A 456,916-nucleotide genomic window follows, 5' to 3' on the forward strand; every position below is an offset into this window, starting at 1 on the left:
CACCTGACACTGGTTGTCGTTGCGCACCACGCCGAGCACGCCGCTGATGCTTTTCAGACGCGCGGCGTCGGTAAGGCTTTCGTCTTTCAGAACGAAGCGCAGGCGCGTCATGCAGTGGGTGACGGCGACGATGTTCTCTTTACCGCCCAGCGCGCTGACAACGTCGTTTGCCAGCGCAGCGTAATTTTTTGCCATCGGATGTGATCCTGTTATCGTTGTGTGAAATGTAGGAAACCGGTTTCACATAATCATCATGAGTTTCTTTTAATGAAACAAGACCACTTTTTATGCATTTTTTAGTTTCGTGATGACGATCACTCGTGGCCGTAAAAAGCGTGATAACGCCGCTGCGACAATTTTTCTGCGGTGCAGTACACTGCGCCCATCAGGTTCAGACGGAATAATAATATGACCACGATGCTGGAAGTGGCGAAGCGGGCAGGCGTGTCGAAAGCGACGGTCTCCCGGGTGCTGTCGGGGAACGGTTACGTCAGCCAGGAGACGAAAGACCGCGTGTTTCAGGCCATCGAAGAGAGCGGGTATCGCCCTAATTTGCTGGCGCGAAACCTGGCGACCAAACGCACCCAGACCCTGGGGCTGGTGGTGACGAACACTCTGTACCATGGGGTCTACTTTAGCGAGCTGCTGTTTAACGCCGCGCGGATGACGGAAGAGAAGGGGCGTCAGCTGATCCTGGCGGACGGCAAGCACAGCGCCGAAGAGGAGCGCGAGGCGATCCAGTACCTGCTCGACATGCGCTGCGACGCGGTGATCATCTACCCGCGTTTTCTGAGCGTGGAAGCGCTGGACGAAATTATTGAGAAATGCGAGCAGCCGATCATGGTGCTCAACCGCCGTTTGCGGAAAAACAGCAGTCACAGCGTCTGGTCCGATCATAAAGCGTCGTGTCAGGACGCGGTATCGCAGCTGATTGAAAAAGGCCACCGGGAGATTGCGTTTATCACCGGTTCACTGGATTCCCCCACCGGGGTGGAGCGTCTTTCCGGTTACAGGGACGCGCTGGCGCAGCACGGGATTGCAGTTCGCGACACGCTGATCGCCGAAGGGAAGTGGAACCCGGCCAGCGGCGCGGCGGCGGTCTCTCAGTTGCTCACCCGCGGCGAAGCGTTTACCGCGCTGGTGGCGAGTAACGACGATATGGCGATTGGCGCCATCAGGCAGCTGCATGAGAGCGGCGTCGCCACGCCGGGCGCGGTGTCCGTCATCGGCTTTGACGACGTGGCAATCGCGCCCTATATCGTGCCGTCCCTCTCCAGCGTGCGTATTCCGGTAACGGAGATGATCCAGGAGACCATCAGCCGCCTGATTTTCATGCTCGACGGTGGCGAGTTTAAGCCTCAGCAAACCTTCTCCGGCGAGCTAATCCTGCGCGACTCCGTCATTGACGGCCCGCATCGCTGACGTCGACATCTGTCATCGTCACTAATGACGATGACAGATCCACTTCTTTTTATTTCTCTTTAAAATCAATGTATTAAATATTGGCACGGTTTATGAATAGCTTCGCGCATAACAGTTATGCCGGAGAAGCAGATGAACCGTTTTATTATGGCCGATGCCAGCAAATGCATTGGTTGCCGTACCTGTGAAGTGGCGTGCGTGGTGTCCCATCAGGCAGAGCAGGATTGCGCCTCTCTCACCCCTGATACCTTCCTGCCGCGCATCCACGTCATTAAAGGCGTGAATATTTCTACCGCCGCTATCTGTCGCCAGTGCGAAGACGCGCCGTGCGCCAACGTCTGTCCGAACGGGGCGATTAAGCGCGAGAAAGGCTTCGTGCACGTGATGCAGGAGCGCTGCATCGGGTGCAAAACCTGTGTGGTGGCGTGCCCGTATGGCGCGATGGAGGTGGTGGTTCGCCCGGTGGTGCGCAACAGCGGTATCGGGCTGAGCGTGCGCGCGGAGAAAGCCGAAGCCAATAAATGTGACCTCTGCTACCACCGCGATGCCGGTCCGGCGTGTATGGAAGCCTGTCCGACGCATGCGCTGGTCTGCGTCGATCGCGACAAGCTCGAACAGATGAGCGCCGAAAAACGCCGCCGCGCGGCGTTCGACACCTCGTCATCGCTGCTGTTTTAAGCTGCAATGCGCGTTAACGGCGTACAGCTTCGGGTACGCGGCAAGGTGCAGGGGGTAGGATTTCGTCCTTTCGTCTGGCAGCTTGCGCAGCAGCTGGGGCTGGCAGGCGACGTCTGCAACGACGGAGAGGGTGTCCTGGTGCGTCTCGCGGGCAGTGGGGGTGACTTTACCGCGAGACTGCGCCAGGACTGCCCACCGCTGGCGCGCATCGATCGCGTTGAAACACAGCCGTTCAGCTGGACGACGCTGCCGGACGAGTTTGTCATCCGCCACAGCGAGAGCGGGGCGATGGACACGCAAATCGTCCCGGATGCCGCCACCTGTCCCGCATGCCTGGCGGAGATGCGCGATCCCCGCGAACGTCGCTACCGCTACCCCTTTATCAACTGCACCCACTGCGGGCCGCGGTTTACCATTATCCGCGCCATGCCCTATGACCGCCCGGCCACGTCAATGGCGCCATTCCCGCTCTGTGTGCCCTGTGAAACGGAGTACCGCAACCCGGCTGACCGGCGTTTTCACGCCCAGCCGGTGGCCTGCCCGGATTGCGGACCGCAGCTGGAGTGGCGAGCTGGGGAGGGTGCTGCCACCCGCGAATCGGCGTTAAGCGCGGCGGTGGCGATGCTGAAAGGCGGCGGGATTGTGGCGGTGAAAGGGCTGGGCGGTTTTCACCTGGTCTGCGACGCGCTTAACCCGCAGGCGATTCGGAAATTACGGGCACGCAAGCAGCGCCCGACCAGGCCGCTGGCGGTGATGATCCCGCATGCGGACGATCTGCCGGAGGCCATCCAGACGCTGTTACGTTCACCCGCTGCGCCGATTGTGCTGACGCCAAAAGCCTGCCTTCCTGCGTTTCCTGAGGAGATTGCGCCGGGGCTGGATACGGTCGGCGTGATGCTGCCCGCGAACCCGCTCCAGCATTTGCTGATGCTGGACTGCCAGCGCCCGCTGGTGATGACCTCCGGCAACCTCAGCGGCCATCCACCCGCCATAAGCAACCAGCAGGCGCTGGAAGAACTCAGTGACATCGCTGACGGCTTCCTGCTGCACAACCGCGACATCCTGCAACGGATGGATGATTCAGTGATGGACCAGGAGGGCACGCTGCTGCGTCGCGCGCGGGGTTTTGTACCGGATGCCATCACATTGCCCGCCGGATTCCGCGACATCCCGCCCATGTTATGCACCGGCGCGGAGATGAAAAATACCTTCTGCCTGGTGCGTGGCAACCAGGCGGTGCTGAGCCAGCATTTTGGCGATCTGAGCGACGAGGGGGTAGAGGCGCAGTGGCGCAGCGCGCTCTCGACGATGCAGGACATCTACGTCTTTCAGCCTGAGCGCGTGGTGTGCGATGCCCATCCGGGTTATCACGTCCGACAGTGGGCCCGGGCGCAGGCGCTGCCCGTTGAGACCGTGCTGCATCATCATGCGCATGCGGCAGCGTGTCTGGCGGAGAACGGCTGGCCGCTCGACGGCGGGGATGTTATTGCCCTGACGCTGGACGGGATCGGCATGGGCGAGAACGGCGCGCTGTGGGGCGGCGAGTGCCTGCGGGTGAACTATCGCGACTGCGAACGGCTGGGCGGTCTGCCAGCCGTTGCGCTGCCGGGGGGCGATCTGGCGGCAAAACAGCCGTGGCGCAATTTGCTCGCCCACTGTCTGGCGTTTGTACCTGACTGGCAGCAGTACCCGGAAACAGAGGCGGTACAGCGTCAAAACTGGCCGCTGCTGGCAACGGCTGTGTCGCGCGGTATCAATGCGCCGCGGGCCTCCTCCTGTGGTCGTCTGTTCGACGCCGTGGCCTGTGCGTTGGGTATTGAAACGCAACGCTATGAGGGCGAAGCCGCGTGCCGGCTGGAGGCGCTGGCCGAACGCTGTGCAGGGGTTGATCATCCGGTGACGCTCCAGACGGATAACCTTGCGCTGTTCTGGCAGCAGTGGCTGGCCTGGCGGGCGGAGCCCGGCGAGCGCGCCTGGGCTTTTCACGATGCGCTGGCAAAAGGGCTGAGCGAACTGGCGGCAACGCATGCCCGCCGACGGTCGCTCGCTACGGTGTGCTTCAGCGGCGGCGTCCTTCACAACCGCCTGCTGCGCGCGCGCCTTCGTCACTACCTTTCTGATTTCACGCTTCTTTTTCCTTCGCGCCTGCCCGCAGGCGACGGAGCGATCTCCTTCGGGCAGGCGGTGGTTGCTGCCGCCCGATCATGTTCACAAAGGATTTAAAATGTTACGACTTTTACGCAATGAACCTCGTGCAGCGTGCCTGCTGCTGGCTCTCGGGATGGCTAACCTGCTGGCCTGGGGGCTGGCGTGGCACACCTTTAGCGGCAGTACGGCGCTGATGGCGGCCAGCCTGCTGGCCTGGTGTTACGGACTGCGTCATGCGGTGGATGCCGACCATATCGCCGCGATTGATACCGTGACGCGTAAGATGATGCAGCAGGGCAAGCGCCCGTCCGGCGTGGGCGCATGGTTCTCCCTCGGACACTCCACCATCGTGGTGCTGGCCTCCATTGCTATTGCCGCTACCGCCACGGCGTTTCAGAAAAACATGGCATGGTTCCACGAAACCGGCAGCCTGATTGGCACCGCCGTCTCCGCCACCTTCCTGCTGGCGATGGCGCTGGTGAATATGGTGATCCTGCGCGGCGTCTGGCGCAGTTTTCAGGCGCTGAAACACGGCAGGCCCGTGCAGGGCGACATCACGCTGCCTGCACAGGGCGGCGTCATGAACTGGCTGTTCGGCAAAACCTTCCGCCTCGTCAATAAAAGCTGGCAGATGTACCTGGTCGGTTTCCTGTTCGGCCTGGGGTTCGACACCGCCACCGAAATCGGCGTGCTGGGGATCTCCGCCGCCAGCGCCTCCAGCGGGATGTCGGTGTGGTCGATCATGATCTTCCCGGCGCTCTTCGCCAGCGGCATGGCGCTGGTGGATACGCTCGATAACCTGCTGATGGTGGGTGCCTACGGCTGGGCGTTCAACAAGCCGCAGCGCAAGCTCTACTACAACATGACCATCACCGGCACTTCGGTGGTGGTGGCGCTGTTTATCGGCGGCCTGGAAGCGCTGGGTCTGCTGATGGACAAGTTCTCCCTCAGCGGCGGCGTGTGGGATCTGATTGGCGCGGTGAACGACAACCTGGGCGATGCCGGATTTGTGGTGGTCGGGCTGTTTGTCGCCTGCTGGCTGATCTCGATGGCGAATTACCGCTGGCGCGGATATGACGCGCTGGTGGTGCGCTCCTGACGCTGAGAGTGTAGCGATAAAAAAAAGCCCCGGGACATCGGGGCGGTGGACAATAAAATCCAAAGGTTAAGTAAGCGTGGCAGTACTGTAGGCCGGGTAAGCGGAGCGCCACCCGGCATGACGAGGGTTAAGCTGGTAGCGATTTCAGCAGCGCGAAGGCCTCCTTCATTCTGTCTTCGCTGACGACAAAGGCGCGCATCTGACCGTCGGTATCGGTGCCGCGCGCCACCATGCCCTGAGGCGAAAGGACAATCTCCCAGTCCAGATCCTGACGCTGCGTTTCACCTGCGAGATGCAGCGGTAGTTCCGGCGTTTTTACCTTCACCAGCATGGCGGGTAATTTCACCGGGGCGTTGCCGCCGAGCAGGTTTTTCGCCAGGAACATGGCGCTTAACTGAATCGGTTGCAGGAACGGCAGCACCTGGCCGTTAATTTCCGCGCAGTCGCCCAGGGCATAAATGTCCGGCTGGGTGGTTTGCAGGTAGCTGTCCACCTTCACGCCGCGATTGATCTCTGCGCCCGCGCGGTGCGCCAGCGCGGTTTCCGGGCGCAACCCCGTCGCCGCAATAACCACATCCACTTCCACGCTGCGGTTGCGGTCGAGCGTCGCACAAATGCCGGTTTCGGTTTTGCTCAGGCTCTGTAACTGCGATTTCAGCAGCAGATGCACGCCCATGTCGGTCAGACGATGCTGTAAGCGACTGCTTACTTCTGCCGGCATCAGCGCTGACAGAATGCTGGCCGCGTGGTCAACCAGGGTGACGGATTTTCCCGCCCGGCAGAAGTCCATCGCCATCTCGGTGCCAATCAGCCCGCCGCCGACAATCATCACCCGCGTGGCGTCGCGTAACAGGGTCTCGCTGGCCTGATACTCCTGCTGGCTGTTGAGCGTGACCATCAGCTCGCGGCCCTCAACCGGCGGCACAAACGCCGATGCCCCCGTCGCCAGCACCAGCTTGTCGTACTGCCAGGTTTTATCTTTCGCGTTCACCACGTGGGCGTCGGCGTCGATGTCGGTGACCCAGGTGTACGGAAACAGACGCAGGTTAAACTGTTCGGCAAACTCCCCCGCCGTCTGGCGGGTGAGATCGTCGGCGCGCTGATTCTGGCTAATGACGTGGCTTAAATCAGGCTTGTTGTACTCATCCATGCTGTCGGCGGCGATCACCGTCAACGGCACGTTAGCATCCTGTTTGCGGATATTTTTCACCAGCTGGCGGGCGGCAAAGCCCGAGCCGATAATGACGATGCCGTGGCTCATTTTGCCTCCGTTGCCAGTTCATCAAAGACGTCTTTCCCGAGGGAACATTCCGGGCAGAGGAAGTTGTCCGGCACCTCGCTCCACGGCGTACCCGGCGCGACATCCTGCAACGGCTCGCCCAGCTCAGGATCGTAAATCCACTGGCAGACGCTGCACTGCATGCAAGGGCCGAGGTCGGCAGCGGCAGGAGCGGCTTCTGCTACGGCTTCCGGCGTAACCGCTGCGGCGGGTGCGGTTTCCGGCAGCGGCGCAAGCGCCCACTGGCGGGCAATGTCGCGACCGTGCTGGCGACAGATTTCCAGCGCGTCGAGATCCGGGCGCCATTTCGCCTTCAGGCTCAGGGACATCTCAAAACCGGCATCCTGTAAACGGGTGGAGAGACGGTCTACCGCGCCGCCGCTCCAGCCGTGTGAACCAAAGGCGCTGGCGCGTTTGTTACGGAAGCGCAGGCCGGTCATCTCTTCCACCAGTCCGGCAATTTTCGGCATCATTACGTTATTCATGGTAGAGGTACCCACCAGCACGCCTTTGGAGCGGAAGACGTTGGTCAGTACCTCATTCTTATCGCTGCGCGCCACGTTGAAGATTTTCACCGCCACGTTCGGGTCCACTTCGTTGATGCCCTGGGCAATGGCGTCCGCCATCATGCGGGTGTTGTTGGACATGGTGTCGTAGAAGATGGTGATGCGATCTTCCTGATAGTCCGCCGCCCACTTCAGGTACAGTTCGACAATCTGGGTTGGATTTTCACGCCATACCACGCCGTGGGAGGTGGCAATCATATCCACCGGCAGGTTGAAGCCGAGGATCTCGGTGATTTTTGGCGTGACCAGACGGCTGAACGGGGTCAGGATGTTGGCGTAGTAGCGCTGGCACTGTTCGAACAGCTCGGTCTGATCCACTTCGTCGTTGAACAGACGTTCGTCGCAGTAGTGCTGGCCGAAGGCGTCGTTACTGAACAGCACCGCGTCACCGGTCATGTAGGTCATCATGCTGTCCGGCCAGTGCAGCATTGGGGTTTCCACGAAGATCAGCTGTTTGCCGTTGCCGATATCCAGCGTGTCGCCGGTTTTCACGGTGTGGAAGTTCCACTCCGGATGGTGGTGGTGGCCGTTGATGGAGTCAATGGCGTTGGTGGTGCAGTAGATTGGGGTATCCGGAATGTGGGACATCAGCTCGGTCAGCGCCCCGGCGTGATCCTCTTCCGCGTGGTTGATGATAATGTAGTCGATCTCATTCAGATCGATTTCGCTGCGCAGGTTCTGCACGAACTTGCGGCTGAATTTGTGATCGACGGTATCGATCAGGACGTTTTTACCTTCACGAATGAGATAGCTGTTGTAGCTGCTGCCGCGCAGCGTTTTGTATTCCGTCCCGTGAAAATCACGTACTTCCCAGTCACGTTGACCCACCCAATGAATGTTATTTTTAACCAGAATAGACATAGCAACCTCAACTTAATACGGCGTTTTCAAATAAGATGACTGTCATATATCAAGTTGCGTGCCAACTTTTTAAATTATTGAAAATAATGTATTTATATTTTGATGCTCCCTAATGGGTAGTCATTTTGACTATCTTAAAAATTGTCAATATGACACTATGCATTGTCAAAATGACAGTGAGGCAGAGATGAGCTTTTCCGTAGATGTGCTGGCGAAGATCGCCATAGAACTGCAAACCGGTATTGGTCATCAGGACCGCTTTCAGCGGCTGATCTCCACGTTGCGCCACGTGCTGGATTGCGATGCCTCGGCACTGCTGCGTTACGAAGGGCGGCAGTTTATTCCGCTGGCTATCGACGGTCTGGCGAAGGACGTACTCGGGCGGCGCTTTACCCTGGAGGGCCACCCGCGTCTGGAAACTATCGCCCGTGCGGGTGACGTGGTGCGTTTTCCGGCAGACAGCGATCTGCCCGACCCGTACGACGGCCTGATCCCCGGACAGGAGAGCCTGAAGGTGCACGCCTGTATCGGCCTGCCGCTGTTTGCCGGGCAGAACCTGATTGGCGCGTTAACCCTCGACGGCATGTCGCCTGATCAGTTCGATACCTTCAGCGACGAAGAGCTACGGCTGATTGCTGCGCTGGCGGCCGGGGCGCTGAACAACGCCCTGCTGATAGAACAGCTGGAGAGCCAGAATATTCTTCCGGGTAGCCCGACGGCGTTTGAGCAGGTGGCGCACACCGAAATGATCGGCCTTTCGCCAGGCATGGCGCAGCTCAAAAAAGAGATTGAGATTGTCGCCGCGTCTGATTTGAACGTGCTGATCTTCGGGGAGACCGGCACCGGTAAAGAGCTGGTGGCAAAAGCGATCCACGAAGCCTCGCCCCGTGCGGTGAATCCGCTGGTCTATCTCAACTGCGCGGCGCTGCCGGAAAGCGTGGCGGAAAGCGAGCTGTTCGGACACGTCAAAGGGGCCTTTACAGGGGCGATCAGCAACCGCAGCGGCAAGTTCGAAATGGCTGATAACGGCACGCTGTTCCTCGATGAAATTGGCGAACTCTCCCTTTCGCTCCAGGCCAAACTGCTGCGGGTGTTGCAGTATGGCGATATTCAACGCGTGGGTGACGATCGCAGCTTACGCGTGGATGTGCGCGTGCTGGCGGCGACGAACCGTGATCTGCGCGAAGAGGTGCTGGCGGGGAATTTCCGCGCCGATCTGTTCCACCGTCTGAGCGTGTTCCCGCTCACGGTGCCGCCGCTGCGCGAGCGCGGCGAGGATGTGGTGCTGCTGGCGGGCTTTTTCTGCGAACAGTGTCGGCTCAAAATGGGGCTTTCCCGCGTGGTGCTAAGCCCCGGCGCGAGGACGCACCTGCTGAGCTACGGCTGGCCGGGTAATGTGCGTGAACTGGAACATGCGATCCACCGCGCGGTAGTGCTGGCGCGGGCAACGCGTTCGGGGGATGAAGTGGTTATTCATGCGCGCCATTTCGCGCTGCATGAGGAAACGACGCCGTCCGTGAAGCCGGTGATACCTGAGAGCGTGAACGAAAACCTGCGCGAGGCGACGGATGCGTTCCAGCGTCAGATGATCGCCCGCGCGCTGGAGCAGAATAACCGCAGCTGGGCGGCGTGCGCGCGGGCGCTGGAGATGGACGTCGCCAACCTTCACAGGCTGGCGAAACGTCTGGGGCTGAAGGGTTAAATAATCCCCGCCTGGTAGAAGTCTTGCAGGTTGATCGCGCCGCACAGCCTGCCGTGCTCGTCCACCACCGGCGCGGCGGTGATTTTGCGCTTCATCAGCACCTCTTTGGCTTCAATGGCGCGGCTGTCGGCATTCAGCGTCAGCCCGCCCCGGGTCATTGCTTCGGATACCCGCGCCTCCAGCTTGCCGCCGCCCACCAGCCAGCGGCGCAGGTCGCCGTCGGTGAAGACGCCCTTCACCTGGCGGTCATTGTCGCATACCGCAACCAGCCCCAGCCCGGTGCGGCTCAGCTCCAGCATGGCGTCCATCACGCTGGTGTCGAGTTTAACTTGCGGAATGGCATCGTCGGTGCGCATCAGGTGGTGAACCTTGTTGAGCAGGCGTGCGCCGAGCGCACCTGCCGGATGCGAACGGGCGAAATCTTCCTCATTAAAACCGCGCGCCTGCATCACCGCCATTGCCAGCGCGTCGCCCATCATCAGGGTGTTGACGGTGCTGGAGGTCGGTGCCAGGTGCATCGGGCAGGCTTCGCGTTCAACGGAAATATCCAGCGTTGCTTTCGCGGCCAGCGCCAGCGGCGAACGGGATTTGCCGGTCATCGCTAACAGGGCCACCGATTTTTCTTGCAGGCGAGGGATGATGAGATCCAGCTCTTTGGCTGAACCGGAGTAGGAGATAAACAGCATCACGTCGCGGCTTTCGATCATCCCCAGATCGCCGTGCAGCGCTTCGGCAGGATGCACGAAGAACGCCGGGGTGCCGGTGCTGGCAAGCGTCGCGGCAATCTTCTTGCCGATATGACCGGATTTACCGATACCCGCCACGATCACTTTGCCCTCGCAGTGGATAATGGTGTTGGCTGCACGAACAAAATCTTCACCCAGACGCTCCGGCAGGCGGCTGGCTTCCTGTAGCTCCAGCAGCAGGGTCTGACGGCCTGCGTTTAACAGAAAATCACTCATTTTTCTCTCCGGTTACGATCACGTCGATGCCTTTCGCTTCCAGCGCTTTTTTAAATGCCGGATCGATACCTGCGTCGGTAATCAGCTTATCGACGCTTTCAAGGCTACAGACAATGTTGGGGCTTTTACGGCCAAACTTCGACGAGTCCGCCATCAAAATCACTTCCCGCGCGGCGTTGCACATCGCTTTGCTGACGCTGAATACCTCGTTGAAGGTGGTCACGCCCGCGTTGAGGTCGATGCCGTCCGTGCCCATAAACAGCTTATCGAAGCTGAAGTGGTCGAAGGCATTCTCCGCCAGCTGCCCGTGAAACGACGCCGATTTTTTACGGAAGGTGCCACCGGGCATCAGGATGGTCTGCTCGCTGTCGAACTCTGACAGGGCATTGACGATATGCAGGCTATTGGTCATCACGGTGATGTTATTAAAGCGGCTGAGCAGCGGGATCATCTGTAGGACGGTACTGCCTGCGTCGAGGATAATGGAATCGCCGTCCTGGATAAATTTGACGGCGGCTTCGGCAATCAGCGCTTTCTGGTGGGTATTGATCAGCGTTTTGTGGTCGATAGGCGGGTCGGCTTCGTCTTTATTGAGCACCACGCCGCCGTAGGTACGAATGACGGCGCCGGAGTTTTCGAGCAATACCAGGTCCTTGCGTATTGTCGTGCCGGTGGTGTCAAAGTAGTGGGCCAGATCCTCTACCGAGCACTTTCCCTGCTTTTGCAGATGCTCAAGTATGGCCGCCTGCCGCTGACGTGGTTTCATAGGCGCTTCGTTCCTTACGTTGCGAAATGATAATTCCGCAAGTTTATAACTTTCACAACGAAATTATCCATGTTTCAGATTAAGCGCTAATGATAGTGCATTCTGACAGAGTGAATCATGGGGGAAGATCACATCAGGTTGTAATTCATGCAGCGAAATGCCGTTGATCGCCTGGATTTTGGTCGGACGGGCAAACACCGTTACGCCGCGCATGATGAGGGAATCGCAGACCTTATTGTTTTCATCCAGCGCAACAGCGACGACAACTCGCGGTTTGAAGCGTCCCCCGGAACGCCCGACGCCCACGCGTCCCTTCTGACACAGGGCATCAAAGGCGCGGTTAAACTGACGGATTTGCCAGCCGCCAAACGCCATCTGGCAAAGCCAGGCGAGGGCGGCGACGGTGATGAGTGCGGTGACCATATCGGCTCCTTGTTTCGTTCCCTCTCCCCGTGGGAGAGGGTTAGGGTGAGGGCATCAGGCCGCTCGATCAGAACATCACCTGCCCACCGGTAACGTTAATCGACTGCCCGGTGCAGTACGAGGCTTTCGGGCTGGCGTAAAACAGCAGCATGTTCAGCACGTCCTGATAATCGCACCCGCGCTTCAGCGGCACTTTGTCGATGTAGTACTGTTCGACGTCCTCCGCTTTGATGCCAAGTTTGGCGGCATACTGCGGCAGCAGGGACTGGAACATCGGGGATTTCAGCAGGTTACCCAGCATCAGCGCGTGCACGGTAATGCCGTATTCGGCCAGATCCAACGCCAGAGACTGCGTCAGCCCGACGCCGCCAAACTTCGCCGCGCTGTAGCCGGAGTTGTGCTTGCTGCCCACTTTCCCCGATTTTGAGTTGATCTGAATGATGCGCCCCTGAATCCCGTCGCGGATCATCAGACGGGAAAATTCGCGGGCGCAGAGGAAATAGCCCACCAGATTCACCTGCAACGAGCGGTCAAAATCCCCCAGTTCGAAATCGCTGATAAAGGCCGCCTTCGCGATCCCCGCGCTGTAGACCAGCAGATCGGTGCGACCAAAAATCTCATCCACGCCGCGGGCCAGCGCCATCACGCTCTGCTCGCTGGTGGCGTCGGCGCCAAATCCATACGCCATCCCTTCGCCAAACTCAGTGTTGATGGCGTCCGCTACGCGAGCGGCTTTCTCGCTCTGAATATCCACGACCGCCACGCGGTAGCCCTCTGCGGCAAGCCCATGGCAGAGGAACTCGCCTAAGGTTTGTCCCCCACCAATGACAACGGCAACCTGACTCATGTGTCTCTCCTTTATTACGAAATAAATTTTAACGTGCAGCCTGGGGTGACGGCCTGCGGAACCGGCCCCTCAACGTGAACCGTGCCGGGATACTCCGCCCGCGGCTGGCCGTCGAAACGCAGGGTGATGTGCCCCAGTTCGCGCAGGTTTTGCTCGGCGACCTCACCGACGGCGGTTACGGCATAGCGCGCCTTGCCCAGCTCCAGCTGGCTTCCGGCCTTCAGCTCACCGTTCAGCTCGCCGTGGCAGTGGATAAAGCAAAACTCTTCGATATCCGCAGGCGCCCCTTCGCGGAAAGTGATCAGCATCTGGTCGCTGAGCGCATCGGCCGCGCTCTGGCCGATGCGGGTAATGGTGGTCTGGTAAATCACGGTCATGGCAGGAACCTCTTATTGATAAATAAAGCCGGAGACAAACCAGGCAATCAGCACCGTTGGCGCGCCCGTCAGGAAGCGGCTCACCAGCACGGAGGGGACGCCCACGCGCACGGTCTCCTGGCGCGCTTCCGCCAGCGACAGCCCGACGGGGATGAAGTCGCACGCCGCCTGGGCGTTAATGGCAAACAGGGCGGGCAGGGCGAGGTGCGGGGGAATATTCCCCAGACCAATCTGCACGCCAATCAGCACGCCGATGACCTGGGCAATCACCGCGCCCGGGCCGAGAAACGGCGACAGCAGCGGGAAGGAGCAGATCAGCGCCAGTGTGACCAGCCCGAGCGGGTGGCTGGCGAGCGGGGCGAGGCCGTGGGCAATCCAGTCGCCGAGGCCGGAGGCCATGATGATGCCGATCAGCGCCGAGACGAACGCCATAAACGGCAGAATGGTTTTCAGCACCGTGTCGATGGTGTCGCGCCCGGACTGGAACAGCACCGCCACGGCGGACCCCATCCCCATCCCGACCTTCGCCAGCAGGCCGTCGCTCTGCTCGGTGATCTTCTTGCTGGTGTCGTAGTCGCGCGGGGCCGCTTTTTGCGGCGCGGATGTGCCATTCACCAGCGTGATGTTGTCCTCCTTCACGCCCGAGACATAAATGTCCTCAAGGATGTACTGCGCCAGCGGGCCGGATTTGCCCGTGGAGTGAATATTCACCGTCGGAATGCGGCGCTTCGGGTAGATGCCGCAGCGCAGGGTGCCGCCGCAGTCGATAACCGCCACGCCGATTTCCGCTTCCGGCGGCTCGCCCTCTTTGAAGCCGTCGACCGCTTCCCAGCCGGTCAGCTCGCGCAGCGTGTCGACGATCGCCGGGCGCGTCCCTGCGGTGATGTAGACGATCTTTTTGCCTTCGGTGGCGTCGAATTCCAGCGGGCCGCCCCAGCCGCCCGTGCCTTTCTCTATGCGGATCCGGTTCATACTGTGGCTCCCGAAAGCTGGACTTTTTCATCAAGCTGAATGCCCATTTTTTTCTCAAAAATGGCGGTAGTGAGGTCCGTTACCCAGCCGCGGAAGAAGTTGGTCACCAGGCCGACCAGCAGATAGCTCACTGCCAGCGGGCCGAGCGGCAGTCCCAGCGTAGTGAGACCGCTGGCAATCCCGAGGTAAACAAACAGCTCGCCGGGGTTAATGTGCGGGAACAGGCCGTTCATTGAATGGCAGCTGTAGGAGGCGGCGGCGTAATAACTCGGCTTGTACTTCTCTGGCATAAAGCGGCCGAGGCTTAAGGTCATCGGGTTGCAGAACACAAAGGTGCCGATGAAGGGCAGGATCAGGTAGCGGGACAGCGGATTGCCGGCACAGCGCTGGGCGAAGCGTTCAATGCGCTGCTGGCCGATAAAGTTAATCAGCGCGTTCATGATCACCAGCAGGCTGATCAGCAGGGGCAGGATCCCGGTCACCATGCCGGTGAAGACCTCGCCGCCTTTCTGAAACAGCCCGATGAACCACTCGGCGCCGTGGGTGATGGTTTCTATCATTCTTCTCTCCTGTAGGGCGTTTGTTTTTGTCTATCTGCGGCTAATAATAATCACTTTGAAAGGTTTTAAAGTGTTAATCAGATCTCACAATGAAAGAAAAAAGTATTATTTTGAAAGTTTATTGATGAGGTGAATAATTTTGGGTGGAAAAAAGCACGGATTTGCGTCGGGGAGGTGCGTACCGCTTCCTTGAGGAGTTGGGGATGCTTTACCATACTGGGTTCTTACCGAACTCGTTAAATGGATGCCACATGTTCAAGCGTCGTTATGCAGCGCTGTTGCCTGCGCTTATTCTCCTGTCCGCCTGTAGTAGCAAACCCAAGACCGAAGCCGCTCAACCAACGGCGGGCGCGCCTTCCGGAGGATTCCTGCTGGAGCCGCAGCACAATATGATGCAGATGGGGGGCGACTTCGCGAATAACCCTGCGGCCGAACAGTTCATCGATAAAATGGTGAGCAAGCACGGTTTTGACCGCCAGCAGCTGCATGCCATTTTGTCTCAGGCGAAGCGTCTGGACTACGTGCTGCGCCTGATGGACAGGCAGGCGCCGACGGCCCAGGTGCCGACCGGGCCAAACGGCGCGTGGCTGCGCTATCGCAAACAGTTTATTACCCCGGACAACGTGCAGAATGGTGTGGTGTTCTGGAATCAGTATGAAGACGCCCTGAACCGTGCGTGGCAGGTCTATGGCGTGCCGCCGGAGATCATCGTCGGTATTATTGGGGTCGAGACCCGCTGGGGACGCATTATGGGTAAAACCCGCATCCTCGATGCGCTGGCGACGCTCTCCTTCAACTACCCGCGCCGCGCCGAGTATTTCTCTTCCGAGCTGGAAACCTTCCTGCTGATGGCGCGAGACGAACAGGACGATCCGTTAGATCTGAAAGGGTCGTTCGCCGGGGCGATGGGCTACGGCCAGTTTATGCCGTCCTCCTATAAGCAGTACGCGGTAGATTTTAACGGGGATGGTCACATCAACCTGTGGGATCCCGAAGACGCCATTGGCAGCGTGGCTAACTACTTCAAAGCGCACGGCTGGACGCCGGGCGGCCAGGTGGCGGTGCAGGCGAACGGCGAGGCGTTTGGTCTGGAAAACGGATTTAAAACCAAATACAGCGTGGCGCAGCTGGCAGCGGCAGGCTTAACGCCGTCGCAGCCGCTGGGCAATGTTGACCAGGTGAGCCTGCTGCGCCTGGATGTCGGAACCGGTTATCAGTACTGGTTCGGGCTGCCGAACTTCTACACCATTACCCGCTACAACCACAGCACGCACTATGCGATGGCGGTATGGCAGCTGGGGCTGGCGGTGTCTCAGGCGCGTGTGCCCGCAGCGTCACCGTTTAGCCAGTAAGCTACCCCGACGGGTAGGCCGGGTAAGGCAACGCCGCCACCCGGCATGGCTGCCCGTATCCTGACCCTCTCCCACGGGAGAGGGAAGTTTGCAGAAACATTTCGCCACACTCCCATTTCACTCCCGCCGTTTACATCTTAATCGTCTTTCATTATTGTTATGTTATAACATTCTTTTGAGTTGAGATATCCATGTCCCTGTTTTCGCTCTCATCCCCGGTTCGGCTGCTGCTGGCGCTGGTGCTCATTCTGTTTCTCGGCCTGGCCGTGCGCTGGGCGGTGGCGTTGCCATGATCGTGATGAACGACCTGGTGGCGGGTTACGATCGTCAGCCCGTTACGCGCGCGCTGTCCGGCGTGATTGAACGCGGGAGCATGACCGCCATCGTCGGGGCCAACGGCTGCGGCAAATCCACGCTGCTGAAAACGCTCGCTGGCTTTATTCCGCCCGTCAGCGGTACGTTTCGCTGGCAGGGGAGACGTCCGGTGGTGGGCTGGCTGGCGCAGCGTCACGCGCTGGAGGCGCAATTTCCTCTGACCGTGCAGGACGTGGTGAGTATGGGCTGCTGGCCAGCAATCTCTCTGTTTGCCGGTTTTCGTCGGGATACCCGCATGCGCATTGCCGGCGCGCTGGAGCGCGTGGGGCTGGAGTCCATGGCGTTCTCCACCATTGATGAACTTTCCGGCGGCCAGTTTCAGCGCATGCTGTTTGCCCGCGTTTTGGTGCAGCAGGCGCCGCTGGTGATGCTGGATGAGCCTTTCACCGGCGTCGATGAAGCGACCTGCAACGTGCTGATGGATCTGATGCTGGAGATGTATATGCAGGGGCAGACCCTGCTGGCGGTACTGCACGACAGCGAACGCGTCTCGCGCCACTTCCCGCAGACGCTGCGGCTGGATGCTGATACGCCGCACTGGAAAACCGAGCGGGTGAGGGTGGCATGATCTGGCATCTCTTCTTCCAGCCGTTTATTGAGTACGGCTTTATGCGGCGCGCGCTGGTGGTTTGCCTGGCGCTCTCCGTCAGCACCACTGCGCTGGGCGTATTTCTTCAGCTGCGTCGGATGAGCCTGATGGGGGACGCCCTTTCTCACGCCATTTTGCCGGGTGTCGCGGTGGGCTATCTGCTCAGCGGGATGTCGCTGCTGGCAATGACTGTCGGCGGGTTTATTGCCGGGATCGCCGTTGCGCTGGTGGCCGGGCTGGTCAGCCGCCGCACGCCGCTTAAAGAGGATGCCAGCTTCGCAGGGTTTTACCTGGGCTCGCTGGCGCTGGGCGTCACGCTGGTGTCGCTGCGCGGTTCAAATGTCGATCTGCTTCATCTTCTGTTTGGCTCCATTCTCGCCGTGGATAGCGCGTCAGCCCTTTTCGTGACGGGCGTTTGCATGTTCACGCTCCTCACGCTGGCGATTTTTTATCGGGGGCTGGTCAGCGAAGCGTTTGATACCGCGTGGTTGCAGGTGAACGCGCGCTGGCTGCCCGGGATGTTACACGGTCTGTTTCTGGCGCTGCTGGTGCTCAACCTGGTGGCCGGTTTTCAGGTGCTCGGCACGCTGATGGCCGTCGGGCTGATGATGTTACCCGCCGTGGCGGCACGCTGCTGGGTGCGCACACTGCCAGGGTTACTTTTGATAGCGGGTATCAGCGGTATTTTTTGCGCGTGGCTGGGCTTAAGCCTTTCCTGGGCAGTGAGTCTGCCCGCCGGGCCCTCCATTGTGCTGACCGCCAGCGCATTGTTCTTTATTTCAGTTTTATTTGGCACGCGCAGCAGGCTGGCGGATAGCCTGCGGGCGCTTTTTTAACGCAAGGGGAAACGATGAAACGTACAGGGTTAGCCGTGGCGCTCGCGCTCGGCATGATGACGCACGGCGTAATGGCGAAAACGCTTAATGTGGTGACCAGCTTTTCCATCCTGGGAGACATCACGCAGCAGGTTGGCGGCGATCGTGTGAAGGTGACGACGCTGGTGGGGCCGGACGGTGATCCCCATACTTTCGAACCCTCGCCCAAAGACAGCGCGGCGCTGAGTAAAGCTGACGTGGTGGTGGTCAATGGGCTGGGGCTGGAGGGTTGGCTCGACCGTCTGGTGAAAGCCTCCGGATTCAAAGGCCAGCTGGTGGTTGCTTCGGACGGCGTGAAAACGCACACGCTGGAAGAGGACGGTAAAACCGTGACCGATCCGCACGCGTGGAACAGCGCGGCGAACGGCGCGCTGTATGCGCAAAATATTCTCTCAGGGCTGGTGAAGGCCGATCCTGAAGATACGGCGGCGCTTGAAGCTACCGGCAAACCCTATATTGCGCAGCTCTCTCAGCTGGACGGCTGGGCTAAAAAGCGTTTCAGCGACATCCCACAGGCGAAGCGCAAAGTGCTGACCAGCCACGACGCCTTCGGCTATTTCAGCCGCGCCTACGGCGTGACGTTTATGGCGCCGCAGGGGCTGTCGTCTGAGAGTGAAGCCAGCGCGGCGCAGGTAGCGGAGATCATCAATCAGATTAAAGCTGACGGCGTGAAAACCTGGTTTATGGAAAACCAGCTTGACCCACGCCTGGTGAAGCAGATTGCGACCGCCACGGGCGCCCAGCCGGGTGGTGAACTTTACCCGGAAGCGCTGTCCGCGAAGGGCGGCGTGGCGGACACCTACGTCAAGGCGTTTCGCCACAATGTGGACACCCTCGCTAACAGCATGAAATAAGCGTCTCTCTGGCCGGTGCGCCCGCATCGGCTTTTTTCTGAAGCCCCCTCGTAAAACCCGACGCCCATCCCCATATTTGATGAGAAAGTGCTATCTTGTGCTGCATGTTTTTCTAAGGCCTGGAGCGAGAATGACTGACCATGAATTGATGCAGCTAAGCGAAGTGGTGGGGCTGGCGCTGAAACAACGCGGCGCGACTCTCACGACCGCAGAATCCTGCACCGGCGGCTGGGTGGCGAAAGCGATTACCGATATTGCTGGCAGTTCCGCCTGGTTTGAACGCGGCTTTGTGACCTACAGTAACGAGGCGAAAGCACAGATGATTGGCGTGCGTGAAGCCACGCTTGAGCAGCATGGCGCGGTCAGCGAGCCGGTGGTAATCGAGATGGCGATTGGCGCGCTAAAAGAGGCGCGCGCAGATTACGCTATCTCCATCAGCGGTATCGCGGGGCCGGACGGCGGCAGCGACGTGAAGCCTGTCGGCACCGTCTGGTTTGGCTTTGCCACCTCAAAAGGTGAAGGGATCACCCGCCGGGAATGCTTCAGCGGCGATCGCGAAAGCGTGCGTCGTCAGGCAACGGAATACGCGTTAAAAACGCTCTGGCAACAATTTCTACAAAATACTTGATACTGTATGACTATACAGTATAATTGCCTCAACAGAACAGAAGTCCATGGTGAAGCGCAGTTGCTTCTCCCGGCATGACAGGAGTAATAATGGCTATCGACGAAAACAAACAGAAAGCGTTGGCGGCAGCACTGGGCCAGATCGAAAAGCAATTCGGTAAAGGCTCCATCATGCGCCTGGGTGAAGACCGTTCCATGGATGTGGAAACTATCTCCACTGGTTCGCTTTCTCTTGATATCGCACTGGGCGCTGGCGGTTTGCCGATGGGCCGTATCGTAGAAATCTACGGTCCGGAATCCTCGGGTAAAACTACCCTGACGTTGCAGGTTGTTGCGGCGGCACAGCGCGAAGGTAAAACCTGTGCGTTTATCGATGCCGAGCACGCGCTGGACCCGGTCTATGCCCGTAAACTGGGCGTTGATATCGACAACCTGCTGTGCTCCCAGCCGGACACCGGCGAGCAGGCACTGGAAATCTGTGACGCGCTGGCGCGCTCAGGTGCGGTTGACGTGATCATCGTCGACTCCGTTGCGGCGCTGACGCCAAAAGCGGAAATTGAAGGTGAAATCGGTGACTCTCACATGGGCCTCGCGGCACGTATGATGAGCCAGGCGATGCGTAAGCTGGCGGGTAACCTGAAGCAGTCCAATACGCTGCTGATCTTCATCAACCAGATCCGTATGAAAATTGGTGTAATGTTCGGTAACCCGGAAACCACCACCGGCGGTAACGCTCTGAAATTCTACGCTTCTGTCCGTCTGGATATCCGCCGTATCGGCGCGGTGAAAGAGGGGGATAACGTAGTCGGTAGCGAAACCCGCGTGAAGGTTGTGAAGAACAAAATCGCAGCACCGTTCAAACAGGCTGAGTTCCAGATCCTCTACGGCGAAGGTATCAACTTCCTCGGCGAGCTGGTTGACCTGGGCGTGAAAGAGAAGCTGATTGAAAAAGCGGGCGCATGGTACAGCTACAACGGTGACAAGATTGGTCAGGGTAAAGCGAATGCTATCTCCTGGCTGAAAGAGAACCCGGCGGCGGCGAAAGAGATTGAGAAGAAGGTGCGTGAACTCCTGCTGAACAACCAGGACTCTAAACCTGATTTCGTGGTCGACGGCGCGGATGCTGAAGAAACCAACGAAGACTTTTAATCCTCTCGGATAAAAATGAAGGGCTGCTGATGCGGCCCTTTTTGCATTTCTGAATCGACAGGTTTTTTATGAGTGAACCGACATCACGCCGACCAGCCTACTCACGCTTGCTGGATCGGGCCGTGCGTATTCTTGCCGTGCGTGACCATAGTGAACAGGAGCTGCGGCGGAAACTGTCAGCGCCCGTCATGAGCAAAAACGGTCCGGAAGACATTGATGCCACCGCGGAAGATTATGACCGCGTGGTTGCCTGGTGCTACGAGCATCACTATCTGGATGACGGCCGTTTTGCCGCTCGCTTTCTTGCCAGCCGTGGTCGTAAAGGCTATGGGCCAGCGCGTATCCGTCAGGAGCTGAACCAGAAAGGCGTAGCCCGTGAATCGATTGAAAAAGCCCTGCGCGAAAGTGAAATTGACTGGTGCGAACTGGCGCGTGAGCAGGCGGTACGAAAGTACGGTGAGCCGCTGCCGCGTGAATTTTCAGAAAAAGTTAAAATCCAGCGCTTTTTGCTCTACCGCGGCTTCCTGATGGAAGATATTCAGGATATCTGGCGTAATTTTACCGATTGAACGCATGCGGGATTTTACTTCCCACTAAAGAAAACTTATCTTATTCCCACTTTTTCCAGTAGCTGGTCCGTCCAACTGTTTACAGATACAGATCTGCTGCGACATTTCGTTAGCTTGATTTCAGGATAATTATGAGCAAGAGCACCGCTGAGATCCGTCAGGCGTTTCTCGATTTTTTCCATAGTAAGGGACACCAGGTTGTTGCCAGCAGCTCCCTGGTACCGAACAATGACCCGACTCTGCTGTTTACCAACGCCGGGATGAACCAGTTCAAGGATGTGTTCCTTGGTCTCGACAAGCGTAATTATTCCCGCGCCACAACCTCACAGCGTTGCGTGCGTGCGGGCGGTAAACACAACGATCTGGAAAACGTCGGTTACACCGCGCGCCACCACACCTTCTTCGAAATGCTGGGTAACTTCAGCTTCGGCGACTACTTCAAACACGACGCCATTCAATACGCGTGGGAACTGCTGACCGGTGAAAACTGGTTCAATCTGCCGAAAGAGCGTCTGTGGGTGACCGTGTATGAGACCGATGACGAAGCGTTCGACATCTGGGAAAAAGAAGTGGGTATCCCTCGCGAACGTATCATCCGTATCGGTGACAACAAAGGCGCGCCTTACGCGTCTGATAACTTCTGGCAGATGGGCGACACCGGCCCTTGCGGTCCGTGCACCGAGATCTTCTACGATCATGGCGACCACATCTGGGGCGGCCCTCCGGGAAGCGCGGAAGAAGATGGCGATCGCTACATTGAGATCTGGAACATCGTCTTCATGCAGTTCAACCGTCAGGCCGACGGCACCATGGAGCCGCTGCCAAAACCGTCCGTAGATACCGGTATGGGCCTTGAGCGTATCGCGGCCGTTCTGCAACACGTTAACTCCAACTATGAGATTGACCTGTTCAGCACCCTGATCAAAGCCGTTGCTGAGGTAACGGGCGCAACCGATCTGAGCAACAAATCACTGCGCGTTATCGCAGACCATATTCGTTCCTGTGCGTTCCTGATTGCTGACGGCGTTATCCCGTCGAATGAAAACCGTGGCTATGTGCTGCGTCGTATCATTCGTCGTGCGATCCGCCATGGCAACATGCTGGGCGCGAAGGACACCTTCTTCTATAAACTCGTTGGGCCACTGATTGGCGTGATGGGCTCTGCCGGTGACGAGCTGAAACGCCAGCAGGCGCAGGTTGAACAGGTTCTGAAAACCGAAGAAGAGCAGTTTGCCCGTACGCTGGAGCGCGGTCTGGCGCTGCTGGACGACGAGCTGGCGAAACTCAAGGGTGACACGCTGGATGGCGAAACCGCTTTCCGCCTGTACGACACCTACGGCTTCCCGGTTGATCTGACCGCGGACGTTTGCCGCGAGCGCAACATCAAAGTTGACGAAGCAGGCTTTGAAGCCGCAATGGAAGAGCAGCGTCGTCGCGCGCGTGAATCCAGCGGTTTTGGCGCGGACTACAACGCGATGATCCGCGTTGATAGCGCGTCTGAATTTAAAGGCTACGAAGAGCTGGCCCTGACCAGCAACGTGACCGCGCTGTTTGTTGACGGTAAAGCCGTAGACAGCATTAGCGCGGGTCAGGACGCGGTTGTTATCCTGGATAAAACGCCGTTCTATGCGGAATCGGGCGGCCAGGTTGGCGATAAAGGCGAGCTGAAAGGCAATGGCTTCAGCTTCAGCGTAAGCGATACCCAGAAATACGGTCAGGCAATTGGTCACCAGGGCAAACTGGTTTCCGGCTCTCTGAAAGTGGGCGAGGGCGTTCAGGCCAACGTTGACGAAGCTCGCCGCGCGCGCATTCGTCTGAACCACTCGGCAACCCACCTGATGCACGCAGCCCTGCGCGAAGTGCTGGGTACGCACGTTGCCCAGAAAGGTTCTCTGGTTAATGACAAAGTGCTGCGTTTCGACTTCTCGCATTTTGAAGCGATGAAGCCGTCTGAAATTCGTGCGGTGGAAGACCTGGTGAATACCCAGATCCGCCGTAACCTGCCAATCGAAACCCACATCATGGATCTCGAGGCAGCGAAGAAGAAAGGTGCGATGGCGCTGTTTGGCGAGAAATATGACGACCGCGTTCGCGTGCTGAGCATGGGCGACTTCTCTACCGAACTGTGTGGCGGTACTCACGCATCCCGCACCGGTGACATCGGCTTGTTCCGCATCGTTTCCGAGTCGGGGACGGCGGCAGGCGTGCGTCGTATTGAGGCGGTGACCGGGGAAGGCGCAATTGCCAGCCTGCATGCGCAGAGCGACCAGCTGCACGAGATCGCGCAGCTGCTGAAAGGCGATAGCCAGAACCTGGGCGAAAAAGTGCGTGTCGCGCTGGATCGTACCCGTCAGCTGGAAAAAGAACTCCAGCAGCTGAAAGAACAGGCTGCGGCGCAGGAGAGCGCAAACCTCTCCAGCAAAGCGGTAGACATTAAGGGCGTCAAACTGCTGGTCAGCGATCTGGCGGGCGTTGAGCCTAAGATGCTGCGTACCATGGTCGACGATCTGAAGAACCAGCTTGGTTCGACGGTTATCGTGCTGGCAACGGTCGCAGAGGGTAAGGTTTCTCTGATTGCGGGCGTCTCTAAGGATGTGACGGATCGTGTCAAAGCAGGGGAACTGATTGGCATGGTCGCCCAGCAGGTGGGTGGCAAAGGTGGCGGTCGTCCGGACATGGCGCAAGCCGGTGGTACGGATGCGGCGGCACTTCCCGCGGCATTAGCCAGCGTTGAAAGCTGGGTAAGCGCGAAACTGTAATAACTACAAAACACAAGCAGACGCCATAGCGGTAACGTTATGGCGTCTTGCTCACTGCGCTATCGATAACGATAAAGTCAGGTTGAGTTTGTGTATATCGGCTAAACTTACGTTTAACAGAATGTGATGCCGTGACTGCTTACACTTTACGTGTTTGTCATCGCTTACTTTTTGGCGTTATATGATGGATAATGCCGGGATACAAGAGACCCGACTCTTTTAATCTTTCAAGGAGCAAAGAATGCTGATTCTGACTCGTCGAGTTGGTGAGACCCTCATGATTGGGGATGAGGTCACCGTGACAGTTTTAGGGGTAAAGGGTAACCAGGTACGTATTGGTGTTAACGCTCCTAAAGAAGTATCTGTCCACCGTGAAGAGATCTACCAGCGTATCCAGGCTGAAAAATCCCAGCAGTCCAGTTACTGATATTGTCGCGTCTCGCTGTCGGGCGAGACGCAACCCTCCTGCTATTTTTCCTGCATAAAGTTACCGTTCTATTTCAAACGCTTCGTTTTTGACCACTCTCATAATCTTATCTCATCCAAAAGACGCGCTTCTCTCAACACAATTCTGTGAAGATGCCTGCAAAATCCGCTTATAAAACACTCTCTTTGCGGCTTTTACATGCGAATTGCGTGCGAATTGTGCAAACGAAAAAAGCATGTGGAAAATTGTTTGACTTATAAGTCCCAGAAAGTAATATATGCGCCACGCAGCGACGAGAAGCTCTTAACGAGTTGCTCGAAGCACTCGAAAGAGGCGTTGTGTGGTGAGGTGGCCGAGAGGCTGAAGGCGCTCCCCTGCTAAGGGAGTATGCGGTCAAAAGCTGCATCCGGGGTTCGAATCCCCGCCTCACCGCCATTTTGCATCCGTAGCTCAGCTGGATAGAGTACTCGGCTACGAACCGAGCGGTCGGAGGTTCGAATCCTCCCGGATGCACCATCTATTACTTCATATTGCTTTCGAAGTGATATGAATATCGAGCAGTACAGTAGTAAATCCCGATGCATCCGTAGCTCAGCTGGATAGAGTACTCGGCTACGAACCGAGCGGTCGGAGGTTCGAATCCTCCCGGATGCACCATTTACTATTTCTGAAAGCAGTTCCCTGATGCATCCGTAGCTCAGCTGGATAGAGTACTCGGCTACGAACCGAGCGGTCGGAGGTTCGAATCCTCCCGGATGCACCATTTACTGTTTCTAAAAGCATTTCCCCGATGCATCCGTAGCTCAGCTGGATAGAGTACTCGGCTACGAACCGAGCGGTCGGAGGTTCGAATCCTCCCGGATGCACCATATTCTCCCCCTTTGTTTATTCCTTCGACGTTTCGTCAGCAATCACTCTCTCTGTCAGCGACAAAAATCCCCTTTTACGATAAAGTAATGCTTTGTTAATCGTTTAGCGAGAGCACGATGTACGCACAGTATGACGGTTTGATCTTCGACATGGACGGCACCCTCCTGGATACCGAACCCACACATCGTCAGGCCTGGACCGAAGTCCTGGGCCGTTACGGTATGCGTTTCGATTTACAGGCGATGATTGCCCTCAACGGATCGCCCACCTGGCGTATCGCACAGGCCGTGATTGAGCTGAATCAGGCCGATCTCGACCCGCATCAGCTCGCGCGTGAAAAAACCGACGCGGTAAAAGCCATACTGTTAGACACCGTGCAGCCTTTACCACTTATTGACGTCGTCAAGGAGTGGCACGGGCGTCGTCCTATGTCTGTCGGTACGGGCAGCGAGAGCGCGATTGCTGAAGCGCTACTCAACCACCTTGGCCTGCGCCACTATTTTTCTGCCGTCGTTGCTGCCGATCATGTTAAACATCACAAACCCGCACCGGATACCTTCCTGCTCTGTGCAGAATTAATGGGGGTTCCACCTGCAAAATGCGTGGTGTTTGAAGATGCTGATTTTGGCATTCAGGCCGCGCGTGATGCAGGAATGGCGGCGGTGGACGTTCGCTTACTGTGAGTGACGCGCTGTCACTCGCTTCATTATTCGCCAGCAGTTTTTTAAGCTCCACCCTCTTACCGGGGAATTCGGAAGTGGTGCTGGTGGCGATGCTGTTGTCCGGCGTAAGTCAGCCCTGGTTGCTGGTCTTAATAGCAACAATGGGTAATAGCCTTGGAGGGCTGACTAACGTTATTCTTGGACGTTTCTTTCCGCTACGCGAAAAATCTCGCTGGCAGGAAAAGGCAGTGGGCTGGCTAAAACGCTATGGCGCTGCCACGCTGTTATTAAGCTGGATGCCTGTAATAGGCGATTTACTGTGTCTGCTGGCGGGATGGATGCGCATCTCCTGGGGACCGGTGCTCTTTTTTTTGTGCCTTGGCAAGGCGTTACGCTATGTTTTACTGGCATGGGTAACACTACAGGGTATGACGTGGTGGCACTAATTGGTGGAATGAATTCGCGACCTTCAATCGTCAACCATTACAATTATGCTGAGTGACAATTTTTTGACAGGCGGGAGGTCAAATTGATCCCGGACGTATCACAGGCGCTGGCCTGGCTGGAAAATCACCCTCAGGCACTGAAGGGGATTCAGCGTGGGCTTGAGCGCGAAACGCTGCGCGTAAATGCGGATGGTAGCTTAGCGACTACGGGACACCCGAAGGCGTTAGGCTCGGCGCTGACACATAAATGGATCACAACCGATTTCGCCGAAGCGCTGCTGGAGTTCATCACGCCAGTAGACGGTGATATTGATCATATGCTGACGATCATGCGCGACGTGCATCGCTTCACCGCCCGCAACCTCGGCGACGAGCGTATGTGGCCGCTCAGCATGCCGTGCTATATCGAGCAGGGGCAGGATATCGAGCTGGCGCAGTACGGCACCTCGAATATTGGTCGGCTGAAAACGCTGTATCGCGAAGGACTGAAAAATCGCTACGGCGCACTGATGCAGACGATCTCTGGCGTGCACTACAATTTCTCTCTGCCGATGGCGTTCTGGCAGGCGAAATGCGGTGAAACGGATAAAGAAGCGATCTCCGCGGGCTACTTCCGCCTGATCCGCAACTACTACCGTTTTGGCTGGGTTATTCCGTATCTGTTCGGCGCGTCCCCGGCCATCTGTTCATCATTCCTGCAAGGGAAACCGACCACGCTGCCGTTCGAGAAGACCGAATGTGGTATGTATTACCTGCCGTACGCGACCTCCCTGCGCCTGAGCGACCTTGGCTATACCAATAAATCGCAAAGCAATCTCGGAATTACGTTTAACGATCTGCACGAATATGTGGCAGGCTTGAAGCGGGCGATTAAAACCCCGTCTGAAGAGTACGAAAAAATCGGCCTCGAAAAAGACGGTAAACGCCTGCAAATTAACACCAACGTGTTGCAGATTGAAAATGAACTGTATGCGCCGATTCGTCCGAAGCGCGTGACGCGCAGCGGTGAAACGCCGTCGGATGCGCTACAGCGCGGCGGGATCGAATACATTGAAGTGCGCTCGCTGGATATCAACCCGTTCTCACCGATTGGCGTTGACGAGCAGCAGGTTCGCTTCCTTGACCTGTTTATGGTCTGGTGCGTACTGGCGGATGCGCCGGAAATGAGTTCCGACGAACTTTTGTGTACTCGTGCCAACTGGAATCGCGTGATTCTGGAAGGGCGCAAGCCGGGCCTGACGTTAGGTATTGGCTGTGAAACGGCTCAGTTCCCACTGTCTAAGGTAGGGAAGGATCTGTTCCATGACCTTAAGCGCGTAGCCCAGACGCTGGATAGCGTGTACGGCGGCGAAGCTTACCAGAAGGTCTGCGACGAACTGGTTGAAAGCTTTGATAACCCGGAACTGACATTCTCAGCACGTATTCTGCTTTCTATGATTGAACAGGGCATTGGCGGCACAGGGCGTTCACTCTCAGCGGAGTACCGTGAGATGCTGATGCAGGAGCCGTTAGAGATCCTGAGCGAAGCGGATTTTGTGGCAGAGCGTGATGCGTCCGTTGTACGTCAGAAAGAGGTCGAAGCGGCGGATACGGAGTCGTTTGAGGCGTTTCTGGCGAAGCAGGCCTGAACCAAAAGAAAAAGGCCACATCGCTGTGGCCAAAATATACATCTCTGAATTCAGGGATGATGATAACAAATGCGCGTCTTTCATATACTCAGACGCGCATTCTGTAGAAGAGTTCAGTTTATTTTAAAAAAAATCACTATCGGAGGTGACGTATGCCGTTATTAGATAGCTTTACTGTCGACCATACCCGTATGGAAGCACCCGCAGTCCGCGTGGCGAAGACCATGAACACCCCGCACGGCGACACGATCACCGTTTTCGACCTGCGCTTCTGCGTGCCGAATAAAGAAGTGATGCCAGAGAAAGGCATTCACACGCTGGAACACCTGTTCGCCGGATTCATGCGCGACCACCTGAACGGCAACGGCGTGGAGATCATCGATATCTCTCCGATGGGCTGCCGCACCGGTTTCTACATGAGCCTGATTGGTCAGCCTGATGAGAAACGCGTCGCGGATGCGTGGAAAGCAGCGATGGAAGACGTGCTGAAGGTGAAAGAGCAGAACCAGATCCCTGAACTGAACATTTATCAGTGCGGCACTTACCAGATGCACTCTCTGGAAGAAGCCCAGGAGATTGCCCGTCATATCATCGAACGTGATGTGCGTGTAAACAGCAACGACGAGCTGGCCCTGCCAAAAGAAAAACTTCAGGAACTGCACATTTAGTATCGTGCCTGTGGATGCCCGGTGGCGCTTCGCTGACCGGGCCTACAATCCTGATGACGACAACCACCACCTTCTCCTTTACCCATCGCCCGCTTGTGCCGTTTTCGCATGATTATGCTCATGGCGACAGCGAGCCGTGGCATCAGCACGACTGCGCGCAGCTCCTGCACAGCCTCACCGGCGTCGTGCGGGTGGATACCGCATCCGGCTGCTGGGTGGTGCCGCCCGGTCGCGGCGTCTGGCTACCTGCGGGTACGCAGCACGCCCTGCGCATCACCGGCAACGTTGCCGCCCGCACGCTGTTTATCGACCCGCTGGCGCGCGCCGATCTTCCGGCGACCTGCCAGATCGTGCAGATCTCGCCCCTGCTGCGCGAGCTGATCCTGACCTCCCTTACGCTTCCTGAATCTTACGCACCCGGAAGCCGCGATGAACGTGTTTATGAGCTGATCCTCGATGAAATTCGCCTCATGTCGGTACTGCCGTTTCACCTGCCCGAGCCGGAAAGCGAAGCGCTGCGACACCTCTGCCAGCAGATTCGAATGGCCCCGGGAGAAAGCTGGAGCAGCGCCCAGGCCGCAGGTATTGTGGGGATGAGCGAACGCACGCTGAATCGCCATTTTCAGCAGCAGACAGGCCTGAGCTACGGCGAGTGGGTGAGAAGGGCGCGACTGCTGGAAGCCTTGGTGCGGCTGGCGCAGGGCCAGCCGGTATTACGCGTGGCGCTGGATCTGGGGTATGGTAGCCACAGCGCCTTTACGGCAATGTTTCGTCGGGTGATGGGTCTCTCACCCAGCGATTACTTCAGGAATGACTGACCGCGTTAAAAAGCGCCTGAATCGACGCGCGCGCCACGTCGCTGTCGATGCCCACGCCCCAGCGGCTGGTCCCGTCCTGGAACAGGCAGCGGATATAGGCCACCGAGCGGCTGTCGCTACGTTCGCCTAACGTATGTTCGTGATAATCCTTAATCACAAACGGCGCGTTGATCCAGCGGCTTAAGCCGTGAGCGGCGGCGGAGAGCAAACCGTTCCCCTGACCTTCCAGCTGGCGGGTGCCCCCTTGCGTGGCGACGCTTGCCGTCAGCCGCAGCTGGCCGTCCTGCTGGCTGTCGCTGCGGTACGATTGCAGCGCTAATGGCGGGCTCGCCACCAGGCCGTAGCGGGCGCGGAACAGCTGCCAGAGCGCATTCTGCGTCATCTCTTTTCCATGGTTATCCGTTTCCTGCTGCACGTGCTGGCTAAAATCCTGTTGCAGAGCGCGAGGCAATTTCAGACCATGGTTTTGCTCAATAAGCCAGGCGCTTCCGCTTTTTCCTGACTGGCTGTTCACGCGGATCACCGCTTCATAGGTACAGCCAGTATCCTGCGGGTCGACGGGCAGATAGGGCATCTCCCAGCGTTCGCCAGGCTTACGGGCATCGAAACCTTTCTTGATGGCATCCTGGTGCGAGCCGGAGAAGGCGGTGTAAGCCAGACGACCCGCCCACGGATGACGCGGATGGACGGGCAGCTGGTTGCAGGTCTCAACCGTTTCAACCACCCGATTCATATCGCTGAAATCCAGATTCGGGCTAATGCCCTGGCTGTAGAGGTTCATCGCCAGCGTCACCAGGCAGACGTTGCCCGTGCGCTCACCGTTACCAAACAGGCAGCCCTCCACGCGGTCAGCCCCGGCCATGACGGCCAGCTCTGCGCTGGCGACGCCGGTACCGCGATCGTTATGCGGGTGCACGCTGATACAGACGTCACTGCGGCGGCTGAAGTGGCGGCAGAAATACTCGATCTGGTCGGCATAGACGTTCGGCGTGCTCACTTCGACGGTCGCGGGCAGGTTGACGATCATCGGACGCGCCGCGCACGGCTGCCAGATCTCCGCCACGGCTTCACAAATCTCCAGCGCAAACTCCGGTTCGGTAAAGCAGAAGGTTTCCGGGGAGTACTCGTACTGCCAGCTGGTGTCAGGGTTCTCTTCACACAGCTGACGAATCAGGCGCGTCGCGCGCGTCGCCAGCTCGACGATTTGCGCTTTTTCCATGCCGAATACCAGACGGCGGAACAGCGGGGCGGTGGCGTTATACAGGTGAACGGTGGCCTGCTTCGCGCCGCGCAGGGAGTCGAAAGTGCGATGGATAAGATCGTCCCGCGCCTGCGTTAACACCTGAATGGTGACGTCATCCGGGATGCGGTTCTCCTCAATCAGCTGACGCACAAAATTGAAGTCCGTCTGCGAGGCGGACGGGAAGGCGACTTCTATTTCTTTAAACCCGCAGTTCAGCAGCAGATCCCAGAATTGCAGCTTGCGCGCGCTGTCCATCGGCTCGGCCAGCGCCTGGTTACCGTCGCGTAAGTCGGTCGAGAGCCAGCGCGGGGCGCGGGTGATAATCTGCTCCGGCCAGCGGCGGTCGGGCAACGAAAGGGTGGGGTAAGGCTGGTATTTGTCGGCGGGTGTGTTCAGCATGGTGCGCTCCTGTTGTCTTTTCACTATCGTGAATCGATTTCAGGCGCGCTGCTTTATCGGAACTGACAATCGCTGTCGCGTTTTGGACAAGGGGGGCGATTGTTGCCCGGTGGCGCTGCGCTTACCGGGCCTACGATCGTAGGCCGGGTAAGGCGTAGCCGCCACCCGGCAACCCGTGCACAGAGCTAGTGCGCCCCACCGCCCCCGCTACCGGCCCCAAACGGTGGTTTGGCAAACCACACCAGCCCCAGCAGGACGATGAAGATCCCCGCCGATATCCAGAAAATCTCGTTTGCCGAGATAATCAGCCCCTGGTTGGTGATCTGCTGGGCAAGCCAGCCGGACGCCTGCTGCTCCGTCATCCCCATCCCCTCAAGCTGGCTATACATCTGCTGAGCGTTAGGGTTAAACGGGTTCACCGCTTCGGTGAGTTGAGCATGGTGCATCGATTCACGGTTCGTCCACAGGGTGGTGGTGATCGATGTCCCGATGGAGCCCGCCAGCGTACGGGTGAAGTTCGACAGGCTCGATGCCGCCGCCATCCGCTCAGGGGGCAAGCCGGAGAGCGTAATGGTGGTCAGCGGCATAAAGAAGCACGCTACGGCGAAGCCCTGAATAAACTGCGGCCACGCGGAGGCGCCAAAGTCCATTCCCGGTTCAAACGTATACGCGCGCCAGTAGAAGCACACGGCGTACATGATGAAGCTGAACGTCACCAGCCTGCGCATGTCGAGCTTATGGGCGAAACGGCCAATAATCGGCGACAGCAGAACCGGAATTAACCCCACCGGCGCGGAGGCCAGCCCCGCCCAGGTTGCGGTATAGCCGTACACCTCCTGCAATAGCTGCGGCAGCAGAACAATCGCGCCGAAGTAGAGCATATAGGCGAGGCTGATACAGAGGCAGCCGATGGTGAAGTTTCGCGATTTAAACAGCGAGAGGTCGACTATCGGATTATCGTCCGTCAGCTCCCAGACAATCAGGAAGCTGATGGCCACCACGGCGACCACCGTCAGCACAATGATTTCCGTAGAGGCGAACCAGTCCAGCTCTTTGCCACGGTCGAGCATGATTTGCAGGCTGCCGATGCCGACAACCAGCAGTGCCAGCCCGATGCCGTCGATCCGCCGCTGTTCGGTCCGCGTTTCGCGACCACGCAGAGACTGTAGCGTCATCAGCACCACCAGCGCACCGATGGGCACGTTGATGAAGAAGATCCAGCCCCAGTGATAGTTATCGCTGATATAGCCGCCGAGGATTGGGCCGCAAATTGGGGCGACGATCACCGTCATCGACCACAGCGCGAGCGCGATGGAGCGCTTGGCGGGCGGATAGTTGTTCAGCAGCAAACTCTGCGACAGCGGAATCAACGGCCCGGCGACAATCCCCTGGATGACGCGGAAGAAAATCAGCATCGTCAGGCTGCTGGACATGCCGCAGGCCCAGGAGGCCAGCACGAACAGGATCGTCGACCAGAGGAACAGCTTCACTTCACCGACGCGCTTCGCCAGCCAGCCGGTGATGGGAATGGAGATGGCGTTCGCCACCCCGAACGAGGTAATGACCCAGGTCCCCTGGCTCAGCGACGAGCCAAGGTTCCCGGCGATCGTCGGGATCGCCACGTTTGCGATGGTGGAGTCCAGCACCTGCATGAATGTCGCCAGCGACAGCGCAATGGTCATAATGACCAGCTGCGCCCCCTCCAGCGGTTTTTGCGGCTTTTGCTGTTGCATAACGCTCACCTTCGGCTTAACCGGCGTTTGCCTTCACGATGTCATCGATCAGCTTATTGACCGGATCGAGGCTAATTTCACGGGCGTTACTTTCATAAGCTGGCGTGCTGCGCACCTGGCTTGCGAGGATCTGACCGTCGCGGTTGGCGGTATCGACCGTCACCAGCGTGGAAAGGCCAATTCGCAGCGGATGGTCTGCCAGCTGCTTAGGATCCAGCTCGATACGCACAGGCAAGCGCTGAACCACTTTGATCCAGTTGCCGGTGGCGTTCTGTGCAGGCAGCAGGCTGAACGCGCTGCCGGTCCCCATGTCCAGACCGACCACTTTTCCGGTGTACTTAACGTCATCGCCGTAAATATCGCTGACCACGGTCGCGGTCTGGCCGATACGCATATGCGCCAGCTGGGTCTCTTTGAAGTTCGCATCGACCCACAGATTGTTCGCCGGAACGACCGCCATTAGCGGCGTGGTGGTGCTAATCTGCGCCCCTGGCTGTACGGAACGACGGGAAACGTAGCCGGTCATCGGGCTGACGATTTTGGTACGTTGCAGGGCAAGCCATGCGTTACGCACTTCGGTCGCCGCCTGTTTCACCGCTGGCTGGTTTTCCAGAGAAGTACCCAGCACCATCGCCTGATTAGCGTTGTACTGTTGGATCGCCACGTCCAGCTGCGCCTGTGCGCTGGCCACCGCGTCGCGGGCGTGCTGCAACTCTTCACGGCCAATCAGGTTGGCGGTGCCGAGAGGAACACGACGATTGAGGTCGCTCTGCGCCTGAGCCAGGGCCGTTTTCTGCACGTCGATATTGGCCTGAAGCTGCTTGCTGTTGATCATCAGCTGGCGGGTCTGGCGAACGCTGGAGGCCAGCGCCGTCTGTGCTTTTTCAAACGCCTGTTGGGCGTCGGTCGGGTCGAGCGTGACCAGCACATCGCCTTTTTTCACAAAGTCGGTGTTATCAGCCCAGACTTTCGTCACGCTGCCTGACACCTGCGCCATGATTTGAACCTGATTCCCTGCCACGTATGCATCGTCTGTCTCTTCAACATGACGCAAGACTAAAAACCAATAGATCCCATATGCCACGGCAATAATAATAAAGAGCAAGGTCAGCAGAATAAGGGCGCTCTTACGTTTGCCCTTTTTGTTGGCCGGTTGCTGCGGGAGGGTGTTCTCCGCATTTGCGCTCATTGTTGTTCTCCACGATCTTTTTATTTTCACATCGGCTGAGCCGACCTGTTGTCAGAAAGGCCAGCAGTTTCACGTGCTGGCCTGTCAGTTTTTCTTTTTAGCAATCTGGAATGGTGAGCGGATCGTCGCGTTAGCGCAGCGCCTCAAGGATGACGCCGTCTTCATCCATCTGGTCCAGACGGGTGAGCAGCTTGCGAGTGATGTGCTCAAGCTGGTCGCGCTCGGCGGTGCTGAGGGCAGACCAGAGCTGGTGCAGGCAGTTGTGCTGCGGTGGCAGCACTTCGCGCAAGAATTCGTGACCTTTCTCGGTCAGTTGCAGATGCAGGCAGCGGCGATCGTTATCGCTTTCACGGCGTTCAATCCAGCCGCGCTTTTCCAGTTCATCCGCGATACGGGTCGCATTGGTACGGGATGACCCCAGCGCACAGCTCAGTTCCGACGGCTGAATGCTGTGATTTTCCTGAGACTCCAGCGTAATCAACGCCATAAACAACGTCTCGTTAATCCCCTGCGCTTTCAGCATCTTGTTACGATTTTCCAGCAGCTTACCCTGCATGTGCATGCACAGGCGGGTCAGCAGGATTTCCTGATACGGGAAGTCCTCATGACGACTGGCGCGGAACTTAAGCATTTGTTCAATGGGCGTAAACGAACTATCCATTTTGGGCATAACCTCATTAATTACAGCCGATATAGTAACGACAGTGACAAATAATGTAAATGAATTATTTGTGCGGTTATATCCGCCAAACGTATGTCACCATCAGAAAGCGCCGGGTAAATCCGTGACCCGGTGAGCACAGAGAGCGTGGGGTGTGTACCCGCGAAAGAGGGGATGTGAGGACAGGGGTCTGAACTATTCATGCCGGTAGTAAATATGTCACCCACAGTAAAATTTCTGGGATAAATGATTACCGTTACCTTAACAGATGCAGGCCCCCTTTACACCCCAGGGGGCCCAAAGCAATGTAAAACTTAGTGAATTGCTTCCTGACGGTGATAGCCGCGCCACCATACCAGCAGATTTATCGCCGCGACAATGGCGCCGATGGCGCACACGCCCGTCCAGCCCGCATGCTGCCAGGCGGAGGCTGAGATGAGCGAGCCCGCCGCGCCGCCGATAAAGTAGCTGGTCATGTACCCGGCCGTCAGACGGTTACGGGCATCCGGCTTCACGCGGTAAATCACGGTCTGGTTGGTGATATGTACACCCTGCACGGTGAGGTCGAGCACCAGAATACCGACAATCAGCGCCAGCACAGATACGTGTCCGTACCAGATGGCCGCCCAGGAGAGCAGGAGTAAAACCAGCCCTGCGGAGGTGGTCATATGAGATTTGCCTTTGTCGGCCAGCCCACCCGCCGGGCGCGCGCCCAGTGCGCCAGCCGCGCCTGCCAGCCCGAACAGGCCAATCACGCCTTCTGAGTAGTTAAACGGCGGCGCGGCGAGCAGAAACGCCATCGACGTCCATAAGATGCTGAAGTTAGCGAAGGTGAGACACCCCAGAATGGCGCGCGTGCGCAGGAGTTTATCCCGGGTAAAGAGGCTGAAAACGGAGGCGAGGAGCTGCGGATAGTTCAGGTGATTTTCCTGCTTCACCCTTGGCAGGCCGCGCCACAGGGCCAGCGCCATGATAACCATCAGCACGCTCGCCACCCAGTAAACGGTGCGCCAGCCGCCGAGGCTCGCCAGCAGCCCGGCAACGGTTCGCGCCAGCAGGATGCCCAGCAGCAGGCCGCTCATGATAGTGCCGACCACTTTGCCGCGTTTTTCCGGGGAAGCCAGCGTCGCGGCGAGGGGAACCAGAATTTGCGCCACCACCGAGAACAGCCCCGTCAGCGCGGTGCCGATAATCATCATCGTTAACGACTGGCTGCTGGCGGTGATCAACATCCCGCCCGCCGCCAGCAGCGTCATGGAGACGATAAGCATCCGGCGCTCAAACATATCGCCTAATGGCACCAGGAACAGCAGCCCGGCGGCATAGCCGAGCTGTGCGGCGGTGACAATAAACCCGGCGGAGCTGGCTGAAAGATCGAAGGCGCGTGCGATGGTGTCGAGCAATGGTTGTGCGTAATAGTTGCTGGCGACGGCCAGACCCGTTGCCACGGACATTAAAAGGATGAGTGCGGGGCTAAGCCCTTGAGTTGTTTTTGTCATTAGTTTCAGGAATCGTGAGTTAAGTGATTATTTTTCCGGAAACATAATAACCAATGATGGTGAATGTTGGGGAATTGTTACGTGGTGGATTGTGCGGTTAAGCCCCTCACCCCGGCTCTCTCCCCAAAGGGAGAGGGTGGTCATCGTTCCCTCTCCCTTTGGGAGAGGGTTAGGGTGAGGGAAAATGTTTTACTTCTGCGCCTCAAGCGCCTCTTTCACCCAGCCATCGAACTGCTGCTGGTGGGCTTTGATCCAGCCATCCACGTGGCCTTTGATATCTGCTTCGGATGATTTACCCGCGTGCATCATCGCGTTCTGGGCGTTAATGTCTGCCAGCGGCAGTTTCATCACCGAGAACAGCTTCGCCGCCGCCGGGTTTTTCTCGGCCCAGGCTTTGTTCGCCACGATATGCATGGTGTTCACCGGGAAGCCATAGTTCATGCCGTTCGGCAGTTTGGTGTCGATATCTTTCTGCTCGCCCGGCAGGGAGGAGAAGGGCACCTGCAACCACACCACGTCTTTGCCCGGCTTCAGCACGTCGCTCACCCAGTACGGCGTCCAGGTGTAGTAGATCACCGGCTTGCCTTCTTTAAAGCGGGCGATGGTGTCGGCCATCATCGCAGAGTAATTGCCGTGGCTCACGTCGACGGTCTTCGCCAGATCGAAGGCTTTGTTCTGGTGGTTAATCACCGCTTCACAGCCCCAGCCCGGTGAGCAGCCCATCATGTCGGCTTTGCCGTCACCGTTGGTATCAAACAGTTTTGCGATCTTCGGATCTTTCAGCTGTTCAATATTGGTGATGTGATACTTATCGGCGGTTTTCTTGTCGATCAAATATCCCTGGGCAGCGCCGGTCACAAAGGTGCCTTCGCGGTAGAATTTCTTGTCACCGCCTGCGGCGGCATACATGTCGTCGTGCAGCGGCTGCCAGTTCACGGCGGTAAAGGTGGCGTCACCGGAGGCAATGGAGGTATAGCCCACGTTGTAATCCACTTCGCTGGCGGTATTCACCGTATAGCCCAGCTTCTCCAGCGCGCGGCTGACAATCTGGGTCTGGAAGGACTCTTCCGAAATGGTGCTCTGCACCGGCTGCACGGTAATGCCTTTGCCCGGCAGGTCAGCGGCAACGGCGCTGGTGGAGACAAGGGTCGCAAACGCTGTGGCAAAAAGTACGTTATGTCGCATCGTTGTTCCTTATTTTGTAAATGGGCGGGTGAGTAACCCGACAGGGCCGGTGGTGTACCAGCGACGGTTGCCGCGACTGCGTGAATCACGACCGACAGCCTGGGTCAGGCGGTCAAGAATGATGGCGAGGATCACAATCCCGACGCCGCCGACGGTCGCCAGCCCCATATCGAGACGGCCAATGCCGCGCAGTACCATCTGACCTAACCCGCCAACGGCAATCATCGAGGCGATCACCACCATCGACAGCGCCAGCATCAGCGTCTGGTTAACGCCTGCCATAATGGTCGGCATCGCCAGCGGAAGCTGGACCTTAAACAACATCTGACGCGGGCTGGCGCCGAACGAGCGCGATGCCTCTATCAGATCCGCAGGCACCTGGTTAATGCCCAGAATGGTCAGGCGAATAATTGGCGGCAGGGCGAAGATAATGGTCACAACCACCCCCGGTACGTTACCGATGCCGAACAGCATCACGATAGGCACCAGGTAAACGAACGCTGGCGTGGTCTGCATCGCATCCAGCAGCGGGCGGATAATCTTCGCGGCCCGGGGGCTGCGCGCCAGCCAGATCCCCATCGGCAGGCCGATCACCACGCAGAACAGCAGGGCGGTCAGCACCAGCGCCAGGGTGATCATCGCCTGAGACCAGGCGCCAATCGCGCCGATGGCAATCAGGGAGATGAGCGTGGCGATCCCCATACCCGCGCTGCCGAACTGCCATGCGATCAGCGAGAACAGGATAATCGCCACCGGCGCGGGCATGCCCAGCATCAGCTGCTGGAAGCCGTTCAGGATGTAATCCACCGGGATGCGGATCCCCTGGAACACCGGACGGAAGTGGGTAACGACCCAGTCGATCCCCTCCGTTACCCAGCTATCCAGCGGGATCAGCGTCTTGTGGAACGGATCCATAATATTGAAATGCTCTTGGGCAGGCGCAGGTGCGCTGTTGAGCCAGTCTGCCGCGCCGCTGCCATCGGCAGGCGCAGGCGTCGACCCCCACGCATCGGCAGATTGCGCCGCGCTGTCCGCTGCTTCAGTGGTACCCCATGGGTTTGATTGATCAGCCATTGTTTGTCCCCTCGCGATCTAAAGCCTGTAGCAGCATCCGTTTAGAGATGATGCCAACGTACTGTTGTTCTTCACCGACGACCGGCACGGCGCACGGCGCCTGACCCACGTGAGAGAGCAACTCGCTGAGCGGCGTTTCGGCGTCCACGGCAAGCGGAGCGTCAATCAACGCCGCATCGATTCCCTGGTTTTCGCTCAGGGCGGTTTTCAGAGAGTCGATGGAGACCACGCCGACAAATTTATTGCCGCGTTCAACCAGATAACCGTATTCACGGTCTTCGTCCTGCAACAGCTTCAGCGCGGAGCGCGGGCCAAAACCTGGCGTTTTACGAATAATGCCGTTTGGTGTTCGACGGGCAATATCTTTCGCACTGAATACGTGGCTAATATCCACGCCGCGGAAGAAGGTGCGCACATAATCATTCGCCGGATTATTGAGAATTTCATCCGGCGTACCAACCTGCACCACTTCACCATTTTGCATAATGGCGATACGGTCGCCAATACGCATGGCTTCATCCAGATCGTGAGAAATAAAAACAATGGTGCGCTGATGTTTGGCCTGTAATTTTACCAGTTCATCCTGCATCTCGGTGCGAATTAAGGGATCGAGCGCTGAGAAGGCTTCGTCCATTAATAAAATGTCCGGATTAATCGCTAATGCGCGCGCTAATCCCACACGCTGACGCATACCGCCGGAGAGTTCATCCGGATACGCATGAGCATAATTTTCCAGCCCGACCTGACGCAGTGCATCAAGGGCTTTTTCCTGACGTTCCTGAGCGGGCGTACCGGCTAACTCCATGCCAAAGGCGGTATTATCGAGTACCGTCATGTGCGGCATCAGTGCAAATGACTGAAACACCATCGCAATTTTCTTTCTGCGCACCTCGCGGAGTTCGGCGTCTGATATTCTGGCGATATCCACGCCGTCTATCAGCACCTGTCCGCGGGTGGGTTCAATCAGGCGATTGAGAAGGCGAACCATAGTGGATTTACCCGAACCGGATAATCCCATGATGACAAAAATCTCGCCTTCTTCAATGGCCAGACTGGCGTTTTTAACGCCAAGCGATAGCCCGGTTTTTTCCAGAATTTGCTCTTTCGTAAGGCCTTTCTCAATATATTTGAAAGCACGCTGCGGGTGCTCGCCAAATACTTTATAAAGATTTTTCACTTCTAATTTAATTGCCATGCAATAGAGAGTGTCCTGTTATTTGTTTATGTCGATATGATTACCATGGTAAATAGTTAACTGGCATTACCCTAACATACTCAGAATCTGAGACAACCCTGGGCTGGCCTGAGGGCGGAATTTTGCCGCAAGCGAAACGGCTGAATTTCCCATGAATAAAGGGCTGAGGGCGGTTTGAATTTTTCTCAATTTTTTGCTGCTACATGGGGAAATTTCGCCTGAATCGGTGTGATTCAGGCGAATATGACGGGGAAATTACAGTGTAGTACGTCGTGGAATATTCGGCTGGAAATAATGAACTGTAGAGTTAATTAATGAACGTTAATTCATTCATTAAAAATCCCAGTCCTCGTCTTGCGTCTCCACCGCTTTACCCATCACGTACGACGAGCCGGACCCGGAAAAGAAGTCGTGGTTTTCATCAGCGTTGGGCGACAGCGCCGCGAGGATCGCCGGGTTCACCTCCGCCATGTCTGGTGGGAATAACGCTTCGTAGCCCAGGTTCATCAGCGCTTTGTTGGCGTTGTAGCAGAGGAAGGCTTTTACGTCTTCTTCCCAGCCCGTTCCGGCGTACAGCTCTTCGGTATAGCTCAGCTCGTTGTCATACAGATCCATCAGTAAATCGAGGGCAAAACCTTTGAGTTCCTCGCGTTTTTCCGCGCTGACTTTCTCCAGCCCTTTCTGGTACTTATAGCCGATGTAATACCCGTGTACCGCTTCATCGCGGATGATGAGGCGAATCAAATCGGCGGTGTTGGTGAGCTTGCCCCGGCTCGACCAGTACATGGGCAGCCAGAAGCCGGAATAGAAGAGAAAAGATTCCAGGAACACGCTGGCGATCTTCTTCTTCAGCGGCTCGTCGGCCCGGTAATATTTCAGCACCAGATCTGCCTTGCGCTGCAATGACGCGCTCTCTTCACTCCAGGCGTAGGCCGCGTCCACGTCTCTGGTCTGGCACAGGGTGGAGAAAATCGAGCTGTAAGAGCGGGCATGCACCGCCTCCATAAAGCTGATATTCGACATTACCGCCTCTTCGTGCGGGGTCAGCGCATCACTCATCAGCGCGGGCGCACCCACGGTATTCTGAATGGTGTCCAGCAGCGTCAGGCCGGTAAAGACGCGGATTGTCAGCTGCTGCTCGGCATGGCTCAGGGTTTGCCAGGCCGGAATATCGTTGGAGAGCGGGACCTTTTCCGGCAGCCAGAAGTTGCTGGTCAGGCGGTTCCAGACCTCCAGGTCTTTATCATCCAGAATTTTGTTCCAGTTAACGGCGCTTACGCGTGACAGTTTCATCCTTTCTCCTTACAGCGCGCAGGACACGCAGCCTTCAATTTCGGTGCCTTCCAGCGCGAGCTGACGCAGGCGAATGTAGTACAGCGTTTTGATGCCTTTCTTCCAGGCGTAGATTTGCGCTTTGTTGATATCCCGCGTGGTGGCGGTGTCCGGGAAGAAGAGCGTCAGCGACAGCCCCTGGTCCACATGTTTAGTCGCCTCGGCGTAGGTATCAATGATCTTTTCCGGGCCGATCTCATAGGCGTCCTGGTACAGCGCCAGATTCTCGTTGGTCATAAACGGGGCGGGGTAGTAGACACGCCCGGTTTTGCCTTCCTTACGGATTTCAATCTTCGACACGATGGGGTGGATGCTCGACGTGGCGTGATTGATATAGGAAATGGAGCCGGTTGGCGGCACCGCCTGAAGGTTCTGGTTATAAATGCCGTAGCGCATCACCTCTTCACGCAGCTGTTGCCACATCTCACGCGTCGGCAGGGTGATGCCAGCGCGGTCGAACAGCGCGCGTACTTTTTCAGTTTTCGGCTGCCAGTCGCCTTCCAGATACTGGCTGAAATACTCTCCGCTGGCGTAGCGGGACTGCTCAAAGCCTGCGAACCGCTGGTGGCGTTCGCGCGCCAGCATCATCGAGGTATGTAGCGCATGCCAGGTGATGGTGTAGAAATAAAGGTTGGTGAAATCCAGCCCTTCCGGGCTGCCGTAGGCGATGCCCTCCCGCGCCAGATAGCCGTGCAGGTTCATCTGCCCAAGGCCGATGGCGTGCGACGCGGCGTTGCCCGCCTCAATGGACGGTACGCTGCGGATGTGACTCATGTCCGATACCGCCGTCAGCCCGCGAATGGCTGTCTCTACCGTGCGGCCAAAATCGGGTGAATCCATGGTGTGGGCAATATTCAGCGACCCGAGGTTACAGGAGATATCCTTGCCCACGTCCGCGTAGTCGAGGTTTTCGTCGTAGCTGGACGCGCTGTTGACCTGCAAAATCTCCGAGCACAGATTGCTCATGTTGATGCGCCCGGCAATCGGGTTAGCGCGGTTCACCGTGTCCTCGTACATGATGTACGGATAGCCGGACTCAAACTGAATTTCAGCCAGCGTCTGGAAGAAATCGCGGGCGTTGATGGTTTTTTTGCGAATGCGATCGTCGGCCACCAGCTCGTCGTACAGCTCGCTTATCGCCACGTCGCCAAAGGCTTTGCCGTAAATCCGCTCAACGTCATACGGTGAGAAGAGCGCCATGTCGGCATTCTCTTTAGCCAGCTTAAACGTGATATCCGGGATCACCACGCCGAGCGACAGGGTTTTGATGCGGATCTTTTCATCGGCGTTTTCACGTTTGGTATCCAGAAAACGCAGAATGTCCGGGTGGTGCGCGTGCAGATAAACCGCGCCCGCGCCCTGACGTGCGCCAAGCTGGTTGGCGTATGAGAAGGCATCTTCCAGCATCTTCATCACCGGGATGACGCCGGAGGACTGGTTTTCGATGCGCTTAATCGGCGCGCCCGCTTCCCGCAGGTTTGAAAGCAGAAACGCCACGCCGCCGCCGCGTTTCGACAGCTGTAGCGCCGAATTCACCGCACGGCCAATCGACTCCATATTGTCTTCAATACGCAGCAGGAAGCAGGAGACCAGCTCGCCGCGCTGGGCTTTTCCGCAGTTAAGGAACGTTGGCGTGGCAGGCTGGAAGCGGCCGGAGAGGATCTCCTCCGTGAGTCTTTCGGCCAGCACTTCATCGCCCTGCGCCAGCGTCAGCGCCACCATCACCACCCGATCTTCAAAGCTTTCTAAATAGCGTTTGCCGTCAAAGGTTTTCAGGGTGTAGCTGGTGTAAAACTTCCACGCGCCGAGAAACGTCTGGAAGCGAAAACCGCTGGCATGCGCCCGCTCAAACAATGCCACCACGAAGGCGCGGTCGTAGCGGGTGAGGACACGCTCTTCGTAATAACCCTCTTTTACCAGCCAGTCGAGACGTTCCTGCTGGCTGCCAAAGACGACGCTGTTCGGGCGTACATGAGCGGCAAAAAAGGCGTCCACCGCCTCATGATCTTTGCCAAACTGAATGCGCCCCTCCCGGTCATAGAGGTTTAGCATGGCGTTTAATGCGTGGTAATCCGGCGTCGCCTGGATCACGCGTTCTGCGGTTGTCGTTGCCAAAATTCGTTCACTCCTTTACGCACGTTCTCTACGTCCTGCTGTGTCCCCATCAGTTCAAAACGATAGAGATACGGCACGCCGCATTTTTGAGAGATGACATCCCCGGCGCGGGCAAAGGCCTCGCCGAAGTTGCGATTGCCTGCCGCGATCACGCCGCGAATCAGCTGCCGGTTATGGGGATCGTTCAGAAAGCGGATCACCTGACGAGGCACCGCCCCCGCGGTGCCGCCACCGCCATAGCTGGGCACCACCAGAATGTAGGGTTCGTCTACCTGAATACGCTCCCGCTCGTTCAGCGGAATGCGTATCGCGGGCAGCCCGAGACGCTCCATAAACCGAAGCGTGTTTTCCGAGCTGCTGGAAAAGTAGACCAGCGTGCTCATGCACTGACGCCCTGAGCGGCAAGGCGGTTAATCATGTCCGGACGGAAGCCAGACCAGCTGGTGTCGCCGGCAACGACAACCGGAAGCTGACGAAACCCCTGCGCCCGCAGGGTGTCTGCCGCGTCGGGCACCTGATCAATATTGACCATCTCAAATGCCACGCCGCGGCTCTCCATCGCCCGTTTCGTGGCGTGGCACTGAACACAATCGTTACGAGTGTAAATAATAATGCTCATGATTCGTATTTCCATTTAGAATGAGAGAACGGCGCGAGTAAACGCGTCATGTTGTGTGTGTCTTTCTAAAGGGAATACTAGATGTAGTTGCGATAAGTTTCAACCACACAAGATATGGGAAATTCAGATTGATAAGGCCCCGATGATGAGCCTGGCGGGGCAGGGCGTGCTGCGCGGGTTTTTCAGGCTGTCAGGCACAGAAAAGCCCCGGCGCCTGAGGCTACCGGGGCTAAGAACGCGCGCTTACTTACGCAGGCTAAGCAGGGCGCCGACAAAAATCCCGACCGCCGCGACCGTTCCCAGCGTACAAAGCGGTTTTTCACGTACGAAGGTGGTGGCGCAGCTGGCCATGTCGCAGGCCGCCTGAGTGGTACGTGAGCGGCCATTCATCCTTGCCCGCGTTTCACGCAGCAGAGACTGAGCCTTACGTTTCGCGGCATCTGCTTCGTCCTTCGCGTCAGAGCCCCAGGATTTCAATACGGCTTCCAGCGTGTCCGCTAATTGGCTGACATCGTTACGAATATCCTGTGTGTCGTCATTAATATCGTTTCGGTTCGGTCTGTTAAACATACGATCCTCCATAATTTGTGTTCCCGTTTAGTTTAGTCCAGAAATGTAATATCTGAAGCGAGTCACGGCTTATCGGGCAGTTTATGGAATATTCTGAAAGCCCTGCTAATGCTGAATACTGTAAGGTTGCCGGGCAGGAATGATAATGAGGAAAAGATATGTATTTACGACCCGATGAGGTGGCGCGCGTTCTTGAAAAAGAAGGGTTCACCATGGATGAGGTAACATCAAAAGCGTACGGATATCGCCGTGGTGAGAATTATGTTTACGTCAACCGTGAAGCAAGAATGGGGCGTACTGCTCTCATTATTCACCCGACACTCAAAGACAGAAGCCTGTCATTTGCTGAGCCCGCCTCGGATATTAAAACCTGCGATCATTATCAGCAATTTCCGCTCTATTTAGGCGGCGAGACGCATGAACATTATGGTATTCCGCACGGTTTCAGCTCGCGTATGGCGCTGGAGCGGTTCCTGAAAGGGCTGTTTGGCGACGTACAATAACTCAGCGACTGGCCTGAGCCAGTCGCCTTACCTTACGCTTTTGCCTGGCTATAAGGACTGACTTTAAACAGGCGGCGGCAGTAGTCAAGAAAGTAACCGTACACCGCACCCATCAGCATGGATACCACGATATTTGAACTTACCGCAGCGGCGATTTGATGCCAGTCTGCGCCCACCGTCAGCAAAATAACCACATATACCGGGGACTGGAACGTTACGTAAGCCAGCACGTCCGCCAGGTTTTTTACCCAACCCGCCGGGCTAATACGCCGGGCTAAACGCATCACTGCATCGCGATACAGGCCGTACGGCCAGGCAATCATGATATTCACCGGAATGGCCACCAGGCGCGACGAGAGGGATTGCTCAAAGGACATTCCCGACAGGAAAATTTCAATCAGCATATTCACGACGGAACAGTAAACGACCATCGCGAACGTATCCGCTACCGCATGGCGCAGGCGAGACTGCGGTGAGAACATGTCTGAACTCCTCGAACAGGACAAAAAAGTGGCGTTTTACCTGCGGCCTTTAGTGCTTTAGGTTGGTTTGTTTTGAGTGTATAGCGTATCTCTCTGGCTTTTAACTAACAAGTAGTGATTAATTTTTATTTACAGGCACTTTGGCCATAAAATTCTCTAAAATTGTTCGTTTTTTGCGCGCTTCGTTATTTTCTCTCCTCGCGCCTATTTTAGTGAAATATATCAATGGATTAGTTTGTCTGTGTGCGTGTGAAACCTCTGTTGTGTGGGCGAGTGGAGGCGGTTTTTTGAACTGTTTTAAACAGGGGCTTGTGGTCAGGGGAAGGGCGGTATATTACGCATTAAAACAGACATATATTTCGGGGTTATATTAACGGGATATTCTAAAACATTTACAATAATGTCAAAACGTCAGGGTGGGTAGATATCAGAACCAAAATCAATTATTCTGTTGCCTGATTTATGTTATACACACGAAGAAAGGTTTTTCATTATTATGGCTTTAACGTTACAGAATCTTAATAATATTCGTACCCTCCGGGCGCTGGCACGTGAATTATCCATGGATGTTCTGGAAGAAGTGCTGGAAAAATTCCGGATTGTCACTGAAGAAAAACGCAGCGAGCAGGCTGAATTAGAGCGTCAACGCGCTGAACAGCAGGATAAAATTAATGCTCTGCTGGAACTGATGAAAGCTGACGGTATTTCTCCGAGCGATCTGTTAGGCAGTGACCTGGCGCAGGCGGGTCAGCCGACGAAAAAACGTAAAGCGCGTGCGGCGAAATATCGTTTTATTGACGCGAACGGTGAAGAAAAAACCTGGACCGGCCAGGGGCGTACGCCAAAGCCTATTGCAACCGCACTGGCAAACGGTAAATCGCTGGACGATTTCCTGATCTGATGATTATTCGGGCGGTCTATTCCGCCCGATTATTGACTTAGCAGACGCCAAAGTCACCTTCTTCGGAGTACAGAACCACGTCCGCCGCTTTCAGGTGATATTTCTCGCCCTGCTCATTGCTGGCCTGCACAGCCACAATGTTTTCACCATTCACTTCGAGCACTTTCAGTTTCGGACCGCCCTGACGCGGTTGGACATAATCACCGACAGAAAACATAGCACCTCCTCATCATTGTCATGATCTTCACCATAGCCCACGTCCGGGGGCGGGGTACAGCCTAATCTTTCAGATACTCCTTATCAGGTACGTCGGTTCCACGGCATCACTTTCAGCAGTCGCGCCATACCGCAAAAACCTGTCACACCGGCGAACACCAGCCCGGCGCCCACAAAACCGCTCAGCAGGAAAAAGCCGCTGGAGACGCTGTAACCCAGCACCACGCCGCAGAGGATCAGCAGCCCGGCGGCGATCTGCACCTGACGCATCAGCGGAAGCGGCTGCGAGCGATCTTCAACGGTCAGCAGCCCGGCCTGCTTCCAGCCCTGAATGCCTCCCTCAACCACAAAGGCATTCGCAGGGGACGCTGCCTGCGCCAGATGAGCAGCATTGTTTGAGGTTCGTGCGCCGGACTGACAGTGGAAAATCACCGTTTCTCCCGGCGCTGCGTTAAGCCCGCCGGGTAACGAATCCAGCGGAATGGAGTGCGCCGCCGGAATATGCTCGCGGGCATACTCGTCGGGGTCGCGAATATCGATAAGTCTGGCGCCTTCAGCAATCAGCGCGTTTGCCTGCTGCGGCGTAATAAGAGGAAGAGACATTGTGTTTCCTTACGGACAATTTCGGAACAGTAGAGCATTTAAGGCGGGGTTTAAGCCAGTGTAAAGAGGGTAAAGGCAGGTAAAAGCGCGAGAGACGAATGGCAGTTAACCGTAAACTGGCTACGCTTAGAGAAGTGTCTTTTATAATTTTCAATTGGTTAGCTTGCACGGAGTGTTTTATGGGTTTTTGGCGCGTTGTTTTTACGATTATTCTCCCGCCGCTGGGCGTGCTGCTTGGCAAGGGGCTGGGCTGGGCGTTTATTCTGAATATCCTTCTGACTATCCTGGGCTACTTCCCCGGTCTTATCCACGCATTTTGGGTTCAGACGAAGAGCTAGGTACGCCACAGTAAGTCACTGTAGATTCGGGTCAGCACGCCTTCCGGGCCAAACTGCTGTTTGATCCAGCGCGTGACCTGACCGGTCGCCGCATGCTGCGTGGCGAGCAGCATGCGCGAATCCTGACGTGGATTATTGATCCGCCGCGTTACCAGCAGCCCGTCCTCCACCGCCTCACGCGTCATATATTCCGGTAAAAAGCCAATACCTTCCCCCAGGATCTGACACTGGCATTTCGTGTTGAAGTCCGGCACCAGAATCGCCTCCTGGCCGTGAAGCAGCCAGCCCACCTTCTTGTTGATGGTATGCGCGGTGTCCTCGACCATGATATTGGGATACAGACGCAGCTGACTTTCGGAAATGGGCTCCGGGGCGAACGCCAGCGGATGGGTGGGCGCGATGGCAAATACCCAGCGGATCGCTCCTATCTCGGTGTAATCAATGCCGCCGCCGTCCAGCAGCGTATCCGGCGCGCCAATGGCGATGTTGGCCTGATTATTAATGATGGAATCCCAGACGCCGTTATACACCTCGGTCGTCACCGTGATCTGGCAGGTGGGAAACTGTTTTTTCAGCACCTGGAGCAGACGCGCGGTATGGCGTGGCGTATACAAAAGCTGATTTATGCAGATGCGCACCCGCGTCTCAATGCCCTGAGAAATGGTATCAATCCCGCGCTTGATGGCATGAAAGTCATTCAGCAGGTCGGTCGCTTTACGATAAAAGTAAAAACCGGATTCTGTCAGCTCAATGCTGCGCGTGTTGCGTACAAACAGCACCACGTCCAGTCCGGTCTCCATGCGTTTGATGGTGTAACTGATGGCGGAGGTGGTCACGCCCAGCTCGGCAGCCGCTTTGCTGAAACTGCCAAAACGTGCCGCGGTGGTGAAGGCCAGCAAATTCTCTTCGGTAAAGATGGAATTCATATTATGGCTCCTGGTGACCATCAGTTTTGAACATATTTTAACAGCGGTGTTACATCATAGTTGATGCCGGTCACAGTTCTGGCTTTTTACGTAGGGCCGCGCTGTGTAAGGCTTTTTCAGCCATAAGGATAATGCAGCCTGAAGCGCGTAAACGCGGTAAAACATAAGAAAAAGGTTGCACAGACGCACATTTCTCCCGGACTGTTGAATTTAACTCAACAATGAATTGCGTGTCGATGAATCATTTTTAAGCGGATTCTTTTATGACCAGGGTGTTGCTATTCTCAGGTCATCAGAAGTGAAACATAGGGAGTCTGAATATGTCTGCAACTGCACGGGTTACAGAATTTCTGCTGGCGGCAGAAGAGGGCAATATCGACGCGCTAAAAGCCTGCCTGGAGAAAGGCGTGGATATTAACGCGACCAACCGCCAGAAAAGAACCGCCATTATTATTGCCAGCCTGAAAAAGCATTACGCCTGTGTGGAGTTTTTAATTGCCGCCGGGGCGGATATTGATAAACAGGACCAGACCTGTTTTAACCCCTTCCTGATCGGCTGCCTGACCAATGATTTAACCCTGCTGCGCATTGTCCTTCCGGCAAATCCAGATCTCGACCGTCTGACGCGCTTTGGCGGCGTGGGCATTACCCCTGCCAGTGAAAAAGGGCACGTTGAAATCGTGCGTGAGCTGCTGGAAAAAACCGACATCAACGTCAACCACACCAATTTTGTCGGCTGGACGCCGCTGCTGGAGGCCATCGTATTAAACGACGGCGGCGCAAAGCAGCAGGAAATTGTGAAGCTGCTGCTGGATCACGGCGCGAACCCGCACATGACCGATAAATACGGCAAAACCCCGCTCGAACTGGCGCGGGAAAAAGGCTTCAACGCGATCGCAGACCTGCTGCTGGCGGCAGGCGCATAGCGCATTCGGTCAGCCTTCCCCTGGCTGGCCGTTAATCAATAAACGCATTGTTACCGACGTGCATTTAGCACGACGGCGGCCCCCTTTTATCTTAAACAGGTGAAAATAATGCCAACCAAAATCGTCATAAAAAAGAATACGTATTTCGATTCGGTTTCCTTAATGTCGGTTTCCACCAAAGCCAATAAATTGCCGGGCGTCGAGCAGGCGTTTGTGGCGATGGCGACGGAAATGAACAAAGGCGTATTAAAAAACCTCGGGCTATTAACGCCGGAATTAGCGGACGCGAAAAACGGCGACCTGATGATCGTGATTAAAGGCGACGCGGCGAATGAGGAAACCCTCGGCGCCATTGAAGCGTTATTCACGCGTAAAGAGCGCACGGGCTCCCATGAAGCACGCTACGCGACGATTGCCAGCGCCAAAACCCATCGTCCGGACAGCAACCTTGCGGTGATTTCCGTCAACGGCACCTTCGCCGCCCGGGAAGCGCGCCAGGCGCTGGAAAACGATCTTAACGTGATGCTGTTCTCCGATAACGTCTCGCTCGACGACGAGCTGGCGCTGAAGCAGCTGGCGCATGAAAAGGGTCTGCTGATGATGGGGCCGGACTGCGGCACCGCCATTATCAACGGCGCGGGGCTGTGCTTCGCCAACGCGGTGCGTCGCGGGCCGATTGGCATCGTTGGCGCCTCCGGCACCGGCAGCCAGGAGCTGAGCGTGCGCATTCATGAGTTCGGCGGCGGCGTGTCGCAGCTGATTGGCACCGGCGGACGCGATCTCAGCGAGAAGATCGGCGGCCTGATGATGCTCGATGCCATCGACATGCTGGAGGCTGACGACGCGACCCGGGTGATAGCGCTCATCTCCAAACCGCCTGCACCCGCGGTGGCAGAGAACGTGCTGGCCCGGGCACGCGCCTGCCGCAAGCCGGTGGTTGTGTGCTTCCTGGGCCGCAACGAACCGCCAGCCGATGAAGACGGTTTGCAGTTTGCTCGTGGCACCAAAGAGGCGGCCCTGAAAGCGGTGCTGCTTACCGGCATTAAAAAAGACACCCTGGATTTACATCCGCTCAACTGGCCGCTGATCGAAGAGGTACGCGCCCGCCTGACGCCGCAGCAGAAGTACATTCGCGGCCTGTTCTGCGGCGGCACCCTGTGCGACGAAGCGATGTTTGCCGCGCTGGAGAAGTTTGACGATGTTTACAGCAACATCCAGCCGGACCCGGCCAGGCGTCTGAAAGATATCAGCGTCAGTCAGGCCCACACCTTCCTTGATTTCGGTGACGATGACTTCACCAACGGCAAACCACACCCGATGATCGACCCGACCAACCGCATCAGCCGCCTGCTACAGGAGGCGCGGGATCCGCAGGTGGGGGTGATCGTGATGGATTTCGTGCTCGGCTTTGGCGCGCATGACGATCCGGTGGGGGTGATGATCGAGGCGATCAAAGAGGCACAGGCGATCGCGAAAGCCGACAACCGTCCGCTGGAAATTCTCGGCTACGTGCTCGGCACCGATCAGGATCCGCAGTCGCTGGCGCAGCAGTGCCAGCTGCTGACTGACGCAGGCGTCATCTGGGCCAGCAGCAGCACCAATACCGGATTACTGGCACGCGAATTCGTCTGCAAAGGGGAGAGAGCATAATGACGACCTTATTCAACCAGCCGCTGAACGTGATTAACGTCGGGATTGCGATGTTCAGCGATGACCTCAAAAAACAGCACGTTCCCGTGATCCAGCTCGACTGGACGCCGCCGGGGCAGGGCAATATGCAGGTAGTGGACGCGCTCGATCAGCTGGCGGAAAAACCGCTGGCGGAGAAAATCGCCGCCGCGAACAAAATTGCCCTGGAGCGGATTATTCAGTCCCATCCGGTGCTGGTGGGCTATGACCAGGCGATCAACGTGGTGCCGGGCATGACCCGCACGACCATTCTGCACGCCGGTCCGCCTGTTACCTGGGAAAACATGTGCGGGGCGATGAAGGGCGCGGTTACCGGCGCGCTGGTGTTTGAAGGGCTGGCGACGGATCTGGAGGACGCCGCAAGGCTGGCGGCGTCAGGCGACATCACCTTCTCGCCGTGCCACGAGCACGACTGCGTGGGCTCCATGGCGGGCGTCACCTCCGCGTCGATGTTTATGCACATCGTTGAGAACAAAACCTACGGCAACCGCGCCTTCACCAACCTCAGCGAGCAAATGGCGAAGATCCTGCGCATGGGGGCTAACGACCAGAGCGTCATCGAGCGCCTGAACTGGATGCGCGACGTGCTCGGCCCGATGCTGCGCGAGGCGATGAAGATTATCGGCGAAATCGACCTGCGCCTGATGCTGGCCCAGGCGCTGCACATGGGCGACGAGTGCCACAACCGCAACAACGCGGGCACCACGCTGCTTATTCAGGCGCTGACGCCGGGGCTGATCCAGGCGGGCTATCCGGTGGCGCAGCAGCGTGAGGTGTTCGAGTTTGTCGCCAGCAGCGACTACTTCTCCGGTCCGACGTGGATGGCAATGTGTAAAGCCGCGCTGGACGCCGCTCATGGCATTGAGTACAGCACCGTCGTCACCACCATGGCGCGCAACGGCTACGAGTTCGGCCTGCGCGTTTCCGGCCTGCCGGGGCAGTGGTTCACCGGCCCGGCGCAGCAGGTGATCGGCCCGATGTTCGCGGGCTATAAGCCGGAAGATTCCGGGCTGGATATCGGCGACAGCGCGATTACCGAAACCTACGGCATCGGCGGCTTTGCAATGGCGACGGCCCCGGCAATCGTGGCGCTGGTGGGCGGCACGGTGGAGGAAGCCATCGATTTTTCCCGCCAGATGCGCGAAATCACCCTCGGCGAAAACCCGAACGTCACTATTCCGCTGCTCTCGTTTATGGGCATCCCGACCGCCATCGACATCACGAAGGTCGCGGGCAGCGGCATTCTGCCGGTCATTAATACCGCCATTGCCCACAAGGACGCCGGGATCGGCATGATTGGGGCGGGCATCGTTCACCCGCCGTTTAGCTGTTTTGAAAAGGCGCTGTTAACCTTCCGCGATCGCTACGTTCTATAAGGTATGCATCCATGAAAAACATGAAACTGGAGTGGAAAAGAGGTGACTGGGCAGCTTATTTCGGGTTGATGACCAACAACCTGACCAATTTGCTGACCATGATGGGGCTGCTCATTTTTGTCGTCGGCATCCCGAAGGAGATTGTTTATGGACGCATCGCGCCAGCCTTCGGGCTGGCGGTGCTGGTGGCGAGTCTTTGCTATACGTGGTTTGGCCTGCAAATGGCGCGCGCCACCGGACGAACGGACGTCACCGCGCTGCCGTCCGGCCCGAGCGCGCCGTCGATTTTTACCGTGACCTTCCTGGTTTTAATGCCGGTTTACCAGCAAACCGGCGATGCGGATTTCGCGATTCAGATTGGCCTGGTGTGGTGCTTTGTGGAAGCGATGATCCTCGCGGGCGGTTCCTTCCTGGGGGAAACCATCCGCAAGATGATCCCGCGTACCGTGCTGCTGTCGTGCCTGTCCGGTCTTGGCCTGCTGCTGCTGGCGATGAACCCGATGTTGCAGGCGTTCGAAGCGCCGACCGTGTCGTTTATCGTCCTGCTGCTGATCTTCATTAACTGGTTCGGTAAAAAGCCGATTTTCGCCCGTATCCCGACAGGCCTGCTGCTGTTAATTGCCGGTACTCTGCTTGCGTGGATCTCCGGCCTGCAAAGCCCGGATGCCATTAAAGCGTCCATGTCATCCTTCGGCTTTAACCCGCCGGAAGTGCACGTGGACAGCTTTATGCAGGGGCTGCCGCACGCGCTGCCGTATCTGGCGTCCGCCGTACCGCTGGGGCTGGCGAACTACATCTTTGACCTGGAGAACATCGAAAGCGCCCATGCGGCAGGGGATGAATACCCGACCCGCAAGGTAATGCTGGCGAACGGTCTGGCCTCGATGCTCGGCTGCCTGATGGGCAATCCGTTCCCGGTCACGGTCTACGTCGGCCATCCGGGCTGGAAAGCGATGGGCGCCAGCATCGGCTACACCCTGGCGTCCGGCGTGACCATGTTCATCGTGCCGCTGTTCGGGCTGGGAGCCTTTATGCTCGCCATCATACCAATGACCGCCATCGTGCCGATTCTGGTCTTTATCGGCGTCGTCACCGCCAACCAGGTGGTGAGGGAAACCCCGAAAGTGGAGGTGCCCGTCATCTTCATCTGCCTGTTCCCGTGGATCGCCAACTGGGCGCTGACCATGATGAACAGCGTGATGAGCGCGGCGGGGACCAGCGCGGCGAAAATCGGCACCGACGTGCTGCACAGCAAAGGGATTTACTACGAGGGGCTAATGCATCTCGGCAACGGCGCGCCGCTCGCCAGCATGCTGTGGGGCTGTATCGCCATCTTCGCCATCCTCAACAAACCGCTGCGCGGGGCCGTCGCGGCGGCCGGTGGAGCGCTGCTGGCGCTGTTTGGGGTGATCCACGCGCCGGTGGTGGGCTTTGCCGAGGGCAGTTCCCTGATGTTCGTTACGGCCTACCTGATGATGGGCGGGATGTTTGTGGTGAAGCATGTGCTGGATACCTCTGTTAATCCCCCTCTCCCTGTGGCAGAGGGCCGGGGTGAGGGCACCAGAACGCACCTTCTAAAGGAAACAAAATGAAAGAGCTTATGGTCGTCGCCATCGGCGGCAACAGCATTATCAAAGACAACGCCAGCCAGTCGATTGAGCATCAGGCGCAGGCGGTCAAAGCGGTGGCTGAGTCGGTGCTCGAAATGCTGGCTTCGGACTATGACATCGTGCTCACCCACGGCAATGGCCCGCAGGTGGGGCTGGATCTGCGCCGCGCCGAAATCGCCCACGAGCGGGAAGGGCTGCCGCTGACCCCGCTGGCAAACTGCGTGGCGGATACCCAGGGCGGGATCGGCTATCTGATCCAGCAGGCGCTCAACAACCGCCTGGCGGCGCGCGGTGAGCAGAAAGCGGTCACGGTCGTTACTCAGGTTGAAGTGGATAAAAACGATCCCGGCTTTACGCACCCGACGAAACCCATCGGCGCGTTTTTCAGCGAGGCGCAGCGCGACGAACTGCAACTTGCGCACCCGGACTGGCATTTTGTTGAGGATTCAGGCCGGGGGTATCGCCGCGTGGTGGCTTCACCGCAGCCGCGACGCATCGTTGAGGCAGACGCTATTAAGGCGCTGACGCAGAAAGGATTTGTGGTGATCGGCGCGGGTGGCGGAGGCATTCCTGTGGTGCGCAGCGAGCAGGGGGATTACCAGAGCGTGGACGCGGTGATAGATAAAGATCTCTCCACCGCGCTGCTGGCGCGCGAGATCGGCGCCGACGTGCTGGTGATCACCACCGGCGTGGAGAAAGTGTGCGTTAACTTCGGCAAGCCAAACCAGCAGGCGCTGGATACCGTCAGCGTGGCGCAGATGACGCGCTACATGGATGAAGGGCATTTTCCGGCGGGTAGCATGTTGCCCAAAATCGTCGCCTCGCTGGAATTTTTACGCCATGGCGGCAGGCGCGTGATCATTACCTCGCCGGACTGCCTGCCCGCGGCGCTGCGCGGCGAAACGGGTACCCACATTATTAATGAAGGAAGATAAGATGAGTGAGAATAAAAGCCGCCGCGAGTTTATCAGCCAGAGCGGCAAAATGGTTACCGCCTGTGCGCTGTTTGGCGCCACGGGTTCCGTCGCGTATGCTGCCGATTCTGCAAAGGCAACCTGCGAGACGGGTAAACCGATGAACATCACCGCAAAACATTACTATCTCGACAACGTGCTGCTGGAAGCCGGGTTTAACTTCGACGGCAGCGTGGCGACAAGCACCCGCACCGAGCTGAAAACGCTGGAAATCAAAGACGGGAAAATCGTCGCCCTGCGCGACAACAACAGCCACGCGGACGCGACCCTGCCGCACTTCGACGCGGGCAAAAAGCTGATGCTCCCGGCGATGCGCGACATGCACATCCATCTGGACAAAACCTTCTACGGCGGCCCGTGGCGCTCCCTGAACCGTCCGGCGGGCACTACCATACAGGACATGATCCGCCTGGAGCAGAAGCTGCTGCCGGAGTTACAGCCCTACACGCAAGAACGCGCCGAAAAGCTGATCGACCTGCTCCAGTCCAAAGGGTCCACCATCGCCCGCAGCCACTGCAACATAGAGCCGGTTTCCGGCCTGAAAAACCTGGAAAATTTGCAGGCGGTACTGGCGCGCCGAAGCCCAGGTTTTGACTGTGAAATCGTTGCCTTCCCGCAGCACGGCCTGCTGCTGTCTCATTCTGAAAAGCTGATGCGCGAGGCGATGCAGGCGGGGGCGCACTACGTGGGCGGGCTGGACCCGACCAACGTCGACGGCGCGATGGAGAAATCCCTCGACACCATGTTCCAGATTGCGCTGGATTACGACAAAGGGGTGGATATCCATCTGCATGAAACCAGCCCGGCGGGCGTGGCGGCGGTGAACTACATGGTGGAAACCGTGGAGAAAACCCCGGCGCTGAAGGGCAAGCTGACCATCAGCCACGCCTTCGCCCTGGCGACGCTTAACGAACAGCAGGTGGATGAGATCGCCACCCGCATGGCGGCGCAGCAGGTGACCATCGCTTCCACCGTGCCGATTGGTACCCTGCATATGCCGCTGAAGCAGCTCCGTGAAAAGGGCGTGTTTGTGATGACGGGCACCGACAGCGTGATCGACCACTGGTCGCCGTACGGTTTAGGGGACATGCTGGAGAAAGCCAATCTCTACGCCCAGCTCTATATTCGCCCGAACGAGCAGACGCTTTCGCGCGCGCTGGGCATCGCTACCGGCGACGTGCTGCCGCTGAACGACAAAGGCGAGCGCGTGTGGCCAAAAGCGCAGGACGACGCCAGCTTTGTGCTGGTAGACGCCTCCTGTTCGGCCGAGGCCGTGGCGCGTATTTCACCGCGCACCGCGACGTTCCATAAGGGGAATCTGGTCTGGGGAGTTGTTGGCTAAAAGCGAGCCAGGTGGCGGCTTCGCCTTACCCGGCCTACAAAAAACCTCAAATCGTAGGCCGGGTAAGCGCAGCGCCACCCGGCAATGCCATATACTCGCCGCCCGTAAGGTTCAATAACCGACCTTATACACCCGCCCGCTCTGCACCCCTTCCACGCTGCGGCGGTAGGCCTGCGCAACGGTCGCAGCGGGAACGCTTTCAAAGCCCGGGAAGAAGCCGTCGTACGCTTCGGCGGATTCGGTCAGCACCGTCGGGCTGATCAGATTAATGCGAATACCGCGCGGCAGTTCACAGGCTGCGGCGCGCACAAACCCTTCCAGCGCCGCATTGACCGTGGTGGCGTTGACGCCCTGCGCAATTGGCTCGTGCGCCACAATCCCGCTTATCAGCGTAATCGAGCCACCTTCGTTCAGGTAGTGCTGGCCGGTCAGCGCCAGGCGAACCTGCCCCAGCAGCTTATCCTGCAAACCCCGGTTGAACTCGCCGTCGGTCATGGTTGCGAGCGGGCCGAAGTGCAACCCTCCGCTGGCGGAGACAATCGCATCCACCGGACCGATCTTTTCGAACAGCGCCTGCACGCTCGCCTGCGAGGTGATATCCACCTGATGGTCGCCCTGCGTGCGACCCACGCGGATCACTTCATGGCGACGGCTTAGCTCTTCTGTCACAGCACGACCGACCGTACCGCTGGCACCAATAATGACGATTTTCATAGCAGACTCCTTATGTTGTGAGCCTTCATTCTTTAATAAATAAAAATTCAGATAAACTGGGCTGATGTTAGAAGATTGCTAACCAGAGGTTTGGAATATGGATAAGCTTCGCGGCATGGAGACGTTTATCGCGGTGGTGGAAAGCGGCAGCTTTACCGGCGCGGCGGCGCGGCTGGAGATGTCGGCGGTGATGGTCGGGAAGTATATTGCGCAGCTGGAATCGCAGCTCGGCACGCGGCTGCTGGAGCGCAACACCCGTCGCCAGAGCCTGACCGATGCCGGACGCGTTTATTTCGAAGAGGCCAGGCGCGTGCTGGAGCAGGTCTCGATTGCTGAAAACGCGGTTGAGCGCCTGCGAGCCACGCCCGCCGGCACCCTGCGCGTGACGGCGCCTACCTCGTTTGGCGGCTGCGTTATCGCCCCTCTGACGGCCACGTTTTTGCAGCGCTACCCGGAAGTGCGCATCGAACTGGATCTCACCAACCGAATGGTGGATCTGGTAGAGGAAGGGGTCGATCTGGCCATTCGCATCGGGGAGATCCGTAATGAGGACCTGGTGGCGAAATACCTGTGTCCCTACAACATGGTGATCTGCGCCGCGCCGGATTATCTGGCGCGTCACGGTACGCCGCAAACGCCAGCCGATCTGGTGGATCACCTGTGCCTGTCGCACACGGTATGGACGGCGCGTAACGAGTGGCGGCTGCCGGGAGTGGAAGGCGAAGTGCGCTGGAAGCGTGATGCCGTCTTACGATGCAATGACGGCTACGGCTTACGCATAGCGGCGCGAGCCGGGGCAGGGCTCCTGCTGCAACCGGAAGTGCTGGTGGCGGAAGAGCTGGCGAGCGGCAGGCTGGTTCGGGTTCTGGAAGCGTTTACGCCCGCGCCGAGGCCGGTGCATTTACTCTGGCGTCAGGATTTGCGGCCGCTGCCTAAGCTAACGGAATTTATTGCCCATATTCTGCTAAGATTGGGCACAATATAAAAAAAGAAGGTAAGTAAAGAATGTCTGCAAACAAACTCGCCAGCAGCGCGCAGGGCCTGCAATCCTCTGCCATCCGTGAATTATTAAAACATAGCAAAATGGCAGGCGTGATTTCGCTGGGTGGCGGTATTCCAAATCCGGACCTGTTCGATCATGAAGGTTTAAAAATCGCCGCTGATGCCGTGCTGTCTCAGCATTTTGGCGAAGCGTTCCAGTATGGCCTGACGGAAGGCGTCCCGGGGCTGCGCGAAGAGATCCAACGCATCTGTGAAGGTCGCGGCATCGCCTGTAAAGCCGATGACGTGGTCATTACTTCCGGCTCGCAACAGTCGCTTGACGTGCTGGCGCGGGCGTTAATTAACCCGGGCGATACGGTCGTCGTGGAGCGGCCTACCTACCTCGCCGCGTTGCAGGTCTTTGGCCTGGCGCAGGCGAAATTTGAATCCGTCGGCACCGACGGCGACGGCATGAAAGTGGATGAACTTGAAGCGCTGGTAGCCACCAAAACCATCAAAGCGGTTTATATCGTGCCAACCTTTGGTAACCCGGGCGGCGTAACGCTCTCCGAAGCGCGTCGTAAACAGCTGGTGGAATTATCGAAGCGCTATGACTTCGTGATTATCGAAGACGACCCGTACAGCGAGATCAACTACACCGACGAAGCGTTCCGCCCGCTGATTGCCCATGCCAAAGATATCGGCAATGAGGATAACGTGGTGTACACCTCCACCTTCTCTAAAATCCTCGCGCCGGGCACCCGCGTGGGCTGGGTGCTGGTGCCGGAGTGGCTGAAGCGCGCGGTGGTGAACCTCAAGCAAACCACCGATCTGCACACCAGCACGCTGTCGCAGCTGATGACGTACGAGTATCTGAAAACCGGTCGTCTGGCGAATCAGATTAAAATGATCCGCGAAGCCTATCGCCAGAAATACCAGACCTTTGCAACGGAACTGGAAGCGGAGCTGGGCGATGTGATGTCGTTCCACAAGCCAAAGGGCGGCATGTTCCTGTGGGCGAAAATGAACAACGGCATCAATACGACGAAATGGCTGGAAAAAACATTGAGCAACGGCGTCGTGTTTGTGCCGGGTGAGTTCTTCTACTGCAACGAGCCGGACCATACCACGCTACGCATGTCTTTCGTTACCCCAACGGATGAGCAGCTTAAAGAAGCGGTTCGACGTTTGAAGATATCGCTGTAACCTGATACAGCAGCGTCAGCTCTCAGAAGTAGGCCGGGTAAGGCGCAGCCGCCACCCGGCGTTTGACTACCGCTCCCTCAGCGCCTCTTTCGCCCGGTTAAACGGTTTGATCATATAATCCAGCACCGTTTTCTCCCCGGTCTTAATATCCACCGTCGCTATCATCCCCGGCACGATCGAGAAGTGCCTGCCCGCCTTATTCACCAGATAATCCTGGCTGGTACGGATAAACACCCGGTAATAGAACACCTCCGGCTTCGCTTCGTCCTGAATAGTGTCCGGCGAAATGGTCTCCACCACCCCGTGCAGCCCACCGTAAATCGCGTAATCGTAGGCGGTGATTTTCACCAGCGCCTCCTGATTAGGGTGGATAAAGGCGATATCCCGCGGCGAGAGGCGGGTTTCAATCAGCAGGTGGTCGTCCACCGGCACAATTTCCATCAGCTCACCGTTGGGCGGGATCACACCGCCAATCGTCGTCACTTTGATGTTTTTCACGATCCCGCGCACCGGAGACTTCACCGTCAGACGGGTAACGGAATCCTCGCGGCCTTTCAGGATCGCTGACACCATATCCACCTCGGCGTTGGCCTTCGACAGCGCTTCACGGGCCTGCACGTAATACTGGGAACGCACGTCGGTGAGCTTCAGCTCCAGGTCGCTTTTCTGCCGTTGCAGGCGCAGCACTTCCACGTGGCTGGCGGCCCCGGTTTTCACCAGCCGCTGGGTGATCGCCAGCTCTTTGTTCGCGAGATCTAACGCGGCGCGCAACTCCCGTTGCGTATCCTCCAGCTGGGCGCGGCGCGAGTTGTAGAGCCGCGTTTCAGCGGCGGTCAGGTCGGACCATTTCGCCAGGGACGGCGGGAATTTGAGCGGCAGATCGTTCACCTCGGCATACAGACGCGCGCTGGAGGCCAGCGATGCCCGGTAACGCGCCGCGCTTTCGCCGACGTTGGATTCCGAGCGGGTAGGATCCAGCCGCGCCAGCACCTGCCCGGCCTGCACCTGATCCCCTTCGTGCACGTTCAGCTCGGTAAGGATGCCCCCATCCAGCGACTGCAATACCTGCTCGCGTGAGCTGGGGATCACTTTCCCGGTGCCGGTTGAGACTTCGTCCAGCACCCCGAACCACGCCCAGACGCCGAGCACCACAAACATCAGCAGGGAGAAGAAAACAATGCGCCGGGCACCGGTATAACCGCTTTCGGAGTCGAGCGCGTTATCCAGATCTTCTACTGCGGCAACGTCACGCTGACTGATTTTCATTTTTCCACTCCCGTCCGGTTGCCTGCTGCTGTTGCTGCATACGGCTGTTGTTCAGTGCCTGGGCTTTTGGCGCATCCATCACCAGCATGCCATCTTTGAGTACTACCACTCGCTCCACCAGCTCCAGCACCGGCACGCGGTGGGTCGCGACAATCAGCGTGCGGTTGCCAAGCCACGCGCCGAGACGTTGAATAAATTCCCGCTCGGTGTGTTCATCAAGAGAGGCGGTCGGTTCGTCCATCAGCACGATATTCGGGTCGCGCAGCAGCATCCGCGCCAGCAGGATGGACTGCCGCTGCCCGCCGGACAGCCCGACGCCGTTCTCCATAATCGGGTAATCCAGCCCCTTCGGCAGCTTCTGCACAAAGCTGGCCGCGCCGCACATCTCCAGCACCTCGAAGATCTCTTTATCGGTGGCGCGCGGCATGCCGAGCGTGATGTTCTCGCGCAGAGTGCCGTAAAACAGCCGGGCGTTCTGGGTCATAAAGCCGACGTTTCGCCGCACGTCAGCCACGTCCAGATGCGGCAGGCTGAGGTTGTCGAGCCGCAGTTCACCGCCCGCCAGATCCATCCCGCCCGCCATCGCCTGCAACAGGGTTGATTTGCCCGCGCCGTTGCGCCCGAGGATCGCCACTTTCTCGCCCGCTTTGATCTCCAGTCGGTTAATGCGCAGCGCCATGCGCGGATCTTCCGGGTGATAGCGGAACTGCGCCTGCTCGAACAGGTAATGTCCGCGCAGCACGTCCTGACGGATCGGCGTCTCTTCGCGCTGATTCTCGGTCGGCAGCTGCATAATGCTGTCCAGCCCCTCTTTGGCCGCCTTCACCTGCTGCCAGCGGGCCAGCACGCCGCACAGCGTCGCCATCGGAGCGATCATCCGTGAGGCGAGCATTGAGGCGGCCACCACCGAACCGGTGGTTAAGGTGCCGTCGATCACCATCGGTGCGCCCACCACGATCACCCCGGCATACACCAGGCTCTGAATGGTCATCCCCCAACTGATCAGGTTCTGCGTCAGCTCGCGGGTGCGCAAGCCGGATTCGGCGGTGATCTGGATATAGCTGTTCCACTGCTGCAAAAAGCGGTTCTCCGCCTGCATCAGCTTGATGTCCTCCAGCCCCTGCACGCTCTCCACCAGCACCGCGTTGCGCAGGGTCGATTCATGCGCCGACTGCTTCGCCAGCTCCGCCAGCTTCTTTTGCAGCAGCAGGCCTGGCAGGACCATGATCACCGCCGCCACCGGGGCGATCCACGCCAGCTGCGGGGCGATGATCGCCAGCACAATCACAAACAGGATAAAAAACGGCAGATCGACGATGGTGGAGATGGTGGAAGAGGTGACCATCTCGCGGATCTGCTCCAGCTCGCGCAGCTGGGAGATAAAGCTGCCGGTGGATCGCGGAATGGCGCTGTGTCGCAGCCGCAGCGCGTGGCCGAACACCCGATCCGAGACGCGCAGATCCGAGCGTTTACCCAGCAGATCCATAATGTGTCCGCGCGCCACGCGCAGCACAAAACCAAACAGCGTGGCGATCAGCACCCCGATGGTCAGCACATAGAGCGTCGGATAGGACTGGGCGGGGATCACCCGGTCATACACCTGCATGGAAAAGACGATGCCCGAGAGGGAGAGCACGTTAATGAACAGTGCCGCCAGCATCACCCAGCTGTAAGGGCGAAGGTCGCGCATCACCAGCCGGTAGAGCCAGTCCGGGCGGTATTTTGAGATATAGGCATCCACGCGGCTGTCCTTCAGCGCCGCCAGCGGACGCAGGGCGATGACGTGGCGGATGGCAGGCAGCATCGCGCTCATCGACAGGCGGTTGGTGTGCGTGCTGTCGTCGAAAAAGCTGACCTCAAGCGTATCCTCGCCGTCGAAATTGTCGATCACGCCGATTTTACCGTCGTTCAGCTCCACTACTACCGGCAGACGCCAGCTGTTGATGGCGTGCTGATCGGCCGTCAGCAGCTGGAATGTCAGCCCGGCTTCACGGGCGAGTTGCGTCAGCGCGGGCACCATCGGTTTGCCTTTCAGCCACGGCGCGCCCGCGATCAGCGAGCCTGGCGAACAGGCAACGCGATAGCGCGTCGCCACATAGCCAAACGCCTGCGCCCACTGCTCCAGCGCCTCATCCGTCATGTTTTCACCCTGCGGGATATCGCGTTGCTTCATGGCTGGATCTCCACGGTCTGGATGGTGCGGTTTTCAAGATCGAACGCGTGACGCAGGCGCCCGGTGTTGTACAGACAGTTCAACTGAAGCTGATGCAGCTGTCCGGCGGTTTGCTGTTGGGTAAAGCGCGCCTGATACACCTCCTGCTCGGCGTTGAGCACGTCGAGCAGCGGGCGGGAACCGAGATCGAGATACTGCTGCTGATACAGCTCGCGGGTGCGGGCGCTGAGCGCTTCCTGACGGCCCTGGATCTGAAGCGTGCTCATCAGGCTCATCACCTGGCTGCGCGCCTCAAGCAGCTTTTGCCGCACCTCAAGACGGGTGCGCTGAATGGTGGACTGGGCGGATTCCACCGCGTGTCCGGCGGCGTTACGCCGTGCGGTGAGGCCGCCGCCCTGATAGAGCGGCATTTGCACTTTTACCCACGCGGAGTACTGGGTGCGGTCCCGCGTTTCGTTGCCCGCGTAGCGGTCGTTCAGGTAGTGACGAACTTCCGGCTCCAGCGAAACGGTAGGGGTCATCTGCGCGTTGGCATAGTCGAGATTAGCCTGCGCGACGTTGGCCTGCGCCCAGGCCGCTAATACCGAGGGCACCAGACGATCGTCCGGCTCGGCGATGTCGCAGCTGCGGGCCAGACTCTGCGGAAAGTCATTGCTGACCGCGTTCAGGCTGTCCCAGCCCAGCAGGCTCATCAGCGTGGCGCGCGAGCTGTCGAGGCTGGCCTGATACTGCATCAGCTGCGCACGCGCCCCTTCGATGCGGGCGTCGGTCTGCACCACGTCAGAGAGTGACGTTGCGCCTTCATCATTACGTTGTTTCGTCAGGGTGCCGATGGAGGTCAGGGCATCCAGCTGTTCTTTGGCGGTCTCGACCATCTGCTGCCAGGTCTGCACCTGCACCATGGCGATGGCGGTATCGTGGGCGATGGTGTCGATGCTCACCAGCACGTTGGCCTGCTGCTGGGCGACGCCCGCGTTTTCGGCGCGCACCTGGCTTGCGACTTTGCCGAAGTCGTACAGCATTTGCGAAAGAGAAAGCACCAGCGAGGGGGTAAAGCCATTATCGTCGCCGTCGTGGCTATAGCCGTTATCCATGCCAGCGTTAATTTGTGGATAATATTTTGATTTGGCGACGTCCACATTTTCGCTCTGCTGATAGAGTTTGCCGACGGCTTCACTGATGGCCGGATGCCAGGTCACGGCGCGGTTAACCGCTTCATTCAGCTGTAGCGTGCCGGGGGCGGCTTTGCTGGCTACGGGCGCCACGCGGCCATTTAAAGAGGGGAGTTCCTGCGTTTCGCTTAATTGTCCGGTATTAATCATCGCCGCAGGGTTTGCCGCGATAGCGGGCACAGATATCAGGCAGCACGAGAGCCACCAGTAAGGCATCTTCTTTCCCATGTCTTGTCCCTAATAAAAAAGTACTGCTTTATTGTTTATGCCCGGGCGCTGTGCGCGCCCGGGTCATTTCTTGCAGGTGCTATCAGGTAATGATGTGTTGCTGGTTTACAAGCTCGTCGTAGGTGGTCTGAACATTGTCCAGCGTAACGAGCGTAGATTTAGTGTAGGCGGCTCCCGTGCCGTCACGGTCGATGGAGATCACAGTATTGTTACCGCTTTGTGAAACAGAGACATAGTTCCCCAGCGTCGACGCGCTACCGTTCCACCCCACCAGCAGATCGCCAATGTCGATCTTGTCTCCCTGCGTGAGGGAGAAGTTCGTCCAGTGGTCGCCCGTGCTGTTACCTGCGGTGGCGTTACCCGCCGTATTGTTCAACACCTGATAAATCAGCGTGTCGCCGTAGGCCGTGCCGCTAATCACATCGTTATGCTCCGAACTGACAAATTTCGGCGCCATGTCAATGGTCAGCGACGCGGTATCTTTCACACCGTTGGCATCGGTCAGGGTGTAGTTAAAGACCTCCTTGCTGGTAATGGTAGAGAGCGAGATCCCCGGGTTGAGGGTATAGGTGTAACTGCCGTCAGCGGCAATCGCCAGCGTCCCGTAGTGACCCGTGATGTTGGACATCGTGCTGCCGGTGTACGGATCGAGCGTGGTGGTCACGCCGTCGAAGCCGGTGATGCTCACGCGGGTATCAACCGAGTGCAGCTGGTCCATCGCCCCTGCGGAGCCGGTGCCGTCGAAGATATTGCCGTCAACGGTGTGGGTGCCCGTCGCGTCGTACTGCGACAGGGAGTAGGTCGTGCCGTTTACGCTTGGGGTAATGGTGATGTTCCCCACGCTCAGCCCCGGTACGCTGCCGGTAAAGTTCAGCGTATAGGTCCCGGCGTTGAGATCCAGCCCGGTCAGCGGAACGTCGATGCTGCCGCCCAGCAGTGAGCCTCCGCTGAAGGAGCCGCTGCGAATCACATTCGTCCCGTCAGTGATTGACCAGTTCACCGTCAGCCCGCCCAGCGACAGCAGCGAGGCCACGTTAAAGTGCAGCGAGGCGTTATGCAGCGCGGTGTTTGCATCCACCACGAAGGTTCCGCTTCCGCTGCCCTGCGTTGACCCCAACAGGGCGGTAGTCCAGCTGGCGGTGCCGACGGAGTTATCCGTATAGGTTGACGTATGGTGAACCGACGTGACGTCCATCGCGGTGCTGACATCGTTTACCGCATCCATTGGGCGCGCGGTTGGGGTGATGTTCAGCGATGCCGTGTCTTTCGAGCCGTCAGGCGCGGTGATGGTGTAGACGAAGGTATCCGGCGTGCTGATATGGTCCGCGCCGACCCCGCTGTCCAGGGTGTAGGTGTACTCCCCGGCCGCGTTGATCCGCAGCGTACCGTACTCGCCAGTGATTTCCGTCAGACCGCTGCTGTTCACCGCCACGCCGTTAACGTCGGAGACCACGGTACCCGCTGGCGCAATATCATCCGCCAGCACATCCCCGGTGGTGCTCTCACTCACGCTTGCCACGCTGTAGACATGATCTTGCAAGACGTTCAGCGTGTAGGCCGTCAGCGCGGTGATCCCCGCCGCCGTATTGAGCAGGAACAGGTACTCACCGGCGGGCAGATTCAGTGTCAGCTGCGAAGAGGTGCCGCCCAGCAGCGGCGCGCGCAGCCAGCCGGGTTCAACGCGCATCTGCTCGAAGGTCTGCGTGGCATTGTTGAACTTATAGATGTAGAGGTCGAACACCGAGGCCAGCGCCACGCCGCCCACGGACGCCTGAACGGTCATGGTGCGGGTGGTGCCTTCTTCCACGTTATAGATGATCGGGTTGGCCAGATCGTCCAGCAGGTTCAGCCCCAGCGTATTGCCAAGGTTGATCCCCACCAGGGTAAAGCCGCCCTGCGACGAGGTGCCGTTGTTGATCGCCTCCACGGTGGTATCGAAGGTCAGCGAGGCGGTATCGTCCACGGCCACGATACCGCTGCTGCTGGTGCCTTCGCCCAGCGACAGCACAAGATTTGCCGAGGCGCTGGTGCCGTTGTGGGTGATGGTGTAGGTAAAGTTCTCCGTGCGCCCAATGACGGCGGCGCTGGTGTTGGTCAGGTTATAGGTATAGCTGCCGTCCAGGTTGATGGTCAGCGTGCCGTACTGCCCCTGAATCACCGTGCCGTCGGCCGTGACGCTGGTGGTGGTGCCCTGGGCGTTGGTGACCGCGGTGACGGTGGTGCCCGCCGGGGCGTTGTCGCTGCCTGCGGTTGGGTCCACGTCAGTGATGACGTTCCCGACAACGCTGGTCTCGCCGGACACGGTGCCTGCGCTGGTCTCTTTCACCGCCACATCGAGGCTGGTGTAAGAGCCGGTTGCCAGCAGGTTAGTGTTGTAGCTCAGGACGCGATACTGACCATCCGCCAGGCCGGTCAGGTTCAGCGACACCCCCGTCGCGCCGAGGGTCAGCAGGTCAGCGAACTGCGGCTGTCCGGTGTCGACCACGGTGGTCCAGGTGTTGTTGGCGGCGTCAAAGCGCTGTACCACCAGCTCAAGGGTATTGAGCAGGGAGAGTACGGCACCCGTGGCGTTGGCGTTCACGGCAATATCCGCACTGCCGCCGCTGCCGACGGTGAAACCTACCTGCGCGGTGTCGTTGCCGAGCAGGGTCAGCACGTTACCTACGGCGCCCACCAGCAGGAAACCATAGTCGCTGTACTGCGAGTTGGTCACCGTTGCGCTGGTCGTCAGCGCCAGCTCTTCAACGTTGGTGCTGGCTGAGAGCGGCACCACCGGCGCAAGGGCTGAGCCGGGCAGCGAGACGTTGCCTGCCGCGTCGGTGGCGGTGATTTGCAGCGTCTGGCCTTCCGTCTGTTTATTGAGGAAGGTGTAGCTCCAGGAGCCGTTGCTGTCTGCCGTGGCGGTGACCGTTGAGTTATCCGCCAGACGGATGGTGACGGTACTGCCCGCTTCGGCGCTACCGGTCAGTACGCTGCCGTCTGCGTTGAAGGTCCCGGTCGGGGCCGTTGGCGCAGTGAGATCGACAATGACGGTGGTCGAGGTGGAAATCGGGCTGGTGCCCGAGCCGTTGCTCGCCGTGGCGGTGAAGGCATGCGGCCCTTCGCTCAGCACCGGCGTGGTGAAGCTCCAGTTGCCGCTGGCATTTGCGGTGACCGTGCCCATCAGCACCCCGTTGTTGTAGAGGGTGATGGTCGCGTTCGGCTGCGCCGTGCCGCTCAGGGTTGGCGTGGTGTCATCGGTGGTTTTCCCGTTGGTCAGGTTGCCCGTCACGGTGCCGACGTTATCGTCGATGTTTGCGATAACCGGCGCGTTCGGGATCGTGGTGATCGGGGCAATCACGGAGGTGGTGATACCCGCGTTACCGGCCTTATCGGTAGCAAAGACAATCAGTGACTCCCCGCCGGTCTGTGGAGGGGTGAGGGTGGCGCTGAAGTTTCCGCTGCCGTCCGCGACGGCGGTACCAAGCACGGTTCCGGTGCTGCTGGTGATGGTGACGGTACTTCCCGCTTCCGCCGTACCGGTAACCTGCGTCCCGTTGGTGATCACCGCCAGCCCGGTTGGGGCTGCTGGCGGCGTCAGGTCCACGTTGATCGTGATAATCGGCGATGGCGCGCTGGTATTGCCCGCGGCATCGGTGGCGGTGGCGGTGAAGTTATGCGCGCCTTCGGTCAGCGTGGTGCTGGTTTGCGGCAGCGTCCAGTTGCCGTTGGCATCGGCAGTGACGGTTCCCACCAGGGTCGTGCCGTCGTAGATACGTACGGTGGCATTGGCTTCCGCCGTACCGTTTAAGGTCGGACGGGTGTCGTTGGTTGGGTTGGTGCCGGTGACAGAGCCGGTGACGGTTCCCACATCATCCACAATCGAGGTGATTGCCGGTGCGACAGGGGCGGTGGCATCCACATTGATGGTGTAACCCCCGGTCTGCGCGCTGGCGTTGCCCACGGCGTCGGTGGCGGAGAAGGTCAGATTATGCGGCCCGTCAGCCAGCGGGGTGGACGGCGTAAAGCTCCACGCGCCGCCGGTGGCGACCGCAGTGCCAATCTGTACCCCATTGTCATAGATGGTTACCGTCGCGCCAGCTTCTGCCGTACCGGTGAGCGTTGGTCGGGCATCGTTGGTTAACCCGCCGTTGGCGACAGGCGTCGCAGCGTTACCGACGTCGTCGGTGATGCTGGTCAGCACCGGTAGCGCTGGCGGCGTGGTGTCAATGGTCAGGCTGAAGTTGGCGGACGGCGTGCCGGTGTTCCCCGCCTGATCCGTTGCTTCTGCGGTAAAGGTGTGTGACCCGGTGCCCAGCGGCACGGTGATATCCACGGTCCAGTTGCCGTTAGCATCGGCAGTACCGGTGCCCACCAGCGTCGTGCCCTCGTAGATATTCACGGTGGCCAGCGGCTCGCTGGTCCCCACCAGACGCGGGAGAGGATCGTTCGTGGTCTGGCCGGAACCAATCGCCCCGGTGATGGTGCCAACATCGTCAATCGCCTGGGTGATAACCGGCGCGGCAGGCGCAGTCGTATCCACAACCAGCGTAAAGCCTGGTGAGGCAGGGCTGACGTTGCCCGCGGCATCGGTTGCCGTGGCGGTCCAGGTGTGGCTGCCGTTTGCCAGCGTGCCGGTGGTGAAGCTCCATACGCCGTTGGCATCAGCCACGGCGGTGCCCACCTGCTGACCATTCTCATAGATGGTGATGGTCGCGTTGGCTGCCGCGGTGCCGTTCAGCGTTGGCGTGGTGTCGTCTGTGCTTTGTCCCGAGGCGACCGGGCCCAGCACAGGACCGGCATTGTCGGTGGCAGGGGTAAAGACCGGTGCGTCGGGCACCGACGTATCCACCGTCAGGTTGAACGGTGGCGAGGTGACCCCGGTATTGCCTGCGGCATCGGTGGCGTTGAAGGTAATGGTATGCGGCCCTTCACCGAGCGCGGTGGTCGGCGTGAAGGTCCAGTTACCCTGGGCGTTGACGACCGCCGTGCCGATTTCCACATCATCGACAATAACGTGCACCGTTGCGCCCACTTCCCCCGTACCGTTGAAGGTTGGACGGGTGTCGTTGGTGGAACCGTTGCTGGCGATGATTCCCGTTCCCGGGCTGACATCGTCTATCACCGTGGTGACCACCGGGGCCGCAGGGCCAGTGGTATCCACCGTAAAGGCGAACACTGGCGAGTTGGCGGAGACGTTTCCGACATCATCGCTGGCGTTGACGCGCAGGTTATACGTCCCGTCTGTCAGAACCGGATCCGGCGTAAAGGACCAGTTACCGTTGCCGTCGACTGTAGTGGTACCGATCTCCACGCCGTTATTCAGAACGTGAATGGTGGTGCCCGCCTGGCCGGTGCCGCTCAGGGTTGGCGTGGTGTCATTGGTGACCTGCCCGGCGGTAAGCGGGCCGGTTACGCCACCCGGAGCGTTGTCGCTGACCGTATCGATCGTCGGCACCTGTGGCGCCGTCAGATCGATATTGATGCTCCAGACGCCGGACGGCTGGCTGACGTTGCCCTGCGGATCCGTCGCTCTGACGGTAAAGTCATGCGTTCCTTCTCCGAGGGCGGTTTCAGGAGTAAATGTCCAGGCGCCGGTACCGTCTGCCGCCACCGTACCAATCTGCGTGGCGCCATCAAAAATGGCGACGACGCTGTTCGGCTCGGCGGTACCGGTCAGGGTTGGCGTGGTGTCGTTGGTTGGATCGCCGCTTGGGACAGGCGTTGCCGCATTGCCTGCGTTATCCGTCACGCTGGTAATCACCGGCGTGTTGGAGACGGTGTCGACCACAATGGTGATCCCGGCCGACGGGGTGCTCTCATTGCCCGCCGGGTCGGTGGCGGTCACGGTCAGGGTGTGGCTGCCGTCGTCCAGCGCAGGCGGCGTGTAGCTCCAGGTGCCGGTCGGACCGACAACAACGGTGCCCAGCGGGTCGCCGTCATCGTACACGGTAATGGTGTCCCCCGCCGTGCCTGTCCCGGTCAGGGTAGGACGGTTGTCGTTGGTGCTCTGCCCGTCGGCGATTGGGCCGGTGATCGGACCTACGTCATCGGTCACCGCACCGATGGCTGGCGCTGTCGGGGCGGTAAGGTCGACGGTGACGGTCGCGACAGGCGACTGCCCGCTGGTCGCGCCGGTGGTGGTATTCGTGGCGGTCACGGCAAAGGTATGTGGCCCTTCCGTCAGCGGCAACGGCGGCGTGTAGCTCCAGTTGCCGTTGGTATCTGCAACAACGTTGGTCAGCGGAACCAGCACCCCATCCTGATAAATGGCGATCACGCTACCCGGATCGGCGGTGCCGGTAAGGGTAGGCGTGACGTCATTGGTGGTTTTATCTTTCACATCACCAGTGACGGGATCGACGTCATCGTTGATCGCCGTAATCACCGGTACCGCAGGCAGATCGAGCGGAGAGTCCGGCACGTCAAAGGTGGTTGATGGGCTGAGATTGCCTGCGGGGTCGGTGGCGGTGAGCGTCAGCGTAGTGGCATCTAACTGGGCCGGGGAGAGGGCAATGGAGAAGGAGCCTCCCGTCGCGACCCCGGTCCCGATGATATTGCCGTTGGCGTCTTTAACCGTCACCGTGGTTCCGTCATCCGCCGTCCCGGTCAGCGGAGTGCCCTCCGCGGCAATGGTCATATTAGTTGGCGTTGCAGGCGGCAGGGTATCCACCGTTACGCTGAGATCCCCGGAGCTGGCGGAGGTATTTCCCGCCGCGTCACTCGCGGCCACGGAGAAGGTATGCGGCCCCTCGGTCAGCGCAGGGTCGGCGGTCCAGGACCATGTCCCGTTCGGCTGAACCTCCACGACCACCGGCGAGGCGACACCATCAACAGAAACGGTGACGTTCGAACCCGGCTCGCCGATCCCGGTGAGGGTTGGCGTACCGTCGCGGGTGTAAAGCACGCTATTGGTCAGTTGACTGTCAGAGACGGCGTCAATTTGCGGCACGGTTGGCGCCTGGGTATCAACCTCCACCGTAAAGACCGGGCTTATCGGGCTCACGTTCCCGGCCTCGTCCACCGCGGCGACGGTGATATTCAGCGGGCCGTCGGTCTGCGTCGGCAGGGTATAGGACCATTCATTATTGACGACCTCAACGCGCGCGACTTCCACGCCGTTGTTGTAGATGATCACCGTCTCGCCGGTGGTGCCGGTTCCGCCGATGCCTGGCGTAGTGTCGTTGGTAGACTCGCCATTCTGCACGCCACCAATGGCACTGATAACCGGAGTATCCGGGGCGAGGGTATCGACCGTTATCGTGATACCGGCTGATGGCACAGATTCATTCCCGGCTTCATCGGTGGCGGTCGCCGTGTATTCGTGCGTCCCTTCGCCAATGTTGCTCTCAGGACGCCAGCTCCAGTTACCGTTACCGTCCACCGTAACGCTGCCCACGGCCTGCGGCTCGCCTGTACCCACCTGGTCATAGATGGTAATGAGGTCATTCGGCGTACCGGTGCCGCTCAGGACCGGACGCGGATCGTTGGTGGATTCGCCATCCAGCACGGGGCCGGTGATCTGGCTTACGCTGTCTGTCACCGTTGGGGTTCCCGGCTGGTCAGGCGCGTCGGTATCAATGGTAATGGTCACCGGCGTGGACGGCGCGCTTTCGTTCCCGGCGCTGTCCTGGTTAGTGACCGTCAGGGAGAGATCGTAGGTGCCGTCAGGCAGCGGAGTGGTGGGCGTCCAGCTCCAGTTGCCGTCGCCATCGATCTCGGCCTCACCAATTTTGGTGGCGCCATCGTAAATGTTCACGGTATCCCCCGGCGTGCCCGAGCCGCTCAGGGTTGGCGTGGTATCCCGGGTGGTCTCCCCAGGATTCAGGGCCGTCCCCGGCGTGCCGCCGTCCGGGTTGACGGTGATCTCAGGAATATCCGGCGTTGCAGGCGCGGTCGTGTCGATCGCCAGTTCAAACGGCGGCGAAATGGTGGTGTTACCCGCCTCATCCGTTGCGTGGACCGTCAGCGAGTGCGGGCCGTCCGTCAGCGGCGTGGTTGGCGTAAAGCTCCAGCCGCCGCTGCCGTCGAGCACCGCCGTACCGAGCAGGGTGGTCCCGTCATAGATCGTGATGGTGGTGCCTGCCGGTGCGGTTCCCTGCAACTGCGGCAGCGTGTCGTCGGTGGTGTCCCCGCTGTTAAGCGGAAGCTGCACCGGCCCCACGTTATCGGAGACGGTGTCAATGGTGGCTGCCGGTGGCGGGGTGGTATCGACGGTAAGGGTAAAGCCGGCTGATGGTGCGCTGGCGTTACCGGCCGCATCGCTCGCGACGACGGTGAAGGTATGCTGCCCGTTCACTAACGGGGTGGTGGGCGTGAAGGTCCATGCGCCACCGCTGTTAACAACGGCAGTACCAATATCCTGTCCGTCCAGACGGATCGTCACGGTGGAGCCCGGCTCGCCGGTACCGTTCAGCGTCGGGAGCGTGTCGTTGGTGGTTTCATTGCTGTCGAGCGCACCCGTGCGGCCCGGTACGTCATCAATGACCTGCGTAATGGCTGGCGCGCCCGGCGCGGCGGTATCCACCGTAATGCTCCAGGTGTTCGATGTCCCGCTGAGGTTGTTGTTGGCGTCAACCGCCGTCGCCGTCAGTACGTGCCCGCCGTCCGGTAGCGCGGTTTCCAGCGTGATGGACCACTGACCGTTCGCCGACACGACTGCGGTGCCAATTTCGGTAGTACCGCTGTAGAGGGTGATGGTGGTGCCAGGCTCGCCCGTTCCGTTGATGGTTGGCGTGCTGTCGTTGGTGAGACCGTTCTGGCTGACAGGACCGGTGATGCCGGGTGCATCATCCACCACGCCCGTGATGACCGGGGTTTGTGCTGCGGTGATGTCCGGCGCGTCAAACGGCGCGGTCGGACCGGTGTTTCCGGCGGTATCAGTGGCATCGGCAGTCAGGGCTTCGCCGTTGGCTTTCGGCGGGATCAGATCTACGCTGAAATTCCCCTGATCGTCGGCGACCGCTTCCCCGACCTTCACGCCATTTTCACGAATGGTGACGGTACTGCCCGGCTCGGCTGTACCGGTTACGGTGGTGCCGTCGGCAGAGATCACCACGTTTTCCGGCGCCAGCGGTGGGGTGCTGTCTGGCGCGTCGGCAAAGCCAGACGGGCTGGTGTTGCCGCTGCCGTCGGTGGCCGTCACTTCAAGGGCTTCGCCGTTGGTCTGGGCTGGCGAAATCGGGATGGTAAAGGTGCCGTCCGGACCGGCGGTGGCCTGGCCGATGATCGTACCGTCCGGCGCTTTAATGATGATTGTGCTGTTTGGCTCGGCGGTTCCGCTGACGCTGGCCCCGTCTTCCGCCACCACCAGGTTGCCCGGTGCGGCAGGCGGGGTGATATCCGCTGCGTTAACCAGCGCCGGTGAGCTCTGGTTGCCTGCGGCATCGGAGGCGACCACGGAGATAATCTCACCGTTGGTCTGCGCAGGGTTCAGGTTGGCGACATAGTTGCCGTTGCTGTCGGCAGTGGCGGTCCCGATTTGCAGCCCGGCATTGTTGGTGATGACGATTTTACTGCCCGGCTCGGCGGTACCGGTGATCTGGGTGCCTGCGGAGTTGAGCGTCGCAACCGGCATGTCTGGCGGCGTAAGATCGACGGTAAAGTTGATCGGCTGAGACAGACCGCTCTGGTTGCCTGCCGCATCGGTTTCCCGCAGGGTAATCGAGTGTGTGCCTTCTGCCAGTGGACTCGTCGGCGTGATGCTCCAGGTACCGTTCGGCAGAACGGTGGTGGTGCCGATAACAACGCCGTTATCGTAAACCGTGATCGTGCTGCCCGGTTCGCCTCTGCCCGTCAGGCGCGGCTCTGAGGCATCGGTAAATTGCCCGGCACCGATCGCCCCTTTCAGTACGCCCGTATCGTCGTTAATGATAAATCCGGAAGGCGTTTGCGGCGCGGTGACATCTACCGTGACGGTAAAGACCGGCGAGGCCGGGCCAGTGTTACCGGCGACGTCGGTAGCGCGCACAGTAAGCTGGTGGCTGCCTTCGCTCAGATTCACCGACGGCGTAAAGCTCCAGCTTCCGTTACTGCCCACAACCGCTGTGCCAATGGCAATGCCGTTATCATAGATGGTGACCGTCGAGCCCGCTTCCGCCGTGCCGGTGAGCTGTGGCCGTGGGTCGTTGGTGCTGCTTCCACTCCCGAGCGTGCCGGTGCCAGGCGCAACATCATCGGTGATGCTGACGATCGCTGGCGCGCCAGGCGCGACGGTATCGACCACGAAGGTTACCGCCGTGGACGCCGGGCTGGTATTGCCTGCGGCATCGGTCGCGGTGGTGGTAATGGCGTGGTTGCCTTCAGACAGGTTGGTCGACGGGGTAAAGCTCCATTTCCCGGTGGCATCGGCTGTGGCGGTGCCAATCGGTTTCCCGTTGTCATAGAAGGTAATGACGGTGCCTGCTTCACTGATGCCGCTGAACGTCGGACGCGCATCGTCCGTGCGTTGTCCGTTGCTCAGCGGGCCTGTTTCGGCGCCCACGTTATCATTGACGGTGACAATCTCGGGTGCATCCGGCGCGGTTAAATCCGGTGCCGTGACCTGAACGCCCGGGCTGGTATTGCCGGACGGATCGGTGGCGGTGGCGGTGATCTGTTCCCCGTTGATGAGCGGCGTACCGAGATCAATCGTAAATTTCCCGTCGCTGCCCGCCTTGCCCGTTCCGATGGTGTTGCCATCGGCATCTTTCAGGGTAACGGTGCTGCCCGGCTCAGCGGTACCGGTGACGGTTTTGCCGTCAGAGGAGACCTCCAGATTGGCCGGGGCGTCCGGCGCGGTGAGATCCGGTGCCGTAACCTGACCGCCCTGGCTGGTATTGCCGGACGGATCGGTGGCGGTGGCGGTGATCTGTTCCCCGTTGGTGAGCGGCGTACCGAGATCAATCGTAAATTTCCCGTCGCTGCCCGCCTTGCCCGTTCCGATGGTGTTGCCATCGGCATCTTTCAGGGTAATCGTGCTGCCCGGCTCAGCGGTACCGGTGACGGTTTTGCCGTCAGGTGAGACCTGTAGATTGGTGGGGGCATCCGGAGGCGTGGTATCTGGCTCGGAAGGATTTCCCGGATTGCCGGGGTTCGGGCTGTTGTTATCGTCATCTCCGCCGCCTCCACCGCCGGTTCCCGCCGCAATGGCAATCCCACCTGCGACGGCCAGGCCACCCAGCACCCAGGGCCACGCTGCGGCGCCGCCGGTATCATTCCCTGACGCCGCCAGTAGGGCGTCCGTGGAGGCGATGGATTCATAGGTGGCGGCACCGGTTGGATCTTCAATCCACCACAGCGCACCGTCACTCTCCTCAAGCACCAGCTGGCTCACGCCCTGCGCGTCGGTGACGTAGAAATTCTTAAGGGTAATCACTTCGCCCGAGTGGAGGGTAATCACCAGATCGTTTCCGCTGCGGGAGTAACCTGAGATGTCGGCGCGATCCACGTTAAGTTTAACGATTGAGGAGTGATCGAGTGTTATCTGTGTCCCTTCCGTGGTCGTTTCCACGCCAGTTAATTTAGATATAACAGATATTTGGCTCATACAGTTATTACTCCAGCAGAGTTATTGTTTACGGCGTGTCAGACGTGGCCATATTTTCTGAAGGGATGAGGGCGCTCCCGGCGAAAATACTGTGAATAAAACAGTATTTACCGTTGCTTTCTTTAGAGCGACCGAGACCCGCCAGCAATCAACGTGGCAACATCAGGGCGAAGCTAATTATTTACATGAGAAACTGTTATTTATTTATATTTTCGTGTTTTATAAGCCTTATTATTTGTGCAGGTATTAATTTATTTTGCTGTAAAAATGATATAGCTATAAATAACTGAATGTGCAAATTAAGTGTCTGTAAACCCTGCACTGTGATTGCAGAGAAAATTAATTGATAGCGTGAATATATTTTGTTGGCTATGCTGGCCGCGCCGCAGTAGCGCTGGCGTACAGGCGATGCGGCTTAGGTAGCGGCAGAAGTGAGAGTTAAATAATACTGAAAACATAGGTTTTAATAATGGTTTAAGCGAGTGTTAATGGCTGCTTAATTGCGATTTAAGTTAGGGTAAATTATCTGCTGTATGATATATCTCAAGGGATCGCATTAATAAAATATATTTTCAGATCGGGTTTATATTCTGCTACGCATAAAAATAAACTGCCGGCTTCACATATTTAATAAATAAAAAGGCCGAAAAAAAGGCCTTTCTGAGGGGGGAGGTTTAGCCGAAAGAGATAATCCCTATTTCAATCAATGCGGCGAGCGTCAGAAGAATAAAGAGGATAACGACTATTGGTCTGTACATTTTAAGGTTCCATCCTTGTGTGAAGTCCTGCCCATCGTGTCCGTTGTCATTTTCCATGGTAATGACGTGCTGTCGTTGATGCTCATCAAAGGGACGCAGCAGATTGAGGAAAATCTGCATTCAGGGTTGGAACCATTCAACGCTGTGTGGGTTGCGTGGCGGGGAGCTGTCGCCACTGGCGGATGTGCTCGATCAGGGCTCTGAGCTTGGGGGCCATATTGTGGCGCTGGGGAAAATAGAGATAAAAACCAGGAAAAGATGGAAGAAACGCATCCAGTAAGGAAACCAGCTGTCCTGATTCAATGTACGGTGTGAAGGTGTCCTCGGTGGCAAAGGTTATGCCACCGCCGGCCAGCGCGAGGCTGAGCATAAGACGCAGATCGTTAGTGGTTATTTGTGGTTCAATTGCCACATCGAAAGGGACGCCTGCTTCCTCAAACTCCCAGCGATAGGGGGCAACGTCCGGGGAAGGGCGCCAGCCGATACACCGATGAGCGACCAGCTCACGGGGATGCGCCGGTGCGCTGTGTGTCGCCAGATAGGAAGGTGAAGCCACCACCCGTTCACGCTGCTGGCCCGTAAGGGGAATCGCGATCATGTCTTTTTCGATAACTTCGCCCAGTCTCACCCCAGCGTCATAGCCCGCTGCCACGATATCGAATTCCTCATCTGACACGAAGACATCAAGCGATACCGCAGGATGCGCTGCCGCAAACGAGGCGAGCAGTGGGCCAGAAAGAAACGCTTCCGCTATTGAGGTGACAGCGATCCTGAGCTGTCCGCGCGGCATGCTGTCCGAGGTGACATCGTCAAAGGCCGCCTCAATGTTGGCGATGGGCCCCAGCAACGATTTATGCAACCGTTCACCCGCTTCGGTGAGCCTTACTGAGCGCGTGGTGCGCATCACCAGCAGGGTCTGAAACCCATCTTCGAGACGTCTTATCCCCTGGCTGACAGCGGAACGGGTGATGCCCAGCCGCCCGGCGGCAGCGCTGAAGCTGCGCTCCTCGGCGACCGCCAGAAAAAGCGGTAACAAATTAAGATCAATTTTCATTGTTTAACATCGCTAACCAGTGAGTCCAGTAAAGGCAGGATACAAGAAACAATGCTGAGACTCTATGATTGCTTTGAACTCAACTGAAGGAGCAAAACATGAACAAAGTGATCTTAATTACCGGTGCCTCCAGCGGTATTGGAGAAGGTATTGCCAGAGAGCTGGGAAAGGCAGGCGCAAAAGTTTTCCTGGGGGCTCGCAGGCTGGAGCGCATCCACGCCCTGGCTGATGAAATCCGCAGCGCAGGAGGAGAGGCAGAGGCTCAGGTATTAGACGTTACCAGCCGCCAGTCGATGGCCGCCTTCGTTGAGGCTGCACTGGAAAAGTGGGGCCGCATTGACGTTCTTATTAACAACGCGGGCATTATGCCTCTGTCTCCGCTTTCGGCTGGCAAGCAGGATGAGTGGGAACGCACCATTGACGTGAATATTAAGGGGGTACTGTGGGGAATTGGCGCGGTTCTGCCGATTATGGAAGCCCAGAACTCGGGGCAGATCATTAATATTGGCTCGATCGGTGCCTTGTCCGTCGTGCCCACGGCCGCCGTTTATTGTGCGACCAAATTTGCGGTCCGGGCCATTTCCGATGGTTTGCGTCAGGAAAGTTCAAACATCCGCGTGACCTGCGTCAACCCCGGAGTGGTGGAAAGCGAACTGGCCTCGACCATTACGCACGAAGAAACCATGGCGGTGATGGATGCGTACCGGGCTATTGCCCTCAAACCGGCCGATATCGCCCGCGCCGTGCGCCACATCATCGAGGCGCCTGAGAGTGTCGATACCACCGAAATCACCATCAGACCTACGGCCTCCGCAAACTAACGTAGCGGGTCAGGCATCAGCCTGACCCGCTTCACTCTCTTACCACGGCTGTTCGGGCGGCATAATAAACAGCTCTGCCACGTTCACATGTTCCGGTTCCTGCAACACGTAAGGAATCGAGTCGGCGACATCATCGGCTTTCAGGAACGTCATCTTCTCCTTCAGCTGTTCCATCTGTGCACGATAATTTTTGTCACTGATATGCTCGAATAATTCACTTTCAACGGCACCCGGCTGAAGCGAGGTGACGCGAATGTTGAACTGAGGCGCCAGCTCCACGGACGGAGGGGTATATGCCGCTGCCAATGGTCGAGGAAGATTTCGCAGCGGGAAAACGGGTTACGCTGAACGTGCAGATGCAGCCCGACGTCGGGACCGGTTTTTCCATGCGGGCAGTGCACCTGGAAGAACCTCCGCCCGGCCTGGCCAGGTGCTGGTTCGTTAACACGCTGAAAGGCTGACATGCCGGGTATCAATAGCATCGTTGGGTAGCCAGCATTCATTGCTCAGGAGGGCTTTCCACTCTCTCATTGCGCTGGTTGGAACCCACGGTGTTACCGGCGCGATCCGAAATCTCATACTCAATGGTAACGTTATGCCTGGTGGTCGGTGTGACGGTGATGTCCTTGATCCTGCTGCCCGAATCGGGGGGAAGCGTGAGGCTTGTATTGCCTTTAGCCAGCACCCGACCATTTTGCTTCACCTGCCACTTCAGACGACACGCCTCACAGGCGGACCAGGTGTCATTGATCGCCCACAGGCGAACCGTAGCTTCGCTTCCCTGACGCCACACCGCCGTCACGGGTTCAATCGACGGCAGAATGGGTTGATAGGCTTTTTGCAGGGCGTAGTAGCCCGCTTTCGGCTTACGCAGATAATCCACGACGCCCCAGTTGATGGAGGGCCAGGTTTCTACAAACATAAAGTGGAAGAGGGCAGTTACCGGCTGGTAGCGCTGCCGACGATAGCTCTCTGCCGCCATTGCCACCAGCTCTGCCTGGTAACGCTGGGTGTTGGCAATCATCTCCTGAATGGTATTGCCCCGCGGAATATTGGCAAATTTAAAGGTCTGGAAGGGCTGGAAGTTATGGTATTTCCAGTGCGTCCAGCCGGGATCGTCGTCGGCGGTGCTTTTCGGCCACATCAGGCGGGCGGGAATGATGGTTTTCAGGGTTGAGAGTCGCGGTAGCGCCTGAGCGCCAAACTCCGTGATGATCGCGGTTTTGGCGGGGCCAAGAAGATCGCGCATGGTGCCAAAGTACCATCCGGCCCAGTAGTGTTCTTCCACCGCAGAAAAACGATGCACTATGCGCGAGGTATCTTGCGAAAGCGCGTCTCCGACGCGTTTCGTCAGCGTCTGGTTCAGGTTTTTATTCCAGTCGGGAAAGCGTTTTTCCATCCACGGTGAATTCCATGGCGGCTCGTTATGACCGCCCCAGACGATAATGGCCGGGGAATTACCAAACTGCTCAACCATCTCGCGGGTCTGTCGCGCGGCATTGTCCGCGAAGGCGTCGCTGTTATTGTAACCCCATTGCAGGGGGACATCCTGCCAGATCATCAGCCCCATTTCGTCAGCCACATCGTAAAGTGCCCGGCCTGCCACATGCGAGTGAACGCGTATCGCGTTGGCGTTCATTGCCTGCACCAGCCTGAAATCGCGGCGATATTTTTTGCGTGTCATGGTGCTAAGCCACGGGGAGCCGATGTAATTACTCCCTTTGATAAACAGGCGTTTGTCATTAAAGAGCCAGCCCTTGTTGTCAGGCTGCTTCACTATCTTGCGTAACCCGGTACGGGCAACTGCGGTATCCATCACTCCTTGCTTATCCGTCAGGGTTGCGCGTACTCGGTACAGGTTTGGCCTGCCATAGCCCACTGGCCACCAGAGCCTGGCGCCTTGCATTGGCAGCGTGACGCGAAGCGATTGCGTCTTTCCGTCCGTTCTCGCAAGGTTTACAGGGAATTCCTGCTTTACAGGCGGGCCCTTAAAATTGTCCGGCGTGGCCGACAGGCGCAGAGTTACGTCACCGGCAGACAACGCCCGGTAGCGGATCTCGGCGTGCAGCGCTGGTTTGCTCAGCCCTTCATGCCAGTCCGGACGCAGTATTACCTCGTCGATGGTCACTCCGCGGCTCAAATGTAGCTTTACCGGCGACCAGATCCCCCCGGAGTTGGCATCCTGGCCGTCCTCTGACCAGGCCCCGCCAGGGCGGGTATCGTGCTGGTTAAGTACGCCTTTAACCATCGTTTTATGCAGCGGCCAGATTGTTTTCGGATCTTCCCAGGGACTGTCCACCCGCACGGCGAGCTTATTGTGTCGCTGCAAAGCATCGCTTATGTCTACCGAGAAGCGCTGAAAATACCCCTCGTGATGGGCAAGATGCCTGCCGTTGAGCGTGACGTCGGCAAAATAGTCCACGCCATCAAAGACCAGGGTGGCCATGGTATCGGGCGCGCGCCTGGGCAGGGTAAATTCGTGCCGATACCAGAGGGCACCCTGATGATCGTATCCGGCGCTGTACCAGTTGGCCGGAACCGCAATCGATCGCCAGTCGCGGTCAGGCGCGCTGGCGCCATCAAAGGTGCTGAGGTTGGCGTCATGCACGCGCCACATTCCGGCCAGTGACCAGGTGACGGGCTGGCTGGCCTGGGCCAGCAGAGGGCTAATTGCCAGCAGCAGAAGAAGCCTGATCATCTTTAACCTCCTGTGCTCTGCGGCGCAGCCAGGCCGCAGAGCGTCTGGCCTCCTCGATAAGCTCGCCATGTAAAACGCTCAGCCCCGTCTGGTTCAGCGAGACCGCCTGACTCTCCAATTGCTGGAGCACTTCTGAAAGACGAATGAAACCGAGGGTGACGGCTTCGCCGCGAAGCTTATGAGCTGCCCGCCGCAGGGCATCGCGGTCATTATGCGCAATGTTCAGCGCCATGGCTGCCACCGCCTCGTCAAGACCGTTGCCGAACAGCGCCAGCAATTCATTAACCAGTTCAGGATCGTCCGCGCACAGTTTTAACAGCTGTGCCTCATCCGGCAGACCCTTATCTTCTCCGGCGAGAACATGGGCTATCTCCTCCCTGAGCGCCTCCTGACTTACCGGCTTGGCAATATAGCCGTCGAAGCCCATTGCCAGACAGCGCGCCTTGTCACCCTGCATGGCATGGGCGGTCATCGCGATGGCGGGCTGGTGGCTACGCCCCCGCGTCAGTGTCTCCTCACGAAGCAGGCGAATGGCCGTTTCACCGTCCATTTCTGGCATTTGCAAGTCAACCAACATCAAATCCCAGGACTGTTCACGCCAGCGTTCGAGGGCCTCCCGGCCATTGGATACCACTTCGCAACGGTGGCCGAGCTGCTCCAGCAGGCGTCTGGCGACTTTCTGATTCACCAGGTTGTCCTCGGCCAGAAGAATGTGAAGTCCGCCCTGCGCCGGTACAGGCGAGGTGACGGGAGAGGGAGAAAGAGAAGGGGGCGATGCCAGATGTGGAGCGGGTGCCAGGACGCTGGCTATGGTTTGATAGAGTTCACGTTGGGCAACCGGCTTATGCAAATAGTGGGCAACCCCGATGCGCTTGAGCATATTGGCATCGAAATGGCGGCTCATGGAACTGAGCATAATGATGTGGCTTTGCTCGGCCTGCGGCATAACAGAGAGCTCAATGGCCAGCGATACACCGTCCATATCCGGCATCTGGGCATCCAGCAGGATCAGCGGCCAGTATCCCCTTTTTGCGGTCAGGCTTAACGCTTCCCCGGCGTTGTTAACACAGGTCGGTGTCAGACCCATCTGGCGAAGCATGGTGTCCAGCAGCCGCAGGTTGGTACTGTTGTCGTCTACCACCAGTACCGATTCGCCGTTAAAGCGTGCTACAGGAGCATCGGTTGCTGAGACAGCCAACTGACCTTCCAGTGGCAACGTAAAAGCAAATTCGCTGCCTTCACCCGGCTCGCTCTGAACCGTTAGCTCTCCGCCCATAAGACTTACCAGGCGGGCAGAAATGGTCAGCCCAAGGCCAGTACCGCCGTAGCGGCGGGTGGTAGAGCTATCGGCCTGGCTGAACGCCTCGAAAATGGCTTTTTGTTTCTCCATCGGGATGCCAATGCCGCTGTCGCGTATGCGAAAACGCCAGTGCCCTTCACTTTCTGTAGGCTCTATTGCCAGCATAACCTCACCGTGATGGGTGAACTTCAGCGCGTTGCCCAGGAGATTAGTCAGAATTTGACGTAGTCGGGGACCATCAACGATGAGCACTTCCGGCACCCCCGGAGCGATATCCACCAGCAGTTCAATGCCTTTTTCGCTGGCGGAGGGCATATGCGGGCGGATGAGCGACTGCACAAAGGGGCGGATTTCCAGCGGCTCTGTATCGACGGTCATCTTACCTGACTCAATGCGTGAGAAATCGAGAATGTCATTGATGATATGCAGCAGTGACTGCGCTGAACTCATCACCAGAGAAAGATATTCACGCTGTTCGGGGGTGAGCTGTGTATCGAGGCAGAGCTGAGTCATGCCCAGAATGCCGTTCATCGGGGTGCGAATTTCGTGGCTCATGTTGGCGAGAAATGCACTCTTCGCCTCGTTGGCCTCCCGGGCCACTTTCGCCGCTTCAATGGCTAACAACTCGGCCTCTTTGCGGCGGGTGATGTCCTGTAGGGTGCCGATCACCCGTTCGGCCTGCTGCTGCATACTGAGGGTGACCACCTGTCCCGAAACCAGCATCCAGCGCCAGCCCTGCGTCGCGTGTTGCACGCGAATCTCACTTTCAAACACCGGCATGTGCTCCTGCCTGGAGGCGATCATCGCGTTGCGCAGGACGGCACGATCCTCTTCATGGACCAGATTCAGTAAAAAGCGCAGCGGGTAGTGCAGTTGCGTACGCGACTGACCCACCATCGCCAGCAACGTATCGTTCACCTCCAGGCTGTCGTGAGAGACCTGCCAGTTCCAGATGCCGATCTGAATGGACTCTGCGGTCAGTAAAAAATCATCGTGCAGCTGCTGGCGCGAGCGCTGGGCGTCGTCAAGCTCGGTAATATCGGTATGCAGGCTGAGAATGCCGCCATCGGCGAGACGCTGATGCTGCACGTAGAGCCGTCGGTTTCCCGACTGCCGCACCTCTCGATGGCTTGACTGACGGCAGTTGCGAACGATCGCTTCACGCAGGGTCCGGCGGCGGGTGGAGTCGATGTTATAACCCGCATCAATAAATTTCTCCGCCAGGCTCTCGAGTGAAGCGCCGGCGATCAGCCAGGGGGCGATCACCGGGTAAAAGCGCGATATCTGGTCATTCCAGGCCAGCAGATGCTCGGCGGGATCGTAAATCATCACCCCCACAGGCAGCGCGTTGAGATCGAAACGGGATGTGGCTCGCATGGTTACTCACCTCTGGCCTTATAGTGCAGCTCCGCCTGGCGGCGCAGATACTCCAGCCCGGGGGCAATTGCCATCGCCCAGGCTGTGAGGATCTCTTCATCGCAAAGTGGATCGCAGGTGCGCACGGTCCTGAGCATTGCCTCCCGCCAGAGGCCGAAAAATCGCGGTGGCAGGCCTAGTCCTTCATCACTCTGCTCCCGCGCCAGGCGTTCCAGAAAATCGGGTACAAACAGCGCACCGTCAACGGCAAGCATGGCGAAAAAACTCTTGAAGATCGTCTGCTGGCCATCTCCGCCCTGGTCCCGGGCAAAGTGCTGTTCTGTCTCCGGTGACATATGGACAAACGTTTCCCAGAACGTTTCAAAAAAGTGCCGTTTATCATTCTCCGGCAGGACGCGGTTCAGGCTGGCGTCAAAGAGATCGCGATAAAATTTCATGGTGCGGCCCTCAAGGCACGTTCGCCGGGCAGGCAGAGGCCGGGCGGATTGAAAGGATCCGACGTGCGGCGGGCAAAATAGCCATCATTCTTAACAAGGCCGTTTTCAAACAGCGGTCCGGCGTTGTGTTTGTACAGCAGCGCTTCCAGCACCATGGCGTTCGTCGAGAGGGTTAGCGTCGGGTTGATATCGCCGGTGGCCTCAACGCGGCCCTCAAACCAGCCCTGTTGCGGGTTATTCAGGTGTCGGGTTATAGCCATCAGGGCATCGGTATATTCGTTTTCCCACAGCGTCCAGAGCATGAAGACCGCTTTGGTGGTCACCTGTGCCAGCCGGGGATAGCTTTTACCGTCATCGCCCAACGTATTCCAGGCGTAACCATTCCCCCAGACGGTGTCCTCGACGTGCCATGGCGCCTGAGAGAGGTAAAAATCGGCGCGTGCGGTGAGTATGCCGTCGTGCTCCCAGCGCGTTTTTTGGCTGAGCCATACTCCTTCGGCCCGGGCGCGCAGCCTTTTTTGAATATCGACGGCCACTCCGGGGGCCTGCCAGCCAAACTCCAGACCCGGGAGCATCGCGGGGAGGGTGGAGAGCAGCGATGGCTGCCAGGTTGTTCTTGGATCGCGCGCGTCAACGGCGAGGCTGCGCTGATACATGATGACGTTCTGGGAAGGCGGGTAAAATGCCTTGCCCGCCGGGAATCCCCACAGCCGAAACGCGCTGGCGGCATATTCGCTTTCACCCAGCCGCAGTTCGTCGCGTACCAACAGCTGTTCGTTCTGCTCGGACGCAGACCACAGCTCCCCGTCTTTATCCACCACCGGACAAAAATTCCAGCGCAGGATGATTTTTTCCAGATATTCGCGGTACTCAGGTGCTCGCTCGGCAGTGAGACGCAGGGCTAGCATCAGCCGCGCCATATCTTTCGCCGACCATCCGCGCTGCGCCGGTTTTCCTGTGAAATCGATGGGCGTGGCCGTACGGCTGGAATAGAGTCTGCCTGGCGTGCGGGTTTCGGTCAGCGTAAGGCGATTGAGTGTTCCGAGCAGGCGCGTCAGCCGTGCATCAAACTCGGCCGCCTGGATCAGACCCAGCTCGCGGGCTGCCAGCAGGGCGATAAGCGTATCGCCCATTTGCCACAGCGTAACGCGTGGCTGTTTATCGCTACCGTTGACCAGCCCTGTCTGAGGTTGGGTGTTATTCTCAAAATAGCGCCAGGCGATACCCGCCCACTCCCGCTCCTGTGGGGTCAGGCTACTGATGCGAGCGGTGGTGTGCCAGCCGCCTTTGGTCAGCCAGCGCCACCCTGCGCTTTCGCAGCTGAACAGGGCGAAGGCGATAATAAGAATGAGGACGGCGGCAGCCAGCCAGCGGGCTAAGGTCTTAAGCATTGTGCGGTCACCGGCGGCAGTTTCACAGGCTCGTCCGTATTACAGGTAGCACATTGACAGGCCTGGCAAGCGGGTTTGGTGCGCAGAGTGGTCCCGGTTTGTTCACACCATGTCTTCACTGCGGGCGTACTGTTCAGGAATGGACGGTTGCGCGAGGCATTATTAGGCTCAAAGAGATCCACCAGCTTTTTTTCCCACAGGGAAGGGGCAAAGTGGGGATCTTCGGGATTATCGCTGTTGAACTGCAACAGCTTGCCCTCTTTTTTGAACAGCAATGCTTCAAGCATGATGCCGTTGTTATTGGCCGTGAATTCTTTGATGGGGCCGTCGCCGTTTTCGTACAGCCCTTCATAGTAGCCTTTGCCCGCCTCGTTGGCGTTTTCAATGGCGTCCAGCAGGCGGTCGGTATAAGGCGAATTCCAGAGAACCCACATCCCGAGCGCCGCTTTCAGAGAGACGGCGGCCGTATTGGGAACGTACACGCCTTTATCGGTGATGGTGTTCCAGTTGAAGCCGTCGCTAAAGACGGTGTCGTAGACGAAGTAGGGTGACTGATCGAGTTGATGCTCAGAGCGAGCAGATAAAATACCGGTGATGGCGTAGCGATTCTCCTGAGCCTGGTAAACCCTGTCGGCGAAGTTTTTCATCCACGGATGGGTGTAGTCACGCGGGCTGTTTTCCCTGTCCGTCGGTTTGTCGAAACCAAATTCGAGGCCGTAAAGCACATAGGATTCGGTTACGACGTAATTATGCTGGCTGGTAAGGCGCGGATCGCGCGAGTCATAAGGCACCATTACGCAGTAGATCTCAGCCAGCTCGTAGGGCTGAGGCTGGCTGGCCTGACAGGTGCCAAAGCCCCACAGCGCAAAGCCCGCTGCACCATACTCTTCGTAGCCCAGCCGCCCCTCCTGCACGTACTTTGGCTGGCCATTTTCCAGGTAGGCTCCGTACATCATTCCACAGGGGTTGATGACGTTGGTGAAGTTCCATCCCAGCAGCACGTTATCAATGCTGTTGCTATATTCCGGATAGCGCTCCTTAATGACCTTCAGCCAGATCAACATCCTGCCGATGTCCAGCGCCGAGAAGCCAATCTCGCCAGGTTTGTTCTGGTAGTTAACCTTCTGACCTGTGATGGTGTTATAGGCTTTATTGGGCAGTTCGTTGCGGAATAAATCCAGTTTGTTCAGGGTAGCGAGTAATTTCAGCATTCTGCGATCGAACTCAGCTTTATCAATAATCCCCAGCTCCCTTGCGGCCGTCATCGCGGCCATATAAGAGGCGCTGTCCCACATGGTGGTTGAGGGGTATTTATTAACGGCATTTACCAGGCCGGTTGTGGGCTGATAGTTAGCAACGAAATATTGCCAGGCGTTTTTGGCAATAGCCATCTCGCGAGGCGTGAGTTCGCCGCTACGCGGTGGGTAATCAGAAGCGGGAAGTCCAGCCGCTGCCTGTGCCGCAGAGAGTGAGAGCCAGCACGCCACAAGCCCGGCCAGAAGAGGAAAAAAGAGTATTGATTGCAGCTTCATGGCTTCGCTCCTGCTGAAGAGGTTTGGGGAGTGGCGGGGCCAGAGCAGGCCAGACAAAGCATCTGACCGTGGGCAATGTACGCCAGGCTTTCGAGGACGACCGCATTGGTATCGGCATCAACGATCTCGTTCACGCTGCTGTTGAGGTTAAGCCCGCGCTGCCAGCCCTTGCCCGGTACCTGTAGCTTTTGCACCTGCTGGCGCAGCGCTTCGCTCCAGCCGTTGCGGAACAGGGCGTACCAGGCAAAGGCGGTGCGGGTCGAGGTCATCGCCGTTTGCTCCGGCGTGGCGTCAAGCAGAGCGCTATTTTGCAGCGGCTGGCGATTGGGCAGATCGTTGACGTAATCCGGCGCGGGCTCGGCGTAATCGGTGCTGATTGGTGGCTTGCGGACCCGCAGGCCGTGTCGGCGCTGCTGGATCTGCATGATGCGCCATGTGATTTCTGCGCTCTGCGCATCAAAACCCAGCTCAAGCCCCGTTAATAAATAGGGAAGGCTGATAAGCGAAGGTTGGCGACCCCACGGCGTGCGCAGCCCCTCGTCAGGCACCATTATTCCGTCGATGTCGATCATCTGCTGCCCTTCTGGTGGATTCGTCACTGCCAGTCCCGCCGCGCTGTCGATCAGCCGAAGCGTATGGCTTGCATAAAGACGATAGCCGAAGCTGTTTCTCGGCTCGTCCGTCGCCAGCGTCCAATGGTGGAGCGGGACCGCGGCCTGGCTGGTGGTGTTATTGGCAATCAGGGCGCCCATCTTCCAGCGATCGAGCAGATTGCGTACGGCGCCAGCGTGCTGAGGATAACGCCACAGCAGCGTTTGCAGGGCGTTAAGCAGGCGGCCCATGCCGATAGCCGAGGCGTCCGGTTTGCCCAGGGTCTCCAGCGTGTCGGCATGGTAATAGGCGGCGGGCAGCCCTTGAGGATTGAGTGGAAGGCTTGCGAGGGCCGCCAGTGCGGCCGCGATGCGTTCATCAAACTCCTCGGAAGTAAGAACGTTGAGCTGCCTGGCGGCTGCAACCGCGAAAAGGTAGCTGCCGGTGCTCCACAGGCTGAGCCAGGGTTCGCCATCGTGCGCGTTGGCCAGGCCATTCGGCTGCGTGTTGTTCACATAATATTGCCAGGCCACCCGCGCCCAGATGGCTTCTTCGAATGTCAGTTCACGCGGAGCGGGCAAGGGTGGGAAATCGTTACTCAGCGATATCCCTGCGCTGCTCTCAACGCGTGTCGGCATCTGTTTTTCAACCCAGACGACAATAGCGAATCCCAGCAGAAAGCCGAGCAGAATGGTGAGGTAGCTGCGGGCAGACAAAAGCGCGTCGCGTTTTCTCATTCGCTCACCTCTTCTTCAGCCGGAGTCCACATGGCGGCGAAGATCAGCGGCAGCATGGCGGCAATGTTGACTGCACCCCAGAAGATATTGATAACGTAGCCGGACGGATCGTCAACCTGCCCACGTACAACCTGAATACCGCCCCAAATCAGCCCCGCCAGCGTGAGCACGACGATGGCGATTTGCGGTTTCACCAGGTATAGAAACCGTCCCGTCTGCCTCTCTTTGGGAGTGACGTGGAATTTGATCTGCTCTCCGCGCAGGACTGTGTTGAGCGCGCGCAAATTCATGGAGAAGAATGAGAGATACGAGGCTCTGCCATCCCAGGCTGATATTCCCCAGGTGCCGAACATAAACGCCAGCTCCGAAACAATAAAAAAGGGCAAAAAATGAAGATAAAAGGGTTCAGACCAGGCTGATACAGGCGGAATGCCGGTAAACAGGTAAACAATGGGCGATATCAGGAAAACAGTGTTCCATACGCAGGCCAGATAGGACCAGAAGGTGGTGGCGTACATCAGCGTTTGCGGCAAAGAGAGCTTAAAACGGCGGCGGCTGAAAATATTGTCATGGAACAGAATATCCAGTGAACCCGCGGCATATTTGAAGCGCTGGATCATCCACGTCAGCATATCCTGCGGTGAGAGCATTTTCGATTCGATCCGCGGGTGCATTACCGAGCGCCAGCGGCGGGCGGCATCGCCGTGGAGCAGGATGGAGGTATAAATATCTTCTGAGACGTGAAATTTATAGGGCGTGAGTTCCGTGTCGAAGGCCACGTGGGGACGCATGGCGTCCTGAAGGGTTTCACGCATGACGGGATCGCGAATGTCCCGCGTGTGGCGATCGATCTCTTCTTCTATCGTCCAGACGTAGCTGCGCAGCGCTGCCTGCATTACCGCTTCGCGCCTGTGTATAGAGGCCGCACCGCAGCAGAAGGCGGCGTTGGCCCAGTTTCGCCGTCGCAGAATGACGTCATAAAACATGCGCGGATCGTTAAAAAAGGGATCGCGGCCGATGGTCATTGGCCCGATGAACTTCTGGGCGAGCCATCCGAGCCCGTATCCCGTTTTGCCTGCTTTTCGCCCAAGCCAGCGCGCGAGGTTTTCCCCCTCCGGCAGGTCGAAGAACCACTGCGGTGTCTGAACCCAGGCTACGTCAGGGTCACGAAAGTAGCCCAGCGTGTGGCTGAGCAGAGTGGGGAAGACCCGGGTATCGGCATCGCAAATGATCAGGAAATCACCGTCGGTTTGCTCAAGTCCGTTTCGCAAGTTACCGGCCTTAAAGCCAATATTGGTCTGGCGGGAGATGTAGTTTGCGCCTTCCTGATCGCAGACGGCTTTCATCTCCGGACGCCGGCCATCATCGAGCACGTGCACCTTGTAGTCCAGCGGGCCGGGGTAATCCATCTTCATGGCGTCCCGAATTGAAAGCCTGACCAGCTCAACATCTTCTGAATAGGTTGCGATAAAAAGATCGACCTTGATGGGTCTTGAGGCTTCCGCGTCTTCGGAGCGCAGGCAATCATTGATCTCAATTGGGGGCGGATTTTGCGGCGGATCGTCTTCTTTCCACAGGTTTATGGTGAATAGCACTGTGCCGATCCAGGCCAGGGTTTCAGCCAGCACCAATGGAATGGCATACCACAGCGCGTCGGTATTTAAGGAAGCTGTCCAGCGCCAGTAAATATAATTAGCGCCTAAAATCAGCGAGGCAACCGCCAATACCTGCCATGTTAACATGACCCATCGCGGTGTCTTAAGCGGTTCAGGCGGCTGGCGATGTTCAAAACGGGTAAAATAAAAATCCATAGAGAAGGATATCCTGTTTCCACGATAGTTATTAATAACAGACCCGTTACTGACAGGGAGCGCAAAACGGAATCTATGGTCACTCCCGTTTTTGCAACACCGATTTTGACGACAAGTTGGCTTGCTTGAATCTATCCGGCGTCTGAATGGGATTTTATTCCCGCGCCTTGATGAGTTCCGCGCCTGATGAACCTCCAGAAAATATACGGCTTCAATGAGCCTTTCCGTTTTACAGGTTCCTCAACAGGCCGGTGGGCCGTTAGTATCATCAATATCAGTATTCGCAAAACCAGATCAGTAATTCTTTAAACCGGTGTATTTCTGCCGTTATGCTACATAAGTTTGCTGTCGTGCCGTTAGGGCCCAGGCTATTCTGGCCAGCTTGTTTGCCAGAGCACAAGTGACGACAAAGTTGCTTTTCCGGCACAGTAAATCCCTGACCCAATCGGCCAATTTGCCAGACTGGTGTTCCAGTTTTTGTATGAATACCCTGGCACATTGAACCAACAAAGTTCGGATCTTTTTATTACCTCGCTTACTAATTCCCAGCAATGTCGTCCTACCTCCCGTGCTGTACTGCCGAGGTACAAGCCCTGTTGCCGCCGCAAAGTCACGGCTGCTGGCGTACTGCTTCCCGTCGCCAATCTCAGTTGAAATAGTACTCGCTGTCAGTGTTCCGACGCAGGGAATGCTCAGCAAGCGCTGTCCAACCTCATCTTCGTCCAACTTTCGTTTCAACTGGGATTCCAAATCTTTAATCTGCTCAACAAGATAGTGATAATGCTGTTGTAATTTCAGCAATAACTGGCTGAGGTAAAGAGGCAAACTATTATCCTCAAGAATGGTACTCAGTCGGCTAATAACGGCAGCTCCTCGGGGAACGCTAATGCCAAATTCCAGCAGAAAAGCATGCATTTGATTGGTTGTTTTTACCTTATCCTGAACCAGGGATTCACGGACACGATGCAGAGCCCGCATTGCCTGCTGAGATTCCGTTCTGGGCTGCACAAAACGCATAGACGGACGCGATGCAGCTTCACAAATAGCTTCGGCGTCGACAAAGTCGTTTTTATTGCTTTTAACGAACGGGCGGACAAATTGTGGTGATATCAGCTTTGGGGAATGCCCCAACTCTTCCAACTTGCGTGCCATAAAGTGAGAACCGCCACAGGCTTCCATTGCGATGGTTGTAGCGGGGCATGTCGCCAAAAATTCGATCAACTTTGGCCGGGTAAATTTTTTACGGTAAACAGCCTTCCCGCGACGATCCTGGCAATGAATATGGAAAGAGTTTTTACCCAGATCGATACCAATGAGCGCAATGTTTTCCATGATAGTTCTCCGAATGAAAGCCTGTCCTCAGCATAGTACCGGGAAGGAGGGAGTGACCATCTCATTAAATAACGTCCGTAAACAAAAAGTAATGTAAGTGTAGATGGCGGAGGAAATAATTCCAGAGAGGTTAAAACTCGATTGTTTACACGCGCTAAAATAACTGTTAACTACGCTTAATAATATTTGAAGCGTTATCAAAAATTGCCAGATGCTTTTGTTTACGCTATCTAAATAAAATACAAGAAACTTTTTAGCATGGAGAACGCGACGCCCCATGAGCCAGATTGCGCCTGTGCTTATAAATAAAGACGTTGAAAAACCAACGACATGGCGTTACATCGCGTCGGATAAACGTGATTTACGTATTGATTTTATGCACGGTATCGCCTTAGTGATGATGGTGGTGGCGCACACGGAGGTGATGTCGATATTTAATATATTTACCTGGGAAAGGTTTGGTCTGGTCACCGGCGCTGAGGGTTTTGTGATCCTTTCAGGATTTATGCTGGGAATGTTAAACCGTGTAAGATTGCAAAAAGCAGTATTGTTGACTATATCCTGGGGGCTTTATCTGCGTGCATGGAAAATATATCGGATAAATATCATCATTATTCTTTCATTTTTACTGTTAGGATATCTGCCGTTTATTAACGTCTTTGAGATGACCCATTTTACCGATCGTTACTCAGGTACAACCTGGTCACTGTATCCGGTGACGCCGCAAATTAAAGAAACCTGGTTTAACATTGTCCTCTACCTGCAAATTGGCCCTCATCAAACGCAAATCCTTGGGCTCTATATTTTTCTTCTGCTGTTAAGCCCCCTGTTTTTGGGGATGCTCCAGAAAGGATACGTCTACTGGCTGCTGGGTTTATCGTTGCTCGTCTACGGCGGCTGGCAGATGTGGCCGGTACGCGCTACGCCGTCTCAGTTTGAATTCGCGTTTCCGCTGCTGGCCTGGCAGTTTATTTTCGTGCTGGGTATGTGCAGCGGTTGGTACAAAGAGGATTTGATCTCTTTTGCCCGTACGCCCGCCGGTAAGGTGGTGCTCGTGGCGCTGGTGATAATTGCGCTGCTTCTTGGCTTTATCGCCCAGAACCATACCAACCCGTTTATGCCGCCCGCACTGCTAATGCACAGCCTCTCGCCGGAGGACTTCAACGCTTTTTATCATACCTGGGCGGCAAAAAATGGCCTTGGGCCCGTCAGGGTACTTAACGATATCTGTCTGATGGTGACCGTCTATTTGGTGCTGACCTGGTGCTGGCTGCCCCTGTATCGCCTCGCAGGCTGGTTTCTTATCCCGCTGGGTCAACATTCGCTTTATACCTTTATTTTGCATGTCTACGTCGTATTTCTGGTAAGCCAGTTCGTCACGTTCGATCTGTGGCGCCAGGACTGGATAGTGAATACCTTCATTCACGCTGCGGCGCTGGGCGTGCTGTGGCTGATGGCGAAATATAACGTCGCCGCGCGCTGGATACCTAACTAAGGAAGGGCTGATGCGGGATAAATTTTTGCTGACCTGCGCACTGCTGTGCGTTGCCACTGGCGCAGAGTCGGCGCCGAAGGACGATGCGGATTCACTACGTGACAAGAACGGCGAGCCGGTGCAGGCTGGCGTGTTCACCAGCCGCTGGGGTCGCCTGTTCTCCGGGAATGAAGACGTCTTCTCTGGCGCGCTGAGCTTTAGTTCGGGACTAAAAGAGCAGTGGATGACTATCCCTAACAGCTCGGACACCGCAGAGCAGAAACGTAAATACAACCAGACGCTTAATCTCAGCCTGCAATACTCACCTTACAGTTACTGGTTTGCGAACGTGACATCGCGTTTGCCGGTGACGGACACCAGCCGCTACACGGCCGATTTTCGTTACAGTTTTGGCTATGATGACTGGCATGCCAACACTTTCAGCCTTGTATACAGCAATTACGGGGATAACCGCTTCTGGACGTCAGGAAACCGTCGCCACACCTATTTTGAGCAGGGGGCCGTGACGCTGGCGTATAAATTTTCACTGCCGAAACCGATAGAGAATACGCTCCTGATTAACAAAGGCGACTCTATCATTTGCCAGATGGGCTACAGCTGGGTTCCGCGTTATTACGATCTGGACAGCAACGATATCCGCAAAAACAAGAACGTGGTATTGGGCGGGTGTGGTTATACCTTTAAGCAGCACTTCTTCGTGCGCGCCACGGCGTTCTGGTTTCCGGACAGCAGCCAGCAACAGCCCTGGAACGGCGACTACAGCTATAGTTTTGGCTATGCGGGTTATACGCCAGGTTCATTCTCTGTTCAGTATGCTAACTACTCCGGCACCCGTTACCCCGGTCACCAGAGCGGCAGCGGTAAATTCCGGGAAGGCACCGTCAGCGTCATCTGGTTCTTACCGCTTTAGGAGGGCGTATGTTGTCACAGCACGTCCTGATAGTTGAAGACTCACTGGTTTATCGTCGCCTGCTTAGCCGAATGCTGACGCAGTGGGGGTATACCGTCTATGAGGCGGAGAACGGCGTTGCCGCGCTTGAGATCCTCGAAAACCAGCCAGTCAGCCTGGTGATCAGCGACTGGGATATGCCGGAAATGGATGGCCTGACGTTGTGCCGGGAGGTTCGCAGCCGTCAGTTCGGACATTATGTTTATTTAATTTTGCTTACCGCACGCGAAGAGCCGGGCGATCTGACGGTGGGGTTTGACGCCGGTGCGGATGATTTTCTCAACAAGCCGGTCGAGCAGAGTGAGCTGCGGGCGCGATTGCACGCGGGGGCACGGGTTCTGTCCCTTGAGGCCACGCTTGCTACGCGTAATGTACGCCTCAGTGAGGCGTTAAGGCAGATAGAGCAAGACCTTGAAGTGGCGGCGCGGATCCAGCAGTCGGTTCTGCCTGCGCATCAGTTGCGTTACCGGGATTACTTTGCAGACTGGATTTTTTTGCCGTCAGCCTGGGTGTCCGGCGATATTTTCAATGTCTTCCCGCTGGACAATCACCTGGGATTCTACTGTGTAGATGTGTCGGGGCACGGCGTTGGTGCGGCGATGATGTCACTTGCCGTGGCCCGTCAGTTTCTGCATGGCAGGGCGGTAGAGCGTTTTCTGTTTGCGGACGATAGCGACGTTGCCTCCCCTGCGGAAGTCGTTCGGATCCTGAATGGTCGCTTTTGCAGCGAAGAGGTTGAGATAATGAGTTATTTCACCATGATTTACGGTGTTATCGACCTGACAACAGGTGAAGGCAAGCTTTGCCAGGCCGGGCATCCTACGCCGTTCATTGTGAACCCTGGCGGCGAGGTCAGGACGGTCGGTGAAGGCGGCGCGCCGGTAGGATTGATGCCGGATCTCAGCTGGTCAGACGTAAGCTTCTCGCTGGCGCCGGGTGAGCGCCTCTGCCTGTTTAGCGATGGCATCACCGAGTGTGAAAATCCTGACAACGAACAGTTTGGTCAGGCTCGTTTGCAGCGTCGGCTTCAGGATGACGCCACGCTCGCACTGGAACGGCTCTTACCGCAGTTTGCGCAGCATCTTATACGCTGGCGCAGCGGAAAATGCCGTGAACAGCAGACCATGGCAGACGATGTTTCCTTATTAGTGATTGAGCGTACAGGAGTAAACGATGAACATTGATACAGACCGACTGGACGACGTAAACATTATGACGCCTTCGGTGCGCCGACTGGACGCCTCGGTGGCGGCGGTATTTAAGGAAGCTATTGCCCGGGAGATTGGGGTGGATCGTAAAGCCCTGATAGTCGATTTCAGCAAAATCGATTTTATCGACAGCAGCGGCCTTGGCGCACTGGTTTCCCTGCTGAAGATGATGAATGGTAAAGGTGAAATGATGCTGTGTGCGCTGAACCCCGGTATACGCAACATGTTCACCCTGACCCGTATGGATCGGATATTTCGCATTTGCCCGGATCGCGCTACGGCACTTTCGCATCTAAATCAGTGAGTTGACTGTGGCTAACGACATTACTTTTCCCGCCACGTTAACCTCCGTCTCGCCGCTTGCGGCATGGCTTGAGCGTCAGATGGCTTCGCTGTCCGTTAGCGATGACTGGCGCTTTGCGCTCGATCTCGCCGCCTGTGAAACGGCTACCAACATTATTCGTCATGCGCTACATGAGGATCCGGAACGTTGCTTCACCGTGGAGTTCATCGTTACCGTCTCGGACGCGGCGCTGCGTTTTACGGACGATGGCGATAAATTTCCCGCTGAACGTCTCGCGGCGGTGCGTGACGACGCGACGTTCGATGCCTCTCTTTTGGCTGAAAGCGGCAGAGGACTGAAACTCATTTTGTTGTATGTGGATAATTTCACGGTAGAAAACATTGCAGGGAAAAATATCACCGTTCTGGAGAAGAGGATGGTCGGATAATTGTGACGTTTAAGAAGGTCCGATCCGGGCGGTATGTGGGTATTCACAATGGCGCAGTGATCAATCTGCGCCAGTATCGTGATGACGAGCACAAGCCCAGTCAGGCCTCCGACTGCCATTTTGCCAGTATCGCACCGGCCCGACGGGCCGTGGCTGGCAGGATGTCGGCATCCGCCACGTAGCCATCAGGATCGATAGAGCGATTGTGTTCTCTCGCCTCGTGCAGAATCGCCTCGTCCCAGTAGAGGCGCTTACGCTGATCGCCCCGGGTCGTCAGAATAAACTCCACCTTGCCATCAACCGCGCGGTAGCGGCGCCAGCTGTTTGCCGGAATGGAGATCACCGAACGTTCCGGGGCGATAATGCTGACTTCCTTACCCGCCTCGTTCCAGGTCACCTCCAGCTGGCCTTTAAAGACCATGATCACCTGAATATCCGGGCAGAGATGGCGACCGACAATGTGGTCGTCAGCAAGACGCAGCCATTCGACGGAAAAACCGTGCGGGCTCAGGATAGCGGGAGCGGAATCCCGATCCTGTGAAATGCCGAAACCGATAACCGGCGCAATTTCGCCGCCGTGTCCCGGCAGCACCGAGTCCAGCAGCCCCTGTGCTGACCAGCAGCGGTCATCACCGGTTACCGCACGCTGGCGCATCTCCTCAACGCTGTAGTCACGCAGACCGGCAATATATTGCTCTGACAGCGGCGTCAGCAGCGTGGCGGGATCGGGCGTTGGTTCACCTGCCTCCTGCGCAATCAGCATATTCTCCTTGCTGAGATACATACCGTACTCGCTGGCGGCCGCCAGCACTGACGGGTGCCAGATGATGCCGCCCGTGTTGTCCCCGCCGAGCACCGTAAACACCATGCCGCAGGTATCTTCTTTACTGACGTTGGTAAAACCGCGGAAGATCCAGGTCGGTATTGAGAGGATAGTGGGTGCGCTAAATTCAGCTTCATGTTCGCCGTTGGCGCCCCAGCGAAAACGCCATGTCCCTTCATGGATCAGGAACACTTCTGCGGTGAAATGCAGATGCAGGTTATTGGTCACCCCTTTCGGCATAGCCGCCGCGCCAATGTTAAAGCCGTGCGGCTCGGGGATATTAACAATCTGCTCGCTGGACTGGGTTACACCCGGGCCGATGAAGGAATAGTTTTGTTTGAGATGCGAACCGGGCAGCTTGCAATCAATAAAAGCAAGATTGCAGGAAACCATATCGTCGGGGGCGATTAACCGTGTTCGTGCCTGGCTCTGGGTAAGATGGATAGTTTTCATCATTTCTCCTTTTAATAACCGGATGCACCGGTGGTAGGGATGGCGTTGCCGCGGGCGAGAGCAATGGCTTCACGTGAGGCGCGACCCAGCTGCATAACGTCGTTTGCAGGGGTAACAAACTGGAAACCCTGCGCAATACGCGCTGCGGCGGCCGTGCCGGAAGTGCAGAAAATACCGGCAATCTTCTGCTGCTGGCGGCAGCAGTGAATCACCCGCTCAATAGCAGCAAGCATTTCGGGATGTTGGGATTCGGCGCTGGCGCTGCAGGTCAGCGTTAGCGAGAGATCGTTGGGGCCAATAAACACACCGTCCAGCCCTTCGGTATCAAGGATGGCGTCAAGATCCGCCAGCCCTTCGCGGGTTTCGATCATCGCCAGCGTCAGGATTTCGTCGTTGGCGTGCTGCGGATAATCACTGCCGCCATAGAGCAGACCTCTGGCCGGACCAAAGGAGCGAACCCCCAGCGGTGGATAGCGACAGGCCGCGACAAAACGGCGAGCCTGTTCCGCGCTGGAGATCATCGGACAGATTACGCCGTACGCGCCGGCGTCTAATACGCGCATGATTTGCGCCGGATCGTTATCAGCCACCCGCACCAGCGGCACGGCAGGCGTGGCCGATAGCGCCTGTAGCATCGACAACGCGCTGGCAAAATCAATCATGCCGTGCTGCAAATCGACGGTGACGGCGTCGTAACCCTGATGGCCCATAATTTCCGCGCTATACCCGGACGGGATCGCCAGCCAGCCGTTAACGATCGGGGTATTTTCCAGAAATGCGGTCTTTAAACTGTTTTTGCGCACTGTATGCACTCCGTTATCCACTGACGCAGCAGCGGCGCGATCTCATCCGGTGTTTCCAGCGGAATAAAATGCCCGCCAGCCTCCACCGTATGCCTGGTCACGTTCGCGTTGCCTGCTGCCAGTAGCTGATGATGATGAGGCGTGCTGATAACGTCCTGCGCGCCGTTTAGAAGTAATGTGGGGCAGGAGAGGGCGTTAAACGCAGCCCGGTTGTCCTGCCGGTGAATGGCCATTTCCGTTTGCTCCGCAAAGGTCTCAATGCCGCACTCTTGCGCCATTCGGCAAATAGTCTCTTGCAGGATCCGATCGGACAGACGTGACGGGGCGACATAGCTCTGCCATAGCGAGGAGACCAGCCAGTCGGCCAGGCCCCGCGCCTGTGCGGTGTGTACCGCTTCCCGGCGTGAAGCGAGGGTGTCTGGCGCAACGGGCAACGGATTAACGGAAATCAGCGTCAGCCCGTTCACTCTTTCTGGCGCGTCGGCGGCCATTTGCAGCGCGACAATCGCGCCGAGCGAAAAGCCCGCCAGCAGAAAGCGCGACGGCAGAACCTTTAATAACCGCCGTGACGCCTGCGGCGCGGACTCAGCACCCGTCAGCGTGATGCACAGCACCGCTGAGACGTTCAGCCGTTCAATGACGGGCTGCCAGAGCCGGGCGTTACAGAGCGTGCCGCCAAGCAGCACCAGCGGCAGATCGGTATTGTCCAGAAGCGGATATTCCATTGCATCCCTCACGTAGCCGTCCAGCCGCCGTCAACCATCAGGGCGCTGCCGGTGATCAGCCCGGCGGCATCCGAGGCGAGGAACACCACCGGCCCCATAATGTCCTCCAGCCTGCCTGGCCGGCGCAGTTTGATGTTGTCCAGCACGTAGTGGCGGAACGCCGGATCGGCAAGCGACGAACGCGTCAGGTCGGTTTCAATGAAGGTCGGGCACAGCGTATTGACGCGGATCCCCGCATCGCCCAGCTCCAGCGCCATCGTTCGGGTTAACCCTTCAAGCGCGAATTTGGAGGCGCAGTACACGCTACGCTCGGGGCCGCCAACGTGTCCCATTTGCGATGAGATGTGAATAATCGATCCCCCCTTACCGCCCGCCCGCATTCTGCGCGCCACGTGCTGGCTGACAAAAAAGGTGGCGCGCAGGTTAAGCGCCATCACCGCATCGAAATTTTCCTCGTTCACCTCAAGAAACGGCTGGTGGCGGGCCAGCCCGGCACTGTTCACCAGAATGTCGGGCGTGGGCAACGTCGCCAGCACACGCTCCACCTCCTGAGTGTCGGTAATATCCAGTTCCAGTGGGTGAAATGCGAGACTGTGTTCCGCTGCCAGACCTGTGGCATGCGCCAGCGCCTCGCGACCCCGGGCGGCGATCCATACCTCTGCTCCCGCCTGTGCGAGGGCGACGGCGGCGGCGAAGCCAATCCCTCTTGACCCGCCGGTCACCAGCGCGCGTTTGCCGTGCAGGGTGAAAGAGGGCGTTTGCAAAAGCGTCATGGCTTACACCTTTTCCCTGACCGGGGCCGGTGTGGCGTAGGGAACTTCCGTCTGGCCATAACGGCGCACGCGAATATTGGCCTGCTCGGCATGTCCGGCGAACCCTTCCAGCAGCGACAGACGGGAACAATAGCTGCCGATTTCGGCGGTGGCTTCGTCGCTGAGGACTTTCTGGAAGGTGCAGGTTTTCATGAACTTGCCCACCCACAGGCCGCCGGTATAACGTGCGGCTTTCTGCGTGGGCAGGGTGTGGTTGGTGCCGATCACCTTATCGCCGTAGGCCACGTTAGTACGTGGTCCAAGGAACAGCGCGCCGTAATTGGTCAGGTTAGCCAGGAACCAGTCGTCCCGGTCGGTCATCACCTGAACATGTTCGGAAGCGATACGATCTGCCTCCAGCAGCATCTCTTCGTGGCTGTCGCAGACGATGATTTCCCCGTAGTCCTGCCACGACTGGCGGGCAATGTCGGCGGTAGGGAGCTTTTCCAGCAGCCGTTCCACTTCGCTGAGCGTCTCTTTGGCAAGCTGGGGCGAGTTCGTCAGCAGGATGGCAGGGGTGGTGACGCCGTGTTCGGCCTGGCCCAGCAGATCCGTGGCGCACATTTCCGCGTCAACGGTGTCATCGGCAATTACCAGCGTTTCCGTCGGACCGGCAAACAGGTCGATACCTACCCGACCGAACAGCTGGCGTTTGGCCTCCGCGACGAAGGCGTTACCGGGGCCGACCAGCATGTCGACCGGTGCCAGCGAGTCCGTGCCCAGCGCCATGGCGCCTATCGCCTGAATGCCGCCAAGGGCATAGATTCCGTTGCGCCAGCCATTTTTTGCGCCGCGACAATCGCCGGGGCGGGCTGACCGTTAAACGGCGGGGCACAGCTGATGATTCTTGAACACCCCGCCACGCTGGCGGTGATGATCGACATGTGCGCGGAGGCGAGCAGGGGATATTTTCCGCCAGGCACGTAACATCCTACGGCGTTAATCGGAATATTTTTATGCCCGAGGATCACCCCGGGATACGTTTCAATTTCCAGGTCCCGCAGACATTCTTTCTGCGCGCGGGCAAAATTCGCCACCTGCTGTTGGGCGAATTCAATATCCTGAATATCCTGGCGGCTTAACTGTTTTATGCAGTGGTCAATCTCCGCGGACGTCAGACGATAATCCTGACGGTCATAACGATCGAATTTAATGGATAATTCGCGAATGGCTTTATTTCCGCGTTTTTCAATATCCGCAAGTATTTGTTCAATCGTTTCTCTTATTTGCTGGTTGGCTTGCTGGCGCTCTTCGGTAGATTTACCGGTTTTTAATTTCCAGGACACTCGCTTCTCCTTACCTTTTTCAGATGTCAGTTGTCCTCCCGGCGAGCCGGGAAAGGGTGTTTACTTCAGAAAGGGTTATTGATCCGGCGCGGCAGCGTACGCACCGTTTTTTAATAATTGGGCTGAGGTTTGCGTTTTACGGGCATATACCCATCGAGCGGACAGCGGCGTGGCAATAGCGGCCACAACGGAAAGGGCAGCAATCAATATATAACCGGACGACAGGTTAATATGTTGCATCATTACGCCCATCATTACCGGCCCGACAAACATGCCGCAGGAATAAATGGTCTGGAATAGTCCCATTCGCGTGGATTGTTCATCAGACGAGGTATTCACTACGCTGAGCGACATGAATGCGGCAAAGGCCATACCGAACGAGAACCCCGCCAGCGCCTGCCACAGGTAAATAACATAGATATTGCTGGTAAAGGGAATGCCGAAAGTGGAGATCACCTGTAAAACGATGCCGAGCACGGCGGTTTTTTACCAGCCCAAGGCGCTGATAAAACACCGAGCTGCACAGGGCGATGGCCAGCCCGTAAAAAAGAAGGTGAATGTTACCCAGCAGCGCGAGGATCCCCGCCCGGGCGCCAAGCTGCTCGGCATAGACCGGCGTCAGCGTGTCGCGGGTGGCGAAGGGCACCAGAATGACGACGGTCGCCAGGATGCCAATCAGCCAGACGGAACGGTCGGCCAGCTGCTGGCGCGCACCGGTAATGCAGGCTTTAAGCGTGGGAGCCTGAACCGGGTCGTGCACGTCCTGAATGCGGGTCGTCAGGATCAACGCCACCAGGGCGGAGATGCAGGAGACAAAAAAGGCGATGTTATTGGCGAAATAGTGAATCAGCACCGCGCCAATACAGTTGCCGAGAAACACGCCAATGGGCCCTGCCAGCGCCAGCAGCGCGACGGCGGCAGGGGCTTCGTTGCGACCGAAGTAACGCATGAACAGGATGTTGTACAGCACCCAGGTCGCCGCCGTGACGCCGTCTGCCGCTTTCGCCAGATACAGCGTAATGGCGTTGGGTTCAAGCCAGGCAATCGGCCAGGCGATAATTGGCAGCAGCAGGCCAATCTGGATGAAGATCCTGCGGCTTTTAACCACGTCGGAAATAATGCCTAACGGAAAGCGTATCAGAAGGGTTGCCAGCCCGGACGCGCCCATGATGATGCCCATGATCTGTGGCTCAATGCCCTGGTTGATCATCATGGGGGCCAGGAATGCATCAATGCTATGAATGCAGATAAAGAACAGGATGCTGATGATGAAAAAGAGCCGGGCTTCCCGACGGCGTAACAGTGCTTGAAACATGGTTTTGAACCTCTTAAGAATTAATGGGTTATAACCAGTCAGGGACGACGTTTACCGGTTCAATCCTTTGGGCGACTCCTGTTCTCTCCGGTACCATTGACGGTATGAAAACTCTTTGCATACGTATTCAAGATTTGAAGTTACGAAAAGGTTTCATGTTTGTAAAGTGATCTCGATCTTGTTGTGAGAATTTTAATTTTTTGTGTTGCATACGCATGCAAAGGTGGTGTAAGTATAAAAAACACCCACTTGCTGAGGCGTTTGAAGCACGCGCAAATGGGCAGGACGTTGATAAGGAATCAGGGGTAATGAAACGTAAGACTTTTGCAGCAGTCACATCCCAACAGGTCGCTCAGCTGGCGGGGGTATCGCAATCTGCGGTGTCGCGAACATTCACGCCGGGGGCCAGCATTTCACCGGCAACGCGTGAAAAAGTGCTGAAGGCAGCGCGCGAGCTGGGCTATCGCCCGAATGCGATCGCCCGTTCGCTCAACACGGCTCGTTCGCGCATTATCGGTGTCGTCATTTCTTACTTTGATAACCCCTTTTACTCGCAGGTGCTGGAGGCGCTGGCGCAAAAGCTGGATACGCTGAACTATCACCTGCTGCTGTTCGTTGGCGACCGGGAAGGTAACGTAGACCGTATTTTTGACCAGATTATGCAGTACCGGGTGGATGGCATTGTGCTGGCCTCGGTGACGCTGTCGCTGGAGTTATCCGAGGAGTGCCTTGCCGCCGGGATCCCGGTAGTGCTGTTTAACCGCAGCGAAGAGAGTGGCATGGCCTCCAGCGTCAACAGTAATAACGAAGCGGCCGCGCGGCAGATTGCCGAGTTTCTGCTGGCGGGGGAGCACAAGCGTTTTGCCTACGTGGGCGGCGTGGCCGATTCCCCGGTCAATATCGCCCGCCAGCGCGGGTTCATTTCCACGCTGGAAGAACATGGCATCACTGATGTGCGGGTGGTGCACGGGAATTACGACGCTCAGCAAACCACCCGGGCAGCCTATAGCCTGTTTTCGACGTCGCCAGCGCCGGATGCGGTCTTTGTCGCCAACGATCATATGGCCGTCACGGTAATGGATGTGGCGCGCTATGAGTTTGGTTTGCGCATTCCGGAGGAGGTCTCCGTTGTCGGCTATGACGACATCGGCCCTTCCGGCTGGCCCTCTTATGCGTTGACCTCGGCGTCGCAGCCGGTCGGCGCGATGGTGGATGCCACGGTGGAACTGTTAATGAAGCAAATTGACAGCGGAACCATAGAGCCTGAACAGATTACGGTGCCCGGTACGCTGGTGATACGCCACTCGGCGCGTCGCCCACGCAGCGGCGTTATCGAAACCAATGGTTTAACGCTATTCCAGTCTAAGGAGCGCACATGACCAGATTGCGGGGCTTCAGCCCTCAATTCGACTCTATCCAGCAGTTCATTTTGACGCTGACGCATGTGGTGTGGGAGCAGAAAGATATCGGCCAGCTGGCGGATTTTTACGCCACGCCGGTGGTTTTCACTACACCCGAAAAACAGCTCCATGAGCTTTCCCAGTTTATGCGCCTGACGCTTGAGGCGATGCACAGCTTCCCGCAGCGAGCGGTGCTGACGGAGGATATTCTGTGCAGCCAGAACCCGGGGGACGAGTACTATGCGGCGCAGCGTACCGTAGCCCGCATTCAGCACCAGGGGGAGGGATTTTTTGGCCCGCCGACCGGGAAAAATGTCTGGGTCCGCACCTGGGCCGATCGCATCTGTGTTGATGGTGCCGTACGCCAGGAGTGGCTGCTTCAGGATCGTGCTGCGATTGTGGCGCAACTGGGGCTGGATGTCCGCGACTTTGCTTTTAACCTGGCGACCATGCGCCAGCAGCTTGGGCTGGAATCTGTGTCTGCTGAGACGCTGGACGCCCGCTGGGCGGGTGGGCCTGAGGGCGACGACGTGGAAGGGGCGCTGGCCGGGGTCGTTGAGCGCTACTTAACGATGTGGGCGGGCGGTAACAGCGGCGTGGTGCCCGGTCTCTATCACCCGGCGGCGACGCTGTACGCGCCGGGGCACTGCCTCTGCACCGGCGAACAGGAAATTGGCGCACAGCTTTCCGGTTATCGCGCTTCATTTGCCGACAGCGAAACGCAGCTTCATCACCTGATTGTGCGTAAAGATCCTAACGAGCCGATTCGACTTTCATTGCGCTGGTCGTTGTTAACCTGGCATGACGGTTACGGCAAATTTGGTGCGCCGACCCGTAAACCCATATCAATTACCGGTATCAGCCAGCTTGAATTACGTGATGGTTTAATTTTCCGTGAATATCTGGGGATCGATGAATTAGCGATTTGGTCGCAAATATTTAATTAATGGGGCGGCAGCCCCCTTATTCCGGCTGCAAAAAATAACCGTGTTTAATTCACCCTCACTTACGGGTGCGGGTTCTTATTGTCTGAAAACAGAGCAGGAGTTTATATGTCTTCCACCGAAGCAACAAATAAAGCACCAGCCGTACCCGAAAAAAGCAGCGTGAAATCGCTGAAAGAGGAACCTGTATTACAGGTGGAGCGTCGTGATTTTGTCGATCTGGTACCGGAAAAAAGACCGCGTGTGCAATCATTACGCGGCTTTGATGACTGCTATACCGATATTGTCGATTATATCGTTCGCTGCACCCATAAAATATGGGACGAGCGCGATGTCGGTTTAATTTATTCTCACTATACCCATAACTGCGTGCTGTATAACGCGCTGGGGACACTCTATAACCGTGAACAGGTGGTGCAGGATACGCTGCAACGCTTAATTGCCTTCCCGGAAAGGCGCGGAATGGCAACCCAGGTTATCTGGAACGGAAATGATGTTGACGGTTTTTATACCTCTCACCTGGTGACGGGAAGCGGGCGGCATACACAGCACAGCCATTTAGGTAAGCCGACCAACCGCACCTTCGTTACCCGTACCGTGGCGGATTGCATGATCCACGAGAATAAAATTTATCGGGAATGGGTGGTCAGCGACAACATGTCGCTGATGAAACAGCTTGGTCTGAACACCGATCAAATCGCATTTAATATGGCAAAGGAGCAGTTCGATAAAGGCTTCCGCGTGATGGACATCGGCGAAAACGGCCGCATGCTGGGGCAATATCCGCCGGAGATGGAGTGCGATGTTTCCATTGCGCACACCGATACGGAGGAGCAGTGCCTGCGCTGGCTGCATGAGATCTACAACCGCCGGATGTTTGGCAAGATCAAAGAAGTGTATGCGCCTAACGTACAGTGGCACGGTCCGCTGATGAAAGAGCTGTACGGCACCGCGGCGGTAACCCATCAGACGCTGTCGCTGGTGGGGATGATCCCTGACGGCGCGTGGCTGCCGCAGCATATTTGTTCCAACCCGTGCGATGAAGGCGGCGTCAAAGTGGCCGTACGCTGGATTATCGAAGGGCATCACCTGGGTTACGGCGAACTCGGCAAGCCGACCGGAGAACGACTGTTTGTGATGGGTATGTCGCACTACCACATCGTCAACGGAAAAATTGTTGATGAGTGGGTGGTTTATGACCATCTGGCGCTGCTGGCGCAGATCAAACTCGGCCAGATGGAGGACGCGTAAATGTTAAATCAGGTGAGCTGGATTAAGCGCCCGCAGGGGCAGGATGCGCAGGCCGATCGTTCCCTGACGGAGAAGGTCAGCGCCATTATCGAGCGCGTGAAAACCGAAGGCGATACGGCGCTAAGAGCCTTTTCGCAGCAGTTTGATAAGGTCGTGCCCGCGCAGTTTGAGGTGAGCGAGCAGGAGATCGCCGAAGCACTGGAAGGGATGGATGCCCAGACGCGCCGCGACAGTGAGTTTGCCATTAATCAGGTGCGTCGTTTTGCGCAGGCGCAGCTGGCGACCATGCAGCCGCTGGAGGTAGAGACGCTGCCTGGCGTGCATCTCGGTCACCGGATCATCCCGGTGCAGACGGTGGGCTGCTACGTGCCGGGCGGTCGGTATCCGATTCTCTCCGCTCCCGTGATGTCGATTGTTCCTGCGACGGTGGCGGGTTGTGAACAGATTATCGCCTGTCTGCCCCCGGGCGCCCATCCTGCGATGATTGCAGTTTGCCATCTGGCGGGCGCGCACCGCATTTTCAAAGTTGGCGGCGCGCAGGCCATTGCGGCTATGGCCTGGGGAACGGAGAGCATCCCGTCGGTGGACAAAATCGTTGGGCCAGGCAATGCCTTCGTTAACGAAGCGAAACGCCAGGTGTTTGGTCGAGTCGGCATTGATGCCCTCGCCGGGCCGAGCGAGATTTTCACTATCGCCGACGACAGCGCCGACCCGCGCATTCTGGCCGCCGATATGCTGGCGCAGGCAGAGCACGATATTCATACCCGCGTTGGGCTGGCGACAACCAGCCGGGATATCGCTGAGCGAACCCTGGTGGAGGTTGAGCGTCAGCTTGCCAGCCTGCCAACGGCCGCCACGGCGGGCGAGGCGTGGCGCCGGCAGGGTGAGATTGTGCTCTGCGAAGATGAAGCGCAGCTGATTGCGTTTGCTGACCATATGGCGACGGAGCATTTGCAGGTGCATACCCGCGATCCGCACGCGACGGCAGCGAAGATCCGCAACTATGGCTCGCTGTTTATTGGTCAGAACGCCAGCGTGGTGTTCTCCGATAAATGCTGCGGCACCAACCATACGTCACCGACGATGGCGGCGGCACGCTATACCGGCGGTCTGTGGGTAGGGGCATACGTCAAAATCTGTACCCATCAGTGGATTGACGAGCAGGGTATCCCGGCAATCGCAGAACCGGCGATCCGCCAGAGCCGTACCGAGGGGATGCAGGGGCACCGACGGGCGGCGGAAATTCGTCTGCGTCCGCAGGACATTGATGCCATTACTACCGGCATGCGGGACTAAAACGTATCCCGGGCAGCCTTCTGCCCGGTTTTCAGCACGGGGAGCCTGAGACTATGAAGCGCCTGATACCGCCAGACGACTGTCCGGAGGAAATTGCCCGCCGTCTCGACGTCATACAGCAGCACCGGGCGCTCAACGCGATCCTCGGGGTTAACCCTGACGCCATGTCTCAGGCGGAACAGCATCAGCAGCAGCGACGGCGTGGAGAGCCGATCGGCCCCCTGCACGGCGTGCCGCTGATCGTCAAAGATAATATTGCCTGCGCGCCGATGCCGATCACCCTTGGCTGCCGTGCGCTGGCCTCACTTAACGCGACAGCGGATGCACGGGTCGTGCAGCGATTGCGCAGAGCGGGGGCGATTATTCTCGCCAGGGCCAATATGTCCGAGTTCGCGTTCGATGTGCGCTCGCGAAGCTCGCTGGGGGGCGATGTGGCGAATCCACTTTGCCCGACACTCACCGCCGGAGGTTCCAGCGGAGGATGCGCCGCGGCGGTGGCGGCTGGAATGGCGGATGGCGCATTGGGTACCGATACCGGCGGCTCTATCCGCATTCCCTGTAGCTATACCGGGCTGGTGGGGCTACGACCTGCCTTTCGCCGTTCACAGCTGGACGGCGTGGCGCCGCTCTCACCCAGCAAAGATACCGTTGGGCCAATGGTACATAGCGTTGAGGATGCCGCCTTGCTGCATGCGGTGATCCATGGCCTGCCGCCGGTTGCGCTTCCTGTGCGTTCGCTGAAAGGCGTTCGCTTTGGCGTGGTGACCGCGTTACAGGGAGAGGATGAGGTACAGCTGGAGGTCTGGCAGTCGGCGCTGCACATGTTGCGCCGTGCCGGAGCGACGCTGGTGGAGGTTTCACTCCCTTTCCTTGAAGAGGTGAGGCAGGCCACCTGCCTCAGTCTGTATGAATTTCGCGTGGCGATTGACGACTGGCTTAGCAAACAGCCAGGCGCTCCCTCCGGACTGACAAGCATTGTGGACTCCGGCGCTTTCCTGCCAGAGTTTGCGCCGTTTCTACGTCAGATGCTGGCGAGTAACACGCTGAAAACCCCGCTCTGGCTGGCGGGGCGTCGCTTTCAGCGCCTGTTGCGGCAGAACCTTTGCCAGGTGGCGGAGGTGCAGCGCATCGACGGATTTGTGTATCCCACCGTACAACGATTACCAGAAAGTATGGCGAAGATGCCGCCAGGCTGCGCGCCGGAACTGGCCGCCATCAGCGGCCTGCCTGCCATTACGTTGCCCTGTGGCGTAAGCCGTATCGGGCTGCCGGTGGGGATGGAGATGTTATCGGTGCAGGAGGATGAGACGATGCTGATGACGCTGGCGCTGGCGTGTGAGGGGGCATTGCACAGTAAATGAAGATATAAAAAACCCGCAGGGCTTGCACCATGCGGGCTTTAATGCGTTCACAGGATGGATTGAGCCAGCATGTTATGACCGCAAACGCTTGCCGGTCTGGGCATCAAACAAGAACATTTTTTCCGCGTCTACGGTGAGGAAGACCTTCTGACCCACGTTGATATCCAGCTTTTCATGGGACACCACGATCAGCTCCTGATCGTTGATACGCACCCGGATCTCCTGTCCTTCCCCGGTCATCTCTATCAGCACGATTTCCGCTGGCATCCCTGACTCGCCGAGCCGGATATAGTGCGGTCGGGTGGCGCAGATGATCTCCATCCCTTCAATATGTGAGCGGAGAGGGCAGGGGAAGCGGTAGCCGTTGTTGAGCACAATCTCGCCGTGCTGAATCACGCCTTTAAGGGTGTTAATTTCCGGCGTGCCGATAAAGCCCGCGACAAACAGGTTATCCGGGTTACGGTACAGCTCTTCCGGGGTGCCGACCTGCTCAATATGTCCGGCATTCAACACCACAATCCTGTCCGCCATGGTCATCGCTTCCGTCTGATCGTGCGTCACGTAGATGGTGGTGCGACCCATCCGCTGGTGGATCTTACGAATTTCGCCGCGCATTTTATGGCGCAGTTTGGCGTCCAGGTTGGAGAGCGGTTCATCAAACAAAAAGGCCTTCGGGTCACGCACCAGCGCGCGTCCCATCGCCACGCGCTGACGCTGGCCGCCGGAGAGATCCCGCGGGAGGCGATCGAGCAGATGCGTCAGGCCGAGGATTTCTGCTGCCTCTTCCACGCGCGCCATCCGTTCCGCTTTTGAGACGCTGGCAAGCTTCAGGGCAAAACTCATGTTGTCCCGCACCTTCATGTGCGGGTAGAGCGCATAGCTCTGGAACACCATGGCGATATCGCGTTTTTTGGCGGGCAGGGTGTTGACCACCTCGCCGTGCATCAGCAGTTCACCGGAGGTGATGTCTTCCAGACCCGCAATCATGCGCAGCAGGGTGGATTTCCCACACCCGGACGGGCCGACCAGCACAATAAATTCGCCTTCGTGAATGCTCAGCGAGATCCCTTTAATAATGCTGACGTTGCCGTAGGATTTGCCGAGATTATTTAAAACGATTTGGCTCATGTTACTCTCCTCGCCCGGCGGTGTGGCCTGGCTGCAATAATGGCATGACGTGCTGGCGGTAAAGCGCCACCGCAGCGAGATCCTGCTGGATAATGCTTTGTGCTGATTCGCTGAAGCGCCGCGCGGCCGAGCGCAGATCCAGGCGGTTGGCGCTATCAATACCCGCCAGCACCTCAGGTTCGACAATGGCTTCCCCGTGCAGCGCGCCTAAAATCGCGCCGCTCATCACCCCGATAGAATCGGTATCACGGCCTGAATTGATGGCGTCTTCCACCGCACCGCGAAACTCGCTTTCGCGCAGCAGGCAGAAGGCCAGCGCCATCGGCAGTTCCTCAATCGACATCAGGCGCGAGGGCTGGTAGGCCATGGTCGGGACGCCCGCTTTTTCCGGGCCGTGCATCAGGTCGTCACCCATCGGTGAGAAGGGCAAAAGCGCATCGTGCAGGGCGTCAACGACCTGTTGGTAATCCCATGCGGTTCCACGATAGCGACGTGCGACGTCAAGCGTTGCCGCGATAGCCTGACGGGTGCCGTCTTTAGCCAGCTTCAATGCGATATTGGTGATAGCCTCAACGGTGATGCCAGGAATAAATGCCGCCGCAACGCAGGCGGCGAAGACCCCCGCGGCCTCCAGCCCATAGCTCTGCTGATGCCCCTGGGTGAAGTTAATGGCTTCCTGGTAGGCCGCTTCAGGGTTGCAGGCATTGATGGCTCCGATGGGGGCGGCATACATGGCTGCGCCGCAGTTCACCATATTGCCCACGCCGCCCTGACGCGGATCGCAGGCGGCCAGTTGCAGACGATGGAAGATCCATTTTTCCGGATAAAACAGGCGCTCAATAACCAGCGCTTCACGATCCAGTTCCGGCACCCAGCGCGGTTCCCAGGCAATCTTACGTACAAAAGACTCCCCCATATCCCACGCATCAACGTGACGGCCCAGCTCGCTGTAAACCTCCATCAGGCAGAGCGTCATCAGCGTATCGTCGGTGATGATACCGTTGCCGCGTACGCGGTTGTTGCGCCGTGCGGACGGCTCGTCCATCCGGTGCCAGCGCTGGTGGATGGAGGTGACGCGGCCATATTTCTCCGCGATTTGCCGGGCGGAGAGTTTCTCAACCGGTCCGCCTAAGGCATCGCCGAACGCCACGCCATACAGCATGCCCAGAATGCGGGAATTGAACGATAAATCAGTGGTTTGCGTAACGGTCATTTTAATTTTTCCTCTGCATATTCGGTCATGGCGTTTCCACCTGCGGCTTTCCAGGCGCTGACATACTGATCCCACTTGTCAAATGACGCTTTGCCAGAGACAAACTGGTACGCCCACTGGTTGTAAATACTGCTGGTTGAGTCGATGGCGGCGGCAAATGACGCCGGGAAGATAAAGGCGTTATCCGCCGTAAAATAACGTTGTGAATTGTCGATATAGCGCAGCATCGCGGGCGTCCGCCACTCCACCGGCGGCTTCCAGTTGGCGGCCTGGATAAACCGCGGATACCAGGCATTAATTTGTGGCGTCACGTTTATCGTGTTGCCCTTCCGAACGTAGTGCGTGTTCTCGAAGCCCATCTGCTCCATCATTTGCCCTTCCGGGCTTGCCAGAAAATCGAGCAGGATCATCACTTCCTTTTTATGTTTCGAGAGCGAGGACATGGCAAAGCCGCGCGTTTCCATGGAAACATCTGTCGCCGCCAGCCCTTTACCTGCCGGGCCTTCGGGTGGGTCGAGCAGGGTGAGGGTGGCGTCAGGATGGATCTGGCGCATCTTTTCCTGGTACACGCCGACGTTGCCCGGCGATGAGACAGACACCACGCCAACCTTGCCGGTATAAAACTCATCCTCTTTTAGCTCCCAGTTGGTGGTGATGTACTGGGAGGAGAGCAGTCCTTTCTGATACAGCGAATGGTAGAACTCCAGCTTGCTCCGCTCCTGCGGGCTTATCTGGGCGTTGATCAGCTTGCCCTGATCGTCCTTGAGCCAGGTGGCGTGAATGCCAAACGCCGGGTTCATAAAACCGTCGAGATCGCGCAGGTCTTTCTCGGAGGTGATCCCCCAGCTATCCGTCTTACCGTCGCCGTTGTAGTCACCGGCGTGGATTGCATTGAACAGCGTGACGTACTCCGCCAGCGTTTTGGGTGATGCGCTGAACCCGCTCTTCTGTAACCAGTCCTCACGGATCACCGGCTGGCGCGCGCGCAGCGGAAAGACATACAGCAGGGTCGGATGGTTTTGCAGGCGAAGCCGGTTGTGCGGCCACAGCGCCTCTTTCAGATAGCGGGTTTGCGCAATCCACGGACGCCAGTCTTCAAGAATGCCCTGTTCGACCATCTTCTGGTCGCTGCCGTTGAAGTAGATCAGGTCAGGGATGGTGCCGGAGAGTAGCATCACGTTCAGCACGTCGGAGTAGCCGGAAGACGACAGGTTGACGATTTCAATGTGGATATCGTGTCCCTGACGTGCCAGCGCCTGCTCGATTCGCTGAATATGCGCGACATCTTCGCGGTTGGTGGTCAGCAGATCTTTTTCCACAATCCGGATAGTGACCGGCTCGGCCCAGGCGGCCTGGCATAACAGCAGGCCGCAGGCGATTGCTGTGAATAATTTCATCGTCATCGCTCCTGTTAACCCTTCACCGCGCCGGACATGGTCCCTTTGGTGAAGAAGCGCAAAATAATCGGGTAGATAGCAATCAGCGGGGCGATGGTTAAGGTGATCATCCCGGCTTTTAGCGCCTTGATGCTGATCTGGCTGGCATTGGTGTAGTTCGACATGCTTTCGACGCCTACCATCGCCAGCTTATCGCCCTCGACGACAAACTGGCGCAGCACCACCTGCAACGGCCATTTGTCCGGGTCGTTGAGGTACACCATGGCGCGGAAAAACTCGTTCCAGTGCAGCACCATGTAAAATAACGTGATCATGGCAATGGACGATTTGGCGACCGGCATAATGACGTACCACAGCGTCTGGAACGGGTTCGCGCCATCGAGTTCGGCGGCTTCCAGCAGCTCCTCCGGGATCTCTTCGAACAGGCGAACCAGAATAATCAGATACCAGGCAAAGACGGCGCGATACAGGATGACGGACCAGTAGCTGTTCAGCAGCCCCAGCTTTTTCATCACCAGAAAATCGGGGATGATGCCCGGCTCAAAGACGATGGTGAACAGGACAAACATAAACAGCCAGCGGCGTCCCGGCAGGCGTTTTTGCGCCAGCGCCCAGGCCAGCAGCACGGTGAAAACCACGTTGATGATGGTGCCCACCACGGTAATCAGCATCGCATTGCCAAACCCGCGCAGCACGGCTTCGTTGGTCAGCAGCAGCTTCCAGACGTCCAGCGAAAAGCCCTGCGGAATAATCTCCAGGCCGCTCATGCCGGGCACGTTTGCCGGGCTGGAGAAAGATATCGCCACCAGGTTGAGGATCGGTTGTAGCGTCACGACAACCAGCAGCATCAGTACCGAGAGAATGAGCACGTATTCGATGCGCTCAAAAGGGGTGCTTCGTGATGAGATGCGCATTACCAGACTCCTTTACCCGTCAGGCGTTTTGAAACGTTATGTGCCAGCACGATAAGGATCATGCCGATCACGCCTTTGAATAACCCTGCGGCGGTCGCCAGCGAGAACTCCCCGGTGCGCAGGCCCATGCGGTAGACGTAGGTGTCGATGATGTCTATCTGACCGTTCACCACGTCGTTGGTCATGTTGAAGACCTGATCAAAGCCCTGGCTCAGGAACAGCCCGACGTTGAGGATAAACAGCGTGGCGATGGTCGGGGTGATAGCGGGCAGGGTGATGTGCCAGATTTTGCGCCAGCGCCCGGCACCATCCATTTCCGCCGCTTCATACAGCTGTGGATCGATGGCGAGGATCGCCGCGATGTAAAGTAATGAATCCCAGCCCGCGCTGCGCCACATTTCAGTGAACACCAGTACCCAGCGGATAGAGCCGCTGTCGGTCATAAAGGGGATCGGGTCATAGCCCATCGATTTAATGATGTCGTTAACTGCGCCATCAACCGGCGAGAGCGTGGCAATCGCGATGCTGGCGATCACCACCCAGGAGAGATAGTGCGGCAGGTAAATCACCGACTGGACAAATTTACGGTAACCGGATGAGCGCACTTCATTGAGCAAGAGCGCCACGACAATGGGAACCGGAAAAATAAAAATCAGTTTCATTGCGCCGATAATTACGGTGTTCTGTATCACCTGCCAGAAAACAGGGGATGACATCAGCGTGGCAAAATACTCCATTCCGACCCAGATATTCGGCGGGATAATACGGTACTGCTCAAACGCAATTTTGGTTTCCCAAATGGGTAAATAGTGCCAGATAAAAAAATAGATAACCCCAGGCAGGGCCATTACGTAAAACGGCCACCACCGGCGTAACGTCTGGCGGCAACGTGCCATGCGGGATAGTGTTTGCTGATGAGGCATGTTATTTACCTGCGGTATTGCGCCGCCGGGTTTAGATTCTGTCAGGGCTTTCATCGGACATACTCCCATTACTGAAATGGTTGTCGTGAATATAATCTGTGTTTGCAGAAATATGTGTGCGTTAAATTTTCTCGGTGAGAATGTTTTTATCGTTATATTGCGCCAGCCGGGTCAGGACATCTTTATATTCGGGCATATTTGATGCGCCTTCTTTTTCAACGGCCAGAGAGGCGAAAGCACAGGCAAATTTTGCTGCCTGAATAATAGATTCCCCTTTCGCCATCGCGGCGGCGAATGCGCCGTTGAAGGCATCGCCTGCACCGGTGGTATCCACACATACGGCTTTCAGCGCCGGGATATGAATGAATTGCTCACCGTCATAAATAAGCGCACCTTTCGCTCCCATGGTGATGATGACGTGGCCTACCCCTTTCGCTTTAATGGCTCTGGCGGCTTCCTTTGCGCTGGCAAGATCCACAATATGAATGCCGGACAGCAATGAGGCCTCAGTCTCGTTTGGGGTCAGAAAGTCCACGTTCTTCAGGCAGCTAACCACATCAGATGACCAGGGCGCCGGGTTTAACACCACCTTGATCCCGTTACGGCGGGCAATTTCAATGGCCCGAAAGGTAGCGGGGAGATTATTTTCCAGCTGGGTTAAAAAAATATCTGCGTTTTTCACTTCAGGAGTAATCGCTTCAACTTCATCGGCAGTAATGGACCGATTGGCCCCAGGGCTGATGGCAATCATATTTTCACCATCGCTTTGACAAACATAAATAAGCGCGGTGCCGGTTTTATTATTTTTATCCTGATAAAGCGTGAAGCTGTCGATAGCAGAAGATGAAAGATGTTCAAAGGCCATCTGACTAAACTGATCGTTACCCACTTTACCGACAAAATGGGTTTTAACATTGCATTTGCTTACGGCCAGCGCCTGATTGGCGCCTTTGCCGCCGGGTCCAATAATGGTATTTTCGGAGAAAATAGATTCTCCGCTTTGCGGGAAACGATCGACATTAGCAATAATATCAACGTTGAATGAACCCAGAATACAGACTTTACCTTTCATCTTTCGCCCTTTATGTCGGGATTTGATCGTTTTTCTTGACTGCGCGGAGTCAAAAAAATGAATGATATTGCTATCTAAATTATTGACTGATTGGGTATGAAAAATACGGCGTTTGATAATTGCCCCACCGTGGCATCGCTCAATGCCGCCTTCCTGCGCTAATAAGTTCAGGTCGCTGCGAATCGTTTCCCTGGTGACGTTAAATACTTTCGCAAGCTGATTCACTGTCGCCCGTTCGTACCTGTTAAGCCAGGTCAAAATTGCATAATGCCGTTCTTTATTGAGCATAAGGTCACCTCTGTAGTTATATTATTGTTTCCTTGTTGTTAATGTTTTGGTGTTGTTCACAGATCGTTCGACAAAACAAAAGGAAACGGAAATATAAGAGGTGATAACTATTTAATATCAATTGGTTATGTTGATTGCGGGAAGGGTGTTTGGGATATGATTTGCAGTACGGGGATTTCAACCATGGCAGGGGCCATTACGCAATGTTAGATCTTTCTCGGACAACGACAGACACAAAAAAGCCCGCAGGGCTTGCGCCGTGCGGGCTTTCAGGACTTCATCGGATGACTCTGGTAATCACCGATGGAGAATTTTGGTGGGCTGGCGTCCCTGTAATTAGCCATTCATTCCATTGATTTTTAATGTTATTTATACTTTGAATTTTATGTGTGGTTCTAAAAAGGAACCATAAATCGTAATGGTATGGGTTATCACGATTAGCGGATTGGAGAATTGTATCAAAAGGAAACAAATTCTTCAGTTCAACTCCCTGCTAGTAGCTGAACTGCGCAAGCAGGATCTGCTTTTCACCGATTAGTGAATGCGGTAGTTTTTCAGCGAAACTGAATTCTATCCGTAGGGCAGTACCAGCATAGGTGGAGAATGGATTTTGAACAACTGGTCACCAGAGCACACAAAAGACATCAAGAGTTGGTTTAAGATTGATACATATCGCAAATTTGAAGACCTCTCATTGCTCCAGTTTTACCATGAGATATGGGCTCGTAACTTGTTCTTTAAGGAGTATCGGGAAGAGTTTGAGAGCAGAACTCTTATGGGTTACTTCTCAAAAATTTTCAGTGGCAATCCTTTTTTAATTGAAGAAGGGCAACTGGGATACATGACTCCTGCCAATAAACTTTTTCAGCCTCCCCATTTTTTTCTAACAACTCTTGATCGCCTTGCTGAAACGAGCATCATTGCTATGCAACGCGGAGGTTTTGTTTGGGATGGTGATGACAATTATTCAATAAACAGAGATCTTCGGGAAGAATCACTTTCAGATATTATGCCAGATCAGTTTTCACGAACAGTCATGTTCGAGATTGATTTGGCAAGTGGCACAGACGAAGAGATTGCAGAGTCGCTTAAAGCTGCATTACCGCAGTGGCGTAAAATCAAAGGTATCGAACCAGATCCTTTAGAATCAGTTCGCTTTGGGTATGGAACTATCAAGAAACTCATCAGTTATCGTGTGATACCTATGCTGGATATCCTGGTGTGGGCAGCCGTTAAAAAAATCCGTGTCTCTGACGACAGGTTATCCAGACTGCTATATACAGACGATGACGAAGAAAGCGAAATGAGGCAGTCTAGCCAAATCAAAGATACCGACAGGCCTTTGGCTCTTAAATCCTGCACAACTGACTTTATCCGACAATTCCATTACTTCATGAACAAAAATAGCCATTTGAAGCAAATGAAAGTCTCTGATGTAATGAAACTATCTGATTAGAATTACATTTATAACTATTTGTTTTAATTGTTAAAATTAACTAAAGGCATCATTGTGAATGGTGCTTTTTTTTGCGATTTTTACTTTAAACCGGGCATTTTGACACTTGCTATAAAACGGGGGAATTTCAGCTACTCTCAAGTTCCCCTTTTCTGTACGGCACCAACTTCGAGAAAACCATCCTGCATAGCTACGAAGAACCTCCGCTTCAGGAGCTTCGCTCTTTTCTTTTCCCAACTGTTCGTATAGTGACTTCACCGCAACGACAAGGGATAACGAAATGAAAAATCAAGCAACCCGCCTAATACGATTACCAGAAGTTCTCGAACGAACTGGCTACGGAAAAGCCTGGATATATCGTCTGATCAACGATGGTAAGTTTCCTGCTCCTGTCAAAATTGGAAGTCGTGCAGTAGCTTTCGTTGAAAGTGAGATTGATACCTGGATTCAGTCTGTTATCGAAACAAGTCGAAATAATGTTGCTTAATTGAACTTAGGAGTGATTTTATGAATATCGAAGAATTTGTAAGCGAAGAAAACCATATGTGCAATTTATGCGGAGATATTTTTTACAAGATCTTTGACCAAGAAGTGATTTATGACTTACCTAATAACGAGTTTAATAAAGAAATCATTTACTGGCTCAGTCAGTACCTTGTAGGAAATCTGAGAGAACCTTTAGACTCGATCTCTGAGCTTAATGCTTGCAAACAGATATATGTTTACGAGACCTGGTTATCTCTAATTAAATGTCCTGATGAATTGAAACTCCTAGCGAAGCGGATAATTTTATATCTAATGGATTAAGAGCTTTTTATGAAAATGTAAAGTTTGGCTGCATAATTTATCTTAAAACTTTACAGAATAACTTACATTATTTTGGTTGCCGTTTATTAGCAAGGCAGTGAGATAGTTTTCGAAGTATTAGGTGTACATAATGTTAACTAGATCTACCAGATGATAATTTGACAAGAATAATCGTCTATCTCACTGTGAATCGCCACGGGTTTAACAGACACCTCAGAGTCATTTAAGATGGCTTAAAGAGAGGTGCCCATGAGCGGTAAGCGTTATCCCGAAGAGTTTAAAACTGAAGCAGTCAAACAGGTTGTTGATCGCGGTTATTCTGTTGCCAGCGTTGCAACACGTCTCGATATCACCACCCACAGCCTTTACGCCTGGATAAAGAAGTACGGTCCGGATTCTTCCGCTAATAAAGAACAGTCAGATGCTCAGGCCGAGATCCGCCGTCTCCAGAAAGAGCTGAAGCGGGTTACCGACGAACGGGACATATTAAAAAAAGCCGCGGCGTACTTCGCAAAGCTGTCCGACTGAGGTACGCCTTTATCCGTGACAACACCTGTTGCTGGCCTGTTCGCCTGCTCTGTCGGGTGCTGGATGTTCATCCCAGTGGTTTTTACGCCTGGCTTCAGCAGCCGCATTCACAACGCCATCAGGCAGACCTGAGACTGACAGGACAGATTAAACAGTTCTGGCTGGAATCGGGATGCGTCTATGGTTATCGCAAAATCCATCTGGATCTGCGGGACAGCGGGCAACAGTGCGGAGTGAACAGAGTCTGGCGACTGATGAAACGTGTCGGGATAAAGGCTCAGGTCGGATACCGGAGCCCGCGGGCACGTAAAGGCGAGGCCAGTATCGTGTCGCCCAACAGGCTCCAGCGACAGTTCAATCCGGATGCTCCGGATAAGCGTTGGGTAACGGACATAACCTACATCAGGACCCACGAAGGCTGGCTGTATCTTGCCGTGGTTGTTGATCTGTTCTCACGCAAAATTATCGGCTGGTCCATGCAATCCCGGATGACAAAGGACATTGTCCTGAACGCACTGCTGATGGCTGTATGGCGCCGTAATCCCCAAAAACAGGTGCTGGTTCATTCGGATCAGGGCAGTCAGTACACAAGCCATGAGTGGCAGTCGTTCCTGAAATCACACGGCCTGGAGGGCAGCATGAGCCGTCGCGGTAACTGCCATGATAATGCGGTTGCAGAAAGCTTTTTCCAGTTGTTGAAACGCGAACGGATAAAGAAAAAGAGCTACGGAACGCGGGAAGAAGCCCGCAGCGATATTTTTGATTACATCGAAATGTTTTATAACAGTAAGCGTCGGCATGGTTCCAGCGATCAGATGTCACCGACAGAATATGAAAACCAGTATTATCAACGGCTAGGAAGTGTCTAGATTATCCGTGGCGATTCACTGTTTTAATTTAAATAAATATCTTAATCGATCCAAATAAATTTGTAAATCTACGAAATGCTTATTATTAATATATTGGAATTATACTTTTTGTAAAGTTTAGGAGGAAAATATGTGCAGTATTTGTGTGGATTCTTTTATGTTCGAAAATGGTGAGAGATATTGTCATGTTGTAAATAAAGATACTGGTGAGCCATTGTATTATCCAAACTTGTATATAACAACACAAGTCAGGAATCGGTCAGAGTCTATATCAACAATGAAGGTTATCGCTGGGAGCATTTCATTGTTATATCGATTCTTTATGAGAAAAAATATCAATATTGATGAAAGAATTCAGAAAAGGATATTTCTGGCTCCTCATGAAATTGAAGATTTGATCGAATTCACTTCATTCAATTTTCGAGATGGCGAGAATGATAATTTTAGAAGTTCAAATGTCAAAAAACCAACTAAGTACTTTCGGATAACAACCATAGCTAACTATCTGGAATGGCTGTGCAAAATACATCTTTCTCATACAGGACAGAAGGATACTCTCAAATATATTTTAGATTTCATAAACAACATAAAACGAAAGAAACCGAGAAATAATGATAAATATAATATGGATATAGAAAAAAGTTTAAATAATGAACAATTGGATTCTTTGTTTAGCATTCTTGCACCGGGTAGCAAATTAAATCCTTTTTCAGAAAAAGTGCAAAAAAGAAACAATCTAATATTCCTGCTATTACACTGCTTTGGCCTGAGAGCAGGTGAACTTTTGAATCTGCGAATTGGTGATATAGATTTTGCAGAATCGACAATTGCAATAAGAAGAAGAGCAAATGATAAAACAGATCCGCGAGTGTATCAGCCTTTAGTTAAAACTTGTGAGAGGAAATTAATTGCTGATAAAAAGCTCATGTTTGAAATTTCAGATTATATTCTGAATGATCGAAGAAACATAAAAAATTCTAACAAACATGATTTCCTGTTTATTACTTATAAGGAAGGAAAAACTCAAGGGCAACCTATTTCATTTTCTTCATATCACAAAGTGGTGAGTGTTGTTCGTCAATCCTCCTCACTTCTAGGGGGATTGACAGGTCACAAACTCAGACATACATGGAATTATGAGTTTTCGAAAGCAATAGACAAGAATCAGGACATATCCGATGAAAAAGAGCAACAAATCCGTTCTTATCTCATGGGATGGCGACCGGGTTCAGAAACTTCAATGATTTATAATCGCAGGCATATTTATGAGCTATCGAAAAAAACTGCACTTGAACAACAAGAGCAACTATTCAAAGGAGAATTTGATGAATAATTTAATTAAAAATAAATCTGATAAAATGTCTTTGCATGAACATAAAATCGTCAGTTCGATTGAAAATAACGGAATCAATCTTACAAACTTAATATATGCTATGAACGAAAATTTGGTTTGTGGGTTTGTATATACAGTACAATATTATTTTAATAGCAACAGCTATTTGTATGTGAAAAATATTGTTAGAAATATGGAGAGTCTTATCCGTAAACTATCTCCTACTCATATTGATGATAAGGTTCTAATTGAATATCAAAATAAGAAATTATCAAAAGCCTCAGCATCATTTCGCGTTTTACGACCATTTTTGATTAAATGGTTTGAGTTAGGATATCCGGGAATAGATGAAAGTGCGGTAGAACTGTTAAAGCATTTGGACCTAAAAATAAAAAAATCTGGTCAGTCTGTGCTTCAAGATGATCCAACAGAGGGACCATTAAATAAAGAAGAACATACTTCTTTGATTAAGGCTATGAATCATGCATATAGAAAAGGTGAACTGTCACTGCCACATTATGCAATATCACTATTGATCAGTCTTACAGGTAGAAGACCTCAGCAGTTAGTTATGTTGAAATATAAAGACCTTCTTCAAAAGAACTTAGATAATGGCAAAGTAGAATATGTAATTTCAGTGCCACGAGTAAAACAACGGGGTAAAGAACTACGATATCGAGAACTTGCAATAATATCAGAGGTTGCATCAATTGTTCAATTGCAAGCTAATCAATCAGTGAAACTTGTTGAGCAAGCTCTTGGAAAAACTCTTGATGATTATTCTAAACGAGAAGTTCCTATTTTCTTAAATGAGGAAAAACTCTCAGATTTATCCATAACAGGTTCAATTCTTCTGGAATATAATAAATTATATGCGAAGCCTACAATTGCTAATGTAGCATTGAAAAGTATTGTTAATAATGGGAATGTAATATCCAACCGTACCGGTTCGATACTAAATATTACTCCTCGTAGGCTTCGTTATACAATAGCAACTATGCTGGCTAAGAATGGGCATAATGTTAATACTATAGCTGAATTATTGGATCATTCATCTACTTCAAGTGCGGGGATTTATATTAAAAATCATGCTGACAGTGTTGAAAGGATTGATTCCGCTGTTTCAGAACAATTGTCATTTGTCGCTGATATTTTTATGAACGGAATCAAATCGAAAAAGAGTAGTCATTTCAAATTTTTTTCTTCAAGTAGATGCCAGAGTCAGAATTCAGGATTTCCTTGCAATCAATGTATGTTTTTTATTCCGATTGATCGCAGTGAGGTGAATCAACTATGAATAATATTATTTTGTTCAAATCAAAAAAACATATTCTTGTAGAAGAAAATTATAATGAGTTCATAAAATTTTGTCGCTATCAACTGCCCGGACTAACCCAAACTCAGGATTGGGAGCAGTATGCCTGGAAAGGATATGTCACATTTAGAAAAATAGGGATTGGAAATAAAATCTTTGATTCCATTGATGCAATGCACGAAGATTATATCAATTTTGCGAAAGCATATATCAGATATCAACACACATTGAAACCATTAAAAAATTATGGGGTTATTATGATGGCCTTGCGATGTCTCGAACAGGCCCTTTTGCAGGTTCAGAAAACTGGTCTCATTTATAATGTTACAGCCGTTGTTTTCGATGAGGCAATGCAGATCGGGAGTAAATATTTTGAAGGTAACGTTTTGGCTAAATGTGGAATACAGCTTGAAAAAATATCAAAGTTTCTGTGTGAACATAATCTTGTGAAGTCAGGATATATCTCATGGAAAAACCATGTAAAACAGAAAGTCAAAAACAATTATCTTCCTGAGATTGAGGATTATCACCGAAGCGATAAGTTACCAGATGAAGAAGCATTGCTCGCTATTGCTGATATTTTTTCTCAAAATGATGAGTTACTGAGTCCAAGGGATATGTTCACCAGTTCAGTATTTGCACTTCTACTTTGTTGTCCGAGCAGAATTTCTGAAATTTTAGCCTTACCTGCTGATTGTGAGATTACACAAATAGATGGCAAGGGTATCGAAAGATATGGTTTGAGATTTTATTCGGTAAAAGGGTATGGCCCTAATATCAAATGGATTCCACGGGTTATGATACCAGTTGCAAAGAAAGCGATTAGAAGATTACTTTCCTTATCACAAAATGCAAGAGCACTTGCTCACTGGTGCGAAAAGTACCCGGATAAATTTTACCGACATGAGCTTTGCCCAACAGTTGATGAAAAAGCTAAATTGACCGTTGTACAAGTTTGCCATGCACTGGGGTATAATTTATTTGATCATAAATCATGTGTTTTAAAAATTAAAAGAACGAGTTTGGATGGTGGGAAAAGTTTCTTAAACCACAATGATTACAACTATTCATTGAGTAATTTGTGGGAAATTATTAGTTCTAATTTTAGCAGAGATTTTCCATGGTATGATAAAGAAAAATCCATAAAATTTAGTAATGCTTTATGCTTGCTCAATACTGATCAATTTTCTTTATCAAGAATGACTTCAATTTTCACATTTTACAAACCTACTAAAAGTTTCTTTTTCAGTGACATACAAAGAAAAAAAAGCTATGAGATGAATTATAAAAATATATTTTCCCGATATGGGTATTATGATGATGAAGGTAAACCACTACTTATTCGCTCACACCAGCCACGGCACCTTTTAAACACAATAGCCCATTATGGTGAAATGTCTGAACTGGATATAGCTAAATGGTCTGGTCGTATCAATGCGAATCAGAACAGAGTTTATAACCATGTGTCAGAAGAAGATATGTTAGATAAAATCAAAGCTATTAAATTGAATAGGAGTAATTACTGTCAAAGGGAGTCAATACCCACAAATGAATTGACAATTGATTTTGATAACCTTAATCAAGGTGCAATACACTTAACTGAATTTGGTTACTGTGTACATAACTATTTAATCAAGCCTTGTACAAAAATTAATCATCTTATTGAATGTGATAATGAAACACCGGACTTTAACTCAGTAGATAGAATTAGGCTGCAATCTGTCCGAGAGAAAGTAATGCAATTAAAGAGAATAACTCAGATCGCTTATGAAAATGGTGATTATGGTGCAGACAAATGGTTGCAACACCATGAAAAAAATTTGGAAAGAATTAATAAGCTTTTGAATAATTAAAATGACCTGCTCCCCGTTGATTAGTACACCCCGATGTTAGTAATGTCTTCATAAGCCACATGAGGACATCCCCATGAAGAAGCGTTTTTCCGACGAACAGATCATCAGTATTCTCCGCGAAGCCGAAGCTGGGGTACCCGCCCGTGAACTCTGCCGCAAGCATGCCATTTCCGATGCCACGTTTTACACCTGGCGTAAGAAGTATGGCGGTATGGAGGTGCCTGAAGTTAAGCGCCTGAAGTCGCTTGAGGAAGAGAACACCAGACTCAAGAAGCTGCTTGCCGAAGCCATGCTGGATAAAGAGGCGCTTCAGGTGGCTCTTGGGCGAAAGTACTGACGACAGACCAGAAGCGGGAAGCCGTGATGTTGATGTGTGATGCGACCGGTCTGTCGCAACGTCGTGCCTGCAGGCTTACAGGTTTATCCCTGTCGACCTGCCGCTATGAGGCTCACCGTCCGGCTGCTGATGCGCATTTATCAGGGCGCATCACTGAGCTGGCACTGGAGCGCAGGCGTTTTGGCTACCGTCGTATTTGGCAGTTGCTGCGCCGTGAAGGGCTTCATGTTAATCATAAGCGCGTGTACCGGCTTTATCACCTCAGTGGCCTGGGCGTAAAACGCAGAAGACGTCGTAAAGGGCTGGCAACAGAACGTCTGCCGCTGCTCCGTCCGGCGGCGCCCAATCTGACCTGGTCGATGGATTTCGTCATGGACGCACTTTCCACCGGTCGCAGGATCAAGTGTCTTACCTGCGTCGATGATTTCACAAAGGAATGCCTGACGGTCACTGTTGCCTTTGGGATTTCAGGCGTTCAGGTCACGCGTATTCTGGACAGCATTGCACTGTTTCGAGGCTATCCGGCGACGATAAGAACTGACCAGGGGCCGGAGTTCACTTGCCGTGCACTGGATCAATGGGCCTTTGAGCATGGTGTTGAGTTGCGCTTAATCCAGCCGGGCAAGCCAACGCAGAACGGATTTATTGAGAGCTTTAACGGACGATTTCGCGATGAATGTTTGAATGAGCACTGGTTCAGCGATATCGTTCATGCCAGGAAAATTATTAATGACTGGCGGCAGGATTATAACGAATGCCGCCCGCACTCCACGCTGAATTATCAGACACCGTCTGAATTTGCAGCGGGCTGGAGAAAGGGTCATTCTGAGAATGAAGATTCCGACGTTACTAACTGAGTGTTGTATCTAATCGTGGGGGCAGGTCAAAAACAGGAGATACTTATGGCAAAACATTTGAACAGGAGTGAAATAAAAGCAATTAAACACATTATACTGACTTGGGACGGTAAAATCACATGGAGTGATTTATGTGAATCAGTGTATAAGAATCTAAACAGAACTATCACAAGGCAATCTTTAAGTGCTCATGATGAAGTTGTTGAAGCATATAGAATAAAGAAAAGTTTGTCCAATTTGAAAAAATCTGGTCTAAAGAAACCAGCTAACTTAACTATTGCGGCACAACAAATAATAAACCTTAAAGCCGAAAACGAAATGTTGAAAAAACAGAACAATAGATACAAAGAGCAATTTAGCTATTGGCAGTATAATGCTTACAGACATGGTCTCACTATGGAACAATTGAATAGACCATTTAATAAAAAATAATAGTTGATAGGTTACACCTATTGACAAGTTAAATAAATGAGATAAATATAAACATATGGTCAGGAAGACTATTTCATTATGCAAGGATGCATTTTATGGACAAAAACATCATCAATCTAGAGTTTACTCTAGAAGAGCAACTTATCATTATTGTCGATAAGTATATCTCAAAAAGATACCAGCCAGGCGATAAAAGTTTCTCATACCAGCTATACCTGCTTTTTGTTGGCTATCATTTAAAGTATTTCTACCCAAGACAGCTATACATTCGCTCTAATCGTAACATAGACAACATTATGACGATGTTCAGTTCTGTATACAAATGCCTTACAAGTACTTTGTTGCAGCGATTGAACAATAAGGAGGCTGTTATCAGAGAGCTAAACTCTCTCGTGAACTATATTGACAACAATCAAGAAAAAGCAGAAGAAATCTATACAATTTTTAAAGCTCAGTATGAAATGAGAGTTATAGAGAAAGAAATTACTCACGAAGTTGTAAAAGTTAGAAATTTGCGGCTTTAATTATTATAAATATAAATCTGTAATTTATTTGAATATTATCTTTTTTCGCGCTAAATAAAAGAAAACGATAATATTTTTGCAGGATTAATTATGATAAGAACAGAATGGTTAGAGTTAGAGCCAGAGGTTTTACCACTTTCTACACATAGGGGGATGCTTGACCAGACTCTTTTATTTGAAGCTACAAGCGTTGATGAAGTGAACTGGTTGATTAAAAATGGTGTTGATATCAACCACCGAAATTTCGTTGGTAAAACCGCACTGTGGAAATCGGGTTATTATGATTATGAAATTGAAATAATAGATCGATTGTTTGAAGCAGGTATTAATCCAGATCTTTTAAATTTTGAAGGTGAGCATGTTTTATCGGGAATGGGTTATTTTGGACATCCTGAAATATTTATGAAGCACAGGGGCAAAATAAAGTCTACTGACATTCATATCAGGGATATACATTTATCCCACATTGATAAAATGAAACGAGGTATTGAAATACTTCTGGGAAATGGCTTTCAGGTGCATTATCCCCGCTATATGAATATTGAGGACATTACTCTCTGGGATGAAGAGCAGGCATGGTATCGAACAGAGCAAGAGAATATTAACATGAAAATATACTATATGAAAAAACGAAATGATTACATCAAATTTTTAGAGTATCTGGACAAACAAAAAAGAGCTATAAGATTAGTTAGTGTCAGAGCGAATAGCAAGGACATTACTCTCTTTGATATTAAGGAAATGATTGAAAGACTTCGATTAATGAAACCAGAATTGTATATTGTTAAGTAATCTAATTTTTGTTTGATTTTCCCAACGGATAGCATCATACTTATAGCTCATTTGGTTTATAAGAGAACAACCTCATGGCTTATGGAAAAAATCCCTTCTCAAAATCACCACTCCCAACAGGTGATTTTAAAACCTCTCAAAAAAGACTTACCGCAGAGATAAAAGAAGTCGAAGGTAAAAAAGTCATTTTTATCTACTATGAAGGGACTAATGATGTTTATGATGGTCCAGAAGCGACTCAATACACTACACTTGAAGATGCACAAGGTTTCTGTAACAATTATAATAAACAGCTAAATATTTAATGAATATTCAAATAAAAGCCCCTACTATTAGGGGCTTTAAAGCAATATGGCTTTCTATTGTTGTATTTCTTTCCAGATACCATCAGCTTTCACAAGCTTAACAGGCTTTGTCTGTTTCATATTGCTAATCGAGGCATCGACAATGCAGTTATAAACATTGTTTGCTTCTTCTGTGCAACTTACTTTCTTCACATAATCGATTCTTAAAAGATCTTTTTCGGGAATACTTGAGTTCAGAGCTTTCATACTTGCATTTGACCTGTCTACAACACTTTTAAAAACATTAAATATATCTTTTTCAGAAGGTTCTGAATTACAGGCTGTTAATAGAAAAGTAGAAAGGATAACTGCGAGAATTGAGTATGTTTTCATTTTCTTGTCCAGGAAACGATTAATTAAGAATGCCAGATTTTGTATTGTTATTATCAGTAGAGAATGTCCATTTGCTTACGGTTTCTCCATTGAAGTCGATTTCGAGAGTTTTAGACTGAGTCTGGGAACCGCCAGTTAGCAAACCAACAACAGGGATAAAAGTCGAGGCATTGAACTGATTGTTATACATGAAATATCTCCATTGCTCGTTGCCATCGTCAAGAGTCGTTCTGGTATCAGGCTCACCAAGTTGAGCAACTAGCTCTGCCTTAGTTGTTTTGTTTTTAATTATTTTTGATTGTAGACTCTGTGCCGTTTCATTTTTGATTTTTTGGTTGCCGGATGTAGAACAGCCAGAAATTGAAAATATTGCAATAAAAAATGATGTAACAATAAATTTATTCATTTTATCTTCCTTATTATATTTGGACAGGGTTAGCTTTTATGTGTGAAAACGGCTCTGTGTGCAAATTTCTTACGTAAAAAAAATCTTAAAGAAATTGCTGACGCAAAATAGATAACGACAGTTAATATAAAATTTTGACTGATAGCGAATATAAGAAAAGCAATCGCTAACAGCACAATTCCTATTAGTAAAGCTAACCAGGCTGAAACGGCTCCATATCTAATAGTTGAATGACAGCCAGTGCAGACACGGACACCAAACGGACTCTCCTGAAAGCAGAACGGGCACTTAATTGTTTCGTTTTTCATAGCAACCCCAGGGTGGAAGATTTACTGCTGTTTGTAGGGATTCTCGATGACCGACTCGCTTTAGTAAAATTGCTTGTACCGATCGATGATTGTTACTTGATAGTTATTGTCTATCATAGCTAGATTATCGATCTGTAATAACGATCAATATTTTCTTGACTAAACACAAATTTATTACTAAGCAATTGAGTTAGGTTACGAAAGGTGTTTACAACTAGCTGTCTATAAACGAATTTTTCTTGTAGGTTTCAGATGATGTGTTGAATAGACTTCTGAGAAGTTTGTAGGAACCTTGTGGAGGATGCTCTTTCCATATTTTCTGAGAAGCTCTATGAGCCGTTGTAAAAAGGGAATCCAGCCGGTGAGCCTGAGATGCTTTTGCTGTTTGGCTGCATTCTTTTGAAGGATCTTTTCTACGATTTCGTTCCGTTTGTCTTCTCTGAGCCGTAGTTCCAGTTCTGCAATTTTTTTACCGATACTTTCCTTTCTCTCAGCGGTTTTCAAAACTATTGCAGGAGCAGGAGCAGGAGCAGGAGCAGGGATAACTCCCTTTGTTGTTCGCAGAGCTTCTAAGTGATCTGGGTTGTAGTTAAGCTGCTTTTGAAGATTTACCCAAGAGTATGCCTTTCCAAGTTTGGATGCCTTGAAAGCGATATCGCGGTATTCGAATGAGAAGCCGTTCATCTTACCGGTAGAAGCAATGTTAGCCGTCCAGCCGACTTCAGCTTCTTCCAGTCGTTTTATAAAAGTTAAAAGATCAGGTGTATCTGCCAAACTTTTATCAAGTATCTGTTGTAGAGCTTCTTTAGGGGAGGGAAGGCCAGTCCGTTCTGCAAGCATCTGTTCATTACGGGAAACTTTTCTTCGCTTCTGTTGCTTTGGTGTAATGGAAGGGGCTGGCTTGGTCACTGTCAGACCGTGAGCGATTTCGAGTTCACTAATGATCCGTGTGCTGATAAGGTTTTCATTCCTACCCAAGTAGAGCTTCCCTCCATTGAGGTCTATGCGACTTGCGATAATGTGTATGTGCTGACCAGCCGGATCGTCATGAAGCACATAGCAACGAACATGAGTATCACTGAATCCCATTCTCTTCATGTAGTCGTCAGCTATCCTTGCCCATTGGTCATTCGATAATGATTCACCATCAGGTAAGCGAAGCGAGTTGTGCCAAACTGGTTTTGCGACATCCTGGCGAAGATGCTTGGTGCTATCGAACTCTGCAATCATTTCATGGGCGGTGTCACCCAGCATATTGCCCCCGATTACGACTGGATCGCATTTATGATGTGCTCCCGGTTTCAATGCGTATTGGACCACACCAGCAAAGTTCTTACCCCTGCGAATCTTCCGCATACCCTTCATTCGGGAGGCTCCATATACTGTCACTTAAAAGATTCGTGCGAAGCTCTTCCAGTTGTCGCTTCACAGCGAACAATTCAGTATGGGTAAGCTGACTGTCCTTGCTTTTACAATCTATATGGGTCGCAATTCGATTTAGCTTTTGCGATATATCAGTTAAAGCTTTCCAGGCTTTGGTATTAATCGTTGGTATAACAGGAGGCAACTTTTGAAGGGAAGCCATGCGAAGCCACTCGCCTTTTTTATAAGAGCCTCGCTTTATATTAAGGAGTTGCAGTTCTTCAACATTCAATCGGACACTGACACAATAGCTTCTTACTGCTTCTGAAGGAATTTTACTTTTATTAAAACTACCACGGCGGGAAGTTTTGGATAGATCTATATCATCGCTATAATTTATCTTATGCATATAAACTCCATTTTGTATGATATTAATTAGTTAGCATAATCCATATGCTTTATATATCACTTATATAACGAATGAGTTTTTTGTCAATCTATAGGATGGATTGTTTTGATTTCTTTTATTGTCTGACTGAAAGGAAGCAAGAAAAGCAAGAGCTTTATAGAACGGTGCAACCGCTTCTATAAATTAGCTCTTGCTTATATTTAGAGGGATTGTTGACTTTGAGATTGAAATTGCTATAACTGTATTTATTAATAATGAGGAGGGTATATGAAGATAGCTTTTTTCCTTGCACTTGTTGCTTCAATCAATTTAAATGTATTGGTTTTTTTTCCGAAGTACTCTGGTTGGTTAGGCATGATGGATTTTTACATAGTGATTTTTTCATTAGGATGGGTTCTTTATCAAGTTAAATATAGTCGCGTAAATAAATAAAAACCCAAGGTGCACTTGTCATTCCAATCGCTACAAATAGAACTAATTTGTAATAAAAGTTATTGTGAGTTATTAAGTCTGGTATTGCAGTATTTGATGGTGTATTATTCATAACAGAAGCCGAAGGTCCATCATTTTTGGGTTCAGCATTCAATTTCTTTTGCTTTATTACCTGGTTTTCTTTATGTCTGTCATTTATAAATTCGACTATTGTTATTAAAGTTTTACCAACAGTTGAAATAAGTATTAAAACTTTTATACCAATTTGATAGAGGTGTTCTGCAATGTACTGCAAATCTGTAAAACTTTTATAAAATTCATAATCGAATAAAAATAAATATAAAGCATAGCTTGCTGATGCAAATAATATTGCATCATTTAATGATTTAACGGATTTACCTCGGTAAATATACCATAGTGCTATAAAAAGACCGCCTGCAATAATAGGGAGGATGCTAATGTAATCAGGGATTATATCGGTGCTTAGAGGTTTTAGATAATGTTTTACGTTCTTGATTAGATAAAATATGCTAATTGAAAGAGCAATTAAACATGCAATAAAGAAAAAAATATTTTTGATGATTATTTTCCATTTTTTTTCTTTATTGGGATAGTTGCTATTGCTATTGCTGTTGCTAATTTCTTCAGTCATATAGTTACCTTGCAAATAACATAAGTACTGACCTGCCCCCACGATTAGATACAACACTCAGTTAGTAACGTCGGAATCTTCATTCTCAGAATGACCCTTTCTCCAGCCCGCTGCAAATTCAGACGGTGTCTGATAATTCAGCGTGGAGTGCGGGCGGCATTCGTTATAATCCTGCCGCCAGTCATTAATAATTTTCCTGGCATGAACGATATCGCTGAACCAGTGCTCATTCAAACATTCATCGCGAAATCGTCCGTTAAAGCTCTCAATAAATCCGTTCTGCGTTGGCTTGCCCGGCTGGATTAAGCGCAACTCAACACCATGCTCAAAGGCCCATTGATCCAGTGCACGGCAAGTGAACTCCGGCCCCTGGTCAGTTCTTATCGTCGCCGGATAGCCTCGAAACAGTGCAATGCTGTCCAGAATACGCGTGACCTGAACGCCTGAAATCCCAAAGGCAACAGTGACCGTCAGGCATTCCTTTGTGAAATCATCGACGCAGGTAAGACACTTGATCCTGCGACCGGTGGAAAGTGCGTCCATGACGAAATCCATCGACCAGGTCAGATTGGGCGCCGCCGGACGGAGCAGCGGCAGACGTTCTGTTGCCAGCCCTTTACGACGTCTTCTGCGTTTTACGCCCAGGCCACTGAGGTGATAAAGCCGGTACACGCGCTTATGATTAACATGAAGCCCTTCACGGCGCAGCAACTGCCAAATACGACGGTAGCCAAAACGCCTGCGCTCCAGTGCCAGCTCAGTGATGCGCCCTGATAAATGCGCATCAGCAGCCGGACGGTGAGCCTCATAGCGGCAGGTCGACAGGGATAAACCTGTAAGCCTGCAGGCACGACGTTGCGACAGACCGGTCGCATCACACATCAACATCACGGCTTCCCGCTTCTGGTCTGTCGTCAGTACTTTCGCCCAAGAGCCACCTGAAGCGCCTCTTTATCCAGCATGGCTTCGGCAAGCAGCTTCTTGAGTCTGGTGTTCTCTTCCTCAAGCGACTTCAGGCGCTTAACTTCAGGCACCTCCATACCGCCATACTTCTTACGCCAGGTGTAAAACGTGGCATCGGAAATGGCATGCTTGCGGCAGAGTTCACGGGCGGGTACCCCAGCTTCGGCTTCGCGGAGAATACTGATGATCTGTTCGTCGGAAAAACGCTTCTTCATGGGGATGTCCTCATGTGGCTTATGAAGACATTACTAACATCGGGGTGTACTAATCAACGGGGAGCAGGTCAGTACAATAGGATATCTTTCTACAAGATATCCCATAGCTTGTTTCAGTAATTAGGCGAAATTAAAGAAAATATATCTTTTCTTTCTATAAAGATGCCAAGCTCATCATATGGGTTTCCGTAAGCTGAGGCTGAAAGCCAATTAAGACTCGTGATCAAAATGTTGTCATTATCCCATGATAATATTTTTGCATGAGAAATAGGATCTTCTTCTTCTCTAAAGTAATTCCATTTTTTCTTAAAGAGTTACTCATGTCATCAAGTTGCTGTGAATTGATACCTCCGCTAAGAGATGAGTAATACATGTTAATATTAAGACTGCTATTGGCTGTCATTGATGTTATCAAGGGAGTTAAAATAGGTCTTTCTGCATTATTACTAATTCTATGACTCGCAATAAATATTGATTTTGTTGCTTTGTCTCTTGCATCTAAAACAAAATCATGATGCTCATTTTTTGTGATGATTTTAATTCTTACATTTTTGTTCGCAGAATCTTCTGATGATAAATGCTCACAAGCTTTTTTCAATTCGTATGAAATGGCTGAAATAGATTTGCTTAAGTTGTTAGATACTCTAGATTTTCCTTTAGAAATTATGCTCAAAATATCTAATACTTCAGTCGTCAAGGTATCATTTGTTACGAAAACAGAGCATTCATACCTATTAAATCCACTTGCTAACCAGTTACATGAACCGATGGTTGAACAATATCCGAATTCCATTGTATCGCATACTATAACCTTTGCATGAGAACCTGTTGGATTTGAATGTATTGTAAAAAGGGAGGTTAATCCAAGCTTTATAATTTCTTCTCTATAAGACTTAAGGCCCTCAAGAAATTGGTTATAACTTCCGATACTTCTCTCATCATCGGGTTCTTCTTGGCCCCATAAGATATCAACTTGAACTCCGCGTTTAGCAGCATCAGTTAATTTCTGAAAGATTGATTCAAAGTTTTTTAAGTGTATAAAAGTTGAATGGATAATGATTCTACTAACAGATTTATCGATCATCGCGATAAGATGATCTCGATGGCTGTCTGAACCTGATATTATTCGGAATTCAGTTTCATTAATATAGTGTTCTTCAAATCTATTTTCAAAAGACTCGGTATTATAAGTGCTTATTTTTGAGTTCTTGCTAAGAGAGTCTATATTAGTATTTATTTCACTTCGCTTCATATTAGCTGCAGCGATAATATCTGCGGCTAATTCTTTTGAGATATCAGATGGAACACCCGTTATGTTATCTGCTTCATCAACTTGTGCTATAGCAAAAGTTCTATTTTGATAATAAGGTCTATCATTAGCTCTTTCCTCATACCCTATAACCTCTTCGTCAGTATCTTCAACACAATTTAGAATGTCTGATGTGAACGGTGAATGTTTGGGGTTTTTAATTTTGAGTTCTGTTGATATCGAGTGTTTATTCTTAAGTAATTCATTTGCTCTTGATGTAGGATATATCTGATAGTTTTGATTTCTTGCATTTACTCGATAACATTTTGCTGTGATTGGATCTATTAAAAACTTCCGAGTAGATTCCAGTGGCTCTCTTTCATAAGGGAGTTCCTCACGATTAGCAACACTCCTTCCTTTGCTGGTAATCCTGAAGTTGTATTTAGAATTCAATTCAACTAATTCAACCCAACCCAATTTCATAAATGGCAATATTATTTCAATTATGAGCCGTTGTGGAAGATTAGATTTTAATGATAGCTCTTCTATAGGATAGGGTTGGAGGCTAATCTCTTGAAGTAAAAAATGAATCTAAAGCTCCCCATCTATGGCCTTTAAATATTTTGAATTTATGAACTCCATAATGAAAAGGAATTTTAACATATATGTTTTTATTTTTCATTTTTATTTCCTTTGTTTGTTATAAAGTTTGATGTAATTAATGAAAGCTTTCTCTCATTTAAAGACAAATCCAGTTTATCAGTTAGTCTTGGAATAAAATCATATTCTTTTGAGTTCTCTCTGGATATACGATTAGACCAAGCCTTGAGGAGTTCATATGAACCGACTATGATCAATTTGTACTTTGCTCTACTAAGTAAAACATTTATACGGCGTTGATTTGATAAAAATCCTAATGCACTCTTAATTGTGCTTTTACCATTGTTTCGTACTAATGAAATTAAGACAATATCAGCTTCGCCACCTTGGAACGAATCAACAGTAAGGCAATAACCATCATTATCATCTGGTGGAATGTAATTATTTAAAAGTGTTTTGAATTGATTTTTTTTCTTTTCAATTTCAATATGCTTTGAAATTAATTTAACTTGATTTGAGTATGGAGAAAGAATTGCCAACTTTATTTTTTTTGTTGGGTTGGAGTTCTTGTCCAAATCTTTGAGAATATCTATGATTGCCTTACATTCACTTTCGTTTGACCAGATTGGTGTATGCTCTCCTGCTCTGTTACCTTTAGTTTTTTGTACATCTGGTTGACTAATCCATACCAGTGCTGGTGTATTTGTGAGGTGAGATTCCTCTTTTAAGTTAAGTACTGATTGAAAATCTTCTGTAAGATACTTCCTTTCTTTATCTTTATCGGTAACTAATTTGTTGTTATAAAAAACATTTGAAATCACTTCTGCAATATGAGGATGCATACGGTGCTGGACTGACAGCATTGAGGATAATTTATTGTTTCTTTTATAATCTTTTCCCTTTATTTTTTCATACATTACGTCTTGTCTTTCATCATCAATAATAAGAGATTCAAATAGATTTACATATTTGGCTGCCCGTAATCCTATTTCTCTTGCTTGATCATCGGTTATTGATGAAAAGTGACTATTACGCATTAGTTCATTTTTTAATTTAAAATTACTTATGCTGTCAACTTCTTCAAAGGTGTTTTTAAGTTTTGTATTATTGGTTAAAATGTTTCTTAACTCAATTGAACGATACGGTGGCAATTGATTGTGATCACCGATCATTAATCGTCGGTAGGATAATAAAAGTGGGCTTATTAATTCTATACCTGTAACCTTTCCACTTTCTTCCATGATCGACCAATCAAATTGTGCTCTTTCTTTTATCATTCTCTCTACATAATCTGAATTAGTTGTAGCAAATATTAAGCTTGCTGATTTAATTAGTTGATTAATTAGTGGGTATCTCTTTACTGGAGGAGCTTTAAGCAAACTGGAAATATTACTTTTTAAACTTTGATTGGAAGAGTTTTTGTATAAAGGGCTTTCTACGAACTTCCGCAAATATTCTAATCCAGTTTCATCGGCACTGTTTAATATTATATTATCTTCGCCAGATATTTTGTTGCATCTAATAATTATGGGATCATTTGTATGTTTGTTTTCAGTAAGTAAATCTTTGACAACTTCGTGATATAGATGTTGAACGGTTGCATGACTCTGTGCGGTAAAGAGTATCCTGCTATTAGGTTCTTCTTTAAAGATAAATTTAGAAATTGCTTTGACTAAGTGAGTTTTACCTACTCCCGGTGGACCTTGTACAAGGTTCATTGGCAATGTTGATAATACTTTTGTAAAAACTCTTTGTTTAGATTCATCCAATGAGTCCATTATATCTTTTGCAATTATATCTTCATTGCTTACTGTGAGATTTGAATTAGGGGAAGTAATTACATTCATCAATTCGATATGATTTTCAAGCATATCCAATGTATTTGCATGTCTTGTTATTTGGCGCAGAGTTCCTTCAATCGAGTCGGGAACAATATAAAAATTCCTCCATTCTGGAAGAGGTTTTTTAGAGATGAAGCTATATATTTCTTGATTGTCTTGATCTGTTTCATAGCCATAAAACTCTAAAAGAATCTCTTCGTCAACTCTACTGAAATCATTATTGTCTACTAAACTCCAGGATACCTTATCGTTGTTTTCACTACTATTTATAATCTTTTCAAGCCTGACAGATGGTGAGTCGATACTTAGCGACTTAGACAGTTCCTCCGTTGTTTCGTCAAATTTGGGAATGAATTTAAAGATCCATGAGCTAATATTATCTGGTTCGCTTTCTTCACTGATGTTTTCTACAGGGAAAATTTCTGCTTTTGCATATGCGATATTTGTAATATGAACGGCAGTTAGGCCCTCCAATAATCGAAGATGTTCTTCATTTCTTTTGTTTTTAGTTTTACCTATATCTTTGAAAATCATTTCCCAAGACAGTAGGCTTAATGAGTTATCATTACTATTCAAAAATTTCCTGGCTTCGTAATGAGTATAACATGATATATTATTACTATTTAGTTCAATGTAATTATCTTTACCAAAGAATCTATTTGGCAACTCTAAATATGCATATTGTGAATAACCTAAATCCCATGTTTTGTCACTCGTTCGATGGTCAGGTTGAAATGGTGTTAGTACATAAAAAAGTTCTTTCCCTTTCAATACTACATCATATCGATTGTGTTCTGAGGTATTAACAAATAATACTGGTGAATCTGATAAATCTTCGCTTACGAAACTCTTTATTATATCAGAGTCATCTCTGGATATTGTGAATTCACTTTTCTCAAAGATTATTTTTTGTATGCAGTGAAATAGCTCTTTTTTATCTTTGGTATTATCAGATTGTTCATACTTAGTGTTTATTGCTAACCCATGAATAGTTTTCGTTTTTTTATAGAATTCAGTAAGCTCATCAATTATACCATCTAAAAACTGTAGAATATCTTTTTCACCAAGAAGTTCTTTTATAGCATTTTGCTGAATAGGTTGGATTCCTAATAGACTACGAATTATAGCTACTTCACTAATTGTCAGATCGTACTTAGAAATGAAGTATTCTGCTGGGAACTGCAGAGATTTAATTTCATTTATATCTATTTTTAAAAAGTTTGCTATTAAAATTCCTAAATCGATCCAATCTGTAGCAAAAGTTGATATTTTACCGTGTTCACCAACAGGCTCAATTTTAGCTCTGGTAAGTGTAGGCATTCGGATTGACCACTCGAAGCCGGTCAATTGAAAATCGTTATAATCATCTGATTCATAATCATATGTTAGAATTGAATTTTCATCTAAATGTCGATGTAACAACCCTTGCGCATGAAGCAAACCAATAGCATTTGTAATTCTACAGATATTTTTCCAGAATCTGATTCTAACTGCCGGATCTTTTAAACGGGTGAGCCAGTGGCTTTTTCTTGGGAGAGATAATGTTCTTTTATTCAATAAGTAAGAAGTAGGTACTCTACCATCAGAATTTAAAACAAGATAGTACCCTTCATTTGTTTTTTTTGATTCAACAGGATTTACTATATAATCTCCTACTCCAGGATATCCCTTTAACCTTTGTAGTTGTCGTAATTCATGTTGCCAAATACTTTCAAGAACTTGTTCATCACTTGAGGTATTTCTTGGCCAATGTTTGATAATGTAACTCTCTCCATCTTTAAGGGTAAGAATTACTTCAGGAATATTTCTATTTGATTCTGTTTTTAGTAGATTTCTTTCTATAATCTCATAATTATCAAACAGTTTATTTTCACTCATAGACCAACCTTATTCATAAATGCTGTGTGAACTTTACGGATGAGAATTGTACATTTAAATGCTACCGCCCCAACATATGCATGTATGCTGTACATTGTATTTATTGCTAACATAAAAAAACAATATATACAATGAGTTAAGTAGTGTTGTTTGGTTTGGATCAAAAAAAAAGCTTCTGAAATTATTTGACCAGCTATTGCTTAATCTCAGAAGCTAAAACAGGGCTTTAATTGGTTAATGCTGGGTGTATGGTTCTAAGTTGTTCGTTGAAAATAGAGATGCAATCCTAGTAATTACCTTTGTTTATTATGTGTTTTTTAATTATTAAGCTGCAATGGCTTTTAGCCTTTGAGCTTGCACATAATCACTCCACCACTGCATGAGAACCACTCGTTCTGCAAGATAATCTGCGCGATTATATGCGGCAATTATTTCATCTTTCTTCGAGTGAGCAAGGGCCGCTTCTAAGACATCTGTCCTGAACTTACCCGACTCCTCTGAGGCCGTTCGTGCAATAGATCTCATTCCATGGGCTACAAGCTCTCCACCAAAGCCCATACGGATTATGGCCGCATTCGCTGTTTGTTCATGCATATGATTGAGTGGAGCTTTGATACTGGGGAAAACCCACTCTCTGTGCCCACTGATGGCTTTCATTGAATCCAAGACTCGCAAAGCTTCTTTGCTTAGTGGAACTTTGTGAGGCTTCTTCATTTTCATAAACTCAGCCGGGATGTTCCACATCGATTTTTCAGTATCTATATCGGCCCATCTCGCACGAACGGCTTCCCCTGGACGAACCCAGGTCAGCAATTGCCATTCAATCAGCAATCTTGTCTCCATACGAACTGAGGCATTGTTTAACACCATTAGGAAGCGGGGTAACTCGGAAGGGGGTAATGCTGGCATATTCTGTTTTTTAGGCTTACTGAACCGTTGCCCAAGGTTGTCAGCCGGATTGAACTCGATAAGTTCTTCAGTCGCGGCCCAGCGAAATATTTCATTTAATCGGGAAATGATTCGCCGTAAGGTTTCGAGGACTCCTCGTTGCTCAATAGGGTCGAGATGTTGCTTTAAGAGTTTGGGTCGGATCTCATTGATAGGAACCTTACCCAAGCCGGGAAATATATTTCTCTCCAAGCTTCGCCAGATGTCTTCTGCATGGTCTTGTGAGATACCAGAGGTCTTTACCTTCTCATCCAACCATTTCCTTGCCACGGCTTGGAGAGTGTGTTCAGTAGCATTCTTTAAGGCATTAGCTTTATCGTTGTTATGAACTTGGGGATCAATGCCATTAGCAAGCAAGGAAAGGTATTCATCTCGTAAGGCTCTGGCTCTTGCCAGTGTAAGGTGAGGATAGGTCCCAAGGCTCATTTTGGTTCTTTTTTTACTCACTGGCACTGCATACCTGAAATACCAATTCTTCTTTCCTCCTTTCGAGAGGGGAGCGATTCGTAGTATCAAACCATCTCCGTCAAACAAGTTGATTTCTTTGTCGGCTGGTTTGGTGCTTTTGATTTCAGTGTCAGTGAGCTTCTTAGCGATTTTTGCCATTTTGGGACCCTCGGTTTTTGGACCCTTCTTAGTGGGTCCCATTCAGGGTGCCATATGTGATAGTTCTCAGCAATTCTCACTGGACGACAATAGACGTAAAAAAGCCCGCAAGGCTGATTCCATGCGGGCTTAGTAGACTTCATTGTACTTCAAACAACTAAAAAGTGGTGGAGCTGGCGGGAGTTGAACCCGCGTCCGAAATTTCTACATCCTCGGTACTACATGCTTAGTTTGTCTTTACATTCGCACGCCAGCTGCGGACAAACACGCCACTAACGAACTAGCCTGATTAGTTTTAACGCTTCAACCCCAGGCAGGGTTTCCACGCGATCTCTTTTGGGTTTGACCTCTCTTTGATCCCCGTCTTAAGAGCGGAAGCTAGGGAGAGAGGGCTCTTAGCAGGTTATTAAGCTGCTAAAGCGTAGTTTTCGTCGTTTGCGACTATTTTTTTGCGGCTTTTAACGAGGCAAACCGCCCCTCGGCATGCACCTTGGGTTTCGCAAATCCCGTCGAATCCAGAATCAGCCCCAATAGTGTTGAACACAGTATACCAGATTTTTCGTCCTCGACACCAGCCTGAAACGCTAACTTATTGAATAGTACAATAAGTGCGCAGAATCAACGTCCTGCGTTTTTCATGATACGTGCTTTGTCGAGCTGCCACTCGCGTGCTTTCAGGTCAGTACGCTTGTCGTGCTGTTTCTTACCTTTCGCCACGCCGATTTTTACTTTGCACCAGGCGTTTTTCCAGTACAAAGAGAGCGCAACTACGGTGAAGCCTTCGCGGTTGATACGTCCGTAGAGGGATTCCAGTTCGCGCTTGTTCAGCAGCAGCTTACGGGTGCGGGTAGGATCGCAGACGTAATGTGAAGAGGCGACGGTCAGCGGCGTAAAGTTCGCGCCGAACAGGAAGGCCTCACCGTCTTTCAGGATCACGTAGCTGTCGCCGATATTGGCTTTCCCGGCACGCAGCGATTTTACTTCCCAGCCCTGCAACGCAAGGCCAGCCTCGAATTCTTCTTCGATGAAATACTCGTGGCGAGCACGCTTGTTAAGCGCAATGGTCGCCGAACCAGGTTTATGTGCTTTTTTCTTCGTCATAAGTGTCGTAAAGCCGTCGGTAATCTGATTTTAAAAAGTCACCTCATTGCGTCCTGTGAGGTCTAACGCGCTATCTTAGCACGAGATAAGGCTTAGCGTTTTTTTAACAGGTGATAAATGTTATTATTTGTCTGTTGTGTGACCATGGAAAATGCTATGCCTCAGATTAGCCGTACCGCGCTTGTTCCCTACAGCGCGGAACAAATGTATCAGTTAGTGAACGACGTTCAGTCCTATCCGGAATTTATTCCGGGATGCACCGGTAGCCGGGTGCTGGAATCCGGCCCGACGCAGATGACTGCGGCCGTGGATGTCTCCAAAGCGGGGATCAGCAAAACGTTCACCACGCGCAATACCCTGACGAGCAATCAGAGTATTTTGATGCATCTGGTGGATGGTCCGTTTAAAAAACTGATGGGAGGGTGGAAGTTTACGCCGCTGAGCGCTGACGCCTGCCGCATTGAGTTTCATCTGGATTTTGAATTTACCAATAAGCTGATCGAACTGGCGTTTGGCCGTATCTTTAAAGAGCTGGCCTCGAATATGGTTCAGGCGTTCACCACGCGCGCCAAAGAGGTTTACAGTGTCGCATAAGATTGCTGTTGAGGTGGTGTATGCGCTGCCGGAGAAGCAGTATTTGCAGCGCGTGACGCTTGAAGAGGGCGCCACCGTTGAGGCGGCTATCCGTGCCTCCGGCATCCTTGAACTTCGCCGTGATATTGACCTGGCGAAGAATAAAGTCGGCATTTATAGCCGTCCGGTTAAGCTCGGTGATGTGCTGAAAGAGGGCGACAGGGTTGAAATCTATCGTCCGCTGATTGCCGACCCGAAAGAGCTGCGCCGTCAGAGAGCAGAGAAATCCGGTAAGTAGCCAAATAAACGTACACAAAAAAGGTGCTCATTGAGCACCTTTTTGCGTTGCTGACGCCTGATTATTTGGTCAGGGCAGGCTTGTTGTCGATGTTGTTCAGCACGCCGGCACTGCTGAAGGTCAGCGTCAGGGTTTGCTGGGTCACATCTTCATGACCAGGCTGCTGGCGGAATACATAGAACCAGGTGTTTGTGCCGAACGGATCGGACATCATCGGAGTTCCCAGGGCATAAGCGACCTGCTGTTGTGTCATACCCACGCGGATTTTGGACACATCGTTAGGGGTAAGGTAGTTCCCCTGGTTGATGTCAGGACGGTAAACCACTTTCTCCAGAGTGGAACAGCCTGCGGTCAACATCAGAAGAACCGCTGCGGCAGCGGTCAGCGTTTTACAGCGCATAGTGATTTGATTCCTTTTCGGGCCCGAGCAGTACGCGGCTCATATGTAATATGCCGATGATAATAGACCTTGCCCCACTTTGAAACCGGTCTGGCGGCGTTTTTGTTGTTCTGTATGACCCTGAGATCCCGAAAAAGTTTATGCCGCCAGCAGTTCTTTCGCATTCGCAAGCGTATTGCGGGTGACTTCACTGCCGCCGAGCAAGCGTGCCAGTTCCTGCAAGCGTGAGCGTTTATCCAGCGGTTTCATGTGCGTTTCCGTCATTTCGCCATCGGTTTCCTTGCTGACGATAAAGTGGTGATGACCACATCCGGCGACCTGCGGCAGGTGAGTCACACACATGACCTGCGTCGATTCACCTAACTGACGCAGCAGTTTGCCGACAACGGCCGCGGTCGGGCCGCTAATACCCACATCCACCTCATCGAAAATCAACGCCGGGGTTTCCATTTTACGGGCGGTAATCACCTGAATGGCCAGGGCGATACGCGACAGTTCACCGCCGGAAGCCACTTTCGAAATTGCCTGCAAAGGCTGACCCGGGTTGGTGGTGACGCGGAATTCTACGCGGTCTGCGCCTTCCGCCGTCAGGTGATTCTCTTCAAAGCGAACATCTATGGTGAATACCCCATGCGGCATCGCCAGCGTATGCATGCTGTCGGTAATGTGCTGGCTAAGCTCCAGGGCATAGTGTTGCCGCACGTCGTGCAGCCGTTTCGCCGTTTCCAGCGCCTGCTGATGATGCAGATTGACCGCCAGAGACAAGGTTTCAAGGGAATCGGCCTGATCGTCCAGCTGCTGCTGTTCCTCCAGCAGAGACTGATAGTAATTCGGCAGCTCTTCCGGGGTAACGTGATGCTTACGCGCCAGTGAAATCTGACGGGAGATGCGTTGCTCAAGCTCGAACAGACGGTTCGGGTCGAGATCCAGACGTTCACAGTAGTGGCGCAGCTCATCCCCGGCTTCTGAAATCTGAATCGCGGCCTCTTCCAGCATTTCCAGTACGCCAGAAAGCTTATTGTCCATACCGGTCAGTTCGGTCACAAGCTGACGCACGTTATACAGCTGGCTCTGCAAATTCACGTCTTCGCCATCCGCCAGCATGTTCAGGGCAGTCTGGCTGGTGGAGAGCAGCTGACCGCTGTTGGCCAGACGCTTGTACTCTTCGTCGATTTGCTCAAATTCACCCGCCTGCGGGTTAAATTCGTTCAGCTCTTTCAGCTGATATTCCAGCAGCTCGGCGCGCGCGGTACGCTCCTGGCTTTGCTGCTGATGCTGTGCAAGTTCGCGGCAGCTTTGATGCCACTGACGATAGTGCTCCGCCATGAGTTGAGTAAGTGCGTACTCACCTGCGTAGCCATCAAGCAGGGCTTTCTGTTGTTCGGGTTTGATTAACTGCTGGTGCGCATGCTGACCATGGATCTGGATGAGCAACTGGCCCAGCTCGCGAAGCTGGGAGAGGGGAACCGCTGTACCATTGATAAAACCGCGGGAGCGGCCATCGCTGCTGATGACGCGGCGAAGTAAACACTCACGTCCGTCTTCTAGCTGGTTCGCTTCCAGCCAGCGCAGGGCGGCAGGTGTGTCTTTTAACGAGAAGCGGGCGCAGAGATCGGCACGGGCTGCGCCTGTGCGCACCATATCCCCCTCTGCACGACCGCCGAGGCACAAGCCGAGGGCATCAATGGCAATAGATTTACCTGCACCGGTTTCACCGGTAATCGCCGTCATTCCGCTATGGAAGTCGATCTCAAGCTCACGAACAATGGCAAAGTTGCTGATGGTCAGTTGTGCCAGCATAATTGTTTTCCTGTATGAAAAACCATAACTGTGTTTGTATACAGTATAAACTGGTTTTATATACAGTAAAGTGCTGGATGCAAAATCAGAACAATTTTTTTGACCAGCCGAGCTTGGAGCTTAATGTGTTGAAATAGCTGTAATCTTTCGGGTGAATCAGGTTCAGATGGTAATCGCAGCGGCGAATGAGGACATCTTCACCTTCCTGAATGGGGAGCGCAATCTGACTGTCGCAGCTGATCTCCAGGTCGTTACGGCGATGGGAAAAACGCAGGCGGATGGTGCTGTCGCCGTTGATCACCAGCGGACGCGCCGAGAGCGTATGCGGGAACATCGGCACCAGGGTAATGGCATCCAGCGATGGCGTCAGGATTGGGCCTCCGGCTGAAAGCGAGTAGGCAGTTGACCCCGTCGGGGTTGAAATAATCAGCCCGTCAGAACGCTGCGAGAAAGCGAAGATTTCGTCGATATAGACTTCGAACTCGATCATGTGCGCCACTTTACCGGGGTGGAGAACCACCTCGTTTATGGCGGTGCTGATGCGCTTCTGGCAGTCCTGCTGACACACCTGGGCTTCCAGTAAAAACCGTTTTTCACTGATATAGTGGCCTTCCAGCACGTCCGCCAGCTGCTGCTGCGCATTGTCCGGGTCGAGGTCGGTCAGGAAACCGAGATTGCCACGGTTAATACCAATAACCTTAATATCATAGCGAGCCAGCGTTCGCGCCGCGCCCAGCATATTGCCGTCGCCACCGACCACCACGGCGAGATCCGCCTGCTGGCCAATTTCCGCCAGCGTGCCGGTTCTGACGCTTTTAAGCTGCAACTCCTGGGCAATCTGCTGCTCGACCATCACTTCATAGCCTTTACCACACAGCCAGCGATACAACATTTCATGTGTCGTCAATGCGGTAGGGTGACGCGGATGGCCGACGATCCCAATACACCTGAAATGATTATTCATTTTCTGGAGGTCCTTGTGCCTGATGAATGATGACAATCTGCCTTGTTCCCTTGAATCCAGGAAACTGATCCCCATAATAAGCGAAGTTAGCGAGATGAATGCAGAAAAACGCGGAGAAATTCATGAGTAGTAAAGAACAGAAAACGCCTGAGGGGCAAGCCCCTGAAGAAATTATCATGGAACAGCACGATGAAGTTGAGGCAGTAGAGCCAGACACGTCTGCTGAGCAGGTGGACCCGCGCGATGAAAAAATTGCCAACCTGGAAGCTCAGTTGGTAGAAGCGCAGAATCGCGAACGCGATGGCGTACTGCGTATCAAAGCGGAAATGGAAAACCTGCGCCGTCGTACCGAGCTGGACGTTGAAAAGGCGCACAAATTTGCGCTGGAGAAATTCGTCAACGAACTGCTTCCGGTGATCGACAGCCTGGATCGCGCGCTGGAAGTGGCGGATAAAGCTAACCCGGATAACGCGGCGATGATTGAAGGCATTGAGCTGACGCTGAAATCCATGCTGGATGTGGTGCGTAAGTTCGGTGTTGAAGTGATTGCCGATACGGATGTACCGCTGGATCCAAACGTTCACCAGGCCATTGCGATGGTGGAATCCGAAGACGTTGCCGCGGGTAACGTGCTGGGCGTGATGCAGAAAGGGTATACCCTGAACGGTCGTACTATTCGCGCTGCGATGGTGACCGTGGCGAAAGCGAAAGCGTAATTTGCCGACCCGTAGTGCCGGGTGGCGGCTTCGCCTTACCCGGCCTACAACATTACTCGGCGATACTTTCGCGTAAAGGTTTAACGGGCAGGACCTTCACCTGCTTAATCATATTGTCCTGAACGTCCAGAATATCGATATCATACTGTTCAATACGCACGCGCGTGCCTGCCGCCGGGATCTCTTCCAGCGCTTCCAGGATCATTCCGTTCATCGTCCGCGCTTCGTCTTCCGGCAAATGCCAGTTGAACGCTTTATTGATTTCACGAATGTTGGCGCTGCCGTCGATAAGCACTGACCCGTCGTTTTGCGGGGTGACTTCTTCCGCAAGGGAAGGCGACATTGACGTGGTAAAGTCCCCGACAATCTCTTCCAGAATATCTTCGACCGTCACCAGCCCCTGTATGTCGCCGTATTCATCCACCACCAGGCCGACTTTCTTCTTGTTTCGCTGGAACTTCACCAGCTGTGTGCTGAGTGGGGTGCCTTCCGGCACGTAGTAAATTTCGTCGGCGGCGCGCAGCATCACCTCTTTGGTGAACTCGTTTTTCTCGGTCATCAGACGATAGGCCTCGCGCACGCGCAGCATGCTGATGGCATCGTCGAGGGAATCGCGATAGAGGACGATACGCCCGTGCGGGGAGTGCGTCAGCTGGCGGACAATGGCCTTCCAGTCGTCGTTGATATCAATCCCGACGATTTCATTGCGCGGCACCATGATGTCGTCAACGCTGACCTTTTCCAGATCCAGCACCGACAGGAGCATGTCCTGATTGCGGCGGGAGATCTGCGAGCGGGATTCGTTCACGATTGTACGCAGTTCGTCTTTGCTGAGCGCGCTACTGATGGTGACGTCTGCCTTTATACCGACCATGCGCATCAGCACCCGTGTCACCATATTCAGCAGCCAGACCAGCGGCATCATCAGAATAAGCAGCGGTGCTAACAGGAAGCTGCTCGGGTAGGCGACTTTTTCCGGGTAAAGCGCCGCGATGGTTTTGGGCAGCACTTCCGCAAACACCAGCACCACAAACGTGAGCACGCCTGTGGCAATCGCCACGCCTGCGTTGCCGTACAGACGCATCCCGACGATGGTGCCCAGTGCAGAGGCGAGAATATTGACCAGGTTGTTACCGATAAGCACCAGGCTAATCAGACGGTCCGGCTTACGCAGAAGCTTTTCGACACGACGCGCGGCACGGTTACCCTGCTTGGCGCGATGACGTAACCGGTAGCGGTTCAGCGTCATCATGCCGGTTTCAGAGCCAGAGAAATAAGCGGAGATGACCACCATGATGACCAGAATGACGATCAGCGTGGTGGTAGAGATGTGTTCCAGGGGGAACTCCTTTTGTTACTTAGCCAGCAAATTGCTGTATGAAGCGGCTGCCAAAATAGGCAAGCGTGAGAATGCCCGCACCCGCAACGTTGAACCAGACCACGCGGCGACCGCGCCAGCCTTCATGATAATGGCCCCATAACAGGACAATATAGACAAACCACGCGATGATGGAGAGGACCGCTTTATCGATATTCTCCACGCTGAACAGGTTTTTCATATAAAACAAGCCCGTGCACAGCGTCAGGGTCAGCAGAACCACACCGACCTGGGTGATGTGGAACATTTTACGCTCAATCACCATCAGCGGCGGCATTTCGTGGTTAAACGCCAGCTTTTTATTTTTCAGCTGGTAGTCAATCCAGGCGAGCTGCATGGCGTAAAGGGCGGCGATGATCAGCGTCGCGTAGGAGAACAGCGACAGGCCAATATGGACCAGCATCCCCGGCGTGGCTTCCAGGTGAGTAATAAACTCATTGGGCATGAACGTGGCTAACGCCAGGTTGATCAGTGCAAAAGCGTAGACTATCGGCAGCAGCAGCCAGCCACGGTTTTTAGACGCGACAATGGTCATGACCGTACAGATCATCAGGCTGACCAGCGAGCCGACGTTCAGTACGCTCAGATTTTGTACGCTGCCGTCGCCGGGAATGATGCGTGATTCCAGCGCAAACGCATGGCTAATCAGTGCGATCACTGCCGAAAGAATAGCCATGCGCCGCCAGCCGCTGTTTTTTTGCAGCAGGCCAGGAATGATCAGCGCGAGGCTGACAGAGTAGGCAACAAGGGCGATCAGTGCGAAAACAGGCATATAGGCGTCGACAGTTGTCTTAATAAGAAAGAGAAGCAGTATAACGTTACGTGACGCCTGCTCCAACCGTTGCATAACAACAAAGGCGCCTTCATGTTATACTCCGGCAAAATTCTGTGTATGTGTCGCCCAGGCGACCTAACGTTTCTACCCCAGGCGAGAGACAATGTTTGATAATTTAACCGATCGTTTGTCGCGCACGCTGCGCAACATCAGCGGCCGTGGACGCCTCACCGAAGAGAACATCAAGGAAACGCTGCGCGAAGTGCGCATGGCGCTGCTGGAAGCAGACGTTGCGTTGCCGGTCGTGCGTGATTTTATCAACCGCGTGAAAGAGAAAGCGGTTGGTCATGAAGTGAACAAGAGCCTGACCCCGGGTCAGGAGTTCGTCAAAATCGTCCGTAACGAACTGGTTTCGGCGATGGGCGAAGAGAACCAGGTGCTTAACCTGGCGGCTCAGCCGCCGGCCGTCGTGCTGATGGCGGGTCTGCAAGGTGCGGGTAAAACCACCAGCGTTGGTAAGCTGGGGAAATTCCTGCGCGAAAAGCACAAGAAAAAGGTGCTGGTGGTGTCGGCGGACGTGTATCGCCCGGCGGCGATCAAACAGCTTGAAACGCTGGCCGAGCAGGTTGGCGTAGACTTCTTCCCGTCCGACGTGGCGCAGAAGCCTGTCGATATCGTTAACGCGGCGCTGAAAGAGGCGAAGCTGAAATTCTACGACGTGCTGCTGGTGGATACCGCCGGTCGTCTGCACGTTGACGAAGCGATGATGGACGAAATCAAGCAGGTGCATGCTTCTATCAATCCGGTAGAGACCCTGTTTGTTGTTGACGCCATGACCGGTCAGGATGCGGCGAATACCGCAAAAGCGTTTAACGAAGCCCTGCCGTTAACCGGCGTGGTGCTGACCAAAGTCGACGGCGATGCCCGCGGCGGTGCGGCACTGTCTATTCGTCATATCACCGGTAAGCCAATTAAGTTCCTCGGCGTAGGCGAGAAAACCGAAGCGCTGGAGCCGTTCCATCCGGATCGTATTGCCTCTCGTATCCTCGGCATGGGCGACGTGCTGTCGCTGATCGAAGATATTGAAAGCAAGGTTGACCGCGCGCAGGCCGAGAAGCTGGCCAGCAAGCTGAAAAAGGGCGACGGTTTCGATCTGACCGACTTCCTTGAGCAGCTGCGTCAGATGAAAAACATGGGCGGCATGGCAAGCCTGATGGGCAAACTGCCAGGCATGGGCCAGATCCCGGACAACGTCAAATCCCAGATGGATGACAAAGTGCTGGTGCGTATGGAGGCCATCATCAACTCGATGACGCTGAAAGAGCGCGCGAAGCCAGAAATCATCAAAGGTTCCCGCAAGCGCCGTATCGCAGCCGGTTGCGGCATGCAGGTGCAGGACGTTAACCGCCTTCTGAAACAGTTCGACGACATGCAGCGCATGATGAAGAAAATGAAGAAAGGCGGCATGGCGAAGATGATGCGCGGCATGAAAGGCATGATGCCGCCCGGTTTTCATGGGCGATAATCGCTTTTGAGATTGCTTTTTGCCCGGAAATGAGTAAAATTTTCGGGCTTTTAATATGACACCCGGGCTCCGTTCCTCGATGGGGCCCGGTTGTTTTATTCACACAAGAGGATGTTATGGTAACTATTCGTTTAGCACGTCACGGCGCTAAAAAGCGTCCGTTCTACCAGGTTGTTGTGACTGACAGCCGTAATGCACGCAACGGTCGCTTCATCGAGCGCGTTGGTTTCTTCAACCCACTGGCCGCTGGCGCAGAAGAAGAAACCCGTCTGGATCTGGATCGTATCGCTCACTGGGTTGGCCAGGGCGCTACTGTTTCCGATCGCGTTGCTACGCTGATCAAAGCAGCAAACAAAGCAGCTTAATCTGTCACGGTGGTCATGATGAGCAATAAAGCACCTGTTGAACCGATCGTATTGGGAAAAATGGGTTCTTGCTACGGTATCCGTGGTTGGCTCAGAGTGTTTTCCTCCACTGAAGACGCTGATAGCATTTTTAATTACCAGCCCTGGTTTATCCAGAAAGCCGGTAAGTGGGAAGAGGTCGAGCTGGAAAGCTGGCGTCACCACAATCAGGACATCATCATCAAGCTGAAAGGCATTGACGATCGTGATGCCGCGAATGCGCTGACTAATTGTGAAATTGTCGTGGATTCGTCGCAGTTGCCACAGCTGGAAGAGGGTGACTACTACTGGAAAGACCTTATGGGTTGCCAGGTAGTGACCACTGAAGGCTACAGCCTCGGAAAAGTCATCGACATGATGGAAACCGGGTCAAATGACGTTCTCGTCATTAAGGCAAACCTGAAAGATGCATTTGGCATCAAGGAGCGGTTGGTTCCGTTCCTCGATGGACAGGTTATCAAGAAAGTCGATCTCACTACTCAAACCATTGAAGTAGATTGGGATCCTGGTTTTTAAATTCTCCGGATAAACGGTAAAAGACGGCGCTATGTGGATTGGCATAATTAGCCTGTTTCCTGAAATGTTCCGCGCGATTACCGATTACGGGGTAACTGGCCGGGCAGTAAAGAATGGCCTGCTGAGCATCCAGAGCTGGAGTCCTCGTGACTTCACGCACGACCGGCACCGTACCGTGGACGATCGTCCTTACGGCGGCGGACCGGGGATGTTGATGATGGTGCAACCCTTACGGGACGCTATTCACACAGCAAAAGCCGCGGCAGGTGAAGGCGCGAAGGTGATTTATCTGTCACCTCAGGGACGCAAGCTTGATCAAGCGGGCGTGAGCGAACTGGCGACGAATCAAAAGCTGATTCTGGTCTGTGGTCGCTACGAAGGGATAGATGAGCGCGTAATTCAAACCGAGATTGACGAAGAATGGTCTATCGGCGATTACGTTCTCAGCGGTGGTGAGTTACCGGCAATGACGCTGATTGACTCCGTCGCCCGGTTTATTCCGGGGGTTCTGGGCCATGAAGCTTCGGCAACGGAAGATTCCTTTGCCGATGGGTTGCTGGACTGTCCACACTATACTCGTCCTGAAGTGTTAGAAGGGATGGAAGTCCCGGCAGTGTTACTGTCTGGAAACCATGCCGAGATACGTCGCTGGCGTTTGAAGCAGTCGCTGGGCCGAACCTGGCTTAGAAGACCTGAACTTCTGGAAAACCTGGCTCTGACTGAAGAGCAAGCAAAGTTGCTGGCCGAGTTCAAAACTGAACACGCGCACCAGCAGCATGAACATGATGGGAAAGCGTAATACGCTCCCGAATATCAGTTTACCCAGGATAAGAGATTAAATTATGAGCAACATTATTAAGCAACTTGAACAAGAGCAGATGAAGCAGGACGTACCTTCCTTCCGTCCAGGTGACACCGTGGAAGTGAAAGTATGGGTTGTTGAAGGTTCCAAAAAACGTCTGCAGGCATTCGAGGGCGTGGTTATCGCTATTCGTAACCGCGGTCTGCACTCTGCATTCACTGTTCGTAAAATTTCCAACGGCGAAGGCGTTGAGCGTGTCTTCCAGACTCACTCTCCGGTAGTTGACAGCATTGCTGTTAAACGTCGTGGTGCTGTACGTAAAGCTAAACTGTACTACCTGCGTGAGCGTACTGGTAAGTCTGCTCGTATTAAAGAGCGTCTGAACTAAGATTCGCTTAAGCGACATCCTGTTAGAAAGGGCTGGCCGAAAGGCTGGCCCTTTTTTTATCCCATCGCACCTCTCGCGTTAACCCTTCCGTCATAAATCATTTACAATGTTCGCCTCTTGGGTGGAGGGTAAGTGGATAACGTACTGCATCAGCATAACTGGAAACGCGCAGCGGCATTGACCGCGCTGTTTGCGATCCTGCTGATCGTCGTGGCGCCGCTGATCTCCGTCTCACTGCAAAAAGATCCCATGAGCGCCATGCCGGGCATGCACCATGACATGAGCATGATGTCGATGGACGAGCATCATGGTGATATGCCGCATTCCATGCCAGTTGACCATGCGGAGGCGTGCGGCTACTGCGTGCTGTTAGCGCATGTGCCGGGCGTAATGCTGGCGCTTATCGTTCTGCTCAGCGTGGTGTTGCAACGGCTGCGCGTGAAACCGCCTCGTCAGGCGGTCAGCCACTGGCACTTTTTCCCCTGGCTTTACCCCGATACCCGCGCGCCGCCGCGTCGGTCTGCTTTCTCCCTTTAAAACAAAATCACTCACTTTTTGCCTTAAAAAGGAAAAGTATGACTACCTGCACTCCGCGCGCGGCATGGGGAAACCTGCTGCGTCGCCTCCATTTCTATATTGGGCTGTTTGTCGGTCCGTTTATCTTCTTCGCAGCGCTGACCGGAACGCTGTACGTCGCCACGCCGCAGCTTGAAAATGCGCTGTACCATCATGCACTCCACACGGATGCCGTGGGTGAGGCGCAGCCTCTTGCTGAACAAATTGCCGTGGCAGAAAAGGCCGTGGGTTCAGCGCTGCGTTTACATGCTGTTCGTCCGGGGCTGGAAGAGGGCGAAACGACCCGCGTGATGTTTGCCGACCCGGCGCTGGGTCCCTCCGAGCATCGGGCTATTTTTATTGATCCCGCCAGCCTTGAGGTTCGAGGGGATATGACCGTGTACGGCACCAGCGGGATTTTACCGCTGCGTCAGACTATCGATTATCTGCATACCTCGCTGATGCTGGGCAACCTCGGGCGCCTCTATAGCGAGTTAGCCGCCTCGTGGATGTGGGTTGCTGCCCTGGGCGGGATCGCGCTGTGGTTCTACACCCGACCGAAGCGCCGTATTAACAATCGTTTCCAGAATCGTCGTCGCCTGCATGTAATTCTGGGCTGGACATTACTGGCCGGAATGCTGCTGTTCTCAGCTACCGGATTAACCTGGTCACAATGGGCCGGTGGCAACGTCGATAAGCTGCGTGCAGAGATGAACTGGCTGACGCCGCAGGTAAACACCACTCTTTCCGGTGCGCCGGAAATGAGGGATGAACATGCCGAACATCGTGGTCATCACGGGGGAATGACGATGCCTGAAATGCCTGTCGAGCTGTCGCTTTTTGACAGCGTATTGCAGGCTGCCCGCCGGTCAGGGATTGATGCGAAAAAGGTTGAGATCCGCCCGGCAAGCAGGAACGACCAGGCCTGGACAGTGACGGAAATCGATCGCCGCTGGCCAACACAGGTTGATGCCGTTGCCGTGGATCCCCACTCACTGGAGGTGCTGGACAGTACTCGCTTCGGGAATTTCCCGCTGATGGCTAAACTCACCCGCTGGGGCGTGGATTTCCATATGGGGATCCTGTTTGGTCTGGCAAATCAGCTGCTGCTCATCGCGTTTGGCGTTGCGCTGTGTGTGTTGATTATCTGGGGATACCGGATGTGGTGGATGCGTCGCCCTGCAACGTCAGCCGCGAACCCGGTACAAACGCTCTGTCAAAGCTGGCTGGCATTGCCGCTGTGGGGAAGGGGAGTGACGTTCATGATAAGCATCCTGCTGGGGCTGGCGTTGCCGGTAATGGGCGTCAGTCTGGCGGTCTTTATTGTGATTGACTGGCTGCGCTGGCGAGCGGGTTCAGGTGTGTCGCTCGCCGGGACATCTGTTAAATAGCCTTAAGGCGTGCTGATGACTACCGCAACCCGGCGGTTTTCAGCGCGCCCCTGCGCAGTGCGGTTGCTGCTGACAGGGTATTTTTTGCCTAAGCCCCGCGTAGTGAGATTGCTGCGCGGGATGTTCGCGCCCTTCGCCCAGGCATCCGCCACAACATTGGCGCGTTTTAACGAAAGCGCTTCGTTGTAGCTCTCTTCGCCATAGTTATCCGTATGGCCATCCATCCGGGCATGGTTCAGACCGGTTGCCGCCAGGCGTGAGGCCATAGTCTGGATCTGCGTTTCACTTTCCGGGCGCAGCCTGGCATCATTTTTATCAAACAGGATCTTATCCGACAGCCCCAGAGACCAGTCGCCATTCAGTTCGTTAAAGCCGTAGGATTTCATGGCCGCAATTTGCTCTGGCGTGAATTTTCCTTCAGGCGATGACTGGCAACCGGACATTACCAGTGATGCCAGTAACAACGGCGCAAAATATCGCTTTAACATATCGTCTTCCTTTCAGGATATTGTTTTCGAACGCTGGTTTTTGACCAGATACATATTGCGATCGGCTTGCTCCAGTAATGCCTCAACGGAGGCATTTTCCCACGCCAGAGCATAGCCAATGCTGAGTGACATTGATGCTGTGTGCCCGTTATGCAGATCAAACGGACGGATAAATTGCTGCGACAGCGCAGCGCAAATATATTCGACCTCACGCGCGGTGTGGACGCCGTAAAGGATCATGGCAAATTCGTCGCCGCCAAGACGGTAAGACTGATGACGCTTTTCGCCAAACTCGACCATCCTTTTGGCGGCTTCGATCAGTACGCAGTCGCCCGCGGCATGACCCCAGGTGTCATTGATAAACTTGAAATTATCACCGTCCAGAAATAGCAGGGCGGAATTGGTTTTTGCCGAAGCGTCATTCATCAATGCCGCAATGTTGTTGCGAAACGCGGCGCGGTTTGCAAGCCCCGTGAGCGGATCGTGCATGGCGGTACGCAACAGTTGAGCGTTTTTCGCCTGTAGCTTGAGCTGCCACTCTTCCATTTCATCCAGCAGGCTGTTGAAGTCTTCTCCAAACTGATGGAACTCTTCAATGCGGCCTTCCGTTACCCGGCGAGAGAAGTTGCGGTTGGTGCGAACATCATGCACAACGTCAGTGATGTTTTGCATTTCAACAACCATGCCATGATGTAGCGAGCGGGTGATGGTCAATGCGACGGCAGAGGCAAAAAGAATGCAGCCGGTGAGGACCGCAAACGAGAGCCAGATAAAGTGGCTAATCAGGCTGTCTCGTGCGGTCAGACGAATTTCGCCAATCACATTGCCGTTATGTATGATGGGCTGTGCGACAGGAACAGGGAACAACCACCGGTTGACCAGCGCGCCCAGCGTGTCGGTATTATCCGCCGGGTTCCAGGACCACCATGCAAACCGTTTATGATGTGCGTTAAGCACTTCCGCCACGGCAAACTGCCCCTGCTTGCCGAGGGTCGCCAGCGTTTCATTTGCCGCCACGGCATCGTTGAACACCAGAGAGGCTTCAAGGCTGTGGCTCATGGTGGCGCCGGTAAGTTCGAGGTTTTTTTGCGCATATTGCTTTAATGTCACCACGGAAGCGAAACACAGCAGCAACCATATAAACGTCATCGTTATAATGACGCTTATCATGCTGATTCGCCGCAACGTTCTTTTAAACGTCGGACGCGGTGTTGGTGCGACTTCCTTATTCATGCTTCTTATTCCGTGCGAGCATTAATACATCCGGATTGACTCTTACGCCACTGCGCGCCAGCGCATCCAGATTTACGGAAAACCTGACCTGGTTGTGCTCTATTATCAGACAAAATGCGCTGCCAATAACGCATTCAGGATTTTGTTCTGACATTAATAGCAACGCCTGGCCATGATACTGATTTATTATTTCCTGTTGTTTTGCCGGCGACTCACTCCCGAAATAGAGGGCATCACACCTTGCGGTGAGTGCTTCCCGATCGCTATGCACAATGACAGGACTATAGGGCAACGGGTTGTGTTCATCTTCACTGCTGAGTGCCTGTCTGTAATGGGAAGAGGCATAAATACAGAGCTTAGGCTGGCCGGACAGTGCGGGCCATCGGGTGTAGCTCACAATACCAGAAACAATCGAACGTACTGATTTATCCGTTTCCGTGAACGAGCCTGCCGTTGCAGGGGCCACTAAAATGAACAGCATTAACGCCAGGGGGAGTCGGAGCAAAGCGATCAAGATTGCATTTCTCATCAGAATCCGCCAAACCGCCCCGGAAATAGATGTCCTTAAGAATTGTCGGCAGAATACCATTGTTTATCAAAGCCGTCATTATGTCAGAAATATCCCTGTTTTGACCTAAGCTAAATCTTACAGTGAACTATATTCATAGGAATTCAGGCAGGCTCAATTAAGCCTGCTGGAACGCATACTTTCATCCATTCCTTGTTGCCAGGATTCATGCAGTTTTACTGCATTTTCAGTTGTATCGCAGCTGGCAGGAAATGATTTACCCGCTAATCCCCAGGCGTGAATAAAGCCCTCTTCGCATATTTTTTTCTGTCCGTCAGCGTAGCCACGAAGATATTCCCCTCGATCAACCTGAGAGTCATTAAAACTATCGGCCAGCGCCTGGTTATCTTTAACCGGAACACCATTCATAGCGTCTTCTTTACCGGCCGTGAACCAGTCCGGGTTGGTCCAGTCAGGCTGAAAAGTGTAAGGATTGATCTGGCAACCCGACAAAACCAGCGACAACAACATAAAAGCAATTAAACGCATGGCTATTCTCCTTTTTGTGAGCATAGCCTGGCTTATAAGGGTGTGTGTGTAATTTTAACTTTACGGTTTTAGACCATGATTTTTGCCATTAAAGGGTTTCTGTAAAGTAATATGTACGTATTTTGGATTGAAATCTTTACTTAATGTGATATCGTTGTGTCACCTCTTCGAGGAAAACCACTATCGCAAACGAGTTTGACAGGATCGCAATCATGCAAAAAGACGCGCTGAACAACGTACATATCACTGACGAACAGGTGTTAATCACCCCGGATCAACTGAAGGCGGAATTCCCGCTGAGCGTCGCGCAGGAAGCTCAGATTGAGCACTCTCGCCAGACCATTTCTGACATTATCGCTGGCCGCGATCCGCGCCTGCTGGTGGTATGTGGTCCTTGCTCTATTCACGATCCTGAAACCGCCATTGAGTACGCTCGTCGATTTAAAGCATTAGCGGAGGAGGTCAGCGATAGCCTCTATCTGGTGATGCGCGTCTATTTTGAGAAGCCTCGTACGACGGTTGGCTGGAAAGGGTTGATCAACGATCCGCACATGGATGGCTCGTTTGATGTGGAAGCCGGCCTGAAGATTGCGCGTCGCCTGCTGGTGGAGCTGGTCAGCATGGGGCTGCCGCTGGCAACCGAAGCGCTGGATCCGAACAGCCCGCAATACCTCGGCGATCTGTTTAGCTGGTCTGCGATTGGGGCGCGTACCACCGAGTCACAAACCCACCGCGAGATGGCATCAGGCCTGTCTATGCCGGTTGGTTTTAAAAACGGTACCGACGGCAGCCTGGCGACGGCGATTAACGCCATGCGCGCCGCCGCCATGCCCCATCGTTTTGTCGGGATCAACCAGGCGGGCCAGGTATGCCTGCTGCAAACGCAGGGCAACCCGGACGGGCATGTGATCCTGCGCGGCGGTAAAGCGCCAAACTACAGCCCGGCGGATGTCGCGCAGTGTGAAAAAGAGATGGAACAGGCGGGACTGCGTCCGGCGCTGATGGTAGATTGCAGTCATGGTAATTCGAATAAAGATTACCGTCGCCAGCCTGCGGTTGCAGAATCTGTGATTGCTCAGATTAAAGATGGCAACCGTTCCATTATCGGCCTGATGATTGAAAGTAATATTCATGAAGGCAATCAGTCATCGGAACAGCCGCGTAGCGCGATGAAGCCCGGCGTCTCGGTCACCGATGCCTGCATTAGCTGGGAAACCACCGATGCGCTGCTGCGTGAGATCCACAAAGATTTGAACGGCCAGCTGGCGACGCGTCTGGCATAAGAGGGTAGTTATGGTTGCTGAATTGACCGCATTACGCGATCAAATTGATGAAGTGGATAAGGCGTTGCTGGATCTGCTGGCGCGCCGCATGGCACTGGTTGCCGAGGTCGGCGAGGTTAAAAGTAAATACGGCCTGCCGATTTACGTTCCGGAGCGCGAGGCCTCTATGCTCGCCTCCCGCCGTAAAGAGGCGCAGGCCCTGGGCGTTTCACCTGATTTGATTGAGGACGTCCTGCGTCGCGTGATGCGCGAGTCCTATTCCAGCGAAAACGACAAGGGCTTCAAAACCCTCTGTCCGTCGCTGCGCCCGGTGGTTATCGTCGGTGGTGGCGGGCAGATGGGGCGTCTGTTTGAGAAAATGCTGACGCTTTCTGGCTATCAGGTGCGTATTCTGGAGAAAGAGGACTGGTCGCACGCGCCGGAGCTGATGAAAGACGCCGGAATGGTTATCGTCAGCGTGCCGATCCATGTGACGGAGCAGATAATCGCGAAACTTCCTCCGCTGCCGGAAGATTGCATACTGGTGGATCTGGCCTCCGTTAAAAATGGTCCGCTACAGGCAATGCTGGCGGCGCACACTGGCCCCGTGCTTGGGTTACACCCGATGTTTGGCCCGGACAGCGGAAGCCTGGCGAAGCAGGTAGTGGTTTACTGTGACGGGCGGCAGCCGGAAGCCTACCAGTGGTTCCTGGAACAGATCCAGGTCTGGGGAGCAAGTTTACACCGCATTAGCGCGGTAGAGCATGACCAGAACATGGCGTTTATTCAGGCGCTGCGCCACTTTGCAACCTTCGCCTATGGGCTGCACCTGGCGGAAGAGAACGTTCAGCTTGAACAATTGCTGGCGCTTTCCTCGCCAATCTATCGTCTGGAGCTGGCGATGGTCGGGCGACTGTTTGCCCAGGATCCGCAGCTTTACGCCGACATCATCATGTCGTCTGAAAATAACCTGGCGCTGATCAAGCGCTATTATCAGCGTTTTGGCGAAGCGATCACCTTGCTGGAACAGGGCGATAAACAAGCCTTTATCGACAGTTTCCGTAAAGTGGAGCACTGGTTCGGTGATTACGCCACGCGATTCCAGAGTGAAAGCCGCACGCTGTTGCGCCAGGCAAATGACAGTCGCCAGTAATGCGATGATGTATATACTGAAAGCCAGCATTGCTGGCTTTTTTCATTTTGGGGAACTGTCATGGCTGAACCGCAGCTGCTGTTGAACTATACCGGGCATCTGCCCGAATGCCCGACGTGGAGTGCAGAAGAGAAGGCGCTCTACTGGGCGGATATCCTGGAAGGGGAGATCCATCGGTACCATCTGCCCACCGCGGAACACTCGGTGCTCTCATTCCATGAAGAAGTTGGGTGTTTTGCCCTGCGTGAACGCGGCGGATTTATCGTCGCGATGCGAAACGCCATCTGGCTGACCGATAAACACGGCCTGCTCCAGCGTAAGGTTTGCGATAACCCGTCCAACCCGCAGCTTGCACGCTTTAACGATGGCGGTACCGATCATCAGGGACGGTTTTATGCGGGCACGTTCTGGGGGCCGGGAGATTATAACGGCGCCATGCTGATGCGTATCGACAACGACCTGACGCCGAAAGTGATTCAGTGCGATATTCACGGGCATAACGGTTTAGCGTTTAGTCCTGACAAACGGTGGATGTTTACTTCTGATACGCCGAACGGCGTGATCTACCGTACGCCGCTTGATGAGCAGGGGGAACCCGGTAAGCGCGAAGAGTTTCGCCGGTTTAGCGAGGGAGAAGGTATACCCGACGGTGCGGCAATGGATGAGGAAGGCTGTTACTGGAGCGCACTGTTTGACGGCTGGCGTATCGCACGGTTTTCACCGCAAGGCGAACAGCTGGAAGAGTATCGGCTGCCGGTACGCTGCCCGACAATGGTCTGCTTTGGCGGCGACGATATGAAAACGCTGTTTATCACCACCACGCGGGAAAATATGGAGGCGGAGGAGCTGGCGAAATACCCGCTTTCCGGTGCCATCTTCACCCTGCCTGTAAATGTGGCAGGGATGAAGAAAAGCCGCTTTATCGAACGTTAAGCCGGATCGACCGGGACCACGGTTTCGCTCGGATAGCAGCCCAGCACTTTCATGGAGCGGGTGATCTCGCCCAGTTCGCGCAGGGCTTTCTGCATGGATGCAGACTCCAGGTTGGCCTGAACGTCGAGATAGAACATCTCTTCCCACGGGTTGCCATGGATTGGGCGGGATTCCAGCTTCGTCATGATCAGGTTGTGATTACGCAGCACCAGCAGCGCTTCAACCAGCGCACCCGCCTGCTGGCCGGTCGCCATCAGCAGGGTGGTTTTCGCCGGGACCTGATCCGATACGTTGATAGCCTTGCGGGCCAGAATCACGAAACGGGTGATGTTCTGCGTCTGGTTGGCCAGATTGCGTTCCAGCACCTGTAAGCCATACAGCGCGCCGCCCGCTTCGCTACCGAGAGCCGCGACGGCAGGAGAGTTTGCCTGCGCCACTTTTTCCATCGCCGCTGAGGTGCTTTTGGTGTACTCAATTTTCCAGTGCGGATAACGGTTCAGGAACTGGCTGCACTGCTGGAACGGCTGCGGGTGGCTGTACACCGTTTCGATCTGACTCAGATCGGTTGAGCCAGAGACCAGCACGCAGTGATCGATAGGGATAGTCAACTCGCCGACTAACGACAGGCTGGTGTGCTGGAGCAGATCGTAAACATCGTTGATGGCGCCGGAACTGGTGTTCTCAATTGGCACCACGGCGTAATCGGCCTGGCCGGTTTCGACCTGGTTGAAGATGTCTGCAAATTTAGCGCAACCGCTCTCAATAAACTCTTCGAAATGGCGGGCTGCGTACTGGCGGGCCGCCAGATGAGAATAGGAGCCTTTCGGGCCGAGGAAAGCGATACGAGCAGAGTGCGGGTTGGTTTTGTTCAGATGCTGCTGGAGCAGGGCTTGTTGCGTCAGAACGGAATCTTCGATGATAAGCTGGAACAGGCGGGTGATGTAGTGGGCATCCAGATGATGCGCTTTGCCGAGTTGAATCAACCGTTCCAGTAAATCACGTTCGCGATCGATATCGCGCACCGGCCGATGGGACTCGAGCTTGGCTTTGCCCACTTCAACGGCGAGCGAGCGGCGTTCTGCCAGCAGGGCCAGTAATTTTTCGTCGAGCGCACTGATTTTTACGCGTAAATCCAGGAGCGGGTTTTCCGGTGTCATAGTGTTGTCTGTCTCATTTTATCGTTATCAATAAAAAAGGCCTCCCGGTGTGGGAGGCCTTGTTGTTCGTCTTCGCATTCTTTATCACACGACGAAACGCCTCCCGGTCAGGGGAAGGTAAAAAAGAATGCGAAGAAAAACGGCGTCTGTTTCATAAGGTCATCCTGAAATTGATAGGGTTAAAGTACCTGTACTGTTTTGATCCTGTCAATAAAAAACGCGCCCGAAGGCGCGTTGTCGGTACACTCAATTTTAGAGGATTACTCTTCTTCAACTTCTTCCGCGAAGCTGGCGTCTTTCACCGAGGTTGCGGCGCGACGTGCTTCACCTTTGTGTTGCACTTTATTGAGCTGCCGTTCCAGCTTGTTGATCAAATCGTTAATTGCGGTGTACATATCCTCGTGTTTTGCGCTGGCGACCAGATGGCCGTTTGGAGTATTGATAGTTGCATCAGCGATGAAACCCTGCGGCTCCTTGGACAGGATGATATGTGGATTAATCAAATGTGTTTGCCATTTATCCAGTTTGGCGAGACGGTCTGCGACGTGCTGGCGGATTGCCGGAGTAATTTCCATTTGTTTACTGGTAATGTTCATTGTCATAAATTTTACCTCTTGTCTTTCCGTCTTGGTGATTCCAGCATACCCGACCTAATGTCAAAATGTGTGATTTAGATCACGTTATTTTGTCGGTTTTTGTCAGGGAATCTTTTTTGTGAGGCAGGGCAGGAAGAGGTGAGATTTACCTTGTCGAAGCCAACAATTGCGGTCATAGTTGAATGGATGTGTTGAAGCTAAACCGCTTCAGCGTAAGTCTGAAAGAATAAAAAAACGGCAGCCCGCGGGCTGCCGTTATGCGTTGTAGCGGTATCAGGTGTTGCTGCTGTTCGCGGCGATGATTTTCGCCACTTTGTCAGCCTGAGCCGTCATCTGCATCTGGCGATACGCATTTTCCATCAGCTTCAGGCCATCACGCGTAGCCTGGGTATCCGGGTAATCACGCAACATGCCTTCTACACGGTTAACCACGGCAACCCATGCGCCACGGCGGGTGTAGTATTCCGCAACGGAGTACTCGTATTTCGCCAGACGATCTTTCAGGAACACCAGACGCTTAGTGGCATCGGTAATGTACTGGCTGTTCGGGTAGCTACGCACCAGTTTGGAGAAGTCATTGAAAGCATCACGCGCATGTTGCGGGTCACGGTCGGAACGATCCACCCCGAAGAAGCCCTGCAATGCACTGTCATCCAGCGCCATGTTAGTCAGGCCGCGCATGTACATCACGTAATCGATGTTAGGATGGGTAGGGTTCAGACGCATGAAACGATCGATCGTTGCCTGAGCCAGCGGCAGATCGGCATTTTTGTAGTAGGCATAGATGAGATCTAACTGTACCTGCTGCGAATACGGACCAAACGGATAGCGATTATCCAACGCTTCCAGTTGCGTTATCGCCTGTTTCCAGTTACCGTCCTGCAACTTTTGTTGTGCAGTCGCATAGATTTCATTCGGCGGATTGTCAGGGACCTGTTCATTCGAACCGGAGCAGCCCACCAAAGCCAGGCTCAACGTGGCCGCTGCCACCAGATATTTCATGCGCGTCATGACGTTTTGACTTTCCTCAAATGTTTGTCCGGGAGAAACTCAGTTCCTGCTCCCGATTAAGACCAGCTACAATAGCACACTATATTAAACGGCAAAGCCGTAAAACCCAACGTTAAACGAAGAAGCAGTTTATGGCACAACGAGTAGAACTCACCGCAACAGTCTCCGAAAATCAGCTCGGTCAACGCTTAGATCAGGCTTTGGCCGAATTGTTCCCTGATTATTCGCGTTCACGCATAAAAGAATGGATCCTTGACCAGCGCGTGCTGGTAAACGGCAAGATCTGGGACAAACCAAAAGAGAAAGTGTTTGGTGGGGAAGCTGTCGCCATCAATGCTGAAATCGAAGAGGAAGTCCGCTTCGAGCCGCAGGATATCCCGCTGGATATCGTCTACGAAGATGACGATATTCTGGTCATCAACAAGCCGCGCGACTTTGTTGTTCATCCGGGCGCGGGCAATCCTGACGGTACGGTACTTAACGCTCTCCTTCATTATTATCCACCGATTGCCGACGTACCGCGTGCTGGTATCGTTCACCGTCTGGATAAAGACACCACGGGTCTGATGGTGGTGGCGAAGACGGTTCCAGCTCAGACTCGCCTGGTGGAATCTTTGCAATTGCGCGAAATTACCCGTGAGTATGAAGCGGTGGCGATTGGTCATATGACCTCTGGCGGCACGGTGGAAGAGCCTATCAGCCGTCACCCAACCAAGCGTACGCATATGTCCGTACACCCGATGGGTAAACCGGCGGTAACCCACTACCGCATCATGGAACATTTCCGTATTCATACGCGCCTGCGTCTGCGTCTGGAAACCGGGCGTACTCACCAGATCCGCGTGCACATGGCGCATATTACCCATCCGCTGGTGGGGGACCCTGTTTACGGCGGTCGTCCGCGTCCACCAAAGAGCGCATCGGATGAATTCATCTCCGTGCTGCGTAAATTCGATCGCCAGGCGCTGCATGCGACGATGCTACGTCTTTACCACCCAATCACCGGAATTCAGATGGAATGGCATGCACCGATCCCACAGGATATGGTGGAACTTATCGACGCGATGCGCGCAGATTTCGAAGAACATAAGGATCACGTAGACTGGTTATGACCAAACTGATTGTCCCGGAATGGCCACTGCCTGAAGGCGTGGCTGCCTGTAGTTCGACCCGTATCGGTGGTGTGAGCCAGGGCGCGTGGGAGTCTTTGAACCTCGGTGCGCATTGTGGCGATAACCTGGAGCACGTTGAAGAGAACCGTAAACGTCTCTTTGCTGCGGGAAACCTTCCTTCAAAACCGGTCTGGCTTGAGCAGGTGCACGGTAAAGTGGTGCTGAAGCTGACGGGAGAGCCCTATGCGTCTAAACGCGCCGATGCTTCGTACAGCAATACGCCGGGAACGGTTTGCGCGGTGATGACCGCTGATTGCCTGCCGGTGTTGTTCTGCAATCAGGCAGGAACTGAAGTGGCTGCTGCCCACGCCGGATGGCGAGGCCTGTGCGAAGGCGTGCTGGAAGAGACCGTTGCCTGCTTCCAGGACGATTCTGCAAATCTCATTGCCTGGCTTGGCCCGGCGATTGGTCCGCAGGCATTTGAGGTCGGGCCCGAAGTGCGCGATGCCTTTATGGAAAAAGATCCGCAAGCGGTCGAAGCGTTTGTGGCTTCCGGAGATAAATATCTGGCCGATATTTACCAGCTTGCCCGCCAGCGCCTGAATAACGTCGGCGTGACCCAAATCTTCGGCGGAGAACGCTGTACTTTCACCGAAAAGGGTGATTTTTTCTCCTATCGTCGCGACAAGACGACAGGCCGTATGGCAAGTTTCATTTGGCTGATATAACCTAAAGAATCAAGACGATCCGGTACGCGCCGTTTTCTTTTCACATAATTCAGGTTATTAACCTTGAATAATTGAGGGATGACCTCATTTAATCTCCAGTAGCAAATTTGACCTGTTATGGGAGGAGTTATGCGTCTGGATCGTCTTACTAATAAATTCCAGCTTGCTCTCGCCGATGCCCAGTCCCTCGCACTGGGGCACGACAACCAATTTATCGAACCTCTTCATTTAATGAGCGCCTTGCTGAATCAGGAAGGGGGATCGGTACGTCCTTTATTAACGTCCGCTGGCATTAATGCCGGCCAGTTACGCACCGCCATCGATCAGGCGCTGAGCCGTTTACCGCAGGTAGAAGGTACCGGGGGCGACGTGCAGCCGTCGCAGGATCTGGTGCGCGTGCTGAACCTTTGCGACAAGCTGGCGCAAAAACGTGGGGACAATTTTATTTCGTCAGAGCTGTTTGTTCTGGCGGCGCTTGAATCACGCGGTACCTTAACCGACCTGCTGAAATCCGCCGGTGCAACCACCGCTAATGTGACCCAGGCGATTGAGAAAATGCGCGGAGGTGAAAGCGTGAACGACCAGGGAGCCGAAGACCAACGTCAGGCTTTGAAGAAATTTACGGTCGACCTGACCGAACGTGCCGAGCAGGGCAAACTTGACCCGGTGATCGGCCGTGACGAAGAAATTCGCCGGACTATCCAGGTACTGCAACGCCGTACTAAAAACAACCCGGTGCTGATTGGTGAGCCAGGCGTCGGTAAAACCGCCATTGTTGAAGGGCTGGCGCAGCGTATCGTTAATGGCGAAGTGCCCGAAGGGCTGAAAGGCCGTCGCGTACTGGCTCTTGATATGGGCGCGCTGGTGGCTGGGGCGAAATACCGCGGTGAATTTGAAGAGCGTCTGAAAGGCGTGCTGAACGATCTGGCGAAACAGGAAGGTAATGTCATCCTGTTTATCGACGAACTGCACACCATGGTGGGGGCGGGTAAAGCTGATGGCGCAATGGATGCCGGGAACATGCTGAAACCTGCGCTGGCGCGTGGTGAACTTCACTGCGTCGGCGCCACTACGCTGGACGAGTATCGTCAGTACATTGAAAAAGATGCCGCGCTGGAGCGTCGTTTCCAGAAGGTGTTTGTCGCTGAACCAAGCGTTGAAGATACCATCGCCATTTTGCGTGGTCTGAAAGAGCGTTATGAGCTGCACCATCACGTGCAGATCACTGACCCGGCCATCGTTGCGGCGGCGACGCTTTCGCATCGTTACATTGCCGACCGTCAGTTGCCGGATAAAGCCATCGACCTTATCGATGAAGCGGCGTCCAGCATCCGTATGCAGATTGACTCGAAACCGGAAGAGCTGGACCGACTCGATCGCCGCATTATCCAGCTCAAGCTGGAACAGCAGGCGCTGAACAAAGAGTCTGATGAAGCGAGTAAGAAACGCCTCGATATGCTCAATGAAGAACTGGACGAGAAAGAGCGTCAGTATTCTGAGCTGGAAGAAGAGTGGAAAGCTGAGAAAGCCTCTCTCTCTGGCACCCAGACAATCAAGGCGGAGCTGGAGCAGGCGAAAATTGCCATTGAGCAGGCGCGTCGCGTAGGGGATCTGGCACGGATGTCCGAGCTACAGTACGGCAAGATCCCTGAGCTGGAAAAACAGCTTGAGATCGCCACGCAGTCGGAAGGCAAAACCATGCGTCTGTTGCGTAATAAAGTGACGGATGCCGAGATTGCCGAAGTGCTGGCGCGCTGGACGGGTATTCCTGTGGCTCGCATGATGGAAAGCGAACGCGAGAAACTGCTGCGTATGGAGCAGGATCTGCATCAGCGCGTCATTGGACAGAACGAAGCGGTCGAAGCGGTATCTAACGCCATTCGTCGTAGCCGTGCGGGGCTGTCCGATCCGAATCGTCCAATCGGCTCGTTCCTGTTCCTGGGGCCAACCGGTGTCGGTAAAACCGAGCTGTGTAAAGCGCTGGCTAACTTTATGTTCGACAGCGATGACGCGATGGTGCGTATCGATATGTCCGAGTTTATGGAGAAACACGCCGTCTCGCGTCTGGTCGGTGCGCCTCCGGGATATGTCGGTTATGAAGAGGGCGGTTACCTGACGGAAGCGGTTCGTCGTCGTCCTTATTCCGTCATCCTGCTGGATGAAGTGGAAAAGGCTCATCCTGACGTGTTTAACATTCTGTTGCAGGTGCTGGATGATGGGCGTCTGACGGACGGGCAGGGAAGAACGGTCGACTTCCGTAACACGGTGGTGATCATGACCTCGAACCTGGGTTCCGATTTGATTCAGGAACGCTTCGGTGAGCTGGATTACAGCCATATGAAAGATCTGGTGCTGGGTGTGGTCAGCCAAAACTTCCGTCCGGAGTTCATCAACCGTATTGATGAAGTGGTCGTGTTCCATCCGCTGGGTGAGAAACACATTGCGTCGATTGCGCAGATCCAGTTGCAGCGTCTGTACAAACGTCTGGAAGAGCGTGGGTATGAAATCCACATTTCCGACGATGCGCTGAAACTGCTGAGCGAGAATGGTTACGATCCTGTTTATGGTGCGCGTCCGTTAAAACGTGCTATCCAGCAGCAGATCGAAAACCCGCTGGCACAGCAAATCCTCTCTGGGGAGCTGGTTCCGGGCAAAGTTATCCGTCTGGAAGCCAACGACGATCGCATTGTGGCAGTGCAGTAAGTCACAAAACGCAAAAACGAGCCGCTTGCGGCTCGTTTTTGTTTAAAAACCAGGCGAGAATTGTGGTCTGGGATGTGATTTGCCTGGAAAGTGAGCAGTCGGTGAATAATTTGCACTTTATCCTTGCAGGTTCGGAATTACTCCCTATAATGCGCCTCCACTGACACGGAACAACGGCACGCAAGCCGCCGGGTCAGCAGAGAAAAGCAAAATAAACGCTTGACTCTGAAGCGGGAAAGCGTAATATGCACACCCCGCGCCGCAGCGAAAACGAAGCGGCACTGCTCTTTAACAATTTATCAGACAATCTGTGTGGGCACTCAAAGTGACATGGATTCTTAACGTCGCAAGACGAAAAATGAATACCAAGTCTCAACGAGTGAACACGTAATTCATTACGAAGTTCTTTTCTTTAGAAATAAAGAAACATTGAGCATCAAACTTTTAAATTGAAGAGTTTGATCATGGCTCAGATTGAACGCTGGCGGCAGGCCTAACACATGCAAGTCGAACGGTAACAGGAAGCAGCTTGCTGCTTCGCTGACGAGTGGCGGACGGGTGAGTAATGTCTGGGAAACTGCCTGATGGAGGGGGATAACTACTGGAAACGGTAGCTAATACCGCATAATGTCGCAAGACCAAAGAGGGGGACCTTCGGGCCTCTTGCCATCGGATGTGCCCAGATGGGATTAGCTAGTAGGTGGGGTAACGGCTCACCTAGGCGACGATCCCTAGCTGGTCTGAGAGGATGACCAGCCACACTGGAACTGAGACACGGTCCAGACTCCTACGGGAGGCAGCAGTGGGGAATATTGCACAATGGGCGCAAGCCTGATGCAGCCATGCCGCGTGTATGAAGAAGGCCTTCGGGTTGTAAAGTACTTTCAGCGGGGAGGAAGGCGGTGAGGTTAATAACCTCATCGATTGACGTTACCCGCAGAAGAAGCACCGGCTAACTCCGTGCCAGCAGCCGCGGTAATACGGAGGGTGCAAGCGTTAATCGGAATTACTGGGCGTAAAGCGCACGCAGGCGGTCTGTCAAGTCGGATGTGAAATCCCCGGGCTCAACCTGGGAACTGCATTCGAAACTGGCAGGCTAGAGTCTTGTAGAGGGGGGTAGAATTCCAGGTGTAGCGGTGAAATGCGTAGAGATCTGGAGGAATACCGGTGGCGAAGGCGGCCCCCTGGACAAAGACTGACGCTCAGGTGCGAAAGCGTGGGGAGCAAACAGGATTAGATACCCTGGTAGTCCACGCCGTAAACGATGTCGACTTGGAGGTTGTGCCCTTGAGGCGTGGCTTCCGGAGCTAACGCGTTAAGTCGACCGCCTGGGGAGTACGGCCGCAAGGTTAAAACTCAAATGAATTGACGGGGGCCCGCACAAGCGGTGGAGCATGTGGTTTAATTCGATGCAACGCGAAGAACCTTACCTACTCTTGACATCCAGAGAACTTTCCAGAGATGGATTGGTGCCTTCGGGAACTCTGAGACAGGTGCTGCATGGCTGTCGTCAGCTCGTGTTGTGAAATGTTGGGTTAAGTCCCGCAACGAGCGCAACCCTTATCCTTTGTTGCCAGCGGTCCGGCCGGGAACTCAAAGGAGACTGCCAGTGATAAACTGGAGGAAGGTGGGGATGACGTCAAGTCATCATGGCCCTTACGAGTAGGGCTACACACGTGCTACAATGGCGCATACAAAGAGAAGCGACCTCGCGAGAGCAAGCGGACCTCATAAAGTGCGTCGTAGTCCGGATTGGAGTCTGCAACTCGACTCCATGAAGTCGGAATCGCTAGTAATCGTGGATCAGAATGCCACGGTGAATACGTTCCCGGGCCTTGTACACACCGCCCGTCACACCATGGGAGTGGGTTGCAAAAGAAGTAGGTAGCTTAACCTTCGGGAGGGCGCTTACCACTTTGTGATTCATGACTGGGGTGAAGTCGTAACAAGGTAACCGTAGGGGAACCTGCGGTTGGATCACCTCCTTACCTTAAAGAACCTGCCTTTGTAGTGTCCACACAGATTGTCTGATGAAAAGTAAATAGCAAGGCGTCTTGCGATTGAGACTGTACGTCCCCTTCGTCTAGAGGCCCAGGACACCGCCCTTTCACGGCGGTAACAGGGGTTCGAATCCCCTAGGGGACGCCACTTGCTGGTTCGTGAGTGAAAGTCACCTGCCGTCATATCTCAAAACTGACTTGCGAGTCATGTTTGAGATATTTGCTCTTTAAAAATCTGGATCAAGCTGAAAATTGAAACGACACACAGCTCATGTGTGTTCGAGTCTCTCAAATTTTCGCAACCAGAAGTGAAACATCTTCGGGTTGTGAGGTTAAGCGACTAAGCGTACACGGTGGATGCCCTGGCAGTCAGAGGCGATGAAGGACGTGCTAATCTGCGAAAAGCGCCGGCGAGGTGATATGAACCCTTGACCCGGCGATGTCCGAATGGGGAAACCCAGTGTGATTCGTCACACTATCGTTAACTGAATACATAGGTTAACGAGGCGAACCGGGGGAACTGAAACATCTAAGTACCCCGAGGAAAAGAAATCAACCGAGATTCCCCCAGTAGCGGCGAGCGAACGGGGAGCAGCCCGGAGTCTGAATCAGCTTGTGTGTTAGTGGAACGGTCTGGAAAGTCCGACGGTACAGGGTGATAGTCCCGTACACGAAAGCACACTTGCTGTGAACTCGAAGAGTAGGGCGGGACACGTGGTATCCTGTCTGAATATGGGGGGGACCATCCTCCAAGGCTAAATACTCCTGACTGACCGATAGTGAACCAGTACCGTGAGGGAAAGGCGAAAAGAACCCCGGCGAGGGGAGTGAAAAAGAACCTGAAACCGTGTACGTACAAGCAGTGGGAGCACCTTCGTGGTGTGACTGCGTACCTTTTGTATAATGGGTCAGCGACTTATATTCTGTAGCAAGGTTAACCGTATAGGGGAGCCGAAGGGAAACCGAGTCTTAACTGGGCGTTAAGTTGCAGGGTATAGACCCGAAACCCGGTGATCTAGCCATGGGCAGGTTGAAGGTTGGGTAACACTAACTGGAGGACCGAACCGACTAATGTTGAAAAATTAGCGGATGACCTGTGGCTGGGGGTGAAAGGCCAATCAAACCGGGAGATAGCTGGTTCTCCCCGAAAGCTATTTAGGTAGCGCCTCGTGAACTCATCTTCGGGGGTAGAGCACTGTTTCGGCTAGGGGGCCATCCCGGCTTACCAACCCGATGCAAACTACGAATACCGAAGAATGTTATCACGGGAGACACACGGCGGGTGCTAACGTCCGTCGTGAAGAGGGAAACAACCCAGACCGCCAGCTAAGGTCCCAAAGTCATGGTTAAGTGGGAAACGATGTGGGAAGGCACAGACAGCCAGGATGTTGGCTTAGAAGCAGCCATCATTTAAAGAAAGCGTAATAGCTCACTGGTCGAGTCGGCCTGCGCGGAAGATGTAACGGGGCTAAACCATGCACCGAAGCTGCGGCAGCGACACTATGTGTTGTTGGGTAGGGGAGCGTTCTGTAAGCCGTTGAAGGTGTGCTGTGAGGCATGCTGGAGGTATCAGAAGTGCGAATGCTGACATAAGTAACGATAAAGCGGGTGAAAAGCCCGCTCGCCGGAAGACCAAGGGTTCCTGTCCAACGTTAATCGGGGCAGGGTGAGTCGACCCCTAAGGCGAGGCCGAAAGGCGTAGTCGATGGGAAACAGGTTAATATTCCTGTACTTGGTGTTACTGCGAAGGGGGGACGGAGAAGGCTATGTCAGCCGGGCGACGGTTGTCCCGGTTTAAGCATGTAGGCGGAGGTTCCAGGTAAATCCGGTACCTTATTAACGCTGAGGTGTGATGACGAGGCACTACGGTGCTGAAGTGATAAATGCCCTGCTTCCAGGAAAAGCCTCTAAGCATCAGGTAACACGAAATCGTACCCCAAACCGACACAGGTGGTCAGGTAGAGAATACCAAGGCGCTTGAGAGAACTCGGGTGAAGGAACTAGGCAAAATGGTGCCGTAACTTCGGGAGAAGGCACGCTGATGTGTAGGTGAAGTCCCTGCGGACGGAGCTGAAATCAGTCGAAGATACCAGCTGGCTGCAACTGTTTATTAAAAACACAGCACTGTGCAAACACGAAAGTGGACGTATACGGTGTGACGCCTGCCCGGTGCCGGAAGGTTAATTGATGGGGTTAGCTGTAAGGCGAAGCTCTTGATCGAAGCCCCGGTAAACGGCGGCCGTAACTATAACGGTCCTAAGGTAGCGAAATTCCTTGTCGGGTAAGTTCCGACCTGCACGAATGGCGTAATGATGGCCAGGCTGTCTCCACCCGAGACTCAGTGAAATTGAACTCGCTGTGAAGATGCAGTGTACCCGCGGCAAGACGGAAAGACCCCGTGAACCTTTACTATAGCTTGACACTGAACACTGGTCCTTGATGTGTAGGATAGGTGGGAGGCTTTGAAGCGTGGACGCCAGTCTGCGTGGAGCCGCCCTTGAAATACCACCCTTTAATGGCTGGTGTTCTAACGTAGACCCGTAATCCGGGTTGCGGACAGTGTCTGGTGGGTAGTTTGACTGGGGCGGTCTCCTCCCAAAGAGTAACGGAGGAGCACGAAGGTTGGCTAATCCTGGTCGGACATCAGGAGGTTAGTGCAATGGCATAAGCCAGCTTGACTGCGAGCGTGACGGCGCGAGCAGGTGCGAAAGCAGGTCATAGTGATCCGGTGGTTCTGAATGGAAGGGCCATCGCTCAACGGATAAAAGGTACTCCGGGGATAACAGGCTGATACCGCCCAAGAGTTCATATCGACGGCGGTGTTTGGCACCTCGATGTCGGCTCATCACATCCTGGGGCTGAAGTAGGTCCCAAGGGTATGGCTGTTCGCCATTTAAAGTGGTACGCGAGCTGGGTTTAGAACGTCGTGAGACAGTTCGGTCCCTATCTGCCGTGGGCGCTGGAGAATTGAGGGGGGCTGCTCCTAGTACGAGAGGACCGGAGTGGACGCATCACTGGTGTTCGGGTTGTCATGCCAATGGCACTGCCCGGTAGCTAAATGCGGAAGAGATAAGTGCTGAAAGCATCTAAGCACGAAACTTGCCCCGAGATGAGTTCTCCCTGAGACTTTAAGTCTCCTGAAGGAACGTTGAAGACGACGACGTTGATAGGTCGGGTGTGTAAGCGCAGCGATGCGTTGAGCTAACCGATACTAATGAACCGTGAGGCTTAACCTTACAACGCCGAAGATGTTTTGGCGAAGAGACGAAATTTTCAGCTTAGATTCAGAGTCCGAAGGATTTTGCGCTGAGACAAGGCGGCAAACGAAGGAAAGGAAGGAGCATACTGAGGTATGTGACTGACTTTACGAGAGCAGCCAACGCAGTATCAGTGCGAAAGACACAGGACAGAGCACAAGAATTTGCCTGGCGGCTGTAGCGCGGTGGTCCCACCTGACCCCATGCCGAACTCAGAAGTGAAACACCGTAGCGCCGATGGTAGTGTGGGGTCTCCCCATGTGAGAGTAGGGAACTGCCAGGCATCAAACAAGAAGAACCCCGTACCGTAAGGTGCGGGGTTTTTTGCTTTGGGCGCGGAAAACATGCCGGATGGCGGCTTCGCCTTATCCGGCCTACAATTGTTAAAACAATTTTAACAATGGTGCCGCTTTGACTCGTCCCTTTGATTATCAACAAGATTTTGCCAATATTAATTTTCGCGAACATCCAGAACGGTATCAGGTGGGCCGGGGTGAGCAGGGCGTATTGATAGTCGAGCCTTATAAAAGCGAAATCCTTCCACATTGGCGCTATAAAAATGCTGAAGTCGCAGCGCGTTCGGCACAAGAGATCTACGCCCTCTTTGAAGAGTACCGCAGGAATAACGATTTTGTAGGTATGGACATGGCGCGTAAATTCATACAGATGGGATACACCCGTGCCCGACGATACGCCAATCATAAAGGTGGAAAAAAGTATGATGAGAAGCGCCAGGTCAAACCCCTCGATCTCGATCCCGTAAAAGCAGAGGCCGCTGCGGTATTCAAAACGTGGTGGGATAAAATTCGTGCCGATGAAGATTATTTGCAGCGAAAAAAGGCTCACCAGCAAGCGTGGGGATAATTACTACGTCCGCTAATAATTCGATACCTGATCGAGTTCACAAAATCCAATGAAACATATTGGAAACATTTTATTTACCTAACGATTCGTTTTAAATCCGGTTTTACTGTTTGTGGGCAATGGCCCGCAATGTGAGACAGGGGATTTTAAAATGACAGAAACCGTAGCCAGTGCAGATACAGATAACACAAGTTTAGCAGGCAAGGATACTCGCCGTCGGGTTTGGGCAATCGTTGGAGCCTCATCGGGGAACCTTGTAGAGTGGTTTGATTTTTACGTCTATTCATTCTGTTCACTCTACTTTGCGCATATCTTTTTCCCGTCAGGGAACACCACAACGCAGCTTCTGCAAACCGCAGGCGTTTTTGCCGCCGGGTTCCTGATGCGTCCCATTGGCGGATGGCTGTTCGGCAGGATCGCGGACAGGAAAGGGCGCAAGACATCCATGCTCATCTCCGTATGCATGATGTGCGTCGGCTCGCTGGTGATTGCCTGCCTGCCCGGATATGACACAATCGGAACATGGGCACCGGCGTTGCTGCTGCTGGCACGTCTGTTCCAGGGGCTGTCAGTGGGTGGCGAATACGGCACCAGCGCGACATACATGAGCGAAGTGGCTGTTGAAGGGCGCAAAGGTTTCTATGCATCATTCCAGTATGTAACCCTCATTGGCGGTCAGCTGCTGGCATTACTGGTTGTGGTGATCCTTCAACAAATCCTTAGCGATGAAGATTTACGCGCCTGGGGCTGGCGCATCCCGTTTGCCCTGGGGGCCGCCCTGGCGGTTGTGGCGCTGTGGTTACGCCGTCAGCTTGATGAAACCTCCCAGCAGGAGGTCAGGGCGCTGAAAGAAGCCGGTTCGATGAAAGGGCTGTGGCGTAACCGCAAAGCATTTTTGATGGTATTAGGCTTTACCGCCGCAGGCTCGCTAAGCTTCTATACCTTCACCACCTATATGCAAAAATATCTGGTCAACACCACGGGCATGCATGCTAACGTTGCGAGCGTCGTCATGACGGTGGCGTTACTGGTCTTTATGCTCATACAGCCGATTGTTGGCGCGCTGTCGGACAAAATAGGTCGCCGCACCTCCATGCTGATCTTTGGTGGCATGCTCACCCTGGGGACTGTTCCGCTTTTGACGGCGCTACAGCATACAACCTCTCCGTATGCCGCTTTCGCTTTGATTATGGTGGCACTTATTATTATTAGTTTTTACACGGCAATCAGTGGCATTTTGAAAGCGGAAATGTTTCCCGCACAGGTGAGGGCGCTGGGCGTAGGCCTCTCTTATGCGGTCGCTAACGCCCTGTTTGGCGGATCAGCAGAATATGTCGCGCTATCCCTAAAGTCATGGGGCAGTGAAACGACCTTCTTCTGGTATGTCACCATCATGGGGGCGCTGGCGTTTATTGTCTCCCTGATGCTGCATCGTAAAGGAAAAGGTATCCGCCTTTAATAGTGCGCCATCTGCCAGACGGCGTAGCCGGTTGTTGCCCCGGCTACGTCCCAGGCAAAATCTTTCCAGCTCCAGCCGCTTCCCGAGGGGCGGCTATCCCAAAGTTCTTTTGATGCCCCCAGGCTAATGGAGAACATCAGCCCCATTGTGGCACTTCGATCCCGGCTATACCCCTGGTGCAGCGCATACTCATTACCCGCAGCGGACAACATTGCAGACGCCAGAAAGTGTTGAGCTTTATCCTGACCCGACCAGTTATCATTAGCCATATGGCTGCAACCGGTCAGGAAAAGCGGGATTATCAGGAAAGGCGTACGCATTAACAGACTCCATAAAAAAAGCCCCGTCGATGACAGGGCCCGTGTATTACAGAATGCGGCTGATGAGGCGGTCGATACGGATCCGACGTAGACGGCGAATCAGCTTGCGAACTTTCACCGGATAATCAGCGATGCTTTGCAGATCGCGATAATGACGAACCACTGTGGTATGCGTGCGTATAAGCTCCAGCTCACGATCGCGTTTCGCGGCTAACGCATGCTGAGGATCATGAATAAGGATGGCGTTTTCCAGATCCAGACGCCAGGCGCGTGGGTTCAGGTTATTACCGGTCAGCAGCATCCACTCATCATCCACCCACATCCCTTTGAGGTGATAGCTGTTGTCTTCATCTTTCCAGAGACGCACAACCAGCTGGTCCGTGTTCACATAGTACTGTAAACGGCTCAGGAAGCGGCGCAGGTTAATCTCATAGAGATAAGGCAGTGCGCCGATGATCTTGAAAGGTTGATCTTCCGGAATGAAAAAGTCATTTGCCGTTTTATCCCCGACAATAATTTCCACCTTTTTACCATCACGCAGCAGCTGAATGATATTACGCACCAGAACGGCGGGAAGGTTGAAGTACGGGGTACAGATGGTGAGCTTATGCTCCGCGCACGGCATCAAATGGAAGATGGTCTTGTTCAGCAGGCTGGATTTTCCCAGGCCTACCAGAGGCGTAACGGACAGTTCTTCATTACTGGCATCCCCCTGAAAACGATAAACCGCATCGCGCAGTTCCTGGCGGAAGGAGCGAACGTCGTTTTTGATTTCCGGGCTTTTCGGACGATGAGGATCGTCAAGACGGTGCACACCCCGGCCATGAACCAGGTTTTTATCAACCCAGTTGAACATGATGTCGGCCATCTGCGGATTGCGGATCAGATGGTAGCGATCGTAGCGGTATTTATCGAGCTGATGGAGATACACATCATTCAGGCTGGCACCGCTATAAAGGACGCTGTCATCAATGATAAATCCTTTAAAATGAAGAACGCCAAGCGCTTCACGGGTATTCACCGGTACGCCATACACAGGGATATCAATACCCGGATTTTCCTGGGCCGTGCGGCAATACCAGTCAGCATTGGTATTCGAGGCAGCCGCTCCAATACGGCCGCGCTGAGCACGGTGCCAGTCAACCAGCACGCGAACATCCAGTTCCGGACGCTGACGTTTCGCTTCATAGAGCGCGTTAAGGATCGCACGCCCACCTTCATCTTGTTCAAGATAGAGCGCCACAATACAAATACGTCGCGTAGCGCTGGCAATCTTTTCAAGAAGCGTCTCCCGGAAATGAGCGGGAGCATAAAAGAACTCTACATCATCAACTGACTGAGAAATCTTCGGTAGTTGAGCAAGGTGTTGTTGATGTTTATTACGCTTAAATTTTGACAACATCACAGTGCGTTTCTTCTCTGTTCATTGAAGGGTTGTCTGTACCAGGCAAACAACATAAGCGGACAATGATACCCCAGTGCCGGTAAAAGTGGGTAACATTTCCAGCAGCTTACTCTTGTTTATCCGTCGAAATCAGGCTGAGGGACAGAGAGACAATGCCTTCATCCAGCTGGATATCAACGTCAAAACCGAGCTTCCGCGCCAGGGTCACCATACCCCGATTGTTTGGCATAGTAATGCCATTCAGGCGTGACAATCCGTGATCGCGCGTATAACCAATGAGTTTTTCGAGCAGCCGTCTGCCCAACCCTAAACCCTTAAGATCGGAACGCACCAGTACGGCAAACTCCGCATCCACGTTATCCGGGTCGGAAATGGCACGCGTCACGCCGAGGATCTCCTCTTCCGCTCCGGAACGGCGGACCGCCACAATCGCCATTTCTCGATCGTAGTCGATCTGGGTCATATTGGCTAAATCGTCGTGGGTAAATTCATTGATTTCGCTGAAATAGCGATAGTACAAATCTTCCTTCGTCACCTGCGAGATGAACGCCCGCAGCAGCGGCTCGTCTTCCGGAAGGATAGGGCGAAACAGCGCCCGTTCCCCATTTTTCATCTCCACCCACTCTTCCAGATGAAGAGGATAAGGACGAATGGCGAGACGGCTTTCCGGGTCACCGATATAGGGCGCAATATCCAGCGTCACGTCCAGCGCGGTAAATTCATTTCCGGAGGCAAGAAGGGGGTGGATATCCAGGCGCTGGATCTCCGCACAGTCAACAATGAGGTTGGAGACCTTCACCAGAAACTGGCTTAATCCGGCGATATCAAGCGGCCGCAGAGCGCTTCTCCCGCGGATTTTTTTGCTTTTGATGGCCTGAATAATTAAATAACGCGCCAGGTTCATGTTTAGAGGAGGAAGCGCGACAACCGCCTGCTCTTCTGGCCGCCACTCAACGCCGCCTTCACCCAGCATAATGAGCGGACCAAAAACCGGATCGTGTTCGACAACCACGCGCAGCTCCTGCGCACCCGCACGGTTGGCCATGCTCTGCACCAGCAGGCCGTGGATCCTGGCCTGTGGCCACGTCATTTTTACGCGATCGATAATGGCATCCGCGGCCTGTTGCACTTCTGTCGCGGTGCGCAGATACAGCATGACGCCCTGTACATCCGATTTGTGCGGAATATCGGGAGAGCGCAGCTTCAGCGCGACCGGATAACCAATCTGCTCAGCGATATGTACCGCCTCAGCGCTGTCGCCGGCAATCCAGGTGGGCAGGGTTTGCATCCCATAGCTGCCAAGAATGGGTTGCACCTCATGTGTGTCAAGGGAAGTGGCGCCCTCTTCGATGGCCTGCTGCAAAAGCCTGTGTACATCCACCGAATTTGCGGTGAGATTGCCCGGCAGGGCAGGCGTTTCACGCAGCTGCTTCTGGTTGCGGCGGTATTCAACCATATGCATAAACGCGGTAATGGTGCCCTCCGGGGTACGGTAGGTTGGCAACCCGGCTTCACTAAACAGACGCCGTGCCTCCTGGGAGGAGAACTCGCCGCACCAGTTGGTCAGCAGGGTAACGTATTTGCCGCGGGGATGGTTTCGGACTGCCTCAATCAGCGCTCGCGCACTTTCGCTGCCTGGCGCAACCGCGCTGGGCGAATGGATAATCATCAGCGCATCAAAGTCCTGGCTATCCAGCAAAATCGTGATCGCCTTAATGTAACGATCGCTGCTGGCATCATCGCGCAAATCGAGGGGATTATCGGGAACAACGCTTCCCGGTAACGCGTCCCGCAGGCGCTGGAGCGTCTCTTCACCCAGCGTAGCCAGCTTGCCGTTGCGTAGCCAGAGCTCGTCCAGCGCCAGGGCGGCGGGAGCGGCACCGTTGCTGACAATCATCAGTTTTTCACCGCGCAGGGGGCGCATGTGGCTTAACGTTTCGACGGCGGAAAAAAGCTCGTGCGTATCCTGTACCCGCAGTAAACCGGCGCGCTGGATCGCTGCATCCCATGCGGGATCCATCCCGGAACGGGAATGTAGCAGGCGCTGAGCCGCAGGGCTGCGCCCGCTTTTGATGACCAGTATCGGTTTATTTCGCGATGCGCTACGCGACGCCGACACAAAACGACGGGCGTCACTCAGGTGTTCAAGGTAGAGCAGGATAGCGCTGGTTTTGCTGTCACGCGCCAGGAAATCCAGCAGCTCATCGACGTCAATGTCCAGGCTGTCGCCCAAAGCGATGAAGTAGGAAAAACCCATCTCACGCTGCTGCGCCCAGTCGAGGATGGTATTGGATACCGCAGCCGACTGCGAAATAAAGGCCAGTTTGCCTTTACGGATCGGAACCGGGGAAAAACTGGCATTCAGCCCTTGCCAGGGCGCAAGCAGACCGAGGCTGTTTGGACCAAGAATGCGCATCTGGTAGCGGCTGGCGCAGGCCAGCAGTTCGGGCTGCTGTTCAGGAGGCGAGGAAAGAATAATGCAGGTTTTACAGCCTTTCTGACCGAGCGACTCAAGCAGTTCGAGGTTTCGTTTCGCATGCGTACAGAGCACGGCGAGGTCGGGAACGAAAGGCAGGCTCTGCACATCCGGCCACGCCAGCACCCCCTGTACCGCCTTATAAGCGGGCGTAACGGGCATGACCGGGCCGTTAAACCCGCCAGCCAGCAGGTTACGCATCATCAGATATCCTGCGCGGTCCGGTTTCATCGAGGCGCCAATAACGGCAATGGATTTCGGACGGAGTAGCGCTTCTAACCCTCTCTGGCTCATGCAGGCCTCCTGTGAATGCAAGCGACCTGATGATTTTAAACGCTTTCTGCCTCAGTTGCTGTGACACTCCCCTTATGAACGGTTTTTCCCGCAAGATAACGTTCGCGGAAGCAGGAGAAGTGGGAGCCCAGCGCGCCGGCCGCCTGGGTATCGCCCGCCAGATCCAGTAGCGCAATGGCGACTTCAGCGGTGCAATATTGCCCGTCGGCATGCGCTTCACGTAAGCGATAGGCCGAAACGCGCGACAGATCGACGGAAATCACCGGCAACGCATCAAGATAAGGGCTTTTGCGAAACATCTTTCTCGCTTCGGTCCAGGTGCCGTCGAGCATAATAAACAGTGGCGGCTTACCGGATGGTGGCGTCGTAAGCACCTGACGTTGTTCGCCTGCATATGATGCCGGGAAAACGACCATAGGCTGATAGTCCGGGCTTGCCACCAGGTCGAGCAGAGCCTGAGGTGGCTCAGTGCGCGACCACTGAAACGCTGCGGTGTTGGGCAGAATATCGGCGATCAAACGCCCCGTGTTGCTGGGCTTCATCGGTTCGGTATCGAACATGACCAGACAAAAGCGGCTTTTCGCCTCGCTCGGTGCAAGCGTTTCGCACAGACATACTTTCAGCGGTAAAAGGCAGCGCTGGCAGCGGCGAATACGATTTCCTCGGGCCAGAAAAGGGCGGGTGGCACGCGCAAGGCGCTCGGCGCGTAATTGGAGTACAGCGTTATCAGTCATGGGCGAAAAGGCAGGAAAAACCCCATTTTCGCAGAGGAGAGAACGGGGCACAAGATATGCCCCGCGAATGTTACAGGGATTCGTTTAACCAGCTGTCGAAAGGCGCTTTCGGTACTGCGCCATTGAGCATGTCGATCACTTCACCATTTTTGAAAATCATAATGGTTGGAATGCTGCGAATGCGAAAACGGGCGCTGAGTTCACGTTCCGCTTCGGTATTCACTTTGACAAAACGCATTTTCCCGCTGCGCTCTTCAGCCACGTCTTCGAAGATGGGCGCAAAGTTACGGCAGGGGCCGCACCACGGCGCCCAGAAATCGACCACAACAGGCAGATCGTCCTTGAGGAGTTTGTCCAGCGTAGCACCCGTCGCGTTAATGACATCGCCATCAAATAATTCGTGGCCACAACGCCCGCATTTCGCACCGTCATCCATCCGATCGTCCGGAATGCGGTTTAAAGCCTGACAGTTGGCACATACGGTATTCATAACTAACCTCTGATAGAGCCGTGGAACAACGGCAGAACGCCGATAATGTTTCTGATATGTTACATATTATCAGTGAGCCTGTATGAAACGACAACGCGTTTTATTCAATGGGAACAATAGTCACAGGCTTTTGTACGAAATTATGGCTATGAGCTTGCACATCGGGTAATCTGCGCGCTTCGCGCAGCGCTGGTGGAGAAAAGCATGAACGACGAAATGAAAAACAAAAGCGGCAAGGTCAAAGTGATGTATGTCCGCAGTGATGATGACTCTGATAAACGCACCCAAAATCCGCGTACCGGAAAAGGTGGCGGGCGTCCGGCGTCTTCTCGTGCAGACGGTGGCCGTCGCCCCGCCCGCGATGACAGAAATAACCGCGGCGATGACCGCAAACGTGATGACCGTAAGCGTGACGATCGCAAACGCGATGATGTTGTCCGCGACGGTGGATCGCCATGGCGTACCGTTTCTCGCGCGCCGGGTGAAGAGGTAACTGAAAAGGCCGATCACGGCGGTATCAGCGGAAAAAGCTTTATCGATCCGGAAGTGCTGCGTCGTCAGCGTGCGGAAGAGACCCGTGTTTACGGTGAGAACGCCTGTCAGGCCCTGTTCCAGAGCCGCCCGGAGTGTATCGTTCGTGCATGGTTTATCCAGAGCGTGACCCCGCGCTTTAAAGAAGCGCTGCGCTGGATGGCGGCGAACCGCAAAGCCTACCACGTTGTTGACGATGCCGAGCTGACAAAAGCGTCTGGTACAGAACACCACGGCGGCGTCTGCTTCCTGATCAAAAAACGTAACGGCACTACCGTGCAGCAGTGGGTTAGCCAGGCGGATGCCGATGACTGCGTGCTGGCGCTGGAAGATGTGGGTAACCCGCATAACCTGGGCGCTATGATGCGTAGCTGCGCGCACTTTGGCGTGAAAGGCGTTCTGTTGCAGGATGCCGCGCTGCTGGAATCCGGTGCGGCGATTCGTACCGCGGAAGGCGGCGCAGAGCACGTTCAGCCGATCACCGGCGACAGCGTGCTGGAAGCCCTGGAGCAATTCCGTAAAGCGGGCTACACCATTGTCACCACCTCAAGCCGTGCCGCTACGCCGCTGTTTAAAGCGACGCTGCCGCGCAAAATGGTGCTGGTGTTAGGTCAGGAGCGTGACGGTCTGTCTGATGCGGCACTCTCCAGCGCTGACCTGAGCGTCTCTATCGACGGCACTGGCAACGTTGAAAGCCTGAACGTATCCGTTGCGACCGGCGTGCTGCTGGCGGAATGGTGGCGTCAGAACAAGGCATAAGCCTTTTATGTGCCGGGCCTGACCCGGCACATTCAAACCCTACTCACTCTCTGCCGGTAACACAGGCATCCAGTCAATCGGCTTTTCGCCGCGCTTTTCCAGCCACTCATTCGTCAGAACAAAATGATTACTGCCAAAGAAACCGCGATGCGCAGACAGCGGCGACGGGTGCGGTGCCTTCAGCACGTGATGACGCTGACGATCGATAATCGCCCCTTTCTTTTGTGCGTGCGATCCCCAGAGTAAAAACACGACGCCTTCACGATGCTCATTGATCAGGCTGATAACCTTATCGGTAAAGGTTTCCCATCCCAGACTGGCGTGGGAGTGTGCCTGACCCGCCCGGACGGTTAATACGGTATTCAGCAACAGCACGCCCTGGCGCGCCCAGCTTTCCAGATAACCGTGATTAGGGCGGGTAAAACCCGGAATCGTTCCTTCCAGCTCTTTATACATATTCAGCAGAGAAGGGGGGATGGCCACGCCCGGACGTACGGAAAATGCCAGTCCGTGAGCCTGCCCGGGACCGTGGTATGGATCCTGCCCCAGGATAACCACCTTTACATCGCTCAGTTCGGTGTAGCGGAAGGCGTTAAACACATCTTTCTGCGGCGGATAAATTGTCTGGCCGGCCTGCCGTTCAGCCGCAACGGTACTGAGGGTGTTAATAAAATAGGGCTGCTGCTTCTCTTCTGCCAGCACGTCATGCCAGGTTAAAGGTGTTGTCATCTCGCTCTCCTGCGAATCTCATTCTGTGTCTAGCTTACCTGTTAAACACCAATGAGCAAAATTACCCGCGGAAAACCAGGCTAAGTGACTCAATTTATGTTGAAAACCAGGCAGGATAAGTTGAATTGGTAAACCTTTAAAATTGATCTAAGACAAAAAATACAGACCACACTCTTTGTGTGGTTGGTGGTTTTGTTGATTTAAATCAATAAATCACCCGGGTCTGAATGTTATATATACACACAACAAACAATGGTTTTACCAATTGGCCGCAAAAGGCCAGCATCAGTTAATGTAGCCTAAGGGAGGCAACACATGATTACAGGTATCCAGATTACTAAAGCTGCAAATGACGATCTGCTGAACTCTTTCTGGCTGCTGGACAGCGAGAAAAACGAAGCGCGCTGTGTAGTAGCGAAAGCAGGTTTTGCGGAAGACGAAATCGTTCCGGTGAGCAAACTGGGCGAAATTGAATACCGTGAAATCCCAATGCAAGTGCAGCCAGAAGTTCGCGTGGAAGGTGGTCAGCACCTGAACGTTAACGTCCTGCGTCGCGAAACGCTGATGGATGCCGTTGAGCACCCGGAAAAATACCCGCAGCTGACCATCCGTGTGTCTGGCTATGCGGTGCGTTTCAACTCTCTGACCCCGGAACAGCAGCGCGATGTTATCGCGCGTACCTTTACTGAAAGCCTGTAAGGTTTCAGCTTCGGGGGTGGAATAAAAAAGCCGGGAATGTCCCGGCTTTTTTTACTCTTCCGTTTTTGTCTCTGACGCAGCAGAGCTTGGCTTACGGCGCTTACCAATATTTTTGGTATCGCGGTGGCGCTGTTTAACGCGCGGCTTCTCTTTTTCTTTCTCTTTTCTCTCAGCACGTTTCGCGAGCGCTTTCTTGGACGGTTTACCCGTCATTTTTTCACTCGGCGCACGTGTGGTCGGACGAAGTCCGTCAATCACGCGAGCTTTCAGCGGCTCCTCAACGTAGCGGCCAATTTTCTGTAGCAGCAGATGGTCGTGCGCTTCTACCAGAGAGATAGCAATACCTTTGCGGCCCGCACGGCCGGTACGACCAATACGGTGCAGGTAAGTATCACCGCTGCGCGGCATATCAAAGTTGATCACGTGGCTCACGTCCGGGATGTCGATCCCGCGCGCGGCAACGTCGGTGGCAACCAGCACATTCACGCGGCCATCGGTCAGGCGCTTAATCCCTTCGGTACGCTTAACCTGCGCCATTTCACCTTCGAGATAGCAGTTGTTGATACCGGCATTGCGCAGCATTTCTGCCAGCTCATGCACGCGCTCACGTTTGCGGACGAAGACGATGGTACGGGTTGCCTCTTCCTGCTTCAGCAGGTGTTTCAGCAACTCAACCTTATGCTCAAGGTTATCTGCGCGGTAGTACCACTGGTGGATCTTCTTACGCTCACGCGTCGATGGCGTAGCGGACACTTCCACCGGATCTTCCAGCAGACGTTCGGCGAAATCTTTAATAGCATCCCCTTCAAGGGTTGCCGAGAACAGCATTGTCTGGTTACGCCAGCGCGTTTCACCCGCGATGTGTTCGATATCCTGGGCAAAGCCCATGTCCAGCATACGGTCAGCTTCATCGAGAATCAGCGTTTCCACCGCGCGGCAGTCGAAGTTCTCTTCCTTTATGTATTGCAGCAGACGGCCTGTCGTCGCGACAACAATATCCTGGTTTTCGCTGAAGACTTCGGCGTGGTTCATATACGCTACGCCGCCGGTGATGGTCGCGATATCCAGATGGGTGTTCGCCGCCAGCTCACGCGCGTGTTCGGCAACCTGCATCGCCAGTTCACGGGTCGGGGTCAGGATCAAAATACGCGGCGGGCCTGATTTTTTACGCGGAAAGTCGAGCAAATGCTGCAACACAGGCAGCAAGTAGGCTGCTGTCTTCCCCGTGCCGGTTGGCGCAGAACCGAGCACATCGCGGCCCTCAAGCGCAGGCGGAATGGCCGCGGCCTGAATGGCGGTCGGGCGTGTAAAGCCTTTGCTCTCAAGGGCATTGAGCAGGCTTTCATCGAGTTCAAGTTCGGAAAAAGTCGTTACAGTCATGTTCTACCTCTGTGTGGGGCGCTGATTATAGACGTTACGGCTGTAATCTTCATCTGTTTGTATGGATATCGCTTTTCGACCACTTCGCTTTCCCCTATGCTACTCCAGTTTCACTCAGAAGGTTGCCCGGACATGTCTCAACTCAAAGCGCAGTTGCGCCGCGATGGTTTTACGTTTAAACAGTTTTTTGTGGCGCACGATCGTTGTGCGATGAAAGTCGGTACAGACGGTATTTTACTGGGTGCATGGGCGCCTGTCGCAGGTGTAAAACGCATTCTGGATATTGGTACGGGCAGCGGACTTCAGGCGCTGATGCTGGCGCAGCGAACGGAAGAACACGTCACGATCGACGCCGTTGAGCTTGATCCTCAGGCGGCCCGGCAGGCAAGTGAAAACGCTGCCGACTCCCCGTGGGCAGAACGCATCAGGGTAGAATGCGCCGATGTCCTGACCTGGGCGCCGGAGCAGACCGCGCGTTACGATTTGATTGTCAGCAATCCGCCGTATTTCACGCCAGGCGTGGAATGTGGAACGCCGGAACGCGAGCAGGCACGTTACACCGGCTCGCTCGATCACAAGGCGCTACTGACCAGTGCGGCGGAACTCATCTCGGAAGAGGGATTTTTCTGCGTGGTCTTGCCTGAAAGCACGGGTAACACCTTCATTGAGATCGCACGGGAGATCGGCTGGAATCTGCGCCTTCGTACCGATATTTCGGATACGGAGGGACGCTTACCGCACCGCGTGTTGCTGGCGCTCTCGCCGAAAGAGGGGGAGTGCTTTATCGACAGGATGGTCATTCGTGGGCCAGACCAGCGTTATTCCGAAGATTACACTGCCCTGACCCGGGCCTTTTATCTGTTTATGTGAACCTGCGGCGTTAACACCGACGGGCCGGACGTTTCAAGCGGTTCGGGATAGTCCAGCGTATAATGCAGGCCACGGCTCTCTTTGCGCATCATCGCACAGCGCACAATCAGCTCGGCAACCTGCACAAGGTTGCGCAGCTCCAGCAGATTATTAGAAACGCGGAAGTTGTCGTAATATTCATCAATTTCCTGCTGCAACATCATGATGCGGCGTAACGCGCGTTCCAGACGCTTCGTTGTGCGTACAATGCCGACATAATCCCACATGAAAAGCCGTAGCTCGTGCCAGTTATGCTGGATAACCACCAGTTCGTCCGGGTTTTCCACCCGACTTTCATCCCATGCCGGCAGGTGTGTTGTCGGACGTGCATAGGGCATGCGTTTGGTAATATCTTCCGCAGCCGACCACCCATACACCAGACACTCCAGCAGCGAGTTTGAGGCCATGCGATTCGCACCATGCAGGCCGGTGTAGCTGACCTCGCCGATCGCATACAAACCATCCACGTCGGTACGACCATGATCGTCAACCATCACCCCGCCACAGGTATAGTGTGCGGCAGGTACAATCGGCACCGGATCGCGGGTTAAATCAATACCCAGACTCAGCAGCTTTTCATAAATCATCGGGAAGTGCTGGCGAATAAAGTTTTCCGGTTTATGGCTAATGTCCAGATACATACAGTCCACGCCAAGCCGCTTCATCTCGTGGTCAATGGCGCGGGCCACGATATCCCGCGGGGCAAGTTCACCTCGGGGGTCGAAGTCCGGCATAAACCGGGAACCGTCCGGACGCTTCAGATACGCGCCTTCGCCGCGCAACGCTTCAGTTAACAGGAAGTTACGCGCCTGCGGGTGGAACAGGGCGGTAGGATGGAACTGGTTAAACTCCAGATTCGCCACGCGGCAGCCGGCGCGCCAGGCCATGGCGATACCGTCTCCGGAGGCGATATCCGGGTTAGTCGTGTACTGGTAAACCTTGGAGGCGCCGCCGGTCGCCAGCACAACGGCTTTTGCCTGGCAGGTTTCCACCTTCTCTTTATTCCGATTCCACACCCATGTGCCGACAACACGGCGCGTGCCGGGCAGGCCAATTTTATCGGAAATAATCAGGTCGACGGCGTTGCTGCGCTCCAGCACCCGAATATTGGGATGGCTGAGGGCTTTGCTGACCAGCGTGGTTTCAACCGCTTTTCCGGTTGCATCAGCAGCGTGCAGAATACGGCGGTGGCTGTGCCCGCCTTCACGGGTCAGGTGATAGCTCTCTTCACCATTAGGCTGAACCTGCGTATCAAACAGCACGCCCTGATCGATAAGCCATTGCACGCAGTGGCGGGCATTGCTGGCGACAAACTCTGCGGCATGCTCATCCACGATCCCGGCGCCGGCAATCAGGGTGTCTTCTACGTGCGAGGCAATGCTGTCCGTTTCATCAAACACCGCGGCAATACCGCCTTGTGCATAGAAGGTGGAACCTTCGCTTATCGGCCCTTTACTCAGCACGATTACGTTCTGATGTTCCGCCAGGCGCAGTGCGAGGGAGAGGCCGGCAGCACCGCTGCCGATGATCAGTACATCACAATGAAGTTCAGGCGTCGTGTTCATGATGTTTGTTTAATTTACTAAACATGGTGTGGGGAGAATAGCATTGCGATGCGAGATATCGCACGTTTTTTTTGATGTATGTTGCAATGACTAAACGAAAGGCCGGAAGTTAAATCTGTGCTAAATGGCCGGAAATATTTTGCGAAGCAGATCGTTAGCTTCAGATTTTGTGGTGAAATAAAGCCTGTGTTGCGTTACTCTTCTGACGATAAAGTTGATGATTCTTGTCAGAAAGCGGGTGCGTATCGTGAACAGACTTATAATGAGAGAAAATGAACGGTCTGCGGCGCGATGAACAAAAACAAAGGCGTTACGGAACTTATTGAAGAACAGACACTCTAATTCGGTGCTTGCTCAAAGTGCAATGTTGTTAGAGTGGCGTTTCGATAACGCGTGGAATTTGGTTTGGGGAGACATTACCTCGGATGAGCGAGCAGTTAACGGACCAGGTCCTGGTTGAACGGGTCCAGAAGGGAGATCAGAAAGCTTTTAACCTACTGGTGGTGCGCTACCAGCATAAGGTAGCGAGTCTGGTTTCCCGCTATGTACCGTCAGGCGATGTTCCTGATGTGGTGCAAGAGTCTTTTATTAAGGCCTATCGCGCGCTGGATTCATTCCGGGGGGATAGTGCTTTTTATACCTGGCTGTATCGTATTGCAGTCAATACGGCTAAGAATTATTTGGTTGCTCAGGGCCGTCGTCCGCCTTCAAGTGATGTTGACGCTATCGACGCAGAAAACTTCGAAAGTGGCGGCGCGCTGAAAGAAATTTCGAACCCTGAGAACTTAATGTTGTCAGAAGAACTGAGACAAATCGTTTTTCGCACGATCGAGTCGCTCCCGGAAGATTTACGCATGGCAATTACGTTACGGGAGCTGGATGGCCTAAGCTATGAAGAGATAGCCGCCATCATGGATTGTCCGGTCGGCACGGTTCGTTCACGAATTTTCCGTGCGCGAGAAGCCATTGATAATAAAGTTCAACCGCTTATCAGGCGTTGACGATAGCGGGATACTGGAAAAGGTATTAGGCATGCAGAAAGAAAAACTTTCCGCTTTAATGGATGGTGAAACGCTGGATAATGAGCTGCTCGATGAGTTGTCTCATTCTCCCGAAATGCAACAGACCTGGGAGAGCTATCATCTTATCCGCGACACGCTGCGCGGTGATACCAGTGAGGTTCTCCATTTCGATATCTCAGCACGCGTTATGGCGGCCATTGAGAACGAACCTGTTCATCAGACCACGCCGCTGATTCCTGAAGCGCAGCCTGCACCTCACCAGTGGCAGAAAATGCCGTTCTGGCACAAGGTGCGTCCATGGGCCAGCCAGCTCACCCAGATGGGGGTCGCTGCGTGCGTATCGCTTGCAGTTATCGTTGGGGTCCAGCACTATAACACTCAGTCTGAAGCCAATCAGCAGCCTGAAGCGCCAGTGTTCAATACGCTGCCGATGATGGGTAAAGCCAGCCCGGTTAGCCTGGGCGTACCGGCAGATGCCTCCGCAAGCGGCGGACAGCAACAGCAGGTACAGGAGCAGCGTCGTCGCATTAATGCGATGTTGCAGGATTACGAGTTGCAGCGTCGTCTGCACTCCGAGCAGCTTCAGTTTGAGCAGGCCCAAACCCAGCAGGCTGCTGTGCAGGTGCCAGGAAACCAAACTTTAGGAACGCAATCGCAGTAATGAAGCAACTTTGGTTCGCCATGTCCTTGATGGCGGGTAGCCTGTTCTTCTCTGCTAACGCCTCGGCTGATGTTTCATCCGGGGCGTTGTTGCAGCAAATGAATCTGGCCAGCCAGTCACTCAATTACGAGTTGGCATTTATCAGCATCAATAAGCAGGGTGTCGAATCGTTACGCTATCGCCACGCCCGCCTTGATAATCAGCCGCTCGCCCAGCTTTTACAGATGGATGGCCCGCGTCGGGAAGTGGTCCAGCGTGGGAACGAAATCAGCTATTTCGAGCCAGGCCTTGAGCCGTTTACGCTCAATGGTGACTACATCGTTGATTCCCTGCCGTCGCTCATTTACACCGATTTTAAACGTCTCGCTCCCTACTATGATTTTATCTCGGTGGGGCGAACGCGTATTGCCGACAGGCTGTGCGAAGTGATCCGCGTTGTCGCGCGGGATGGGACTCGTTACAGCTATATCGTCTGGATTGACGCAGAGACGAAGCTGCCGATGCGCGTTGATCTGCTCGATCGCGACGGTGAAACGCTGGAGCAGTTCCGCGTGATCTCCTTCGATGTGAACAGTCAGGTAGGCAACAGCATGCAGAATCTGGCCAAAGCCAGCCTGCCGCCTTTGCTTTCCGTGCCTGCCGGCGACTCTGTCAATTTTAACTGGGTACCATCCTGGATCCCGCAAGGGTTCAGCGAAGTTTCCAGCAGCCGTCGCCAGCTCCCAACCATCGAAACACCAGTTGAGTCGCGACTTTATTCCGATGGGCTGTTTAGCTTCTCGGTGAATATTAATCGCGCTACGGCGAACAGTTCCGAACAGATGCTCCGTACCGGTCGCCGGACGGTCAGCACGACGGTGCGCGATAATGCGGAAATTACCATTGTCGGTGAATTACCGCCGCCAACGGCAAAACGTATTTCAGACAGCATTAAATTCAGGGCTGCGCAATGATTAAAGAGTGGGCCACGGTCGTATCCTGGCAGGATGGCGTAGCGCTTGTCAGCTGTGACGTTAAAGCATCATGCAGCAGCTGCGCTTCGCGAGCCGGTTGCGGCAGCCGCGTGTTGAATAAGCTGGGGCCGCAAACGTCGCACACTATTGCTGTGCCGAGCGATCAGCCGCTGGTGGCAGGGCAAAAAGTGGAGCTGGGCATCGCTGAAGGTAGCCTGCTCACTTCCGCCATGCTGGTTTACCTTTCTCCGCTCGCAGGCCTGTTCGTGATGGGCGGGGTTTTCCAGATGCTGTTCGGCACAGATTTGGCCGCCATGTGCGGGGCCGCGTTGGGCGGCGTGGGCGGGTTCTGGCTTGCTAAAGGCGTTTCCCCAAGGCTTGCCGCCCGGGAAGCGTGGCAGCCCGTCATCCTCAGCGTTGCACTGGCACCCGACCAACTTCGTGTTGAGACGCTCTCTTCTGAGGCCCGGTGATCTGCCGGGCTTTATTATTATTTACATCGCAATAAAGAAAACGCCGTCTCTTCGCGCTATACCTGGCTCTAAGTGCATTTCCAGCTGACGAGGATGTAGTGTAGAATGCTGCGTTTTCGCACTGAAAAACGTCAGGCTAAGAACAGCGGCCTCCAGGAATTCGTAAGGCATAATTATTTAACTATATGAAGAACATACGTAACTTTTCGATCATTGCTCACATCGATAATTGATACCCCGCCAGCCTCCGCAAACCTCCGACAAAAACGCCTCAAGATCCCCATCAAATCAGCATTTCCAAAAATTATACTGTTTGCATGTACAGTCAACCTACGACATCATAAGTCATGGTTTTTGTGTCCACCAGTGCGTCCATATCCTATGATGGACACATAACCTCCCGTTCTGATGGACACACGCAGGGACAAATCATGGCTATTTCAGATAGTTATCTAAAGTCGTGCCTTGGGCGCGAACGAGACAAAGTTGAAGAAAAGGCAGACCGTGATGGTCTGTGGGTACGCATCTCCAAAAAGGGGGCCGTTACTTTTTTCTACCGATTCCGCTTCCTGGGCAAACAGGACAAGATGACGATCGGCAGCTATCCGGAGTTCGGATTAAAAGCCGCGCGCGATGAAGTCGCTAAGTGGGCCGCTATTCTTGCCCGTGGCGAAAACCCACGGATCAGGCAAAGCCTCGACAAAGCCAAGATTAACAGCCAGTACACCTTCGAAGAGCTGTTTCGCGAATGGCATTCAATGGTGTGCGTTCAGAAAGAAACGGCAGGACAGATTTTACGTACATTCGAATTGCACGTTTTCCCCAAGCTTGGTAAATACCCTGCGCATCAGCTCACGCTGCATAACTGGCTCACTGTGCTGGACCGATTGGCCCAGGGTTACAGCGAGATCACCCGGCGCGTAATCAGCAACGGCCGACAGTGTTATTCCTGGGCAGTGAAACGGCAGCTGCTGGAAGTTAACCCGCTGTCAGAAATGTCTGGGCGTGATTTCGGCATCCAGAAACAAATGGGTGAGCGAACCCTGGACCGTAAAGAACTGGCGATTGTCTGGCGAGCCATTGAGGATTCCCGCCTCATTGAGCGAAACAAGATCCTCTATAAATTGTCACTGATATGGGCGTGCAGGGTCGGCGAACTCCGGCAGGCTGAAGTCGCACACTTTGATTTTGAAGAAGGGATCTGGACTGTTCCATGGGAAAACCACAAGACAGGGCGGAAGACAAAGAAACCGATAATTCGACCTATCATCCCGGAAATGCTCCCGCTGATAAAACGGGCCATTGAGCTGGCGCCAGGACGCTTTGTTTTTTCAAAATATGAAGACAAGCCGATGAGTGAAGGCTTCCATATGAGCATCAGCAGCAACCTGGTTAAGTTCATGCTCAAGGCTTATAACGAGCAGGTCCCACACTTTACTATTCATGACCTACGCCGAACTGCGCGCACGAATTTCTCAGAGCTAACCGAGCCGCATATCGCCGAGATAATGCTCGGGCACAAACTGCCTGGTGTGTGGTCGGTGTACGACAAGCACACCTATGTTGAGGAAATGAGAGTGGCATATGGTAAGTGGTGGGCCCGACTTATGAGCATCGTCGAGCCCGACATTCTGGAGTTCACGCCGCGTCAGGTCGGGTGAGACGGCCTTTAACATCGCGTGGTAGGTTCAGGTGAGACATAGGGCGGCGAACCGGCCGCGACATTTCACGTAACTGCCACGCATGAACTTTTGTTTTAAGCCACTTATTGGAGCCGCCCATATACGAGCAGTCTGGATCCGGAAATGGATTGCTGTCGTCCGGGCGTTTGCGGTAACGCTCCAGTGTTCTGGGTGAAATGCTTAACTGCAAACAGATGTCGCGAGTGCTCATCAACTCGAAGTTATCTGGTTTATTGCTCATCTAATTTCTCCAGGCAAAAAGAACCCGGCGCTGGGCCGGGCAAAAGGGATAACGGAGCAGTGCTTTCGCACCCAATAGCCAGCTCATAACTGGCTATCAGTTGCGTCAGGATTTGATGTGAAGTCGCGGTTCGCCGTCTTTCGGCTCCGGCCACTGGCGAGCCATATTCACCTTCAGCTTTTCTTCCATCGCCGCGGTGATTTGCTCATCGGTGATACCGGCGCGCCGCTGCGCGTCCCAAAGCAGGAACTGCATATCAGCCCACTCGCTGAGGTCGCCAGGATCGGCGGCAGCTTCCAGCGCTTCTTTCGAAAGGTGTTTCAGCGGTCCGATAGGGCCGACATTACCGAAGGTCTTTTCTGACCATTCAGCGTGGCGCCGACGGATCAGGTTTCTGGTGAACTGTGATTTCTTCGATTCGTAAGGTTTCACGCTCTCTCCTCATGCCGCGCGCCGGGCAAGCAGCGATTTAATGTGCTCGCTCGTCTCCAGTTCGGCGCGTATCTGCGCCGCCTCACGGTGATCGAGGTGTTAGAAATCGTTATTAAAGCGGTCGATTGAAGCGGTGTTGATCCGGCCCTGTCGCCAGTAGCGGACTATCTGTGATGTGCAGCTGTGAATGATGACGGGCCAACCGTGCTGGTCAGAGTAAATCTGACCCCGTTGAATTAGTTGGAACATTTTGTTGTACCACCGGTATTGAAAGGTCGATACACCAGGAAATTAGTGAAACTTCATCTTCTGATTTCGGATCGCCGTAAACGTAGCTTTTAGCTCCTGGCCTTCCTTTTGCAGGGTCGAAAACTTCTATTCCACGCTCTGCAGTCAGCGAGATGAGAATCTGATGTAACCCACCAGTTATGTTTAGCGATGGAACCGTAAGGAAATAAATAAAACCATAAAGCAATTCAGCCTTTCGCTGGCTGCCATAGAAATACGGGATTTTGTAATAATCCAGCGCATCGTCGAGCCAGTCTGTTTTGTCGTGGAGTGCCTGATGCCAACGAGCCACAACTTCATCGACTGGCTGACCGGCGACCATAGCTACGCATGTAGCCATGCAGGTATTGAATGTTGGTTGTTGTTGATGCTGCAACATTACACCCCCCTCTGCTTATTCTTCAGCTCGATGACGGACTGGCACTCCGCGCACGTCTGGCAGCCTGGAACGGCAGCGCGCCGCGGCTCGGGGATTTTTTCGTCGCATTCCGCGCAATGCTCAGCTGAGACGGCGTTGCGGTTGATCCGGTGAGCGGAAAGGGCAGCGTTACGCTGAAGCTCTTCAATCTCTGCTGCTGTGTCGATGATATCGGCCATGGTCACTCCTTACCGAGGGCATTGTTGATAGCAGTTCTAGCCATTTCAAATGCTGGAGTGAGCTTCTCTACTGATTCTGCATCTGCCATGTCGTGAAAATTTAGGATGTCACCCATTTCATTCATGGCGGTAAGTGATAATTGCAGTGCTTCCAGCAATTCAGGAGCGGCAGCCATGAGCGTGCCGTTATGGTCTTCGGAACCATTAATCAGTAACTCAGCGAGAAGGCCACCATTACCGCGAATTGTTCCGGTCTCTTTGCTATATGACCAATTACCTTTAGTGCCTTTAAAATCTTCCATAGTCACTCCGCGAACTGTCTGTTAATTCGGTTGAAGGCAAACGCCAGCAATAAAAAGGGAGCCATAAGCTCCCGGGTGATTTGTGCTGTCATGCTGCCTCCTGTCTCTCCCGATATTCCTCAGCGAGCCGCTGCGCCTTTAATGGATTGCTGACCACTTCACCCCATGGCATTAGCCATCCGTTACCAATGAAGGGAAGGCACAGAGTGCCAACCCTGATGTCGTCGTGAGCTTGAGTCATAGGATGGACTCCATTTCGTCTATGTAGAGGCCCTGAGCAATCAGGCGGCGACGGCGGGCGGCACGTTCAATGCACTCCTGCCGTCGGCCTTCTTGTGATTGCTCAATGGCGCGCCGGGTGAACAGCCGCGATTTACCCTGTGGCGTTACAACCTTCGGCTTCGTTACCAGGTCGAAAGTCCGGTCGCAGATGCCGTCCTCGTTGAGCCATTTTCCCAACTCAACGATCTGCGCTATCTGTCCGGAGCCGCGGGTGATGCCGTTGGCGACCCGGTTAAACTCAATGAGCGTTACGCCAAATTTCTCGGCGATTTCGCTGCCCGTTACCGGGCGGCCGCGCGTCTGAATCATCCAGATAACGCGCTCACGTAGGCCGGAGAATTGCCCTGTTCGACCGGGCCTGCGGTAAAATGGTGTGCGTTTCATGCTGCACGCTCTGTGATTTTCTGAATTTCCGATTCCAGATCTGCAAGGAAGCTCTTAACCTCAGATTCGATTTCGCGCGCCAGCTCTTCATCGAAATGAATCCGCTTCTTGAAATAGGCGAGGTCAGGCGGCAGGCGATCATCGAAACTAACGAAATCACACCATTTCCGCCCGGTGCACATCATCTGTGCATGCATTTGCAGCATGTACTGGCGCTTTGGCTCACCAGTTTTCAGCGTTTCAAGATGGGTCCAGGTGTTGGGGCATTTGATTTCGATAAGCCCGTCGTCGTTGACAAGTCCGTCCGGGCTGGCTGCGAATCCGGGTATGGTTGGGTGATCGATGAGCCCAACTTCAGTGATTGCCGCATTGAACTCATTCAGCGCGTACATTTCGCGTGCCACTGGCTCAAGTTCAGTGCCGCGCATCATCGCGGCATTCGAAAACCCTTCCTCCAGCTTCCCGGTCAGCCGTTGGCAAATCAGCTCGGCCATGTAGTTCTGGCGGCTGGTGGAGTAGCCCGACTTAGTCCGGGCCATGACATCAGCCAGGCGACTGGCTGTGACCTTGCCGCAGCGCGCAGCAAACCATTCAGGGGTGCGTTGCTCTATCATTCAGCCTCCGTCTCTGCGACATTGACAGGTTCGGCGTTGTCGACAGCAAGACTCATGTCATACATGCGTCGTTTCTCAACTGCGCCGATCACCTGTTTCTCTTCGGCGCTCAGCGCCACCCAGAACTCCTGATACTTAACGGTTCCAAGGCGCGCGGCGGACTCACCTTTTGCGATCAGTTCCGGGCGGCGGCTATCTGATTCATGGCCCGCATGAACCTCTGCCGTTGTTCCTTCAATTACTCGCTCTGCCTCGTCCTGGTCGAAGATGCCAGCGAAACCAAAGGCCAGACGCGCGCACTGGATCAGCGTCTTGTGGCGAAGCATGCGGGTAGGGTGGGACTGCCATGGCTGAGTGTTGCGTTTGCACTCTCCCATGTACTCGGTGACGATGGTCGGGTGCTTACGGTCTTTGCGGTAAATCTTGCAGGTACACGCGCCTTCCTCCTTGTCGTAAGAGAATTCCATGCCGTCAAACTGAGGATGTTCGTTGATAATGCGAGCCCATCCATCAACGCCGACGACCGGGACAATCCCGCCTTTATCTGGAAAGGCATAAATCTCTTTGGTCCATGGGTTCAGGCCGTACTGGTTGGCGACGATTAGCAGGGCTGTAAATTGCTCGTCCGTGACGTTGCCACCTTTGAACGCTGTATTCTTCAGCGTATTCATCAGGTCTGTACCGGCATCCATGCCGAGGCGTGCGGCCAGTTTCCCGGCCATGGTGGAAAGTGCAGTACTCATTGTTAAATCCCTCAAAAATTAAAACGGGCAGGTTGGATGAAGGCGATCCCACTCTTCTTCTGCGCGGTCGTAGCAAAGTCGAGTGATATAGTCGTTATAGGCTTCCTCTGCCTTTTCACCGACTAGTGCCATTTGCGCTTCTTTTGGAAGAAACAGGCTACTCATTTGCAGAGCATATTTCGGGAACATGGCGATCAGTTCTTTCGCCCGGTTGTCGATCCACTTCTCCTTCTCGTCGGTGAGCTGCTGCTCAACCCAGCGCCGATCTTCGATTCGGTCGTAAGTGAGGTATGCGTTCATGGCTGAAATCCTGAAATTTGGATGTGCAGATCCCGCCCGCAGAAAGCCAGGCCGATCGGTTGAATAGGGTGGTTGGTATCAGTGAACCATCGGCTCGCCGCGCTCATTCAGCAGCACAACGATGGAATCACTTTTGATGATGGTTTTTTCGAAGATGTTGAAGGCGTACAGGCCTTTCTCAACGTTCGCAGAGGCGCGATAAGTTTTACCGTGGTGTTGCAGCATTGTGCCCGGTAAAACCTCGCTGCGTGGCACTGATGCGGTGCCGTAGTGCATTCCGATCATACCTTCACCTCAACCTGTTCCAGGATGCCAGCGATATGCATCTGCCGGCGATTAAGTGTGAGCTTTTCCCGCGGTGCCGATACCGACGTCAGTTGCCACTCGTTATCGTTGAGCTTTTTGGCGGTGTACTGCTTGCCGTTGTGGGTGACTGTCATCATTGCAGGACAACCTTATGCCCATGCTGGACAAGCTCACCCGCTTCCATGCCCACATTCAGCCAGAAGCTTAATGCCAGAAGAACGTCATCTTCGTTTTGGCAGTGGCAGGCATTAACAAATTCCTGAACCGTCTTAACTGCGAGTTTTGCCATTTCTGGCTCAGTCAGGCGTGATATTGGCTGTTCTTTGCTCATAAATCCTCTTGGCCTTGTCGCGGCGAACGGAACGGTTAATACAAGACTTCTGCGCTAATGGGCGGTGGATGGCCGCCGGTTGTCATAACTAACCGCACTCATCGAGAACGGTGAGGTATGAAAAAGGCCGCCTAAGCGACCTTGTTTAATTCACGACATTGCCGATTGAGATTGTTGAAAACATCCCGAAATATCGGATATTCATCCTTCTTAACTTTGCTCAAGTAGCGGTGACCGATGGTTCCTGTCTTTTCATCAAGAACAATGCGCCCGCCACTCACCCCTACCACAAAAAAGAATCGTGGATGTTTTCGCCACTGCGATATCAGTCCATCATCTATCGCTTTCTGCATGTATGGAGGCAAGCTCACCATGCTGGCCAGTGCAATCTTCGATTCCTCTCGCTCTATAGCGTCCTTCGTGCGTTGAATGCTTTCTTGCAACGCACGTAGCGCATCACTCTGCTTATCCCATTTATTTAGCGTTGCGCGACCGTTGCGCTTGTCATTGAGTGGCTGTCCATTTGCCTGCGCCACGGTGTCAAAGTGATGCTGTAGCCGCTCATTAAACCGCGCCTCTTTCTTTGCGAGAGACGCTTTCAAAATACCCAGGCGTTTACTCATACCCACCCCTCTGTCGTTACCCGCTGATGCGGTTATGTCTCATCGACGCATGGAAGTGATTTCCAGTCGATATCGTTTTTTGCCGAATCCCACAGGCCTTTCTTTTTGTACTTTTCTGAGCATGGAATGCAGATGTTGTAAGGCCTGCCAACCATGTTTACAGATATTCTCTGCATCTCTTCAGATGCCAGAAAGTACCCACAGAATTGACACTTGTGCATACGTACTCTCCACTTAGTTACCCGCTGATGCGGGAGAAATGCTTTGGCGATTGGATGGCCGGTGCTGGACTCCGGCTTACTGCTGGCCCCGCAGCGGGTGGTGACTTTTGTCATTCGGCCCTGTCTCGGCTAATCCGAGTCCGGTCAATTCCAGTGACGGCGGGTTATCAGTTTCGCTCTGCCCGTTCCGTCACCCAGTGCATCAGCCTGCACATTCATCCAATCCCAAAACATTCCAGTTACGCACCATTGCCGCTCTCCCTGAGCCCGCCGGGCGTCCGACGCATGGTTTACTGTCGCGCCGTTCGACTGAACGAATCTCAACTTCGCCGCTGGCTAACTTCGCTCAGCTGTCGATGTTTCGTTTCGATGGATTGAATATACAAAACGTATTCTTATCATGCAATACGAAATGTATAATTGGTGGGTGGTTTTGTGATAACAAATTGTATTCTAAGGTGATTTATTTTTTTAAATACCAGTGCTACGCTTAAAAAAACAGCAGGAGGGATGTGCATGGTTCTGGATGAAGAGCGTATAAGCATGAAAATTCAGGCGATGGGGCGGGCGGTGATGGAATTGTCACTGGCTGATTTACCCATGACCCAGCAAAACATAATCGACAAGCTGAAGCAGTACCGGAAGGAAACAGGAAACGTGATCGGCAAGGGAGTTAACAGGGATGCTGCGGAGTTGGTGAGGAAGGGGCAATAAAAAAGCCCGCACGGGCGGGCAGGTAGTGTTGCGATAGTTATTGTTATCAGCTTCAGGCTGGATAGTTATCGGCAGAATGGGGGTCGGCTTTATGGGTGGGCAATAAAAACCCGGCGCAGTGGCCGGGTTGCGACTTTATTTGAAGACTCTCTCAAGAGCGCTTTCATATTGTTCTTTTGTTTCGCACATGGATGCCATGCCGATAATTTTGCCAATGTGTCTACGTAGTGCTTTCACGCCCACATCAGAAAGGAACATATGGATTTTGTCACCTCTCTTACCGTTTTCCTCGCGATTTTCCTTGGCGATATCGAGAATCTTGCCTTCGCTCTTTGCTAATGTTTCGTAGATATGCCTCTCAGTAAACCAGCGGAAATTTCCTGGATGTCCGCCTTTTTCTGGTTTTTTCAGTTCGTATAGTCGGTACCATTCATAGTAAAGCTCATCAGGGAATTCTTTTTCCCAAGCACGAGCTTCTTCTCGAACGTACATTTTGAAAGCTTCGATTACCGCCTGCGCCGCAGGCTCATAACCAGAAACGGCATATGCAACGCCGCGAATACCAGATTTAGCAGAAGCATTCATAAGTCTTTGTGCGGCTTCTGCTGCTGCAATTCTATTAGCTGGCAAAACCCCTTTTTCTTTCGCCTTGACTAGGAGCTTTGCTATGTCTATTACTACACCGATGTCAAATCCATGCGCAATTGTCGAATTATTGGATCGCGCCTCTAATTGAAATTTAAGGGGTTTTTCTAATTTATCCTCTAAATCTGGATCGCGCATCTCGCTCATGAATGGAGCCGACATTAGTCTGTCTATATCGCGAGCAAGAGAGCCTATCTGGAGAAGTTGAGCTAATCCGGTCTTGGTTACAACTGGTGTTTTCAACTCATCGTTTAAAACATAACACTCGGCATCAATCCCAAACTGCTCTTTGAAATTTCCCATGTGAGTGGCTTTATAACCCCAGCGGGCAATAGCTCCGCTCTTGGCTTGATCACTTCTTTGTTTTGCAGTGAGGGATTTAGCTCTAGCAACCCCGCCTTTTGCTTTTCCAGTTGGTTCTTTTTTATTTTCTGACATTGTAAGCACTCTTGCTGTGAAATGTGCTTGCATCATAATCACTGTGTAACCATACAAGCAAGAAATATTTTTATTTTTATGCTTGCATTATTGCAGGCAAAAAAAAGGCCGCATCTCTGCGACCCCTCAAGCAACCATTCAAACCAGCCGCAGCTTCGTCTCTACAGCAACACCGATAATCCGACAGTTACCATTCACCGCTACCAATGGCCACTGTGGATTTAAACCCTTCAGGTACTTCTGCCCACCATCGATCACCAGCTTCTTAAAAGTCGCCTCGTTAGAATCGGATAGCTTTGCTATTACCAGACTGCCGTTGATTGCCTCGCGCCCAGTATCGAAGAGGACAAAGGTTCCTTCAGGTATGCTCAAGCCAGTAGGGGCTGTCATTGACTCGCCCTCAACGAGCAACCAGAACGCGTCACCCTGAATGTGAGCATTCGACTCAAGCCACAGATCTATATCTTTTAGGGTGTATGGCTCAACCGCTTCGCACCATGAACCAGCCTGGACACTGCTGATTACTGGATACTTGTTACCAGGATTGTAGGGGCCAGCGTACTCCACATCACCCTTAAGCGTGTCGTCAATGATCATACCGCCAGCTCCTACGGAGAAGTTCTTTTTGCCAAGGAACTGCAATATTTTTGCGATCTCGGAAAGGCTTGGCTCACGCCGAGCGTTCAGCCAATGACTTACCGCACCTTTAGTAATACCGAGGTGCTCCGCCAGCTGTTCCTGATTGATGCCCTGACTTTTCATCAGGGTCTTAGCTAAGTCGTACCATTTCATAGTCATACCCGAATGATACAAGTTGTATATATTTGCGCGAGCCACAATTCGTATATTTTACTTGCGAACAAAGAATACAAAACGTATATTTAAGTTGTTTAAAGGAGACCCGACATGAACAATATCCGAAAAATCCGCAGAAACATCGGTTTGACTCAGCGACAGATTGCCGAAGAGCTGAACCTGTCGACAGGTGCGGTTTGCCATTACGAAAAAAATAAACGCAGCTTAAGCCTTGAGCAGTGCCGGGCGATTGTTGCAGCTCTGAATAAGCATGGCGCTTCAGTAAGCGTTGATGACGTTTTTCCACCAATCAGCAACAACGCCGCCTAATTGGCGGCCCTAACCACGAAAGGGAAAGCAATGCATTCACTTGCGTATCAACAGAGTACCGGACTTGAACAACGTCCGTTGATTTCGATTTATCAAAGTGTTCCGCGCAATAACCGTAAGCTAACTCGAATACGGGAGGCAGTTAAGGCCTGGCAAAAAGCTACGCCGGGCCAGTCTCAGGTTCACATTTCTCAGCTGGTTGCGAAAGAGTGGCTGGCGCGCGGCGGGAAGGGGTTGTTACTGGCAGGTTCTGAACACAACACGAAGCAGAACTTCTTCCGGATGATTAACGATCCGGGCCCGAAGAACGACAAGGGGTTGATGCTATTGATCCCCGTCATTATCGACGTGATGGCGCGGGATAACGAGAAAGTGGCGAGAGAGTTCGGTCTTGTCGCAAAGACTGAGGCCGAACTGATAGCCGAGGCCATGAAAGAGTGCACTGAAGCGCATCAGGCGAAGTTACTTGGTCAGCCGATACAACGCCTTGAGAAAGAGGTGAGAGAAGCTGCTGAAGCACTGCTGCGCTTCCTGCCAACTGAATCAATCGCTGCGGTGGTGACAAGTCTGGCCGCTATGGCGCCGGGAGTTATGTGATGGGTACTACCAAAAAAGCGAAAGCCCTTCTGCGGGAACAGAAAGGGCTCTCAGGTGCAATCAAGTCATCAATTACGAGGTAAGTATGCCAGGAAAAATCGAAAAGGCAAACCTTCAGCCAACTCACAAATGCTCATTTTGCGGTATCGACGATAAATCACTTAAAGGAGTGATGATTGCCGGGCCCGGGGTGTCGATTTGCAGCGATTGCGTGAAATTGTGCGTAGACATTGTGTTTGAAAAATTTAAGGAGGCTCCAGGTGAGCAGAGCGGCGACTGACTGGGCATGGAGCCTTGAACTTAAGGCATCACAAAAACTTCTGATGCTTTCTCTGGCAGACCGCGCTGACGAATCGCACTGCTGCTACCCGAGCATACAGCGTCTCGTTAAGGACACCGGCATGGACAGAAAGACCATCGTGAAGTGGGTCAGCCAGATGATAGACGATGGGCTAATTACCGACACTGGAGAGCGCAAGGGTAAGACAAAACAGGTTCGCGTTTTGCGTCTCAATATCGAGGTTAAAGAAGCCCAAAAACGGAACAGTACCGAAAACGGTAATGATCCCAAAATTGGACACGAAACAAGCCCAAATTTGGACATTAAACGATCCCAAAATTGGGATACAGAATCAGTCATTGAACCCAACATAGAACCAACTCTCTCTGGGCGCGATGGTTTTGTGAGCGACGCAGCGAAAGAAAGAATGGGCCTGCCAACTGGCACCGGGATCCCGTTCCCATCCCAATTCAAACCCTCTGCTGAGCATATTGCTATGGCTGCCGAGAAGGGGGTGAGCATTGAAACTGAGCTGCTGAACTTCCGGGACTATCACCTTTCCCGTGGCACGCAGCTAATCGACTGGAATTCGGCTTTCAGAGTCTGGATCCGGAATGCCAGGGTTAACCCGCTGGCTAAGCGTGGTCGTGCCGAGCAGGAAACGCCTCACTGGAACAGCCGCGAGGGATGGGAGGACTTCCTGTGAATAATCAGATTATGCAAGCCGTTAACGGCCGTGATGGCGCGCTACTTTCCAGAATGGCGAACGGAAGTACCGACCAGCAGAAGGTTATCAACCCTGAGGCTGAGGGGCTCGTTGATTCTCTCTTTCGGCAGCTGAAGCAGATTTTCCCTGCATCTACGCAGACAAACCTGAAAACTGACGCAGACGAGAAAACGGCAAAGCGTCAGTGGATCGCAGCGTTTTCAGAGAATGGGATCCGCACCCGCGAACAACTTTCCGCTGGTGTACGGCATGCCCGCGCCAGTGAATCACCTTTCTGGCCGTCGCCGGGGCAATTCATCAAATGGTGCAAGGATAGCGGCACGGTGCTTGGCATTGGCCTGGCTGACGTGATGAATGAGTTCCATCGGTATAGCCGCGAAAAAGGGCTGCATACCGGCGGAGCAGAAGCTTTCCCGTGGTCTCATGACGTCATGTACTGGATTGTGACCGATACGCGCAGAGCGATGTACCAGCGCCAGCTGAGCGAGGCTGAAACTGAAAAATACGCGTCAAAAAAACTTGAGGAATGGGCGCTGAAAGTTGCTGGCGGGGAAAAAATACCATCTCCCGTCCTGGCGCTCGAGAATTCTGATGAAGTGATCCCGACAAATCACGTGAGCCGTCAAGCCGGTTATCACCCGGAAGGAAAAAGCTTCGGGTGCATGCCAAATGCGGCGACTCTCGGCGCTCTCACCCCGGCCCAATGGCTTTGGGAAGAGTATCAGCGCGGGAAAGAGAGAGGGCTTATTCAATGAAAGGCAAACAGGCAATTCTGCGTTATCTCGAAACGCACAGGACCTTCACCGCGAAGGATGTGGCCACAGAGTGCGGCATGACCATCAACTGCATCACGAAGAACGCTATCGATCTGGAGCGGGCCCGCAAGATTGTGCGCGTGAGCAAGGTCTGGCGAACGGTGACTTATCGCCTGGCGACGCCGGAAGAGCAGGACGGTACCGCACGCAGCTGCACCAACGGAATATTTCAGGAGTGCCGCAACAGCGCGGCTATGAAGCGAGTATTGATGGTTTTTGGGAGGGTAGGGGTATGACACGCATCCGTAACTTTGGCTGGAATCGCCTGAAGCTGGCCACCCTGTCATACGACGAACTCAATCAGCTTGAGGAGCAGGTGAAGCTCGAACACGCCTGCAAAGACGGCATCCACATGTACGACAAAGCAGGCCGTGACAAGCTCGATTCTCTGAGTTGGGCCGTATACAACAAGCAGAAGCAGGAGTCCGCCCAATGAGCAACATCGATAAACAGGCGCTGCGTGAAGTTGCGGAGAGAGCAGAATCCGATAGTTGGGGTTATGATCGCGATGAATTCAATGAGGCTCTAACCCCGTCCACCGTGCTGGCGCTGCTGGATGAGCTGGAAGCCAAAGACAAGCAGATCGACGATCTGAAAGCAACGGCGGCACATTCCAATGCTGGATGGACGGAGGCGCATAGACAGGAAGCCAGGGCTGAAGACGCAGAGAAACGGATTGCTGACCAGTGCGGAATCATCGCATCGGCGAGGAAGTTCATCAGCGAGTACGCTGGTCTTGGTGATGTTGGCGCTGCTGAGTTCATAAAAATAATCGACCGCGCCGCAGTCGGTAAAGGAGAGGCATCATGAACACTCTTACCAAAGAATGGCTACTGAAGACCATCGCGGAGCTCGAAGAAGAGCGAGATGCTGTGCCTGGCATCGTAAACGAAGATGCTGCGATGTCTCTGGCGGCGATGAAGATTGCGCTGGCATCGCTCGAAGCGGAGGCTGTTGGCGAGGTTGTCCTCGGTGAGTATGACGATTGCGGATGCCACCCGGATGCGAAGGTGGTGTGCATAGCCGCTGATGGACAGGCTGATTGGGAGAATTTCAAAGATGGCACTCGGTTATACACCGCCCCGCCAGCGCCGGTATCTGTGCCCGCTGCGATGGAAATGGATGATGACTTTGACAGCGCGTTTGAACACGGAAAAGCTGTCGGCTGGAACGCCTGCCGCGCCGCCATGCTTCAGGGTGCCGATGGCAACTCTCCGGTGATTCCGGATGGTTGGGTGGCTTGCAGTGATCGGATGCCGGAGCAGTTTAAGGCCATCCTGGCATTCAATGAGTATGGAGAAGTTTGGTCTGGTGCGTATGACAGGTACTGGAATTTCTATTGCGATAATCTGTTAGTAGAGCATGTCACGCACTGGATGCCACTGCCAAATCCTCCTAAGGAGTAATTTATGAAATTCTTACCAGTTGTTGGCTGGGAGGGAATCTACCAGGTTAATGATGGTGGAGATGTACTAAGCATACCTAGGGTAATTTTGAGGAGATGACCTGCTCCCCGTTGATTAGTACACCCCGATGTTAGTAATGTCTTCATAAGCCACATGAGGACATCCCCATGAAGAAGCGTTTTTCCGACGAACAGATCATCAGTATTCTCCGCGAAGCCGAAGCTGGGGTACCCGCCCGTGAACTCTGCCGCAAGCATGCCATTTCCGATGCCACGTTTTACACCTGGCGTAAGAAGTATGGCGGTATGGAGGTGCCTGAAGTTAAGCGCCTGAAGTCGCTTGAGGAAGAGAACACCAGACTCAAGAAGCTGCTTGCCGAAGCCATGCTGGATAAAGAGGCGCTTCAGGTGGCTCTTGGGCGAAAGTACTGACGACAGACCAGAAGCGGGAAGCCGTGATGTTGATGTGTGATGCGACCGGTCTGTCGCAACGTCGTGCCTGCAGGCTTACAGGTTTATCCCTGTCGACCTGCCGCTATGAGGCTCACCGTCCGGCTGCTGATGCGCATTTATCAGGGCGCATCACTGAGCTGGCACTGGAGCGCAGGCGTTTTGGCTACCGTCGTATTTGGCAGTTGCTGCGCCGTGAAGGGCTTCATGTTAATCATAAGCGCGTGTACCGGCTTTATCACCTCAGTGGCCTGGGCGTAAAACGCAGAAGACGTCGTAAAGGGCTGGCAACAGAACGTCTGCCGCTGCTCCGTCCGGCGGCGCCCAATCTGACCTGGTCGATGGATTTCGTCATGGACGCACTTTCCACCGGTCGCAGGATCAAGTGTCTTACCTGCGTCGATGATTTCACAAAGGAATGCCTGACGGTCACTGTTGCCTTTGGGATTTCAGGCGTTCAGGTCACGCGTATTCTGGACAGCATTGCACTGTTTCGAGGCTATCCGGCGACGATAAGAACTGACCAGGGGCCGGAGTTCACTTGCCGTGCACTGGATCAATGGGCCTTTGAGCATGGTGTTGAGTTGCGCTTAATCCAGCCGGGCAAGCCAACGCAGAACGGATTTATTGAGAGCTTTAACGGACGATTTCGCGATGAATGTTTGAATGAGCACTGGTTCAGCGATATCGTTCATGCCAGGAAAATTATTAATGACTGGCGGCAGGATTATAACGAATGCCGCCCGCACTCCACGCTGAATTATCAGACACCGTCTGAATTTGCAGCGGGCTGGAGAAAGGGTCATTCTGAGAATGAAGATTCCGACGTTACTAACTGAGTGTTGTATCTAATCGTGGGGGCAGGTCAGAGAGATGGCTCTAAACAGCGATTTAAAGGAAAGAAACTAAAACCGTTTTTAAACGAGGCAGGCTATCTCGTTGTCAGGTTGAGTGATGCCTCAAATGGCCGAAGGGAAGTTGCAAGAGTGCATAGGTTAGTAGCAGAGGCGTTTATACCGAATCCAAATGCCAAGCCAGAGGTTAACCATATCGATGGGGATAAATCCAACCCATCCTTAAGCAATCTTGAGTGGGTTACACCCCATGAAAATAGGCTACACGCCTGGAATACAGGGCTAAGAAATCGGTCACACCTTCCAGCATACAAAGGGGAGATGCAGGCTAATTCGAAATTAAACGATGCAAGTATAATGGAAATAAGATCGCTTAGATGGTCTGGGGTTTCATACGGAGTGCTATCTAAACGATATGGAGTTTCTAAAAGAACCATTATCAGGGTTGTTACTGGAGAATCATGGTCTCACTTACCAATGCCAGAAGCACCGCAGCAGGAGGCATGATGTACGACAATTACACCATCAACCGCTGCGACGCCATGGAGTGGCTTGCAGGGCATTACCCAACCTTCCCGGACAGGATGCCAGATGTGCCGCTTAAGGCCGACTGGTGTAGCGCCAGCCTGTTCAGAGGGTGGAGTTTCGTTATCTTGCTCGATGGTTCACTGGTCTTTGCTGACTGCCTGTCACCTCCCATCCGGGCAGAAGACATGGCTGGCTTCAAACTGCCTGAGTTGACATAGCTACCATACAAGCGATATGGGAATCCCCATATCGAGAGCCATGGCCTCTTCGGAGGCCTTTTTCTCGCATTGATAATTCAGAATCAACCAGCCATAATATCAGTGCCGTCGGAGTTGAACGCCCGACGGTAAGACTTCTGCGCATTTAAGGGGACTTAAATGCGACCACAATCTGAACTCCTCACCCTGTCACAGATGCTTAACGGCACCTGCGATTTTCTGCATTCTGCGGTTTCCGTTAAGGAGGCCGTATGACTCTGCCAGTAGACGGCATCAAACTCCATCGCGGCAACTTCGCGGCCATAGGACAGCAAATTCAGCCATTGCTGGATGCAGGCCAGTGCTTCCGCCTTCAGGTCAAGCCGTGGCGCGAGAAGCGCAGCCTGTCACAAAATTCACTTCTTCACATGTGGCTGGCTGAAATCAGCGAATACCTGATTAAATCAGGGCGCACTGATGCCACTCCGGAGTGGGTTAAGCGCAACCTCAAAAAGACCTACCTCGGATGCGAAGAGGTGACCTACACCGATTTCATTACCGGTGAGAAAACCACGACCTGGGAGCCGCGCCATACCGCAGACCTCGACACTGGGGAAATGCATATCTTCCTGGTGAAGGTTGAAATGTGGTGCGCTCAGTTCGGTCTGGCTCTGACTATCCCGAACGGTTGCGAGTACCAGCAGCTGCGCGATAAGCAGGAGGCCTGATGTCAACTCCACTTTCCCGCGTCATCACAAACGAAATATTCCGCGTTCCGGCACGCCGCAAGCGCAAGCCCGCGGTTAAGCCGTCCGAAATCCCGACACTGAAGGGCTACACCGCCCGCCTGGTGGATCAGAAATGGCTGCGTCTCGCGGCGAGGAGAAAATCCGCATGAGCATGTATCAACGCATTAATGGCGGTGACTGGCGCAATATCTTCGTCGTCGGGGATCTGCATGGGTGCTACACGCTGCTGATGAATGAGCTCGAAAAAGTTTCGTTCGACCCTGCGCGTGATTTGCTGATCTCGGTTGGTGACCTTGTTGACCGCGGCGCGGAAAACGTCGAATGCCTGGATCTGATTACTATGCCGTGGTTCCGTGCTGTGCGCGGAAACCATGAGCAGATGATGATTGATGGGCTGTCGGATTATGGAAACGTCAATCACTGGCTGGTGAATGGTGGCGGCTGGTTCTTCAATCTCGACTATGACAAAGAAGTGCTGGCTAAGGCTCTGGTTCACAAAGCAGCTGAGCTGCCACTAGTCATCGAGCTGGTTACCGCTGAGCGTAAAATCGTTATCTGCCACGCTGACTACCCGCATAACGAATATGCGTTCGATAAGCCCGTCCCGAAAGATATGGTCATCTGGAATCGTGAGAGGGTTAGCGACGCTCAGGACGGCATTGTCTCGCCGATATCCGGTGCCGATCTGTTTATCTTCGGGCACACCCCAGCGCGCCAGCCCCTGAAGTATGCCAACCAGATGTACATCGATACCGGTGCCGTGTTCTGCGGAAACCTCACGTTGGTACAGGTCCAAGGTGGTGACCATGAGTAAAACCTACCGCAGCAAGAAGTGGCTCGCCGCAGTCGGCCAGATTGAGCAATGCGTCCTGTGCGGAGCCTGGGGCGTGCAGGTGGCACACCGCAACGAGGGAAAGGGTATCGGAATGAAAACAGACGACTGCGCCACCGCCGCTATCTGTGTCACCTGCCATTCAGAGATTGATAACGGGAAGGGGCTGAGTCGTGACGAGCGCCGCCAGTTAATGGATCGCGCCATCGTCCTGACCATTATCCAGATTGCCCGTCGTGGCTTGGTGGTGCCTGCATGAAAATCTACGACATCACACCAATCGGCAAGCCTCGCATGACCCGCGCGGATAAGTGGAAACAGCGTCCACCTGTAATGCGTTATCGCGCTTTTTGCGATGAGGTCCGCCTGCGCAAGCTGACCATGCCTGAATCCGGATCACATGTGACATTCGTCCTACCAATGCCACCAAGCTGGAGTAAGAAGAAACGAGCTGAGTTCGCTGGGAAGCCCCACCAGGCCAAGCCAGACTGCGACAACATGCTGAAGGCCCTGATGGATGCGCTTTATGAGAATGATGCTCACATCTGGGATTGTCGCATCACAAAGGTCTGGGGAGAGAAGGGGCAGATCATCATCGGGGAGTGCGCGCCGTGACCAGAGACGAGATAACCAGATACCAGGCCGAAAGCGTTAAGCGCGCCAACCTGCCGCCAGTAGCAAAGCACAGCCAGACCAAACAACCTCAGAAGGAAGCAGCATGAGAAAGCTCACACCAATTTACTCCATGGTCAACTTTGTCGATGACGCTCACTTCCGCCGTGTCTGGAAGCATCCCAAAAAGACCATAACCCCAAAGCAACGGGCATGGGTGCAGTACATGCTGACTGTGTGGGGTCGCATTAACCGTGGCGATGATTCTCCTGCCGGTGCCATTAACGTCATTGGCCGATTGATGATCCGCAGCCAATGGAGTCCTGATATGGGTGGACACATCGAGAGGATGGTCAACTGGATTTATAGCGATGAAGGAGGGGCGCTGAGAGGTGAGGCGCTTTATAAAAAAGCTCGCGAACTGGTTATCCCTCAGTCATCAGCCAGCAACATCATCGCTCTCGCCAAAGAATCAGATGATGCCGCGTTCGTAGAAAAAGTGATGGTTAAGCTGTTTCACCGGGAAAGCCCAGTCCGCGATTATGCAATTAAACGTTATTGTGAGCGCAACTGCACTCAACATATCGCTCAGGCAATGAGCAGAGTAACCGGCGTGGATGTGCAGCAGTGCCGCCGCCGGGTCGTGTGGTGCGAGAAGGTTTTTGAATCAGAACTCTTTTATGCCTTACAACGTGAGATGGAGAAAGAAAATGAACTTCAGGCCACTTAATTAGAAAATATTTATCTGAAAGTGTTGATTTGGCGAAATGAAAGTGCATAATTCAGTATATGCTCGGACGTCAAAGGCGAAAGAGCGCGGTGATGAAGTGCAAGATGACAGCGCTCATGAATCGGGGACATCGAAAGCCCAAAAGCTGAATTGTGTGGCGACAGCCAAAACGCGACTTGAGCCATCACCAATAATTTAGAGCCACTGGTTAACGCCGGTGGCTTTTTCATTTCTGCATAACGGAAATCGCTTTGAGTATGTGACGGCATCCCGGTGAGACCAGGTACATTTCCCTGGCACGGCAAAGCGATCCTCGTTGTGGTGAATGTCCTGATGGCGTCGTAAAGCGATAGCCGTGAATGCCGGATAGCAGCGCCGGCCACCACAAACTAAACCCACTACCTGGGACCCTTCGGTCAGAGAGCCGACATTGCCTTACCCTCACATTGCCAGCCTGTCGCTGGCTTTTTTATTTGCGATGTCCGGTCGTTGTTTCCTGGCATCCTTCCACTCTACACAAACAGCACCCCGTTCTTTCGGAGGTGATATGGCTAAACGTATGCAAGATAAAGAAAGCATTGCCGGAGTGTCATGGCTGATTGTCCTTGCTCTGTCATGCTGGGGCGGCCTGGTCCGATACCTTATTGACGTTAAGCAGAACAAGGCCACCTGGAGCTGGATCAACGCACTGGCGCAGATCGCAGTGTCCGGATTTACCGGTCTCATCGGTGGCCTGATCAGCGTTGAAAGCGGGCTGAGTCTTTACATGATCCTGGTTACGTCTGGTATTAGCGGGGCGATGGGCTCGGTGGCACTGACCTATTTCTGGGAACGTTTGACGGGGATGAAGAATGCAAACCAGTGATAAAGGCATTGCCCTGATCAAAGAGTTCGAAGGCTGCAAACTCACCGCCTACCAGGACAGCGTCGGAGTCTGGACGATCGGTTACGGCTGGACTCAGCCTGTCGACGGCAAACCAATCCGCGCCGGGATGACGATTAAGCAGGAAACGGCAGAGCGTCTGCTGAAAACTGGACTGGTCAGCTACGAAAGCGATGTGTCCCGCCTGGTCAAAGTTGGCCTGACTCAGGGGCAATTCGACGCCCTGGTGTCGTTCACGTATAACCTCGGTGCCCGGTCACTGTCGACATCGACTCTCCTGCGAAAACTCAACGCCGGTGATTACGCTGGCGCGGCCGATGAGTTCCTGCGCTGGAATAAAGCTGGTGGGAAGGTGCTGAATGGGCTGACACGTCGGCGGGAGGCAGAGCGGGCTCTGTTCCTATCATGATTGGCGCGCTGGTTAAGCGTTACTGGCTGCAGCTGCTGGTGGTGGCGTTAATCGGCGTGCTGGCGTTCTTCGTAAACCGGTACCGCGACAACGCCATCACCTACAAAGACCAGCGCGACAAAGCCAATAAACAGCTAAGCCTTGCGACCGCCACCATCAAAGATATGCAGGCGCGCCAGCGTGATGTCGCTGCGCTGGATGCCAAATATACGAAGGAATTGTCCGATGCGAAAAAAACCATTAACGATTTGCGTCGGGATGTCGATTCTGGCGCTAAACGGCTGCGCATCGCCGCAACCTGCCCTGGAATGTCCAAAGCCACCTCCACCTCCGGCGTGGATGATGCAGGAGCCCCCGAACTTACTCCAGACGCTCGACGGAATTATTTCGATCACCGGGACGGAATCGCAACCGCTGACAAGATGATTCGCGGCATGCAGGACTACATCAAAGAGCAGTGTCTTAAATGATTCGTTACCCAAATAACAGAGCCTGACTTCGGTCGGGCTTTTTTATGTCCGCAGTAAACCGCGCATTCTCGTGCGCATATCAACCAAGAGCCTTTCGGGGTAGAGCTTGAGATAGGGCAGTGGTAACGCTGACCGCTCTTGGGCTGCCCGTATCTACGAGAACAGGCTCAACCACCAAAAGGTATCAGCGAAATGAAATCATTAACCCTCTTCAATCAACCAATCCGTGTCGGAGAAGACGGCATGATCTGCCTCACCGATATGTGGAAAGCCAGTGGCAAAAGTGATGCTGAATCGCCTTACCATTATCTGCGAAACAAGCAGACCAAAGAGTTCCTGGCCGAGCTGGAGAAAAACCACGAATCTGTGGTTTTCACTGCCCGCGGCGTACACGGCGGAACCTATGGCGGGAAGTTTGTTGCATACGATTATGCGGCATGGATCAGGCCTGAATTTGAAATTCGCGTTTATGAAACATTCCGGGAAGCGGTACTTAACGGCATCACCAATATGTCTCGCCTCAACAGGCTTGACCTGCTGATCGCAAATGAGACCAAAGAGGTAAGCGCCTGCGCCAGGGCAATGAATAAGTGGGGCGTCGGCGGTCGCAAGAAACTACTCAACTGCGCGCGTGAGCGGATCGTCAGTCAGATGGATCCTGACATGGTCACGCTGATGGAAGCGAAAGCCGGGTAGCCGACGCAAAATTGCGCTCGCTGATATTTAAGAAAAAAGAGCCACTTTCACAACGGCTTTCCATTACAAAGCTCATCTGCGGGTGGGCTTGATAATGGTAAGTATTGTCTTCGGGCAGGCTTTGTAGATGTTAAGCGATTATTAAGAGGCAATCATGACTTTAGCTGAACGTGTAAAGAGAATTGAGAGCGAATTAAAAGATATTAAATCGCAACTCAATTCTGGTACCGATTCTAGGAAAACAGCAAAAGCAATGCCCTTATCCAGTCTTGCAAAAGAGGGAGGTATCCCTGGTGGGTTAGTTAAAAAATGTTAACTCAAATACTTGATTGGAAAAATCCATCGTAAGGGCGCCCATTTTAATTAGTTGCATTCCGAAAACGACCTGGAATTTTCTCCCGTTACTTACCAATGGCACTGAAGTCAATTCTGTTGAAAAAACTCTTTCGTCCTCAGTGAACGATATTACCGCATGCCGAACTGTAGTTTCTATTGTTGAGGTGGCTCCGCTCACAGTTGTTTTTTCCGCGATTGGGAGTTTTAAATCGTCAGCAAAGTCTGAATCCACATAGCAAAGATCTGCTCCGGTATCTATAAGTGCGTAGGCACCAGCCTTCAATCCATTTGGTTTATAAACGTTTATATCTTTTGAGCTACTTGGCCATACTGTCAATGGAACTACGGGAATTGCATGCTCCGTGGGGGTATCTGATACCGATCCATCAATATGGGAAATAAACTTGATTTTTACTTTGGTGATCATCCTTTTTCCTTCGAAGAGTTATTCAGCCATTCCTCCTCTTTGCGTGAATCAGTGTCCCACCACTGACGGGCTGAATGTTTACCTTAACCAGGGCTAATACAAAGCAACATCCTGATATACAGACAGTAGCCGCCATCGTGCGGCTTTTTATGCGCATCGCACGCGCACATCAAAGAAAGTCTTTCAGCTGTGAGCCTGGGCAAACCGTTAACTTTCGGCGGCTTTGCCGTGCGACAGGCTCACGTCTAAAAGGGTAGTAAACATGAAAAAAACTTTAAGCCTAAAAGATGCAATGCGTAGCCTTCACGTTATCGAAACCGATGAAGGAATCGAACTACAAAGCGCGGCTGGCACGGCAAAATATGATGCGTGGGGCGCACGCCGTGAGGTGAATGGTATCCCAGAGTACTTTCCCTCCTCTGTCACGGTAAATAAGCGTCCGCAATCGCTAGTGGATGATAAAGGACCATCTGTACCTGATGGCTCATGCGCACCATTGGTACGCACAATGAAGCTTCGTGTTGAGCTGGACACATCAGGCGCACAACAGGCTGTTGACGAACTGGATGACAAAATCCGTAACAGCGATGCATTCAAAGTCCTGAAAGATGGCTGGACTTTCGAAAAGAACGGGGTGCTGATTATTAATAACGGCGAGGTGTTCGTTACCGATGCGAAGATCGACGATGTCGTATTGTCTAAGAGCTACAGCGTTAAATTAAACGTCGCCGGCAAAGGCAAGCCGCACGAAGCTGGCATGACCCTCGGTGTTGAAGGTGAGCATAGCAAGGTTGAGTTTCTGGCCGATCGCTATAAGGTGCATGAAGCCGCTCAATCAGCCAGCAATAATGAAAAGACGACATTCAATGTTGGTTTGTCTTTTGGTGGCTTCCCTGGAGAAATTAGTCATGATAAGGCTAATCCCGCTGATGGTAATAATGCCACCAAAACCAGCCTCAATGATGAGATGTGCGAAGCCATTATCTCCGCCGTACGCGAAAGCGATTTGTTCGCAGCCCTCCAGGCAAAGATTGATGCGCAAACAGCTTCAGTAGTTGGCTTGCAACAGGCGATGCACGAAGCGGTGAACGATGCTCTTCGCAATGCGCTCAAGCCAGGCGGCATCCTCTGGAATACACGGTCGCGTGGAAACTGACGGGAGGTTTTATGCAGGTCACTATTGATGGTGTCCCATACGCTCCCGCCAGCGTCGTTTCATCCCGGATTGGCATTGTCATTACTACCCACAACCGGCCAGACGTTTTAAACCGCGCCATTGAGCAGCACATTAAACATCTGCCCGCCGGGGCGCTGGTGGTGGTTATCGACGACGGCTCTAAACCTGTCGCAGTAGTGCCTGACGGCGTGCAGCTGCTTCGCCATGAAACATCACTTGGCATTGTTGCTTCGAAGAACGTCAGCTTAACCGCGCTGATAGACGCCGGATGTGAGCATCTTTTTCTTTGGGATGATGACGCCTGGCCCATCGCTGATAACTGGCACTTGCCATACATCGAATCACCCGAGCCACACCTGGCTTACCAGTTTCTCGATCTGGCAGGGACGAATAAGCTGAAGGATATGGCGGTCCTGTACCGGGATGATAAGCACATCGCATACACCGGGCAGCGCGGCGTGATGCTGTATTACCACCGTAGCGCTATCGAGAAGGTTGGTGGTTTCGATCGGGTATACGGTCGCGGCATGTACGAGCACAGCGATCTCGCCTTGCGCATCCATAACGCAGGACTAACTACGTGGGCTTACGGTGATGTGGTCGGTTCAGAAAAGCTGATTCATTCTCTCGACGAGCATGAAGCGGTAGAGCGTTCGGTGCCGCGTCCCGACCGACAGGCGCTGGTTGAACGTAACGTGAAGATCCACAACGAACGGCGTGATGCCGGGTTTACTGGTTACGTTGAATACCGCCAGCAGCGCGATGTGGTTATCACAACGCTACTGACCAGTCAGCCTGACCCGCAGCGCGGCACAAAAATGGCGGCCTCGCCTGACATGCTGGCTAAATGGGCCTCATCACTTCGGAATTGTGGCCGCATAGCGCTGGTGGATGAGCTGCATGCAGCCCCGGCAGATGTTGAGCTATGTCGCGTTCCTGACGTGAAGATGAATGTCTACTTTCGTCGCTGGTTGCACATCTGGCAGCACCTGCGAGAACACCCTGAATACCGGTTCGTCTGGTGTACCGATGGTACCGATGTCGAAATGCTTCGCGCGCCGTGGGAAGAAATGGAAGCCGGAAAGGTGTATGTCGGTTCAGAACCAAAGACCTACGCCGATACCTGGGCAAAGCAGAATCATCCGGAGCGCATCTATCAGGAGTTTATTGAAGAACACCGCAACGATGTGATGCTTAACGCTGGGCTGCTGGGTGGTACTCGCGCTGATGTAATGGCGTTCGCTCACGGCATCATCCGTCTTTACTACCGGATCGAGAGTTATCGTTTCTGGAAGAAAGAACAGGCTGGCGCCGCGGTGGGTGACATGGTGGCGTTCGGCATTGTTGCGCAGTCATTCGCTGACAGGCTGGTCACCGGCCCTCTGGTTCACACGGTGTTCAAAACTGAGGGCATCGGTATAGAAAGCGCTTGGTTTAAACATAAATAATTCTTACGGGGGTTAAGAATGATGCAAAATCACGAGTTAGTAGTTTCGTCTTTCATCGCTAACGGCGAAGTTATTAATGCTACCGTGAGCGTACGGGCGATGGCGGTACCAATGTTAAACATCTTCAGTATGGAGGTTTTTATTGCTCGAATTGAGGGAGGTACGGTCGAATATTATGAAGGTGAAGCCATAAAAACTGCTGCAAAGGTCATCAGTGTTGTAAATGAAGAAATTAATAAAGCGGCCTGAAGGCCGCGCTTACAATTACTTAATGAACTTCTCTGGTTTCGGTTGGAACATTATTTGGACAGACGGCTGAAGCAACTCGTTGATGGCAGACTTGATAGGTGCTGACTGACTGTGATTGAGTTTATCCAGAGATTCTGAAAGGGTCTCTCTGAGTTTGGATGAAAACTGACTATCGCCCGATTGTTCATCGAGAAGCTTAATCATGTGAGTGATTACAAAGTTTGCGGCTGCACCTTGTTTTGCCATCTGCTGTTCAAGTGTAGCGATTTTGTGCAGAAGAGAAGCTGTTTGTTGGTCCATTTATATTTCCTAATCCAGAGGTTATCAGCCATCCCTCTTTATATGAGTGCGCCAGTGTCCCACCACTGACGGGCTGAGTGCTTACCTTAACCAGGGTTAAAGCGGAGCAACACCCTGATATTCAGACAGTAGCCGCCATCGTGCGGCTTTTTTATTGGAGATTCGCTGGTGGCTGAAGAGATTAAGTTTGTGGTGGTCGGCCATCATACCCGCTTAGGGCCTGCACAACGTCTTGCTGCACTGCTGCATGCTCATCTGCTGGTTGATGACGATAACCACGGCGCGAACTGGAATCATCGCCGCGCGCTTGAGTGGGCAGCAGAACAAACATGCCGGGTTGTCGTAATTGAGGATGACGCGCTGCCGGTGCAGGGATTCACCGAAAAGGTAACTGACTGGCTGGCTCGTTTCCCTGACGACATGCTGAGCTTTTATCTCGGTACCGGGCGGCCTCCACAGTATCAAATGCAGATTGCTGAGCGGCTAATCGTGGCTGATAAGACACGCGCTGATTACATCACGCTGTCGAGACTCATTCATGGCGTTTGCTATAGCGTCCCGCCTAAGCATGTGCAGCGCGTGCTATCCCGTTGGGATAACAGCAAACCCGCCGATTACGCTGTGGGTGATGCATGGGGTGGCTCAGTGATCTATCCGTGTTACTCGCTGGTGGACCATGCAGATGGTGAAACGGTAGAGCATCACCCTGACTCAGCGCCACGTACAGAACGCCGCCGGGCGTGGAGGTTGCATGTCTAAGCTATCAACGTTAAAGCCACGCCTGAAAGCCATTGATACGCGACGCATCAAGCCAATCTACGGTGAGCAGCGCCGGATAAGTGGAAGTGCAAGGGTGAGTTTGAAGCGCCGTATCTATGCGCGTGACAGTGGTCGCTGCTGTATGTGTAATCGGGTTGTTGATTTGACTGACAGTGAACTCGACCACCGTATCGCGCTTCAGTTCGGAGGCGATAACTCGGAGCACAACCTGTGGACGCTCTGCACTGAATGTCATGCAGGTAAGTCTGCACGTGAAGCCGCTACTGGTCAGCCTGATGAACAAGCCCTGAAGCATAAGGTGCATGATGGCGATCAGGAATCAGGGTTTGTAGGGCTCTGAGGCCTGCCAGCCCCGGGGGGGGGTATAATCCAGAGTAAACATCGATCGCCCTGGACACCTCGCCCCCTCTCATTCGCAGAAAAAATCCCCCTCTGGAGGGTGTAAACATGTTAACAGCGCAGAAGCGGAAATATGCTCTCGCGCTGATGTCCGGGATGTCTCAGAAGGATGCGGCAATAAAGGCGGGATATTCTGAAAAATCCGCGCGTTCCAAGGGGTCGCAGCTTGCTAAAGACCCGGAGGTCATCGCGTTTATTGAGCGAAAAAAACGAGAAAAAGTTGAGGTGGATGACGAACCTGCGTATCGCAGAAATGTTTATACCCCAGCAGTAAACACGCCTGAAGAAAAACGACCTCCTGCGGCATCGTCCGCCGGTGAGTATGAAGACCCTCTCGACTTCCTGAAATCGGTTATGAACAACGTTGGTTACGAAATCGAAACCAGGAAAGATGCTGCAAAGGCCATGCTGCCCTATATGCATCAGAAGAAAGGTGAGGGCGGTAAGAAGGATGCAAAAGCGGAGGCTGCCAAAAAAGCGGCCAATAAGTTTGCCATTCAGCAGCCGCCGAAACTGGTGGTTAACAATCGCGGGACTACATAATGCCGGAGTGGACAACTGCCTGCCCTGACTGGGCGGAGCGCCTGAAGAAAGGCCAGTCTATTATTCCTGCCCCGATTTACCCGGAGCAGGCTGAAATAGCCCTGAACGTTTTCAGGCAACTGAAAATCGTTGATGCTCCAGGATCGCCAACGTTCGGTGAATCCTGCGCACAGTGGGTTTTCGATCTCGTTGCGGCGCTGTTCGGCTCCTATGATGCCGAAACCGGCCGCAGACACATTACAGAAGTGTTTGTACTGATCCCCAAAAAAAACTCCAAGTCTACGCTGGCCGCCGGGATAATGATGACGGCCTTGCTGCTCAACTGGCGTCAGGCTGCCGGGTACACCATCATCGCCCCGACTGTAGAGGTGGCGACAAACGCCTTTAACCCGGCGCGCGATATGGTAAAGCGGGATGATGATCTGGATGACCTCTGTCAGGTGCAGACACATATCAGGACCATCACCCACAGGGGAACGGACACGACGCTGAAAGTGGTGGCCGCCGACCCCAACACCGTATCGGGGATTAAATCTGTCGGCACGCTCATTGACGAGTTGTGGCTTTTTGGCAAGCAACATAACTCCGAAGATATGCTGCGCGAGGCAGTCGGTGGCATGGCATCACGACCGGAAGGCTTTGTGATGTACACAACCACGCAGTCCAACGAACCGCCTGCTGGTGTGTTTAAGAAAAAGTTACAGTACGCCCGTGACGTTCGCGACGGAAAAATACACGACCCGCATTTTCTTCCGGTGATATTTGAGCATCCACCGGAAATGGTTGCCAGCGGAGAGCATCTTCTTCTGGATAACCTCGCGATGGTTAACCCCAACCTGGGTTACTCCGTTGACGAGCAGTTTCTTTACCGCGAATACAACAAAGCGAAAGAGGCCGGGGAAGAAGACTTCCGTGGCTTTATGTCCAAGCACGCCAACGTTGAAATCGGTCTCGCCCTGCGCGCTGACCGATGGGCAGGGGCGGATTTCTGGGAGCAACAGGCAAGGCGCGTCACTTTTGAAGATATTCTGCGCCGCTCTGAGGTGGTCACAGTTGGTATAGATGGCGGTGGTCTCGATGACCTTCTTGGCCTGGCCGTTATCGGGCGCGATCGCCAGACTCGCGAATGGTTATGCTGGTGTCATGCATGGGCGCATACCATCGCCCTGGAAAGACGAAAGAGCGAAATTTCAAAATTAAAGGATTTTGAGAGGGCCGGTGACCTGACGATCGTTAAGCGGGTGGGCGAGGATGTTGAGCAGGTTGCAGAGTATGTCAGCCGGATTTATGAAGCCGAACTGCTGGACAAAATCGGGATTGACCCTTCTGAGGTCGGGCAAATTCTTGATGCGCTCAGTGAGGCAGGCATTCCTGATGAGGCTGTAACCGGGGTCAGCCAGGGCTGGAAACTCGGCGGCGCCATTAAGACTACTGAGCGAAAGCTGGCTGAAGGTGTTTTGCTTCATGGTGGTCAGCTTCTGATGGCATGGTGCGTAGGCAACGCCCGTGTGGAGCCGAAAGGCAACGCCATACTCATCACCAAACAGGCCAGCGGGAAGGGGAAAATTGACCCTCTTATGGCCACATTCAACGCCGTTACGTTAATGGCTCTTAACCCCGAACCGGTCAAAAAAGACTACCAGGTATTTTTCGTTTAACACACACGTCAGTTAATGGCCCGCGCATGCGGGTTTTTTCATTTCTGGAGGCCAGCAAATGACGCTTAAACGCGCCTGCACCCTCATGACGGTGAAGTCGGTAAATGAGGATGAGCGGATTATTACCGGCATCGCCTCAACACCGTCTCCCGATCGTGACGGTGACATTATGGAGCCGGAGGGGGCGAAATTCCGCAGCGATACGCCGTTCCTCTGGCAGCACGACCGCTCTCAGCCTATTGGCACCTGCACGCCAAAAATGGTGAAAGAGGGGTTGCAGATCACAGCAAAGCTCGTGAAACCAACCCCTGACATGCCATCCCAGTTAATCGCACGTCTTGATGAAACGTGGGCTTCGATTAAGGCGGGGCTGGTACGCGGCCTGTCGATTGGGTTCCGCCCAATTGAGTATTCCTTCCTGGATGAAGGCGGTATTCGCTTTTTGTCCTGGGACCTGCTTGAGGTCTCGGCGGTGACCATTCCGGCCAATGCCGAATGCTCCATCCAGACCGTTAAATCTTTCGATCGCCAGTTTCTCGCCGCGTCAGGCAATGAGAAACCGGTAGTGAAAACTTCTAAAACCGCTGGCGCTACAGCACCCAAAACCAAAAAAGGAAACATTTCGATGAATATCGCAGAACAAATCAAGAGCTTTGAAGCGAAGCGTGCAGCGCTGGCCGCATCACTTGATGAAGTGATGTCAAAGGCGGCTGAAGAGGGACGCACCCTGGACGCTGAAGAAGAAGAGAGCTACGACAACACATCCGCAGAAATTAAATCAGTTGATGCGCACCTCAAACGACTGCGCGACATGGAAAGCAATCTGGCATCGACTGCAAAACCGGTATCTAAAGCTGCTGGTGGCGAATTCACCACCGTGAAGACAAACGCGCCGGGGATCATTCGCGTTGAGCAAAATCTGGAGAAAGGTATCGCCTTTGCCCGTTTTGCCAAGGCACTGGCGGCGGCAAACGGCAGCCGTTCTGAAGCGCTGGAAATTGCACGTAAGCAGTACCCGGATGATGCGAAACTTCACCATGTGCTGAAAGCCGCTGTTGGTGCTGGCACAACGACCGATCCTCAGTGGGCTGGTGCGCTGGTGGAGTATCAGGAATACGCAAATGATTTTGTTGAATTCCTCCGCCCGCAGACCATTATCGGTCGTTTCGGTCAGGGTGGTATTCCTGCCCTGCGTCAGGTCCCGTTCAACATTCGCATTCCGGCACAAACTTCCGGCGGATCTGCAAGCTGGGTAGGTCAGGGTAAGGCCAAGCCGCTGACCAAATTCGACTTTGAGTCCATCACGTTCAGCTTCGCCAAAGTCTCAGCCATTGCGGTGCTGACCGATGAGCTGATCCGATTCTCTAATCCGGCAGCTGATGCACTGGTGCGTAATGCGCTGGCAGAAGCGGTCATTGCACGCCTGGATACGGACTTCATTAACCCGGCGAAAGCTGAAGTTGCTAACGTCTCTCCGGCCTCAATTACCAACGGTATTGTGGCTGTTCCATCAACCGGCGATCCGGATGCAGATGCTGAAGCGGCATTCGCTCAGTTTGTCTCCAATAACCTCCAGCCAACTGGCGGCGTGTGGATCATGTCCAGCACCAACGCGTTGGCGCTGTCCATGAAGAAAAATGCTCTGGGCCAGAAAATGTATCCGGAAATGACCCTGCTTGGCGGCACATTCCAGGGGCTTCCGGCTATCGTTTCGCAGTACGCCGGAAGCAATCTTACCCTGCTGAACGCGCCGGATATTTATCTGGCTGACGACGGTGGTGTGGCAGTGGATATGTCACGTGAAGCCTCTCTGGAAATGGAAAGCGATCCTACTGGCGACAGCGTCAGCCCAACCGGAACGGAGCTGGTTTCCATGTTCCAGACGAACAGCGTGGCTATCCGTGCCGAGCGCTGGATCAACTGGAAGCGTCGCCGCACGGCAGCGGTGGCGGTTATTTCTGGTGTGAACTACGGCTCTAACCAGGGAAGCTAACGCGAAAGGAGGGCGGGGGAAACCCCGCCATATTGCATGGCAAAAATCAGATATCTGCAACGCACACATGACTCTGTTACGGGAGACGTAAAGACCGTGGACGATCGGTGCGCAAGGGTGCTGGTGCTGCTTGGCAAGGCTGAATATTTCACCGAGGTAACTACCAGGGTGAGGAAGAATAAGCGTAGAGCGGAGAACGGCTAATGTGGAATCCTTTCCGAAGAAAAGAGGGGCAAGTCAAAAATCTACAGCAGCCTGTTGTCAACCGCGGGGGCTGGACACCGATGTTCAGTTATGTCCACGAACCCTACGCCGGGGCCTGGCAGCAGAATATGGAAATTAAGCCCAAAACGGTTCTCTCCTATTATGCTGTGTTTTCCTGCATATCTCTGATCGCAAGTGATATCGCTAAAATGCCTCCGCGCCTGATGAAACAGGATACAAATGGCGTTCGGAGGGAAATTAAAACCGGAAAGATAGCCTCGCTGTATTCCAGGCCAAATGCCTTTCAGAACCGCATCCAGTTCTTTGAGCACTGGCTGAATTCCAAGCTGTGCGAAGGTAATACCGTTGCGCTCAAGATCCGGAACAATCGCGGCGAGATAACCGAGCTGAGGCTGCTGGACTGGAACAAGGTTACGCCGCTGGTAGCTGATGATGGCTCTGTCTTCTACCAGATCAATCCGGATAACATGGTCGGTATTGAATCATCTGTGACTGTACCGGCACGAGAGGTTATTCACGATCGGTTCAACTGTCTGTTCCATCCCCTTATTGGTCTTTCCCCGATTTATGCTGCTGGTCTGGCTGCAATGCAGGGTCACCATATTCAGGAAAGCTCAGCGTACTTTTTCCGCAATGGCGGGAAACCCAGCGGTGTTATCGAGGTTCCGGGCTCGATTACGGAAGAGAACGCCAGGAAGATCCAAAAAAACTGGGACACTGGTTATACCGGGGAAAATGCGGGTAGAACCGCCATTCTGAGCAATGGTGCGAAATATGTTCCCCGGACGGTCTCAGCTGCTGATGCACAAACTGTCGAACAGCTTCGCATGACCGCGCAGATTGTCTGTTCAGTATTTCACGTGCCTGCTTATAAGGTTGGCATCGGTGAACTGCCAACGCATGACAACATCGAGGCGCAGGATCAGCAGTATTACTCACAGTGTCTTCAGTCACTGATTGAGTCCATCGAATTGCTGCTGGATGAAGCGTTTGAACTTGAGGGTGATACAGGGACTGAGTTTGATGTTAATGCGCTGCTGCGTATGGACAGCGAACGCCGTATCAAATCACTCGGCGAGGGTGTGAAAAATACCATTCTGACGCCAAATGAGGCGCGACGGAGTGAAAACCTTCCGCCCTTACCCGGCGGCGACGCACTGTATCTTCAGCAGCAGAACTTCAGTCTTGAAGCGCTGGCGCGCCGTGATGCTTCGGATGACCCGTTTGCCAAATCCGGCGCCGGCAGCCGTACCACATCTGACGATGCGAACGGGAAATCCATGTCGGAATCTGAACTGACAGCGGCAAAAGCCATGCTGAGAGGATTGTTAACCAAATGAATGAACGTGAACTTTCCCTTATCAGGGCTCTTGGAGAGGAATTTTCCCTTGCGCTTGGCGAGCTTCGTGAGTCTTTCAGAAAAAGCCTCAGTGACTATCAGCAGACAACGGAAGAGCACCTTACCAGGCTCTCTCTTGAGGTTGCGTCCCTGAAGGATACACCGGCACCTGACTTTACCAAGCTGCTGGCTGATGCAGTGGCATCCCTTCCGGTTCCTGAGGCTCCTGAATTGCCGGATATCGGCGCTATGGTCAGCGAAGCGGTCGCTGCTATCCCGGCACCGCAGGACGGTAAAAGTGTCACGGTCGACGATATTACCCCCGTTTTACAGGAACTGGTCAGCAATGCCGTGGCAGAGATACCTGTACCAAAGGACGGTAAAGACTTTGATCCCGCCATGCTTAAACAGGCAGTTGAAGAAGCTGTCAGCGAGGCGGTAGCCGCCATCCCGGTACCGCGTGACGGTAAAAGTGTCACGACTGAAGACGTCCAGCCGATGATTCAGGAGCTGGTTTCAGCATCCATTCCGGAGCTGCCAGATGTGAAATCGCTGGTTAATGAGGCGATTGCAGCTCTGCCCGCAGCAGAGCCGGGTAAAGATGGAGAAAATGGCCGGGACGCCCTGTCGCTGGAGATTCTACCTTTCATTGATGAGGGGAAAAGTTATCCACGTGGCAGCTATGCCACGCATAACGGTGGCCTGTGGCGCGCTTACGAGAAAACCCATGGTATGCGTGGCTGGGAGTGTCTTGTTGATGGTGTGGCAGGTATTGATATTCAGCAATCTGAGCAGCGTAGCTTCACCCTGACGGTTAACCGCACCAGTGGCGCCAGCGAAACCAAATCCTTTGACGTGCCTGTGATGATTTATCAGGGCGTATTCAAATCCGGTCAGGAATATCTGCCTGGCGACACAGTTACATGGGGCGGTTCGCTCTGGCACTGCGACGAGCAGACCCAGTACAAGCCTGGTGAGGCAGGTTCGAAAGGCTGGACGCTGGCAGCCAAGCGTGGCCGCGACGGGAGGGATAAAACGTGATTGAACTTGTGACACTGGATGAGATAAAGGAACACCTGCACATTGATCATGATGCTGACGACGGCCCACTTAAGGAAAAAATACAGGAAGCCAGTTCGGTGTTGCTGGCTTTTATTCAGGGAAGCCGGGACAAGGTCGTTGATGAGACAGGAAAGTTAATAGAGGGTGAAGCGCTCAGTCGGATGAAGGCCGCCACGATGCGTCTGGTGGGCATGTTGTACCGAAATCCCGACCTGGCTGATAAGGAAGATTTACTTCATGGAGAGCTTCCTTTCTCTGTATCGTTTTTAATTCATGATCTCCGACTTCCGACAATTATTTGAGGGCGTTCATGGCTATATCCGCTGGTAAGCTCATACAAATTATTGTGATACAAAACCCCGTACATATCCGTGACGCATCAGGCCAGCCAGTTGAAACATGGGTGGATGGTGAAACCATCCGCGCAGATATCAGAGGCCGGAGCGGAAGAGAATTAATGGCAGCAGGCGCCGAAATTGCCCAGGCTGATGTCAGAGTATGGGTTCGCGGAAAATCGGGAGAAACAATAACTGCGGCATCCAGGATAAAGGTTCAGAGTGGACCATATCGAGGTAAAACACTTAACGTTATAGGCCCGCCTATCCCTGATGAAAAGGGTGAGCGTCTTGAGATATTGTGCAAACTGGGGGCTGAAAAATGATTGAGACGAGCCTGGATTTTTCCGGTTTAAATGACATCGCAAAGGATCTCGAGGCGCTTAGCCGTGCTGAAAACAATAAGGTTCTTCGTGATGCCACGCGCGCCGGCGCGGAAGTGCTTAAGGAAGAAGTGATCGCACGTGCACCGGTACGCACCGGAAAACTGAAAAAAAACGTGGTGGTGGTGACCCAAAAAAGCCGCCGCCGCGGGGAAATTTCTTCCGGCGTCCATATTCGTGGCGTTAACCTGCGCACCGGCAACAGCGATAACACGATGAAGGCGAATAACCCGAGAAACGCCTTTTACTGGCGATTCGTTGAGCTGGGCACCGCGAACATGCCTGCACATCCGTTTGTGCGACCCGCTTACGATACTCGCGAGGAAGAGGCCGCCAGCGTCGCCATTGCCAGGATGAATCAGGCTATTGATGAGGTATTGAGCAAGTGAATGAAGATAATATCTACGCCTTGCTTTCTCCCCTGGCAGAAGGACGGGTATATCCCTATGTTGCGCCATTAGGTAGTGACGGGAAACCGTCTGTCTCGCCACCCTGGATTATCTTTTCCATCGTCGATGATGTTTCCGCTGACGTACTGTGTGGCCAGGCGGAATCCAGCACATCAGTGCAGATCGATGTTTACTCACTGACCATTAAGGAAGCCAGATCCATTCGCGATCATGCGCTGGAGGCCGTTAAGTCCCTGGCTCCGACTGAGATAACGAAAATTCAAGGCTATGAACCCGATTTCCGGCTTTACCGCGCCACGATCGATTTTCGGATCACATCCTGAAACGTTAACCAACCCTGAACAACCCGCTCCGGCGGGTTTTTTATTACCTCTGACACCGCGCTTCACACGCGCACGTTATAATCCTGGAGCCTACAGAAAGCGAGCCTGAGAGTTAGTTGTACTCTAGGGCGGCTATCTCTGTGTGACAGGCTCACTTTCTATAGGTAAATCTCATGAAATATCCAACCGTATCAGTAAACGGCGTTTCCGTTCGCGTTGATGACGAGGGACGCTATAACCTCAATGATCTCCATGCTGCGGCGGTCGCAAACGGAGAGGCTACAGAGCAGCAGCGTCCAAGTCAGTTTTTACGTAGCGCTCAGGTAAAGCGATTTATCAAGGCACTTAAATCCAAAGTGCAAAAAAGCACTCTGGAACAAATTCAACCACTTAGAGTTGTTAATGGTGGTGATGAACCTGGAGTGTGGGGCGTTGAGCTACTGGCCATTCGCTACGCAGCCTGGATTAAGCCTGAGTTTGAGATTGAAGTATATGAGGTGTTCAGAACAGTGGTTCGCCTCGGCATCAGTGCCATGTCACGCCTGAATAAATTAGATCACATCATTAATACTGAGACTAAAGCGATAAGCCAGTGCGCCAGCCAGATGGCGAAGTGGGGTGTCGGCGGCAGAAAGAAAATCCTCCTTTCTGCGCGGGAGCGGGTGGTTGATGAAGTACAGATGTACTTACCAGGCATCAATTAAACTCGAGAAATGGTCTTTGTTGCTGACAATCTCAGCATTCCAGGCATGATTGATTTACTTAGTAATTTCTTTTCAGAAAGACACCCACCTCCCGCTTCGGCGGGTTTTTACTTTTATGGAGACAACTATGTCTGCACTTTATGAAAAATCGCAGCTGACGAAGATCCTTATTTCCTCCCTGCCAGCCACCAAAGAAACGATGGATTCCGCAACCTTCCTCGATCTGAGTTGCACCATCAAAGAAATTCAGTTCACCGGTGGCCAGAAGCAGGATATCGACGTAACAACGCTTTGCTCAGAAGAGCAGGAGAACATTAACGGCCTGCCTTCTCCGTCAGAAATCTCCCTGTCCGGAAACTTCTACAAGAATCCGGCGCAGGACGCCTTGCGTGAAGCGTATGGCAACGATACGACCTACGCTTTCCAGGTGATCTTCCCTTCCGGCAAGGGCTTTAAGTTCCTGGCTGAAATTCGCCAGCACACCTGGTCTTCAGGTACCAACGGCGTAGTGGCGGCAACGTTCTCCCTGCGCCTGAAAGGTAAGCCTGAAAACATTGAGTCTGGCTCCTGAGAGGTCTCATGAAGAATATTAAAAATCTCGCCCTGGCTAAGATGTCGGGATTTCGTCATAAGACGGTCGCCGTTCCTGAGTGGGAAGGCGTCAAAGTGGTTCTTCGTGAGCCGTCAGGTGAAGCCTGGCTGCGTTGGCAGGAAGTGGTGAAAACGGGTGCTGATGATGAAAATGTGTCGGTATCGGAAAAGGCACACCGTAATCTTTGCGCTGACGTGGTGCTCTTCATTGACGTTCTGTGTGACACCGATAAGCAACCGGTATTCAGCGTAGACGAAGAAGAGCAGGTGCGTGAAATCTACGGCCCCGTCCATTCACGCCTGCTCAAACAGGCGCTTGACCTGATCAACAACGCGGACGAAGCGCGGGAAAAGTCTCAACCCCCGGCGTAAAGTTTCTGATGTCGCTTGCGCTCCGAATGGGGCGCACGCTCTCAGAGCTTCGGCAGAATATGACGGCAAGCGAGCTTCTGATGTGGATTGAGTACGACAGGCAAAGTCCGGTTGGCGATATTCGTGGTGACATTCAGGCAGCTCAGCTCGTCTCTGCCATCTACGGATCGCAGGGGGCAAAAGTACCGCTGGACGATGCGATCCTGCGCTGGGGTGGTGATGAGCAATCAGCACCGAAGGACCCATTTGCAGGGCTTGAAGCTGCACTTACAGCTGCAACTCAGTGACAAATGAACTACAAAATAATAGGATTATTTTTTTTAATGATTTGGTGAAGGCAATGAAAAAACTAGTCTTATTTGTATTATTTTTTGGTTTCAGTTGTGTTTCAAATGCAACTCAAACACTGGCTCCATTAGAACCAAATGAGTTGCAAAGCTATACGTCTACGATTTGCTCTGATCATGCAAATCCTGAATTGTGTAAAAAGGCTTTTTTTAAATTCATGGGCTATATAAAAACAAACGATGATTACTACTATTTCTGTCAAAAGCAAAAAGAGGCAGGGATGACGATTAATAAAGATTCATGCAATAAATCGGAAGCTCTGAGAGAATTTTTAGACAAGCCATGAGGTTTATATCACAACAAAAAGCCCGTTGATGGGCTTTTTTTTCGCCTGGAGAAAATTGATGGCAACATTACGTGAGTTAATAATCAAAATTTCCGCTAACTCGCAGTCATTCCAGTCGGAAATTTCCCGCGCCTCACGCATGGGGCAGGATTATTACCGAACCATGCAAAATGGCGGTCGGCAGGCCGCTGCTGCTGCCAGAGAGAGCGAAAGGGCGCTCTCTGATTTGACCGCCGGATTTGCATCTGCTGGAAGGGCTGCCGCCGCAGCTACGGCAGCCTTTGCAACGGGTAAAATTGTGCAGATTGCTGATGAATGGAACTCCGTAAACGCTCGTCTCAAACAGGCATCATCTTCTGCTGATGATTTTGCCGCTTCACAGCGTCAGTTAATGGAAATAAGCCAAAGAACCGGCACGGCATTTTCAGATAACGCAAACCTTTTTTCCCGCGCAGCAGCCTCAATGCGCGAGTACGGCTATAGCTCTGACGAAGTTCTGAAAATTACCGAAGCTGTCTCTACCGGCCTAAAACTTTCTGGGGCTAACACTCAGGAGGCGAGTTCTGTTATCACTCAGTTCAGCCAGGCGCTCGCACAAGGCGTTCTTCGCGGTGAAGAATTTAATGCCGTTAACGAAGCCGGTGATCGTGTAATCCGCGCTCTGGCTGCGGGAATGGGCGTGGCCCGCAAAGACCTGAAGAGCATGGCTGACCAGGGACAGCTTACGATTGATAAGGTTGTCCCAGCTTTAATGAGCCAGTTAGGAGCGTTGCAGGGCGAATTTGCCAGCATGCCACAAACGGTTTCTGGGTCCCTTCAAAAAGTAACTAACTCATTCATGGCCTGGGTGGGCGGTGTAAACCAGGCAACCGGTGCTACTGATGCGCTGTCTGGCGGATTGGATAATGTTGCCCAGACGCTTGATTCTTTTACCTCATCAGCAGTGAGCGGCGCGCTGAGTGACGTTGCTGACAATATGTCAACAATTACAACAGTCGCTGGGGCGCTTGTTGGCGTGGGGCTGGCTCGCTACCTAAGCGGAGTTGTAACCAGCGCCACGAGTGCAACAGGTGCGCTAATTTCAGCGGCTAAGTCAGAGGTTGCACTTGCTGTTGCGCAGGATAAAGCGGCTCAGTCTGCTGTTGCAGCTTCAAGGGCAGAAGTTTATCGAGCCCAGCAGGCTGTTCAGCGATCGCGAAGCGCAGATGTTCAGGCCGCCCAGCAAGAGAAAATTGCGGCAGCAGAGGCAAAAGTTACAGCAGCGCAAGCCAGACTGACAACCGCTCTTGCAAGTGGCACCGCTACGGAAAAAGTCAGGGCCAGAACTGCTCTTGAGCGCGCGCAGGCAGGGCTGGTGGCAGCTAAAAACGCTGATGCTCAAGCTATTGCTGAAAGGCGTCTGTCCGCGACCCAGGCTTCATTAAGCCGGAACCTCGCAAACCGCGTTTCGACTCAAAGCAATCTCAATAGCGTAACATCTGTCGGTACTCGCCTGATGAGTGGTGCGCTTGGCCTGATTGGCGGCGTGCCGGGTCTGGTGATGCTGGGAGCAGGAGCCTGGTATGCGATGTATCAAAATCAGGAGCAGGCTCGGCGTTCTGCTCAGGAATATGCCAGTCAAATCGACGAGATACGAGAAAAAACTTCCCGCATGTCTTTGTCTGAAACAGACGATAATAGGGGGAGGACTGTTGGTGCTCTGGTAGAGCAAAATCGTCTGATTGATGAGCAAGCCAAAAAAGTCCGAAATTTAAAAGATGAAATTGATAAGTTGAACTCAGCCCGTGGACAGCCAGGTATAACTAGCGTTAACGATGCGGATATTTTAAGAGCTATTGCCATCGCCACAGATCAGCTCGCTGTTGAAGAGGGGAAGTTAAATGGTATGCGAGATAAATCTCGCGGCATACAGCAGGCTCTCGAAGAAATTGAGCGGCGTCGTAATGATTTAATACGCGAACAAGCCTGGCGACAGAATGCGGTATATCAGTCGATGATCATGATGAATGGTCAGCATACTGAATTTAACCGCCTGCTGGGTCTGGGAAATCAGCTATTAATGGCCCGGCAAGGGCTGGCTAACGTCCCGCTCAGACTTCCGCAGGCCGACCTCGACAAAAAGCAAACCGATGCCCTCGAAAAGAGCCGCCGGGATCTGGAGTTGTCACGCCTGAAGGGTGAAGCAAAAGAGCGCCTGCGACTGAGTTATGCCGCCGATGACCTGGGGTTAACCAGTGATCCACAATTCCAGACAGGCCGTCAGGAGTTGATTAATAACGGTCTTGCTGAATGGCGGAATAATGAGGCCAACAAACCTAAGGCGAAGGTCGGTAAAACCGAAGGCGAGAAAACCGAGGATGTGTATAAGCGCCTTATCAAGCAGCAAAAAGAGCAGATTGCCCTGCAAGGCCAGAATACTGAACTGGCGAAGGTTAAATACCAGGTCAGCCAGGGCGAACTTGCTTCTCTGACAGAAGCCCAGAAAAAGACGGTATTGCAGAATGCTGCGCTGATTGACCAGGTTAAATTACGTGAGCAACTGCGAAATTACGAAGCCAACCTTGCTGACAGTAACGCCAGCGCCCGCGCAGCCAATGAAGCGCAACTGCTGGGCTACGGGCAGGGAACCAGGTTCCGTGAAAGACTTCAGGAGCAGTTCAATTTGCGTAAGGAGTTTGAGCAGAAGAATACCGATCTTCTCCGCCAGCGTCAGGCTGGTGAAATCGACGAGACGTTCTATCAGCAGGGGCTGGCACTTAATAAGCGCTACCTCGAAGAGCGCCTGCGCGACCAGGAGGGATATTACGCAGCTTCTGATGCGCAGCGTGACGACTGGATGACGGGACTGTCTGAGGGTTATGCGAACTGGGTGGACGAAGCTACTGATTATTCTTCCATGGCCGCTGACGGCATGAAGCAGGCCATGGGTGGCGCGGTCACCACGATCACCGACATGCTCAATGGCAACGTTGACAGCTGGAAGGACTGGGGCGTGAGCGTACTGAAGATCATCCAGAACGTTCTGGTGAACATGGCTGTTGCTAATGGCGTCAGCTCAATTGGTTCACTGTTCAGTTTTGGGGCTTCGTCGGCCGCTACCGCTAGTGGCGGTACCGCTATTCAGAATGCTGGCGCGAACTTTACCTTTAATGCGAAGGGTAATGTTTATGACTCTCCTTCCCTGAGCGCCTACAGCAATGGCGTTTTTCAGACGCCTCAGTTGTTTGCTTTTGCCAAAGGTGCAGGGGTTTTTGCCGAGGCAGGTCCGGAAGCCATTATGCCGCTCACGCGTGCTGCTGATGGGTCGCTGGGCGTTCGGGCAGTCGGTACTCCTCAGGTCTCTGGTGGTGTGCCTTCAGTTAACTTCGGCGATATCAATATTCAGGGCGGATCTCCACAGGCGTCCAGTCAGGGCACTGCCGGAGCAGCAGGCAGGCAGCTTAAGGATGCCATCACTGGCGTCATTAACGAACAGGCCAGCATGCCGGGCTCGCCTCTGTGGCGATTAATCAAGGGAGTTTAACCATGGCAGTCGAAACCTTCAGCTGGTGCCCAAAGGTTGCCTCTCAGGTTGATACAAATTTTCGTACCCGAAAGGCGCAGTTTGGCGATGGCTATACACAGGTGGCCGGGGACGGCATCAACCCGGTAACACCTCAGTGGAGCGTGAGCTTTACCGGCGACGAGGCTTACATTCAGGCCATTAAAAACTTTCTGAACAGACATACAGGGTGGAAGTCATTTATCTGGAAGCCGCCGCTTGAGCCTTCAGGTTTATGGCGCGCGGAATCCTTCCAGATATCTACCCACGGCAACAAAAAATACACCCTCAGCAGCACATTCATACAGGCATACCATCCATGAGTATTTCATCTGATGTCCAGAAACTGGAACCGGGTAAGCGCGTCCGCCTGATCGAGGTGGACGGCTCAGCGTTCGGTGCGGGTATTCTTCGCTTTCACAACGAGACAATCCCCCATACCGAGGCGGAAATCATCGCCGCAGGCGGCGACGAGTCAAAACTTGAGCCGAAGTCGGTGTGGTGGCAGGGGCAGGAGTATGGCGCGTGGCCGTATGAACTGACCGGCATATCTGTCAGCAGTGACGGCCAGAGTTCACGGCCGTCTCTCACCGTTGCAAACATCAGCGGCACGATTGGCGCGCTGTGCCGAAGATTTCAGGGGATGGCTAAAGCAAAGGTGATCATCCATGACACCTTCGCCCACTATCTGGACGTAAGAAATTTTCCTGACGGGAACCCGACTGCGAATCCCAACGAGGAGCGCAAACAGGTTTATTACATCGACCGTAAATCAGGATCAGACGATGAAACCGTAGAGTTTGAGCTTTCCAGTCCAGCCGATCTGCGCGGGCAACTCATTCCGACCCGGCAAATTCAGCCAATGTGCACGTGGTGCATGCGGGGCTGGTACAAAACCGGGAATGGCTGCACCTACGCCGGGCAAAACGGCTGGTTCGATAAAGACGGCAACCGGGTGGATGATCCTTCACAGGATGTTTGCTCCGGACTGCTGTCAACGGGCTGCAAACCTCGTTTCGGAGAGAATGAGCAGCTGGATTATGGCGGGTTCCCCGGGGCTTCACTTCTGAGAGGATAATCATGCGCGACAAAACAGTTAGCGCCATTCTGGCGCATGCCGCCGCATCCTTCCCCGAGGAGTGCTGTGGCGTGGTTATTCAGAAGGGGCGGGTGGAGAAATACATCCCCTGCAAAAATAATGCTGAGTCGCCGACTGAGCAATTTGAACTCAATCATGAGGATTATGCGGCCGCCGAAGAGCAGGGAACTGTGGTGGCGATCGTCCACAGTCACCCCGGCGACGGGGCAACAACCCAACCGAGCGAGCTCGACATGCTGATGTGTGATGCCACGGAACTGCCGTGGATTATTGCATCGTGGCCGGAGGGCGACATTCGCACCGTCATGCCTCGCGGAGACCGACCCCTCACAGGGCGCCAGTTTGTTCTCGGATATGCAGACTGCTGGTCTCTCATCATGGACTATTTCCGCATCGAACACGGCATTGAACTGCCCAACTACAGCGTAGATCGCCACTGGTGGGAGCAGGGTGAAAACCTCTATATGGACAACTGGCAGGAATGCGGTTTTCGTGAGTACGACGGTCCCGCTCAGCCAGGTGACATGGTTATCATGCAGGTTCAGTCCACCGTCCCGAACCATGCCGGGATTTTGCTTGATGGCAACATGCTACTGCATCACATGTATGGCCAGCTAAGCCAGCGTATTCCCTACGGTGGCTATTACCGTGACCGTACCATCAAAATTCTGCGTTATAAGGATTTGATGTAATGGAAAGAAAAACCGTTATCAAACTCAGCGGCTCAATGGCTCAGCGATTTGGCAGGACACATCGCCGCGCACTAACGTCGGCCAGCGAAGTGTTCAGGGCACTTTCTAACACCATTGACGGATTTGATGCCTACCTGCGAGAGACCAGAGCGAAAGGGCTGGACTTTGTCATCTTCCGAAACCAAATAAACATAGGCAAGGAAGAGTTTGATCTTCTTGGGCCTGGTGATGAGCTCCGTATTATCCCTGTCATACGCGGTAGTAAAAGGGCGGGGCTCTTTCAAATTGTTACTGCCGCCGCAATTGCGGCCTTTACCTGGTGGAACCCAATAGGATGGGCAGCAAGCACACAAATGGCACTATATGCCGCAGCTGGTTCTATGGCCGTTGGTGGTGTAGTGCAGATGCTCTCTCCTCAGGTTTCAGGTCTGCGAATGCGTCAGGAACCTGATAACAAACCCTCCTATGCGTTTGGTGGTCCCGTTAACACGACAGCATCTGGCAATCCCGTTCCCCTGCTTTATGGGCAACGGGAAATTGGCGGCGCCATTATATCCGCCGGGGTTTATGCAGAAGATCAGCAATAAACCAAACCACGTACTGCAAGCCACCTGACGGTGGCTTTTTTATGGACGCGATATGACGACGACAATCATCAAAGGCCGCGGTAAAGGTGGCAGCAATCAGACCCGAACACCCATTGAAGCACCGGACAGCATTCAGTCCATTGCAAGGGCAAAGGTGCTGATTGCGCTTGGAGAGGGTGAGTTCGCTGGCGGGCTTGATGGTAAAAACATTTTTCTTGGTGACTCATCTTCCTACACGCCTCTTCAGAACGCCGACGGAAGTTATAACTTCAATAATGTGAAATATGAGTTCCGTTCCGGTACTCAGGACCAGGACTACATTCAGGGCTTCCCCGGCATTGAAAACGAACTTCAGGTTTCATACGAGCTGAAACAGGCTGTGCCGTACGTGCGCGCGGTATCCAACACGCAGCTCTCTGCGCTGCGAATTCGCCTGGGATGGCCAACTCTTTTACTCCAGAAAAACAACGGCGATAAAGTCGGCACCCGCGTAGAGTATGCTATCGATCTGTCGGTCGATGGCGGGCCGTATGAAACGGTGGTTAACGGTGCTGTTGATGACAAAACCACGTCGCTTTATGAGCGCAGTCACCGCGTCAATCTTCCGAAAGCCTCGACTGGATGGCAGTTGCGGGTTCGCAGAATCACGCCGGATTCCACGAGCGTGAATATCGTCGACACCATGCGCGTTGTGGCCGTTACTGAAATTATTGACGCCAAACTTCGCTACGTTAACACAGCGCTGCTGTATGTAGAGTTTGACGCAACGCAGTTCCCTAATGGCATTCCTCAGGTTGTGTGTAATCCGAAAGGGCGAATCATCCGTGTACCTGATACTTATGATCCCGAAACCCGCACTTATTCTGGTACATGGGAGGGCGTATTTAAATGGGCATGGACGGATAATCCTGCCTGGATTTATTACGACATCATTCTGAACGAGCGCTTCGGGCTGGGTCAAAGAATTGATGCGACTCAGATAGACAAATGGGAGCTTTATCGCATCGCCCAGTATTGCGATCAACTGGTACCAGATGGCAAGGGCGGAAGTGGGACGGAGCCTCGTTTTCGTTGCAACGTTTATATCCAGGACCGTAATGACGCCTGGACTGTACTTCGTGATCTGGCGGGTATATTTCGCGGCATGACGTACTGGGGCGACAATAAGATGTATGTCCTGGCTGATATGCCACGGGATGTGTGGCACATCTATAACCACGCCAGCGTTGTTGAAGGAAAATTTACCTTTGCGGATCCGAGTGAAACCACCCGAAACACTGCCGCGCTGGTGAACTGGTCAGACCCTGCCAACCACTATAAAGACACGCCTGAGCCTGTTTACGATAACGATCTGGCCATGCGCTTCGATTATCGTCAGCTCGAAATGACTGCGATCGGCTGCACCAGGCAGTCAGAGGCAAACCGGCGGGGGCGCTGGGCGCTGCTCACTAACGGTATCGGCGAGGTGGTGACCTTCAGCACGGGCATGGACGTTCCACCTGTCGGGGAGGTGATCGGCGTGGCTGCTAACGAGCTGGCCGGAAGAACTATCGGCGGCAGGGTGAGTGGGGTTAACGGCCGCAACATAACCCTCGATCGCGCCGCTGATGTGAAGGCCGGGAACCGGCTGTTTTTGAATCTTCCATCAGGCACAGCTCAGGCCAGAACCGTCCAGGCCGTTAACGGAAACACAGTCACTGTCACCACACCCTACAGCGAAACGCCGGAGGCTGAATGTAACTGGGGTGTGGACTCTGACGATCTGTTTATAGCGCTTTTCCGTGTTACGGGAACGCGGGACAACAACGACGGCACTTTCGAGGTCACCGGGACGACTTACAACCCTGATATCTATTCCGCTGTTGATACCGGCGCAAGACTGGACGAGCGGCCAGTCAGTGTCATTCCACCGGGGGTTCAGGCTCCCCCAGGAAATATTGTCGTAGACAGTTACTCTACGGTTAACCAGAACATTGCGATTACCACTATGCGCGTTGCCTGGGATTCTGTTCAGGGTGCAGTTGCGTACGAGGCGGAATGGCGGCGTGACAGCGGCAACTGGATTAGTGTGCCCCGAACGTCTTCTCTCGGCTTTGAAGTGCAGGGTATCTACTCGGGTCGCTATCTGGTCCGTGTCAGGGCGGTGAACGCCAGCGACGTTTCATCAGTATGGGTGACATCATCAGAAGTAAATCTTACGGGTAAAGTGGGCAATCCGCCGAAACCGGTCGGCTTCATCGCTTCTGATAATGTGGTTTTCGGTATCGAGCTTAGCTGGGGATTCCCGGCGAACACCGACGACACGCTGAAGACGGAAATTCAGTACAGCCTGACCGGGACGGAAGACGATGCGATGCTGCTGGCAGATGTACCCTATCCGCAGCGCAAGTATCAGCAGATGGGCCTTAAGGCAGGGCAAATTTTCTGGTACCGCGCGCAGCTGGTGGACCGCAGCGGAAACGAATCAGGGTATACAGACTTTGTGCGCGGACAGGCCAGCATTGATGTATCCGATATCACCGATGCGATCCTGGAGGAGATTAAAGATTCCGAGGTATTTAAGGATCTGATTGAAAGTGCTGTAGACAGTAACGAGAAACTGGCCGAGCTTTCTGATGCAATTAAGGAGAACGCCGATGGGCTGGCTGCCGCCGTAGGTTCGAATAAGCAGACAGCAGAAGCAATCATCGGAAACGCGCTGGCTATTGCCGATGTTGTCGTGCGCCAGACAGCCCAACAGGGCGCTAACTCTGCGACATTCGAACAGCTCCGGGAGGTGATCGCCACTGAGACAGAGGCTCGCGTCACGGATGTTACTCGTCTTGAGGCAAAAACTGAGCAGAACGAGGCGGGAATTACCGAGGTAAGGCAGGCTCTGTCAGATGAAACGCAGGCGAGGGCGACAGCTGTCGACCAGCTTACTGCGAGTACTCAGGTAATTTCTGATAAAGCTGATTCGGCTTCGAGTAAAGCTGACGCTGCATCAGGTAAGGCAGATGCGGCCGAGCAAGTCAGCTCGCAAAATACTGCTGATATCACCACGTTGCGACAGGTTGTCACCGACACGACTTCATCAATGGCATCCCGTCTGGAGGAACTGGGAGCAAGGACAGATACTGCCAGCGGCGGCATTCAGAGTAACTCCATCGCGCTAATAACGAGTACGCTTGCGCAGGTTAATCAGCGGATGACACTCAGCGCGCAGTACGGTGACAGCAAGGCCAGCATCGATCGTATTGATAATGTTATGGCAAGCGACAGGGAGGCAACATCGCGTTCGCTGCTGAGTTTGCAGACTGACGTGAACGGCAACAAGGCAGCAATCAACAACCTGAATCAGACGTTCTCCGATTACCAGCAGGCCACGGCCACGCAGATAAACGGCATCACGGCGACCATCAACGGGCACACTTCAGCGATCAGCACTAACGCTCAGGCGATAGCAAACGTTAGTGGTGACCTGAAGGCGATGTACAGCATCAAGGTTGCCGTGGACGCGAATGGAAAGCAGTATGCCGCCGGAATGGGGATCGGTGTAGAAAACACTCCATCGGGCATGCAGTCGCAGGTGCTATTCCTGGCGGATCGCTTCGCCGTCATGGCGCAGGCGGGGGGAGCGGTTACACTGCCGTTCGTTATCCAGAACGGGCAGGTGTTTATCCGGGAAACCTTCATTCAGGACGGCACCATCGGCAACGCCAAGATTGGCAACTACATCCAGTCCAATAACTATGTCGCTGGCTCAGTCGGATGGAGGCTGGATAAGGGAGGTACGTTTGAGAACTACGGTTCGACAGCTGGTGAGGGAGCCATGAAGCAGACTAATCAAACGATCAGTGTCAAGGATGCCAACAATGTGTTGAGGGTGCAGATCGGGAGAATCACGGGAACATGGTAACGGGAGGTCTCTTACGGGGCCTCTTTTTTTTCAGGAGGACTGGATGGCGGAATATGGTGTTCAGACATGGGACGCCTCAGGCAATGTAAATAACTATGGCGTTAAGCCTGTCAGCGTTTGTGGCTATCTCCAGCTGGCCCAGAACCAGAAAACAGGCTCTTACACCGTAGCGCTTCCACCGGGTTGCAGGCTGACCTATTTTCAGAGCATGAACGGCGATCAGTTTGGTACGAGTCGGAGGAAGATCACCATTTCAGGGGGAACAGCAACAGTGTCAGCAGTAGGCGATACCGACTACTCAGCAGGGACTGAGCCTGCGGCAGCGGCTTATCTCATTTTCCAGATCGAGAGGGCATAAATGGCGGAGTATGGCGTTTTACTGACGACCACGAGCGGGGAAGTATGGGTGACCGCGAACAGCTCGCCAATCGCTCTTCAGGCGCGAAAGACAGCGGCACTTCAGGGAACATCGGGGTTCAATACCAAAGTGACGCACACATTCCCCGCAGGCCAGCCTGTTGTCGCCTTCGTTCATTGCACGGTTGAGGTCGAAATCACTCAGACGATAAGCGGGAACACCATCACGATTGAATTTCTCAGACCGAATGCAACCGGCACAGCGTACGTTTATTTTTTCTCTATTTTCCCGCAGACAAAGCCAGACTACGGGCTGGCTGTGTGGGATGCATCAGGGACGCTGATTTTAACAAACGAAACGCGCACGCTGAGCGATGTTGTCACCCTCGGTACCGCCGGGGTGGATGCCAGCTCAGGATACAACATCAATACAACTCTGGCGGGGAAGTGGGCCTGCATGCCTGCCATGCTGGGACTAATTACCGGGGTTGTATCGGCTGGCGGTCAACCGCAGCCCTACTCGGCCATATACAAGAGCATGGCAAAGCTTGAGGGAGGCAATACGCGGATATTCGCCAGGCCGCAGACAACCCCAGGCGGCAACCTTCAGAACGTTGCTTATTCGAATCTGAGGAACGTGATTATGGCCATTAACTGCGCCAATTATGATTGATCGTTTTTAGCGATCAATTTTGAATAATTGATCTATCAAATCAATTATATCCCATTGATTCATATTGTTATTGTGTAGTTTCATGAATGCCCTGGGATATAACCACTATGAAAAATATGATTCTTTGCCTGGCGGTAGCGGTATTGCTCTCCGGTTGCGCTGGCGTTATTGAGAAGCAGCAACCCGTATGCACCGGAACAGCCCTGGTCGGCGGACAGGAAAGCAGCGTCCAGATCTACGGAGTCCGTAAACAAAACAATCAGACGCAGTACCGCGCCGGTTATCCCTTTAACTGGTCATGGGTGAGCGCCAACACGTTCACCAGCACCACCTGCCACTAACCCATTCAGTTTTGAACAAACCCCGCTCCGGCGGGGTTTTTTATTGCCTGGAGAAAACATGATTTATACTACTGGCACTATCGCCATCAGCGGAAATACCCTTACAGGTACCGGCACAAACTTCACTGCTGCTGGATCTCTTATTCGTAACGGATGTACCGTTATTGCAATGACCAGCCCTGTGCAGGTATTTCAGATTACCACCATTGGCAGCGCAACAAGTCTCACCGTAACGCCAGCGGCTAACCCAGCAGTTCCCGCCGGAACCCGATTTGCCATTCTTCTGAGTGACAGTCTGAGCGTGGATGGTCTGGCGCAGGATATCGCTGAAACCTTCACGATGTACCAGCGCTACATGAGCGGGTTCGCTGATGTAATGAACGGGACATCTGATGTCACCATCACTATCAATGGCACTGCCGTTACCGTACCGGGTCAAAAATCGCTGGCGAAGAAAGGGGCTAACAGCGACATTACCAGCCTTTCTGGGCTGAAAACAGCTCTCAGCATTGAGCAGGGAGGGACCGGGGCAAAGAATGCCGCTGACGCTCGCACAAACCTCGGTTTAGACAAAACAGTAAATATCGAAGGAAACCAGTCCATTTCAGGAGAGAAAAACTTCACTGGCCCTTTGAAAATTACCGCAGCATATCCGCAAATTACTTTATGGGCGACTGCCCAGCCAAACGGCACTTATGGTCGGGTAGTTACATTCGGTAGTGAGGGTAACAAAACCTTCATTGCTGCACGGCAATGGGAAGGCGGAAATAACACTTGCGTGACCTATCTGCCCACTTTTAAGGACGGTTATTTCACATTCTGGACAACCTCAAATACGACAGTAACCTCTGACGGAACCATTAAACAGGCTTCTCCCATTGCCAGAATCGTTAAGTCTCAGGGAGAGAACCGGCGTACGGATATTGAAAATGATGGATTCACATGGTGCGGCTGCGGCACGGCTAACGCCGAGGCAGAGGGAGTATCCATTTCTCGCCTTGACACGGGGGTTTACGAACTTACTGGTTCGGCAGGCCTGGCATCGGAAGGCTGGCAATTGCTGCCGCCAATGGACCCGGGTGGAATGGGAGAACTGGGTGTGGTAGAAGCCGAGCAAACCGAAAGTGGCAAACTGACTATCCGCCTGTTTAAGCGAAAATACCTGCTAGGCGATGAAGGGGAGATCGTCAAAACAAAAGGGGCTCCTATGGATGTTCCGGCCAACAGCTGGATCGACGTACGCCTCGACATGCCTGATGATAGCATTTGGAATACAAGATCTTCTGAAGCTTCTCTGGAACTGACAGAGCAGCCAGCAGTCATTCAGCCTTAAAAATTAATAGGCGAACCCAAATTGATCTGCATTCCATTTCAAACTACTGTATATAAATACAGTAATAAAGGGAGTGCAGATTATGCCCCGAATTTCAGATATTCAGGCCGCCTTTATTGCGGTCATAGAGCTTAACCCAAAGGGCTACCGCTACCTGAGAACAGACCGCTTCATACAAAAGTTGCGTGGTTTTAACTGGCACTTTACCCGTGACGATGCAAACAAGTGGATAGAGCGCAATCAGCCAGGCTTCGCTGACAAGACGACAGACGGTAGCGACAACAGGTACTGGATCCTGCGTAACATGGGGAGGGTCCACTGATGGGATTTGCATCACCAGCAGCTGATTACGTTGAGCGCCAGCTCACTCCCGAAATTCTGTGCAACATGGGTGCCGACAGCAGGGTTCTTGAAACTGATATGGGATTCGCGGTTATCGAGCCTGTAGTGATGAAGACACCAGGAGATGTGTTGCTGATTTTGTGCGACGGACACACACAGTTTGCCAAGCTGATGGGACGATCGCTCATAACAGACGACGGCGAAGCGATCGAAGGGTCTGCGCTGGAAGAAGTTGAGGTATTGGGTAGAGTGACGTTCTTCATCAACCGTGCGCTGAGCGATGATGACTGCCCAACAATTTAATTTTCATTGCTTAACCGTAGGCACTCGTTATCACACGATGAACAGGAGATCGTATGCTGACGATTTGGGCGCTACAGTGTAATATGCATGCCAGTCGTTGATGGGGTAGTTACTGTGGAGTGTCCACCGCTGTGTCCATCAAGAAGATTTAATCCGCATAGCGAGTAAATAAATTCATACATATGAAGAACATAAGAAATTTCTCCATCATTGCTCACATTGACCACGGTAAGTCGACGCTGTCTGACCGTATTATCCAGATTTGCGGTGGCCTGTCTGATCGTGAAATGGCAGCCCAGGTTCTGGACTCCATGGACCTGGAACGCGAACGTGGTATTACCATCAAAGCGCAGAGCGTGACGCTCGACTATAAAGCTTCCGATGGTGAAACCTATCAGCTGAACTTTATCGACACCCCAGGGCACGTTGACTTCTCTTATGAAGTGTCACGCTCGCTGGCGGCCTGCGAAGGCGCGCTGCTGGTGGTGGATGCCGGACAGGGCGTAGAGGCCCAGACGCTGGCAAACTGCTACACCGCCATGGAAATGGATCTCGAAGTGGTGCCGGTTCTGAATAAAATCGACCTGCCAGCCGCCGATCCTGAGCGCGTAGCGGAAGAGATTGAAGACATCGTCGGTATTGATGCGACCGATGCAGTGCGCTGCTCGGCGAAAACCGGCGTCGGCGTTCCGGATGTACTGGAACGTCTGGTGCGTGATATTCCGCCGCCGGAAGGCGACCCGGAGGCGCCGCTACAGGCGCTGATCATCGACTCCTGGTTTGATAACTACCTCGGCGTTGTCTCGCTGGTGCGTATTAAAAACGGCACCATGCGTAAAGGCGACAAAATCAAGGTCATGAGCACCGGCCAGGTCTACAACGCTGACCGTCTGGGCATCTTCACGCCAAAACAGGTTGACCGTACCGAACTGAAATGCGGCGAAGTGGGCTGGCTGGTCTGTGCAATTAAAGACATCCTCGGCGCGCCAGTAGGCGATACCCTGACCGGCGCACGTAACCCGGCAGATAAAGCGCTGCCAGGCTTCAAAAAGGTGAAACCGCAGGTTTATGCGGGTCTGTTCCCGGTCAGCTCCGACGATTACGAGAACTTCCGCGATGCGCTCGGAAAACTGAGCCTGAACGATGCCTCCCTGTTCTACGAGCCAGAAAGCTCAACGGCGCTGGGCTTTGGCTTCCGCTGTGGCTTCCTCGGTCTGCTGCACATGGAGATCATTCAGGAACGTCTGGAGCGTGAATACGATCTGGATCTGATCACCACCGCCCCGACGGTTGTCTACGAAGTAGAAACCACGTCGAAAGAGGTGATCTACGTTGACAGCCCGTCCAAGCTCCCGCCGCTGAACAATATTCAGGAACTGCGCGAGCCAATCGCAGAGTGTCACATGCTGCTGCCGCAGGAATTCCTCGGTAACGTGATCACCCTGTGTATTGAGAAGCGTGGCGTTCAGACCAACATGGTTTACCACGGTAACCAGGTGGCGCTGACCTATGAAATTCCGATGGCGGAAGTGGTGCTCGACTTCTTCGACCGTCTGAAGTCTACCTCCCGTGGCTATGCGTCGCTGGACTACAACTTCAAACGCTTCCAGGCCTCGAACATGGTTCGTGTGGACGTGCTGATCAACGGCGAGCGTGTGGATGCGCTGGCGCTGATCACCCACAACGATAACGCACCGTACCGTGGTCGTGAGCTGGTTGAGAAGATGAAAGATCTGATCCCGCGTCAGCAGTTTGACATTGCGATTCAGGCGGCCATTGGCAACCACATCATTGCCCGTTCAACCGTGAAGCAGCTGCGTAAAAACGTTCTGGCTAAGTGCTACGGCGGCGACGTCAGCCGTAAGAAAAAGCTGTTGCAGAAGCAGAAAGAAGGTAAGAAGCGTATGAAGCAGGTCGGTAACGTTGAGCTGCCGCAGGAAGCATTCCTTGCCATCCTTCATGTTGGTAAAGACGGTAACGGTAAATAACCTTAAGGAGTTGGCATGGCGAACATGTTTGCCCTGATCCTGGTCATCGCTACCCTGGTGACAGGTCTGTTGTGGTGCCTGGATAAGTTTATCTTCGCCCCAAAACGCCGTGAACGTCAGGCTGCCGCGCAGGCAGCCACGGGCGATGCGCTGGACGCGAAAACCCTGAAAAAAGTCGGCCCAAAACCGGGATGGCTGGAGACAGGGGCATCGGTATTCCCGGTGCTGGCGATTGTGCTGGTGGTGCGTTCATTTATCTATGAACCGTTCCAGATCCCGTCAGGATCGATGATGCCAACGCTGCTGATCGGCGATTTCATTCTGGTTGAAAAGTTTGCCTATGGCATCAAAGATCCGATCTACCAGAAAACGCTGATCGAAACGGGTCATCCGAAACGTGGCGACATCGTGGTGTTTAAATATCCGGAAGATCCGCGGCTGGATTATATTAAACGCGCGGTAGGTCTGCCGGGCGATAAAGTGACCTACGATCCGGTGGCGAAAGAGGTGACCATTCAGCCAGGCTGTAGCTCTGGCACCGCATGTGAAAATGCGCTGCCAGTCACTTACTCCAACGTTGAGCCAGCTGATTTTGTGCAGACCTTCGCCCGCCGTAACGGCGGTGAAGCGACCAGCGGATTCTTCCAGGTGCCAAAAGGCGAAACCAAAGAGAACGGCATTCGTCTGGTTGAACGCAAAGAGACGCTGGGCGATGTCACTCACCGCATTCTGACCGTGCCAATCGCACAGGATCAGCTGGCAATGTACTACCAGCAGCCAGGCCAACAGCTGGCGACCTGGATTGTGCCGCCGGGACACTACTTCATGATGGGTGACAACCGCGATAACTCTGCGGACAGCCGTTACTGGGGCTTTGTGCCGGAAGCGAATCTGGTCGGTAAAGCAACCGCTATCTGGATGAGTTTTGAGAAGCAGGAAGGCGAGTGGCCGACCGGCATTCGCCTGAATCGTATTGGCGGAATTCATTAATTTTCGTCAAAAATAACACGTAGCGGCTTTTATTCGCCGCTACGTGAATTATTTCAGCGATAAATCTCTTTGAACTAACGACATCCCCTGTCGTTGTGTATAGAATATTCCCCCGAAGTTTAAGGTTGGCCCTGCAAGGGTGCCACGGCACACGAAACCGCGTTGGTTTTCTCAGGTCGGTTTCGTGTGCTGCATTTTTGACGCATTCATTTATTGGTATCGCATGAACCCCATCGTAATTAATCGGCTTCAACGGAAGCTGGGCTACACTTTTCATCATCAGGAGTTGTTGCAACAGGCATTAACCCATCGCAGTGCCAGCAGCAAACATAATGAGCGTCTCGAGTTTTTAGGCGACTCTATTTTAAGTTTCGTGATTGCAAATGCGCTTTATCATCGTTTTCCGCGTGTGGACGAAGGTGATATGAGCCGCATGCGCGCCACGCTGGTGCGCGGCAATACCCTCGCTGAAATCGCACGCGAGTTTGAGCTGGGTGAATGTCTGCGTCTGGGGCCAGGTGAGCTGAAAAGTGGTGGTTTCCGTCGTGAATCCATCCTTGCCGATACGGTCGAGGCATTGATCGGTGGCGTGTTCCTGGACAGCGATATCCAGACCGTAGAAAAGCTGATCCTGAACTGGTATCAGACCCGCCTGGACGAAATCAGCCCGGGCGATAAACAAAAAGATCCTAAAACGCGTCTGCAAGAATATTTGCAGGGTCGTCATCTGCCGCTGCCATCCTATCTGGTGGTGCAGGTGCGTGGCGAAGCCCACGATCAGGAATTTACCATCCATTGCCAGGTCAGTGGCCTGAGTGAACCGGTGGTCGGCACGGGTTCAAGCCGTCGTAAGGCTGAACAGGCTGCCGCCGAACAGGCGTTAAAAATGCTGGAGCTGGAATGAGCATCGACAAAACCTATTGCGGATTTATTGCCATCGTCGGACGTCCGAACGTTGGCAAATCTACCCTGCTGAATAACCTGCTTGGGCAGAAGATTTCTATCACCTCGCGTAAGGCGCAGACCACGCGTCACCGCATCGTCGGTATCCATACTGAAGGCGCGTATCAGGCGATCTACGTCGATACCCCGGGCCTGCACATGGAAGAGAAGCGCGCCATCAACCGTCTGATGAACAAGGCGGCGAGCAGCTCCATTGGCGACGTAGAGCTGGTGATTTTCGTTGTGGAAGGCACCCGCTGGACGCCGGACGACGAAATGGTCCTGAACAAGCTGCGCGACGGCAAAACGCCGGTGATCCTCGCGGTCAATAAAGTGGACAACGTGCAGGAAAAAGCCGATCTGCTGCCGCACCTGCAATGGCTGGGCAGCCAGATGAACTTCCTGGACATCGTCCCGCTGTCTGCGGAAACGGGTCTGAACGTTGATACCATCGCGGGCATCGTGCGCAAGCATCTGCCGGAAGCGACTCATCACTTCCCGGAAGACTACATCACCGATCGCTCTCAGCGTTTTATGGCGTCTGAAATCATCCGTGAGAAGCTGATGCGTTTCCTGGGCGCCGAGCTGCCGTACTCTGTGACGGTGGAGATCGAGCGTTTCCAGAGCAACGAGCGCGGCGGTTACGATATCAACGGTCTGATCCTCGTTGAGCGAGAAGGGCAGAAGAAGATGGTGATCGGCAATAAAGGCGCCAAGATCAAGACTATCGGAATCGAAGCCCGTAAAGACATGCAGGACATGTTTGAAGCACCGGTTCACCTGGAACTGTGGGTGAAAGTGAAATCTGGCTGGGCCGATGATGAGCGTGCGCTGCGCAGCCTCGGTTACGGCGAAGACCAGTAACTCAAGACGACGAGCATATGGATGGATGGCAGCGCGCCTTTGTCCTGCATAGTCGTCCCTGGAGCGAAACCAGCCTGATGCTGGACGTCTTCACGGAAGAGTCCGGTCGCGTGCGCCTTGTTGCCAAAGGCGCACGTTCCAGACGTTCTAATCTGAAAGGTGCCTTGCAGCCTTTCACCCCGCTGCTGGTCCGCTTTGGCGGGCGAGGGGAAGTCAAAACCCTGCGCAGTGCTGAAGCCGTCTCCCTGGCGCTTCCTCTTTCTGGTATCACGCTCTACAGCGGTTTGTATGTTAACGAACTCATCTCACGGGTTCTTGAACATGAGACCCGCTTCTCTGAACTTTTCTTTGATTACCTGCACTGTATTCAGGCACTTGCTGGCGCAACCGGCACCCCTGAGCCTGTGCTGCGTCGTTTCGAACTGGCGCTGCTCGGACATCTTGGTTACGGCGTTGATTTTCTGCACTGTGCGGGAAGCGGCGACGAGGTAGAAGATACCATGACCTATCGCTATCGTGAGGAAAAGGGCTTTATTGCCAGTGTCGTCGTCGATAACAGCACCTTTACCGGGCGCCAGCTCCGGGCGCTGTATGAACGCGAGTTCCCGGACGCCGACACCCTGCGTGCGGCAAAACGCTTTACCCGAATTGCGCTCAAGCCGTATCTTGGGGGCAAACCTTTAAAGAGCCGCGAATTATTCAGGCAGTTTATGCCGAAACGCTAATGTTTTACCCCTCACCCCAGCCCTCTCCCGGAGGGAGAGGGAGAAGGTAAATGAACAAAAATACCGAGGATTGTCATGGCTGAATTACTGTTAGGCGTCAACATCGATCACATCGCCACGTTACGTAATGCACGCGGTACCGCGTATCCCGATCCGGTTCAGGCGGCGTTTATCGCCGAGCAGGCTGGCGCCGACGGCATTACCGTTCACCTGCGTGAAGATCGTCGCCACATCACCGACCGCGACGTACGCATCCTGCGTCAGACGCTGGACACCCGCATGAACCTGGAGATGGCGGTCACCGAAGAGATGCTGACCATTGCCTGCGAGACCAAACCGCATTTCTGCTGCCTGGTGCCGGAAAAGCGTCAGGAAGTGACCACCGAAGGCGGTCTGGATGTGGCCGGGCAGCTCGACAAAATGCGCGATGCCTGCAAACGCCTGGCGGATGCCGGTATCCTGGTTTCTCTGTTTATCGACGCCGATTTCAGCCAGATTAAAGCCGCTGCCGACGTGGGCGCGCCGTATATTGAAATTCACACCGGCTGCTATGCCGATGCCGAAAACGACGCAGCGCAGGCGAAAGAGCTGGAGCGAATCGCCAGAGCGGCAACCTACGCCGCGAGCCTGGGACTGAAGGTTAACGCCGGACACGGCCTGACCTATCACAACGTAAAAGCCATCGCTGCCCTGCCGGAAATGCACGAGCTGAACATCGGCCACGCCATTATTGGTCGTGCGGTGATGAGCGGCCTGAAAGAAGCGGTTTCCGAGATGAAGCGCCTGATGCTGGAAGCGCGTCAGTAATGGCTATTCTGGGCTTAGGCACCGATATCGTTGAAATAGCCCGCATTGAAGCGGTGATCGCCCGGAGCGGCGATCGCCTCGCAAGACGCGTGCTGAGCGATAACGAATGGGCTATCTGGGAGGCGCATCAACAGCCGGTGCGCTTTCTGGCAAAGCGTTTCGCGGTAAAAGAGGCGGCGGCGAAGGCGTTCGGCACGGGCATTCGTAACGGCCTGGCGTTTAACCAGTTTGAAGTGTATAACGATGAGCTGGGTAAGCCACGTCTGCGTTTATGGGGCGAGGCGCTTAAGCTGGCGGAAAGGCTGGGCGTGGCGCACATGCACGTAACGCTTGCCGATGAACGTCACTACGCCTGTGCGACGGTGATCATCGAGAGTTAAATTTTGTCCGCATGATGCATCAGGACAAACTTATCCCACAGCTGTTCTTCGTTCTCGACGTGTGCCGGATCTTTTAAGATCGTATTGGGAATGGGGCACACCTTCTGGCAGGTCGGCGTCTCATAGTGGCCGATACATTCGGTGCAGCGGTCGCTGTTAATCTCATAAATGCTGTCGCCCATCGAAATCGCCTCGTTCGGGCATTCGGGTTCGCACATATCGCAGTTGATGCATTTTTTGGTGATTAACAGCGCCATCAGGAAATTCTCAGAAACATCACAAACAGGGCGGGCATTATACGCTCATTCGTTGTTCAGACCAGTTTTTTTACCAGCTCTTCGCTGTGACGAATACGCTCTGGCGCACGCTCCAGATCCTGCTGAACCAGCGCCATAAACAGCAGGTCCGTCAGCATCATCTGCGCACTCGTCGACGAAATCGCCGCACTGCGAGTGGCCTGTTCCTCGGCAATGGTATACAGACAGCGGGTGGCCCGCTGCTGGAGCGCATTCGGGCTGAAGCCAGTAATCGCCAGAATTTTTCCTCCTACGCGCAGGGCTTCGTCGGTAGCCATATTAATTTCACGGCGCTCGCCGGAATAGGAGATGGCCAGCAGTAAATCGTCAGGATCCATGGCCTGCACGGTCGCCAGCAGCGCGTGCATATCCTGTTCAACGATGGCGTTATAGCCGATTTTTGTCAGCTTCCAGCCAAAGTTACGTGCAACCAGTCCGGAGGCGCCGATCCCGGTCAGCACAATACGCCGCGCGTCGCGAAGCATGGCTACGCTTTCCAGCAGTTTCTCTTCCGTGTTCACATCCAGCGTGGCATGCATTGCCGCCACGTTCTCCTTGATCAGCTTTTCGCCGACCAGACGCATCGGATCGTCGCCGCGGATCTGGTTATGCACCGGCATTGACTGCGGATTAGGGTTGCTCACAAGGGCTTCGCTGATCGCCAGTTTTAGCGCCGGAAAGCCCTTATAGCCTATCTTCTGGGCAAATTTCACCACGCTCGACTGGCTCACCCCGGCTTCGCCTGCCAGCTGCTGGGAGCTGAGGTGTCGCGCGCGATCGGGCTGGGAAAGTAAAAAATCCGCCAGCTTTTTGTCACTCTGGGCAAACCCGGCGTAGCGCTGGCGAATACGAATTAAACAGTTCATACGGTCTCCTGGCGAAAATGTGATTACCCGCGCAAATACGAATTTTGCTCGCCTGAATGAATTTTATATTCCATTATAGTGCGTTTATTATGAATTAAAAATTCCAGAGGTAAATAATATGAATCTAGGCTCTCTTGTTTCTGAAACGCGTAACCCGCAAACCATGGATCTTGATGCACTGTCCACGCTGGAGCTGGTAAACCGCTTTAATCAACAGGATACCCTCGTCGCGCTGGCAGTCAAAGAGACATTGCCCGAGGTGGCGAAAGCCGTAGACGCCGCTGCCGACGCTCTGAAAGCAGGAGGACGCATTATTTACATGGGGGCGGGTACCAGTGGGCGCCTCGGTGTGCTGGATGCCTCAGAATGTCCCCCGACGTTTGGCGTTCCGCACGGTCTGGTCGTTGGCCTGATTGCCGGTGGCCCCGGCGCGCTGCTGAAAGCGGTGGAAGGGGCAGAAGACAATAAACAGCTTGGGGAAGACGATCTCAGGGCGCTGAACCTGACCGCGCAGGATCTGGTCGTCGGGCTGGCGGCTTCTGGTCGTACGCCGTACGTCATTGGTGGGTTGGAATACGCCAGACAGACGGGATGTACCACGGTAGCCATCTCCTGTAACCCGGGCTCGCCGATTGCGCAGGTGGCCGCCATTGCCATCTCTCCGGTCGTCGGGCCGGAAGCGCTCACCGGCTCCACGCGCCTGAAATCGGGAACCGCGCAGAAGCTGGTGCTCAATATGATCTCCACCGGCGCGATGGTGAAATTCGGCAAGGTCTACCAAAACCTGATGGTGGATATGCAGGCCACCAACGTCAAGCTGGTGGACAGAGCCTGCCGCATGGTGATAGAGGCGACAGGGGCAGGTCGGGAAGAGGCGGAAGCGGTACTCAAACAGACCGATTACGACGTCAAACCCGCCATTCTGATGATATTAACCGGGCTGGATGCAGCCGCGGCCAGAGCCAGGCTCGAAGCCCATCACGGGTTTTTACGGGCGGCATTAGAACACCAATAAGAGGCGTGTATGGACAAAACAGCAGCGCTCGCCAGCGACATCCTGCTTGGGATCGGTGGGGAAAAAAATATTCAGCGTCTGGAAAACTGCATGACGCGTGTACGCGTCGAGGTGCACAACGACGAAAAGCTTGATTTAACGCGCCTGAAGCAGCTTCCCGGCGTGAGCGGGTACGTTAAACAGGGGCAACAGCACCAGTTGATTGTCGGTCCAGGCAAAGCGGCGCAGGTGGTTGATGCCATGCGCGCCCTGATGACGGGCGGTGAAACGGCTCCCACCTTTGACGACGCGGAACGCACCAAAGCGCAGGCGAAAGCCAAATACAAAGCCCCCATGAGCGATGCGCTGCGCCAGCTGGCAAACGTCTTTATTCCGCTGATCCCGGCGTTTATCGCGTCGGGGCTGATCACCGGGATTATCAATATCCTCAAGCGTCCGGATATTGTCGGGAATTTCGCTACCCAGTATCCGAACCTGCTGGGCATTCTGGCGATTTTCGGCAGCGCGGTGTTTGCCATCATGAACATTCTGGTGGGGGTGAACACGGCCAAAGTGTTCGGCGGCTCGCTGGCGATGGGCGGCGTAATGGCGGGGATCCTCTCCAGCCCGCAGCTGGCGCAGATTACGCTGTTTGGCGAGGCGCTTCAGCCTGGCCGCGGTGGGGTGATTGCCGTGCTGCTGGTGGTCATTCTGATGTGCTGGATCGAGAAAAAGCTGCGCGCGGTGCTGCCCGGCTCGATTGAGCTGATCCTCAACCCGCTGCTGACCACATTGATTACCGGGAGCGTGGCGATTGTGGCGCTGCAACCGTTAGGCGGCGTGATCTCTGAAGCCATCGCCCACGGCGCGTCTCTGGCGATCGATCGCGGCGGGCTGCTGGTGGGGGCCGTGCTGTCCGGGACCTTCCTGCCGTTAGTCCTGACCGGTCTGCATCAGGGGCTGGTGCCGATCCATGTCGAACTGGTACAGGCGCACGGCTATAACGCACTGCTGCCGATCCTGTCGATGGCGGGCGTTGGGCAGGTCGGCGCGGCCATCGCGGTGCTGATGAAAACCCGCAACGCGCGTCTGAAAAAGGTCATTAAAGGGGCGCTGCCGGTCGGGTTACTCGGTATCGGCGAGCCGCTGATTTTCGGCGTGACCTTGCCGCTGGGTAAACCGTTCCTGGCCGCCTGTCTCGGTGGTGCGGTGGGCGGGGCGCTAATCAGCTACTGGAAAGTGGCGACCGTCATTACCTTCGGGATCTCCGGTTTACCGCTGGCATTAACCATCGTGACCGGAAAAGTCATGCTCTATCTGTTAGGCTATCTGGTAGCGGTGATCGCCGGGTTCCTGTTTACCTGGCTGTTAGGATTCAACGACCCAGAGGAGTAAGGTTTGGCCAGTCACGAGCGTCGCGTTGTCTTTTTTGATCTGGATGGAACGCTGCATCAGCAGGATATGTTCGGTACCTTTATGCGCTACCTGCTGCGGCGCCAGCCCCTTAACGCGTTGCTGGTATTACCCCTGTTACCCGTTATTGGCATCGCGCTGCTGGTGAAAGGCCGAGCAGCGCGCTGGCCGATGAGCCTGCTGCTCTGGGGATGCACGTTTGGTCATAGCGAAGCGCGTCTTAAGCAGCTCGAACAGGATTTTGCGCACTGGTTTCGCGGGCACGTCGCCGCGTTTCCCGTGGTACAGGCGCGCCTGACCAGCTATCTCGACGCCAACGATGCCGATATCTGGCTGATTACCGGCTCCCCGCAGACGCTGGTGGAGCAGGTCTATTTTGATACGCCCTGGCTGCCGCGCGTAAATCTTATCGCCACACAGATCGCGCGCGGCTACGGCGGCTGGGTGCTCACCCTGCGCTGCCTCGGACATGAAAAAGTGGTGCAGCTGGAAAAACGCATCGGTACGCCGCTGCGTCTGTACAGCGGCTACAGCGACAGCAAGCAGGACAACCCGCTGCTCTATTTTTGCCAGCACCGCTGGCGCGTCACGCCTCTGGGCGAACTTCAGCAACTCGAATAGTCTTATCCATAAGGGGTGTGTATAATGCCGCCCGCTTTTCGACTGGAGTATTAGCCCTTGTCCAACCCTGAACACAATCATGAATACTGGATGCGCCATGCGCTGGCGCTGGCTCAGCGCGCCTGGGAAGAGGGCGAAGTGCCCGTGGGCGCGGTGCTGGTCCATAACAATCAGGTGATTGGGGAAGGGTGGAACCGTCCGATTGGCCGTCACGATCCTACCGCGCATGCTGAAATTATGGCCCTGCGTCAGGGCGGACTGGTGCTGCAAAACTATCGTCTGCTTGATACCACCCTGTATGTCACCCTTGAGCCGTGCGTGATGTGCTCCGGGGCGATGGTGCACAGCCGAATCGGTACGCTGGTGTTTGGTGCGCGGGATGAAAAGACGGGCGCTGCTGGTTCACTGATGGACGTACTTGGGCATCCGGGGATGAATCACCAGGTGAAAACTATCGGCGGGGTACTTGCACCAGAATGTTCGGGTCTGTTAAGTGACTTTTTTCGAATGCGTCGGCAGCAGAAAAAGCAACAAAAGGCAGAATTGAAGCCGCAGGGTGATTAAGCTCGTCCGGTGCGACCACCGGATAGCTTTCAGCCAGCTGTTGCGCCTCGGTCGCCTCTTTTTCTTTCTCCAGCAGATATCCCACCAGGCTTATCTGGTACTTACGAATATTTTCCACGTAGGCATACGCTTCATGCCCGCGCGCATAGCCGTACGTCAGCTTCTGGTACCACTGTTTCTGGCTAAGCAGCGGCAGGCGCTGTTTTACATCTGACCAGCTGTCCGGGTTACCTTTGGTTTTTGCCGTCAGCGCCCGCGCGTCGAGCATATGCGCATAACCCATGTTATAGGCGGCCAGCGCAAACCAGATACGCTCCCCTTCCGGGACCGTCTCCGGCACTTTCGCCATCATATCCTGTAAATACTGCGCGCCGCCGCTGATGCTCTGTTCCGCATCGGTCCGGTCGCTGATGCCGAGGCTCTGGGCGGTATTTTTGGTTAGCATCATCAACCCGCGCACGCCCGTGGGGGAGGTGGCCTGAGCATCCCAGTGCGATTCCTGGTAGGAAATCGCCGCCAGCAGCTTCCAGTCAATCTCCTGAGCGTACTTCTCAAACAGCGGTTGCAGATCCGGCAGCACGCTGTCCACCGCGCGCAGGAAGGTGCGGGTGTCAACGTAATCAAAATCGTCCCCGTGACCGAGATATTTCTCTTCCAGGCGCGCCAGGGTGCCGTCTTCATTGATGGAATTAAAGAAATCGAGCATGGCCGCAGAGACGGTTTGATCGTCGTCCAGCTGGGTAAACCAGGTCACCGGCTGTTCGTCGGTCACATCCAGCGCCACGGCAATTTCAGGATGAACGCGCTGGAAAAGGCTGATCGCCACCGAATCAGCAATGGTATAGGCCAGCTTTTTATCTTTAACCTGCTCCAGCAATTCGGTCGTGCCGAGTTTAGGATCGACCGTCCAGCTGAGGTTAGGGTATTTTTTCTCTTTCAACGCCCGCAGATCGTCAATCACCACATGGCCTGGCGCAATGGTCAACTGCTGGTCGGTGATGTCGGCCAGTGAGCGCGGGCGCAGGCTACCCACACGATAAACCACCTGCTGCGACACGGAGTAATAGGTCGGGCCCGGCTGATAGTTTTTGCTGCGTTCGCTGTTGTACACCAGACCTGCGGCGAGAATATCGGCACGGTCATGGTCCAAATCATCAAACAGCTGGTTGATGTTCTGCCGCACGGTAACTTTCAGCTTTACGCCCAGATAGTCCGCAAATAGCTGTGCCAGTTCGTAATCAAGACCGATAGTTTTACCGTTGATATCGTCGTAAATAAGCGGGGAGGAGAGGGTACTGACGCGCAACTCCCCCCGCTCCTGAATGGCGGCGATACGGTTTTCGGCCTTGCCGAACCAGGGGATAGACGGCCAGAGGGCCACTGCCAGCAGCAACGTAACAATGCCGATGAGCAGATAATTAATCTTTAATTTTTTCAATTAGTTAATTCTCTGCGACGCCGGTTGCCTCAGTGTGCTGTAGTCATGTTAAGAGTAGAGTTTGCCATTGATTGAGCGGCATTTTGCGCAAAGTAGCGCCAGTTGGCAACCAATTAGAGAGACAGGTCACATCTATTGTTAAACATAAAGGATGATTTTATTTCGACGCAAACGGTTTCGTCGGCGCTCAGGATTCTCTATAATGACGCCCGTTTTCCCCCCTTGCGCACACTGTAAGCGCCCCGGCGCTTCGAAGACGAGAGACTTATGATGGAAATTCTGCGTGGTTCGCCTGCACTGTCTGCCTTCCGTATTAACAAACTGCTGGCACGTTTTCAGGCGGCCGACCTTCCGGTAAGCAATATTTACGCTGAGTATGTCCATTTTGCTGACCTGAATGCCCCCCTGAATGCAGAGGAGCGCGTACAGCTGGAACGCCTGCTTAAATATGGCCCAAGCCTGAGCAGCCATACGCCGACCGGCAAATTAATCCTCGCCACGCCACGCCCTGGCACCATCTCCCCCTGGTCTTCCAAAGCCACCGACATCGCTCACAACTGCGGCCTGAGCCAGATTAACCGTCTGGAGCGCGGCGTAGCGTACTATGTGGAAGCATCAACCCTGAGCGACGCGCAGTGGCAGGTGGTTGCCGCAGAGCTGCACGACCGCATGATGGAGAGCGTGTTTGATTCTCTGGATGATGCGCAGAAACTGTTCTCCCACCATCAGCCTGCGCCGGTACAGAGCGTGGATCTGCTGGGGCAGGGGCGTCAGGCGTTGATCGACGCAAACCTGCGTCTTGGTCTGGCGCTCGCAGAAGATGAAATCGACTACCTTCAGGATGCATTCGTTAAGCTGAATCGCAACCCGAACGACATCGAACTGTATATGTTCGCGCAGGCCAACTCCGAGCACTGCCGCCACAAGATTTTCAACGCCGACTGGATTATCGACGGCGAACAGCAGCCGAAGTCGCTGTTCAAAATGATCAAAAACACCATGGAGCAAACCCCTGACCACGTGCTGTCTGCCTATAAAGACAACGCCGCGGTGATGGAAGGTTCCGAGGTGGGCCGCTTCTTCGCCGACCGCGAAGCGGGGCGCTATGACTTCCACCAGGAGCCTGCGCATATCCTGATGAAAGTGGAAACCCACAACCACCCGACGGCGATCTCCCCGTGGCCGGGTGCAGCGACCGGCTCCGGCGGTGAAATCCGTGACGAAGGTGCGACCGGTCGCGGCGCGAAACCAAAAGCGGGTCTGGTCGGTTTCTCCGTTTCCAACCTGCGTATTCCGGGCTTTGAGCAGCCGTGGGAAGAAGACTTCGGCAAGCCAGAGCGCATTGTCACCGCGCTGGATATCATGACCGAAGGCCCGCTGGGCGGCGCGGCGTTCAACAACGAATTTGGTCGTCCGGCGCTGAACGGTTACTTCCGTACCTACGAAGAGAAAGTGGACAGCCACAACGGCGAAGAGCTGCGCGGCTACCACAAACCGATCATGCTGGCGGGCGGGATCGGCAACATTCGCGCCGATCACGTGCAGAAAGGCGAGATCGTCGTCGGCGCGAAGCTGATCGTGCTCGGCGGCCCGGCAATGAACATCGGTCTGGGCGGCGGGGCAGCCTCGTCTATGGCTTCCGGCCAGTCTGATGCGGATCTCGACTTCGCGTCCGTGCAGCGCGACAACCCGGAAATGGAGCGCCGCTGTCAGGAAGTGATCGACCGCTGCTGGCAGCTCGGTGATGCCAACCCGATTCTGTTCATCCACGACGTGGGCGCGGGCGGCCTGTCCAACGCTATGCCTGAGCTGGTGAGCGACGGCGGTCGCGGCGGGCGCTTCAACCTGCGCGATATCCTGAGCGATGAGCTAGGCATGAGCCCGCTGGAAATCTGGTGTAACGAATCCCAGGAGCGCTACGTGCTGGCGGTTGCCGCCGATCAGCTGCCGCTGTTTGACGAGCTGTGCCGCCGCGAGCGTGCGCCGTATGCCGTCATCGGTGAAGCGACCGAAGAGCAGCACCTCTCCTTAAGCGACACCCATTTTGACAACCAGCCGATCGATCTGCCGCTGGACGTGCTGCTCGGCAAAACGCCGAAGATGACCCGCGACGTGCAGACCCGTAAAGCGGCGGGCAAAGCGCTGGATCGCCAGGATATTACCGTTGCTGACGCGGTGCACCGCGTACTGCACCTCCCGGCGGTGGCAGAGAAAACCTTCCTGGTCACCATCGGCGACCGTACCGTGACCGGTATGGTATCGCGCGATCAGATGGTCGGCCCGTGGCAGATCCCGGTCGCTAACTGCGCCGTGACCACCGCAAGCCTCGACAGCTACTACGGCGAAGCGATGGCCCTGGGCGAACGCACCCCGGTGGCGCTGCTGGACTTCGCTGCCTCTGCCCGTCTGGCGGTCGGTGAAGCGTTGACCAACATCGCCGCGACGCAGATTGGTGATATCAAACGTATCAAACTTTCCGCGAACTGGATGGCCGCTGCCGGTCATCCTGGCGAAGATGCCGGCCTGTACGAAGCGGTGAAAGCGGTGGGTGAAGAGCTCTGTCCTGCGCTCGGCCTGACCATTCCGGTGGGTAAAGACTCCATGTCGATGAAAACCCGCTGGCAGGAAGGTAACGAGCAGCGCGAGATGACCTCTCCGCTGTCGCTGGTGATCACCGCGTTTGCGCGCGTGGAAGACGTGCGTCATACCGTTACGCCGCAGCTGGCGACCGAAGATAACGCCCTGCTGCTGATTGACCTCGGCAAAGGCCACAATGCGCTCGGCGCCACCGCGCTGGCGCAGGTTTACCGCCAGCTCGGCGATAAGCCAGCCGACGTGCGCGACGTCGCCCAGCTGAAAGGCTTCTACGACGCAATTCAGGCGCTGGTGGCGCAGCGTAAGCTGCTGGCCTACCACGACCGTTCCGACGGCGGCCTGCTGGTGACGCTGGCAGAGATGGCCTTCACCGGTCACTGCGGCGTTGAAGCCAACATTGCAACGCTTGGCGAAGACCGCCTGGCGGCGCTGTTTAACGAAGAGCTGGGCGCGGTCATTCAGGTACGCGCCGCAGATCGCGACGCGGTGGAAGCGATTCTGGCGCAGCACGGTCTGGCAGACTGCGTACACTATCTCGGTAAAGCGGTGCAGGGCGACCGTTTCGTGATTGAAGCCGACGGCCACGCGGTGTTCAGCGAAAGCCGCACCAAGCTGCGTATGTGGTGGGCGGAAACCACGTGGCAGATGCAACGCCTGCGTGACAACCCGGAATGCGCCGATCAGGAACATAACGCGAAGGCGAACGACAACGATCCTGGCCTGAACGTGAAGCTCTCCTTCGACATTAACGAAGACATTGCCGCACCGTACATTGCGACCGGTGCGCGTCCGAAAGTGGCCGTGCTGCGCGAGCAGGGCGTTAACTCCCACGTTGAGATGGCGGCGGCCTTCCACCGGGCGGGCTTTGACGCCATCGACGTCCACATGAGCGACCTGCTGACCGGGCGTACCGGGCTGGATGATTTCCAGGCGCTGGTCGCCTGCGGGGGGTTCTCCTACGGCGACGTGCTGGGTGCGGGCGAGGGCTGGGCGAAGTCTATCCTGTTCAACAGCCGCGTGCGCGATGAGTTCGAAACCTTCTTCCACCGTCCGCAGACGCTGGCGCTGGGCGTGTGTAACGGCTGCCAGATGATGTCTAACCTGCGCGAGCTGATCCCGGGCAGCGAAGCCTGGCCGCGCTTTGTGCGCAACCAGTCTGACCGCTTCGAAGCGCGCTTCAGCCTGGTAGAAGTGACCCAGAGCCCGTCTCTGCTGTTGCAGGGGATGGTCGGGTCACAGATGCCAATCGCGGTTTCGCACGGTGAAGGTCAGGTTGAAGTGCGTGATGCGGCGCACCTGGCTCAGCTTGAAAGCAAAGGACTGGTGGCGCTGCGCTTTGTTGATAACTTCGGCAAGGTCACCGAAACCTATCCGGCTAACCCGAACGGTTCGGCAAATGGCATTACCGCGGTCACCAGCGAAAGCGGTCGGGTGACGATCATGATGCCGCACCCGGAGCGTGTCTTCCGTACCGTTAGCAACTCCTGGCACCCGGAAAACTGGGGCGAGGACAGCCCGTGGATGCGCATTTTCCGCAACGCGCGTAAACAACTGGGTTAAATTTCAACGCACTGACTGTAGGCCCGGTAAGCGCGAGCGCCACCGGGCTTTTTTGTACCTGTCGCAAAATCGCGACAATTCTCTGGGTTGAGTGTCTCCAATAAGAGACATTTAACTTATTGATTTATATATGTCAGGACAGGTTCCCGTTAAGGTGTTGCTTAATAGCGACACTTAGCCTGGAAATCATTCACCTGACAATCAATGCATTTTAATAATAAAAATGTTATTAATCATAAGGATAGCATCAGTTTTTGCAATCTGGCACGCGCGTTGCATAATAGTAACCAGTGGCTCATTCACCTTCTTATGTCAGCCCCTTCGGGACGTGCTACATAAACTTCGAATGACGCACAAAAAGGTGCCTGCCGTCCAACTACTGATTATTGCAATGCTTTATCAGGCCAGGGCGAAACGTCGAGTTAGGCACCGCCTTATTCCATGACAAAGCCGGGTTTTTACCCGGCTTTGTTGTATCTGAAGGGCAGACTCAGTTACGCTCTCCTCAAACCCGGATGATGAGAGTAATGTGTTGAAACGCTGGCCCGCTTTCCCTCGCTCCCTGCGACAGCTCGTTATGATGGCCTTCCTGCTGATCCTGCTACCTTTACTGGTTCTGGCGTGGCAGGCATGGCAAAGCCTGAATGCGTTAAGTGCCCAGGCGGCCCTGACTAACCGCACCACGCTTATTGATGCCCGCCGTAGCGAGGCAATGACCAACGCCGCGCTGGAGATGGAGCGTAGCTATCGCCAGTATTGCGTGCTGGACGACCGCACGCTGGAGAGGGTTTATCAGAACCAGCGTAAACGCTACAGCGAAATGCTGGATGCCCATGCCGGGGTCTTGCCGGATGACAAACTCTATCAGGCGCTGCGTCAGGATCTGAACGATCTGGCGCAGCTCCAGTGCAAAAACAGCGGTCCTGATGCCGCCGCCGCCGCCCGACTTGAAGCCTTCGCGAACGCCAATACTGAGATGGTGCAGTCCACCCGTACGGTTATCTTTTCCCGTGGACAGCAGCTCCAGCAGGAGATTGCCGAGCGCGGCCAGTTCTTCGGCTGGCAGGCGCTGGTGCTATTCCTCGTCAGTCTGGGGCTGGTACTGCTCTTTACCCGCATGATCATCGGCCCGGTAAAGGGGATCCAGCGGATGATTAACCGCCTGGGGGAGGGCAAATCTCTCGGGGATACGGTTGTTTTTAAAGGCCCGCGCGAGCTGCGCTCGGTCGGTCAGCGCATCATCTGGCTTTCTGAACGCCTGGCGTGGCTGGAATCGCAGCGTCATCAGTTCCTACGCCATATCTCACACGAACTCAAAACACCGCTGGCCAGTATGCGTGAAGGTACGGAGCTGCTGGCAGACGAAGTGGCGGGGCCGTTATCCCCTGAGCAAAAAGAGATCGTGGCGATTCTGGATGCCAGTAGCCGCAATTTACAAAAACTTATTGAACAACTGCTGGACTATAACCGTAAGCTGGCGGATGGTGCTGTGGTGCTCGAAAGCGTTGAGATTGAACCGCTGGTGGACATGGTGATCTCCGCCCATAGCCTGCCAGCAAGAGCTAAAATGATGCATACCCAGGTGGATCTTAATGCGCCATCCTGCCTGGCAGAGCCGATGCTGTTAATGAGCGTACTGGATAATCTTTATTCCAATGCGGTGCACTATGGTACTGAATCCGGTACCATTTATATCAGAAGCAATAACAACGGTTCGCGGGTATTTATTGACGTAGCGAATACGGGAAGCCCGATTCCGGATGATGAAAAAACGATGATCTTTGAGCCCTTTTTCCAGGGGAGTCATCAGCGAAAAGGTGCGGTAAAAGGAAGTGGTCTGGGGCTGAGTATTGCCCGCGACTGCATACGACGCATGCAGGGTGAGCTTAACATCGTGAGTGATGAACGCGCCGATGTCTGTTTTCGTATCGAACTGCCTCTTGAGCCGGAAAAATCAATGAAATGAATAACAACCTGGTGAGTATGTCACACGTCTTTTACCGCGCACTGCGCGCGGTGTTTTCCAGCAAAAATGTGCGCCTGAGCCTGCCCTGCTTACTGCTGGCCGGCTGTGTAACCCATGCGCCGAAAAGTGCAATTAGCCACAAACAGGAAGATAAATGGCCGCAAAAACAGCTGGCCGATTTCCTTTCAACACGTTGCGATGATATCTGGAACCTGTCGGGGCGTGATGTTGAATCCAATCCGCTGTTCTGGCTGCGCGGAATAGACTGCGCCCAGCGGCTGGCGCCCGCCGAGGCCCGTGCCCAGGCGGCGATGCTGGTGGACGATACCTGGCAGGACGCGTTTAAACGTGGGATCGTGATGGCGGATGCCAGAATCACGCCTGTCGAACGCCGCGCTAATGTGACGCGGCTGGATACATACGTGATCAATATTCCCCCCCAGGTGCGCCCGGTCTATCAGCTCTGGCGGGACGGACAAACCCTGCAATTACAGCTGTCCGAAGAGCGTTTCCGCTACAGCAAATTGCAGCAGTCAAGCGACAGCGAGCTTGATGCGCTTCGCCAGCAGCAGGAGTCGCTGCGCGAGCAGCTGGAAACCACCACCCGCAAGCTTGAAAATCTGACCGATATCGAAAGACAGCTCTCGACGCGTAAGCCGGCAGGCAGTTATCTGCCCGATGGGTCGAAAGGCAACTCTGCCACGACGCCAGACAGTGAGACGCCGAAACAAGAGGATGTGAAGCCATGACAAGCCGTAAACCTGCCCATCTGTTACTGGTGGATGACGATCCCGGGCTGTTAAAGCTGCTGGGGATGCGTCTGGTCAGCGAAGGCTACAGCGTGGTCACCGCTGAAAGCGGGCAGGAGGGGCTGAAAGTGCTCAGCCGCGAGAAAATCGATCTGGTGATCAGCGATTTGCGCATGGATGAAATGGATGGCCTGCAACTGTTCACGGAGATCCAGAAGCAGCAGCCCGGGATGCCGGTGATTATCCTCACCGCTCACGGATCTATTCCTGATGCGGTGGCCGCGACGCAGCAGGGAGTATTCAGCTTCCTCACCAAACCGGTGGATAAAGACGCCCTCTATAAAGCGATCGACAGCGCCCTTGAGCACGCGGCGCCATCCGGCGACGACGCCTGGCGTGAATCCATCGTGACGCGTAGCCCTGTGATGCTGCGTCTGCTGGAACAGGCGCGGATGGTGGCGCAATCCGACGTTAGCGTACTGATCAACGGCCAGAGCGGGACCGGGAAAGAGATCCTGGCCCAGGCGATCCACAACGCCAGCCCACGCAGTAAAAATGCCTTTATTGCCATCAATTGTGGCGCGCTGCCGGAACAACTGCTTGAGTCTGAGCTCTTCGGCCATGCCCGCGGCGCCTTTACCGGCGCGGTGAGCAGCCGTGAAGGGCTGTTCCAGGCGGCTGAGGGGGGCACGCTGTTTCTTGATGAAATTGGCGATATGCCCGCGCCGTTGCAGGTTAAACTGCTGCGCGTGTTGCAGGAGCGAAAAGTGCGTCCGCTTGGCAGCAACCGCGATATCGATATCAACGTGCGTATTATTTCCGCTACCCATCGCGATTTACCCAAGGTGATGGCGCGCAACGAGTTCCGCGAAGATCTCTACTATCGACTGAATGTCGTCAACCTGAAAATCCCGGCGCTGGCCGAGCGTGCGGAAGATATCCCGCTGCTGGCAAATCACCTTTTGCGCCAGGCCGCTGACCGTCACAAACCGTTTGTGCGCGCGTTCTCCACCGATGCGATGAAACGCCTGATGACGGCAAGCTGGCCGGGTAACGTACGCCAACTGGTGAACGTGATTGAGCAGTGCGTGGCGCTGACGTCATCACCGGTGATCAGCGATGCGCTGGTGGAGCAGGCGCTTGAGGGGGAAAACACGGCCTTACCGACGTTTGCGGAAGCGCGAAACCAGTTCGAGCTGAACTATCTGCGCAAGCTGCTGCAAATCACCAAAGGCAACGTGACCCACGCGGCGCGCATGGCCGGGCGTAACCGTACCGAGTTTTATAAATTGCTCTCACGCCACGAGCTGGAAGCGAACGATTTTAAAGAGTAATACCGCAAAATTCGCCTGAATATGATACTGTGAGCAACCGATTACGAGGCTGCTTACTGGCAAGAGTTTAAGGACCCACCATGAAAAAGATTGATGCGATTATTAAACCTTTCAAACTGGATGATGTACGTGAAGCGCTGGCAGAAGTCGGCATCACCGGGATGACCGTAACTGAAGTGAAAGGTTTTGGTCGTCAGAAGGGCCACACCGAGCTATACCGTGGCGCAGAGTACATGGTGGACTTTCTGCCGAAAGTGAAAATCGAGATCGTGGTGAGCGATGATATCGTCGATACCTGTGTGGACACCATCATCCGCACGGCGCAGACCGGCAAAATTGGCGACGGGAAAATCTTCGTCTTTGACGTGGCGCGCGTGATCCGTATCCGTACTGGCGAAGAAGACGACGCGGCGATTTAAAAAAGATTTGGTAGGCCGGGTAAGGCGCAGCCGCCACCCGGCGAAAAAAAGCCCCTCGTTGAGGGGCTTTTTGCATTACAGCACTTTATGCGGGCCGAAACATTCGTAATGAATGTTGTCTTTATTCACGCCCAGCTCAACCAGCTGCTTCGCGGCATACTGCATAAACGCTACCGGCCCACAAACGTAGAACTGCATCCCCGGTGCGCTGAACGCCCCTTCATGCTGCCCTAAGTTCATCAGACCTTCGCTGTCGAAACGAGCCGCTGCGCGGTCGGCTTCCGTGGGTAAACGATACCAGGTATGAGCGGTAAAGTGTGGCAGACCCGCTCCCAGCGCTTTCACTTCGTCCGCGAAGGCGTGCACATCACCGTTCTCCGCCGCGTGGAACCAGTTAACCTGCGCGCTGTGGTTTGCTTTCGCCAGCGTATCCAGCATCGCCAGCATAGGCGTCTGACCCACGCCTGCGGAGATCAGCGTCACCGGGGTATTCGTTTCAACGGCCATAAAGAAGTCGCCCGCCGGTGCCGCCAGATGGACCACGTCGCCCACGCTGGCTTCGTTATGCAGCCAGTTGGATACCTGACCGCCTTCCTCACGTTTAACCGCAATGCGATAGCCTTTGCCGTCTGGCTTGCGGGTCAGGGAGTACTGGCGAATCTCCTGGTGCGGGAAGCCTTCAGGCTTCAGCCAGACGCCCAGATACTGGCCCGGCTGGTAATCGGCAACCGGCTGACCGTCCACAGGCTCAAATTCAAAGCTGGTGATCAGTGCGCTGCGCGGGGTTTTCTCAACGATGCGGAAGGCGCGCGTGCCTTCCCAGCCGCCATTCTTGCTGGCGTTTTCGCTGTAGATCTGCGCTTCACGGTTGATGAATACGTTTGCCAGTACGCCATAGGCCTTACCCCAGGCATCCAGCACTTCCTGGCCCGGGCTGAACATTTCGTCCAGAGTTGCCAGCAGGTGACTGCCGACGATGTTGTACTGCTCAGGTTTGATCTGGAAGCTGGTGTGCTTCTGGGCGATTTTTTCCACCGCAGGCAGAAGAGCCGGCAGATTTTCGATGTTGCTGGCATAGGCGGCAATAGCGTTAAACAGCGCTTCGCGCTGATCGCCGTTACGCTGGTTGCTCATGTTGAAAATCTCTTTGAGCTCCGGGTTATGCGCGAACATGCGATCGTAGAAATGGGCGGTCAGTTTAGGACCCGTTTCAACCAGCAGGGGGATTGTGGCTTTTACGGTAGCGATGGTTTGGGCGTCGAGCATAGCAGCTTCCTTCTGATGTTACTTTAATGATGTATTTTATATGCATCTTATAAAAATACCCCTGCAATGTAAATGGTTCTTTGCATCGTGAAAAATATGCATCACAAAGCTGAAAAGAAATCCGTTGAAAATGGCGAGAGCTTTATTGCTCAAACCCTTGCGTGGCGTGGAGGTAAACGTTTGCGTAAAATCGTTTGTCAAGACCTGTTATCGCAGAACTATTCAGTTATACTGTTGCCCGTCGTCCAACAGGACTGCCTTTTCAGGCCAAAAATTTACTTGTTAGCTGAGTCAGGAGATGCGGATGTTAAAGCGTGAAATGAACATTGCCGATTATGATGCCGAACTGTGGCAGGCTATGGAGCAGGAAAAAGTACGTCAGGAAGAGCACATCGAACTGATCGCCTCCGAAAACTACACCAGCCCGCGCGTAATGCAGGCGCAGGGTTCTCAGCTGACCAACAAATATGCTGAAGGTTATCCGGGCAAGCGCTACTACGGCGGTTGCGAATACGTTGATATCGTTGAGCAGCTGGCGATTGACCGTGCGAAAGAACTCTTTGGCGCTGACTACGCGAACGTCCAGCCGCACTCTGGCTCTCAGGCTAACTTCGCTGTTTACACAGCGCTGTTGCAGCCGGGCGATACCGTTCTGGGTATGAACCTGGCGCAGGGCGGCCACCTGACTCACGGCTCCCCGGTTAACTTCTCCGGCAAACTGTACAACATCATCCCTTACGGTATTGATGAGTCCGGCAAAATTGACTACGAAGACATGGCGAAGCAGGCCAAAGAGCACAAGCCGAAGATGATCATCGGTGGCTTCTCTGCTTACTCCGGCATCGTTGACTGGGCAAAAATGCGTGAAATCGCGGACAGCATCGGCGCGTACCTGTTCGTCGACATGGCGCACGTTGCCGGTCTGATTGCGGCAGGCGTTTACCCGAACCCGGTTCCACATGCGCACGTTGTGACCACCACCACCCACAAAACCCTTGCAGGTCCACGCGGTGGCCTGATCCTGGCGAAAGGCGGTGACGAAGAGCTGTATAAAAAACTGAACTCCGCCGTGTTCCCAAGCGCCCAGGGCGGCCCGCTGATGCACGTTATCGCCGCGAAAGCCGTCGCGCTGAAAGAAGCGATGGAGCCAGAGTTCAAGGTTTACCAGCAGCAGGTTGCTAAAAACGCCAAAGCGATGGTGGAAGTGTTCCTGAACCGTGGCTACAAAGTGGTGTCCGGCGGTACTGAAAACCACCTGTTCCTGCTGGACCTGGTTGATAAGAACCTGACCGGTAAAGAAGCTGACGCTGCCCTCGGCCGCGCCAACATCACCGTCAACAAAAACAGCGTACCAAACGATCCGAAGAGCCCGTTCGTGACCTCCGGTATCCGTATCGGTTCTCCGGCCGTAACTCGCCGTGGCTTTAAAGAAGCGGAAGTGAAAGAGCTGGCGGGCTGGATGTGTGACGTTCTGGACAACATCAATGACGACGCGGTTATCGAGCGCGTTAAAGGTAAAGTGCTGGACATCTGCGCACGCTTCCCGGTTTACGCATAATTCTCTGCGTCGCAGAACTGAAAAAGGCCGCTCATACGGCCTTTTTTTATGGGCTAACGTCGGTCAAGGGAGATGGCCCCCGGCCCGGTAATCGCCAGCAAAATAAAGGCGCCAGCGATACTCACATTTTTGTAGAAGTTAATCATATTTGGCAGAACCGCATCGCCCGTCATATCCCAGTAGTGGTGACCAATCACCGCCGTTCCCAGCGTATAGAAGACAAAGATCACCGCGAGGGGGCGGGTGAAAAAGCCCAGCACGATCAGAATCGCGGCGGGAACTTCCATCACCACCGCAATAATGGCGGCCAGCATGGGCATGGGGGCGCCGAGCGACGTCATGTACTGAACGGTGCCGCTAAACCCCGTCAGCTTGGGATAACCGAAAATAATAAACAGGACCACGATAGCAATGCGGGCAATTAAAAGCAGGAGAGAACGAGAGGAGCCGAAATCGAAATAACGTAAGCTGTTCATGACAAACGACCTCTTCAGGCGATGTTCTTTAAACGTAATACAATTTTGCCGCTCTCGCCATACGCCGACCGGCTGTCCATAATGTTAATTTATCGTTAATTTATAGCGCGCTAACGACTTGCTAAAGTCAGGGATTAACGCCAGACTATCGCCTCCATTTCGGGAGGGATTCATGGTCTTGCATTCCACACGCTGGCTGGCGCTCAGCTACTTTACCTACTTCTTTAGCTACGGTATTTTTCTGCCTTTCTGGAGCGTCTGGCTCAAGGGAATTGGTCTGACGCCTGAGACCATTGGCATCCTGCTGGGCGCGGGGCTGGTGGCACGTTTCCTGGGTAGCCTGCTGATTGCGCCCCGCGTCAGCGATCCCTCCTTACTGATTAAAGCGGTGCGAATTCTGGCCCTGCTGACGCTGGTCTTTGCGGCCTGCTTCTGGGTCAGCCACCAGTTTGCCTGGCTGATGGTGGTAATGGTTGGTTTTAATCTGTTCTTCTCCCCGCTGGTGCCGCTGACGGATGCCCTGGCGAACACCTGGCAAAAGCAGATCACCATGGACTATGGCCGCGTGCGCCTGTGGGGATCGATTGCCTTCGTGATCGGCTCTGCGCTGGTCGGGAAACTGGTCAGCCTCTATGACTATCGTGCCATTCTGGCGCTGCTAACGCTCGGCATCGCCTCGATGCTGCTCGGTATGTTGCTGCGTCCGTCGGTGATGCCGCAGGGCGAAAGCCGCCATCAGGAGAGCGCCGGCTGGCCCGCCTGGCGCTCGCTGGTGGCGCAAAGCTGGCGTTTCCTGGCCTGCGTCTGTCTGCTTCAGGGGGCGCATGCGGCCTATTACGGCTTCAGCGCCATCTACTGGCAGGGGGCGGGTTACTCGGCTTCTGCGGTAGGCTACCTGTGGTCGCTCGGCGTGGTGGCGGAGGTCATTATCTTCGCGCTGAGCCAAAAACTGTTCCGTCGTTTCGGGGCGCGTGACCTGCTGCTGCTTTCCGCCGTTTGTGGCGTGGCGCGCTGGGGCATCATGGGCTGGACGACGGAGCTGCCGTGGCTGATTGTGGCGCAAATTCTGCACTGCGGAACCTTCACCGTCTGCCATCTGGCGGCGATGCGCTACATCGCGGCGCGAGAGGGTGGGGACGTTATTCGTCTTCAGGCGGTCTATTCAGCGGTGGCGATGGGTGGCAGTATTGCGGTGATGACCGTATTTGCCGGTTTCCTCTATCAGCACCTGGGGCACGGTGTGTTCTGGGTGATGGCGCTGGTCGCTTTACCGGCCATCGTCATCCGCCCTAAAGTCGCGGCTCGCACGTAACTACGATTCGAGCATAACGCGAATATGTTCCTGCTGCTGCGTGTTCAGGGTCTCAACGGCATGAATGAGCGGCGGCGAGAACAGCGGCAGGGCGGTTGGATAAGGCGTAATGACCAGCGCCGCCTCGCGGGGGGCGCCCTCCTTCTTAAACGCCTCCAGGCTAAGATAACGAATATTGAGCGGCAGCAGCGTCAGCTCGCGAAGCTGCTGCTCAATTAACGCTTCACAGGCTTTATCTTCCCCCGTTAACAGGACCACCTGTTTTTCATGCAGGTCGGTCTCCTGCATCAGCCAGGCACCAAAAATCACCGCTACCAGAGCCATCTCTTCACCGGAGAATCGCAGACCAAATTCGGCTTCCAGCTCAAACAGCGCCTCTTTAGTGGTGCGCAGCAGCCGGGGATATAAACGGTGGATCTCTTCCGGCAGACTGTTGTCGATGCCGATGTCAAATAAGGAGCGGTCCAGCGCCTGAGCCAGATGAATATAAAGCTGATCGGTCAGCCCTTGCTCATCGCTGAAGTTCATCCCGGTTTGCGCCCGGAAACGGGCAATCATGCGCACGATGGCGCGACGCAGGCGCTGATCCTGCTGGTGTTTATCCATCACCGGGTCGGGTGTGCGAAGCATCATAAACAGCAGCGCCAGGAACAGCTGTTCATCGCTGTGCGTTCCCTGAGGGACGCGCCGTTTCCAGTGGCGGACAATTTCCTGCGCCGTAAAGTATTCCCCTCGGGACTGCGTCCAGCTGCGCTGAACGGGCGAAAACTCTGGCGTATTGCCCAGATGATGCTGAATCAGACAATATTGCAGATAAAGCTGTAAAAACTGTACGTCGCGGGACTCAAACTGGCGCTGAAGCTTGCGCGCGCAAAAGTTGATAAGCGCCCGAAGGTTAGCATCGTCGTAAAGCGGGCGGGCAATGCCGTGCTGTTTAAGCGCGGTTTTTAAGGCAGGGGTAAACTGTTGGGCGACAAAATGTGGACACAGCCGAAGCGCCCTGCGCAGCCAGTGCAGCAGGCACAAACGTTGATTCAGGGCGGAACCCTCAATTCGGTAGCAGCCATCATGGTGCGTGACGATATCAAGCCGATGATAGCGCTGGATTTCATCGCGCGTCTCGGCTATATCTTGCCGTGCCATGACGTCGTCCACGCCGTTGGCAGCGATTATGCTCTGTGCGGTGATGGCAGCATCGGGCAGGTAAAGCATCAAAAGCACCTGGCAGCGGCGCTGCGAACTGGAAAGCACAGATGGAATTTCAAGCGTCGTCATCATCTGTCGGGTATCCAGTGTGAATGTTTGATAAGAATAGCTAAAGGATGGGCGCTGAAAAGCGCACCGGCAGGCCTTTCACTCAGGATTGCTGGCGAACATCACAGAATTTTTGACGTGAGGAACAGATGCAAATAGTTAAACAAAGCGCGGTAGCGTTATTTTTGGCGGTTTTCACTTTTGCCGCCGGCGCACATCCTCACAGTTTTATCAGCCTGAAAACCGAACTGGTGACGGACGGCACGCAGCTCAGCGGCCTGAAAATGCGCTGGACGATGGATGAAATCACCTCCGCCGACCTGCTGTACGATGCCGGAAACGCAAAGCCCGGCGATGAGATCTGGAAAAAGCTGGCGGCGGAAGTGATGGCCAACGTGCTGGGTCAGCACTACTTCACCGAGTTCTGGCACAACGGACAAAAGGTGAAATTTCTCAACCGTCCCACGGAGTACGGCATGACCCGCGACGGTCATCAGGCGGTGCTGACCTTTATCCTTCCGCTGGCGCACCCTCAACCGCTGGCCGGGCAGAAGTACACGTTTTCCACGTTTGACCCAACCTACTATGTCGACATGCGCTATGACAATGACAGCGACGTACGGCTGCCGGACGCGCTGCAAAAAAGCTGCAAAATTGCCGTGCACACCCCGAAACCCAGCGAAGAGATGCTGAACTTTGCCGTTTCTCTTGATAAAGACGATGCGCCCCCTGAAGACATGGAGTTAGGTAAACAGTTTGCGCAGGAGGTGACGTTACAATGTCAGTGATCTCCTCTCCCGTCAGTAAGCCGCGTCGCTGGCTGCACCTCTGGCCTCTGGCGCTTTTTTTGTTGTTAGCGGTTGGCGGCGCGCTCTGGCTGTGGCAGGCATGGCCGCAGGTGATGTTGAAAAGCATCCTCTGGCAGCGGGAAGTTAATCAGCAGATGAGCGGTCTGCTGAAGGCCGTGGCGGAAAATCCCACCAAAGCGGGCGGCGCTCTTCTGGCGTTCAGCTTTATCTATGGCGTGCTGCATGCCCTGGGACCGGGGCACGGCAAAATCGTTATCACGACCTGGCTTGCCACGCATCCATCGAAGCTGAAATCGAGTATCGGCCTGACGCTGGCATCCTCTTTACTTCAGGGCGGTGTGGCGATTGCGCTGGTCGTGGTCGTCCTTTCGCTGCTACAGCTGCCGGCCCGCCAGCTGCATATGAGCAGCTTCTGGCTGGAAAAGGGGAGTTACGCGCTGGTAGGCGTGCTGGGGCTGATCCTCTGCTGGCGGGCGCTGAAAAAATTGCGCGCGTTGCTGCGAAAACCAAAATTCAAAGCCTTTACGCCGCATCACGTTCACCATGAAAACTGCGGGTGCGGGCATCAGCACCTGCCGACGCAGGAGCAATTACAGAACGGTGACGACTGGCGTGCGCGCCTGATGATTGTTCTCTCAATGGGGATGCGTCCGTGCTCGGGTGCGATCATGGTTCTGCTGTTCAGTAAGGTTATTGGCGTGTTTGGCTGGGGCATGCTGTCCGCGCTGGCGATGGCGGCAGGAACGTCTCTCACCATTTCGTCTTTAGCGTTGCTGGTACACAGCTTCCGTCAGCTGGCGGTAAAACTCAGCGGCAATAAAACGCCGGTATTGTGGCGACAGGTTGGCTGGACGACGCTGGCGCTGGCGGGCGGGGTGATTCTGCTGGTAGCTGCGGTCACGATGTGGATGAGCGCGGTGCCGGTGGGAAGGGGGTTGCGGCCTTTCTAGCCGTACCTGAGGCGTGTTGTAAGCCCGGTAAACGTAGCGCCACCGGGCTTAACAGACTGAATTAACGCTTCAGCGCATCGCTCAGTTCATCACGCATGTTTGCCAGCATGGCTTTAACAACGCGCGGGTTACCAGCAACGATGTTGCCGGTAGACATATAGTTATGGCCGCCGGTGAAGTCGCAAACAATCGCGCCAGCTTCACGTGCGATCAGCTCGCCCGCTGCAAAGTCCCACGGCTTCAGAGACAGCTCGAAGTAACCGTCAACGCGGCCGGTCGCCACGTAGGCCAGATCCAGTGCAGCAGAGCCAGTGCGACGGAAGTCCGCGCATTCGGTGAACAGCTTGCCCAGGATATTCATATAAGTGGTTGCGTGCTGCTTCGCCTTGAACGGGAAGCCGGTCGCCAGAATCGTGCCGTCCAGATCGCGTGCATTGCTGCAACGCAGACGGTAGCCGTTCAGCTGCGCGCCCTGACCGCGGGTCGCGGTGAACAGTTCGTTACGCATTGGATCGTAAACAACAGCGACTTCAGTACGGCCTTTGATGCGTACTGCGATAGACACAGAGAAGTGTGGAAGGCGTTTGACGAAGTTGGTGGTGCCATCCAGTGGATCGATAACCCATTGAACATCCTGATCGGTACCTTCATGTTCACCGCTTTCTTCGGTGATGATGGTGTGCTGCGGGTAAGATTTGCGGATCGTTTCGATAATAATCGCTTCTGCGGCTTTATCGACGTTCGTCACGAAATCATTGCTGCCTTTCTGGCTGGTTTCTACGGAGTCTGGGGTTTCGTAGTGTTTGGCAATTACATTACCCGCCTTGCGCGCTGCGCGCACGGCGATGGTCAGCATCGGATGCATCGGTCTCTCTCACTGGATGTTAAAGAACAGGAAAATCGGCGCAGAGTATAGCAGCGGGATCGGATTATGTCTCTCGTTTATGATAATATGCCCGAATATTCTTCAGACACTGAATCCAGACCTCTAAAAATTATGCTGCAAAACATTCGAATCGTGCTGGTTGAAACATCGCACACCGGCAACATGGGCTCTGTGGCCCGCGCTATGAAAACCATGGGCTTAACGAACCTGTGGCTGGTGAATCCGCTGGTGAAACCAGACTCTCAGGCTATTGCTCTGGCGGCCGGCGCCAGCGACGTGATCGGGAATGCGCAGATCGTGGACACCCTGGATGAAGCCCTGGCCGGTTGCAGCCTGGTGGTGGGCACCAGCGCGCGCTCCCGTACGCTGCCCTGGCCGATGCTGGACCCGCGCGAATGCGGCCTGAAAAGCATCTCAGAAGCGGAACAGGCGCCGGTTGCACTGGTGTTTGGCCGTGAACGCGTTGGCCTGACCAACGAGGAATTACAGAAGTGCCACTATCACGTGGCGATTGCCGCCAACCCGGAATACAGCTCGCTGAATCTGGCGATGGCGGTGCAGGTGATCGCCTACGAAGTGCGCATGGCATGGCTGGCGACGCAGGAGAAACCGGTGGAACCTAAAGAAGAGACGGCCTACCCGCTGGTGGACGACCTCGAGCGCTTCTACGGTCATCTGGAGCAGACGCTGCTCTCAACCGGCTTTATCCGTGAAGGCCACCCGGGTCAGGTGATGAACAAGCTGCGCCGTATGTTCACCCGCGCGCGCCCGGAAAGCCAGGAGCTGAATATCCTGCGCGGGATTCTGGCGTCGATTGAGCAGAAGAATAAGGAATAGTGTCGTCTGTTCGCCGGGTGGCGCTGCGCTTACCCGGCCTACAAAGCCCGTAGGCCCGTGCAAGCGCAGCGCCGCCGGGCAAAAAATACGGCACAGAAGGTTAAATACCTGACTAAAACAGTCAAGTAAATAGTTGACCAATTTAGTCAGGAATGTCAGACTTGGCCCTGCTATGCAATACCCCCATTTTACAATAAAAAACCCCGGGCAGGGGCGAGTTTGAGGTTAAGTAAGACATGAGACTGACATCTAAAGGGCGTTATGCCGTGACCGCGATGCTGGACGTTGCGCTCAACTCCGAAGCGGGCCCGGTTCCGTTGGCTGATATTTCTGAACGACAAGGGATCTCCCTCTCTTACCTGGAACAGCTGTTCTCCAGACTGCGTAAAAATGGACTGGTGTCCAGCGTTCGTGGCCCGGGCGGCGGTTATCTGCTGGGTAAAGACGCGGGCAGTATTGCGGTTGGCGAAGTGATTAGCGCGGTTGACGAATCCGTTGACGCGACCCGTTGCCAGGGTAAAGGCGGCTGTCAGGGCGGCGATAAATGCCTGACCCACGCGCTGTGGCGCGATCTGAGCGACCGTCTGACCGGCTTCCTGAATAACATCACCCTGGGTGAACTGGTTAATAACCAGGAAGTTCTGGATGTCTCTGGTCGTCAGCATAGTCAGGATTCACAGCGCAGCACCCGTTCGCAGGACGCCATCGACGTTAAACTGCGCGCGTAATAAAAAGATAAGTATTTCAGAATCAGGCCGGGGCGTTAGCTCGCCCCGTGTACTCGGTCGTACATCCAGCCGGTTGCCTGATTCCTTGCATTGAAGCGATGTACGGAGTTTATAGAGCAATGAAATTACCGATTTATCTCGATTACTCCGCAACCACGCCGGTGGACCCGCGTGTTGCCGAGAAAATGATGCAGTGTCTGACCCTGGACGGAAACTTTGGTAACCCAGCTTCCCGTTCACACCGTTTTGGCTGGCATGCTGAAGAGGCGGTAGATATCGCCCGTAATCAGATTGCTGACCTGGTCGGTGCCGACCCACGTGAAATTGTTTTCACCTCCGGTGCGACCGAATCCGACAACCTGGCGATCAAAGGTGCAGCCAACTTTTATCAGAAAAAAGGCAAGCACATCATCACCAGCAAAACCGAACACAAAGCCGTGCTGGACACCTGCCGTCAGCTGGAGCGTGAAGGGTTCGAAGTGACTTACCTGGCGCCGCAGAGCAACGGGATCATCGACCTGAAAGAGCTCGAAGCGGCGATGCGCGATGACACCATTCTGGTTTCCATCATGCACGTTAACAACGAAATCGGCGTTGTGCAGGACATCGCAACCATCGGCGAAATGTGCCGTGCGCGCGGCATCATCTACCACGTGGATGCGACCCAGAGCGTGGGCAAACTGCCTATCGACCTGAGCCAGCTGAAAGTGGACCTGATGTCCTTCTCCGGTCACAAAATTTATGGACCGAAAGGTATTGGCGCGCTGTACGTTCGTCGTAAGCCACGTATCCGCATCGAAGCACAGATGCACGGCGGCGGTCACGAGCGCGGCATGCGTTCCGGTACGCTGCCTGTTCACCAGATCGTGGGCATGGGCGAAGCGTATCGCATCGCGAAAGAAGAGATGGAAACCGAGATGGCACGCCTGCGTACGCTGCGTAACCGTCTGTGGGACGGCGTGAAAGATATGGAAGAAGTGTATCTGAACGGCGATCTCGAGCAGGGCGCACCAAACATCCTCAACGTCAGCTTCAACTATGTTGAAGGCGAGTCGCTGATCATGGCGCTGAAAGACCTGGCCGTTTCTTCCGGTTCTGCCTGTACGTCTGCAAGCCTTGAGCCATCCTACGTGCTGCGTGCGCTGGGCATGACTGACGAGCTGGCACACAGCTCTATCCGTTTCTCTTTAGGTCGTTTTACTACCGAAGAAGAGATTGACTACACCATCAAGCTGGTTCGTAACTCCATCGGCCGTCTGCGCGACCTTTCTCCACTGTGGGAAATGTTCAAGCAGGGCGTGGATCTGAACAGCATTGAATGGTCACATCACTAATCGGTACATAAGGAGAATTCAATCATGGCATACAGCGAAAAAGTTATCGATCATTACGAGAACCCGCGCAACGTTGGCTCTTTTGACAACAGCGATGAATCTGTCGGTAGCGGCATGGTTGGCGCGCCAGCGTGTGGCGACGTGATGAAGTTGCAGATTAAAGTCAACAATGAAGGTATCATTGAAGACGCGCGCTTCAAGACCTACGGCTGCGGTTCAGCTATCGCCTCCAGCTCCCTGGTCACCGAATGGGTGAAGGGCAAGTCTCTGGACGAAGCACAGGCAATCAAGAACACGGATATTGCTGAAGAACTCGAACTGCCGCCGGTGAAAATTCACTGCTCAATTCTGGCAGAAGACGCGATCAAAGCCGCCATTGCGGATTACAAAAGCAAACGTGAAGCAAAATAATTGAGGTTTGAGTATGTCGATTACCCTTAGCGACAGCGCTGCCGCGCGAGTAAGCTCTTTTCTGGCGAACCGTGGTAAAGGCTTTGGCCTGCGACTGGGCGTACGTACCTCCGGCTGTTCTGGTATGGCTTACGTACTGGAGTTTGTTGACGAACCGGCGTCTGATGACACCGTGTTTGAAGACAAAGGCGTGAAGGTGGTGGTCGATGGCAAAAGCCTGCAATTTCTCAACGGCACTCAGCTGGACTTCGTAAAAGAAGGCCTGAACGAAGGGTTCAAATTCACGAACCCGAACGTTAAAGACGAGTGTGGTTGCGGCGAAAGCTTCCACGTTTAACCGCGCGTCATCCGAAACCCCACCGTGGCTTTGCTACGCGTGGGGTTTGTTCTAACAGGCTACCCCTGAGATTGTTATGGATTACTTCACTCTCTTCGGACTACCCGCTCAATACCCGATCGATCTCCAGGCGCTGACGGTCCGTTTTCAGGATCTCCAGCGTCAGTACCATCCGGATAAATTCGCCAGCGGGACGCAGGCAGAGCAGCTGGCCGCGGTATCACACTCCGCAACCATCAACCAGGCCTGGCAAACGCTGCGTCATCCGCTGGCGCGTGCAGAATATCTGCTCTCGCTCCACGGTTTCGATCTGGCGAGCGAACAGCATACCGTGCGCGACACCGCCTTTCTGATGGAACAGCTGGAGCTACGCGAAGAGCTGGATGAAATTGAACAGGCTAAAGACGAAGCGCGTCTGGAAAGCTTTATCACGCGCGTAAAGGGCATGTTCGATACCCGCCATCAGCAGATGGTGGAGCAACTGAACAACGAGACCTGGGACGTGGCGGCAGACACTGTGCGCAAACTCCGTTTTCTCGATAAACTGCGAAGCAGTGCTGAACAACTCGAAGAAAAGCTGCTCGATTTTTAATTTCGGAAGCAATTATGGCCTTATTACAAATTAGTGAGCCTGGCTTAAGCGCCGCACCGCACCAGCGTCGTCTGGCGGTAGGTATTGATCTGGGCACCACCAATTCTCTCGTGGCGACCGTGCGTAGCGGCCAGGCGGAAACGCTGGCTGACGAGCAGGGGCGCCATCTGCTGCCTTCCGTGGTCCACTACCAGCAGCAGGGTCACGCGGTCGGGTTTGATGCCCGGGCTAACGCCGCGCGCGATCCGGCCAATACCATCAGCTCCGTCAAGCGCATGATGGGCCGCTCGCTGGCTGATATCCAGACCCGTTACCCGCATCTGCCGTATCAGCTTCAGGCCAGCGAAAACGGTCTGCCGATGATCGCGACCGCGGCCGGTCTGCTGAACCCGATTCGCGTTTCTGCTGACATCCTCAAAGCGCTGGCGGCACGCGCCACGGCGACGCTCGGCGGCGATCTCGACGGCGTGGTGATCACCGTTCCGGCCTACTTCGACGATGCACAGCGTCAGGGCACCAAAGACGCCGCGCGTCTGGCGGGCCTGCACGTGTTGCGTCTGCTGAACGAACCGACGGCGGCGGCGATTGCCTACGGCCTCGATTCCGGTCAGGAAGGGGTGATTGCGGTTTACGATCTCGGCGGCGGGACGTTTGATATCTCTATCCTGCGCCTGAGCCGCGGCGTGTTTGAAGTGCTGGCGACCGGCGGGGATTCCGCGCTCGGCGGCGATGACTTCGACCATCTGCTGGCAGACTACATCCGCGAGCAGGCGGGCATCAGCGATCGCAGCGATGCGCGCGTGCAGCGAGAACTGCTGGATGCGGCCATCGACGCCAAAATCGCCCTGAGCGACGCACAGTCCGTCAGCGTGTACGTCGCAGGCTGGCAGGGTGAGATCACCCGCGACCAGTTCAGCGAACTGATTGCGCCTCTGGTTAAGCGTACCCTGCTGGCCTGCCGTCGCGCATTGAAAGATGCGGGCGTGGAGGCCAGCGAGGTGCTGGAAGTGGTCATGGTTGGCGGCTCAACCCGCGTGCCGCTGGTGCGCGAGCGCGTGGGCGAATTCTTTGGCCGCACGCCGCTGACCTCCATCGACCCGGACAAAGTGGTTGCCGTGGGCGCCGCTATCCAGGCCGATATCCTGGTCGGCAACAAGCCGGACAGCGAAATGCTGCTGCTGGACGTCATCCCGCTGTCTTTGGGTTTAGAAACCATGGGCGGCCTGGTAGAGAAAGTCATTCCGCGTAACACCACTATTCCGGTGGCGCGCGCGCAGGAGTTTACTACCTTCAAAGACGGCCAGACCGCGATGTCCATCCACGTGATGCAGGGCGAGCGCGAGCTGGTGCAGGACTGCCGCTCTCTGGCGCGCTTTGCGCTGCGCGGCATTCCGGCGCTGCCGGCGGGCGGGGCGCATATTCGCGTCACCTTCCAGGTGGATGCGGACGGCCTGCTGAGCGTCACGGCGATGGAAAAATCGACCGGCGTGGAATCGTCCATCCAGGTGAAGCCGTCCTACGGCCTGACCGATGGCGAAATCGCCTCCATGATTCAGGACTCAATGAGCTACGCCGAGCAGGATGTGAAGGCGCGTATGCTGGCCGAACAAAAAGTGGAAGCCGCCCGCGTGCTGGAAAGCCTGAACGGGGCGCTCGCTGCCGATGCCGCGCTGTTAAGCGCCGCTGAGCGCCAGGTCATTGACGACGCTGCCGCACGCTTAAGCGCCGTGGCCGAAGGCAATGACGCTGACGCAATAGAAGAAGCCATTAAAAACGTTGATAAACAAACCCAGGACTTCGCTGCTCGCCGCATGGACAAATCTGTCCGCGTCGCGCTGAAAGGCCAGTCCGTGGACGAGGTTTAATATGCCAAAGATTGTTATTTTGCCTCATGCGGACCTCTGTCCGGATGGCGCAGTTCTGGAAGCGAAGACCGGTGAAACCATTCTCGATGTAGCCCTGCGTGCTGGTATCGAAGTGGAACACGCCTGTGAAAAATCCTGTGCCTGCACAACGTGCCACTGCATCGTACGTGAAGGTTTTGATTCTCTCGCCGAGAGCACCGAAGACGAAGACGACATGCTGGATAAAGCATGGGGTCTGGAGCCAGACAGCCGCTTAAGCTGCCAGGCTGCGGTGACCGATGAAGATCTGGTCGTGGAGTTCCCACGTTACACCATCAACCACGCACGCGAGCATTGATATGGGACTGAAGTGGACAGACAGCCGTGAAATCGGCGAAGCGCTCTACGACGCGAACCCGGATCTCGATCCGAAGACCGTACGATTCACCGACATGCATCAGTGGATTTGCGATCTGGAAGATTTTGACGACGATCCAAACGCATCCAATGAAAAAATTCTGGAGGCGATTCTGTTAGTCTGGTTAGATGAAGCAGAGTAAATCACTTAACGGGCTGCCTTCAGGCGGCCCGTTTGCTAATAAGGATAAATAAAATGACCGAAGCGATGAAGATTACGCTCTCGAATCAGCCTGCTGACGCACGCTGGGGCGAAAAAGCCACCTACAGCATCAACAACGACGGTATTACCCTGCACCTGACGGGCAAAGATGATTTGGGCCTGATCCAGCGCGCCGCGCGTAAAATTGACGGCCTTGGCATTAAGCATGTGTCGCTGGAAGGCGAAGGCTGGGACACCGACCGCAGCTGGGCATTCTGGGCTGGCTACAAAGGGCCGAAAAGGCACCCGCAAAATCGAGTGGGCGAACCTCGACGAAGCCGGTCAGAAAGAGCTGGAAAGCCGCCTGAAAATTATCGACTGGGTGCGCGACACCATCAACGCCCCGGCGGAAGAGTTAGGCCCTGAGCAGCTGGCGCAGCGCGCGGTTGACCTGCTGTGCGGCGTGGCGGGCGACAAGATGTCTTACCGCATCACCAAAGGCGAAGACCTGCGCGAGCAGAACTATATGGGTATCCACACCGTGGGCCGTGGTTCTGAGCGTCCTCCGGTCCTGCTGGCGCTGGACTACAACCCAACCGGCGATAAAGAAGCGCCGGTCTTTGCCTGTCTGGTCGGGAAAGGCATCACTTTCGACACCGGCGGCTACAGCCTGAAGCAGAGCGCGTTCATGGACTCTATGAAGTCCGACATGGGCGGCGCGGCGACCATTACCGGCGCGCTGGCGTTCGCCATCACACGTGGTCTGAATAAGCGCGTGAAGCTCTACCTGTGCTGCGCGGACAACATGGTGAGCGGCAACGCCTTCAAGCTGGGCGACATCATTCGCTACCGCAACGGTAAAAACGTTGAGGTGATGAACACCGACGCCGAAGGCCGTCTGGTGCTGGCCGATGGTCTGATCGACGCCTCTGCGCAGAAGCCGGAGCTGATCATCGACATGGCGACCCTGACCGGTGCGGCGAAAACGGCTCTGGGTAACGACTACCACGCGCTGTTCAGCTTCGACGACAAGCTGGCCGCTCGCCTGCTGGCCAGCGCGGCGGCGGAAAACGAACCGTTCTGGCGTCTGCCGCTGGCCGAGTTCCACCGCAGCCAGCTGCCGTCTAACTTTGCCGAGCTGAACAACACCGCGAGCGCGGCGTACCCGGCGGGGGCAAGCACCGCAGCAGGCTTCCTGTCTCACTTCGTTGAGAACTACCATGAAGGCTGGCTGCACATTGACTGCTCCGCAACCTACCGTAAAGCAGCGGTTGAGCAGTGGTCTGCGGGTGCGACCGGTCTGGGCGTGCGTACCGTGGCGAACCTGCTGACGGCTGAGTGATCTTTTTTGCCGGGTAGCGCTACGCTTACGCGCGCCTTCGGAGTCATCATATTGCCCGGCGGCGCTGCGCTTGCACGGGCCTACGGTTTTGTAGGCCGGGTAAGCGAAGCGCCACCCGGCGTTTTTTGAAGTAGCCAAACTATGTCAGAAACCAAAAACGAATTAGAAACCCTGCTGGAGCAGGCGGCGACCGAGCCCGCCCACCGTCCGGCCTTTTTCCGCACACTGCTGGAATCCACAGTCTGGGTGCCGGGCACCGCGGCGGAAGGGGAGCAGGTTGTCGAAGACAGCGCGCTGGATCTGCTGCACTGGGAGAAAGACGACGGCACGTCGGTGATCCCGTTCTTTACCTCGCTCGAGGCCTTGCAGGAAGCGGTAGAAGACGAACTGGCGTTCGTGGTGATGCCGGTGCGCACGTTGTTCGAAATGACCCTGGGGCAGACGCTGTTCCTCAACGCCAAACTGCCGACCGGGAAAGAGTTTACTCCGCGCGAAATCAGCCACCTGATTGGTGACGAGGGCAACCCGCTCAGCACTCAGGAGGTGCTGGAAGGGGGCGAAACGCTGCTGCTGTCTGAAGTGGCCGAGCCGCCCGCGCAGATGATTGACTCCCTGACCACGCTGTTTAAAACCATCAAGCCGGTAAAACGCGCGTTCCTCTGCTCCATCAAAGAGAGCGCTGACGAAAAACCTGTTCTGCTGATAGGGATTGAGGCCGACGGCGATATCGAGGAGATCATCCAGGCGGCGGGAAGCGTAGCAACCGACACCCTGCCGGGCGATGAGCCGATTGATATCTGTCAGGTGAAGAAAGGTGAGAAGGGGATCAGCCACTTTATTACCGAGCACATCACCCCGTTCTACGAGCGTCGCTGGGGCGGCTTCCTGCGCGATCTCAAGACCAACCGCATTATCTGATTACGGCGGGGTGACCTTCACCCCGTTGCTTCCAGCAGCAGTAAATCCATCAGCAGCACCAGATTCGACTCAAACGACGTCACCCCTGCGGCTTCGGCGGCGAAATGTACCGCTTCGTCATAGAGGGCAAAATGCACGTCCGCCATACCCGCCAGCGTATTGGCCGATGCGCGGGTAAACGCGACGATGGTCATGCCGACGTTTTTGGCGATCCGCGCTTTATCCAGTACCTGCTCCGTTTCGCCGCTGCGCGAAACGGCAATAAACACCTGATAGCGCGCGGCGTTGCTGAGAAAAATATTCCGGCTGTCCCCCGGTCCGGAGATGAACGCCGTTTTTCCCAGTACCTGCAACTTCTTGGTCAGGTACTCGGCAAAAAGATACGAAAACCCGGCGCCGTAGAGAAAGAAGCTCTCTTTCTGGCGCAGCAGGCTGGCAAACTGCTGACGTTTGTCCTGGGTAACCCACTGGAAGGACTGCTGATAGTTGGCAATGAACCGGGCAAAAAGCGCGGGCATTTCCGCATGTTGCTCAGGCTGTACGGTGATATGCGGCGTGTCAGAAAGCAACTGTTTGCAGTGCCAGATAAACTCGCTAAAGCCGCTAAACCCCAGCTTCTGGCACAACCGCATAATCGTCGCGGTAGAGACAAATGTCGCCTGCGCCAGTTCGCGCACCGTGATGTTGCCCACCAGCAGCGGATGCTCAGTGAGGTGGGCGAGGACGCGATACTCCGCGCGGGTCAGCGACGACCCGCGCGTTAACAGCGTTGCCAGGCGGTTATCCATTATTTCGCCGGTTCAACCGGCAGATCGTCTCGTGCACCCCATTCACTCCAGGCGCCGTCATACAGGGTCACGTCATTCGCGCCAAGGGTTGCCAGCGCCAGGATCACCACGCAGGCCGTCACGCCGGAGCCGCAGCTGGCAATAACCGGACGATGCAAATCCACGCCCTGACGTTCAAAAATGGCACGCAATTCATCGGTGGTTTTCAGCTCGCCTTCAAACACCAGATCGCCCCACGGCACGTTCAGTGCACCCGGGATATGTCCGCGTTTCAGTCCCGGACGCGGTTCATCCGCTTCTGCGTTGAAGCGTGGAGCGGGACGCGCATCGACGATTTGCGCCGTCCTTTCATGGCTCACGACCAGTACGTCGGTCAGGCGTTTCACCACGTTAGCGTCAAACGTCGCGTCGAAATCCCCTTCCGGCAGCGTGACGTCACCCTGCTGAAGCGGTAGTTCGTCGCGCTTCCAGCCTGCAAGTCCGCCCGCCAGAATCGACACTTTTTCCACGCCGAAGTTTTTCAGCATCCACCACGCTCGCGGCGCGGAAAACAGATTACCTTCATCGTAAACAACAAGATGTTTATCTTTGCTGATGCCCAGCTCGCGCATCGCCACGGAAAACGCTTCCGGGCGCGGCAGCATGTGCGGCAGGGAAGAGGTGTGATCGGAGAGGGCTTCGATATCAAAAAATACCGCGCCAGGCAGGTGCCCTGCACGGTATTCAGCGGGAACGTCACGATGCTCCTGGCCCGGAGGGGCCATACGCGCGTCGATAATCTGAACTTCCGGGTCGTCGCCGTGCTCAATCAGCCAGTCGGCAGCGACAAAATATGAGGTGGACATGGTTGCCTCCATTCTTTTCCGTAAAAAAGGATTGTCGGTGTTTTTTCTGACACCGACAAGCTAACCACGTTCAACTCGCGAGCAAGCCCCTATTTTTTCACCGCTTCACCGTCCTGCCAGGCCTTTTGCAGCGCAGGCCAGTAGTCGCGGTTGGCGTCGATCATCTCATCCAGAATCGCTTTCGCGTGCTCCATGGTCGGCATGGTGCGGTTCAGAGTAAACGCCTGCAACGCTTTCTCGTAGCTGCCTTCGATGGTTGCCTCAACCAGCAGCTGTTCAGAGGCGAGCTGCTGTTGCAGGAGCGTCTGGTGGAACAGCGGCACCTGACCCACGCGGACAGGCTCCGGCCCTTCGGAGGTGATATAGGCAGGCACTTCCACCACCGCATCGTACGGCAGATTGGTAATCGCCCCGCGGTTTTCGACCATCACCAGATGGCGTTGGCGCAGGTTGAACGCCAGCGAACAGGCGACATCGACGATAAATTCGCCGTGAACACCTACGTGGAAGGCGTCCGGTAAGATCCCACTGCGCTGGTACTCTTCTGCGGCGGCAAACAGCTTTTTCTCACGCCCGTTCATCACTTCGTTGGCGCGGGTATAGTCCGGGTTCTGATGCTCCACAATCTGGTTCGGCATCAGGTAGTACTGTAGATACGGGTTCGGCAGGTACTCCGGGAAGTTATCCATAATCGGCTTGATGTTGCGCCAGGTTTTCACCCACGACGGATCCGAGTGCTGCGGGTCGGTTTTCGCGGCATCTTCCGTCAGCAGGCCAAACTTCGCGATATGTTTACGCAGCTCCGGCAGCTTGTCCTCGCCGTCCACCCGCACGCGGGTAAACCAGCCGAAGTGGTTGAGGCCGAAATAGTCCACCTCCAGTTTATGACGATCCACGCCCAGAATGGCGCCCATATTGCGCATGGCGGCAACCGGCATATCGCAGATATTCAGCACGCGTGCGTTGGGGCGCAGGCGACGCACGCCCTCGGCGACGATCGCCGCCGGGTTGGAGTAGTTCACGATCCACGCCTTTTCGTGCGCGTAGCGTTCCACCCGATCGATCAGCTCGACCATTGGCAGGATAGTACGCAGGCCATATGCCAGCCCGCCGGGTCCGCAGGTTTCCTGGCCGACCACCCCGTGGCGCAGCGGGATCTTTTCATCCTGCTCGCGCATTTTGTACTGTCCGACGCGCATCTGAGCAAAAACAAAATGCGCGCCGCTGAAGGCCACTTCCGGATCGCTGGTGACGGTGAATTTGATGCTCTGGCTGTGGTCGCGAATAACCTTCTCCACCACGGGCGCAATGGTGTTCTGGCGCGCCTCGTCAATGTCATACAGGCGGATCTCTGCCAGAGGGAAATCGTGCAGACGTACCATCAGGCTTTTCACAATACCTGGCGTGTAGGTGCTACCGCCGCCGGCAATCGACAGAATAAATGGGGGTGTAAACATTTTTAGCTCCTTTCAGAGAAACGTCTCAACGGCTTCTCGCATTTTTTTGACATGCAGCCCGTAGACCACCTGAACGTTGTTACCTTGTTTGATAATCCCTTTCGCGCCGGTCGCTTTCAGGCGCGGTTCGTCGATGATGGCGACGTCCTTCACCGTGACGCGTAAGCGGGTGTAGCAGTTATCTACCACCTCTATGTTTTCCCGACCGCCCAGACCCACCACGATGGATTCGCCCAGCCCGTCGTTATTGCCCTTCGCCTGGTACTCCTGCTTGCTGTAAAGGCGCGTCTCCTGGTCCTCATCCTCACGCCCCGGCGTTTTCATGTTGAAGCGCAGGATCAGGAAGCGGAACACCACGAAATAAAGGGCGAACATGATCAGCCCGACCACGATGTACATGGGCCAGTTGGACTTCTCCGTGCCGAGCGGCAGGTTGTAGAGGATGATATCGATAATCCCGTTGGCGCCGATGGCGTGAACGCCAAACAGCGAGAACAGCATCATGCCGATACCGGTCAGCACCGCATGCACCACGAACAAAAGCGGGGCGACAAACAGGAAGGAGAACTCAATCGGCTCGGTTACGCCGACCAGCAGCGAGGTCAGCGCCGCCGGGATCAGAATCGCTTTCGCAATCGCTTTACGCTCTGGCTTCGCGGTCATGTACATCGCCAGCGCGGCGGCAGGAAGGCCGAACATCTTGCTGATGCCGCGCGCATCCCACACTACGGTGCTGCTGAGCTGCTTCACGTCCGGGCAGGCCATCTCGGCGAAGTAGATATTGCGTGCGCCCTGATAAACCGTACCGCACACCTCCTGCGTACCGCCCAGTTCGGTATACAGGAACGGCGTATAGACCAGATGATGCAGGCCCGTCGGCACCAGAATGCGTTCAAGGAAACCGTAAATCGCCACGCCAAACGGACCGGACCCTTTGATCGCCAGCGCCAGGGCGCTTATTCCATGCTGTGCGTACGGCCAGAGTTCGCTCATGACCACGCCGAGCAGCATAGAGACAGGCAGCATCACAATCGCGACAAAGCAGTGGCCGGAGTAAATCGCCATCGCGCCGTTAAACTGGACACCGGAATATTTGTTGTACAGATAACCGGAGAGCGCCCCGGTCAGGATCCCGGCGAAAACGCCCATCTCCAGCACCTGAACGCCCAGCACCATGCTTTTTCCGGCGGCTTTCATCTGTTCCGCAGGGGCCAGTTCTCCCTGAAGCTGTAACGTCACGTTCATCGCGTTAATGAATACGATAAAGGTCACCAACCCAATCAGCGCTGCGTAGCCTTTATCTCGGGTTGCCAGACCAATGGGGATCCCAACGGCAAACACCAGCGCCAGGTTGACCAGCACCGACACGGCAGATTTGGCGATCAGCTGGCCGACACTCTGGATCAGCGGGTGGCCGAGAAACGGCAGGTACTCGGCCAGATTGCCGTTACCCAGCACATTCCCAAAGGCGATAAACAGACCGACGATGGGTAAGATAAGTACAGGTCCGTAAAGTGATTTTCCGAAATTTTGTAGGGCGTTCACGGCTCGTTTCATGGCTTTCTCTCTTATTGAACCGCGCACTCGGGGTGCGTCATGGTCATAAAACTAGCAGGCCTGATGCGAGCTTATCCAGCTATCTTCTTGTTTTAAAAACAAATGACGCGAAAGGTAACATGTTACGTTATGCGCTGTGATCGCGGTTCCAACACGGTGTTGCAGCGTGATGCCAATCTGCGAGGCGCTTTCAAGATTATAAAATTGGACTTTTTGTATTAACGAAACTTGCGGATAATACTTATCCGGACGACGACCAACAGGCCCCTCAGGCCAGGGACATAGGATGAAACCGTTTCGCTTAGCTGCGATCTCTCTCGCGCTGCTCACCACCTTTACGCTTGTCGGCTGTGATAACAGCGATGACAAACCTCAGGCCGCTGCCCCCGCAGCGTCTACTGCATCAGAACAGAAAACCCCGGCAACACCGGATCCTGACAAGCTGGCTAAGCTGGCCGCGCAGAGTCAGGGTAAGGCGTTGACGCTGCTGGATGCCTCTGAAGTGCAGCTCGACGGCGCCGCGACGCTGGTTCTGACCTTCTCTGTACCGCTGGATCCCAGCCAGGATTTTGCGAAAACGGTGCATGTGGTGGATAAAAAAAGCGGCAAAGTGGACGGCGCCTGGGAACTGGCCCCCAATCTGAAAGAGCTGCGCCTGCGCCATCTGGAGCCGAATCGTAATCTGGTCGTCACCGTCGAACGTGATTTGCTGGCGCTGAACAAAGCGACATTCGGCATTGACTATGAAAAAGCGATCACCACCCGCGATGTTGAACCGACGGTCGGATTCGCCAGCCGCGGATCGCTGCTGCCGGGTAAGGTGGTGGAAGGGTTGCCGGTGATGGCGCTCAACGTCAACAATGTGGACGTGAACTTCTATCGCGTGAAGCCGGAGTCGCTGGCCTCGTTTGTCAGCCAGTGGGAGTACCGTAACTCGCTGACCAACTGGGAATCTGACAACCTGCTGAAGATGGCGGAACTGGTCTACACAGGCCGTTTCGACCTCAACCCGGCGCGCAACACGCGTGAAAAACTGCTCCTGCCGCTTAAAGATATTAAGCCGCTCCAGCAGTCTGGCGTCTATATCGCCGTGATGAATCAGGCTGGTCACTATAACTACAGTAACGCCGCAACGCTCTTTACCTTAAGTGATATTGGGCTGTCCGCTCACCGTTATCATAACCGCCTGGACATCTTCACCCAGAGTCTTGAAAACGGTGCGGCGCAGTCAGGCGTGACCATTACCCTTCTGAACGATAAAGGGCAGACCCTGGCCGAGGCGAACAGCGACGCCGATGGTCATGCGAAACTGGAAACCGATAAAGAAGCCGCGCTGATCCTGGCCAGTAAGGATGGCCAGACCACGCTTCTCGACCTCAAACTTCCGGCGCTGGATCTGGCGGAGTTTGATATCGCCGGTAACCCGGGGTACAGCAAACAGTTCTTTATGTTTGGCCCGCGCGATCTCTATCGTCCGGGTGAAACGGTGATCCTGAACGGCCTGCTTCGCGACAGCGATGGCAAACCGCTTCCCGATCAGCCGGTAAAACTTGACGTGCTGCGCCCGGACGGACAGGTGGCGCGTACGGTCGTTGTGCAACCTGAGAACGGCCTTTATCGCTTCAACTATCCGCTTGATAGCGGCGCCCAGACCGGCATGTGGCATATTCGCGCGAATACGGGCGATAACCAGCAGCGCATGTGGGATTTCCACGTCGAAGATTTTATGCCTGAGCGTATGGCGCTGAATCTGACCGGGCAAAAAACGCCGGTTTCTCCGCAAGATAATGTCGACTTTAACGTTGTGGGCTATTACCTGTATGGCGCGCCAGCTAACGGCAATTCTCTGCAAGGCCAGCTTTTCCTGCGTCCGCTACGTGACGCGGTGCCTGCGCTGCCTGGCTTCCAGTTCGGTGATATTGCCGAGGAGAACCTGAGCCGCAGCCTGGATGAAGTTCAGCTTACGCTGGACGAACAGGGGCGCGGACAGGTTACCACCGAAAGCCAGTGGAAAGAGGCGCACTCGCCGCTGCAACTGATTTTGCAGGCCAGCCTGCTGGAATCAGGTGGGCGTCCGGTAACGCGACGCGCCGAGCAGGCTATCTGGCCTGCGGCTGAACTTCCAGGGATCCGCCCACAGTTCGCCAGCAAGGCCGTTTACGACTACCGTACCGATACCACCGTCAATCAGCCGATTGTCGATGAAAACGGCAACGCCAGCTTTGACATCGTCTATGCCGACGCCAGCGGGGCGAAAAAAGCGGTATCCGGTTTGCAGGTGCGTCTGATCCGTGAGCGTCGCGACTACTTCTGGAACTGGTCCGAGAGTGAGGGCTGGCAGTCCCAGTTTGATCAAAAAGATCTGGTTGAGGGCGAACAGGAGCTAAACCTCAAGGCTGATGAAACCGGTAAAGTCACCTTCCCGGTGGAGTGGGGCTCATACCGTCTGGAAGTGAAAGCCCCTGATGACATGGTCAGCAGCGTGCGCTTCTGGGCGGGGTACAGCTGGCAGGATAACAGCGATGGCACGGGCGCTGCACGCCCGGATCGTGTGACGCTGAAACTGGACAAGCCATCCTATCAGCCAGGCGATACCATCAACCTGCATATTGCAGCGCCAGCCGCAGGCAAGGGCTATGCAATGATCGAATCCAGCGAAGGACCGCTGTGGTGGAAAGAGATCGACGTGCCAGCAAACGGTCTGGATCTCGCCATTCCGGTGGATAAGGCCTGGAAACGTCACGATCTCTACCTCAGTACGCTGGTGGTTCGTCCTGGCGATAAATCCAAATCCGCCACGCCAAAACGGGCGGTTGGCCTGCTGCATCTGCCAATGGGAGACGAAAATCGGCGCCTGAACATCGCACTGGATAACCCGCAAAAAATGCGTCCGAACCAGACGCTTTCTGTGAAAGTGAAAGCCAGCGTAAAAGAGGGGGCGGTGCCACAGAAGGTGAACGTGCTGGTCTCGGCTGTCGATAGCGGCGTGCTGAACATTACCGACTACGTCACGCCGGATCCGTGGGAAGCTTTCTTCGGTCAGAAGCGCTATGGCGCGGACATCTATGATGTTTACGGCCAGGTGATTGAAGGTCAGGGACGTCTGGCCGCACTGCGCTTCGGCGGAGACGGCGATGAACTGAAACGCGGCGGTAAGCCACCGGTGAACCATGTCACCATAATTGCCCAGCAGGCGCAGCCGGTTACGCTTGATGCCAACGGCGAAGGCACCATCACGCTGCCGATTGGCGATTTCAACGGCGAACTGCGTCTGATGGCACAGGCCTGGACGGAAGACGATTTCGGCAGTAGCGAAAGCAAAATCATTGTAGCGGCTCCGATTATTACCGAGCTTAATACGCCGCGATTCCTCGCAAGTGGCGATACCTCTCGCCTGACGCTGGACCTGACTAACCTGACGGACCAGCCGCAAACGCTGAACATTGCGCTAACTGCAACCGATAAGTTGTCGCTCGAAGGCGCTCAGCCAGAGCCGGTTAAGCTGCCGCCTGGCGCACGTACCACGCTGTTTATTCCGGTGCGTGCCCTGGAGGGCTATGGCGATGGGGAAGTGACTGCTCAGGTGACGGGACTTCAGCTCCCTGGTGAGACGTTTGCGCCGCAGCAGAAGAGCTGGAAAATTGGCGTGCGTCCCGCATTCCCGGCGCAAACCGTGAATACGGGCACGATGCTGAACCCTGGCGAATCCTGGAGCGCGCCAGCACAGCATATCGCCGGTTTCTCGCCTGCCACGCTACAGGGGCAGCTGTTGCTCAGCGGTAAACCACCTTTAAATCTGGCGCGCTACATTCGTGAACTTCAGGCCTATCCGTATGGATGTCTTGAGCAGACCACCAGCGGTCTGTACCCGTCCCTCTACACCAACGCGGCACAGCTGAAGGCACTGGGCATTAAGGGCGATACTGACGATAAACGCCGTGCGGCCATTGATATCGGGATCTCCCGTCTGCTGCAAATGCAGCGTGACGATGGCGGTTTTGCCTTGTGGGATAAAAACGGTCCGGAAGAGTATTGGCTGACCGCATACGTCACGGACTTCCTGGTGCGGGCAGGTGAGCAGGGTTACAGCGTGCCTGCCGAGGCGGTGAATAACGCCAACAGCCGACTGCTGCGCTATTTACAGGATCCGGGGATGATGTCCATTCGCTACAGCGACAACACCCAGGCCAGCAAATTTGCTGTTCAGGCGTACGCTTCGCTGGTGCTGGCTCGTCAGCAAAAAGCGCCGCTCGGTGCGCTGCGTGAAATCTGGGAGCGCCACGCTCAGGCTGCTTCCGGGCTTCCGTTGATGCAGCTGGGCATGGCACTCAAACTGATGGGGGATGCACCGCGCAGCCAGCAGGCGCTGGATCTGGCTCTCAAAACTCCCCGTAACGACAGCCGAAACTGGATGGCGGATTACGGCAGCCAGCTGCGTGATAATGCCCTGATGCTCTCCCTGCTGGAAGAGTACAAGCTGCTACCGGATGCGCAAAACAGGCTGCTGAACGCGTTATCTGAAGACGCGTTCAGCCAGCGCTGGCTGTCTACCCAGGAGAGCAATGCGCTGTTCCTGGCCGGACGTTCACTGCAAACCTTGTCAGGTGCGTGGCAGGCAACGACCACCCTCTCTGAACAGACCCAGAGCAGTGATAAAGCGCAGGTAGAAAACCTGAACGGCGCTCAGCTTGATGCGTTGCAGGTGACGAATACCGGCACTACGCCGCTGTGGGTACGACTGGACACTACTGGCTATCCGGAGTATGCGCCTCAGCCATCCTCTAATGTCTTGCAGATTGAACGTCATATCCTGGCGACAGACGGCAGCAGCAAGTCGCTCTCTTCTCTGAAGAGCGGTGAACTGGTTCTGGTATGGCTGGAAGTGAAGGCCAGCCAGAACGTGCCGGATGCGCTGGTGGTGGATCTGCTCCCGGCAGGTCTGGAGCTGGAAAACCAGAACCTGGCGAGCAGCAGCGCCAGCTTGCAGGACAGCGGCAGTGAAGTGCAAAACCTGCTCAATCAGATGCAACAGTCTGATATTCAGCACATGGAATTCCGCGACGATCGCTTTGTGGCCGCGGTGCCGGTCAATGAAGGTCAGCCGGTCACGCTGGTTTACCTGGCCCGTGCCGTTACGCCGGGAACCTACCAGGTGCCTGTTCCGATGGTCGAGTCCATGTATGTTCCGCAGTGGCGGGCAACGGGGGCGGCCAGTGGCCCGCTGATCGTTGTTCCGTAAAATGCGGATAGCACGCCTGATTCGCTCCCGCTGGCTGTGGCTGGCGGGAGCGCTTCTCGTTTCAGGGGGGCTGATTGTCGTCGCTGACCGCGTGTGGCCGTTGCCCCTGAAAGAGGTCAACCCTGCGCGAGTGGTCGTGGATGAGCAGGGTGTTCCGCTGTGGCGTTTTGCCGACAGCGAAGGCATCTGGCGCTATCCGGTTACCATTGAAGAGGTTTCACCACGCTATCTCGAGGCGCTGATCCAGTATGAAGATCGCTGGTTCTGGGATCACCCGGGCGTCAATCCGCTTTCTGTACTGCGTGCCGCCTGGCAGGATCTCACCTCCGGGAGAGTGGTTTCCGGCGGGAGCACGCTTACCATGCAGGTGGCACGCCTGCTGGATCCGCATCCGCGTACTTTTGGCGGCAAAATCCGTCAGCTGTGGCGGGCGATGCAGCTGGAGTGGCATCTCTCCAAGCGTGAAATCCTGACGCTGTATCTTAACCGTGCCCCGTTTGGCGGCACGTTGCAGGGCGTGGGCGCGGCAAGCTGGACTTACCTGGGCAAACCGCCGTCTCAGCTGAGCTATTCCGACGCGGCGCTGCTGGCAGTGCTGCCGCAGGCACCCAGCCGTCTGCGCCCGGACCGCTGGCCGGAACGTGCCGAAGCGGCGCGGAACAAAGTGCTCGACCGCATGCTGACTCAGGGCGTCTGGTCAGAGAAGCAGGTCAAAGAGTCCCGTGAAGAACCGGTCTGGCTGGCCCCCCGGCAGATGCCGCAGCTGGCGCCGCTCTTTTCCCGCATGATGCTGAGTAAAAGTCGTGACACAAAAATAGTCACCACGCTGGATGCAGCATTGCAACGACAGCTTGAAGAGCTGGCAATGAACTGGAAATCACGCCTGCCTGCCCGCAGTTCGCTGGCGATGATCGTCGTGGATCATACATCCATGAAAGTGCGTGGCTGGGTAGGCTCGGTAGATATCAATGATGACAGCCGTTTTAGTCACGTGGATATGGTCAATGCGATCCGATCGCCGGGATCGGTCCTCAAGCCATTCATCTATGGCATGGCGCTGGACGATGGTCTGATCCATCCCGCTTCGTTATTACAGGATGTGCCAAGAAAAACGGGGGATTATCGTCCCGGCAACTTTGACAGTGGCTTCCATGGGCCGGTCAGTATGAGCGAAGCCCTGGTGCGTTCCCTCAACCTGCCTGCGGTGCAGGTTCTGGAAGCGTACGGCCCAAAACGTTTTGCCGGAATGCTGAGCAACGCGGGATTACCGCTCATTCTGCCTGCGGGGGCACAGCCCAATCTCTCCCTGATCCTGGGGGGCGCAGGCGCACGCCTGGCTGATATCGCTGCCGCCTATAGCGCCTTTGCGCGTCAGGGTAAGGCGGGCCGACTGCGTATGCAGCCGGGCGATCCGCTGATCGAACGTCCGCTGCTGTCGCAGGGGGCGGCGTGGATCATTCGTCGCATTCTCGCTAATGAAGCACAGCCCCTGCCGGACAGTGCGCTGCCCCAGGTTGCGCCGCTGGCGTGGAAAACGGGCACCAGCTATGGCTATCGGGATGCCTGGGCCATCGGGCTGAACGCCCGGTATGTCATTGGAATCTGGACCGGACGCCCGGACGGCACGCCCGTTGCCGGGCAGTTTGGTTTCGCCAGCGCGGTACCGCTCCTCAATCAGGTCAATAATATGCTTCAGTCCCGCTCGATGGTGGATGAAGCGCGTCTGCCGCGCGATCCGCGTCCTGCAAGCGTAGGACGGGGCGTGATTTGCTGGCCGGGCGGCCAGTCCCTGCCTGAAGGGAGCGAAAACTGTCGGCGTCGGCTGTCAACCTGGCTGCTGGAAGGCAGTGAACCGCCTACGCTGCTGCTGCCGGAACAGGAAGGTATTCGCGGGATCCGTTTCCCGGTCTGGCTGGATAAAGAAGGCAAACGCGTTGCGGCGGATTGCCCTGATGCGACAGAGAAAGTGCTGGATGTCTGGCCGCTGCCGCTGGAGCCCTGGCTGCCTGCTGCCGAAAAACGGGCTGCTCGTCTCCCCGCCCGTTCAGCGGTTTGCCCTCCGCTGGATAACCATAATGCGGCGCCGCTGATGTTGTCAGGCGTCAGAGAAGGGGCGGTAATTAAACGTCTTCCAGGTGAGAAAAATATGACCCTCAACGTTTCAACCAGCGGCGGGGAGGGGCAACGATGGTGGTTTTTGAATGGCGAACCGCTGGACGGGCATCAGAAGAATTATTCACTGCAATTATATTTACCGGGTAAATATCGATTAATTGTATTGGATGAAACAGGACAAACGGCGACGGTGAATTTTGAATTAGATCGCTAAGTGTTACTCCTCAAGAGTTAGCTTGATAATTATCAATATTCGTTCCTGAAAAAAAACGAGAATGCGTTTTTATTTGAAGGAACGAGCAATGAAAAAAAATAAACATCAGGGAGAAGGGCTTATTCCCGCCATATCCCGGCGTCAGTTTATTCAGGCAGGGTCGGCGCTCGCCGCCCTGCCGTTTGTCGTCAAAACCGGCAAAGCACAGGCACAGGGCGCGGCGGTTTCAGACGCTACGCCTGAAGAAAAAGTGGTGCAAACCTGTAGTACGTTTGACTGCGGCGGCAAGTGTGATATTCGTGCTCACGTCAGTGATGGCGTTGTGACCCGAATTTCAACGCGTCCGGATAACGCGCTGGATCCGCAGATGCCAGTGATGCGCGCCTGCGTTCGTGGTCGGGCTTATCGGAAATTTGTTTATCACCCCGATCGACTGAAATATCCAATGAAACGTGTAGGTAAACGTGGCGAAGGAAAATTCGAGCGTATTACCTGGGATGAAGCCACCACCCTTATTGCGAATCAATTAAAAACTATTACGCAAAAATACGGTGCTGCGTCACGCTATGTTCATGTGGGCACCGCGGTGTCCGGCGGGACCTTTTCCGGCGATAAAATGGTTCGTCGTCTGCTCAGCTTAACCGGCGGCTATCTCGAAAGCTATCACTCGGTCAGTATGGGTAACACGGCGGCGGCAACGCCGTATACCTACGGCACCGCCGCCAGCGGCAGCTCTCTGGACACGCTGCTGGACACCAAACTGGTCATTCTCTGGGGGCATAACCCGACGGAAACCATCTTTGGGCACAGCAACCACTTCTACCAGAAGATGAAGCAAAACGGCACGCGCTTCATTGTTGTCGACCCACGTTATTCCGATACGGTTTCCTCCCTGGCCGATCAGTGGATCCCATTGCTTCCTGCCACGGACAACGCCCTGATGGACGCGATGATGTATGTGATCGTCACGGAGAACCTGCACGATCGCGACTTTATTCAGCGCTACACCCTGGGCTTTGACGAAGACGCTATGCCAGAGGGCGTTCCGGCCAATGAATCCCTGATGGCTTACCTGAGCGGTGCAAAGGATGGCGTGGCGAAAACGCCCGAGTGGGCAGAGAAAATCACTCACGTGCCTGCACAAACTATTCGTCAGCTGGCGCGCGACTACGCAACCACCAAACCCGCCGCGCTGATCCAGGGCTGGGGTCCGCAGCGTCACAACTGCGGCGAGCGCACCGCGCGCGGCTCGACGATACTGGCCACGCTAACGGGTAACGTCGGGGTGAAAGGCGGCTGGGCAGCAGGCTATGGCGGCTGCGCAAACCGCAAATTTGCGGCCGGGCCAGAGATGCCGGACAACCCGGTCAAAGCCAAAATTTCGGTCATGAACTGGGTACAGGCCGCGGATGATGCTTCTAAGGTAACCGCGGAAGATGGCCTGAAGGATGCTGAGAAGCTGGACAGCAATATCCGCATCCTGTTCTCGCTGGCGGGCAATTATCTGGCTAACCAGAACCCGGATCTTCATCAGGCAACCCGTGTCCTGGAAGACGAGTCGAAAATCGAGTTTATCGTCGCAAGCGATCTGTTTATGACGCCGAGCGCCAGATACGCCGACCTGCTTTTGCCGGAAACCAGCTTTATGGAACGCTGGAATATCGGCGAAACCTGGGGCACGGCAAGCTATCTGATCCTGTCAGAAAAGCTGATTGAACCTGAATTTGAACGCCGTTCAGACTACGACTGGCTGCGGGAGGTCGCTGCTAAGCTTGGCGTCGAGCCAGCGTTCAGCGAGGGCCGTGACGAAAAAGCGTGGATTGAGCACATCTGGGAGCAGACGCGGCTGTCCATGCCGGATGAAAACCTGCCGGACTTCGCGACGCTACAGAAGACGCGTCAGCATCTTTTCAAAAGCGCGCCGTACGTTGCCTTTGAAGACAACATTCGCGATCCGCAGAATCATCCGTTCCCGACGCCGTCCGGTAAAATTGAGATCTTCTCGAAGCGTCTGTACGACATGCATCACCCGGAAATTCCGGCGCTGTCGCACTACGTGCCTGCCCATGAAGGGCCGGAAGACGAGCTGGCGAAAACCTTCCCGCTCCAGCTGATCACCTGGAAAGGGAAGAACCGAGCTAACTCCACCCAGTACGCCAACCCGTGGTTAATTGAGGCGCAGCAGCAAAAGCTGTGGATCAACCCGCAGGATGCGCAAAAGCGCGGCATTGCGCAGGGGGATACCGTGCGTATTCATAACGCGCGCGGCATTTGCGAGATCCCGGCGGAGGTCACGCCGCGCATCATTCCAGGCGTGGTGGCCATGCAGGCAGGCGCCTGGTGGCAGCCGGACGCGCAGGGTATCGATAAAGGCGGCTGCGCAAACGTGCTCAGTTCCGCCCGTATTACCGCGCTTGCGAAAGGGAATTCCCATCAAACCATGCTGGTGGAGGTAGCTAAAGCATGAGTCAGTTTAAACATTACGCACCGGTGAGCGACAAACAGCTGGGTTTTTATATCGACTCTTCTCGCTGCTCGGGCTGCAAGGCATGCCAGGTGGCGTGCAAAGATAAAAACAACCTTGAAGTCGGACGTCGTTTCCGTCGCGTTTATGAAGTTAACGGCGGGGGTTTTATCCCGACCGGGCAGGGCGGCGTCAGCAACAACGTTTTTGCCTACACGCTCTCTATTTCCTGTAACCACTGCGCAGACCCTATCTGCACCAAGAACTGTCCGACCACCGCGATGCATAAGCGTCCGGGGGACGGCATTGTGCGCGTTGATACTGATAAGTGCGTCGGCTGCGGCTACTGCGCATGGTCTTGCCCTTACGGCGCGCCACAGCTCAACGAGCAGACCGGGCAGATGTCCAAATGTGATTTCTGCGTGGATCTCCAGGCGAAGGGAGAGCAGCCCGTCTGTGTGGCAACCTGTCCACTCGAAGCGATTAAATTCGGGCCGATTGATGAACTGCGGGCGAAGTATGGTGCGGTCTGTGATGTGAAAGGCTTGCCTGATTCCTCCATCACCAAACCAAACCTGGTGATCAAAGCGCATCAGGGCGCAGAGAAAGAGGGGAAACGTCATGCATGAGTTACCGCTGCTGATTTTTACGCTGTTCCTGCAAGGATCGGTTGGCGTTACGCTGTGGCTGGCGTTCGGAAGCACGCAACGCAGCGCGCTGCTGCCGGCTGCCGGAGCGTTTGTGCTGGCGAGCCTGGGGCTGCTCGCCTCCGCGCTGCACATGGGCTATCCGCTTAATGCTCTTAACGCGCTGCGCCACGTATCCAGCTCCTGGCTGAGCCGTGAGATTATCTTTGCCAGTCTTTACCTTGCGGCGCTTGGTCTCGCCGTGCTGCTGATGTTTGTCAAAAAGCCGGGCTGGAAGCCGCTGCTGGTTGTGGCAGGTCTGGTGGGTTTAGTCGATGTGTTCTGCATGGCGCAGATCTACATGCATGCATCCGTGGTGACATGGCAGCACATTAACACTCTGGTGCTGTTTATCGGCTCGGTAGGAATTATCGGTTCAGCCTGCATGGCCGTTGGGACGCGTTCTCAGACAACCGTGCGTGCGGCGGTTGTCATTATCACGCTGCTGGTGCTTGTGCGTCTGGTGATGCAGCCCGTCTGGCTGGCAGATATTACGGCTATGGACAACACCGTGGTGACGTTCCCTCACGCACCGCTACAGATGCTGGAGCAACTGCGAAACGTGCATCTGCTGAGCTGGTGCATATCCGTTGCGGGTATGCTGTGCTTTGCTGCGGGCGGTCTGAAAGCGGCGCGATCTCCCATGCTGCTGGGAAGCGCGTTGCTGATTGTCGGTGAACTGATGCTGCGCTTCGTTTTCTTCAGTATTGGCTGATGGGCGGATTGACCTTTGCCCCGGCGATGGACGTGACGCATGCGTGCGTCCGTCGCCGTTTTCGCCACGCTTCCTGCCTCGCCTGCGCGGACGTCTGTCCTGTGCAGGCTTTTTCTTTTACCGACTCAGGCGTCTCGGTTGATGACAGCCGCTGCATTGAATGCGGTGACTGCCTGTTAGTCTGCCCCGCAGAGGCCATCACCGGCATCACGCCGCGAAAACGCTTTCTGTGTGGCGATACGCTTGTTGGGCCGTTTACTGACCGTGCGCCAGGGGTGAATGAGCTTCTGCTGTGGCACGCGCAGCACCACGTTCGTTTTATCAGTATCGACGCGGAGCAGAATCCTGACTGGTTGCTGGCGATTGCCCGGCTGAATCTGGCGCTTCGTCGACGCGGTGAAGCAGCGTGGGCGTTTAAACATATACCCGTCAACGAGGTTAATACCGCCCGGCGTGCGCTGATGCACGTTCCCCGTGAGGATGTCCAGGCCTGTAGCGTCGTGCCCGGCCAGCGTGAGCTGCGCAGGGCGTTTTCTGCGTTTAGCGAGGCAGAGATAACTTTCGATGCTGGATCCTGCGTACTGTGCGGCGCGTGCTGGCGAAGTTGTACGGAAAACGCGATTCGGTTTGAGAACGCTGAACTGGTCGTGGAAACCGGACGCTGTACGGGGTGCGGCGGCTGCGAAGCGGTATGCCAGCATGCGGCGATAAACGTGACGCAAACAGAAGGAACAGCGAAAAGCGTGACCATACCGGCATATGAAGCCGTTTGCCTGACGTGCCACCGTCATTTCTGGTCATTTACGTCTGATGAAAAGCAGTGTCCGCTCTGTTTTCATCATCAACACGGCATGCGAAATACGAGCTGTTGCTAATCTTCGTCTCATTTTAAAAAAATGTTATGCATAACCATAGGCAATGGCGCTATTGCTCTTTATAATCCGCGCCACACCATACTCAGGTATGCAAAAACAACAGAACATTTTACAGAGGTTATCAATGGCTATTGAACGTACTTTTTCCATCATCAAACCAAACGCGGTGGCAAAAAACGTTATTGGCAGCATCTTCGCTCGCTTTGAATCAGCAGGGTTTAAGATCGTTGGCACCAAAATGCTGCACCTGACCGTTGAGCAGGCTCGCGGTTTTTACGCTGAGCACGAAGGTCGCCCATTCTTTGACGGTCTGGTCGAGTTCATGACTTCTGGCCCAATCGTGGTATCCGTACTGGAAGGCGAAAACGCGGTACAGCGTCACCGCGATCTGCTGGGTGCAACCAACCCGGACAACGCACTGGCAGGTACTCTGCGCGCTGACTACGCAGACAGCTTCACCGAGAACGGCACCCACGGTTCCGACTCTGTTGAATCTGCTGCGCGTGAAATCGCGTTCTTCTTCGCTGAAGGCGAAGTGTGCCCGCGCACTCGTTAATAATTTCGTAAATGCCGCGTGCAAACGTGGCATCCCTGCGCCAGACTTTGTACAATGCAACGCCCCGGACGAGCAGACTGCTTACCGGGGCGTTTCTTTTCAACCCACCAAGGGCCACAACGTGTAACAACGAGGCCGGAAAAAATTATGTCTGAATTAGTGAATACCTCCGAAGTCGCCATTCCTGCGGTTCCCAATAAAAATGGAAAAATTAACCTGCTGGATCTGAACCGTCAGCAGATGCGCGAGTTCTTTAAAGAGATGGGCGAGAAGCCGTTTCGTGCCGATCAGGTCATGAAATGGATGTACCACTATTGCAGCGACAACTTTGATGACATGACGGACATCAACAAAGTGCTGCGCAATAAGCTTAAAGAAGTGGCGGAAATCCGCGCACCGGAAGTGGTGGAAGAGCAGCGCTCTTCAGATGGCACCATCAAGTGGGCCATTGCCGTTGGCGATCAGCGCGTTGAAACCGTGTATATCCCGGAAGACGATCGCGCCACGCTGTGCGTCTCTTCTCAGGTGGGCTGTGCGCTGGAGTGCAAATTCTGCTCTACGGCGCAGCAGGGCTTTAACCGTAACCTGCGCGTGTCGGAAATCATCGGCCAGGTCTGGCGTGCCGCGAAAATCGTGGGCGCGGCGAAAGTCACCGGTACACGTCCAATCACCAACGTGGTGATGATGGGTATGGGTGAACCGCTGCTCAACCTGACCAACGTCGTTCCGGCGATGGAAATCATGCTCGACGATTTCGGTTTTGGTCTGTCCAAGCGCCGCGTTACGCTCTCTACTTCCGGCGTTGTGCCTGCGCTGGACAAGCTGGGCGACATGATTGACGTTGCGCTGGCCATCTCCCTTCACGCGCCAAACGACGCCATCCGTGACGAAATTGTGCCGATCAACAAAAAGTACAATATCGAAACCTTCCTGGCTGGCGTGCGCCGTTACCTGGAGAAATCCAACGCTAACCAGGGCCGCGTGACCATTGAATACGTGATGCTGGATCATGTTAACGACGGTACCGAGCATGCACACGAGCTGGCTGAACTGCTGAAAGATACGCCATGTAAGATCAACCTGATCCCATGGAACCCGTTCCCGGGCGCGCCGTATGGCCGTAGCTCGAACAGCCGTATCGATCGCTTCTCAAAAGTGCTGATGGAGTATGGTTTCACCACCATCGTACGTAAAACGCGTGGCGATGATATCGACGCAGCCTGTGGTCAGCTGGCGGGTGACGTTATTGACCGTACCAAACGTACGCTGCGTAAGCGTATGCAGGGTGAGTCAATCGCGGTTAAAACCGTTTGATTATTATGCAGACACGGCGCATTTTTTGCGCCGTGAAGCATTAATTTACTGAATATTCAGTCACAATCATCACGACTGATTAATAATTACGGTGCGTTTCATACGACTTTCGGGCAGTATGTAACGACGTAACAACAGTTTAGCGTGAAGGCCTGCCAGCGCTGTCATCTGCGGCCCGACAGTCTTATACTGTTTGTTCCAGGTTAACTGACCTAAAGTTTCGCGGTGCGGGTGGCATTGTGACTCACCGGCACCTGAACCCTTATTTTCACGTACCAGTAGTTGTAGCGAATGAATACTGAAGCCACTCACGATCAAAATGCAGCACTCTCCACTGGCGTTCGTCTTCGCAACGCCCGTGAACAACTCGGACTTAGCCAGCAAGCCGTTGCAGAACGCCTGTGCCTGAAGGTTTCCACCGTTCGCGATATTGAAGAAGATAAGGCACCCGCCGATCTGGCTTCAACGTTTCTGCGCGGTTATATCCGTTCTTACGCCAAACTGGTTCATATCCCTGAAGACGAATTACTGCCGATGATGGAGAAGCAGGCGCCTGTGCGTGCGGCAAAAGTTGCGCCGATGCAGAGCTTCTCTCTGGGTAAACGTCGTAAAAAACGCGATGGCTGGCTGATGAGCTTTACCTGGCTGGTCCTGTTTGTGGTTGTCGGCCTGACGGGCGCATGGTGGTGGCAAAACCACAAAGCGCAGCAGGAAGAGATCACCACCATGGCCGATCAGTCCTCCGCTGAGCTTAATCAGTCTGGTAATAACGGCGCGCAAAGCGTGCCGTTGAGCACCGAAGGGGCTGCGACCTCCAGCGAACCTCAGGCGGCAGCAAGTAATACGCCTGCAACCGAGCCAGCGGCGACGCCAGAAGCGACGGCGAATACCGCGCCAGCCACCCAGACACAGGATCAGAACGCGGTCGTATCACCTTCTCAGGCCAATGTTGATACCGCCCCTGCGGCAACGGCACCGGCAGAGAACACCGCGGCGTCACTGCCAACTGACCCGGCTGGCACGGCGGCACCTGCCGTTGACCCGAATGCGCTGGTGATGAATTTTACGGCTGATTGCTGGCTGGAAGTGACTGACGCGACAGGTAAAAAGCTGTTCAGCGGCCTGCAACGTAAAGATGGCACGTTAAATCTAACGGGCCAGGCACCTTACAAGCTTAAAATCGGCGCACCGGCAGCGGTACAGATCCAGTATCAAGGAAAACCTGTCGATCTGAGCCGCTTTATCAGAACTAACCAGGTTGCGCGTCTTACCGTTAATGCCGAACAATCAGCAGCACAGTAACAGACGGGCAATGCGGGAGATTTTACATGCATAACCAGGCTCCTATTCAACGTAGAAAATCGAAACGGATTTACGTTGGGAACGTGCCAATCGGCGATGGGGCACCTATCGCCGTCCAGTCGATGACCAATACGCGTACTACGGATGTAGAAGCGACGGTCAATCAAATCAAAGCATTAGAACGCGTCGGCGCGGATATTGTTCGCGTCTCTGTGCCGACCATGGACGCCGCCGAGGCGTTCAAACTGATCAAGCAGCAGGTGAGCGTTCCGCTGGTTGCCGATATTCACTTCGATTACCGTATCGCGCTGAAAGTCGCTGAATACGGTGTCGATTGCCTGCGTATTAACCCAGGCAACATCGGCAACGAAGAGCGCATTCGCATGGTGGTTGACTGCGCCCGCGACAAAAACATTCCAATCCGTATCGGCGTGAACGCTGGCTCTCTGGAAAAGGATCTCCAGGAAAAGTACGGTGAGCCGACGCCGCAGGCGCTGCTCGAATCCGCGATGCGTCACGTCGATCATCTGGATCGCCTTAACTTCGATCAGTTCAAAGTGAGCGTGAAAGCGTCTGACGTCTTCCTGGCCGTTGAATCATATCGTCTGCTGGCAAAACAGATCGATCAGCCGCTGCACCTGGGGATCACCGAGGCGGGTGGTCTGCGCAGCGGTTCGGTAAAATCGGCGATTGGTCTCGGCCTGCTGCTCTCTGAAGGCATCGGCGACACGTTACGCGTCTCCCTGGCCGCCGATCCGGTGGAAGAGATCAAAGTCGGTTTCGACATCCTGAAATCACTGCGTATCCGCGCGCGTGGGATCAACTTCATCGCCTGCCCAACCTGTTCACGTCAGGAGTTTGACGTGATCGGCACCGTGAATGCCCTGGAGCAGCGTCTGGAAGACATCATCACCCCGATGGACGTTTCCATCATCGGCTGCGTGGTGAACGGTCCGGGTGAAGCGCTGGTGTCCACGCTGGGCGTGACCGGCGGTAACAAGAAAAGTGGTCTCTATGAAGATGGCGTTCGTAAAGATCGTCTGGATAATAGTGACATGATCGACCAGCTCGAAGCCCGCATTCGTGCAAAAGCGACGATGATGGACGAAGCGCAGCGCATCAGCGTTCAGCAGGTTGAAAAATAACGTGATGGGAAGCAGGCTGCTTCCCATGTATGATTGAACCCATTCTTTGGGTTCTTTTTTGTATATAGAAAGAGAATAAACGTGGCAAAAAACATTCAAGCCATCCGCGGCATGAACGATTATCTGCCTGGCGAAACCGCCATCTGGCAGCGCATTGAAGGCACACTGAAGCAGGTGCTCGGCAGCTACGGTTACAGCGAAATTCGTTTGCCGATTGTAGAGCAGACCCCGTTATTCAAACGCGCGATCGGCGAAGTGACCGACGTGGTTGAAAAAGAGATGTATACCTTTGAGGACCGCAACGGCGACAGCCTGACCCTGCGTCCTGAGGGGACGGCGGGTTGCGTACGCGCCGGCATCGAACATGGTCTCCTGTACAATCAGGAGCAGCGCCTGTGGTATATCGGCCCGATGTTCCGCCACGAACGTCCGCAAAAAGGCCGCTACCGTCAGTTCAACCAGCTTGGCGTGGAAGTGTTTGGTCTGCAAGGACCCGATATCGATGCCGAACTGATTATGCTGACTGCCCGCTGGTGGCGTGCGCTCGGTATTTCTGAGCACGTTTCCCTGGAGCTGAACTCTATCGGTTCTCTGGAAGCGCGTGCGAATTATCGCGATGCGCTGGTGGCGTTCCTGGAACAGCACAAAGAGAAGCTCGACGAAGACTGTAAGCGTCGTATGTACAGCAACCCGCTGCGCGTACTCGATTCCAAAAATCCTGACGTACAGGCGCTGCTGAACGATGCGCCAGCGCTGGGTGACTACCTGGATGAGGATTCCCGCGAACACTTTGCCGGCCTGTGCAAGCTGCTTGAAGCGGCGGGCATTGCTTATACCGTTAACCAGCGTCTGGTGCGCGGTCTGGACTACTACAACCGCACCGTATTTGAGTGGGTCACCACCAGCCTCGGTTCGCAGGGCACCGTCTGTGCCGGCGGTCGTTATGACGGTCTGGTCGAACAACTGGGTGGTCGCGCAGCACCGGCTGTAGGCTTCGCGATGGGCCTTGAGCGACTTGTTTTGCTGGTTCAGGCAGTTAATCCGGAATTTAAAGCCGATCCTGTTGTCGATATATACCTGGTGGCCTCAGGTGCGGATACGCAGTCTGCGGCGATGCAGCTTGCCGAACGCGTGCGCGATGCGCTGCCGGACGTTAAGCTGATGACCAACCACGGCGGCGGCAACTTTAAAAAACAGTTTGCTCGTGCCGATAAGTGGGGCGCAAGTATCGCACTGGTGCTGGGTGAGTCCGAAGTGGCCAACGGCGAAGTGGTGGTAAAAGACCTGCGCTCTGGTGAGCAAACTACGGTAACGCAGGATGGCGTTGCGGCGCACTTGCGCACTCTATTGGGCTAAGGAGAAGGACTGCGTGGAAATTTACGAGAACGAACACGACCAGGTTGATGCGGTTAAACGCTTCTTTGCTGAAAACGGCAAGGCACTGGTTGTAGGGGTTATTTTAGGTGTTGGTGCGCTGGTAGGCTGGCGTTACTGGAACAATCATCAGGCTGACTCTGCTCGCGGTTCGTCCCTGAACTACGAAAATACCGTTAGCGCAATCCGTGCCGATCAGCCGCAAACGCTGACGGCTGCGGAGAAATTTGCCGCTGACAACAAAAACACCTACGGCGCGCTGGCTGCGCTGGAAGTGGCTCAGCAGTATGTTGATAAAAACGAACTGGACAAAGCCGCTGCGCAACTGTCTCAGGGGCTCGCTGCTGCCAGTGACGATAATCTGAAAGCGGTGATCAATCTGCGTCTGGCGCGTATCCAGGTTCAGCAGAAAAAAGCCGACGACGCGCTGAAAACGCTTGATACCATCAAAGGCGAAGGCTTTGCCGCTATTGTCGCCGATCTTCGCGGTGAAGCACTGCTGAGTAAGGGTGATAAAGCGGGCGCGCGTAAAGCGTGGCAAGCTGGCGTGGATAGTAAAGCTTCACCTGCGCTGAGCGAAATGATGCAGATGAAAATAAATAATTTGTCCGTCTGAGAGGGACCCAATGCAATTGCGTAAATTACTTCTGCCAGGACTGCTTTCTGTTACGTTATTGAGTGGTTGTTCACTGTTCAGTGGCGAAGAAGACGTTGTTAAAATGTCCCCGCTGCCGACGGTTGAAAACCAGTTCACCCCATCCACCGCCTGGGACACCTCCGTAGGCGATGGTATTGGCGATTTTTATTCCAACCTGCACCCGGCATTTGCTGACGGCGTTGTCTATGCGGCCGATCGCAAAGGCACCGTTAAAGCGCTGAACGCTGATGACGGAAAAGAAGTGTGGTCCATTAACCTGGCGGAAAAAGATGGCTGGTTCTCCCGTAAACCTGCACTGCTTTCTGGCGGCCTGACCGTTGCCGGCGGTCACGTTTATGTGGGCAGCGAAAAAGCGCAGGTTTACGCGCTGAATGCCAGCGACGGTTCGGTTGCATGGCAGACCACCGTTGCCGGTGAATCCTTGTCGCGTCCGGTTGTCAGCGACGGTCTGGTGTTGATCCATACCAGCAACGGCCAGTTGCAGGCGCTGAACGAAGCCGATGGTCTGGTAAAATGGACGGTTAACCTGGATATGCCAGCGCTGTCTCTGCGTGGTGAATCTGCTCCGGCGACCGCATTTGGCGCCGCCATTGTGGGCGGTGACAACGGCCGTGTCAGCGCGGTACTGATGCAGCAGGGCCAGATGATCTGGCAGCAGCGTATTTCCCAGGCGACCGGTTCAACTGAAATTGACCGTCTGAGTGACGTGGACACCACGCCAGTTATCGTTGACGGTGTGGTTTACGCGCTGGCGTATAACGGCAACCTGACGGCGCTGGACCTGCGTAGCGGCCAGATCATGTGGAAACGTGAGCTGGGTTCCGTGAACGATTTCATCGTCGACGGCAACCGTATTTATATGGTGGATCAGAACGACCGTCTGCTGGCGCTGAGCACCGAAGGTGGCGTGACGCTGTGGACGCAGAGCGATCTGCTGCACCGTCTGCTGACCGCACCGGCACTGTATAACGGCAGCCTGGTGGTGGGCGACAGCGAAGGCTATATGCACTGGATCGATCCAGAGAATGGTCGCTTCGTGGCACAGCAGAAAGTGGATAGTTCAGGCTTCCTGACGGAGCCCGTTGTGGCTGACGGCAAACTGCTGATTCAGGCAAAAGACGGCACGCTGTACGCGATCACGCGTTAATTACACGGCGGTTGTAGTATACTAAACGGCTCCTGTTCACTCAGGAGCCGTTTTGACATTTTTAAAAACGCTGCGAAAGCGACGTTATTTTGAATTTTATGAGGCTTCAAACATGGTACCTGTGGTCGCGCTTGTCGGGCGCCCTAACGTTGGAAAATCCACTCTTTTTAACCGTTTAACACGCACCCGTGATGCGCTGGTTGCGGATTTCCCGGGGCTGACGCGTGACCGTAAGTACGGTCGTGCAGAGGTGGAAGGACGCGAGTTCATCTGTATCGATACCGGGGGTATTGACGGTACGGAAGACGGCGTAGAAACCCGCATGGCAGAGCAATCTCTGCTGGCTATCGAAGAAGCGGATGTAGTTCTGTTTATGGTGGATGCTCGCGCTGGCCTGATGCCCGCGGATTCTGCTATTGCTAAACATCTGCGTTCACGCGAAAAGCCAACCTTCCTGGTGGCGAACAAAACTGACGGCATCGATGCCGATCAGGCCATTGCGGATTTCTGGTCTTTAGGCCTGGGCGATATTTATCCTATCGCGGCCTCGCATGGTCGTGGCGTCACCAGCCTGCTGGAAACCGTTCTGCTGCCGTGGGTTGATGAAGTAAACCCACCGGAAGAGGTGGACGAGGACGCTGAATACTGGGCGCAGTTTGAAGCCGGAGAGGAAGGCGAGGAAGAGCCAGAAGACGACTTCAACCCGCAGGATCTGCCTATCAAGCTGGCTATCGTGGGTCGCCCAAACGTGGGTAAGTCTACGCTTACTAACCGTATTCTCGGCGAAGAGCGCGTGGTGGTTTACGACATGCCAGGCACAACGCGTGACAGCATCTACATTCCCATGCAGCGCGATGAACGTGAGTACGTACTTATCGACACCGCAGGGGTGCGTAAGCGCGGGAAAATCACCGATGTGGTAGAGAAATTCTCGGTGATCAAAACCCTTCAGGCGATTGAAGACGCCAACGTGGTGCTGCTGGTTATTGACGCACGTGAAGGTATCTCCGATCAGGATCTCTCTCTGCTCGGCTTTATCCTCAATAGTGGGCGCTCACTGGTTATCGTCGTCAACAAATGGGACGGCCTGAGCAATGAAGTGCGCGAGCAGGTGAAAGAGACGCTGGACTTCCGTTTGGGCTTTATCGACTTTGCCCGCGTTCACTTCATCTCTGCCCTGCACGGCAGCGGCGTTGGTAACCTGTTCGAATCCGTTCGTGAAGCCTATGACAGCTCTACCCGCCGTCAGAGCACGGCGATGCTGACCCGTATCATGAACATGGCTGCTGAAGACCACCAGCCGCCGCTGGTGCGCGGTCGTCGCGTGAAGCTGAAATATGCTCACGCCGGGGGGTATAACCCGCCTATCGTGGTGATCCACGGTAACCAGGTGAAGGATCTGCCGGACTCCTACAAACGCTACCTGATGAACTACTTCCGCAAGTCGCTGGACGTGATGGGTACGCCTATCCGTATTCAGTTCAAGGAAGGGGAAAACCCGTTTGCGAATAAACGCAACACCCTGACGCCGAACCAGATGCGTAAGCGTAAGCGTTTGATTAAGCATATTAAGAAAAGCAAATAATCCTTGCCGTTCTCACTATAACCCGCGCTTGTCGCGGGTTTTTTTCGCCCATTCAAAAGGCCTGCCTTCCTTGTGTGATGTCAATCACTATTCGCTTTTAACCATGTTTATATCTAAGAAAGTAGACAATCGTCGAATTTTCGTCTTAAAGTCCAGGGTTCGGTACTAGACAAAACTAGCGCCTGGTTATCAAATGGTTAACCAACATTTCGCCGCATGTAAAAAATCGATCGGATACGTAACCGTTCGGCGTACATGCTGGTGTTTACAAGCACGACACATACCTTTCGGGAGAATTATGCAATCCTCTGTTAATCAAAAAGAGAGCCGAACCTTCTTCGGCCATCCTTATCCGCTCGGTTCGCTGTTCTTCACCGAGATGTGGGAGCGTTTCTCGTTTTACGGTATTCGCCCGCTACTGATCCTGTTTATGGCCGCCACCGTGTATGACGGCGGAATGGGCCTGGCGCGTGAAAACGCCTCGGCGATTGTCGGCATCTTCGCGGGCACCATGTACCTCGCCGCGCTGCCGGGCGGCTGGCTGGCGGATAACTGGCTCGGCCAGCAGCGGGCCGTCTGGTACGGTTCGATTTTGATTGCGCTCGGGCACCTGTCGATCGCCCTGTCGGCCATCATGGGCGACAACCTGTTCTTCATCGGCCTGATGTTCATCGTGCTCGGCTCCGGCCTGTTCAAGACCTGTATCTCGGTCATGGTGGGGACACTGTACAAAAAGGGCGATGCGCGTCGTGACGGCGGTTTCTCGCTGTTCTATATGGGCATCAACATGGGCTCGTTCATTGCCCCTCTGATTTCCGGCTGGCTGATTAAAACCCACGGCTGGCACTGGGGCTTTGGTATCGGCGGTATCGGGATGCTGGTCGCCCTGATCATCTTCCGCGTGTTTGCCGTTCCGGCCATGAAGCGCTACGACAGCGAAGTCGGTCTGGACTCCACCTGGAACAGTCCGGTAGTGAAGCGTAACGGCGTGGGCGCCTGGCTGCTGGCGCTGGCTGTGGGTGTTGCAATTATCGTAACGTTGATTGCCCAGGGCGTGATTGTGATTAATCCGGTCGCGGTCGCCAGCGTGCTGGTGTATGTGATTGCCGCCTCCGTCGCGCTCTACTTCATCTACCTGTTCATCTTCGCCGGGCTGAATCGCAAAGAGCGCGCAAGGCTGCTGGTGTGCTTTATTCTGCTGGTCTCCGCCGCGTTCTTCTGGTCCGCGTTCGAGCAGAAGCCAACCTCCTTCAACCTGTTCGCCAACGACTACACTAACCGCATGATCGGTGATTTTGAGATCCCGGCGGTGTGGTTCCAGTCGATTAATGCCCTGTTCATCATTCTGCTGGCCCCGGTATTTAGCTGGGCATGGCCGAAGCTGGCGAGCAAAAACATTCGTCCGAGCAGCATCACCAAGTTCGTGATCGGTATTCTGTGTGCAGCGGCGGGCTTTGGCCTGATGATGCTGGCGGCGCAGAACGTGCTGAACAACGGTGGGGCAGGGGTTTCTCCGTTCTGGCTGGTGGGAAGTATCCTGATGCTGACGCTCGGGGAACTGTGCCTGAGTCCGATTGGTCTGGCGACCATGACCCTGCTGGCGCCGGAAAGAATGCGCGGTCAGATGATGGGCCTGTGGTTCTGCGCCAGTGCGCTGGGTAACCTGGCTGCGGGGCTGATTGGTGGCCATGTGAAGGCCGACCAGCTGGATATGCTGCCAGACCTCTTTGCCCGTTGCTCCATTGCGCTGCTGATTTGTGCTGCGGTGCTGATCGTCCTCATTATTCCGGTGCGCCGCATGCTGGAAAATGCGCAGACTAAACCGGCTACCGAAGCCTGATACTATTCAGCCTGCCGGGGCAGTTATCCTGCCCCGGCTCAACTCAACAGGAGAGAGCATGTCGATTACCTGTCCGGATTGCCACGCAGCGCTCGAGCCGCAAAACGGTATCGCGCATTGCGACAGCTGCAATAAAGATATTCCCCTTGAAGCGCGCTGCCCTGACTGCCATCAGCCGCTTCAGGTACTCAAGGCCTGCGGCGCGGTGGACTACTTCTGTCAGAACGGCCACGGGCTGATCTCAAAAAAACGCGTCGAGTTCGTCAGGGCTGGGGCTTAATCGCACACGCAGCCTTCTCCTTTTTGCCATAGCTCGATCAGCGATTCCGGCGCTTCCTGCTCCGGAACCAGCACAATAATATCGGTATACTGCGCCTGATTGTGCCGGGTCCAGATTATCTGAATGCGAAAATAGCGCTGATCGCCGCTGCCCGGAGACGACGCCTGGCCCGGTGGCTGTCCGCGCGGGATAGCCTGTTCCAGAATATTCACCACGCGCTGACGCTGCGCCTCGTTGAGCGTGGAGAGGGCGATCGTGCGCTGACCGCTCAGCTTAGGAATAAAGGCGACGCCGCCTTCCCGGGCCAGCTCAACCACGGCGTCATCCGTCAGTTCCGGTACCTGCATTACAGTACTCCCACCTGTTCCCAGGCTTGTTTAATGGCCGCCCCAACGTCGCTACCGGAGCGCTTCTCGCCGTGGGCGATCGTCAGTTTTGCGAAAGCGTCAAAATCCGCATCCTGCGCCAGGTTGCGATCGCAAACCGTGTCGTACCAGGCATAACCCGCTTTTTCCCAGGCGTAACCACCGATCGCCGTTGCGGCCAGGTAAAACGCCCGGTTGGGGATGCCGGAGTTCAGGTGTACGCCGCCGTTATCCTCGCGCGTTTTGATGAAATCTTTCATGTGCGCGGGCTGCGGGTCTTTACCGAGGAGGGGATCGTCGTAGGCGGTACCGGGTTCAGACATGGAACGTAGCCCTTTCCCGTTGATGCCCTCCGCCAGCAGCCCCTCGCCAATCAGCCAGTCTGCCCGATCGGCGGTTTGCTTAAGATGGTATTGCTTCACCAGCGAGCCAAACACGTCGGATAATGACTCGTTCAGCGCGCCCGATTGTTCAAAGTAGATGAGCCCGGCTTCGGTCTCCGTCACACCGTGGCTCAGCTCATGCGCCACTACGTCGATGGCAATGGTGAAACGGTTGAAGATTTCCCCGTCGCCATCGCCAAAGACCATCTGCTGGCCGTTCCAGAAGGCGTTCTGATATTCCCGGCCATAGTGCACGGTGCCGGTGAGGATCAGCCCTTTGTTATCGAGCGAATCGCGCTGATATTCTTTCCAGAAGAAATCATGGGTGATACCCAAATAATCGTACGCTTCATCCACCGCCACATCGCCGTTGGAGGGCTGGCCTTCATAGCGCACCTGGGTTCCCGGCAGCTCCTGGGTCTGTTTCGCATCGTAGATGTCACGCTCAAGCTGACCGGCTTTATTGACGTGCGGCGCGGCGGGCTTACCCGGCATATGCGCCATCAGGGTTTGCACATGGGTTAATGTCTGACGGGCGCAGCGCTGCTGGGGCTCTGACCCGCTTTCGATAATACGACGAAGAATATACGGAGGGATGACGCTATGTAGATGGGGCATGCTGCTCTCCTTATTAAAAAAGGCAATAGCAGCAGTATAGTTTGTAACCGGCGAAGATTTATCCGCTTTTACGCTGGCGCGTTTTTTTCATCGGTTTGATCTCTTTCACCTCACTCTCGACCCAGCCGTCAGAAAGCCGGGTGGTGAGTACATCCCCGGCTTTGACCTGTTTCGTCTGCTTCAGCACTTTGCCGTCCGTCGCGGTGGTCACACTATAGCCGCGGGCCAGCGTGGAGAGCGGGCTGACGGCTTCCAGATGGGTGACCGCATTGCCAAAACGCTCGCGGGTGGTGCTCAGGCGTGAGCGGATATTTTCCGCGAGGCGATACTCAAGCTGCTGGATCCGCGTTTGTGCGCGATAAATCTTCGGCTGCGGATTCTGCTGGTTCAGACGCTGCGTCGTGCGCTGCTGGCGCGATACCGCCCGCTTAAGCTGGTTATCCAGCGCGAAGTTCATCCGCTGACGCAGACGTTCCAGCACGGTTTGCTGACGCGCCAGACGCAATTGCGGGTGCTGCTGTTGCAGACGATGATGAAGCTGGGTAAAGCGGCGGGTACGGTTGGCGAGGAAGTAGTCCATCGCCATCTCCAGGCGCTGCTGCCCGTTCTGGATCTGACGCAGCAGCTCCTGCTGGTTACGGCTGACCACCTCTGCCGCCGCGGACGGCGTGGGCGCGCGTAAATCCGCGACAAAATCGGCAATCGTCACATCCGTTTCGTGACCGACGGCGCTTACCACCGGGATAAGGCTGGCAAAGATTGCCCGCGCCACGCGCTCGTCGTTAAAACTCCACAGGTCTTCCAGCGAGCCGCCGCCGCGCCCGACGATCAGGACATCACACTCCTGACGCGCATTCGCCAGCTCAATGGCGCGCACGATCTGCCCCGGCGCATCGTCACCCTGAACGGCGGTCGGGTAGATAATGACGGGCAGGGAAGGGTCACGGCGCTTCAGGACGTGCAAAATATCGTGCAGGGCCGCACCGGTTTTCGAGGTGATAACCCCAACGCAGTGGGCAGGTGAGGGCAGGGGCTTTTTAAACTGCTGGTCAAACAACCCCTCAGCCGAAAGCATGGCTTTTAGCTGCTCGTACTTCTGCTGCAACAAGCCTTCGCCCGCGGGCTGCATGCTCTCGACGATAATCTGATAATCGCCGCGCGGCTCATACAGGGTAATGTTGGCGCGAACCAGAACCTGCTGGCCATGCTGAGGACGGAACGTCACGCGACGGTTGCTGTTGCGGAACATCGCGCAGCGCACCTGAGCGGTGTCGTCTTTCAGCGTAAAGTACCAGTGACCGGAAGCAGGCTGCGTGAAGTTAGAGATTTCACCGCTGATCCAGACCTGTCCCATTTCCTGCTCAAGCAGCAAACGCACCGTCTGATTAAGGCGGCTGACAGTATAAATTGAGGGGGATTGAGAGGATAACATGTGAGCGGGATCAAATTCTAAATCAGCAAGTTATTCAGTCGATAGTAACCTGCTGAGAGGTGAGCGCAAGCATTTTTTTCAAAAAAGTGTGGATGCAATCGGTTACGCTCTGTATAATGCAACGGCAATATTTAACCACCCAGGTCAGAGATATTGCCCATGCTACGTATCGCTAAAGAAGCACTGACGTTTGACGACGTCCTCCTCGTTCCCGCTCACTCCACCGTTCTGCCGAATACTGCCGACCTCAGCACGCAGTTGACGAAAACCATTCGTCTGAACATTCCTATGCTCTCCGCAGCAATGGACACCGTGACTGAAGCGCGTCTGGCTATCGCCTTGGCACAGGAAGGCGGCATTGGCTTTATCCACAAAAACATGTCTATCGAGCGTCAGGCGGAAGAAGTTCGCCGCGTGAAGAAACATGAATCCGGTATCGTGTCCGATCCTCAGACCGTTCTGCCAACCACCACGCTGCACGAAGTGAAAGCCCTGACCGAGCGTAACGGCTTTGCAGGCTATCCGGTAGTCACTGAAGACAACGAACTGGTCGGCATCATTACCGGTCGTGACGTGCGTTTCGTGACTGACCTGAACCAGCCTGTCAGCGTCTACATGACGCCAAAAGAGCGTCTGGTGACCGTGCGTGAAGGCGAAACCCGCGACGTGGTGCTGGCGAAAATGCACGAAAAACGCGTTGAGAAAGCGCTGGTTGTGGACGCGAACTTCCACCTGCGCGGCATGATCACCGTTAAAGATTTCCAGAAAGCAGAACGTAAACCGAACGCCTGTAAAGACGAGCATGGCCGTCTGCGCGTCGGCGCTGCGGTTGGCGCAGGCGCGGGTAACGAAGAGCGCGTTGACGCGCTGGTTGCTGCGGGCGTTGACGTGCTGCTGATTGACTCCTCCCACGGCCACTCCGAAGGCGTTCTGCAACGTATTCGTGAAACCCGTGCTAAGTACCCGGATCTCCAGATCATCGGCGGTAACGTGGCAACCGGCGCAGGCGCTCGCGCGCTGGCGGAAGCGGGTTGCAGCGCGGTGAAAGTGGGTATCGGTCCTGGCTCTATCTGTACCACCCGTATCGTCACCGGCGTAGGCGTGCCGCAGATCACGGCGGTTTCTGACGCGGTTGAAGCGCTGGAAGGTACCGGTATTCCGGTAATCGCGGACGGCGGTATCCGTTTCTCTGGCGACATCGCCAAAGCGATCGCCGCAGGTGCCGCAGCCGTGATGGTGGGCTCCATGCTGGCCGGTACCGAAGAATCCCCGGGTGAAATCGAACTCTACCAGGGGCGTTCTTATAAATCCTACCGCGGTATGGGCTCCCTGGGCGCGATGTCCAAAGGTTCCTCCGACCGTTACTTCCAGACCGATAACGCCGCAGACAAACTGGTGCCGGAAGGTATCGAAGGCCGCGTGGCGTATAAAGGCCGCCTGAAAGAGATCATTCACCAGCAGATGGGCGGCCTGCGCTCCTGTATGGGTCTGACCGGCTGTGGTACCATTGACCTGCTGCGTACCAAAGCGGAATTCGTACGCATCAGCGGTGCGGGTATCCAGGAGAGCCACGTTCACGACGTGACGATCACCAAAGAGTCCCCGAACTACCGTCTGGGCTCCTGATAAATTTCCGCGCCCGGCTCAATGCCGGGCGCTTTGTTTTGTTTCACTTGCCTCGGAATTAGCGTCAATGACGGAAAACATTCATAAACATCGCATTCTCATCCTGGACTTTGGTTCTCAGTATACTCAGCTGGTGGCGCGCCGCGTGCGTGAGCTGGGCGTTTACTGTGAGCTGTGGGCGTGGGATGTCACGGAAGCACAGATTCGCGAGTTCAATCCAAGCGGCATCATCCTGTCCGGCGGCCCGGAAAGCACTACCGAAGAGAACAGCCCGCGTGCGCCGCAGTACGTATTCGAAGCGGGCGTACCGGTGTTCGGCGTTTGCTACGGTATGCAGACCATGGCGATGCAGCTGGGTGGCCACGTAGAAGGCTCTAACGAGCGTGAGTTCGGCTACGCACAGGTTGAAGTCGTCACCGACAGCGCGCTGGTGCGCGGTATTGAAGACTCCCTGACCGCAGACGGCAAACCGCTGCTGGACGTGTGGATGAGCCACGGCGACAAAGTCACCGCTATCCCGTCCGACTTCGTGACCGTTGCCAGCACCGAAAGCTGCCCGTTCGCGATCATGGCGAACGAAGAAAAACGCTTCTACGGCGTGCAGTTCCACCCGGAAGTGACCCACACCCGTCAGGGTATGCGCATGCTGGAGCGCTTCGTGCGTGATATCTGCCAGTGTGAAGCCCTGTGGACCCCGGCAAAAATCATCGACGACGCCGTGGAGCGTATCCGCCAGCAGGTTGGTGATGACAAAGTGATCCTCGGCCTCTCCGGCGGCGTGGACTCCTCCGTGACCGCGATGCTGCTGCACCGCGCGATCGGCAAAAACCTGACCTGCGTCTTCGTGGATAACGGACTGCTGCGTCTGAATGAAGCGAAGCAGGTTATGGACATGTTTGGCGACCACTTCGGTCTGAACATCGTTCATGTGGAAGGCGAGCAGCGCTTCCTGGACGCGCTGAAAGGCGAGAACGATCCGGAAGCGAAACGTAAAATCATCGGTCGCGTGTTCGTGGAAGTGTTCGATGAAGAAGCGCTGAAGCTGGAAGACGTGAAATGGCTGGCGCAGGGCACCATCTACCCTGACGTGATCGAGTCTGCGGCCTCCGCAACCGGTAAAGCGCACGTTATCAAATCTCACCACAACGTGGGCGGCCTGCCGAAAGAGATGAAGATGGGCCTGGTTGAGCCACTGCGTGAGCTGTTCAAAGACGAAGTGCGTAAGATCGGCCTGGAGCTGGGTCTGCCGTACGACATGCTCTACCGTCACCCGTTCCCGGGCCCGGGCCTCGGGGTACGCGTGCTGGGCGAAGTGAAGAAAGAGTACTGCGACCTGCTGCGTCGCGCGGACGCGATCTTCATCGAAGAGCTGCACAAAGCTGACCTGTACAACAAGGTGAGCCAGGCGTTCACCGTGTTCCTGCCGGTGCGCTCCGTCGGCGTGATGGGCGATGGTCGTAAGTACGACTGGGTTGTCTCCCTGCGTGCGGTGGAAACCATCGACTTCATGACCGCGCACTGGGCGCACCTGCCGTATGACTTCTTAGGCCGCGTGTCTAACAGAATAATCAATGAAGTCAATGGCATATCGCGTGTCGTGTATGACATCAGCGGTAAGCCACCGGCGACGATCGAGTGGGAATGATGTATAGCTAGCTCATAGCTCATCATATCTATTCATTTTAATATCTAACCCTCTGTAATTACAGAGGGTTTTTGTTTATATCTACTCATATCTATTCACTCTACACCACATTTTTCGACGGTACAGATGACGGTATTACCCGAAAGGTATACTCTCATAGCGACAAAAATATGGATGCATTACGGGTGAATTGTGCTTACCGATACCAAACTTAAAAACCTCAAGCCTCAGGACAAATTATATAAAGTTTCCGACCGTGACGGGCTGTATGTCGCCGTGCTCACGTCAGGCTCTGTCTCGTTTCGCTACGACTACCGCATTAACGGGCGCCGGGAAACGCTGGTGATCGGCCAGTACGGTCGTGACGGTATCAGCCTGGCGGAAGCGCGAGAGGAATTGATTAACGCTAAAAAGCTCGTGAAGGCAGGCCAGTCGCCTGCTGCGGCAAAACGAGACGGTATTAAAAAGATCCGCGGGGCTGAGACGTTCGCGGTACATACCGACAGTTACATGAAGAATGCCACGCTGGCAGACAGTACGCGGGAACTTAAGCGGGCGATCATTGATCGTGACCTGATACCGTCACTCGGCAACAAACTAATGACTGAGATCACCACAGCGGCGGTTCGTGATTTGTGCGATAAAATCGTCCAGCGCGGTGGTAATGCAACAGCAGTAAGAGCCCGGGAGATAATCAGCAGTGTTTACCGTCATGCTAATGACAGAGGGCACGGGTTCTATAACCCAGCTGCTGATATAAAACCGTCCTCCATTGCCACATTTGTGGACAGGGAGCGATACCTTAGTCCAGAAGAAATTGGTGTATTTTTCCGTGCGCTGGATAGTTTCAGTGCAATGGGAACGCTGAAAATGGCAATCAAGCTCGTTCTGCTGACGATGGTCAGGAAAGGGGAGTTCACCAACGCCGAGCTTAAAGAAATCAGCTTCACAAAAGGGGTTTGGACCATCCCGGGCGAAAGAATGAAGAGCGGGAAACCTCATTCAATTTACCTTTCAAGGCAGGCACTTGATCTGATGGTAACTCTTCAGATGTGCGCCGGGGGTAGTATTTATCTTGTGCCTGGCCGATACGACTTCAACAAACCTATCTCCAACGCCTCGCTTAATTCCCTGATCGACCGCGTAGTGGCGCGCATAAACGAATCGGGTTATCACTTTGAACGCTTTACTGTGCATGATCTGCGACGTACCGCCAGCACTAACCTTCATGAAGCTGATTATCCATCAGACTGGATAGAGAAAGGCCAGGCCAGAAAGCAGAAAGGGACGAGAGCGGTTTACAATAAAGCAGAATATGCGCGGCAACGCGCTTACATGCTTCAGCAGTGGGCTGATATGGTTGATGCCTGGATAGCAGGGGAGCACACAGATCTGGTGCTGTTCTCCCCTTCGAAGTTTGAGAAGTGGATGGAAAGTCAGTAGCCGAAGAAAATGACTATTTAAATCTCGCTGATGAATTATGCCGCACGCTCCCGGCCCTGGTTGTCTGTTGGTGGAAATGGAGCATGTCCGAATGCTCTCGTCATCCCGGCGATATCCAGCGCGTATCCAGGGTGCAACTGCACCGCCGGGCCTTCGCACTGGTTGCCCCATACGTCAAAGCCATGCGACGACTGTCGGGCGAAAAGCTCAATGCGTGGCACATCTCCAAGCAACTGCACCAGTTTTTCACGGATCACGTCAGGTTTGCGCGAGTTCTCAAGGCGCGGCGCCGTGACGTGCTGGCAGATTGAAGCATCCATGCGCGCCGGCAGTTTCCCGCGTACCGCGAAAAGGCAGTCTTCGCTGTTCGCCCGGGTCATGTGTCCCATGCCGATCGCGCTGTTGCCTTTGTGCTTGTTCGTCTTGTGCCAGGTGAATCCCTTCATGGTCATCAGGCGGAAGCCCCATGCTTCGATTACCTTCAGTGCTTCAACCGGCTGTGTAGGTACCCACCACATAGCCAGCAGGCAATCTTCGGCAGCCAGATCCCACACTGGCAGGCGGCAGATATCGAGCACGTTCATAACCGGATATTTGAATCCAGCGCCGCGCTCGCCGTCTGCTGCTTTGTCGCGGTATACCCAAGGCGGATCTGCGTAGATAAGAGTGTATTTTCCGATCATGCTGCCACCTTCTTGCTGTTCATCAGCTCAGCCACGCGCTGAGCCTTCAATGGGTTTCTGATAACGTCGCCGTTCGGTGCTACCCATCCACGGCGAATGATGGAATAGGGCAGCGTGACACTGCCCACGGTGATCCCGTCGTGCGGTTTAGTCATAAACCACCCCGCGACATCCGATCCCGCTGTAGTCCAGGTGCGGGGTACGGTTCCCTTTGGTGATGCACTGCTGGCGGCGCACCGCGATGCGGGCGCGCTCAACTTCACCAACAGCGGCGTCCAGGCACTGGAGCCAGAGACGGGCCGCGATGCGGTAATGTCCGCGGCGCTCGCGCTCGATGGCCCGGCTTTCGATCTCCATTGCTTCCGGCGTTACTGCCACCACTCTTTCAACACGGCGCTGCGACACGTAGTCTTCGTGATAGCGCTCAAGCTTCGTCTTTTTCATCTGATCCAGAACTCTCAACTGATTACCGCCGCCAGCCACATCAGGTAGGCGACCACGGCCAGATACAGGTACACATCTGACCATCTGCCGATATGCTTCTTCAGCGCCGTCATGCTGCCGCACTCACGGATGCACCCTTAACTGGACGATACTTTCGCAGCTCAACCGGTGGCTTTTTTCCCTGGAATTCGTCCGGGCTATTCTTCCTGCGATCGTCAAGCCACTTCTCTACTTCTTCCTGGGTCCATGCCACTTTCCCATCGGTGATGTACCAGCGTTTCGGGAATTCGCCATCACGCTCCAGTAGGTCAATCGTGCTCCATGACAGTGGCACCACCTCAAGGAGTTTTTTCTTACTCAATGCACCTTTCATAACTATCTCTCCTGGTTGCAGGTGTGGCGCCGTGGCGCCACGGTGGTGATTACATAGGGACTTCGTTCAGCTCATCGCGACGGATGGTGTACACATCAGTAGCTTTAGCCAGGCGTTCATCATCGTTAGCGAGCTTTTTGGCGACGTATTTGTAGGCGTTATCCAGATCCTTCAGGGTGTTGTAGTTCATCGCTGCGTCAGTGAAAGCGCACAGAATCTCTTCTGGATCGCGGTCATCGCTGCTCTTTGGTTTCTCTTCCTGCTTTTGCTCAGGCTTGGAGTTGATCAGCTTGTTCATGCCGGTCGCGGTTGCAGGTGTCGGCGTGATATCGCGTTCAACGCGCGGTGCCGTTTCCTGCAATTCGTCAGGGGTGTACACGCCCATGATGACGTCTGGGCAATGCAGGCGTGACCAGCGCTTTGTCGCCAGGTATGCGAGTTGTTGTTTCGGATCGCTAGCCCAAAGCGTGGAGTTTCTTACCTGTGCCTGAGACAGCATTAACTCGAGAACTCGAGGATGATCCTCACCCTTCATAGTTGCCCATACGCGAACACCGCAGCCTTCTTCGTCTTTAAGGGTCCATCCAGGTGCGATATACGGGTTGCCGTTTTTGGATGTTTTCTCAACAAACTTTCCGATCACGCGTTCCCACGGCCCGAACCACTCATAGTTGATGCGATCTTTGGTTGGAGACATGGTTGAGATAACCGCGTTTACTAACTGGGCTTCATAGCCGAGCGTGCCGCTCACAACATGGGTTTTCTGCGCAACGGCGAATGGGTTCATTCCCCACTGCGCAGCCTGCATTGCTACAGCCATGCAATCAGCTGGTTTCCCGGCGAGGTGAGCCGGTACCGTCACACGGCTTTGCGCCATTACTTCGGCGAACTTCATCAGTTGGTTCAAACCCTCAGGGCTGAAAATTGTTGCAGCAGTTCCAGCGATTGCTGTGTCTACTGGTGCGTTGATGTTTGCGATGTCGTTGCTCATACGTGCATATCCTGTTTGCGTGCCCACTCAGGGCGTTTAATAATTTCAAATCCACCCCATTCGCCTGACTCGCGGCACTGGTGGTATGTATTCAGATCCCGGCGGAACAGTGCGTGCCCGGCATCTACGTCCGGCGCATCCAGCTCGAACACGCGCACCGGGTAGCGTCCGCAGTCGATGGTTTCGCTCACAGCCAGGAAGAAGAATCCGTGCGGCTCGCCGGTGGTCTGATGCGCGCCTTCGCGGTACATGGCATCCTGCACGTGGTACCTGAATTCCTCGATGTGGCGGGCGAACCGCTCCATATCGGCAACCTTCTTCACGTCCAGAAGCACCGGGTGATGCTTCAAGCGCTTGTCCGGACGAATGCGGCACAGCTCTCCGGTTTCCGGATCCGTCCAGTAGTGCGATGCTTCGCAGAATCCTTCCGCTTCAAGCAGCCAGCGCGCAGCCGGGTGTGCCATCGCGCTGTCGCGCATAAGTTTCAGCTTGCGGCCCTGTTCGGCATCCATCACCGTCATGCCCATGTTCTCAACATCTTTAAGGAAGGCTTCCTGATCTGCTTTCCCCTGATTGGTTCTCAGGTTGAACTGCGGCGCCACGATAAAACGCTTATCGAATTCTTCCGGCTCCAGCAGCAGGCAGTGCAGGGCGGTACCCATGTCAAGCGCTTTCAGCTTTTCTGTGTCGACCGGCGCGGATTTCTGCCACGGCAACAGGGCCGGGCTCAACGCCACCATATCCAGCTGCGACTTACTCACGCCGTCGCCGGCGTGGTAATCCTCGTTGCTGATGTCGAAGTAAATTCCTGGCATCATGCCGCAGTCCTCGCCGTGTCCAGCTGGTCAGCCAGATCCCACTTCGCGATGATGCTGGTCATCGCGGCCTGGTAAGCTGCGAGAGCCTCTTCGAATTCCGTGCTCATCATCAGTTCTTCAAGAATTTCGGTGCGCACGCCTTTGCGTTCCAGCTCATAGAAAGGCTTTTGCAGCTGGTGGAACTTGATAGCGTCGATCAGCTCCACCTGGCGCGCGTAGTGCAACTGACTCAGCTGGTAGTCGCTGTCGATGCTATTCATGATTTTTTTCAGGTTATTAATCTGCTGGATGTTCATACGCACCTCAGTACTTGATAGAGATTGCAGAAACCTTCCCGCTGGCGATGGCTATCAGCGCTTTCTCAGCCATTTCCTGCGGAAGACCACTTTCAATCAGGTCTGCAATAGCCTGACGATTGATGGTGCGGCGATGCTCTTTGTCAGCTGCGCGGCGCGCTTCTTCATCGGCGATGCGTTTCTGTTCTGCCAGTCGAACTGCTTCCGCTTCTTCCTGACGGCGGCGCTCCGCTGCGATAGCGTCGTTCTTTTCCTGCTCAGCTTTTTCCGCAGCGGCTTTTGCTTCACGCTCTGCTTTCTGCTGGGCTTCAATTTTTTCGCGCTCTGCGCGTTCAGTTGCAGCCTTGGCTTCAGCTTCACGGCGTGCAGAAGCATCAATCTCGGCCTGTGCTTTTGCTTCTGCATCACGCTTAGCCTGTTCTGCTGCTTCGCGGCGTATAGCTTCTTCACGTTCTAGACGTGCTTTTTCCTCTGCCTCTTTGCGCAGGCGTTCCAGCTCAGCCGCTTCGTGCTCGCGCTTTTGCGCTACTACCAGCGACGCTTCCAGTTGCTGAATGGTTGAGTCTTTAGCCACTCCCGCCTCTGCTGCACGCTCCTGCCAGCTGTCATCCAGCACCACGGATTTAGCCTCCAGAATGCGAGCCTGAATATCAGTGGATGGCAGGTAATTTCCGGTGGTGTCGATCACTTCAGCCAGTGCGCGCAAATCCACAAGGCGCTGCTGCAATGCTTCGGTGCGTGCCTTTTCAGCGTCTTCCCATTCGGTAAGTGGGCGGCGAACTTCGTCGCGAAGCTGATCGCATTCGGTCACGAAGCGTCGCAGTTCTGCTTCGACCACTTTTGGTTGCTCCTTCAGGCGCTTCAGGTAATCACGGCCTGGCTTTTCAACTGCCGTCTTGCTGCGTGATACCTGGGCGGCGAGGGATGCGATACGGGCGCGGCCTTTGGCTGTGCTCAGGTCAGGAACCTCGTTAACGCCATCACGGATCTGTTCAAGGAACTTATCCAGACCGTTTTCAACGTAAATGCTTGGCGCCAGGTCCGGCGCGATTTCGATGATTGCTAATTCACTCACTTGCTCACCCCCATATCCATTTCAGTTTTGACTGCCATCTTGGTGACAAACGCCCAGTTGATGGCCTCATGCAGAGTGCGGCACTTGGTGCTCATCAGCCCGCACGCCGTAACGCAGTACCAGCCGTTGATGATTTTCCACTGCATAATTCGTTACCTCAGTGTTACCGTTGAGGTAATAATTATCCTTATGTGGTTTGAAGTCAATAGGTATGATTATAAAAAATTACCCGTAAGGTAATTCTAAGGGCAATAAAAAAGCCGCTCAATGGCGGCTTAGTATCTGAAATTTATAAAGTTATTCTTGCGTTTTACCGTTCTGAACAATCACGAAATCGACGTAGCTCTCGATCTTACTTTTCTCGCTCTCAGGTAACAATGCGTAGCGGGCCCGGTCGTAATGGATGGTCGCCGGGTCGCGAGGATGGATGAGCAGCTCATATCCCCGGCGCCCGAACGCGCTGGCGATCGCCTCCAGGGTGGAGATGGAAACGCTAACCTCATTGTTCAGCATGCGGTTGATTGTCGCCTGGGCAACGCCGGACGCCTTCGACAGCTTACCCTGGGAGGACAGGTCGCGGTTGTTCTGCATCCACGCTTCGAGGTTATGCGCCGCCAACTGGCCGATATCGGAGGCGGTGATCTCCTCCTGGGGGATTGCAACAGCAGATAATGAGTGGTCGACGTCCAGCCAGTTCGACGGCTTGTTCGCTGCCTTCTCAATCTTGCGCGCCACCGTGTCGCCAACAACCTTCTGCCCGCGGGCCCAGCGGTTCACCAGGTTTGCCTGAGTTCCCAGTTTTTCCGCCAGACGAGTCTGCACCCCGTTAAAGTCACGGTCGATGATATCGTTAATATTCTGCCTGCGGATATCCTGAATACTTTTCATGCTCTGGTGAATCGCCTCATATATGAATTAGTTAGTGGTTCAATTAAAAGCGAATTTACCTCACAGGTAAATGCACCTCACAGGTAACAAACCTTGATTTTTATTACCTTCTGGGTGAATATTTGTTATCTGAAATTAATATCAGGCAATAGCTATGAGCGAGAACGAAAAATTCGACTTCAAAAAACACTGGTTGCAACTCACTCCTGATGAGCGAAATGCCTTTGCTGACGAGGCCGGAACGACCAGCCACTACATCCAGACTCATCTGACAGGCCGTCGTAAAATGCCCGGTAAGACATTGATGAATGGGTTATTTAAGGCATGCAAACAACGCGGCTGGGTCAGAACAAAGCCGGAACTGGCTATCTTCTTCTACGAATAAAACCTCCTTCAAACCCCCATCAGGCCGCCTTCTGGCGGTCTTTTCATATCTATTCAGTCCTCTCAGGTAATAATGATCCAAATATGGTTGATCTTTTTTCGGCCATCGCACAAAATTACCAAAGATAAATTTCAAAGAGAGGTGCAAATGAAGCGATTAACTCAGCGTGAAGCTCTCGAAATGGGCCTCGCCAGGTTCTACACCGGCAAGAAGTGCATTCACGGGCATGACAGTGAGCGCTACACCCTCAGTGGTGAATGCGTTAAGTGCAACAACGAGCGGGCTCGACGCCAGCAGCAGTTGCGTTCAGATAAATTAAAGGCAGCCAGAAAGGCGCGGGAGGCAGCATGAAGATTTTTTTCTCCGGTTCCAGTGCTCAATTATGCATTGAAGCAGAGTCAGAAGAAGAAAAGGCGATGCTCATTATGTGGCACCGGCTGAACATTTCAGATCAGACAATGTACTGCGACATGGTTAATACTGGTTGCTTCGCTGGGTTGCGCCTTTGTGGAATCACTGATCTCGAGAAAGAGTAGGTTCATATGGCTAATCAATGGCTACGTCTTTGGCATGATATGCCTAATGACCCGAAGTGGAGAACCATAGCGAGAATATCCGGTCAACCGATAGCTCTCGTTCAGGCCGTTTATGTCCACCTTCTTGTTAGCGGGTCACAAAATGTCACGCGAGGTCACGCTGATGTCACGAACGAGGACTTAGCGTCACATTTTGACGTGACTGAGTGTGACATAGACGCTGTTATTAACGCCATGCAGGGCCGTGTTTTGGATGGAACATACCTTACAGGGTGGGAGCGGAGACAGCCTAAAAAGGAGGACCGTGGCAATGATGAAACAGGAGCAAAATCAGCAACTCAGAGAAAAAGAGAGCAGCGTGAAAGGCAGCGGATGCGACAACAAGAAAGCAATGAGTCACGGCAATGTCACGACAAGTCACGAAATGTCACGACAGATAAAGAAGAGATAAAGAGAAGAGAAGATATAAAAGATAAACCCCACACAGGGAGCGAGCAAAATTCACCTGTGGATAACTCTGCTGTTGGCGGTGAACCAGATCCGGATGCGAACAACGCGATGCTGAATGGCTACATTGCGCCTGGCGGAATGGGTGAGTTTGGAAAATTCCAGATGCACGACAACTGGAAGCCGGATCAGCAGTTCACCAGACGAGCTTCTCAGTGGGGCATAACCCTGAAGACGGACATCACGCCGTTCGAGCTGGCAGAATTCATCACGTACTGGAAAGCGGAGGGCAAAGCATTCCACCACGACCAGTGGCAGCAGAAGCTGGCGAGAAGCGTGCAGCAGTCCAGGTCAAGGCCAGTCGCCCAGCAGCAGAGAAGGGATATCAACGACGTTCCGGAGCCGGACAAGGCCATACCGCAGGGATTCAGGGGATACCAGCCCTCATAGCAGCACCAGCGCGGCAGCGCATTTTTTTACGCCAGCATAATTACCTTGAAGGTAACAAAATATGCGCATAGCTATTGATTTTAACTCTAATGTGGATTTAAATTACCTGAGAGGTAAGTCATGACAGTAGTTTTAGGAATTGACCCGGGATGCAGCGGGGCGCTGGTTCTCGTAACTGAGCAGGGCGGCTACATCGACCATCTGGCAATGCCAACCATCAAGGTCGGCACAAAGTCCAGGGTGAACGGCGCCGCGGTGGCGGCATGGCTCAGGCAGTACGGGATAGCCCATGCATATCTCGAGCAGGTCGGTGCAATGCCAGGGCAGGGAACGGCAAGCATGTTCACGTTCGGGCATGCAGCTGGCGTAGCGGAGGGGATCCTCCAGGGACTCAACATTCCGTACACGCTGGTAACGCCGCAGGCCTGGAAGAAGTCAGCCGGGCTTATCGGCAGCGACAAGGACGCAGCGCGCAGCAGGGCCATTCAGCTTTACCCGGAACTCAGGGCGCTGGATGCCAAAGCGAAAGGCCAGGCCATCGCGGATGCGCTGTTAATCGCAAGGTTCGGGATAGGCGTTAAATAACCATCCTTTTTGATATCAACGTAATCAATAACTTATACGGGTAAGCGGGGGTAAAGATGGAATGCAATGTGAGTGAGTTGGTAAAGCGCGGTCATGACAAGGCCGCACAACTTAAATCATCAGGCGGTGCTGTATCGCAGTTGATAAGCGATCTGGCTACGCATCTGGATGTGCAACTGGCTCGTAGTAATGCGCTGGCTGCGGAGAATGCGGGGCTGAAGGCCTTCAAAACCGCCGTATATCAGCAGATGGGCGCTGGCTGCGAGGCTCCTGAATTTTCTATCACGGAAGGTCAGAGAAACCTACGCCGCTTCGCTGACACGCTCCATGCCATCGAGCGCGAATTCTTTACCAAAGAAGTCCCTGATGAAGAATACGAAGGCGAAACCGTCGAAGAATGCCCGTTAACCTGGGGAATGAGTGTCGAACAATACGTTGCTGAATTCCGCAAATGCCTGGCTGAAGTGCGGGCGCAGGCCCACAAGGAAGGCGCTCACTTTGTTGCTAACAGGATGCTGGCCGCATGGGATGCTGGTTTTATCGACGACACAGCAAAGAACGCGGCAGATATCGCGCGGATGATCCTGACGTCAACAGAGTTTATGGCTGGTGCGCCAGTGGATGATTTCGACCGCTCGTTCGCTGATGGCGTACTCGAAGACATAGCCGCCCAGCTTCGCAAAGGGGTGCAGTCATGACTCGCATCCGTAACTTTGGCTGGAATCGACTCAAACTGGCAACTCTGTCTTACGACGAACTCAATCAGCTTGAGGAGCAGGTGAAGCTCGAACACGCCTGCAAAGACGGCATCCACATGTACGACAAAGCAGGCCGTGACAAGCTCGATTCTCTGAGTTGGGCCGTATACAACAAGCAGAAGCAGGAGTCCGCCCAATGAGCAACATCGATAAACAGGCGCTGCGTGAAGTTGCGGAGAAGGCGACACCAGGCCCGTGGCTATGGATTAACACTGGATCTTATTTCTCGTTCCTGGTTCCTCAGAGCAATCAAGATCCCCACAATTGCATTATTGATGATGGATCATCTTGGGGTGAGTATGGGGCGGTAATTAAACCAGAAAGCCCTGATGGTGTATTCATCGCCTCAGCCAATCCCGCCACTGTGATGGCGCTGCTGGATGAGCTGGAAGCCAAAGACAAGCAGATCGACGATCTGAAAGCAACGGCGGCACATTCCAATGCTGGATGGACGGAGGCGCATAGACAGGAAGCCAGGGCTGAAGCCGCAGAGAAACGGATTGCTGACCAGTGCGGAATCATCGCATCGGCGAGGAAGTTCATCAGCGAGTACGCTGGTCTTGGTGATGTTGGCGCTGCTGAGTTCATAAAAATAATCGACCGCGCCGCAGTCGGTAAAGGAGAGGCATCATGAACACTCTTACCAAAGAATGGCTACTGAAGACCATCGCGGAGCTCGAAGAAGAGCGAGATGCTGTGCCTGGCATCGTAAACGAAGATGCTGCGATGTCTCTGGCGGCGATGAAGATTGCGCTGGCATCGCTCGAAGCGGAGGCTGTGTGCGTCATCGACCAGTCCAATCTTGATTATCTCAAATCTGGCTCCGATGCAGACGTATGGCCTGCGTCCAGAGCAGAGATGGGTGATGTGCTTCTGTATCGCTCCGCCCCGCCAGTTCCGGTGTCTGTGCCTGATGAAGTCAATGTGCTTCTGAATCATCTTGAGGATGTATTGCCGGATGATGCGTTTAATCTGATCGATGTGAAAACATGGAATAACGTCTCCATGCTATCTCGCTCTGATGTCTACCGCGCCGCCATGCTTCAGGGTGCCGAACCTGTAACGACGGCTAACAAGTTGCGCGACGCAGTGGAAACCATTCGCAACTCTGGCATTGAAATCGACGCTGAGAAAATATTTGCCGAGCGTGATGCTCTCAACGCTCCAGACTGCTGGTGCCGAACATGCCGACCAATAACGCTTACTGATATGCGATTTGTCGTCTGCCCTGACTGTGGCAACAAACGCTGCCCGCGTGCCAATGACCACAGGAATGCATGCACCGGAAGCAACGATCCAGGTCAGGAAGGCAGTGCATATCCAGCAGCACCGCAGCAGGAGGTGAAGTGATGGGCTTAAAAATTTACGGCAATAACATATCAAACAGCGAAACCGCTTACTCATTCCACTCTGAAATGAAGATGACTTGCCAGCAGTGCAAGCACACGGAATTCGTGAAAGGTAACTTGATTGAGAACGTCAAATGCCCTGCATGCGGTGGGAATGATCTGGTCTTTGAAACGTCAGCGCCGAAGGATGAGGTGAAGTCGTGAGCAAACTCAAACAGCGGCGCCTGCGCCGCCTTAAAGCGGACGTGGCATGGTGGAAAGGTGAAGCATCTGACCTGTACGCCAGAGTCATGGAGCAGGCCGACGAAATAGCCGAACTCCGCAGGCTGGTTATCCGCGTGCCGATGCCGGTGGTGGTCCCAGAGTCTGTGGCTAATGAACTGAAATTGAGAGAGGAGGGGTGATGGATAAGTGTCAGGGTATTTTCGGGAAATTGTTCGGGCACTCATATCGCCCAGCTATCACCAGGGGAGCGCCATCTTCTTTAAAAATTGGAGAAGTTGAGGGAAGTAGCAGCGCAGTAATCGAAGTGATCAACAGCACCAGGCCAGAGACGTATCACGGTATTTATTGCAAGCGCTGCGGGAAGGTGATCAATGGTGAGGTTTAATTTCATAATGTGCTTTATTGGTGTTGTTTTGATGTCAGCATCAGACCCTGCCAGCGGAGATGCGGGTGGGTTGATCTTCGGAATCATGGTAGTCATGGTTTCAGCTCTGGTGGTTGTGTCTGAGGCATACAGAAAAATGGATGCGATTACTTATATTCGCGAGGTTCACTGATGGCTAAGACCGCAGCAGAACGCAAAGCAGCGCAGCGCGCCCGCCAGGCGGAAGCCGGTGAGCGAAAGCTGGAGCTGGTGTTAGACGAGCAGGAAATGGATATGCTGGCGCGGAACTGCGCGGAGCGTCGACCGGGACGCGACCCATACGAACTGAGCGAGTACATTGCCCTGCTGATTCGCCAGGATGATGCCCGGGTGCGCGGACGCATCAAAGCTATCAGCGCCAACCGGTGCGGCAAGTGCGGAGACAGCCTGCCGGTGAAGTCCTGTCCGTGCGCCGGTGATTCTGCGTGCTGGGTTACGCAGGGCTGGCATGAAACGAAACTTGCGGTGTGACCTGTCACGGCGTATTGACTAAATCCTCACATGATTATACTGTTTAAATATACAGTATTTTTATGTGAGGTTCCATTATGGGCTTTCCATCCCCGTCCATGGATTACGCAGAATCAGCGCTGACCGTTTCCAGGTTGTGCAACTATGATGCGAACTGCCGCGCAGTTGAGACATCGCAGGGATACGCTGTGATCAACATATCAAGAAAGGCAGCACATGGTGATGCTGTTCTGGTTTCCTTTCATGGTCACATCCAGTTTGCCAGAGTACGCGGGAGAGCGCTTATCACTGATGACGGCGAAGCCATTGAAGGTTCCGCGCTGGACGATGCAGTTGTGATTGGTGTCCTGACCCATCTGATTAACAGAGTTACGCCAGAAGCTGACGAAGACATTCCCGTTATGTAACATTCCCGCCACCATGTTAGTATTACCACAACGGTAATTATTACCCTGGTGGTTACAATGCCTGCTGAACCAAAAGCCCACAAACGTAAATCAACGCAATTTAAGCCACTGACAGCGATGCAGGAGGCTTATTGCCAGTCATACATCAAGACGCCGGAGAACCAGACTCAGGCGGCGATTAACGCCGGATTCTCGCCAAACACGGCAGCAGTTAAAGCCAGCGTGATGATGCGCGATGAACGCATCCAGAAACGCATTGCCGAGTTGATGGAAGAGCGCAACAAGCGCCTGCGCGTCAGCGCCGATTATGTCCTTCTGCGCCTGGTTGAGATCGACCAGATGGATGTGCTGGATATCCTGAACGATGACGGCGGGATGAAGCCGATCGCTGAATGGCCTAAGGTATGGCGCACCTCCCTCAGCGCGATGGATATCGCTACCATCAAGACTACTCAGGCCTCCCTGCAAAAAGAGAATGGCGAGGCGGATCTGTCTGTTGAGGATGTCGAGCATATTCTGAAGAAGGTGAAGTGGCCGGACAAGGTGAAGAACCTCGAGCTTATCGGTAAGCACGTCGACGTCAACGCGTTCAAAGAGCGCCTGGAGGTTTCCGGCACCGTCACCATCGCCGAACGCATGGCGAAGGCCCGTGACCGTGTTAAGAAACAGGCTGGTGGTGAAGAATGACAGCAGCAGCCATGTCGCCGGAAGAGCAGCTCGTCGAGGATATTGCTTCGTTCACGTATGACCCGCTGGGCTATGCGCTGTATGCGTTTCCGTGGGGCGAGGAAGGAACAGAACTGGCACACGCCACCGGGCCGCGTAAGTGGCAGGCTGACGCATTCCGCGAGATACGCGATCACCTCCAGAACCCCGCGACGCGTCACCAGCCGCTGATGCTGGCTCGCGCATCCGGACACGGTATCGGCAAATCCGCTTTCATTTCGATGCTCATCAACTGGGGCATGTCGACCTGCGAGGACTGCAAGGTGGTGGTGACCGCCAACACTGACAACCAGCTGCGCACAAAGACCTGGCCGGAAATCATCAAATGGTCGAATCTGGCTATCACGAAAGAGTGGTTCACCTGCACCGCCACGGCGATGTACAGCAACGATCCGGGACATGATAAACGCTGGCGCGCTGACGCAATCCCGTGGTCTGAGCACAACACAGAGGCGTTCGCCGGGCTGCACAACGAGCGCAAGCGCATCATCGTGGTATTCGATGAAGCCTCCAATATTGCCGATCTGGTGTGGGAGGTTGCCGAAGGCGCACTGACGGACGAAGACACGGAAATTATCTGGGTAGCGTTTGGGAACCCGACGCGTAACACCGGGCGTTTCCGCGAATGCTTCCGCAAATACAAGCACCGCTGGAAGTGCGCGCAGATTGATTCACGCACCGTGGAAGGCACGAACAAACAGCAACTCCAGAAATGGGTGGATGACTACGGCGAGGACAGCGACTTCGTGAAGGTCCGTGTGCGGGGGATCTTCCCTGACGCGTCAGAACTCCAGTTTATCCCGACCGGGCTCACTGACGAGGCGATGAAGCGCGTAGTGACCGCTGCGCAGGTGGCGCATGCACCGGTGATTATCGGCGTCGACCCGGCATATTCCGGCGTGGATGACGCAGTGATATACCTGCGCCAGGGGCTGCACAGCAAAGTGCTCTGGACCGGCAACAAGACCACTGACGACCTGATTATGGCGAAGCGCATCGCCGACTTTGAAGATCAGTACCAGGCTGACGCGGTGTTTATCGACTTCGGCTACGGCACCGGGTTGAAGTCAATCGGCGATGGCTGGGGCCGGACGTGGCAGTTAATCCCGTTCGGCGGCGGCTCGACAGATCCCCAGATGCTCAATAAGCGCGGCGAGATGTTCAACAGCTGCAAAACGTGGCTGAAGCTCGGCGGCGCGCTGGATGACCAGGAGACGGCGGATGACCTGTCGGCGGCGGAGTACAAAGTCAGGGTGGACGGTAAGATCGTCATTGAGCCGAAGGAAGATATCAAAGAGCGCCTGGGCCGTTCGCCGGGCAAGGGTGACGCGTTGCTGCTGACGTTTGCTTTCCCGGTTACGAAGCGCCTGCGCATTCCTGGTCAGGAGAGTCAGCGGGGGAAAGCGGTCACAGAGTATGACCCGTGGAAATAACAAAGCCCGCGCATCGGCGGGCTGATTGTGACATGTCACGGCTTTAAAAAGTGATTTTATCGAATGCTGCGTTGATCGCTTCTGCGCTGCGTTCAGCGTCGTTTTTATCGACAAATGACTGACGCCCAAGAACCTCAGCCAGGCACTGCAATTTGGTGTGGTAGAGATTCTCACGGCGGATCTCTTCGGCAGGAGATTGTTTCTGAACATTAACGACTGTCTGACTCATGATTTTCACCTTAAAAAAATGCCCGGACGAACCGGGCGAATGGAAGCAAGGGTCTACGGAGTGCCTTCCTTGGCGGGTGATGCAGGGTTTACAGCGCAACGTCATCGGAATGGCGTTCTGCTGTAAAAAGGGCGGTGGCAAGTCCATCATGGGCGCAACTTCCACCGCCAAAACTACACGCATTGCCTGGTACTGCCGTATCACGGTCCTAACGTGATTGGGTTGTGGTGCTGTGCGTCAGCATTTCCTTTCGTCGCCTTGGTATCCGCCGCAACCGAACCAACTAGCATCAGGAAAACCACAACAAAAAGAGCACTACCGCGTTTTGCCGTTCCATCCTGGCTTTTGGTACTGCAACGGCTGCGAGATATTTTTTGCATGCCAGCGCTCTTTTGGTTATGGCATCGTCTCTTCCGAGGTGTCACACCGTATCGCCACGATGGTGAGTCGTCATGTCGTGCATACCGATAACACTGACTTGCACATTCCGGCTACCCGCTCGGGGGTAAGGAAACCAATGAACCCCTCCGGACCGCTGCGGCACATGTGCCATATACCGTACTGCTCACACCTAGAAGCGCACTCACCAGTTTGATTTAGCGACAAGACCTCACAGAACCGATATCGAAGTGCGCTTTCATGTTGTGTTACCTGAAGGGTAATAATTGCACGGCATTCTGTCAATACACTACGTAAAATAATCCGTATATGGTTAAATTGGTAATAATTTAATCGTGTGTGAGGTTATCGCTATGTGTATCGGCAGCAAGCCATCAGTGCCAGCGGCACCAGAAATTCAGGCCGCACCTCAGGAGCAGGACGCCGCTGTTGTCAGTGCGCGCGATGACGAAGAGCGCCGCCGCCGTGCTGCCGCCGGTCGTAACTCGACCATGCTTACCGGTGCCCAGGGCGACACTTCCGCCGCAAATACCAGCGGTAAAACGCTGCTCGGTCAGTAACGGAGCGCGCAGAGATGGTGGAAACCGAAAAAGAGCGGCTGCTGAAGCAGCTCGCACAGCTGAAGAATGAGCGCACATCGTTCGAGCCGCACTGGCGCGACCTGAGCGACTTTATCAATCCGCGCGGTTCCCGCTTCCTGACGTCTGACGTTAACCGTGACGATCGCCGCAACACCAAAATTGTTGACCCTACCGGATCATTCGCTCAGCGCACTCTCGCCAGCGGCATGATGTCTGGCATCACCAGCCCTGCCCGTCCGTGGTTCAAGCTGGCAACGCCTGACCCTGGCATGATGGATTACGGCCCGGTGAAGGTCTGGCTGGAAGTCGTGCAGCGCCGCATGAACGAAGTGTTCAACAAGTCGAATCTGTATCAGTCTCTGCCCGTCATGTACGCCAGTCTGGGTACTTATGGCACTGCCGCTATGGCTGTGCTGGAAGATGACCAGGACGTGATCCGCACAATGCCATTCCCGATTGGCAGCTACTACCTGGCTAACAGCCCGCGTGGCAGCGTCGACACCTCCTTCCGTCAGTTCTCAATGACCGTGCGCCAGCTCGTGCAAGAGTTTGGCCTGGACAATGTCAGCGCGTCCGTGAAGAGCCAGTGGGAAAGCGGATCGTATGAAAACTGGATCGAGGTAAACCACTGCATCACGCCAAACATCAACCGCGACAGCGGCAAGATGGACAGCAAGAACAAGCCGTATCGCTCTGTCTATTTCGAGACAGGCGGCGAATCCGACAAGTTGTTGCGTGAAGCTGGCTTCGATGAATTCCCGATTCTGGCGCCGCGCTGGGAAGTTAACGGCGAGGACGTTTATGCGTCATCCTGCCCTGGAATGCTGGCACTCGGTCAGGTTAAAGCCTTGCAGGTTGAGCAGAAACGTAAAGCTCAACTGATCGACAAAGCCACTAACCCGCCGATGGTTGCGCCGACGTCGCTGAAGAATCAGCGCGTTTCCCTGCTACCTGGCGATGTGACGTATCTCGACGTGCTGAGCGGGCAGGACGGCTTCAAGCCTGCATACCTGGTCAACCCGAATACCGCCGACCTCCTGGCTGACATCCAGGACACCCGCCAGACCATCAACAGCGCCTACTTTGTCGACCTCTTCATGATGCTTCAAAACATCAACACCCGCTCAATGCCAGTGGAAGCAGTGATCGAGATGAAGGAAGAGAAGCTGCTGATGCTCGGCCCGGTGCTGGAACGTCTGAACGACGAAGCGCTCAACCCGCTAATTGACCGCGTTTTCTCCATCATGGCGCGCAAGAACATGCTGCCGCCACCGCCTGACGTTATGCAGGGAATGCCGCTACGCATTGAGTACATCTCCGTTATGGCGCAGGCGCAGAAATCTATCGGCCTCACCAGCCTGTCGCAGACCGTTGGCTTTATCGGCCAACTCGCACAGTTCAAACCTGAAGCGCTCGACAAGCTCGACGTGGATCAGGCAATCGACGCTTTCTCTGAAATGTCCGGCGTATCGCCAACCGTCATCGTTCCGCAGGAGCAGGTGCAGGGCATTCGTGAAGAGCGCGCCAAGCAACAGCAGGCAGCCCAGGCGCTGGCAATGGGTCAGGCCGTAGCACAGGGCGCGAAGACGCTCAGCGATACGCAAACCGCAGATCCAAGCGCACTGACAGTAATCACTAACGCAGTGGGAGCGGCGCAGCAATGACCGATATCGATGACGAAAAACTTAAAGCTGAAAGTGACCGCATTAAGCGGGATATGGCTCAGCGAGAAATCGACGATATCCGCTTCGTGATGGATAGCGAGCAGGGCCGCCGCATTATCTGGTCTCTGCTGGAGAAAGGGAAGGTATTCGCGCCGTGCTTCGCCGGTGATTCGCATTTAACCGCATTCAACGAAGGGCAGCGCAACCTGGCGCTGGTTCTGTTTCAGCGCGTCATGGCGCACTGCCCTGATCAGTATCTGAAGATGGCCGCAGAGGCCGGTGAACAGGAGTAACCATGAATTTATTTGAACGTTTGCTGCATCGCCGTCTTTGCAATGAGCAGCCTGCTGATGGTGGCGCTGCGCCGGCACCGTCTGAGCCATCCGCACCTGCTGCTGATGCTCCTGCACCTGCTGCTGACCCGGCTAAACCAGAAGGCGATAAGCCACAGCCTGGCACTGAAGGTGATAAGCCTCAGGAAGAAAAACCAGCTGATGGTGATAAGCCTCAGGAAGAAAAACCAGCTGATGGTGATAAGCCTCAGGAAGAAAAACCAGCTGATGGTGATAAGCCAGCGGATAAGTCGGAAGACGAAGAGCAGAAGCAGGAAGGTGCGCCGGAGAAATACGAATTTACCGCTGGCGAAGGCGTAGAGCTGGATTCCGAAGCGCTGAAGGACTTCGAGCCCGTTGCCCGCGATCTGAACCTGACCAACGAGCAGGCGCAGAAGTTGGTGGACGCATATCCCAAAATTCTGGCCGGTGTGCAGCAGCGTCAGGCAGAAGCCTGGCAGAAGCAGACCGAAGGCTGGGCAGAGACAGTGAAGGCAGACAAGGAGATCGGCGGCGACAAACTGACCGCAAACCTCAGTGCTGCGCAGCGTGCACTCGACCAGTTCGGCACGCCGGAACTGAAAGAATATCTGAACGCTACCGGTCTTGGTAACCATCCAGACCTGGTTAAAACGTTCGTGAAAATCGGTAAAGCCATGTCGGAAGACGGCATGGTCGATGGCAGTAATCAAGGCCAGCGTAGTGCGGCCGAAGTGCTTTATGGCTAATAAGAGAGGATATAACCATGGCTGTTAAAGGCGTAAATGCGCTGACGCTGGCTGACTGGGCTAAGCGTACTGATCCAAACGGAAAGGTCGATAAGATTGTCGAACTTCTTTCCCAGACCAACGAAATCCTGACGGATATGATGTTCGTAGAGGGTAACCTTCCAACTGGTCACCGTACCACCGTTCGCTCGGGGCTCCCGCAGCCTACCTGGCGTTTGCTGAACTACGGTGTGCAACCGACAAAATCAACTACCGTACAGGTCACTGACACTGTCGGCATGCTGGAGGCTTATGCGGAAGTAGATAAGTCACTGGCAGATCTTAACGGTAACACTGCTGAATTCCGCCTGTCTGAAGATCGTGCATTCCTTGAAGGCATGAACCAGCAGATGGCTCAGACCCTGTTCTACGGCGACACCAGTGTGAATCCGCAGCAGTTCATGGGCCTGTCATCACGCTACTCCAGCAAATCCGCGGGCAACGGCCAGAACATCATTGATGCTGGCGGCACCGGTACAGATAACACCTCTATCTGGCTGGTGGTCTGGGGTGAAAACACTGTGCACGGCATCTTCCCTAAAGGGCAGAAGGCTGGTTTGCAGACTCAGAACCTCGGCGAGCAGACTCTTACCGATGCCAATGGCGGCAAATACCAGGGTTACCGCACCCATTATAAGTGGGATAACGGCCTGGCTCTCCGTGACTGGCGCTACGTTGTGCGCATCGCCAACATCGATGTGAGCGATCTGTCAGTACCAGGTTCAGCTGCAAATATCGTCAGCCTGATGGTTAAAGCGCTGCACCGCGTCCCTAACCTGAAAATGGGCCGCGCGGTGTTCTACATGAACCGTACCGTTGCCCAGGCGCTGGATCTGCAATCTCTGGATAAAGCCTCCCTGGCTCTGTCCGTAAAAGAGACTGAAGGCGAATTCTGGACCACGTTCCGTGGCATCCCAATCCGTGAAACCGATGCGATTCTGGAAACAGAAGCGCGCGTTGTTTAACGCCTGTCATTAACTGATGGGCCTTAACCGGCCCATAAATGGAGAAAGAAAATGATCCTCGACAAACTGTTGATGTTCTCCGAGAAGCAGGCGGTTACAGCTTCCGCTGCTTCTACGGACGTGATTGACCTCGGCCCTATCGACGGCACCCGCCGCGATATCGGCGTTGGTTATCCGCTGGAGTTCTGGGCAACCGTTGACACCACGGCAACCGCTGGTGGTGCCGCGACCCTCAACGTTCAGTTGCAGACCAGCCCGGACAACTCTACCTGGACCACTATCTACGACAGCGGTGCTCTGGCGCTTTCTGCCCTGACAGTTGGTAAACGCCTGTTCTCTACCAAAGTTCCGGCGGGCGTCCAGCGCTATCTGCGCGTCAACTATTCTGTTGGCACGGGTCCGCTGACTGCTGGCGCGTTCACCTCGGGCATTAATCTGGATGTTGACAACAACACTCCTTATTACCCGATCCGTTCCAAAGTGACTGGCTAAGGTGATGGCAATGGAAAAAGCAAAATACCGCGTCCTGCGCTTATCCCATATTCATAACAACCTCTGGCCTGAAGGTTCAGAAATTGAATATGACGGCGAGCCAGGATCTGCGCTGGAGCCGATCAACGCAGCGGCGAAGGCGGCAAAGAAAAAGGCAGACCAGAATCGCGGAATCGTGCCGGTTGACTCTCAGCCTGAACCACAGGATGAAGATGATGGCCAGGAAGATACCGGCGGTAAAGGTGCCAATACCTTCAGTGAAGATGAAGCCGCGCTACGCCAGCAGTACGAAGAACTTTTCAACAAGAAACCTGGCAACATGAATGTTGAAACGATCAAAGAACGTATTGCTGAAGAACGGCAAAAACTGGGCGTCTGAGCCTCGCTAATAAAACAAGGGGCTTCGGCCCCTTTATTGCAGGAGTCCGCTATGGAACTGGTAAACCTCAAAACTGGAACTGACACCTATCAGGATGAGGATGGTAAAACCCAGACTCGCGATGATTATCCATGGGGCCTTTGCATTGAGCTGAACAACGAGACGCTCGCCAAGCTCAAGGCAACGCCACAATCCGCTGGTACTGAAGTGATGATCACCGCGAAAGCCATAATTCGTTCCACCTCTACCCGAGAAACGGAAGATGGCATGCAGCATAACGCCAGCTTGCAGATTACTGACATGGCACTCAGCCCGGTATCTGGTGAGCAGCCCAAAACTGCCGCCCAAACTCTCTACGGCGGGGAGGATGATTAATGGCCTCCGTTATCGAGATCTGCAACCGCGCGCTGAGCAATATCGGGAACAGCCGCAGCATTAACAGCCTGACCGAGGCCAGCAAAGAAGCCGGGCAGTGCTCCCTGCATTTCGATTCCTGCCGCGATGCTGCGCTGGCGGACTTCGACTGGAACTTTGCCACCAAACGCCTGGCGCTGGCCGATACCAACAATCCGCCGCCTGACTGGGCTTATTCCTACCAGTATCCGACTGACTGCCTGCGCATCACCGAAATTATGGTGCCCGGTATCCGTAATCCGACGGCGGCCATGCGCATCAACTATGAGGTTGGGGCTGATACCGACGGCACCGGAAAGCTGATCTACACCGATCAGCCTCAGGCATGGCTGAAGTACATCGCCCGCGTCACCGACGTGAACATGTTCGATGCAATCTTCATGGAAGCGCTGTCCTGGCGTCTGGCCGCCGCCATCAATATGCCGCTGACCGGCAGCGCAGATCTCGGTAACAACGCACTGACTATGTACCGCAGCGTCATCCTGAGCGCTGGCTCGCACAGCCAGAACGAATCCCAGGAGCCGCAGCCGCCAGTCGATGAGTTCACCGCAGCGAGGTTGTCATAATGGCTTTCAGTTGGATCCAGCCGAGCTTTGCCGGTGGCGAGATTGGCCCGTCGCTATACGGGCGCATCGATATGTCGAAATATCAGGTTGCGCTGCGTAAGTGCGACAACTTTATTGTCCGTCAGTATGGCGGGGTGGAGAATCGCCCGGGCACGCGCTTCGTCGGCGAAGCCAAATATCCGGCGCGCAAATGCCGTCTTATTCCTTTCCAGTTCTCGACCGTCCAGACTTATGCACTGGAGTTCGGGCACAACTACATGCGCGTTATCAAAGATGGTGCGTATGTTCTGAACGGCAGCAATGTGATCTACGAGCTGGCTATGCCGTATGCTGAGGCCGACCTGTTCCGCATTAAATTCACGCAGAGCGCCGACGTGCTTACACTGGTTCACCCGGCCTATCCGCCGAAGGAGTTGCGCCGTTACGCGCACGACAACTGGCAGATCGTTGATGTCACCACCAAAAACGGACCGTTCGAAGATATCAACGTGGATGAATCAGTGAAGGTTTACGCCAGCTCAAGCACTGGCACCATCACGCTGACGGCCAGCTCCGCCATATTCGGATCTGAGCAGGTCGGTAAACTGTTTTATCTCGAGCAGCCTGCTGTTGATTCCGTTCCCGTATGGGAGACCATCAAGACCACCGCTATCAACGATGTACGCCGTGCCGACAGCAACTACTACCGTGCCAATACTTCCGGCAAGACCGGGACCCTGCGCCCGTCTCACACAGAAGGGATGTCGTGGGATGGATGGGGCGGAACCGGGGATAGCGATACCGGAATCCAGTGGGAATACCTGCACAGCGGTTTCGGCATTGCGCGCATCACCGCGGTATCCAGCGACGGCCTGACAGCCACTGCTACGGTGGTGAGCTATATACCGTCTCAGGTTGTTGGCTCCGCTAACGGCAGCTACAAGTGGGCAAAATACGCATGGAACAGTGTCAACGGCTACCCGAGCACGGTTGTTTACTATCAGCAGCGCCTGTATTTCGCGGCTTCTACCGCGTACCCACAAACGATATGGGCGAGCCGGACCGGCGACTATAAGGACTTCGGCAAGAACAACCCTATCCAGGATGACGATCGGATCATCTACACCTACGCCGGGCGACAGGTGAATGAGATCCGCCACCTTATAGACGTCGGAAGCCTGGTCGCGCTGACGTCTGGCGGAGAATATACGATATCCGGAGACCAGAATAAGGTCCTCACGCCGTCGGCGTTCTCGTTCAGCTCGCAGGGAAACAACGGTTCCAGCAATGTGCCGCCGATCGCGGTGGCAAACATCGCGCTGTTCATCCAGGAGAAGGGGAGCGTGGTCCGTGATCTGGCTTACTCCTTCGACGTGGACGGATACCAGGGCACTGACCTGACCATACTGGCAAACCACCTGTTCCAGAAGCGCAGCATTGTCGACTGGTCATTCTGCATCGTGCCGTACAGCAGCGCGTTCTGCATCCGCGATGACGGCAAACTGCTGGTGCTGACCTATCTGCGCGACCAACAGGTATTTGCCTGGGCACCGCAGTCCAGCACTGGAAAGTACGAAAGCACCTGCTCCATCAGCGAAGGAAGCGAGGACGCTGTTTACTTCGTGGTTAACCGCACCATCAACGGACAGACGAAACGTTACATAGAGCGCCTGTCCAGCCGCCTGTTTACCAGTGATGAAGATGCGTTCTTTGTCGATTGCGGACTGAGCTATGACGGACGCAATACCTCAACACGTACTATGACCATCAGCGGCGGCAGTGGTGACTGGAGCTATCAGGTTGACTACCCGGTGACGATAAGCGGCGGGGCGTATTTCGTGGGCACTGACGTTGGCGCTCAGATCCAGTTCCCGTACTCAGAAACGGATCCTGATACCGGCGAAGTGGTGGCGAAAGAATTGCGTGGCGACATTCTCTCCGTAACGAGTAATACCGCCGTGGTTGTGCGCTTCAACCGTAACGTACCCGCGGTACTGCGCACTGCGGCCACAACTAACTGGCAGATGGCCCGCCAGACTTTCAGCGGTCTGTCACACCTCGAAGGCCAGACAGTCAACATCCTCTCCGATGCCAGCGTAGAGCCACAGAAAACCGTAACTGGTGGTGCTGTCACGCTGGAATCACCGGGCGCAGTGGTGCATATCGGGCTGCCGATCACCGCTGAATTCGAAACGCTGGACATCAACATCAACGGGCAGGAAACACTGCTGGATAAAAAGCAGGTGATCCCCACTGTCACGATGGTGGTCAACGCCAGCCGAGGCATCTGGGCAACGACGCCGGGCGGAGAATGGTACGAGTATCCGCAGCGGGAATTCGAGTTTTATGACGATCCAGTTGATGATGCTACCGGGAAGGTGGAGGTGAAGCTCGACAGCAACTGGGATAAGAACGGACGCGTTAAGGTGCGCCAGCTCGATCCACTTCCGCTTTCTGTTCTGGCGGTCCTGCCGCGCATGACGGTCGGGGGATTCTGATGATTAAAGCTCAGATCGTACCGGCAACCCAGGAACATATCGAAGCCATGATCCCGCATGTCCGCCAGGCTGATGTTGATGAATTCCTGGCAACAAACGGATGGAGCCCGCGTCGCGTTCTTGAAACCGGTCTGCGCACGTCAACATTTGCCTGTGCCGGTCTGATTAACGGTGAGGTGGTGACCATCTTCGGCGTGGCCCCGGCATCAATGATCGGTGGTAACGGTATCCCGTGGCTGGTGGGCACCGATGCGCTGGAGAAATACCAGCGCACCTTCCTTCGACGCTGCGGGAAAGTGGTCAATGCAATGCTGGCTGTTTACCCGTATCTTGAAAACTATGTTGATGCCCGCAACCACACAGCGCGTATCTGGCTGCACTGGCTGGGATTCACCATTGAAGAACCACAGCCGTACGGCGCTCACGGTCTTCTGTTTCATCGCTTCCACATGGAGAAAAAATAATGTGCGAACCCACCACAATCTTAGCCGGTGCGACGCTCGCAGCAGGCGCGCTGTCAGCCTACAACCAGTATGAGACAGGGAAATATTCTGCCGCTGTTGCTGAGCAGAATGCGGATGTGGCAGAGGCTCAGGCCCAGGACTCGATTAACCGTGGCAATGCCCAGGCCGAGGAAGTGCGCCGCCGTAATCGTCAGGCTGCCGGGACACAGGCTGCGACAATGGGTGCCACCGGCGCTGACCTCTCAACCGGTAACGCTCTGGATATCTTCGGAGATACCGCTCAGTTCGGCACGCTGGATGCTCTGACGACCGTTAACAACGCCCAGCGCGAGGCTTACGGCTATCAGGTGCAGTCCGCCAACTATGACGCCCAGGCGGTATCCGCGCGTAAGCAGGGGAATATGGGAGCGATGACAACGCTGCTCACAACGCCGCTACAGGCTTACGGAGCCTATCAAATGGCTGGCGGGACGTGGTCGCCATTCTCCCAGAAGGCAGCACCTATCAGCGCAGCCGTAGGCACGCCAACCGGTCGATAAGGAGATATCGAAATGCCAACAGTACCAACAGTCAGCGGGCGCCAGGTTGAAAGCCGCGGATTCCAGTCTCCTGGATTTCAGGCGTTCGAACAGCCGAATGTCGGCGACGTCATTTCTCAGGTCGCGCCAAAGGCGATCGACATGTTCGCGCAGGCCAAGCAGAGGGCAAACGTGGCTCTTTCACAGGAGGCCAGTTTAAAGCTCAGTCAGGCCGAAGAGGATTTAAAGACACAACTTTATAGCCTGAAGGGCCAAAACGCCATCGGTAAGGGTCAAGAATTTACGCACCAATATGATGAGCAGATCCAATCCTTGGCCTCGTCGCTACCTGATGACGCATCACGCCAGATGTTCATGCAGCAGGCGCAGCAGCAGCGCATCCAATTTCAGGGAAATGTTGGCCGTTATGAGCAGGGTCAGGTCAGCGAGTTTGAAGGAAATCAATACGATGCCACCAGACAGTTGCAGATCCAGAAAGAGGCTGATGCGTGGAATAATCTCCAGGAAGCTATTCTCGCAAAGAATATTCGCACAGTAGCAACAGCGAGATTCGGAGCCTCAAGAGGTTGGTCGCAGGAGCAGATTCTGGCTGCTATTGAAAAAGATAACCTTGCCGCCACTGAGATGAGAGCTAAAAACTATGCAGTTGATAACCCGCTTGGGTGGATGAACGGTGATTTTTCAGCAGATGATACTGGCGGTCTGGATATGCGATCTGTAGGTATCGTCGAGTCAGGTGGTAAGCATCTTAATTCAGACGGATCAATTGTCACTTCTTCAGCTGGTGCTCAGGGCCGTTTCCAGTTAATGCCTGAAACAGGCAAAGAACTGGCCGCACGGCGTGGGTTGAAGTACAACCCGGCAGACGAGCAGCAACACACCATGCTGGCCTCGGATTACGCGCAGGAACTGTCAAACAAGTATGGCTCTGAATTACTGGCTGGAGCAGCATATAACTGGGGGCAGGGCAATGTTGACAAACTTATAGAGAAGGTCGGTGACCCAAGAAAAGGAGAGATATCCCAAGCCGATTTCATAAAACAACTACCATCTGAAACGCAGGGTTGGATTTCACGATACCGTAAAAATAAAACCGGTATGGATCCAGTTACCGTTAATCAAATTGATAATCTTGCAAACGCTCAGATTGAGAAGCAGAGAAAACTGGTACTTAATGAGCTTGAACCGCTGCTTAACAATACAATGGCTCAACTCAATAATGGCGAAGTCCCTGATGCCGTCCCTTCTATCCCGGCGATTATGTTTGGCTACGGTAAGCAAGGGAAAAAAATGGTATCGAAGCTCGATATCGCTATGGACAATGCAAAAACTTTCCAGGCAATTCAGTACCTTTCTCCTGAACAGCAGCAGCAGGAATTACTCAAAAAGAAACCAGAGGTAAATGACCCGGAATATGCGCTCAAGCTCGATGCGTATGGCAAGCTCGGCGCGCTGGTACAGAAAAGCAATGAAGCGATACAGGCGCAGCGTGATACCCGTCGTTTTAACGAAGCGCTGTCTATGGGCGAGAAACTCGACCCTACCAATAAATCCATGCAAAAAGCCGCCGATGCCACGCCAACGGCGCAAAACTTCCGGATTAACGACGCCACCACCCATGACGGGATTGTGCAGCAGGTGGCCAAGACCGGGATCATTCCTTCGCAGGTAACCACCCAGTTATCGGCGATATCCCGCGCGCGCAGTCCTGAGGCGGTCCGTCAGGGGGCTGAGTTATTTAATCGCCTCTATGACACAGATCCCGCGTCTGTTGGCGACATGCCAAAGGATATGCAGGGATTTTATCTCACCGTTAAACAGCTTACCGATTCTGGCATGGCGTCCGAAACAGCTATCGAACAGGCGCAGAATCTGACCTACAACCAGACCGATGCACTCAAAGCGCAACTGGCCTCAACCCAGAGCACCAAGGAGTACAAAAAAGACCGAGTTAAGGCGATGGATTCCGCCGTAAGCAATATGTCTCCCTGGTATAGCTTTGGCGGGCCATCGGCAGATGACTCAACTCCAGATGCAGCAAGATTCAGAAATGATTATCAGGCGCTGTACGACATTAACTATCGCACCACTGGCGGGAATGCTGATGCAGCGAAGAAAATGACCAATCAGCAGATCGCCCGCACCTGGAGCATCAGCGAAGTGAATGGGACTGCAAAGCTGATGAAATATGCCCCTGAGGCTCTTTACAATTATGGTCCTTCCGGATGGCAGGCAGAGCAGTGGAAGGCAGATAAAGAGCAGCTGATGTATGGCGACCGTAATGTAGACATCACTACAAGCCCGACACAACTCGGGATCACCTCCGGCAACTCAGCACCTGTTACCAGTAAAACGCCGGAGTCGCGTATTGGCGGCGAACTGGAGATTACCCCTGATGTGCTGACGGCCCGCAATGGAGATTACGCCATTATGGTGCGAACAAAAGATAAGGATGGTATTGAGGCGGTACAGCCGTTCTACGATTCTTACGGCAGGCCTATGCGGTGGAAACCCTCTTTGGATGAATGGGAGCCATATAAAAAATCTATACAGGAAAGAGAGCAAAAAGATCAGGAAGAAATAATCAAGGGTCAGGAAATTCGCGGCTTTAAAGATAAACACCGTGCAATTGATGAACAGTATCGCAGGTTCCACGATGATCGTGTTAATCGCTTCAAAAAATATTTCTCATGGAGTAATGAATAATGCCTGTGTATTCCTCGCCAGAAGAACTGAGCAACGGATTTACTCCTGCTGGCAATGTTCTGCCAGAGCCGACAGGGTTTGATGTGCCTTTGCCTGAAGGAACCAACCCGGAGCCGCAGCAACCAGAACCATCGGTATGGGGCGCCGCCTTCCGCCAGAATAACCTTCTGGCCGAGATGTTCCGCCCGGCCAAGCAGTTTGAGTCGGTAGACGGGTATAACCCTTATGCTGATAAAGCCGAGCTGCACGGGTACGAACAATGGGGATCTGCTTTCGCTGATTCCCGTTCACCGGAAGAAACTGCCTGGCTTAAACAGCAGATTGACGACGAAAACGAGGACCGTCGGGTACTTTCAGAGGCGGGCGGGGAGGGTGTTCTTGCCAGTATTGCCGCCGGGGTTGTTGACCCGGTCACCGTAGCTTCAATGTTTATCCCCGGCGCTCAGGGTGGGGCAGTGGCCCGCATTGCGTCACAGGCGGCCATCGGTGCAGCTGCAACAGCGGCGAGCGAGGTTGCGCTTAACAACCAGCAGATAACCCGCACGTGGGGGGAAAGTGCCTCCCACGTCGCCGCCGGTGCGTTGATGAGCGGTGTATTTGCGGCCGCCGGCGCTGCGCTGTCACCCTCTGTTCGCACAGCGGCCACGCGTGAAGTGGCTGATGCGCTCGATAGTATGAGTATCACGTCAGCGACGGATACGGCAGCGGCTTCCCTTCCGGAAGGTGGTAGCGTCGGCGCGGCACGAATCAGCGAAGCCACGCTCGAAGATCTCACTCCGGCAGCTGGTGGCCCGGTCGGTAAACTGGCGCGTAAGGCAGGTAGCTATCTGACACCGTTTACCCGCCTGATGGAGTCACCTTCAAAAACCTCCCGTCGTACTGCACTGGAGCTGGCAGAGAACAATTACACACTACAGGGTAATGCCCGCGGCATCGAGACACCTGTTGCCGCAGAAACCCGCGTTCGCGGGTGGCGTCGTGAAGAGGCTGCCGTCGTTGTGACGAACAAACAGGCCTACAGCCAGTACAAAGCCGCTGGTGGTGATCTGAGTTTTTCCCAGTTCCGCGAAGAAGTGGGTAATGCCATGCGCAGCGGCGATGTACATGCTAATCCGGTGGTGCAAGAGGCGGCGCAGGCAATGCGCACTGTGGTTAACCGGGTTAAAGTGGCGCAGCAAAAGCTTGGACTGCTGCCACCTGACGAGGAGCTAAAAGCCATCGGTCAGGAGAGTTATTTCCCGCGCGTGTACAAAGTCGGCAAAATTGTTAACGAGCGCGATAAATTTCGCGACATGCTGGTCGACTGGTGGTCTCGCGGTGAGAAAACCATGTCCCGCGAAGAGGCGGAAATTACTGCTGATGCCACGATCAATAAAATCGTCGGCGCAAAAATCCCGCAGGATTTCGCAAACGTCTTTATGGTGAAAGCGGCAGGCAGCACCCGGTCGCGTACGCTCAGCGTTCCCGATCGCCTGATGAAAGATTATCTGGAGAGCGACGCCAATTATGTGCTGCAACGGCACATTCGCGAGGCGTCGGCAGAGGTGGAGTTGACGCGCGCATTCGGTAATAAATCACTGGAGAAGCAGCTCAAGGATATTCAGGACGAATACGATGCGCTGATGCGCCAGAATCCCAAAGACCAGGCGAAACTGGCGAAAGCCCGCGATAACGATATCCGCGACATCACAGCGCTGCGCGACCGCCTGTCGGGTACCTACGGCATGCCGGACGATCCATCATCATTTTTTGTGCGCGCGGGTGCGTTTCTGCGCAGCGCTAACTTTGTAACCAAGCTGGGCGGTATGACCGTTTCCGCTATTCCTGATCTCGCGCGCGGTGTGATGGTTAACGGGTTTGGCAATACCATGCGCGGCTACTCCGCATTGATCACGCGGTCACCGGCATTCAAGGCCAGCCGGGCCGAACAGTTAAAAATGGCCGTCGGGCTGGAAACGATCCTGCATACTCGTGCGCGTACGATGGGGGACCTGGTAGACAGTTCTGCCCGCACTACGGCGGTAGAAGCGGGAATGGAACGCGTTACTGATGCGTTCGGCAAGCTCACGCTGATGGGTCACTTCGATGATATGAACAAATCGGTAAACGGCATGATCACGTCCGACGGCATTCTCTCCGGCGCGTTCACTGGCCGTCGTCTGGCGAAGCTCGGCATTAACGACAACATGGCCGCGCGTATCCGCAGTGAGTTCGAGAAACACGGTGAAGTCATCAACGGCTGGCATATCGGTAATTTCGAAAAATGGGATGATCAGCATGTGGCTGGCGTTTTTCAGTCGGCGGTACTCAAAGACGTTAACAACACTGTTATCACGCCGGGGATCGGGGATACACCGCTGTGGGCTAGCACGCCGCTGGGTAAGACCATCTTTCAGTTTAAATCGTTCGCTACTGCGTCCTATAACCGCGCAACGCTGGGCGGCCTGCAAGAGGGGACTGGTCAGTTTTATTACGGTACCGCTTTTCAGATTGGGCTCGGCGCGCTGACGTACGCGCTTAAACAGTCAGCAAACGGTAAGGAGGTGGACTGGTCGCCGCAGAAACTTACTATTGAGGGGATTGACCGCTCCGGTATCCTCGGTCCTCTGATGGAATACAACAATATGGCTGAGAAGGCTACCGGGGATATGGTTGGCCTTGGCGCGCTACTTGGCACCGGCACGCAGTCGAGATATGCCAGCCGTGGCTTTATTGGCTCTGCTCTTGGTCCAACATTTGGCCTGCTCGACACCATTACTGATGTGACTGCTGGGGTGCTGAATGGCGACGCTGGTGACCGGGTTCTGCATAACGTGCGTACACTTCTTCCTGGCAACAACCTGTTCTGGATTGCGCCATTGATAAACCAAGTGGATCCAGGGTTAAGGTAATGGTCTAATTGTCAGCGTGAAAATAAAATCAAGGGATATATGATGAAAAAATTCTTGCTAGCCGGCTTAGCCGTCATGCTTGCTGGTTGTGCAGCAACAAAGAATGTTGATGTCGTTGCAACTGAAAAGGCTCAGGGGGATCGAATTGTTGCCTTAAATTCTGCCAGGTCACCATGGGTTTACGAGATTGAAAAACGGTTAAAACAGAAAGGCTTTACCGTGCTTCGAAGCGCAAGCCAACAAGTGACGGTAGAAAAACAATCCAATAGCACTACCGGTATTTATAACGAAGCTACTGCGCGTTATGTTCTGAACTTGAATGGTTTCGCTCCAAATAACGCAATGACTCGTTGCTATGGTGGCGGGTATAATTTTGACTACATTGATGCTGAGCTAATCGATGTGAAAAAGAACCAGACAATGTTCCACTATTCTAACTCTGGTTACTCTGAAAATTGCCCGCCATTGTCAGGAACAATTTTCACTGATATCACCAATCTTGTTGCAGACTCCTGGTGATAATCACGTGACATGTCACAAAGGCCGCCGAAGCGGCCTTTTTCATTTCAGAACCCAGCTGCATTCTTTGTGATGTACTGCGCGTGGGTCCGGATATCGTTCAGGCATTTGCTGACGCCGACGATGTAACTCACCATGGTTGTGAACTCTGCCGCAGCGCCGGAAACGTCGTGACCGTCATCCTGCATGCGGTTGAGCAGGTTCATCAGCAGAGAATGCTCAGCCAGGCCGAGAACGCCTTCAGGTGAATGAATGTGCTCGCGGTAGCCTGGCTTCAGTGGTACGTCATAACTCTTTTGCTCCACCTGCATAGCCTGCATTACAGCAGATGCAGTAGCCGTTGCAACTTGATCTGCAACCATCTTAATGCGGTCTTCCTGAGGGATTGCATTTTTGATATAGCTGCCTGTCTTACGGATCTGAGGCAGCACCTCGCCAGTGACCCATTTGCGGAAACGGTAGGGGATAGTGCCTGGCGTAACCGCGTCGCGACAGCGAAGGATCAGTGTGTAGAGGCCGGACTCGTTTATGACGCTTACATTCTGTGCGCCTTTGACGGTGTAAGTTGAACTTACTCCCTTCTCATCATCGTCTAAGGCCTTCAGGGACATACGTGAGTTCGTGAGTCCAAGAGCTTTGCAAACGTCTGAAGCCGCAAACCACGGATTGCCGTCAATGTTAAACATGCGTACTGGGGTGGCTGACTCGAATTTGAATACTGCGTCTGGGGTAGGTTTTTTTTGAGCTGTCATAGCGATCACCTTTGTAGTCAGGATAATCACCACTTCCGACGCCAATCGGGATGGTGGTGAACTGTGCAGGGTTGGCGTAACCGGCTACAAAGGACCCGGCGCACCTTTCGGTGCCCCCACACAGCCCACCATAGAAACTGGTTTGCTATGTAGCACGCATAAAAAAACCGCTCGCGCGGTATATGCGCCTTTGTAGTTATCCGGGACGCCAATCCCGGCACTGGATTTTGCCAGTGCCTGATTACTATGGCACAAGATTTATGCAATGTAAATTTACCGAAAAGGTAATGATTGCATGAAATTTAGGTAATTACAAACCCTATCTGGTTTGTCTCTTCAATTGCTCAGCGCAGTAATCGAGATGCACTTGCAGATCTTTCATGGACATCTGCGAGCTGGTGACATAGTTCACCAGAGCAGTCAGCTCAGCCATCGGGCCATCAACGTTAAAACCATCCTCACCAAGCTGGCGCAGCAACGTCATCAGGTGAGAATCTTCAACAAGGGAGCGGACGCCTCCCGGCGTGTGTATTCGTTCGGCAAATCCTTTTTCCAGCGGGTGATGATACTGACGTTGCATCTGATAATCTCCATGCATTCACTGTATATATGTACAGTAGCAAATGTTCGAAATACTATCCAGCACGAATTGCCATTTACCTAAAAGGTAATAACTTTCCTGATTGTTATTCATTCAATTCATATAAGGTTTGCTAGGTAATAAACTGTCCAGATGATGCACGCGCGCCGGGCGCTGCTTAACTGGAGACAGGCCATGACGGTATCAACCGTAGTTGACCATAACGATTACACGGGGAACGGCGTTACGACATCCTTCCCGTACACGTTCCGCATATTCAAAAAAACAGATCTTGCTGTATCAGTTGTAGATCTCAACGAAAACATCACAGTCCTGGTTCTGGATACTGACTATACAGTTACGAACGCAGGAGGATACAGCGGCGGTAATGTGGTTCTTACCACTCCGTTGACAAATGGCTGGAAGATTTCCATTGCCAGAGAACTGGAGCCGACGCAGGAAACCGACCTGCGCAACCAGGGCAAGTTCTTCGCTGAGGTGCATGAAGATGCCTTTGACAAGCTGACTATGCTGATCCAGCAGGCATACAGTTTGTTCCGCCTGGCTCTACGCAAGCCATCGAGCATCGCGAACTGGTACGACGCACTGAACAACTACATTCGAAATTTACGCGATCCGAGAGACCCGCAAGATGCGGCCACCAAAAACTATGTTGATACGCTGGCAAACAACAATCTAAATCGCACGTTACGCGTTCCTGAGGCAATACCTTCATTGCCAGATGCAGCTACAAGGGCTAATAAAATTGTCGCCTTTGATAGTGCAGGCAATCCATTCCCTGTTCTTCCACCATCAGGATCAGCATCAGACGTTCTTATTGAGCTGGCGAAGCCAACAGGCTCATCAAAGATTGGTTACGGCGATCGCACTGTAGAAGATAAACTTAATGAGCGGAAAAGTCCTTTCGATTTTGAAGCAATAGGCAATGGTGAAGATGATGACACATTAGCACTTCAAAAATTTATAGACGAAACTGATGGTGATCTTGATCTTGCTGGTGGCACATTTCTAATAAGTAAGAATTATGCCCTAGCTATTCAATATCCAAATGAAGCCGACTTTTCTGACGGTACTTATAACTATAGCCCATGCCTTGCATTGGTTGGAAAGAAGGGTATCAAAATTCACAATGGAACATTGCTGGTTAAGACGCATGGCCTTGATGCGTTAAGCCTCATAGCCTGTGAGCATGTTACTGTTGATTTAACTATCAAGGGTCCGGGAATCTTCCCTGCAATTGATACCACAACTGGGTATGCAGAGAAAGGAGAAGCCAGATTCGGGTACGATTCTGCTCTAGTTCTTGCACCAAATAATGCCCTTGATACCAGCGCATATACTGGCGGAGCATACGCTGGTGTTACAGGTCAATTCCCTAAATACAATGCAGACGGCAGCCAAGCTTCAGGTTGGCAGAACACGTGGGGCAAGTTCCTTGGCGGCAACATCGGTAGCTGGGCTTGCGGTGTGAAGGTTCAACGTGCATGCCGTGGTATTCTTATCAATGACTGTGACATCTCTGGGTTTAACTTTGGTGCGGTAGGTATTGGCATCCGTAACACAGCAGCAGCCTATGGTGCAAGTGATTACACCACAGATGCAGATGTACCTGATGGCGTGATGGTTATTAATACACGTATTCGCAAGTGCTACAGTGCAGGCATCTACGTCCTCTCTGGATATCGCCTGAACTACATGGCGAATAACATCGAAGACATCGGTCACCCTGATGGGGATGATGTACTGAACGCAAGTTACGACCCAGGTTACGGTATCACACATGGTCGAAACCGAAGAATCCGTAATGTAACAATTACTGAGAATATGATTCGTAACTGCCGCCGCAAGTGTATTGACTTCCATGGTGGAGGCCAGGCTATCATCGCAAACAACCATTGCCTTGAGCATGGGGTTGTAGGTATCTACGCTAAGTGTGGACCAGGTTGGGCACCCTGACCTGCCCCCACGATTAGATACAACACTCAGTTAGTAACGTCGGAATCTTCATTCTCAGAATGACCCTTTCTCCAGCCCGCTGCAAATTCAGACGGTGTCTGATAATTCAGCGTGGAGTGCGGGCGGCATTCGTTATAATCCTGCCGCCAGTCATTAATAATTTTCCTGGCATGAACGATATCGCTGAACCAGTGCTCATTCAAACATTCATCGCGAAATCGTCCGTTAAAGCTCTCAATAAATCCGTTCTGCGTTGGCTTGCCCGGCTGGATTAAGCGCAACTCAACACCATGCTCAAAGGCCCATTGATCCAGTGCACGGCAAGTGAACTCCGGCCCCTGGTCAGTTCTTATCGTCGCCGGATAGCCTCGAAACAGTGCAATGCTGTCCAGAATACGCGTGACCTGAACGCCTGAAATCCCAAAGGCAACAGTGACCGTCAGGCATTCCTTTGTGAAATCATCGACGCAGGTAAGACACTTGATCCTGCGACCGGTGGAAAGTGCGTCCATGACGAAATCCATCGACCAGGTCAGATTGGGCGCCGCCGGACGGAGCAGCGGCAGACGTTCTGTTGCCAGCCCTTTACGACGTCTTCTGCGTTTTACGCCCAGGCCACTGAGGTGATAAAGCCGGTACACGCGCTTATGATTAACATGAAGCCCTTCACGGCGCAGCAACTGCCAAATACGACGGTAGCCAAAACGCCTGCGCTCCAGTGCCAGCTCAGTGATGCGCCCTGATAAATGCGCATCAGCAGCCGGACGGTGAGCCTCATAGCGGCAGGTCGACAGGGATAAACCTGTAAGCCTGCAGGCACGACGTTGCGACAGACCGGTCGCATCACACATCAACATCACGGCTTCCCGCTTCTGGTCTGTCGTCAGTACTTTCGCCCAAGAGCCACCTGAAGCGCCTCTTTATCCAGCATGGCTTCGGCAAGCAGCTTCTTGAGTCTGGTGTTCTCTTCCTCAAGCGACTTCAGGCGCTTAACTTCAGGCACCTCCATACCGCCATACTTCTTACGCCAGGTGTAAAACGTGGCATCGGAAATGGCATGCTTGCGGCAGAGTTCACGGGCGGGTACCCCAGCTTCGGCTTCGCGGAGAATACTGATGATCTGTTCGTCGGAAAAACGCTTCTTCATGGGGATGTCCTCATGTGGCTTATGAAGACATTACTAACATCGGGGTGTACTAATCAACGGGGAGCAGGTCAAAACCTCTGGTTCAATATGACTCAGTGCTATAAAAAATAACGCCCCTCCAAGGGGCGTTATTTTACATTCTATTTATATATATTCTGTATCCATCTTTGTATTTAATCAATTTAATAAGGCTATTGTTTTTTATAATCTCTCCATCTCCTTTAAACCTTTCATCTTTTGGTATAGGTGATGATATGCCATACTGTTTCATAAGGCTATACTTGAACCTGTAATTTGCAAAGGCAGAGCCTACAAGATATTGCGATACCGGAATAGCATCGTATATTCTCTTGACAGAATCTGGATAAGAAGGGAAGCCAGAAATTACTATCTTATCACCTGTTTTATAACCACATTCAATTAGGTTGTAGGCAATATTCTGAGCGACCACTCTGTCTATACGCTGATAGATTTTGAAAGCATTCGATACTCCATATGCTTGGCTAAAATTGAATGTAATAATTACCACAATCAATGATTTTGACAAAGCACCTAATTTACTCATCATTTCTGCACCCTTTAATAGTGCACAAAATGATAATCCAGCGGCTATCATCACTCTAGGCTCTACTATAGGGCTTTTCAAAACCAGATAAGGAGCAAATCCGAGAACTATTATTGCTACAAATACAAGCACTGAAAATGCAGTTGTTTTATTTCTTTCTATTGATGAAATTACCAACATAACAATTATCAATGTTAACAAAATAATACCAGGGGCAAATGCAGTAACCTTATAAAGCATATTTATAAACAATGAGAAGTTATTTACAAATGTCTTTAATCCATCAACTGAAAGTGGGATTAACTCAGAGTGAGTGTCCGTGTATCCGGATGTATAGGAATCTCCATCAAAGAACACCAGCATCATTACTTTATAAAGCAAGAACGAAAAGAAAAGAGATGAAAATACCTTTAAGATTAAGTTAATAACATCATTTTTATTTTCATTGCAGCACCTCATAAAGCACATTAATGCAAGATAAGATAAAACGAATGGTATAGATGCCTGGTATATTGATATTGAAATAAACCCAATCGCCACCGAACTAATCCAGCAGACAATACTTCTCTCTGCGCTCATCCTTGCCTGTAAAATAGCCCCGAGACAGGACAATGACATTATTAAAGAGTCAAACCTGAAATAAATATTACCAATGAATAAAGTTGAAGTCAGTGGTAATAACATGCATGCTGCTTTAGCAATTGGGGATTTAAGGCTTAGTTCAGCAGAGATAAGATACCCGCAAAAGATCATCACAAAAGCGCATAATATAATGGTAAGCGGGAAAACATCATATAAAACACCATCCCCAAAGAAATTTAAACCTCCGCCAAACATGCTAATCGCAGCCATTATGACAGAGGAAAGAGGCCTCCCGTTACCCTCCCAAGCAGTAACTCCGGTATCAGTCCTAAGCCAATCATCTACAACATAGTTGTTATTAATGATAAATGGCAATATATATACAAATGATAGAGCCAGCGATATTAAAAATATAGACTTATCATTTTTAAGATTTCTTATCATTTTCTTCCCTTCAGCACGTAACGAGGTCTATTCTTCACTTCCACGTAAATCCTTCCGATATACTCGCCAAGGACTCCAATTCCTATCAACTGAATTCCTCCCAAAAAAAGTATTGAAACAAGCAGGGAAGGATATCCGCGAACAGCATTACCAAAAATAATGGTATCCAAAATCATCCATGCGCCATACAAAAACGCAGCACCGGCAACGAACAGGCCGATGTATGTCCACATGCGAAGCGGGAAAGTAGAGAAGCTGGTAATCCCCTCCAGGGCAAGGTTCCACAGTTTCCAGCCATTAAACTTTGTGCTGCCGGCCACTCGCTCGGCCCTGGCATACTCAACAACATCGATTCGCCCGCCAACCCAGCTCAGCACACCCTTCATAAACAGGTTGCGTTCTGGCATGAGCTTAATATTTTCCACTACTTCGCGAGACATCAGGCGGAAATCGCCAACGTTTTCTTCGATCTTTGGATTGCTGATTTTGTTGTGCAGCTTATAGAACCATTCGGCGGTCTTGCGCTTCAGTCTGCCATCTGTAGAGCGATCAGAGCGTTTAGCCAGAACCATATCAGCGCCTGCCTGCCATTTCTCAATAAGATGAGGAATGACTTCGATGGGGTCCTGCAAGTCTACGTCAATCGGGATGATCGCTTCACCGGTCGCGTGGTCAAGACCGGCGAAAAGGGCTGGCTCTTTACCAAAATTGCGAGTGAATGACAGCGGCACCACAAGCGGATCTGAAACAGCAAGCGCGTTTATAATTGATTCTGTCGCGTCTTTGCTGCCGTCATTTATGAATACTATCTCGACCTCATGCTGCTGAAGCCCTTCAAATTCCCGAACCGATTTATAAAAAATCGGTATTGCGTCTTCTTCGTTGAAGACGGGAACGACCAGAGAAATTTTCATTTCGCATCCCTAAAGACAATGAACTTTGAATAGATAAAACCGCACACCAGGCTGATGGCGGAGAAAAGAATAAGGGTCACGATCGGAGCCATTCCGGACCTATCAGCAGCCCAACCAACAGCAGCGCTCAGCGAGCCCATAAATCCAACGTAAAGCATGTAGCGCATGGTTGTGGTGGAAGACTTGAACGTGAATCTGGCATTTGCAAAGAAGCTGAATGACACTGCCACGACGAACCCAGCGAAGTTACCAAGTGCCTGCCCTGTGTGAAATGCATATATGCAAATAGCGAACACAACCCAGTGAATGAGCGTGTTAATGACGCCAATCGATGTGTACTTTGCGAATAACTTAAGCACTTTTACGCCCGAAAAATATAAAACCTTACTTTATCACCTTTTGGGTAATTTCGTTAAGAGTTGTCTGAGGTTTTTTAAACCACATATGGTTTATTGTGTATGATGAACTCACCAACTAAGGGGGTTCTATATGCACATTAAACGGTGGTCACTATGTCGCACACGTTAACCACGGAATCGCTGAATCAGGGGCTTAGCCTGAGCGCGCTAATGTCTGTGGTCGCGGGTGTGCCGCCGGAGGTGGCTTTAGGGGCGCTTGCTGGTGCGGTAATTTTTGTTACCTCAGCGGTGGAGTATCCCATAAAGCGGCGGTTACTTCTGGCGTTCCTCAGCTTCTTCTGCGGCCTTCTCTTCTACAAACCGACAGCAACACTTCTCATAGGCTTTGCATCCGCTTTCCCTGGCATCACCACAGATATGTTTGAGAAAGGGGTTGCTTACTCAGCAGGGGCGTTTGTTTCTTCAATCGTTGCTGTTGGTATCGGTACCTGGCTGTATCACCGTTCTGGAAATCCACGCGACCTGATCCCGGGGAGAAAAGACGATGACCGGTCCTGAACTGCTTCTCATCCTGAATGCCGCTATCTGCGGCGGCATTGCTATCCGAGTCCTTCTGTTCCGCCGTGACGGGTCACGCCATCGCTGGTGGGGCGGCTGGCTCGCCTACCTGCTGATCGTCGTGGCTGCCAGCGTACCTATCCGGACGTTCTACGGGTATTACGTCAGCGCCGATTGGTCAGAAGTCATCATCAAAGCTGTGTTCCTGGCTGCTCTCATCAAGACAAAAGGGAACGTGGTGCAAATTTTCAAGATAACGAGGTCCCAACATGGACATTAAACAATTCCAGCGTGCAGCTGGCATCAGCGACGTTTTGGCCACGCGTTGGTATCTGCATATCACTGCGGCCATGAAAGAGTTTGGCATTGAAGCGCCAGCGCACCAGGCGATGTTTATCGCGCAGGTGGGCCATGAATCGACAGGGTTCACACGGCTTCAGGAGAACTTCAACTACAGCGTAACCGGGCTGGCAGGATTCGTCCGTGCCGGGCGTCTCACTCAGGGCCAGGCCAACGCGCTGGGCCGCCGTGCTGGTGAGCCATCGTTACCGCTGGAGCGCCAGCGTGCGATCGCCAACCGGGTATACAGCAAACGTAATGGGAACAATGGCCCGACTGACGGCTGGTTCTATCGCGGGCGCGGGCTTATCCAGATCACCGGCCTGAACAACTACCGCGACTGTGGCAACGGGCTCAAAATTGAGCTGGTTAGCCAGCCTGAACTGCTGGCGCAGGACGAATATGCGGCCCGCAGCGCGGCGTGGTTCTTCGCCACCAAAGGCTGCATGAAGTACACCGGTGACCTGGTGCGCGTCACGCAGATCATCAATGGCGGGCAGAACGGTATCGACGACCGACGAGCGCGGTACATCACCGCCAGTAAGGTGCTGGCGGTATGATCTGGTCATTCGTCAAAGCGTACTGGAAACAGTTGCTTATCGTGGCGATGCTTGCTGCTCTGGTCATCGTCGGAGTTGTTGCGTGGAATGTACACGGCAGCCGCCAGTACGATGCCGGGTATGCACAGGCACAGGCAGACCGCAAAGCAGAGGATGAGAAAGCTCGTCAGCAGGACGAACAGGAGAAATCGACCAATGAACGTGAAGCGCAGCAGAGGATCGACCAGGCGCGCAACGATGCTCTTGATGCTGCCGCTCGCGCTGGCCGGTTGCAGCAACAGCTCGTTGCCATCCGTGAGCAGCTCAGGCAGTATAACGCCACTGTCGGCGCTGGGGCGTCAGCCGCAGACACCGGAGTTTTGCTTGCCGACGTGCTCAGCAAATCTCTCGAGCGAAACCGACAACTGGCAGAGTACGCTGACCGGGCCGCAGAAGCCGGACGAGTCTGTGAAAAGCAGTACGATTCGCTGACCCGGTGACTTGCCATTTTTCAGGGTACTGATTTCCGGTGACGGTATATAAAACGGTACAGTGGAGATTGGTTTTCAAAAACTTATTACCAGTCAATTGGTTATGCATGCCGTAAACAATCGAGTGGGAGTAAGCCCATAATCTTTCCTGCGAAGTTATAAGCAGGTAAGACGGATAAAACCCTCTGTTTACAGAGGGTTTTTCTTTTATGACCGATATCCAGCTCAGTGGTGAATTACTGCCTCATCTGCCGCGATTCACGGCAGCCGTTACTGCGTCGCCATGCACCTGGCGCCTGACCGTACTGACGCTTAAAGCTGCGGTTGAAGGACTGCTGAGAGTCAAAGCCCAGCGCGATCGCCACGTTCAGAATCGGTTCATCGCTGTGGGCCAGGCGCTCAACCGATTTTTGCAGCTTTTGCGCGCGAATATATTCGGCGAGAGGGGAGCCGGTATGTTCCTTGAAAAGCCGCTGGAGGTGCCATTTCGAATAGCCGGCTCGCCTGGAGACGGTTTCAATATCCAGACGGCTATCGAGGTTGTTGTCGATCCAGTCGAGTAAATCGTGAATGAATGCACCCGTGTTCATCTTGCTTCCCCCTACGCCATGCATTAAAAAGCATCTTTGTTTGTTGCATTTAAAGGTGACCCGTTTTTACATCAATTGCAAGTTTTATTGTTGCATTTAAATCCCTGCTCAAAACACGTGATTTACCTTCGCCGCAAATAGCACATAAAGTGCAACAATTATTCTTGCACTTAATTAAGCGCCTTCCTACAATCGCCGCGATAGTGTATTCGCAACTGTTACAGTTTTGTGGCGATGAACGACACAAATGGCCTTCAGCCAGCTACCGGACAAAGGAAGTGGCGCGGCGCCTCCCGCTGCGTCTTGCCCGGCAGCTACAATAACCGGAATAAAAATAATGAGCCTGCAAAAAACCTGGGGTAACTTTCATCTGAGCGCGATGGGGGTAGTTTTACTCTCCGCGCTTCTCGTCGGGTGCGATGACAGCGTCGCGCAAAATGCCGCGCCGCAAGCGCCCGTTGTCAGCGCTGCTGACGTGGTGGTGAAAACCATTAGCCAGTGGGACAGCTTTAACGGTCGCATTGAAGCGGTGGAAAGCGTTCAGCTGCGTCCGCGCGTCTCCGGCTACATTGAGAAAGTGAATTACACCGACGGCCAGGAGGTGAAAAAGGGCGAGGTGTTGTTCACGATTGATGACCGAACCTATCGCGCCGCGCTGGAACAGGCGCAGGCGAACCTGGCGAGAGCCAAAACGCAGGCCAGCCTGGCGCGAAGCGAGGCTAACCGTACCGATAAATTAGTCAATACCAACGTGGTATCCCGCGAAGAGTGGGAGCAGCGCCGTTCCGCCGCTACCCAGGCACAGGCCGATATTCGCGCCGCGCAGGCGGTGGTTGACGCTGCGCAACTTAACCTCGACTTCACCAAAGTGACCGCGCCTATCGACGGTCGCGCCAGCCGGGCGCTGATCACCAGCGGTAACCTGGTGACGGCGGGCGACAGCGCCAGCGTGCTCACCACCCTGGTCTCGCAGAAGACGGTTTATGTCTACTTCGACGTGGACGAGTCAACCTACCTTCACTATCAGAGCCTGGCCCGCAGCGGGCAGCGGGCGTCCGGCGATCATGCGGCGCTGCCGGTGGAGATTGGCCTGACGGGCGAGGAGGGCTATCCCCATCAGGGCAAAGTGGATTTCCTGGATAACCAGCTCACGCCGGGTACCGGGACAATCCGCATGCGCGCGCTGCTGGATAACTCACAGCGTCAGTTCACGCCTGGACTCTTTGCCCGCGTGCGCCTGCCGGGCAGTGCGGAATTTAAAGCCACGCTTGTTGACGATAAGGCGGTGCTGACCGATCAGGATCGTAAATATGTCTATATCGTGGATAAAGACGGGAAAGCGCAGCGCCGCGACATCACGCCGGGGCGTCTGGCCGACGGTTTACGTATCGTACAGCAGGGGCTGAATCCCGGGGATAAAGTCATCGTCGATGGTTTACAAAAAGTGTTTATGCCGGGTATGCCGGTTAACGCAAAAACCGTTGCCATGACCGCCAGCGCCGCCCTTAACTGATCCCTTACCTGAGAATCCAATCCATGGACTTTTCCCGTTTTTTCATCGACAGGCCGATTTTTGCCGCCGTACTGTCGATTCTGATTTTTATCACAGGGTTAATCGCCATCCCGCTGCTGCCGGTGAGCGAATACCCTGACGTCGTGCCGCCAAGCGTGCAGGTGCGCGCCGAGTACCCGGGCGCCAACCCGAAAGTGATTGCCGAGACCGTGGCAACCCCGCTGGAAGAGGCGATCAACGGCGTTGAGAACATGATGTACATGAAATCCGTCGCGGGCTCCGACGGCGTGCTGGTGACTACCGTCACCTTCCGTCCGGGCACCGACCCGGATCAGGCGCAGGTTCAGGTGCAAAACCGCGTCGCGCAGGCCGAAGCGCGTCTGCCGGAGGACGTGCGACGTCTGGGCATCACGACTCAGAAACAGTCGCCAACGCTGACGCTGGTGGTGCATCTGTTTTCGCCTGGCGGTAAGTACGATTCACTGTATATGCGTAACTACGCCACGCTGAAGGTGAAGGACGAGCTGGCGCGTCTGCCCGGCGTGGGGCAGATTCAGATTTTCGGCTCGGGCGAATACGCGATGCGCGTCTGGCTGGACCCGAACAAGGTCGCGGCCCGCGGGCTGACCGCTTCGGACGTGGTCACGGCGATGCAGGAGCAGAACGTGCAGGTGTCCGCCGGGCAGCTTGGCGCCGAGCCGCTGCCGAAAGAGAGCGATTTCCTGATCTCCATTAACGCCCAGGGCCGCCTGCATACCGAAGACGAGTTCGGCAACATTGTCCTGAAAACCACGCAGGATGGTACGGTCGTTCGTCTGCGCGACGTGGCGCGTGTCGAGATGGGGTCCGGCAGCTACGCGCTGCGCTCCCAGCTGAACAATAAAGACGCGGTCGGGATTGGTATCTTCCAGTCGCCGGGGGCAAACGCCATCGATCTGTCTAACGCGGTGCGCGCCAAAATGGACGAACTGTCCACGCGGTTCCCGGACGATATGAAATGGGCGGCGCCTTACGACCCGACGGTATTTGTACGCGACTCGATCCGCGCGGTGGTGCAAACGCTGCTTGAAGCGGTGGTGCTGGTCGTGCTGGTGGTGATCCTGTTCCTGCAAACCTGGCGCGCGTCGATTATCCCGCTGATTGCGGTGCCGGTATCGGTAGTGGGCACGTTCAGTATTCTCTACCTGCTGGGCTTTTCGCTGAATACCCTGAGCCTGTTCGGGCTGGTGCTGGCGATTGGTATCGTGGTGGACGATGCCATCGTGGTGGTGGAAAACGTCGAACGAAATATCGAAGAGGGGCTCGCCCCACTTGCGGCAGCGCATCAGGCGATGCGTGAAGTGTCCGGGCCAATTATCGCCATTGCGCTGGTGCTGTGTGCGGTATTCGTTCCGATGGCATTCCTCTCCGGCGTGACCGGTCAGTTTTACAAACAGTTTGCGGTAACGATAGCCATTTCCACGGTGATCTCCGCCATCAACTCGCTGACGCTCTCGCCAGCGCTGGCCGCGCTGCTGTTGAAGCCGCATGGCGCCCCGAAAGATTTCCCGACCCGGCTTATCGATCGTCTGTTCGGCTGGATTTTCCGTCCGTTTAACCGCTTTTTCCACCGCAGCTCGACTGGCTATCAGGGGCTGGTGGGCAAAACGCTCGGCCGACGCGGGGCGGTGATTGTGGTTTATTTACTGCTGCTTTGCGCTGCGGGCGTGATGTTTAAAGCCGTTCCCGGCGGGTTTATTCCGACGCAGGATAAGCTGTACCTGATTGGCGGCGTGAAAATGCCGGAAGGCTCGTCGCTGGCGCGCACCGATGCGGTGATCCGCAAGATGAGCGAAATCGGGATGAATACCGAAGGCGTGGATTATGCGGTCGCGTTTCCTGGCCTGAATGCGCTCCAGTTCACCAACACGCCGAACACCGGGACGGTCTTCTTTGGCCTGAAGCCGTTCGACCAGCGTAAACATACTGCGGCGGAAATAAACGCGGAGATCAACGCGAAAATCGCGCAAATCCAGCAGGGCTTTGGCTTCTCGATTCTGCCGCCGCCGATTTTAGGTCTGGGCCAGGGATCGGGCTATTCGCTGTATATTCAGGATCGTGCTGGTCTGGGCTATGGCGCGCTGCAAAACGCGGTGAACACCATGTCCGGGGCGATTATGCAGACGCCGGGGATGCATTTCCCTATCTCAACCTACCAGGCAAACGTTCCGCAGCTGGATGTACAGGTTGACCGTGATAAGGCGAAAGCGCAGGGCGTGTCGCTCACCGATCTCTTCGGGACGCTGCAAACCTATCTGGGCTCGTCTTATGTGAATGACTTCAACCAGTTCGGTCGCACCTGGCGCGTAATGGCACAGGCCGACGGGCAGTTCCGCGACAGCGTGGAAGATATCGCGAATTTACGCACCCGTAATAGCCAGGGTGAAATGGTGCCGATTGGCAGTATGGTGAAAATCACGACCACCTACGGTCCGGACCCGGTGATCCGCTACAACGGCTACCCGGCGGCGGATCTGATTGGCGATGCCGACCCGCGCGTGCTCTCTTCCGCGCAGGCGATGACGCAGCTGGACGCTATGTCTAAGCAGATCCTGCCGAACGGGATGAATATTGAATGGACGGACCTGAGCTTCCAGCAGGCCACCCAGGGCAACACGGCGCTGATCGTCTTCCCGGTCGCGGTGCTGCTGGCGTTCCTGGTGCTGGCGGCGCTGTATGAAAGCTGGACGCTGCCGCTGGCGGTGATCCTCATCGTGCCGATGACGATGCTCTCTGCGCTGTTCGGCGTCTGGCTGACCGGTGGCGATAATAACGTGTTCGTGCAGGTAGGGCTGGTTGTGCTGATGGGGCTGGCCTGTAAAAACGCGATTCTTATCGTGGAGTTTGCCCGCGAGCTGGAAATTCAGGGCAAAGGCATTATGGAGGCCGCGCTGGAAGCGTGCCGCCTGCGTCTACGCCCGATTGTAATGACCTCTATCGCCTTTATTGCCGGGACCATTCCACTGATCCTTGGTCACGGGGCAGGGGCAGAAGTGCGCGGCGTCACCGGGATCACCGTGTTCGCCGGGATGCTGGGCGTGACGCTGTTTGGTCTGTTCCTGACGCCGGTCTTTTACGTGACGCTGCGTAAGTTCGTGACGCGCGGTAAAGCGGAAAGAGAGGTGTTGCCTGCGTAGGACGTAGCAGATAGCAAAAAGCCGCCTTCACAATGAAGGCGGCTTTTTTTCGCAGTCTGTCAGGATTAGGGCGCTTTTTTATGGTGCGTGCAGAGTTCCGGCACCGGATCGCACCCGCTGGTATCGGCTTTTTTCACCTCTTCCAGCGCGCTGGCGACGGTATGGCGCGCTAAAACCGCTAACGAAGCCTGCTCCGCTTCATCAGCGATTGATTTGAAGTACCAGCAGGCGTTGGCGCTGACCACGCAGCGGGCCGGGACGTCAGGACGGGACGCCCACAGCTTTTTATCTTCAGTGACGGAGAGGTAGATATCACGCAGGGTGATCTCTTCCGCCGGGCGGCCAAGGTGAATAGAGCCGTTGCGGCCAAGCGTGGAGACGATAATGCCGTCGCGGGCGAGAGGAACCATTAATTTGCGGATAAAGCTCGGATTCGCTTCCAGGCCGTAAGCCAGGATTGCACTCGTCGAACGTTCACCCGATTGCTCCGCCATCGCTACGCTGAGAACCATCTGCAAAGCTGTCGGGAAGCGGTAATCTAACATTTTTCTGTCCTGGGTTGCGGTGAATCTTGTTCTTTTTGGCACCGCAGAGGTGAATAATCAGTAAGTAACAATATAACAAATACGGTAATTTTATTGAAGCAATCTGCGGCATACGTGAAGTAACGCTGCGCTGACACATGTCAGGACGTGTAGCGCCGCGTTTACGTTCATGCGAACGCCGGATTCGGGAAATCAACGGTCACCATAAGACCGCCATCGGCTGACGTACTCAGATTGACCCTGCCGTTGTGTTGCTGCGTAACGGCTTTGACGATGGCAAGCCCCAGTCCACTCCCGCTTTGGGTCTGATTAGGATCGCGGAAAAATCTGTCGAACACGCGCTCTCGCAATTCAACCGGAATGCCGGGACCCGCGTCTGAGACGCGCAGCTGAGCGGACTTGTCACGCGATTGCAGTTGTACCTCAATGCGTCCACCCTCAGGGCTGTACTTCACGGCATTCTCAATTAAATTGTCGATCAGCGACACCAGACGTTCCCGAATGCCTGCGACATGGATTTCATCATCGGCGATGAATTCAAACTCAATTTTGCGCCCGGACGCCAGCGGTTCCAGGGCAGCCATTCGCTCCTGAATAAGCGTCGTCAGCGGCACAGGCGACATCACCGTGCTGATGTGCGCTTCGCTGTGCATCATCAGCAGAAGCTGATTGACGAGACGCGCAGCACGGCTATTGCTGCGAACAATGCCCGCAAGCAGCTCCTGCTGGCTTTCGCTGATGACCCAGGACTGCAATGCCTCGACGTTGATCCGCATCGCGGCCAGAGGCGTACGCAGTTCGTGCGCGGCATCGGCAATAAACATTCTTTCTCTTTCGGCGCTTTCCCGCACCCTGGCCAGAAAGTCATTAATCGCGTCCACCGTCTGGCGAAGCTCCCTGTGTCTGGGGACGGCTTTTAAAGGCGAGAGATCGTCCGGCGTGCGCAATGAAATTTCATCTACCACCTTGTTCCAGGGGCGCATCGCGATGCGGATGGACAGCCACGCGGGGAACAGAAGAAAAGGGATGCATATCATCAGCGGCATGACGTAGTAGCCGCGAGAGTTCAGGTAGATAAAGAAATTCCAGCTCCCGGCCGGGGTGAAGAGGGTGACCTCCACGTCGGAGTGCGCGGATTTGAGGGTACGGCTCGTCCATGTATGGTCTTCACTCTGGACATGCTGCATGACCCCCAGACGGCTATTTTTTACCCCCGTTGGCGCACCATCCGAAGAAAAAATCACCTCATTATGCTTACGAACAATGAGGTTGATGGACAGCTCCGGATCTTCACCGCCGCCATACCCCTCCCGCAGCGCCTTGCTGAACGCTGCCAGCACGGCATCACGCGCCTGCGGGCGATCGTCCATGCTCTCCACCAGGGAAAAAACGGTTTCGTAAGTCTCACTGCCCGTCAGTATGGGAGGGCTACGCAGGTCTTCCAGCAAAATGAAGGTTAAAAAGAGACACCAGAGCAACGTAAGCAGCAGCATCTGGGCGACCAGCATTCGCCTGACCAGCGTGGGAAGCCTGAGGTGGTGCCAAAAATTACGCATCAACCTGCCGCCTTCTGAACAGGTACGGTATCAATGACATACCCAACGCCTCTCACCGTTCGCACAAAGCCATCGCCAATTTTTCGCCGCAGGTTACCCATATGCACATCAAGCGCGTTGCTGAGGTTTTCTTTCGTGCCAAATATCCTTTCTTCCAGATACCGTCGCGTAAGCACGCGATCGGCGCGCAGCATTAACGTTTCAAGCAGCGCATATTCGCTTGCCGTCAGCTCAACGTGGCGTGCGCTCACCGTTACGCGACGCGTCGGAATATGAAGCGACAAACCGCGAATTTCTATTGCCTCATTTTCAAAACCGTAACTGCGCCGCGCAAGGGCTCTCACGCGCGCCAGCAGTTCGGCGAGAACAAAAGGTTTGACCAGATAATCGTCTGCACCTGCATCCAGCCCGCACAGGCGGTCCTGTAGCGTGCCTCGCGCCGTCAGGATGATGACGGGGACGCCCTTAAGCTGTTGACGCAGGCGCGTCATCAGGCTCATGCCATCGCCATCGGGCAGCCCCAGGTCGAGCAAAATAAGTTCCGGCACGCAGAGCTCAAGCTGATGCAGCGCATCCTCTTTGCGGCGTACCCATATGACATCAAATCCTTGATCTGCAAGGGCGATACGCACGCCATTGCCGAGATCCAGGTCGTCTTCAATTAGTAGAATTTTCACATTGGTAACTGTATCAACAGTGCATGAAGAACAACTGAAGAAAAAACGGTAACAGGAATTCTTCAGGGTTTACAGAACCTTCACGTGCTTCAGCATTTCTTCATTTACGGCTCATAAGAACCTTAGGGTGAGTATTCAGAATGGGCGCTCTGGCGTTTAACACCGCTTGTATCGCAATTATCTGAATCCAAAGGGCTTCTTTAATGAGAAACATCACACTGCGTCATAGTTTCCCCCGTTCACGCATTGGTCGCAGCATGAAAAGCATCTTGCCGGGGGCCGTCCTGGCGTTACTGACCACCCCGGCACTGGCGACAGAGCAGCCTCAGGGCAACGTGTTAACCCTGGGAGGCGGCGTGGATGTTTCGCCACGCTATTCCGGTTCGGACAAGAGCCGGGTCTCTGCGGCTCAGGTGGTTGATTACGCGATGGCGAATGGTTTTTTTGTCAGCACCACGCGGGGGATCGGCTACGGCAACAGCTTTGGTAACCTGGACTACAACGCAGCGCTGAGCTATCGCGCAGGACGTAAGGATCGCGACGTAAGCAGCGATTCGATCGCCTCCGGCAGCGACGACCTGCGAGGAATGGGTGACATTAAAGGCTCAGCTATCGTTGTGCCAGGGCTGGGGTACAGGGTGACTGACTGGCTGACCGTGCAGTTGCAGGCAGAGGTCCCGGTTTCTGAGAGAGACAATGGTGAGGCTGTGCATTTCGGCATTGCCAGCCCGCTCTATACATCTCCGAAAAATGCGTTAACGCTGGCGCTGACCGGTAGCTGGGGATCCAGTAAGTATGTGCAAACCTACTACGGGGTGAATGCCGCCCAGTCGGCCGCATCGGGTTTTGCCCGACACGATGCCGGATCGGGAATATATGCGTATTCGCTGAATCTGGACTGGACCCATAAGCTTACCTCCCGCTGGAGCCTGCTTGCCGCAGCTGGCGTTACGCAGCTGACGGGGGAGGCCGGCGATAGCCCCATTGTTCAGCGAAAAACATCTCCTGTGGGAAGTTTGAAGGTAACGTACAGCTTCTGATGGTTAAGAGAGGGGGGAAGGCGCGTTTGTGACAAAACCGCACATAACCTCGTTGCAGGAGCCGGAAGTGCATAAAGCCCGCAGGATGGCGTGGCCCGAAGTCGGACCGTTCATCATGCGGGCTTTTTTGCTGATCACATACCAGCTTCAGCTGCTGCAGTCGGCAAACGTCCCGTGCGCCAGCAAATGACGTCAGCGCAAATACAGGAAGCAGGAAATATCGACGAATCATCTGTGTCTCTCCTCATCAGTTTATTATGGCGAGGGATACAGAAGACCATTTTTATGTATCGGGGATGTTTGCTTTTGCGGGCGTTTTGTACCGGTTTGTCAGCGTAGCGCTCAGGATACAGTGCGATACAATTTGTCTGCCGGGAGCGAACACGCTTTAGCGCTCGGGCGAATCCACCACAAGACCTGATTGCTGCGACTGAATTTTGTCCTGATGGTGATACCAGGCGCCAATGGAGGAGTAAACAAAACGGCCAAAGAAAAACAGGAAACTGATGAGCAGTATGATGCGGGTCATCCGGGTGTTAAATCGATGTCGTTTTCGCATACGCGTAGCCTGACTCACTTTCTTTTCCTGAGTATACCCTTTTGGGCGATACGTCTATTAAGGCACAGCCGCAAGTCAGGGTCAATTCGGCGAAATGTAAAATACCGTCAATGCTTACATTAATTTATGTTATTAAAAACAACGCTTTTATTTATCGCATTGATAATTACAGGAAAAATATTCAAAAAAAACGTAAGAAAGGTTTATTCAGATAAATTAATTTGATTTAGGTCAACCGCATCCCGTCGTTGCTATTTAAAATCCCTCCTCCACTGTGCTTGCCAGGAATTTTCCGGGCAACGTGTACGTCAGGTTGGATGCCTGTCTTCCTTTACCCTCTGGAGCGCAAGGGTTGTAAACGAGCATCTATGAATATTCACCACTTCCTGAAGCAAAATAAAGACCGCTGGTGGGCACTTCCTCTTATTTTACCCGTTGTGTTACTTCCGGTGCTTAGCGTAGCAAATACCTTAACGCAGCTGGGCGACGGTATCGTTGCGCTCTATTATCTCCCGCTCTCTTTTCTGCTGGCGCTGCTGTTGTTCTTTGGCCTGGAAGCCCTCCCCGGGGTGGTGGTGTCGCTATTTTTACGTTATTACCCCTCCGTTGGGTTATTTGAAACCGTGGCTGGCATTCTGCATTTTATCGTTCCTCTGGTGCTCAGCTGGGGCGGTTATCGCGTGTTTGCGCCCCGGCGCAATATGACCGCCTACGGTGATATACGTCTGATGGGGCAGCGTATTTTCTGGCAGGTGTTTTGCCCGGCAACGCTTTTTCTGGTGCTGTTTCAGTTTGCGGTCTATCTCGGCGTCTATGAGAGCCGCCAGAGCCTCGCAGGACTGAATCCCCTCAATATTCGGACACTTATTAACTATCAGGGGCTGCTGGTAAGCGGGCTGACGGGCGTGCCGCTAAGCTACCTGCTGATCCGCCTGATACGTCATCCGCGCTATATCAAGGGACTGATGTCCCAGCTCCGCGCGCAAATAGACAAGAAGGTGACGGCCATTGAGTTTGTGGTGTGGTTTTTAGCCCTGGGCGGGTTGCTGGTCATGCTGCTGTTGCCCATGAATGCAAACAGTTCCATTTTCAGTACCAACTACACCTTGTCCCTGCTGATGCCCGTGATGCTCTGGGGGGCGATGCGCTTTGGCTACAAGCTGATGTCACTCATCTGGACGCCGGTCCTGCTGGTGTCGATTCACTTTTTTTATCACTACATTCCGGTGCAGGAGGGTTATGGCATTCAGCTGGCGATCACCTCATCCAGCTATCTGGTCTTTTCCTTCGTTGTGACGTACATGTCGATGCTGGCGACACGCCAGCGGGCCATCAATATTCGCTCCCGCAGCCAGGCATTTCTCGATCCGGTGGTGCATATGCCCAACCTGCGGGCGCTGTCGCGCGAGCTGGCCAGTCATCCGTGGTCAGCGCTCTGTTTACTGCGCGTGCCCGAGCTGGAGGTACTGGGACGCAATTACGGCGTGATGCTGCGGATCCAGTATAAACAGCAGCTGGCGCAATGGATAAACGGCACCCTTCAGCCCAATGAACGAGTCTATCACCTTACCGGGTATGACATGGCGGTGCGTCTGGATGCGGAGTCGCATCAACAGCGCATTGAGACGCTGGACGAGCATATCAAGCAGTTCGTTTTTGTCTGGGATGGTATGCCGGTACAGCCTCAGGTCGGCATAAGCTATTGCTATGTGCGCTCACCCGTCAATCACCTCTATCTGGTGCTGGGGGAGCTGGGCATCGTGGCCGATCTCTCCCTTTCTACCAACCACCCGGAAAATCTTCAGCAGCGCGGGGCTGTTCACTTGCAGCGTAGCCTGAAAGATAAGGTCGCGATGATGAGCCGTTTGCAGGCCGCGCTGGAGCAGGACGCTTTTACCCTGCTGGTTCAACCCGTTTGCGGGCTGCGCGGCGATTGTTACCACGAGGTGCTGCTGCGAATGCGTGATGATAACGGGGCGCTGATCTTTCCCGAACAGTTCCTGCCCATCGCACAGGAGTTTGGTTTATCATCGCGTGTCGATTTATGGGTACTGGAGCGTACGCTGAGTTTCCTGGCACAGCACCGCCAGCGTTTGCCGGGCCAGCGCTTTGCGATCAACCTCGCACCTTCTACCGTCTACCGGGCGCAGTTCCCGCTTGAAGTGAGCCGCCTGTTAGCCAAATACGCCGTTGAAGCGTGGCAGCTGATCTTTGAAGTGACCGAAAGCAGCGCCTTTGGTCATGCGGATCTGGCGGCGTCTACCCTCAGGAAATTACAAAAAATGGGCATCCGGATCGCCATTGATGATTTTGGCACCGGCTACGCCAGCTATGCGCGGTTAAAAAGCGTGGACGCCGACATCCTCAAAATCGACGGCGGCTTTATTCGCAATATTGTCAGCAACAGCCTGGATTACCAGATTGTGGCTTCCATTTGCCATCTGGCCCGGATGAAGAAAATGCTGGTGGTGGCGGAATATGTGGAAACGGAAGAGATACGTAGCGCGGTGCACGCGCTAGGTATCGATTATGTGCAGGGCTATTTGATTGGGTTACCGGCTGAGCTTGATACGTTGCTTGACACGCAGCCTTCTCAGGAGAGCGCCTGAGCCGCTACGCTGCCGCCTCAGAACTCTCTTCTTCAATCTTCAACAGCCAGCCGGTTACCGCTTCCCAGTACTGCTGCTCTTTTTCCAGATCCAGCAGTACCAGCGCGTTCTGGCTGAACCAGTCGTGCGGGAAGCTCAGCGTCCAGTGATAGTCATCCGTTTTTAGCTTCAGCGTCGGCGGCGTGGTGGTCGCCTGTCGCTGATTATTGAGCAACACGCCCAGGCGCAACAGCTGAATGAGCGGCAGGAACTGCTTTTTCTTAAACAACGTAAAGCGCGGCAGATCGTCGAGCTTGATGGCTTTGCGGTGATAGCGCACCAGCGTCGCCATCATGGTTTGCTGCTCCTGGTTAAAGCCAGGCAGGTCGCTGTTTTGCAGAATATAGGCTGAATGGCGGTGCATTCCGCTGTGGTTAATGTTCAGCCCCACCTCGTGCAGCATGGCGGCCCATTTTAACAGCGCGGCCAGCTGCGGATGCGCCAGTTTCGGATTCTGCTCCTCCCACTGCTCGTACATCTGCACCGTGGTTTCGAGAACGCGCTTCGCCTGTTCGCGGTCGATGTTGTACTGGTTGGCCAGGCTCTGCGCGGTGCGGCTGCGAATATCCTGATGACGGAAACGGCCTTCCATCTCATACAGCACGCCTTCACGCAGGGCGCCGTCAGAGAGGCGCAGCTCTTTGATCGCCAGCGCGTCAAACACGCCGCAGAGGATCGCCAGCCCCGGTACGAACACGGCTTTACGTTCGTCGGACAGACCCGGCAGACTCAGGGCGTCGAAGCTCTTATGCTTAAGCACCTCTTCGGTGAGTTTCACCAGGCGCTCAGGCGTAATAAACCCGTCTTTTTCACCCATTGCCAGCAGCACTTCATGGGCCGCTTTAATCGAACCCGATGCGCCCAGCGCCACGTTCCAGCCCTGAATACGATATTGCCAGGCCAGATTTTCCAGTTTTTGTACGGCGGCCATGCGCGCGCGCTGGAAGTTTTCGCGGGTGATGACGCCGCCCGGGAAATACATCTGCGCGAAGCTGACGCAGCCCATACGGCGGCTTTCCACCAGACGCGGCTCGAAATCTTCGCCAATCACCAGTTCCGTGGAGCCACCGCCGATATCAATCACCAGCTTGCGGCCTTTTTCCGGCTGCGTATGCTCCACGCCCATAAAAATCAGGCGCGCTTCTTCGTTACCGGAGATGATCTCAATCGGGTAGGGGATAACCTTTTCCGCGCGCTTAAGAAACTCCGGCGCGTTCAGCGCCTGGCGTAGCGTATGCGTCCCGACGATGCAGACGCTGGACGGCGAAAAGCCTTGCAGACGTTCTGCGAACAGCGACAGGCAGTTCAGCCCGCGCTCCATGGCCTCTTCACTCAGCATGTTACGCGCGTCGAGACCATCGGCCAGATGCACACGCTGCTTCAGACGACCGATGATCTGCATTGCGCCATCCACCTCGCGGGCGATGACCATATGGAAACTGTTTGAGCCAAGATCGACCGCGGCGAACTCCTGCGGGCGTGGGGTATTATCGTTTATTGGCATAGGTTAATCGGGTTGCTCAAGTGATTTGATGTAATCGTAAATCGCCAGCTGCGACCGCACTTTACGGCGATTGCCGCGCGGTACATAGCGATTACTGAGTTCTTTGTCGATATAACGTGCTTTCACCGTATCGCTGAACAGGATCTCGATAATGTCCAGGATACGCTGCTTCAGGCGAGGATCCAGCAGCGGTGCCGCCACTTCAATACGGTAATCAATGTTACGCGTCATCCAGTCGGCGGACGAGAGGTATACGCGCTTATCACCGGCGTTATCGAAAATATAGACGCGATCGTGTTCAAGATAGCGATCCACAATGCTGATCACGCGGATATTGTCGCTGATGCCTTCCAGTTCCGGAATGAGCGAGCACATGCCGCGAATGAGCAGATTTACCGGAACGCCGGAGCTGGAAGCCGCGTACAGGCGGTCCACCAGCCCTTTGTCCACCAGATTGTTGAGCTTCAGCGTAATGCCGGACGACAAGCCGTTCTGCGCATTGGCAATCTCTTTGTCGATCATATCGTACAGCAGGCGTCGGGAGTTCTGCGGTGACACCAGCAGATAATCGAAGCTCACCGGGCGGTACGGGTTCTCAATGAAATTGAACACCCGACGCACTTCGTTAGTGATGCGCGCATCGGCGGTCAGCAGCGAATAGTCGGTGTAAATTCGCGCGGTTTTCTCGTTAAAGTTCCCGGTACCGATATGGGCGTAGCGCACCACGTCGTCGCCCTCTTTACGGGAGATCAGGAACAGCTTGGCGTGAATTTTCAGCCCCGGCGCGGAGAAGATGACGTGCACGCCCGCTTCCGTCAGTCGGCGCGCCCAGTGGATGTTGGCCTCTTCGTCGAAGCGAGCCTGAAGCTCAACCACCACGGTCACTTTCTTGCCGTTGTGCGCCGCGTGGATCATCGCATCGATGATGCGGGAATCTTTCGCCACGCGATAAATATTGATTTTAATCGCCAGCACGTTCGGATCGAACGAGGCCTGACGCAGCAATTCCAGCACGTGTTCAAAGGTGTGGTACGGATAGTAGAGCAACACATCCCGCTCGCGGATGGCGTCGAACCCGTTGCGGAACTTATCGAACCAGATATGGCGCAGGCGCGGCAGCGGTTTGTTCACCAGATTGGCTTTGCCGACGTTTGGGAAGCCAATGAAATCTTTAAAGTTGTGGTAACGCCCGCCGGGAATAATGGAGTCGTAGCGGGAGATGGTCAGCTTATCGCGCAGCATCTCCACCATTGCGTCCGGCATATCGCGCTGATAGACAAACCGCACCGGCTCCGCCGTCAGGCGCTGCTTGAGGCTGGAAGACATCAGCTCCATCAGGCTGGCCTCCATCTCATGCACCAGATCGTACTCGGCGTCACGGGTCATCTTCATCGAGTAGGCGTTGAGCGCGTCGTAATCGAAGAAGCCTTTGAAGATATCGTCCAGGCAGTAGCGCAGGATGTTATCCAGCAGGATCATCGGCTTACGTCGGCGCGGGGTTTCCGGCGGCAGGTTTACAAAGCGTGGGACTTTATCAGACGGTATTTCCAGCAGCGCGTAGTTAATGGTCTCACCCCGAATGATTTCTACCGCCAGATAGGTGTAATCATCTTTCAGGAACTGCACCAGATCGGTTTCACGGTTGATCAGAATCGGGGTGATATGCTGGCGCAGATAATGTTTGAAATAGTGGCGCAGCCAGTTTTGCTGATTCGCGGAGAGCTGGCGTTCGTTGATCAGGAAGATTTGGTTGCGTGCCATTTCCAGCAGCAGCTCGTTATAGAGGCCATCAAATTCCTGATCGGCTTTCATGACGCGAGACTGGATTTTTCCAAGCAGATGCCGCGAGTGGGAGTTTAAGCCCTGTTCTTCGCTGATGATGATTCGGCGTTTCAGTTCGGCGAAGCGAACCTTGTAGAACTCATCCAGATTGTTGGAATAGATGCCTAAAAAACGCATACGTTCAATCAGCGGGTTGCTTTTATCGGCCGCTTCCTGAAGTACACGTTCGTTGAATGCTAACCAGCTTAGCTCTTTCTCGATGTATAACTTTTCCTGACCCATTACAGCTCACACTCCAGTTCAATCACAGGACGTGGTAAATCCGTCTCGTCCTTATTATGGCGAGCATTTCCACGATATGTCCAACAGTGCCAGAAAAGTATGACAGTTATTTTTTTATTGGGGAATTTAGAGGGTTGGGGGAGGGGGTGTCGGGTGGCGCTGCGCTTACCACGACCTACGGGACCGTAGGCCCGTGCAAGCGAAGCGCCGCCGGGCAATTCAAACAGACTACTCTTCAGCCGCATAACCCTGCGGGGGCAACTTCACGCCGTCCAGCCAGGCTGCGCCGTTGCGCATCTCCAGACGTCCATCGACAAACCAGCTTACCACCAGCGGATAAATGGCGTGTTCCTGCGTCTGCACACGTTCGGTCACGTCGTCTTCGTTGTCGCCGTCAAAGACCGGTACTTTTGCCTGCAAAATCACCGGACCACCGTCCAGCTCGTCGGTAACGAAATGCACGGAGGTACCATGCTCCTCATCGCCGTTCTCCAGCACCTGACGATGGGTGTGCAGGCCGGGGTATTTTGGCAGCAGGGAAGGGTGGATATTGAGCAGTCGTCCGGCGTAGTGTGCAACAAATGCCGGGCTCAGGATGCGCATGTAGCCTGCCAGCACCACCACGTCAGGCGCGTAGGCGTCAATCTCCTGCACCAGCTCACGGTCAAAGGCTTCACGCCCGGCGAACTGGCTGGCTTCCAGCGCATGCGCAGGAATGTTCGCTTCCCGCGCGCGCTCAAGGCCGAACGCATCGGCCTTGTTGCTGAATACTGCCCGAATGGTGCCATTGATTTTCTTCTGTTTGCAGGCGTCTATGATTGCCTGCAAATTGCTTCCGTTGCCGGAAATGAGCACCACGATGTTTTTCATTCAATGACCACACGCTGTTCGGAATCGGAAGCTTTAATCGTACCGATTTTCCACGCGTTTTCACCTTTTTCTGTCAGCAGCTTAACCGCTTTATCCGCTTCGCTGGCGGGCAGGGCGATAACCATGCCCACGCCGCAGTTAAAGGTGCGGTACATTTCGTGAGAGCTCACGTTGCCTGCGGTTTGCAGCCAGTTGAAGACGGACGGCCACTGCCATGAGGATGCGTCGATCACCGCCTGGGTATTGTCCGGCAGCACGCGCGGAATGTTTTCCCAGAAGCCGCCGCCGGTGAGGTGAGCGATGGCGTGCACGTCAACGTTCTCAATCAGCTCCAGCACGTTTTTCACGTAGATGCGGGTCGGGGCCAGCAGGTGATCGGCCAGCGGTTTGCCGTCCAGCTCGGTGGTCAGCGGGTCGCAACCGCTCACTTCGAGGATTTTACGCACCAGAGAGTAGCCGTTAGAGTGCGGACCGCTGGAGGCCAGCGCAACCAGCACATCGCCGTCTGCCACTTTGCTGCCGTCGATAATTTCTGATTTTTCTACCACGCCGACGCAGAAGCCTGCGACGTCATAATCTTCACCGTGATACATGCCCGGCATTTCAGCGGTTTCACCGCCGACCAGCGCACAGCCGGATTGCAGGCAGCCTTCGGCGATACCGTTAATGACGCTGGCTGCGGTATCCACGTCCAGCTTGCCGGTCGCGTAGTAATCGAGGAAGAACAGCGGCTCAGCGCCCTGTACCACCAGGTCGTTGACGCACATCGCCACCAGATCGATACCAATCGTATCGTGACGCTTAAGATCCATCGCCAGGCGAAGTTTTGTACCGACACCATCCGTACCCGAGACCAGCACAGGTTCACGATATTTTTGCGGCAGCGCGCACAGTGCGCCGAATCCACCCAGGCCACCCATCACTTCCGGGCGGCGGGTTTTTTTCACCACACCTTTGATTCGGTCAACCAGCGCATTACCTGCGTCAATATCAACACCGGCATCTTTGTAGCTGAGAGAAGTTTTGTTGGTCACGGCTTAAATCCCCACGCGATTGCATAGCTAGTAAGAAAAATCGGCGCAATTCTAACAGTCCAGGCAAACGTTTGCGAGCCTATTCTCGGCGCGGGGATCTTTTTTTCTGTGCGGGCTGTCCATGGCAACAAACTTGACTCTGTTCACGAAAATGAAACCGGTTTCGGCGATCTGCTTGCAACGGCTATCCCCTTTGCACATCATCAGACTGAAACCGGTTTCTGTAACTGTTTTTGCAGAAAATAACGCAGAATGAGGGAAAGCGAATGTCAGGATTTAAAGCAGGTTTTCTGTGGGGTGGGGCCGTTGCGGCGCACCAGCTCGAAGGCGGCTGGAAAGAGGGCGGCAAGGGCGTGAGCGTCGCCGATGTCATGACGGCAGGCGCCCACGGAGTACCGCGTGAAATCACCAACGGCGTGCTGGAGGGAAAAAATTACCCAAACCACGAAGCCATCGACTTCTATCACCGCTATAAAGAAGACATCAAACTCTTTGCCGAAATGGGGTTCAAATGCTTCCGCACCTCCATCGCCTGGACGCGTATCTTCCCGAAAGGCGACGAGCTGGAGCCGAACGAAGCGGGACTCCAATTCTATGACGATCTGTTCGTCGAGTGCCTGAAGCACGGCATCGAGCCGGTGATCACGCTTTCCCACTTCGAGATGCCTTTCCACCTGGTGACGGAATACGGCGGCTGGCGCAACCGTAAGCTGATCGACTTCTTCGTGCGCTTCGCAAAAGTGGTTTTCCAGCGCTACCAGCATAAAGTGAAGTACTGGATGACCTTTAACGAGATCAACAACCAGGCCAACTTCCACGAAGATTTTGCGCCGTTTACCAACTCCGGGCTGAAATATGCGCCGGGAGAAGATCGCGAGCCGGTGATGTTCCAGGCGGCGCACTATGAGCTGGTGGCCAGTGCCCTGGCGGTGAAGGCGGGGCGCGAGATCAACCCGTCGCTGCAAATCGGCTGCATGATTGCCATGTGTCCCATCTATCCGCTGACCTGTGCCCCGGACGATATGATGATGGCGATGAACGCCATGCATCGCCGCTACTGGTTCACCGACGTTCACGTGCGCGGCAAGTATCCGCAGCATCTGCTCAACTACTTTGAACGTCGCGGCTTCGCGCTGGATATCACCGAAGAAGATAAAGTGGCGCTGACGCAGGGCTGCGTGGATTACATCGGGTTCAGCTACTACATGTCTTTCGCCACCAAAGCGACGGCGGATAATCCGACGCTGGACTACGACGAAAGCAAGAGCCTGGTTTCTAACCCGTACGTGCAGAAATCGGACTGGGGCTGGCAGATTGACCCGGTGGGGCTTCGCTACTCCCTCAACTGGTTCTGGGATCACTACCAGCTGCCGCTGTTTATTGTGGAAAACGGCTTTGGCGCGATCGACGTGCAGGAGAGCGACGGCACGGTGAACGACCAGTACCGCATCGACTACCTTTCCGCCCACATCCGCGAGATGAAAAAAGCGGTGGTAGAAGACGGCGTAGATCTGATGGGCTATACCCCGTGGGGCTGTATCGACCTGGTCTCTGCCGGCACCGGCGAGATGAAGAAACGCTACGGCTTTATCTTTGTCGATAAAGATAACGAAGGTAACGGCACGCTGAACCGCAGCAAGAAGAAATCGTTCGACTGGTATAAGCAGGTGATTGCCAGCAACGGCGAGCAGCTATAATTGCCCGGTGGCGCTGCGCTTACCGGGCCTACGGGATGTGTAGGCCGGGTAAGCGTTAGCGCCACCCGGCAGATCCCGCACCCAAGCCGGAGCCCAGCCTCCGGCTTTTTTGTTTTTGATTGATGTACGTCAAGCAAGATGGGTATGGCGCAATCCGAAAAAAGCGGTATAATCCCGCGATTTTTTTGCGGATGCCACCTCAGAGGAGAAAGAGAATGAAGATTGTGGAAGTGAAACACCCACTCGTTAAACACAAGTTGGGCCTGATGCGTGAGCATGACATCAGCACGAAGCGTTTTCGCGAACTGGCTTCTGAAGTGGGTAGCCTGCTGACCTACGAAGCGACCTCTGATCTGGAAACGGAAAAAGTGACCATCGAAGGCTGGAACGGCCCGGTGCAGGTTGAGCAGATCAAAGGTAAAAAAATTACCGTGGTGCCAATCCTGCGTGCGGGTCTGGGCATGATGGAAGGCGTGCTGGAGCACGTCCCAAGCGCGCGTATCAGCGTGGTGGGTATCTACCGTAACGAAGAGACGCTTGAGCCGGTCCCGTACTTCCAGAAGCTGGTCTCTAACATCGACGAGCGTATGGCGCTGGTGGTTGACCCGATGCTGGCGACCGGTGGTTCGATGATCGCCACCATCGACCTGCTGAAAAAAGCGGGATGCAGCAGCATTAAAGTGCTGGTGCTGGTTGCGGCGCCGGAAGGTATCGCGGCGCTGGAAAAAGCGCACCCGGACGTTGAACTCTATACCGCGTCTGTCGACCAGGGGCTGAACGAGCACGGGTACATCATCCCGGGGCTCGGCGATGCCGGCGATAAGATTTTTGGTACTAAATAATCGAATAACGATAAAGAAGCCGACTTTGATAGTCGGCTTTTTTTTGAATAAAAACCAACAATGACACTCAGAGGAAAACACTATGACGCGCCGTGCTATCGGGGTGAGTGAAAGACCGCCGCTTTTACAGACAATCCCGCTTAGTTTGCAGCACCTGTTCGCCATGTTTGGCGCAACCGTGCTGGTGCCAATCCTGTTTCACATTAACCCGGCTACCGTGCTGCTGTTTAACGGCATCGGTACGCTGCTTTACCTCTTCATCTGTAAAGGCAAAATCCCGGCCTATCTCGGGTCGAGCTTCGCGTTTATCTCCCCGGTACTGCTGTTGCTGCCGCTGGGTTATGAGGTCGCGCTGGGCGGCTTTATTATGTGCGGCGTGCTGTTCTGCCTGGTCTCCTTCATCGTGAAGAAAGCCGGTACCGGCTGGCTGGACGTGATGTTCCCGCCTGCGGCCATGGGGGCCATCGTTGCCGTCATCGGCCTGGAGCTGGCGGGTGTCGCGGCGAACATGGCTGGGCTGCTGCCTGCGGACGGTCAGTCACCGGATTCTAAAACCATCATTATTTCGCTGGTGACGCTGGGCGTGACGGTATTCGGTTCCGTCCTGTTCCGCGGCTTTATGGCGATTATCCCGATCCTGATCGGCGTGCTGGCGGGTTACGCGCTCTCCTTCGTGATGGGCGTTGTGGATACCACCCCGATTGCCGAGGCGCACTGGTTCGCGCTGCCAACCTTCTACACCCCGCGCTTTGAATGGTTCGCCATTTTCACCATTCTGCCTGCCGCGCTGGTGGTGATTGCTGAGCACGTCGGCCACCTGGTGGTGACGGCGAACATCGTGAAGCGCGACCTGATCCGCGACCCGGGCCTGCATCGCTCCATGTTTGCCAACGGTTTCTCCACCATCATCTCTGGTTTCTTCGGCTCCACGCCAAACACGACTTACGGTGAGAATATCGGCGTAATGGCGATCACCCGCGTCTACAGCACCTGGGTTATCGGCGGCGCGGCGATCATCGCCATTCTGCTCTCCTGCGTTGGCAAACTGGCGGCGGCGATCCAGATTATCCCGGTTCCGGTGATGGGCGGCGTTTCCCTGCTGCTGTACGGGGTGATCGGTGCCTCCGGTATTCGCGTCCTGATTGAATCCAAAGTGGATTACAGCAAGGCGCAGAACCTGATCCTCACTTCCGTTATCCTGATTATCGGCGTGAGCGGCGCGAAGGTGCACATCGGCGCGGCAGAGCTGAAGGGTATGGCGCTGGCGACCATCGTCGGCGTCGGCCTGAGCCTGATTTTCAAGCTGATCTCAGTGATCCGCCCGGAAGAGGTGGTGCTGGACGCGGACGACAGCGAAAAAGCGCCACATTGATCGTCATGCCGGGCGAAGGATCGCCCGGTTCTCTCCTTGCAGGTTCCGTGTTAAACTCCATTCCGATTTTATGTAAGATCTCTGGTTGAGGTATTTCTGAACGGACCGGCACAGCTCTCTCTGCCACTTTATCTCCCTGACGACGAAACTTTCGCGAGTTTCTGGCCGGGTGATAACCCCTCTTTACTGGCTGCACTGCAAAACGTGCTGCGCCAGGAACACAGCGGATACATCTATATCTGGTCACGCGAAGGCGCGGGACGCAGCCACCTGCTGCATGCCGCCTGTGCGGAGCTTTCGGCGCGCGGTGACGCGGTAGGCTATGTGCCGCTGGATAAACGCACCTGGTTTGTGCCTGAAGTGCTGGAGGGCATGGAACATCTCTCCCTGGTCTGCATCGATAATATCGAATGCGTGGCGGGGGACGAACCGTGGGAAATGGCGATCTTTAACCTCTACAACCGCATTCTGGAGTCGGGCAAAACCCGGCTGCTGATCACCGGCGATCGTCCGCCGCGCCAGCTCAATCTGGGGTTACCGGATCTGGCGTCTCGTCTGGACTGGGGACAAATCTACAAGCTGCAACCGCTTTCGGATGAAGACAAACTCCAGGCACTTCAGTTGCGCGCCAGACTGCGCGGATTTGAACTGCCGGAAGACGTGGGCCGTTTCCTGCTCAAGCGTCTGGATCGCGAAATGCGCACGCTGTTTGATACCCTCGATCAGCTTGACCGCGCCTCTATTACCGCCCAGCGCAAGCTGACCATTCCGTTTGTGAAAGATATTCTTAAGCTGTAGTTATGCCGGGTGGCGGCTACGCCTTACCCGGCCTACAAGGAGTGCGGTTTTTGTAGGCCCGGTAAGGCGTAGCCGCCACCGGGCAAAAAAATCAAAGCCATAGGCCGGGTAAGGCGCAGCCGCCACCCGGCTAAAGATCCCCCAACAAGTGCTCCACCAGCAGCGGAATCGGTCTTCCCGACGCCACGCTCCGTCCGTTTTCTCGCCACAGCGCCGTCCCGCTGATATCCAGATGCGCCCACGGAATGGTCGACGGGCAGAAGTGATGCAGCAGCCACGCCGCCGATGCGCTGATCGCCGCGTTATTGGTCGGCGTGTTGCACAGATCGGCAATCGCGCTATCGGTTTGCTTTCTCAGCCGCGCGTCCAGCGGCAGGGACCACACCTCGTCGCCGCTCCGTTTGCCCGCGTGCGTCAGTGCCTGACGCAGCGGTTCATCCTGGGTCATCAGCCCGCTCAGCTCATACCCCAGCGCTTTTACCACCGCTCCGGTTAAGGTCGCCATATCAATGATATAGTGCGCCTGCGGATGGCGCTGACTCGCCCAGGCGATAGCGTCTGCCAGCACCAGCCGGCCTTCGGCATCGGTATTGTTGATTTCCACCGTAATGCCGTTGCAGGCTGTTGCCACCGTGCCGGGCTGCATGGCGTCGGGGCCGATGGCGTTTTCCGCCAGCGCCAGCACGCCCATGATGCGCACGGGTAATTTCAGCTCCGCAACGGTCAGCATCAGCCCGAGCACGTTAGCCGCGCCGCACATGTCGTATTTCATGGTGTACATGCCCGCGCCTTCCTTCAGCCACAGGCCGCCGGTATCGAAGGTAATTCCTTTTCCCACATAGCAGCGTACCGGGCCGTCGTTGACACCATCATAATGAATCGCCAGCAGACGAGGCGGGCAGGTCGCCCCTTTGCCGACGGCGTGCAGCAGTCCAAGCCCTTGCTCAACGATTTGCGTTTCATCCAACACTTCGCAGCACAGGGCAGGGCTGACGGCACACAGTTTTTGCGCCTCCTCCACCACAAACTGCGGCGTGCAGCGGTCGGACGGCATATCCGCCAGACGTCGCGCCGCGACCATGCCGAGCGCAATGGCCTGCTGCTGGCGGAAGGTCGTCTCCAGCTTCGCCTGCTGTTCCGGCAGGCAGAGGGCAGTGATGCAGGTAAGACGCAGCGCTTCGTCCGTCTTCTTCAGCTTCAGGTCACTGAGCCTGTGCGCCTGATTAAAGAGAAAACGCAGTACCTGCGCCAGCACCACATCGTCAATATCCGTCACGTCCAGCACGAGTTCGGCGCTGGCGGGGGCGGCAAGCAGCGGTCGCAGGGCGGTGAGCAACCCCTCGGTCAGGGCGTCATGCCAGAGCGCGTCCGGCAACAGGGTGATGCGGGCAAACGGCGCGCAGCCAAAGCGCGCGTCCGCGACGGTGCTCTGCTGGCGCATTTCAGCGATAAGAGCGCTATCCGGTAACAGAGAACTGTCAGCGCGCGCAATCAAATGGCTGTTCGGCTTCGCGTCTGAAAGCGCGTTGATAAACTGGTACGTGATCATCATGACTCCTCAATCGGCGCGCGGATCCGCGCGGCATAGGTCTGCATCCACTCCTCATCTACCGCGTGATAGTGCGTTTTCTCCCGCAGGCGTTCAGTACGGAAAACGGTGAGGGGCTGGCGAGCCGTCGCCACCACGAACGAGAAGGTTTTGATGTTGGTCGCGGCGCCAAATTCTCCTTTGCTGTTCATACACACTACGGAAAGATCGCCCGCGCGACCGAAGCGCGACATCAGCTTGTCTTCCAGTTCGAACACCACCGAATCCGCCGCCTGCTGCGGCGTCATGCCTTGCGCCATCCGGCGAACGATTTCGTAGCTGGTACAGCCCTTCATCAGATCTTCACCGACGCCCGTGGCGGTGGCCGCGCCGGTTTCGCTGTCGCAGTAAAAGCCGGAGCCGATGATGGGTGAGTCACCGAGGCGACCGCGTTTTTTCATAAACAGGCCGCTGGTGGAAGTGGCGACGCTCATCGAGCCCTGTTTATCGAGGCCGATGATGCCGACGGTGTCATGTCCGTCGTAGGGGCTTAACCCCTTATCCAGCGTTTCGCGGCAGCGCTTGCGGTAGTGTTGCATGGCGCGATCCGTGAGCATGGTTTTGTCGGCAAAGCCCTGGCTCAGCGCCCATTCGCGCGCGCCCTGGCCGACCAGCAGGCTGTTATAACGCTGGCGGCTGAGTGCGTGCGCCACGCGCACCGGGTTGGCGATATCCACCAGATTGCCCACGGCGCCGAACGCCAGCGTGTCGCCGTCCATATAGGCCGCGTCCAGCTCTACCTCGCCGTTCTCCGTCGGCAGGCCACCGTAGCCGACGGATTTATACAGCGGAAAGTCTTCCACGGCTGCGACGGCATCGACTACCGCCGCAGCGACCGGTTTCCCGGCCGCCAGGGCAGACGCAGATTCCGTTACCCCTTCAAGCGCCATTCGCCAGGTTGCGATAATTCCCCACATGCTTTACTCCTGTTTTGCAAGGGTGGTGTCGGGTTGCGTAGCGGTAGTCAGCTCCGCGGCGCGGTACTGTTTATCCACGATACGCATGAAAGGCAGGTACAGCATGGCGCCAATCAGCAGGTTGATCAGCTGCATCACGCTGCCGCTCAGGTGCCCGGTGACGATAAAGCCGCTGATGACTGGCGGCAGCGTCCAGGGGATAAACACCCCGGTGGTGACGGCGACCGCACCAATTTTCATCGCCGCATACTGCACGGTGACCAGCACCAGCGGCACCAGATTGAACGGGATGAGCATGATCGGGTTCATGATCACCGGCAGGCCAAACAGAATCGGCTCGTTGATGTTAAACACCGAGGCACCCGCACCGAGGCGCGCCACTTCGCGCATGTTTTTGCTGCGGGCGAAGATCAGCATCGCTATCACCAGCGACAGCGTGGCCCCCGCGCCGCCCATCCAGATCATGTCAAAAAACTGTTCGGTAATGATATGCGGCGGCGTTGTGCCGGCCTGAATCGCGGCGATGTTGTCGGTCTGGTTTTCCATCCACAGCGGACGAATAATGCCGTTAATCATCGAGCCGGAGTTAATGCCCACTGACCACAGAATGGTGATGCTGAATACGGTCATCAGCGCCCCGAAATAAGAGGTGCCGTAGTGGCGCACCGGGGTGGCAACCACTTCATAAATAAACTGGTGGATGGTGTGGTAGTGGGTGTTTTCAAAGATGATGCGGATAAGCAGCACCAGAATCATTACCAGCAGGGCCGGGATCAGGGCCGCGAACGACTCCTGCACCGCCGGAGGCACGCCGTCCGGCATTTTGATGACCAGCTTTTTGCGCTTCAGCCAGCAGAACAGTTCCGTCCACAGCAGGGAACCGATCATCGCCACGAACAGCCCTTTGCTGCCAATCCACTCCACCGGCATCACGGTAATGCCGCCGTTTTCCGCCACTTTGATAAAGGGCGTCAGGATCAGAAACGCGACCAGCGCCAGAATGCCGCAGGAGATGCGGTCCTCGCCATAATGCTCAGCCAGGCGGTAGGCCACCAGGAAGCTGATAAACAGCGACATGGTTGAGAACACCGCGTTAAACGGGATCTCTATAATTGCACTCCAGCTCTCACCAAAGGCCTGAGACATAAACTGCTGATAGGCCTGATTCGGGAAGGAGGAGATCACCAGCAGAATGGAGCCGACGATGATAAACGGCATGAATGAAACGTAGGCGCCGCGAATGGCCCCAAGATGACGCTGCTGGGCCGTTTTCGCCGCCAGAGGCATCAGTTTTGCTTCAAGAAATCCCAGAACATTGTTCATTGTGAACTCCGTACAAGATTGAGAGGTGTTGTTTATGTTATGTCTGTGGATTATCAGTGAAGCGCGGCGAGCGAAAGGTGAAATCGGTCACAAAGCATTCGCTGCTCTGATATAAATCTCATAAGATTAGTTGCGGAGAGAGACGCGATGGAAATCAAACTGCATGCCAACGCCACCACCACACCGCGTATCCGTCGCTATCTTCAGCAGTCAGATAAAAGCGACAGAGAGCTTGCCGTTGAGTTGGGGATCTCGGTCACCACCGTCAGGCGCTGGCGCAACCGCGACCAGGTTTCGGATAACCACACCACGCCAAAAGTGATACACAAAGCGCTGAGACAAGAGCAGGCGACACTGATAAATGCCCTGCGGGATATCACCGGGGCACCGCTGGACGATCTGCTGCTGCTGGTGAATGACGGCCTCGGGATCGCCGTTTCCCGCGCGACCCTGAACCGCTACCTCAAACCAGCTTCGGTAAAACAAAAGGGGGCGTCGTTGCAGGGCAAAAAGGCGCTGAAGGCCGGAATCATGCCGCAGAAGCTACTCCTGCATCATCAGCCGCTGTCGCTGCATATGGACGACGGTGGCGAGCAACACCTGCTCTGGGCGCGTGAACCCGTCAGCGGCTGGTGTTACGCCCGGCTTTATGCTGGCGTATCGCCGCAGTTGCTGACCCGCTGGACGAACGAGGTGCTGGCTGCCTGTCCGGCTGATATTCAATCTGTTGAGACTTTTGGGCTGGAAGTGAACTTGCCAGAGCATAACGTCACCGTAAAAGTGCATTCACAGTATTATCTCGCTCTTCAGGTCACCGTGCCGTTACGCGAAATCATTCCGCGGGTGAACAGTGAACCGATGGGAGAGCTGTTGATCCAACTGTGTGAGTTTTACAACCGGGGAAAAGCGCAGAAAAAGCTGGGAGAGCGTACGCCGCAGGCGTTTCTGGAAGCGCTGCGGCGTAACGATTAGACGATCTCGAGCACGTCTTCCGGCGGACGGCCGATACGCGCCTTGCCGTTCGCCACCACAATCGGGCGCTCAATCAGCTTTGGATTGTCGACCATCGCCTGAATCAGCCGTTCTTCAGTGAGACTGGTATCGTTCAGATTGAGCGACTTATACAGATCTTCTTTCTGACGCATTAGCTCGCGCGCGCTGCCCATGTTCAGCATCTTCAGCAGCTGGCGGATCGTCTGCGCGTCCGGCGGCGTCTCCAGATACAACACCACTTCCGGATCGATGCCGTTAGATTTCAGCAGATTCAGCGTCTCGCGGCTCTTGGAGCAGCGAGGGTTATGGTAAATTTTTACCGCGTCTGTCATGATTTCTCCTTTATTACATCTTCTCGTACGGCTTAAAGCGTTGTTGCAGGCCACGCAGCTGGTCGATTCGCGCATCGTAGCGGGCCTGTTGCAGGCTGCCAAGCTTCACCTGTGAGCTGGCGCTGCTCAGCAGGGAAATGGCCTGATCGAGGCGACCCGCCAGCGCCAGACCTTCCGCACGCGCGGCCAGCTCCTGATCGCGGTTACCCAGTTGCCCCTGGGCCTGTGCGAGCAGCTCCCAGCCGTTCTGGTCGTCTTTATTGTTAAAGGTGTAGCGGTTCAGAATGGTCACCGCCTCGCCGGGCTGGCCGCCCTGTAGGTAGGCGTTTGCCAGGTTAAGCTGCAATACCGGATTGTTGCGAATGTCTTTCGCCCCTTTCAGACGGTTGATCGCATCGGTCGCTTTTTTCTGCCCCAGATCGATATCGGTGGCGAGGTCGAGATACCACGGGTTGTCCGGCGCCGACGCCAGCAGCGGCTGTAGCGCTTTACGCGCTTCATCGTACTTGCTGGCCTCCATCGCCTGGAGCGCCTGACCATACTGCGCCGCGTTCTTCTCGCGCACGTTGCCTTTCGCCAGCGCGTCCAGCAGATCGCTGGTGAGCTGATTACGTCCGGAGTTGTACATGCCAAGCGTTCTCACTTTGGCCATGTAGAAATCCTGCGAAGACTGCACCACGACCGGACGCATCTGGTTGGCACGGTTACGCGCATCCGAGAGACGGCTTTCCGGCAGCGGGTGGGTTAAAAGAATTTCAGGCGGGCGCGACGAGTAGCGTGCCTGGTCGAGCAGTTTTTCCAGGAAGCTCGGCATGGCCTGCGGGTCAAAGCCGGAACGCTGTAAAACCTGAATGCCGATGCGGTCTGCTTCCTGCTCGTTCTGCTGGGTGAAGCTGATCATCCCCTGACGCGTCCCCGCCAGCGTCCCGGTAAGCGCCGCCATCCCGGCCTGCGGGCTGGCCATCGCCAACAGAATAGAACCCAGCGCGCCCACCCAGGTCAGCGGGGCGTTACGCTTCTGATCTTCCATCGCACGCGCCAGATGGCGCTGGGTGACGTGCGAAATTTCGTGCGCCATGACGGACGCCAGCTGGCTTTCGTTATCGGAATAACGGAACAACGCCGAATGCAGCACCACGTTCCCGCCAAAGAAGGCGAAGGCGTTGATTTCGTCGTTATTGATTAAATAGAAGTGGAAGGGCGTTTTTACCGAGTCGGCGTGCGCCACCAGACGCATCCCCAGACCGTTGATGTACTGCACCAGCAAAGGGTCGTTAATCAGCGGAGCACTGCCGCGCAGCTGGCGTACGTAATAATCACCCATCTGCATCTCCTGCCCGATGGAGAGCGTGCTTCCTGCCGTGGTGCCCATGTCCGGCAATGAATCGGACGAGTCAGCGAAAGCGGGTAACACCTGACCCACCGTCACGGCGGCAATCAGTGTCGCAACCAGTGTTTTTCTCAACTGCCTGAACATAACCACTGTCCTGTATTTTGGATGTGCTAATTTGACCGATGAACCCGCATAACGTTCATCTCCGCTGCTCTGCGAGTGTAGCCGTGTTAAGAGATGAAGAAAATCCCATTCATCAGGGTTTTGCGAAACCTGACAGTGAAACAAAAAGGAAAGTCTTTTTTGTGACAGTTAGATACAATTCACCGTCTCACTCCCGCCATTCGATTCAGGGAAGGGTTGTATGCTCGAAATGTTAATGCAGTGGTATCGGCGTCGGTTTAGCGACCCGGAAGCCATTGCTTTGCTGGTCATTCTGGTTGCCGGATTCGGTATCCTGTTCTTCTTTAGTGGCCTGCTGGCACCGCTACTGGTGGCGATTGTGCTGGCGTATCTGCTGGAATGGCCCACCGCGCGTCTGGAACATATCGGCTGTTCCCGCCGCTGGGCGACCAGCATTGTCCTGGTGCTGTTTGTCGGCATTCTGCTGCTGATGTCCTTCGTGGTGATGCCCATCGCCTGGCAACAGGGGATCTACCTGATCCGCGATATGCCCGGCATGCTGAACAAACTGTCTGATTTTGCCGCCACGCTGCCGCGCCGCTATCCTGCGCTGATGGACGCTGGGATCATCGATGCGATGGCCGAAAACATGCGCGCCCGCATCATGACCATGGGTGATTCGGTGGTGAAATACTCTCTGGCCTCGCTGGTCGGCCTGCTGACGCTGGCGGTTTATCTTGTTCTCGTGCCGCTAATGGTGTTTTTCCTGGTCAAAGATAAAGAGCAGATGCTGAATGCGGTACGCCGCGTGCTGCCGCGCAATCGCGGTCTCGCCGGTCAGGTCTGGCAGGAGATGAACCAGCAGATCACCAACTACATACGCGGCAAAGTGCTGGAGATGATTGTGGTGGGCGTGGCGACCTGGATTGGCTTCGTGATCTTCGGGCTGAACTACTCGCTGCTGCTGGCGGTGCTGGTCGGATTCTCGGTTCTGATCCCGTATATCGGCGCGTTTGTGGTGACCATTCCGGTAGTCGGTGTGGCGCTGTTCCAGTTTGGTCTGGGTACGGAGTTCTGGAGCTGTTTCGCCGTATACCTGATTATTCAGGGACTGGACGGGAATCTGCTGGTACCGGTGCTGTTCTCAGAAGCCGTTAACCTGCATCCGCTGGTGATTATCCTGTCAGTGGTGATTTTCGGCGGGCTGTGGGGATTCTGGGGCGTGTTCTTCGCCATTCCGCTGGCGACGCTGATTAAAGCCGTGGTCCACGCGTGGCCGGATGTGCCAGCGGTGGAAGAGAAGTAGATTTAGTGCGGGCTGATGCCCTCACCCCAACCCTCTCCTGCGGGGAGAGGGGGCAAACACTAAAAACGGTAGCGCATGCTACCGTTTTGCATTTACCTTGTAGGCCGGATAAGCGCAGCGCCACCCGGCACTAAAATGATCACGCGTTCTCTTTCAGCCACTTCAACACCACGTCGTGGTGGTTGCTGGTTTTGAAATCATCAAACACGTGCTCAACTTTACCGTCAGCGCCAATCAGGAAGCTGATGCGGTGAATACCGTCGTACGTTTTGCCCATAAAGGACTTCTCACCCCAGACGCCAAACTGCTCGCAAACCTGGTGGTCTTCATCGGAAAGCAGCGTGAAGTTCAGCAGCTCTTTTTCCGCAAAACGTGACAGCTTCTCTGGCTTATCGGTGCTGATGCCCAGCACTTCCACACCGACCTTTTTCAACTCATCCATGTTGTCGCGTAGACCGCAGGCCTGTACGGTACAGCCCGGGGTCATGGCTTTCGGGTAGAAATAGACCAGAACACGCTGTCCCTGGAAGTCGGTCAAATTTACTTGCTCGCCGTCTTGATCCGGTAAGCTAAATTTCGGTGCGATATCACCGGCTTTCAGTGGGTTCATTACTCAACTCCATCCTGTTCGTGCTGCGAATAATCGACGACGCTTATACTGCCTTGCGCGTGTAATTCTGTACAGAGGGCTTTGAACGCTTGCTCGATATTTGACGCATCCTGCGAGGCAGGGCTGTGTGCGGTAATTTGAATAAACAGCGTCGGGATTGCGTTTTCATCGCCCGGCTGCGTGCGGGAAACCAGTTCGGCAATGTTCATCTGATGGCTGTCAAACAGCGCCGTAAAACGTTCAATCAGATGAGGTGAATCAGGCACTTCAACCTGTACCCAGACCGTGGCAGGCAGAGCCGGACGCGGACGCGCGGTGGTGCGCTTCATCACAATCAGTAAATCCAGCTCTGCGCCTTTCAGCGGCAGGGTAGATTCGATGAGGGTAATGGCATTCCATGTTCCGGAAAGCAGCATGATGAACGTGAACTCTTCGCCAAGCATAGCCAGCCGGCTGTCTTCGATGTTGCAGCCGCAGCTGCTCACGTGGCGAGTGATGGTATTCACGATACCCGGCCTGTCAGCACCCAGCGCAGTGATAACCAGGTAATGTTGTGATGAGGTTGTCAAACCTGTTCTTCCTTTGCGTGGTTAAGTCTTCCTAAGGAAAGCATAAAAAAAACATGCATACAACCGCCTGAGAGCCTCAGGTCGCTTGCTTTTATTACAGTTCCAAACGTAACATTGAGGCTCTTGTTCGCACAGAGGATGGCTCATGTTCACGGGAAGTATTGTCGCGCTTGTTACACCGATGGATGAAAAAGGTAATGTCTGCCGGTCAAGCATGAAGAAGCTCATTGATTACCATGTCGCCAATGGAACCTCGGCGATCGTTTCGGTAGGGACTACCGGTGAATCCGCTACGCTGAGCCACGAAGAGCACGGCGACGTTGTGATGCTGACCCTGGAACTGGCGGACGGGCGTATTCCGGTCATCGCGGGGACGGGCGCAAACGCAACCGCAGAAGCTATCAGTCTGACCCAACGTTTTAATGACAGCGGCATTGTCGGCTGTCTGACGGTGACCCCTTATTACAACCGTCCTACTCAGGAAGGTTTGTTCCAGCATTTCAAAGCCATCGCTGAACATACTGACTTGCCACAAATTCTGTATAATGTGCCGTCCCGTACCGGTTGCGATATGCTGCCGGAAACCGTTGGCCGTCTCTCGAAAGTAAAAAATATTATCGGGATTAAAGAGGCGACAGGGAACTTAAGCCGCGTTCATCAGATCAAAGAGCTGGTTTCAGACGACTTTATCCTGTTGAGCGGTGATGATGCGACCGCGCTGGACTTTATGCAGCTCGGTGGTAACGGCGTGATTTCCGTGACGGCGAACGTGGCGGCGCGCGATATGGCTGACATGTGCAAACTGGCCGCAGCCGGTCACTTTGATGAAGCTCGCGTGATTAATCAGCGTCTGATGCCGTTGCACAATAAATTATTTGTCGAACCCAATCCGATCCCAGTGAAATGGGCATGTAAGGAGTTGGGGCTTGTAGCAACCGACACGCTGCGTCTGCCAATGACACCGATTACCGATCACGGTCGTGAAATTGTCGCTGGCGCGCTGAAGCATGCCGGTTTGCTGTAAAGTTTAGGGAGATTTGATGGCTTATTCAGTACAGAAGTCGCGCCTGGCGAAGGTTGCGGGTGTTTCGCTTGTTATGCTCCTCGCTGCCTGTAGTTCAGACTCGCGCTACAAGCGCCAGGTGAGCGGTGATGAATCCTATCTGGATGCGCCGCCGCTTGCTGAACTTCACGCGCCTGCCGGCATGATCCTGCCGATCCAGAACGGTGATTATAATATTCCGGTTACCAATGGCAGCGGCCTGGTGGGTAAAGCGCTTGATATTCGTCCGCCAGCTCAGCCTCTGGCGCTGGTGAGCGGCGCGCGCACGCAGTTTACCGGTGATACAGCTTCTCTGCTGGTGGAAAGCGCACGCGGTACCACGCTGTGGCCGCAGGTTGTGAGCGTCATTCAGTCGAAAAACTATACGATTGATAAACGCGACGACGCCAGCCAGACTTTAACCACCGACTGGATTGAGTGGAACCGTCTCGATGAAGACCAGCAGTACCGTGGTCGTTATCAAGTCTCCGTTAAGCCGCAGGGTTATCAGCAGGCGGTTACCGTTAAGCTGTTGAATCTTGAGCAGGCAGGAAAACCGGTTGCCGATCCGTCCGCCATGCAGCGCTACAGCACCGAAATGCTGAACGTGATTGCAGCGGGTCTGGATAAGAACGCTACCGATGCCGCAAACGCCGCGCAGAACCGTAACGGCTCAACCTTTGACGTGCAGAGCGGTGCAGACGATACCGGCCTGCCAATGCTGGTGGTGCGTGCGCCGTTTAACCAGACCTGGCAGCGCCTGCCAGCAACGCTTGAAAAAGTGGGCATGAAGGTGACCGACAGCACCCGCTCAACGGGCAGCATCACAGCGACCTATAAGCCGCTGTCTGATAGCGCCTGGCAGGAGCTGGGGGCAAGCGATCCACAGCTGCCTTCCGGTGACTACAAAATCCAGGTTGGCGACCTCGATAACCGCAGCAGCCTGCAATTTATCGATCCGAAAGGACACACGCTGACCCAGGCGCAGAACGATGCGCTGGTCGCTGCCTTCCAGGCCGCATTCAGCAAATAATAGTGAGGGCTGGTTAATCCAGCCCTTTTTATTTTCGTGCTACGCAAACGTGTGCGTGGCATAATATGGCCAGTTTTGAATACAAATCATCACACCAGGAGTAATGAAGATGCAGAAGCAAGCTGAGTTGTATCGTGGCAAAGCGAAAACCGTATACAGCACGGAAAACCCGGATCTGTTGGTGCTCGAATTCCGCAATGATACGTCAGCAGGAGACGGCGCACGCATTGAGCAGTTCGATCGTAAGGGCATGGTGAACAACAAGTTCAACCACTTCATTATGACCAAACTGGCCGAAGCCGGTATCCCGACTCAGATGGAAGCGTTGCTGTCCGATACGGAATGTCTGGTAAAAAAACTGGATATGGTGCCGGTTGAGTGCGTGATCCGTAACCGTGCCGCAGGCTCCCTGGTGAAGCGTCTGGGCATTGAAGAGGGTATCGAACTGAATCCACCGCTGTTCGATCTGTTCCTGAAAAACGACGCCATGCACGACCCGATGGTCAACGAATCCTACTGCGAAACCTTCGGCTGGGTAAGCAAAGAGAACCTGGCGCGCATGCAGGAACTGACCTACAAAGCCAACGACGTGCTGAAAAAGCTGTTTGATGACGCGGGCCTGATCCTGGTCGACTTCAAGCTGGAGTTCGGTCTGTACAAAGGCGAAGTGGTACTGGGCGACGAATTCTCGCCGGACGGCAGCCGCCTGTGGGACAAAGAGACGCTGGATAAAATGGACAAAGACCGTTTCCGCCAGAGTCTGGGTGGCGTGGTCGAAGCGTACGAAGCGGTTGCTCACCGTTTAGGCGTTAAGCTCGACTAAACTGCGCATTTGCCAAAGGATGTTGGCATCCTTTGGCGTCTTATCCTTGTTTACTATGGTAATCCTTTCATTAACCGCCTACGATCATAGCTATTATAAATGGAATAGTTCGAGGTGTTTATGCGCTGGCAAGGGCGTCGTGAAAGTGACAACGTAGAAGACAGACGCAGCAGTGGTGGCGGTGGTCCGTCTATGGGCGGGCCAGGTTTCCGGTTACCCAGCGGCAAGGGCGGCATTATTCTGCTGGTCGTCGTGCTGGTGGCGGGCTACTACGGCGTCGACCTGACCGGTTTGATGACCGGTGAAACCGGGCAACAGCAGCAGTATTCTCAGCGCTCCATCAGCCCAAATGAAGATGAAGCAGCGAAATTTACTTCCGTTATTCTCGCGACGACCGAAGATACCTGGGGTCAGCAGTTCGAGAAAATGGGGCGGACTTATCAGCCGCCAAAACTGGTGATGTACCGGGGCGCAACCCGCACCGGCTGCGGCACCGGGCAGTCCGTTATGGGGCCGTTCTACTGCCCGGCGGACAGCACCGTCTATATCGATCTCTCCTTCTATGACGACATGAAAAGCAAGCTGGGCGCCGACGGCGATTTTGCCCAGGGCTACGTGATCGCGCATGAAGTCGGCCACCACGTGCAGAAGCTTCTCGGCATTGAGCCTAAAGTGCGTCAGATGCAGCAGAATGCTTCTCAGGCGGAGGTGAATCGTCTGTCCGTACGTATGGAGCTTCAGGCCGACTGCTTCGCTGGCGTCTGGGGACACAGCATGCAGCAGCAGGGCGTGCTGGAAACAGGCGATCTGGAAGAGGCCCTGAATGCCGCACAGGCGATTGGTGACGATCGCTTGCAGCAGCAGAGCCAGGGGCGCGTTGTGCCGGACAGCTTTACCCATGGCACCTCAGAGCAGCGCTACAGCTGGTTTAAGCGTGGCTTCGACAGCGGCAACCCGTCGCAGTGTAATACCTTCGGCAAAGCTATGTGATGTTGGGGTTTGAACAGCTGGTTAACCAGCTTCAGCGTACCGGGCACCGCCAGCTGGTGGTGCTCAGCGGCGATGAAGCGTGGACGTTGAACCAGGCAACCCTCCTGCGCGATACGTTACCAGGAGACTGGCTGTGGCTGGAGGAAAACCCCTCTAAGGCTATCAGCGGCCTGCTGGGACGTGAATACCTGCACGCCGTTTTTGACGCGCGTCGCGGGTTTGACGTCTCGGCCTTCGCCGCCCTCAGCGGGACCCTGCGCGCCGGAAGCCTTCTGGTGCTGCTGGTGCCGCCGTTCTCCGTCTGGGCTGACAGGCCCGACGCGGATTCTCTGCGCTGGAGCGACAGCGCCGAGCCGATCGCCACCCCGCACTTTGTTCACCACTTTTGCCGGACGCTTGCCGCCGATTCAGATGCCATCGTCTGGCATCAACATCGTTCTCTGTGCCTTCCCGTTGCGCCAGATTTATCCGCCTGGCAGCCCGCCAGCGGTGAACCGCAGCGCGAGCAGGCTGAGATCCTTGACGCTCTTCTGACCATGCCTGCGGGCGTAGCCGCCGTGACGGCGCCGCGCGGACGCGGGAAGTCCGCCCTGGCGGGCATGTTGCTGAGCGGCATTCAGGGGAGTGCAGTCGTGACGGCACCGGCAAAAGGGGCGACGGATGTCATCGCGCGTTTCGCCGGGGAACATTTTCACTTTATGGCCCCGGATGCGCTGCTGGCCTCCACCACAGAAGCTGACTGGCTGATTGTCGATGAGGCGGCCGCCATCCCCGGCCCGCTGCTGGAGAAGCTGGCGTCGCGCTTTCCCCGCGTCTTGCTGACCACCACGGTGCAAGGTTATGAAGGCACGGGCAGGGGATTCCTGCTGAAGTTCTGCGCCCGGTTCAGCGGGCTGCGGCGTTATACCTTATCCACGCCTGTTCGCTGGGCTGCCGGATGCCCCCTTGAGCGGACAGTGGCGAACGCGCTGCTGTTCGACGATGCGCTTATCGATCGAAAACCGGCAGGGGAGGTACGTTTAACGTCGCTGGAGCCCGGGATATGGGAGAGCGATCCGACGCGCGGAACAGGCGTGTATGAACTGCTGTGTGCCGCGCACTACCGGACATCACCCCTCGATTTACGCCGGATGATGGACGCCCCCGGCCAGCACTTTGCTGTTGCTCAGGCGGGCGCGGAGATCGCGGGCGCGCTCTGGCTGGTGGAGGAGGGGGGATTACCCCCTGAACTTAGCCGCGCAGTCTGGGCGGGCTTTCGTCGGCCGCGTGGAAATCTGGTGGCGCAGTCGCTGGCAGCGCACGGCGGCTCGCCGCTCGCGGCGACGCTGAAAGGCCGACGCGTCAGCCGCATTGCGGTTCATCCCCATCGCCAGCGGGAAGGCATCGGCCAGCGGCTGATCCGCAGTGCCAGCGGAGAAGATTATCTCTCGGTCAGCTTTGGCTATACCGACGAGCTGTGGCGCTTCTGGCGGCAGTGCGGGTTTGTGCTGGTGCGAATGGGCAGCCACCGGGAAGCCAGCAGCGGGTGCTATACGGCGATGGCGTTGCTGCCGCTGAGCGAAGCGGGGCATCAGCTCTGCGAACAGGCGCATCAGCGTTTATGTCGGGATATGCGCGTCCTGTCGGCCTGGAATGGCGAAAAGATCCCTGTGACGGATTCATGGGAAGCTACCCTTAATAGTGACGACTGGCTGGAGCTGGCGGGGTTTGCCTTTGCTCACCGGGCGTTTTCAACTTCGGTTGCGGCGCTGACCCGGTTGTTGTTAGCCGTGGACATGCCGCTCCCGGCGCTGCGGGGGAAAATGGAAGGGAATATGCATGATTTCGGGCGCAAAGCGTTGCTGGCGAAGCTACGCGAGGAAACCGCTTACGCGCTTGAAAGACTTGATTACCCCCGTAGCCAGCAGCTGAAAGCCGACATTATGCAATGGCAATTTTTTCAATGACTTCTTCAGTAAAGTGGCATGGTCATTACCCCGCAGAGGCGTAAAATCCTGCTTATCAATTAAGGAGATCGCCATGAAACATGACCATTTTGTAGTGCAAAGCCCGGATACGCCTGCTAAACAGCTCCTGCTTCTGTTTCATGGCGTGGGCGACAATGCCGTCAATATGGGACAGATTGGCAGCTGGTTTGCACCCGTTTTTCCACAGGCGCTGATCGTCAGCATCGGCGGCGTGGAGCCGTGCGGTCCGGACGGGCGGCAGTGGTTTTCCGTCGAGGGCGTGACGGAGGAGAATCGTCAGGCGCGTATTGATGCCGTTATGCCAGCCTTTATCGATACCGTGCGTTACTGGCAGCAGCAGAGCGGCGTAGGCGCCGACGCAACGGCGCTGATTGGCTTCTCTCAGGGGTCAATCATGTCGCTGGAAAGCGTAAAAGCGCAGCCCGGACTGGTGTCCCGCGTCATTGCCTTCAACGGGCGTTTTGCGACGTTACCGCAAAGCGCGACCACGCAGACCACGATCCATCTCATTCATGGGGGGGAAGACCGGGTAATTGAGCTTTCGCATGCGGTAGCTGCCCAGGAGACGCTGATGCGCGAGGGCGGGGATGTGACGCTGGATATCGTAGACGATCTGGGGCATGCCATTGACGATCGCAGCATGCAGTTCGCGCTCGATCATCTGCGTTATACCGTACCGAAGCACTACTTTGATGAAGCGCTCAGCGGCGGTAAGCCGAATGACGATGATATTGTAGAGTTTATTTAAACATTTCCCCTCACCCTAACCCTCTCCCCAAAGGGAGAGGGAACAAAACACCCCTCTCCCCTCTGGGGAGAGGGGCCGGGGGTGAGGGGTGTGTACAATTACTTCTTCTGGTCCTTCTTCGGCCAGTCGTCTTCATCGTCCCACTTGTCGTTAAAATCACGGTGCGGCGGAAGCTCCGGTTTGTTGGCAAGGAACTTTTTGTGGTCAACGCGCTTGAGATCTTTAATCACGTTAAGCAGCACGCCTACCAGAAACACCAACACCAGAATCCACCAGTACTTTGAAAGCCAGTCCATTCGCTAATCCTCTGTAAGCACCCGTCAGGCGACGAGTTGCTCCATAATACGTTGATACATGCGGGCCAGCAGTTGTAAATCGGCAGCGTTCACGCATTCATTAATTTTGTGAATCGTCGCGTTAACCGGACCCAGTTCGACAACCTGTGCGCCCATGCGGGCGATAAAGCGTCCGTCAGACGTGCCGCCCGTTGTCAGCAGCTGTGGCTTAATTTCATTATAGTGCGCAATGGCGTTCACCACCGCATCCACCAGTTTACCGCGCTGCGTCAGGAACGGCTGGCCGGACAGCCACCAGTCGAGGGTATAGCGCAGCTGATATTTCTCGAGCAGCGCAATCACACGCGCTTTGATCATCTCGTCGGTCAGTTCGGTGCTGAAGCGGAAGTTAAACTGGACGAAGAGATCGCCGGGAATGACGTTGTTGCTGCCGGTGCCGGCCTTAATGTTGGCTATCTGCATGCTGGTAGGCGGGAAAAATTCGTTGCCTTTATCCCATTCAATGCCCACCAGTTCGTTCAGCATCGGCGCGGCGCGGTGTACCGGGTTGTCCGCCAGGTGCGGATAGGCAACGTGTCCCTGCACGCCATGTATGGTCAAATTACAGGTCAGGGAGCCACGGCGGCCATTCTTCACTACGTCGCCCACCACTTCGGTGCTGGACGGTTCGCCCACCAGACAGTAGTCCAGACGTTCATTGCGCGCCATCAGCGCCTCAACGACCTTCACAGTGCCGTTGTGGGCGCTGGCTTCTTCATCGGAGGTAATCAAAAACGCAAGACGGTTTCTATGGTTCGGATGCTGGGCGACGAAACGCTCTGCCGCCACGACCATCGCAGCCAGGGAACCTTTCATGTCCGCAGCGCCGCGTCCGAAAAGCATGCCGTCGCGAATGGTCGGCTCAAAAGGCGGGTTGATCCAGCGGTCTGCGTCGCCTGCGGGAACTACGTCAGTATGTCCGGCAAACGCCAGCGTCTCCCCCTGACCGCGCCATGCCCAGAAGTTCTGCGTATCGCCAAAATCCATGTGCTCCACGGTAAAACCGATGGCACGCAGGCGCTCAATCATTAATGCCTGACAACCTGCGTCGTCCGGGCTAAGGGAAGGACGGCGAATAAGCTGCTGAGTCAGCTCAATGACCGGGCATGACATAGACTACACCTCAACGAATAAATCTGAATAAAGGGTTTCACTGAAACCCAGCAGCATAGGCTGACCTGGCTTGCAGAGCAATGGGCGTTTGATGATTGCCGGCATTTCAAGCATCAGTTTCGCTGCGCTGTCGGCGTCGTTGATCGTGGCCCGGAGAGATTCATCCAGTTTTCGCCAGGTGGTCCCGCGGGTATTCAGCAGCGCTTCCCAGCCCAGTTCGTTGATGGCGAAATGGAGAAACGCAGGGTCAAGCCCGTCGGCACGGTAATCGTGGAAGCGATAGTCGATGTTGTGTGCTTCCAGCCAGCGGCGGGCTTTTTTAATCGTGTCGCAATTCTTAATGCCGTACATCACAACCATAGTGAATCCTTTTGTTCTTTTGTGGATTAAATGTTCAATATTTTCGACGATATATCCTTAAGTGGAATATAACACATTCGGAATTTTTCAGGATTTACAATTCTCCATAATTCAACGAACAGCTGTAAGCTGAATAGTCTTTCATCTTTTAAGCATAGTTGTCCACCCTGTTTAAATTGCCAATAAACTCAGGGGGAAATTAAAAATGCTGTCATTTTTCCGACTATTTCAAAATATTGCTGTAGGTCACATAAAATTTACCCGGCAACGCTCATAGTGATCCTAAACCTACCAGCACAGCGGGGCTCAATCACAGCAATCGGTTAAAGTGGCTTCACAATGATGATACGTTTTCGTAGAATGCGCATAATAATAAGAGAGGTTGTTATGATTGAACGTGAACTGGGGAACTGGAAAGATTTTATCGAAGGCATGCTTCGTAAATGAATTTCCGGTAAGAAATGCAAGAGCACTTAATTAACTAAAATAACCATAGTGTGAACGAATCACACAATAAAAAGGCGGCCTGTAAAGCCGCCTTTTTTATTTCAACGGGTTATTCCGGCTTATCCTTCAGCGGGAAACGACGGCGTATCAGTACAAAGAACAGCGGTACGAAATAGATAGCCAGAATCGTCGCGGAAATCATTCCCCCCATAACGCCCGTTCCCACCGCGTGCTGGCTGCTGGAGCCTGCGCCGGAGCTGGTGGCCATCGGCAGGACGCCAAACACAAACGCCAGAGAGGTCATCAGGATCGGACGCAGGCGCTGACGACAGGCGTGCAGCGTGGCGGCCATCAGTTCGTGACCTTTGGCATTCATCTCATTGGCAAATTCGACGATCAGAATGGCGTTTTTCGCCGACAATCCGATTACGGTGAGGAGTCCGACCTGGAAATAGACATCATTTTCCAGGCCGCGCATCCAGGTTGCCAGCAGCGCGCCGATGACCCCAAGAGGCACCACCAGCATCACCGAGAACGGCACAGACCAGCTTTCATACAGCGCCGCCAGGCAGAGGAACACTACCAGCAGCGAAAGGGCATACAGGGCAGGCGCCTGCGCGCCGGAAAGCCGTTCCTGGTAGGACATCGCCGTCCACTCCAGACCAAAGCCGGTCGGTAACTGCTGAACCAGTTTTTCCATTATGTCCATTGCGGTACCGGTACTCACGCCCGGCGCGGCTTCACCGACAATCTCCAGCGCCGAATAGCCGTTGTAACGCTCCAGACGCGGTGAACCGGTTTCCCAGCGTGACGTCGCAAACGCCGAGAACGGCACCATGCCGCCGGTGTTATTGCGCACATACCAGCGGTTGATATCGTCAGGCAGCATGCGGTATTTGGCGGCAGACTGAACGTAGACCTTCTTCACGCGGCCGCGATCCATAAAGTCATTCACGTAGCTTGAGCCCCATGCCGTTTGCAGGGTGTCGTTAATGTCGTCGATGGAGACGCCCAGCGCCTGCGCTTTACGCTGGTCAATATCCACCTGTAGCTGAGGGCTGTCATCCAGACCGTTATGACGAACGCGGGTAAGCTGCGGATCTTTCCCGGCCAGCTCCAGCAGTTTATCGCGAGCAGCCATCAACGCGTCATGCCCGGCACCCGCGTGATCCTGAAGCTCCATATCAAACCCGGCTGAGCTGCCCAGGCCGCTGATGGCGGGCGGGCTGCTGGCGAAAACGCGCGCTTCCTTGATTTTGTTGAACGCTTCGGTTGCACGCTCAATGATGGCAAAGGAAGAGCCGGTATCGCTGTCGCGCTGGTCCCAGTCTTTCAGGCGCACAAACATGCGCGCCACGTTCTGCCCGTTACCGCCAGGGCCAGAGCCGACGGTGGAGAAGACGGAAACCACGTTATCTTTCTCCTGAGTATGGAAGTAGTTCTCAACCTTCTGCACCACTTTCAGGGTCTGCTGCTGGGTCGAGCCGCTCGGTAACTGTATGGAGGTGATAAACATGCCGCGATCTTCCAGCGGCAGGAAGGAGGTTGGCAGCCGCAGGAACAGGAAGACCATGCCACCGAGCAGCAGGACATAAACCACCATCCAGCGTACGCTGCGGTGCAGAACTTTACCCACGCCCGCTTCATAGCGCGCCGCATTGCGGTTAAACATGCGGTTAAACCAGCCGAAGAAGCCTTTTTGACCGTGATGTTCGCCCTTATGCAGCGGTTTCAGCAGCGTCGCGCACAGGGCAGGGGTAAGGATCATCGCCACCAGTACGGAGAGCACCATTGCAGAGACGATGGTGATCGAGAACTGGCGATAAATCGCGCCCGTGGTGCCGCCAAAAAATGCCATCGGGATAAATACCGCCGACAGCACCATGGCGATACCGACCAGCGCGCCCTGAATCTGTCCCATCGATTTGCGCGTGGCCTCGCGGGGCGAAAGCCCTTCCTCGCTCATGATGCGCTCAACGTTTTCCACCACTACGATGGCATCATCCACCAGCAGGCCGATGGCCAGCACCATGGCGAACATGGTCAGGGTATTGATGCTGTAACCGAAGGCATACAGCACCGCAAAGGTGCCCAGCAGCACCACCGGCACCGCAATGGTGGGGATCAGCGTGGCGCGGAAGTTTTGCAGGAACAGGTACATCACGAGGAACACCAGCGCGATAGCTTCGAGCAGGGTTTTCACCACATCTTCGATGGAGGCTTTTACGAACGAGGTGGTTTCGTAGGCGACTTTGTACTCCAGTCCGTGCGGGAAGTAATGCGACAGTTCATCCAGACGCTCTAACACCCGCTGCGCGGTCGCCATTTCGTTGGCGCCGGAGGCCAGTTTCACCCCCAGCCCGGACGCGGCATTGCCGTTAAAGCGGCTCAGGTAGTCATATTTTTCCGCCCCCATTTCCACGGTGGCGACATCCCCCAGACGCACTTCCGAACCGTCCTGATTCACGCGCAGAGTAATATCGCGGAACTGTTCAGGCGTCTGGAGCAGCGACTGCGAGTTGATGGTGGCATTAAGCGCCTGGTTATCCACGGACGGCGTACCGCCGAGCTGCCCCACGGCAATCTGGGCGTTCTGCGATTCGATAGCGTCGGTGACATCTTTGGCGGTCATCTGCACGCTGTTCAGCTTGTTGGGATCCAGCCAGATACGCATGGAGTACTGCGAGCCGTAGGCGTCGATATCCCCCACGCCGTTGATACGGCTGAGCGGGTCCTGAATATTACTGGCGACGTAGTCCGCGATGTCCTGCTTATCCATCGAGCCATCGGTTGAAACAAACGCGATGGTCAAAATATTGGTGTCACCGGTTTTACGCACGGTCACCCCCTGGTTCTGCACCGCCTGAGGCAGTTTACGCAGTGCCGATTGCAGCTGGTTTTGCACCTGCTGCACCGCTTCATCCGGATCCGTGCCCGCCGTAAAGCTCAGGGTTACCGTCGCCTGGCCCGTGGCGCTGCTCTGCGAGGACATGTACATCAGGTTATCGAGACCCGTCATGTTCTGCTCGATAACCTGGGTGACGGTATTTTCCAGCGTCTGTGCCGAGGCGCCAGGGTAGTTCGCCGTGATACGCACGTTGGGGGGCGCGAGGTCAGGGTATTGCTCAACAGAAAGGGAAGTAATCGCCAGGACACCCGTCAGACACAACAGGATTGCAAGCACCCAGGCAAAAATGGGGCGATCGATGAAAAAATTCGCCATTAAAGTGTGACCTCGTTTTGCTGCACGTCATTATTGTTTATTGCCCGCCTAACTTTAGCGGTAAGGCCCAGGTCAAACGTGGAGAAATAAAGGAGATAATGTAAATTATCATGCGCTTTTTTCAGCGCGCCTTCTTTCCCGCTATTTTTCAGCCTGCGCCGCAGGCGTCCGGAACGTCACGCTGACCTGTGTCCCGCCCTGTGGCGGCTGAGAAAAGTGTAATGTCCCGCCTAGCCGTCCCGCGCGTTCGCGCATGATATTCAGCCCGTAGTGCCCCGGCGGTTCACTGGCGTCGCCGATACCAATACCGTTGTCGCGGATCGTGACCGTGTGAGTGCCGTCCGCGGTGGTGACGCAGCTGACCACAATCTCGCTGGCGTCGGCATGTTTAATCGCATTCAGCACTGCCTCACGCACAATCTGTAAGAGGTGCACCTGTTTTTGCGCGTCCAGCGCCAGCGATGAGAGACGGCAGTCGAGCACCAGCTTCGCGCGGGTCTGGCTTTGCAATCCGTCGAGAGACTCCTGTAGCGCGGCAGGAAGATTGGCGTGATTGAGCGTCAGGCGGAAGGTGGTGAGCAGCTCGCGTAGCTGATGCCAGGCGTTATTCAGCTCGCGGGAGAAGTCCGTAATGATGGTCTGCGCCGGCGCATTGTCGCCCGGAACGGCATGCTTCAGCAGCGTAAGCTGAATACGCAAATAGGAAAGCACCTGCGCCAGCGAATCATGCAGCTCGCGCGCGATGGTGGCGCGCTCCTCCATCAGCAGCAGCTGCTGATAATGTTTCTGCGCCTGATTGAAATAGAGCCCCCGGCCCAGCATCGTCGCCACGCTTTCCATGAGCGGCAGCGGAACATCCCCGGTCGCGCTTTGCCAGCGCAGTTCGCCGTACAGGGTGTCCTGCATTAACACCGGTAAAGTGTGCATTTTCTCGCCCGGGGACTCCTGTCCTTCGTAAAGCTCCCAGTCGTCACTGGTGCGCAATTGCAGGTAATTCATCTGCGTATAGTCATGCACAATCTGCAAAATATGCCGGAAGCAGTGGCTGTCTATTTGCCCGGTATTCAACGCCTGTGAGCATTTGAACAGCATTTCGAGCTGCTGATGCGCTTCATTCAGGTGGCGAGTTTTTTCGGCAACGGAGTGCTCAAGGGAGCGGTACAAAGTGTGTAATTCCGCCGACATATGGTTGAAGGCGCGGGAAAGCTGGCCCAGCTCGTTGGGCAGCATAGTATCCGGCGCGGGGGTATCGAACTGCCCCTGTTCGATACGCTCGCTCGCCGCCACCAGATTATTCAGCGGCAGCACAACCTGACGGCGGATGCGCCGCAGGGTTACCACCGCCAGCAGCAGGATGCCCAGGCCGCCCGTCAGCGACATGCAAATCACCAGCTGAATTTTATGTTCGGTGTAGTGCTGAAGCGCCAGCACAAAGGCATCTATCCGGCCCACGAAATCCTCTATGTGGTTCTGATACCACCCGGTATCGCCGCTGGCGATACGCGTGTCCATCTCCTGCCAGCCAAGGTGCAACTGCTGGTAACGCTGTTTGACGTCCTCAGGCACATACCAGCGGTTTAGCTTCTGCAACGCAGGCGCGCTCAGCGTTTTCTGCCAGACCGCGCGGTGCTCCGCCAGCGACGGGCTGGCGCGCTGCATTTCGTAGCCCAGGCGGTAGCTCTGCATGCGCAGCGATCCGGCGATGTTAATCGCCTCGGCGTCGCGCTGGCTGCTGGCGAGTGTAACCAGCGCAATGGCGCTGATCAGAACGGACAAGACAATCATCGAAAAGAAAGCCCGAGCCAGGCTTCCCGATACGGGGCGTTTAACGGTCACTCATCAGTTTCCTGAATTAAATTGATCTGCCACAGGTTCACTGGAAATAGTTCGGCTTCCTGGGCATTTGAACATTGCGTCGCCATGCCGCTGTGGGTAAATACGATAACAATATAAAGAATAAGGTTATTGAACCAAAAACAGGTGTTGTTATGAATCGTTTTATTATGGCCAACGCTCAACAGTGTATCGGTTGTCGCGCCTGCGAAGTTGCCTGTGTGATGGCGCACAACGGGGAGCAGCACGCGCTGAGCGAGCGCCATTTTCATCCCCGCATTACGGTCCTTACCTCAGGCTTGCGAAAAAGCCCCGTGACCTGCCACCACTGTGAAAACGCGCCCTGCGCGCAAAGCTGCCCGAACGGAGCCATCACGCAACACAGCGACAGCGTACAGGTCAATCAACAAAAATGCATTGGCTGTAAAGCCTGCGTGGTGGCCTGTCCGTTTGGCACGATGGACATGCTGATCGCCCCGCTGGAAAACGACAGCGTAAAGGCCTCGGCGCACAAATGCGACCTCTGTCTGGAAAGGCCGCAAGGCCCGGCCTGCGTTGAAAACTGCCCGGCGGAGGTGCTTACGCTCGCCACCCCAGCCGTACTGGATAAGCTGGTTAAGCAGCGCCGACAGCGGAGTGCAAGGCTGGACGCGCTGCCGTGGCACAGCGAGGCGGTTCAGTCAGTCTCTCCGCAAACCAAACGGCAACAGATGCAAAACACCCCGGCGCGCGGTGAGCCGGATAAGCTCAGCCCCGAAGCACGTGCAGGCCATTTTAACGAGATCTACCTGCCGTTTCGCCCGGAACAGGCGCAGCGCGAGGCATCCCGGTGCCTGAAATGTGGCGAGCACAGCATTTGCGAGTGGACCTGCCCGCTGCATAACCACATTCCGCAGTGGATTGAGCGGATCAGGGCGGGGGATATCGTCGGTGCGGCTGAGCTTTCTCACCAGACTAACTGTTTACCGGAAATTACCGGCCGCGTCTGCCCACAGGATCGATTATGTGAAGGCGCCTGCACCCTGCGGGATGCGTCAGGGGCAGTAACCATCGGGAATATCGAACGGTATATCTCGGATCGGGCGCTGGCGATGGGCTGGACGCCGGACGTCAGCCACGTTAAGCCGGTCGGTAAGCGCGTCGCCATCATCGGTGCCGGTCCGGCAGGGCTGGCCTGCGCCGATGTACTGGTGCGCAGCGGCGTCGACGTGACGGTCTACGATCGCCATCCGGAAATCGGCGGATTGCTGACCTTTGGTATTCCGGCCTTCAAGCTGGATAAATCCCTGTTAGCGCGGCGCAGAGAGATATTCAGCGCGATGGGTATCCGCTTCGAGCTGAACTGCGAGGTGGGAAAAGACGTGTCGATGACCCAACTGCAAAACGACTACGATGCCCTGTTCATCGGCGTAGGGACCTATCGTTCCATGAAAGCGGGTATCCCTCACGAAGACGCGCCGGGCGTGTACGACGCGCTGCCGTTTTTAGTGGCAAACACGCGGAACGTGATGGGCCTTGACCCTGCCGCAGACGAGCCGTTTATCGACACGCAGGGGTTAAACGTGGTGGTGCTCGGCGGGGGCGATACGGCGATGGACTGCGTGCGCACCGCGCTGCGGCATGGCGCGGCGAAAGTCACCTGCGCCTATCGGCGGGACGAGGCCAACATGCCGGGCTCAAAGAAAGAGGTTAAAAACGCGAAAGAAGAGGGCGCGGCGTTTGAATTTAATCTTCAGCCGGTTGAGCTCACGCTGGATGCCTACGGGAAGGTCAACGGTATCCGGATGCTGCGCACCCGTCTGGGCGAGCCGGATGCGCAGGGGCGGCGGCGTCCTGTCCCGGTGGCGGGCAGTGAGTTTGTCATGCCAGCGGATGCGGTGATCATGGCGTTTGGGTTTAATCCGCACGCCATGCCGTGGCTTCAGGCGCAGGGCGTCGACACCGACGACTGGGGGCGCATCAGGGCCTCCGTGGAGAGCCGTTATCGCTACCAGACCTCGAATCCGCAGATTTTTGCTGGCGGTGATGCGGTACGCGGTGCGGATCTGGTGGTCACCGCGATGGCGGAAGGGCGCCATGCCGCGCAGGGGATCATGGACTGGCTTGGCGTGCCGCCGCGCAACATGCATTAACGCAGACGGGCGACAAAGCGGGCTTCACGGCGTAGTATAAACAGACTCATTTTGCCGTGGAGCCCGTATGTCCCTGAACATTAGCGTTATTAAAGACAAAATCCTTTCTGAAAATTACTTTGTCCTGCGTAACATCACTTACGATCTTACCCGTAAGAACGGGGAAGTCATTCGCCATAAACGCGAAGTCTACGACCGGGGCAATGGTGCAACCATTCTGCTGTATAACCGTGAAAAGCAAAGCGTGGTGCTGATACGCCAGTTTCGCATCGCGACATGGGTCAATGGCAACGCGGACGGACGTCTGATTGAAACCTGTGCAGGTCTGCTGGATGACGATGAGCCGGAAGTGTGTATCCGCAAAGAAGCCATTGAGGAGACGGGCTTTGAAGTGGGGGCGGTGCAGAAAGTCTTTGAGCTGTTTATGTCCCCTGGCGGGGTTACCGAGCTGATCCACTTCTTCATTGCGGAATACACCGATGCCCAGCGCACGCACCGGGGCGGCGGCGTGGACGATGAAGACATTGAAGTGCTGGAAATGCCTTTCGCTCAGGCTGTCGACATGGTGAAACGCGGCGAGATCCGCGACGGTAAAGCGGTGATCCTGTTGCAGTATCTGCAAACCAGCGGGCTGATGAATGCGGCGGCGGAAGCGCGATAAGTTGTATTTCAGATAAATCTATCCGATAAATCCGATTGAGCCAGCCCGCCCAGGGCACGAAGATACGCCCCAGATTGACCTATTCGTTTCCGGGGCTGTGCCGTTCATGCGCTACTGCGTTTTTCTTCTCTTCTTCATTTGCGTGCTTCCCGTGCCTTTGGTGTGGGCTGCGCCTGCGCAGCAGTCTTTTTCAGACTGGCAGGTGACCTGCAATAACCAGAACTTCTGCGTAGCGCGCAACACTGGCGAGCATCGCGGTCTGGTCATGACGCTGAGCCGCAGTGCGGGGGCAAAAACGGACGCCAGCCTGCGCATCGATCTCGGCGGGCTTTCGGCGCCTCCGGTGAAAGAGCCTGACATCGCCCCGCGCCTGCTGCTCGACAAGGTGCCGCTTAAACTCACGTCGCAACACTGGCAGTTAACCCCCTGGCATCTTAAAACAGACGATACGGCCACCATCACCACGTTTCTGAAAACCATTCAGGAAGGGCAGGCGCTGACCCTGCGCGGGGGGAAGCAGACAATTTCTCTGGCCGGTCTGAAAGCGGCGCTGCTGTTTATCGATGCCCAGCAAAAACGCGTCGGAAGTGAAACGGCGTGGATCAAAAAAGGGGATAGTCCACCGCTGAGCGTGCCGCCTGCGCCGGCATTAAAAAAGGTGGCGGTGGTGAACCCCACGCCAACGCCGCTGACGCATAACGAACTCAACGATCTGCTGGATTACGGTACCTGGCGCATGAACCACAGCCAGTGCTCTCTCGATCCGAACCGGCGTGAAGTGCGCGTGACCGCGCTGACCGATGACAAAGCGCTGATGATCATCAGCTGTGAGGCGGGGGCGTACAACACCGTCGACCTGGCGTGGCTGGTGTCGCGTAAAAAACCATTTGCGGCCAGGAGCGTGAGATTGCGCCTGCCGTTTACCCCTTCCAGCCAGAGTAGCGACATGGAGCTGATGAATGCCAGCTTCGATGAAAAAACGCGCGAGCTGACCACGCTGGCGCTGGGACGCGGGATAGGCGACTGTGGGATCCAGACCCGCTGGCGTTTTAACGGCCAGCGCTTCCGCCTGGTACGCTACGCGGAAGAGCCAAGCTGTGATAACTGGAATGGGCCAGATGCCTGGCCCACGCTGTGGATCACAAGGTAGGGTTTTGCCGGGTGGCGCTGTCGCTTACCCGGCCTACTTTTTAGAACCGTAGGCCCGGTAAGGCGTAGCCGCCACCGGGCAACGCAGATCGCACTACAGCACGCTCAGCGCCTTCTCCACCACGTTCTCAACGGTAAAGCCGAAATACGGGAACAGCTTGTCGGCCGGGGCGGATTCACCGTAACCATGCATCCCGACAATCGCCCCTTTCAGACCCACATATTTGTACCAGTAGTCGGCAATGCCAGCTTCAACCGCCACGCGCGCCGCGACGTTGGAAGGCAGCACCGATTCGCGGTACGCCTCATCCTGAGCATCAAAGATATCCGTTGAAGGCAGGGAAACCACGCGCACCGCGTGACCCTCGGCGGTCAGTTTCTCCGCCGCTTTTACCGTGATTTCCACCTCGGAACCGGTGGCGATCAGGATCACGTCCGGCTTGCCGCCGCTGTCTTTCAGGATGTACCCGCCGCGGGCGATATTTTTCACCTGCTCCGGCGTGCGTTCAATCTGCGCCAGGTTCTGGCGCGACAGGATCAGCGCCGTGGGTCCGTTATGACGCTCTACAGCCAGCTTCCAGCCCACTGCCGCTTCAACCTGATCGCACGGACGCCAGGTGCTGAAGTTTGGCGTTAAGCGCAGGCTCGCCAGCTGCTCCACCGCCTGGTGCGTCGGCCCATCTTCACCCAGCCCGATGGAATCATGGGTATACACCATGATCTGCCGCGCCTTCATCAGGGCCGCCATACGCGCCGCGTTACGGGCATATTCGACAAACATCAGGAAGGTGGCGGTGTACGGCACGAAGCCGCCATGGTGGGCGATGCCGTTGGCAATGGCGGTCATCCCGAACTCGCGCACGCCGTAGTGGATGTAGTTCCCGGCAATGTCCTCCTTCAGAGATTTAGAGCCGGACCAGATGGTGAGGTTACTTGGCGCCAGATCCGCCGAGCCGCCCAGCAGTTCGGGCAGGATCGGGCCAATCGCGTTCAGGGTGTTTTGTGACGCCTTACGGGTGGCAATTTTTGCCGGGTTGGATTGCAGATTTTCAATCAGCGCCTGGGTTTTCTCTTCCCAGTCTTCCGGCAGGCCGCCGCTCATGCGGCGGGTAAACTCAGCCGCCAGCTCCGGGTACGCTTTTTTGTAGGCGGCAAACTTCTCGTTCCAGGCCTGCTGCGCTTTTTCACCTGTTTCGCGAGCATCCCAGGCCTTGTAGATCTCTTTTGGGATCTCAAAGGCCGGGTGTTTCCAGCCCAGTTTCTGGCGGGTCAGCGCCACTTCCTCTTCACCCAGCGCCGCGCCGTGCGCCTCTTCTTTGCCCGCTTTGTTCGGCGAGCCGAAGCCGATGGTGGTGCGGCAGATGATCAGGGACGGTTTGTCCTTCACGTTCTGCGCTTCCTGAATCGCTTTTTTCACCGCCTCAGGATCGTGACCGTCGATCTCGTGCACCACGTGCCAGTGATAGGCTTCAAAGCGTTTCGCCGTGTCGTCGGTAAACCAGCCCTCGGTTTCCCCGTCAATGGAGATGCCATTGTGATCGTAGAAGCCAATCAGCTTGCCCAGCCCCAGGGTGCCCGCCAGAGAACAGACCTCGTGGGAGATCCCCTCCATCAGGCAGCCGTCACCCATAAAGACATAGGTGTAGTGATCGACAATCTCGTGGTCGGGCTGGTTGAACTGCGCGGCCAGCGTACGTTCGGCAATCGCCAGGCCGACGGCATTCGCCAGCCCCTGGCCCAGCGGGCCGGTAGTGGTTTCAACGCCCGGCGTATAGCCGATCTCCGGGTGGCCCGGCGTTTTGGAGTGCAGCTGGCGGAAGTTTTTTAACTCCTCAAGCGGCAGATCGTAGCCGGAAAGGTGCAGCAGGCTGTAGAGCAGCATCGAGGCATGACCGTTGGAGAGAATAAAACGGTCGCGGTCGTACCAGGTCGGATCGGTCGGGTTGTGCTTCAGGAAGTCGTTCCACAGCACTTCGGCGATATCAGCCATACCCATGGGGGCGCCAGGGTGGCCGGAATTGGCTTTTTGTACGGCATCCATGCTGAGGGCGCGAATGGCGTTGGCGAGCTCTTTACGGGACATAGTTCACTCCGTGGCAAGGTTAAAGTTTGGCGGCGAGAAGATCTTCGAGTTTGCGCTGGTCGACGGCGAACTGACGGATGCCGTCCGCCAGTTTTTCCACGGCCATTGGATCCTGATTGTGCTCCCAACGGAATTCCGCTTCGGTCATGGGTTTTGGTTTCGGCAGAACGGTAGAGGTTGGCACCAGCTTGCGGATCACCGTCTCTTCACTCTCCTGAAGCTTTTTCAGCAGGTCTGGGGAGATGGTCAGACGGTCGCAGCCCGCGAGCGCGAGGATCTGCTCGGTGCGGCGGAAGCTGGCCCCCATCACGATGGTCTCGTAGCGGTGCTGCTTGTAATAATCGTAGATATTACGCACCGATTTCACGCCGGGATCTTCGTCCACCACATACGGGTCCATCGGCTGTTTCGCCTGATACCAGTCGTAGATACGCCCGACAAACGGTGAAATCAGGAACACGCCCGCTTCGGCGCAGGCGCGCGCCTGGGCGAAGGAGAACAGCAGCGTCAGGTTACAGTGGATCCCCTCTTTCTCCAGCACTTCCGCCGCGCGGATGCCTTCCCAGGTGGAGGCAAGCTTGATCAGGATGCGTGACTTATCGATCCCCTGCTCCTGGTAGAGTTCCACCAGGCGGCGAGCCTTGTTAATGCTCTTTTCCTGGTCGAATGAGAGGCGGGCATCCACTTCGGTGGAGACGCGTCCCGGTATGCTTTTAAGAATTTCCGCACCGATATTGACCGCCAGCTTGTCACTGGCCTCGGCGACCTGCTGCTCCTGCGTTTTACCGCGCTGTTTGCCGTAGGCAAGGGCGTCATCAATCAGATGACTAAAGTGCGCAAGACCGGCCGCCTTGAGCAGCAGCGAGGGGTTGGTGGTCGCGTCTTCCGGCTGGTAGTGACGAATCGATTCGATGTCGCCGCTGTCTGCAACCACGGTGGTAAATTGTTTGATGCCGTCTAGCTGGTTCATAATTACTCCTTGGAAATAAAAGAGTTAGTCGAGTGCGTCAGGTCACACTTCTGAGAAAATCATGATGGACTTAACAAAAAAGCATAGCAGACGGGGGAGGCATTGCTGTCTGAGACGGGTAACATGGCTGTTATAAATTGATAACAATTTTTATTCTGCAATGGTGAGAGTTTGGCAGCCTTCAAAGTTTAGGAGCCTGCCTGCGGCGATACTATGCGGCACACCAGGGTGTGCATAGGAACGTCAACATCACCCTTTTTGACCGAAACGTGAAAGGAATAACAAGATGGATGATCAGTTAAAACAAAGCGCTCTCGATTTTCACGAGTTTCCTGTTCCGGGTAAAATCCAGGTATCCCCGACCAAACCGCTGGCGACGCAGCGCGATCTGGCGCTGGCCTACTCGCCAGGCGTAGCCGCTCCGTGCCTTGAAATCGAAAAAGATCCGCTGGCAGCGTACAAATACACCGCCCGTGGCAACCTGGTGGCCGTGATCTCTAACGGTACGGCGGTACTGGGGTTAGGAAACATTGGCGCGCTGGCCGGTAAGCCGGTGATGGAAGGGAAGGGCGTTCTGTTTAAGAAATTTGCCGGTATCGACGTCTTCGATATTGAAGTGGACGAACTGGACCCGGATAAATTCATCAACGTGGTGGCGGCGCTGGAGCCGACCTTCGGCGGCATCAACCTGGAAGACATCAAAGCGCCGGAATGTTTCTATATCGAGCAGAAGCTGCGCGAGCGTATGAACATTCCCGTGTTCCATGACGACCAGCACGGCACGGCGATCATCAGTACCGCCGCCATTCTGAACGGTCTGCGTGTGGTGGAGAAAAACCTCTCCGACGTGCGCATGGTGGTCTCCGGCGCGGGCGCCGCGGCCATCGCCTGTATGAACCTGCTGGTGGCGCTGGGCATGCAGAAACACAACATTGTGGTCTGCGACTCCAAAGGCGTGATTTACAAAGACCGTGAGCCAAACATGGCGGAAACCAAGGCGGCCTATGCGGTGGAAGACGACGGCAAGCGCACGCTTGAAGACGTCATTGAAGGTGCTGACATTTTCCTCGGCTGTTCAGGCCCGAAAGTGCTGACCCAGGAGATGGTGCAGAAGATGGCGCGCGCGCCAATGATCCTGGCCCTGGCGAACCCGGAGCCGGAAATTCTGCCGCCGCTGGCGAAGGCAGTGCGCGAAGACGCTATCATCTGTACCGGACGTTCGGACTACCCGAACCAGGTGAACAACGTGCTCTGCTTCCCGTTCATCTTCCGCGGTGCGCTGGACGTTGGCGCTACGGCAATCAACGAAGAGATGAAGCTCGCCGCCGTTCATGCTATCGCAGAGCTGGCGCACGCCGAGCAGAGCGAAGTGGTGGCCTCCGCCTACGGCGATCAGGATCTGAGCTTCGGCCCGGACTACATCATCCCTAAACCGTTTGACCCGCGTCTGATCGTGAAGATCGCGCCAGCGGTGGCAAAAGCGGCGATGGACTCCGGCGTGGCGACGCGGCCGATTGAAGACTTCGATGCCTACGTCGATAAACTCACCGAGTTCGTCTACAAAACCAACCTGTTTATGAAGCCGATCTTCTCCCAGGCGCGCGCTGACGCGAAGCGCGTGGTGCTGGCGGAAGGGGAAGAGGCGCGCGTGCTGCATGCCACGCAGGAGCTGATCACCTTAGGGCTGGCGAAACCGATCCTGATTGGTCGTCCAAGCGTGATCGAGATGCGTATTCAGAAGCTGGGTCTGCAAATTAAGCCGGGCGTCGACTTTGAGATCGTCAATAACGAATCCGATCCACGCTTCAAAGAGTACTGGAACGAATACTATTCGATCATGAAGCGTCGCGGGATCACCCAGGAGCAGGCGCAGCGGGCGGTGATCAGCAACACCACGGTGATCGGCGCGATCATGGTTCATCGCGGTGAGGCGGATGCGCTGATCTGCGGCACCATCGGCGAGTACCATGAGCATTTCAGCGTGGTGCAGGAGATCTTCGGCTATCGCGAGGGTGTCCATACTGCCGGCGCAATGAACGCGCTGCTGCTGCCAAGCGGGAACACCTTTATCGCCGATACCTACGTCAACGACGATCCTTCCCCGGAGGAGCTGGCGGAAATCACCGTGATGGCGGCGGAAACCGTGCGCCGCTTTGGTATCGAGCCGAAAGTGGCGCTGCTGTCGCACTCTAACTTCGGGTCATCTAAATCCGCGGCGGCGTGCAAAATGCGCCAGACGCTGGACCTGGTGCGCGAGCGTGCGCCGGAGCTGATGATCGACGGCGAGATGCACGGCGACGCCGCGCTGGTGGAGAGCATTCGTAATGAACGTATGCCGGACAGCCCGCTGAAAGGCTCGGCGAACGTGCTGATTATGCCGAACGTAGAAGCGGCGCGTATCAGCTATAACCTGCTGCGCGTGTCGAGTTCTGAAGGGGTGACCGTAGGGCCAGTGCTGATGGGGGTGTCAAAACCGGTACATGTATTAACGCCGATTGCCTCCGTGCGTCGTATCGTCAACATGGTGGCGCTGGCGGTGGTTGAGGCGCAGACGCAGCCGCTGTAAGCGCTGCGTGTCGGGTGGCGCGTTCGCTTACCCGACCTACGGGACTCGTAGGCCGGATAAGCGCAGCGCCATCCGGCAGTTACACCCAGTCCCGAACCCGAATAAACTCACGCAAGGCAGCCTCCGGGCTGCCTTCTTTGGGTTCAAAGCTGTATTCCCAGCGCACCAGCGGCGGCATCGACATCAGAATGGACTCCGTGCGCCCACCGGTTTGCAGGCCAAACAGCGTCCCGCGATCCCATACCAGATTAAACTCCACGTAGCGCCCGCGGCGGTACAGCTGGAACTCACGCTCGCGAACGCCGTAGTCGGTGTTTTTGCGGCGTTCGACAATTGGCAGATAGGCGTCGGTAAAGCCTTCACCCACTGCGCGCATAAAGCTGAACGCGGTATCAAAATCCGGCGTGTTGAGATCGTCAAAGAACAGCCCGCCGATGCCGCGTTGCTCGTCGCGATGCTTCAGATAGAAATAATCATCGCACCACTTTTTGTATTTCGGGTAAACGTCTTCGCCAAACGGCAGGCAGAGGTCGCGCGCGGTGGTGTGCCAGTGCACGGCGTCCTCTTCGAAGCCATAGTAAGGCGTTAAGTCGAAACCGCCGCCAAACCACCAGACGGGATCGGCTCCCGGTTTTTCCGCGATGAAAAAGCGCACGTTGGCGTGGCTGGTTGGCACAAACGGGTTATGCGGATGCACCACCAGCGAGACGCCCATCGCCTCGAAGCTGCGGCCCGCCAGTTCAGGCCGATGCGCCGTGGCGGACGCTGGCATTGCATCACCGTGGACGTGGGAGAAGTTAACCCCGGCCTGTTCAAAAATACCGCCGTTACGCAGCACGCGGCTGCGCCCGCCGCCGCCCGCGTCGCGCTGCCAGGCGTCTTCCTGGAATTCACCGCCGTCTGCGGCGGCCAGTTTCTGGCAAATCGCGTCCTGTAGCTGCATCAGGAACGTTTTGACCAGCTGTGCATTCGGTTTCATCAACGTTTCCTGGAGTGTGCTTTTTGATTATCGAACCAGTTGAAATAACTGATAACCCCGGAGGCGATGGCGTTCGCGATCTTCTGACGAAACGCCGTGGTGCCGAGTAAACGCTCTTCTTCCGGGTTGGTAATGAACGAGGTTTCAACCAGCACGGACGGAATGGACGGGGACTTCAGCACCACAAACGCGGCCTGCTCGGTGCTTTTACTGTGCAGACGGTGCACGGGCTTAATCCGTTTAAGGATATGCGAGCCGAGCGTCAGGCTGTTTTTGATGGTATCGGTCTGCACGAGATCAAACAGAACCTGCTGCAACAGATGGTCTTTGTCGGTGGCTTTTTTCCCGGCCACCTCATCCGCCCGGTTTTCGCGATCGGAGAGGTATTTCGCCATGGCGCTACTGGCGCCACGGTTGGATAGGGCGAACACCGAGGCGCCTGCGGCGGAAGGGTTTGTGAAGCCATCCGCGTGAATGGACATAAACAGGTCGGCGCCGTGCTTGTGGGCAATCTCCACGCGATCGTACAGCGGGATAAACGTGTCGCCTGTGCGCGTCAGGCGGGCGTCAATGCCGTTGCTGCGTAAAATTGCGCGCACATTTTTTGCAATTGCCAGCACGACGTGTTTTTCTTTCGACCCGTTTCGGCCAATGGCGCCGGTGTCGATCCCGCCGTGGCCCGGATCGAGCATGACCAGACGCTTTGCGCCGGCTTTTTTGGTTTTCGGCTTGCTGTGTCCGTTACTGGTTTTAAGCGTGCTCTCTTCTTTTGCCTGAGCCTGCTTTGCGATGCCCGTTAACGTTAAGGCCGCCAGCCCCGCTTTGAGAACCTGACGACGCGATGTGAGTGCTTTTAATGGTTTGAATGTGCTCATGCGGCCTGAATTGTAAAAATTGGGGTCCTGGTGTTATATCGTATCGCGTTTTGCGTGACGACATTCCTTATTGAGAATTGTTTTACTTTTCATTTCAATACGTGACAAAGTGACATTATGCCAAATTTTGGCGAGTTTTTCCCCGGTTATTGGCTAAATGCCCTGTTCACGCCATAATCACTGTTTTTAAACCCGAAAAGGCGGTTAATACCATGGAGATACGCGTTTTTCGCCAGGAAGATTTCGAAGAGGTGATCACCCTTTGGGAGCGCTGCGATCTGCTGCGTCCGTGGAACGATCCGGAAATGGACATCGAACGGAAGGTGAATCACGACGTCAGTCTGTTTCTGGTCGCTGAGGTCAACGGCGAGGTGGTCGGGACGGTAATGGGCGGGTACGACGGCCACCGCGGATCGGCCTACTATCTGGGTGTGCACCCGGAATACCGCGCGCGCGGCATCGCCAACGCGCTGCTTAACCGTCTGGAAAAGAAGCTGATCGCCCGTGGCTGCCCGAAAATCCAGATTATGGTGCGGGAAGATAACGACGTGGTGCTGGGCATGTATGAACGTCTGGGCTACGAGCACGCGGATGTACTGACGCTGGGTAAGCGCCTGATCGAAGATGAAGAGTACTGAGTTCCACCCTGGCGACTATGATGTTCACGGTCGTCTGCGTCTGCCTTTTTTGTTCTGGTGCGTTCTGTTGTTGCAGGCCCGCACCTGGGTGCTGTTCGTGATGGCTGGCGCGTCGCGCGGGCAGGGCGATACGCTACTGAATCTTTTTTATCCCGATCACGATGCGTTCTGGCTGGGGTTACTGCCCGGTGTACCGGCGGTGCTGGTGTTCCTGTGCAGCGGTCGGCGGCAGTTCCTCCCGCGCTTCTGGCGCGCGCTTCGCTGGCTGTTGATTCTTGCGCAGGTTGTGCTCCTGGCCTGGCAACCCGTACTCTGGCTGTACGGCGAGCCGCTTTCCGGTAACGGGATTGCGCTGGTGGTGGCGGATATTGTCGCGCTGCTGTGGCTGGTCACGAATCCCCGTTTACGCGCCTGTTTTACGCAAGAGTCAGATTAAAACGGCACTTTTTGCCGATACTGCACTCCAACAAGCGTTGATTTACTACGTAAGGACGTCTCAATGAAATCGCTGCGTTTACTTTTATGCGCTCTCCCGCTGGCGTTAACCGGCTGTTCCACGCTCTCATCCATCAACTGGTCTGCGGCCTATCCGTGGAACTGGTTTGGCTCCTCAACGGAAGTGACCGAGCAGGGCGTGGGCAAAATCACCGCCTCGACGGCGCTGGATCAGGATGCCATTCAGGAGGCCATCGGCAGTGATTATCGCCTGCGCAGCGGGATGAAAACCGAGAACGGCAACATCGTGCGCTATTTCGAAGCGTTGAAAGACGACAAGGTGGCGATGGTCATCAACGGCGATAAAGGTACGGTCAACCGAATTGCGGTGATGGATGAAGAGATCCCGACCTCAGGTGGCGTGAAAGTAGGTACGCCGTTTGGCGAACTCTATCAGAAAGCGTTTGGCCACTGCGCCAGTGTGCCGTCGGATGACAGCGTGGCGGTCGAGTGTAAGGCCGACGGCAGCCAGCACATTAGCTATGTATTCAGCGGCACCTGGAACGGTCCGGAAGGGTTAATGCCGTCTGACGACACCCTGAAAAAATGGAAAGTGAGCAAAATTATCTGGAAGCAGTAATTTGCGCCTGAGCAAGCCGCCTCGCTGAAATCCAGGTATAATAGCCGCCATCAATGCCACGCTGACGTGGCATCTTTATTTCAGGAGGAGCGATGTCTCAGGTTCAGAGTGGCATTTTGCCAGAACATTGCCGCGCGGCGATTTGGATTGAAGCCAACGTCAAAGGGGACGTGGATGCCCTGCGCGCGGCCAGCAAAGTTTTCGTTGATAAACTGGCCACCTTCCAGGCCAAATTCCCCGAAGCCCATCTGGGCGCGGTGGTTGCCTTTGGCAATACCGTCTGGCGTCAGCTGAGCGGCGGCGAAGGCGCAGAAGAGCTGAAAGACTTTATTCCTTATGGCAAAGGTCTTGCGCCCGCCACCCAGTATGACGTCCTGATCCATATCCTCTCCCTGCGCCACGACGTGAATTTTTCCGTCGCTCAGGCAGCGATTGAGGCCTTTGGTGACAGCATCGACGTGCAGGAAGAGATCCACGGTTTCCGCTGGGTGGAAGAGCGCGATTTGAGCGGCTTCGTCGACGGTACCGAAAACCCGGCCGGGGAAGAGACGCGTCGCGAGGTGGCTGTAATCAAGGATGGCGTGGACGCGGGCGGCAGCTACGTGTTCGTCCAGCGCTGGGAGCATAACCTCAGGCAGCTCAACCGCATGAGCGTGCATGACCAGGAGATGATGATTGGCCGCACCAAAGACGCCAATGAAGAGATTGACGGCGATGCGCGTCCGGTCACGTCCCACCTGACCCGCGTTGACCTTAAAGAAGACGGTAAGGGGCTGAAGATTGTTCGCCAGAGCCTGCCGTACGGCACCGCGAGCGGTACGCACGGCCTGTACTTCTGCGCTTACTGTGCGCGCCTTTACAACATCGAACAGCAGCTGCTGAGCATGTTTGGCGATACCGACGGCAAGCGTGACGCCATGCTGCGCTTCACCCGTCCGGTGACCGGCGGCTACTACTTCGCGCCGTCCGTTGAGCGCCTGCTGGCGCTGTAACCCCCTCACCCTAGCCCTCTCCCCACGGGGGAGAGGGGATTAATGCCTTATTCCCTTTTCTGCTTCTAAATCACCAAACGGTATATAAAACCGTTACTCCTTTAGACTCCGTTATAAATATTATGACTATAAGATAGTCATCACATTTATAAGGGTGCGCAATGGCCGTTACTGTACTGAAAAAAGGATCGCTGGCACTGGCAGGTTTACTGCTGGTGGCGCAGGCGCAGGCAACCGAGTTGCTGAACAGTTCCTATGATGTTTCGCGCGAGCTGTTTGCTGCCCTTAATCCCGCATTTGAACAGCAGTGGGCGAAAGAGAACAACGGCGACAAGCTGACCATCAAGCAGTCTCACGCCGGTTCATCCAAGCAGGCGCTGGCCATTTTGCAGGGGCTGAAAGCGGATGTGGTGACTTACAACCAGGTCACGGACGTGCAGATCCTGCACGACAAAGGCAAGCTGATCCCGGCGGACTGGCAGAGCCGCCTGCCGAACAACAGTTCACCGTTCTACTCCACCATGGGCTTCCTGGTGCGCAAGGGCAACCCGAAAAACATTCACGACTGGAATGACCTGGTGCGTTCTGACGTCAAGCTGATCTTCCCGAATCCGAAAACCTCCGGCAACGCACGTTATACCTGGCTGGCGGCGTGGGGCGCGGCGGACAAAGCTGACGGTAACGATAAAGCGAAAACCGAACAGTTTATGACCCAGTTCCTGAAAAACGTCGAAGTGTTTGATACCGGCGGCCGGGGCGCAACCACCACCTTCGCCGAGCGCGGGCTGGGCGACGTGCTGATCAGCTTTGAATCCGAAGTAAACAATATTCGTAAACAGTACGAGGCGCAGGGCTTCGAAGTGGTTATCCCGAAAACCAACATTCTGGCCGAGTTCCCGGTGGCGTGGGTGGATAAAAATGTCAAAGCCAACGGCACTGAGAAAGCGGCAAAAGCCTATCTCAACTATCTGTACACCCCGCAGGCGCAGACGGTGATTACTGACTATTACTACCGCGTTAATAATCCGGACGTGATGAACAAGCTGAAAGACAAATTCCCGCAAACCGAGCTGTTCCGCGTGGAAGATCATTTCGGCGCCTGGCCTGAGGTGATGAAAACGCATTTTGCCAGCGGCGGTGAGTTAGACAAATTGCTGGCGGCGGGGCGTAAGTAATGTTTGCAGTCTCGACAAAACGCGTGCTGCCGGGCTTTACCTTAAGCCTCGGGACCAGCCTGCTGTTCGTCTGCCTGATCCTGCTGTTGCCGCTCAGCGCGCTGGTGATGCAGCTCGCTGAGATGAGCTGGTCCCAGTACTGGGACGTGGTCACCAACCCGCAGGTAGTGGCGGCCTATAAAGTTACGCTGCTGTCGGCGTTTGTCGCCTCGATTTTTAACGGCGTGTTTGGCCTGCTGATGGCGTGGATCTTAACCCGCTATCGCTTCCCGGGCCGCACGCTGCTCGACGCCCTGATGGATCTGCCGTTTGCCCTGCCAACGGCGGTGGCCGGTTTGACGCTGGCGTCGCTGTTCTCCGTGAATGGCTTTTACGGCGAATGGCTGGCGAAGTTTGATATTAAAGTGACCTATACCTGGATCGGTATCGCGGTGGCGATGGCCTTCACCAGCATCCCGTTTGTGGTGCGTACCGTACAGCCGGTGCTGGAAGAGTTAGGCCCCGAATACGAAGAGGCCGCGGAAACCCTGGGCGCCACGCGCTGGCAGAGTTTCCGTAAGGTTGTGCTGCCGGAACTTTCTCCGGCCTTGCTGGCGGGGGTGGCGCTCTCCTTTACCCGCAGCCTCGGTGAATTTGGCGCGGTTATTTTTATCGCCGGGAACATCGCGTGGAAAACCGAAGTGACCTCGCTGATGATTTTTGTCCGTTTGCAGGAGTTTGATTATCCGGCGGCGAGCGCGATTGCCTCGGTGATCCTTGCCGCGTCGCTGCTGCTGCTGTTCTCGATTAACACTCTGCAAAGTCGCTTTGGTCGACGTGTGGTAGGTCACTGATGGCGGAAGTTACGCAATTGAAGCGCTATGACGCGCCCCGCATCAACTGGGGCAAATGGTTTCTGATTGGTACCGGCGTGCTGGTCTCCGCATTCATTCTCGTCGTGCCGATGGTGTACATCTTCGTGCAGGCCTTCAGCAAAGGGATTATGCCCGCGCTGCAAAACCTGGCCGATCCGGACATGCTCCACGCCATCTGGCTGACGGTGATGATTGCCCTGATCACCGTCCCGGTGAATCTGGTGTTTGGCGTATTGCTGGCCTGGCTGGTAACGCGCTTTAACTTCCCGGGGCGTCAGCTGCTGCTGACCCTGCTGGATATCCCGTTTGCGGTGTCTCCGGTGGTGGCGGGTCTGGTTTATCTGCTCTTCTACGGCTCCAATGGCCCGCTGGGCGGCTGGCTGGATGAGCACGACCTGCAAATCATGTTCGCCTGGCCGGGGATGGTGCTGGTGACCGTCTTTGTCACCTGTCCGTTCGTGGTGCGCGAGCTGGTGCCGGTGATGCTCAGCCAGGGCAGCCATGAAGATGAAGCCGCGGTGCTGCTCGGCGCTTCCGGCTGGCAAATGTTCCGCCGCGTCACGCTGCCGAATATCCGCTGGGCGCTGCTTTACGGCGTGGTGCTGACCAACGCCCGTGCGATCGGTGAATTTGGCGCGGTGTCGGTGGTATCCGGCTCGATTCGCGGCGAAACCCTGTCGCTGCCGTTACAGATTGAATTATTACAGCAGGACTACAACACCATCGGCTCGTTTACTGCCGCAGCGTTGCTGACGCTGATGGCCATTTTGACCCTGTTTTTGAAGAGTGTGGTGCAGTGGCGTTTAGAGAATCAGGAAAAACGTCAGCATCAGGAGGGAAATCATGAGCATTGAGATTGCCAATATTAAGAAGTCTTTTGGTCGCACCCAGGTGCTGAATGATATCTCGCTGGATATCCCTTCCGGACAAATGGTGGCGCTGCTGGGGCCGTCTGGCTCCGGAAAAACCACGCTGCTGCGCATTATCGCCGGGCTTGAACACCAGACCAGTGGACATATCCGCTTCCACGGTACGGACGTTAGCCGTCTGCACGCCCGCGACCGTAAAGTGGGCTTTGTATTTCAGCATTATGCGCTGTTCCGCCACATGACGGTATTCGACAACATTGCGTTTGGCCTGACCGTGCTGCCGCGTCGTGAACGTCCGGATGCCGCCGCCATCAAAGCGAAAGTGACCAAACTGCTGGAGATGGTGCAGCTTGCGCATCTGGCGGACCGCTTTCCGGCTCAACTTTCCGGCGGGCAGAAGCAGCGCGTGGCGCTGGCGCGTGCGTTAGCCGTTGAACCGCAAATTCTGCTGCTGGACGAACCGTTTGGCGCGCTGGATGCGCAGGTGCGAAAAGAGCTGCGCCGCTGGCTTCGTCAGCTGCATGAGGAACTCCAGTTCACCAGCGTTTTCGTGACCCACGATCAGGAAGAGGCGATGGAAGTGGCCGACCGCGTGGTGGTGATGAGTCAGGGCAACATTGAGCAGGTTGACGAGCCAGAGCAGCTCTGGCGTGAACCGGCGACCCGCTTTGTGCTGGAGTTTATGGGGGAAGTCAACCGCCTTCAGGGCACCATTCGCGGCGGTCAGTTCCACGTTGGCGCGCACCGCTGGCCGCTGGGGTATACCTCCGCGCATCAGGGGCCGGTGGATCTGTTCCTGCGTCCGTGGGAAGTGGACGTCAGCCGCCGTACCAGCCTGGATTCACCGCTTCCGGTGCAGGTGCTGGAAGCTAGCCCTAAAGGCCACTACACCCAATTGGTGGTACAGCCCCTGGGCTGGTACACCGAGCCGCTGACCGTGGTTATGCGTGACGACGTGCCGCCACACAGGGGGGAGCGCCTGTTTGTGGGGCTGCAACACGCGCGCATTTATCATGGCAACGAGCGTATCGAGACGCGCGAGGATATTGCTCTGGCGGAGTCAGCCTGATAGGTTATTAGTATGTTTATCGCCCGGTGGCGCTGCGCTGACCGGGCCTACAGTTATCACTGCGTCTTGTAGGCCGGGTAAGCTAAGCGCCACCCGGCTTTTTTATTGAGTAAAAATCGTGAATACACTCGAACACACCATCGGCAACACCCCTCTGGTCAAACTTCAGCGCATGGGGCCTGATAACGGCAGCGAAATCTGGGTCAAACTTGAAGGCAATAACCCGGCGGGGTCGGTAAAAGACCGGGCGGCGCTGTCGATGATTGTCCAGGCTGAAAAGCGCGGTGAAATCAAGCCCGGCGACGTGCTGATCGAAGCCACCAGCGGTAACACCGGTATCGCACTGGCGATGATTGCCGCCCTGAAAGGCTACCGCATGAAGCTGCTGATGCCGGATAACATGAGCCAGGAGCGCCGGGCCGCCATGCGCGCCTATGGAGCCGAGCTGATTCTGGTGAGCAAAGAGCAGGGGATGGAAGGGGCGCGAGATTTAGCGTTAGCGATGGCGGAGCGCGGGGAAGGCAAGCTGCTCGACCAGTTCAACAACCCGGACAACCCGTACGCGCACTACACCACCACCGGGCCGGAAATCTGGCAGCAAACCGACGGGCGCCTCACCCACTTTGTCTCCAGCATGGGGACCACGGGCACGATCACCGGAGTGTCACGCTTTCTGCGCGAACAGGAGAAGCCGGTGACGATTGTCGGCCTGCAACCTGAAGAGGGGAGCAGTATTCCAGGCATCCGCCGCTGGCCAGCGGAGTATATGCCGGGCATCTTTAATGCGCAGCTTGTGGACCAGGTGCTGGATATTCATCAGCGCGAGGCGGAAAATACCATGCGTGAGCTGGCCGTGCGTGAAGGTATCTTCTGCGGCGTCAGCTCTGGCGGTGCCGTAGCGGGCGCGATCCGGGTGGCTGAGTCCACGCCAGGAGCGGTGGTCGTGGCGATTATTTGCGATCGCGGCGACCGTTACCTGTCTACCGGCGTCTTTGGTGAAGAGAGTTATTCGCAGGGGGCGGGGATTTAAGCGTCATGGAGATGATTTTATTCCGGGATAACACCCGGGCGCAGCAAACCGATATTGTCGCCGTACAGTCGCAGGTGGTGTACGGCAGCGTGGGAAACAGCATCGCGGTGCCGAATATTCGCACCCACCGGCTGAACGTTACCGCCGTGCCGACGGTGCTGTTCAGCAATACGCCGCACTACGACACCTTCTACGGCGGGGTGATCCCCGACGAGTGGTTCAGCGGCTACCTGAAGGCGCTGGAAGAGCGCGAGATCCTGCGCGAGCTTAAAGCGGTCACCACCGGCTATATGGGCAGCGCCAGCCAGATCGCGCTGCTGGCGCAGTGGCTAAAGGCAATCAAAGTGCAACATCCCGATCTGCTGGTGCTGGTTGACCCGGTGATCGGGGATATCGACAGCGGGATGTACGTGAAGCCGGATATTCCTGAAGCCTACCGTGAGCATCTGCTCCCGATGGCCCAGGGCATTACGCCCAACGTGTATGAACTGGAAGTGCTGAGCGGCAAACCGTGCCGTACGCCGGAGAGCGCTATTGCCGCCGCGCAGGGGCTGCTGTCCGACACGCTGAAATGGGTGGCGATCACCAGTGCGCCAGTGGCTGATGATCCGCAGAATATCCACGTCGTGCTGGTGAGCGAAGAAGGTGTTACCGTAAGCGCGCACCCGCGCGTAGAGACGGATCTGAAAGGAACGGGCGATCTGTTCTGTTCAGAGCTGGTCAGCGGCATTGTGGGAGGGAAGACCGTTGCCGATGCCATTCGCATGGCGGGCGATCGGGTGACTGACGTTATGATCTACACGCAGTCGAAAGGCTATGACGAGCTTATCCTGCCTGCATAAACAAAAATGGCGCCCGAAGGCGCCATTTTTCTGTGCGGCAAGAATTACTTCTTGATGCGGATAACCGGGGTTTCACCCACGGTGACGCTGCCAGACAGTTTGATCAGTTCTTTGATTTCGTCCATGTTGGAGATAACAACCGGAGTCAGGGTAGACTTCGCTTTTTCTTCCAGCAGCGGCAGATCGAATTCAATTACCGGGTCGCCAACTTTAACACGCTGGCCTTCTTCCGCGATACGTTTGAAGCCTTCGCCTTTCAGTTCAACGGTGTCGATACCGAAGTGAACGAACAGTTCGATACCGCTATCGGATTCGATAGAGAACGCATGGTTGGTTTCAAAAATTTTACCGATGGTGCCGTCAACTGGAGCAACCATTTTGTTGCCAGTTGGTTTGATAGCAATGCCATCACCAACGATTTTCTCAGCAAACACTACATCCGGCACGTCTTCGATGTTGACGATCTCGCCGGAGAGCGGAGCAACAATCTCAATAGTTCCGGAGTCTTTCTTGTCATCAGAAACCAGAGATTTCAGTTTATCGAACAAACCCATGATCTTCTCCTAAGCAGTAAATTGGGCCGCATCTCGTGGATTAGCAGATTGTTTTTTCTTCAATGAACTTGTTAACCAGCGTCATTAACTCGTCCGTTGTCGGTTGAGCAAGAGCCTGCTCTGCTAACACCTTCGCATCTTCGAAGTTCGTGTTACGGATAATCTTCTTAATGCGCGGGATGGAAATGGCGCTCATAGAGAATTCGTCCAGACCCATACCCAGCAACAGAAGTGTAGCACGTTCGTCGCCTGCAAGCTCACCACACATGCCAGTCCATTTACCTTCTGCATGAGAAGCATCAATAACTTGCTTGATCAAATTCAGTACGGACGGTGACATTGGCTGGTAGAGATGTGAAATCATATCATTACCACGGTCAACTGCCAGGGTGTACTGCGTTAAATCATTGGTACCGATACTAAAGAAATCAACTTCTTTGGCTAAATGACGCGCAATGGTCGCGGCTGCCGGTGTTTCCACCATCACGCCGATCTCAATGGATTCGTCAAATGCTTTACCTTCGTCACGCAGTTCCTGTTTGTAGATTTCGATCTCTTTCTTCAGTGCACGCACTTCTTCAACAGAGATGATCATCGGGAACATGATGCGCAGTTTACCGAAAGCGGAGGCACGCAAAATAGCGCGAACCTGGTCACGCAGGATCTCTTTGCGATCCATGGCGATACGCACGGCACGCCAGCCCAGGAACGGGTTCTCTTCTTTCGGGAAGTTCATGTACGGCAGCTCTTTGTCGCCACCGATGTCCATGGTACGGACGATTACAGCCTGCGAGCCGCACGCTTCCGCAACCGCTTTGTACGCTGCAAACTGCTCTTCTTCCGTTGGCAGGGCGTCGCGATCCATGAACAGGAATTCAGTACGATACAGACCCACACCTTCCGCACCGTTGCGCTCAGCGCCGTCAACGTCACGTACGGTACCGATGTTAGCGCACACTTCAACCTGATGGCCGTCCAGCGTGATGGCTGGCAGATCTTTCAGTTTAGCGAGTTCCGCTTTCTCGGTAGCAACCTGCTCCTGAACGGAACGCAGCTGCTCGATCACATCGTTAGTTGGGTTGACGTAAACCACATTGTTTACGGCATCCAGAATCAGATAGTCGTCGTTTTTCACCTGGGAGGTAACGCTACCGGTACCCACAATGGCTGGCAGCTCCAGAGAACGCGCCATGATTGAGGTGTGGGAGGTACGTCCACCTGCATCAGTAATGAAACCCAGCACCTTGTTCAGGTTCAGCTGTGCGGTTTCAGACGGGGTCAGGTCAGCGGCAACCAGGATGACTTCGTCCTGAATCGCGCTCAGATCGATGATGGCCAGACCCAGGATGTTGCGCAGCAGGCGCTTACCGATGTCACGTACGTCAGCCGCACGTTCTTTCAGGTATTCATCGTCCAGCTCTTCCAGGGCAGATGCCTGACCTTCGATAACTTCATGCGCAGCCGCGTCGGCCGTCATGCCTTTATCTTTAATCAGGGCTATGATTTCCTGCTCCAGCTCCTCATCTTCGAGCAGCATAATGTGCCCTTCGAAGATGGCTTCTTTTTCTTCACCGAAAGTTTCGCCAGCTTTAGTTTTAATCGCTTCCAGTTGCGCAGATGCCTTGGCACGACCGCTCAGAAAACGTTCAACTTCCTGATCAACCTTGTCGGCAGAAATTTTTTTCCGGTCAATGACGATTTCGTCTTCTTTCAGCAGCAATGCTTTGCCGAAAGCGATACCCGGGGATGCTAAAATGCCTGAAATCATAACCCTACCTTACTTGTGACTGATATTGAAAAGAACCCGGTAAACTTACTCGAGTTCAGCCATCAGCTTAACCAGATGCTCAACTGCTTTCTGCTCGTCTTCACCTTCAGCGGAGATGGTAACAACGGTACCCTGAGTCAGGCCCAGAGTTTGCAGCTTGAACAGGCTTTTTGCGCTAGCGCTTTTGCCGTTGGAAGTCACAGTGATTTCAGAAGTGAAGCCTTTCGCTTCTTTAACAAACTGAGCAGCAGGGCGGGTGTGCAGACCGTTCGGAGCGGTAATGGTAACTTCTTGCTGGAACATTGTATTTCCCCAACTTATAGGTTTAGTGTTGTGGAACTAAAGTCTAGCCTGGCGACTTAACTTTAGCCTGTATAGTTAGCGCTGACGTTTCAATCGTCATTAAACATTATGCAGTGAAAGCAAGACTTGAACCAAATCATAAAATCGATTCAGCAGCGCTATTTCGTTCACCGATTAATTTCGCGCATCAAAATAATTGCTGGTTTAAATACCAGACCCAACGGGGTGAAGCAATGCCAGGAGGGGTAAAACTTTGAAGCAGGCCACAAAAAAGCACCTGAAAAGGTGCTTTTTTACGCGTTTTTAACATGCTGGCATCACTGTTGCAGTTCTTTCTCAGTGAAGAGATCGGCAAACAGTGCTGTGCTTAAGTAACGCTCACCCGAAGACGGTAGGATAACCACAATATTCTTATTGGTAAAGGTTTCGTCTTCGAGCAGTTTGAGCGCTGCCGCAACCGCCGCACCGGAAGAGATACCCGCCAGAATGCCTTCCTCATCCATCAGGCGACGCGCCGTGGAGATGGCTTCTTCATTGGTAATGGCGACGACTTTATCGATCAGCTTCAGATCCAGGTTGCCTGGAATAAAGCCAGCGCCGATACCCTGGATTTTGTGAGGGCCAGGTTTGATCTCTTCGCCTGCCAGCGCCTGAGCGATAACCGGTGAGTCGGTTGGCTCAACGGCAACGGTAATCAGATCTTTTTTACCTTTCGTGCCTTTAATATAGCGAGACACCCCGGTCAGCGTACCGCCGGTGCCTACCCCGGAGATAAACACATCAACCTGACCGTCGGTATCTTCCCAGATTTCCGGGCCGGTGGTTTTCTCATGAATTTCCGGGTTGGCCGGGTTGCTGAACTGCTGGAGCAGCAGATATTTTGCCGGATCGCTGGCAACAATTTCTTCGGCCTTCTGAATCGCGCCCTTCATGCCTTTTGCGCCTTCGGTCAGGACCAGGTTCGCACCCAGCGCTTTCAGCAGCTTACGACGCTCAATGCTCATGGTCTCAGGCATAGTCAGCGTCAGCTTATAGCCACGCGCCGCCGCAACATAGGCCAGAGCAATACCGGTGTTACCGCTGGTGGGTTCAACCAGCTCAACCCCAGGTTTCAGCACGCCACGCTTTTCAGCATCCCAAATCATATTCGCACCGATACGGCATTTAACGCTGAAGCTTGGGTTACGAGATTCGACCTTCGCCAGAATGCGTCCATTACCGATACGGTTCAGTCGAACCAGGGGCGTATGACCGATAGTCAGCGAGTTGTCTTCATAAATCTTACTCATGGCCTGTCCTTAACTGTATGAAATTGGGATACCGACCCAGCATACCTGTTGAACAGGTATGGGGAAGTAAGGAAATCGCATATCTATATGCTGCAAGGAAATAATGGGGATCAGTATGGAATAAGGGGCGGCATAAGCCACCCCTCTTTTACACATTTTTGCATTACTTCCATAACGCGTGCTTAGCACGGTAGCAGTCCACCCACATTGCCGTCGCGCCGCAAACGGCGACGGGCATGATGAACAAATTCAGGAAAGGGATCATGGTGAACAGGCTGGTCAGCGCGCCAAACTGCATGTTGGCAACCTTCTGAGTGCGCAGGGCAGTGCGCATCTCTTTAAACGGTACTTTGTGGTTATCGAACGGATAATCACAGTACTGGATAGCAAGCATCCAGGCGCTGAACAGGAACCACAGCACGGGCGCAACCGTCTGGCCAATCCCGGGTACAAAGTAAAGGATAAGCAGCACAATTGCCCGCGGGAGATACCAGGCGAACTTCTGCCATTCACGCTTCATGATGCGGGGGAGATCTTTCACGATCCCCAGTACGCCCGTGTCAGGCGGCGTCGCACCGGTCAGGCGCGCTTCCAGCTGTTCGGCCAGCAGACCGTTGAACGGCGCGGCTATCCAGTTTGCTATCGTCGAAAAGAAATAGCCGAAAACCAGCAGCACGGAGATAACCGCAATCGGCCAGAGCAGGTAGTCCAACCACTGTAACCAGTCCGGCACATAGCTCATCAGGGAAGGGATCCAGCTTTCCAGTCTGGTGAACAGCCACCAGAACGCGCCCCCCATCAGAATAATGTTGATAAGCAACGGCAAAATAACGAAGCGTCGAATGCCCGGCAGGGAGACCAGTTTCCAGCCCTGAGAAAAGTACCAGACCCCGCTGCGTGGGGCAGAAGAAGATGTTGAAACCATACCAGGCTGTACTCCTTTTTACACAACCAGTGGAATTGCCCGCCTATATTATCCAGTTACGGACTAATGACCAGTTCGGAAATGTTCGAAAAACCAGCAAAAAGCACGATTTAGCTCATCTTTATGCTGTGAATGCTCTGCATACACTTGCACTTGACGTAAACGGCAAATACTCTTAGTGAGTAAATGTTTGCCGTGGTGGCAAGGTGTTAGAACAACAGAGAATATAATGATGCAGGATTTGCGTCTGATATTAATCATTGTTGGCGCGATCGCCATAATCGCTTTACTGGTACATGGTTTCTGGACCAGCCGTAAAGAGCGTTCCTCTATGTTTCGCGATCGTCCACTGAAGCGCATGAAGTCCAGTCGTGACGACGATGACGTTGAAGACGACATCGACGGTCCTGACGACGACGGCGTGGGTGAAGTTCGTGTTCATCGGGTCAATACTGCGCCCGGCGCAGCGCATGGAGAGCATGAAGCCCCCCGCGCTCCGCAGCACCAGTATCAACCACCGTATGCCTCTGCCCAGCCGCGCCAGCCAGCGCCGCCGCCAGTGGAAGAACCTGTTCGTCATCCGCCGCAGCAGCCTGTGCAACAGCAGCCCGTTGCGCCACAGCCTGTACAGCCGCAACCTGTGCAACAGCCTGCACAGCCAGTGCATCAGCCACAGCCTGTTCAGCAGCCGCAGCCGGTACAACAACCGCAGCAGCAGCCTGAACCGCCTGCGCCACAGCCCGCTCCGCGCGTTGAGCCAGAGCCGGTCGCAGAGCCAGAACCGGTTGTTGAAAAGCCGCAGCGTAAAGAAGCGGTGATCATCATGAACGTGGCTGCTCATCATGGCACCCATCTGAACGGTGATGTGCTGCTTAACAGCATCCAACAGGCAGGCTTCAAGTTCGGCGACATGAATATTTTCCATCGCCACCTGAGTCCTGACGGCAGCGGTCCGGCGCTGTTTAGCCTGGCCAATATGGTCAATCCAGGCACGTTTGATCCGGAAATGACCGGTGATTTCGTCACGCCGGGCGTTACGATCTTTATGCAGGTGCCGTCCTACGGTGACGAGCTGCAAAACTTTAAGCTGATGCTACAGTCTGCTCAGCACATCGCCGACGAAGTGGGCGGTGTGGTGCTCGACGATCAGCGTCGAATGATGACGCCGCAGAAACTGCGCGAATATCAGGACCGCATCCGCGAAGTTAAGGAAGCGAACGCGTAATCGTCGCGTTAACTTCAACTCCTCCTCAACCCCCGCTTGTCGGGGGTTTTTCTCATTGATGGTGCGATATGGACTCAATCGAACAACAACTTACTGAACTGCGAACCACGCTTCGCCATCATGAATATCTCTATCATGTTATGGACGCACCGGAAGTGCCGGATGCGGAATATGACCGCCTGATGCGTGAACTGCGCGAGCTGGAAGCGCAGCACCCCGAACTGATTACGCCCGATTCCCCAACGCAGCGCGTCGGCGCGGAACCGCTGGGCGCTTTCAGCCAGGTGCGCCACGAAGTGCCGATGCTGTCGCTGGATAACGTGTTTGATGAAGAGAGTTTTCTGGCTTTTAACAAGCGTGTGCAGGATCGCCTGAAGAGCGTCGACAATCTGAGCTGGTGCTGCGAGCTAAAGCTGGATGGTCTGGCCGTCAGTATTCTTTATGAGAACGGCGTGATGGTGCGTGCCGCAACGCGCGGCGACGGCACTACCGGGGAAGACATCACCACCAATGTGCGCACTATTCGTGCGATCCCGCTGAAACTGCGTGGCGATAACATTCCCGCCCGGCTGGAAGTGCGTGGGGAAGTGTTCCTTCCGCAGGCGGGCTTCGAGAAGATCAACGAAGAAGCGCGTCGTACCGGCGGGAAAGTGTTTGCAAACCCGCGTAACGCGGCGGCAGGTTCGCTGCGTCAGCTCGATCCGCGTATCACCGCGAAGCGACCGCTTACTTTCTTCTGCTACGGCGTCGGGATCCTGGAAGGCGGTGACCTGCCAGATACCCACCTGGGTCGTTTAATGCAGTTCAAAGAGTGGGGATTACCGGTAAGCAACCGCGTGCAGCTCTGCGACTCTCCGGAGGCGGTGCTGGCGTTCTATCACAAGGTTGAAGAGGATCGTCCCACGCTCGGGTTTGATATTGACGGCGTGGTGATCAAGGTTAACTCGCTGGCGTTGCAGGAACAGTTAGGATTTGTGGCCCGTGCGCCGCGCTGGGCGGTGGCGTTTAAATTCCCGGCGCAGGAGCAGATGACCTTCGTTCGCGACGTGGAGTTTCAGGTAGGGCGTACGGGGGCGATTACGCCTGTGGCGCGTCTGGAGCCTGTGCAGGTGGCTGGCGTGCTGGTAAGTAACGCCACGCTGCATAACGCCGATGAAATTGCCCGCCTGGGCCTGCGCATTGGAGACAAAGTGGTGATTCGCCGCGCGGGCGACGTGATCCCACAGGTGGTTAACGTTGTGGAGTCTGAACGTCCTGCCGATACCCGTGCCATCGAGTTTCCAGCCCACTGTCCGGTATGTGGTTCGGACGTTGAGCGCGTGGAAGGTGAAGTGGTAACGCGCTGTACGGGCGGGTTAATCTGCGGCGCGCAGCGTAAAGAGTCCCTGAAGCACTTCGTCTCCCGCCGGGCGATGGACGTGGACGGAATGGGTGACAAGATTATCGACCAGTTAGTTGAGAAAGAGTATGTCCATACGCCAGCGGACCTCTTTACCCTGACGGCAGGTAAGCTGACCGGTCTTGATCGTATGGGGCCGAAATCAGCCCAGAACATCGTCAACGCGCTCGAGGCGGCCAAAAACACCACCTTTGCCCGTTTCCTTTACGCGCTCGGCATTCGTGAAGTCGGCGAGGCGACGGCGGCAGGGCTGGCGGCGTATTTCGGCACGCTGGACGCGCTGGAGAAAGCCACCATCGACGAGCTACAGAAAGTCCCTGATGTCGGCATTGTGGTCGCCACCCACGTCTTCAACTTCTTCGCCGAAGAGAGCAACCGTGAAGTGATCGGTAAATTACTGGAACAGGGCATTCACTGGCCCGCACCGGTAGTGGTTAATGCCGAAGAGATCGACAGCCCGTTTGCCGGTAAAACGGTGGTGCTGACCGGCAGCCTGAGCCAGCTCTCGCGTGATGACGCGAAAGCGCGCCTGGTGGCGCTGGGGGCAAAAGTGGCGGGCAGCGTATCGAAGAAAACCGACCTGGTGATTGCCGGGGAAGCGGCCGGTTCGAAGCTGGCAAAAGCGCAGGAGCTTGGCATCGAGGTGATCGATGAAGCGGAAATGATGCGCCTGTTAGGAGAGTGACGTGGAAAAAGAGCAGCTCGTTGAGATCGCCAATACGGAGATGCCGTTCGGTAAATATAAGGGTCGCAGGCTGATTGATTTACCGGAAGAGTATCTGCTGTGGTTTGCCCGTAAGGATGAGTTCCCCGCCGGGCGTCTGGGCGAGCTGATGGCTATCACGTTACTGATCAAAACGGAGGGGCTGACCCAGCTGGTTCAGCCCCTGAAACGTCCTTAAACTTTCGCGGCGCGGGTCTCTTCCTGCGCCAGCTTTTCCGTCTGCGCCTTGTAACGCCGCGCCAGTACCGCACACACCATCAGCTGGATCTGATGGAAAATCATCAGCGGCAACACCATCATCCCAATGACGGACGTCGGGAACAGGATATTAGCCATTGGGATCCCGTTGGCGAGGCTCTTTTTCGATCCGCAAAATACAATGGTGATTTCATCGGCTTTATTGAAGCCGCATTTGCGGGCCACAAAGACGTTAACCGCGATGACAATGGCCAGCAGAACGATGCTTACCACCACAATAAACAGCAGCGATCCGGCGCCCACCCTGTGCCAGATGCCGTTCACCACGGCTTCGCTGAAGGCCGTGTAAACCACCAGCAGAATTGAGCTTTGGTCCGTTTTCCCGATCCATTTTTTATGTTTCGCTACAAACGCCCCAATCCAGGGACGGGATAAGTGTCCGAGCACAAACGGCAGCAGCAGTTGCAGACAAATTTTACCCACATGCTCCAGATTGCCTTCCGCACCGTGCATGTTCATCAGCAGACCGACCAGCAGCGGTGAAACAAAGATCCCCAGCAGGCTGGAAGCGGAAGCAGAACAGACCGCCGCCGCGACGTTACCGCCCGCCAGCGAGGTAAAGGCAATAGCAGACTGCACGGTGGCCGGTAAAATGCACAGATAAAGGAAACCGGTATACAGCGCCGGATCGACATTCACCGGCGCCCACCAGGCGAACAGCACGCCCAGAACCGGGAAAAGGAAAAAGGTGCTGCACATTACCCACAGGTGCAGTCGCCAGTGGCTACCGCCTGCAATAATGGCTTCCCGGGAGAGTTTGGCGCCATGCATAAAGAACAGCAGGGCAATGGCTGCCGTGGTCAGTCCTTCAATAACCGGAACGAAACTGCCCCGCGCCGGGAAGAACGAGGCCAGCAAGACGACACCAATCAGGGTCAGCGTAAACGGATCAAGGATACGAAAAAATTTCATAATCACTCCTGAAAACAGATGCCGCTATTGTGCTTACTTCCCTTTGAGAAATAAAATTGATTTATTGCATCCATTCATGAATTAAACAGATGAATTATTCGTTACGTCAGCTTCGCGTTTTCGTCACCGTCGCGCAGGCCCGCAGCTTTAGCCGGGCAGGGGAGATGATTGGCCTCAGCCAGTCGGCCGTCAGCCATAGCGTGAAAGAGCTGGAAACGCAAACCGGCGTGAAGCTGCTCGACCGCACGACGCGAGAAGTGGTGCTCACCGAAGCGGGACAGCAGCTGGCAACGCGTCTGGAAAGGCTGCTGGATGAACTGAACAGTACGCTCAGGGATGTCGGCCGGCTCGGACAACAGCTTTCCGGCACCGTGAGAGTGGCGGCGAGCCAGACGATTTCAGCGCATCTTATTCCCCAGTGCATCGCTGAAAGTAATCACCGCTATCCGGATATCGATTTTGTTTTGCATGACAGGCCGCAGCAGTGGGTACTGGAGAGTATCCGTCAGGGGGATGTGGATTTTGGCATCGTTATTGATCCCGGGGCGGTAAGCGACCTGGAATGTGAAGTGGTGCTCTCGGAGCCCTTTTTACTGCTCTGCCGCGATGATGATCCGCTGGCATCGCTGCCACACGTGGCCTGGCAGGCCTTGCAGGGGGCAAACCTGGTGTTACAGGATTATGCATCAGGCAGCCGTCCGCTGATAGATGCCGCTCTGGCCGCGCAGGGCGTTAAGCCAACCATTGTGCAGGAGATTGGGCATCCTGCCACGCTCTTCCCGATGGTCGAAGCGGGGATTGGCATCAGCGTTCTGCCGGCGCTGGCGCTGCCACTGCCGCAGGGGAGTCGTTTAACGGTGAAGCGTTTCGTACCCTGTGTCGAACGCCAGCTGATGCTGGTACGCCGTAAAAACAGGTCACTTTCCGGCGCGGCGCACGCCTGCTGGGATATGGTGCGTATGCAGGCCGAACGTTTGATGGAGGCCCGCACACGCGATCCACTCTTTAACGAAACCAATAATCAGATGTAGATATTAATCTGATGCTCCGCGGAGGGCTTATTGATGCCTTCCGCCACGGCCTGACCGTTTTCCTGCTTTGGCATCGCCTCTTCGGCCTGCTGACGCTGCAATTGCGCCAGCTGTGCCTGCAACATAGCCAGCTGAGATTCGAGTAACTCTTGCTGCTTTTGCTTTTCTTCTGCTGTGGCATCACCCATGGCCACTTCTTTGAGCTGCTGAGTGACTTTCGTTATCTGTTTGGTCAGACGGCTGATTTGGGAAGCAATGTCGTTTCCGCCGGAGCTGTTATCTACGCTGCCGATTTCCATCGCTGACAGAGAAACGGGCTTAAGAGTTGTCATATTGAGATCCTTTTCGCCATAAAATAGAGGTATCGGCAAAGAAGGCGTGAGCTTGAGTAAAACAAGCGGTCTGGCTGCAATGGGGATGTGCTATATCGCAGATAGCAAAAAAGCGCCTTTAGGGCGCTTTTTTACATTGGTGGGTCGTGCAGGATTCGAACCTGCGACCAATTGATTAAAAGTCAACTGCTCTACCAACTGAGCTAACGACCCGAAATGGTGGGCGATGACGGGCTCGAACCGCCGACCCCCTCCGTGTAAAGGAGATGCTCTACCAACTGAGCTAATCGCCCATTTCGGAACTGCTGCGATAAGGTGAGAATGGTGGGCGATGACGGGCTCGAACCGCCGACCCCCTCCGTGTAAAGGAGATGCTCTACCAACTGAGCTAATCGCCCAATCTCAATGCTTATCTACACTGCGAGTCTACCGAAGTAGATGGTGGGTGATGACGGGCTCGAACCGCCGACCCCCTCCGTGTAAAGGAGATGCTCTACCAACTGAGCTAATCACCCCCGCTGTGTGGAGTCGCATTATAGGGAGAGTTGAAAATGAGTCAACGCATTTTCTAAAGTTTTTATTCGTTCGTCGTAAAATTAGTCAAAACGATTGCAAAACGGACTGTGGCGCATGATTTATAAACAAAAACAGCAATCTCGAACCGGATAAAGTGATCGACATTGAGGAATCGGCCCACAGTGATAGAATATTGCCCATTGTTTTCTTCCCGGAATTTGCCGATTACCGGCATCTTTATAACGTAAGGCCATTTCATGAAAATCAAAACTCGCTTCGCGCCGAGCCCGACAGGCTATCTGCATGTCGGTGGTGCACGTACCGCTCTCTACTCCTGGCTTTTCGCACGTCACAACAACGGTGAGTTTGTGCTGCGTATTGAAGACACCGATCTGGAGCGCTCAACGCCGGAAGCAATTGAAGCCATTATGGATGGGATGAACTGGCTGAATCTGGAGTGGGACGAAGGCCCATACTTCCAGACCAAACGTTTTGACCGCTATAACGCCGTAATTGACGAGATGCTGGTGGCAGGCACGGCCTATAAGTGCTACTGCTCCAGGGAGCGTCTGGATGCGCTGCGCGAAGAGCAAATGGCAAAAGGCGAAAAACCGCGTTATGACGGTCGTTGCCGCCATGACCACAGCGAGCATGCTGCGGATGAGCCTTGCGTAGTGCGTTTTGCTAACCCGCAGGAAGGCTCTGTTATCTTTGATGACCAGATCCGTGGCCCGATCGAATTCAGCAACCAGGAGCTGGACGACCTTATCATTCGTCGTACGGACGGCTCGCCAACCTATAACTTCTGCGTAGTTGTGGACGACTGGGATATGGAAATCACTCACGTGATCCGTGGTGAAGATCATATCAATAACACCCCGCGTCAGATCAACATTCTGAAAGCGCTGAACGCGCCTGTACCGGTGTATGCGCACGTATCAATGATCAACGGTGACGACGGTAAAAAGCTGTCCAAACGTCATGGCGCGGTGAGCGTGATGCAGTACCGTGATGACGGCTATCTGCCGGAAGCGCTGCTGAACTACCTGGTGCGTCTGGGCTGGGCTCATGGTGACCAGGAGATCTTCAGCCGCGAAGAGATGATCGAGCTATTCTCGCTGAACTCGGTCAGCAAATCAGCCAGCGCGTTCAACACTGACAAACTGCTGTGGCTGAACCATCACTACATCAATACCATGCAGCCAGAATATGTGGCGACTTATCTGCAATGGCACATTGAGCAGGCAAACATAGATACCCGTACGGGCCCTGAACTGGCGGATCTGGTGAAGCTGCTTGGCGAACGTTGCAAAACGCTGAAAGAAATTGCTGAAAGCTGCCGTTACTTCTATGAAGAGTTTGACGCGTTCGACGCCGACGCGGCCAAGAAACACCTGCGTCCGGTTGCGCGTCAGCCGCTGGAAGTGGTGCGTGACAAACTCGAAGCCATTACCGAATGGACTGCGGAAAATGTTCACCACGCGATTCAGGCTACCGCTGATGAGCTGGAAATTGGCATGGGTAAAGTCGGTATGCCGCTGCGCGTTGCGGTGACGGGGGCAGGCCAGTCTCCGGCGCTGGACGTGACCGTTCATGCCATCGGCAAATCACGTAGCGTTGCGCGTATCAACAAGGCGCTGGGCTTTATTGCTGAGCGTGAAAGCCAGCAGTAATGCTCGTGTAATACAAACAACGGCAGGGTAACCTGCCGTTTTTTTATGCCTGTTATTCAGCAATACCAAGACGCGTGAGAAAACCCTGCAACCCTTCACGAGCGAGCAACTTGTGCAAACGTTCCTGTTCGACAGTCGTCATGTTTTCCAGCGAGTCGATAATTTGTGGAAGCAGGCTGGATGAGGTTGCCACGCCGTAGTGGGAAGGGCTTTCCGCCACATGGTAAACAGCCCGACGGTTACGAATGGCGGGAAGACTAATGATGTGCTCCTTAACGTGCGCATCAATACATATCACCCTCGCTCTTCCGCCTTTTACACCGTTGATAGCCTCCGTTTTCCATCCTTTCTGTCGTATCCAGCGATTAACGGTTTGTCGGGCTACGCCCAGACTGTCCGCCAGCTCTTCCGTGGTCATTTTGCTGCGTAATCTTTTCATATCAGCGTTGGTCGCGAATCCCTAAACGTTGTAACAAGCCGGTAATCCCTTCCCGCAGTAACAGCGATGTCATCTGCTTTTGCTCTTCCGGCGTCATTTCATTCGCCAGCGTCAGGAGCAGGGCATGAAGCGAGCCCTCGTGGTACGCCTTATCTGGCACTTCCGGCGTCTCTGTTGCCCTGCGCGCGCTGCGAATAAAGTCGCGCACTTTTTCATTGACGTGTACCAGACGCGCTTTGCCACCCTGAACGCCTGGCTTTGGCGATGTAATCCAACCCTCTTTGCGTACCCATTTATTGATGGTCTGTCGGCTATAGCCAGTCAGCAGGGCTAACTCTTCTGGCGTCATTCGTTCCTTGATCATACAATTTCCTGAATATCTGTGGGGTTAATTAGTGGTTCATTTTATAGCACCGTTTTACGTGAAAACGTGACAGGCTTAACTCCTGGCTGCGAGCAGGCTCGCAAAGTGATTCATTTGCATGATTTTTCGGCGATTGAAAGGCGGAGGCTGAATTTGCCGTTGACACTCTGCGGCGGAATTCATATTATGCCGCCCGTCAACATGACAGCTTTACGACGGGGCTATAGCTCAGCTGGGAGAGCGCCTGCATGGCATGCAGGAGGTCAGCGGTTCGATCCCGCTTAGCTCCACCAAACTCTGAACCCAACAGAGTGCGGTAGGTAAAGTAACATGTGGGGCTATAGCTCAGCTGGGAGAGCGCTTGCATGGCATGCAAGAGGTCAGCGGTTCGATCCCGCTTAGCTCCACCAAAATTTAAACCCTCGTCGCAAGACGGGGGTTTTTTTATATCTTGTAAAATATTTAGACTGTTTTTGTTGCAATTAACGTCGTTTTCTACACCTCACCTCAATCCAAATCAATAAACAAGTCTATAAATAGACCTGAACTTGATTCGTGTAATTAATAAACCTATTATCCATCCGGTCAATGAGACGATGGTAAAATAGATTATCCGGATTAATGAATAGAAAAATTTACAATAATGTAAAAATATTTATGATTGCCCTGGCGCTAAGCCTGATTGCGATTCCTTTTTCTCGTTATATCTCACCACGTGCCATCGTTAGCGAAAATGATGTTTATTTAGCGTGGCTGCCCTTAAGCGCCATGCTCGCCATCGTGTTGTTATTTGGACGACGGGCAATCATTCCTTTGCTGTTTGGTTTTAGCGTTACTAACATTTATAACCTTGATTTAACGCCGCTACAATCAGCCGTATTATTATGTTGTCAGACTTTTTCCGTTTTCGCCGCCTGTGGCGTCATCCGGCTGGTGCTGGGCAAGCGCTGGCGGCACAGCATGCCGAATAAGTACATTGGCATACGTATTTTCTGGCTCGGATTTATGGTGCCTGTGGGCATCAAATTATCGATGTATCTGGCGGGATATTTATTTGATTTCCCGGTGACAATCTCCTCCTATTTCGGCGAAGGCTCTGCAATTTATAACGTTATCGATATTCAGAGTCTGATTGGTGCCGCCCTGATTTTCACCATGATGTTCTATTACCCGTTAAGAATGATTATTAATCCTCGCTATGCCCGAACATTCTGGCGGCGAAGCGTGAAGCCCCTCTTTTGTCACAAAAAAGCGTTATTCATCGTTGTGTGGCTGATGCTGTTGATCTCGATGATCGCTATTTTATGCGCGCCTTTTGAATCGCAGTTTATTGCGGGTTATTTGATGCCAATCGTTTTCATTCTTTTTACCCTGGGGATTGGTCGTCTGAGCTATGCGCTCATCTCTTTACTCTGGGCGGCCTCGGCGCTCATGCTGTTGACCTATAATTATAATTTTCTTAATGGCGTTGAATCGGGCCATTCGCTCTCCTTTATCCTGTCGGTGCTGATCTCTTTCGCCATCTGCCTGCTTTACATGTCGCGGATCTATCAGAAAAGTGAATGGCTGAAACAGGGGTGGCAGGAGAGGGCGCTTACCGATCCGCTCACCGGTCTGCCTAACATTCGTGCGCTGGAAGTGTTTTTACAGCACCATCCCGAGGCCAAAATCTGCTGCCTGCGCCTGGATAATCTGGAATTCCTGAGCCGTCACTACGGCATCCTCATGCGTGTACATTGTAAAAAGATGATCACCGCGTCGCTGCAACCGTTATTGCAAAAAGACGAGAAGCTCTTCCAGTTGCCAGGCAGTGAGCTGGTGGTGGTCTTGCTGGGGCCGGGCACGGCTGAACGTCTGCAATATATGGTTGATCATCTGAACAGCCGTAAGATTGTCTGGAACAAGACTGAGCTCGACATCGAGTTTGGCGCCTCCTGGGGCGAAGTGCCCGATGGAGAAAGCCTGCATCACACGCTGGGTCAGCTGAGCTGGCTCTCCGAGCAGTCCTGTGCCGGGCATAACGTCCTGGCGTTAACCAACAGTCTGGATGATGTCTCCGGTCAGACGACGGACAGAGTGCTGATGCTGGCCCGCATAAAACGCGCCCTTGATGTCGGAGGGCTTCACCTTTACGCCCAGCCAATCCATAACGCGCGTGGGGAAGGGTACTTTGAAATCCTCTCAAGGCTTGAAAGCGAGGGTGAGATCATCACCCCTGATCGCTTTATTCCGCTGGTTGCTCAGTTTAACCTGAGCCACCGATTTGACCTGAACGTGGTGGAAAAATTGCTGAAGTGGATGCGCAGCCATCCGTCCGAACGGGCCGGAACGCGGTTCTCCGTCAATCTGATGCCGCTGACGCTGATGCAAAATGAGGTTGCGGCTGAGATCATCGCGCTTTTTGAACGCTACGCCATTGCGCCGCAAGATATTGTCATTGAGATCACCGAGGAACAGGCTTTCTCTGACTCGGGAAGCAGCATCAACAATATCCAGCAGCTGCGGGATTACGGCTTCCGCATTGCTATCGATGACTTTGGTACCGGCTATGCCAACTTTGAGCGCCTGAAGCGGCTGGAGGCCGATATCATTAAGATCGATGGCTGCTTCGTGAAAGATATCTGCACCGACAGCATGGATGCGATGATCGTGCAGTCCATTTGCAACATGGCCAAAACGAAATCGCTTTGTGTGGTGGCTGAATATGTGGAATCGGCCGAACAACGCGAAATGTTGCTGCGATTCGGCGTGGACTATTTGCAGGGCTATTTGATTGGCAAACCACTGCCCCTGACGGCGCTGGAGGCATAAAAAAACCGGGAGCGAGGACTCCCGGTTTTTTTTTGCGCGGTATGAATTACAGAACCAGTGCTGCGATAGAGGCAGACAGGACGCTCACCAGCGTTGAACCGTAAACCAGTTTCAGGCCAAAGCGAGAAACAACGTTACCTTGCTCTTCATTCAGGCCTTTAATCGCGCCAGCGATAATACCGATAGAAGAGAAGTTCGCGAAGGAGACCAGGAAGACGGACAGGATCCCTTCCGCACGTGGAGAGAGCGTGCTGGCAATCTTCTGGAGATCCATCATCGCCACGAACTCATTGGAAACCAGTTTCGTTGCCATAATACTGCCCACCTGCAACGCTTCGTGAGCGGGCACGCCCATCACCCAGGCAACCGGGTAGAAGATGTAGCCCAGAATACCCTGGAAGGAGATACCGAGTACGGCCGCAAACAGGGCGTTCAGCGCAGCGATCAGCGCGATAAAGCCAATCAGCATCGCGGCTACGATAATTGCAACCTTGAAACCCGCCAGAATGTATTCACCCAGCATTTCGAAGAAGCTCTGTCCCTCGTGCAGGTTAGACATCTGAATGTTCTCTTCACTGGCATCCACGCGGTACGGGTTAATCAGCGAAAGCACGATAAAGGTGCTGAACATGTTCAGAACCAGCGCCGCAACCACATATTTTGGTTCCAGCATGGTCATATACGCACCCACGATTGACATGGAAACGGTAGACATTGCGGTTGCCGCCATGGTGTACATGCGGTTACGGGACATCTTGCCGAGGATATCTTTATACGCAATGAAGTTCTCAGACTGACCGAGGATCAGTGAGCTGACTGCGTTAAAGGATTCCAGTTTACCCATGCCGTTAACTTTCGATAACAGGAAGCCGATCGCACGGATAACCACCGGCAGAACGCGGATGTGCTGAAGGATACCGATCAGGGCAGAGATGAAGACGATAGGGCAGAGTACCTTCAGGAAGAAGAAGGCCAGACCCTGATCGTTCATGCTGCCAAAGACGAAGTTTGTCCCTTCGTTGGCGAATCCGAGCAGTTTTTCGAACATTTCGGAGAAGCCTTTCACGAAGCCGAGGCCTACGTTGGAGTTCAGGAAGAACCACGCAAGTAAAACTTCAATGACCAGCAGTTGGACAACATAGCGAATACGAATTTTTTTGCGGTCTGTGCTGACCAGCAATGCAAGTGCAGTAACGACAACGAGTGCCAGGACAAAATGAAGGACGCGGTCCATATTTGCTCCAAATATGAGGCAGGTTTAATTTCCGTGCACATTCTATGTAACAAGCACAAAGAAAACGAGATCAAGCCCACACTATAGTTACATCCTGTGACGAGTCTCAAAAATAGTGATCAACAATACATTTTTGTTATGTTAGGTAAATGAGTGAAAAGTTAAGTTTGTGTGCTACGCTTCACAAATGTCTGCGCATTTTCACATTCTGTGACCTTGCTCCACCTGCCTGTCTATCGTTCCTGGCTATCAGAGAAATCATGTTAACCGTTACAAATGAACTTGATAATCATTCTCATTTTGATAGCATGAAACATAGCAATGGCTATATTTCCAGAGGCAGAAATGACGAATAGTCGCGTAGAGAGTAGCAGCGGCAGAGCGGCACGCAAGCTGCGGTTCGCATTAATGGGACCGGCATTCATTGCTGCGATTGGCTACATCGATCCGGGTAATTTTGCGACCAACATTCAGGCCGGGGCCAGTTTCGGCTATAAACTGCTGTGGGTTGTGGTATGGGCCAATCTGATGGCGATGCTGATTCAGATGCTCTCCGCGAAGCTGGGTATTGCTACCGGAAAAAACCTGGCGGAGCAAATCCGCGATCATTATCCACGTCCGGCGGTTTGGTTTTACTGGGTTCAGGCGGAAATTATCGCCATGGCCACCGATCTCGCCGAGTTTATCGGGGCGGCGATCGGCTTCAAGCTTATCCTGGGCGTCTCCCTGCTTCAGGGGGCCGTGCTGACCGGTATCGCCACTTTCCTGATTCTGATGCTCCAGCGGCGGGGACAAAAACCGCTGGAGAAAGTCATCGGCGGCCTGCTGCTGTTTGTCGCTGCCGCCTATATTGTTGAGCTGATTTTCTCCCAGCCGAATCTCGCGCAGCTGACGAAAGGGATGGTGATCCCGTCGTTACCCACTTCTGAAGCCGTTTTTCTGGCTGCCGGGGTGCTGGGGGCGACCATTATGCCGCACGTCATTTATCTGCACTCTTCATTAACCCAGAATCTGCATGGCGGGACGAGTAAAGAGCGCTACTCCGCCACGAAATGGGATGTGGCTATCGCGATGACCATTGCCGGATTTGTGAATCTGGCGATGATGGCGACCGCCGCCGCCGCGTTCCACTTTAACGGGCATACCGGGGTTGCCGATCTTGACCAGGCTTACCTGACGCTGGAGCCGTTGCTGAGCCATGCCGCTGCCACTATTTTTGGTTTAAGCCTGGTTGCTGCGGGTCTTTCATCTACGGTTGTGGGGACACTGGCCGGGCAGGTGGTGATGCAGGGGTTCGTACGTTTCCATATTCCGCTGTGGGTTCGCCGCTCGGTCACGATGCTGCCTTCCTTTGTTGTGATCCTGATGGGGCTGGATCCGACCCGCATTCTGGTGATGAGTCAGGTGTTGCTGAGTTTCGGGATTGCGCTGGCGCTGGTGCCGCTGCTGATCTTCACCAGTAATAAATCGCTGATGGGCGATCTGGTGAATTCGACGTGGGTGAAGCGCGCCGGGTGGGCCATTGTGGTCGTGGTGGTGACGTTAAACTTGTGGTTGCTGATAGGCACAGCCGCTGGCCTGTAAAAGAAAAAGGAGCCGGAAGGCTCCTTTTTGTTGTTAATGGTGATGGCCGTGACCGTGGCCTCTGCCTTTTCCGTGACCCCAGCCGCCACGGCGGTCGTCACGATCGTTCCAGCCCTCGCGGTAGCCGCGTTCGTAAGCCTTACGCTTATCCCAGCCACGGTGATAGCCGTTATCGTGTTTCCACCAGCGGTTTTGACGCCATTCATAATGGCGGTGCCAGTAGTCACGGTCGCGCCAGTAGCCACCGTCCCAGTATCTGCCGTAGTCATCACGATCGCCAATTTGTAATTTAATCGATGGCAACAGGGTGATTTCGCCCGCATTGGCGACCAGCGGGGCCGAAGCCAGTAATACCGCTGCAAGAATCAGTGACCTGAACATACTCTTCTCCTTCACGATCGGGGCCGCTGTGCGACCTGTTAACGCAATTTTACGAGTTGGTAAACATTCGTTTCATCGCCTCAACTCCTAAATCATGAATGAGAGCACTTTTTGCTAAAAGTGTTTTTATTCTGCACTGGACAGGATCGTATCTATCGTCTTCAGCTCTTCTGTCGTGAATCGACAATTTTCAAGCACGCCTGCTGCATCATCAATTTGTCCGGTCTTGCTTGCACCGATGAGCACGGATGTCACCGCATCGTGGCGCAGGATCCAGGCCAGTGCCATTTGCGATAGCTTTTGCCCCCGGTTTTCCGCCAGCGCATTCAGCTTGCGTACCTTTTCCAGCTTTTTGTCGGTGATCTGCTCCGGATTAAGGAACTTACTGCCGCTTGCTGCGCGAGAATCCGCCGGGATGCCGTTCAGATAGCGATCGGTCAACTGTCCGCCCGCCAGGGGCGAGAAGGGGATACATCCCACCCCTTTTTGCTGCAACACGTCCAGCAACCCCTCTTCAGGCGCACGTTCAAACATGGAGTACTTCCGCTGATGGATCAGACATGGCGTGCCCAGATCCTCCAGTATTTCAATCGCCTGCCTTGCCACTTCTGCCGGGTAGTTGGACAGACCGATGTACAGCGCTTTGCCCTGACGCACCACATGGTCAAGCGCTTTCATGGTTTCACGTAGCGGCGTATGTGGATCCGGGCGGTGGTGATAGAAAATATCGACGTACTCCAGCCCCATACGCCTGAGGCTCTGGTCCAGGCTTGCGATCAGATATTTACGCGAGCCCCAGTCGCCGTAAGGCCCGTCCCACATGGTGTAGCCCGCTTTGGTGGAGATGATCAGCTCATCGCGCCAGGGCAGGAAATCCTCCTGCAAAATGCGCCCAAAATTACGTTCGGCCGAACCAGGAGGCGGGCCGTAATTATTGGCAAGGTCAAAATGCGTAATACCCAAATCGAAAGCACGCTGTAAAAGTTGACGGCTGTTTTCGAGTAACGTCGCGTCGCCAAAATTATGCCACAGCCCCAGCGAGATGGCGGGAAGCTTAAGACCGCTTTGTCCACAGTGGCGATATTGCATTGTCTGATAACGATTTTTGTCAGGCTGATAACCCATTGACGAGACCTCTGGCGCTGGAAAGAAACATCAGTGTATACGTTTACACTAACCTGAAGAAAATGAGCATAGCTCAGCTTTTTTCGTAAAGCATTCTTTCCAGACCCTGATTGTCGCCAATTCTGGACACGCTTCACGCTTATTTAATACTCAGAGTGAGGTCAACGTCAGAAGGACACTTATAATATGCGTACCCCCTATTGCGTCGCCGATTACCTGCTGGACCGACTAACAGATTGTGGTGCCGATCATCTGTTTGGCGTGCCGGGCGACTATAACCTGCAATTTCTCGATCACGTGATAGACAGCCCGGACATCTGCTGGGTGGGCTGTGCCAATGAACTGAACGCGTCTTACGCCGCAGACGGCTATGCCCGCTGTAAGGGCTTTGCCGCGCTCCTGACGACATTCGGCGTTGGGGAGTTAAGCGCCATGAACGGTGTGGCGGGCAGCTTTGCCGAACATGTTCCCGTCCTCCATATTGTAGGGGCCCCGGGTATGGCGGCGCAGCAGCGAGGAGAGTTACTGCACCATACGTTGGGTGACGGCGAGTTCCGCCATTTCTATCATATGAGCGAACCCATCACCGTTGCACAGGCGGTGCTTACCGAACAAAACGCCTGCTATGAAATTGACAGAGTCCTGACCACTATGCTGCGGGAGCGCCGTCCGGGCTACCTGATGCTGCCCGCTGATGTGGCGAAAAAAGCCGCTACGCCCCCTGTAAGCGCTCTCACTGTTAACCCCGCGCCAGCTGATTCAGCCTGCTTGCAGGCGTTCCGTGAAGCTGCCGAAAAGCGCTTGTCCACGAGCAAACGCACCGCGCTGTTAGCGGACTTCCTCGTACTCCGCCACGGTCTGCGCGCGGCCCTTCAGACGTGGGTGAAAGAGGTGCCGATGGCACACGCCACCATGCTGATGGGCAAGGGCATTTTTGACGAACGACAGAGCGGTTTTTACGGCACCTACAGCGGATCGGCGAGCGCCGCGCCGGTCAAAGAGGCCATCGAGGGGGCTGATACGGTGCTGTGTATTGGCACACGCTTTACCGATACGCTCACTGCCGGGTTTACCCACCAGCTGACGCCAGACCAGACGATAGAGGTTCAGCCCCACGCGTCCCGCGTCGGCGACGTCTGGTTTACGGGTATCCCGATGAGGGAGGCCATTGAAACGCTGACAGCGCTGTGTAAAACCTATGTTCGAGATACGCGAGCGCCATTGGATCACAGCGGCTTTTCGTTCCCGACTATTGAAGGGGCGCTGACTCAGGAGAGCTTCTGGCGTACCCTGCAAACATTTATTCGCCCCGGAGACATTATTCTGGCTGACCAGGGCACGTCTGCTTTCGGCGCTATCGATCTGCGTTTACCGGCGGACGTGAACTTTATCGTCCAGCCGCTGTGGGGATCGATTGGCTACACGCTGGCGGCGGCGTTTGGCGCGCAAACGGCGTGTCCGAACCGACGCGTGATTGTCCTGACGGGTGACGGCGCCGCGCAACTGACCATTCAGGAGCTGGGATCGATGCTGCGCGACAAGCAGCGCCCGATTATTCTGGTGCTTAACAACGAAGGATACACGGTGGAAAGGGCCATCCACGGGCCGGAGCAGCGCTATAACGATATTGCCCTCTGGAACTGGACGCAGATCCCGCAGGCGCTGAGCCTGGCGCCTCAGGCAGAGTGCTGGCGCGTCAGCGAAGCGGAAGCGCTGGCGGAGGTGCTGGATAAAGTGGCACACCATGAGCGGCTTTCGCTGATCGAGGTGATGCTGCCGAAAGCCGATATCCCGCCGCTGCTGAGCGCGCTGACCAAAGCGCTGGAGGCGCGCAATAACGCCTGATTACCTGTCGTTTCGCCATGCCATCAGCATCGGTTTGCCCGCCAGCAGGAGCCAGGCGGGCAACATCACGATACAGAGCAGCGGCAGAAGCGTGGTATCCGGCACGACAACGGCCGCCATAAACAGGCTCAGCCACGCATCGCGCGTGACCACCAGTACCAGTCCCAGAATGGAGCAGGAGACGGTAATCGCCGCAGGGACAGCGTCGACATGCTCATGCAGCATTAGCCCCAGCGCGACGCCAACAAATACCGCCGGGAAGATACGACCTCCCCGGAAACCACAGGCCGCAGCGACCACCAGCGCCGCCAGTTTTACCAGCGCGAACAGCAGATAATCGGAGACGCTAAAGACCTGGCTGAAGGCCAGCTGCTGCATCTCGTCCAGCCCCTTAAACAGCGTAACCGTCCCGCCGATGGCGCCTAAAACGCCCAGAATAAAACCCCCCATGCCCAGAATCAGTACCGGATGCTTCAGCCTGTGCATCAGGCGATGCAGGCGAGGGAGACACCACACCGCGACCATCCCCAGCGCAATGGCGATCGCGACGACGACGGCACCGCTGAAAATATCGGTGAGTTGCATCTGGCCGTAGTGGGGGATGGAGAGAGAAAAATGGGGATGGAAAAACAGGCTGGTGGTGAGGGCTCCCGCAGCGGCGGCCATTAGCGGCGCGAAGAGTTTATCCCACAGCGGCACCTCATGATCACTGCTGAGGGTTTGCGAAAAAATGAGCGCAGCCGCGACCGGAGTGCCAAACAGCGCCCCGATGGTGCCTGCTGACGCCAGGATCGTCCAGTCCAGCGCGCCAACGCGCGGGAAAAGACGCGCCCCCAGAAACACCGCCAGCGCGATATTAACCGCCATAATGGGATGTTCAGGCCCGAGGCTTACGCCGCCCGCAAGACCAATAATCAGCGCGATAATAAGCCCCGGCAGAGCAGAGGGAGAGACAGGCGCGCCAATCAAGGGTTCCAGTGCCGGGTCCGGGCCGGCATGGCCCGGGCTAAAGCGGATCACCAGCCCTACGGCAATCCCGGTCAGGGTCAGCATCATCATGATCCAGCCCGGCGAGTAAATGCTGATACCGAGTTTTACCGGAAGCGCGGTCCATAAAATCGTTTGCAGCACCGCCGCCACTTTCATGACAACGATGAGCACCAGGCTCGACGCCACGCCAATAATCAGCGCCGGGACAGCCAATAACAGCATGGTTCTGGCTCGCGGATGGAGCATGATGATTTCCTTGTACAAAACGGCTTAACGTTACTTTGCACAATCAGCATTGTGGCAATAGTGCAAAAGGTGCTGAAACGGTAAAGTTATTATGTGACGAAGATCGATAATCCATGGGCAGTCACCTTCTGGTCGTTGTTGTTATCACGCCTTGAATTTACAGTGTCCCAAAGATTTATTCTGACTTTAGCGGAGCAGTAGAAGAATGACAAAGTATGCTTTGGTAGGTGATGTAGGCGGCACCAACGCGCGCCTTGCCCTGTGCGATGTGAACAGCGGTGAAATTTCTCAGGCGAAAACTTATTCAGGGCTGGATTACCCAAGCCTGGAAGCGGTGGTTCGCGTCTATCTGGAAGAGCATAAAGTGAGCGTTGAAGACGGTTGTATCGCCATCGCCTGTCCGATCACCGGCGACTGGGTGGCGATGACCAACCACACGTGGGCCTTCTCAATTGCCGAAATGCGGAAAAACCTCGGCTTCTCGCACCTTGAAATTATCAACGACTTCACTGCGGTTTCCATGGCTATCCCAATGCTTAAACCAGAGCATCTGATTCAGTTCGGCGGTACGGCCCCGGTTGAAGGTAAACCGATTGCCGTTTACGGCGCGGGCACCGGCCTGGGGGTGGCGCACCTGGTTCACGTCGACAAACGCTGGGTCAGCCTGCCGGGTGAGGGCGGTCATGTGGATTTTGCGCCGAACAGCGAAGAAGAGGGCATTATTCTTGAAGAGCTACGCGCCGAGATTGGCCACGTGTCGGCCGAGCGGGTGCTTTCTGGTCCGGGCCTGGTGAACCTGTATCGGGCGATTGTAAAATCAGACGGTCGTCTGCCGGAAAATCTGCAACCTAAAGATGTGACCGAACGCGCGCTGGCCGACAGCTGTATTGACTGCCGCCGTGCTTTGTCGCTGTTCTGCGTCATCATGGGGCGCTTCGGCGGCAACCTGGCGCTGAACCTCGGCACCTTTGGCGGGGTCTATATTGCGGGCGGGATCGTGCCGCGCTTCCTCGATTTCTTTACCGCCTCCGGCTTCCGTGGCGGCTTCGAAGACAAAGGCCGCTTCAGAAGCTATGTCCAGGACATTCCTGTTTACCTGATTGTCCACGACAACCCAGGCTTACTGGGCTCCGGCGCGCATCTGCGTCAGGTACTCGGTCAGATCCTCTGACGCTCATTCCCCTCTCCTGCGGGAGAGGGAACGCGCTACAGGTGCATGAGCTGGCGGAACTCTTTCACTCTGCTGCGGCTTACCGGCACCTGAAAATCCAGATCCTTCAGCCGCAAAATATAGGTGTTGTTAAACCAGGGTTCGATTTCGCGGATCTTGTTCAGGTTGACGCAGAACGAGCGGTGGCAGCGGAAGAAGTGGGCGGCCGGGAGTTTATTGCAGAATTCGGTGATGTTCATCGCCATGACGTAGGATTCACGCCGCGTATAGACAAACGTCATTTTTTCATGCGCTTCGGCATAGTAAATATCGTCGACAGGCGTGACGATGATCCGTTCGTCCTTCACCAGATTAATCGTGTCGTTTTCCCTCGCTACCGGGCTGGCGCTGGCGGGTAATGTCTGCTGCTGCCACGCGACTTCCAGCTTATGCAGCATGCTGATAATACGCGACTCCTGGTACGGCTTGAGAATATAGTCGAACGCCTCAAGCTCGAAGGCCTCCACGGCATGCTCTTTCCACGCGGTGACAAACACAATAAACGGCTTGTGGGCGAACTGATTGATATTCTGCGCCAGCAGGACGCCGTCCAGCGACGGAATATTAATATCGAGGAATATCGCGTCGACCCGGTTATGCTGTAAAAATTTCAGCACGTCCAGACCATCCTCAAAACAGCCAACAATCTCCATCTGGCTGTGGGTTTTGATAAGCCAGCTCAACTCCTGTTGAGCCAGAATTTCATCTTCTACGATGATGACTTTCATCTGTTACTCCGGCCTACGGCAACAAGGATATGGGGGCATTCACGGGCGTTCGCTCATTCGGAACATAAAAGGCAATTTCGGTGCCCGGCTCAAGGCGGTGGATATGCAGCCCGTCACCGTACAGCAGTTTGACCCGGTGATGCACATTCAGCAGTCCGATCTTGTTGCCCGGCATTTCGTTTGATTTAACGCGCTCAATGACTTTCGGATCGATGCCGTGCCCGGTATCGCGCACGGCGATACGCACGCGGTTACCGCTTTCCGTCACGCTAATCGTTACCACGCCTTTGCCTTTACACGGCTGAATACCGTGAACAATGGCGTTTTCCACCAGCGGCTGGATCAGCAGACTTGGGATCACGCAGTTGACCTCTTCATCAATATCGTAAATGACCGTCAGCTTATCGCCAAAGCGAGCCTGCTCGATGGCGATGTAATCCTTGATTTGATACAGCTCTTTTTTGATGTCGATCTGCTCGTCGTCTTTTAGCTCAATGTTGTAGCGCAGATAGCGCGACAGATTAAAAATCAGCTGCCGCGCGGTGTCCGGATTAAGACGGATAGAAGAGGAGATAGCGTTCAGCGCGTTAAACAGAAAATGGGGATTGATCTTGCTTTGCAGGGCGCGCAGCTCTGCCTTATTTGCCATCTCGCGCAGCTGCTCCGCACGCGAAACCTCAAGTTGGGTGGAGATGATCTGCGACAGGCCAATCGCCATCTCCTGGAGCGAGGAGGTGATTTGGTGCGCATGGCAGTAGTAAATTTTCAGCGTCCCCGTGACCACGCCTTTTTCCCACAGCGGGATCACCAGCATCGAGTGGATCTCTGGCGTCCGGTGGGCTTCATCATTGTTTTTAATGATGATTTTTCCGTAGTTAATCGCCTGTCTGGTGGTCGGGCTGATGGTGTCGTCGCTGTCGCGATAATTGTGCTCACCGACGCCAACGTAAGCCAGCACGTGGTCAATATTGGTGATGGCGACCGCATCGGCGTGAATATCACGGCGGATGATATCGCAAACCTGACGTAAAGATTCGGCGTTAACGTGCCGGAAAAGTGGCAGCGTCTTGTTGGCGATATCCAGCGCCAGCTTAGCCTGACGCGCGGCGCTGGCCTCTTTTTCGCCCTCCACGCTTTGCACCAGCAGCACGATAAAACCGATACAGACGCTCCCGAGGATCATCGGAATACCGATCTTCGAGACGATATCCAACCCCAGCGCAACGGTTGGCGCCCAGACGATGACCAGGATCATGGTCAGCGTTTCGCAGACCATCCCCGCGATAATCCCCGCACGCCAGTGCTGCTTTTTCGGGATTTTGCGGTTAATCCAGCCCGAGAGCAGCCCGGCAATAATACTGGTGATAAAGCAGGGGACGGCCGTCACGCCGCCAATATCAATCAGGTACCGATGGGTGCCGGCGATAATGCCTGTGATAATCCCGACCCAGGGACCAAAGAGGATCCCGCCCGACATGACGGCGATAATGCGCACGTTCACCAGCGAGCCTTCTACCGGCACGCCGGACCAGGTGCTGAACAGGGCAAACATGGAAAAGATAAACGTGACGGCCAGCAGCTCTTTTGGCGAATGGGCAGATTTATGCAACAGTTCGCGGAACAAGCGGATGCGGATAAGGAAAAAGAGACAGATCAGCATTAATGCCGCGCGGTCGAATACCGCCAGGAGCATATTGAAGATTTCGTGCACGGTCAGGCCTGGGAAAACGGGAAAAATCTATGATAGAAAACATAGGGCCTGATGACCAGCTATCCATCAGATTTATCAAATGAGGAAAAACCATAATTCTCAAAGGGGATTGCTGGCTTTTGACTGAAAGCCGGTGCTTTTCCTTTTGGGAAGAAACGTCAGGTAACGATACTGAAAATATTGTGTTAAATCGCAGCGCTTAAAACTGCCTGTTCGCGATAAGAGTTCCGCTTTTCACTGCAATCGCATTCCCGTTTTAGCGCAAAATATTGTTTTGCCGTTATCCTCTCGACAGCGTCTTTTTCTTCAGGTTATTTTCTAAGCACGCCACACGTGTGGCAGCGTCGCTCGGACGGTCCGGGCGCTAACGTGACTCTGAGGAATCTATGGCTGAATTCAGTCCTGAACGCCGTTTTACGCGTATCGATCGTCTCCCCCCTTATGTTTTCAATATCACAGCTGAACTGAAAATGGCTGCGCGTCGGCGCGGCGAAGACATTATCGATTTCAGTATGGGTAACCCTGACGGCCCAACGCCGCCGCACATTGTGGAGAAACTCTGCACGGTTGCCCAGCGTCCCGATACCCATGGGTATTCCACCTCACGCGGCATTCCACGCTTACGTCGGGCGATCTCCCGCTGGTATCAGGATCGTTATCAGGTCGACATCGATCCTGAAAGTGAAGCGATTGTGACCATTGGCTCCAAAGAGGGGTTGGCCCACCTGATGCTGGCGACGCTGGATCACGGCGATACCGTACTGGTGCCGAATCCGAGCTACCCGATTCACATCTATGGGGCGGTGATTGCCGGCGCGCAGGTGCGTTCTGTCCCGCTGGTGGAAGGTGTCGACTTCTTTAACGAGCTGGAACGGGCGATTCGTGAAAGCTATCCGAAGCCGAAAATGATGATCCTCGGTTTCCCGTCAAACCCAACGGCACAATGCGTTGAACTCGAATTTTTCGAGAAAGTGGTCGCGCTGGCCAAGCGTTACGACGTGCTGGTGGTACACGATCTCGCCTACGCCGATATCGTTTATGATGGCTGGAAAGCGCCGTCAATTATGCAGGTACCCGGTGCCCGCGATGTGGCGGTTGAGTTTTTCACCCTGTCGAAAAGCTACAACATGGCGGGCTGGCGAATTGGTTTTATGGTGGGAAACAAAACGCTGGTGAGCGCCCTGGCGCGTATTAAAAGCTACCATGACTATGGCACCTTTACGCCGTTACAGGTCGCGGCCATCGCGGCGCTGGAAGGGGATCAGCAGTGCGTGCTCGATATTGCCGCTCAGTATAAACGCCGCCGAGATGTGCTGGTAAAAGGGCTTCATGAAGCAGGCTGGATGGTGGAAATGCCTAAAGCCTCTATGTACGTCTGGGCGAAAATCCCTGAGCCGTATGCGGCGATGGGTTCTCTGGAATTTGCCAAAAAACTGCTTCAGGACGCGAAGGTTTGCGTCTCTCCAGGCATTGGCTTTGGTGACTACGGTGATACGCACGTGCGTTTCGCGCTGATTGAAAACAGCGACCGTATCCGTCAGGCAGTGCGGGGTATTAAAAGCATGTTCCGCGCGGATGGCCTGCTTGCAGCGAAGAGCGTTGCGGAACAACCCGAGTCGTAACGGACACCAAAAAAAACAGGCGCCAACGGCGCCTGTTTTTTTGACTGCATTTTCTTAACTAGATCATCAGAGCAAACGTTCCGGCCCAAACTAAAACAATAACCGAAATGCCCATAAAGAAATATTTCACGTTTCATCGCTCCGCGTATCTTCCGGTACGCATTAAAAAAACAGAGTCCAACTGAGTATAGAGAGTTGAAATCATGCGAAAGGGGAAATCGGAATTATCCCGTTACGTCGCTAACTTCAGCTCTGAATTCTGTGCTTTCCTGTCGCCAGACGGCGCTAATGTACGCCTAAATTTCAGGAGTGACAAGAGGCATTTTTTTAAATAATTTCCTACACTTACGAGTGTCGTGGAACGGCGACAGTTTGATTTCGGTACGCAATAAATGCCTGTTGAGCGACGGTTGAAAAAAGCCGTTACGCACTGCGATTACAGGTGTTTGAAAAGGTTAGTTTCTTAGCGAAACTAACCTTTGAAAGGGGTCATATATAAAGTGAGGCTTCGCCCAGGGGACGGGTTTTAAAGCGGCGGTGCATCCACAGATACTGCTCAGGCGCACGCATAATCTCAAACTCAATCACCTTATTGATAAAGGTCGCGGCTTCACTCTCATCTTCAGGATAGTTCGCCATCTCTGGAGAGATATGCAGACGATAGCCTGACTTATCCGCTTTTCTGACCATGGTCACCGTCAACATCGCGGCGCCTGAGAGACGTGAAATCACAAAAGTACCGTTCGTCGTAGCGACATCTTTAACCGCAAAGAAAGGGGCAAAGCTGCTCCCTTTAGGACCGTAGTCCTGATCCGGGGCAAACCAGACGGCTTCCCCTTTTTTGAGGGCGCCAACCATACCGCGCAAATTGTTACGGCTGATCATCGCCTTATTTGAACGCATGCGGCCCCGCGTTTGTACCCATTCCATTAGCGCGCTGTTATGCGGGCGATAGGTTGCCATCATCGGCTGACAAAGACCCATAACGCGGCCGCCCAGCTCAAGCGACATAAAATGCACACCCACAACCATCACGCCGCGGTTTTGCATCTGGGCACGTTTCAGGTTATCCAGGCCTTCCACGTCAAACCATTTACGGACACGCTCGTCTGGCCAGAACCAGGCCATACCGGTTTCAAGCAGCGCCATACCGATAGATTTAAAGTTTTCCGCAATCAGCGTTTCGCGCTGCTGGGCATTGTAATGCGGAAAGCAAAGTTCGAGATTTTTTCGGGCAATGGACTCACGACGCTTAAGGAAGTGACGCGATGCGCTGCCGAGCTTCGAACCCAGGAAACGGATCACGGGATAAGGAAGTTGAACCAGCAGCCAAAGAACGCCAAGGCCAAACCACGTAAACCAGTAGCGCGGATGCAGAAACGCCCGCTGAAATTTGGATTGAGACAAAATAGTGGAACCTATGTGAAGCCTGTGAAGGTAGCGCAGACTTCGCGATACCACGTGCCATTAAGACCGTAGGACGAGGTCATGGTTGCAGGCTTTACCGTTCTTTACGACGTTGCCTGGCCATTGCTGACTTGGGTGGGCGGCATAATGTAGCACCGTTATACATTATGAGCTATCACTCGTTTTTGTTTAAAAAAGCGGCAATTGCGGAGTGGTTTGATTTTGCTATTGTTAAATCTGCGTTCCCGCATGACTCCTGAAGGAGCAGACCATGGAAACCTACCTGCAAACGGTGAAAGAAGAGTGGGTGAAGCTGATTAATGAAACCGATCCCGATGTGCATCGGCTTGCGACTGAGCTTGCGAGGGACAATGCAACGCCCCTGGTCGCTGAATTTTATCGGGTTGTACTGGCAGATCCGTCGGTAGCGGAATTCCTGACCACCGAACAGGTGGAAAGGCAACTTCAGGAGGCGCTTCGTCGCTGGCTTATTGATGTGCTCTCATGCCGGGGGGAGCAGGTTGAAGAGCAGATGCGGGCGCAACAGCGCGCTGCGGATGTTCATGCCCGTATTGGTATTTCGGTTGATTTAGTCGAAATGGGCTTCCGCGTTCTGAAAAAGCTGCTGTTGCCTGTCATTACTACCAGCGCCCATTCGCCTGAGGTGAAGCTGCATATTTATCACTACGCGATAAACAGTATCGATCTGGCCATGGAAGTGATGTCGCGGGCCTATGTCTTTAGCGAGAACAATGCGGCGAAAGAGGACGAAAATTACCGCATCTTTTCCTTAATGGAGAACGCAGAAGAGGAGAAGGAGCGACAGACCGCGGCGTTGCTGTCATGGGAAATGGTGCTTCTGTATAAGATCACCCTTAACTCCAGTATCGGCAACAGTCTGCCGCTGGGGCAGTCTGAATTTGGACTGTGGTTTAGCCATAAAGGTCGGCACTACTTCAGCGGGATCGCTGAGGCTGGACATATCTCTCGTCTGATTCAGGAATTCGATGACCTTTTTAACGAGATCCGTCTTTCAGGGCAGGGTCTGAGTGATAAAGCGCAGCGGGATAAATTCTTGCAGCGAATGCGTAATACGCTCTCGCAAATCATCACGCTTTTGCGCGAACTGTTTGACGAAGTGTCGCGACACGAGGTGGGGGTTGATGTCCTGACCCGTCTGTTGAACCGCCGTTTCCTGCCAACCATCTTCAAACGCGAAATCCTGCACGCTACCCGGGCGGGAACAATGCTCTCGACGCTGCTGATTGATGTCGACAAATTTAAACAAATCAACGATACCTGGGGGCACAACACCGGGGACGAGATCCTGCGAAAAGTCTCCGGCGCGTTCTACGACAACGTGCGAACCTGTGATTACGTTTTTCGCTACGGCGGCGATGAATTTCTGATTGTGCTAACGGAAATCTCAGAGGTGGACACCCTGAGAATCGCCGAGCGTATCCGCAGGCGGGTGGAAAAAATCAAGGTCAACTCCCCAACCGGCGATATTATCCCGCTCTCCCTCTCGATAGGCGTGGCGATGTTCAACGGACATCCCGATTACGAGCGATTGATTCAGGCGGCGGATGAAGCTTTATACGGCGCGAAACGACGTGGCCGGAACTGCGTGGAGCTTTGGAAGGGGGCGTAAGGAAAGACGGAAGTGTCCCCTGCAGGAATCGAACCTGCAACTAGCCCTTAGGAGGGGCTCGTTATATCCATTTAACTAAGGGGACGAAGCGGCAAGAGTATAGCGTTATTTACACTTTTCGTTAAGCGCATTGCCGCCTGACTGGTCAAAGAGTCACCGTTCACGCCGATTTTTCGGCAGTTTTATCCTTTTTTTCCTGAGCCTTAAGCTCGGCCTTACGCTTGTTGGACATGTCGTTACGGATTTGCGCATGGCTCAGCAGCGCAAAGATAAAGGTCCCGCCACAAATGTTGCCTGCGAGGGTAGGCAGGGCGAACGGCCAGAAAAAGTCGCTCCAGTGGAGTGTGCCGTTAAATACCAGATAAAGGATCTCAACAGTTCCGACAACAATGTGCGTGGTATCGGCGAGTGCGATAAGCCAGGTCATCAGGATAATCACCACGATTTTCGCGCTGCCCGCTGAGGGGAACATCCAGACCATCGTGGCGATGATCCAGCCGGAAATTATGGCATTGGAGAACATTTCAACCGGCGTGTTTTTCATCACATCCATGCCAATCTTCACAAATGCGTCGCGGGTCGGTTCATCAAATATTGGCATATACTCGAATGCCCAGGCGGCTATGCCCGTACCGATCAGGTTCCCCAGCAGCACGACGCTCCACAGGCGCATCAGTAAACCGAAATTACCGAGGGTCGGATTTTGCATGACGGGCAGTACGGCAGTGACGGTGTTCTCCGTAAAAAGCTGCTGTCGCGCCATAATGACGATAATAAAGCCGAACGTGTAGCCTAAATTTTCCAGCAAAAACCCGCCCGGTACGCCTTCCAGCTGAACGTGAAATATCCCTTTGGCGAGCAGAGAGGCGCCCATCGACAGACCGGCTGCAATGGCTGACCACAGCAGGGCCATCGCGTCGCGCTCCATCTCTTTTTCCCCGTCCTGGCGAATATGCTCATGAATAGCCATGGCGCGCGACGGCAGGCGATCTTCATCGACTTCTATCTCTTCTCCCCGGTCTTTCTCCTCACTTTCAATCTCAAGCTCCTCTTTGCTTTCGCCAATTTTGTCTTCGCTAATGTCTTTCATAACAGCTCCTTCGGGGTAATTGCTCATTTAAGCGTAGCGGCTTTTAGCGCTTTCCCCGTGGGGATGCTCTTAAATTGCTGAAAATGGCAATAAAGGTGAGACATCTCTTTCAAAGCCAATATAAAATTGCCAGCGAAACGAATTCCGAAAGACAGGCTATGCTGAAATTAGCGTGATGACGCGAGCGGGTCGTCATTGTCCTCGTAGACATCGGTAAGCGTGCTGTTACAATCACTTGCACGTTTCAGGCGGAGCATCACCGGCTCCGTCACAGATGGCATTCAACGATAGCCATATTGAACAGGGAGAAATTTATGAAGCTTCGGCTGTCGGCGCTTGCGCTGGGCGTAACAATGCTTGTGGGCTGCGCCAGCTCTGGCGAGCAAACGGGACGCTCCGATCCTCTCGAAGGATTTAACCGTTCAATGTACAGCTTTAACTATAATGTGCTGGATCCATATCTGGTTCGTCCGGTTGCCGTGGCATGGCGTGACTACGTTCCGCAGCCGGCGCGTAACGGGCTGAGCAACTTTACCAGTAACCTGGAAGAGCCAGCGGTTATGGTGAACTACTTCCTCCAGGGCGACCCGTATCAGGGGATGGTGCATTTCACCCGCTTCTTCCTGAACTCCCTGCTGGGTATGGGTGGCTTAATTGATGTCGCAGGCATGGCGAACCCGAAATTACAGCGTGAACAGCCGCACCGTTTCGGCAGCACGCTGGGGCACTATGGCGTAGGTTATGGTCCGTATGTGCACCTGCCATTCTACGGCAGTTTTACCGTGCGTGATGATGGCGGCGACATGGTGGATACGCTGTATCCGGTGCTGTCATGGCTCACCTGGCCGCTGTCGATTGGTAAATGGACCGTGGAAGGAATTGAAACACGTGCGCAACTGCTGGACTCTGACGGTCTGCTGCGCCAGTCTTCCGATCCGTACATCATGGTGCGCGAGGCCTACTTCCAGAACCATGACTTTATTGCCAACGGCGGTAAGCTGAAGCCGGAAGATAATCCGAACGCGAAAGCCATCGAGAACGAATTAAAAGATATCGATTCGGAATAAATAAAAAAGGTGAGCGATGCTCACCTTTTTTAATCGTGTTGGGATTAGAACGCGTAGTTGAAGTTGGTACCAAACAGCCAGGCTTTACCTTCAGAGGTAAACTCGTACGGGCCTTCCTGGAAGGTCACTTTCTGTCCATGCATGTACGACACGCCCGCGTCGATAGAAGCATTCTCGTTGAACGCATAGGTTGCACCCGCACTCACCCAGAAACGGTCCTGATCCGGAATGGAGATCGAACGCTTATCAGCCGGTACCGGGCTGTCATCAAATGCCACGCCGGTACGGAACGTCCAGTTGTCATCCATATAATAGGTCGTACCGAGCGCGATACGGTAAGCATCGTGGAAGCTTTCGTCTTTATAGAACAGCGTCTGGCCGTTGCTGCCGGTAGCTTTCAGCTCCTGGAACTGGCTCCAGCTGGTATACGCGAGGCTGTAGTGAATGGCCCACTGCGGCGCAACGCGGTTATAACCTGACACTTCCCACATTTCTGGCAGATGCAGCGACAGCGAACCTGGTACGGTTTGATTCGAGGTACCCCATGGAATGGTGGTGCCCGCGCCTGGGACCATACCGTTGACTGGGCTCAGGATGCCGCTTTTGTAATCGCCATCGAAATCAATTTTCACTTCTGAGCGATAGGTCAGACCCCAGCGGTTGTTTTTATCCAGTTCATACAGAATACCGGCGTTCCAGCCGTAGCCCCATTCATCACCTTTCAGGCTGGCAATTTTATTGCTGTTTTTTGGCAGCGCAGCAGTTTGTTCCCCGGAGTAACGCTCGATTTTTGCATCGGCGTAGACAGCATCAAAGCCCAGACCAAAGCTCCAGTTATCGTTCAGACGATATGCGCCGCTCAGGTTAAGGTTCAGGGTCGTCAGGTCGGTTTTACCGCCGTATTCCCCGGCCGGATAGTTGTTATTGAACTCCGTTGCCAGGCCATAGTTAGAGGTGACAGAGGCACCCCAACCAAACTGTTCATTAATTGGCGCAACAAAGTGCAGGTTAGGCACCCACGCTGTCGGCGCAATGTTATCCGCCTTCAGATCTGCGCCGGTGAACTGAGATTTGCCAGAAATGTTGACATCAGGATCGATGTAAACCGCACCGGCAGAGAAGGTAGGGCGATCAAACATCATGATCAGCGCCGGGTTACGGCTCGCGTTGCCTGCGTCATCGGCAATCGCACCTTCCCCGGAATACGCACGGCCAAGGCCAGAGGAAGAAAATTCGTTTAACTGGAAGCCCGCTGACCAGGCGGACGTTGAGACGATTGCCACTGCTACTGCTAAAGCAGTTTGTTTGAACAGGGTTTTCTGGCTCATGACCATAACCTCATTGAGTTATTTTTATTCAATAATTGTTACATACCGTAACAGGAGCGCGAAGTGTAGGGTCTGAGGTATGACTTACAAATCAGACCAGTGGCGAGAGTATAGGTCTGACCAGCTGGGATGTTGCAAGTTTGTTTATTAATATTTTCAGATATGTTTCTTGAAACGAGATCTGGTTGGCAAAATTGTGACCAGTGCGATTCCTCTGAAAAGGGGAATTTTGTTTTAGATCATTTTTTAGTGTGATATTGCTCACTTATCCGAATTTGCGCCATTAACGGCTGGAGGGGGCTCGTCCGGGGGCGTAAAATAGACGCATCGTGTTTATCTCGCGCCATGCGCGAATACAGAGGAAATTGAGCTATGAGTAAATGCAGTGCTGATGAAACCCCGGTTTGCTGCTGTATGGATGTTGGCACCATTATGGACAACACCGATTGCACCGCCTCTTACAGCCGCGTATTCCCTAACCGCGCTGAAGCGGAAGAGACGCTGGCCGCGCTGAGCCAGCGCGCGCGTGAAGTCGAATCCGATCCGTGTGAAATCAAATCCACCTTCACGGAAGTGGAAGGCGGCGTGCAGCTGGATATCGACTTTGTGTTCGCCTGCGAAGCAGAAACGCTGATCTTCCAGCTGGGCCTGCGTTAATACTTTTTGCACGGGCCTACGACCGTGTAGGCCGGGTAAGGCAACGCCGCCACCCGGCGACAAACCGCACAAATGCCTCTGCCATGCAGGGGCATTTTCTTTTTCTTCTCTGTGCCTTAGCTCGCAATTTTTCGCTTCCCCGATTGGCTCAATGTAAAAAAATAGTTAAGACTATTATCAGGTCAGACCACTTAATGTGCGCGCAAAATTTTTTTACAGGGGAGTGTTATGAGTCAGGCAATACCGCTTATCACCCGTCAGGGTGACCGCATTGCCATTGTCAGCGGGTTACGTACGCCGTTTGCGCGTCAGGCAACCGCGTTTCACGGTATACCGGCTGTCGATCTGGGAAAAATGGTGGTGGGGGAGATGCTGGCTCGCAGCGAGATCCCGCCTGAGGTTATTGAGCAACTGGTTTTCGGCCAGGTGGTACAAATGCCGGAAGCGCCCAATATCGCGCGTGAAATCGTGCTGGGCACCGGCATGAATGTTCACACCGACGCCTACAGCGTCAGCCGCGCCTGCGCCACCAGTTTCCAGGCGGTGGCGAACGTGGCGGAAAGCCTGATGGCGGGGACCATTCGCGCGGGGATCGCTGGCGGCGCGGATTCCTCCTCCGTGCTGCCCATCGGCGTCAGCAAACAGCTGGCCCGCATCCTCGTGGATGCCAACAAAGCTCGCACTACCGGTGCAAAGCTCAAACTCTTCTCGCGTTTACGCCTGCGTGACCTCATGCCCGTGCCACCTGCCGTTGCTGAATACTCCACCGGCCTGCGCATGGGCGACACTGCCGAGCAGATGGCAAAAACCTACGGTATTACCCGCGAACAGCAGGATGCGCTGGCGCATCGCTCGCATCAGCTGGCAGCGAAGGCCTGGTCGGAGGGCAAACTGACCAACGAAGTGATGACCGCCTATGTGCCGCCTTACCGCGAACCGCTCGCGGAAGATAACAACATTCGTGGCACCTCGACGCTGGCGGATTATGCGAAGCTGCGCCCGGCCTTTGACCGTAAACACGGTACGGTAACCGCAGCTAACAGTACGCCGCTGACGGATGGTGCCGCCGCCGTGATCCTGATGACGGAATCCCGGGCGAAAGAGCTTGGCATCACACCGCTGGGCTATTTGCGTAGCTACGCCTTTACCGCCATTGATGTCTGGCAGGACATGCTGCTCGGACCGGCATGGTCCACGCCGCTGGCGCTGGATCGCGCAGGGCTGACGCTCTCCGATCTCACGCTGATTGATATGCATGAAGCCTTTGCCGCACAAACGCTGGCAAACGTGCAGCTTATGGCGAGCGAACGTTTTGCCCGCGACGTGCTGGGCCGTACGCATGCCACAGGTGAAGTGGATCAGAGTAAATTCAACGTGCTGGGTGGCTCCATTGCTTACGGTCATCCGTTTGCGGCGACCGGCGCGAGAATGATAACCCAGACCTTGCACGAGCTGCGTCGCCGCGGCGGCGGTTTTGGTCTCGTTACCGCCTGTGCGGCGGGCGGCCTGGGTGCAGCAATGGTTCTGGAGGCTGAATAATGGAAACGACATCTGCATTTAACCTGGCTGTTCGCCTTGATAACGTGGCTGTTATCACCATTGATGTACCCGACGAAAAGATGAACACCCTGAAGGCCGAGTTTGGCGTTCAGGTGCGTGCGATGCTCAGACAGATCCGCGAAAACAAAGCGATACGTGGCCTGGTATTTATCTCGGCAAAGCCGGATAACTTTATTGCCGGGGCCGATATCAACATGATCGCCCGGGCGAAAAGCGCTCAGGAAGCAGAAGACCTGGCGCGTCAGGGGCAGCAGGTAATGGCGGAGATCCATGCGCTGTCGATACCCGTTGTCGCTGCGATCCACGGGGCCTGCCTGGGCGGTGGGCTTGAGCTGGCGCTGGCCTGCCACAGCCGCATTTGTACCGACGATGCGAAAACGGTACTTGGGCTGCCGGAGGTACAGCTAGGATTGCTGCCCGGTTCAGGGGGCACGCAGCGCCTGCCGCGTCTGGTAGGCGTCAGTACGGCGCTGGAGATGATTTTAACCGGTAAACAGCTGCGCGCCCGTCAGGCGTTAAAGGCGGGTCTGGTTGATGAGGTCGTTCCGCACGCCATCTTGCTTGAAGCCGCCGTTGAGCGGGCGCTGAAAGGTCGTCAGGCGAAACGCCCTC

Annotated in this window: 444 protein-coding genes, 13 tRNA genes, 3 rRNA genes, 1 other RNA gene, 5 pseudogenes and 1 other annotated feature (2 of these 467 cut by a window edge); of the genes and pseudogenes, 277 read left to right on the forward strand and 189 right to left on the reverse strand. The window is 54.6% G+C overall.

What is annotated here, in order from left to right; genetic code table 11:
• A protein-coding gene (gene ascF / locus RHN82_RS14775) for a PTS cellobiose/arbutin/salicin transporter subunit IIBC (RefSeq protein ID WP_023295324.1) crosses the window boundary here: on the reverse strand, nt 1-195 show its start. Its footprint begins 1,257 nt before the window's first position; the window shows 195 of its 1,452 coding nt (coding positions 1-195); it begins with the start codon at nt 193-195; its stop codon lies beyond the left edge, outside the window.
• 189 nt (nt 196-384) lie between these two features.
• On the opposite strand from ascF, the gene RHN82_RS14780 reads away from it, so the two are divergent.
• The 4 genes from RHN82_RS14780 (at nt 385) to RHN82_RS14795 (ending at nt 5,347) form a co-directional block, all read left to right on the forward strand.
• Nucleotides 385-1,422, forward strand: coding sequence for a LacI family DNA-binding transcriptional regulator (locus RHN82_RS14780; RefSeq protein ID WP_326839263.1), 1,038 nt, complete (start codon nt 385-387; stop codon nt 1,420-1,422).
• Between the two features lie 132 nt (nt 1,423-1,554).
• A complete protein-coding gene (gene hydN / locus RHN82_RS14785; protein WP_017382793.1) occupies nt 1,555-2,100 on the forward strand; it encodes an electron transport protein HydN in 546 nt (181 codons plus the stop codon).
• A 6-nt stretch (nt 2,101-2,106) separates the two neighbouring features.
• The gene (gene hypF, locus RHN82_RS14790) at nt 2,107-4,323 is read left to right on the forward strand and encodes a carbamoyltransferase HypF (RefSeq protein WP_047052133.1); all 2,217 of its coding nucleotides are present in this window, start codon (nt 2,107-2,109) and stop codon (nt 4,321-4,323) included.
• 1 nt (nt 4,324) lies between these two features.
• The gene (locus tag RHN82_RS14795) at nt 4,325-5,347 is read left to right on the forward strand and encodes a HoxN/HupN/NixA family nickel/cobalt transporter (RefSeq protein WP_047052131.1); all 1,023 of its coding nucleotides are present in this window, start codon (nt 4,325-4,327) and stop codon (nt 5,345-5,347) included.
• Between the two features lie 127 nt (nt 5,348-5,474).
• Here RHN82_RS14795 and norW read toward each other — a convergent pair whose 3' ends face one another.
• The gene (norW, locus tag RHN82_RS14800; RefSeq protein ID WP_047052129.1) at nt 5,475-6,608 is read right to left on the reverse strand and encodes an NADH:flavorubredoxin reductase NorW; all 1,134 of its coding nucleotides are present in this window, start codon (nt 6,606-6,608) and stop codon (nt 5,475-5,477) included.
• On the reverse strand, nt 6,605-8,053 hold the full coding sequence (gene norV / locus RHN82_RS14805; protein ID WP_310398349.1) for an anaerobic nitric oxide reductase flavorubredoxin: 1,449 nt from the start codon (nt 8,051-8,053) through the stop codon (nt 6,605-6,607). Before norV ends, norW begins: the two co-directional genes overlap by 4 nt.
• Before the next feature lie 187 nt (nt 8,054-8,240).
• Between norV and norR the strand changes: the two genes are divergently transcribed.
• Complete coding sequence (gene norR / locus RHN82_RS14810) at nt 8,241-9,755, forward strand: nitric oxide reductase transcriptional regulator NorR (protein ID WP_047052127.1); 1,515 nt, start codon at nt 8,241-8,243, stop codon at nt 9,753-9,755.
• On the opposite strand, the gene gutQ is transcribed toward norR, so the two are convergent.
• From gutQ to srlA, 7 genes are all read right to left on the reverse strand, one after another.
• Entirely contained in the window at nt 9,752-10,717 is a 966-nt protein-coding gene (gene gutQ / locus RHN82_RS14815; protein ID WP_023298458.1) for an arabinose-5-phosphate isomerase GutQ, read from the reverse strand. The genes norR and gutQ overlap by 4 nt on opposite strands.
• A complete protein-coding gene (locus RHN82_RS14820) occupies nt 10,710-11,483 on the reverse strand; it encodes a DNA-binding transcriptional repressor (protein WP_015571676.1) in 774 nt (257 codons plus the stop codon). Before RHN82_RS14820 ends, gutQ begins: the two co-directional genes overlap by 8 nt.
• 63 nt (nt 11,484-11,546) lie before the next feature.
• A complete protein-coding gene (gene gutM, locus RHN82_RS14825; RefSeq protein ID WP_047052125.1) occupies nt 11,547-11,906 on the reverse strand; it encodes a transcriptional regulator GutM in 360 nt (119 codons plus the stop codon).
• 67 nt (nt 11,907-11,973) lie between these two features.
• On the reverse strand, nt 11,974-12,753 hold the full coding sequence (srlD, locus tag RHN82_RS14830) for a sorbitol-6-phosphate dehydrogenase (protein ID WP_017382786.1): 780 nt from the start codon (nt 12,751-12,753) through the stop codon (nt 11,974-11,976).
• Between the two features lie 14 nt (nt 12,754-12,767).
• Entirely contained in the window at nt 12,768-13,130 is a 363-nt protein-coding gene (gene srlB, locus RHN82_RS14835) for a PTS glucitol/sorbitol transporter subunit IIA (RefSeq protein WP_045911263.1), read from the reverse strand.
• Nucleotides 13,131-13,142: 12 nt separating this feature from the next.
• Nucleotides 13,143-14,102, reverse strand: a complete 960-nt coding sequence (locus RHN82_RS14840; protein ID WP_047052123.1) for a PTS glucitol/sorbitol transporter subunit IIB — start codon at nt 14,100-14,102, stop codon at nt 13,143-13,145.
• On the reverse strand, nt 14,099-14,662 hold the full coding sequence (srlA, locus tag RHN82_RS14845) for a PTS glucitol/sorbitol transporter subunit IIC (protein WP_015571673.1): 564 nt from the start codon (nt 14,660-14,662) through the stop codon (nt 14,099-14,101). Before srlA ends, RHN82_RS14840 begins: the two co-directional genes overlap by 4 nt.
• 251 nt (nt 14,663-14,913) lie before the next feature.
• Between srlA and mltB the strand changes: the two genes are divergently transcribed.
• The 19 genes from mltB to RHN82_RS14940 all read left to right on the forward strand — a co-directional run bounded on the left by mltB (nt 14,914) and on the right by RHN82_RS14940 (nt 29,330).
• Nucleotides 14,914-16,014, forward strand: coding sequence for a lytic murein transglycosylase B (gene mltB / locus RHN82_RS14850; RefSeq protein WP_015571672.1), 1,101 nt, complete (start codon nt 14,914-14,916; stop codon nt 16,012-16,014).
• A 289-nt stretch (nt 16,015-16,303) separates the two neighbouring features.
• Entirely contained in the window at nt 16,304-16,957 is a 654-nt protein-coding gene (locus tag RHN82_RS14855; protein ID WP_017382783.1) for a metal ABC transporter ATP-binding protein, read from the forward strand.
• Nucleotides 16,954-17,814 carry a metal ABC transporter permease gene (locus RHN82_RS14860; RefSeq protein ID WP_045339985.1) on the forward strand — a complete coding sequence of 287 codons (861 nt, stop codon included), beginning with the start codon at nt 16,954-16,956 and terminating at the stop codon, nt 17,812-17,814. Before RHN82_RS14855 ends, RHN82_RS14860 begins: the two co-directional genes overlap by 4 nt.
• Before the next feature lie 14 nt (nt 17,815-17,828).
• The gene (locus RHN82_RS14865) at nt 17,829-18,707 is read left to right on the forward strand and encodes a metal ABC transporter substrate-binding protein (RefSeq protein WP_022649141.1); all 879 of its coding nucleotides are present in this window, start codon (nt 17,829-17,831) and stop codon (nt 18,705-18,707) included.
• Nucleotides 18,708-18,837: 130 nt separating this feature from the next.
• Nucleotides 18,838-19,335: a nicotinamide-nucleotide amidase gene (gene pncC / locus RHN82_RS14870; RefSeq protein WP_003862172.1), complete on the forward strand. Its 498-nt coding sequence runs from the start codon at nt 18,838-18,840 to the stop codon at nt 19,333-19,335.
• A gap of 89 nt (nt 19,336-19,424) precedes the next feature.
• Complete coding sequence (gene recA, locus RHN82_RS14875; RefSeq protein WP_015571667.1) at nt 19,425-20,483, forward strand: recombinase RecA; 1,059 nt, start codon at nt 19,425-19,427, stop codon at nt 20,481-20,483.
• A gap of 68 nt (nt 20,484-20,551) precedes the next feature.
• Nucleotides 20,552-21,052 (forward strand): recombination regulator RecX, encoded by a 501-nt coding sequence (gene recX / locus RHN82_RS14880; protein ID WP_047052118.1) that lies wholly within the window; start codon nt 20,552-20,554, stop codon nt 21,050-21,052.
• A 131-nt stretch (nt 21,053-21,183) separates the two neighbouring features.
• Complete coding sequence (alaS, locus tag RHN82_RS14885) at nt 21,184-23,811, forward strand: alanine--tRNA ligase (protein WP_047052116.1); 2,628 nt, start codon at nt 21,184-21,186, stop codon at nt 23,809-23,811.
• Between the two features lie 241 nt (nt 23,812-24,052).
• Entirely contained in the window at nt 24,053-24,238 is a 186-nt protein-coding gene (csrA, locus tag RHN82_RS14890) for a carbon storage regulator CsrA (RefSeq protein ID WP_000906486.1), read from the forward strand.
• 342 nt (nt 24,239-24,580) lie between these two features.
• Nucleotides 24,581-24,673, forward strand: a tRNA-Ser gene (locus RHN82_RS14895).
• Nucleotides 24,674-24,677: 4 nt separating this feature from the next.
• Nucleotides 24,678-24,754, forward strand: a tRNA-Arg gene (locus RHN82_RS14900).
• A 64-nt stretch (nt 24,755-24,818) separates the two neighbouring features.
• Nucleotides 24,819-24,895, forward strand: a tRNA-Arg gene (locus RHN82_RS14905).
• A gap of 29 nt (nt 24,896-24,924) precedes the next feature.
• A tRNA-Arg gene (locus RHN82_RS14910) sits at nt 24,925-25,001 on the forward strand.
• Between the two features lie 29 nt (nt 25,002-25,030).
• Nucleotides 25,031-25,107 (forward strand) — tRNA-Arg (locus RHN82_RS14915).
• 117 nt (nt 25,108-25,224) lie between these two features.
• Entirely contained in the window at nt 25,225-25,791 is a 567-nt protein-coding gene (gene yqaB / locus RHN82_RS14920; protein ID WP_015571665.1) for a fructose-1-phosphate/6-phosphogluconate phosphatase, read from the forward strand.
• Nucleotides 25,788-26,216 (forward strand): YqaA family protein, encoded by a 429-nt coding sequence (locus tag RHN82_RS14925; protein WP_017692791.1) that lies wholly within the window; start codon nt 25,788-25,790, stop codon nt 26,214-26,216. Before yqaB ends, RHN82_RS14925 begins: the two co-directional genes overlap by 4 nt.
• 83 nt (nt 26,217-26,299) lie before the next feature.
• On the forward strand, nt 26,300-27,844 hold the full coding sequence (gene gshA / locus RHN82_RS14930; protein WP_047052113.1) for a glutamate--cysteine ligase: 1,545 nt from the start codon (nt 26,300-26,302) through the stop codon (nt 27,842-27,844).
• A gap of 152 nt (nt 27,845-27,996) precedes the next feature.
• The gene (gene luxS, locus RHN82_RS14935) at nt 27,997-28,512 is read left to right on the forward strand and encodes an S-ribosylhomocysteine lyase (protein ID WP_047052111.1); all 516 of its coding nucleotides are present in this window, start codon (nt 27,997-27,999) and stop codon (nt 28,510-28,512) included.
• A 53-nt stretch (nt 28,513-28,565) separates the two neighbouring features.
• A complete protein-coding gene (locus tag RHN82_RS14940) occupies nt 28,566-29,330 on the forward strand; it encodes a helix-turn-helix domain-containing protein (RefSeq protein WP_047052141.1) in 765 nt (254 codons plus the stop codon).
• Here RHN82_RS14940 and leuA read toward each other — a convergent pair.
• From leuA to RHN82_RS15005, 13 genes are all read right to left on the reverse strand, one after another.
• The gene (gene leuA / locus RHN82_RS14945; protein WP_047052110.1) at nt 29,317-30,972 is read right to left on the reverse strand and encodes a 2-isopropylmalate synthase; all 1,656 of its coding nucleotides are present in this window, start codon (nt 30,970-30,972) and stop codon (nt 29,317-29,319) included. The two genes, RHN82_RS14940 and leuA, sit on opposite strands and share 14 nt — an antisense overlap.
• A gap of 185 nt (nt 30,973-31,157) precedes the next feature.
• Nucleotides 31,158-32,705 carry a multidrug efflux MFS transporter permease subunit EmrB gene (gene emrB, locus RHN82_RS14950; RefSeq protein ID WP_006811709.1) on the reverse strand — a complete coding sequence of 516 codons (1,548 nt, stop codon included), beginning with the start codon at nt 32,703-32,705 and terminating at the stop codon, nt 31,158-31,160.
• Between the two features lie 16 nt (nt 32,706-32,721).
• Nucleotides 32,722-33,894 carry a multidrug efflux MFS transporter periplasmic adaptor subunit EmrA gene (gene emrA, locus RHN82_RS14955; protein WP_017382776.1) on the reverse strand — a complete coding sequence of 391 codons (1,173 nt, stop codon included), beginning with the start codon at nt 33,892-33,894 and terminating at the stop codon, nt 32,722-32,724.
• Between the two features lie 130 nt (nt 33,895-34,024).
• Complete coding sequence (gene emrR, locus RHN82_RS14960) at nt 34,025-34,555, reverse strand: multidrug efflux transporter EmrAB transcriptional repressor EmrR (RefSeq protein WP_017694792.1); 531 nt, start codon at nt 34,553-34,555, stop codon at nt 34,025-34,027.
• Nucleotides 34,556-34,869: 314 nt separating this feature from the next.
• A complete protein-coding gene (locus RHN82_RS14965) occupies nt 34,870-36,054 on the reverse strand; it encodes an MFS transporter (protein ID WP_023304299.1) in 1,185 nt (394 codons plus the stop codon).
• Nucleotides 36,055-36,243: 189 nt separating this feature from the next.
• Entirely contained in the window at nt 36,244-37,239 is a 996-nt protein-coding gene (proX, locus tag RHN82_RS14970; RefSeq protein WP_017382774.1) for a glycine betaine/L-proline ABC transporter substrate-binding protein ProX, read from the reverse strand.
• Nucleotides 37,240-37,248: 9 nt separating this feature from the next.
• Entirely contained in the window at nt 37,249-38,313 is a 1,065-nt protein-coding gene (proW, locus tag RHN82_RS14975) for a glycine betaine/L-proline ABC transporter permease ProW (RefSeq protein ID WP_047052107.1), read from the reverse strand.
• Nucleotides 38,306-39,508: a glycine betaine/L-proline ABC transporter ATP-binding protein ProV gene (gene proV, locus RHN82_RS14980; protein WP_047052105.1), complete on the reverse strand. Its 1,203-nt coding sequence runs from the start codon at nt 39,506-39,508 to the stop codon at nt 38,306-38,308. Before proV ends, proW begins: the two co-directional genes overlap by 8 nt.
• A gap of 333 nt (nt 39,509-39,841) precedes the next feature.
• Nucleotides 39,842-40,801 carry a class 1b ribonucleoside-diphosphate reductase subunit beta gene (gene nrdF, locus RHN82_RS14985; protein ID WP_047052103.1) on the reverse strand — a complete coding sequence of 320 codons (960 nt, stop codon included), beginning with the start codon at nt 40,799-40,801 and terminating at the stop codon, nt 39,842-39,844.
• Between the two features lie 9 nt (nt 40,802-40,810).
• Nucleotides 40,811-42,955, reverse strand: coding sequence for a class 1b ribonucleoside-diphosphate reductase subunit alpha (gene nrdE, locus RHN82_RS14990; protein ID WP_047052101.1), 2,145 nt, complete (start codon nt 42,953-42,955; stop codon nt 40,811-40,813).
• Nucleotides 42,928-43,338: a class Ib ribonucleoside-diphosphate reductase assembly flavoprotein NrdI gene (nrdI, locus tag RHN82_RS14995; RefSeq protein WP_015571656.1), complete on the reverse strand. Its 411-nt coding sequence runs from the start codon at nt 43,336-43,338 to the stop codon at nt 42,928-42,930. Before nrdI ends, nrdE begins: the two co-directional genes overlap by 28 nt.
• The gene (nrdH, locus tag RHN82_RS15000) at nt 43,335-43,574 is read right to left on the reverse strand and encodes a glutaredoxin-like protein NrdH (protein WP_017382770.1); all 240 of its coding nucleotides are present in this window, start codon (nt 43,572-43,574) and stop codon (nt 43,335-43,337) included. The genes nrdI and nrdH overlap by 4 nt, the downstream gene beginning before the upstream one ends.
• 243 nt (nt 43,575-43,817) lie before the next feature.
• On the reverse strand, nt 43,818-44,144 hold the full coding sequence (locus RHN82_RS15005) for a DUF883 domain-containing protein (RefSeq protein WP_017382769.1): 327 nt from the start codon (nt 44,142-44,144) through the stop codon (nt 43,818-43,820).
• A 158-nt stretch (nt 44,145-44,302) separates the two neighbouring features.
• On the opposite strand from RHN82_RS15005, the gene RHN82_RS15010 reads away from it, so the two are divergent.
• A complete protein-coding gene (locus RHN82_RS15010; protein ID WP_006811693.1) occupies nt 44,303-44,647 on the forward strand; it encodes a DUF2002 family protein in 345 nt (114 codons plus the stop codon).
• 32 nt (nt 44,648-44,679) lie between these two features.
• On the opposite strand, the gene alaE is transcribed toward RHN82_RS15010, so the two are convergent.
• Entirely contained in the window at nt 44,680-45,129 is a 450-nt protein-coding gene (gene alaE / locus RHN82_RS15015; RefSeq protein ID WP_015571653.1) for an L-alanine exporter AlaE, read from the reverse strand.
• Between the two features lie 496 nt (nt 45,130-45,625).
• Between alaE and stpA the strand changes: the two genes are divergently transcribed.
• Nucleotides 45,626-46,030 carry a DNA-binding protein StpA gene (stpA, locus tag RHN82_RS15020; RefSeq protein ID WP_022651717.1) on the forward strand — a complete coding sequence of 135 codons (405 nt, stop codon included), beginning with the start codon at nt 45,626-45,628 and terminating at the stop codon, nt 46,028-46,030.
• 37 nt (nt 46,031-46,067) lie between these two features.
• Here stpA and RHN82_RS15025 read toward each other — a convergent pair whose 3' ends face one another.
• The gene (locus RHN82_RS15025; RefSeq protein WP_006811690.1) at nt 46,068-46,247 is read right to left on the reverse strand and encodes a hypothetical protein; all 180 of its coding nucleotides are present in this window, start codon (nt 46,245-46,247) and stop codon (nt 46,068-46,070) included.
• 83 nt (nt 46,248-46,330) lie between these two features.
• Entirely contained in the window at nt 46,331-46,849 is a 519-nt protein-coding gene (locus RHN82_RS15030; RefSeq protein WP_047052098.1) for a rhodanese family protein, read from the reverse strand.
• Nucleotides 46,850-47,028: 179 nt separating this feature from the next.
• On the opposite strand from RHN82_RS15030, the gene RHN82_RS15035 reads away from it, so the two are divergent.
• Complete coding sequence (locus RHN82_RS15035; protein ID WP_003862203.1) at nt 47,029-47,187, forward strand: YqaE/Pmp3 family membrane protein; 159 nt, start codon at nt 47,029-47,031, stop codon at nt 47,185-47,187.
• Here RHN82_RS15035 and RHN82_RS15040 read toward each other — a convergent pair.
• Nucleotides 47,184-48,113 (reverse strand): LysR substrate-binding domain-containing protein, encoded by a 930-nt coding sequence (locus RHN82_RS15040; protein WP_015571650.1) that lies wholly within the window; start codon nt 48,111-48,113, stop codon nt 47,184-47,186. The genes RHN82_RS15035 and RHN82_RS15040 overlap by 4 nt on opposite strands.
• 320 nt (nt 48,114-48,433) lie before the next feature.
• On the opposite strand from RHN82_RS15040, the gene RHN82_RS15045 reads away from it, so the two are divergent.
• From RHN82_RS15045 to RHN82_RS15070, 6 genes are all read left to right on the forward strand, one after another.
• Nucleotides 48,434-49,039: an ankyrin repeat domain-containing protein gene (locus tag RHN82_RS15045; protein ID WP_045911570.1), complete on the forward strand. Its 606-nt coding sequence runs from the start codon at nt 48,434-48,436 to the stop codon at nt 49,037-49,039.
• A 108-nt stretch (nt 49,040-49,147) separates the two neighbouring features.
• Complete coding sequence (gene fdrA / locus RHN82_RS15050; protein WP_048981638.1) at nt 49,148-50,689, forward strand: acyl-CoA synthetase FdrA; 1,542 nt, start codon at nt 49,148-49,150, stop codon at nt 50,687-50,689.
• Nucleotides 50,689-52,104 (forward strand): DUF1116 domain-containing protein, encoded by a 1,416-nt coding sequence (locus RHN82_RS15055; RefSeq protein ID WP_048981639.1) that lies wholly within the window; start codon nt 50,689-50,691, stop codon nt 52,102-52,104. The genes fdrA and RHN82_RS15055 overlap by 1 nt, the downstream gene beginning before the upstream one ends.
• Before the next feature lie 11 nt (nt 52,105-52,115).
• Nucleotides 52,116-53,696, forward strand: coding sequence for a hypothetical protein (locus RHN82_RS15060; protein ID WP_048981640.1), 1,581 nt, complete (start codon nt 52,116-52,118; stop codon nt 53,694-53,696).
• Nucleotides 53,693-54,649: a carbamate kinase family protein gene (locus RHN82_RS15065; protein WP_048981641.1), complete on the forward strand. Its 957-nt coding sequence runs from the start codon at nt 53,693-53,695 to the stop codon at nt 54,647-54,649. The genes RHN82_RS15060 and RHN82_RS15065 overlap by 4 nt, the downstream gene beginning before the upstream one ends.
• Nucleotide 54,650: 1 nt before the next feature.
• A complete protein-coding gene (locus tag RHN82_RS15070) occupies nt 54,651-56,030 on the forward strand; it encodes an amidohydrolase family protein (RefSeq protein ID WP_048981642.1) in 1,380 nt (459 codons plus the stop codon).
• 111 nt (nt 56,031-56,141) lie between these two features.
• Here RHN82_RS15070 and RHN82_RS15075 read toward each other — a convergent pair whose 3' ends face one another.
• The gene (locus RHN82_RS15075; RefSeq protein WP_045906890.1) at nt 56,142-56,744 is read right to left on the reverse strand and encodes a short chain dehydrogenase; all 603 of its coding nucleotides are present in this window, start codon (nt 56,742-56,744) and stop codon (nt 56,142-56,144) included.
• 97 nt (nt 56,745-56,841) lie between these two features.
• Here RHN82_RS15075 and RHN82_RS15080 point away from each other — a divergent pair, with 97 nt between their 5' ends.
• Nucleotides 56,842-57,729 carry a LysR family transcriptional regulator gene (locus tag RHN82_RS15080; RefSeq protein ID WP_048981643.1) on the forward strand — a complete coding sequence of 296 codons (888 nt, stop codon included), beginning with the start codon at nt 56,842-56,844 and terminating at the stop codon, nt 57,727-57,729.
• Between the two features lie 20 nt (nt 57,730-57,749).
• Nucleotides 57,750-58,931: a PLP-dependent aminotransferase family protein gene (locus tag RHN82_RS15085; protein WP_048981644.1), complete on the forward strand. Its 1,182-nt coding sequence runs from the start codon at nt 57,750-57,752 to the stop codon at nt 58,929-58,931.
• A 66-nt stretch (nt 58,932-58,997) separates the two neighbouring features.
• On the opposite strand, the gene RHN82_RS15090 is transcribed toward RHN82_RS15085, so the two are convergent.
• The 5 genes from RHN82_RS15090 to RHN82_RS15110 all read right to left on the reverse strand — a co-directional run bounded on the left by RHN82_RS15090 (nt 58,998) and on the right by RHN82_RS15110 (nt 77,088).
• Nucleotides 58,998-60,197, reverse strand: coding sequence for an HlyD family efflux transporter periplasmic adaptor subunit (locus RHN82_RS15090; protein ID WP_048981645.1), 1,200 nt, complete (start codon nt 60,195-60,197; stop codon nt 58,998-59,000).
• Entirely contained in the window at nt 60,178-62,370 is a 2,193-nt protein-coding gene (locus RHN82_RS15095) for a type I secretion system permease/ATPase (RefSeq protein WP_017692801.1), read from the reverse strand. The genes RHN82_RS15090 and RHN82_RS15095 overlap by 20 nt, the downstream gene beginning before the upstream one ends.
• Nucleotides 62,367-63,770 (reverse strand): TolC family outer membrane protein, encoded by a 1,404-nt coding sequence (locus tag RHN82_RS15100; RefSeq protein WP_048981646.1) that lies wholly within the window; start codon nt 63,768-63,770, stop codon nt 62,367-62,369. The genes RHN82_RS15095 and RHN82_RS15100 overlap by 4 nt, the downstream gene beginning before the upstream one ends.
• Nucleotides 63,771-63,852: 82 nt before the next feature.
• On the reverse strand, nt 63,853-75,276 hold the full coding sequence (locus tag RHN82_RS15105; protein WP_310398353.1) for a BapA/Bap/LapF family large adhesin: 11,424 nt from the start codon (nt 75,274-75,276) through the stop codon (nt 63,853-63,855).
• Between the two features lie 894 nt (nt 75,277-76,170).
• Nucleotides 76,171-77,088 (reverse strand): LysR family transcriptional regulator, encoded by a 918-nt coding sequence (locus RHN82_RS15110; protein ID WP_023323641.1) that lies wholly within the window; start codon nt 77,086-77,088, stop codon nt 76,171-76,173.
• Nucleotides 77,089-77,186: 98 nt separating this feature from the next.
• Here RHN82_RS15110 and RHN82_RS15115 point away from each other — a divergent pair, with 98 nt between their 5' ends.
• A complete protein-coding gene (locus RHN82_RS15115) occupies nt 77,187-77,909 on the forward strand; it encodes an SDR family oxidoreductase (RefSeq protein WP_048982289.1) in 723 nt (240 codons plus the stop codon).
• Between the two features lie 39 nt (nt 77,910-77,948).
• Here the strand turns inward: RHN82_RS15115 and RHN82_RS15120 are convergent, their stop codons facing one another.
• From RHN82_RS15120 to RHN82_RS15160, 9 genes are all read right to left on the reverse strand, one after another.
• Entirely contained in the window at nt 77,949-78,215 is a 267-nt protein-coding gene (locus tag RHN82_RS15120) for a hypothetical protein (protein WP_224213916.1), read from the reverse strand.
• A 193-nt stretch (nt 78,216-78,408) separates the two neighbouring features.
• Complete coding sequence (locus tag RHN82_RS15125) at nt 78,409-80,607, reverse strand: glycoside hydrolase family 2 (RefSeq protein WP_048982291.1); 2,199 nt, start codon at nt 80,605-80,607, stop codon at nt 78,409-78,411.
• A complete protein-coding gene (locus RHN82_RS15130) occupies nt 80,576-83,284 on the reverse strand; it encodes a response regulator (protein WP_048982292.1) in 2,709 nt (902 codons plus the stop codon). Before RHN82_RS15130 ends, RHN82_RS15125 begins: the two co-directional genes overlap by 32 nt.
• Nucleotides 83,285-83,286: 2 nt before the next feature.
• Nucleotides 83,287-83,721: a globin gene (locus RHN82_RS15135; RefSeq protein WP_048982295.1), complete on the reverse strand. Its 435-nt coding sequence runs from the start codon at nt 83,719-83,721 to the stop codon at nt 83,287-83,289.
• Nucleotides 83,718-85,112, reverse strand: coding sequence for a DUF3131 domain-containing protein (locus tag RHN82_RS15140; RefSeq protein WP_049019348.1), 1,395 nt, complete (start codon nt 85,110-85,112; stop codon nt 83,718-83,720). Before RHN82_RS15140 ends, RHN82_RS15135 begins: the two co-directional genes overlap by 4 nt.
• Nucleotides 85,097-86,644: a DUF3131 domain-containing protein gene (locus tag RHN82_RS15145; RefSeq protein ID WP_310398354.1), complete on the reverse strand. Its 1,548-nt coding sequence runs from the start codon at nt 86,642-86,644 to the stop codon at nt 85,097-85,099. The genes RHN82_RS15140 and RHN82_RS15145 overlap by 16 nt, the downstream gene beginning before the upstream one ends.
• Nucleotides 86,641-87,972 carry a DUF3131 domain-containing protein gene (locus RHN82_RS15150; protein ID WP_048981864.1) on the reverse strand — a complete coding sequence of 444 codons (1,332 nt, stop codon included), beginning with the start codon at nt 87,970-87,972 and terminating at the stop codon, nt 86,641-86,643. Before RHN82_RS15150 ends, RHN82_RS15145 begins: the two co-directional genes overlap by 4 nt.
• Nucleotides 87,969-89,783 (reverse strand): glycosyltransferase, encoded by a 1,815-nt coding sequence (locus tag RHN82_RS15155; RefSeq protein WP_048981863.1) that lies wholly within the window; start codon nt 89,781-89,783, stop codon nt 87,969-87,971. The genes RHN82_RS15150 and RHN82_RS15155 overlap by 4 nt, the downstream gene beginning before the upstream one ends.
• 327 nt (nt 89,784-90,110) lie before the next feature.
• Nucleotides 90,111-91,115 carry an IS110-like element IS4321 family transposase gene (locus RHN82_RS15160; RefSeq protein WP_000427623.1) on the reverse strand — a complete coding sequence of 335 codons (1,005 nt, stop codon included), beginning with the start codon at nt 91,113-91,115 and terminating at the stop codon, nt 90,111-90,113.
• Between the two features lie 277 nt (nt 91,116-91,392).
• Between RHN82_RS15160 and opgC the strand changes: the two genes are divergently transcribed.
• From opgC to RHN82_RS15185, 5 genes are read left to right on the forward strand one after another with little or no spacing between them, the layout of a single operon-like run.
• Nucleotides 91,393-92,610, forward strand: coding sequence for an OpgC domain-containing protein (gene opgC / locus RHN82_RS15165; RefSeq protein ID WP_049019349.1), 1,218 nt, complete (start codon nt 91,393-91,395; stop codon nt 92,608-92,610).
• A 10-nt stretch (nt 92,611-92,620) separates the two neighbouring features.
• Entirely contained in the window at nt 92,621-93,520 is a 900-nt protein-coding gene (locus RHN82_RS15170; protein ID WP_003862255.1) for a hypothetical protein, read from the forward strand.
• Nucleotides 93,521-93,528: 8 nt separating this feature from the next.
• Complete coding sequence (locus RHN82_RS15175; protein ID WP_049019350.1) at nt 93,529-94,743, forward strand: PP2C family protein-serine/threonine phosphatase; 1,215 nt, start codon at nt 93,529-93,531, stop codon at nt 94,741-94,743.
• Nucleotides 94,733-95,071, forward strand: coding sequence for an STAS domain-containing protein (locus RHN82_RS15180; protein ID WP_003862258.1), 339 nt, complete (start codon nt 94,733-94,735; stop codon nt 95,069-95,071). Before RHN82_RS15175 ends, RHN82_RS15180 begins: the two co-directional genes overlap by 11 nt.
• 7 nt (nt 95,072-95,078) lie before the next feature.
• Nucleotides 95,079-95,498 carry an ATP-binding protein gene (locus RHN82_RS15185; RefSeq protein ID WP_022651685.1) on the forward strand — a complete coding sequence of 140 codons (420 nt, stop codon included), beginning with the start codon at nt 95,079-95,081 and terminating at the stop codon, nt 95,496-95,498.
• A 100-nt stretch (nt 95,499-95,598) separates the two neighbouring features.
• Here RHN82_RS15185 and RHN82_RS15190 read toward each other — a convergent pair whose 3' ends face one another.
• The 7 genes and pseudogenes from RHN82_RS15190 to RHN82_RS15225 form a co-directional block, all read right to left on the reverse strand.
• Nucleotides 95,599-96,774, reverse strand: a complete 1,176-nt coding sequence (locus RHN82_RS15190; RefSeq protein WP_048981858.1) for a hypothetical protein — start codon at nt 96,772-96,774, stop codon at nt 95,599-95,601.
• An 11-nt stretch (nt 96,775-96,785) separates the two neighbouring features.
• Nucleotides 96,786-97,577 carry an HpcH/HpaI aldolase/citrate lyase family protein gene (locus RHN82_RS15195; protein ID WP_048981857.1) on the reverse strand — a complete coding sequence of 264 codons (792 nt, stop codon included), beginning with the start codon at nt 97,575-97,577 and terminating at the stop codon, nt 96,786-96,788.
• Nucleotides 97,559-98,302, reverse strand: coding sequence for an alpha/beta fold hydrolase (locus RHN82_RS15200; protein ID WP_048981855.1), 744 nt, complete (start codon nt 98,300-98,302; stop codon nt 97,559-97,561). The genes RHN82_RS15195 and RHN82_RS15200 overlap by 19 nt, the downstream gene beginning before the upstream one ends.
• 8 nt (nt 98,303-98,310) lie before the next feature.
• On the reverse strand, nt 98,311-99,075 hold the full coding sequence (locus tag RHN82_RS15205) for an SDR family NAD(P)-dependent oxidoreductase (protein ID WP_048981853.1): 765 nt from the start codon (nt 99,073-99,075) through the stop codon (nt 98,311-98,313).
• 3 nt (nt 99,076-99,078) lie between these two features.
• Nucleotides 99,079-100,400: pseudogene (gene hisD, locus RHN82_RS24570) on the reverse strand (histidinol dehydrogenase).
• Nucleotides 100,401-100,475: 75 nt separating this feature from the next.
• Nucleotides 100,476-100,838 carry an MFS transporter gene (locus RHN82_RS15220; protein WP_224213933.1) on the reverse strand — a complete coding sequence of 121 codons (363 nt, stop codon included), beginning with the start codon at nt 100,836-100,838 and terminating at the stop codon, nt 100,476-100,478.
• The gene (locus RHN82_RS15225) at nt 100,723-101,715 is read right to left on the reverse strand and encodes an MFS transporter (RefSeq protein WP_224213915.1); all 993 of its coding nucleotides are present in this window, start codon (nt 101,713-101,715) and stop codon (nt 100,723-100,725) included. Before RHN82_RS15225 ends, RHN82_RS15220 begins: the two co-directional genes overlap by 116 nt.
• A gap of 308 nt (nt 101,716-102,023) precedes the next feature.
• Between RHN82_RS15225 and RHN82_RS15230 the strand changes: the two genes are divergently transcribed.
• The 5 genes from RHN82_RS15230 to RHN82_RS15250 all read left to right on the forward strand — a co-directional run bounded on the left by RHN82_RS15230 (nt 102,024) and on the right by RHN82_RS15250 (nt 107,967).
• Nucleotides 102,024-103,094: a LacI family DNA-binding transcriptional regulator gene (locus RHN82_RS15230; protein ID WP_048981849.1), complete on the forward strand. Its 1,071-nt coding sequence runs from the start codon at nt 102,024-102,026 to the stop codon at nt 103,092-103,094.
• Nucleotides 103,091-104,062, forward strand: a complete 972-nt coding sequence (locus RHN82_RS15235; protein WP_015571630.1) for a nuclear transport factor 2 family protein — start codon at nt 103,091-103,093, stop codon at nt 104,060-104,062. Before RHN82_RS15230 ends, RHN82_RS15235 begins: the two co-directional genes overlap by 4 nt.
• A gap of 105 nt (nt 104,063-104,167) precedes the next feature.
• Complete coding sequence (locus RHN82_RS15240; protein WP_048981847.1) at nt 104,168-105,310, forward strand: ester cyclase; 1,143 nt, start codon at nt 104,168-104,170, stop codon at nt 105,308-105,310.
• Nucleotides 105,311-106,606, forward strand: coding sequence for a histidinol dehydrogenase (gene hisD, locus RHN82_RS15245; RefSeq protein ID WP_059347506.1), 1,296 nt, complete (start codon nt 105,311-105,313; stop codon nt 106,604-106,606). It abuts the gene before it with no gap.
• A gap of 53 nt (nt 106,607-106,659) precedes the next feature.
• A complete protein-coding gene (locus tag RHN82_RS15250; RefSeq protein ID WP_048981844.1) occupies nt 106,660-107,967 on the forward strand; it encodes an amidase in 1,308 nt (435 codons plus the stop codon).
• 72 nt (nt 107,968-108,039) lie between these two features.
• On the opposite strand, the gene RHN82_RS15255 is transcribed toward RHN82_RS15250, so the two are convergent.
• From RHN82_RS15255 to rbsK, 6 genes are all read right to left on the reverse strand, one after another.
• Complete coding sequence (locus RHN82_RS15255; RefSeq protein WP_015571586.1) at nt 108,040-109,095, reverse strand: ABC transporter ATP-binding protein; 1,056 nt, start codon at nt 109,093-109,095, stop codon at nt 108,040-108,042.
• Nucleotide 109,096: 1 nt separating this feature from the next.
• The gene (locus RHN82_RS15260; protein WP_048981842.1) at nt 109,097-110,308 is read right to left on the reverse strand and encodes an ADP-ribosylglycohydrolase family protein; all 1,212 of its coding nucleotides are present in this window, start codon (nt 110,306-110,308) and stop codon (nt 109,097-109,099) included.
• A complete protein-coding gene (locus RHN82_RS15265) occupies nt 110,305-111,705 on the reverse strand; it encodes an extracellular solute-binding protein (protein ID WP_048981840.1) in 1,401 nt (466 codons plus the stop codon). The genes RHN82_RS15260 and RHN82_RS15265 overlap by 4 nt, the downstream gene beginning before the upstream one ends.
• Before the next feature lie 14 nt (nt 111,706-111,719).
• A complete protein-coding gene (locus tag RHN82_RS15270; RefSeq protein ID WP_045339512.1) occupies nt 111,720-112,619 on the reverse strand; it encodes a carbohydrate ABC transporter permease in 900 nt (299 codons plus the stop codon).
• Nucleotides 112,619-113,542, reverse strand: a complete 924-nt coding sequence (locus RHN82_RS15275; RefSeq protein WP_224213914.1) for a sugar ABC transporter permease — start codon at nt 113,540-113,542, stop codon at nt 112,619-112,621. The genes RHN82_RS15270 and RHN82_RS15275 overlap by 1 nt, the downstream gene beginning before the upstream one ends.
• 121 nt (nt 113,543-113,663) lie before the next feature.
• Entirely contained in the window at nt 113,664-114,902 is a 1,239-nt protein-coding gene (gene rbsK / locus RHN82_RS15280) for a ribokinase (protein ID WP_047729546.1), read from the reverse strand.
• A gap of 610 nt (nt 114,903-115,512) precedes the next feature.
• On the opposite strand from rbsK, the gene RHN82_RS15285 reads away from it, so the two are divergent.
• The 12 genes from RHN82_RS15285 (at nt 115,513) to RHN82_RS15340 (ending at nt 126,310) form a co-directional block, all read left to right on the forward strand.
• Nucleotides 115,513-116,358 carry a DUF6387 family protein gene (locus RHN82_RS15285; RefSeq protein ID WP_001067212.1) on the forward strand — a complete coding sequence of 282 codons (846 nt, stop codon included), beginning with the start codon at nt 115,513-115,515 and terminating at the stop codon, nt 116,356-116,358.
• A gap of 280 nt (nt 116,359-116,638) precedes the next feature.
• Nucleotides 116,639-116,845, forward strand: coding sequence for an AlpA family transcriptional regulator (locus RHN82_RS15290; protein ID WP_000795663.1), 207 nt, complete (start codon nt 116,639-116,641; stop codon nt 116,843-116,845).
• Between the two features lie 20 nt (nt 116,846-116,865).
• Nucleotides 116,866-117,165 (forward strand): hypothetical protein, encoded by a 300-nt coding sequence (locus RHN82_RS15295; RefSeq protein WP_310398359.1) that lies wholly within the window; start codon nt 116,866-116,868, stop codon nt 117,163-117,165.
• A 249-nt stretch (nt 117,166-117,414) separates the two neighbouring features.
• A protein-coding gene (locus RHN82_RS15300; RefSeq protein ID WP_088581786.1) for an IS3 family transposase occupies nt 117,415-118,562 on the forward strand; the annotation gives its coding sequence in 2 pieces (ribosomal slippage) (nt 117,415-117,652 and nt 117,652-118,562; 1,149 coding nt in all).
• Nucleotides 118,563-118,692: 130 nt separating this feature from the next.
• Entirely contained in the window at nt 118,693-119,895 is a 1,203-nt protein-coding gene (locus RHN82_RS15305; protein WP_008322898.1) for a site-specific integrase, read from the forward strand.
• Complete coding sequence (locus RHN82_RS15310) at nt 119,888-121,192, forward strand: tyrosine-type recombinase/integrase (protein WP_008322896.1); 1,305 nt, start codon at nt 119,888-119,890, stop codon at nt 121,190-121,192. Before RHN82_RS15305 ends, RHN82_RS15310 begins: the two co-directional genes overlap by 8 nt.
• A complete protein-coding gene (locus RHN82_RS15315) occupies nt 121,189-123,063 on the forward strand; it encodes a hypothetical protein (RefSeq protein WP_059347504.1) in 1,875 nt (624 codons plus the stop codon). The genes RHN82_RS15310 and RHN82_RS15315 overlap by 4 nt, the downstream gene beginning before the upstream one ends.
• A 73-nt stretch (nt 123,064-123,136) precedes the next feature.
• Nucleotides 123,137-124,257, forward strand: a protein-coding gene (locus RHN82_RS15320) for an IS3-like element ISSen4 family transposase (RefSeq protein WP_085950818.1) whose coding sequence is annotated in 2 segments (ribosomal slippage) — nt 123,137-123,395 and nt 123,395-124,257 — 1,122 coding nt in all. Because the reading frame shifts where the segments join, the coding sequence is not laid out codon by codon here.
• 45 nt (nt 124,258-124,302) lie between these two features.
• A complete protein-coding gene (locus RHN82_RS15325) occupies nt 124,303-124,689 on the forward strand; it encodes a hypothetical protein (RefSeq protein WP_001062149.1) in 387 nt (128 codons plus the stop codon).
• Between the two features lie 95 nt (nt 124,690-124,784).
• Entirely contained in the window at nt 124,785-125,213 is a 429-nt protein-coding gene (locus RHN82_RS15330) for a hypothetical protein (RefSeq protein ID WP_001549555.1), read from the forward strand.
• A 90-nt stretch (nt 125,214-125,303) separates the two neighbouring features.
• Nucleotides 125,304-126,005: an ankyrin repeat domain-containing protein gene (locus RHN82_RS15335; protein WP_001549554.1), complete on the forward strand. Its 702-nt coding sequence runs from the start codon at nt 125,304-125,306 to the stop codon at nt 126,003-126,005.
• Between the two features lie 74 nt (nt 126,006-126,079).
• The gene (locus RHN82_RS15340; protein WP_001549553.1) at nt 126,080-126,310 is read left to right on the forward strand and encodes a hypothetical protein; all 231 of its coding nucleotides are present in this window, start codon (nt 126,080-126,082) and stop codon (nt 126,308-126,310) included.
• Between the two features lie 54 nt (nt 126,311-126,364).
• Here the strand turns inward: RHN82_RS15340 and RHN82_RS15345 are convergent, their stop codons facing one another.
• The 11 genes from RHN82_RS15345 to smpB all read right to left on the reverse strand — a co-directional run bounded on the left by RHN82_RS15345 (nt 126,365) and on the right by smpB (nt 139,652).
• Nucleotides 126,365-126,682: a hypothetical protein gene (locus RHN82_RS15345; protein ID WP_001549552.1), complete on the reverse strand. Its 318-nt coding sequence runs from the start codon at nt 126,680-126,682 to the stop codon at nt 126,365-126,367.
• Between the two features lie 19 nt (nt 126,683-126,701).
• Nucleotides 126,702-127,088: a hypothetical protein gene (locus tag RHN82_RS15350; protein WP_001549551.1), complete on the reverse strand. Its 387-nt coding sequence runs from the start codon at nt 127,086-127,088 to the stop codon at nt 126,702-126,704.
• A 530-nt stretch (nt 127,089-127,618) separates the two neighbouring features.
• Entirely contained in the window at nt 127,619-128,761 is a 1,143-nt protein-coding gene (locus RHN82_RS15355) for a relaxase/mobilization nuclease domain-containing protein (RefSeq protein ID WP_063157461.1), read from the reverse strand.
• Nucleotides 128,730-129,167 carry a hypothetical protein gene (locus RHN82_RS15360; protein ID WP_001549549.1) on the reverse strand — a complete coding sequence of 146 codons (438 nt, stop codon included), beginning with the start codon at nt 129,165-129,167 and terminating at the stop codon, nt 128,730-128,732. Before RHN82_RS15360 ends, RHN82_RS15355 begins: the two co-directional genes overlap by 32 nt.
• Nucleotides 129,168-129,573: 406 nt before the next feature.
• Entirely contained in the window at nt 129,574-130,251 is a 678-nt protein-coding gene (locus tag RHN82_RS15365; protein ID WP_009308466.1) for a hypothetical protein, read from the reverse strand.
• A gap of 57 nt (nt 130,252-130,308) precedes the next feature.
• Nucleotides 130,309-131,429 (reverse strand): IS3-like element ISSen4 family transposase gene (locus tag RHN82_RS15370; protein ID WP_085950818.1). Its coding sequence is split into 2 segments (ribosomal slippage): nt 130,309-131,171 and nt 131,171-131,429, totalling 1,122 coding nucleotides; the frame shifts between segments, so codons are not numbered across the junction.
• A gap of 223 nt (nt 131,430-131,652) precedes the next feature.
• Nucleotides 131,653-133,161 (reverse strand): phospholipase D-like domain-containing protein, encoded by a 1,509-nt coding sequence (locus RHN82_RS15375; protein WP_310399365.1) that lies wholly within the window; start codon nt 133,159-133,161, stop codon nt 131,653-131,655.
• 188 nt (nt 133,162-133,349) lie between these two features.
• On the reverse strand, nt 133,350-136,997 hold the full coding sequence (locus tag RHN82_RS15380) for an AAA domain-containing protein (protein ID WP_310398365.1): 3,648 nt from the start codon (nt 136,995-136,997) through the stop codon (nt 133,350-133,352).
• A gap of 324 nt (nt 136,998-137,321) precedes the next feature.
• The gene (locus tag RHN82_RS15385) at nt 137,322-138,551 is read right to left on the reverse strand and encodes an integrase domain-containing protein (RefSeq protein ID WP_001549544.1); all 1,230 of its coding nucleotides are present in this window, start codon (nt 138,549-138,551) and stop codon (nt 137,322-137,324) included.
• A gap of 165 nt (nt 138,552-138,716) precedes the next feature.
• Nucleotides 138,717-139,080: a transfer-messenger RNA gene (ssrA, locus tag RHN82_RS15390) on the reverse strand.
• 89 nt (nt 139,081-139,169) lie between these two features.
• The gene (gene smpB / locus RHN82_RS15395; protein ID WP_003863115.1) at nt 139,170-139,652 is read right to left on the reverse strand and encodes an SsrA-binding protein SmpB; all 483 of its coding nucleotides are present in this window, start codon (nt 139,650-139,652) and stop codon (nt 139,170-139,172) included.
• Between the two features lie 156 nt (nt 139,653-139,808).
• On the opposite strand from smpB, the gene RHN82_RS15400 reads away from it, so the two are divergent.
• Both RHN82_RS15400 and RHN82_RS15405 read left to right on the forward strand, forming a co-directional pair.
• Nucleotides 139,809-140,246 (forward strand): type II toxin-antitoxin system RatA family toxin, encoded by a 438-nt coding sequence (locus tag RHN82_RS15400; protein WP_003863117.1) that lies wholly within the window; start codon nt 139,809-139,811, stop codon nt 140,244-140,246.
• Entirely contained in the window at nt 140,236-140,523 is a 288-nt protein-coding gene (locus RHN82_RS15405) for an RnfH family protein (protein ID WP_003863119.1), read from the forward strand. Before RHN82_RS15400 ends, RHN82_RS15405 begins: the two co-directional genes overlap by 11 nt.
• 61 nt (nt 140,524-140,584) lie before the next feature.
• Here the strand turns inward: RHN82_RS15405 and bamE are convergent, their stop codons facing one another.
• The 3 genes from bamE to nadK form a co-directional block, all read right to left on the reverse strand.
• The gene (gene bamE / locus RHN82_RS15410; RefSeq protein WP_047052218.1) at nt 140,585-140,923 is read right to left on the reverse strand and encodes an outer membrane protein assembly factor BamE; all 339 of its coding nucleotides are present in this window, start codon (nt 140,921-140,923) and stop codon (nt 140,585-140,587) included.
• A gap of 138 nt (nt 140,924-141,061) precedes the next feature.
• Complete coding sequence (gene recN, locus RHN82_RS15415; RefSeq protein WP_015571579.1) at nt 141,062-142,723, reverse strand: DNA repair protein RecN; 1,662 nt, start codon at nt 142,721-142,723, stop codon at nt 141,062-141,064.
• An 85-nt stretch (nt 142,724-142,808) separates the two neighbouring features.
• Entirely contained in the window at nt 142,809-143,687 is an 879-nt protein-coding gene (nadK, locus tag RHN82_RS15420) for an NAD(+) kinase (protein ID WP_017383004.1), read from the reverse strand.
• Nucleotides 143,688-143,809: 122 nt separating this feature from the next.
• On the opposite strand from nadK, the gene grpE reads away from it, so the two are divergent.
• Entirely contained in the window at nt 143,810-144,403 is a 594-nt protein-coding gene (grpE, locus tag RHN82_RS15425; RefSeq protein WP_047052216.1) for a nucleotide exchange factor GrpE, read from the forward strand.
• Between the two features lie 52 nt (nt 144,404-144,455).
• Here the strand turns inward: grpE and RHN82_RS15430 are convergent, their stop codons facing one another.
• Nucleotides 144,456-145,742 (reverse strand): HlyC/CorC family transporter, encoded by a 1,287-nt coding sequence (locus tag RHN82_RS15430; protein ID WP_026094274.1) that lies wholly within the window; start codon nt 145,740-145,742, stop codon nt 144,456-144,458.
• 19 nt (nt 145,743-145,761) lie between these two features.
• Nucleotides 145,762-146,553: an inner membrane protein YpjD gene (locus RHN82_RS15435; RefSeq protein ID WP_014832951.1), complete on the reverse strand. Its 792-nt coding sequence runs from the start codon at nt 146,551-146,553 to the stop codon at nt 145,762-145,764.
• A 166-nt stretch (nt 146,554-146,719) separates the two neighbouring features.
• Here RHN82_RS15435 and ffh point away from each other — a divergent pair, with 166 nt between their 5' ends.
• The 7 genes from ffh (at nt 146,720) to RHN82_RS15470 (ending at nt 152,137) form a co-directional block, all read left to right on the forward strand.
• Nucleotides 146,720-148,081: a signal recognition particle protein gene (gene ffh, locus RHN82_RS15440; RefSeq protein ID WP_047052214.1), complete on the forward strand. Its 1,362-nt coding sequence runs from the start codon at nt 146,720-146,722 to the stop codon at nt 148,079-148,081.
• A gap of 116 nt (nt 148,082-148,197) precedes the next feature.
• Nucleotides 148,198-148,446: a 30S ribosomal protein S16 gene (gene rpsP, locus RHN82_RS15445; protein ID WP_003863133.1), complete on the forward strand. Its 249-nt coding sequence runs from the start codon at nt 148,198-148,200 to the stop codon at nt 148,444-148,446.
• 15 nt (nt 148,447-148,461) lie between these two features.
• Nucleotides 148,462-149,001, forward strand: coding sequence for a ribosome maturation factor RimM (gene rimM / locus RHN82_RS15450; protein ID WP_015571575.1), 540 nt, complete (start codon nt 148,462-148,464; stop codon nt 148,999-149,001).
• A gap of 31 nt (nt 149,002-149,032) precedes the next feature.
• The gene (trmD, locus tag RHN82_RS15455) at nt 149,033-149,800 is read left to right on the forward strand and encodes a tRNA (guanosine(37)-N1)-methyltransferase TrmD (protein ID WP_003863138.1); all 768 of its coding nucleotides are present in this window, start codon (nt 149,033-149,035) and stop codon (nt 149,798-149,800) included.
• Between the two features lie 43 nt (nt 149,801-149,843).
• The gene (rplS, locus tag RHN82_RS15460; RefSeq protein ID WP_002914145.1) at nt 149,844-150,191 is read left to right on the forward strand and encodes a 50S ribosomal protein L19; all 348 of its coding nucleotides are present in this window, start codon (nt 149,844-149,846) and stop codon (nt 150,189-150,191) included.
• A 132-nt stretch (nt 150,192-150,323) separates the two neighbouring features.
• Nucleotides 150,324-150,728, forward strand: a complete 405-nt coding sequence (locus tag RHN82_RS15465; protein ID WP_047052212.1) for a DUF2946 domain-containing protein — start codon at nt 150,324-150,326, stop codon at nt 150,726-150,728.
• Nucleotides 150,729-150,766: 38 nt separating this feature from the next.
• Nucleotides 150,767-152,137, forward strand: a complete 1,371-nt coding sequence (locus tag RHN82_RS15470) for a PepSY domain-containing protein (RefSeq protein WP_047052210.1) — start codon at nt 150,767-150,769, stop codon at nt 152,135-152,137.
• Between the two features lie 2 nt (nt 152,138-152,139).
• Here RHN82_RS15470 and RHN82_RS15475 read toward each other — a convergent pair whose 3' ends face one another.
• From RHN82_RS15475 to RHN82_RS15490, 4 genes are all read right to left on the reverse strand, one after another.
• Nucleotides 152,140-152,625 carry an OmpA family protein gene (locus RHN82_RS15475; protein ID WP_047052209.1) on the reverse strand — a complete coding sequence of 162 codons (486 nt, stop codon included), beginning with the start codon at nt 152,623-152,625 and terminating at the stop codon, nt 152,140-152,142.
• 12 nt (nt 152,626-152,637) lie between these two features.
• Nucleotides 152,638-153,858 (reverse strand): diguanylate cyclase DgcN, encoded by a 1,221-nt coding sequence (gene dgcN / locus RHN82_RS15480; RefSeq protein WP_047052207.1) that lies wholly within the window; start codon nt 153,856-153,858, stop codon nt 152,638-152,640.
• A complete protein-coding gene (locus RHN82_RS15485) occupies nt 153,851-154,387 on the reverse strand; it encodes a YfiR family protein (RefSeq protein ID WP_039270048.1) in 537 nt (178 codons plus the stop codon). The genes dgcN and RHN82_RS15485 overlap by 8 nt, the downstream gene beginning before the upstream one ends.
• A 153-nt stretch (nt 154,388-154,540) precedes the next feature.
• Nucleotides 154,541-154,915: a DUF2799 domain-containing protein gene (locus RHN82_RS15490; protein ID WP_047052204.1), complete on the reverse strand. Its 375-nt coding sequence runs from the start codon at nt 154,913-154,915 to the stop codon at nt 154,541-154,543.
• A gap of 212 nt (nt 154,916-155,127) precedes the next feature.
• On the opposite strand from RHN82_RS15490, the gene aroF reads away from it, so the two are divergent.
• The 3 genes from aroF to RHN82_RS15505 are packed head-to-tail and all read left to right on the forward strand — an operon-like array spanning nt 155,128 to nt 158,263.
• The gene (gene aroF / locus RHN82_RS15495; RefSeq protein ID WP_006811632.1) at nt 155,128-156,198 is read left to right on the forward strand and encodes a 3-deoxy-7-phosphoheptulonate synthase AroF; all 1,071 of its coding nucleotides are present in this window, start codon (nt 155,128-155,130) and stop codon (nt 156,196-156,198) included.
• Nucleotides 156,199-156,208: 10 nt separating this feature from the next.
• Complete coding sequence (gene tyrA / locus RHN82_RS15500) at nt 156,209-157,330, forward strand: bifunctional chorismate mutase/prephenate dehydrogenase (protein ID WP_047052202.1); 1,122 nt, start codon at nt 156,209-156,211, stop codon at nt 157,328-157,330.
• A gap of 60 nt (nt 157,331-157,390) precedes the next feature.
• Complete coding sequence (locus tag RHN82_RS15505) at nt 157,391-158,263, forward strand: SMP-30/gluconolactonase/LRE family protein (RefSeq protein ID WP_045911903.1); 873 nt, start codon at nt 157,391-157,393, stop codon at nt 158,261-158,263.
• Here the strand turns inward: RHN82_RS15505 and pheA are convergent.
• From pheA to bamD, 4 genes are all read right to left on the reverse strand, one after another.
• Nucleotides 158,260-159,420: a bifunctional chorismate mutase/prephenate dehydratase gene (gene pheA, locus RHN82_RS15510; protein WP_047052199.1), complete on the reverse strand. Its 1,161-nt coding sequence runs from the start codon at nt 159,418-159,420 to the stop codon at nt 158,260-158,262. The two genes, RHN82_RS15505 and pheA, sit on opposite strands and share 4 nt — an antisense overlap.
• A gap of 30 nt (nt 159,421-159,450) precedes the next feature.
• Nucleotides 159,451-159,576: a sequence feature (Phe leader region), on the reverse strand.
• Complete coding sequence (gene pheL, locus RHN82_RS15515; protein WP_100229775.1) at nt 159,528-159,575, reverse strand: pheA operon leader peptide PheL; 48 nt, start codon at nt 159,573-159,575, stop codon at nt 159,528-159,530. It overlaps the preceding feature by 48 nt.
• 104 nt (nt 159,577-159,680) lie before the next feature.
• The gene (gene raiA, locus RHN82_RS15520) at nt 159,681-160,022 is read right to left on the reverse strand and encodes a ribosome-associated translation inhibitor RaiA (protein ID WP_003863162.1); all 342 of its coding nucleotides are present in this window, start codon (nt 160,020-160,022) and stop codon (nt 159,681-159,683) included.
• Nucleotides 160,023-160,289: 267 nt separating this feature from the next.
• Entirely contained in the window at nt 160,290-161,027 is a 738-nt protein-coding gene (gene bamD, locus RHN82_RS15525) for an outer membrane protein assembly factor BamD (protein WP_003863164.1), read from the reverse strand.
• 131 nt (nt 161,028-161,158) lie between these two features.
• On the opposite strand from bamD, the gene rluD reads away from it, so the two are divergent.
• The 9 genes from rluD (at nt 161,159) to RHN82_RS15570 (ending at nt 173,150) form a co-directional block, all read left to right on the forward strand.
• The gene (rluD, locus tag RHN82_RS15530; RefSeq protein ID WP_047052197.1) at nt 161,159-162,139 is read left to right on the forward strand and encodes a 23S rRNA pseudouridine(1911/1915/1917) synthase RluD; all 981 of its coding nucleotides are present in this window, start codon (nt 161,159-161,161) and stop codon (nt 162,137-162,139) included.
• Nucleotides 162,136-162,867, forward strand: a complete 732-nt coding sequence (gene yfiH, locus RHN82_RS15535; RefSeq protein WP_047052196.1) for a purine nucleoside phosphorylase YfiH — start codon at nt 162,136-162,138, stop codon at nt 162,865-162,867. Before rluD ends, yfiH begins: the two co-directional genes overlap by 4 nt.
• Nucleotides 162,868-162,996: 129 nt before the next feature.
• Nucleotides 162,997-165,570 carry an ATP-dependent chaperone ClpB gene (gene clpB, locus RHN82_RS15540; RefSeq protein ID WP_045337481.1) on the forward strand — a complete coding sequence of 858 codons (2,574 nt, stop codon included), beginning with the start codon at nt 162,997-162,999 and terminating at the stop codon, nt 165,568-165,570.
• 446 nt (nt 165,571-166,016) lie between these two features.
• Nucleotides 166,017-167,558 (forward strand): 16S ribosomal RNA (locus tag RHN82_RS15545).
• An 84-nt stretch (nt 167,559-167,642) separates the two neighbouring features.
• Nucleotides 167,643-167,718 (forward strand) — tRNA-Glu (locus tag RHN82_RS15550).
• Nucleotides 167,719-167,900: 182 nt separating this feature from the next.
• A 23S ribosomal RNA gene (locus RHN82_RS15555) occupies nt 167,901-170,806 on the forward strand.
• A gap of 188 nt (nt 170,807-170,994) precedes the next feature.
• A 5S ribosomal RNA gene (gene rrf / locus RHN82_RS15560) occupies nt 170,995-171,110 on the forward strand.
• The 16S, 23S and 5S rRNA genes sit together here with 1 tRNA gene alongside, the layout of an rRNA operon.
• A gap of 128 nt (nt 171,111-171,238) precedes the next feature.
• Entirely contained in the window at nt 171,239-171,691 is a 453-nt protein-coding gene (locus RHN82_RS15565) for a DUF4385 domain-containing protein (protein ID WP_047052478.1), read from the forward strand.
• Between the two features lie 151 nt (nt 171,692-171,842).
• Nucleotides 171,843-173,150: an MFS family transporter gene (locus RHN82_RS15570; RefSeq protein ID WP_003860741.1), complete on the forward strand. Its 1,308-nt coding sequence runs from the start codon at nt 171,843-171,845 to the stop codon at nt 173,148-173,150.
• Here the strand turns inward: RHN82_RS15570 and RHN82_RS15575 are convergent.
• The 5 genes from RHN82_RS15575 to trxC all read right to left on the reverse strand — a co-directional run bounded on the left by RHN82_RS15575 (nt 173,147) and on the right by trxC (nt 178,869).
• Entirely contained in the window at nt 173,147-173,470 is a 324-nt protein-coding gene (locus RHN82_RS15575; RefSeq protein ID WP_003860739.1) for a YfiM family lipoprotein, read from the reverse strand. The genes RHN82_RS15570 and RHN82_RS15575 overlap by 4 nt on opposite strands.
• 46 nt (nt 173,471-173,516) lie before the next feature.
• Complete coding sequence (pssA, locus tag RHN82_RS15580) at nt 173,517-174,872, reverse strand: CDP-diacylglycerol--serine O-phosphatidyltransferase (RefSeq protein WP_026094276.1); 1,356 nt, start codon at nt 174,870-174,872, stop codon at nt 173,517-173,519.
• Nucleotides 174,873-174,981: 109 nt separating this feature from the next.
• Nucleotides 174,982-177,645, reverse strand: a complete 2,664-nt coding sequence (locus RHN82_RS15590; RefSeq protein ID WP_047052477.1) for a bifunctional acetate--CoA ligase family protein/GNAT family N-acetyltransferase — start codon at nt 177,643-177,645, stop codon at nt 174,982-174,984.
• A 35-nt stretch (nt 177,646-177,680) separates the two neighbouring features.
• Nucleotides 177,681-178,379: a tRNA-uridine aminocarboxypropyltransferase gene (tapT, locus tag RHN82_RS15595; protein ID WP_047052476.1), complete on the reverse strand. Its 699-nt coding sequence runs from the start codon at nt 178,377-178,379 to the stop codon at nt 177,681-177,683.
• 70 nt (nt 178,380-178,449) lie between these two features.
• A complete protein-coding gene (gene trxC, locus RHN82_RS15600; RefSeq protein ID WP_003860733.1) occupies nt 178,450-178,869 on the reverse strand; it encodes a thioredoxin TrxC in 420 nt (139 codons plus the stop codon).
• A 204-nt stretch (nt 178,870-179,073) separates the two neighbouring features.
• On the opposite strand from trxC, the gene RHN82_RS15605 reads away from it, so the two are divergent.
• Nucleotides 179,074-180,159, forward strand: coding sequence for a tRNA/rRNA methyltransferase (locus RHN82_RS15605; RefSeq protein WP_045344820.1), 1,086 nt, complete (start codon nt 179,074-179,076; stop codon nt 180,157-180,159).
• A 39-nt stretch (nt 180,160-180,198) separates the two neighbouring features.
• Here RHN82_RS15605 and ung read toward each other — a convergent pair whose 3' ends face one another.
• Nucleotides 180,199-180,888 (reverse strand): uracil-DNA glycosylase, encoded by a 690-nt coding sequence (ung, locus tag RHN82_RS15610; RefSeq protein ID WP_003860729.1) that lies wholly within the window; start codon nt 180,886-180,888, stop codon nt 180,199-180,201.
• A gap of 315 nt (nt 180,889-181,203) precedes the next feature.
• Here ung and grcA point away from each other — a divergent pair, with 315 nt between their 5' ends.
• On the forward strand, nt 181,204-181,587 hold the full coding sequence (grcA, locus tag RHN82_RS15615; protein WP_003860727.1) for an autonomous glycyl radical cofactor GrcA: 384 nt from the start codon (nt 181,204-181,206) through the stop codon (nt 181,585-181,587).
• Nucleotides 181,588-181,638: 51 nt separating this feature from the next.
• Here grcA and srmB read toward each other — a convergent pair whose 3' ends face one another.
• Entirely contained in the window at nt 181,639-182,967 is a 1,329-nt protein-coding gene (srmB, locus tag RHN82_RS15620) for an ATP-dependent RNA helicase SrmB (protein ID WP_003860725.1), read from the reverse strand.
• A gap of 132 nt (nt 182,968-183,099) precedes the next feature.
• Here srmB and trmN point away from each other — a divergent pair, with 132 nt between their 5' ends.
• The gene (trmN, locus tag RHN82_RS15625; protein WP_047052475.1) at nt 183,100-183,837 is read left to right on the forward strand and encodes a tRNA(1)(Val) (adenine(37)-N(6))-methyltransferase TrmN; all 738 of its coding nucleotides are present in this window, start codon (nt 183,100-183,102) and stop codon (nt 183,835-183,837) included.
• Here the strand turns inward: trmN and nadB are convergent.
• Entirely contained in the window at nt 183,822-185,441 is a 1,620-nt protein-coding gene (nadB, locus tag RHN82_RS15630; RefSeq protein ID WP_047052474.1) for an L-aspartate oxidase, read from the reverse strand. The two genes, trmN and nadB, sit on opposite strands and share 16 nt — an antisense overlap.
• 425 nt (nt 185,442-185,866) lie before the next feature.
• Between nadB and rpoE the strand changes: the two genes are divergently transcribed.
• The 5 genes from rpoE to RHN82_RS15655 all read left to right on the forward strand — a co-directional run bounded on the left by rpoE (nt 185,867) and on the right by RHN82_RS15655 (nt 190,211).
• Nucleotides 185,867-186,442 carry an RNA polymerase sigma factor RpoE gene (gene rpoE / locus RHN82_RS15635; protein WP_006176728.1) on the forward strand — a complete coding sequence of 192 codons (576 nt, stop codon included), beginning with the start codon at nt 185,867-185,869 and terminating at the stop codon, nt 186,440-186,442.
• A 31-nt stretch (nt 186,443-186,473) separates the two neighbouring features.
• Complete coding sequence (rseA, locus tag RHN82_RS15640) at nt 186,474-187,124, forward strand: anti-sigma-E factor RseA (protein ID WP_003860719.1); 651 nt, start codon at nt 186,474-186,476, stop codon at nt 187,122-187,124.
• Nucleotides 187,124-188,077 carry a sigma-E factor regulatory protein RseB gene (rseB, locus tag RHN82_RS15645; RefSeq protein ID WP_003860717.1) on the forward strand — a complete coding sequence of 318 codons (954 nt, stop codon included), beginning with the start codon at nt 187,124-187,126 and terminating at the stop codon, nt 188,075-188,077. The genes rseA and rseB overlap by 1 nt, the downstream gene beginning before the upstream one ends.
• Nucleotides 188,074-188,550, forward strand: coding sequence for a SoxR-reducing system protein RseC (gene rseC / locus RHN82_RS15650; protein ID WP_006811609.1), 477 nt, complete (start codon nt 188,074-188,076; stop codon nt 188,548-188,550). The genes rseB and rseC overlap by 4 nt, the downstream gene beginning before the upstream one ends.
• A gap of 431 nt (nt 188,551-188,981) precedes the next feature.
• The gene (locus RHN82_RS15655; RefSeq protein WP_048981735.1) at nt 188,982-190,211 is read left to right on the forward strand and encodes a site-specific integrase; all 1,230 of its coding nucleotides are present in this window, start codon (nt 188,982-188,984) and stop codon (nt 190,209-190,211) included.
• Here RHN82_RS15655 and xis read toward each other — a convergent pair.
• The 15 genes and pseudogenes from xis to RHN82_RS15730 all read right to left on the reverse strand — a co-directional run bounded on the left by xis (nt 190,189) and on the right by RHN82_RS15730 (nt 195,675).
• Nucleotides 190,189-190,473, reverse strand: a complete 285-nt coding sequence (xis, locus tag RHN82_RS15660) for an excisionase Xis (protein WP_047052472.1) — start codon at nt 190,471-190,473, stop codon at nt 190,189-190,191. The genes RHN82_RS15655 and xis overlap by 23 nt on opposite strands.
• A 111-nt stretch (nt 190,474-190,584) precedes the next feature.
• A pseudogene (locus tag RHN82_RS15665) lies at nt 190,585-190,857 on the reverse strand (DUF550 domain-containing protein); the annotation flags it as partial.
• 57 nt (nt 190,858-190,914) lie between these two features.
• A pseudogene (locus RHN82_RS15670) lies at nt 190,915-191,154 on the reverse strand (DUF4222 domain-containing protein).
• Nucleotides 191,117-191,572: a hypothetical protein gene (locus tag RHN82_RS15675; RefSeq protein WP_236936087.1), complete on the reverse strand. Its 456-nt coding sequence runs from the start codon at nt 191,570-191,572 to the stop codon at nt 191,117-191,119. Before RHN82_RS15675 ends, RHN82_RS15670 begins: the two are co-directional and overlap by 38 nt.
• Nucleotides 191,572-191,790, reverse strand: coding sequence for a TraR/DksA family transcriptional regulator (locus RHN82_RS15680; RefSeq protein WP_236936088.1), 219 nt, complete (start codon nt 191,788-191,790; stop codon nt 191,572-191,574). The genes RHN82_RS15675 and RHN82_RS15680 overlap by 1 nt, the downstream gene beginning before the upstream one ends.
• 2 nt (nt 191,791-191,792) lie before the next feature.
• Nucleotides 191,793-192,092: a hypothetical protein gene (locus RHN82_RS15685; protein ID WP_063162394.1), complete on the reverse strand. Its 300-nt coding sequence runs from the start codon at nt 192,090-192,092 to the stop codon at nt 191,793-191,795.
• A gap of 88 nt (nt 192,093-192,180) precedes the next feature.
• Entirely contained in the window at nt 192,181-192,333 is a 153-nt protein-coding gene (locus RHN82_RS15690) for a DUF1317 family protein (RefSeq protein WP_063159470.1), read from the reverse strand.
• On the reverse strand, nt 192,330-192,758 hold the full coding sequence (locus tag RHN82_RS15695) for a regulator (RefSeq protein ID WP_310398375.1): 429 nt from the start codon (nt 192,756-192,758) through the stop codon (nt 192,330-192,332). The genes RHN82_RS15690 and RHN82_RS15695 overlap by 4 nt, the downstream gene beginning before the upstream one ends.
• Nucleotides 192,755-193,372: a lambda exonuclease family protein gene (locus tag RHN82_RS15700; RefSeq protein WP_000572578.1), complete on the reverse strand. Its 618-nt coding sequence runs from the start codon at nt 193,370-193,372 to the stop codon at nt 192,755-192,757. The genes RHN82_RS15695 and RHN82_RS15700 overlap by 4 nt, the downstream gene beginning before the upstream one ends.
• Entirely contained in the window at nt 193,369-194,115 is a 747-nt protein-coding gene (gene bet / locus RHN82_RS15705; RefSeq protein ID WP_021571177.1) for a phage recombination protein Bet, read from the reverse strand. The genes RHN82_RS15700 and bet overlap by 4 nt, the downstream gene beginning before the upstream one ends.
• Before the next feature lie 18 nt (nt 194,116-194,133).
• Nucleotides 194,134-194,415 (reverse strand): host nuclease inhibitor GamL, encoded by a 282-nt coding sequence (gamL, locus tag RHN82_RS15710; RefSeq protein ID WP_059347402.1) that lies wholly within the window; start codon nt 194,413-194,415, stop codon nt 194,134-194,136.
• A 78-nt stretch (nt 194,416-194,493) separates the two neighbouring features.
• On the reverse strand, nt 194,494-194,700 hold the full coding sequence (locus RHN82_RS15715) for a cell division protein FtsZ (protein WP_047052751.1): 207 nt from the start codon (nt 194,698-194,700) through the stop codon (nt 194,494-194,496).
• Nucleotides 194,697-194,858 (reverse strand): hypothetical protein, encoded by a 162-nt coding sequence (locus tag RHN82_RS15720; protein WP_154301621.1) that lies wholly within the window; start codon nt 194,856-194,858, stop codon nt 194,697-194,699. Before RHN82_RS15720 ends, RHN82_RS15715 begins: the two co-directional genes overlap by 4 nt.
• Nucleotides 194,855-195,052 carry a hypothetical protein gene (locus RHN82_RS15725; RefSeq protein WP_025760144.1) on the reverse strand — a complete coding sequence of 66 codons (198 nt, stop codon included), beginning with the start codon at nt 195,050-195,052 and terminating at the stop codon, nt 194,855-194,857. The genes RHN82_RS15720 and RHN82_RS15725 overlap by 4 nt, the downstream gene beginning before the upstream one ends.
• Nucleotides 195,053-195,183: 131 nt before the next feature.
• The gene (locus RHN82_RS15730; RefSeq protein ID WP_063159476.1) at nt 195,184-195,675 is read right to left on the reverse strand and encodes a hypothetical protein; all 492 of its coding nucleotides are present in this window, start codon (nt 195,673-195,675) and stop codon (nt 195,184-195,186) included.
• 737 nt (nt 195,676-196,412) lie between these two features.
• On the opposite strand from RHN82_RS15730, the gene RHN82_RS15735 reads away from it, so the two are divergent.
• A complete protein-coding gene (locus RHN82_RS15735) occupies nt 196,413-196,610 on the forward strand; it encodes a hypothetical protein (RefSeq protein ID WP_023306033.1) in 198 nt (65 codons plus the stop codon).
• Between the two features lie 135 nt (nt 196,611-196,745).
• Here RHN82_RS15735 and RHN82_RS15740 read toward each other — a convergent pair whose 3' ends face one another.
• Together RHN82_RS15740 and RHN82_RS15745 are read right to left on the reverse strand one after the other, a co-directional pair.
• Complete coding sequence (locus tag RHN82_RS15740; RefSeq protein WP_223825998.1) at nt 196,746-197,729, reverse strand: P63C domain-containing protein; 984 nt, start codon at nt 197,727-197,729, stop codon at nt 196,746-196,748.
• A 102-nt stretch (nt 197,730-197,831) separates the two neighbouring features.
• Nucleotides 197,832-198,491 carry a LexA family transcriptional regulator gene (locus tag RHN82_RS15745; protein WP_063159477.1) on the reverse strand — a complete coding sequence of 220 codons (660 nt, stop codon included), beginning with the start codon at nt 198,489-198,491 and terminating at the stop codon, nt 197,832-197,834.
• A 108-nt stretch (nt 198,492-198,599) separates the two neighbouring features.
• Here RHN82_RS15745 and RHN82_RS15750 point away from each other — a divergent pair, with 108 nt between their 5' ends.
• From RHN82_RS15750 to RHN82_RS15865, 24 genes are all read left to right on the forward strand, one after another.
• Nucleotides 198,600-198,818: a helix-turn-helix transcriptional regulator gene (locus tag RHN82_RS15750; protein ID WP_022650973.1), complete on the forward strand. Its 219-nt coding sequence runs from the start codon at nt 198,600-198,602 to the stop codon at nt 198,816-198,818.
• A gap of 30 nt (nt 198,819-198,848) precedes the next feature.
• Entirely contained in the window at nt 198,849-199,415 is a 567-nt protein-coding gene (locus RHN82_RS15755; protein WP_001514165.1) for a toxin YdaT family protein, read from the forward strand.
• Between the two features lie 85 nt (nt 199,416-199,500).
• Nucleotides 199,501-199,695, forward strand: a complete 195-nt coding sequence (locus RHN82_RS15760) for a ClpX C4-type zinc finger protein (RefSeq protein ID WP_063159478.1) — start codon at nt 199,501-199,503, stop codon at nt 199,693-199,695.
• Nucleotides 199,676-200,401: a helix-turn-helix domain-containing protein gene (locus RHN82_RS15765; protein WP_074135897.1), complete on the forward strand. Its 726-nt coding sequence runs from the start codon at nt 199,676-199,678 to the stop codon at nt 200,399-200,401. The genes RHN82_RS15760 and RHN82_RS15765 overlap by 20 nt, the downstream gene beginning before the upstream one ends.
• Entirely contained in the window at nt 200,383-201,177 is a 795-nt protein-coding gene (locus tag RHN82_RS15770) for a replication protein P (protein WP_000509243.1), read from the forward strand. Before RHN82_RS15765 ends, RHN82_RS15770 begins: the two co-directional genes overlap by 19 nt.
• Nucleotides 201,174-201,473 carry a hypothetical protein gene (locus RHN82_RS15775; RefSeq protein ID WP_063159479.1) on the forward strand — a complete coding sequence of 100 codons (300 nt, stop codon included), beginning with the start codon at nt 201,174-201,176 and terminating at the stop codon, nt 201,471-201,473. The genes RHN82_RS15770 and RHN82_RS15775 overlap by 4 nt, the downstream gene beginning before the upstream one ends.
• A complete protein-coding gene (locus RHN82_RS15780; protein WP_047050266.1) occupies nt 201,470-201,673 on the forward strand; it encodes a hypothetical protein in 204 nt (67 codons plus the stop codon). The genes RHN82_RS15775 and RHN82_RS15780 overlap by 4 nt, the downstream gene beginning before the upstream one ends.
• Nucleotides 201,670-202,047, forward strand: a complete 378-nt coding sequence (locus RHN82_RS15785; protein ID WP_310398376.1) for an ead/Ea22-like family protein — start codon at nt 201,670-201,672, stop codon at nt 202,045-202,047. Before RHN82_RS15780 ends, RHN82_RS15785 begins: the two co-directional genes overlap by 4 nt.
• Nucleotides 202,044-202,643 (forward strand): DUF551 domain-containing protein, encoded by a 600-nt coding sequence (locus RHN82_RS15790; protein ID WP_063153202.1) that lies wholly within the window; start codon nt 202,044-202,046, stop codon nt 202,641-202,643. Before RHN82_RS15785 ends, RHN82_RS15790 begins: the two co-directional genes overlap by 4 nt.
• A gap of 167 nt (nt 202,644-202,810) precedes the next feature.
• A protein-coding gene (locus tag RHN82_RS15795) for an IS3-like element ISSen4 family transposase (RefSeq protein ID WP_085950818.1) occupies nt 202,811-203,931 on the forward strand; the annotation gives its coding sequence in 2 pieces (ribosomal slippage) (nt 202,811-203,069 and nt 203,069-203,931; 1,122 coding nt in all).
• A gap of 147 nt (nt 203,932-204,078) precedes the next feature.
• Nucleotides 204,079-204,453 (forward strand): HNH endonuclease, encoded by a 375-nt coding sequence (locus RHN82_RS15800; RefSeq protein ID WP_249417819.1) that lies wholly within the window; start codon nt 204,079-204,081, stop codon nt 204,451-204,453.
• Nucleotides 204,408-204,692: a hypothetical protein gene (locus RHN82_RS15805; protein ID WP_133147707.1), complete on the forward strand. Its 285-nt coding sequence runs from the start codon at nt 204,408-204,410 to the stop codon at nt 204,690-204,692. Before RHN82_RS15800 ends, RHN82_RS15805 begins: the two co-directional genes overlap by 46 nt.
• Nucleotides 204,693-204,943: 251 nt before the next feature.
• On the forward strand, nt 204,944-205,399 hold the full coding sequence (locus tag RHN82_RS15810; RefSeq protein ID WP_045345372.1) for a YbcN family protein: 456 nt from the start codon (nt 204,944-204,946) through the stop codon (nt 205,397-205,399).
• A complete protein-coding gene (locus RHN82_RS15815) occupies nt 205,399-205,569 on the forward strand; it encodes a NinE family protein (RefSeq protein ID WP_058685337.1) in 171 nt (56 codons plus the stop codon). Before RHN82_RS15810 ends, RHN82_RS15815 begins: the two co-directional genes overlap by 1 nt.
• Nucleotides 205,566-206,234: a serine/threonine protein phosphatase gene (locus RHN82_RS15820; protein WP_058685338.1), complete on the forward strand. Its 669-nt coding sequence runs from the start codon at nt 205,566-205,568 to the stop codon at nt 206,232-206,234. The genes RHN82_RS15815 and RHN82_RS15820 overlap by 4 nt, the downstream gene beginning before the upstream one ends.
• Nucleotides 206,227-206,511 (forward strand): hypothetical protein, encoded by a 285-nt coding sequence (locus tag RHN82_RS15825; protein ID WP_000048136.1) that lies wholly within the window; start codon nt 206,227-206,229, stop codon nt 206,509-206,511. The genes RHN82_RS15820 and RHN82_RS15825 overlap by 8 nt, the downstream gene beginning before the upstream one ends.
• The gene (locus RHN82_RS15830) at nt 206,508-206,867 is read left to right on the forward strand and encodes a RusA family crossover junction endodeoxyribonuclease (protein WP_058685339.1); all 360 of its coding nucleotides are present in this window, start codon (nt 206,508-206,510) and stop codon (nt 206,865-206,867) included. The genes RHN82_RS15825 and RHN82_RS15830 overlap by 4 nt, the downstream gene beginning before the upstream one ends.
• Nucleotides 206,864-206,974 (forward strand): hypothetical protein, encoded by a 111-nt coding sequence (locus RHN82_RS15835; protein WP_169804631.1) that lies wholly within the window; start codon nt 206,864-206,866, stop codon nt 206,972-206,974. The genes RHN82_RS15830 and RHN82_RS15835 overlap by 4 nt, the downstream gene beginning before the upstream one ends.
• Nucleotides 206,971-207,594 carry a hypothetical protein gene (locus RHN82_RS15840; protein ID WP_310398378.1) on the forward strand — a complete coding sequence of 208 codons (624 nt, stop codon included), beginning with the start codon at nt 206,971-206,973 and terminating at the stop codon, nt 207,592-207,594. The genes RHN82_RS15835 and RHN82_RS15840 overlap by 4 nt, the downstream gene beginning before the upstream one ends.
• Nucleotides 207,595-208,153: 559 nt before the next feature.
• A complete protein-coding gene (locus tag RHN82_RS15845; protein ID WP_122008274.1) occupies nt 208,154-208,459 on the forward strand; it encodes a phage holin family protein in 306 nt (101 codons plus the stop codon).
• Nucleotides 208,446-208,886 (forward strand): lysozyme, encoded by a 441-nt coding sequence (locus tag RHN82_RS15850; protein WP_213382610.1) that lies wholly within the window; start codon nt 208,446-208,448, stop codon nt 208,884-208,886. Before RHN82_RS15845 ends, RHN82_RS15850 begins: the two co-directional genes overlap by 14 nt.
• Nucleotides 208,883-209,356 (forward strand): lysis protein, encoded by a 474-nt coding sequence (locus tag RHN82_RS15855; RefSeq protein WP_310398380.1) that lies wholly within the window; start codon nt 208,883-208,885, stop codon nt 209,354-209,356. The genes RHN82_RS15850 and RHN82_RS15855 overlap by 4 nt, the downstream gene beginning before the upstream one ends.
• A 192-nt stretch (nt 209,357-209,548) precedes the next feature.
• Nucleotides 209,549-210,052, forward strand: a complete 504-nt coding sequence (locus tag RHN82_RS15860; RefSeq protein ID WP_310398381.1) for a KilA-N domain-containing protein — start codon at nt 209,549-209,551, stop codon at nt 210,050-210,052.
• Nucleotides 210,053-210,206: 154 nt separating this feature from the next.
• Nucleotides 210,207-210,368: a hypothetical protein gene (locus RHN82_RS15865; RefSeq protein ID WP_023303625.1), complete on the forward strand. Its 162-nt coding sequence runs from the start codon at nt 210,207-210,209 to the stop codon at nt 210,366-210,368.
• On the opposite strand, the gene RHN82_RS15870 is transcribed toward RHN82_RS15865, so the two are convergent.
• A complete protein-coding gene (locus RHN82_RS15870) occupies nt 210,351-210,815 on the reverse strand; it encodes an aspartyl protease family protein (RefSeq protein WP_058685152.1) in 465 nt (154 codons plus the stop codon). The genes RHN82_RS15865 and RHN82_RS15870 overlap by 18 nt on opposite strands.
• A 262-nt stretch (nt 210,816-211,077) precedes the next feature.
• Here RHN82_RS15870 and RHN82_RS15875 point away from each other — a divergent pair, with 262 nt between their 5' ends.
• The 3 genes from RHN82_RS15875 to RHN82_RS15885 are packed head-to-tail and all read left to right on the forward strand — an operon-like array spanning nt 211,078 to nt 213,689.
• Complete coding sequence (locus RHN82_RS15875; protein WP_228465308.1) at nt 211,078-211,971, forward strand: DUF1983 domain-containing protein; 894 nt, start codon at nt 211,078-211,080, stop codon at nt 211,969-211,971.
• An 11-nt stretch (nt 211,972-211,982) separates the two neighbouring features.
• Nucleotides 211,983-213,440, forward strand: a complete 1,458-nt coding sequence (locus tag RHN82_RS15880; protein WP_193126265.1) for a glycosyltransferase family 2 protein — start codon at nt 211,983-211,985, stop codon at nt 213,438-213,440.
• Nucleotides 213,441-213,458: 18 nt separating this feature from the next.
• Nucleotides 213,459-213,689 carry a DUF1327 domain-containing protein gene (locus RHN82_RS15885; RefSeq protein ID WP_039268832.1) on the forward strand — a complete coding sequence of 77 codons (231 nt, stop codon included), beginning with the start codon at nt 213,459-213,461 and terminating at the stop codon, nt 213,687-213,689.
• A gap of 15 nt (nt 213,690-213,704) precedes the next feature.
• Here RHN82_RS15885 and RHN82_RS15890 read toward each other — a convergent pair whose 3' ends face one another.
• Complete coding sequence (locus tag RHN82_RS15890) at nt 213,705-213,989, reverse strand: hypothetical protein (RefSeq protein WP_039268833.1); 285 nt, start codon at nt 213,987-213,989, stop codon at nt 213,705-213,707.
• 168 nt (nt 213,990-214,157) lie between these two features.
• Here RHN82_RS15890 and RHN82_RS15895 point away from each other — a divergent pair, with 168 nt between their 5' ends.
• The 35 genes and pseudogenes from RHN82_RS15895 to acpS all read left to right on the forward strand — a co-directional run bounded on the left by RHN82_RS15895 (nt 214,158) and on the right by acpS (nt 245,602).
• Entirely contained in the window at nt 214,158-214,748 is a 591-nt protein-coding gene (locus tag RHN82_RS15895) for a hypothetical protein (protein WP_409022862.1), read from the forward strand.
• Nucleotides 214,741-215,109 (forward strand): HNH endonuclease, encoded by a 369-nt coding sequence (locus RHN82_RS15900; RefSeq protein WP_047727450.1) that lies wholly within the window; start codon nt 214,741-214,743, stop codon nt 215,107-215,109. The genes RHN82_RS15895 and RHN82_RS15900 overlap by 8 nt, the downstream gene beginning before the upstream one ends.
• A gap of 107 nt (nt 215,110-215,216) precedes the next feature.
• Nucleotides 215,217-215,711 carry a terminase small subunit gene (locus tag RHN82_RS15905; RefSeq protein WP_040117531.1) on the forward strand — a complete coding sequence of 165 codons (495 nt, stop codon included), beginning with the start codon at nt 215,217-215,219 and terminating at the stop codon, nt 215,709-215,711.
• A complete protein-coding gene (locus RHN82_RS15910) occupies nt 215,708-217,369 on the forward strand; it encodes a terminase large subunit (RefSeq protein ID WP_088566981.1) in 1,662 nt (553 codons plus the stop codon). Before RHN82_RS15905 ends, RHN82_RS15910 begins: the two co-directional genes overlap by 4 nt.
• 58 nt (nt 217,370-217,427) lie before the next feature.
• On the forward strand, nt 217,428-219,362 hold the full coding sequence (locus RHN82_RS15915; protein ID WP_310398384.1) for a phage major capsid protein: 1,935 nt from the start codon (nt 217,428-217,430) through the stop codon (nt 219,360-219,362).
• Between the two features lie 203 nt (nt 219,363-219,565).
• On the forward strand, nt 219,566-220,927 hold the full coding sequence (locus RHN82_RS15920) for a phage portal protein (RefSeq protein WP_049019488.1): 1,362 nt from the start codon (nt 219,566-219,568) through the stop codon (nt 220,925-220,927).
• On the forward strand, nt 220,924-221,967 hold the full coding sequence (locus RHN82_RS15925) for a phage portal protein (RefSeq protein ID WP_049019487.1): 1,044 nt from the start codon (nt 220,924-220,926) through the stop codon (nt 221,965-221,967). Before RHN82_RS15920 ends, RHN82_RS15925 begins: the two co-directional genes overlap by 4 nt.
• A complete protein-coding gene (locus RHN82_RS15930; RefSeq protein ID WP_032665932.1) occupies nt 221,964-222,290 on the forward strand; it encodes a head-tail connector protein in 327 nt (108 codons plus the stop codon). The genes RHN82_RS15925 and RHN82_RS15930 overlap by 4 nt, the downstream gene beginning before the upstream one ends.
• An 8-nt stretch (nt 222,291-222,298) precedes the next feature.
• The gene (locus tag RHN82_RS15935) at nt 222,299-222,649 is read left to right on the forward strand and encodes a phage head closure protein (RefSeq protein ID WP_049019486.1); all 351 of its coding nucleotides are present in this window, start codon (nt 222,299-222,301) and stop codon (nt 222,647-222,649) included.
• Nucleotides 222,646-223,095 carry an HK97-gp10 family putative phage morphogenesis protein gene (locus tag RHN82_RS15940; protein WP_040117538.1) on the forward strand — a complete coding sequence of 150 codons (450 nt, stop codon included), beginning with the start codon at nt 222,646-222,648 and terminating at the stop codon, nt 223,093-223,095. The genes RHN82_RS15935 and RHN82_RS15940 overlap by 4 nt, the downstream gene beginning before the upstream one ends.
• Nucleotides 223,092-223,439, forward strand: coding sequence for a DUF3168 domain-containing protein (locus tag RHN82_RS15945; protein WP_045340058.1), 348 nt, complete (start codon nt 223,092-223,094; stop codon nt 223,437-223,439). Before RHN82_RS15940 ends, RHN82_RS15945 begins: the two co-directional genes overlap by 4 nt.
• Before the next feature lie 173 nt (nt 223,440-223,612).
• Nucleotides 223,613-224,143 (forward strand): KilA-N domain-containing protein, encoded by a 531-nt coding sequence (locus RHN82_RS15950; protein WP_023337467.1) that lies wholly within the window; start codon nt 223,613-223,615, stop codon nt 224,141-224,143.
• Between the two features lie 127 nt (nt 224,144-224,270).
• Nucleotides 224,271-224,690: pseudogene (locus tag RHN82_RS15955) on the forward strand (phage tail tube protein); the annotation flags it as partial.
• Between the two features lie 32 nt (nt 224,691-224,722).
• Nucleotides 224,723-225,106, forward strand: coding sequence for a phage tail assembly chaperone (locus RHN82_RS15960; RefSeq protein ID WP_040117541.1), 384 nt, complete (start codon nt 224,723-224,725; stop codon nt 225,104-225,106).
• A gap of 8 nt (nt 225,107-225,114) precedes the next feature.
• Nucleotides 225,115-225,393, forward strand: coding sequence for a DUF4035 domain-containing protein (locus RHN82_RS15965; protein ID WP_023305929.1), 279 nt, complete (start codon nt 225,115-225,117; stop codon nt 225,391-225,393).
• A gap of 53 nt (nt 225,394-225,446) precedes the next feature.
• Nucleotides 225,447-225,740 carry a hypothetical protein gene (locus tag RHN82_RS15970; protein WP_001549116.1) on the forward strand — a complete coding sequence of 98 codons (294 nt, stop codon included), beginning with the start codon at nt 225,447-225,449 and terminating at the stop codon, nt 225,738-225,740.
• A gap of 58 nt (nt 225,741-225,798) precedes the next feature.
• The gene (locus RHN82_RS15975) at nt 225,799-229,263 is read left to right on the forward strand and encodes a phage tail tape measure protein (RefSeq protein ID WP_063259367.1); all 3,465 of its coding nucleotides are present in this window, start codon (nt 225,799-225,801) and stop codon (nt 229,261-229,263) included.
• A 2-nt stretch (nt 229,264-229,265) separates the two neighbouring features.
• Nucleotides 229,266-229,604, forward strand: coding sequence for a phage tail protein (locus tag RHN82_RS15980; RefSeq protein WP_045349444.1), 339 nt, complete (start codon nt 229,266-229,268; stop codon nt 229,602-229,604).
• Nucleotides 229,601-230,359 carry a phage minor tail protein L gene (locus RHN82_RS15985; RefSeq protein ID WP_022648881.1) on the forward strand — a complete coding sequence of 253 codons (759 nt, stop codon included), beginning with the start codon at nt 229,601-229,603 and terminating at the stop codon, nt 230,357-230,359. The genes RHN82_RS15980 and RHN82_RS15985 overlap by 4 nt, the downstream gene beginning before the upstream one ends.
• Before the next feature lie 2 nt (nt 230,360-230,361).
• Nucleotides 230,362-231,072: a C40 family peptidase gene (locus tag RHN82_RS15990; RefSeq protein ID WP_022648880.1), complete on the forward strand. Its 711-nt coding sequence runs from the start codon at nt 230,362-230,364 to the stop codon at nt 231,070-231,072.
• Complete coding sequence (locus RHN82_RS15995) at nt 231,072-231,659, forward strand: tail assembly protein (protein WP_032648711.1); 588 nt, start codon at nt 231,072-231,074, stop codon at nt 231,657-231,659. The genes RHN82_RS15990 and RHN82_RS15995 overlap by 1 nt, the downstream gene beginning before the upstream one ends.
• A 52-nt stretch (nt 231,660-231,711) precedes the next feature.
• On the forward strand, nt 231,712-235,557 hold the full coding sequence (locus RHN82_RS16000; RefSeq protein WP_310398385.1) for a phage tail protein: 3,846 nt from the start codon (nt 231,712-231,714) through the stop codon (nt 235,555-235,557).
• A gap of 43 nt (nt 235,558-235,600) precedes the next feature.
• On the forward strand, nt 235,601-235,915 hold the full coding sequence (locus RHN82_RS16005) for a hypothetical protein (protein ID WP_022651029.1): 315 nt from the start codon (nt 235,601-235,603) through the stop codon (nt 235,913-235,915).
• Entirely contained in the window at nt 235,916-236,587 is a 672-nt protein-coding gene (locus tag RHN82_RS16010; protein ID WP_059356093.1) for a hypothetical protein, read from the forward strand.
• A 107-nt stretch (nt 236,588-236,694) separates the two neighbouring features.
• Nucleotides 236,695-236,928 carry a hypothetical protein gene (locus RHN82_RS16015; RefSeq protein WP_017382566.1) on the forward strand — a complete coding sequence of 78 codons (234 nt, stop codon included), beginning with the start codon at nt 236,695-236,697 and terminating at the stop codon, nt 236,926-236,928.
• A 58-nt stretch (nt 236,929-236,986) separates the two neighbouring features.
• Nucleotides 236,987-238,261: a phage tail protein gene (locus tag RHN82_RS16020; protein WP_310398386.1), complete on the forward strand. Its 1,275-nt coding sequence runs from the start codon at nt 236,987-236,989 to the stop codon at nt 238,259-238,261.
• Between the two features lie 82 nt (nt 238,262-238,343).
• Nucleotides 238,344-238,583, forward strand: a complete 240-nt coding sequence (locus tag RHN82_RS16025) for a hypothetical protein (RefSeq protein WP_047050339.1) — start codon at nt 238,344-238,346, stop codon at nt 238,581-238,583.
• On the forward strand, nt 238,583-238,906 hold the full coding sequence (locus RHN82_RS16030; RefSeq protein WP_047050338.1) for a hypothetical protein: 324 nt from the start codon (nt 238,583-238,585) through the stop codon (nt 238,904-238,906). The genes RHN82_RS16025 and RHN82_RS16030 overlap by 1 nt, the downstream gene beginning before the upstream one ends.
• Nucleotides 238,907-239,088: 182 nt before the next feature.
• Nucleotides 239,089-240,894, forward strand: a complete 1,806-nt coding sequence (lepA, locus tag RHN82_RS16035) for a translation elongation factor 4 (RefSeq protein ID WP_047050336.1) — start codon at nt 239,089-239,091, stop codon at nt 240,892-240,894.
• Nucleotides 240,895-240,909: 15 nt separating this feature from the next.
• Complete coding sequence (gene lepB / locus RHN82_RS16040) at nt 240,910-241,884, forward strand: signal peptidase I (RefSeq protein ID WP_047050334.1); 975 nt, start codon at nt 240,910-240,912, stop codon at nt 241,882-241,884.
• A gap of 223 nt (nt 241,885-242,107) precedes the next feature.
• On the forward strand, nt 242,108-242,788 hold the full coding sequence (rnc, locus tag RHN82_RS16045) for a ribonuclease III (protein WP_003860711.1): 681 nt from the start codon (nt 242,108-242,110) through the stop codon (nt 242,786-242,788).
• Nucleotides 242,785-243,690 carry a GTPase Era gene (gene era / locus RHN82_RS16050; protein WP_003860709.1) on the forward strand — a complete coding sequence of 302 codons (906 nt, stop codon included), beginning with the start codon at nt 242,785-242,787 and terminating at the stop codon, nt 243,688-243,690. The genes rnc and era overlap by 4 nt, the downstream gene beginning before the upstream one ends.
• A gap of 17 nt (nt 243,691-243,707) precedes the next feature.
• Nucleotides 243,708-244,415: a DNA repair protein RecO gene (recO, locus tag RHN82_RS16055; RefSeq protein WP_015572142.1), complete on the forward strand. Its 708-nt coding sequence runs from the start codon at nt 243,708-243,710 to the stop codon at nt 244,413-244,415.
• A gap of 75 nt (nt 244,416-244,490) precedes the next feature.
• On the forward strand, nt 244,491-245,222 hold the full coding sequence (pdxJ, locus tag RHN82_RS16060; protein WP_047050331.1) for a pyridoxine 5'-phosphate synthase: 732 nt from the start codon (nt 244,491-244,493) through the stop codon (nt 245,220-245,222).
• Nucleotides 245,222-245,602, forward strand: a complete 381-nt coding sequence (gene acpS, locus RHN82_RS16065) for a holo-ACP synthase (protein WP_047050330.1) — start codon at nt 245,222-245,224, stop codon at nt 245,600-245,602. The genes pdxJ and acpS overlap by 1 nt, the downstream gene beginning before the upstream one ends.
• Here the strand turns inward: acpS and RHN82_RS16070 are convergent.
• Nucleotides 245,599-245,859: a YfhL family 4Fe-4S dicluster ferredoxin gene (locus tag RHN82_RS16070; RefSeq protein WP_003860704.1), complete on the reverse strand. Its 261-nt coding sequence runs from the start codon at nt 245,857-245,859 to the stop codon at nt 245,599-245,601. The two genes, acpS and RHN82_RS16070, sit on opposite strands and share 4 nt — an antisense overlap.
• A 56-nt stretch (nt 245,860-245,915) precedes the next feature.
• Nucleotides 245,916-246,764, reverse strand: coding sequence for a MurR/RpiR family transcriptional regulator (locus tag RHN82_RS16075; RefSeq protein WP_023300733.1), 849 nt, complete (start codon nt 246,762-246,764; stop codon nt 245,916-245,918).
• A gap of 118 nt (nt 246,765-246,882) precedes the next feature.
• Here RHN82_RS16075 and murQ point away from each other — a divergent pair, with 118 nt between their 5' ends.
• The 4 genes from murQ to tadA are packed head-to-tail and all read left to right on the forward strand — an operon-like array spanning nt 246,883 to nt 250,356.
• A complete protein-coding gene (gene murQ, locus RHN82_RS16080; RefSeq protein ID WP_015572145.1) occupies nt 246,883-247,779 on the forward strand; it encodes an N-acetylmuramic acid 6-phosphate etherase in 897 nt (298 codons plus the stop codon).
• Between the two features lie 9 nt (nt 247,780-247,788).
• A complete protein-coding gene (locus RHN82_RS16085; protein ID WP_023295166.1) occupies nt 247,789-249,153 on the forward strand; it encodes a PTS transporter subunit EIIC in 1,365 nt (454 codons plus the stop codon).
• Nucleotides 249,154-249,156: 3 nt separating this feature from the next.
• On the forward strand, nt 249,157-249,792 hold the full coding sequence (gene yfhb, locus RHN82_RS16090; RefSeq protein WP_003860696.1) for a phosphatidylglycerophosphatase C: 636 nt from the start codon (nt 249,157-249,159) through the stop codon (nt 249,790-249,792).
• 57 nt (nt 249,793-249,849) lie between these two features.
• Nucleotides 249,850-250,356, forward strand: coding sequence for a tRNA adenosine(34) deaminase TadA (gene tadA, locus RHN82_RS16095; RefSeq protein ID WP_047050325.1), 507 nt, complete (start codon nt 249,850-249,852; stop codon nt 250,354-250,356).
• Here the strand turns inward: tadA and mltF are convergent.
• On the reverse strand, nt 250,244-251,794 hold the full coding sequence (mltF, locus tag RHN82_RS16100; protein ID WP_047050324.1) for a membrane-bound lytic murein transglycosylase MltF: 1,551 nt from the start codon (nt 251,792-251,794) through the stop codon (nt 250,244-250,246). The two genes, tadA and mltF, sit on opposite strands and share 113 nt — an antisense overlap.
• Nucleotides 251,795-252,061: 267 nt before the next feature.
• Between mltF and purL the strand changes: the two genes are divergently transcribed.
• The 5 genes from purL to glnB all read left to right on the forward strand — a co-directional run bounded on the left by purL (nt 252,062) and on the right by glnB (nt 260,417).
• Nucleotides 252,062-255,949 carry a phosphoribosylformylglycinamidine synthase gene (gene purL / locus RHN82_RS16105; RefSeq protein WP_047050323.1) on the forward strand — a complete coding sequence of 1,296 codons (3,888 nt, stop codon included), beginning with the start codon at nt 252,062-252,064 and terminating at the stop codon, nt 255,947-255,949.
• Nucleotides 255,950-256,481: 532 nt separating this feature from the next.
• Nucleotides 256,482-257,915 (forward strand): two component system sensor histidine kinase QseE/GlrK, encoded by a 1,434-nt coding sequence (gene qseE / locus RHN82_RS16110; RefSeq protein ID WP_032610263.1) that lies wholly within the window; start codon nt 256,482-256,484, stop codon nt 257,913-257,915.
• A complete protein-coding gene (gene qseG / locus RHN82_RS16115; RefSeq protein WP_015572149.1) occupies nt 257,912-258,664 on the forward strand; it encodes a two-component system QseEF-associated lipoprotein QseG in 753 nt (250 codons plus the stop codon). The genes qseE and qseG overlap by 4 nt, the downstream gene beginning before the upstream one ends.
• Nucleotides 258,661-259,998 (forward strand): two-component system response regulator GlrR, encoded by a 1,338-nt coding sequence (gene glrR, locus RHN82_RS16120; protein ID WP_015572150.1) that lies wholly within the window; start codon nt 258,661-258,663, stop codon nt 259,996-259,998. The genes qseG and glrR overlap by 4 nt, the downstream gene beginning before the upstream one ends.
• A gap of 80 nt (nt 259,999-260,078) precedes the next feature.
• Nucleotides 260,079-260,417 carry a nitrogen regulatory protein P-II gene (gene glnB / locus RHN82_RS16125; protein WP_003860685.1) on the forward strand — a complete coding sequence of 113 codons (339 nt, stop codon included), beginning with the start codon at nt 260,079-260,081 and terminating at the stop codon, nt 260,415-260,417.
• Nucleotides 260,418-260,492: 75 nt separating this feature from the next.
• Here glnB and hmpA read toward each other — a convergent pair whose 3' ends face one another.
• Nucleotides 260,493-261,683 (reverse strand): NO-inducible flavohemoprotein, encoded by a 1,191-nt coding sequence (gene hmpA / locus RHN82_RS16130; RefSeq protein WP_047050321.1) that lies wholly within the window; start codon nt 261,681-261,683, stop codon nt 260,493-260,495.
• A gap of 304 nt (nt 261,684-261,987) precedes the next feature.
• Here hmpA and glyA point away from each other — a divergent pair, with 304 nt between their 5' ends.
• A complete protein-coding gene (gene glyA / locus RHN82_RS16135; RefSeq protein ID WP_003860678.1) occupies nt 261,988-263,241 on the forward strand; it encodes a serine hydroxymethyltransferase in 1,254 nt (417 codons plus the stop codon).
• Between the two features lie 53 nt (nt 263,242-263,294).
• On the opposite strand, the gene RHN82_RS16140 is transcribed toward glyA, so the two are convergent.
• Nucleotides 263,295-263,717 (reverse strand): DoxX family protein, encoded by a 423-nt coding sequence (locus RHN82_RS16140; protein ID WP_003860675.1) that lies wholly within the window; start codon nt 263,715-263,717, stop codon nt 263,295-263,297.
• A 172-nt stretch (nt 263,718-263,889) separates the two neighbouring features.
• On the opposite strand from RHN82_RS16140, the gene RHN82_RS16145 reads away from it, so the two are divergent.
• Nucleotides 263,890-265,029, forward strand: coding sequence for a 3-phenylpropionate MFS transporter (locus tag RHN82_RS16145; protein ID WP_003860673.1), 1,140 nt, complete (start codon nt 263,890-263,892; stop codon nt 265,027-265,029).
• Here the strand turns inward: RHN82_RS16145 and csiE are convergent, their stop codons facing one another.
• Complete coding sequence (gene csiE, locus RHN82_RS16150; protein WP_023295156.1) at nt 265,030-266,307, reverse strand: stationary phase inducible protein CsiE; 1,278 nt, start codon at nt 266,305-266,307, stop codon at nt 265,030-265,032.
• Between the two features lie 125 nt (nt 266,308-266,432).
• Here csiE and RHN82_RS16155 point away from each other — a divergent pair, with 125 nt between their 5' ends.
• On the forward strand, nt 266,433-267,071 hold the full coding sequence (locus RHN82_RS16155) for a DUF1007 family protein (RefSeq protein ID WP_047050318.1): 639 nt from the start codon (nt 266,433-266,435) through the stop codon (nt 267,069-267,071).
• Entirely contained in the window at nt 267,062-268,042 is a 981-nt protein-coding gene (locus RHN82_RS16160) for a nickel/cobalt transporter (RefSeq protein WP_047050317.1), read from the forward strand. Before RHN82_RS16155 ends, RHN82_RS16160 begins: the two co-directional genes overlap by 10 nt.
• A 61-nt stretch (nt 268,043-268,103) precedes the next feature.
• On the opposite strand, the gene suhB is transcribed toward RHN82_RS16160, so the two are convergent.
• Nucleotides 268,104-268,907: an inositol-1-monophosphatase gene (gene suhB, locus RHN82_RS16165; protein ID WP_003860668.1), complete on the reverse strand. Its 804-nt coding sequence runs from the start codon at nt 268,905-268,907 to the stop codon at nt 268,104-268,106.
• A 132-nt stretch (nt 268,908-269,039) separates the two neighbouring features.
• Here suhB and trmJ point away from each other — a divergent pair, with 132 nt between their 5' ends.
• From trmJ to sseB, 11 genes and pseudogenes are all read left to right on the forward strand, one after another.
• Nucleotides 269,040-269,765 (forward strand): tRNA (cytosine(32)/uridine(32)-2'-O)-methyltransferase TrmJ, encoded by a 726-nt coding sequence (gene trmJ / locus RHN82_RS16170; RefSeq protein WP_015572157.1) that lies wholly within the window; start codon nt 269,040-269,042, stop codon nt 269,763-269,765.
• A 236-nt stretch (nt 269,766-270,001) separates the two neighbouring features.
• Entirely contained in the window at nt 270,002-270,493 is a 492-nt protein-coding gene (gene iscR, locus RHN82_RS16175; RefSeq protein ID WP_022649018.1) for a Fe-S cluster assembly transcriptional regulator IscR, read from the forward strand.
• A 119-nt stretch (nt 270,494-270,612) separates the two neighbouring features.
• Nucleotides 270,613-271,827: a cysteine desulfurase gene (iscS, locus tag RHN82_RS16180; RefSeq protein ID WP_003860663.1), complete on the forward strand. Its 1,215-nt coding sequence runs from the start codon at nt 270,613-270,615 to the stop codon at nt 271,825-271,827.
• Between the two features lie 24 nt (nt 271,828-271,851).
• Nucleotides 271,852-272,238, forward strand: a complete 387-nt coding sequence (gene iscU, locus RHN82_RS16185) for a Fe-S cluster assembly scaffold IscU (protein ID WP_003860661.1) — start codon at nt 271,852-271,854, stop codon at nt 272,236-272,238.
• A gap of 13 nt (nt 272,239-272,251) precedes the next feature.
• Nucleotides 272,252-272,575 carry an iron-sulfur cluster assembly protein IscA gene (iscA, locus tag RHN82_RS16190; RefSeq protein ID WP_003860659.1) on the forward strand — a complete coding sequence of 108 codons (324 nt, stop codon included), beginning with the start codon at nt 272,252-272,254 and terminating at the stop codon, nt 272,573-272,575.
• A 76-nt stretch (nt 272,576-272,651) separates the two neighbouring features.
• Nucleotides 272,652-273,167 (forward strand): co-chaperone HscB, encoded by a 516-nt coding sequence (gene hscB / locus RHN82_RS16195; protein ID WP_003860657.1) that lies wholly within the window; start codon nt 272,652-272,654, stop codon nt 273,165-273,167.
• Nucleotides 273,168-273,181: 14 nt separating this feature from the next.
• On the forward strand, nt 273,182-275,032 hold the full coding sequence (hscA, locus tag RHN82_RS16200) for a Fe-S protein assembly chaperone HscA (RefSeq protein WP_047050316.1): 1,851 nt from the start codon (nt 273,182-273,184) through the stop codon (nt 275,030-275,032).
• A 1-nt stretch (nt 275,033) separates the two neighbouring features.
• Entirely contained in the window at nt 275,034-275,369 is a 336-nt protein-coding gene (gene fdx, locus RHN82_RS16205; protein ID WP_003860652.1) for an ISC system 2Fe-2S type ferredoxin, read from the forward strand.
• 1 nt (nt 275,370) lies between these two features.
• Nucleotides 275,371-275,571 (forward strand): Fe-S cluster assembly protein IscX, encoded by a 201-nt coding sequence (gene iscX / locus RHN82_RS16210; protein WP_003860650.1) that lies wholly within the window; start codon nt 275,371-275,373, stop codon nt 275,569-275,571.
• A 53-nt stretch (nt 275,572-275,624) separates the two neighbouring features.
• Nucleotides 275,625-276,912: pseudogene (pepB, locus tag RHN82_RS16215) on the forward strand (aminopeptidase PepB).
• Nucleotides 276,913-277,053: 141 nt separating this feature from the next.
• Nucleotides 277,054-277,830, forward strand: coding sequence for an enhanced serine sensitivity protein SseB (gene sseB, locus RHN82_RS16220; RefSeq protein WP_047050314.1), 777 nt, complete (start codon nt 277,054-277,056; stop codon nt 277,828-277,830).
• A gap of 17 nt (nt 277,831-277,847) precedes the next feature.
• Here the strand turns inward: sseB and RHN82_RS16225 are convergent, their stop codons facing one another.
• The 4 genes from RHN82_RS16225 to RHN82_RS16240 all read right to left on the reverse strand — a co-directional run bounded on the left by RHN82_RS16225 (nt 277,848) and on the right by RHN82_RS16240 (nt 282,477).
• On the reverse strand, nt 277,848-278,618 hold the full coding sequence (locus tag RHN82_RS16225; protein WP_032649089.1) for a MurR/RpiR family transcriptional regulator: 771 nt from the start codon (nt 278,616-278,618) through the stop codon (nt 277,848-277,850).
• Nucleotides 278,618-279,463, reverse strand: a complete 846-nt coding sequence (gene sseA / locus RHN82_RS16230; protein WP_047050311.1) for a 3-mercaptopyruvate sulfurtransferase — start codon at nt 279,461-279,463, stop codon at nt 278,618-278,620. The genes RHN82_RS16225 and sseA overlap by 1 nt, the downstream gene beginning before the upstream one ends.
• A gap of 89 nt (nt 279,464-279,552) precedes the next feature.
• Complete coding sequence (locus RHN82_RS16235; RefSeq protein WP_047050310.1) at nt 279,553-280,920, reverse strand: 6-phospho-alpha-glucosidase; 1,368 nt, start codon at nt 280,918-280,920, stop codon at nt 279,553-279,555.
• A 12-nt stretch (nt 280,921-280,932) separates the two neighbouring features.
• The gene (locus RHN82_RS16240; RefSeq protein WP_047050309.1) at nt 280,933-282,477 is read right to left on the reverse strand and encodes a PTS transporter subunit EIIC; all 1,545 of its coding nucleotides are present in this window, start codon (nt 282,475-282,477) and stop codon (nt 280,933-280,935) included.
• 286 nt (nt 282,478-282,763) lie between these two features.
• Here RHN82_RS16240 and RHN82_RS16245 point away from each other — a divergent pair, with 286 nt between their 5' ends.
• From RHN82_RS16245 to RHN82_RS16320, 16 genes are all read left to right on the forward strand, one after another.
• Nucleotides 282,764-287,716 (forward strand): alpha-2-macroglobulin, encoded by a 4,953-nt coding sequence (locus tag RHN82_RS16245; RefSeq protein ID WP_047050308.1) that lies wholly within the window; start codon nt 282,764-282,766, stop codon nt 287,714-287,716.
• 1 nt (nt 287,717) lies between these two features.
• Nucleotides 287,718-290,045, forward strand: coding sequence for a peptidoglycan glycosyltransferase PbpC (gene pbpC / locus RHN82_RS16250; RefSeq protein ID WP_047050307.1), 2,328 nt, complete (start codon nt 287,718-287,720; stop codon nt 290,043-290,045).
• Between the two features lie 88 nt (nt 290,046-290,133).
• Nucleotides 290,134-292,512, forward strand: coding sequence for a DMSO/selenate family reductase complex A subunit (locus RHN82_RS16255; RefSeq protein WP_047050305.1), 2,379 nt, complete (start codon nt 290,134-290,136; stop codon nt 292,510-292,512).
• Nucleotides 292,509-293,138, forward strand: a complete 630-nt coding sequence (locus tag RHN82_RS16260) for a DMSO/selenate family reductase complex B subunit (RefSeq protein ID WP_047050304.1) — start codon at nt 292,509-292,511, stop codon at nt 293,136-293,138. The genes RHN82_RS16255 and RHN82_RS16260 overlap by 4 nt, the downstream gene beginning before the upstream one ends.
• A complete protein-coding gene (locus tag RHN82_RS16265) occupies nt 293,131-293,910 on the forward strand; it encodes a DmsC/YnfH family molybdoenzyme membrane anchor subunit (protein WP_047050303.1) in 780 nt (259 codons plus the stop codon). The genes RHN82_RS16260 and RHN82_RS16265 overlap by 8 nt, the downstream gene beginning before the upstream one ends.
• Complete coding sequence (locus tag RHN82_RS16270) at nt 293,910-294,785, forward strand: 4Fe-4S binding protein (RefSeq protein WP_047050302.1); 876 nt, start codon at nt 293,910-293,912, stop codon at nt 294,783-294,785. Before RHN82_RS16265 ends, RHN82_RS16270 begins: the two co-directional genes overlap by 1 nt.
• 124 nt (nt 294,786-294,909) lie before the next feature.
• Entirely contained in the window at nt 294,910-295,341 is a 432-nt protein-coding gene (ndk, locus tag RHN82_RS16275) for a nucleoside-diphosphate kinase (protein ID WP_003860625.1), read from the forward strand.
• A 147-nt stretch (nt 295,342-295,488) separates the two neighbouring features.
• On the forward strand, nt 295,489-296,655 hold the full coding sequence (locus RHN82_RS16280) for a bifunctional tRNA (adenosine(37)-C2)-methyltransferase TrmG/ribosomal RNA large subunit methyltransferase RlmN (RefSeq protein WP_003860623.1): 1,167 nt from the start codon (nt 295,489-295,491) through the stop codon (nt 296,653-296,655).
• 291 nt (nt 296,656-296,946) lie between these two features.
• Nucleotides 296,947-297,957, forward strand: a complete 1,011-nt coding sequence (gene rodZ, locus RHN82_RS16285; protein WP_047050301.1) for a cytoskeleton protein RodZ — start codon at nt 296,947-296,949, stop codon at nt 297,955-297,957.
• Nucleotides 297,958-297,983: 26 nt separating this feature from the next.
• Complete coding sequence (ispG, locus tag RHN82_RS16290; protein WP_003860619.1) at nt 297,984-299,102, forward strand: flavodoxin-dependent (E)-4-hydroxy-3-methylbut-2-enyl-diphosphate synthase; 1,119 nt, start codon at nt 297,984-297,986, stop codon at nt 299,100-299,102.
• An 81-nt stretch (nt 299,103-299,183) separates the two neighbouring features.
• Nucleotides 299,184-300,458, forward strand: a complete 1,275-nt coding sequence (hisS, locus tag RHN82_RS16295; RefSeq protein ID WP_022649001.1) for a histidine--tRNA ligase — start codon at nt 299,184-299,186, stop codon at nt 300,456-300,458.
• A gap of 13 nt (nt 300,459-300,471) precedes the next feature.
• The gene (locus RHN82_RS16300; protein WP_003860614.1) at nt 300,472-301,092 is read left to right on the forward strand and encodes a YfgM family protein; all 621 of its coding nucleotides are present in this window, start codon (nt 300,472-300,474) and stop codon (nt 301,090-301,092) included.
• Nucleotides 301,093-301,102: 10 nt separating this feature from the next.
• Nucleotides 301,103-302,281, forward strand: coding sequence for an outer membrane protein assembly factor BamB (bamB, locus tag RHN82_RS16305; protein WP_017383525.1), 1,179 nt, complete (start codon nt 301,103-301,105; stop codon nt 302,279-302,281).
• 112 nt (nt 302,282-302,393) lie between these two features.
• Nucleotides 302,394-303,866, forward strand: a complete 1,473-nt coding sequence (gene der / locus RHN82_RS16310) for a ribosome biogenesis GTPase Der (RefSeq protein WP_003860611.1) — start codon at nt 302,394-302,396, stop codon at nt 303,864-303,866.
• A 298-nt stretch (nt 303,867-304,164) separates the two neighbouring features.
• Nucleotides 304,165-305,706, forward strand: coding sequence for a peptide MFS transporter (locus tag RHN82_RS16315; protein ID WP_047050297.1), 1,542 nt, complete (start codon nt 304,165-304,167; stop codon nt 305,704-305,706).
• Between the two features lie 58 nt (nt 305,707-305,764).
• Complete coding sequence (locus RHN82_RS16320; protein WP_003860607.1) at nt 305,765-305,986, forward strand: zinc ribbon domain-containing protein; 222 nt, start codon at nt 305,765-305,767, stop codon at nt 305,984-305,986.
• Here RHN82_RS16320 and RHN82_RS16325 read toward each other — a convergent pair.
• Genes RHN82_RS16325 through xseA form a run of 3 tightly spaced genes read right to left on the reverse strand, consistent with a single transcriptional unit; the run spans nt 305,983 to nt 308,784 of the window.
• Entirely contained in the window at nt 305,983-306,333 is a 351-nt protein-coding gene (locus tag RHN82_RS16325; RefSeq protein WP_003860606.1) for a protealysin inhibitor emfourin, read from the reverse strand. The genes RHN82_RS16320 and RHN82_RS16325 overlap by 4 nt on opposite strands.
• A complete protein-coding gene (locus tag RHN82_RS16330; protein WP_032609828.1) occupies nt 306,333-307,352 on the reverse strand; it encodes a M4 family metallopeptidase in 1,020 nt (339 codons plus the stop codon). Before RHN82_RS16330 ends, RHN82_RS16325 begins: the two co-directional genes overlap by 1 nt.
• Before the next feature lie 58 nt (nt 307,353-307,410).
• Nucleotides 307,411-308,784 carry an exodeoxyribonuclease VII large subunit gene (gene xseA, locus RHN82_RS16335; protein ID WP_023314642.1) on the reverse strand — a complete coding sequence of 458 codons (1,374 nt, stop codon included), beginning with the start codon at nt 308,782-308,784 and terminating at the stop codon, nt 307,411-307,413.
• Nucleotides 308,785-308,943: 159 nt separating this feature from the next.
• On the opposite strand from xseA, the gene guaB reads away from it, so the two are divergent.
• The 3 genes from guaB (at nt 308,944) to RHN82_RS16350 (ending at nt 313,498) form a co-directional block, all read left to right on the forward strand.
• Nucleotides 308,944-310,410 carry an IMP dehydrogenase gene (guaB, locus tag RHN82_RS16340; RefSeq protein WP_003860601.1) on the forward strand — a complete coding sequence of 489 codons (1,467 nt, stop codon included), beginning with the start codon at nt 308,944-308,946 and terminating at the stop codon, nt 310,408-310,410.
• Between the two features lie 67 nt (nt 310,411-310,477).
• Nucleotides 310,478-312,055 carry a glutamine-hydrolyzing GMP synthase gene (gene guaA / locus RHN82_RS16345; protein WP_003860599.1) on the forward strand — a complete coding sequence of 526 codons (1,578 nt, stop codon included), beginning with the start codon at nt 310,478-310,480 and terminating at the stop codon, nt 312,053-312,055.
• Between the two features lie 192 nt (nt 312,056-312,247).
• Nucleotides 312,248-313,498: a site-specific integrase gene (locus tag RHN82_RS16350; protein ID WP_047050290.1), complete on the forward strand. Its 1,251-nt coding sequence runs from the start codon at nt 312,248-312,250 to the stop codon at nt 313,496-313,498.
• 35 nt (nt 313,499-313,533) lie between these two features.
• Here the strand turns inward: RHN82_RS16350 and RHN82_RS16355 are convergent, their stop codons facing one another.
• The 10 genes from RHN82_RS16355 to RHN82_RS16400 form a co-directional block, all read right to left on the reverse strand.
• Entirely contained in the window at nt 313,534-314,181 is a 648-nt protein-coding gene (locus tag RHN82_RS16355; protein WP_047050289.1) for an MT-A70 family methyltransferase, read from the reverse strand.
• Nucleotides 314,178-314,336, reverse strand: a complete 159-nt coding sequence (locus RHN82_RS16360; RefSeq protein ID WP_047050287.1) for a DUF1317 family protein — start codon at nt 314,334-314,336, stop codon at nt 314,178-314,180. Before RHN82_RS16360 ends, RHN82_RS16355 begins: the two co-directional genes overlap by 4 nt.
• Entirely contained in the window at nt 314,329-314,625 is a 297-nt protein-coding gene (locus RHN82_RS16365; protein ID WP_032634921.1) for a PerC family transcriptional regulator, read from the reverse strand. The genes RHN82_RS16360 and RHN82_RS16365 overlap by 8 nt, the downstream gene beginning before the upstream one ends.
• A 109-nt stretch (nt 314,626-314,734) precedes the next feature.
• Entirely contained in the window at nt 314,735-314,998 is a 264-nt protein-coding gene (locus RHN82_RS16370; protein ID WP_047050285.1) for an AlpA family transcriptional regulator, read from the reverse strand.
• A 49-nt stretch (nt 314,999-315,047) separates the two neighbouring features.
• Nucleotides 315,048-315,989, reverse strand: a complete 942-nt coding sequence (locus tag RHN82_RS16375) for a RecT family recombinase (protein ID WP_047050283.1) — start codon at nt 315,987-315,989, stop codon at nt 315,048-315,050.
• Complete coding sequence (locus tag RHN82_RS16380) at nt 315,986-316,807, reverse strand: PD-(D/E)XK nuclease-like domain-containing protein (RefSeq protein ID WP_048982973.1); 822 nt, start codon at nt 316,805-316,807, stop codon at nt 315,986-315,988. Before RHN82_RS16380 ends, RHN82_RS16375 begins: the two co-directional genes overlap by 4 nt.
• On the reverse strand, nt 316,804-317,103 hold the full coding sequence (locus RHN82_RS16385) for a hypothetical protein (protein ID WP_047050279.1): 300 nt from the start codon (nt 317,101-317,103) through the stop codon (nt 316,804-316,806). Before RHN82_RS16385 ends, RHN82_RS16380 begins: the two co-directional genes overlap by 4 nt.
• A gap of 7 nt (nt 317,104-317,110) precedes the next feature.
• Nucleotides 317,111-318,178 (reverse strand): hypothetical protein, encoded by a 1,068-nt coding sequence (locus tag RHN82_RS16390; RefSeq protein ID WP_047050277.1) that lies wholly within the window; start codon nt 318,176-318,178, stop codon nt 317,111-317,113.
• Entirely contained in the window at nt 318,175-318,324 is a 150-nt protein-coding gene (locus RHN82_RS16395) for a hypothetical protein (protein WP_162843058.1), read from the reverse strand. Before RHN82_RS16395 ends, RHN82_RS16390 begins: the two co-directional genes overlap by 4 nt.
• A gap of 151 nt (nt 318,325-318,475) precedes the next feature.
• Nucleotides 318,476-319,066, reverse strand: a complete 591-nt coding sequence (locus RHN82_RS16400; protein WP_047050275.1) for a helix-turn-helix transcriptional regulator — start codon at nt 319,064-319,066, stop codon at nt 318,476-318,478.
• Between the two features lie 154 nt (nt 319,067-319,220).
• Here RHN82_RS16400 and RHN82_RS16405 point away from each other — a divergent pair, with 154 nt between their 5' ends.
• The 11 genes from RHN82_RS16405 to RHN82_RS16455 all read left to right on the forward strand — a co-directional run bounded on the left by RHN82_RS16405 (nt 319,221) and on the right by RHN82_RS16455 (nt 323,980).
• Entirely contained in the window at nt 319,221-319,451 is a 231-nt protein-coding gene (locus tag RHN82_RS16405; protein ID WP_032634928.1) for a hypothetical protein, read from the forward strand.
• 147 nt (nt 319,452-319,598) lie between these two features.
• Nucleotides 319,599-319,802 carry a hypothetical protein gene (locus RHN82_RS16410; RefSeq protein WP_047050345.1) on the forward strand — a complete coding sequence of 68 codons (204 nt, stop codon included), beginning with the start codon at nt 319,599-319,601 and terminating at the stop codon, nt 319,800-319,802.
• The gene (locus RHN82_RS16415) at nt 319,799-319,987 is read left to right on the forward strand and encodes a hypothetical protein (RefSeq protein WP_047050271.1); all 189 of its coding nucleotides are present in this window, start codon (nt 319,799-319,801) and stop codon (nt 319,985-319,987) included. Before RHN82_RS16410 ends, RHN82_RS16415 begins: the two co-directional genes overlap by 4 nt.
• 304 nt (nt 319,988-320,291) lie before the next feature.
• Nucleotides 320,292-320,438 carry a hypothetical protein gene (locus RHN82_RS16420; RefSeq protein WP_227788524.1) on the forward strand — a complete coding sequence of 49 codons (147 nt, stop codon included), beginning with the start codon at nt 320,292-320,294 and terminating at the stop codon, nt 320,436-320,438.
• 56 nt (nt 320,439-320,494) lie between these two features.
• Nucleotides 320,495-320,884, forward strand: coding sequence for a DnaT-like ssDNA-binding domain-containing protein (locus RHN82_RS16425; protein ID WP_227788522.1), 390 nt, complete (start codon nt 320,495-320,497; stop codon nt 320,882-320,884).
• 120 nt (nt 320,885-321,004) lie between these two features.
• Entirely contained in the window at nt 321,005-321,469 is a 465-nt protein-coding gene (locus RHN82_RS16430; protein WP_047050270.1) for a crossover junction endodeoxyribonuclease RuvC, read from the forward strand.
• A gap of 56 nt (nt 321,470-321,525) precedes the next feature.
• On the forward strand, nt 321,526-322,167 hold the full coding sequence (locus RHN82_RS16435; RefSeq protein ID WP_047050268.1) for a hypothetical protein: 642 nt from the start codon (nt 321,526-321,528) through the stop codon (nt 322,165-322,167).
• Entirely contained in the window at nt 322,164-322,367 is a 204-nt protein-coding gene (locus RHN82_RS16440) for a hypothetical protein (protein WP_047050266.1), read from the forward strand. Before RHN82_RS16435 ends, RHN82_RS16440 begins: the two co-directional genes overlap by 4 nt.
• Nucleotides 322,364-322,861, forward strand: coding sequence for an ead/Ea22-like family protein (locus RHN82_RS16445; RefSeq protein ID WP_052768113.1), 498 nt, complete (start codon nt 322,364-322,366; stop codon nt 322,859-322,861). Before RHN82_RS16440 ends, RHN82_RS16445 begins: the two co-directional genes overlap by 4 nt.
• Complete coding sequence (locus RHN82_RS16450; RefSeq protein WP_047050265.1) at nt 322,858-323,577, forward strand: hypothetical protein; 720 nt, start codon at nt 322,858-322,860, stop codon at nt 323,575-323,577. Before RHN82_RS16445 ends, RHN82_RS16450 begins: the two co-directional genes overlap by 4 nt.
• A 199-nt stretch (nt 323,578-323,776) precedes the next feature.
• A complete protein-coding gene (locus RHN82_RS16455; RefSeq protein WP_047050260.1) occupies nt 323,777-323,980 on the forward strand; it encodes a hypothetical protein in 204 nt (67 codons plus the stop codon).
• Between the two features lie 80 nt (nt 323,981-324,060).
• On the opposite strand, the gene RHN82_RS16460 is transcribed toward RHN82_RS16455, so the two are convergent.
• Nucleotides 324,061-324,282, reverse strand: coding sequence for a hypothetical protein (locus RHN82_RS16460; RefSeq protein WP_128753951.1), 222 nt, complete (start codon nt 324,280-324,282; stop codon nt 324,061-324,063).
• A 75-nt stretch (nt 324,283-324,357) separates the two neighbouring features.
• Between RHN82_RS16460 and RHN82_RS16465 the strand changes: the two genes are divergently transcribed.
• On the forward strand, nt 324,358-324,696 hold the full coding sequence (locus RHN82_RS16465) for a hypothetical protein (RefSeq protein ID WP_047050256.1): 339 nt from the start codon (nt 324,358-324,360) through the stop codon (nt 324,694-324,696).
• A 200-nt stretch (nt 324,697-324,896) separates the two neighbouring features.
• Here RHN82_RS16465 and RHN82_RS16470 read toward each other — a convergent pair whose 3' ends face one another.
• Nucleotides 324,897-325,106, reverse strand: a complete 210-nt coding sequence (locus RHN82_RS16470) for a hypothetical protein (protein ID WP_047050254.1) — start codon at nt 325,104-325,106, stop codon at nt 324,897-324,899.
• A 54-nt stretch (nt 325,107-325,160) separates the two neighbouring features.
• Here RHN82_RS16470 and RHN82_RS16475 point away from each other — a divergent pair, with 54 nt between their 5' ends.
• Together RHN82_RS16475 and RHN82_RS16480 are read left to right on the forward strand one after the other, a co-directional pair.
• A complete protein-coding gene (locus RHN82_RS16475) occupies nt 325,161-325,790 on the forward strand; it encodes a terminase small subunit (RefSeq protein WP_047050252.1) in 630 nt (209 codons plus the stop codon).
• Nucleotides 325,787-327,262, forward strand: coding sequence for a hypothetical protein (locus tag RHN82_RS16480; RefSeq protein WP_047050251.1), 1,476 nt, complete (start codon nt 325,787-325,789; stop codon nt 327,260-327,262). The genes RHN82_RS16475 and RHN82_RS16480 overlap by 4 nt, the downstream gene beginning before the upstream one ends.
• 43 nt (nt 327,263-327,305) lie before the next feature.
• Here RHN82_RS16480 and RHN82_RS16485 read toward each other — a convergent pair whose 3' ends face one another.
• Nucleotides 327,306-327,491, reverse strand: coding sequence for a hypothetical protein (locus RHN82_RS16485; protein ID WP_047050249.1), 186 nt, complete (start codon nt 327,489-327,491; stop codon nt 327,306-327,308).
• Between the two features lie 752 nt (nt 327,492-328,243).
• Between RHN82_RS16485 and RHN82_RS16490 the strand changes: the two genes are divergently transcribed.
• From RHN82_RS16490 to RHN82_RS16560, 15 genes are read left to right on the forward strand one after another with little or no spacing between them, the layout of a single operon-like run.
• Nucleotides 328,244-328,450, forward strand: coding sequence for a hypothetical protein (locus RHN82_RS16490; RefSeq protein ID WP_047050247.1), 207 nt, complete (start codon nt 328,244-328,246; stop codon nt 328,448-328,450).
• 14 nt (nt 328,451-328,464) lie between these two features.
• Nucleotides 328,465-330,135: a portal protein gene (locus RHN82_RS16495; RefSeq protein ID WP_047050246.1), complete on the forward strand. Its 1,671-nt coding sequence runs from the start codon at nt 328,465-328,467 to the stop codon at nt 330,133-330,135.
• The gene (locus RHN82_RS16500; protein ID WP_047050244.1) at nt 330,132-330,428 is read left to right on the forward strand and encodes a hypothetical protein; all 297 of its coding nucleotides are present in this window, start codon (nt 330,132-330,134) and stop codon (nt 330,426-330,428) included. The genes RHN82_RS16495 and RHN82_RS16500 overlap by 4 nt, the downstream gene beginning before the upstream one ends.
• 2 nt (nt 330,429-330,430) lie before the next feature.
• The gene (locus RHN82_RS16505; protein ID WP_104999920.1) at nt 330,431-331,195 is read left to right on the forward strand and encodes a peptidase; all 765 of its coding nucleotides are present in this window, start codon (nt 330,431-330,433) and stop codon (nt 331,193-331,195) included.
• Between the two features lie 17 nt (nt 331,196-331,212).
• Nucleotides 331,213-332,199 carry a major capsid protein gene (locus RHN82_RS16510; protein WP_045342886.1) on the forward strand — a complete coding sequence of 329 codons (987 nt, stop codon included), beginning with the start codon at nt 331,213-331,215 and terminating at the stop codon, nt 332,197-332,199.
• 51 nt (nt 332,200-332,250) lie between these two features.
• On the forward strand, nt 332,251-332,691 hold the full coding sequence (locus RHN82_RS16515) for a Bbp16 family capsid cement protein (RefSeq protein WP_045342888.1): 441 nt from the start codon (nt 332,251-332,253) through the stop codon (nt 332,689-332,691).
• Nucleotides 332,692-332,695: 4 nt separating this feature from the next.
• Nucleotides 332,696-333,070: a hypothetical protein gene (locus tag RHN82_RS16520; RefSeq protein ID WP_047050241.1), complete on the forward strand. Its 375-nt coding sequence runs from the start codon at nt 332,696-332,698 to the stop codon at nt 333,068-333,070.
• Nucleotides 333,071-333,121: 51 nt separating this feature from the next.
• Nucleotides 333,122-333,445: a capsid staple protein gene (gp10, locus tag RHN82_RS16525; protein ID WP_045342894.1), complete on the forward strand. Its 324-nt coding sequence runs from the start codon at nt 333,122-333,124 to the stop codon at nt 333,443-333,445.
• Nucleotides 333,445-334,050 carry a hypothetical protein gene (locus RHN82_RS16530; RefSeq protein WP_040117947.1) on the forward strand — a complete coding sequence of 202 codons (606 nt, stop codon included), beginning with the start codon at nt 333,445-333,447 and terminating at the stop codon, nt 334,048-334,050. The genes gp10 and RHN82_RS16530 overlap by 1 nt, the downstream gene beginning before the upstream one ends.
• On the forward strand, nt 334,050-336,527 hold the full coding sequence (locus RHN82_RS16535; protein WP_047050239.1) for a hypothetical protein: 2,478 nt from the start codon (nt 334,050-334,052) through the stop codon (nt 336,525-336,527). The genes RHN82_RS16530 and RHN82_RS16535 overlap by 1 nt, the downstream gene beginning before the upstream one ends.
• A complete protein-coding gene (locus RHN82_RS16540) occupies nt 336,527-336,991 on the forward strand; it encodes a hypothetical protein (RefSeq protein WP_047050237.1) in 465 nt (154 codons plus the stop codon). Before RHN82_RS16535 ends, RHN82_RS16540 begins: the two co-directional genes overlap by 1 nt.
• On the forward strand, nt 336,991-337,530 hold the full coding sequence (locus RHN82_RS16545; RefSeq protein ID WP_032671835.1) for a hypothetical protein: 540 nt from the start codon (nt 336,991-336,993) through the stop codon (nt 337,528-337,530). Before RHN82_RS16540 ends, RHN82_RS16545 begins: the two co-directional genes overlap by 1 nt.
• 12 nt (nt 337,531-337,542) lie before the next feature.
• Nucleotides 337,543-340,236, forward strand: coding sequence for a transglycosylase SLT domain-containing protein (locus RHN82_RS16550; protein ID WP_047050235.1), 2,694 nt, complete (start codon nt 337,543-337,545; stop codon nt 340,234-340,236).
• Nucleotides 340,236-343,127 (forward strand): hypothetical protein, encoded by a 2,892-nt coding sequence (locus RHN82_RS16555; protein ID WP_310398389.1) that lies wholly within the window; start codon nt 340,236-340,238, stop codon nt 343,125-343,127. Before RHN82_RS16550 ends, RHN82_RS16555 begins: the two co-directional genes overlap by 1 nt.
• A 39-nt stretch (nt 343,128-343,166) precedes the next feature.
• The gene (locus RHN82_RS16560; protein WP_128753950.1) at nt 343,167-343,646 is read left to right on the forward strand and encodes a hypothetical protein; all 480 of its coding nucleotides are present in this window, start codon (nt 343,167-343,169) and stop codon (nt 343,644-343,646) included.
• Nucleotides 343,647-343,693: 47 nt separating this feature from the next.
• Here the strand turns inward: RHN82_RS16560 and RHN82_RS16565 are convergent, their stop codons facing one another.
• The 3 genes from RHN82_RS16565 to RHN82_RS16575 all read right to left on the reverse strand — a co-directional run bounded on the left by RHN82_RS16565 (nt 343,694) and on the right by RHN82_RS16575 (nt 344,978).
• Nucleotides 343,694-344,398, reverse strand: coding sequence for a BRO family protein (locus tag RHN82_RS16565; protein WP_047050230.1), 705 nt, complete (start codon nt 344,396-344,398; stop codon nt 343,694-343,696).
• A gap of 84 nt (nt 344,399-344,482) precedes the next feature.
• Entirely contained in the window at nt 344,483-344,653 is a 171-nt protein-coding gene (locus tag RHN82_RS16570; RefSeq protein WP_226866509.1) for an ash family protein, read from the reverse strand.
• Nucleotides 344,654-344,717: 64 nt separating this feature from the next.
• Complete coding sequence (locus RHN82_RS16575) at nt 344,718-344,978, reverse strand: hypothetical protein (RefSeq protein ID WP_047050226.1); 261 nt, start codon at nt 344,976-344,978, stop codon at nt 344,718-344,720.
• A gap of 195 nt (nt 344,979-345,173) precedes the next feature.
• Between RHN82_RS16575 and RHN82_RS16580 the strand changes: the two genes are divergently transcribed.
• The gene (locus RHN82_RS16580; RefSeq protein ID WP_052768112.1) at nt 345,174-346,955 is read left to right on the forward strand and encodes a right-handed parallel beta-helix repeat-containing protein; all 1,782 of its coding nucleotides are present in this window, start codon (nt 345,174-345,176) and stop codon (nt 346,953-346,955) included.
• Between the two features lie 26 nt (nt 346,956-346,981).
• Here RHN82_RS16580 and RHN82_RS16585 read toward each other — a convergent pair.
• The 4 genes from RHN82_RS16585 to RHN82_RS16600 all read right to left on the reverse strand — a co-directional run bounded on the left by RHN82_RS16585 (nt 346,982) and on the right by RHN82_RS16600 (nt 350,966).
• Nucleotides 346,982-348,102, reverse strand: a protein-coding gene (locus RHN82_RS16585) for an IS3-like element ISSen4 family transposase (protein WP_085950818.1) whose coding sequence is annotated in 2 segments (ribosomal slippage) — nt 346,982-347,844 and nt 347,844-348,102 — 1,122 coding nt in all. Because the reading frame shifts where the segments join, the coding sequence is not laid out codon by codon here.
• A 133-nt stretch (nt 348,103-348,235) separates the two neighbouring features.
• Nucleotides 348,236-349,693 (reverse strand): glucosyltransferase domain-containing protein, encoded by a 1,458-nt coding sequence (locus RHN82_RS16590; RefSeq protein WP_047052268.1) that lies wholly within the window; start codon nt 349,691-349,693, stop codon nt 348,236-348,238.
• Complete coding sequence (locus RHN82_RS16595) at nt 349,690-350,607, reverse strand: glycosyltransferase family 2 protein (protein WP_047052270.1); 918 nt, start codon at nt 350,605-350,607, stop codon at nt 349,690-349,692. Before RHN82_RS16595 ends, RHN82_RS16590 begins: the two co-directional genes overlap by 4 nt.
• The gene (locus tag RHN82_RS16600; protein ID WP_047052272.1) at nt 350,604-350,966 is read right to left on the reverse strand and encodes a GtrA family protein; all 363 of its coding nucleotides are present in this window, start codon (nt 350,964-350,966) and stop codon (nt 350,604-350,606) included. Before RHN82_RS16600 ends, RHN82_RS16595 begins: the two co-directional genes overlap by 4 nt.
• 153 nt (nt 350,967-351,119) lie before the next feature.
• Between RHN82_RS16600 and RHN82_RS16605 the strand changes: the two genes are divergently transcribed.
• Genes RHN82_RS16605 through RHN82_RS16620 form a run of 4 tightly spaced genes read left to right on the forward strand, consistent with a single transcriptional unit; the run spans nt 351,120 to nt 352,902 of the window.
• Entirely contained in the window at nt 351,120-351,524 is a 405-nt protein-coding gene (locus RHN82_RS16605) for a putative holin (RefSeq protein ID WP_047052274.1), read from the forward strand.
• Nucleotides 351,511-351,804: a phage holin family protein gene (locus RHN82_RS16610; protein WP_047052275.1), complete on the forward strand. Its 294-nt coding sequence runs from the start codon at nt 351,511-351,513 to the stop codon at nt 351,802-351,804. The genes RHN82_RS16605 and RHN82_RS16610 overlap by 14 nt, the downstream gene beginning before the upstream one ends.
• Entirely contained in the window at nt 351,794-352,423 is a 630-nt protein-coding gene (locus tag RHN82_RS16615; RefSeq protein ID WP_047052277.1) for a glycoside hydrolase family 19 protein, read from the forward strand. Before RHN82_RS16610 ends, RHN82_RS16615 begins: the two co-directional genes overlap by 11 nt.
• Nucleotides 352,420-352,902, forward strand: a complete 483-nt coding sequence (locus RHN82_RS16620) for a DUF2514 domain-containing protein (RefSeq protein WP_047052278.1) — start codon at nt 352,420-352,422, stop codon at nt 352,900-352,902. Before RHN82_RS16615 ends, RHN82_RS16620 begins: the two co-directional genes overlap by 4 nt.
• Nucleotides 352,903-353,129: 227 nt before the next feature.
• Here RHN82_RS16620 and RHN82_RS16625 read toward each other — a convergent pair whose 3' ends face one another.
• Nucleotides 353,130-353,483, reverse strand: a complete 354-nt coding sequence (locus tag RHN82_RS16625; RefSeq protein WP_047052279.1) for a helix-turn-helix domain-containing protein — start codon at nt 353,481-353,483, stop codon at nt 353,130-353,132.
• Between the two features lie 337 nt (nt 353,484-353,820).
• Here RHN82_RS16625 and RHN82_RS16630 point away from each other — a divergent pair, with 337 nt between their 5' ends.
• Complete coding sequence (locus tag RHN82_RS16630; protein WP_047052280.1) at nt 353,821-354,996, forward strand: efflux RND transporter periplasmic adaptor subunit; 1,176 nt, start codon at nt 353,821-353,823, stop codon at nt 354,994-354,996.
• Between the two features lie 23 nt (nt 354,997-355,019).
• The gene (gene oqxB, locus RHN82_RS16635) at nt 355,020-358,172 is read left to right on the forward strand and encodes a multidrug efflux RND transporter permease subunit OqxB (RefSeq protein ID WP_048982406.1); all 3,153 of its coding nucleotides are present in this window, start codon (nt 355,020-355,022) and stop codon (nt 358,170-358,172) included.
• A gap of 65 nt (nt 358,173-358,237) precedes the next feature.
• Here oqxB and RHN82_RS16640 read toward each other — a convergent pair whose 3' ends face one another.
• The 3 genes from RHN82_RS16640 to RHN82_RS16650 all read right to left on the reverse strand — a co-directional run bounded on the left by RHN82_RS16640 (nt 358,238) and on the right by RHN82_RS16650 (nt 360,950).
• On the reverse strand, nt 358,238-358,717 hold the full coding sequence (locus tag RHN82_RS16640; RefSeq protein ID WP_047052283.1) for an Rrf2 family transcriptional regulator: 480 nt from the start codon (nt 358,715-358,717) through the stop codon (nt 358,238-358,240).
• Nucleotides 358,718-358,884: 167 nt separating this feature from the next.
• Nucleotides 358,885-360,273 (reverse strand): HAMP domain-containing sensor histidine kinase, encoded by a 1,389-nt coding sequence (locus RHN82_RS16645; RefSeq protein ID WP_047052284.1) that lies wholly within the window; start codon nt 360,271-360,273, stop codon nt 358,885-358,887.
• Nucleotides 360,273-360,950, reverse strand: coding sequence for a response regulator (locus RHN82_RS16650; RefSeq protein ID WP_047052286.1), 678 nt, complete (start codon nt 360,948-360,950; stop codon nt 360,273-360,275). Before RHN82_RS16650 ends, RHN82_RS16645 begins: the two co-directional genes overlap by 1 nt.
• Nucleotides 360,951-361,153: 203 nt before the next feature.
• On the opposite strand from RHN82_RS16650, the gene RHN82_RS16655 reads away from it, so the two are divergent.
• Both RHN82_RS16655 and RHN82_RS16660 read left to right on the forward strand, forming a co-directional pair.
• Nucleotides 361,154-361,990 (forward strand): MipA/OmpV family protein, encoded by an 837-nt coding sequence (locus RHN82_RS16655; protein WP_047052288.1) that lies wholly within the window; start codon nt 361,154-361,156, stop codon nt 361,988-361,990.
• A 28-nt stretch (nt 361,991-362,018) separates the two neighbouring features.
• Entirely contained in the window at nt 362,019-362,180 is a 162-nt protein-coding gene (locus tag RHN82_RS16660) for a hypothetical protein (RefSeq protein ID WP_154815870.1), read from the forward strand.
• 198 nt (nt 362,181-362,378) lie between these two features.
• Here the strand turns inward: RHN82_RS16660 and RHN82_RS16665 are convergent, their stop codons facing one another.
• Entirely contained in the window at nt 362,379-362,549 is a 171-nt protein-coding gene (locus RHN82_RS16665; protein ID WP_017383512.1) for a YfgG family protein, read from the reverse strand.
• A gap of 368 nt (nt 362,550-362,917) precedes the next feature.
• Here RHN82_RS16665 and RHN82_RS16670 point away from each other — a divergent pair, with 368 nt between their 5' ends.
• Nucleotides 362,918-365,158: an EAL domain-containing protein gene (locus RHN82_RS16670; RefSeq protein ID WP_047052290.1), complete on the forward strand. Its 2,241-nt coding sequence runs from the start codon at nt 362,918-362,920 to the stop codon at nt 365,156-365,158.
• 4 nt (nt 365,159-365,162) lie between these two features.
• Here RHN82_RS16670 and ppx read toward each other — a convergent pair whose 3' ends face one another.
• The 4 genes from ppx to purM all read right to left on the reverse strand — a co-directional run bounded on the left by ppx (nt 365,163) and on the right by purM (nt 370,669).
• Nucleotides 365,163-366,701: an exopolyphosphatase gene (gene ppx / locus RHN82_RS16675; protein WP_003860570.1), complete on the reverse strand. Its 1,539-nt coding sequence runs from the start codon at nt 366,699-366,701 to the stop codon at nt 365,163-365,165.
• 3 nt (nt 366,702-366,704) lie between these two features.
• A complete protein-coding gene (ppk1, locus tag RHN82_RS16680; protein WP_006811494.1) occupies nt 366,705-368,765 on the reverse strand; it encodes a polyphosphate kinase 1 in 2,061 nt (686 codons plus the stop codon).
• Between the two features lie 228 nt (nt 368,766-368,993).
• Nucleotides 368,994-369,635 (reverse strand): phosphoribosylglycinamide formyltransferase, encoded by a 642-nt coding sequence (gene purN, locus RHN82_RS16685; protein WP_006811493.1) that lies wholly within the window; start codon nt 369,633-369,635, stop codon nt 368,994-368,996.
• Entirely contained in the window at nt 369,632-370,669 is a 1,038-nt protein-coding gene (gene purM, locus RHN82_RS16690) for a phosphoribosylformylglycinamidine cyclo-ligase (protein ID WP_017383509.1), read from the reverse strand. The genes purN and purM overlap by 4 nt, the downstream gene beginning before the upstream one ends.
• Nucleotides 370,670-370,935: 266 nt before the next feature.
• Between purM and RHN82_RS16695 the strand changes: the two genes are divergently transcribed.
• From RHN82_RS16695 to RHN82_RS16710, 4 genes are all read left to right on the forward strand, one after another.
• Nucleotides 370,936-372,366, forward strand: a complete 1,431-nt coding sequence (locus RHN82_RS16695; protein ID WP_047052292.1) for a 6-phospho-beta-glucosidase — start codon at nt 370,936-370,938, stop codon at nt 372,364-372,366.
• A gap of 215 nt (nt 372,367-372,581) precedes the next feature.
• Nucleotides 372,582-373,208, forward strand: a complete 627-nt coding sequence (upp, locus tag RHN82_RS16700; protein WP_003860560.1) for a uracil phosphoribosyltransferase — start codon at nt 372,582-372,584, stop codon at nt 373,206-373,208.
• Between the two features lie 82 nt (nt 373,209-373,290).
• Nucleotides 373,291-374,580 (forward strand): uracil permease, encoded by a 1,290-nt coding sequence (gene uraA / locus RHN82_RS16705; RefSeq protein ID WP_003860558.1) that lies wholly within the window; start codon nt 373,291-373,293, stop codon nt 374,578-374,580.
• A 96-nt stretch (nt 374,581-374,676) separates the two neighbouring features.
• Entirely contained in the window at nt 374,677-375,378 is a 702-nt protein-coding gene (locus tag RHN82_RS16710; RefSeq protein ID WP_211482948.1) for a DnaA inactivator Hda, read from the forward strand.
• A gap of 130 nt (nt 375,379-375,508) precedes the next feature.
• Here RHN82_RS16710 and RHN82_RS16715 read toward each other — a convergent pair whose 3' ends face one another.
• The 3 genes from RHN82_RS16715 to celB are packed head-to-tail and all read right to left on the reverse strand — an operon-like array spanning nt 375,509 to nt 379,206.
• On the reverse strand, nt 375,509-376,927 hold the full coding sequence (locus tag RHN82_RS16715; protein ID WP_047053171.1) for a M17 family metallopeptidase: 1,419 nt from the start codon (nt 376,925-376,927) through the stop codon (nt 375,509-375,511).
• Nucleotides 376,927-377,883 carry a N(4)-(beta-N-acetylglucosaminyl)-L-asparaginase gene (locus RHN82_RS16720; protein WP_047053174.1) on the reverse strand — a complete coding sequence of 319 codons (957 nt, stop codon included), beginning with the start codon at nt 377,881-377,883 and terminating at the stop codon, nt 376,927-376,929. Before RHN82_RS16720 ends, RHN82_RS16715 begins: the two co-directional genes overlap by 1 nt.
• 3 nt (nt 377,884-377,886) lie before the next feature.
• Complete coding sequence (gene celB, locus RHN82_RS16725) at nt 377,887-379,206, reverse strand: PTS cellobiose transporter subunit IIC (protein ID WP_047053176.1); 1,320 nt, start codon at nt 379,204-379,206, stop codon at nt 377,887-377,889.
• A 147-nt stretch (nt 379,207-379,353) separates the two neighbouring features.
• Here celB and RHN82_RS16730 point away from each other — a divergent pair, with 147 nt between their 5' ends.
• Nucleotides 379,354-380,178 carry a homeodomain-like domain protein gene (locus RHN82_RS16730; protein ID WP_047053178.1) on the forward strand — a complete coding sequence of 275 codons (825 nt, stop codon included), beginning with the start codon at nt 379,354-379,356 and terminating at the stop codon, nt 380,176-380,178.
• Here the strand turns inward: RHN82_RS16730 and arsC are convergent.
• Together arsC and bepA are read right to left on the reverse strand one after the other, a co-directional pair.
• The gene (arsC, locus tag RHN82_RS16735; protein ID WP_047053180.1) at nt 380,175-380,531 is read right to left on the reverse strand and encodes an arsenate reductase (glutaredoxin); all 357 of its coding nucleotides are present in this window, start codon (nt 380,529-380,531) and stop codon (nt 380,175-380,177) included. The two genes, RHN82_RS16730 and arsC, sit on opposite strands and share 4 nt — an antisense overlap.
• A 13-nt stretch (nt 380,532-380,544) precedes the next feature.
• Nucleotides 380,545-382,008: a beta-barrel assembly-enhancing protease gene (gene bepA / locus RHN82_RS16740; RefSeq protein ID WP_003860547.1), complete on the reverse strand. Its 1,464-nt coding sequence runs from the start codon at nt 382,006-382,008 to the stop codon at nt 380,545-380,547.
• A gap of 220 nt (nt 382,009-382,228) precedes the next feature.
• Between bepA and RHN82_RS16745 the strand changes: the two genes are divergently transcribed.
• The gene (locus tag RHN82_RS16745) at nt 382,229-383,293 is read left to right on the forward strand and encodes an AI-2E family transporter (RefSeq protein WP_003860546.1); all 1,065 of its coding nucleotides are present in this window, start codon (nt 382,229-382,231) and stop codon (nt 383,291-383,293) included.
• A 139-nt stretch (nt 383,294-383,432) separates the two neighbouring features.
• Here the strand turns inward: RHN82_RS16745 and bcp are convergent, their stop codons facing one another.
• Together bcp and RHN82_RS16755 are read right to left on the reverse strand one after the other, a co-directional pair.
• Nucleotides 383,433-383,903, reverse strand: coding sequence for a thioredoxin-dependent thiol peroxidase (gene bcp / locus RHN82_RS16750; protein ID WP_023314630.1), 471 nt, complete (start codon nt 383,901-383,903; stop codon nt 383,433-383,435).
• Nucleotides 383,903-384,472 (reverse strand): glycine cleavage system transcriptional repressor, encoded by a 570-nt coding sequence (locus tag RHN82_RS16755; RefSeq protein ID WP_000213743.1) that lies wholly within the window; start codon nt 384,470-384,472, stop codon nt 383,903-383,905. The genes bcp and RHN82_RS16755 overlap by 1 nt, the downstream gene beginning before the upstream one ends.
• 145 nt (nt 384,473-384,617) lie before the next feature.
• Here RHN82_RS16755 and dapA point away from each other — a divergent pair, with 145 nt between their 5' ends.
• From dapA to ypfH, 6 genes are all read left to right on the forward strand, one after another.
• The gene (dapA, locus tag RHN82_RS16760) at nt 384,618-385,496 is read left to right on the forward strand and encodes a 4-hydroxy-tetrahydrodipicolinate synthase (RefSeq protein WP_003860542.1); all 879 of its coding nucleotides are present in this window, start codon (nt 384,618-384,620) and stop codon (nt 385,494-385,496) included.
• A gap of 16 nt (nt 385,497-385,512) precedes the next feature.
• Nucleotides 385,513-386,547: an outer membrane protein assembly factor BamC gene (bamC, locus tag RHN82_RS16765; protein WP_047053183.1), complete on the forward strand. Its 1,035-nt coding sequence runs from the start codon at nt 385,513-385,515 to the stop codon at nt 386,545-386,547.
• 109 nt (nt 386,548-386,656) lie between these two features.
• Entirely contained in the window at nt 386,657-387,370 is a 714-nt protein-coding gene (purC, locus tag RHN82_RS16770) for a phosphoribosylaminoimidazolesuccinocarboxamide synthase (protein ID WP_001171626.1), read from the forward strand.
• Nucleotides 387,371-387,490: 120 nt separating this feature from the next.
• The gene (locus tag RHN82_RS16775) at nt 387,491-388,360 is read left to right on the forward strand and encodes a neutral zinc metallopeptidase (RefSeq protein ID WP_001303362.1); all 870 of its coding nucleotides are present in this window, start codon (nt 387,491-387,493) and stop codon (nt 388,358-388,360) included.
• Complete coding sequence (locus tag RHN82_RS16780) at nt 388,360-390,306, forward strand: tRNA(Met) cytidine acetyltransferase TmcA (protein WP_047053186.1); 1,947 nt, start codon at nt 388,360-388,362, stop codon at nt 390,304-390,306. Before RHN82_RS16775 ends, RHN82_RS16780 begins: the two co-directional genes overlap by 1 nt.
• Nucleotides 390,307-390,379: 73 nt before the next feature.
• The gene (gene ypfH, locus RHN82_RS16785; protein ID WP_047053188.1) at nt 390,380-391,075 is read left to right on the forward strand and encodes an esterase; all 696 of its coding nucleotides are present in this window, start codon (nt 390,380-390,382) and stop codon (nt 391,073-391,075) included.
• A 98-nt stretch (nt 391,076-391,173) separates the two neighbouring features.
• On the opposite strand, the gene RHN82_RS16790 is transcribed toward ypfH, so the two are convergent.
• The 3 genes from RHN82_RS16790 to RHN82_RS16800 are packed head-to-tail and all read right to left on the reverse strand — an operon-like array spanning nt 391,174 to nt 392,883.
• Nucleotides 391,174-391,371: a YpfN family protein gene (locus tag RHN82_RS16790; RefSeq protein ID WP_047053190.1), complete on the reverse strand. Its 198-nt coding sequence runs from the start codon at nt 391,369-391,371 to the stop codon at nt 391,174-391,176.
• 24 nt (nt 391,372-391,395) lie between these two features.
• Nucleotides 391,396-392,523: a succinyl-diaminopimelate desuccinylase gene (gene dapE, locus RHN82_RS16795; protein WP_047053191.1), complete on the reverse strand. Its 1,128-nt coding sequence runs from the start codon at nt 392,521-392,523 to the stop codon at nt 391,396-391,398.
• A 3-nt stretch (nt 392,524-392,526) separates the two neighbouring features.
• Complete coding sequence (locus RHN82_RS16800; protein WP_047053196.1) at nt 392,527-392,883, reverse strand: ArsC family reductase; 357 nt, start codon at nt 392,881-392,883, stop codon at nt 392,527-392,529.
• Nucleotides 392,884-393,270: 387 nt separating this feature from the next.
• Here RHN82_RS16800 and ypfM point away from each other — a divergent pair, with 387 nt between their 5' ends.
• The gene (gene ypfM / locus RHN82_RS16805) at nt 393,271-393,330 is read left to right on the forward strand and encodes a protein YpfM (protein ID WP_015572204.1); all 60 of its coding nucleotides are present in this window, start codon (nt 393,271-393,273) and stop codon (nt 393,328-393,330) included.
• 109 nt (nt 393,331-393,439) lie between these two features.
• Here the strand turns inward: ypfM and acrD are convergent, their stop codons facing one another.
• Both acrD and narQ read right to left on the reverse strand, forming a co-directional pair.
• Nucleotides 393,440-396,553 carry a multidrug efflux RND transporter permease AcrD gene (gene acrD / locus RHN82_RS16810; RefSeq protein WP_047053198.1) on the reverse strand — a complete coding sequence of 1,038 codons (3,114 nt, stop codon included), beginning with the start codon at nt 396,551-396,553 and terminating at the stop codon, nt 393,440-393,442.
• 141 nt (nt 396,554-396,694) lie between these two features.
• Complete coding sequence (gene narQ, locus RHN82_RS16815; RefSeq protein ID WP_047053200.1) at nt 396,695-398,389, reverse strand: nitrate/nitrite two-component system sensor histidine kinase NarQ; 1,695 nt, start codon at nt 398,387-398,389, stop codon at nt 396,695-396,697.
• A 152-nt stretch (nt 398,390-398,541) separates the two neighbouring features.
• On the opposite strand from narQ, the gene aegA reads away from it, so the two are divergent.
• From aegA to RHN82_RS16830, 3 genes are all read left to right on the forward strand, one after another.
• Entirely contained in the window at nt 398,542-400,518 is a 1,977-nt protein-coding gene (aegA, locus tag RHN82_RS16820) for a formate-dependent uric acid utilization protein AegA (protein WP_071886804.1), read from the forward strand.
• Nucleotides 400,519-400,585: 67 nt separating this feature from the next.
• Nucleotides 400,586-401,179, forward strand: coding sequence for a GDP-mannose pyrophosphatase NudK (gene nudK, locus RHN82_RS16825; protein ID WP_047053206.1), 594 nt, complete (start codon nt 400,586-400,588; stop codon nt 401,177-401,179).
• 106 nt (nt 401,180-401,285) lie between these two features.
• Entirely contained in the window at nt 401,286-402,329 is a 1,044-nt protein-coding gene (locus tag RHN82_RS16830) for a DUF1176 domain-containing protein (protein ID WP_047053208.1), read from the forward strand.
• Between the two features lie 93 nt (nt 402,330-402,422).
• Here the strand turns inward: RHN82_RS16830 and tkt are convergent, their stop codons facing one another.
• Nucleotides 402,423-404,411, reverse strand: a complete 1,989-nt coding sequence (gene tkt, locus RHN82_RS16835) for a transketolase (RefSeq protein ID WP_047053210.1) — start codon at nt 404,409-404,411, stop codon at nt 402,423-402,425.
• 19 nt (nt 404,412-404,430) lie between these two features.
• A complete protein-coding gene (gene tal, locus RHN82_RS16840; RefSeq protein ID WP_017383484.1) occupies nt 404,431-405,381 on the reverse strand; it encodes a transaldolase in 951 nt (316 codons plus the stop codon).
• Nucleotides 405,382-405,667: 286 nt separating this feature from the next.
• On the opposite strand from tal, the gene maeB reads away from it, so the two are divergent.
• Nucleotides 405,668-407,947, forward strand: coding sequence for an NADP-dependent oxaloacetate-decarboxylating malate dehydrogenase (gene maeB, locus RHN82_RS16845; RefSeq protein WP_003863546.1), 2,280 nt, complete (start codon nt 405,668-405,670; stop codon nt 407,945-407,947).
• A gap of 79 nt (nt 407,948-408,026) precedes the next feature.
• Here maeB and hemF read toward each other — a convergent pair whose 3' ends face one another.
• Nucleotides 408,027-408,926, reverse strand: a complete 900-nt coding sequence (hemF, locus tag RHN82_RS16850) for an oxygen-dependent coproporphyrinogen oxidase (RefSeq protein ID WP_045348947.1) — start codon at nt 408,924-408,926, stop codon at nt 408,027-408,029.
• The gene (gene amiA, locus RHN82_RS16855; protein ID WP_045345542.1) at nt 408,926-409,801 is read right to left on the reverse strand and encodes an N-acetylmuramoyl-L-alanine amidase AmiA; all 876 of its coding nucleotides are present in this window, start codon (nt 409,799-409,801) and stop codon (nt 408,926-408,928) included. The genes hemF and amiA overlap by 1 nt, the downstream gene beginning before the upstream one ends.
• Before the next feature lie 212 nt (nt 409,802-410,013).
• Here amiA and RHN82_RS16860 point away from each other — a divergent pair, with 212 nt between their 5' ends.
• From RHN82_RS16860 to pdxK, 10 genes are all read left to right on the forward strand, one after another.
• Nucleotides 410,014-410,439: a GNAT family acetyltransferase gene (locus RHN82_RS16860; protein WP_003861292.1), complete on the forward strand. Its 426-nt coding sequence runs from the start codon at nt 410,014-410,016 to the stop codon at nt 410,437-410,439.
• Complete coding sequence (locus RHN82_RS16865) at nt 410,426-410,875, forward strand: DUF2919 domain-containing protein (RefSeq protein ID WP_047053213.1); 450 nt, start codon at nt 410,426-410,428, stop codon at nt 410,873-410,875. The genes RHN82_RS16860 and RHN82_RS16865 overlap by 14 nt, the downstream gene beginning before the upstream one ends.
• Before the next feature lie 63 nt (nt 410,876-410,938).
• Nucleotides 410,939-411,514, forward strand: a complete 576-nt coding sequence (locus tag RHN82_RS16870; RefSeq protein ID WP_015572220.1) for an RpoE-regulated lipoprotein — start codon at nt 410,939-410,941, stop codon at nt 411,512-411,514.
• 92 nt (nt 411,515-411,606) lie between these two features.
• Entirely contained in the window at nt 411,607-412,506 is a 900-nt protein-coding gene (locus tag RHN82_RS16875; RefSeq protein WP_045344323.1) for a Dyp-type peroxidase, read from the forward strand.
• Between the two features lie 161 nt (nt 412,507-412,667).
• Nucleotides 412,668-413,681: a sulfate ABC transporter substrate-binding protein gene (locus tag RHN82_RS16880; RefSeq protein WP_047053216.1), complete on the forward strand. Its 1,014-nt coding sequence runs from the start codon at nt 412,668-412,670 to the stop codon at nt 413,679-413,681.
• Entirely contained in the window at nt 413,681-414,514 is an 834-nt protein-coding gene (gene cysT / locus RHN82_RS16885; RefSeq protein ID WP_047053218.1) for a sulfate/thiosulfate ABC transporter permease CysT, read from the forward strand. Before RHN82_RS16880 ends, cysT begins: the two co-directional genes overlap by 1 nt.
• Nucleotides 414,514-415,389: a sulfate/thiosulfate ABC transporter permease CysW gene (gene cysW / locus RHN82_RS16890; RefSeq protein WP_047053220.1), complete on the forward strand. Its 876-nt coding sequence runs from the start codon at nt 414,514-414,516 to the stop codon at nt 415,387-415,389. Before cysT ends, cysW begins: the two co-directional genes overlap by 1 nt.
• On the forward strand, nt 415,379-416,473 hold the full coding sequence (gene cysA / locus RHN82_RS16895) for a sulfate/thiosulfate ABC transporter ATP-binding protein CysA (protein WP_017383477.1): 1,095 nt from the start codon (nt 415,379-415,381) through the stop codon (nt 416,471-416,473). Before cysW ends, cysA begins: the two co-directional genes overlap by 11 nt.
• 118 nt (nt 416,474-416,591) lie before the next feature.
• Complete coding sequence (gene cysM, locus RHN82_RS16900) at nt 416,592-417,503, forward strand: cysteine synthase CysM (protein WP_047053223.1); 912 nt, start codon at nt 416,592-416,594, stop codon at nt 417,501-417,503.
• Nucleotides 417,504-417,508: 5 nt separating this feature from the next.
• A complete protein-coding gene (pdxK, locus tag RHN82_RS16905) occupies nt 417,509-418,345 on the forward strand; it encodes a pyridoxine/pyridoxal/pyridoxamine kinase (protein WP_047053225.1) in 837 nt (278 codons plus the stop codon).
• A gap of 44 nt (nt 418,346-418,389) precedes the next feature.
• Here pdxK and crr read toward each other — a convergent pair whose 3' ends face one another.
• From crr to cysZ, 5 genes are all read right to left on the reverse strand, one after another.
• Entirely contained in the window at nt 418,390-418,899 is a 510-nt protein-coding gene (gene crr, locus RHN82_RS16910) for a PTS glucose transporter subunit IIA (protein ID WP_003861316.1), read from the reverse strand.
• A gap of 40 nt (nt 418,900-418,939) precedes the next feature.
• Nucleotides 418,940-420,667, reverse strand: coding sequence for a phosphoenolpyruvate-protein phosphotransferase PtsI (gene ptsI / locus RHN82_RS16915; RefSeq protein ID WP_006811455.1), 1,728 nt, complete (start codon nt 420,665-420,667; stop codon nt 418,940-418,942).
• A 45-nt stretch (nt 420,668-420,712) separates the two neighbouring features.
• Complete coding sequence (ptsH, locus tag RHN82_RS16920) at nt 420,713-420,970, reverse strand: phosphocarrier protein Hpr (protein ID WP_000487600.1); 258 nt, start codon at nt 420,968-420,970, stop codon at nt 420,713-420,715.
• 317 nt (nt 420,971-421,287) lie between these two features.
• A complete protein-coding gene (gene cysK / locus RHN82_RS16925) occupies nt 421,288-422,259 on the reverse strand; it encodes a cysteine synthase A (RefSeq protein WP_006811453.1) in 972 nt (323 codons plus the stop codon).
• A 163-nt stretch (nt 422,260-422,422) separates the two neighbouring features.
• Entirely contained in the window at nt 422,423-423,184 is a 762-nt protein-coding gene (gene cysZ / locus RHN82_RS16930) for a sulfate transporter CysZ (protein ID WP_006811452.1), read from the reverse strand.
• Between the two features lie 229 nt (nt 423,185-423,413).
• Between cysZ and zipA the strand changes: the two genes are divergently transcribed.
• The 3 genes from zipA (at nt 423,414) to RHN82_RS16945 (ending at nt 426,710) form a co-directional block, all read left to right on the forward strand.
• Complete coding sequence (gene zipA / locus RHN82_RS16935; protein WP_047053228.1) at nt 423,414-424,409, forward strand: cell division protein ZipA; 996 nt, start codon at nt 423,414-423,416, stop codon at nt 424,407-424,409.
• A 68-nt stretch (nt 424,410-424,477) separates the two neighbouring features.
• A complete protein-coding gene (gene ligA, locus RHN82_RS16940) occupies nt 424,478-426,493 on the forward strand; it encodes an NAD-dependent DNA ligase LigA (protein WP_047053229.1) in 2,016 nt (671 codons plus the stop codon).
• A 1-nt stretch (nt 426,494) separates the two neighbouring features.
• Entirely contained in the window at nt 426,495-426,710 is a 216-nt protein-coding gene (locus RHN82_RS16945) for a DUF3820 family protein (RefSeq protein ID WP_003861328.1), read from the forward strand.
• On the opposite strand, the gene RHN82_RS16950 is transcribed toward RHN82_RS16945, so the two are convergent.
• Entirely contained in the window at nt 426,707-427,702 is a 996-nt protein-coding gene (locus tag RHN82_RS16950) for a bile acid:sodium symporter family protein (RefSeq protein ID WP_047053230.1), read from the reverse strand. The genes RHN82_RS16945 and RHN82_RS16950 overlap by 4 nt on opposite strands.
• 89 nt (nt 427,703-427,791) lie before the next feature.
• Here RHN82_RS16950 and RHN82_RS16955 point away from each other — a divergent pair, with 89 nt between their 5' ends.
• Nucleotides 427,792-428,733 carry a LysR family transcriptional regulator gene (locus tag RHN82_RS16955; protein ID WP_047053232.1) on the forward strand — a complete coding sequence of 314 codons (942 nt, stop codon included), beginning with the start codon at nt 427,792-427,794 and terminating at the stop codon, nt 428,731-428,733.
• On the opposite strand, the gene RHN82_RS16960 is transcribed toward RHN82_RS16955, so the two are convergent.
• The 5 genes from RHN82_RS16960 to RHN82_RS16980 form a co-directional block, all read right to left on the reverse strand.
• Nucleotides 428,724-429,065 carry a FlxA-like family protein gene (locus RHN82_RS16960; RefSeq protein ID WP_047053233.1) on the reverse strand — a complete coding sequence of 114 codons (342 nt, stop codon included), beginning with the start codon at nt 429,063-429,065 and terminating at the stop codon, nt 428,724-428,726. The genes RHN82_RS16955 and RHN82_RS16960 overlap by 10 nt on opposite strands.
• A gap of 137 nt (nt 429,066-429,202) precedes the next feature.
• Nucleotides 429,203-429,278 (reverse strand) — tRNA-Lys (locus tag RHN82_RS16965).
• A 4-nt stretch (nt 429,279-429,282) separates the two neighbouring features.
• Nucleotides 429,283-429,358, reverse strand: a tRNA-Val gene (locus tag RHN82_RS16970).
• A 29-nt stretch (nt 429,359-429,387) separates the two neighbouring features.
• A tRNA-Val gene (locus tag RHN82_RS16975) sits at nt 429,388-429,463 on the reverse strand.
• Nucleotides 429,464-429,504: 41 nt separating this feature from the next.
• Nucleotides 429,505-429,580: transfer RNA gene (locus RHN82_RS16980), tRNA-Val, on the reverse strand.
• Between the two features lie 258 nt (nt 429,581-429,838).
• Here RHN82_RS16980 and gltX point away from each other — a divergent pair.
• The gene (gltX, locus tag RHN82_RS16985) at nt 429,839-431,254 is read left to right on the forward strand and encodes a glutamate--tRNA ligase (protein WP_047053234.1); all 1,416 of its coding nucleotides are present in this window, start codon (nt 429,839-429,841) and stop codon (nt 431,252-431,254) included.
• Between the two features lie 52 nt (nt 431,255-431,306).
• Here gltX and RHN82_RS16990 read toward each other — a convergent pair whose 3' ends face one another.
• Nucleotides 431,307-431,693, reverse strand: a complete 387-nt coding sequence (locus tag RHN82_RS16990) for a YfeC-like transcriptional regulator (RefSeq protein ID WP_047053235.1) — start codon at nt 431,691-431,693, stop codon at nt 431,307-431,309.
• A gap of 1 nt (nt 431,694) precedes the next feature.
• Entirely contained in the window at nt 431,695-432,057 is a 363-nt protein-coding gene (locus RHN82_RS16995) for a YfeC-like transcriptional regulator (protein ID WP_047053236.1), read from the reverse strand.
• A gap of 217 nt (nt 432,058-432,274) precedes the next feature.
• On the opposite strand from RHN82_RS16995, the gene RHN82_RS17000 reads away from it, so the two are divergent.
• The 3 genes from RHN82_RS17000 to RHN82_RS17010 all read left to right on the forward strand — a co-directional run bounded on the left by RHN82_RS17000 (nt 432,275) and on the right by RHN82_RS17010 (nt 434,868).
• Nucleotides 432,275-432,350, forward strand: a tRNA-Ala gene (locus RHN82_RS17000).
• A gap of 41 nt (nt 432,351-432,391) precedes the next feature.
• Nucleotides 432,392-432,467: transfer RNA gene (locus RHN82_RS17005), tRNA-Ala, on the forward strand.
• 211 nt (nt 432,468-432,678) lie between these two features.
• Nucleotides 432,679-434,868, forward strand: a complete 2,190-nt coding sequence (locus RHN82_RS17010) for an EAL domain-containing protein (protein WP_047053238.1) — start codon at nt 432,679-432,681, stop codon at nt 434,866-434,868.
• A gap of 46 nt (nt 434,869-434,914) precedes the next feature.
• Here RHN82_RS17010 and nupC read toward each other — a convergent pair whose 3' ends face one another.
• Nucleotides 434,915-436,102, reverse strand: a complete 1,188-nt coding sequence (gene nupC, locus RHN82_RS17015) for a nucleoside permease NupC (RefSeq protein ID WP_003861341.1) — start codon at nt 436,100-436,102, stop codon at nt 434,915-434,917.
• A gap of 345 nt (nt 436,103-436,447) precedes the next feature.
• Between nupC and RHN82_RS17020 the strand changes: the two genes are divergently transcribed.
• A complete protein-coding gene (locus tag RHN82_RS17020) occupies nt 436,448-437,686 on the forward strand; it encodes an Nramp family divalent metal transporter (protein WP_047053240.1) in 1,239 nt (412 codons plus the stop codon).
• A 33-nt stretch (nt 437,687-437,719) separates the two neighbouring features.
• Here RHN82_RS17020 and ypeC read toward each other — a convergent pair whose 3' ends face one another.
• Nucleotides 437,720-438,067, reverse strand: a complete 348-nt coding sequence (gene ypeC, locus RHN82_RS17025) for a DUF2502 domain-containing protein YpeC (RefSeq protein ID WP_047053241.1) — start codon at nt 438,065-438,067, stop codon at nt 437,720-437,722.
• Nucleotides 438,068-438,193: 126 nt separating this feature from the next.
• Nucleotides 438,194-439,192 carry an L-glyceraldehyde 3-phosphate reductase gene (gene mgrA, locus RHN82_RS17030; RefSeq protein WP_047053242.1) on the reverse strand — a complete coding sequence of 333 codons (999 nt, stop codon included), beginning with the start codon at nt 439,190-439,192 and terminating at the stop codon, nt 438,194-438,196.
• Between the two features lie 186 nt (nt 439,193-439,378).
• On the opposite strand from mgrA, the gene ipdC reads away from it, so the two are divergent.
• Nucleotides 439,379-441,037: an indolepyruvate decarboxylase gene (ipdC, locus tag RHN82_RS17035; RefSeq protein WP_047053243.1), complete on the forward strand. Its 1,659-nt coding sequence runs from the start codon at nt 439,379-439,381 to the stop codon at nt 441,035-441,037.
• On the opposite strand, the gene RHN82_RS17040 is transcribed toward ipdC, so the two are convergent.
• The gene (locus RHN82_RS17040) at nt 441,038-442,273 is read right to left on the reverse strand and encodes an ion channel protein (protein ID WP_047053245.1); all 1,236 of its coding nucleotides are present in this window, start codon (nt 442,271-442,273) and stop codon (nt 441,038-441,040) included. It lies immediately after the preceding gene.
• Between the two features lie 205 nt (nt 442,274-442,478).
• Between RHN82_RS17040 and glk the strand changes: the two genes are divergently transcribed.
• Nucleotides 442,479-443,444, forward strand: coding sequence for a glucokinase (gene glk / locus RHN82_RS17045; RefSeq protein ID WP_003861352.1), 966 nt, complete (start codon nt 442,479-442,481; stop codon nt 443,442-443,444).
• Between the two features lie 35 nt (nt 443,445-443,479).
• Here the strand turns inward: glk and RHN82_RS17050 are convergent, their stop codons facing one another.
• Nucleotides 443,480-444,211 carry a LytTR family DNA-binding domain-containing protein gene (locus tag RHN82_RS17050; protein WP_047053246.1) on the reverse strand — a complete coding sequence of 244 codons (732 nt, stop codon included), beginning with the start codon at nt 444,209-444,211 and terminating at the stop codon, nt 443,480-443,482.
• Between the two features lie 13 nt (nt 444,212-444,224).
• Nucleotides 444,225-445,922 carry a sensor histidine kinase gene (locus RHN82_RS17055; protein ID WP_003861356.1) on the reverse strand — a complete coding sequence of 566 codons (1,698 nt, stop codon included), beginning with the start codon at nt 445,920-445,922 and terminating at the stop codon, nt 444,225-444,227.
• Between the two features lie 386 nt (nt 445,923-446,308).
• Here RHN82_RS17055 and alaC point away from each other — a divergent pair, with 386 nt between their 5' ends.
• Nucleotides 446,309-447,544 (forward strand): alanine transaminase, encoded by a 1,236-nt coding sequence (alaC, locus tag RHN82_RS17060; RefSeq protein WP_017383460.1) that lies wholly within the window; start codon nt 446,309-446,311, stop codon nt 447,542-447,544.
• Between the two features lie 58 nt (nt 447,545-447,602).
• Here the strand turns inward: alaC and ypdK are convergent, their stop codons facing one another.
• Both ypdK and lpxP read right to left on the reverse strand, forming a co-directional pair.
• On the reverse strand, nt 447,603-447,674 hold the full coding sequence (gene ypdK / locus RHN82_RS17065; RefSeq protein ID WP_099458937.1) for a membrane protein YpdK: 72 nt from the start codon (nt 447,672-447,674) through the stop codon (nt 447,603-447,605).
• A 359-nt stretch (nt 447,675-448,033) separates the two neighbouring features.
• Entirely contained in the window at nt 448,034-448,954 is a 921-nt protein-coding gene (gene lpxP / locus RHN82_RS17070) for a kdo(2)-lipid IV(A) palmitoleoyltransferase (RefSeq protein WP_086527955.1), read from the reverse strand.
• 268 nt (nt 448,955-449,222) lie between these two features.
• On the opposite strand from lpxP, the gene RHN82_RS17075 reads away from it, so the two are divergent.
• Nucleotides 449,223-450,602: a diguanylate cyclase gene (locus tag RHN82_RS17075; RefSeq protein ID WP_047053249.1), complete on the forward strand. Its 1,380-nt coding sequence runs from the start codon at nt 449,223-449,225 to the stop codon at nt 450,600-450,602.
• Nucleotides 450,603-450,615: 13 nt separating this feature from the next.
• Here RHN82_RS17075 and RHN82_RS17080 read toward each other — a convergent pair.
• A tRNA-Arg gene (locus RHN82_RS17080) sits at nt 450,616-450,687 on the reverse strand.
• 75 nt (nt 450,688-450,762) lie between these two features.
• The gene (locus tag RHN82_RS17085) at nt 450,763-451,692 is read right to left on the reverse strand and encodes a formate/nitrite transporter family protein (protein ID WP_047053250.1); all 930 of its coding nucleotides are present in this window, start codon (nt 451,690-451,692) and stop codon (nt 450,763-450,765) included.
• 314 nt (nt 451,693-452,006) lie between these two features.
• Here RHN82_RS17085 and mlaA point away from each other — a divergent pair, with 314 nt between their 5' ends.
• Nucleotides 452,007-452,759, forward strand: a complete 753-nt coding sequence (gene mlaA, locus RHN82_RS17090) for a phospholipid-binding lipoprotein MlaA (protein WP_003861365.1) — start codon at nt 452,007-452,009, stop codon at nt 452,757-452,759.
• A gap of 44 nt (nt 452,760-452,803) precedes the next feature.
• On the opposite strand, the gene fadL is transcribed toward mlaA, so the two are convergent.
• Entirely contained in the window at nt 452,804-454,087 is a 1,284-nt protein-coding gene (fadL, locus tag RHN82_RS17095) for a long-chain fatty acid transporter FadL (protein WP_003861367.1), read from the reverse strand.
• A 372-nt stretch (nt 454,088-454,459) separates the two neighbouring features.
• Between fadL and RHN82_RS17100 the strand changes: the two genes are divergently transcribed.
• The 3 genes from RHN82_RS17100 to fadJ form a co-directional block, all read left to right on the forward strand.
• Nucleotides 454,460-454,744: a YfcZ/YiiS family protein gene (locus RHN82_RS17100; protein ID WP_003861368.1), complete on the forward strand. Its 285-nt coding sequence runs from the start codon at nt 454,460-454,462 to the stop codon at nt 454,742-454,744.
• A gap of 228 nt (nt 454,745-454,972) precedes the next feature.
• Nucleotides 454,973-456,283 (forward strand): acetyl-CoA C-acyltransferase FadI, encoded by a 1,311-nt coding sequence (gene fadI / locus RHN82_RS17105; RefSeq protein ID WP_047053251.1) that lies wholly within the window; start codon nt 454,973-454,975, stop codon nt 456,281-456,283.
• Nucleotides 456,283-456,916, forward strand: the beginning of a protein-coding gene (gene fadJ, locus RHN82_RS17110) for a fatty acid oxidation complex subunit alpha FadJ (protein WP_047053254.1). Its footprint extends 1,514 nt past the window's final position; 634 of the gene's 2,148 nt are visible here — the first part of the coding sequence; it begins with the start codon at nt 456,283-456,285; its stop codon lies beyond the right edge, outside the window. The genes fadI and fadJ overlap by 1 nt, the downstream gene beginning before the upstream one ends.

It is taken from the genome of Enterobacter cloacae complex sp. EB5, from assembly GCF_031432835.1.
Lineage (GTDB): Bacteria > Pseudomonadota > Gammaproteobacteria > Enterobacterales > Enterobacteriaceae > Enterobacter > Enterobacter hormaechei_C.

What these genes read in the sequence shown, in the direction of transcription:
- hydN (WP_017382793.1), top strand. Translation starts at nt 1,555, where the DNA reads ATGAACCGTTTTATTATGGCCGATGCCAGCAAATGCATTGGTTGCCGT.
- hypF (WP_047052133.1), top strand. Translation starts at nt 2,107, where the DNA reads ATGCGCGTTAACGGCGTACAGCTTCGGGTACGCGGCAAGGTGCAGGGG.
- RHN82_RS14795 (WP_047052131.1), top strand. Translation starts at nt 4,325, where the DNA reads ATGTTACGACTTTTACGCAATGAACCTCGTGCAGCGTGCCTGCTGCTG.
- norW (WP_047052129.1), bottom strand. Translation starts at nt 6,608, where the DNA reads ATGAGCCACGGCATCGTCATTATCGGCTCGGGCTTTGCCGCCCGCCAG.
- norV (WP_310398349.1), bottom strand. Translation starts at nt 8,053, where the DNA reads ATGTCTATTCTGGTTAAAAATAACATTCATTGGGTGGGTCAACGTGAC.
- norR (WP_047052127.1), top strand. Translation starts at nt 8,241, where the DNA reads ATGAGCTTTTCCGTAGATGTGCTGGCGAAGATCGCCATAGAACTGCAA.
- gutQ (WP_023298458.1), bottom strand. Translation starts at nt 10,717, where the DNA reads ATGAGTGATTTTCTGTTAAACGCAGGCCGTCAGACCCTGCTGCTGGAG.
- RHN82_RS14820 (WP_015571676.1), bottom strand. Translation starts at nt 11,483, where the DNA reads ATGAAACCACGTCAGCGGCAGGCGGCCATACTTGAGCATCTGCAAAAG.
- gutM (WP_047052125.1), bottom strand. Translation starts at nt 11,906, where the DNA reads ATGGTCACCGCACTCATCACCGTCGCCGCCCTCGCCTGGCTTTGCCAG.
- srlD (WP_017382786.1), bottom strand. Translation starts at nt 12,753, where the DNA reads ATGAGTCAGGTTGCCGTTGTCATTGGTGGGGGACAAACCTTAGGCGAG.
- srlB (WP_045911263.1), bottom strand. Translation starts at nt 13,130, where the DNA reads ATGACCGTGATTTACCAGACCACCATTACCCGCATCGGCCAGAGCGCG.
- RHN82_RS14840 (WP_047052123.1), bottom strand. Translation starts at nt 14,102, where the DNA reads ATGAACCGGATCCGCATAGAGAAAGGCACGGGCGGCTGGGGCGGCCCG.
- srlA (WP_015571673.1), bottom strand. Translation starts at nt 14,662, where the DNA reads ATGATAGAAACCATCACCCACGGCGCCGAGTGGTTCATCGGGCTGTTT.
- mltB (WP_015571672.1), top strand. Translation starts at nt 14,914, where the DNA reads ATGTTCAAGCGTCGTTATGCAGCGCTGTTGCCTGCGCTTATTCTCCTG.
- RHN82_RS14855 (WP_017382783.1), top strand. Translation starts at nt 16,304, where the DNA reads ATGATCGTGATGAACGACCTGGTGGCGGGTTACGATCGTCAGCCCGTT.
- RHN82_RS14860 (WP_045339985.1), top strand. Translation starts at nt 16,954, where the DNA reads ATGATCTGGCATCTCTTCTTCCAGCCGTTTATTGAGTACGGCTTTATG.
- RHN82_RS14865 (WP_022649141.1), top strand. Translation starts at nt 17,829, where the DNA reads ATGAAACGTACAGGGTTAGCCGTGGCGCTCGCGCTCGGCATGATGACG.
- pncC (WP_003862172.1), top strand. Translation starts at nt 18,838, where the DNA reads ATGACTGACCATGAATTGATGCAGCTAAGCGAAGTGGTGGGGCTGGCG.
- recA (WP_015571667.1), top strand. Translation starts at nt 19,425, where the DNA reads ATGGCTATCGACGAAAACAAACAGAAAGCGTTGGCGGCAGCACTGGGC.
- recX (WP_047052118.1), top strand. Translation starts at nt 20,552, where the DNA reads ATGAGTGAACCGACATCACGCCGACCAGCCTACTCACGCTTGCTGGAT.
- alaS (WP_047052116.1), top strand. Translation starts at nt 21,184, where the DNA reads ATGAGCAAGAGCACCGCTGAGATCCGTCAGGCGTTTCTCGATTTTTTC.
- csrA (WP_000906486.1), top strand. Translation starts at nt 24,053, where the DNA reads ATGCTGATTCTGACTCGTCGAGTTGGTGAGACCCTCATGATTGGGGAT.
- yqaB (WP_015571665.1), top strand. Translation starts at nt 25,225, where the DNA reads ATGTACGCACAGTATGACGGTTTGATCTTCGACATGGACGGCACCCTC.
- luxS (WP_047052111.1), top strand. Translation starts at nt 27,997, where the DNA reads ATGCCGTTATTAGATAGCTTTACTGTCGACCATACCCGTATGGAAGCA.
- RHN82_RS14940 (WP_047052141.1), top strand. Translation starts at nt 28,566, where the DNA reads ATGACGACAACCACCACCTTCTCCTTTACCCATCGCCCGCTTGTGCCG.
- leuA (WP_047052110.1), bottom strand. Translation starts at nt 30,972, where the DNA reads ATGCTGAACACACCCGCCGACAAATACCAGCCTTACCCCACCCTTTCG.
- emrB (WP_006811709.1), bottom strand. Translation starts at nt 32,705, where the DNA reads ATGCAACAGCAAAAGCCGCAAAAACCGCTGGAGGGGGCGCAGCTGGTC.
- emrA (WP_017382776.1), bottom strand. Translation starts at nt 33,894, where the DNA reads ATGAGCGCAAATGCGGAGAACACCCTCCCGCAGCAACCGGCCAACAAA.
- emrR (WP_017694792.1), bottom strand. Translation starts at nt 34,555, where the DNA reads ATGGATAGTTCGTTTACGCCCATTGAACAAATGCTTAAGTTCCGCGCC.
- RHN82_RS14965 (WP_023304299.1), bottom strand. Translation starts at nt 36,054, where the DNA reads ATGACAAAAACAACTCAAGGGCTTAGCCCCGCACTCATCCTTTTAATG.
- proX (WP_017382774.1), bottom strand. Translation starts at nt 37,239, where the DNA reads ATGCGACATAACGTACTTTTTGCCACAGCGTTTGCGACCCTTGTCTCC.
- proW (WP_047052107.1), bottom strand. Translation starts at nt 38,313, where the DNA reads ATGGCTGATCAATCAAACCCATGGGGTACCACTGAAGCAGCGGACAGC.
- proV (WP_047052105.1), bottom strand. Translation starts at nt 39,508, where the DNA reads ATGGCAATTAAATTAGAAGTGAAAAATCTTTATAAAGTATTTGGCGAG.
- nrdF (WP_047052103.1), bottom strand. Translation starts at nt 40,801, where the DNA reads ATGAAACTGTCACGCGTAAGCGCCGTTAACTGGAACAAAATTCTGGAT.
- nrdI (WP_015571656.1), bottom strand. Translation starts at nt 43,338, where the DNA reads ATGAGCACGCTGGTCTACTTTTCCAGCAGCTCGGAAAACACGCTTCGG.
- nrdH (WP_017382770.1), bottom strand. Translation starts at nt 43,574, where the DNA reads ATGAGCATTATTATTTACACTCGTAACGATTGTGTTCAGTGCCACGCC.
- RHN82_RS15005 (WP_017382769.1), bottom strand. Translation starts at nt 44,144, where the DNA reads ATGTTTAACAGACCGAACCGAAACGATATTAATGACGACACACAGGAT.
- RHN82_RS15010 (WP_006811693.1), top strand. Translation starts at nt 44,303, where the DNA reads ATGTATTTACGACCCGATGAGGTGGCGCGCGTTCTTGAAAAAGAAGGG.
- alaE (WP_015571653.1), bottom strand. Translation starts at nt 45,129, where the DNA reads ATGTTCTCACCGCAGTCTCGCCTGCGCCATGCGGTAGCGGATACGTTC.
- stpA (WP_022651717.1), top strand. Translation starts at nt 45,626, where the DNA reads ATGGCTTTAACGTTACAGAATCTTAATAATATTCGTACCCTCCGGGCG.
- RHN82_RS15025 (WP_006811690.1), bottom strand. Translation starts at nt 46,247, where the DNA reads ATGTTTTCTGTCGGTGATTATGTCCAACCGCGTCAGGGCGGTCCGAAA.
- RHN82_RS15030 (WP_047052098.1), bottom strand. Translation starts at nt 46,849, where the DNA reads ATGTCTCTTCCTCTTATTACGCCGCAGCAGGCAAACGCGCTGATTGCT.
- RHN82_RS15035 (WP_003862203.1), top strand. Translation starts at nt 47,029, where the DNA reads ATGGGTTTTTGGCGCGTTGTTTTTACGATTATTCTCCCGCCGCTGGGC.
- RHN82_RS15040 (WP_015571650.1), bottom strand. Translation starts at nt 48,113, where the DNA reads ATGAATTCCATCTTTACCGAAGAGAATTTGCTGGCCTTCACCACCGCG.
- RHN82_RS15045 (WP_045911570.1), top strand. Translation starts at nt 48,434, where the DNA reads ATGTCTGCAACTGCACGGGTTACAGAATTTCTGCTGGCGGCAGAAGAG.
- fdrA (WP_048981638.1), top strand. Translation starts at nt 49,148, where the DNA reads ATGCCAACCAAAATCGTCATAAAAAAGAATACGTATTTCGATTCGGTT.
- RHN82_RS15055 (WP_048981639.1), top strand. Translation starts at nt 50,689, where the DNA reads ATGACGACCTTATTCAACCAGCCGCTGAACGTGATTAACGTCGGGATT.
- RHN82_RS15060 (WP_048981640.1), top strand. Translation starts at nt 52,116, where the DNA reads ATGAAAAACATGAAACTGGAGTGGAAAAGAGGTGACTGGGCAGCTTAT.
- RHN82_RS15065 (WP_048981641.1), top strand. Translation starts at nt 53,693, where the DNA reads ATGAAAGAGCTTATGGTCGTCGCCATCGGCGGCAACAGCATTATCAAA.
- RHN82_RS15070 (WP_048981642.1), top strand. Translation starts at nt 54,651, where the DNA reads ATGAGTGAGAATAAAAGCCGCCGCGAGTTTATCAGCCAGAGCGGCAAA.
- RHN82_RS15075 (WP_045906890.1), bottom strand. Translation starts at nt 56,744, where the DNA reads ATGAAAATCGTCATTATTGGTGCCAGCGGTACGGTCGGTCGTGCTGTG.
- RHN82_RS15080 (WP_048981643.1), top strand. Translation starts at nt 56,842, where the DNA reads ATGGATAAGCTTCGCGGCATGGAGACGTTTATCGCGGTGGTGGAAAGC.
- RHN82_RS15085 (WP_048981644.1), top strand. Translation starts at nt 57,750, where the DNA reads ATGTCTGCAAACAAACTCGCCAGCAGCGCGCAGGGCCTGCAATCCTCT.
- RHN82_RS15090 (WP_048981645.1), bottom strand. Translation starts at nt 60,197, where the DNA reads ATGAAAATCAGTCAGCGTGACGTTGCCGCAGTAGAAGATCTGGATAAC.
- RHN82_RS15095 (WP_017692801.1), bottom strand. Translation starts at nt 62,370, where the DNA reads ATGAAGCAACGCGATATCCCGCAGGGTGAAAACATGACGGATGAGGCG.
- RHN82_RS15100 (WP_048981646.1), bottom strand. Translation starts at nt 63,770, where the DNA reads ATGGGAAAGAAGATGCCTTACTGGTGGCTCTCGTGCTGCCTGATATCT.
- RHN82_RS15105 (WP_310398353.1), bottom strand. Translation starts at nt 75,276, where the DNA reads ATGAGCCAAATATCTGTTATATCTAAATTAACTGGCGTGGAAACGACC.
- RHN82_RS15110 (WP_023323641.1), bottom strand. Translation starts at nt 77,088, where the DNA reads ATGAAAATTGATCTTAATTTGTTACCGCTTTTTCTGGCGGTCGCCGAG.
- RHN82_RS15115 (WP_048982289.1), top strand. Translation starts at nt 77,187, where the DNA reads ATGAACAAAGTGATCTTAATTACCGGTGCCTCCAGCGGTATTGGAGAA.
- RHN82_RS15125 (WP_048982291.1), bottom strand. Translation starts at nt 80,607, where the DNA reads ATGATCAGGCTTCTTCTGCTGCTGGCAATTAGCCCTCTGCTGGCCCAG.
- RHN82_RS15130 (WP_048982292.1), bottom strand. Translation starts at nt 83,284, where the DNA reads ATGCGAGCCACATCCCGTTTCGATCTCAACGCGCTGCCTGTGGGGGTG.
- RHN82_RS15135 (WP_048982295.1), bottom strand. Translation starts at nt 83,721, where the DNA reads ATGAAATTTTATCGCGATCTCTTTGACGCCAGCCTGAACCGCGTCCTG.
- RHN82_RS15140 (WP_049019348.1), bottom strand. Translation starts at nt 85,112, where the DNA reads ATGCTTAAGACCTTAGCCCGCTGGCTGGCTGCCGCCGTCCTCATTCTT.
- RHN82_RS15145 (WP_310398354.1), bottom strand. Translation starts at nt 86,644, where the DNA reads ATGAAGCTGCAATCAATACTCTTTTTTCCTCTTCTGGCCGGGCTTGTG.
- RHN82_RS15150 (WP_048981864.1), bottom strand. Translation starts at nt 87,972, where the DNA reads ATGAGAAAACGCGACGCGCTTTTGTCTGCCCGCAGCTACCTCACCATT.
- RHN82_RS15155 (WP_048981863.1), bottom strand. Translation starts at nt 89,783, where the DNA reads ATGGATTTTTATTTTACCCGTTTTGAACATCGCCAGCCGCCTGAACCG.
- RHN82_RS15160 (WP_000427623.1), bottom strand. Translation starts at nt 91,115, where the DNA reads ATGGAAAACATTGCGCTCATTGGTATCGATCTGGGTAAAAACTCTTTC.
- opgC (WP_049019349.1), top strand. Translation starts at nt 91,393, where the DNA reads ATGAGCCAGATTGCGCCTGTGCTTATAAATAAAGACGTTGAAAAACCA.
- RHN82_RS15170 (WP_003862255.1), top strand. Translation starts at nt 92,621, where the DNA reads ATGCGGGATAAATTTTTGCTGACCTGCGCACTGCTGTGCGTTGCCACT.
- RHN82_RS15175 (WP_049019350.1), top strand. Translation starts at nt 93,529, where the DNA reads ATGTTGTCACAGCACGTCCTGATAGTTGAAGACTCACTGGTTTATCGT.
- RHN82_RS15180 (WP_003862258.1), top strand. Translation starts at nt 94,733, where the DNA reads ATGAACATTGATACAGACCGACTGGACGACGTAAACATTATGACGCCT.
- RHN82_RS15190 (WP_048981858.1), bottom strand. Translation starts at nt 96,774, where the DNA reads ATGAAAACTATCCATCTTACCCAGAGCCAGGCACGAACACGGTTAATC.
- RHN82_RS15200 (WP_048981855.1), bottom strand. Translation starts at nt 98,302, where the DNA reads ATGGAATATCCGCTTCTGGACAATACCGATCTGCCGCTGGTGCTGCTT.
- RHN82_RS15205 (WP_048981853.1), bottom strand. Translation starts at nt 99,075, where the DNA reads ATGACGCTTTTGCAAACGCCCTCTTTCACCCTGCACGGCAAACGCGCG.
- RHN82_RS15225 (WP_224213915.1), bottom strand. Translation starts at nt 101,715, where the DNA reads ATGTTTCAAGCACTGTTACGCCGTCGGGAAGCCCGGCTCTTTTTCATC.
- RHN82_RS15230 (WP_048981849.1), top strand. Translation starts at nt 102,024, where the DNA reads ATGAAACGTAAGACTTTTGCAGCAGTCACATCCCAACAGGTCGCTCAG.
- RHN82_RS15235 (WP_015571630.1), top strand. Translation starts at nt 103,091, where the DNA reads ATGACCAGATTGCGGGGCTTCAGCCCTCAATTCGACTCTATCCAGCAG.
- RHN82_RS15240 (WP_048981847.1), top strand. Translation starts at nt 104,168, where the DNA reads ATGTCTTCCACCGAAGCAACAAATAAAGCACCAGCCGTACCCGAAAAA.
- hisD (WP_059347506.1), top strand. Translation starts at nt 105,311, where the DNA reads ATGTTAAATCAGGTGAGCTGGATTAAGCGCCCGCAGGGGCAGGATGCG.
- RHN82_RS15250 (WP_048981844.1), top strand. Translation starts at nt 106,660, where the DNA reads ATGAAGCGCCTGATACCGCCAGACGACTGTCCGGAGGAAATTGCCCGC.
- RHN82_RS15255 (WP_015571586.1), bottom strand. Translation starts at nt 109,095, where the DNA reads ATGAGCCAAATCGTTTTAAATAATCTCGGCAAATCCTACGGCAACGTC.
- RHN82_RS15260 (WP_048981842.1), bottom strand. Translation starts at nt 110,308, where the DNA reads ATGACCGTTACGCAAACCACTGATTTATCGTTCAATTCCCGCATTCTG.
- RHN82_RS15265 (WP_048981840.1), bottom strand. Translation starts at nt 111,705, where the DNA reads ATGAAATTATTCACAGCAATCGCCTGCGGCCTGCTGTTATGCCAGGCC.
- RHN82_RS15270 (WP_045339512.1), bottom strand. Translation starts at nt 112,619, where the DNA reads ATGCGCATCTCATCACGAAGCACCCCTTTTGAGCGCATCGAATACGTG.
- RHN82_RS15275 (WP_224213914.1), bottom strand. Translation starts at nt 113,542, where the DNA reads ATGCCTCATCAGCAAACACTATCCCGCATGGCACGTTGCCGCCAGACG.
- rbsK (WP_047729546.1), bottom strand. Translation starts at nt 114,902, where the DNA reads ATGCTCAATAAAGAACGGCATTATGCAATTTTGACCTGGCTTAACAGG.
- RHN82_RS15290 (WP_000795663.1), top strand. Translation starts at nt 116,639, where the DNA reads ATGAAAAATCAAGCAACCCGCCTAATACGATTACCAGAAGTTCTCGAA.
- RHN82_RS15295 (WP_310398359.1), top strand. Translation starts at nt 116,866, where the DNA reads ATGAATATCGAAGAATTTGTAAGCGAAGAAAACCATATGTGCAATTTA.
- RHN82_RS15305 (WP_008322898.1), top strand. Translation starts at nt 118,693, where the DNA reads ATGTGCAGTATTTGTGTGGATTCTTTTATGTTCGAAAATGGTGAGAGA.
- RHN82_RS15310 (WP_008322896.1), top strand. Translation starts at nt 119,888, where the DNA reads ATGAATAATTTAATTAAAAATAAATCTGATAAAATGTCTTTGCATGAA.
- RHN82_RS15315 (WP_059347504.1), top strand. Translation starts at nt 121,189, where the DNA reads ATGAATAATATTATTTTGTTCAAATCAAAAAAACATATTCTTGTAGAA.
- RHN82_RS15325 (WP_001062149.1), top strand. Translation starts at nt 124,303, where the DNA reads ATGGCAAAACATTTGAACAGGAGTGAAATAAAAGCAATTAAACACATT.
- RHN82_RS15330 (WP_001549555.1), top strand. Translation starts at nt 124,785, where the DNA reads ATGGACAAAAACATCATCAATCTAGAGTTTACTCTAGAAGAGCAACTT.
- RHN82_RS15335 (WP_001549554.1), top strand. Translation starts at nt 125,304, where the DNA reads ATGATAAGAACAGAATGGTTAGAGTTAGAGCCAGAGGTTTTACCACTT.
- RHN82_RS15340 (WP_001549553.1), top strand. Translation starts at nt 126,080, where the DNA reads ATGGCTTATGGAAAAAATCCCTTCTCAAAATCACCACTCCCAACAGGT.
- RHN82_RS15345 (WP_001549552.1), bottom strand. Translation starts at nt 126,682, where the DNA reads ATGAAAACATACTCAATTCTCGCAGTTATCCTTTCTACTTTTCTATTA.
- RHN82_RS15350 (WP_001549551.1), bottom strand. Translation starts at nt 127,088, where the DNA reads ATGAATAAATTTATTGTTACATCATTTTTTATTGCAATATTTTCAATT.
- RHN82_RS15355 (WP_063157461.1), bottom strand. Translation starts at nt 128,761, where the DNA reads ATGAAGGGTATGCGGAAGATTCGCAGGGGTAAGAACTTTGCTGGTGTG.
- RHN82_RS15360 (WP_001549549.1), bottom strand. Translation starts at nt 129,167, where the DNA reads ATGCATAAGATAAATTATAGCGATGATATAGATCTATCCAAAACTTCC.
- RHN82_RS15365 (WP_009308466.1), bottom strand. Translation starts at nt 130,251, where the DNA reads ATGACTGAAGAAATTAGCAACAGCAATAGCAATAGCAACTATCCCAAT.
- RHN82_RS15375 (WP_310399365.1), bottom strand. Translation starts at nt 133,161, where the DNA reads ATGAAATTGGGTTGGGTTGAATTAGTTGAATTGAATTCTAAATACAAC.
- RHN82_RS15380 (WP_310398365.1), bottom strand. Translation starts at nt 136,997, where the DNA reads ATGAGTGAAAATAAACTGTTTGATAATTATGAGATTATAGAAAGAAAT.
- RHN82_RS15385 (WP_001549544.1), bottom strand. Translation starts at nt 138,551, where the DNA reads ATGGCAAAAATCGCTAAGAAGCTCACTGACACTGAAATCAAAAGCACC.
- smpB (WP_003863115.1), bottom strand. Translation starts at nt 139,652, where the DNA reads ATGACGAAGAAAAAAGCACATAAACCTGGTTCGGCGACCATTGCGCTT.
- RHN82_RS15400 (WP_003863117.1), top strand. Translation starts at nt 139,809, where the DNA reads ATGCCTCAGATTAGCCGTACCGCGCTTGTTCCCTACAGCGCGGAACAA.
- bamE (WP_047052218.1), bottom strand. Translation starts at nt 140,923, where the DNA reads ATGCGCTGTAAAACGCTGACCGCTGCCGCAGCGGTTCTTCTGATGTTG.
- recN (WP_015571579.1), bottom strand. Translation starts at nt 142,723, where the DNA reads ATGCTGGCACAACTGACCATCAGCAACTTTGCCATTGTTCGTGAGCTT.
- nadK (WP_017383004.1), bottom strand. Translation starts at nt 143,687, where the DNA reads ATGAATAATCATTTCAGGTGTATTGGGATCGTCGGCCATCCGCGTCAC.
- grpE (WP_047052216.1), top strand. Translation starts at nt 143,810, where the DNA reads ATGAGTAGTAAAGAACAGAAAACGCCTGAGGGGCAAGCCCCTGAAGAA.
- RHN82_RS15435 (WP_014832951.1), bottom strand. Translation starts at nt 146,553, where the DNA reads ATGCCTGTTTTCGCACTGATCGCCCTTGTTGCCTACTCTGTCAGCCTC.
- ffh (WP_047052214.1), top strand. Translation starts at nt 146,720, where the DNA reads ATGTTTGATAATTTAACCGATCGTTTGTCGCGCACGCTGCGCAACATC.
- rpsP (WP_003863133.1), top strand. Translation starts at nt 148,198, where the DNA reads ATGGTAACTATTCGTTTAGCACGTCACGGCGCTAAAAAGCGTCCGTTC.
- rimM (WP_015571575.1), top strand. Translation starts at nt 148,462, where the DNA reads ATGATGAGCAATAAAGCACCTGTTGAACCGATCGTATTGGGAAAAATG.
- trmD (WP_003863138.1), top strand. Translation starts at nt 149,033, where the DNA reads ATGTGGATTGGCATAATTAGCCTGTTTCCTGAAATGTTCCGCGCGATT.
- rplS (WP_002914145.1), top strand. Translation starts at nt 149,844, where the DNA reads ATGAGCAACATTATTAAGCAACTTGAACAAGAGCAGATGAAGCAGGAC.
- RHN82_RS15470 (WP_047052210.1), top strand. Translation starts at nt 150,767, where the DNA reads ATGACTACCTGCACTCCGCGCGCGGCATGGGGAAACCTGCTGCGTCGC.
- RHN82_RS15475 (WP_047052209.1), bottom strand. Translation starts at nt 152,625, where the DNA reads ATGTTAAAGCGATATTTTGCGCCGTTGTTACTGGCATCACTGGTAATG.
- dgcN (WP_047052207.1), bottom strand. Translation starts at nt 153,858, where the DNA reads ATGAATAAGGAAGTCGCACCAACACCGCGTCCGACGTTTAAAAGAACG.
- RHN82_RS15485 (WP_039270048.1), bottom strand. Translation starts at nt 154,387, where the DNA reads ATGAGAAATGCAATCTTGATCGCTTTGCTCCGACTCCCCCTGGCGTTA.
- RHN82_RS15490 (WP_047052204.1), bottom strand. Translation starts at nt 154,915, where the DNA reads ATGCGTTTAATTGCTTTTATGTTGTTGTCGCTGGTTTTGTCGGGTTGC.
- aroF (WP_006811632.1), top strand. Translation starts at nt 155,128, where the DNA reads ATGCAAAAAGACGCGCTGAACAACGTACATATCACTGACGAACAGGTG.
- tyrA (WP_047052202.1), top strand. Translation starts at nt 156,209, where the DNA reads ATGGTTGCTGAATTGACCGCATTACGCGATCAAATTGATGAAGTGGAT.
- RHN82_RS15505 (WP_045911903.1), top strand. Translation starts at nt 157,391, where the DNA reads ATGGCTGAACCGCAGCTGCTGTTGAACTATACCGGGCATCTGCCCGAA.
- pheA (WP_047052199.1), bottom strand. Translation starts at nt 159,420, where the DNA reads ATGACACCGGAAAACCCGCTCCTGGATTTACGCGTAAAAATCAGTGCG.
- raiA (WP_003863162.1), bottom strand. Translation starts at nt 160,022, where the DNA reads ATGACAATGAACATTACCAGTAAACAAATGGAAATTACTCCGGCAATC.
- bamD (WP_003863164.1), bottom strand. Translation starts at nt 161,027, where the DNA reads ATGACGCGCATGAAATATCTGGTGGCAGCGGCCACGTTGAGCCTGGCT.
- rluD (WP_047052197.1), top strand. Translation starts at nt 161,159, where the DNA reads ATGGCACAACGAGTAGAACTCACCGCAACAGTCTCCGAAAATCAGCTC.
- yfiH (WP_047052196.1), top strand. Translation starts at nt 162,136, where the DNA reads ATGACCAAACTGATTGTCCCGGAATGGCCACTGCCTGAAGGCGTGGCT.
- clpB (WP_045337481.1), top strand. Translation starts at nt 162,997, where the DNA reads ATGCGTCTGGATCGTCTTACTAATAAATTCCAGCTTGCTCTCGCCGAT.
- RHN82_RS15570 (WP_003860741.1), top strand. Translation starts at nt 171,843, where the DNA reads ATGACAGAAACCGTAGCCAGTGCAGATACAGATAACACAAGTTTAGCA.
- RHN82_RS15575 (WP_003860739.1), bottom strand. Translation starts at nt 173,470, where the DNA reads ATGCGTACGCCTTTCCTGATAATCCCGCTTTTCCTGACCGGTTGCAGC.
- pssA (WP_026094276.1), bottom strand. Translation starts at nt 174,872, where the DNA reads ATGTTGTCAAAATTTAAGCGTAATAAACATCAACAACACCTTGCTCAA.
- RHN82_RS15590 (WP_047052477.1), bottom strand. Translation starts at nt 177,645, where the DNA reads ATGAGCCAGAGAGGGTTAGAAGCGCTACTCCGTCCGAAATCCATTGCC.
- tapT (WP_047052476.1), bottom strand. Translation starts at nt 178,379, where the DNA reads ATGACTGATAACGCTGTACTCCAATTACGCGCCGAGCGCCTTGCGCGT.
- trxC (WP_003860733.1), bottom strand. Translation starts at nt 178,869, where the DNA reads ATGAATACCGTATGTGCCAACTGTCAGGCTTTAAACCGCATTCCGGAC.
- RHN82_RS15605 (WP_045344820.1), top strand. Translation starts at nt 179,074, where the DNA reads ATGAACGACGAAATGAAAAACAAAAGCGGCAAGGTCAAAGTGATGTAT.
- ung (WP_003860729.1), bottom strand. Translation starts at nt 180,888, where the DNA reads ATGACAACACCTTTAACCTGGCATGACGTGCTGGCAGAAGAGAAGCAG.
- grcA (WP_003860727.1), top strand. Translation starts at nt 181,204, where the DNA reads ATGATTACAGGTATCCAGATTACTAAAGCTGCAAATGACGATCTGCTG.
- srmB (WP_003860725.1), bottom strand. Translation starts at nt 182,967, where the DNA reads ATGACTGTAACGACTTTTTCCGAACTTGAACTCGATGAAAGCCTGCTC.
- trmN (WP_047052475.1), top strand. Translation starts at nt 183,100, where the DNA reads ATGTCTCAACTCAAAGCGCAGTTGCGCCGCGATGGTTTTACGTTTAAA.
- nadB (WP_047052474.1), bottom strand. Translation starts at nt 185,441, where the DNA reads ATGAACACGACGCCTGAACTTCATTGTGATGTACTGATCATCGGCAGC.
- rpoE (WP_006176728.1), top strand. Translation starts at nt 185,867, where the DNA reads ATGAGCGAGCAGTTAACGGACCAGGTCCTGGTTGAACGGGTCCAGAAG.
- rseA (WP_003860719.1), top strand. Translation starts at nt 186,474, where the DNA reads ATGCAGAAAGAAAAACTTTCCGCTTTAATGGATGGTGAAACGCTGGAT.
- rseB (WP_003860717.1), top strand. Translation starts at nt 187,124, where the DNA reads ATGAAGCAACTTTGGTTCGCCATGTCCTTGATGGCGGGTAGCCTGTTC.
- rseC (WP_006811609.1), top strand. Translation starts at nt 188,074, where the DNA reads ATGATTAAAGAGTGGGCCACGGTCGTATCCTGGCAGGATGGCGTAGCG.
- RHN82_RS15655 (WP_048981735.1), top strand. Translation starts at nt 188,982, where the DNA reads ATGGCTATTTCAGATAGTTATCTAAAGTCGTGCCTTGGGCGCGAACGA.
- xis (WP_047052472.1), bottom strand. Translation starts at nt 190,473, where the DNA reads ATGAGCAATAAACCAGATAACTTCGAGTTGATGAGCACTCGCGACATC.
- RHN82_RS15675 (WP_236936087.1), bottom strand. Translation starts at nt 191,572, where the DNA reads ATGTTGCAGCATCAACAACAACCAACATTCAATACCTGCATGGCTACA.
- RHN82_RS15680 (WP_236936088.1), bottom strand. Translation starts at nt 191,790, where the DNA reads ATGGCCGATATCATCGACACAGCAGCAGAGATTGAAGAGCTTCAGCGT.
- RHN82_RS15685 (WP_063162394.1), bottom strand. Translation starts at nt 192,092, where the DNA reads ATGGAAGATTTTAAAGGCACTAAAGGTAATTGGTCATATAGCAAAGAG.
- RHN82_RS15690 (WP_063159470.1), bottom strand. Translation starts at nt 192,333, where the DNA reads ATGACTCAAGCTCACGACGACATCAGGGTTGGCACTCTGTGCCTTCCC.
- RHN82_RS15695 (WP_310398375.1), bottom strand. Translation starts at nt 192,758, where the DNA reads ATGAAACGCACACCATTTTACCGCAGGCCCGGTCGAACAGGGCAATTC.
- RHN82_RS15700 (WP_000572578.1), bottom strand. Translation starts at nt 193,372, where the DNA reads ATGATAGAGCAACGCACCCCTGAATGGTTTGCTGCGCGCTGCGGCAAG.
- bet (WP_021571177.1), bottom strand. Translation starts at nt 194,115, where the DNA reads ATGAGTACTGCACTTTCCACCATGGCCGGGAAACTGGCCGCACGCCTC.
- gamL (WP_059347402.1), bottom strand. Translation starts at nt 194,415, where the DNA reads ATGAACGCATACCTCACTTACGACCGAATCGAAGATCGGCGCTGGGTT.
- RHN82_RS15715 (WP_047052751.1), bottom strand. Translation starts at nt 194,700, where the DNA reads ATGATCGGAATGCACTACGGCACCGCATCAGTGCCACGCAGCGAGGTT.
- RHN82_RS15720 (WP_154301621.1), bottom strand. Translation starts at nt 194,858, where the DNA reads ATGATGACAGTCACCCACAACGGCAAGCAGTACACCGCCAAAAAGCTC.
- RHN82_RS15725 (WP_025760144.1), bottom strand. Translation starts at nt 195,052, where the DNA reads ATGAGCAAAGAACAGCCAATATCACGCCTGACTGAGCCAGAAATGGCA.
- RHN82_RS15730 (WP_063159476.1), bottom strand. Translation starts at nt 195,675, where the DNA reads ATGAGTAAACGCCTGGGTATTTTGAAAGCGTCTCTCGCAAAGAAAGAG.
- RHN82_RS15735 (WP_023306033.1), top strand. Translation starts at nt 196,413, where the DNA reads ATGGTTCTGGATGAAGAGCGTATAAGCATGAAAATTCAGGCGATGGGG.
- RHN82_RS15740 (WP_223825998.1), bottom strand. Translation starts at nt 197,729, where the DNA reads ATGATGCAAGCACATTTCACAGCAAGAGTGCTTACAATGTCAGAAAAT.
- RHN82_RS15745 (WP_063159477.1), bottom strand. Translation starts at nt 198,491, where the DNA reads ATGACTATGAAATGGTACGACTTAGCTAAGACCCTGATGAAAAGTCAG.
- RHN82_RS15750 (WP_022650973.1), top strand. Translation starts at nt 198,600, where the DNA reads ATGAACAATATCCGAAAAATCCGCAGAAACATCGGTTTGACTCAGCGA.
- RHN82_RS15755 (WP_001514165.1), top strand. Translation starts at nt 198,849, where the DNA reads ATGCATTCACTTGCGTATCAACAGAGTACCGGACTTGAACAACGTCCG.
- RHN82_RS15760 (WP_063159478.1), top strand. Translation starts at nt 199,501, where the DNA reads ATGCCAGGAAAAATCGAAAAGGCAAACCTTCAGCCAACTCACAAATGC.
- RHN82_RS15770 (WP_000509243.1), top strand. Translation starts at nt 200,383, where the DNA reads ATGGGAGGACTTCCTGTGAATAATCAGATTATGCAAGCCGTTAACGGC.
- RHN82_RS15775 (WP_063159479.1), top strand. Translation starts at nt 201,174, where the DNA reads ATGAAAGGCAAACAGGCAATTCTGCGTTATCTCGAAACGCACAGGACC.
- RHN82_RS15780 (WP_047050266.1), top strand. Translation starts at nt 201,470, where the DNA reads ATGACACGCATCCGTAACTTTGGCTGGAATCGCCTGAAGCTGGCCACC.
- RHN82_RS15785 (WP_310398376.1), top strand. Translation starts at nt 201,670, where the DNA reads ATGAGCAACATCGATAAACAGGCGCTGCGTGAAGTTGCGGAGAGAGCA.
- RHN82_RS15790 (WP_063153202.1), top strand. Translation starts at nt 202,044, where the DNA reads ATGAACACTCTTACCAAAGAATGGCTACTGAAGACCATCGCGGAGCTC.
- RHN82_RS15805 (WP_133147707.1), top strand. Translation starts at nt 204,408, where the DNA reads ATGGTCTCACTTACCAATGCCAGAAGCACCGCAGCAGGAGGCATGATG.
- RHN82_RS15810 (WP_045345372.1), top strand. Translation starts at nt 204,944, where the DNA reads ATGACTCTGCCAGTAGACGGCATCAAACTCCATCGCGGCAACTTCGCG.
- RHN82_RS15815 (WP_058685337.1), top strand. Translation starts at nt 205,399, where the DNA reads ATGTCAACTCCACTTTCCCGCGTCATCACAAACGAAATATTCCGCGTT.
- RHN82_RS15820 (WP_058685338.1), top strand. Translation starts at nt 205,566, where the DNA reads ATGAGCATGTATCAACGCATTAATGGCGGTGACTGGCGCAATATCTTC.
- RHN82_RS15825 (WP_000048136.1), top strand. Translation starts at nt 206,227, where the DNA reads ATGAGTAAAACCTACCGCAGCAAGAAGTGGCTCGCCGCAGTCGGCCAG.
- RHN82_RS15830 (WP_058685339.1), top strand. Translation starts at nt 206,508, where the DNA reads ATGAAAATCTACGACATCACACCAATCGGCAAGCCTCGCATGACCCGC.
- RHN82_RS15840 (WP_310398378.1), top strand. Translation starts at nt 206,971, where the DNA reads ATGAGAAAGCTCACACCAATTTACTCCATGGTCAACTTTGTCGATGAC.
- RHN82_RS15845 (WP_122008274.1), top strand. Translation starts at nt 208,154, where the DNA reads ATGCAAGATAAAGAAAGCATTGCCGGAGTGTCATGGCTGATTGTCCTT.
- RHN82_RS15850 (WP_213382610.1), top strand. Translation starts at nt 208,446, where the DNA reads ATGCAAACCAGTGATAAAGGCATTGCCCTGATCAAAGAGTTCGAAGGC.
- RHN82_RS15855 (WP_310398380.1), top strand. Translation starts at nt 208,883, where the DNA reads ATGATTGGCGCGCTGGTTAAGCGTTACTGGCTGCAGCTGCTGGTGGTG.
- RHN82_RS15860 (WP_310398381.1), top strand. Translation starts at nt 209,549, where the DNA reads ATGAAATCATTAACCCTCTTCAATCAACCAATCCGTGTCGGAGAAGAC.
- RHN82_RS15865 (WP_023303625.1), top strand. Translation starts at nt 210,207, where the DNA reads ATGACTTTAGCTGAACGTGTAAAGAGAATTGAGAGCGAATTAAAAGAT.
- RHN82_RS15870 (WP_058685152.1), bottom strand. Translation starts at nt 210,815, where the DNA reads ATGATCACCAAAGTAAAAATCAAGTTTATTTCCCATATTGATGGATCG.
- RHN82_RS15875 (WP_228465308.1), top strand. Translation starts at nt 211,078, where the DNA reads ATGAAAAAAACTTTAAGCCTAAAAGATGCAATGCGTAGCCTTCACGTT.
- RHN82_RS15880 (WP_193126265.1), top strand. Translation starts at nt 211,983, where the DNA reads ATGCAGGTCACTATTGATGGTGTCCCATACGCTCCCGCCAGCGTCGTT.
- RHN82_RS15885 (WP_039268832.1), top strand. Translation starts at nt 213,459, where the DNA reads ATGATGCAAAATCACGAGTTAGTAGTTTCGTCTTTCATCGCTAACGGC.
- RHN82_RS15890 (WP_039268833.1), bottom strand. Translation starts at nt 213,989, where the DNA reads ATGGACCAACAAACAGCTTCTCTTCTGCACAAAATCGCTACACTTGAA.
- RHN82_RS15900 (WP_047727450.1), top strand. Translation starts at nt 214,741, where the DNA reads ATGTCTAAGCTATCAACGTTAAAGCCACGCCTGAAAGCCATTGATACG.
- RHN82_RS15905 (WP_040117531.1), top strand. Translation starts at nt 215,217, where the DNA reads ATGTTAACAGCGCAGAAGCGGAAATATGCTCTCGCGCTGATGTCCGGG.
- RHN82_RS15915 (WP_310398384.1), top strand. Translation starts at nt 217,428, where the DNA reads ATGACGCTTAAACGCGCCTGCACCCTCATGACGGTGAAGTCGGTAAAT.
- RHN82_RS15920 (WP_049019488.1), top strand. Translation starts at nt 219,566, where the DNA reads ATGTGGAATCCTTTCCGAAGAAAAGAGGGGCAAGTCAAAAATCTACAG.
- RHN82_RS15925 (WP_049019487.1), top strand. Translation starts at nt 220,924, where the DNA reads ATGAATGAACGTGAACTTTCCCTTATCAGGGCTCTTGGAGAGGAATTT.
- RHN82_RS15935 (WP_049019486.1), top strand. Translation starts at nt 222,299, where the DNA reads ATGGCTATATCCGCTGGTAAGCTCATACAAATTATTGTGATACAAAAC.
- RHN82_RS15940 (WP_040117538.1), top strand. Translation starts at nt 222,646, where the DNA reads ATGATTGAGACGAGCCTGGATTTTTCCGGTTTAAATGACATCGCAAAG.
- RHN82_RS15950 (WP_023337467.1), top strand. Translation starts at nt 223,613, where the DNA reads ATGAAATATCCAACCGTATCAGTAAACGGCGTTTCCGTTCGCGTTGAT.
- RHN82_RS15960 (WP_040117541.1), top strand. Translation starts at nt 224,723, where the DNA reads ATGAAGAATATTAAAAATCTCGCCCTGGCTAAGATGTCGGGATTTCGT.
- RHN82_RS15965 (WP_023305929.1), top strand. Translation starts at nt 225,115, where the DNA reads ATGTCGCTTGCGCTCCGAATGGGGCGCACGCTCTCAGAGCTTCGGCAG.
- RHN82_RS15970 (WP_001549116.1), top strand. Translation starts at nt 225,447, where the DNA reads ATGAAAAAACTAGTCTTATTTGTATTATTTTTTGGTTTCAGTTGTGTT.
- RHN82_RS15975 (WP_063259367.1), top strand. Translation starts at nt 225,799, where the DNA reads ATGGCAACATTACGTGAGTTAATAATCAAAATTTCCGCTAACTCGCAG.
- RHN82_RS15980 (WP_045349444.1), top strand. Translation starts at nt 229,266, where the DNA reads ATGGCAGTCGAAACCTTCAGCTGGTGCCCAAAGGTTGCCTCTCAGGTT.
- RHN82_RS15985 (WP_022648881.1), top strand. Translation starts at nt 229,601, where the DNA reads ATGAGTATTTCATCTGATGTCCAGAAACTGGAACCGGGTAAGCGCGTC.
- RHN82_RS15990 (WP_022648880.1), top strand. Translation starts at nt 230,362, where the DNA reads ATGCGCGACAAAACAGTTAGCGCCATTCTGGCGCATGCCGCCGCATCC.
- RHN82_RS15995 (WP_032648711.1), top strand. Translation starts at nt 231,072, where the DNA reads ATGGAAAGAAAAACCGTTATCAAACTCAGCGGCTCAATGGCTCAGCGA.
- RHN82_RS16000 (WP_310398385.1), top strand. Translation starts at nt 231,712, where the DNA reads ATGACGACGACAATCATCAAAGGCCGCGGTAAAGGTGGCAGCAATCAG.
- RHN82_RS16005 (WP_022651029.1), top strand. Translation starts at nt 235,601, where the DNA reads ATGGCGGAATATGGTGTTCAGACATGGGACGCCTCAGGCAATGTAAAT.
- RHN82_RS16010 (WP_059356093.1), top strand. Translation starts at nt 235,916, where the DNA reads ATGGCGGAGTATGGCGTTTTACTGACGACCACGAGCGGGGAAGTATGG.
- RHN82_RS16015 (WP_017382566.1), top strand. Translation starts at nt 236,695, where the DNA reads ATGAAAAATATGATTCTTTGCCTGGCGGTAGCGGTATTGCTCTCCGGT.
- RHN82_RS16020 (WP_310398386.1), top strand. Translation starts at nt 236,987, where the DNA reads ATGATTTATACTACTGGCACTATCGCCATCAGCGGAAATACCCTTACA.
- RHN82_RS16025 (WP_047050339.1), top strand. Translation starts at nt 238,344, where the DNA reads ATGCCCCGAATTTCAGATATTCAGGCCGCCTTTATTGCGGTCATAGAG.
- RHN82_RS16030 (WP_047050338.1), top strand. Translation starts at nt 238,583, where the DNA reads ATGGGATTTGCATCACCAGCAGCTGATTACGTTGAGCGCCAGCTCACT.
- lepA (WP_047050336.1), top strand. Translation starts at nt 239,089, where the DNA reads ATGAAGAACATAAGAAATTTCTCCATCATTGCTCACATTGACCACGGT.
- lepB (WP_047050334.1), top strand. Translation starts at nt 240,910, where the DNA reads ATGGCGAACATGTTTGCCCTGATCCTGGTCATCGCTACCCTGGTGACA.
- rnc (WP_003860711.1), top strand. Translation starts at nt 242,108, where the DNA reads ATGAACCCCATCGTAATTAATCGGCTTCAACGGAAGCTGGGCTACACT.
- era (WP_003860709.1), top strand. Translation starts at nt 242,785, where the DNA reads ATGAGCATCGACAAAACCTATTGCGGATTTATTGCCATCGTCGGACGT.
- recO (WP_015572142.1), top strand. Translation starts at nt 243,708, where the DNA reads ATGGATGGATGGCAGCGCGCCTTTGTCCTGCATAGTCGTCCCTGGAGC.
- pdxJ (WP_047050331.1), top strand. Translation starts at nt 244,491, where the DNA reads ATGGCTGAATTACTGTTAGGCGTCAACATCGATCACATCGCCACGTTA.
- acpS (WP_047050330.1), top strand. Translation starts at nt 245,222, where the DNA reads ATGGCTATTCTGGGCTTAGGCACCGATATCGTTGAAATAGCCCGCATT.
- RHN82_RS16070 (WP_003860704.1), bottom strand. Translation starts at nt 245,859, where the DNA reads ATGGCGCTGTTAATCACCAAAAAATGCATCAACTGCGATATGTGCGAA.
- RHN82_RS16075 (WP_023300733.1), bottom strand. Translation starts at nt 246,764, where the DNA reads ATGAACTGTTTAATTCGTATTCGCCAGCGCTACGCCGGGTTTGCCCAG.
- murQ (WP_015572145.1), top strand. Translation starts at nt 246,883, where the DNA reads ATGAATCTAGGCTCTCTTGTTTCTGAAACGCGTAACCCGCAAACCATG.
- RHN82_RS16085 (WP_023295166.1), top strand. Translation starts at nt 247,789, where the DNA reads ATGGACAAAACAGCAGCGCTCGCCAGCGACATCCTGCTTGGGATCGGT.
- purL (WP_047050323.1), top strand. Translation starts at nt 252,062, where the DNA reads ATGATGGAAATTCTGCGTGGTTCGCCTGCACTGTCTGCCTTCCGTATT.
- qseG (WP_015572149.1), top strand. Translation starts at nt 257,912, where the DNA reads ATGAATAACAACCTGGTGAGTATGTCACACGTCTTTTACCGCGCACTG.
- glrR (WP_015572150.1), top strand. Translation starts at nt 258,661, where the DNA reads ATGACAAGCCGTAAACCTGCCCATCTGTTACTGGTGGATGACGATCCC.
- glnB (WP_003860685.1), top strand. Translation starts at nt 260,079, where the DNA reads ATGAAAAAGATTGATGCGATTATTAAACCTTTCAAACTGGATGATGTA.
- hmpA (WP_047050321.1), bottom strand. Translation starts at nt 261,683, where the DNA reads ATGCTCGACGCCCAAACCATCGCTACCGTAAAAGCCACAATCCCCCTG.
- glyA (WP_003860678.1), top strand. Translation starts at nt 261,988, where the DNA reads ATGTTAAAGCGTGAAATGAACATTGCCGATTATGATGCCGAACTGTGG.
- RHN82_RS16140 (WP_003860675.1), bottom strand. Translation starts at nt 263,717, where the DNA reads ATGAACAGCTTACGTTATTTCGATTTCGGCTCCTCTCGTTCTCTCCTG.
- RHN82_RS16145 (WP_003860673.1), top strand. Translation starts at nt 263,890, where the DNA reads ATGGTCTTGCATTCCACACGCTGGCTGGCGCTCAGCTACTTTACCTAC.
- csiE (WP_023295156.1), bottom strand. Translation starts at nt 266,307, where the DNA reads ATGATGACGACGCTTGAAATTCCATCTGTGCTTTCCAGTTCGCAGCGC.
- RHN82_RS16155 (WP_047050318.1), top strand. Translation starts at nt 266,433, where the DNA reads ATGCAAATAGTTAAACAAAGCGCGGTAGCGTTATTTTTGGCGGTTTTC.
- RHN82_RS16160 (WP_047050317.1), top strand. Translation starts at nt 267,062, where the DNA reads ATGTCAGTGATCTCCTCTCCCGTCAGTAAGCCGCGTCGCTGGCTGCAC.
- suhB (WP_003860668.1), bottom strand. Translation starts at nt 268,907, where the DNA reads ATGCATCCGATGCTGACCATCGCCGTGCGCGCAGCGCGCAAGGCGGGT.
- trmJ (WP_015572157.1), top strand. Translation starts at nt 269,040, where the DNA reads ATGCTGCAAAACATTCGAATCGTGCTGGTTGAAACATCGCACACCGGC.
- iscR (WP_022649018.1), top strand. Translation starts at nt 270,002, where the DNA reads ATGAGACTGACATCTAAAGGGCGTTATGCCGTGACCGCGATGCTGGAC.
- iscS (WP_003860663.1), top strand. Translation starts at nt 270,613, where the DNA reads ATGAAATTACCGATTTATCTCGATTACTCCGCAACCACGCCGGTGGAC.
- iscU (WP_003860661.1), top strand. Translation starts at nt 271,852, where the DNA reads ATGGCATACAGCGAAAAAGTTATCGATCATTACGAGAACCCGCGCAAC.
- iscA (WP_003860659.1), top strand. Translation starts at nt 272,252, where the DNA reads ATGTCGATTACCCTTAGCGACAGCGCTGCCGCGCGAGTAAGCTCTTTT.
- hscB (WP_003860657.1), top strand. Translation starts at nt 272,652, where the DNA reads ATGGATTACTTCACTCTCTTCGGACTACCCGCTCAATACCCGATCGAT.
- hscA (WP_047050316.1), top strand. Translation starts at nt 273,182, where the DNA reads ATGGCCTTATTACAAATTAGTGAGCCTGGCTTAAGCGCCGCACCGCAC.
- fdx (WP_003860652.1), top strand. Translation starts at nt 275,034, where the DNA reads ATGCCAAAGATTGTTATTTTGCCTCATGCGGACCTCTGTCCGGATGGC.
- iscX (WP_003860650.1), top strand. Translation starts at nt 275,371, where the DNA reads ATGGGACTGAAGTGGACAGACAGCCGTGAAATCGGCGAAGCGCTCTAC.
- sseB (WP_047050314.1), top strand. Translation starts at nt 277,054, where the DNA reads ATGTCAGAAACCAAAAACGAATTAGAAACCCTGCTGGAGCAGGCGGCG.
- RHN82_RS16225 (WP_032649089.1), bottom strand. Translation starts at nt 278,618, where the DNA reads ATGGATAACCGCCTGGCAACGCTGTTAACGCGCGGGTCGTCGCTGACC.
- sseA (WP_047050311.1), bottom strand. Translation starts at nt 279,463, where the DNA reads ATGTCCACCTCATATTTTGTCGCTGCCGACTGGCTGATTGAGCACGGC.
- RHN82_RS16235 (WP_047050310.1), bottom strand. Translation starts at nt 280,920, where the DNA reads ATGTTTACACCCCCATTTATTCTGTCGATTGCCGGCGGCGGTAGCACC.
- RHN82_RS16240 (WP_047050309.1), bottom strand. Translation starts at nt 282,477, where the DNA reads ATGAAACGAGCCGTGAACGCCCTACAAAATTTCGGAAAATCACTTTAC.
- RHN82_RS16245 (WP_047050308.1), top strand. Translation starts at nt 282,764, where the DNA reads ATGAAACCGTTTCGCTTAGCTGCGATCTCTCTCGCGCTGCTCACCACC.
- pbpC (WP_047050307.1), top strand. Translation starts at nt 287,718, where the DNA reads ATGCGGATAGCACGCCTGATTCGCTCCCGCTGGCTGTGGCTGGCGGGA.
- RHN82_RS16255 (WP_047050305.1), top strand. Translation starts at nt 290,134, where the DNA reads ATGAAAAAAAATAAACATCAGGGAGAAGGGCTTATTCCCGCCATATCC.
- RHN82_RS16260 (WP_047050304.1), top strand. Translation starts at nt 292,509, where the DNA reads ATGAGTCAGTTTAAACATTACGCACCGGTGAGCGACAAACAGCTGGGT.
- RHN82_RS16265 (WP_047050303.1), top strand. Translation starts at nt 293,131, where the DNA reads ATGCATGAGTTACCGCTGCTGATTTTTACGCTGTTCCTGCAAGGATCG.
- RHN82_RS16270 (WP_047050302.1), top strand. Translation starts at nt 293,910, where the DNA reads ATGGGCGGATTGACCTTTGCCCCGGCGATGGACGTGACGCATGCGTGC.
- ndk (WP_003860625.1), top strand. Translation starts at nt 294,910, where the DNA reads ATGGCTATTGAACGTACTTTTTCCATCATCAAACCAAACGCGGTGGCA.
- RHN82_RS16280 (WP_003860623.1), top strand. Translation starts at nt 295,489, where the DNA reads ATGTCTGAATTAGTGAATACCTCCGAAGTCGCCATTCCTGCGGTTCCC.
- rodZ (WP_047050301.1), top strand. Translation starts at nt 296,947, where the DNA reads ATGAATACTGAAGCCACTCACGATCAAAATGCAGCACTCTCCACTGGC.
- ispG (WP_003860619.1), top strand. Translation starts at nt 297,984, where the DNA reads ATGCATAACCAGGCTCCTATTCAACGTAGAAAATCGAAACGGATTTAC.
- bamB (WP_017383525.1), top strand. Translation starts at nt 301,103, where the DNA reads ATGCAATTGCGTAAATTACTTCTGCCAGGACTGCTTTCTGTTACGTTA.
- der (WP_003860611.1), top strand. Translation starts at nt 302,394, where the DNA reads ATGGTACCTGTGGTCGCGCTTGTCGGGCGCCCTAACGTTGGAAAATCC.
- RHN82_RS16315 (WP_047050297.1), top strand. Translation starts at nt 304,165, where the DNA reads ATGCAATCCTCTGTTAATCAAAAAGAGAGCCGAACCTTCTTCGGCCAT.
- RHN82_RS16320 (WP_003860607.1), top strand. Translation starts at nt 305,765, where the DNA reads ATGTCGATTACCTGTCCGGATTGCCACGCAGCGCTCGAGCCGCAAAAC.
- RHN82_RS16325 (WP_003860606.1), bottom strand. Translation starts at nt 306,333, where the DNA reads ATGCAGGTACCGGAACTGACGGATGACGCCGTGGTTGAGCTGGCCCGG.
- RHN82_RS16330 (WP_032609828.1), bottom strand. Translation starts at nt 307,352, where the DNA reads ATGCCCCATCTACATAGCGTCATCCCTCCGTATATTCTTCGTCGTATT.
- xseA (WP_023314642.1), bottom strand. Translation starts at nt 308,784, where the DNA reads ATGTTATCCTCTCAATCCCCCTCAATTTATACTGTCAGCCGCCTTAAT.
- guaB (WP_003860601.1), top strand. Translation starts at nt 308,944, where the DNA reads ATGCTACGTATCGCTAAAGAAGCACTGACGTTTGACGACGTCCTCCTC.
- guaA (WP_003860599.1), top strand. Translation starts at nt 310,478, where the DNA reads ATGACGGAAAACATTCATAAACATCGCATTCTCATCCTGGACTTTGGT.
- RHN82_RS16355 (WP_047050289.1), bottom strand. Translation starts at nt 314,181, where the DNA reads ATGATCGGAAAATACACTCTTATCTACGCAGATCCGCCTTGGGTATAC.
- RHN82_RS16360 (WP_047050287.1), bottom strand. Translation starts at nt 314,336, where the DNA reads ATGACTAAACCGCACGACGGGATCACCGTGGGCAGTGTCACGCTGCCC.
- RHN82_RS16365 (WP_032634921.1), bottom strand. Translation starts at nt 314,625, where the DNA reads ATGAAAAAGACGAAGCTTGAGCGCTATCACGAAGACTACGTGTCGCAG.
- RHN82_RS16370 (WP_047050285.1), bottom strand. Translation starts at nt 314,998, where the DNA reads ATGAAAGGTGCATTGAGTAAGAAAAAACTCCTTGAGGTGGTGCCACTG.
- RHN82_RS16375 (WP_047050283.1), bottom strand. Translation starts at nt 315,989, where the DNA reads ATGAGCAACGACATCGCAAACATCAACGCACCAGTAGACACAGCAATC.
- RHN82_RS16380 (WP_048982973.1), bottom strand. Translation starts at nt 316,807, where the DNA reads ATGATGCCAGGAATTTACTTCGACATCAGCAACGAGGATTACCACGCC.
- RHN82_RS16385 (WP_047050279.1), bottom strand. Translation starts at nt 317,103, where the DNA reads ATGAACATCCAGCAGATTAATAACCTGAAAAAAATCATGAATAGCATC.
- RHN82_RS16395 (WP_162843058.1), bottom strand. Translation starts at nt 318,324, where the DNA reads ATGCAGTGGAAAATCATCAACGGCTGGTACTGCGTTACGGCGTGCGGG.
- RHN82_RS16400 (WP_047050275.1), bottom strand. Translation starts at nt 319,066, where the DNA reads ATGAAAAGTATTCAGGATATCCGCAGGCAGAATATTAACGATATCATC.
- RHN82_RS16405 (WP_032634928.1), top strand. Translation starts at nt 319,221, where the DNA reads ATGAGCGAGAACGAAAAATTCGACTTCAAAAAACACTGGTTGCAACTC.
- RHN82_RS16410 (WP_047050345.1), top strand. Translation starts at nt 319,599, where the DNA reads ATGAAGCGATTAACTCAGCGTGAAGCTCTCGAAATGGGCCTCGCCAGG.
- RHN82_RS16415 (WP_047050271.1), top strand. Translation starts at nt 319,799, where the DNA reads ATGAAGATTTTTTTCTCCGGTTCCAGTGCTCAATTATGCATTGAAGCA.
- RHN82_RS16430 (WP_047050270.1), top strand. Translation starts at nt 321,005, where the DNA reads ATGACAGTAGTTTTAGGAATTGACCCGGGATGCAGCGGGGCGCTGGTT.
- RHN82_RS16435 (WP_047050268.1), top strand. Translation starts at nt 321,526, where the DNA reads ATGGAATGCAATGTGAGTGAGTTGGTAAAGCGCGGTCATGACAAGGCC.
- RHN82_RS16440 (WP_047050266.1), top strand. Translation starts at nt 322,164, where the DNA reads ATGACTCGCATCCGTAACTTTGGCTGGAATCGACTCAAACTGGCAACT.
- RHN82_RS16445 (WP_052768113.1), top strand. Translation starts at nt 322,364, where the DNA reads ATGAGCAACATCGATAAACAGGCGCTGCGTGAAGTTGCGGAGAAGGCG.
- RHN82_RS16450 (WP_047050265.1), top strand. Translation starts at nt 322,858, where the DNA reads ATGAACACTCTTACCAAAGAATGGCTACTGAAGACCATCGCGGAGCTC.
- RHN82_RS16460 (WP_128753951.1), bottom strand. Translation starts at nt 324,282, where the DNA reads ATGACTACCATGATTCCGAAGATCAACCCACCCGCATCTCCGCTGGCA.
- RHN82_RS16465 (WP_047050256.1), top strand. Translation starts at nt 324,358, where the DNA reads ATGGCTAAGACCGCAGCAGAACGCAAAGCAGCGCAGCGCGCCCGCCAG.
- RHN82_RS16470 (WP_047050254.1), bottom strand. Translation starts at nt 325,106, where the DNA reads ATGTTACATAACGGGAATGTCTTCGTCAGCTTCTGGCGTAACTCTGTT.
- RHN82_RS16475 (WP_047050252.1), top strand. Translation starts at nt 325,161, where the DNA reads ATGCCTGCTGAACCAAAAGCCCACAAACGTAAATCAACGCAATTTAAG.
- RHN82_RS16480 (WP_047050251.1), top strand. Translation starts at nt 325,787, where the DNA reads ATGACAGCAGCAGCCATGTCGCCGGAAGAGCAGCTCGTCGAGGATATT.
- RHN82_RS16485 (WP_047050249.1), bottom strand. Translation starts at nt 327,491, where the DNA reads ATGAGTCAGACAGTCGTTAATGTTCAGAAACAATCTCCTGCCGAAGAG.
- RHN82_RS16490 (WP_047050247.1), top strand. Translation starts at nt 328,244, where the DNA reads ATGTGTATCGGCAGCAAGCCATCAGTGCCAGCGGCACCAGAAATTCAG.
- RHN82_RS16495 (WP_047050246.1), top strand. Translation starts at nt 328,465, where the DNA reads ATGGTGGAAACCGAAAAAGAGCGGCTGCTGAAGCAGCTCGCACAGCTG.
- RHN82_RS16500 (WP_047050244.1), top strand. Translation starts at nt 330,132, where the DNA reads ATGACCGATATCGATGACGAAAAACTTAAAGCTGAAAGTGACCGCATT.
- RHN82_RS16505 (WP_104999920.1), top strand. Translation starts at nt 330,431, where the DNA reads ATGAATTTATTTGAACGTTTGCTGCATCGCCGTCTTTGCAATGAGCAG.
- RHN82_RS16510 (WP_045342886.1), top strand. Translation starts at nt 331,213, where the DNA reads ATGGCTGTTAAAGGCGTAAATGCGCTGACGCTGGCTGACTGGGCTAAG.
- RHN82_RS16515 (WP_045342888.1), top strand. Translation starts at nt 332,251, where the DNA reads ATGATCCTCGACAAACTGTTGATGTTCTCCGAGAAGCAGGCGGTTACA.
- RHN82_RS16520 (WP_047050241.1), top strand. Translation starts at nt 332,696, where the DNA reads ATGGCAATGGAAAAAGCAAAATACCGCGTCCTGCGCTTATCCCATATT.
- gp10 (WP_045342894.1), top strand. Translation starts at nt 333,122, where the DNA reads ATGGAACTGGTAAACCTCAAAACTGGAACTGACACCTATCAGGATGAG.
- RHN82_RS16530 (WP_040117947.1), top strand. Translation starts at nt 333,445, where the DNA reads ATGGCCTCCGTTATCGAGATCTGCAACCGCGCGCTGAGCAATATCGGG.
- RHN82_RS16535 (WP_047050239.1), top strand. Translation starts at nt 334,050, where the DNA reads ATGGCTTTCAGTTGGATCCAGCCGAGCTTTGCCGGTGGCGAGATTGGC.
- RHN82_RS16540 (WP_047050237.1), top strand. Translation starts at nt 336,527, where the DNA reads ATGATTAAAGCTCAGATCGTACCGGCAACCCAGGAACATATCGAAGCC.
- RHN82_RS16545 (WP_032671835.1), top strand. Translation starts at nt 336,991, where the DNA reads ATGTGCGAACCCACCACAATCTTAGCCGGTGCGACGCTCGCAGCAGGC.
- RHN82_RS16550 (WP_047050235.1), top strand. Translation starts at nt 337,543, where the DNA reads ATGCCAACAGTACCAACAGTCAGCGGGCGCCAGGTTGAAAGCCGCGGA.
- RHN82_RS16555 (WP_310398389.1), top strand. Translation starts at nt 340,236, where the DNA reads ATGCCTGTGTATTCCTCGCCAGAAGAACTGAGCAACGGATTTACTCCT.
- RHN82_RS16560 (WP_128753950.1), top strand. Translation starts at nt 343,167, where the DNA reads ATGATGAAAAAATTCTTGCTAGCCGGCTTAGCCGTCATGCTTGCTGGT.
- RHN82_RS16565 (WP_047050230.1), bottom strand. Translation starts at nt 344,398, where the DNA reads ATGACAGCTCAAAAAAAACCTACCCCAGACGCAGTATTCAAATTCGAG.
- RHN82_RS16575 (WP_047050226.1), bottom strand. Translation starts at nt 344,978, where the DNA reads ATGCAACGTCAGTATCATCACCCGCTGGAAAAAGGATTTGCCGAACGA.
- RHN82_RS16580 (WP_052768112.1), top strand. Translation starts at nt 345,174, where the DNA reads ATGACGGTATCAACCGTAGTTGACCATAACGATTACACGGGGAACGGC.
- RHN82_RS16590 (WP_047052268.1), bottom strand. Translation starts at nt 349,693, where the DNA reads ATGATAAGAAATCTTAAAAATGATAAGTCTATATTTTTAATATCGCTG.
- RHN82_RS16595 (WP_047052270.1), bottom strand. Translation starts at nt 350,607, where the DNA reads ATGAAAATTTCTCTGGTCGTTCCCGTCTTCAACGAAGAAGACGCAATA.
- RHN82_RS16605 (WP_047052274.1), top strand. Translation starts at nt 351,120, where the DNA reads ATGTCGCACACGTTAACCACGGAATCGCTGAATCAGGGGCTTAGCCTG.
- RHN82_RS16610 (WP_047052275.1), top strand. Translation starts at nt 351,511, where the DNA reads ATGACCGGTCCTGAACTGCTTCTCATCCTGAATGCCGCTATCTGCGGC.
- RHN82_RS16615 (WP_047052277.1), top strand. Translation starts at nt 351,794, where the DNA reads ATGGACATTAAACAATTCCAGCGTGCAGCTGGCATCAGCGACGTTTTG.
- RHN82_RS16620 (WP_047052278.1), top strand. Translation starts at nt 352,420, where the DNA reads ATGATCTGGTCATTCGTCAAAGCGTACTGGAAACAGTTGCTTATCGTG.
- RHN82_RS16625 (WP_047052279.1), bottom strand. Translation starts at nt 353,483, where the DNA reads ATGAACACGGGTGCATTCATTCACGATTTACTCGACTGGATCGACAAC.
- RHN82_RS16630 (WP_047052280.1), top strand. Translation starts at nt 353,821, where the DNA reads ATGAGCCTGCAAAAAACCTGGGGTAACTTTCATCTGAGCGCGATGGGG.
- oqxB (WP_048982406.1), top strand. Translation starts at nt 355,020, where the DNA reads ATGGACTTTTCCCGTTTTTTCATCGACAGGCCGATTTTTGCCGCCGTA.
- RHN82_RS16640 (WP_047052283.1), bottom strand. Translation starts at nt 358,717, where the DNA reads ATGTTAGATTACCGCTTCCCGACAGCTTTGCAGATGGTTCTCAGCGTA.
- RHN82_RS16645 (WP_047052284.1), bottom strand. Translation starts at nt 360,273, where the DNA reads ATGCGTAATTTTTGGCACCACCTCAGGCTTCCCACGCTGGTCAGGCGA.
- RHN82_RS16655 (WP_047052288.1), top strand. Translation starts at nt 361,154, where the DNA reads ATGAGAAACATCACACTGCGTCATAGTTTCCCCCGTTCACGCATTGGT.
- RHN82_RS16665 (WP_017383512.1), bottom strand. Translation starts at nt 362,549, where the DNA reads ATGCGAAAACGACATCGATTTAACACCCGGATGACCCGCATCATACTG.
- RHN82_RS16670 (WP_047052290.1), top strand. Translation starts at nt 362,918, where the DNA reads ATGAATATTCACCACTTCCTGAAGCAAAATAAAGACCGCTGGTGGGCA.
- ppx (WP_003860570.1), bottom strand. Translation starts at nt 366,701, where the DNA reads ATGCCAATAAACGATAATACCCCACGCCCGCAGGAGTTCGCCGCGGTC.
- ppk1 (WP_006811494.1), bottom strand. Translation starts at nt 368,765, where the DNA reads ATGGGTCAGGAAAAGTTATACATCGAGAAAGAGCTAAGCTGGTTAGCA.
- purN (WP_006811493.1), bottom strand. Translation starts at nt 369,635, where the DNA reads ATGAAAAACATCGTGGTGCTCATTTCCGGCAACGGAAGCAATTTGCAG.
- RHN82_RS16695 (WP_047052292.1), top strand. Translation starts at nt 370,936, where the DNA reads ATGTCAGGATTTAAAGCAGGTTTTCTGTGGGGTGGGGCCGTTGCGGCG.
- upp (WP_003860560.1), top strand. Translation starts at nt 372,582, where the DNA reads ATGAAGATTGTGGAAGTGAAACACCCACTCGTTAAACACAAGTTGGGC.
- uraA (WP_003860558.1), top strand. Translation starts at nt 373,291, where the DNA reads ATGACGCGCCGTGCTATCGGGGTGAGTGAAAGACCGCCGCTTTTACAG.
- RHN82_RS16715 (WP_047053171.1), bottom strand. Translation starts at nt 376,927, where the DNA reads ATGATCACGTACCAGTTTATCAACGCGCTTTCAGACGCGAAGCCGAAC.
- RHN82_RS16720 (WP_047053174.1), bottom strand. Translation starts at nt 377,883, where the DNA reads ATGTGGGGAATTATCGCAACCTGGCGAATGGCGCTTGAAGGGGTAACG.
- celB (WP_047053176.1), bottom strand. Translation starts at nt 379,206, where the DNA reads ATGAACAATGTTCTGGGATTTCTTGAAGCAAAACTGATGCCTCTGGCG.
- RHN82_RS16730 (WP_047053178.1), top strand. Translation starts at nt 379,354, where the DNA reads ATGGAAATCAAACTGCATGCCAACGCCACCACCACACCGCGTATCCGT.
- arsC (WP_047053180.1), bottom strand. Translation starts at nt 380,531, where the DNA reads ATGACAGACGCGGTAAAAATTTACCATAACCCTCGCTGCTCCAAGAGC.
- bepA (WP_003860547.1), bottom strand. Translation starts at nt 382,008, where the DNA reads ATGTTCAGGCAGTTGAGAAAAACACTGGTTGCGACACTGATTGCCGCC.
- RHN82_RS16745 (WP_003860546.1), top strand. Translation starts at nt 382,229, where the DNA reads ATGCTCGAAATGTTAATGCAGTGGTATCGGCGTCGGTTTAGCGACCCG.
- bcp (WP_023314630.1), bottom strand. Translation starts at nt 383,903, where the DNA reads ATGAACCCACTGAAAGCCGGTGATATCGCACCGAAATTTAGCTTACCG.
- dapA (WP_003860542.1), top strand. Translation starts at nt 384,618, where the DNA reads ATGTTCACGGGAAGTATTGTCGCGCTTGTTACACCGATGGATGAAAAA.
- bamC (WP_047053183.1), top strand. Translation starts at nt 385,513, where the DNA reads ATGGCTTATTCAGTACAGAAGTCGCGCCTGGCGAAGGTTGCGGGTGTT.
- purC (WP_001171626.1), top strand. Translation starts at nt 386,657, where the DNA reads ATGCAGAAGCAAGCTGAGTTGTATCGTGGCAAAGCGAAAACCGTATAC.
- RHN82_RS16775 (WP_001303362.1), top strand. Translation starts at nt 387,491, where the DNA reads ATGCGCTGGCAAGGGCGTCGTGAAAGTGACAACGTAGAAGACAGACGC.
- RHN82_RS16780 (WP_047053186.1), top strand. Translation starts at nt 388,360, where the DNA reads ATGTTGGGGTTTGAACAGCTGGTTAACCAGCTTCAGCGTACCGGGCAC.
- ypfH (WP_047053188.1), top strand. Translation starts at nt 390,380, where the DNA reads ATGAAACATGACCATTTTGTAGTGCAAAGCCCGGATACGCCTGCTAAA.
- RHN82_RS16790 (WP_047053190.1), bottom strand. Translation starts at nt 391,371, where the DNA reads ATGGACTGGCTTTCAAAGTACTGGTGGATTCTGGTGTTGGTGTTTCTG.
- dapE (WP_047053191.1), bottom strand. Translation starts at nt 392,523, where the DNA reads ATGTCATGCCCGGTCATTGAGCTGACTCAGCAGCTTATTCGCCGTCCT.
- RHN82_RS16800 (WP_047053196.1), bottom strand. Translation starts at nt 392,883, where the DNA reads ATGGTTGTGATGTACGGCATTAAGAATTGCGACACGATTAAAAAAGCC.
- acrD (WP_047053198.1), bottom strand. Translation starts at nt 396,553, where the DNA reads ATGGCGAATTTTTTCATCGATCGCCCCATTTTTGCCTGGGTGCTTGCA.
- aegA (WP_071886804.1), top strand. Translation starts at nt 398,542, where the DNA reads ATGAATCGTTTTATTATGGCCAACGCTCAACAGTGTATCGGTTGTCGC.
- nudK (WP_047053206.1), top strand. Translation starts at nt 400,586, where the DNA reads ATGTCCCTGAACATTAGCGTTATTAAAGACAAAATCCTTTCTGAAAAT.
- RHN82_RS16830 (WP_047053208.1), top strand. Translation starts at nt 401,286, where the DNA reads ATGCGCTACTGCGTTTTTCTTCTCTTCTTCATTTGCGTGCTTCCCGTG.
- tkt (WP_047053210.1), bottom strand. Translation starts at nt 404,411, where the DNA reads ATGTCCCGTAAAGAGCTCGCCAACGCCATTCGCGCCCTCAGCATGGAT.
- tal (WP_017383484.1), bottom strand. Translation starts at nt 405,381, where the DNA reads ATGAACCAGCTAGACGGCATCAAACAATTTACCACCGTGGTTGCAGAC.
- maeB (WP_003863546.1), top strand. Translation starts at nt 405,668, where the DNA reads ATGGATGATCAGTTAAAACAAAGCGCTCTCGATTTTCACGAGTTTCCT.
- hemF (WP_045348947.1), bottom strand. Translation starts at nt 408,926, where the DNA reads ATGAAACCGAATGCACAGCTGGTCAAAACGTTCCTGATGCAGCTACAG.
- amiA (WP_045345542.1), bottom strand. Translation starts at nt 409,801, where the DNA reads ATGAGCACATTCAAACCATTAAAAGCACTCACATCGCGTCGTCAGGTT.
- RHN82_RS16860 (WP_003861292.1), top strand. Translation starts at nt 410,014, where the DNA reads ATGGAGATACGCGTTTTTCGCCAGGAAGATTTCGAAGAGGTGATCACC.
- RHN82_RS16865 (WP_047053213.1), top strand. Translation starts at nt 410,426, where the DNA reads ATGAAGAGTACTGAGTTCCACCCTGGCGACTATGATGTTCACGGTCGT.
- RHN82_RS16870 (WP_015572220.1), top strand. Translation starts at nt 410,939, where the DNA reads ATGAAATCGCTGCGTTTACTTTTATGCGCTCTCCCGCTGGCGTTAACC.
- RHN82_RS16875 (WP_045344323.1), top strand. Translation starts at nt 411,607, where the DNA reads ATGTCTCAGGTTCAGAGTGGCATTTTGCCAGAACATTGCCGCGCGGCG.
- RHN82_RS16880 (WP_047053216.1), top strand. Translation starts at nt 412,668, where the DNA reads ATGGCCGTTACTGTACTGAAAAAAGGATCGCTGGCACTGGCAGGTTTA.
- cysT (WP_047053218.1), top strand. Translation starts at nt 413,681, where the DNA reads ATGTTTGCAGTCTCGACAAAACGCGTGCTGCCGGGCTTTACCTTAAGC.
- cysW (WP_047053220.1), top strand. Translation starts at nt 414,514, where the DNA reads ATGGCGGAAGTTACGCAATTGAAGCGCTATGACGCGCCCCGCATCAAC.
- cysA (WP_017383477.1), top strand. Translation starts at nt 415,379, where the DNA reads ATGAGCATTGAGATTGCCAATATTAAGAAGTCTTTTGGTCGCACCCAG.
- pdxK (WP_047053225.1), top strand. Translation starts at nt 417,509, where the DNA reads ATGGAGATGATTTTATTCCGGGATAACACCCGGGCGCAGCAAACCGAT.
- crr (WP_003861316.1), bottom strand. Translation starts at nt 418,899, where the DNA reads ATGGGTTTGTTCGATAAACTGAAATCTCTGGTTTCTGATGACAAGAAA.
- ptsI (WP_006811455.1), bottom strand. Translation starts at nt 420,667, where the DNA reads ATGATTTCAGGCATTTTAGCATCCCCGGGTATCGCTTTCGGCAAAGCA.
- ptsH (WP_000487600.1), bottom strand. Translation starts at nt 420,970, where the DNA reads ATGTTCCAGCAAGAAGTTACCATTACCGCTCCGAACGGTCTGCACACC.
- cysK (WP_006811453.1), bottom strand. Translation starts at nt 422,259, where the DNA reads ATGAGTAAGATTTATGAAGACAACTCGCTGACTATCGGTCATACGCCC.
- cysZ (WP_006811452.1), bottom strand. Translation starts at nt 423,184, where the DNA reads ATGGTTTCAACATCTTCTTCTGCCCCACGCAGCGGGGTCTGGTACTTT.
- zipA (WP_047053228.1), top strand. Translation starts at nt 423,414, where the DNA reads ATGATGCAGGATTTGCGTCTGATATTAATCATTGTTGGCGCGATCGCC.
- ligA (WP_047053229.1), top strand. Translation starts at nt 424,478, where the DNA reads ATGGACTCAATCGAACAACAACTTACTGAACTGCGAACCACGCTTCGC.
- RHN82_RS16950 (WP_047053230.1), bottom strand. Translation starts at nt 427,702, where the DNA reads ATGAAATTTTTTCGTATCCTTGATCCGTTTACGCTGACCCTGATTGGT.
- RHN82_RS16955 (WP_047053232.1), top strand. Translation starts at nt 427,792, where the DNA reads ATGAATTATTCGTTACGTCAGCTTCGCGTTTTCGTCACCGTCGCGCAG.
- RHN82_RS16960 (WP_047053233.1), bottom strand. Translation starts at nt 429,065, where the DNA reads ATGACAACTCTTAAGCCCGTTTCTCTGTCAGCGATGGAAATCGGCAGC.
- gltX (WP_047053234.1), top strand. Translation starts at nt 429,839, where the DNA reads ATGAAAATCAAAACTCGCTTCGCGCCGAGCCCGACAGGCTATCTGCAT.
- RHN82_RS16990 (WP_047053235.1), bottom strand. Translation starts at nt 431,693, where the DNA reads ATGAAAAGATTACGCAGCAAAATGACCACGGAAGAGCTGGCGGACAGT.
- RHN82_RS16995 (WP_047053236.1), bottom strand. Translation starts at nt 432,057, where the DNA reads ATGATCAAGGAACGAATGACGCCAGAAGAGTTAGCCCTGCTGACTGGC.
- RHN82_RS17010 (WP_047053238.1), top strand. Translation starts at nt 432,679, where the DNA reads ATGAATAGAAAAATTTACAATAATGTAAAAATATTTATGATTGCCCTG.
- nupC (WP_003861341.1), bottom strand. Translation starts at nt 436,102, where the DNA reads ATGGACCGCGTCCTTCATTTTGTCCTGGCACTCGTTGTCGTTACTGCA.
- RHN82_RS17020 (WP_047053240.1), top strand. Translation starts at nt 436,448, where the DNA reads ATGACGAATAGTCGCGTAGAGAGTAGCAGCGGCAGAGCGGCACGCAAG.
- ypeC (WP_047053241.1), bottom strand. Translation starts at nt 438,067, where the DNA reads ATGTTCAGGTCACTGATTCTTGCAGCGGTATTACTGGCTTCGGCCCCG.
- mgrA (WP_047053242.1), bottom strand. Translation starts at nt 439,192, where the DNA reads ATGGGTTATCAGCCTGACAAAAATCGTTATCAGACAATGCAATATCGC.
- ipdC (WP_047053243.1), top strand. Translation starts at nt 439,379, where the DNA reads ATGCGTACCCCCTATTGCGTCGCCGATTACCTGCTGGACCGACTAACA.
- RHN82_RS17040 (WP_047053245.1), bottom strand. Translation starts at nt 442,273, where the DNA reads ATGCTCCATCCGCGAGCCAGAACCATGCTGTTATTGGCTGTCCCGGCG.
- glk (WP_003861352.1), top strand. Translation starts at nt 442,479, where the DNA reads ATGACAAAGTATGCTTTGGTAGGTGATGTAGGCGGCACCAACGCGCGC.
- RHN82_RS17050 (WP_047053246.1), bottom strand. Translation starts at nt 444,211, where the DNA reads ATGAAAGTCATCATCGTAGAAGATGAAATTCTGGCTCAACAGGAGTTG.
- alaC (WP_017383460.1), top strand. Translation starts at nt 446,309, where the DNA reads ATGGCTGAATTCAGTCCTGAACGCCGTTTTACGCGTATCGATCGTCTC.
- RHN82_RS17075 (WP_047053249.1), top strand. Translation starts at nt 449,223, where the DNA reads ATGGAAACCTACCTGCAAACGGTGAAAGAAGAGTGGGTGAAGCTGATT.
- RHN82_RS17085 (WP_047053250.1), bottom strand. Translation starts at nt 451,692, where the DNA reads ATGAAAGACATTAGCGAAGACAAAATTGGCGAAAGCAAAGAGGAGCTT.
- mlaA (WP_003861365.1), top strand. Translation starts at nt 452,007, where the DNA reads ATGAAGCTTCGGCTGTCGGCGCTTGCGCTGGGCGTAACAATGCTTGTG.
- fadL (WP_003861367.1), bottom strand. Translation starts at nt 454,087, where the DNA reads ATGAGCCAGAAAACCCTGTTCAAACAAACTGCTTTAGCAGTAGCAGTG.
- RHN82_RS17100 (WP_003861368.1), top strand. Translation starts at nt 454,460, where the DNA reads ATGAGTAAATGCAGTGCTGATGAAACCCCGGTTTGCTGCTGTATGGAT.
- fadI (WP_047053251.1), top strand. Translation starts at nt 454,973, where the DNA reads ATGAGTCAGGCAATACCGCTTATCACCCGTCAGGGTGACCGCATTGCC.